We start from the raw sequence: 461,373 nt of genomic DNA on the forward strand, positions 1-461,373 counted from the left end.
AGGTGCGTTCGCCGGTGCGATTCTGTCCCATGACTTCGTTGAAGCAGCGCTGATGCGCCGTGCCGGCTGGGGCGTGTGGATTGCCTATGACCTGCCGGGCAGCTACGAAGAATTGCCGCCCAACCTGCTCGACGAGCTCAAGCGTGATCGACGCTGGTGTCACGGCAACCTGATGAACTTCCGCCTGTTTCTGGTCAAGGGGATGCACCCGGTCCACCGTGCGGTGTTCCTCACCGGGGTGATGTCGTACCTGTCAGCGCCGTTGTGGTTTCTGTTTCTGGTGCTGTCCACCGCGCTGCTGGCGGTCAACACCCTGATGGAGCCGACCTACTTCCTGGAGCCGCGCCAGCTGTACCCGTTGTGGCCACAGTGGCACCCGGAAAAAGCCATCGCCCTGTTCTCGACGACCATTGTGCTGCTGTTCCTGCCCAAGCTGCTCAGTGTGATCCTGATCTGGGCTCAGGGCGCCAAGTCGTTCGGTGGCAAGTTCAAGGTCACGGTGTCGATGTTCGTCGAGATGCTGTTCTCGATGCTGCTGGCACCGGTGCGCATGCTGTTTCATACCCGCTTCGTACTGGCCGCGTTCCTCGGCTGGGCAGCGACCTGGAACTCACCGCAGCGTGACGACGACTCCACACCATGGTCCGAGGCCATCAAGCGTCACGGTCCGCAGACCCTGTTGGGGGTGTTGTGGACCGCTCTGGTGGCCTGGCTGAACCCGAGCTTTCTGTGGTGGCTGGCGCCTATCGTGGTGTCGCTGATGCTGTCGATTCCCGTCTCGGTGATTTCCAGCCGTACCGGCCTGGGCCTGAAGGCGCGTGACGAGAAGCTGTTCCTGATTCCTGAGGAGTACGACACGCCACAGGAACTGATCTCCACTGATCAGTACACCCACGAGAACCGCTGGCATGCCCTTAATGACGGCTTCGTTCGGGCCGTGGTCGATCCGCAGCAGAACGCCCTGGCCTGTGCCATGGCCACCTCACGACACCGTGAGGCTGCGCCTATCGAGGCCTTGCGCGTCGAGCGGGTGGAGCAGGCGTTGCAGGCCGGGCCAGAGAAGCTTGGTAATCATGAGCGGTTGATGCTGCTCAGTGACCCGGTCGCTCTGTCGCGCCTGCACGAGCAAGTGTGGAGCCAGCGTCATCCTGAGTGGCTGGCGGCCTGGCACGCGTCCATCGACGCCGACCCGCATGCGCCGTTGTTGCCGTTGCAACCGGTCAGGCCTGAACCGGTACCGGTGCCGGCCTGATACACGACGCCGCACATTTGCTGTGAATGTAATGCCGCCTTCACGAGCAAGCTCGTTCCCACTGTATTTCAGATCAGGATTGGGTGGGAGCGACCTTGGTCGCGAAGACGGCGGCAAAGTCGCAGCAGATGCTGTGACTTTACCGGCTTCTTCGCGGGCAGAGTCCCCCTCCCACTGGGTCCGCAGTGCTTATCTGAACAGTAAGCGGCTAAAGCGGATCGTCGTTCGGCCGCTCCTACCGGGTATCCCTTCCCGATCAATGGTTTGTGATCTTGTTTGATAAGGGCGTCAGTCGCCTGCCGGCCAGCCTTGCATAATCAAACCTTGAAACGGCTCACCAGTTCCTTGAGCCGGGTGCCCAGCCGCGCCAGTTCAATGCTCGAGGAGGCCGTCTGTTCGCTGGCCGTGGCGGTCTGCTCCGAGATCTCGCGCACATTAACCACGCTGCGGTTGATCTGTTCGGCCACTGCACTCTGCTGCTCACTGGCGGTGGCGATCTGGCGGTTCATGTCCTGGATGCCGGTGACGGTGCGGGTGATTTGCTCAAGCGCAGCGCCCGCCCGGCGGCTCAGTTCGACGCTTTGCTCGGTCAGGCTGCGGCTGTTGTCCAGGGTGCTGACCACCTGCTGCGTGCCGCTTTGCAGGGCGGCGATCAACTCTTCGATTTCTTCGGTGGACTGTTGGGTGCGTTGCGCCAGGCTTCGAACTTCGTCGGCCACCACAGCAAACCCGCGTCCTGCTTCGCCGGCACGAGCGGCCTCGATAGCGGCGTTGAGGGCGAGCAGGTTGGTCTGCTGTGACACCGACTTGATCACATCCAGAACGCCAGCAATCTTGTCACTCTCCTGGCGCAGGCGATTCATTGCCTGGGTGGAGTTGAGCATTTCCTGGGACAGCTGCTCTATCTGGCCGATGGCTTCGCCCACCACCCGATCGCCATCGCGGGCTTGCTGGTCAGCCTGAACCGCCGCGTTCGAGGCCTGTTGGGCGCTGCTGGCCACTTCCAGTACGGTGGCGGCCATCTGGTTGATGGCGGTGGCGACCTGGTCGGTTTCGGTCTTCTGGCTGTTGACCCCGGCGCTGGTCTGCTCAGTGACTGCCGACAGTTGCTCGGCGGCGCTGGACAGTTGGTTGACGCCATCGCCGATGCCGCTGAGCAGCCCGCGCAGGTTCTCGGTCATGTCTTGCATGCTGCGTTGCAACTGGCCCAGCTCATCATTGCGCTCAACGATCAGATTGCGGCTCAGGTCACCCTGGGCGATACGCCCGGCGGCCGCCAGGGTCTGGCGCAACGGCACGATGATCTGCCGGGTCATCACCCAGGCTGCCAGCAATCCCATACCCATTGCCAGCACGGTGACCCCGGTAAGAGCGGTGCGCGAGCGGCTGGCCTGATCATCGCGCTGTGCGCCTTGCTGGCTGATGAGCTCGGCCACCGATTCGAGCATCTGGTCGCCGAGGCTTTCCATGGCCTCCTGACTTTGCTCGACCCCCGCCTGCGCATCGCGAAAACGCCCCAGTTGTTCCTTGTACTGTTGCAGCGCTTCTGCAGCTGGCTTGAGCGCTTGCAGATTGTCGTCGGCTTGCTCGCGGGCAATCTCCTGGACCTCCTTGAGCGCTTCGTCGATGGCCATTACGGCGGCGTGTTCATCTTCCTGTTTGGCGCTGAAGGTGTAGGCCTGGACCTGAAAGCGGGCCAGCTGGATCTGCTGCTTGAGCTGCGCCAGGTTGGTGAACTCCTCCAGACGCTCGGCGTTGTCCTGTTCCTGGCTCAGTGACTTGAGCACCTCGGTTTCCACCTGGCCAACAGCGGTGACGGCCTGCGCCGACTGCTGCACCAGCTTCTGGCTGGTCTGGTCGCGCATCTGACGTTGCAGGCTCAGTTCGGCGAAGGTCTTCTCCAGGCTGGCGATGATCCGGCTTTGTGCCGTCAGCAGGTCAAGACTCTGCGGGCTTTCGACCTCCTTGCGCAGCACGCCCAGATGGCTTTCCAGTTCGTTGAGGCGGTTCTCAACGCGAGCGGCGCTCTGTGGGGTGCTTTCTTCACGGAAGATGATCCGCTCGGCACGCAGGTCCTTGGTCAGGTTGCTGAGCTGGCCGATGGACGAGATCGCCTCGGACCGTTCGATCATGTTGTCCAGGCCGTGCCAGCCGGTGAGGGTGATGGCCAGGGTCAAGGCCAGGACCAGGCCGAAACCCAGGGTGAGTTTGACTCTGACGCTCAGGTTGTCGAGCGTGCGGTTGATCAATGCAAACATCGGGAAGCTCCTGCGCTATTGAATGCGTCATGAGCGCATCGGCAGGAGTCGGGGAGAGTCGACCTGAACCGGTCGTAGGACATTTCTGAACGGTTGCAGAGGGTGATGCAGTTATCACAAGCGCGGCCTGCCGCGCTTGTGATACGGGGCACGTCAGACGATAAAGCGGCTGACCAGAGTCTGCAGATGGTTGCCCAGACGGGCCAGTTCGACGCTGGAAGCGGCGGTTTCTTCGCTGGCGGCCGAGGTCTGCTGGGAAATATCGCTGACGTTGATCACGCTGCGATTGATCTCATCGGCGGTGGCGCTCTGCTGTTCTGCGGCGGCGGCGATCTGCTGGTTCATCGACTGGATGGCCGAGACCGTACGGGTGATGCTTTCCAGCGAAACCCCTGCGCGGCGGGTCAGCTCCACGCTGCTGCCGGTCAGGCTCAGACCGCTGTCGATGATGCTCGACACCTGCGCAGTACCGTTTTGCAGGCTGGCAATCAGCGCTTCAATTTCTTCGGTGGACTTCTGGGTGCGTTGCGCCAGGCTGCGCACCTCATCGGCCACCACGGCAAAGCCGCGCCCGGCCTCGCCCGCCCGCGCCGCTTCAATGGCGGCGTTGAGGGCCAGCAGGTTGGTTTGTTCGGCCACCGACTTGATCACGTCCAGGACGCTGCCGATCTTGTCGCTTTCCTGCTTGAGGTCACTCATCGCCTGAGTCGAGTTGCCCATGGCCGAGGCCAGGCGTTCGATTTGTTGAATCGCCTCGTTGACCACCTTGTCGCCTTCGCGTGCCTGCAGGTCAGCCGCCTTGGCCGCTTCGGAGGCTTCTTCGGCGTTGCGCGCCACTTCTTGTACCGTTGCGGTCATCTCGTGCATGGCCGTCGCCACCTGGTCGGTTTCGACCTTCTGGCTGTTGACCCCGGCGCTGGTCTGCTCGGTCACTGCGGACAGCTCTTCGGCGGCGCTGGCAATCTGGGTCACACCGTCACGGATACCGCCGACCAGATCACGCAGGTTGAGGGTCATGCGCTGGATGCTGGCTTGCAGTTTGCCGAGTTCGTCGCCACGATCGATTTTCAGGTCATGGCTCAGATCGCCGGAGGCGACACGCTCGACCACCTTGAGAGTGTCCTCAAGTGGTTTGGTGATTTGCCGGGTGATGATCCAGGCGGCCAGAATGCTGAGCAGCACCGCCACCAGAGTTGCCAGGCTGATCGTCACCAGCGCCTTTTGACTTTCCGCATCGCGGCTGGCTTTCTGGTTCTGAATCAGTTCATCACTGGTTTTGACCAGCGTCTCGCCCAGTGGCGTCATCCGCTCAAGCGCTGCGTTGGCTGCGCCATGTGCATCGCGGTACTCACCGACAGCGGCGCGGTAGCCTTTGAGGCCTTCCTGTGCCGCTTGCAGGGTGGGCAGGAACGATGCAGGAATGTCGCCAGCCAGGCTATTGATACCGACCATGGCCTCATCAATGGCCGCGTTGGCGTTCTTTTCGAATTCGGCCCGTCCGCTATAGGTATAACCACGTACTTGGAAACGCGCCTGCTGCAGCAGCTTGCTGACCCCGACAATATTGTTGAAGGCCAGAATATCGTCGCCCTTGAGCAACTCGGCTTCGAGTTTGCCAATTTCGGCCACGGCTTTATCGGCACTGTCGCCCATCAAACTACGCGTACCTTCACGGGTCGTAATGGCACGGCTCATGTCTGTGAACGCCTGGCGATAATCACTGGCGGCCTTGATCTGGGTCTCCAGGCGGCGGTGATTTTCTGGCGTCCTGATCATGCTCTTGGCGACCAGCAATCCTGCATCGAGTCGGTCCAGGGCATCGCTGACATTTTTCGCCGCTTCAGGGCTGACCCTGGCTTCATATTGCTGACGCAGGATGCGCAGTTCGAGGGTCTGCTGGTTGACGTCATTGATTGCGGCAACCCGATCGCTGCGGGCGATCAGGGACTGGATGCTGCTCCAGCCGACGCTGCTGATTGCCAGTGCCATCAATACAACCAGACTAAACCCTATAGTCAGCTTCAGGCGAACACTGGCGTTAGCGAGACTTTCAGTAAACCAGCGAGGCATGGCGGCTCCTTGTAGGATGTATCAACGCGAAACGTCCTACTGCATCGGCCTGTGTTGTTAAAACTGAAGCGTTCAGTCAGCAAAATGACAGTTGGCAGCGTCTTAAAACAGGCGCGCCAGCAAAGCCGTCACGGCGGTCTCGACGCGCAGGATACGCTCGCCCAGTTGCACCGGTTGCAGGCCGGCCTTGCCCAGCAGTTCGACTTCGTAAGGAATCCAGCCGCCTTCGGGGCCTATAGCCAGTGTGACCGGCCCGCTCACAGCCCGCGGGCAGGCGGGGAAGTCGCCGGGGTGACCGGTCAGGCCCAGGGTGTCTTGCGCAATCGCGGGCAGGCGGTCTTCGACAAACGGCTTGAAGCGCTTTTCGATCAACACCTCAGGCAGAACGCTGTCGCGGGCCTGTTCCAGACCGAGAATCAGATTCTCGCGGATGCTCGCCGGTTGCAGGAACGGTGTCTGCCAGAAACTCTTCTCTACCCGGTAGCTGTTGACCAGAATCAGCCGTGGCACACCCATGGTGGCCACGGTCTGGAACACCCGACGGAGCATTTTCGGTCGTGGCACGGCCAGTATCAGGGTCAGCGGCAGCTTGGCCGGTGGTGCGCTGTGCAGGCTCACCTGCAGCTCGGCTTCACGCGGCTCCAGGCGCAGCACCTCGGCCTGGCCCAGCAGGCCGTCAATGCGGCCGACCCGCAGGGTGTCGCCGACCTCGACGCGCTGCACCTCCTGCATATGCCGCAGGCGGCGATCACGCAGGATCACCCGGTCGGCCGCGATAAAGTCGGCCTCCTCAAGCAACAGCAGGTTCACGACAGCGGTGCTGGCGGCTGATCGGGCTTGGGATCCTCAGGGTGTTCGCCGCGCTTGCTGATCATGCCGCTGCACAGCACGCCGAGCTCGAACAGCAGCCACATCGGCACGGCCAGCAAGGTCTGGGAGAAGATGTCCGGTGGGGTCAGGATCATACCGACCACGAAGCAGCCGATGATCACGTACGGGCGAATCTTCTTCAGGTACGCCACATCGACCACGCCAATCCACACCAGCAGCACTACGGCCACCGGAATCTCGAAGGCCACGCCGAAGGCGAAGAACAGGGTCATGACAAAATCCAGATAACTGGCGATGTCAGTCATCATCGACACGCCTTCAGGTGTCACGCTGGCGAAGAAGTGGAAAATCAGCGGGAACACCAGGAAGTAGGCGAACGCCATGCCGGCATAGAACAGGATAATGCTGGAAACCAGCAGCGGAACCGCAATGCGCTTTTCATGCTTGTACAGGCCCGGCGCAATGAAGCCCCACACCTGATGCAGGATGATCGGCATCGAGGCGAACAGGGCAACCATCATGGTCAGCTTGAACGGCGTCAGGAACGGCGAGGCCACATCAGTGGCGATCATCGTCGCGCCTTCGGGCAAGTAGGCGCGCAGCGGGGCCGAAACCAGGGTGTAGATCTTCTGGGCGAAATAGAACAGGCAGGCGAACACCAGAAACACGGCCGCCACGCAACGCAGCAGGCGGGTCCGCAGTTCGGTCAGGTGCGAGACCAGCGGCATCGGCTGGTCGTTTTCCGGGATTTCAGCGCTCATGGGGCTCGCGGCGGCAATGACGAATCAGAAGGGCTGGCCGGTTGGGCGACGGGCACGGCAGTGACCAGCGGTTTTGGCTGTTTTTCCAGGCTCAGACGCGGCTTTTCCGGGGCGTTGGCCACGGCCGGCTGCTGTTGTGGTTCAGGTTGCAGCTCGATGGGCTGCGGGTCCGGTTCGGCGGCCGAGGCATCACGGTTCAGAACCTCTTCCTGCAATGGCGAGAAGATCTTGCGGGCCTCTTCTTCCAGCGACAGGATGTGCTCGTTATGCAGTTGTCGACGGATTTCGTCGGCACCGATCTCGCGCTCCACTTCCTGCTTGATGGCGTTGAAGCTGCGCCGCAGGCGCCCGATCCATAGGCCGGCGGTGCGTGCGGCACCTGGCAGACGCTCGGGGCCGAGCACCAGCAGGGCAACCAGGCCGACCAGCAGCAGTTCGGAAAAGCTGATACCGAACATGAATCAGACCTGGTCCTTGCGCTGCGGCTCTGGAACCCTTTGGGCCTGGGCATCAATGGTGTGCGGCTGGGTCGGCTGAGCCGGTTGTGGCGCGGCCTGAGACTGCTGCGGCTGGGCCGTTGCATCGGGTGCAGCCTGTTTTTCGTCGTCGTTCATGGCTTTGCGAAAGCCCTTGATCGATTCGCCGACGTCAGTGCCGAGGTTTTTCAGCTTCTTGGTGCCGAACACCAGGACGACGACGATCAGAATGACGAGCCAGTGTTTCCAGTCAAAAATACCCATTACAGCAATCCTCTTGAAGTTTCAGGCGTGCGCCCAGGCCTTAACCTTGCGTGCGCGCAGCTTTTTCCGCGTGGCCGGACAGCCCGAAACGGCGATCCAGTTCGTCGAGCACGGCCTGCGGATGCTGACCCAGGGCCGCCAGCATGACCATGCTGTGGAACCACAGATCGGCGGTTTCATAAATGACATCGCTGCAGTCACCGCTGACAGCGGCGTCCTTGGCAGCGATGATGGTTTCGACCGACTCTTCGCCAACTTTCTCCAGGATCTTGTTCAGACCCTTGTGATACAGGCTGGCGACATAGGAGCTGTCAGCAGCCGCGCCTTTGCGCGACTCCAGTACTTCGGCCAGACGGGCCAGGGTGTCGGTCATGTTCAGTGTCCTGAGTGGTAGATGGCGTCCGGGTCCTTGAGGACCGGATCGACGGTCTTCCAGTCGCCGTTTTCGAATACGCGGTAGAAGCAGCTTTGCCGGCCAGTGTGGCAGGCAATACCGCCCAGTTGCTCGACCATCAGGATAATGACGTCGGCATCGCAGTCCAGACGCAGCTCGTGCAACTTCTGCACATGGCCCGATTCCTCGCCCTTGCGCCACAGTTTGCCACGCGAACGTGACCAGTATATGGCACGGTTTTCGGCGGCCGTCAGCGCCAGCGATTCGCGGTTCATCCAGGCCATCATCAATACCCGACCGGTCTTGTGGTCCTGAGCGATTGCAGGCACCAGACCGTCGCTGTTCCAGTGAATCTCGTCCAGCCAGTCTTTCATAACTTCTCCGCTGCCGGGGGTCGCTGCCCGGCGGATTGAACAGTGTGCCAGCGCCACGCGCTGCTGGCTATCGACGAACGATCAGATACAGTCCTGCGGCCAGCATGATGCCTGCCGGTATGCCGGTCAGCCCCGGCAGCGCAGTCCCCGCGGCGGTCAGCGCCCAACTCTGGATCGCACCGCCGGTCAGCAGTGCCGCGCCGAGCAGGCGCAGGGCACGGCTGTCGCCGCGCTCACGGCCCGGTGGCGGTGGATCGTTGGCATGCGGCCTGGACAGGCGCTCCAGCAGGTCGCGGGTCATGCCGGCGATGTGTGGCAACTGCTCGACCTGCGATTGCAGGTTGCCCAACAGGGTTTTGGGGCTGACCCGCTCGCGCATCCAGCGCTCAAGGAACGGCTGGGCAGTGCTCCACAGGTCCAGGTCCGGGTACAGCTGGCGGCCCAGGCCTTCGATGTTCAACAGGGTTTTCTGCAGCAGCACCAGTTGCGGCTGCACTTCCATGTTGAAGCGCCGTGCGGTCTGGAACAGACGCATCAGCACCTGACCGAACGAGATGTCCTTGAGTGGTTTTTCGAAGATCGGTTCGCAAACGGTACGGATCGCGGCCTCGAATTCATTGAGTTTGGTCTCTGCCGGTACCCAGCCTGAATCGATGTGCAGTTGTGCGACGCGGCGATAGTCGCGCTTGAAGAAGGCGAACAGGTTGCGCGCCAGATAGTCCTGGTCTTCCGGGGTCAGGCTGCCGACGATGCCGCAGTCGATGGCGATGTATTGCGGGCTCCAGGGGGTGACGGTGCTGACGAAGATATTACCGGGGTGCATGTCGGCATGGAAGAAACTGTCGCGGAATACCTGAGTGAAGAAGATCTCCACGCCGCGTTCGGCGAGCATCTTCATGTCGGTGCGCTGATCGGCCAGGGTCGCCAGGTCGGTAACCTGAATGCCGTAGATGCGCTCCATCACCAGTACTTTCGGGCGGCACCAGTCCCAGTACACCTGCGGCACATAAAGCAGTTGCGAGCCTTCGAAGTTGCGCCGCAACTGACTGGCGTTGGCCGCTTCGCGTAGCAGGTCGAGTTCGTCGTAAATGGTTTTTTCGTAATCGTTGACCACTTGCACCGGGTGCAGCAGGCGCGCGTCGGCCGATACCCGTTCGGCAACACGGGCGAGCAGGAACAGCCAGGCCATGTCTTGGGTGATGACCGGCTTCAGGCCCGGGCGCACGACCTTGACCACCACTTCTTCGCCACTTTTCAGGCGTGCAGCATGCACCTGGGCGACCGAGGCCGAGGCCAGCGGTTCGACATCGAAGCGGCTGAACACTTCGCTGATCCGCGCGCCGAGTTGCTCTTCGATGAGCTGGACCGACAGCTTCGGGTCGAACGGCGGGACCCGGTCCTGAAGCAGCATCAGTTCGTCGGCAATGTCTTCGGGCAGCAGGTCGCGGCGGGTCGAGAGCAGCTGGCCGAACTTGATGAAAATCGGCCCGAGATCCTGCAGGGCAAGGCGCAGACGTTCGCCCCGGCTCAAGGGCGAGGGTTTGCGCGGCAACCAGCGCCATGGCAGGACGAAGCGTACTGCCAGCAGCCACCAGGGCAGCGGCAGGCCAAACAACAGGTCATCGAGGCGGTAGCGGATTACGACACGCTGGATGCGCAACAGGCGGCGGACGGCAAGCAACTTCATGCGTTATCGCTATCGCTGGGGGTCAATGATTGAGAGAGACGGGCTACCCGTACTTCAAGACGTTCCAGATCAAGCTTGATCCGGTCCAGTTCATTGAAGTGCGCTTCGGCTTCATGCTTGCCGACCAGGGTACGTGATTCTTCACTCAGGTAATCGGCCAGATTCTGGCCCAGGCTTGCCAGGCTACTGCGGGTCCAGCGGGCGCGGCTGCGCAGCTGGCTGCCCAGTACCTGGCTGGCGACCGGTCCGAGCCAGCGTGACAGCTCGTACTCCCAGTCCAGTTCCAGGTCCTGAAGAATGCCGGCCAGCTCCAGCAGGATGCCGCTGTCGCCATCAAGCTCGACATTCGGGCCATGCAGCACGGCGCTCTTGTCCTGGCTCAAGGCCAGGCGCAACAGGCTCGCGGCCGGGGCGCGCAAGGTGCAGTCGGCGGGCGCCGCCCATTGCGAGGCCAGCAGCAAACCTTGGTCGCTTGGCAGAATGAACAGTTGCAGCGCCGGGTCGCGGCAGTCCACGGCAATCACCGTGCCGCTCAGCGCACCCAGGCGTGGCAACGCGGTGCTGTCCATGCGCAGCACCCGGTTGATGCCGTGTTCGGCACTGGCCAGCAAGCCTCGCAGCAGCATCAGGGCTTGATGCCCCGGTGCAGGGCAACGACCCCGGAAGTCATGTTGTGATAGGTCACGCGGTCGAAACCGGCGTCGACCATCATCGACTTGAGGGTTTCCTGATCGGGGTGCATGCGGATCGACTCGGCCAGATAGCGGTAGCTTTCCGAATCATTGGTCACCAGCTTGCCCATAACCGGCATGAACGCGAAGGAATAGGCGTCGTAGGCCTTGGACATCAGCTTGTTGGTCGGTTTGGAGAACTCCAGGACCAACAGACGACCGCCAGGTTTGAGCACGCGCAGCATTGAACGCAGTGCATCTTCCTTGCGGGTCACGTTGCGCAGGCCGAAGGCAATGGTCACGCAATCGAAGTGATTATCCGGAAACGGCAGCTTCTCGGCGTCAGCCTGGACGAACTCGATATTGCCCGACACGCCTTTGTCCAGCAGGCGATCACGGCCTACCTTGAGCATCGAGGCATTGATGTCGGCCAGCACCACCTGACCGGTGGGGCCGACCAGCTGCGAGAACTTGCGCGCCAGATCGCCGGTACCGCCGGCGATATCCAGCACCCGGTTGCCCGGACGCACACCGGACAGCTCGATGGTGAAGCGCTTCCACAGCCTGTGCATGCCGCCGGACAGCAGGTCGTTCATCAGGTCGTACTTGGCGGCCACCGAGTGGAAAACCTCAGCGACTTTTTCAGCCTTCTGGCTTTGCGGCACGTTCTGGTAGCCGAAATGGGTGGTGGGTTCGGCATCGCTGTCTTTGCGCTGATCGGTCATATCGCTGTCACCGGAATAGAATGCGCTCCATTCTAATCATCACGACTGACTTTGTCTTGACGGGGCGCATGGCCGACATGCTGCGCTGCTATAGTGGCGCGACAACTGGCCCCGCAAACAAGGAACATTGGTATGTCGAAGATTCTTGTCGAACGCTCCCACGCCCTGGGCCTGGAACAGGCCCGCACCAAGGCCGAGCACCTGGTGCAAAAAATCAGCAGCAAGTACGGCCTGGAGCACAAATGGGACGGCGACAGCGTGGCCCTGCATGGCAAGGGTGCCAAAGGCCGCCTCGACGTCGGTGAAGAACTGGTGCGCATTGTCATCGAGCTGAGCTTTTTCCTGTCGCCGATGAGCGGCGCGATCCAGAGCGAGATCGAACGCATCCTCGACCGCGAACTCGCCGCTTGAGAACAGCCCGTAGGAGCAGCTTTAGCAGCGAAGGCTTCGCAGCTAAAGCTGCTCCTACCTGCTTGTGGCGGCTTCTAGGGTGTGCTTTCTAATTTTTCTGCCTACCTTGAACCTCATATTTGCGAAGGATGTTCTCTTCAACCATTCGAGCGTGAGGTGAACCATGGTCAAGGCCACTCTGAAAAAGAAAGTCGAAATCGAAACCGAGCAGGACAGCACGCTTGCCGAAGTGCGGCGCTACGCCCGCAAGATCTGGCTGGCGGGCCTGGGGGCCTATACCAAGGCCAACCAGGAAGGCTCCGAGTACGTCAAGGAGCTGATCCGCACCGGTGAGCGTGCCGAAAAGGACGCCAAGAAGGTGGTCGACGAGAAAATCGACGCCGCCAACAGCGAGATCGATTCGCTCAAAGGCGAGGTTTCTGGCGTCAAAGGCCGCGTCGAGGCGCAACTGGACAAGATCGAAAGTGCGTTCGATCGTCGCGTCGCCAGAGGCCTGAATCGTATCGGCATCCCCTCCCGGCATGACGTCGAGACACTGTCTGCTAAGCTCGATGAACTGACGGCATTGCTGGAACGTGTCGGGCCCAAAAAGCTTGAGCGCCATGAGCCTAAACAGCTGGAGCGTATCGAGTCGGATCACTGAAGGAGAGCGGGATGGCTGGCAAGAAAAAAACCGAGAAACAAAGCAGCTCCTGGATCGGCGAGATCGAGAAGTACTCACGCCAGATCTGGCTGGCTGGTTTGGGGGCTTACTCCAAGGTCAGCAATGACGGCAGTAAGCTTTTCGAAACATTGGTCAAAGATGGCGAGAAGGCCGAGCAAGAGAGCAAGGTCGACGCCGACAAGAAGCTTGAAGAGGTTAAAAGCGGGGTCAGGGCCGGAAAATCCCGTGTCGGGGATGTGAAGGACCTGGCGCTGGGCAAGTGGAGTGAACTGGAGGGTGCATTCGACAAGCGCCTCAACAGTGCCATTTCACGCCTGGGCGTACCGAGCCGGTTGGAGGTGCAGACCTTGCACGACAAGGTCGATCAGCTGACCCGCCAGATTGAGCAACTGACCGGTGACAAGGTCAAGGCGATCTCTGCCGCCAAGCCTGCCCCGCGTAGCACGGCCAAGCCATTGGTCAAGGCGGCGGCCAGCACTGTAGCCAAGGCGGCAGACAAGGTCGCCAGCAAGGCCACTGCCGCTAAACCCGCGGTGAAAAAGGCCGCGGCCAAGCCGGTCGAGGCGGCCAGCAAAGCCGCTTCGAGCACCGCCAGCAAAGCCAGGTCGGTTGCCGAGTCAGCGGATAAGCCGGCTGACAAGAAACCGTCAGCTGCCAAGCCTGCGGCAGCCAAGAAGCCTGCGGCAGCGAAAAAACCGGCCGCACGCAAGCCGGCAGCCAAGGCCGCTGACAAACCTGCCGCGCAACCAGAGAGCGGCTCCAGTGGCGCAGCAGCGCCTCAGGCTTCGGGGGCTGCGGCGCCCAACGCCCCGGCACCGGCCAATCCGTCTTCCTGACGATCACGGCCTTGTGCTGATCAGTTAAGGCTGGCGAGATTTGTGGGAGCGAGCTTGCTCGCTCCCACAGGGTAGCGGCAAGGCAGTGAAACCTACCTGCCTTGCTTGTCCTGCCTTGACGGTGCGGCATTACGGCCATGGCCCGATTTGCCGTGACAGATCGGGCATGCCTGGCTCAGCGCTCCAGATAATGCAGTGCCAGTTGTTCGACGCTTTGCCGTGATACCGGTACCAGGTGCGGCGCGACCAGCATCATGATCTGGTAGACCACGACCCGGACTTCGCCGTCGCGTCCGAGAATGCGTTGGTAATCCAGTGAAAACAGCAGGGTCAGGGTGATCTGCTCCACCAGGTTACCCAGTGCCTGGGTTTCGCTGACCAACTGCCCCTCTGACTTTAGACGGGCCAGCAACGATGCCAGGGTGCGTTTGAGTGCGTTGAGCAGATGGCGGATACCACGCCCCAGCTTGGGCAGCCGGCCTGCCAGGTTGGACAGGTCCTGGAACAGAAAACGGTAATGCGCCAGACGCTCAACGATCAGGTGCAGAAACAGCCAGTAGTCTTCGGCGCCCAGCCTTGCCTCGGCGGGCGGATCGAGCAGCGGGGCAAGTTCGCCCTGGAATCGCTCGAACAGGCCAAGCACCAGCGGCTCCTTGCCATGAAAGTGGTAATACAGATTGCCAGGGCTGATCCCCAGCTCATTGGCGATTTCCAGCGTCGAGACATTGGGTTCGCCTTGTTGGTTGAACAGCTCCAGAGCACATTCGAGGATTCGGTCGCGGGTTTTCATCCGGTCTTCTTGAAGGTTTGGGCGAGGTAGTGTTCAGCGCACACGGACGTAGGTTCCCGGTGCAGCTTCCATCGGCGGGTAGTTCTCGTTGCCCAGCGTCATACGGGTTTCACGCTGGGTGCCTGCGCGTTCCTGGATCCAGGCCAGCCAGGTCGGCCACCAGCTGCCATCCTGCTGTCTGGCGTCGTAATACCAGGCACGCGGGTCGCTGGTGAGTTCGCCACTTTCGACGAAGCTGGATTTCGGATTGCCCGGCGGGTTGAGAATGCTCTGCACATGACCGCTGCTGGACAGTACGAAGCGCCGCTCGCCGCCGAGCAGCAGGGTCGAGCGATAGACCGAGTCCCAAGGCGTGATGTGATCGTTGATGCCTGCCACGCTGAAGCTGTCTACCGTGACCTTCTGCAGGTCGATGGGCGTGCCGCAGACCTCCAGCCCGCCGGGATGATTGAGCGGGTTGTGTTTGAAAAAATCCAGCAGGTCGCCGTGCAGGGCGGCGGGCAATCGGGTGGTGTCGTTGTTCCAGTAGAGGATGTCGAACGGTGGCGGAGCCTTGCCCAACAGGTAGTTATTGATCCAGTAATGCCAGATCAGGTCATTGGGGCGCATCCAGGCGAACACCCGGTTGATCTCGCTGCCCTCAAGCACGCCGCGCTGATAAGAGCGCCGCTTGGCCGCTTCGAGGGTTTCTTCGTCGATAAACAGGGTGGCCGGGCTTTCGATCTGGCTGTCGAGCAGGCTGACCATATAAGTGGCGCTGGCGACCCGCCGCATCTGGCGCTTGGCCTGCAAATGACCCTGTAGCGCGGCGATGGTCAGACCACCGGCGCAGGCACCGACCAGATTGACCTCACGGGCACCGGTGATGGCGCGGCAGACATTCATCGCCTGTTCGGCGGCCTCGACATAGCTGGACAGCCCCCATTCACGATGGCGCACATCAGGATTGCGCCAACTGATGACGAAGGTTTGCAGGCCGTTCTTGAGGGCGTACTGCACAAAGCTGTTGGTCGGGCTCAGGTCGAAGACATAGAACTTGTTGATTTGCGGCGGCACGATGAGCAGCGGCCGGGTGTATTGCTTTTCGCTCATCGGCTTGTACTGGATCAGCTCCAGCAGCTCATTACGATAGACCACCGAGCCTGCCGTGGTGGCCAGGGTGCGGCCGATTTCGAAGGCGTCCTTGGTGGTCTGGCTGGGCAGGCCGTTGTTGTGCAGCAGGTCGTTGGCCATATGGCTCAGGCCCTTGACCAGGCTGTTGCCACCGGAGTTGAACAGCTCTTTGATCGCCAACGGGTTGAGCAGCGTATTGGACGGCGACAGCGCGTCGTTGATCAGGCTGAACATGAAATGCGCCCTGGCGCGGTCGTCGCCGGTCAGGTCGCTTTCGTCGATCCAGTGTCTGACCTGATGCTGCCAGCTCAGGTAAGCCTGCAAGCCGCGCCGGTACAGCGGGTTGAGGCTCCAGGTCGGATCAGCGAAGCGGCTGTCACGCGGGTTGAGCTGGTGCGGCGTTTCACCCAGCAAGACCCGACCGAGCTGATTGCCCAGCGCCAGGGCATGCCGGGCGGTGCGAAATGGGTGGCGCCAGCCTTGGGCGGCGACACTGCGCAGGGTGGACATCAGGTCCCGACCGCGCATGCCCATGATCGCGCTTTGTGCGTTGATGAAGGTCGCCGGGGTGGTCTCGGCGCTCTTCGCTGGTTTTTCTCGCATGAGGGCAACACTCCTTCGTCAAGCCATCAATGAATGTCAGGGCGCAGGCAGGGCTGCGCCGTTCTGCGCGGTTCGACGGTCCTCTCAGGTCGCGCGGGTACAACGGATCAGCAATGAGGGCAGTTCTAAAACCAACTGCTGGCCGGCGCCTGCTGCGCTGACGGCCTTGCTTGCGTTTTCAGGGCCGCCCTTGATCGTGCAGGGCGTCTGCAGGCCAGGTTCAATGCGCATTGGGTGTGGGATGCGGGTGCATGACCGCACGCTGACGTTCCTGCTGCAGAAAACTCATGATGATGGGCGCTACGGCTTCGGCCCGGGTGATCAGGAACAAATGACCGTCATCAATTATGTGTAGCTGGGCATTGGGTATCCGCCAGGCCAACAGGCGCATATTTATCAGTGGGATCAGCGGGTCATCATCGCCAGCGAGCACCAGGGTCGGCTGACGGATCTTGTGCAGCCAATGGATGCTGGTCCAGCCCATGCCGGCGAACAGTTGCCAGTAGTAACCCAACTTGCCTGACGAACGGACCTTGGCTGCATGATTGGCCGCCAGATGCGGGTCACGGCGAAACGCGCCGCCGTAGATTTCCGGGGCAATGCGGATCACGTGGGATGGCTGGATGTAGCGGCGTGGGCTGGCCATCAGCATCAGCACCCGCGGCTTGCCCGGCACCATCGCCATGCCGGCTGCTGTGGCTGCCAGCACCAGCTTTTTGCAGCGTTCGGGGTAGTCGTGGGCAAACTGCTGGGCCAGCGCGCCGCCCCAGGACACGCCGATGACGTTGACCTGGCCGTAATCAAGGTAGTCGAGCATGCGCGCCGCCAGCTTCGCCAGGCCTGGAAAGCGGTACGGGCGGTTGGGCGTCGAAGAGCCGCCGACCCCCGGCACATCGAAGGCAATCACCTCCATGTCCGGGTCCAGCGCTTCGACAAACGGAAACACCAGTTCCAGGTTGGCCCCGATGCCATTGAAGATCAGCAGCGGAGCCATATGGCTCTTGCCGGATCTGACGGCCGTCCGGATGGTGTGGCCGTCCAGGTCGATGGAGCGAAATACAAACGGTTGCGGCATGCCGGAGCCCTGTTGGTTAATACATCTGGAAAGATGTCCTGCGCCTTTCCCAGACCGACCGAGGCGTGGCCTCTGGCGTGCGACTGATCATTTATTGCGCAATGGCAGCTACCGGCCAGGATCCCTGGCTCCGGTAGTCTTGCCTTTACCAAGTCTAGCGCTCGTGAACATAAGTGCCCGGCGAGGCTTCTGCGGCTGGATAAGCCTTGTTGCCCAGGCTGGCGGGTGACTTTTTCAGCTCGCCGGAGCGCTCGGTCAACCAGCTCTGCCAGTGCAGCCACCACGAATCGGTGTGCTTGGTGCCGTTTTCCTGCCAGGCGATCGGGTCGAGCGGCAGTTCTTCGTTGGTCATGTAGCGGGCCTTGGGGTTGCCCGGCGGGTTGAGAATGCTCTGGATATGGCCGCTGCTCGACAGCACGAACTCGGTCTTGCCGCCAAACAGCCGCGCCGAGCGGTAGCACGCCTGCCATGGGGTGATGTGGTCGTTGGTGCCTGCCAGGCAGAAGATGTCGTTGGTCACCTGCTTGAGGTCGATTGCCGTGCCGCACACTTCCAGTGCATTGGGGCGGGTGAACGGGTTGTTCTTGAACATCTCGATCAGGTCGCCATGGAACGCCGCAGGCAGCCGCGTGGTGTCGTTGTTCCAGAACAGGATGTCGAAGGCCGGTGGCTCGTTGCCCAGCAGGTAGTTGTTGACCCAGTAGTTCCAGATCAGGTCATTGGGGCGCATCCAGGCGAAGACCTTGGCCATGTCGCGGCCTTCCAGTACCCCGGACTGATACGAGTGGCGCTTGGCCGCTTCCAGGGTCTGCTCGTCGACGAACAGCGCCACTTCGTTCTCCAGGGTGGTGTCGAGCACGCTGACCATCAAGGTCATGGCGTTGATCTTGCGCTCGTTCAGCGCTGCATAGTGGCCCAGCAGCGCGGTGCAGGTGATGCCGCCCGAGCAGGCGCCAAGCACGTTGACGTCCGGGCTGCCGGTGATTGCCGAGACCACGTCGATGGCTTCTTTGAGCGCCTCGATATAGGTCGAAAGCCCCCACTCGCGCTGGGCCTTGGTCGGGTTGCGCCAGCTGATGATGAAGGTCTGCACCTTGCTGCCCAGGCAGAAGCGCGCCAGGCTTTTTTCCGGGCTCAGGTCGAAGACGTAGAACTTGTTGATCTGTGGCGGGATTACCAGCAGCGGGCGTTCATGGGTCTGCTCGGTGGCCGGCTTGTACTGGATCAGTTCCAGCACGTCATTGCGAAATACCACTGCGCCTTCGCTGGTGCCCAGGTTCTTGCCGACCTCAAAGGCATCCATGTTGACCTGGCTGGGCATGCCGCCGTTATGCACCATGTCCTTGGCCAGATGCGACAGGCCATCAAGCAGGCTCTTGCCGCCGGTTTCGAAGAAACGCTTGACCGCTGCCGGGTTGGCCGCCGTATTGGTCGGCGCCATGGCTTCGGTCATCAGGTTGATGACGAAATGCCCGCGGCTGATGTCCTGCGGGGTCAGGCTGCTGCCGTCGAGCCAATCATGCAGCTCTTTGCGCCAGGCCAGATACACCTGCAAATAGCGGCGATACAGCGGGTTCTGACTCCAGGCCGGGTCCTGAAACCGACGATCGTCAGCGGCCGGTTGCAGGCCCGAGCGGCCAATGACGACGTTTTTAAGCTCCAGCCCCAGATGTGCGACATGTTTGAGGCTGTGGATCGGTTGCCTGAGCGCCAGGCGCATGACCATGCGCGCGGTGGTCAGTAAGTCCTTGCGGCGCAAGCCCACAACCGGGTTCAGGCCCAGTGTGTGTTCAGAAGCCTGGCGCGGCAGGTCATCGTTGTTCTTGCTACTCATCTACGACGCTCCGTTGTCCTGAGGCGAGTACCGGTTTTCCTTTGAGCAGTGGCTCTGGAAGAGTCGGTACTACTGCTCGTGTGACCGATGATGGCTGTTCGGGCACCGCTAAAAACGACCTGCGTTGTCATCGCTGCGTTAAAAACAGGCTCAGCATGCTCATTTACAACCCGTAAAGTCGTGCGCTTTGCCTGTTTTTACCTTGCGCTGACTGCCTCGCCTACGTTTTTAGAGGCGCCCTGGTATGCCGATTCCCGATGGGCATGCCGAATGACAGGCAGGGCGTCTGAACTGCGGCGCTGCGTGTCACTACGTCCTGGCTCCCCATTGGGCGCCTCTAAAAACTGCCCGCGTTTTTAGAAGCACCCATTTCCCGCTGCGTCGAAACGATGCAGTGAATGTGCCGTAATCATTGGTTACGCGAGATTGCACATAGTCGCAAGCAGCACCATGTATAGGCCGCTGCGCGGCACATTCAAGCAAAACAGATTAGAAACCGCTTACTAAAACGGCAAACGGTGCAGGGAGCATAGACGCTGATTGTGAAATTGCGCGGTCAGCGAAGCGATCAGAGCATCAGACGCACGACTTGTTCGTGCGGGTCGCGGCTTTTGCCGGCTTTTTTCAGCTCTTGCAGGTAGTCATCCCACAGCGCGTTCTGGCGCTGGCCCAGCTCGAAGAGATAATCCCAGGTGAACAGGCCGCTGTCGTGGCCATCGTCGAAGGTCAGCTTGAGGGCGTACTGGCCGGCCGGCTCGACCTTGGTCAGGCCCACGCCGAGTTTGCCGAACTGCAGGATCGGCTTGCCGTGCCCCTGAACCTCGGCAGAAGGGGAGTGCACACGCAGAAACTCGGCAGGCAGATCGTACTGCTCGCCGGACGCGTATTTGAGCGTCAGGGTTTTCGACGCCTTGTGCAATTGAATGGCAGTGGGGATTTTGTTCATGGCGTCAGCTTAAGCGTGGCCGGCGGCAAGCCACAAGCGTAGGAGCGGCTTCAGCCGCGAAAAATTCGCGGTTGAAGCTTTCGCGGTTGATGCTTCGCAGTTAAAGCTGCTCCTACAGGCTTTTACAGGATGTAGCGCGACAGGTCTTCGTCGTTGGCCAGTTCGCCCAGGTGGCTGTTGACGTAGTCGGCGTTGATCTCGATCGGCTCGGCATCCGGGCTGCTGGCCAGGTCGCCGGCGCTGAACGACAGTTCTTCGAGCAGGCGTTCGAGCAGGGTGTGCAGGCGGCGCGCACCGATGTTCTCGGTCTTCTCGTTGACCTGCCAGGCGATTTCCGCCAGGCGCTTGATGCCGTCTGGCTTGAATTCGATGTTCAGGCCTTCGGTCTTGAGCAGTTCGCGATACTGTTCGGTCAGCGAGGCGTGCGGTTCGCTGAGGATACGTTCGAAGTCTTGAGGGGACAGCGCCTTGAGTTCGACACGAATCGGCAGACGGCCTTGCAGCTCGGGCACCAGGTCGCTTGGCTTGCTCAGGTGGAACGCGCCGGAGGCGATGAACAGGATATGGTCGGTTTTGACCATGCCCAGCTTGGTGTTAACCGTGCAGCCTTCGATCAATGGCAGCAGGTCGCGCTGCACGCCTTCACGAGACACGTCGGCGCCGCCGACATTGCCGCGTTTGGCAACCTTGTCGATCTCGTCGATGAACACGATGCCGTGTTGCTCCACGGCTTCAAGGGCCTTGGCCTTGAGTTCGTCGTCGTTGACCAGACGGCCGGCTTCTTCTTCGCGGACCATCTTCAGCGCTTCTTTGACCTTGAGCTTGCGGGTCTTGCGGCGGCCCTTGCCCATGTTGGCAAACAGGCTCTGCAATTGATTGGTCATCTCTTCCATGCCTGGCGGGGCAGAGATGTCCACACCCACCGACTCGCTGACCTCGATCTCGATTTCCTTATCGTCCAGCTGGCCTTCACGCAGGCGCTTGCGGAACAACTGGCGGGTATTGGAATCGCTGGTCGAGACCGGCTCTTCGTTGAAACCGCTACGTGCCGGTGGCAGCAAGGCATCAAGGATGCGGTCTTCGGCAGCGTCTTCAGCACGATGCCGAACCTTGATGATCTCCTGCTCGCGCAGCAGCTTCATCGCGGCATCGGCCAGGTCGCGGATGATCGACTCGACGTCACGGCCGACGTAGCCGACTTCCGTGAACTTGGTAGCTTCGACCTTGATGAACGGTGCATTGGCCAGCTTGGCCAGGCGACGGGCGATTTCGGTCTTGCCGACGCCGGTCGGGCCGATCATCAGAATGTTCTTGGGGGTGACCTCGACACGCAGTTCTTCAGGCAACTGCATGCGCCGCCAGCGGTTGCGCAGGGCAATGGCGACGGCGCGCTTGGCGTCATCCTGGCCAATGATGTGGCGGTTCAGTTCGTGGACAATTTCGCGGGGAGTCATGGACATGGTGGTAATGGTCCTCAAGCGCAGGCAGGCCGTCAGGCTTGCTCGGCGAGGTCCTGCTCCTCAATGGTGATGTTGTGGTTGGTGAATACGCAAATATCGCCAGCGATGTGCAATGCGGTTTCAGCGATCTCGCGGGCCGGCAGCTCGGTTTTCTGCAGTAGCGCACGGGCAGCGGCCTGGGCGAAGGCGCCACCGGAACCCATGGCGATCAGGCCATCTTCGGGTTCGACCACGTCACCGTTGCCGGTGATGATCAGCGAGGCATCTTTGTTGGCGACGGCCAGCATCGCTTCCAGGCGGCTGAGCGAGCGATCGGTACGCCAGTCCTTGGCCAGTTCTACGGCAGCACGGATCAGGTGGCCCTGATGCTTTTCGAGCTGGGCTTCAAAACGCTCGAACAGGGTAAAGGCGTCGGCGGTGGCACCGGCGAAACCGGCGATGACCTGGCCGTGGTACAGGCGGCGCACCTTCTTGGCGTTGCCTTTCATCACGGTGTTGCCCAAGGAAACCTGGCCGTCACCGGCCATGACGACTTTGCCGTGGCGGCGGACTGAAACGATGGTGGTCAAGGGGAGAGTCTCCACGCAGCGGGGCGAAAATGCCCTGATGGAAACTGATATGGGGATGGCGACGCCTATTTCAACCTGCTGACATGTGTCGGACCTGCTTTCGCGACCAAGGTCGCCCACCTCAATTCAGACTTGAAATGAGGTGGGAACGAGCTTGCTCGTGAAAGTGGCAGAACCGGCACAACATCAGAGCGGGTGTTCAGCGGCTCTGGCGCTGTTGTAACAGCAGGTTGCTGAAGCCGCCGCCAGCCAGTTGCTTCTGGGCGGTGGTCAACTGGTCGCGGTTGCTGAACGGGCCGACCAGTACGCGGTACCAGGTTTCTTCCTTGACCGTACCGGACTCTACGGTCGCGGTCTGGCCCAGCAGGATGATCTGCGCACGGACTTTCTCGGCGTCGGCCTGCTTGCGGAACGAGCCAGCCTGCAGGAAGAAGCGGGTGACCGGTGCCGGTTTGGTTTCGGTGGTCGCCACCGGTGGCGCGGGTGGCGGCGTCAGGCCGCTCAGGGCCGCCTGGGCGCGGGCGGTGTCGATCTTCGCGGCCTGCTCCGGGGTGACCGGCGCGACTGGCGTGATCGCAGGCGCGGGCGGGGTTTTCTCCGGCACCGCCTCTTTGGGCACGATGACTTCCGACTCTGGCAGCAGAGTATAGAAGTCGTACTTGGGCTTGACCGCTGCCGGGCTCGGCGGGGTCTTGTTGGCCTCGGCGATCTTGGCTGCCGCCTTGGCCTCGGCTTTTTCGCGCTTGACCTCACTGCCACCGGGCTCAAGCTTCATCAGAAAGACAATGAAGGCGCCGACCGTCAGGCCGACAGCCAACCATACCCATCCTGGGATCGGCTTCTTCGCGGGGGCCTCGTAACGGCTGGCTCCCCGCTTGGGAGCTGCTTTCTTCTTCGCAACGGCCAACTTACATGCGCTCCAGAGTTTCCAGGCCCAGCAGTTCCAGGCCTTGCTTGAGAGTGCGTCCGGTCAGGGCGGCCAGGCGCAGGCGGCTTTGTTGTTGTTCCGGGGTTTGTGCACCCAGGATCGGGCAGTTTTCATAGAAGCTTGAGAACAGGCCCGCGAGGTCATAAACATAGGCGCAAAGCACATGCGGGGTGCCTTTTTCTGCGACGTTGTTCAGTACTTCGCCGAACTGCGCCAGGCGCGCGGCCAGTTCCTGCTCCTGTTCGGCCTCCAGGACGATCTGCCCCTGGCTGGCATCGAACGGCGCGCCGAGCTTGCGGAACACCCCGGCGATACGGGTGTAGGCGTACAGCAGGTACGGTGCAGTGTTGCCCTCGAAGCTGATCATCAGATCGAAGTTGAAGCTGTAGTCGCTGGTGCGGTGCTTGGACAGGTCGGCGTACTTCACCGAGCTGATGCCCACGGCCTTGGCGATGCTGCGCAGTTCGGCCTCGTCCAGTTCCGGGTTCTTTTCCTTGACCAGGGCATAGGCGCGCACTTCGGCTTCGTCGAGCAGGTCGATCAGTTTTACCGTGCCGCCATCGCGGGTTTTGAACGGCCGGCCGTCGGCGCCATTCATGGTGCCGAAGCCCATGTGTTCCAGTTGCATGCCCGGATGGGTGAAGCCGGCGCGGCGCGCCACTTCAAAGACTTGCTGGAAGTGCAGGGCCTGGCGCTGGTCGACGAAATACAGCACGCGGTCGGCCTGCAAGACCTTGCTGCGGTAGCGCATGGCTGCCAGGTCGGTGGTGGCGTACAGGTAACCGCCACCGGCTTTCTGCACGATCACCGGCAGTGGCGTGTCGTCAGCGGTGCGGAATTCTTCGAGGAACACACACTGCGCGCCTTCACTTTCGACCAGCAGGCCGGCGCTTTTCAGGTCGCTGACCACATTGGCCAGGTCGTCGTTGTAGGCGCTTTCACCTTTGACGTCGGCCGGGGTGAGGTTGACGTTCAGGCGGTCGTAGGTCTTCTGGCAGTGCGACAGCGAGATGTCGTTGAAACGTTGCCACAGCGCCAGGCAGTCGGCGTCGCCGGCCTGCAGCTTGACCACCAGCGAGCGGGCGCGGTCGGCGAACTCTTCAGACTCGTCGAAGCGCTGCTTGGCGGCGCGGTAGAAGTTTTCCAGGTCCGACAGTTCGTCGCTGGTGGTGGGCTTTTCCTGCAGGTAGGCCAGCAACATGCCGAACTGGGTGCCCCAGTCGCCGACGTGGTTCTGGCGAATCACGGTGTCGCCCAGGTAGCCCAGTACATTGGCTACTGCATCGCCGATGATGGTCGAGCGCAGGTGGCCGACGTGCATCTCTTTGGCGAGGTTAGGGGCGGACATGTCGACCACCACACGTTGCGCTGCACCCGCCTTGCGCACCGACAACCGTTCGTCGGAGAGTGCGGCGTCGAGGCGGCTGGCCAGCGCCTGAGTGTTCTGGAAGAAGTTCAAAAAGCCGGGGCCGGCGATCTCGACCTTGCTGATCTGCTCGTCGGCAGGCAGGGCGGCAATCAGTTTTTCGGCCAGCTCACGCGGTTTCATGCCGGCCGGCTTGGCGAGCATCATGGCAATGTTGCTGGCAAAGTCGCCGTGGGTCTTGTCCCGGGCGTTTTCAACCTGGATCGCCGGCGTCAGCCCTTGTGGCAAGACGCCCTCGGTTTCGAGTCGGGTCAGGGCTTGTTGGATCAGCTGGCGAATGGTGTCTTTCATGAGGTTCTCTTCAACAACCGCAAGCGCGGTAGCGCCTGGATGCGCGGGTGGAAAAACTGCACATTATCCGTGGCCGGGGCGGGCTTGCCAACCTTGACGCATGCCCGTGTCGGTTTCGTTTCAATACAGGTCGACCGGGTCAACGTCCAACGACCAGCGCACCTGGCGGCCACTGGGCATCTGTTCGAGGATCAGCAGCCAGCTACTGAGCAGTCGATGCAACGGTGCGCGGGCATTGGCCTGGACCAACAGTTGTGCCCGATAGCGTCCGGCGCGGCGTTCCATCGGAGCCGGAACCGGGCCAAGAAGTTCGATGCCGCCGGGATCGATTTGCTCCAGCAGTTGCTCGGCCTCGGCGCAGGCTTGATCCAGAAACAGCTCGGCCTGTCCGGGTTTGTGGGCTTCGGCGCGCAGCAGTGCCAGGTGCGAGAAGGGCGGCAGACCAGCGCCGCGGCGCTCGCTCAGGGCCTGTTCGGCAAAGGCGAAGTAGCCTTGTTCGGTCAATTGGACGAGTAGCGGATGGTCGGCCAGATGGGTCTGGATAATCACCTTGCCTGGCTCTTCGGCACGCCCTGCGCGCCCGGCCACCTGGACGATCAATTGCGCCATGCGCTCGCTGGCGCGGAAATCGCCGGAGAACAGCCCGCCATCGGCATCCAGGATCGCCACCAGCGTGACCCGTGGAAAGTGATGACCCTTGGCAAGCATCTGGGTGCCGACCAGGATGCACGGCTGACCGCGCTGGATGGTGGCAAACAGCTGGTTCATCGCGTCTTTGCGCGAGGTGCTGTCGCGGTCGACCCGTAACACCGGGTAATCGGGGAACAGAATCGCCAGGCGCTCCTCGGCGCGTTCGGTGCCGGCGCCGATGGGGCGCAGATCGACCTTGCCGCACGACGGGCACTGGCGCGGTACCCGTTCGGAGTACCCACAGTGATGGCAGCGCAGTTCGCCAGAGCGCTGGTGGACGGTCATGCGCGCATCGCAGCGCGGGCAACCTGACAGCCAGCCGCAGTCATGGCACAGCAGGGTCGGGGCAAAGCCGCGGCGGTTGAGGAACACCAGCACTTGCTGACCTGCGCTCAAGGTCTGGCCGATGGCCTGTTGCATCGGCCCGGAAATACCGCTGTCCAGTGGCCGGCTCTTGACGTCCAGGCGCAGGAAGCGGGGCTGTTTGGCCCCTCCGGCGCGCTGGTTGAGGCGCAGCAGGCCATAGCGACCGGTGTAGGCGTTGTGCAGGCTTTCCAGTGACGGTGTGGCCGAGCCGAGCACGATGGGGATGTTTTCCTGGCGGGCGCGGACGATGGCCAGGTCGCGGGCGTGGTAGCGCAAGCCCTCCTGCTGTTTATAGGAACCGTCGTGTTCTTCATCGATGATGATCAGCCCCGGATTTTTCATCGGCGTGAACAGCGCCGAGCGGGTGCCGATAATGATGTCGGCGTCACCATCGCGGGCCGCCAGCCAGTGGTCGAGGCGCTCACGGTCATTGACCGCCGAATGCAGCAATGCGATGCGGGCATTGAAGCGTTGCTCGAAGCGCGCCAGGGTCTGGGGGCCGAGGTTGATCTCCGGGATCAGTACCAGCGCCTGCTTGCCAGCCATCAGGGTCTGGTGGATCAGTTGTAGATACACCTCGGTCTTGCCGCTGCCGGTGACGCCTGCCAGCAGGCAGGCATGAAAACTGCCAAAGCCAGCCTGAATCGCTTCGCAGGCGGCACGCTGTTCGTCGTTGAGGGGCAGTTCGGGCTGGGCCAGCCAGTGTTCGTGACGCGGCGCAGGCGCCTGGCTGCGTACCTGGACCTCGACCAGCCCTTTGGCCAGCAGCAGGTTGAGGCTGTTTTTGTTCAGCATCAGCTTGTCGAGTAGCTGATGAGCCACGCCATGCGGGTGCTGCGCCAGGGTGGCCAGGGCTTTACGTTGTGCCGGGGCGTTGCTGATGCGTGGATCCTGTGGGTCGGCACCGGCCGTCACCTGCCAGAACCGTTCCTGACGGCTCTCGGCCGGTTCGCCCTGGCGCAGCAGCACCGGCAGCGCCCAGCTCAGGGTGTCGCCCAGGCTGTGCTGATAATACTGCGCGGTCCACAGGCACAGCTTGAACAGCGCTGGCGGCAATGGTGAATGGCTGTCGAGCAGGGCAATGGCCGGTTTGAGCTTGTCGGCGGGCACTTCGCTGTGATCGCTGATTTCTACCAATACACCGATCATTTCCCGGCGCCCGAACGGTACGCGCAGGCGCATGCCCGGTTGCAGTGCGTTGCGCGGCGTACCGGCCGGGGCGCGGTAGTCGAACAGGCGGCGCAGCGGCGAAGGCAGGGCAAGGCGCAGGATGACGTCGGGCACGCGAGCAGTTCCGTATGGCAATCGGGGGCGGATGGGCGATGGTAACAGACGACAGTCGGCTTTAAGGTTCGTTTGCGTAATGGCAATTGTCTGGTAATATTTGCCGCCTATTTTGCGTGCGGTATCCGACAATAGTGTCGGGTGGCGGCCCGCCATTCGAGGAAGTCCCCATGAAAGCCGATATCCATCCAGTTTACGAAGCGATCGACGCCACCTGCAGCTGCGGTAACGTCATCAAGACCCGTTCCACCCTGGCCAAGCCTCTGAGCCTGGACGTGTGCAACGAGTGCCACCCGTTCTACACCGGCAAGCAGAAGACTCTGGACATTGGTGGTCGTGTTGACCGCTTCAAGTCCCGCTTCGGTGCTTTCGGCGCTGCCAAAGCACAGTAATCGCGGTTCCCGGACGGCCCTTCGGGCCGGTCCTGGTAACTCGAAAAGGCGCCCCTTGCGGGCGCCTTTTTCATGTCTGTCGTTTGCTCGATTGGGTATTCAGGCGCTGCGTCACTTCGACGCAGTCCGGTTCGGACAGGGCAAATGCAACTCTGGCAAACGGCTGTGCCAGAGTGGTCTAGAGTCATGGCAAGTGTGTTGGCGGGTGACAATCCAGCCCCCGCAGAGGCTTGAAACACCGAATTGATAGCAGGATTCGGTCAGATTTTGCATTAGTGCGACATTATCTATTCCAGAAATGCAATCCCGACATTCGCCCTCTTGACAGCAGTGACTGACCAGTCTTGTGAGGATTATGCATCTTGCGTATCCTCGACGGTTCGTCTGTCCCACCGTAATAAAGCGGAAATCCTATAACATGTCCGATCTGAAAACCGCTGCGCTTGAATATCACGCCAATCCCCGTCCGGGAAAACTGAGCGTGGAACTGACCAAGCCAACTGCAACTGCCCGTGACCTGTCGCTGGCTTACAGCCCTGGCGTTGCCGAACCTGTACGTGAAATTGCCCGTGATCCTGAACTGGCTTACAAGTACACCGGCAAGGGTAACCTGGTAGCAGTCATTTCCGACGGCACCGCCATTCTGGGCCTGGGCGATCTGGGGCCGCTGGCTTCCAAGCCGGTCATGGAAGGCAAAGGGGTTCTGTTCAAGCGTTTCGCTGGCATCGACGTGTTCGATATCGAAGTCGATTCTGAAAGCCCGCAAGCCTTCATCGATACCGTAAAGCGCATCTCCATCACATTCGGCGGCATCAACCTGGAAGACATCAAGGCACCTGAGTGCTTCGAGATCGAAAAGGCCCTGATCGAACAGTGCGACATCCCGGTATTCCACGACGACCAGCACGGTACTGCCATCGTGACGGCAGCCGGCATGATCAACGCGCTGGAAATCGTCGGCAAGAGCCTCGACACCGCCAAGATCGTCTGCCTGGGTGCCGGCGCTGCGGCCATCTCCTGCATGAAGTTGCTGGTGAGCATGGGCGCCAAGATTGAAAACATCTTCATGATCGACCGCTCCGGCGTCGTTCATTCCGGCCGTACCGACTTGAACCAGTACAAGGCAGCCTTTGCCCACGCAACCGAAAAGCGCACTCTGAGTGACGCTCTTGACGGTGCTGACGTGTTTGTTGGCCTGTCTGGTCCGAACCTGCTGAGCGCTGAAGACCTCAAGCGCATGGCTCGTGACCCGATCGTGTTCGCTTGCTCGAACCCGGACCCGGAAATCAAGCCGGAGCTGGCTCACGAAACCCGTAGCGACGTGATCATGGCCACCGGCCGCTCGGACTACCCGAACCAGGTCAACAACGTCCTGGGCTTCCCGTTCATTTTCCGTGGTGCCCTGGACGTACGCGCCAAGCGCATCAACGAAGAAATGAAAATCGCCGCAGCCAAGGCACTGAGCGAACTGGCCAAACTGCCGGTGCCTCAGGAAGTCAGCGATGCCTACGGCGGCGTGAAGCTGGAATACGGTCGTGAGTACATCATTCCCAAGCCGCTGGATGTGCGCCTGCTGAGTGTGATTTCCGACGCGGTGGCAAAAGCGGCCATCGAAAGCGGTGTAGCGACCCTGCCGTATCCGAAGCACTACCCGCTGACCAGCGTTGACGACGTGTTCAACGGCTGACAGCAACCCCCCAAAAAAAACCGGCCTGATGGCCGGTTTTTTTATGGGCGTAGGAGCGGCTTTAGCCGCGAAGGCTTCCCGGCTAAAGCCGGTCCTACGAGGTCGATCAGAAGAGGTCTATGGGTGCCGCCTCATCCGCCGGCAGCGGGCTGCCCGGTACGCTGCCGCCCAGTTCGTTGACGCTCGGGGGCGTGTCTTCACTCTTGAACAGCTCGAAGAACGCATTGGGCGTGCTTGGTGTGGCGGCGCGGCCGCTGATCGGGTCGACCCGCAGGCTGAGGATGCCATCGGGCTCGGCTTGCTGGTGCGGCGGTTTGTCTTTGAGCGCAGCACTCATGTAGTCCATCCAGATCGGCAGCGAGACGGTCCCGCCAAACTCATGCCGGCCCAGGCTTTCCGGCTGGTCGAAGCCGGTCCAGACGGTGGTCACGTAGTCGGCGTTGTAGCCGGAGAACCAGGCGTCCTTTGACTCGTTGGTGGTGCCGGTTTTGCCGGCGATGTCCGGGCGGTTCATCGACAGTGCCCGACGTGCGGTGCCGCGTTTGATGACGTCCTGCAGGATGCTGTTGAGGATGTAGGTGGTCCGGCTGTCGACCACCCGCTCGGCGACCACCGGGGCCGGATTGTCAGTGGCCGATGCAGGGGTCAGGGTTTCGATCGGCGGCGTGTCGTGTACGGCGAAGGTCGAGGTGTCCGGTGCGGTCTTGACCTCGGTGGCCGGTACGGTCGCCGGGTTGGCGGCGAACAGAACCTGGCCGTCGCGGTTTTCGATGGTCTGGATCAGGTACGGGCTGACCTTGTAGCCGCCGTTGGCGAACACGCCCCAGCCTGTAGCGATCTCCATCGGCGTCAGGGTTGCGGTGCCCAGCGACAGCGAGAGGTTGGGCGGCAGGTCCTGCTTGGCGAAACCGAAACGGGTGATGTAGTCGATGGTCGGCTGCACGCCCAGTTGTTGCAGCAGGCGGATCGAGACCAGGTTGCGCGACTTGTACAGTGCTTCACGCAGGCGGATCGGGCCAAGGAAGGTGCCGTTGTCGTTCTTCGGGCGCCAGACCTTGTCGACAGCTTCATCGACGAACACGATCGGCGCGTCGTTGACCAGGCTGGAAGCGGTATAGCCATTGTCCAGCGCTGCGCTATAGATGAACGGTTTGAAGCTCGAACCCGGCTGCCGTTTGGCCTGCATGGCGCGGTTGTAGTTGCTTTGCTCGAACGAGAAGCCGCCTACCAAGGCACGGATCGCACCGTTGCGCGGGTCCAGCGATACGAGGGCGCTCTGTGCAGCCGGGATCTGGGTGAACTTGAGCGTGCCGTCTTGCTGGCGCAGGACCCGGATCAGGTCGCCCACCTGGGCCACGTCAGCCGCCTGGCGAGGGTTGGCGCCCATGCTGTTGGTGTTCAGGTAGGGGCGGGCCCATTTCATGCTGGCCCAATCGACGTGTTCTTCTTTCTCTCCGTTGCGGGTCAACACGCGCAGGCCGGTCTTGTCGACCTGGGTGACGATGGCGGGCTCAAGCCCGTTGACCGGACGCTGTTTCTCCAGTTCCTGGACCCATGCCGCGCGAGTCAGGCCAGGGAAGCGGCTTTCCGGGCCACGATAGCCGTGACGCTGGTCATACTCGATCAGGCCCTGGCGCACAGCATTGTTGGCGTGTTCCTGCAGATCGCTGGGCACCGTAGTGGTAACGCGGAAGCCTTCGGTATAGGCCTCGCTGCCATAACGGCCGACCATTTCGGCGCGGGCCATTTCTGCAATATAAGGGGCGTACACTTCCGGCGTCGGAACGTGATAGCTGGCGTTCATCGGCTCGCTCAGTGCGGCCTGATAGGCGCTTTGCGAGATTTTGCCGAGGTGGTACATGCGCCCCAGAATCCAGTCGCGGCGCTCTTTGGCGCGGGCCGGGTTGGCCAGTGGGTTGAAGCGTGAAGGTGCCTTGGGCAGACCTGCGATGGTTGCCATTTGCGCCAGGCTGACGTCGCGGATCGATTTGCCGTAATAGACCTGTGCAGCCGCTTCAATACCGTAGGCGCGGTTGCCCAGGTAGATCTTGTTCACGTACAGCTCAAGGATCTCGTCCTTGGTCAGCTGGCGTTCGATTTGCAGGGCAAGCAGGATTTCAGTGGTTTTGCGCGAAAAACTGCGCTCACTGGTCAGGAAGAAGTTCTTCGCGACCTGCATGGTGATGGTGCTGCCGCCCGACTGGATATGGCCGCTCTTGACCAGCTCACTGGCTGCACGTGCCAGGCTGGAAGGGTCCACGCCGTAGTGGTTGGCGAAGTTGTCATCTTCGGCCGCCAGCAGGGCATTGATGAAGTTCGGTGGAATGTCCGCGAAACGCACTGGGGCGCGGCGCATTTCGCCGAATTCGGAGATCAGCTTGCCATCGCTGCTGTAGACCCGTAGCGGGATCTGCAACTGGATGCTGCGCAGGGCTTCAACCGAGGGCAGGTTCGGGCTCAGGTAGAGAAAGGCTCCGCTCAGGCCCAGCAACAGTGAGCAGAACACTGCAACGAGGGACCACCAGAAAAACTTCAGCAGGCGTATCAAGGCTTTTGGATTTCCAGAAAAGAAGATGAGAGGGGCGCGGGCATCAACAAATCAATACAGTCGCAAGCGTTTGGTGAACAAAAAGCGCCCGGCATTATAAGCATTTTTCGTCTCCGGGCGTGATTTGCGCTAATGTCATGCCTGTCTATGGCGCTGTCGTGCCCAAAACGTTCCGTAAGTGACGGAAAACGCATAGGAATCAGGTCGTGTTCGAACTCTTCAGCAAGAAGGCCCACACCCTTCTAGGGATCGATATTAGCTCCACTGCGGTAAAACTCCTCGAACTGAGTCGTTCCGGCAGCCGTTACAAAGTCGAGTCCTATGCGGTCGAACCATTGCCGGCCAATGCTGTGGTTGAAAAGAACATTGCCGAGCTCGAAGGCGTCGGCAGCGCGTTGGGGCGCGTCGTGGTCAAGGCCCGTACCAACGTCAAGAATGCGGCGGTGGCGGTGGCGGGTTCTGCCGTGATCACCAAGGTGGTCGAGATGGATGCCGGGTTGTCGGATGATGACATGGAGAACCAGCTCAAGCTCGAAGCCGACCAGTACATCCCCTACCCGCTGGAAGAGGTCGCCATCGATTTCGAGGTGCAGGGGTATTCGGTGCGCAACCCCGAGCGCGTCGAGGTCTTGCTGGCCGCGTGTCGCAAGGAGAACGTCGAGGTCCGCGAAGCCGCCCTGGCGCTGGCCGGCCTGACCGCCCGGGTCGTCGACGTCGAGGCTTATGCGCTGGAGCGCTCGTTCAGCCTGTTGTCGGCCCAACTGGGCAAAGGCCATGAAATGCTCACCGTTGCGGTCGTCGATATCGGCGCGACCATGACCACGCTGAGTGTGCTCCACCAGGGACGCATCATCTACACCCGTGAGCAGTTGTTCGGTGGCAAGCAACTGACCGAGGAAATCCAGCGCCGTTATGGTCTGTCGATGGGCGAGGCAGGGCTGGCCAAGAAGCAGGGCGGGCTGCCGGATGACTACGGCAGCGAGGTGCTGGAGCCCTTCAAGGACGCCATGGTGCAGCAGGTTTCGCGCTCTTTGCAGTTCTTCTTTGCGGCCGGCCAGCACAACTCGGTGGACTACATCATGCTGGCCGGCGGTTCGGCTTCGATTGCCGGTCTTGAGCACCTGATCCAGAAGCGTCTCGGCGTGCCGACCATGGTCGCCAACCCGTTTGCCGATATGGCGCTGAGTTCCAAGGTCAATGCCGGGGCCCTGGCCAGCGATGCTCCAGCGTTGATGCTTGCCTGTGGTCTGGCCATGAGGAGTTTTGACTGATGGCACGGATCAACCTTCTTCCTTGGCGCGAGCAACAGCGCGAGGAGCGCAAGAAGCGTTTTGTCACCGCGCTGGTGGGGGCGTTGGTGGTCGCGGTGGCAATCGTGTTGTTCATCGACCAGGGCCTGAGCCACGCCATTGATCAGCAGGACGCACGCAACACCTTCCTGCAGGGTGAGCTGGCCCAGCTCGACGTGCGCATCAAGGAAATCAGCGAATTGAAAGCGCGCCGCAAGCAGTTGCTCGAACGGATGAAAATCATTCAGGACCTGCAAGGCAACCGGCCGGTGATTGGTCGCGTCTTCGATCAGTTGGTGCGGACCTTGCCTGACGATGTGTATTTTTCCGACGTCAAAATGACCGGCAACCTGATTGCCATCAACGGCGTTGCGCAATCGAACAACCGCGTTTCCGATCTGATGCGTAATCTTGATGCTTCTGACTGGTTCGAAAGCCCCGTACTTATCGAGGTCAAGGCCAACGCTACGGACCAGACCAATGTCTTCCAGTTGACGGTGCGCCAGACCCAGCCCGCCGAGGCAGAAGGAGCCACGCCGTGAATTTCTCCGAATGGATGGACGGCCTGCGCAAGATCGACCTCAACGACCTGGACATGAGCAATCTGGGGTCGTGGCCGGCGGCCGTGAAAGTGGCAGCCTGTGGGCTGCTAATGATGCTGGTGCTGGCGCTGGGCTATTTCTTTTATATTCAGGATCTGGAAAACCGCCTCGAAGGCGCGCGCACCAACGAAGGCGTACTCAGGGAGCAATACACTGCCAAGGCCTTCCAGGCGGCAAACCTGGAGCCTTACAAGAAGCAGATGGTCGAGATGGAAAATACCTTTGGTGCACTGCTGCGGCAGTTGCCCAGTGATACCGAGGTGCCGGGGCTGCTTGAAGACATCACCCGCACCGGGTTGGGGAGCGGCCTGGAGTTCGAGGAGATCAAGCTGTTGCCTGAGGCGGCCCAACAGTTTTATATCGAACTGCCGATCCAGATTACGGTGGTGGGCGGGTATCACGACCTGGCCACCTTTGTCAGCGGCGTGGCGAGTCTGCCGCGGATCGTCACCCTGCATGACTTCGAGATCAAGCCGGTCGACCCCAAGAGCAACAGCAAATTGCGTATGAATATCCTCGCCAAGACGTATCGTTACAACGATGAAGGGCTGAAAAAATGAAGGCGGCGCGTCTGTGGTGCGTCAGCCTGGCGGTGTTGGGGCTGGCAGGTTGTGGCGGTAGCGATGATCACTCTGACCTGACCGTATTCGTCGAGGATGCCAGGGCGCGGCCGACCGGCACCATCGAGGCACTGCCCAAATTCAGGCCCTATGAAGCCTTTACCTATAACGCTTCAAGCTTGCGCAGCCCCTTTCAGCCGCCAGTCAAAATTGATGCGCTGAACCGCCAGCGCGGCTCGCGCCTGGTCAAACCGGACGAGACGCGGGTTAAGCAGTTTCTTGAAGGCTTCAATATCGAGACCTTTGAAATGGTCGGAACGATAGGTAATGAATCGGGTACATTCGCGCTGCTGAGCGGGGCCGGCGGTGTGCATCGGGTCAAAGTGGGTGACTATCTGGGGCGTAGCAATGGCCGTATTGTGTCGGTCAGTGACGCGCAGGTCGAAGTTGTTGAAATCGTTCCTGACGGGGAAGGGGGCTGGCTGGAAAGGCCGCGCAGTATCCCTCTCAAAGAGCGCTCATGAAGTGGGCAAAGCCAAGCATGCATAACACCGCACAACGGAAATTGAACATGACCAGGATTCTCTCGATTATCGGCGTGTCGCTATGGATTGCGATGGTCGCTCCGATAGTCCAGGCTGCCACGCTCAAGACGCTCGATGTCGCCACGCTGCCCGGAGACCGTATCGAACTGAAACTGGCGTTCGACGCTCCGGTGGCTGCGCCTCGCGGTTACACCACCGAGCAGCCGGCGCGCATTGCACTCGACCTGCCCGGGGTCAACACCCAGCTGACCAACCGCAGCCGCGATCTGGGGACCGGTAATGCCCGTAGCGTTGTCGTGGTGCAGGCCAACGACCGCACCCGAATCATCATCAACCTGACCACCCTGTCGCCCTACAGCACCCGGGTTGAGGGCAATAACCTGTTCGTTGTCATCGGTCAGGGCGCCACCGCGGCGCAAGCCTCCCAGCCGGGCACGGCGCAAGCTGCAGCACGCGGCGCTACGCCCGCTGCGAGTGGCGCCGCCAGGCCTGCCGCAGTCGCCTCGGGGGTGGCCATCGCGCCAGGGGCCAGGGCCGTACGCAATCTGGATTTTCAGCGTGGTGAGCTGGGTGAGGGCAATGTTCTCATCGACCTGAGCAGCGCTGGCATCGCTCCGGATATTCAGGAGCGCAACGGTAAAATCTTTGTCGACTTCGCCAAGACCCAGCTCCCTGACCCTTTGCGTGTACGGCTGGATGTCAAGGATTTCGCCACCCCTGTGCAGTTCGTCACGGCAACCACCTCGGGTGACAAGACCAGTATCAGCATCGAGCCGTCCGGGGCCTATGACTATTCCGCCTATCAGACCGAAAACCGCCTGACCATCAGCGTCCGCCCTCTGACCAATCAGGATCTGGAGCGCCGTGCGGCGGACAAACCTGTGTATACCGGCGAGAAGCTGTCACTCAACTTCCAGGACATTGATGTGCGGTCGGTGCTGCAATTGATTGCCGACTTCACCAACCTCAACCTGGTCGCCAGCGACACCGTACAGGGCGGCATTACCCTGCGTCTGCAGAATGTGCCCTGGGACCAGGCGCTGGATCTGGTGCTCAAGACCAAGGGCCTGGACAAGCGCAAGATCGGTAATGTGTTGCTGGTGGCGCCGGCCGACGAGATCGCCGCCCGTGAGCGCCAGGAACTGGAGTCGCAAAAGCAGATCGCCGAGCTGGCACCGCTGCGTCGTGAGCTGTTGCAGGTCAACTACGCCAAGGCTGCGGATATTGCCAAGCTGTTTCAGTCAGTGACCAGTGCCGAGGCTCAGGTCGAGGAACGTGGCTCGATCACCGTGGATGAGCGCACCAACAACATCATTGCCTATCAGACCCAGGAGCGTCTTGATGAGCTGCGGCGCATCGTTGCCCAGCTGGACATTCCGGTGCGTCAGGTGATGATCGAAGCGCGCATCGTCGAGGCCAACGTCGATTACGACAAGGCGCTGGGCGTTCGCTGGGGCGGCAGCCGGACCAGTGGCAGCGGCAAGTGGATCGGCTACGGGCTGGATGACAACCTCACCTCCGCGAGCACCTCGGGTGGCAGCAACGCCACTACCGATGTGGGTTCATCGGGTACGAGTACGGCTGCCTCGAACCGCAACATCCCGTTCGTCGATCTCGGCGCGCCGGATGCCACGGCGGGCTTCGGCATCGGCTTCATGACCAGCAACACCCTGATCGACCTCGAACTCAGTGCCATGGAAAAGAGCGGTAACGGCGAGATCGTCTCCCAGCCCAAGGTTGTCACCTCTGACAAGGAAACCGCCAAGATCCTCAAAGGCACCGAAATTCCCTATCAGGAGTCCAGCTCCAGTGGCGCGACCACGGTGAGCTTCAAGGAGGCTTCGCTGTCACTGGAGGTCACCCCGCAGATCACCCCGGACAACCGCATCATCATGGAGGTCAAGGTCACCAAGGACGAGCCGGATTACCTCAATGCCGTGCTGGGTGTGCCGCCGATCAGGAAAAACGAGGTCAACGCCAAGGTGCTGATTTCCGATGGCGAGACTATTGTTATTGGCGGCGTGTTTTCCAACACTCAAAGTAAAGTTGTAGAAAAAGTGCCATTCCTTGGCGATGTGCCGTATGTTGGCCGCCTTTTCCGGCGTGACGTGGTGTCTGATTCAAAATCCGAGCTTCTGGTATTTCTGACACCACGCATCATGAACAACCAGGCGATTGCTGTGGGTCGTTGATTCTGTGCGAAATCTAATACTTGTAGGGCCGATGGGGGCAGGCAAAAGCACCATCGGTCGTTTGCTGGCCAAAGAACTGCGACTTCCGTTCAAGGATTCGGACAAGGAAATCGAGCTGCGTACCGGTGCCAACATCCCGTGGATCTTTGATCGGGAGGGCGAGGCCGGCTTTCGTGAGCGTGAGCAGGCGGTGATTGGTGAACTCTGTGCTGCCGATGGGCTGGTACTGGCAACCGGCGGCGGGGCGGTGATGCGCGAAGCAAACCGCAAGGCACTGCATGCCGGCGGCCGGGTGGTCTATCTGCATGCTTCGGTCGAACAGCAGGTCAGTCGTACGGCCCGTGACCGCAATCGTCCGCTGTTGCGCACTGCCAATCCGGCTCAGGTGCTGGCTGATCTGCTGGCCCTGCGTGATCCGCTGTACCGGGAGATTGCCGATGTGGTGATCGAAACCGACGAGCGGCCGCCGCGAATGGTGGTGCTGGAGATCCTGGGCCGTCTGGCCGAGCTCGCTCCCCGTTAAAGCGCGGCCGAAAATGCGCTATTCTCGGCGACCATTAAAACGAAAGCAGCAGGCGGCAGGCGCCGCCTTTTGCTCTGGTGCGCGAAAAGCGCCCAATCGCTAATCAATGTGGGGAAACATGCAGACTCTGACGGTCGATCTTGGTGAGCGTAGCTACCCGATTCATATTGGCGAAGGTCTGCTGGACCAGCCTGAGCTTCTGACACCGCATATCGTTGGTCGTCAGGTGGCTATCGTGACCAACACCACGGTTGCGCCGCTGTATCTGGAACGCCTGACCAAGACTCTGGCCGGCTATACGGTTCTGCCGGTGGTGCTGCCTGACGGTGAGGCCTTCAAGAACTGGGAAACCCTGCAACTGATCTTCGACGGCCTGCTTGGCGCCCGGCATGATCGCCGTACCACCGTCATCGCCCTGGGCGGTGGTGTGATCGGTGACATGGCGGGTTTTGCCGCAGCCTGCTATCAGCGTGGGGTGAACTTCATTCAGATCCCCACCACCCTGTTGTCCCAGGTCGACTCTTCGGTCGGTGGCAAGACCGGCATCAATCACCCGCTGGGCAAGAACATGATCGGTGCGTTCTACCAGCCATCGGTGGTGCTGATCGATACCCGCTCGCTGAACACCCTGCCCGAGCGCGAACTGTCAGCGGGTCTGGCCGAAGTCATCAAGTATGGCCTGATCTGCGACGAACCGTTCCTGAGCTGGCTGGAAGACAATATCGATGCGTTGCGCGGCCTGGACCAGGTGGCGCTGACAGCGGCCATCGAGCGTTCATGTGCGGCCAAGGCACGGGTGGTAGGTGCCGATGAGCGTGAGTCGGGAATTCGCGCGACCCTGAACCTGGGTCACACCTTTGGCCACGCCATCGAAACCGAGATGGGGTATGGTGTGTGGCTGCATGGCGAGGCGGTTTCGGCTGGCACCGTCATGGCTCTGGAAATGTCCGCGCGGCTGGGCTGGATCACCACTCAGGAGCGCGATCGTGGTATTGCTCTGCTGTTGCGCGCCGGATTGCCGGTTGTGCCGCCGCAGGAAATGACTGAGGCGCAATTCATGGCGCACATGGCGGTCGACAAGAAAGTGATCGATGGCCGCATGCGCCTGGTATTGCTGCGACAGCTGGGTGAGGCGGTGGTCACTGACGACTACCCGCAAGACGTACTCAAGGCCACTCTGGTGACGGATTACCGCGCCCTGGTGGATCAGCTTAGAGGTTAATGGAAAGACCGATGACTAGTTTGCACGCCGACGAGGCCTTTCTCGGCCACTATCAGTTGAGTCACGACCCCTTTGCGGCGCGGGTGCCTGGCTTCAAGTTTTTCCCTGCCCAGCGTAAGCCGGTGCTGGGCCAGTTGCATCACCTGGCGCGTTACAGCCAGTTGCTGCTGGCTGTTACCGGCCCCCAGGGCAGCGGCAAGACCCTGCTGCGCCAGGCACTGGTCGCCAGCACCAACAAGCAGTCCGTGCAGAGTGTAGTGATATCGGCACGTGCGGCCGGTGATGCTGCCGGGGTATTGCAGCAGGTCGCCGAATCGCTGGGAATTTCCAGCGCCGAGATGAAGCCGATCCTTGCCCAGGTCGTGCAACTGGCCCTGACGGGACAGGAAGTCTACATTCTGCTCGACGATGCGGAACAACTCGGTGATTCGGCACTCGAAGCCCTGCTGGGGCTGGCTGAGGGCGCGCCGGAAGGGCGTCCGCATGTATTTCTGTTCGGTGAGGCATCGCTGATCGATCGTCTCGACCAGATATGTGCCGGCATGCACGGTGACACCGAAGGCGAGCGCTTTCACGTTATCGAGCTGCAGCCCTACAACGAAGAAGAAACTCGTGAGTATCTGGCACAACGCCTGGACGGTGCGGGACAGGGTATTGCCTTGCTGAGCGCCGATCAGATCGCCGATATCCACGAGCAGTCCGATGGCTGGCCCGGGATCATCAACCAGGTGGCCCGCGATTCAATGATCGAGGCGATGATCGCGAGTCGCTCCGCGGTCAAGCGCCCTAGCGTAGGGTTCAACATGCCGAAGAAACACATACTGGCCCTGGGGGCTGTGGTCGTGGCCGCCGTGGCCGCCGCAGTGCTGATCCCGGGCGGCGACAAGAGCAATACGGCCAATCCGCCGACCAATGCCCAGGCCCAATTGCCGTTGGGGCAAGGTACCCAGCCTGCTCAGCAGTCAAATAATGGTGGTCCGGCCATCGAGTTTGCAGGCAACTCGCAACCGATGCCATTGCCGCTGGCCGGCAATTCGCAACCGGTCATGCGCGGTCCACTGGCCGAGGCGACCGGTTCCGGTCCGAGTGACGAAGACGCGGTGCCTAGCACCTCGCCTGCCAGCCCGCCTACCGTGACCACCAGCGCCCCGCCAGCCGGCCACCAGGCTGCTGAAGTGCCGCGCTCGTCGATTCCTGCGCCAGCGGCACCTGCGCCGGCACCGGCGCCTGCTGCAAAGCCGGCTCCGGCTCCTGCTCCACAGACCCAGGTGGCGACTGCCAAGCCGGCACCTGCCCCGGCGCCAGCACCAGCACCAGCGGCTAAGCCGGCCGAGAAGCCCGTGGCAGCCGCACCCGCCAAACCGGCGACAGGCGGTAGCTGGTACAGCGGCCAGGCTCCTGGTCGCTATGTGGTGCAGATCCTGGGGACCAGTTCCGAGTCCACTGCCCAGGCTTACATCGCCGAGCAGGGCGGTGAGTACCGCTACTTCAAGAAAACCCTGCAGGGCAAACCCCTGTATGTGATCACCTACGGTAACTTTGCTGATCGCAATGCTGCCCTGGCTGCGATCAAAAACTTGCCAGCCAAGGTCCAGGCTGGTAAACCTTGGCCTCGTACTGTGGCCAGCATCCAGCAAGAACTCGGCGCTTCTCGCTAAGCGTGCGGATTGAAGCGGCCCGCCAAGGGCCGCTTACCTCGATATCCCGCTGTTTATCCCCAGGACGCACCCTTCTGCCAAGGGTGTGATTCTGGCGGTGTCCGCGCTACAAACTCCCCTGCCAACCCCCTTTGGTCGTCAAAAATAGATTTGACTAACATAGGGCGTCACTTTAAAACCTTCATAAATGCGACACGCTTTTTCAGTAAATAGTCATTAAATTTGTGGGCTCATGCCCTGCTGTGTACAATGCCCTCCGTTTTGCTTCTCCAAAGCCGGCGTACGTTCGGCGTGATGAAGCGGTTGATTGAGCCGAAGAATTTGCCTCTAACCCAGGCAGCCTGGTGAGAAAGTGTCTATGAAAACAGGTCTGTACCATCCGGATGTACACAAGGCTAACTGTGGATTTGGCCTGATCGCCCACATGCAGGGTGAAGCCAGCCATCACCTCTTGCAGACGGCTATGGCGGCCCTGACCTGCATGACCCACCGTGGCGGTATCAACGCTGACGGCAAGACCGGTGACGGTTGCGGTCTGTTGATCCAGAAGCCCGACCTGTTCCTGCGTGCCGTGGCCAAAGAGCAGTTCGGTGTCGAGCTGCCTCGCCAGTATGCGGTGGGCATGGTGTTCTTCAACCAGAATGACGAAAAGGCCGAGGCTGCCCGCGAGCACATGAATCGCGAGATCCTGGCCGCAGGTCTCAATCTGGTTGGCTGGCGCCAGGTGCCGATCGACACCAGCGTGCTCGGGCGTCTGGCCCTGGAGCGCCTGCCACGCATCGAGCAGGTGTTCATCGGCGGTGAAGGCCTGAGCGATCAGGAGTTCGCGGTCAAGCTGTTCAGCGCCCGCCGCCGTTCGTCGGTGGCCAACGCCGAGGATGCAGAGCACTACATCTGCAGCTTTTCGCACAAGACCATCATCTATAAGGGCCTGATGATGCCTGCCGACCTGGCAGCCTTCTATCCGGACCTGGGCGACGAGCGCCTGCAGACCGCGATCTGCGTATTCCACCAGCGCTTCTCGACCAACACCATGCCGAAGTGGCCGCTGGCCCAGCCGTTCCGCTTCCTGGCACACAATGGTGAAATCAACACCATCACCGGTAACCGTAACTGGGCCCAGGCTCGCCGCACCAAGTTCACCAACGACCTGATGGAGCTTGAAGAGCTCGGTCCGCTGGTCAACCGTGTCGGTTCCGACTCCTCAAGCATGGACAACATGCTGGAGCTGATGGTCACTGGTGGTATCGACCTGTTCCGTGGCGTGCGAATGATCATTCCGCCAGCCTGGCAGAACGTCGAGACCATGGACTCGGACCTGCGCGCGTTCTACGAATACAACTCCATGCACATGGAGCCGTGGGACGGCCCGGCCGGCGTGGTGATGACCGAAGGTCGCCACGCGGTCTGCCTGCTCGACCGCAACGGCCTGCGCCCGGCGCGCTGGGTCATGACCAAGAACGGCTACATCACCCTGGCGTCGGAAATCGGCGTCTGGGACTACACCCCTGAAGACGTGATCGCCAAAGGCCGTGTGGGGCCGGGCCAGATCTTTGCCGTGGACACCGAGACCGGCCAGATCCTCGACACTGACGCCATCGACAACCGCCTCAAGTCGCGTCATCCGTACAAGCAGTGGCTGCGCAAGAACGCCTTGCGCATCCAGGCGACCATGGAAGACAACGACCACGGTTCGGCCTTCTACAACCAGGACCAGCTCAAGCAGTACATGAAGATGTACCAGGTCACCTTTGAAGAGCGTGACCAGGTGTTGCGCCCGCTGGGTGAGCAGGGCCAGGAAGCCGTGGGGTCGATGGGTGATGACACACCGATGGCCGTGCTGTCGCGTCGGGTCCGCTCGCCTTACGATTACTTCCGCCAGCAGTTCGCGCAGGTTACCAACCCGCCGATCGACCCGCTGCGCGAAGCCATCGTCATGTCCCTGGAAATCTGCCTGGGTGCCGAGCGCAACATCTTCCAGGAGTCGCCTGAGCACGCCTCGCGGGTGATCCTCAGCTCGCCGGTGATTTCCCCGGCCAAATGGCGCAGCCTGATGACCCTGGAGCGTCCAGGCTTCGAGCGCTGCATCATCGACCTGAACTACGACCAAAGCGTTGGTCTGGAAGCTGCCGTCCGCAATATTGCCGATCAGGCTGAAGAAGCCGTACGTTCAGGGCATACCCTGATCGTTCTCAGTGACCGGCATATCGCGCCGGGCAAGCTGCCGGTGCATGCTTCGCTGGCCACCGGTGCGGTACACCACCGCCTGACCGAGCAGGGCCTGCGCTGCGACAGTAACATCCTGGTCGAGACCGCGACCGCCCGTGACCCGCACCACTTCGCGGTGTTGCTCGGTTTCGGTGCTTCGGCGGTCTATCCGTTCCTGGCTTACGAAGTGCTGGGCGACCTGATCCGCACCGGTGAAGTGCTGGGCGACCTCTACGAAGTGTTCAAGAACTACCGTAAAGGCATTACCAAAGGCTTGCTCAAAATCCTGTCGAAGATGGGTATCTCGACCGTGGCCTCCTACCGTGGCGCCCAGCTGTTCGAAGCCATCGGTCTGTCCGAAGAGGTCTGCAACCTCAGCTTCCGTGGCGTGCCAAGCCGCCTGAAGGGTGCACGTTTCGTTGACCTGGAGTCCGACCAGAAGCTGCTGGCCGCTGAGGCCTGGAGTGCGCGCAAACCGATCCAGCAGGGTGGTCTGCTGAAGTTTGTCTACGGTGGGGAATACCACGCCTACAACCCGGACGTGGTCAACACCCTGCAAGCGGCCGTGCAGCAGGGCAACTACGAGAAATTCAAGGAATACACCGCGCTGGTGGACAACCGCCCGGTGTCGATGCTGCGTGACCTGTTCAAGGTCAAGACCCTTGAGCAGCCGCTGAGCCTCGATGAAATCGAGCCGCTGCCGGCGATCCTCAAGCGCTTCGACTCGGCCGGTATCTCGCTGGGCGCACTGTCGCCGGAAGCTCACGAAGCCCTGGCCGAGGCGATGAACCGCCTGGGCGCGCGCTCCAACTCCGGTGAGGGCGGTGAAGATCCGTCGCGCTACGGCACCATCCGCAGCTCCAAGATCAAGCAGATCGCCACCGGCCGTTTCGGCGTCACTCCTGAGTACCTGGTCAACGCCGAAGTGCTGCAGATCAAGGTCGCACAGGGTGCCAAGCCCGGTGAGGGCGGCCAGTTGCCCGGTGGCAAGGTCAACGGCCTGATCGCCAAACTGCGCTATGCGGTGCCTGGCGTGACTCTGATTTCACCACCGCCGCACCACGACATCTACTCGATCGAAGACCTGTCGCAGCTGATTTTCGACCTTAAGCAGGTCAATCCGCAGGCACTGGTTTCGGTCAAGCTGGTGGCAGAAGCCGGCGTGGGCACCATCGCGGCCGGTGTCGCCAAAGCTTATGCCGACCTGATTACCATCTCCGGTTACGACGGCGGCACCGGCGCTTCGCCACTGACCTCCATCAAGTACGCCGGCTCGCCGTGGGAGCTGGGCCTGGCCGAGACTCACCAGACCCTGCGCGGCAACGACTTGCGCGGCAAGGTCAAGGTGCAGACTGACGGCGGCCTGAAAACCGGCCTGGACGTGATCAAGGCGGCGATTCTGGGGGCCGAGAGCTTCGGTTTCGGTACTGCGCCGATGATCGCCCTGGGCTGCAAATACCTGCGTATCTGCCATCTGAACAACTGCGCGACCGGCGTGGCGACCCAGAACGACAAGCTGCGCAAGGATCACTACATCGGCACCGTCGACATGGTGATCAACTTCTTCACCTACATTGCCGAAGAAACCCGTGAGTGGCTGGCCAAGCTGGGCGTGCGCTCGCTGGAAGAGCTGATCGGCCGTACCGACCTGCTGGAAATCCTGCCGGGCGACACCGAGCGTCAACAGCATCTGGACATGACCCCGTTGCTGGGCAGCGATTACATCCCGGCCGACAAGCCGCAGTTCAGCCTGGTCGACCGTAACCCGCCGTTCGACAAAGGCCTGCTGGCCGAGAAGATGGTCGAAATGGCCAAATCGGCCATCGAGTCGATGAGCGGTGGCGAATTCGAGCTGGACGTGTGCAACTGCGACCGTTCCATCGGTGCGCGCATCTCCGGCGAAATCGCCAAACTGCACGGCAACCAGGGCATGAACAAGGCGCCGATCACCTTCCGCCTCAAGGGCACTGCCGGGCAGAGCTTCGGTGTATGGAACGCCGGTGGCCTGAACATGTACCTCGAAGGCGACGCCAACGACTACGTGGGTAAAGGCATGACGGCCGGCAAGCTGGTCATCGTTCCGCCCAAAGGCAGCCCGTTCAAGACCCAGGAAAGTGCCATTGTCGGTAACACCTGCCTGTACGGCGCAACCGGCGGCAAGCTGTTCGCCGCAGGTACGGCCGGTGAGCGTTTCGCCGTGCGTAACTCCGGTGCCCACACCATCGTCGAAGGCACCGGCGATCACTGCTGCGAATACATGACCGGCGGCTTCGTCTGCGTGCTGGGCAAGACCGGCTACAACTTCGGTTCCGGTATGACCGGTGGTTTCGCCTACGTGCTGGACCTGGACAACACCTTCGTTGACCGGGTCAACCACGAACTGGTCGAGATCCAGCGGATCAGCGGCGAAGCGATGGAAGCCTACCGTACCCATCTGCAGAGCGTGCTCGATGAGTACGTGGCCGAGACCGACAGCGAGTGGGGCCGTAACGTGGCAGAGAACCTGGACGATTTCCTGCGCCGCTTCTGGCTGGTCAAGCCGAAGGCTGCGAGCCTCAAGTCGCTGCTCTCCAGCACCCGTGCCAACCCACAATAAGGCAGCCGAGCGCTGCAAGCCTGACGTGACAGGCTTGCAGCCCCTGCGTCGATTAGAACGTGATTCCTGCAGCTTGAAGCTCGAAGCTTGAAGCTGCCCGTGATGAGGCAACAACCATGGCTGAACGTCTGAGTAACGACTTCCAGTTCCTTGATGTCGGACGTAAAGATCCGAAAAAGAAGCTGCTGCGCCAGCGCAAGAAAGAGTTCGTTGAAATCTACGAACCCTTCAAGCCCCAGCAGTCCGTCGACCAGGCCCACCGTTGCCTGGGTTGCGGCAACCCGTATTGCGAATGGAAGTGCCCGGTGCACAACTTCATTCCCAACTGGCTGAAACTGGTCGCCGAAGGCAACATCCTGGCGGCCGCCGAGCTGTCGCACCAGACCAACACCCTGCCGGAAGTCTGCGGCCGCGTTTGCCCGCAAGACCGCCTGTGTGAAGGGGCCTGTACCCTCAATGACGGGTTTGGCGCGGTCACCATCGGCTCGGTCGAGAAGTACATCACCGACACCGCCTTCGCCATGGGCTGGCGCCCGGACATGTCGCGCGTCGTGCCGACCGGCAAACGTGTGGCAATCATCGGTGCAGGCCCTGCGGGCCTGGGCTGTGCCGACGTCCTGGTGCGCAGCGGTGTGACGCCGGTGGTGTTCGACAAGAACCCGGAAATCGGCGGCCTGCTGACTTTCGGCATTCCCGAGTTCAAGCTCGAAAAGAGCGTGCTCAGCCATCGCCGTGAAGTGTTCACCGGGATGGGCATCGAGTTTCGTCTGAACGTCGAAGTCGGTAAAGACGTGACCATGGAGCAGTTGCTCGCAGAATACGACGCCGTGTTCATGGGCATGGGCACCTACACCTACATGAAGGGCGGCTTTGCCGGTGAGGACCTGCCAGGCGTCTACGACGCACTGGACTTCCTGATTGCCAACGTCAACCGCAACCTGGGCTTCGAGAAGGCGCCGGAAGACTTCATCGACATGAAGGGCAAGAAGGTCGTGGTACTCGGTGGTGGTGACACCGCGATGGACTGCAACCGTACTTCGATCCGCCAGGGCGCCAAGGCTGTTACCTGTGCTTACCGTCGCGACGAAGAAAACATGCCCGGCTCGCGCAAGGAAGTGAAGAACGCCAAGGAAGAAGGCGTGAAGTTCCTCTACAACCGCCAGCCGATCGCGATTGTCGGCGAAGACAAGGTCGAAGGCGTCAAAGTTGTCGAGACCCGTCTCGGTGAGCCGGATGCCCGTGGCCGTCGCAGTCCTGAGCCGATCCCCGGTTCCGAAGAGATCATCCCGGCCGATGCGGTGGTTATCGCCTTCGGTTTCCGCCCAAGCCCGGCCCCCTGGTTCGAGCAGTTCGATATCCAGACCGACAGCCAGGGCCGCGTCGTGGCTCCGGAGCAAGGCCAGTTCAAGCACCAGACCAGCAACCCGAAGATCTTCGCCGGTGGTGACATGGTGCGTGGTTCCGACCTGGTCGTGACCGCGATCTTCGAAGGCCGCAACGCTGCCGAAGGTATCCTCGACTACCTCGGTGTTTGATATCGAGGCATCGTAGGAGCGGCTTCAGCCGCGAAGCAGACGCCGCAATTTCGCTGCTAAAGCAGCTCCTACGCGTGACGCAAGTCAACATGAAAGGGCCTTCGGGCCCTTTGTGCTTATGTCGACAAGCGTGTTGCTTGTAACTGTTCTTGCCGGTCTGAGAAAATGCCCGCCTATTTTTTGCGGAAACCGACATGACTGCCTTGAAGAACGACCGTTTCCTTCGTGCCCTGCTCAAGCAGCCTGTGGATATCACTCCGGTATGGATGATGCGCCAGGCCGGTCGCTACCTGCCGGAGTATCGTGCCAGCCGTGCCAAGGCCGGCGACTTCATGAGCCTGTGCATGAACCCGGCATTCGCCTGTGAAGTGACCCTGCAGCCGCTGGAGCGCTACCCGCTCGACGCCGCGATCCTGTTTTCCGACATCCTCACCATTCCGGACGCCATGGGCCAGGGTCTGTACTTCGAGACCGGCGAAGGCCCGCGTTTCAAGAAAACCGTCAGCACCCTGGCCGATATCGAAGCCCTGCCGATCCCTGATCCGCACAAAGACCTCGGTTACGTGATGGATGCGGTCAGTACCATCCGTCGGGAGCTCAACGGCCGGGTGCCGCTGATCGGCTTCTCCGGCAGCCCATGGACGCTGGCCACCTACATGGTCGAAGGCGGCTCGTCCAAGGACTTCCGCAAATCCAAGGCCATGCTCTACGACAACCCGCAAGCCATGCACCTGCTGCTCGACAAGCTGGCGCAGTCGGTCACCGCCTACCTCAATGGCCAGATTCGCGCTGGCGCCCAGGCGGTGCAGATCTTCGACAGCTGGGGCGGTAGCCTCTCGGCAGCGGCCTACCAGGAGTTCTCGCTGGCTTATATGCGCAAGATTGTCTCTGGCCTGATCCGTGAGCATGAAGGCCGCCAGGTGCCGGTGATCCTGTTCACCAAGGGTGGTGGCCTGTGGCTGGAAAGCATCGCTGACGTCGGCGCTGAAGCGCTGGGTCTGGACTGGACCTGCGACCTCGGCCAGGCCCGCGCCCGGGTAGGCGACAAGGTCGCGCTGCAAGGCAACATGGACCCGAGCGTGCTCTACGCCCGCCCCGAAGCCATCCGTCAGGAAGTGGCGCGTATCCTGGCCAGCTATGGCCACGGTAGCGGCCACGTCTTCAACCTCGGCCACGGCATCACCCCGGAAGTCGACCCGGCCAACGCTGGTGCGTTTATCGAAGCGGTGCACGAGCTGTCGGCGCAGTATCACGGCTGATTAGCGACGTTTCCTACAAAACGCCCGGCTTTTGTCGGGCGTACAAGGCGCTGACGTTGCAGAAGGAGCGCCACGAGCAAGGCGAGAACAAGCTCGGCTATGCGGGCCTGTGCAAGTTGCTGACCGAGTGGCGCAATAGCCCGCCAACCGCATGGCTGGCCGATGCGCCTGTTCACCCGTTGCAACAGAGCCTCAAGGATCTGGAACGGGCCTACACCAATTTCTTCGCCAAGCGAGCCGACTTTCCCCGGTTCAAGAAGAAGGGGCAGAACAACAGCTTGCGCTATCCCGACCCGAAACAGATCAAGCTCGACCAGATCAACAGCCGCCTGTTTCTGCCCAAGCTGGGCTGGCTGCGCTACCGCAACAGCCGCGAGGTGCCTGGCACGGTGAAGAACATCACCGTGAGCCAGTCGTGTGGCAAGTGGTTCGTGAGTATCCAGACCGAACGCCAGATCGATGAGCAGCCCACGGCACAGGGTGCGGCAGTCGGCAGAGACGCCGGGAAGAAACGTTCGGGCCAAGTCTGGCCTGAACAGGGCCATCCTCGATCAGGGCTGGTTCGAGTTCCGCCGCCAACTGGACTACAAGCTGGCGTGGCGCGGCGGCTGGCTCATTGTCGTGCCGCCGCAAAATACCAGCCGTACGTGCCCTTGTTGCGGCCATGTGTCGGCGGCCAACCGCCAGACGCAAGCGCTGTTCAGGTGCGTGGGATGTGGTTTCGAAGGCAACGCCGATGTGATTGGCGCGATCAATGTACTAAGGGCGGGACACGCCCGGTTAGCCTGTGAAGTGAGCGCAGAGGTCATGGCGCCAGCAGCAGGAACCCACCGAAGCGACTCGGGGGCGGCTCGATGCCGCGCCTGAGCGCCGTAGGGATCTCCGGCCTTCAGACCGGGGAGGATGCCAAGAGGGGAAACTGCTTTTTCATTTTCGGGGTGATGGTGAATAAATACTTTCTCTTTCGACGGTCTGTGCTTGCCTTGAATACTTTTGGCAGTGCTGTGCACTGCATTCGCCTGCAAAGCAGCCTCCCACTTGATTGTGTAGTGCTGCCAAGAGTCTGAACACAATCAATTACCCCCTGCCAACGGCTGTAACTTGGCCAGCCGCAACGCCACCCCCAGCGCCAGCAGCAATAACAAACCAATGAACAACCCGATGCCATTCCAGCCGGCGTAGTGCCAGAACACGCCGCCGCCGGTGCCGGCTACGCTGGAGCCTGCGTAGTAGCAGAACAGGTACAGCGACGAGGCCTGGCCGCGCGCGGTGGTGGCGCGGCGGCCGACCCAACTGCTGGCCACCGAGTGGGCGCCGAAGAACCCGAAGGTGAAGATCAGCACGCCGATGATGACCAGTGCCAGCGGGTTGAGCAGGGTCAGACCCAGGCCGGCGAGCATCAGCACAATGACCGCCCAGAGCACCTTGCGACGGCCCAGACGGTCGGCCAGCGAGCCGATTTTTGCTGAACTGTAGATACCCGACAGGTAGACCACCGAGAACAGCCCGACCACGGCCTGGCTCAGGTTGTAGGGCGCTTCGAGAAAGCGGTAGGCAATGTAGTTGAACAGGGTGACGAACGCGCCCATCAGCAAAAAGCCGGTCAGGAACAATAACGGCAGGCCCTGATCGCGCAACTGCACGGCGAAGCCGTCCAGCAGGCTGCGCGGGTGTAATGAACGGGGGCGGAAGTTGCGCGAGTCGGGCAGGATGCGCCAGAACACCGCGGCGGCAATCAACGCCAGGCCGCCGATCACCAGCAGTGCAACGTGCCAGTTCACGTAGTCGATCAGTACCCCGCTGATCAGCCGTCCGCACATGCCGCCCACCGCGCTGCCGCCGATGTACAAACCCATGGCCAGGCCCAGATGGGTCGGGTGGATCTCTTCACTCAGATAGGTCATGGCCACCGCCGCCAGCCCGCTCAGCGACAAGCCGACCAGCGCCCGGGTTACCAGCACGGTTTCCCAGTCGGGCATCAGCGCACTGGCCAGGGTGGCGATAGAGGCGCAGAACAGCGCCAGAACCATGACCGGCTTGCGGCCGATACGGTCGGAAATCGGCCCGGTAACCAGCAGGCCAATGGCGAGCATGGCGGTAGAGACTGACAGCACCAGGCTGCTCTGCGCGGCACTGATGGCGAATTCGCGTGACAACAGCGGCATCATCGGCTGCACGCAATACAACAGGGCGAAGGTGGCAAAGCCGGCCGCGAACAGCGCCAGTGCGGTGCGGGTGAACAGCGGTGTGTTCTTTTCGATGTAGGTGTCGGCCTGACTCGCGGTCTGGGCGGGCGATGGCGGAGTGTCGTTATTGAGCGCAGGGCTGGCAGGCTTCACGGTGGACCTCGGTCTTGCAAGAACAGGCAGGCATTGAAAAAAGCATATAGCGGGCTAATGATTCAATCCAATATATTGTTAGACATGATTGATAGCTTGTACGACTTATTTGGTGGCCTATGGAACTGCGGCATCTGCGTTACTTCATTGCGGTGGCCGAAGAGCTGCACTTTGGCCGGGCGGCCCAGGCGCTGGGCATTTCTCAACCACCTCTGAGCCAGCAGATCCAGGCGCTGGAGCAGGAGCTGGGCGCGCGGCTGTTTGAGCGCACCAACCGGCGTGTGGAGTTGAGCGAAGCCGGGCGTTTGTTTCTTGAACAGGCCCGCCTGGTATTGGCGCAGGTCGATAAAGCCGCTGATGTGGCCCGGCGTGCGCAGTTGGGCGAACTGGGTGAACTGAAGGTCGGCTTCACAGCCTCGGCGCCCTTTACCTCAAGCATTCCCAAAGCCATTTTTGCGTTTCGCCAGAGTTACCCGGCGGTGCACCTGGCCTTGCAGGAAATGACCAGCCAGGACGTGGTCGATCATCTGCAAGATGGCAGCATGCAGGTCGGTATCATGCGGCCCTTGCCGTTACCTGACTCGTTGATCGCCGTGGAGCTGCTGCGTGAGCCGCTGGTTGCGATCATGCGTTCCGACCACCCATTGGTGGCTGGCAGTGAGCAAGGGTTGTTCATGGCAGCGTTGGCCGAAGAGCCGTTCGTGTTCTTTCCGCGTAGCTACGGCAGCGGCTTGTATGCGCAGATCATTGGGCTGGCCAGGGCAGCGGGCTTTAGCCCGTTGATTACTCAAGAAGCGGGCGAAGTGATGACGATCATCGGCCTGGTGGCGGCGGGGTTGGGGGTGACGGTGTTACCGGCGTCGTATCAGCGCTTGCGCATTGACGGGGTGGCGTACCGCACTCTGCTCGACGATGGCGCCAGCAGTGCGGTCTGGCTGGTGCAACGCAAGGACGAGCAATCACCGATGGCCAAAGCTTTTTGTGAGCTGGCAAGCTTCAAGCCATAAGCTGCAAGCAAGAGCGCATGGTGCTCTCGCGTGCAGCTTGAAGCTTACAGCTTGCCGCCCGCTCAGTTGACCTTGGCCAGGTCGCCCTTCAGGGCGACACCGGCGATCACTGCGCCGGCATGGCACTCGTAGTTCACCGGGTCTTTGCGTTCGATCTTCTTGTAGTAGCTGGTGATGTTGGTCACCGCGTTGGCGCCGGCACCCTTGGCCGCTTCGTTCAATTGCAGGATCGCCGATTGCAGGACCCATTCGCAGGCTTCGGTGTCGCTCTTGTTGAAGGCATTGGTCTTCTTGTTGGTGACCGCATTCGGGCTTACCACGGTGACCTTGCCGCGTGGCGGCACGCCCGCCAGGTAGAACTTGACGCTGCCGTCGAGCTTGCCTTGCTGGGTCATTTGCTGGATCACCTTGTCGAACGGCAGCAACAGCATCGTGTCACGTGCCTGACTGATACCGGGCAGGGCGCTGAGGGCAATCGCTGCACCCGCGATCCAGGACTTCATTTGCATGGCTCATCTCCTTGATAGAACGAGTTTCAAGCCCAGCGACGGAAAATCAACGAGGTGTTGACCCCGCCGAAGGCGAAATTGTTATTCATCACATACTCGTGGCTCATCACCCGGGGTTCACCTTTGAGGTAATCGAGTTCGCCACACTGCGGATCGACTGCATCCAGGTTCAGGGTATGGATGTAGCGGTCACGCTTGAGCATTTCGATGCTGAACCACGACTCAAGTGCCCCACAGGCGCCCAATGTGTGGCCGAGAAAGCTTTTCTGTGAACTGATGGGCATTCTGGCGCCGAACAGTTCGCTGGTGGCCAGGGTTTCGGCGATATCGCCCTGTTCGGTGGCGGTGCCGTGGCCATTGACGTAACCGATGGCCGCCGTTGGCAGGCCGGCATCTTCCAGCGCCAGTTCCATGGCCCGGCGCATGGTCACTTGTTCGGGGCGGGTGCTGTGGGCACCGTCGGCATTGCTGCCGAAGCCGACGATCTCGGCATGAATCCGGGCCCCGCGCGCCAGGGCATGTTCCAGTTCTTCAAGCACCAGCATGCCAGCGCCTTCACCGATGACCAGGCCGTCGCGACCACTGTCGTAGGGCCGTGGGCTGGTGTGCGGTGCATCGTTCTTCAGGCTGGTGGCATACAGGGCGTCAAACACCATCGCCTCGGTCGGGCAGAGCTCTTCGCCACCGCCGGCCAGCATCATCGGCAAGCGGCCGAACTTGATCGCCTCATAGGCGTAGCCGATGCCCTGGCTGCCACTGGTGCAGGCGCTGGAGGTCGGGATCAGACGCCCGGTAAGGCCGAAGAAGATGCTGATGTTCGCCGCCGTGGTGTGCGGCATCATGCGTACATAGGAGTTGGCGTTCAGGCCATCGGCTACCGAGTTGAGCAGCATGTTGCCGAACGCTTTGATCTCTTCGGTACTGCCGGTGGAAGAGCCGCAGGCGGTGCCCATGCGCCCGTCACGAATGATCGGGTCGTTGAGCAGCCCGGCATCGCGCAGGGCTTGCTCGGACGCGGCGACCACCAGCCGCGAGACCCGACCCATGCTGCGCAACTGCTTGCGCGTCCAGTGTGCGGGCACTTCGAAGTTATCCACAGGCCCGGCCAGCCGGGTATTCAGCTCGCTAAAACGGTCCCACTCGTCCATCCGCCGGATGCCGCTGCGGTTGGCGCTGAAGTTGGCCTCGATGCTGTCCCAGTCGCTGCCCAGAGAAGTGATGCCAGACATGCCGGTGACGACCACGCGTTTCATCAGCACAGGCCTCCGTTGACGGCCAGAACCTGGCGGGTGATGTAAGCCGCTTCGGCAGACATCAGGAAATTCACCGCGCCGGCGACTTCTTCCGGGGTGCCCATGCGCTGCGCGGGGATCATTTTCAGCAGTTCTTCGACGGGCACGTTGTCATCCAGCATTGCCGTGTCGATCAGGCCCGGCGCCACGCAGTTGACGGTGATCTTGCGCTTGGCCAGTTCGATGGCCAGCGCCTTGGCGGCGCCGATCAGTCCGGCTTTGGAGGCACTGTAGTTGACCTGGCCACGGTTGCCGATCAGCCCGGACACCGAGGTGATGCAGACAATCCGGCCGGCGGCGCGGCGGCGGATCATCGGCATGCTCAGCGGGTGCAGCACGTTGTAGAAGCCGTCCAGGTTGGTGCGCAGCACCTGGTCCCAGTCGTCATCGCCCAAGGCCGGGAAGGCGCCGTCGCGGTTCAGCCCGGCGTTGAGTACCACGCCGTAATAAGCGCCATGGGTTTCCACGTCCTGCTCAAGCAGGGTCTTGCAGGCGGCGCGGTCGGACACATCGAACTGCAGCACCCGCGCCTGACGGCCCAGAGCGTGAATTTCGGCCTGGACCGCGTCGGCCTCGGCCCGGCCGCTACGGCAATGCAGCACCAGGTCGTAACCAGACCTTGCCAGGCGCAGGGCGATGGCCCGGCCGATGCCGCGGCTTGAACCGGTGACCAGAATCGTGTCAGTCATTAACGGCTCCTTCGGCCAGATAGTCGGCAGCGTTGGGTGGGCAATAGACATTGAGGCGGGCAAACACTTCGATGTCCGGGCCGCTCAAGGTGCATTCGAACACACCCATGCCACTGTCGTCCTGCAATGAACGCCGGGCGTGGATGGTCAGTTCGCTACCATGGGGGAAGTGTTCGACGTTGCATTCGTACTTGCGGGTGCCGAGCAGAAAACCCAGTTGCACCGGCTCGCCGCGCAAGCGCGCCTGGCAGCCGGCAAACGCCGCCACGCTCTGGGCCATCAGTTCGATGCCGATCCATGCCGGCAGGCTGCCGTCAGGGCGGTTGAAGGGGCCATCGGGGCGAACCGTCAGGCGGGTCTGGATGGTTTCGTCGTCGAAGGCCAGCACCTGATCGATAAGAATCATGTCAGTAGCGTGCGGCACCAGTTCGGCGATCGGCCAGTCGATCATGGCGCGTCTCCGATAATCAGGCTGATGTTATTGCCCCCGAAGGCAAACGAGTTGCTCATCAGGTAGCGCGGTGTTGCACGACTCAGGCGCGAGTTGGCGGTGGTCCAGTGCAGCACCGGCAGTTGCGGGTCGGCCTGGCCGTCCCAGACATGCGGCGGTAGCGCGGAATCGGTATTGTCCTGGGCCAGGCTCAGCCAGCAGAACGCCGCTTCCAGGGCCCCGGCCGCACCGAGCGTGTGGCCGCTCAAGGGTTTGGTCGACGAGCAGGGTACGCCATCGGGAAACAGCGCGTGCACCGCCAGACTCTCCATCGCGTCGTTGTGCTGGGTGGCGGTGCCATGCAGGTTCAGGTAGCTGATTTGCCCGGCCTGCAGGCCTGCCTTGTCCAGCGCGCGTTGCATTGACTCGCGGGCGCCGCGACCGCTTGGCTCGGGGGCCGAGATATGGTGGGCATCGCTGCTGGCGCCGGCACCGAGCAAGGCAATGCTGTGGCTCTGGCTGGCCTGGCGGGTCATTAGAAACAGCACCGCAGCTTCGCCTATGTTGATGCCATCGCGGTTGCGCGAGAACGGATTGCAGCGCTGCGCAGACACCGCTTCAAGGGCGTGGAAGCCGTTGAGGGTCAGCTTGCACAGGCTGTCGACACCGCCGCACAACACCGCGTCGCACAGCCCCATGTCCAGCGCGCGGCGAGCGCTGAGCAAGGCTCGGGCACTGGACGTGCAGGCCGTTGAAATCACATAGGCCGGACCGCTGAGGCCAAGCCACTGCGCGAGGAAGCTGGCCGGTGCGCCGAGTTCCTGCTGGCGGTAGTCGTAGTGTTCAGGAAAGCTCTTGTCGCGCAGCCAACTGCCCATGCTGCGGCTGGCCTCGTCGATGCCTGAGGTGCTGGTGCCGAGGATCACCCCAACCCGGCCTGCCCCGTAGCGGGCGATGGCGGCGCGTATCGGGTCTTCGATCTGTTGGGCGGCCGCCAGCAGCAACTGATTGTTGCGGCTGTGGGCGCTGAGCTGCTCGGGAATCACCGGCAGGTCGAGGTCGACGCTGCCCACCGGCAGGCTGTGGCCGGGGATCCAGCCCGACTCGCAGACCATCCCGGCGCTGTCGCCGGCAAACAGCTTGCGTGCCACGTCCTGGCGGTTGTTGCCCAGTGCGCAGACCAGGCCCAGCTCGTTGAGGTAGGCGGTCATGGTGTGGTCCCGTTACTGAGTGGGCTGATATTGAAGTGCACGGGCTGGTCGCGCGCAGGCGCCAGCGTCAGGCTGAACACCTCAGGCGAGCGGAATTCGACCTGCCAGCGCGAATCCAGGCGGCGCAGTGTGCCTTGCTGCCGGGCACTTGGGTAGCGTGCCGGCAGCTCATGCTCCGGGGTCATGGCGAACAGTAAAGCGGCGAACAATTCGCGGGCTTCGGGATTGGGCGGCAACAGGCCGTCAGCCTGCCATTGGCCGTCGATCAGGCGCTGGCGGGCCTGGGGAATACCCAGCGGGTCCATCATCGACCAGCGCAGGCCGCCGCTCTCTTGCTGGATGATCAGCAACCAGTCTTGGCTTTGCCCGGCCTGGACGCGCTGCACATGCAGTTGCCGGGGCAGTTGCAGGTCCGGGGTCCCGACCGGCAACGGCGCCTGACTGGCGCAGCCGCCGAGCAGCAACAGGGTCAGGATCAAAATACGGATCATTGCGTCGTATCCGGCAGAGGCTTGCGCACCACGGCATTGACCAGGGTCTCTTCACGCTGGCCAAACGGCTTGGGCTTGCACAGCTTCAGGCGCTCCAGCAGGCCAAAGTCCTTGGCGCGGCTCCACCACAAGTACGGGTAGGAGACATTGCCCGCGCTGAACTCGAAGCCCTGCTTACGCAGCATGTCGAGGTATTGGGCGGCGCTTTTCTGCACATGCATCGGGTGGCGGAACAGCCAGCGGATTACCCAGGTGTCGATATACGCCTCGGTGGACTCGGCAAACAGCAGATAGCCGCCGGGCTTGAGCACCCGGTAGAACTCGGCCAGGGCTTGCTCTTGCTCGACCAGATGGTGAAAGGTCTGGTGGCAGAACAGCAAATCGACACTGGCATCGGGCAACTGCAACACCGCGCAGTCGCTGCCGATCAACTCGACCTCCAGACCCTGGCGGGCTGCTTCCTGGCGGCTCAGTTCCAGGCTGTGCGGGTCAGCGTCCAGACCGATGATCCGCGCTGGCTGGAAGGTTTGCTGCAAATAACGGAATGACTTGCCCTGGCCGCAACCGGCGTCGAGCAACACAGCATCCGTGGGCAGCGGCGTGTCGAACAGCCCGCGCAGGTCATTGATTGCTACGCGCAACACATGGTGCTGCCAGGTGTGGCTGCGCAGAAACCAGAAGCCGAAACGGGTTTCTTCGACGTAACTGTCGCTCAGGAACCGGCTGTTCATGACGCCTCACCTGCGCAAATCTCGGTAAGCATGCGCAGCCGCCGTTTGGGTTCGCTGACAAACGGATTGCGCAGGTCCCAGGCGTAGCCGGCGAGAATCGAGCTGATCATCGCGCGGATTTCCGGTTGCGAGTCTTTGAAGAAAATCACGTCCTGGAAGCTGCCGTCGTACCAGCCTTCGACGTAGGCGCGGAAGGTATCCACCCCACGCTTGAGCGGTATGGCGAAGTCGTTTTCCCAGTCGACCTGCTCGCCACGCAACTGCTGATCGAGCAGGTTGGCGGCCATGCTCGCGGAACGCATGGCAATGGTTACGCCCGAAGAAAACACCGGGTCGAGGAACTCGGCGGCATTGCCCAGCAAGGCAAACCCCGGCCCGTGCAGGGTCTTGACGTTGGCTGCATAGCCGCCGATGGTCCGCGCCGGGGTATCCCATACAGCGTCTTTGAGGGTATTGCGCAGGCTCGGGGTTTCATCGATGAAGGCGCGCAGGCAGGCATCGAGGTCTTCGGGTTTGTCTTTGAAGCGCTCGGCGCTAGCCACCACGCCCTGGGAGCAGCGGCCGTTGCTGAACGGGATGGTCCAGAACCACACGTCGCGGTGCTCGGGGTGGACGCTGACCAGAATCTTGTTGCGGTCGAAGGGCGGGCTCTGGATATGGTCCTCGACATGGGTGAACACCGCACGGCGCAGGGGGAAGTCCGACGGCGCCTCCAGGTCCAGCAGGCGCGGCAGCACCCGCCCGTAACCGCTGGCATCGAGGACGAAACCGGCCTGCAGCGCGTACTGGCTGCCATCCTCGCGGCGCACTTGCAGCACCGGTTGGGCGGCGTTGAAGTCGGCGCTGACGATTTCTTGCAGATAGCGGATTTCCACACCCTGCAGAGCCGCCTGGTCGGCCAGCAACTGGTCGAAGTCGGCGCGTTGCACCTGGAAGGTGCTCGGTTTGCCCTGGCTGAAACCCTCGCCAAAATCGAACGCCGAGTACTGATCGCCACAGGCAAACGCGGCGCCGTTCTTGAACTGAAAACCTGCGGCCTGCACGGCGTCGAGCATGCCTGCTTCTTCGACGAAATCCAGGCAGTGCGACAGCAGGCTCTCGCCGATGGAGAACCGCGGAAATGCCTGGCGCTCGATGATCAGTACGTCGTGGCCCTTGCGGTTGAGCAGGGCGGCGGCAATCGCGCCGGCCGGGCCTGCACCGATGACCACGACCGTGCGGCTTTGCATATCAGTGATTGGCACAGCGATTCCTTACCGGTTTGTCGGTGGCAGTGGCGAATGAAAGGTTCTTGCGGCCCAGGCCCGCCAAGGCGGGCATCAGCGTGGCCAGCAGGCTCATCAGCATCAGCGCCAGGTACAACGCCTGACTGATCAGTTGCTGTTGCAGCAGCATGTTGAGAAACACGATCTCGCTCAGGCCACGAATATTCAGCAGCACGCATTCGCGCCAGCGGCTGGCGCCGGGGTACGAAGGCGGTGCCCAGCGCAGCCCCAGCCAGTTGCCGAGCAGCTTGGCGACAATCGGCACCCCAATCAGCGCCGTCAGTAGCAGGCCGTCCAGTTCGCCCATGGCGCTATGCACATTGATCTGTACCAGACCGAAGGTCAGCAGCAACGGCACGGCCAGGTAATTTTGCAGCAGGGCCAGCACAGCGGGTTTGATCGGCAGGACCCAGGCTTGCTTGAGGCGGCTCATGCACATCAGGTAACCGATGCCGAAAACCAGCGCGTTGAGTTTGTAGTGCTCGGCCAGTACCAGCAGAGCGAAAAAGCCCAGGCTGTATACCAGCGGCTGGCGAATGCCCAGCAGGCGCAGCAGCAGGGGTGTGCAAGCCATCAGCAGCGGCAACAACAGGCTGCTCAGGTTCAGGCTGCCTTGGGCCAGGGCGAACAGGCTCCAGCAGGCCAGGTCGATGAGAATCGCGGCCTGCACCAGCCGGCGGGTGGCAGCTGGCGGGTAGTTGATGTGGTTCAGGTACAGGTACAACACCGGAATGGCGGTGATGGCGAACACCAGCCCCACCGCAAGATCGCTGATCCAGCGCTGCTCGGGCAGCAGCCACACTGCGCAGGCTACCCCACAGATGAACGGCACCACAAAGCTCGGCAGCGCCACCTTGAGGCTTTGCCGGTCCAGCGCGACGTCGACCACATCACTGAGGATATGCCCCAGCACCAGGGCGAAGGCCAGGCCATAGAGGGTCTTGAGCCATACCGGTTCGATCAGTTGGGCGCCGCTCAGTTGCCAGTGCGGCTCGACCCACAACAACATCAACAGCGGCAGGCCGAAGGTTGCCAGCAACAGCTGACTGACGATCGGTATCAGTCCCAGCCGCTTGCCCAGCCAGGTCGCGCCGGCAAACGCCAGCAGGGCCATGAGCCAGAACAGCAGAATCAGCATGATTGCAGCTCCTGATGATCGGGGGCATGGCGGGGGCTTGCCCACGGCGCGAGCAGAAAACTGAAGACCAGCCCAAGGCTCACCGACAGCCCGAAGTTGCTGATCGCCGGGGTCTGCGACAGCGCCAGCAGGCCGAACGACAACCAGGTGGTGATGGCCGCCAGCAAGGTGCCGAGCAGACTGACCGCCGCCCCACCGACCTGCTCACGCATGAGAATCGCGTAATCGACGCTGATCGCGGTGACCAGCAGCAGGCCGAACAGGCTGAACAGGGTCAGCGGCTGACCCAGCCAGCCGAGGCTTGCCAGGCTGCACAAGGCGGCCAGCAGTGGCAGGGTCACGATGCGTACTGCGCCGCCGAAACCGAAGGGGGCGATCAACAGGGCAATGATCAGGATGCACGACAGCAGTTTGAGTTCGGCGGCGCTGATCTGGGTCTGGGCAAACACCGCATTGAGTGCCCCCAGGCGGTCAACCAGATGCACGCCTGGCAGCCCTTCGGCCTGAGCCTGCAACAGGGCCGGGTTGCCCAGCCCTTGCAGGCTGACGACAGCCGCCACGCCCTCGTCGTTACGGCCCAGCCAGAGTGGCCGCCAGGCTTCGCTCAGCGGCCCGGCCAGAGCCTGGTCGATGGGCTGGACGGGCAGTGCCTGGAGTTCAGCCAGTTCGGCCTGCAGGGTTTCGCTGGACACCCCGAGCGCCAGCAGCGCTTGCCAGTGCTGCGCCAGTTGCGGCAAGGCGGCATGCAGCGCCTTTTGGTCGTCTGGTGAGGCCAGCAATTGGTTGATCGCCATGTAACCGCGCAGTTTGCCGCTGCCGATCAACGCGTCGAGGCGTTGGGTCAGGGCGTTCTGGCGCTCCAGCAATTGCTGCTCGTCGCGGCCGCGAATCAGGAAGAACTGGCTGGTCGGCTGATAACCGGTAATCCGCGCAATGCTTTGCGCTTCGTCGGTCAGCGCCTGGGGGGCGGAAACCCATTGGCGAATGTCGTTGCGGGTGGTCAGTTGCCACAGGCCCGCGGCGCAGAACGCCAACAGCGCAACCAGCAACAGCGGTGTGTTGACCCGGCGCAGCAAGGCGCTGCGTATATCCAGCAGGCGTTGCGCCAGCGTCAGCGGCCACTGCGCCGGGCGCAGCTCAGTTTTGGCCAGCAGCGCCGGCAGCAGGCACACCGCCGCCAGGTAAGCGCCGATCAGGCCAGCGGCGGAAAACGCAGCGATCTGAGTCAAGGCAGGAAAGGGTGTCCAGGCCAGCGCCAGATAGCCGATACAGCTGGTGATCAGGCTCAGGGTCAGCCCCGGCAGGGTCAGCCGCAAGGCCGGCCAGGCACGCCAGGGCTTGAGGCTCCAGCTCTTGGACAGGTAGTGCAGCGGATAATCGACGGCGACGCCGATCAGGCTCGAACCCAGTACCAGGGTCATGACGTGCATCTTGCCGAACAGCAGTACGCAGGCGACGCTGCCGAACAGCATGCCGACCAGCACCGGGACGAACGCCAGCAGCACGCGCCAGCGGCGAAAAGCCAATAGCAGCAACAGCAGGATGCCTGCCGTGGCGCCACCGCCGACCCAGCTGATTTCCTGTTTGGCTTGTTGCTGACCCGCCGCGGCATACAGCAGCCCGCTGGCCGCCAGTAACTGCCCGCCGGCCTGGGCGGCCTGTTCACGGGCCAGGCTCAACAGGCCGGCGACCTGCCCCGGCAACTGCATGTCAAACGCATCGCCTGGGGTGCGTACCCGCAGCAACACCCATTGCTTGCCGTCGGCCTGGGCCAGCAGCGCACCGCTGGCCAGGTCCGGTTCGACGCTGCCGGTGCGCGGCAGGTTGCTCTGGATGCGTCCGGTCAGGCCCAGCCAGTCGTCCTGACTCGGTACCAGGCTGAAACCGGCAAAGGGGTCAAACAGGCTTTGCAGGCGTTGCTGGATGAACGCCTCGGGTTGTTCGATCAGCAGTGTGCGGTCCGCCGCCGGGAGCATGGCTAGCCGGCCGGCGAGCAATTGTTCGCGGATGGCCGGCAGGTCAGCCTGCAGGTTCCATTGGACCTTTTCGAACAGCCCGCTGGCCTGCCACTGCGCGGCCAGTTGCTTGGTCAGTTCAATGGCTTGCTGGCGCTCGGGGTGGCCGACCAGCACCAGCATTTCGCGATTCAGCGGCTCCTGCATGCGCTGCTCGGCGCGCAGCTCCAGCGGATCAGGACGTCCGCCCGGCACCAGTTCCATGAGGTTGGCCGACAGCGGCGCGCCATCACGCCACTGCCAGCCGGCCAGTGCCAGCACGCCGAGCAGGATCAGCAGGAACAGGCGCGGCAGGCGCCGCTCAGGATTTGAAATCAGCACGCTGGGTATCGCTCAGCGCCGGAACGCTATGGCTGTCGATCATTTTCAGCACCGTGCGGTCGCCCTGGGCTTCGAGCAGTTCGATCTGCCTGACCAGTTCGCCGCCGTCGATATTGATCTGGCGAAAGATCTGTTGCAGCAACAGTGAGCGTGGCAGCAGGGTCAGTTTCCAGTCCTGTGCATCACCGCTGAGTTGCAGTTCGAAATCACGCTGCAATCCGCTGCTGTCACCTTGCAGCACCGCCAGGAACAGACGGTTGTGCTCGGCGCCGGCACTCTTGTTCGGCAGCATCTGCCAGCCCTGCGCCTCGCGGCGGGCGATACCGTTGGCGGTGATGCGGTAATCCTGCTTGAGCGGTGTTTCGAGCAGCCACAGCAGGCCGAAGTCACGGGCCAGGACAAAACGCCCGGTGCTGGTCAGCGGCTGGGGCAGGGCGCGCAGGTGTTTTTCCTGGATAAACCGCCCCTCGATGGCCGCAGGCCGGGACAACTGCTCGCTCAGTTGTTGCAGGTCGAAGGCCCAGGTCTGTGCAGCCAGGCACATCAGCATCAGTGTGGCGAATAGACGTTTCATACCCGGCCCTCGTTTGCCAGCGCCTTTTGTACGGCGTCGGTGAAAGCCTTGGGCGAGGCCAACTGCATCTCGCGGCTGTCGACGGCTACCGCAACCTGTACGGTGCTGGCGCGGGTCATGCGCTCACCGGTGCTGGCATCGCTGATCAGGTAGTTGATCTTCAGGCGGTTTTCCCATTCCACCAGGCTGGCGCGCACGATCAGTTTCTGGCCGAACACCGCGCCGCGCATGTAGCGCAATTGCATATCAATGACCGGCCAGCCGTAGCCGGATTCGAGCATCCTGGTGTAGTTGTGGCCGATATGATCGAGCAACGCACAGCGCGCCACTTCGAGGTATTTGACGTAGTGGCCGTGCCAGACGATGTTCATCATGTCGACATCGAAAAACGGCACCACCACTTCAGTGTCGACGTCGATCAGTCCTTTACTGCGCATGCAGCCTCCAGTGGCGCTCGCTGATGCGTTGCAGGCACAGGCGCAATTCGCCTTCCAGACCCCGGTCGTCGATGACCGGCGGGAATTCTTCGCCAAGCTGCGCATGCATGCTGGCCAGCGCTGCCGGCAGCGGCCTGGCGTCGGCTTCGCGGCTGCGCAGCCACAGGCCCTGATTGGCCGCCAGCAGGGTCGCTGCTGCGACCTGCTCGGTGAGTTCCAATACCCGGATGGCATCACGTGCAGCAATGGTGCCCATGCTCACCTTGTCCTGGTTATGGCACTCGGTGGAGCGCGAGAACACGCTGGCCGGCAGGGTGTTTTTCAGCGCTTCGGCAGTCCAGGCACTGGCGCCGATCTGCACGGCCTTGAAGCCGTGGTTGATCATCGCCCGTTCGGTACTGGCGCCGGACAGGTTGCTCGGCAGGCCGTGGTTGTAACGCACGTCGACCAGCAGGGCCAGTTGCCGGTCGAGCAGGTCGGCGACGTTGGCCACCAGGTTTTTCAGGCTGTCCATGGCAAAGGCGATATGGCCACCGTAGAAGTGCCCGCCGTGCAGCACCCGCTCGTGGTCGCCGTCGATGATCGGGTTGTCGTTGGCGCTGTTGAGTTCGGTCTCGATGAACGAGCGCAACCAGCCCAGGCTGTCGGCCAACACGCCAAGCACATGCGGCGCGCAGCGCAGCGAGTAACGGTCTTGCAGGCGGTGCAGCGGCGCGGTGGGGGCGTCGATGGCCAGGTCCTGACGCAGCCAGGCCGCGACCTGGGTCTGGCCTGGGTGCGGCTTGGCTGCAAACAGGCGCTCGTCGAAGTGTTCCGGGTTGCCTTGCAGGGCGATGACGTTCATTGCGGTGATGCGCGTGGCCAGTTGCAGCAGGTAGTCAGCCCGGGCAAACGCCTGGCAGGCCAGGCCGGTCATCACCGCGGTGCCATTCATCAACGCCAGGGCTTCCTTGGGGCGCAGCACCAGCGGCTCCCAGCCCAGTTCGCGATGCACCTCAAGCGCCGGGCGACGCTGGCCGCGGAACATCACCTCGCGCTCGCCGGACAGCGTGGCGGCCACATAAGACAACGGGGTCAGGTCGCCGCTGGCGCCCACCGAGCCTTCTTCCGGGATCAGCGGCAGCACGTCATGTTCGATAAACGCCTGCAAGCGCTCCAGCAACTCGATACGCACCCCGGACATGCCGTGGCACAGCGACTGCAAGCGCGCAGCGAGCACGGCGCGGGTGGCGCGTTCGTCCAGCAGCTTGCCCAGCCCGCAGCCGTGGAAGGTATACAAATGCCGGGGCAGGGCTTCGACGTGCTGCAGGGGCACAGCCACCACGCAAGAGTCGCCATAACCGGTGGTCACGCCGTAGATCACGCCTTCCTTGTCCAGCAACGAGTCGAGGAACTGCGCCCCGCGAGTGATGCGCGCCCGGTACTGGGCATCGGCTTGCAGCACGGTCGGCGCCTGACGGTTGGCGACGGCCACTACCTGTTCGATGCTCAGCGCCAGGGCGCCGAAGGTCACGGGGTCATGAGCTGGATGATTCATCGGACTTCCAGAAAGGATAGAAATTGAACCACTGCTGCGGGGCTTGCAGGCAGTAGTGGGCCAGCCGTTCGGCGTAGCGGGCAGCCCAGTGGGCAATGACTTGAGCACGGTCGCTGCGTCGCCACTGGACCGATTCGGCGAACGGCTCCAGGACCACGCGATAGCCCTGGGCGTCCTTGAGGCAGAAAAACAGGTTCACCGGGCACTTGAGCAGCCCGGCCAGCAGCCAGGGGCCTTGCGGGAAGGCCGCCGGCTTGCCGAGAAAATCGGCCTGCACGGTGCGCCCGCCATGCAACGGCACGCGGTCGCCCGCAATGGCCAGCCATTCGCCGTCGTCCAGGCGCTGGCTCAGTTGCAGCATGATGGCCGGGTCCAGTTCACTGACCTGGACCAGTCGCAGATTGGTCGCCCCGGCTTCGCCCAACAGGCGATTGAAGCGTTCGGCGTGCTTGGTGTGCACCAGCACGTTCATGGTGACCTTTTCGCCCAGTTCGGCCAGGGCGCGGCACACTTCAAGGTTACCCAGGTGGGCACCGACCAGCATCTGGCCGCGCTGACCACGCAGTTGATTGCGCAGCAGGGCGGGGTCGTCGATGCGGATCTGTTCGATGCCCAGCTTGCCGTTCCACACATCGAGCTTGTCGAGCAAGGCTTCGGCAAAGGCCATGAACTGGCGGAACACCCGCCACTGGCTGGGGCGCAGTTCAGGCTTGGCGCTCCAGTCGGCAAGGTTTTGCTGGAACTCGGCGATGGCGTGCCGGGCGCTGCGGCCAAAAATGAAGAAGTACAGCACAATGCCGTACAGCACCGGGCTGAGCAGGCGCCGGCCAAGTATCCGTACCGCCCAGGCGGTGAGCTTCATCAGCGCGAAGCTGCCGCGCTCTTCGCGGTCGGCCCAGTGTCGTTTCGGTTGCTGGCTCATGGCCGCACCTTGCGCCACAGCAACACCGGCGCCCGCACTAACATGCCGAAGAACAGCTTGGTGTGCATCTTGGAAATCAGTGCGTTGTCGTGAAAAAGGCGAAAGTGCGACAAGCCATCCTCGGGATAATGCACCTTGGTCGGCAGCCAGTGCATCGGCTGGTGGCGCCATGCCAGACGGACCAGAATCTCGGTGTCGAAATCCATGCGCCGGCCCAGTTGCACCGTATCGATCAGGCGCAGCACCGGCCCCAGCGGGTAGACCCGAAAGCCGCACATCGAATCGCGGATCTGCAGCGACAGGGTGTTGATCCACACCCACACATGGGTCAGGTAGCGGGCATACAAGCGGCCTTTGGGCACGCTCTGGTCATATTGTGGATAACCGCAGATCAGCGCCTTGGGGTGTTGCCGGGACAGTTCCAGAAAACGTCCGATGTCGCTCAGGTCATGCTGGCCATCGGCGTCGACCTGCAAGGCGTGGCTGTAGCCACGTTGCGCCGCCTCCTGAAAGCCGGCCATCACGGCGCCGCCCTTGCCCTGGTTGGTCTGCAGACGAATCAGGTGCACGCCGTCTTCCCTGGCCAGTGCTTGCAGGACCTGAGCGCAGGCCTGACTGCTGGCGTCATCGACCAGCACGCATGGCAGGCCGGCAGCGCGCAGGGCCTTGACCACGTTGGGCACTGCCAGCTCGTGGTTGAACACTGGTATCACCGCACAGGGCTTATGCATGAGCGGTTTCCGTGGCGCTGTCTTGCAGCACGATCCGGCCGCTGGAGCAGGGCGCCTGATGCTGGTTGTGGTAGGCGAAATGCAGCTTGCTGCGGGCTGCGTCGAAGCGCAGGGTCAGGGTCAAACGGTCGCCGGGGCGCACCAGTTGCTGGAACTTGAGCACTTCCATACCGGCAAAGCGCGGCGGCAGCTCAAGCAGGCGCTGGCCGAACTCCAGTGCCCAGTCGACCTGGGTCACGCCAGGCAGGACCGGCGTACGTGGGAAATGGCCGGTAAAGCAGGCCAGATCCGGTGGCACCTGCAACTCGATCTGCAGGCCGTCGTCCTGGGCCTTGTGCTCCAGCACCTCGGGGGCCTTGCCACGCGGTGCGGCCAGCAGGGTATCGACCAGTGCCTGAGGCAATTTGCCCTGGTCGCTCAGCGGCAACTGACGCAGCAGCCGCCAGCGCCGCGGCAAGGCCAGCGCCTCACAATGATTAGTCAGGTGGTAGCGCAAGGTCTCGGTCAGGGCGCGGCGGCCCAGATTACGCAAGGCATGCAAGCCACTTTCGCTGAGCGCCACCAGGGCGCCCAGATAGGCACGGTTCTCACGGACTACGCCGAGCCGCGCTTCGCTGATCCAGGCATGATTGACCAGTGCCTGTTCCAGCGACGGCAGCGAGATGCGTTTCTCTTCCAGTTTGACGATGCGGTCCAGACGGCCCAGCAGTTCGAAGCGGCCATCGGCCTCAAAGCGAGCGGCATCGGCGGTCTGTTCGACATGACCCGGGGCGAGGTAAGGCGAGCAGACTTGCAGCGCGCCCTCAGCGTCCTGGGTCAACTGCACACCGGCAAACGCCTGCCAGAGCGTTTCGCCCTGGCGCCAGGCAATACCGCCGGTTTCTGAGCTGCCGAAGATCTCGCACGGCCACTGGCCCAGACGCTGTTGCAGGCTGAGCGCGGCGTCTGCGGGCAGCGCGCCACCGGATGAGAACACCCGGCGTACCTTGCTCAGCGCTGGCCAGTCGAGGTTGTCCCCCATGCGCTTGAGCAGCGCCGGGCTGGCGACCCAGGCGAAGGCCGGATAGTCCAGGCTGGCGCGTTGCAGGTCCTCCGGGAACGGCAACTGCCGCCGAACCCATTGACGCCCGGCGCACAGCGGCCAAAGCACCCGGAACAGCAGACCATAGATGTGCTGCGCGGCGACACTGCCGATCATGCAGGCGTTACCCAGTTCAGCGCCCCACAGTTGCTCCAGGCCCCGGACTTCGTTGTCCAGTTGGCGCAGCCGTTTGTCGATGCGCTTGGGCTCGCCGCTGGAGCCGGAAGTGCACAGGCTCAGGCTGCACTGGTCCAGGTCGAGCCGTGCGGCAGGCAAGGGTTCGGCGTCGTACAGCTGGCCCAGGCGGGTATCGCCCGGCTGTTCGCTGAGCCACAGGTCGACTTGAGGGTTCCAGCGTTCGCGGGTCTCGGCCTGCAGGTCGGCGGGCAGCAGCACACTGACCCCGGCGCGCCAGGCGGCCAACAGGGCGATGGCCAGTTCGCCTGCGTCTTCCAGGTGGATGGCCAGATGGCGGATGCCACGGGCTTGCAGGCCGGCAGCGGCGCACAGGGCTTGGCGGCGTAGCTGGCCGAGGGTCAGGTCAGGGTCCTGGCACAGCAGGCGGTCCGGCGACTCATCGAGCAGCAGGTGTTCAAGATTTAACCAGTTCATGGCATTCATTTCAGGCGCCGCCTCTGACTCGGCGACGAACAATCCATTCGCCTGCGAACAGCAGGCCCATCAGTCCGTAAGAAAGCAGTCCGGTCCATAGCGCCCACCAGTGCAACGGTGCCCAAAGGGTCAGGACCGTGGCGGTCAGGCCGTTGAACAGAAAAAAACCGCACCATACCCACGTCACCTGCCGCGTATAGCGAATGGCGACCTCGGGTAAATCCGGTTCGCTCAACCGTGCCAGGCGTTCAACGACCGGCGGTCCCTGAATCAGGCTGGCGCCAAACAGGCAAAGCATGAAGCCGCTGATCAGCACCGGATACCAGCGCAGCAGCACCGGGCTGTCGAGCAGCGCGAGCAACGCACAGAAGCTCAGCGCGACCACGGCCATCGCCAGGCTGGCGGTGCGTCGCTCGCCGGTCAGTACCCTGGCCAGCCACAGGCCACCGAGCAGCAACGCGAACTGCCAGGGCGCGAAGTGCTCTATGCCGAAGTACACGACAAACGGATAGAGCACACCGATCAGCACCAGCAGCAGGCCGATCAGCCGCTTCATGCGGCAGAGTTGACCAGCCGGTACACCGCGTCGACCACGTCATTGACCGTGCGTACCGACTTGAATTCCTCGGCGGCGATCTTTTTCCCGGTCTTGCGTTTGATGTGGTCGATCAGGTCCACGGCATCAATGCTGTCGATTTCCAGGTCCTGATACAGGTTGGCTTCCAGCGTCACGCGCTCGGGCTCGATTTCGAACAGCTCGACCATTGCGCTGCGCAGGGTCTCGAAAATATCGTCACGGGTTTGCATGCTCAGTCCTCAGGCCGATTGTCTGGCGCTGACGAAGGCCGCGAGGCTGTCGACGCTGGTGAAATGCGAGCGGGTGTCCTTGGCTTCGGCGTCGATCTTGATGCCGTAGCGCTTCTGGATGGCCAGACCCAGTTCCAGGGCATCGACCGAATCCAGGCCCAGGCCTTCGCCGAACAGGGTCTGGTCGTTGCCGATGTCGTGGGTGCTGATGTCTTCAAGGCCCAGGGCGTCGATGATCAGTTGCTTGATGTCACGGTGCAGATCGCTCATCTGAGGCGAGCTCCTTGATGAAATAGTCATGCAGGTAGTCGTTGAGCTTGCGCGACGCCAACGGCGGCGGGCCCATCTCGGTAAAACGCTGCGGATCGATATCGGTCCCCACCCGCAGGCTGAAGTGCACGCGGCGTTGCGGGATGCGGTACCAGGGTTCGGCTTTGGTCAGGGTCGTGGGGCTGACCTTGATGGTGACCGGGGTAATCAGCCGGGCGCCGCGCAAGGCAATGGCGGCGGCGCCCCGGTGAAACGCTGGCGGTTGGCCCGGCGTGGTGCGGGTGCCTTCAGGGAAGATGACCAGCGATTGCCCGGATTGCAGGCTGTTGACCGCCAGATCAAGCATGTCGATGCTGCCGTCGTTGCTGATGTAGCCCGCACGGCGCACCGGCCCACGGGTACAGGGGTTGTCCCAGAGGCCGCGCTTGACCACGCAGTTGGCATCACGCACCAGGCCGATCAGGAATACCACGTCGATCAACGAGGGGTGGTTGGCGATAATCATCTGGCCGGGGCGCCCCAGGTTTTCGGCACCCTGTACGTCGTAGGTCAGCACGCCCATGCGCGCCATGACGCGAATGAAGCGCCAGAACAGCAGACTAATGGTCTGTCTGGCGCGGCGCTGGTGGCTGGCCTTGTCGCCCGGCAGGCAGGCCAGCAACGGGAAAATCAGCACGCGCAGGCACAACCCGCCAATCCCGAACAGGGCGAAGCTGATAGCCGTGGCAGACAGCCGCCACCAGTAGGCGTCGCGGCCTTTGTTCAATGATTGTGTTGCCAGTTCCATAAGCGGTTTTTCCATGGATGGCGACAAGCGGGTTGGTTAGTGTGCAACATGCGCAACAGGTTCAATGCATGGGGCCAGTCAGGTTGCGGCGTACCTTGATCATTGCTGTGCAGGGACAACTGCCAGTCCTGGCCCGGGGTCAGCAGCAAGCCGACCGCGTAGGGAAAAGGCACGTCGTCGACCCACTGGGCATAGGCCTGCGGCGGTTGTTCTTCAGTGACCACCAGCAGCACCGCAGGCGCACCTTCGGCCAGCAGCGTCGCAGCTTCGAAAACGCCGTGCTCAAGGCCGTCGCCCGCCGCAGCCAGGGCGGTCATCTCGCAGGTAGAGCCACGCATGATCGACCACAGGCCGATCACCGCGTTATGCACTGACAGGCTGAACTGGGTAGGTGACAAGGGCTCGCCGGCCGCCAGGTCGCGCAGGATATCGAACGTGCGTGGGGTTTCTCCGTGGCGAGAAACAAACACCAGAGGCAGTTGCTCATGGCCCTCGGCCAGCGGCCAGGCGACGGCAAAGGCCATCCTTGCCATGCGGCCCAGGCGTCGGCGCTGCATGGCAGGCAGGAACGATACGTCCGGGACTTCGTCGTTATCGGGCAGCAGGACCGGCTCGCGGCTCCAGTGTTGCCAGTCTTCGACGCTGGTCAGGCCAGGTGCCCAGGCACGCCATTGTGCGATGTTGAAGGTGATCAAAGGTTTTTTCTTCCCGCCCCTGCGGGCTTACTGCTTACGTCTCGATGATTTCGGGGTACGGCTAAAAGCGTAAGTGAGGCCGTTAGCGCAAGGCCAAAACAGGCAAGAAGCGGTCGGAGTCGCGCTCGACTCTACAGGGTGTAAATGAGCACTCCGCAGCTGTTTTGACGCAGCGCTGACAACGCCGGTCGTTTTTAGACGTGCCCTCCGGGACGACACCGGCCCTGGCGTGGCAACTGACCGAGTGCGCGCATTATCCAGATGGGGGTTCGTCGTAGCAAATTTGTTACACATTATCTGTGTACCCTTTCTCTGTTTCCGACTAACGACAGTGGCAATGGTCTTTTCTGTCATATGGACGTCATCTTGTCGTCATATGGTTGTCAGATTCAGTGGGTTCTGGCCGTACCAACCGGGATCCACGGGGATTGCCTGGACTCATCCACAGTCAAGGGCCACACTGGCCTGTTTCCAGTTTTTACCAATCAGGGAGGTCGAAGCATGCGTCGCGTGGTGTTCAATCAGAAGGGGGGCGTGGGTAAATCCAGCATCGCCTGCAACCTGGCTGCGGTGAGCGCCCATCAGGGGTATCGGACGCTTCTGATCGATCTTGATGCTCAGGCGAACTCGACTCATTACCTCACTGGCCTGACCGGCGACGACATTCCCATGGGGATCGCCGAGTTCTTCAAGCAGACCCTGGCTTCCGGACCCTTTGCCCGCAAGAACCAGGTCGATATCTATGAAACGCCCTACGACAATCTGCACGTGGTGACCGCCACCGCCGAACTGGCCGAGCTGCAACCCAAGCTTGAGGCCAAGCACAAGATCAACAAGCTGCGCAAATTGCTCGACAGCCTCGATGAAGACTACGAGCGGATCTACATCGATACCCCGCCGGCGCTGAACTTCTATGCGGTCTCGGCGCTGATCGCAGCTGACAAGGTGCTGATCCCGTTTGACTGCGACAGCTTCTCCCGCCAGGCGCTGTACGGGCTGATCAAGGAACTTGAAGAACTCAAGGAAGACCATAACGAGGATCTGGAGCTTGAGGGGATCATTGTCAACCAGTTCCAGCCGCGGGCCAGCCTGCCGCAGCAGATGCTCGACGAACTGATTGGTGAGGGATTGCCGGTATTGCCGGTGTACCTCAATGCCTCGGTGAAGATGCGCGAGTCGCATCAGGTCGCCCGGCCGCTCGTGCACATGGACCCGCGTCACAAGCTGACCCAGCAGTTTGTCGAACTTCATGACTATCTGGAGAACAATGCCCAGGCTTGAGCGACGGGCCGGCTTCATCGGGCGTTGAGGTTGCGCAGTACCTTGTGGGTGAAGGTGCCTTGCTTGATTTCCAGGGTCATCCGTTCGGCATTGGCCCGGGCGGTTTCGGCCATGTCATCGGGAATGGTGATGCTCGCCTCCATATCGGCCCGGTGCTGTTGCTGTGAGGCCTTGAGCCGGTTCTTGCCGGCCCGGCAACCGCAGCGTACCAATTGGCCGTGGGTTGCCACGGCGACCTGCCCGTCGACCCAGGTCGGGTTGCCCTCGGCGATGTAACCTACCGCCTTGCACGCCGGACACCACACCGGGTCACCCATGCGTGCGATACGGTATACATCAATGGCTTCGCTGGCCGAAGCGGCCAGCACGAAACCGCCGCTGGTGGTGAGATCACCTTCCCTGACTACAAATGGCATGGCACTGCTTCCTTACGCTGGGAGTGGGAAGCAGATGCTAGGGGGAAATCACCTGCGGCGGAGCGTGGCCAAGCGTTTAGAGACGGTTCCTACAGGAAAATCAGCAAAAGCGCTTGGCGCTCTTCTCGCAGGCTTTAGCCGCGAAGGCTTCCCGGCTAAAGCCAATACTGTTCACCTAAGCACTGTATGCCCCCGGTAGGAGCAGCCGGCCGGCGTTCCGGTTGCTCGCGAAAACGGCGGCACATTCCCAGCAGATGCTGTGACTTTCCTGGCCCTTTCGCGACCAAGGTCGCTCCCACAGAGAGCTGTGGTGCTTAACAGAACAGTATTGCGGCTAACGCCGCTATGAAGAACAGCTGATCTCCAGATGCTTGCCCCAATCCGGTGGTCGCTTGGCATATTCGGCCATGCCGGGCTGTTCATTGAACGGGTCGCTCAACACCCGGTGTAAACGCCGCACTTCTTCGTAGTCGCCTTGCTCGGCGGCGCTGATCGCATTTTGCGCCAGGTAATTGCGCAACACGTACAGCGGGTTGACCGCGTGCATGCGTTCGCGGCGTTGTGCCTGGCTGGCGTCGTCCTGGCGGGCGATACGGGCCAGCAGGCGTTCGCCCCAGGCATCGAAACCCTTGAGGTCAATGAAGTCATCGCGCAGGGTACGCAGCGCGTCAGCGGCTGGCGCGTCGCCCAGGCGGCGGAAAAACAGGTGGTAGTCGACGCCGCCGGTTTGCATCAGTTGCAGCAGTTGGGCAATCAGTTCGGCGTCGTCGTCCTCGGCGCTGGTCAGGCCCAGGCGGCGGCGCATCAGGTCCAGGTAGTGCGCCTGGTACAACGGCAGGAACAGGCCGATGGTCTCGCGCAGCGCTTCAACACTGATGAACGGCGTCAGCGCCTGGGCCAGCGCACTGAGGTTCCACTGGGCGATGGGCACCTGGTTGCTGAAGGAGTAGCGGCCTTCGTGGTCGGAATGGTTGCAGATGAAATTCTGGTCGAAGTCATCGAGAAAGGCGTATGGCCCGAAGTCGAAGGTGATGCCCAGGATTGACATGTTGTCGGTGTTCATCACCCCATGACAGAAGCCGTAGGCCTGCCACTTGGCGATCAGTTCGGCACTGCGCTCGACGATTTCGCAGAACATCGCCAGCCAGGGCTCGGGTTGGTGCAGGCAATGCGGGTAATGCTGGGCCAGCACGTATTCGCCGAGCTCTTTGAGCTGTTCAGGCTGCTTGGTGTAGTACAGGTATTCGAAGCTGCCAAAGCGCACATGGCTTTGCGCCAGGCGCAGGACCATGGCGGCGCTTTCCTTGCGTTCGCGCCATACCGGGGTGCTGGAGCCAATCACGCAGGCGGCACGGCTGCTGGGGATGCCCAGGGCGTGCAGGGCTTCGCTGGCCAGAAACTCGCGGATCGATGAGCGCAGCACCGCGCGGCCATCGCCCATCCGCGAGAACGGTGTCTGCCCGGCGCCCTTGAGGTGCAGGTCCCAATGCTCCCCAGCGTCATTACGCACTTCCCCCAGCAGCAGGCCGCGGCCATCGCCCAGGCGTGGGGTGTAACCGCCGAACTGATGCCCGGAGTAGACCATCGCCCGCGGGTCGGCCTCAGCCCATAGTTTGTGGCCGCTGAACACCTCGCAAAACAGCGGCGTATGGGCCTGGGCCGGGTCGAGGTCCAGCAGTGCCAGGGCCGCGTCGCTGGCGACTACCAGGCGCGGTTCATCAATCGGCTCGGGTAACACCGAAGTGGAAAACGCATCGCCCAGGCGGGCGAAGCGGTTGTCGAAGTCGAGTTCGTCGAGGGCTTTCACAGGCTGTCGCCTCCAGCGAAGGGTGGGGGAGTCAGCGCTACCCTAGCGGGTCATGCTGCGCTCGTAGGCTGCCAGTACGGTGCGTTCAGACTGCACCAGATAGGCTTCGAGCATCCGCGTGGCCTCTTCGGCCTGGCCTGCTTCGAGACGTTCGAGAATCGCGGCATTCATATCGACATACGGGAAGTGCAGAAATTCGGGGTTTTTCAACAGGCCGAAAGCCAGCCGCAGCTCGGCTGAAATCTGCCCGTAGAAGGTCACCAGACGCGGGCTGTCGGCCATTTCGACGATGGCCCGGTGAAACATCATGTTGGCCGTACCGACCGCCGTCCAGTCCTTGGCCTCACGGGCGCGCATGCCGGCTTCGACCGCCTCGCGCATGTGCCGGGCACCGGGGTGCTGTGGGTAACCTTGGGCAATGGCCTTGCATTCAATGAAACGACGCACCCGGTAGATGTCGATGATCGAGGCCATGTCGGGCACCGCGACGGTCACGCCACGATTGGGCTCGTGCTTGAGCAGGCCCTCTTGAGTCAGCACCCGGAACGCTTCGCGCAGGGTGTTGCGCGAAATCTGCAGGCTCTCGGCCAGCGCGGCTTCCGACAGGCGCTGACCGGGGACCAGTTCGCCTTCGACCAGCATTCTGCGCATTTCCTGGGTGATGGATTCTCCAAGCGTCCGTGGCTGTGGAGGTGAGGCGTGGTTCATAAGGGATCCAGAATAGAAAAAGCTGCGCTGATATTCCCTGAGAGCTCAGGCACTGGCAAGGAGCAAGGCCACAACGTGCTTCATTAAGTAGCATTGCTGAGTTGAAGGGTAACAATCTGGTGCATTTGATGTGGCTATCCACTAAGGATTGTTCAACAAAGAATCGCGTCTATATCTACATTGTTGGCCGTTTGTCTGGTCATTGGCATGCTCATTGCTCAGGGAAAAACAACTCCCACCGTAGGAATGCTGCCGTGACACAGACCGCTAGTGAGTTTTCCAAAGCGCGCCGCTCATCACTGATCGCCGCGATGTTCATGATGGCAACCTCTGCCATCGGCCCGGGGTTCCTGACCCAGACCGCCACCTTCACCGCGACCCTCGGGGCCGCATTCGCGTTCGGCATCCTGGCCTCGATCCTCATCGACTTCGTGGTCCAACTGAACGTCTGGCGGATCGTTACCCTGACCCGCATGCGCGCTTCTGACCTGGCCAACGCCGCGATTCCCGGCAGTGGTTATGTGCTGGCGGTGCTGGTGATTTTCGGCGGGCTGGTGTTCAGCCTGGGCAACATGGCCGGTGCCGGCCTGGGCCTGAACGCCATGACCGGCATTGACCCCATCTGGGGTGGTGCGGGCAGTGCGCTGCTGGCCATTGCGATCTTCTCGTCGCATCGCGCCGGGGTGGCGATGGACCGGATCATGATCGTGCTGGGCGTGCTGAAGATTTCCCTGATCCTGTTTGCGGCATTTGCTTCCCATCCGCCGCTGGGTGAGGCTTTGCGCCAGTCGGTATGGCCTGACTTCATCGACTTTGCCTCAATCACCACCATTGTGGGCGGCACTGTGGGTGGCTACATCACCTATGCCGGTGCGCACCGTCTGCTCGACCGTGGCACCGTGGGTGTGGAAAACATCGACGCGGTCTCCAAGGCTGCCCTGAGCGGCATCCTGGTGACCGGTATTGCCCGCTACGTGCTGTTCCTGGCGATTCTGGGTGTCGTGGCCAGTGGCGTGGTCATCGACGTGTCCGGCAAGGGCGCCAACCCGGCAGGCCAGGCCTTCGGTGCCGCCGCAGGTCAGGTCGGCATGATGATGTTCGGTCTGGTGCTGTGGGCTGCCGGTATCAGCAGCATGATCGGTGCCTCTTACACCTCGATGTCGTTCATCACCGTATTTTCCAAGAAGATCACCGAGCGGGCCCGTAACCTGGCCACCGTCGGTTTCATCATCATCGCCCTGATCGCCTACATGATCCTGGGCAAGCCGCCAGCCGCGCTGCTGGTGTTCGCCGGTGGTTTCAACGGTCTGATCCTGCCGCTGGGCCTGAGTATCTTCATGTATGTCGGCTGGCGCCGTTCCGACCTCATGGGTGGCTACCACTACCCACGCTGGTTGCTGGTGCTGGGTGTGCTGACCTGCCTGCTGTCGTGGTTCATGGCCTTCAAGTCGGCCCGGGCGATCTTTGCCTTCATCGGCGCGGCCTGATTCAAGCGGAGAACAGAAAATGCGAGCGATCGATCTCAACAGTGACCTGGGTGAAAGCTTCGGAGCCTGGAGCATGGGCGACGATGCTGCGATCCTTGAAGTGGTCAGCAGCGCCAACGTCGCCTGTGGTTTTCATGCCGGTGACCCGGCCGGCATTCTGCGGACCCTCAAGGCTGCGGCTGACAAGGGGGTGGCCATCGGTGCCCATGTGGCCTATCCCGACCTGGTCGGTTTCGGCCGGCGCAACATGGATGTGCCCTCGGCCGAGCTGACCGCCGATGTGATCTACCAGATCGGCGCGCTGCAAGGGTTGGCGCGCAGTGTCGGCGCACAGGTGAGCTACGTGAAACCTCATGGCGCGCTGTACAACACCATTGCTCATGACCGGCGCCAGGCGTCGGCAGTCATCGATGCGCTGGTGCGCCTCGATCCGGCGCTCAAGCTGGTGTGCCTGGCCAACTCGCCGCTGCTCAACTGGGCGCAGCAAGCGGGTCTGGCATGCGTGTCCGAGGCCTTTGCCGACCGCGCCTACACCGCCGAGGGTACGCTGGTGTCACGCGCCAGGCCCGGTGCCGTGCTGCATGATGCCGAACTGATCGCCCAGCGCATGCTGCGCCTGGTCAACGAAGGTGTCATCGAGGCCGAGGATGGCAGCACCATCGCCCTGCAGGCCGATTCGATCTGTGTTCACGGTGACAGTCACGATGCGCTGACAATCGCCCGTACGCTCAAAGACTGCCTGCAGCATGCGGGCGTGACCATTCGTGCATTCAGCCAAGGCCAATCATCATGAACGCATTGCAACAAGCCCGTCAGTCTGCCGTCGCCGCCCGTGCCCGCTACCGTGCCGGAGAGATCGCACCCACCGCAGGCCAGGCGCCGGGCCTGACCCAGGCCAACATGATCTCGCTGCCGCGCGAATGGGCTTATGATTTTCTGCTGTTCGCCCAACGCAACCCGCAGGCCTGCCCGATCCTCGACGTGACCGAGCCGGGTAGCTACAGCACCGTGCTGGCCGAGCAGGCTGACCTGCGTACCGACCTGCCGCTGTACCGGGTCTGGCGCGATGGCCGCCTGGTTCAGGAGTTGCCCGATGCCACCGAGTTGTGGGCACAGCACACCGACCTGGTGAGCTTCCTGATCGGTTGCAGTTTTACCTTCGAGACCGACCTGCTCGAAGCCGGTATCGACGTACGCCACATCAGCGAAGGCTGCAACGTGCCGATGTATCGTACCAACCGCCAGTGTCGGCCAGCCGGTCGCCTGCAAGGCGAAATGGTCGTGTCGATGCGCCCGATCCCGGCCAGCCGGGTGGCGGAAGCGGCGAAGATCACCGCTCGCTACCCTGCGGTACACGGCGCGCCGGTGCATGTGGGCGAGCCGGCCCTGCTGGGTATCGAAGACGTTTCACAACCGGATTTCGGCGATGCGGTGTCGATCCGGCCCGGTGAGATCCCGGTATTCTGGGCCTGTGGTGTGACGCCGCAAGCCGTGGTCATGGCATCTCGCGTACCCTTTGCCATTACCCACGCGCCAGGCCATATGTTTATCACCGATGTGCCTGACAGCCATTACCACGTATAGGAGAGGCTCATGCGTTTCTATCCGGTCAACCTGGATGCGATCCTGGTTGAATTGGCAAACCTGGACGAGACCCTTGCCCTGTTCGATTCGCTGCAGCAGCAGCCGATCGCAGGGGTAACGGAAATCGTCCCGGCTGCCCGGACCCTGCTGGTGCAATTTCGTCCCGGCAGCATCCGCAGCGAGGTACTGGCCGCGCAGATCGCCTCGCGCGATATTCACGGCCCGGCGCGCCAGGCCGGGCGGCTGGTCGAGATCCCGGTGCATTACAACGGTGAAGACCTGGCCGATGTCGCTGCAGAACTGGGGATCAGTGTCGAAGAAGTCATCCAGCGCCATACCGGCAACGATTACAACGTGGCCTTCTGCGGGTTTGCGCCAGGGTTTGCCTACCTGAGCGGTGGCGCGGGTTTTGTGGTGCCGCGCCGCAGCACGCCGCGTACCCGCATTCCGGCCGGTGCCGTGGCGCTGGCCGGCGGCTTCAGCGGTATCTACCCGCAAGCCAGCCCGGGCGGCTGGCAGATCATCGGCGTTACCGGCCTGAAAATGTGGGACCTGCAGCGCGATGAACCGTCGCTGCTCAAACCGGGTTACCGGGTGCGTTTCTGCGACGCTGGTCCCTTGCCGCCGGAACGTGTGTCGGTCGCTGTGGCCGAGCGTCAGCCTGCGGCGGCGGTCAGTGGCGATTGCCTGGAAATTGTTACGCCGGGTCTGCAGACCCTGCTGCAGGATCTTGGCCGACCCGGCCGGGCCGGCGAGGGTGTTTCCGCCTCCGGCGCCATGGATCGCGGTGCGCTGCGCGCGGCCAACCGTGCGGTCGGCAACGAGCCATCCACGGCTTGCCTGGAAATCCTCATGGGCGGCCTGAACTTCACCTGCCATGGCCAGGCGTTGGTTGCGATAACCGGGGCCGAGGTCGAGGTCGAGCTGCGCAGCGCCGACGGCCAGTTGTTGCGCCCGGCGCTCTACAAGCCCTTTGCCTTGCAGGACGGCGATCAGGTCAGCATCGGCTCGCCCAGTGCCGGCTTGCGCAACTACCTGGCCATCCGGGGCGGCTTCAGCGTGACACCGGTACTTGGCAGCCTGTCTACCGATACCCTGGCGCATGTCGGGCCGGCAGCGCTGGCGGCTGGCGATCGGCTGGGCTTCGAGCGCACGCCGGGTGGTCTGGCGGTGTCGCTGGACGAGCAACCGGCCTTCGCCATGCCGCGCCGTGACCAGCTCATCACCCTGGATGTGGTCATGGGGCCACGCAGCGACTGGTTCACCCCGGCCGCGCTGGAACTGCTGGCCGAACAAACCTGGCAGGTCACGCCGCAGTCGAACCGCATCGGCATTCGCCTGGCCGGCGAGCAGACCCTGGAACGGGCGGTGGGCGGCGAGCTGCCCAGTGAGGGCACCACAGTCGGCGCCATTCAGGTCCCGCCCAGTGGCCAGCCGGTGTTGTTTCTCGCTGACCATCCGCTGACCGGCGGCTACCCGGTGATCGGCGCGGTCGCCACCTACCACCTGGACCTGGCTGGCCAGATCCCGGTCAATGCCCGTATTCGCTTCAACCCGCTGGGCGCTTTCGAACACGTGCTTCCTGCTACTTCAGACGAGACCCGGAACAAATGAAAAAGGTCCTGATTGCCAACCGTGGCGAAATCGCCGTCCGCATTGCCCGTGCCTGCCGTGATTACGGTGTCGCTTCGGTGGCGGTGTACGCCGACGCCGATATTGATGCCTTGCATGTGCGCCTGGCCGATGAGGCTTATGCCCTGGAAGGTGAACGCTCCACCGACACCTACCTGTGCATCGACAAGCTGCTGGCGATTGCCGCCCGCGCCGGTGCCGATGCCGTTCACCCGGGCTATGGCTTCCTGTCGGAACGGGCGGACTTCGCTCGCGCCGTGATCGACGCTGGCCTGACCTGGATCGGCCCGTACCCTGCGACCATCGACGCGTTGGGCGACAAAGTCGAGGCCCGCCGGATTGCCCTGAGAGTCGGCGCGCCACTGGTGGCCGGTACCGAGAACCCGGTGGCTGACGCCAGTGAGGTGGTCGCCTTCGCCGAGCAGCACGGTCTGCCGATCGCCATCAAGGCGGCGTTCGGCGGCGGTGGTCGTGGTCTGAAAGTCGCCTGGCAGCTTGAAGAGGTGCGTGAACTGTACGAGTCGGCGGTGCGTGAAGCCACGGCGGCGTTCGGTCGCGGTGAGTGCTTCGTCGAGCGTTTCCTGGATCGTCCGCGGCACATCGAGGCGCAGATCATTGCTGACCGGCATGGCCGTGTGGTGGTGGTCGGCACCCGCGATTGCTCGCTGCAGCGGCGCAACCAGAAACTGATCGAAGAAGCGCCGGCGCCTTATCTGGATGCCGGGCTGCGTCAGCGCATTCACGATTCGGCGCAGCGCATTTGTGCCGAGGCCGGCTATGTCGGTGCTGGCACCGTGGAGTTTCTGCTCAGCGCCGACGGCACCCTGTCGTTCCTGGAGGTCAACACTCGCTTGCAGGTGGAGCATCCGGTTACGGAAGAAACCAGCGGTATCGATCTGGTCATCGAGCAGTTGCGGGTTGCCGATGGCCTGCCGCTGTCGTTCGAAGGCACGCCAACGCCGCGCGGGCACAGCTTCGAGTTTCGGATCAACGCCGAGGACGCCGGTAACGGTTTCCTGCCGACGCCGGGCGCCATCGAGCGCTTCCAGGCGCCATCGGGGCCGGGGGTACGTCTCGACACGGGGGTTGGCGAAGGCTCGCGGGTGTCGCCGAATTTCGACTCGATGATTGCCAAGCTGATCGTTACCGGTGCGACCCGTGAACAAGCCATCCAGCGCGCCCGGCGTGCCCTGGCCGAGTTCAAGGTGGAGGGTGTGGCCACTGTGCTGCCGTTCCATCAGGCGGTCATGGATCACCATGACTTCACCGCGCCGCAGACCTTTGCGGTGCATACCCGCTGGATTGAAACAGACTTCGCCAGCCAGATCAGCATCGCCCCGCGGCCGGCGGCTGGCGCCGATGCAGGGGTGGTGCGCACCTTCATCGAAATCGACGGCAAGCGCCATGATCTGGGCTTGCCCGCCGCGCTGTTGCGCGGGGTGAGCGTCAATGCGGCGGGCAGTGCCAGCCAGGATGAGGTCGTTCAGCAAGCCGTTGATCCACGTGCGGTACTCGCGCCGGTTGCAGGTAACCTGCATGCCTGGGTGGTCGAGAACGGCACTGCCGTCGAAGCCGGGCAGGTCATCGCGGTCATGGAAGCGATGAAAATGGAAACTTCAGTCTTGGCACCCTGTGCCGGCGTACTTGAGGTGAGTGAACAACCGGGTCGTTATATCGATGCCAAGTCGGTGATCGGGCGCATCGCAATGAACTAGCCGGTAAATGGCTGGTGTAGGAGCGGCTTTAGCCGCGAAGCCTTCGCGGCTAAAGCCACTCCTACGGGTTGTTCCTTATAAAACAATTATTCGTAATCTTGTTTGATGAGCGCTGTGTTCGCAAAGAAGCTATCGCAGCTAAAGCGGATCGCCGCCCGGCTGCTGCGTGCGGCTGCATGAAAGTAGTCAGAGTTGTCGCAATAACCATAAAAACAAACTTCTTCAATTGACGCTGCCATTATCAGGAGCATGACGTGATGTCGATCAATAAGAGTCTGGTGCTTACTTGCGCCTGCGTTTCCCTGTTGCCATTGAATGCCTCGGCAGACTTTATCGCCGATAGCAAGGCCAGTGTTGAACTGCGCAACTTCTACTTCAACCGCGACTTTCGCAACGGCCCGCCGACCGCCCAGCGCGACCCGGCGGCCGAATGGGCGCAAGGGGCGATCCTGCGGCTGGAGTCGGGTTATACCGCTGGCACTGTCGGCTTTGGCCTCGATGCCATGGGTATGCTGGGTATCAAGCTCGATGGCGGCGACGGCACCGGCGGCAGTGGCCTGTTGCCGGCCGACCTGAGTTCACGCAATGGCCGTGGCTCGCAGGACGAATACGCCAAGCTGGGGCTGACCGCCAAGGCCAGAATCTCCGAAACGGTGCTCAAGGTCGGCTCGCTGGCGTTTCGCAGCCCGGTGGTGTCGAGCAACGACACCCGCTTGCTGCCGGCCACCTTCGAAGGTGCCATGCTGACCTCCAAAGACATCGACAAGTTGACCCTGCAAGGCGGCCAACTGACTCAGATCAAGTTCAACAGTTCTTCGAACTATCAGGACTTCAGCGGTAACCGGGTGGGCGGCAGCAGCGATGCCTTTAACTTTGCCGGCGCCACTTACAGTTTCAGCAAGACGCTGAGTGCCAGCCTGCACTATGGCAATCTGGAGGATATTTATCGCCAGTACTACGGGGGGGTGATCTATGAAGTTCCCCTGGCTGCACAGCAGTCGCTGAAGTTTGATCTGCGGTATGCAAAAAGTACCGAGGATGGCAACTTTCGGGCGCTGGATAACCGGGCGGCCAACGGTTTGGTCGCTTACACAGTGGGCAGTCACGTATTGACCGCCGGCTACCAGCGTATGTCAGGTGATGATCCGTTTCCGTACATCGCCAACAGTGATCCGTACCTGGTCAACTTCGTCCAGATCAATGACTTTGCCAATATTGAAGAACGCTCCTGGCAGCTGCGTTACGACTACAACTTCGCCGCGTTGGGCGTTCCCGGCCTGACCTTCATGAGCCGCTATGTCAGCGGCGACAACGTGCGGGTGGCAGGCAGCAACAGCGGCAAGGAATGGGAGCGCAACACCGACATCGGCTATGTGATCCAGAGCGGCTCGCTGAAAAACCTCGGCTTCAAGGTGCGCAATGCCACGGTGCGTTCCAACTTCGGCAATGACCTGGACGAGACCCGCCTGATCCTCAGCTACACGCTGCCACTCTGGTAACAGGTTGCGGCGCGGCTTCAACGGGGCGCCTCTAAAAACGCTGCGATGGCAACGCAGGTCGTTTTCAGAGGTGCCCAACGCTCTGCCAGCAGGTGGAGCTATCTGATAACCCAGGAGCGAGCGTGATGAAACGTCTCAGGTTTAGCCAAAAGATTATCCTGATCGCCTCGCTGGTGATCATGTTGGTGTTTGCAGCCTTTTGCGCCGTCAATGATGTGCGCTTGCGTGACGACAGCCTGCAACGCATTGAAAGCGGCACCCGCAACCTGGCCGGCTCCATGGCCCATGACATCCAGAGCTGGCTGGACGGCCGGATGATGCTGATCAAGGGCGTCGCCGAGTTTCTCGAGCGTGATCCTTCGCCGGCCGGCCTGCTCGAAGTGCTGCGCAGCCCGGTATTGATGGACCACTTCGTGGCCAGTTATGTCGGCACTGCTGCGGGTGCATTCCTGATCTACCCACCCCGCGAGATGCCCGCCGACTACGACAGCCGACAACGCCCCTGGTACAAGGATGCGCTTGAGCACGGCGCAGTGATGACCGAGCCTTATGTAGGTGTCGGGATCGATTACCGGATCATCAGCCAGGCGGTGCCGATCCGGGCCGGCCAGCAGGTGCTGGGTGTGCTGGGCGTCAACCTGAGCATCGAGAACATTGCCAAAACCCTCAACTCACAAGACTTCGAAGGCAATGGCTATGCGTTTCTGGTCAACCGCCAGGGCAAGATCCTGGTGCACCCCGACAAGACCTTGATCGGCAAAACGCTCACTGACCTGTTTCTGGGCCAGGCGCCTCCGCTGAGCGACCAACTGACTGAAGTCAGTAGCGCCGATGGTGAAAAGCTCAGCTTGTTCGTGCCCATCAAGGGGCTGGCTTCGCAGGACTGGTACGTTGGCATCGCCCTCGATAAACCGGCCGCGCTGGCCAGCCTCAGCGCCTTTCGCAACTCGGCGATCATCGCCACGGTCATTGCGGTGCTGATCAGCCTGATACTGCTGGGCCTGGCCTTGCGGTTGCTGATGAGGCCGCTGCGTCAGATTGGTCATGCCATGGACGATGTGGCCGAGGGCGAGGCCGACCTGACCCGCCGCCTGGCCATTGTCTCGCACGATGAATTCGGCCAGTTGGCGTCAGGTTTCAACCGCTTCGTCGATCGCCTGCATGCCTCGATCAGCGACGTGGCTGCCAGTGCCAATGCCCTGAAACAAGCCACCGGCAGCGTGCTGGGGGCGTCCAATTCGTCGGTGGCCAAGGCCCGCAGCCAGGCCGGTTACACCACCAGCGTAGCGGCGGCCATCGAGGAACTGGGCGCCACGGCGCAGAACATTGCCGGCAGCGCCTCGGCAGCCTCGCGCGAGGCGTCGGCAGCGCGCCAGCAGGTCCAGACCAGTTGCGCCCTGGTGGACGACACCGTGCGCGCCATGCGCAGCCTGCAGGACAACATTGCCCTGACCCGGACGCAGATCGAAGAACTCAACGAACGCAGCGCCAATATCGGTACGGTGCTGGAGGTGATTTCGACGATTTCCGGCAAGACCAACCTGCTGGCCCTCAACGCTGCGATCGAGGCTGCCCGGGCCGGCGAGGCCGGCCGTGGTTTTGCGGTGGTCGCCGACGAAGTGCGCAGCCTGGCCCACCATACCCAGACCGCGACCGAAGAAATCCGCGGTGTCATCGAAGCGCTGCAACAAGGCGCGACCCAGGCTGCGCAAACCATGCTGACCAGCCACGAAATCGGCCAGCGCAGCGCCAACGTGGCCAGTCAGGCCGGCGCCAGCCTGCAAGCAGTGGTGCTGCGGATCGGCGAAATCGACGACATGAACCTCAGCGTGGCGGCGGCCACGGAAGAGCAATCCACCGCCGTTGACCAGTTGAACCGCGACGTACACGAGATCAACCAGCTCAACCAGCAAAGCGCCGCCAACCTCGACGACACCCTGCAAGCCTGCGCCCGGCTGGACGCCGAAGCAGGGCGCCTGCATGCGATTGTCGATACGTTCAAGTTGTGAGGGGATGAGATTATTTGCTTGCCTCTCGGCAGCCCTGAGTTCGCCCGCAGGGCGGACCCAAGCCAGGAGCAATACCTACTTTGGGCATAACCAAAGTAGGTCGCCCGTCGGGGCGAAACCCGCAGTCCAGACAACCGCGGCAATAATATACACAGCAAGTCCAGCCGTTCGCGGCTAAAGCCGCTCCTACGGGGTTGTCAGCGTTTGGCTTCAGGCAGCTGCGGATCATCATCCTTTGGCAGCTTCTCCAGACTGACCGGAGCCACCTCACTAGCCGTACCCTCATGCGGATTGACCGGCACCAGCTTCAGCTCCCCGCCATGAGTATTCTTCAGATAGACCTCCATCTGCCGGAACGAGATATTGATCTTCTGCCGCTTGAACTCACGATTGATAAAGCGGTTGATCTCATCGAGCACCGGGTTACGGTCGCCCAGATCACGCACATGCATGCGCAACTCATGATCCAGCGTGCTTTCACCAAAGTTCAGGAAGAACACGATCGGCTCGGGTTCCTTGAGCACCCGTGGATTCTCACGTGCCGCCTGCAACAGCAAGGTGCGCACCAGGTCCAGATCCGAGCCATAGTCGACCCCGACTTTCAGCGTCACCCGAGTGATGGTGTCGGTCAGCGACCAGTTGATCAACTGGCCAGTGATGAAGGTCTTGTTCGGGACAATGATGTCCTTGCGGTCAAAATCGGTAATGGTCGTGGCGCGGATCCGGATCTTGCTTACCGTGCCCGACAGGTTGCCGATGGTGATGGTGTCGCCGATCCGCACCGGGCGCTCGAACAGGATCATGATGCCGGAGATAAAGTTGGCGAAAATCTCCTGCATACCGAAACCCAAGCCGACCGACAGCGCAGCGACCAGCCACTGTAACTTGTCCCAACTGACCCCCAGCGTCGACAGCGTGGTGACGAACCCCACCCCGGCGATGGTGTACGACAACAAGGTGGTGGTGGCGTAGGCGCTGCCCTGGGCCAGATCCAGGCGTGACAGCACGAACACTTCGAGCAGGCCCGGCAGGTTGCGTGCCAGCACAAAGGTGATGGTGACGATCACCAGTGCGCCGAGCATGTCGCCGAGGCTGATTGGCACCATGCTCATGTTGGCGCCGGTACCGCTGGTGTATTCGTACAGGGTCACGTTATCCAGATAGGCGAAGACCGTGATCAGGTCGGCCCAGACCCAGTACATCGCGCCAATAAACGCGGCCATCAGCGCCAGGCGGATCAACCGCAGCGACTGCTGGTTGACCTGCTCGATGTCCAGCTTTGGCTCTTCGATCGGCACATCACTGTCGCCGTTGTCCCGCGCCGCCTGACGTTTGGCCATGGCGCGCTGATAGGCCAGGCGCCGCGCCGCGACGTTCAGGCCGCGAATGAACGCCGCTTCCACCACCAGCCAGAGCAACAGCAGGTACAGGGTGTCGATCAGCCGGTCTGTGAGTTTCAGGGCGGTGTAGTAGTAACCGAAGCACACCGCCACGAACAGCGCCGCCGGCAGGACGGTAAACGCCAGGCCCAGGGTCTTGCGAAACAGCGAGGCATTGTGGTGGGTGGGGCTGGCCAGCAGCAGGCGGCCCAGCAGCAGGGTCATCAGTGCGTAGCAACTGAGCACCACGCCAATCCCCAGCACGTCATCGGCCAAGGCGGCTGGCTGGTGTTCGGCCACTGCCACCACCGCGACCAACGCCAGTACCACCAGGCCCAGCCGGCGTACCCAGCCGCGCAGGAACTCGACCTGGGAAGGCTCCCAGCGAAAATGCAGTTGCGCCACGCCGTCAGGCGCCAGTACCCGGTAGGCGGTATAGAACATCAGCCAGGTGATGCCGATCTCCTGCAAGGCCAGACCCAGGCTGGCGTTCTGGCCGCGTGCATCGATTTGCAGGGCATAACCACACAGCATCAGGGTCAGTGCGACCGGCAGGGCCAGGAGAATGTTGATCAGCAGGGCCGCCGGGGTTTTCCATTGGTTGTCGCGGCGAAAGTGACCGATATCGGCGTGCAGATAGCCGAGCTTGTCGTACAGCGCCTTGCGTTTCCAGATCAGTGCGCCGATCAGCAACAGCAGCGGCAGAAACAACCAGGGGCGCTGGGTAAGGCCGTCGGACAGTTCGCTGACGCTGGACGCCCACGGCAGTGTCGACACCTGCTTGGTCAGGCGCGGCCCGATGCTCTGGAACCATTCCAGGTCCAGCGGCTTGTTGCTGGGGATCCAGAACATCTGCTCATCGAGAGTGGCGCGCAGGCTGGTGCCGGTGCTGATCAACTGCTTCTGGTTGAGCTGCAGGTTGATCGACTCGTTGAGCATGGCGGCCAGCAGCCGGTTCAGGCGTTCAAGCAGATCGCTGCGGGTCACTGCCAGGTCCATCAGGGTACGGCGCAAGGCCGGCGTGACCTGTTCTGACGGCTGGCTGGCGAGCAGTTTCTCGACATAGGCCAGCGGCGTGCTGATTTGTTCACGCTGCTGGTTGACCTCGAACTGATACAGGCGGATATCGGCGATTTCATCGGCCAGGTTCTTGTCCACCTGCAGGTGCGGCAGGGACTGCTTTTGTTTGTAGAGGATCTTCGACAGCAACAGGCTGCCGCTCAGGACATTGATCTGCTCATCCAGGGCCTGGTCGGTCTGGGTCAGATTGTCCAGTTGCTGTTTGGTCTGCAGGTTGCGCTGGGTCAGCTCGTTGAGCCGCTCGGTGCCGCGCAGCAGGTAGTCAGAGAGCTTGAGGTTGGCGGCGCTTTCGCTGGCCAGCAGGCTGCTGCCACCGGCCTTCTGCGCTTCGGCGGCCAGTTCTTCGACGGTCTTTTGCGACTGGGCGCGGCGCTTGTCGTTGATCAGGGTCTGCAGGTCCTGGATTTCCTGATCCTGGCGCTGCACCTTTTCGGCCAGCAGGTCATGTTGACTGTTGCCCAGGTCCTGCAACTGGCTGTTGCCGGCCAGTTCCTGGCGGCGCAACTGGCTGAGCGCATTGAGCGAAGCGATCTCGGCGTTATACAGGTTGCGCTGATCGCCGCTGAGCGGCTTGCCGCCTTCCTTGCCGTTTTTGAGCAGGGTATTGAGCTGCTGCGTGCGGGTCTGGTTGTGGCTGATCTCTGCCTGAGCGCGCTCGGGACGGGTCTGGGCGGTGAGGATCAGGCTGTTGGCGTCGTTCAGAGCCTTTTGCAGGTCACTTTGCTGGGTACTGCGCTCGCTGAGCAACTGCTCCAGTTGCGGCACATCCAGATTGGCGTAGCGCTGGGCAATCGGCACCACCTTACTGGCTTTGAGGCGTTCGAGTTCACGCTGATTGTCGATAACCTGCTTGGGTGCTTTGTCCAGTTGCTGCTTGAGCGCCGCCAGCTTCTGCTGGCTGTCGTCTTGCGCGTCGAGCAGCGCCAGGGTCTGTTCCAGCACCTGCTGCAGGGCTTTCTGGTCGGCGTCAGGCAGCTTGCGCTCGGCGATCTTGTCCAGGCTTTGCTGGACGCTGTCGCGGTTGGGCGGGTCGGCGGCCAGGGCCGTAAAGGAATGGCTAAGGCACAGGCCGAGCAGGGCGGCCGCCAGGAAGGCGCGCAAGGAAAACATAGACACCGATCACTTGCAAAAACGGACAGGCGCGCAGTGTAAAGCAATGCCCCCGCGCACGGGAGCACTGCCTATCGCCTATCAGAGAAACAGCGCAGGACCGGGACGGGTGCCTTCGGGGAACTTGACTCCGACTTTCAGCAGCCGGTCGCCGTCCATGACGGCAGCGGTCCACAGGGTGCCGTTCCATTCGATCTGGTCGCCGACGATCACCGGGCCGCGGTTTTTCTGCACGATGAACTGCCACAGCGGCATGTTCGGGTCCAGGCCGTCCAGTTTCAGGCCGTACAGCGCAGCGACCGCGCCCAGTTGTGCATCGCCTTCGAGTACGAAGTCACCGAAGAAGCGCAGGTCCTGGCCACGTTGCGGCGCCTGGCTGAACAGCTTGCCCAGCGCCGGCAAGTTGTGTTCGTGACCGATCACACACAACAGGTCATCGACTTCCAGGGTGGTACTGCCGGATGGATGGAGCAGTTGCTGGCCGCGAAACAGCGCCGCAATCCGTGTGCCTTCAGGCATTTTCAGCTCGCGCAGGGCGGCGCCGATGCACCATTTTTCTGCGCCCAGACGGTAGACGAACAACTCCCACTCGCTGGTGACGTGGACTTCCAGGGCCGAGCGGGAAATCGGCGCAGGATCCGGCGGCACCGTGACTTTGAGAAGTTTGGCCATCCACGGCAGGCTGGTGCCTTGCAGCAGCAGCGAGACCAGCACGATGAAGAACGCGAGGTTGAAATACAGTTGGGCGTTGGGCAGCCCGGCCATCAGCGGGAATACGGCCAGAATGATCGGCACCGCGCCGCGCAGGCCGACCCAGGCGATAAAGGCCTTTTCCCGGCCATGGAAGGCCTTGAAGGGTAGCAGGCCGACCAGCACCGACAGCGGCCGGGCCACCAGGATCATCCACAGCGCCAGGCCCAGGGCCGGCAGGGCGATGGGCAGCAGGTCATGCGGGGTGACCAGCAGGCCAAGCACCAGAAACATACCGATCTGTGCCAGCCAGGCCATGCCGTCAAGCATGTGCAGGATACCGTGGCGGCTGCGCACCGGGCGGTTGCCCAATACCAGGCCAAACAGGTAAATGGCCAGGAAGCCGCTGCCATGGATGGCGTTGGTCAGGGCAAAGATCGCCATGCCCCCGGCAATGACCAGAATCGGATACAGGCCGGCGGCCAGGTTGATGCGGTTGACCAGTTGCAGCATCAGCCAGCCGCCACCCAGGCCCATCAGGCTGCCAATGCCGAATTCCTGAATCAGATGACCGAGCAGGCCCCAATGCAGCCCGGTCTGGCCGCTGGCAAGCATGCCGATCAGGGTTACAGTGAGAAACACCGCCATCGGGTCGTTGCTGCCCGATTCGATTTCCAGGGTGGCGGTCACCCGTTCGTTCAGGCCCTTGCCGCCAAGCAGCGAGAACACCGCAGCAGCGTCGGTAGAGCCAACGATGGCGCCGATCAGCAGGCCCTGCATGATGTTCAGGTCAAACAGCCAGGCGGCGACCATACCGGTCAGTGCCGTAGTGATCAGTACCCCGACCGTGGCCAGCGACAAGGCCGGCCAGAGTGCAACCCGAAAGCTCGAAACCCGGGTGCGCAGGCCGCCGTCGAGGAGGATGACTGCCAACGCCAGGTTACCGATCAGGTAGGCGGCGGCGTAGTTGTTGAAGATGATCCCGCCGCCGTCGACCCCGGCGACCATGCCCACGGCGAGGATAATGACCAGGATCGGGATGCCCAGGCGGGACGACAGCGAGCTGACCAGAATGCTTGCGCCGACCAACACCGCGCCGATCAGGAACAGGCTGTTGATGGTTGCGGCATCCAAGGGCAGTACTCCATGAGGGTAAGAATTAAGGCGCTTCTTGCGTAGCAAAACTCACTTATGCAGTCAGCGTGCCAACCGATTTAACCTGTTGAATTACATGGCTGTCAAAGGCTTGTCTGTATATCGAATGGGAAATGGCCTGTAGTTGACATCCTCCCCGTCCTAAAGGGCGGGGATTCCCACAACTGGACGCTCATGCCCGAGCGCGAGAATGTTCTTTGCGGCGTTGACGTCGCGGTCGTGGGTGGCACCGCACCCACAACAAGTCCATTCCCTTATTCCAAGCCCTGCGATACCTCTGGGCCTCGAGTCCGGCAATTGCTTGCAGCTCGAACAGGTTTGGGTGGTGTTTCTCTCGCTAACAACCTTGAAAACCGTGCCTGCGTGATCGCATTTGTATTCCAGCATGGTTTTCAATTGCCCCCAGCCGGCGTCCAGCACCGACTTGGCCATCCTGGTTTTCGCGAGTTTCAGTGAGTTCACATCGCCCACCACAATGACGCCACAACGCGCTACCAGCGCGTTGCTGAACTTATGCAGGACATCCTTGCGGCGGTTCGCAATTTTGGCGTGAATCGCCCGCACACGGGCTTTCTTGTCGGCGCGCTGGGCCGTGCCCAGGGCGCTCTCCAGATCCCGGTAGAACCTGCCGCTTTCAAGGCGATCACCGTCGCTGCAGGTGACCGTGGTTTTCAGTCCGAGGTCGATACCCACCGCGTCCTGGCCTGGCGATAACTGGCGGTCGACCTCGACCACGACGTTGAAATACCAGCGTCCACGGCTGTCCTCGTTGAAGCTGCCGGATCTGAATTTAAAGCCCGCCAGGCCGTAGCTGTCCCAGACCTTGAAGTGCTGTCTGTTGAAGACGACCTGGCCGTTTTTCCAGACAGCAGCGCCGACCTTGAAGGGCACCCAGCCCAGGCTGCGCCGAGCGCCGCCCGAGCAGCGCCAGCGTAGCTGGCGCTTTTTGAACTGCTTGCGCCGTGTGACATATTCGTCGGCAACAGCCTGCACCGATTGGCTGTGCAGTCCCAGGTCTTTGCCGGCCCCGTTGGTGTACTTGTGAATGTCGAACGCCGACAGAAAACGACCACGCTCACGAATCGAGCGACGGCTCAACTCGTTTACGTAGTTCCACACAAAATTCACGGCACGAGAAGCTTCACGCAGCTGCGCTGCATGCTTGTCTCGCACTCGAATCTTGAGGGTTTTGGTCGCTTTCATTTCAGTCATGAAACACAGGATAGGGCGGTTTTATGGATCTTAACCCCTATGACCGCTTCGCGGTGGCGCTTTCATCCCCCACCTGAAGGAAGGGGCTTTTCGCGCCAGCTTGGTAAATAATTAACGCCCTGAAGGATTCCCGGTTTGCTTACGTGCATGGCTTTCTATAACAGGAACATTGCCATGTCACATTCAACCCACGATTTCTCGGCCGGTGTGGATCAGCACCGTTACATCTCGCAAGAAGTGCTGTTGCGCGAAAAGGCGCTGCAGTTCATTTCCGACTTCCCCGACGTGCACGCGATGGCCTGGGCGAGCGCCCGTAGCCTGATTCATGAACTCTCAGGCAAGAAGCTGAACCCGGACAAGGTCTGGTGGCATCGTTTTGACGGCGCGGCCAGTAGCTCGCGCAGCTATACCGGCTGGGAACATGCCGGCGCGCCTGTTGAGTCGATGACCCTGGTCGAACTGGTCATGCATCGCTTCAATGCCCATGACCAGAGCGCCAGCGATGAGCTGGATCTGTACAGTGGCTTCTACACCGACGGGCCACAGCACGGCCGGTACGATGAGCGCAATGAAGTCCCCATGCTGGCGCGCCAGGTACTGCAAAAGTTCTGGGCGCTGGATTTTGCCGGGCTGTTCCAGCAGCGCGTCAATCAGTTCTGGCGCGTCCATGGAGCAACCTTTACTGAGCTGGCCAAAGCCCGCTTGCTCGCCGCCGCAGGCCTGGCGGCGAGCAAGAGCGGATTGCCCGTGGCTGATCTGCAACGGCTGGTGCTTCTGCTCGGCCAGAGCGACAACACGGTCGCTGCCTCTCAGCCGGTGGCCCGGCAGGGCCTGAGTATCCGCAGTTTTGATATTGGCGGGCACGAGTCGAGCTTGATCATCCGGATGGTCGATGCCGGTGGCCGGCAGATTTTGTACACCCCTGGGTTGAAACGGGTGTTTCACGTTTTCGAGACTGAGCGGCAGTTGCATGAATGGGTGCGCGACCAGTTGCACGACGAACATCGCCGCCAGCGTTTCGAGGCGCTGTTTGTGTTCGCGCCGCAGGCCACCCAGGAGTTGCAGGCGTCATTGAGCAGCGTGCTGGATCAGCTTCGCGACCGCCCGTTCATGGCTGACCTCAATCTCATCGACCCTGTGGTTGCCGGGCTTTTCAATCGCAATGACCGGCCGCTTACCGGTGATGTCTTTGCGCACTTGCGCGCCCGCGCCGAGGAGGAGATGCAGGAAGTGGCGCGTGCCCTGACCTCCAATGCCGACCTGCGCAAGCAGATCTGGATCGGCTACCTGAGTGCCTTCACCCGGATCATCGGGCCGCTGGCCGTTGCCGGCTGGCCGTTGGCACTGGTGATGGTCGGGGCAGGAGTGGCCAATGTCGGGTTGAATATCGATCAGGCCTTGCATGGCAAAAATGCCCGGCAGCGCCAGGCCGGGCTGGTGGGCGCGGTGCTGAACTCGATCTTCGTGCTGTTCAACCTGCCCTTGCTGGCGGATGCGGCAGCGGGGGTCAGGGTGAGCGTGGCCGAAGTACCCGCAGCAGAGGGGGCGGTAGTTGTGGAGCAGGATCCGCAATGGATTGCCATGCAGCCCTTGAGTCATGAACGGCTGTTGTCCGGTGAAATACCGCTGCAGGGCATCGAACGCGACGCGGCGGGTGAAACCTGGATCATGCTGGACGATACGCCGCAACGGGTGCGGTTCAGCGCCCGGCTCAACGCCTGGATAGTCATCGACCCTGAAAATCCGTTCGCCTTTTTCGACATCACGCCTGTGCGCCTGAACGAGCAAGGCCAGTGGCAACGCTTGCCAGGGCTGCGCCTTAGCGGTGGCATGGAGCCGATCAACCCCGGTGCGCCGTCGACCAGCCAGGCAAGTGCTCTCGAACTCTCGACTGTGCAATCGCAGTTCTGGGACCTCTACATGCAGTTCAATCTGGATGAGGAAGAGACCCTCTCCATGCTGGCCTTGGATCGACAGAAAGCCGCCATCGACATTCGCGAGCAGCAGCCTGGCGATGAAATCGAGCGTGATACTGAGGGCGATGAGGTACTGGTCGATGCCTGGAACAACGAATACCGGGTATTTCGCAGTGCTACAGGGCGTTATGTCGGCGGCCGGGTGACGCGTTACACGGAGAACGAACATGCGATCAACGACTATCTGCGCACTGGCGTGGCGGGTATCACCAATCAGGTGGAGATGATCGAAGAACTGCTGGAAGACCTGAACCTGATCGGGCTGGATAACCGCGTCAACCTGTATCGCGGTGGCAGTGGTGTGCGGGGTACATCGGGGATGACTTTTCGCAATGGGCATATCAAGGCCGGCGACGTGCTGGTCAATACCGATTTCACCTCGTTCAGCGAAAACCCTTACGTGACACGCTCCTTCGCCAGCAGCCAGGCGGGGGCTCCTTCGTATGGCTTCAGCGGCCAGATCACCTTCGATGACACCTCGATCGTTTTCGAACTACCGGCCGGTCAGCATCTGGGGGCCACGCCCATTGCGCCTTTTTCGATCGAGGATGAAGAGGCCGAATCGCTGTTTACTCCAGGGCATTATTTTCAGGTCCAGGGCATTCATGAGGTCGTCGGCTCCCAATACCGGTTCGTTCGGGTTCAGCTCAAGGAAGTCCCGGCGCCTGCGGCGGGGCGTGCGCTGTATGAAATGCGCACGGGGCTGCCCTTTACCCGCGAGCAGTACGCCAGCAGGCTCGGGGTCGATGGTCAGCGACTGGTCGAGCGCTTCTTCCCGCTGCCTCTTGACCTCAGCCAGCCTGCCGCCTCGGCACCGGCTGCTGAAGCACCCGGTGTGTAGCGTTTGATCCAGGCATGAAAAAGAGAGCCGAAGCTCTCTTTTTTTCCGCAATCGTGCTGTCAGCCGATGGTCATCAGGCTGGCATTACCGCCTGCCGCCGCCGTATTGACGCTCAGGGCTCGCTCGATCACCAGACGCTCCAGCGCAATGCCGGTTTCGCCATAGGGCAGGCCCTGTACGCCGACGATAGCGCCGCTGCGTTGCGCGACCTGCTTGCACAGGGCGCGCAACTGATCGCTGTCGCCATGGTGCAGCACGGCATCGAACACCACCTGCTCACTGTTCCAGTCCGCCACCAGTTGCAGGCGTGCCTGCACTTCGCGTGGCAAGCGGTTGCGCACCGAACGTGCCGGTTCGCCATCGATCAGCACGGCTTTGCTGCCCACTGCCAGAACGGCGGCGATCTGCGCAAGCAGGTCGCCTTCGTCTTCGGCCAGGCACAGTACCTGGTCTCGTGGCAGGATGGTGTAGCTGTTGCGCTCGCCGGTCGGCCCGGCCAGCAGGCGGCTCACACCGCTCTGCGACTGGGTCGCGAACTGCTCGCACAGGCTGACCAGTTCGCTGCGTTGCTGGCTGGCCGCCCAGGCCTTGAAGGCTTCCAGCGGTTTGAGCAGCGCTTCGCGCAGGCGGGTGTCCGGTGCTACACGGGCATCGGTTGCGGTGAAGGAATTGGCGATCGCATCCTGTGGACGAGTGCTCAGCAGGCGGTACAGGTACAGCGGGCCACCTGCTTTCGGGCCGGTCCCCGACAGCCCCTCGCCACCGAACGGCTGGACACCGACCACCGCGCCGACGATGTTGCGGTTGACGTACAGGTTACCGGCGTGAGCCTTGTCGATGACCTTGGCAATGGTCTCGTCGATACGGGTATGCACACCCAGGGTCAGGCCGTAGCCCGATGCGTTGATCTGCCCGATCAATGCATCTAGGTCTTTGCGGGCATAGCGCACCACGTGCAGCACCGGACCGAAGATCTCGCGTTGCAGTTCATCGAAGCTTTCCAGTTCGATCAGGGTCGGCATCACGAAGGTGCCGCGCTTGATCTGCGGGGTATCGGCCAGCGCCATCTGGTACACATTGCGGCCTTTGTCGCGCATGGCCTGGATGTGCTTCTCGATACCGGCCTTGGCTTCGGCGTCGATCACCGGACCGATGTCGACGCTCAGGCGCTCGGGGTTGCCCAGCCGGCTTTCGGCCATGGCGCCCTTGAGCATCTCGATCACGCGGTCGGCGGAGTCTTCCTGCAGGCACAGCACCCGCAGCGCCGAGCAGCGCTGACCGGCGCTGTCGAAGGCCGACGAGACCACATCGATGACCACTTGCTCGGTAAGCGCTGACGAGTCGACGATCATGGCGTTCTGGCCGCCAGTCTCGGCGATCAGCGGAATCGGCCGGCCCTGGCTGTCCAGGCGCCCGGCGACGTTGCGCTGCAGCAGGCGCGCCACTTCCGTGGAGCCGGTGAACATCACCCCTTTGACCCGCTCATCACCGACCAGCCCGGCACCGACGGTTTCGCCACGGCCCGGCAGCAGTTGCAGCACCCCTTCAGGAATGCCGGCTTCAAGCAGGATGCGCACGGCCTGGGCCGCGACCAGCGGGGTCTGTTCGGCAGGCTTGGCCAGTACCGGGTTACCGGCGGCCAGCGCTGCCGCGACCTGACCGCTGAAGATCGCCAGCGGGAAGTTCCATGGGCTGATGCACACCACCGGGCCCAGCGGACGGTGGGCGTCGTTGTTGAACTCGCTGCGCGCCTGCACCGCGTAGTAACGCAGAAAATCCACTGCCTCGCGCACTTCGGCGATGGCGTTGAGGTAGGTCTTGCCCGCTTCACGGACCAGCAAGCCCATCAGTGGCTGGATTTCGCTTTCCATCAGGTCGGCGGCGCGCTCCAGAATGGCTGCGCGCTCGGCGGGCGGGGTGGCCTGCCAGATGGGACCTGCGCTCATGGCACACTGGATGGCGTTGTTGACGTCAGCCACGGTGGCTTCTTGCACCTGGCCCACTACATCGCGGTGGTCGGCCGGGTTGAGCACCGCTTGCGCAGGCTCTGCGCTGGACGTGCAGCCCAACAGCGGCGCAGCTTTCCAGGCATGGTTGGCGCTGGCCAGCAGGGCGCAGGACAACGACGCCAGACGGTGTTCGTTGGCCATGTCGATCCCGCTGGAGTTGGCCCGCTCAAGGCCATACAACTCACGCGGCAGAGGGATGCGCGGGTGCGGCAGGCCGCACTGGCCTTCCTGGGTGGCCATGCGTTCGATGCTGCTGACCGGGTCGGCGACCAGTTCCTGGATCGAAATCGACTGGTCGGCGATGCGGTTGACGAATGAGGTATTGGCGCCGTTTTCCAACAGGCGACGAACCAGATAGGCCAGCAGGGTTTCGTGGGTGCCAACCGGGGCGTACACCCGGCATGGACGGTTCAGCTTGCCATCGGCAACCTTGCCCACCACTTGCTCGTAGAGCGGCTCACCCATGCCATGCAGGCACTGGAATTCGTACTGGCCGGGGTAATAGTTCTGCCCGGCAATATGGTAGATCGCTGCCAGGGTATGAGCGTTGTGGGTGGCGAACTGTGGATAGATGACTTCCGGGGCGGCCAGCAGTTTGCGTGCGCAGGCAATGTAAGAAACGTCGGTGTACACCTTACGGGTGTACACCGGGTAGCCTTCCAGGCCATCGAGCTGGGCGCGTTTGATCTCGCTGTCCCAGTAGGCACCTTTGACCAGGCGGATCATCAGGCGGTGGCGGCTGCGGCGCGCCAGGTCGATCACGTAGTCGATCACATACGGGCAGCGCTTCTGATAGGCCTGGATCACGAAGCCGATGCCGTTCCAGCCAGCCAGTTGCGGCTCGAAGCACAGGCGCTCAAGCAGGTCCAGCGACAGCTCCAGGCGGTCGGCTTCCTCGGCATCGATGTTCAGGCCGATGTCGTATTGCTTGGCCAGCAGGGTCAGCGCCAGCAGGCGTGGGTACAGCTCTTCCATAACGCGCTCGTACTGGGCGCGGCTGTAACGCGGGTGCAGGGCCGAGAGCTTGATCGAGATGCCCGGACCTTCGTAGATGCCACGGCCATGGGAGGCTTTACCGATCGAATGGATCGCCTGCTCGTAGGAGGCCAGGTATTTCTGCGCGTCGTGCTCGGTCAGCGCGGCTTCGCCGAGCATGTCGTAGGAATAGCGGAAGCCCTTGCTCTCGAACTTGCTGGCGTTGGCCAAGGCTTCGCCGATGGTCTCGCCGGTGACGAACTGTTCGCCCATCAGGCGCATGGCCATGTCGACACCCTTGCGGATCATCGGCTCGCCGCTCTTGCCGATGATCCGGCTCAGGGAGGAGGTGAGGCCGGTTTCGTTGTGGGTCGAAACGAGTTTGCCGGTCAGCAGCAGACCCCAGGTGGCCGCGTTGACGAACAGCGAGGGGCTGTTGCCCAGGTGCGGTTGCCAGTTACCGGTGCTGATCTTGTCGCGGATCAGCGCGTCACGGGTGCCTTTGTCCGGAATGCGCAGCAGGGCTTCGGCCAGGCACATCAGTGCCACGCCTTCCTGGGACGACAGGGAAAACTCCTGTAGCAAGCCCTGGACAATCCCGGCCCGGCCGCCGGCGCTCTTCTGGTGGCGCAGTTTGTCGGCAATCCCGGCCGCCAGTTTGTGCGTGGCGTCGGCCAGCGGCGCGGGCAGGCGGGCCTGCTCCAGCAGCATCGGCACCACTTCCTGTTCAGGGCGGCGGTACGCCGAGGTGATGGCGGCGCGCAGCACCGACTGCGGCAGGATGCTTTCGGCAAATTCGAGGAACGGCTGGTAGCCAGTGTCGGCTGGCGCATCGACGCGCTCGTCACCGTCTTTGTCCTGGCCATTGAGTTCCGACAGGGTTGCGCCACTCTCGAGCTTTTCGAGGTAATTGAAAATCGCCTGCTTGATCACCCAATGCGGGGTGCGATCAATGGTCTGCGCAGCGGTTTTCAGACGGTCGCGGGTCTGGTCGTCGAGCTTGACGCCCAAGGTGGTGGTGGCCATGTCTTATCCTCGTAAGCGCCATCAGGGCAATGGCGTCCGGTTTTTGCCGCAGATTAGCTGTGAGTGCGCCAAGGTGCAACCAGGTGCAACCGAAAATTTCCAGGCTTTCATTTACCGTCTCTTGTTGGTGCTTCAGGCGCGAGTTCAAAGCCTGATGGCAGAGCCCTCGCGGTGTTGCCGACGGCAAGTCGCCCTGTCTTGGTGCGCAGCGTATTTTGCAAACGGGCGCCCATCAGGGTGCAACTTTGTTGGTAAATCGGTTGCACCGTTTTGCGTATGTTGTCTAGGATGCCGGTCTTGCGGTGCAACCGTAGCGCTTTCTTGCGGGCTCGCGTCAGCGATGTGTCGGGTGCCAGGTGCTGAGTCTGACCTTCCGGGGTCAATCGCCCAGCCTTGGGCCAGACGCTGTATAACAACAACGCCAAGGCAGAACATATGAGTCTTACCAACCCCACTCTGATCACATTCGTGATCTACATCGCAGCAATGGTCCTGATCGGCTTCTGGGCCTATCGGTCCACCAATAACCTTTCCGACTACATCCTTGGCGGACGCAGCCTGGGCAGCGTGGTCACGGCGTTGTCGGCCGGCGCTTCGGACATGAGCGGCTGGTTGCTGATGGGCTTGCCCGGCGCCATCTACATGTCGGGTCTGTCGGAAAGCTGGATTGCCATCGGCCTGATCGCCGGTGCCTACCTGAACTGGCTGTTCGTCGCCGGCCGTCTGCGGGTGCAGACCGAGTTCAACGGTGATGCCCTGACCCTGCCGGATTACTTCACCAGCCGTTTCGAAGACCGTAGTGGCGTGCTGCGGATCATCTCGGCCATCGTGATCCTGATCTTCTTCACCATCTACTGTGCTTCTGGCATCGTCGCCGGTGCACGGCTGTTCGAAAGCACCTTCGGCATGTCCTATGAGACAGCCCTGTGGGCCGGCGCTGCCGCGACCATCGCCTACACCTTCGTCGGTGGCTTCCTGGCGGTGAGCTGGACTGACACCGTGCAGGCTTCGCTGATGATCTTCGCCCTGATCCTTACGCCGATCTTCGTGGTACTGGCCACCGGCGGCGTCGATCCGGCGTTCCTGGCCATCGAAGCGCAGATTCCGGGCAGCTTCGACATGCTCAAGGGCACCACATTCATCGGCGTGGTTTCGCTGCTGGCCTGGGGGCTGGGTTATTTCGGCCAGCCACACATCCTGGCGCGTTTCATGGCTGCCGATTCAGCCAAGTCGATTGTCAATGCCCGGCGTATTTCCATGGCCTGGATGATCCTGTGCCTGGGCGGCGCAGTGGCGGTGGGCTTCTTCGGTATCGCTTACTTTGCGGCCAACCCGGATGTGGCCGGTCCCGTGACCGAGAACCCGGAGCGGATCTTTATCGAGTCCTCCAAGCTGCTGTTCAACCCGTGGGTGGCCGGTGTGCTGCTGTCGGCCATTCTGGCGGCGGTCATGAGTACCCTGAGTTGCCAGTTGCTGGTGTGTTCCAGCGCACTGACTGAAGACTTCTACAAAGCCTACCTGCGCAAGGGCGCGAGTCAGCGTGAACTGGTCTGGGTGGGACGTGCGATGGTGCTGCTGGTGGCAGTGATCGCCATCATGCTGGCAGCCGACCCGAACAACCGGGTATTGGGTCTGGTCAGCTACGCCTGGGCCGGGTTCGGTGCCGCGTTCGGCCCGGTGGTACTGTTTTCGCTGTTGTGGAAAGGCATGACCCGTAACGGGGCGCTGGCAGGGGTAGTGGTCGGTGCCGTCACGGTGGTGCTGTGGAAGCAGTTCACCACCTTTGGCCTGTACGAAATTGTGCCGGGCTTCATCTTCGCGAGCATTGCCATTGTGTTGTTCAGCCTGCTCGGCGAGAAACCTTCGGCGGCCATGCGCGAGCGCTTCGAAGCGGCCGACAAGGCCTATAAAGAGGCTGTTCGCTAAACCTTGTGCCAGTCAATGAAACGGCCCGCAAATGCGGGCCGTTTTCATTTGTTATGGTCGATATCCAGTTTGTAAAAGGTCGCCTTGCCGCCTTCTGAGGTGTAGCCGGTGTTGTCCTGGGTATAGACACCGGCCTTGAAGTACAGCGGCTTGTCGCGCCAACTGGCGCCGATGTCAGTTTTCCAGTTCATGTCCCGGGCGCTGACGCTCAGTTCACCGCCACGGCTGAGGTGGATGATGTACTTGAAGCGTTCATTGAGTTCGACGCCTTCGGCTACGCGGATCACCCGCGCGGTTTTGTCGTCGAAGCGCTGACGCACCTTGGCGACGATCGCACCGGTCTGCAGCCGTTCCTTGTACTGGTATTCGACCTTGAGCATCGGTCGGGTGCTGTCCTTGGCGTGGATCTGGCCGATCACGATCTTGCCGCTGGAAGGAACCTGATTGACGGTCAGGGTCGCGCGCAGATAGTTGTCCGCCTGAGGGAATAGCCAGTTGTGCGGGGTGCCATCGGACCAGGTTTCACGCAGTTCACTGCGCGGGAACTTGGCATTGGCGGTCTTGGTGCCGGTCACTGGCGACCAGAAGAAGATATGTTCGCTGTGGGACTCGAAGTATTTACCGTCGTAACCGCGTTTGAGTTCTGAGGTTTCGACAGTTTTGGGGGGCGAACCCACCGGTATGCTGAGGTTCCATGAACCGAGATCGATCATCCGGGTTATTCCGCAAGTTGTTGTTATCTCCCGGAAAAAATTACTCAGGAGACGCGCAGCGTTTTTATACGGATATATACCTTGGTTGTTAATCGCTAATTGGAATGAAAAATGGAATCAATCTGCTGGCAACGGGTCTGTGAAGCACGAGTCTAGAGGGCTTGGGCGGATATACCGTTAGTCGGCTGGAAATGACTTTTGTAATGGCAATCCGCTTGCTTGCTTACCCTTTTGCCGAGACCGGTCTACAGTGAAGTCACTTTGCCGACTGCCAGCTGGCGTCGGGTATTGGGACCAAGAGATTCGAAAAGAGAAGTTGCATGGAACGCGCTCAAGATAATTCCAATGATAGCGCTTCGGTCTTATTGGTCGTCGATGACTATCCTGAAAACCTCGTGACGATGCGCGCGGTGCTGCAGCGCGCTGACTGGTGCATCGTGACCGCCAGTTCAGGGTTCGAAGCATTGAATGTATTGCTTGAGCGCGAAGTTGATCTGGTGCTGCTGGATGTGCAGATGCCCGGCATGGACGGCTTCGAGGTCGCGCGGCTGATGCGTGGCAGCCAGCGAACCCGTCTGACCCCGATCATTTTCCTGACCGCCAACGAGCAATCCCAGGAAGCCGTACACAAGGGCTATGCCAGCGGCGCCACTGATTATCTGTTCAAGCCGTTTGACCCCAATGTCCTCAAGCCCAAGGTTCAGGCGCTGCTGGAGCAGCAGCGCAATCGTCGCGCATTGCAAAAGCTGACCCATGAACTGGACGCCGCCCGGGCATTCAACGAGTCGGTGCTGTCCAACGTGGCCGAAGGCATTGTGGTGGTTGACGAAGCCGGGGTGATTCGCTTCGTCAATCCGGCAATCTGCCGTTTGCTCGATGCCAGCGAGCAGCAACTTAGTGGCTCTTCATTGCTCGACCATGTCTGCGAGCCGCAGTCCGGGCATTGGCTGGAGTCGGGTTTTCATACCTACTACCGCCGCAACGAAACCTGGCGGGTGCACGATGCAACCCTGCTGACCCGCACTGGCGGCCATCTGCCGGTGACGTTCTCGTGTGCGCCGCTGCCCTCCGAGCAGGCCGGCATGGTGCTGAGCGTTCTCGACATGTCGGTAGAGCGCGACCTGTACCGGCAACTGGAGCAACAGGCGGTCACTGATGCGCTGACCGGGTTGCTCAACCGCCGCGGCCTTTACAAGGCTGTGGAGAACATGTTGCAGCGTAACGAACGGACGCATCGTTGCCTGGCCGTGTTGTACCTGGATCTTGATGGGTTCAAGCGTATCAACGACTCGCTCGGCCATCAGGCCGGCGATCAGGTATTGCTTTGGGTGGCCGGGCAGCTGCGTGAGTGCATGCGTCCTTACGATGTTCTGGCGCGCATTGGTGGTGACGAATTCGCTGTAGTAATAGAAGGTCTGGAACACCCCGAACAGGCAGCCAAGGTCGCGGAAAAACTCATCGAACGGGTATCGGTTCGTCGGCATGTCGATGGTATCGACGCCACGCTGGGGGTGAGCATCGGTATCGCGACCCATCCGGCCTGTGGCAGTAACCTTGATGAGTTGCTGCGGGTGGCCGATACCGCCATGTATGAAGCCAAGCGTGCCGGGCGCCAGCAATACCGTTTCTACGACCAGAACATGAATGGCCGTGCCCGGTCGCGGCTCATGCTTGAAGAAAGTGTGCGTAACGCTATCGAAGACCGGCAGTTCTCGGTGCTTTATCAGCCGCAGGTGCATGTCGCGGACGGTCGTTTACGAGGGTTTGAATCCATTCTGCACTGGCAGCATCCGGTGGTTGGCGACGTGCCACGGGATCTGTTCATGCCATTGCTGGAGGAAACCCGGCTGATCAACCGTCTCGGTGACTGGATGTTCGATCAGAGTGCCGAGCAGCGCCGCGCCTGGGGCCCGCTGTTCGACGCTGATCTGGTGGTGAGTGTCAGCATCGGCCCCGCGCAGTTCTGTCTGCCCAACCTGGCGGCGCAGCTGCAGGCGGCGATGCAGCGCCACGGGATCAATGCCGGGCAGATCGAAGTGGAAATCTGCGAGCGCTCGCTGCTGCATAACCTCGCCCACAGCCGCAAGCAATTGGGCCAGTTACATGATATTGGCGTGCGCGTGGCCCTGGACGATTTTGGGGTGGGCGACTGTTCGCTGTTGCACCTGCGCAATCTGGAACTCGACACCCTCAAGCTCGACCGGCACTTTATCGCTACCTTGCTGGACTCGCCGCGAGACGCGGCAATGGCACACAGCATCATCGAGCTGGCGCGCAACCTTGGCATTCTGGTCATGGCCGACGGTGTCACGACCCAGGCGCAACTGCACTGGCTGAGCGAAAACGGCTGCCAATTGGTGCAAGGCCCGTTGCTGGGTGCGCCGATGGGCGTCGAACAGGCCGGTCAGTTGCCCCGTCAGACCAGCCTTGCTGCGTTGTGCGTGCGTTGAGTGGTGTAGACTGCAGCGCTCGATCCGCTACCGCTATTTTGTGATGACCAGCAGTCCTCAGCCGCCACTCAAGTACCTGCAAGCCTACCCTGCGACCCTGCAGGATCAGGTGCGTCAGATGATTGCCCGACAGCAGTTGGGCGACTACCTGCAGCAGCGCTATCCAGGCCGTCACGCTATTCAGAGCGACAAGGCGCTGTATGCCTATGCGCTGGAACTGAAAAACCAGCACCTGCGCAATGCCCCGCCGATCGACAAGGTGCTGTTCGACAACCGTCTGGACCTGACCCATCGGGCGCTGGGCCTGCATACCACGGTGTCACGGGTGCAGGGCGGCAAGCTCAAGGCCAAGAAGGAAATCCGCGTAGCCTCGCTGTTCAAGGAAGCGGCCCCTCAGTTTCTGGACATGATCGTGGTCCATGAGTTGGCGCACTTCAAAGAGTCCGAGCACAACAAGGCGTTCTACAAGCTTTGTGAGCACATGCTGCCCGGTTACCACCAACTGGAATTCGACCTGCGCGTCTATCTGACCTGGCGCGATCTGCAGGCCGGCTGAGACGAGAACCCGGCATGGACGTGAGCAAGACCAAAAGCAGCTTCTACCGGCGCCTTTACGTGGCCTGGCTGATTGACAGTGGCCAGGCCTGCAGCGTGCCGGCCCTGACCGAAGCCACCGGCATGCCCCGGCGTACCGCGCAGGACACCATTGCGGCACTGGCCGATCTGGATATCGTTTGTGAGTTCGAACAGCGCGAAGGTGCCCGGCATCAGGCCGGTGATTATCGTATTCATGATTGGGGGGCGATTGACCCGTGCTGGATCGAGCGCAATCTGGCGGGCATCAAGCGGGTGCTGGGTTATCCGTAGCGGTTATTCCAGGTCGCGGCGCATGCCGATATGCGCGATACCGTCTTCCAGATACACCTCGCCCACGGCATTGAAACCATAGCGGCTGTAGTAGCCCTGCAGATGGGCCTGCGCCGATAGATAAATGGGTTGGTCCGGCCATTTGCGCTCGGCCTGTTCAAGGGCCTGGACCATCAACTCATGGCCCAGCCCCTTGTTGCGGATCGTCGGGGCTGTCACCACCCGGCCAATGGTCACATCGCCGCCCTGCTGGATCGGGTCCAGCAAGCGCAGATACGCCACCAGTTGGCCTTCCTGCCAGCCCATCACATGGCAGGTGTCACCGATCAGGTCCATGCCGTCCACATCCAGATAGGCACACTGCTGCTCGACGACGAACACCTCGGCACGCAGGCGCAGCAGCGAATAAAGCTGCTCTATGCTCAAGTCGGTATGGTGTTTGCAGATCCATTTGATAGACATGTCGCTGACTCGGAGAAAAACCTGAACAGGATTCTAAACCCATCGGACGGTATTCCCAATAAAACCCTCTGCCACCCGCTGTCTGGCGCGTTGTGTGGCGCAGGGTAAAGGGTGCTTGCCTGTTTCACTGTGAGTGGATCGGTAGCATCTGCACAGCTGAGGCGGGCGTCGCATCGAACAGTGATGAGTGGATTGGAAGCGTTATGGACGACAGGCCCCTTCAGGTATCGCGCATGCGGCGATGGATTCGAATCATGGGAGTGGCGGGGCTGCTGTTGATAAGCGGGGCCAACGCCGCCGAACGTCTGCGACTGGTGGCTGACCCTTGGGCGCCATTCACTGACGTCAATTTGCCCAATGGCGGTCTGGCCACCGATATTGTCAGCACTGCGCTGGCCCGGGCGGGTTATGTCACCAGTTACGATCAGGTGCCTTGGGCCCGAGCCATACTCGGACTTGGCGAGGGTCGCTACGATGTCTTGGTCAATGCCTGGTACACCGATGAGCGCACGCGTATAGGTCACTTTTCAGGCGAATACCTGCTCAACCGGGTCCGTTTTCTCAAGCGCCGGGACGCACCGTTCGACAGCTGGACACCCAGCATGCTGCATCGCTATCAGGTCGGTGTGGTGCGCGGTTATGCCTACTCGCCGGGGTTTGACGCCGACGCCCAGGTACGCAAGGTGCAGGTACAGAACTTCTCGATCGCGGCGCGGATGCTCGCCGCCGGGCGCATCGACCTGATTCTCGAAGACGAATACGTCGCCCGCAATCACCTGGCGCTGGAAGAGCCCGATGTCCGTGATGCGCTGGAGTTTCTGGCCCAGCCGCTGAGTGAAAACAGCCTGCACATTCTGGTCAGTCTCAAACGCCCCGATCATGCCCGTGTCGTGGAGCGCTTCGATGCGGCGATTGCCGCGATGAAGGCCGACGGCAGCTATTACGAACTGTTGCGTCGGCACGGCTTCTGATCGGCGCTCAGAGGGTGTTTACAAAATAGGCGAACGAAGGCAAGACAAGGCGAAATCGAACGAAAAAGCGCTGTGTACATAAGTACATGAGCATTTTGCCCGGGCTGGCGATCCAGGCCGATTTCAACGCCGTATTGCCGAGTGCAGCCATTTTGTAGAGATCCTCTCAGGCCGGCTCCGGCTGCTTGACCAGGTGCGCGGCCAAGGTGCGCAGTGGCGCCAGTTGCCGGCAAATCAGCGCCAGTTGGGTCTGTACCAGGCGCTGGCTTTCTTCCAGTTCATCGGTGACTTGCTCAAGCTCATTGGCCAGTGCTTCTTCAGCGTCGCTCTGGACGGCGACCGGCTGACGTTCGGCCAGACAGCGGGCAATGTCTTCGATGCTGGCTGCCAGGGTTGCGCCGGCGCCATCGATCAGGTGCTCATGGACCGTCGGCGGCAACTGGGTATCGCGGTGCGCACCCAGGCCCGACAGGTAACTGAGCAAGGTGTGCGACAGCACCAGAAAGCGAAAGCCCACATCGGCTTCCTTACGAAAATGCCCAGGCTCCTTGAGCATGTTGGCCAGCGTGGTAGACAGCGCCGCGTCGGCGTTGTGGGCGTTACGCCGGGCCAGGCGATAGGCCAGGTCGTCGCTCTTGCCCTTGGCGTACTGCTGCATGATCTGGCGCAGGTAGACGCTGTTGCAGGCCAGGGTATTGGCCAACACCTTGTTCAGCCGCCGGCCCTGCCAGTCAGGCAGGAACAGGAACACCGCCAGGCCCGCAATCAGGCTGCCGAGCAGGGTATCGAACAGGCGTGGCAACAGCAGCCCGTAACCGTCGCCAACCTGATTGAAGCAGAACAGCACCATCACCGTGATGGCAGCGGTCGACAGGGTATAGCGGGTGGTGCGATTGACGAAGAACACCACGCCGGCCAGTACCGCGCACATCGATTGCAGGATCGGACTGGTGACCAGGCCGAACAGCGCCCATCCCGCGACCAGGCCAATGGCGGTGCCGATGATCCGCTGGCCCAGCTTGATCCGCGTGGCGCCATAGCTGGGCTGGCAGACAAAGACCGTGGTCAGGATGATCCAGTAGCCGTTGGCCGGATGAATCAGATGCACCATGGCGTAGCCGACCGACAGCGCCAGGGGCAGGCGCAGTGCATGGCGAAACAGCAGTGAGGTCGGCGTCATCTGCAGGCGCAGGCGGTTCCAGACATCCTTGAGGTTGCGCGGTGAGCGGTCCAGCAGGCTGCTGTCGCTGGCATCGGCCAGGGCGTCGGGGTTGCTGGCGTCGCTGATCAGGCGGTCCAGGGTTTCCAGGTTGGCAGCCAGCGCCCGCAGCGAGCGCAGCAGGCTGCGCCAGGCCGGGTTGCTTTGCAGGCGCAGGTGCTCCAGCGAGGCGCGCAGGTCTTCCATGGCCTCGGCAAAGTTGGCGTCATAGATAAACGGCTGGCGCATCTGGATCGATTCGGACAGTGCCTGGCAGGCCGAGCCTTGCTGGCGTAGCAGGCGCTGGCAGCGAAACAGCACGTCGCTGTGAAAGAATGCGTCGGTCAGCGCGTTGTAGGGGTAGTGCGACGAGCTGGCGCGCTCGTGGATGTCCTGGGCAATAAAGTACAGCTTCAGGTAGCGGCTGACCTTGGAGCCGGGCCGGTTGCTGCCGACCCGGTGCAGGATGATCTCTTTGGTGGCATTGAGTGCGGCGACGACCTTGCCGTTCTGCTGCGCCAGCTCCAGGCGCCGGGCCTCGATATCCAGGCCACGAATCGGTTCGAACAGGCTCGACTTGAGCTTCAGGTACAGGCCCAGCTCGCGAAACAGCCGGGCCAGCGCCTGCTGGACGGGCTGGTTGGAGAACAACAACTGCCAGAGTACTGATAGCAAGCCGTACCAGGCCGCGCCGGCCACCAGCAGCATCGGTTCGTGCCAGAAGTCCAGCACCTCGCCGCCGCGCTGATCGACGCCGATCATGGTGTACACCGACAGGATCAAGGTGCCGTAGGCAATCGCGCCATAGCGCTCGCCAAGGGCGCCGAGCATGGTCAGGCAGAAGCTGGCCAGCGCCAGGGCAATGGCAAAGATCCATGGGTAGGGAAACAGCAGCTCGACGGCCAGCGCGGCGATGCTGAAGCACACCAGCGTCACGGCCAGGGCGTTGAGCCGGCCCTGCCAGTTATCGTCGGTCTCGGCCAGGGCGCAGGCGATGATTCCCAGAAACAGCGGAATCAACAGGCCCATCTCATTCTGATACCAGCACAGCGCCATGCTGCCGGTCAGGGCGATAAACACCCGGATGCTATAGGCAAACTTGTCCTGCGCCCACAGGCGGCGGAAGGTATGACTCAGGGATTTCGATGCCATGAATGCGCTGACAGCCTTTTTCGCGAGTGCAGATGGATATTTACAGCGCCGCAGGCAAGCTGTACATCCGCATTAGCAAAATATATTCCGGTTGGTTCGGTTGCGACCTGGCTGCGACACCGTGTCACACATACTGCGCTGCCGCGTAACCGGACGCCCAGGCCCACTGGAAATTGAACCCGCCCAAGTGGCCGGTCACGTCCAGCACTTCGCCGATGAAGTACAGCCCTGGCGATTTCAGTGACTCCATGGTCTTGGATGACACTTCGCGGGTGTCGATACCGCCCAGCGTCACTTCCGCCGTGCGATAGCCCTCGGTGCCGGCGGGCACCACTTGCCAGTCCGCCAGTTTTTCGGCGATCGCGGCCAGCTCGGCGTGGGGGTATTGCTTCATCGGCCTGGAGCTGAACCAGTGATCGGCCAGCAGGTTGGCCATCTTCTTGGTGAATACCTCGCCCAGCAGGGTTTTCAGCTCGCTATTGGGCCGTTCGGCTTGTTGCTGCTTGAGCCATTCATGGGCATCGCGGTCGGGCAGCAGGTTGATGTGTACCGTGTCGCCAGGTAGCCAGAACGAGGAAATCTGCAGCACTGCCGGGCCGCTCAGGCCGCGATGGGTGAACAGTATGTTTTCGCGAAAGCTGACATCGTTGCAGCTGACCAGGCAATCGACGGAGGTGCCGGACAACTCGCTGCACAGGGCCTTGAGCTGATCGGTGATAGTAAATGGCACCAGGCCGGCACGGGTCGGCAGCAACGTGTGGCCGAACTGCTCGCCGACCTGATAACCGAAGCCGGTGGCGCCCAGGGTCGGAATCGACAGGCCGCCGGTGGCGATTACCAGTGAGGCGCAGTCCAGGCGTCCGAGGCTGGTCTGCAACCGATAGCCTGTGTCGGTCTTGTCGATCTTCTGCACGGCGGTGTCCATGTGCAGGCTGGCACCGGCCTGCTGGCATTCATGCAGAAGCATTTCCAGAATGTCGCTGGACTTGTTGTCGCAAAACAGCTGGCCGAGCTTTTTCTCGTGGTATGGCACGCCGTTGCGCAGCACCATGTCGATGAAATCCCACTGCGTGTAGCGCGCCAGTGCCGACTTGCAGAAGTGCGGGTTGTGCGACAGAAAGTTGGAGGGCTCGGTGTACATGTTGGTGAAATTGCAGCGCCCGCCACCGGACATCAGAATCTTCTTGCCCGGTTTATTGGCATGGTCGATGACCATCACCCGCCGTCCACGAGCTGCGGCAGTCAGGGCGCACATCAGGCCGGCGGCGCCGGCGCCGATGATTACAACGTCAGTAACGGACAACGAAAGATCCTCGTGAATAGATGGGCAGACGCCGTTGCAGCAGACCTGTCCCGGCTTTTGTGGGAGGGGCCGGCCGGCGCCCCGGTCTGCCCGCGACAGGGTGTGAGCAGTCGCCAGCAGAGCTGCCTCCCACAAGTCGATGGCCAGAGGTTGCGGTGCGATCAGATGATTCGCACGCGCAGCGATTTGCCCTTGATCTTGCCTTTGTTCAAGCGATCGAGCGCCTGCTGGGCGACGGCGTGCTCAACGGCGACATACGACTGGAAGTCGAAAATCGCGATCTTGCCGACCTGTTTACCCGCAATGCCCGCGTCGCCGGTCAGCGCGCCAAGAATGTCGCCAGGACGCAGTTTGTCCTTGCGGCCCGAGGCAATGCACAGGGTGGTCATCGCCGGTTGCAGGCGAGCGCCGCCCTTGGTGGTCAGGGCGTCGTACTGTTGCCAGTTCAGTGGCGTCTTTTGCAGCGATTCGATGGCTCGCGCACGAGCACTTTCCGGCGGTGCAACCAGGCTGATCGCCACGCCTTTTTCGCCTGCGCGGCCGGTACGCCCGACCCGGTGCACGTGGATTTCCGAATCGCGGGCCAGCTCGACGTTGATCACCATGTCCAGCGCATCGATATCCAGGCCGCGTGCCGCCACGTCGGTGGCCACCAGCACCGAGGTGCTGCGGTTGGCGAACATCGCCAGCACCTGATCGCGGTCACGCTGTTCCAGATCACCGTGCAGCGCCACGGCCGACATGCCCTTGGCGGTCAGATGGTCGACCACTTCCTGGACCTGCTGCTTGGTGAAGCAAAAGGCCACGCAGGAGGCCGGCTGGAAGTGATTGAGCACCCGCACTACCGCTTCAAGACGTTGCTCGGGGGCGATCTCGTAGAAAATCTGCTGGATCTGGCTGTCGGCGTGCAGGGTCTGGACCTTGACGATCTGCGGCTCACGCATGAACTGCGCGGCCAGTTGCTTGATGCCGGCCGGGTAGGTAGCCGAGAACAGCAGGGTCTGGCGGCGCTCAGGGGTGTGTTCGACGATCTCGGTAATGGCTTCGATAAAGCCCATGTCGAGCATCCGGTCGGCTTCATCGAGCACCAGGGTGTTGACGCCGTCGAGCACCAGCGAGCCTTTGCGCAAGTGCTGTTGAATACGTCCGGGCGTGCCGACGATGATGTGTGCGCCGTGCTCCAGCGAGCCAATCTGCGGACCGAACGGTACGCCGCCACACAGGGTCAGCACCTTGATATTGTCTTCGGCGCGGGCCAGGCGACGAATCTCCTTGGCCACCTGATCGGCGAGTTCGCGGGTCGGGCACATGACCAGTGCCTGACAGCCGAAAAAGCGCGGGTTGATCGGTTTGAGCAGGCCGATGCCGAAGGCTGCGGTCTTGCCGCTGCCGGTCTGGGCCTGGGCGATCAGGTCCAGGCCCTTGAGAATCACCGGCAGACCCTGCGCCTGGATCGGCGTCATCTCGGCATAGCCCAGCGACTCCAGGTTGGCCAGCATGGCGGCAGACAGCGGCAAGGTATTGAAAGCGGTTTGTGTCACGACGGCAGGACCTGCAAAACAAAAATGTCGCGCAGTGTAGCAAATCACGAGGTCGCGTAGGAGCGGCTTCAGCCGCGAAGGGCTGTCCTACGCCTTGCGCCCCGGAAGCTGCAGGAAGATCCCCGCCGCCAGCATCGACATCACCCCGACACTGAGAAAGGTCAGCTGGAACGCACCCAGCACGCTGTTGGCTTCGCCACCACTCACGTCGCTGCTGAACCCGCCCAGCAGCGCTGCTGCACAGGCCACGCCCAGGCTCAGGGCCAGTTGCGCGACCACTGACAACAGGCTGTTGCCGCTGGCCGCGCTGGCATCGTCCAGGTCGATCAGGGTCACGGTATTCATCGCCGTGAACTGCAGCGAGTTGACCGCCCCGAGCAGCGCCAGATGCACCAGCAATACCCAGTACGGGGTCTGCGCATCCACCAGCGCCAGGCTGGCCAGCAGTATGCCCAGCAGCAGCGTGTTGCCGGTGAGGATGATCCGGTAGCCCAGCGCGTCGATCAGCCAGCGCGCGATGGTCTTGGCGAACATTCCTGCGGCCGCCAGTGGCAGCATGCTCATCCCGGCCTGGGACGGCGAATAGCCCAGCGCGACTTGCAGCAGCAAAGGAATCAGAAACGGCAGCGCGCCGCTGCCCAGGCGGGCGAACAGATTGCCGAGGATACCCACCGCGAAGGTCCGGGTGCGAAACAGTGTCGGCGAGAACAGCGGTGCCTCGACGTGCCCGGCGCGCAGCCAGTAAGCGGCCAGACAACCCATGCCGGCAAACAGCAACAGCACCACCCGCATGTGTGGCAAATGCAGCTCGCCCAGCCCTTCCATGGCGGCGGTGATCAGCAGCATGGCGGCGCCGAACAACAGGAAACCCACCGTATCGAAGCGCGTACGCCCGCCGCCGGGGATGTCCGGGATGTAATGCTTGACCGCATAGCAGCCGAGGATGCCCACCGGAATGTTGAGCAGGAAGATCCAGTGCCAGCTCATGTACTCGACCATCCAGCCGCCCAGGGTCGGTCCCAATAGCGGACCGAGCAGGGCCGGGACGGTGATGAACCCCATGATCCGCACCAGCTCCGAGCGCGGGTAGGCACGCAGCACGATCAGCCGGCCGATCGGTAGCATCAGCGCGCCGCCCAGCCCCTGGATGATCCGCGCCCCGACCAGCATGTCCAGGGTCCATGACACGGCGCAGAGCAACGAGCCAATGCTGAACAACAGGATCGCGCTGAAGAAGATGCGCCTGATACCAAAGCGGTCAGCGATCCAGCCCGAGGCGGGAATCAGCAGCGCGATGGTCAGCATGTAGGCGATCACCACCGACTGCATGCGCAGTGGGTCTTCCTTCAGTGACTGGGCCATGGACGGCAATGCGGTGTTGAGAATGGTGCCGTCCAGGCTTTGCATGAAGAAGGCGATGGCGATCACCCACGGCATCCAGCGCAGGGTCTTTTCATCCAGAACAGGTGTCGATGTGCTCATGCGCTCCTTACAGCGTCAGGGTCAGGCGTTTGATCAAGGCGCCGGGCAAGCGGGTCGAGGATGTCTGGCGCTGCTCATAGGTGCTGGTCGACAGAATCAGCTCGCGTTCCTGGGTCAGGGCTTCTAGCTGATCGCCCAGCATGCTGAAGGCGCTGTCGTCGAAGCGCATGGTATTGACCGGTGCACTGATCCGACCGTCCTCGACCCAGAAGGTTGCGAAGCGGGTCATGCCGGTCATGCGCGCAGCGGGCTGGTCGGAGAAGTTCAGGTACCAGAGGTTGCCGATGTACAGGCCGGTGCCGAGCTGCTGAAGGATATCTTCCTGGGCCAACTCGCCAGCCGCCATGCTCAGCGCGCTGGGCCATTCGCCGCCGTTGGCGCCGTTGGCAGGCAATTGGTATTCGGCGGCGCTACTGGAGTCCACCAGGCGCTCGCCGGCCTGGCCGGCGCTGATCAGGCCCAGGTCGCGGCGCGGGTAGCCTTCGCCGGAGAACGCTGGCGACAGCGAGCCGCTGACGTGCTCATTCAGGCTCACCAGCGGGCTGAGGTGCGCCTCGCCGTCGTACAGGCGTTGCAGCGGGCTTTGTTTGCTGGCGATGGCCTGTGCCGAGAAGCCACCCCAGGCCAGCATGCTCATGATTTCGTCCAATGCGGCGGGCGCCAGATAGGCGCGGTATTGTCCGGGCGCCAAGGTGATTGCCGGCAGGCCCAGATACTGCAATTGCTCGCGAGCCTGTTCGAACTGGCGGACGAAGGCTGCGTTGTCCCAATGCAGCCCTGCATAGTTGGCTTTTACCGCCTGGCCGTTGGCATGGAACAGGCTCCAGTCGAAGTTGAAGCTGTTGGCCTGATGCCAGCCCAGGGCGCCCCAGGAACTGGCAAAGCCGCGGTAGATGGGGCCGGCGGCATAGATGCCGACCAGATCCAGGCCACGGGCCATTTCGCTGATCTGCGCCACTACGCTGCTGCTCTCTGGCAATGGCGTGGTTTGCCAGCTCTCGGTACTCCAGGCTTCGGTATTGGGCAGCAGGTACGGGTCGACAGGTAGCAGTGGCAAGGTTTCGCGCAACTGGCGCAGCGCCTGTTCCAGACGCAGACGGTCCTCTGTCGGGTCGTCAGCCAGGGTCAGGCTGAGGTCGGCATGGCGACCGTCGTGGATCAGTTTGAGGCTGACGCTGGCCTGTTGCACGTGCCCGGCCTGACGCACCTGGCCGTGATTGAAACGGATGAAGTCCGACGCCTCGGCGTCATAGCTCAGGGTGAACTGCTCAGCGCTCTCGCAACCGGCCTTGAGCACGGCCACCAGGGCTTCGAATTGTGCTTGGCGGTCCATCAGGCGTCTCCTCCGAATACATCTACATCACTGAATACGCAGGCCGGTGAAGCATGACCAACCCGCACCACCTGATTGGGTTCGCCCTTGCCGCAATTGGGCGTGCCCAGCACCTCGAAGGTACTGGCGTCGCCCACCGCACTGAGATTGCGCCAAAACTGTGCGGACACGGCCCGGTAGTTGGGGTTCTTGACCACGCCCTTGAGCTGGCCGTTTTCGATCAGTTGTCCCCATTCGCAGCCGAACTGGAATTTGTTGCGAGCATCGTCGATGGACCAGGAGCGGTTGTTGGACATCAGGATGCCGTGTTCGATACCGCCGATCAGGCTGTCCAGCGACTGATCGCCTGGCTCGATATTCAGGTTGGCCATACGATCGATGGGCGCGCGGTTCCAGTTACAGGCGCGGCTGTTGGCCACCCCCGGCAGGCCACTGCGCTGTTGCGACAAGGCGCCGCCCAGTGGCCGCTCCAGCAGACCGTTGCGAATCAGGTAGTGCTTGCTGGCCGGTGTGCCGTCGTCGTCATGGCTGTAGCTGGCCAGTTGTTCGGGTATCTCCGGGTCAAAGGTCACGTTGAGCAGGCTGGAGCCATACTGCAGGGTGCCGAAATCTGACGCCTTGACGAAGCTGGTGCCAGCGTAATTACGCTCATCACCGAGGATGCGGTCCAGTTCCAGCGGATGACCGATCGATTCGTGGATCTGCAGAATCATCTGGTCGGGCATCAGTAGCAGGTCCCGTGCACCACTGGGGGTATTGGGCGCCAGCACCAGTTGCAAGGCTTGGTCGGCTACCCGTGGGGCTGCGCCGGGCAAGCCGCAACGCTGGATGATTTCGGCGCCGCCCTGCTGGCCGAAGTTGCTGCCGCCCAGGCTGCGGGTCTGGCTGTCGTGGCCGTCCCATGCAGTGACGCTCAGGCCCGGATAAACAAAGCGCTGGGCCTGACGCAACTGCGCGCCGGCGCTGTTGAGGTAGATCTGCTCCAGGGTTTCCAGGCCCAGACTGGCTCGCCAGTCGACCAGACGCTGGTCTTTGGGCACGCTGGCCGATTCGTCGAGCAGCAGTTGCAGGGCGTCGCCCAGCGCGGGAAACGCCTGGTCCAGATGTGGCGACAGGTAATCGGCCTGGGCACTGGAGACCGGTTGTGCGCTGAGGTCGAGCAGCGCATGCGGCGCCAACTGGCGGGCCAGCGCTTCGGCGCGCTCCAGCGCCGCCTGCAAACCCTGTTGTGACAGGTCGTGGGTCGCCGCGTAGGTTTCCACGCCCGCCAGGCGTACGGTAATCATTGCCCCCTCGTCCTGACCCAGCGACAACGGCTGGGCGACGTTGCGGCGTACCGAAAGGTATTGATGGGTACGTTTTACGTGGCGAATGGAAAAGAACGACGCTTCACTGCGCAACGCCGCGAAGCGCTGCTTGAGGATGGCGTGGAAGTCGAACATGCGGCGCAGGCTCCGTTAAAGGCGTTTTGCTTCTATATGGCCAGATTAACCCGCCTCATTGGCAGAGGCGAGCCTGCGCGCAGCAAACACGGGGCCCTGTAGGAGCAGCTTTAGCTGCGAAGCTTCGCTGCTAAAACTGATCGCCGCCCGACGGATCGCCGCCCGAGCGCTCCTTCAGGCAGTCGCTGCCTTGGCCAGTTGCATATCCAGATACTCGAACGCGATTCGCTGCGCCTGCTCGGTATCGAACCCATCACCCGACAGCGCGCCGCGCAGCCACAGGCCATCGATCAGGGCTGCCAGGCCGCGGGCGGCGCTGCGTGCCTGATCGACAGGCAGGGCACGGCGGAACTGCCAGCACAGATTGGAGTACAGACGATGGTCGTTGATGCGTTGCAGGCGATGCAGCGAGGTGTGGTGCATGCTGGTGGCCCAGAACGCCAGCCAGGTTTTCATCGCCGGGCCATTGACCTGGCTGACGTCGAAGTTGCCTTCAACAATGACCCGCAGGTGTGCTCTGGGGCTATCGTCGACAAGGGCCTGGCGACGCGCCGCCGTGTTGGCACTCAGAGCGTTCATCAGATGGCGCATGGTGGCCTCGATCAGGCCATTCTTGTCTTTGAAATAGTGGCTGATGATGCCGTTGGAGACACCGGCCAGACGCGCGATCAAGGCGATGCTGGCGTCGCCCATGCCGACCTGATCAATCGCGGCCAATGTGGCCTGGATCAGTTGTTGGCGACGGATGGGTTGCATACCGACCTTGGGCATGGGGCGGGGTCTCCTGGTTCACAGTGACGAAACGGCCCCGCAGTCTAGTTATTTTTCTCCGGTCGATAAATCATTAAAAACAGTAGGGATATGAAAAAAGCCGCGAACTCCGAGGAATTCGCGGCTGATTTCAGGCTATTTGCAACTCATTCTCAGCTGTTATGCCTAGCGCACGGTGCACAGGGCAGGTGGGCATCAGCCGTGGTTTTTGCCCAGCAAGGCGTGATACAGCTCGGTGTCGCCGAGAATCCCCACCACCCGGTTACCGTCCTGCAGGACCAGCTTGTTGCCGGTCTGGTAACGAATCTGCAGCGCGTCACGCATGCCGATGTTGGAGTCCACCAGGGTCGGAATACGCTGCAGGTCCGCGACGTTCTGACCAGGCTGCCAGTTCTGTACCGAAATCGGTGCGGCGCCCTGACGTACGCCTTTGATCACATTGCCTTCGGCCAGGTCAATCCAGGAATCGCCACCCGGATCCAGGCATACCGAGCCATTGATCCGCTTGCAGTTGTCCAGGGTGCGCATCAGGCTGCGCCCGCACAGCACGTTGAGCGGGTTGGTGTGGGCAACGAAATTGCGCACATATTCGTCAGCCGGGTTGAGGACGATTTCTTCCGGCACGCTGTACTGGATGATCCGCCCGTCTTTCATGATGGCGATGCGGCTGCCCAGTTTCAGCGCTTCGTCCAGGTCGTGGCTGACGAAGACAATGGTTTTGCTCAGCTTGCTTTGCAGGCTCAGCAGTTCATCCTGCAGGCCCTGGCGAATCAACGGGTCGAGGGCCGAGAAGGGTTCGTCCATCAACAGAATGTCGGCGTCCATTGCCAGTGCACGGGCCAGGCCGACACGTTGCTGCATGCCGCCAGACAACTCATCGGGCTTCTTGTTGCGCCATTGGGTCAGGCCCACCAGTTCGAGTTTCTCATCGACCAGTTTGCGCCGCTCCTTTTCCGGGCGCCCCTGCATTTCCAGGCCGAAGCTGATGTTCTCGCGCACAGTCAGCCAGGGCATCAGGGCAAACTTCTGGAACACCATGGCGATACGCTTGGTGCGCATCATCTTCAACTCGGCTTCGGTGCAGTTGGCAATGTCGATTTTCGAGCCTTCGTGCTCCACCAGCAGCGAGCCGCGGCTGACCGTGTTCAGGCCATTGATGCAGCGCAGCAGGCTGGATTTGCCCGAGCCGGACAGGCCCATCAAGACGCAGATCTCGCCCTTGTTGATATCCAGGTTGGCCTTTTCGACGCCGACGATCTGACCCAGCTCCTGGAGGATTTCGCCGCGCGTCTTGCCCTGGTCCAGCAGCTTGAGTGCGGCACGTGGGTCCTTGTTGAAAATAACGTCCACGTTTTCGAATTTGATGATGCTCATGCGTCGGCTCCCACCTTGGCTTCAGGCTGTTTGCAGATACGATCGAGCATGATGGCCAGCAATACGATCGCAAGGCCGGCTTCGAAGCCAACCGCGATATCGGCAGTGTTCAGTGCGTTGACCACAGGTTTGCCCAAACCGTCGGCGCCCACCAGGGCGGCGATCACCACCATCGACAGCGACAGCATGATGCATTGGGTGATACCGGCGGCGATGCTCGGCATGGCATAGGGCAGTTCGATACGGGTCAGCAACTGGCGACGCGAAGAGCCGAAGGCCTTGCCGGCGTCGAGCAGTTCCTGAGGGACGTCGCGAATCCCCAGATAAGTCAGGCGCACCGGTGCGGCAATCGCAAACACCACCGTAGAGATCAGACCGGGTACCACGCCCAGGCCGAACAGGGTCAGGGTCGGGATCAGATAGACGAAGGTTGGCACGGTCTGCATCAGGTCGAGAATCGGTCGGATGCAGGTGTAGAACCAGGGCTTGTGCGCGGCAATGATGCCCAGCGGCACGCCGATGATCACGCACACCAGGGTGGCGAACAGCACCTGGGCGAGGGTTTCCAGAGTTTCTTGCCAATAGTGCAGGTTGAGGATCAGCAGGAACGACAGAATCACGAAGACGGTCAGGCCCCACTTGCGCTGGATGAAGTGGGTCAGGGCGGCGATCAGGCCGATCAGTACGTAAGGGTTGAACCAGGCCAGGGAGAACGTCAGGCCGTGGATCATCATTTCAAGGCTGTAGGCAATGGCGTCGAAGTAGTTGGCGCCATGGCGAATCAGCCAGTCGACAAAGGCGGAAATATACTCGCCCAGGGGGAGCTTGTGATCGGTCAACATGATATCGGGTGTCCGCTTGCGGGTGCCTTTGAAAATGACCGGCGTTGCCACTGCCAGGGATTTTCAGAAGCACCTTTACGTGAAGATTGAATGCGGCAGGCCCGGAGAGCCTGTGCTCTGGGTACTACTGGGTCAGCTTGGCCCGGGCGGCTTCCAGACCCGGTTTGCCGTCGACGGTGGTAACGCCGGACAGCCAGGTGTCGAGCACCTGCGGGTTGGCTTTCAGCCACTGCCTGGCGGCAGCGTCAGGTTTTATCTTCTCGTCCAGCACCTTACCCATCAGGGTGCTCTCCATGTCCAGCGTGAACGATAGATTCTTGAGCAATTGGCCCACGTTGCTGCATTGCTCCGTGTAGCCCTTGCGCGTGTTGGTATAGATGGTTGCCTGGCCAAAGTTGGGGCCGAAGAAGTCGTCGCCGCCGGTCAGGTACTGAATCTTGAAGCGGGTGTTCATCGGGTGTGGTTCCCAGCCGAGGAACACCACGTCGCCGCCTCTGCGGCTGGAGCGGTCGACCTGCGACAGCATGCCGGCCTCGCTTGACTCGACCACCTTGAAACCGGCGTCTTTCAGGCCGAAGGCATTCTTGTCGATCATGCTCTGGATCAGGCGGTTGCCATCGTTGCCTGGTTCGATGCCATAGATCTTGCCGCCCAGTTCGTCTTTGAATTTGACGATGTCGGAGAAGTCTTTGAGGCCCTTGTCATACAGCGATTGCGGCACCGCGAGGGTGTATTTGGCGTTTTCCAGGTTGGCCCGGACGGTTTCGACTGTGCCGGCTTCGCGGTAGGCCTTGATGTCGTTTTCCATGGTCGGCATCCAGTTGCCGAGGAACACGTCCATGTTCTTGCCTTCGGCCAGCGACTTGTAGGTCACCGGCACCGAGATCATGGTGGTCTTGGTCTTGTAGCCGAGTGCTTCAAGCACCTCACTGGTGACGGCGGTGGTCACCGTGATGTCGGTCCAGCCGACGTCGGAGAAGTTGACGGTATGACATGCCTGGGGTTCTGCAGCGTGGGCCAGCATCGGCAAACCGAGGGTGGCGACCAACAGCAACGACGTTGAACCTTTCATGGGGGAGCTCCTGTGATCTTTTTCTCATCGTCGTCCCGTCTGCGGGGATGACGTGGCTTCTTTGGGCGCAGGCTTCTTGAGAAAGCCCATCACGGTGCCTTGCGATCGAGTCGGGTCGATCATCTACCAGCAAAAAACAAACGCCTACAGGGGGCGTCGTAACCAGTGCGGGAGGGGTCGCATCCAGTGTGTGCGACGTCGTTTCCAGTTTCTTTGGCGCTGTCCGGGCCTCTTGCGGATACCTGAAAGCGCCTGACAGCCTCGGTTTTTAAGCTCTATTGCGGGGCTTTCAGGTGGCGGCGTTGCTGAGCATGAGTGCGTCGGTGTGGGACGGCGTGCAATGGCTGAAAAGGCTGATGATTTGGCCATAACAGCGAACTGCAGTGGCTGGTGTACGCCAAATCGGCAACAGATCCAGCGTAGCAGCTACGCCTATAAAAGCGCCCCGGCGCTAATAAAGACCTGATGATGGAGCTTGGCGACAATGGCAATCAGCGTGTTTGACCTGTTCAAGATCGGCGTGGGACCTTCCAGTTCACATACAGTAGGGCCGATGCGCGCCGCCGCGCTGTTCGTCCAGGGTTTGCGTGACAGCGGCAAGCTGGAGAGCATCGAACGCATCGAAGTGCGCCTGTACGGTTCGTTGTCAGCCACCGGCGTCGGCCACGGCAGTGATAATGCGGTGATTCTCGGCCTGATGGGCCAGTGGCCGGATGCTATCGATCCGGCAATGATCGGCCCGGCCATCGACACCCTGAAAAGCACCGATACGCTGATGCTCGATAGCCGCCTGCCGATCTCGTTCGTGTGGTCGCGGGACATGCTGCTGCTCGACGAGAACCTGCCGTTTCACCCCAACGCCATGACCCTGATTGCCGAAGGCCGGGGCGGCGAGATCTATCAGGACACCTACTACTCCATCGGTGGCGGTTTCGTGGTCGACCAGGTTCAGGCCGACAGCGGCGAGATGGACGGTGATCGCACCGAGCAGCCCTACGAATTTTCCAGTGCCCGGGAACTGCTGCAGTTGTGCCGCCAGCACGGTCTGCGGGTGTCCGAGCTGATGATGGCCAATGAAAAAGTCTGGCGCAGTGAGGCTGAAATTCGCGCCGGGATCATGAAGCTGTGGGCCGCCATGCAAGAGTGCGTGGATAACGGCCTCAAGCACGACGGCATTCTGCCCGGCGGGCTCAATGTGCGCCGCCGGGCGGCAAAGCTGCACAAGAGTCTGCAGGAGCTGGGCAAGCCCAATGTGATCGGCTCGACCCTCAACGCCATGGAGTGGGTCAATCTGTTCGCCCTGGCGGTCAACGAGGAGAACGCCGCCGGTGGGCGGATGGTCACTGCTCCGACCAACGGCGCGGCCGGGATTATCCCGGCGGTGCTGCATTACTTCGTCAAGTTCAGCCCGGACGTCAATCAGAGCAATGTGGTGGATTACTTCCTCGGTGCGGCGGCCGTAGGCATCCTGTGTAAAAAGAACGCCTCGATCTCCGGTGCCGAAGTCGGCTGCCAGGGCGAGGTCGGTTCGGCCTGTGCCATGGCGGCGGCGGGGCTTGCCGATGTGTTGGGCGCCACACCTGAGCAACTGTGCAACGCCGCAGAAATCGGCCTGGAGCACAACCTGGGCCTGACCTGTGATCCGGTCGGCGGTCTGGTGCAGGTGCCGTGCATCGAGCGCAATGCCATCGCTGCGGTAAAGGCCATCAATGCCGCACAGATGGCGCTGCGCGGTGACGGCGAGCACTTTATCTCTCTGGATCGGGTGATCCGCACCATGCGTGACACCGGCGCGGACATGCACGACAAATACAAAGAGACCTCGCGCGGCGGCCTGGCGGTCAGTGCCGTCGAGTGTTAACCGCAGCTTCGATCGATCGGGGCCTGTTTCACGGATGAGTCCGCTCCTGCGCAGGGCCGTAGGAGGGGCTTGAGCCCCGACGCATAAGCGGCGCGCCGGCTCTGCTCACTTTTGGCTCAGGGCGGCGCAATGACGCCTTGTTTCAGCGCAAAAAGACCTTCCAGAGTGTGCGGGTAGTGACACTTGTCAAAGCCCCACTGTTTCTTGCCTTGTCCGAGTGCTACCGAATTGCTCAGTGGTTCCAAGTGATTTGCGAGCCTGTCGCATTTGAATATGCAGGTCGCTGTCGTGGTTACGCTTAGCGACGTCGCTTTTGGGTTTTTTGTCGTTCACAGACAAATTCAGGCATGGGAATTGCGATGCATTTAGTACAGCCCTGCAATGCGTAGGGCAATAAGAATGAGAGCCTCCAGTGAGGCCACCTACCGCTCAAGTGCGAGGAGATTCCGTGATGACTTCGTTCAATGCCGGGGCAGCCCCCCAGAACCGCGCTCCACAGTCCATCGGCTTTTTGTTGCTCGATAATTTCACGCTTATTTCCCTCGCGTCGGCGGTCGAGCCGCTGCGCATGGCCAACCAGCTGTCGGGTCGCGAGCTGTATCGCTGGACCACCCTGAGCCTTGATGGCAGCCAGGTCTGGGCCAGCGACGGTTTGCAGATCACTCCCGACGCGGCGATGCACAAGGCACCGGCCCTCGATACCGTGATCGTCTGCGGCGGTGTCGGCATCCAGCGCACCGTAACCCGTGAGCACGTCAGCTGGCTGCAATCCCAGGCCCGTCAGTCGCGGCGTTTGGGTGCGGTGTGTACCGGCAGCTGGGCGCTGGCTTGCGCCGGCCTGCTCGATGGCTTCGATTGCAGCGTGCACTGGGAATGTCTGGCCGCGATGCAGGAGGCTTTCCCGCGGGTGACCATGAGCACCCGCTTGTTCACCCTGGACCGGAACCGCTTCACCAGCTCCGGTGGCACCGCGCCGCTGGACATGATGCTGCACCTGATCAGCCGTGATCACGGTCGCGAGCTGTCGGCGGCGATCTCGGAAATGTTCGTCTACGAACGCATCCGTAACGAGCAGGACCACCAACGCGTGCCGCTCAAGCACATGCTCGGCACCAACCAGCCCAAATTGCAGGAAATCGTCGCGCTGATGGAGGCCAACCTCGAAGAGCCTATCGACCTTGACGAGCTGGCGGTGTACGTGTCGGTGTCGCGCCGGCAACTGGAGCGGCTGTTCCAGAAGTACCTGCACTGTTCGCCATCACGCTACTACCTCAAGCTGCGCCTGATCCGTGCCCGGCAACTGCTCAAGCAGACGCCGATGTCGATCATCGAAGTGGCTTCGGTGTGCGGGTTTGTCTCGACGCCGCACTTTTCCAAGTGCTATCGCGAGTACTTCGGCATTCCGCCACGCGATGAGCGGGTAGGTTCCAACACTGCCCAGCAGGTTTCCATGCTGCCGATCCCGCAGGCCATGGTACTGGCGCCGCTGTCCGGGCCGATGTCGGCGCTCAACCAAGCGCGCAACGAGTCGACCTTCGCCAGCGTGCGTATCTGACAATCGCCCCCGGTTGTTTCAGGCAACCGGGGGCGATGTCGGTTAGTCAGGCGTGGGTTTGTTTGTAGGCCACCAGCGCCGGCAGCAACTGTTGATCAATGGCCTGGCGCACCGCCGGCAGGATGGTCGCACTGCCGGCCAGCATGCTTTCAACCAGTTTGCGCAACGCGATCGCGCGGTCATCGGTAAGGCCGCGCACTGCCTGGGCACAGGCCTGCTCCGGGGTCGCACCTGAGGGCGTTTCAAAGCCCAGCGCCCTGAGTTTGCCGATCAGGTCGTCCTGGTCAATCAGGTCTGCGTGCATCATGGCGTTGTTCCTTCGACAGGGTGGTAACTGATTCTGGTAGGCCTTCACAGCCTGGGCAAGGGCTTGTAGAGGTGATGGCAGGATTACCTAAGAACAGGTCGTTTTCGGCTAACTCCTGTTTCAGCAGCCAGAGCAGACTGAAATCCTTCGACGTGTACTCTACAAGGGCTTGGTCACCCGATGTCACGTTCGGTCCCCGGTTTTGTGACGGCTTTACCGGGGTTTTTCATGTCTGGTGTAAACTGGGCGGCCTTCCAGGAGCTGCCATGAATTATCGTCACGCCTTCCATGCCGGCAACCATGCCGACGTCTTGAAACACATTGTCCTCACTCGGCTGATTGCGCTGATGTCGCGCAAGGAGCAGCCGTTCGCCTACATCGACACCCATGCCGGGATCGGTCTGTATGACCTGCAGGGCGATGAAGCGACCCGCACCGGTGAGTGGGTCGAAGGCATCGGCCGCTTGTGGGAGGCCACTGACCTGCCTGCGGCCGCGGCCGGTTATATGGATGTATTGCGGCACATGAACCGCAAGACCGGCGAACTGCGCTACTACCCAGGCTCCCCTGAGCTGGCCCGGCGCCTGAGCCGTGAGCAGGACCGCGTATTGCTTAATGAAAAGCACCCCGATGACGGGGCGCTGCTTAAAGACAACATGAAGTTCGACCGCCGCGTGGCGGTGCATCTGGGCGAAGGCTGGCACGTGCCGCGTGCGTTGCTGCCGGTGCAGGAAAAGCGCGCGGTGATGCTCATCGACCCGCCGTTCGAGCAACTCGATGAACTCAAACGCTGCAGCGTAGCGCTCAAGGAGGCCATCGGGCGCATGCGCCAGACCGTTGCGACCATCTGGTACCCGATCAAGGACCCGCGCCAGCTCAAGCGTTTTTATCAGGACCTGGCTGAAACCGGCGCGCCCAAGCTGCTGCGCGTGGAACTCTACGTCCACCCCCTGGAAACCCCGGCCAGCCTCAACGGTTCTGGGCTGGCCATCGCCAACCCGCCGTGGGGGCTTGAAGAAGAGCTGCGCGAGTTGCTGCCCTACCTGGCCGAAAAGCTGGGCCAGACCCAGGGCGGCTGGAAAATGGATTGGTTGATCGCGGAGTAGGACCGGCCGGGCGGCGCCAAGGCGACGGGCGATCTCCTGCTGCAAGCTTAGGCTGGCAGGCACACCCCGGTGCCGCCAATCCCGCAATAGCCTTGCGGGTTCTTCGCTAGGTACTGCTGGTGGTAGCCTTCGGCGAAGTATAGGGTCGGCGCCTCGGCGATTTCGGTGGTGATTTCACCCAGGCCAGCCTTGGTCAGCTCGGTCTGGTAACGCGCTTTGCTGTCCAGGGCTTGCTGCAGTTGTTCGGGTTTGGTGCAGTAGATGACCGAGCGGTACTGGGTGCCAATGTCATTGCCCTGACGCATGCCTTGGGTCGGGTTATGCAGTTCCCAGAACATCTTCAGCAGGGCCTCATAGCTGACCTTCGCCGGCTCATAGACGACCAGGACGATTTCGGTATGCCCGGTCAGGCCTGAGCAGACTTCTTCGTAAGTCGGGTTGGGGGTGAAGCCGCCGGCGTAACCCACCACGGTGCTGACCACTCCCGGGGTCTGCCAGAAGCGCCGCTCTGCGCCCCAGAAACAGCCCAGGCCAAAGATCGCGAACTCGACCTCTTCGAAGAACGGGCCGAGCAGCGGCGTATCATGGACGAAATGCTTCTCGGGGAGCTGGATATGGCTATCGCGGCCCGGCAGGGCTTGTTCGGCGGTAGGCAAGACGTTCTTGTTTACCAGGATTTCCGAGCGCAGGGTCATGAGCAAGTCCTCTGAATAGGCAGGCTGGCGCACGTAAACAGCGGCTGCGCCATACACTGTAAAAAACGGACATACAGTTTGCCCCAGAGGTCTGGGACAGGGAAGGGGCCTCAGAGCAGCGGCTTGTGCGGGTAACGGTGCAGCCGTTCGATCAGATCGTCGCCGCAAATCGGCTTGTCGAACAGGTAACCCTGGCCGATGTCGCAACGATGACGGCGCAGGAACGCCAGTTGGGCTGCGGTTTCGATACCTTCGGCAACCACTTTGAGCTTGAGGTTGTGAGCCATGGCGATTACCGCTGAAGTGATCTCCATGTCGCCTTCATCATCCGGAATATCGCGGATGAAGCTGCGGTCGATCTTGAGCACGTCAATGGGGAATTTCTTGAGGTAGCTCAGCGACGAATAACCGGTACCGAAGTCGTCCATGGCCAGTGACAGGCCCAGGCGCTTGAGCATGTCCAGTTGCTGTCGGGTATCTTCGGTGGCTTCGAGCAGCAGACCTTCGGTGAGTTCAAGTTCCAGCAGCGACGGGTCGAGTGCCTCTTCCTTGAGGATATTGGCAATCGAGGACACCAGCTCGGGATCGGAGAACTGTTTGGGAGAGACGTTGATCGCCACTTGCAGCGGGCCGAAGCCGGCGGCCGTCAGGGCTTTGCTCATCCGGCACGACTCGCGCACCACCCATTTGCCGATCGGAATGATCAGGCCGGTCTCTTCGGCGACACTGATGAACTGATCCGGGCGGATCATGCCCTTTTCCGGGTGGTTCCAGCGCAGCAGGGCCTCCAGGCCGGTGAGGCGGCCGGTCAGCAGACACAATTTGGGCTGGTAGAACACTTCCAGCTCGCTCTGGCTCAAGGCCCGGCGCAGGTTGTTCTCGACGAACAGCTTGTAGCTGGCTTCGGCATTCAGGGCTTCGGTAAACACCTGGACCTGATGTTTGCCATTGGCCTTGGCTTTGTGCAGCGCCAGCCCGGCATTCCGCATCAGGGTCTGCGGATCACGACCGTGGAGCGGCGCACAGGCCAGGCCCACAGAGCCGGTAACGCTGATCAACTGATTGTCGACGAACAACGGCTTGTCGAGGGTCATCAACACTTGGTGAGCGATGCTTTGTCCGGCCTCCGGGCCGGTCTGGTCGAGCAGTACGGCAAATTCGTTACTGGCAAAGCGGGCCAGTACATCGACTGGGCTCAGGGTATTGCGCAGGCGTCGGGCCAGGCTGATCAACAGTTTGTCACCGGTCTGGTGGCCAAGGCTGTCGTTGATGCGCTTGAAGTTGTCGATGTCTACCAGCAGCAGGCTCATCGGCGTGTCGCTGTCACGGGCGAAGCGCTCGTCCAGATGACGAATGAACGCCGGGCGATTGCCCAGGCTGGTCAGGTTGTCGGTGTAGGCCAGGCGCTCGATGCGCTGCTGGGCCAGCTTGCTCTGGGTGATGTCTTCGTAGATGCCGATGTAATGGGTCAGCTCGCGATTGTCGCCGTATACCTTGGAAATTGACAACTGCCCCCAGTAGGGCTCCAGATTTTTGCGCCGGCTTTTGAACTCACCTTGCCAGCTATTGTTGTTGGCCAGGCTTGAGTGGGCATCGAACAGGCTGCCGAGGTTTTCCAGAGCAGGAAGCTCGGCGAGCTTGTGACCATGGACTTCATCGGCGGCGTATTGAGTGATGGCGGTAAAGCTGGGGTTGACGTATTCCACTACGCCGTCGCAGTTGACCAGCAGAAAAGCATTGGCGCTCTGTTCCACCGCTCTCTGGAACAGATGCAGGGCGCTGGTGGCGGTACGTCGGTTGTGGTTGTTGATGACCAGCGCAAACTGGTCAGCCAGTTCGCCGGCAAAGGCCACCTCATCCGTAAGCCACTGGCGCGTTGCACCGGTCTGCTCCAGGCACAGTACGCCGACCAGTTGCCCGTCCAGGCGGATGCTGGCATCGAGCAGGGCGCGCACATCGCGTGGCTCAAGGCTGCTGGCCAGCTCCAGCGTGCGCGGGTCTTCGCGGGTGTTGCTGGCATCGATGGCGCGACTGTTGAGCAGCGCCTCGTGGTAGGCCGGTGAGTTGCTGATATCGATGGGCGATGGCTGGCGGTGCTCGCCGCTCTCGCGCACGTATTCAGTGACGGGCACCAGCGTCTGGCCTTCCAGATTCCAGATACTGGCACCGGCGACATCGTAGATCTCGCAGGCCGTCTGGGTAATCAGTTGCGCCGCTTCCTGCACCGAATTACCCGAGTAGCGATGACGGGCCAGCCGCAGGATCAGTTCCTGCTGGGCGCGTGCGCGCTGCAGTTGGGCAAACGGGCTGAGCGGATTGACATGCCTGCCTGCCGGATCGCTGTCATCAGCGTTGAATGCAGGCCCGTCGATGACCACAAAATAGCCGCGCAACAGTTGGCGGTTGTGCTGTTTGAATGCCTCGCCCATCTCCAGTAGCCCCAGCGGGCCATTGACCGTGTGCAAGGTGTAGCGGATCAGATAATGCGATGCCCGGGTCAGTTGCTGCTGCAGATCATCGTGCAGCCGATAACGTGCCTCCGGCTCCATCAGGCTGGCGAAAGGAGAACTGATCAGTGAGCACAGCTCCACTGCTGGCATGCCGAATGCTTGTTCACAGTTCGGATCAAGATATAGCAGCGCCCAACTGGCTTCATTCAGCCGTTCGAAACGCAGCATGCCCAGGCGCGAAGGCACCGGCAATTGCGTCACTACCTCGGCTGCCGTTCTGGCGGCAGCATCGGGCTGGCTTTTCATGAACAAACTCGCTTTCCGAATTCTGGTCGCGCGGGCATTGGCCCTGATAACTTTCGCGCCCGGCAAGGTTGCATGATGCAGCACTGCCTTACAAGAGAGCGCGGTGGCTTAGTGCTATAAAAGTATCAGAGTAATGTGTCCACTGTTCAATCCATTCGGACCGGTCGCCGCGTACAGGGTTTCATGTAACGACAGGGTATCGGCCATGTATCGCAGAACTGCTGTCTGAAGTTGTGACACAGGACAAAAAAGCCCCGCTTGCGCGGGGCTTTTGGTACGGCAGCCAGATGTTCGGCAGTCGGCCCCGCGCAAACGGGGCCGCTGATGCCTTACAGCAGGATGGTGCGGATGTCGGCCAGCAGTTCGCTCAGACGCTTGGTAAAGCGTGCAGCGGCGGCGCCGTTGATGACACGGTGGTCATACGACAGCGACAGTGGCAGCATCAGGCGCGGCTGGAATGCCTTGCCGTCCCAGACCGGCTGCATGGATGCCTTGGAGACACCCAGGATCGCCACTTCCGGTGCATTGACGATCGGCGTGAAGCCGGTGCCGCCAATGTGACCGAGGCTGGAGATGGTGAAGCAGGCGCCCTGCATGTCGTTGGCGGTCAGCTTCTTGTTGCGGGCTTTTTCGGCCAGCGCAGCCGCTTCGGCCGCCAGTTGCAGCAGGTTCTTCTGGTCGACGTCGCGGATCACCGGGACCAGCAGGCCATCCGGGGTGTCCACGGCAAAGCCGATGTGCACGTACTTCTTGCGGATCACCGCTTTGCCGCTTGGTGCCAGCGATGCGTTGAAGTCCGGCAGTTCCTTGAGCAGGTGCGCGATGGACTTGAGCAGCAGTGGCAGCACAGTCAGCTTGACGCCAGCCTTTTCCGCCACGGCTTTCTGCGCCACGCGGAAAGCTTCCAGGTCGGTGATGTCGGCCTGGTCGAACTGAGTCACGTGCGGGATGTTCAGCCAGCTGCGGTGCAGACCGGACGCGCCCAGTTGCATCAGGCGGGTCATCGGCACTTCTTCGATTTCACCGAAGCGGCTGAAGTCGACTTCCGGAATCGGCTGGATACCGGCACCGCCAGTGGCGCCGCCTGCGGGTGCTTCCTTGGCCTTTTGCAGCTGGGCCTTGACGTAGACCTGCACGTCTTCTTTCAGTACACGACCGTGCGGGCCGGTCGCGGTCACTGCGCTCAGCTCGACGCCGAACTCACGGGCCAGTTGACGAACGGCAGGGCCGGCATGGACCTTGGCGCCATCTTTGGCTGGGGCAGCGGCCGGAGCGGCAGCCGGAGCCGGTGCGGCTTCAGCTTTTGCTGCGGCAGGTGCGGCGGCCGGAGCCGATGCAGCAGGTGCCGGAGCGGCAGCAGCAGGGGCAGCAGCAGCCGGAGCGCTACCTGCGATTTTCAGGCGCAGGATCAGATCGCCAGTGCCGACTTCCTGTTCCAGCTTGACTTCAACACTCTCGACCACGCCAGCGGCAGGCGATGGAATTTCCATGCTCGCCTTGTCGGATTCGAGGGTGATCAGCGACTGGTCGGCTTCGATGCTGTCGCCTGGCTTGACCAGCAGTTCGATGATCTTGGCCTTGCCCGACGAACCGATGTCCGGTACGTGGATGTCCTGCACGCTGGCCGCAGCGGCAGGTGCCGGTGCAGCCGCCGGCGCTTCAGCAGCCGGAGCAGGGGCCGCAGCGGCTGGCGCGGCAGCAGGTTCTGCGGCTGGCGCTGCGGCGGCTTCGCCACCTTCACTTTCCAGCTCGAACAGCTCGTCGCCTTCTTTCAGGCGGTCGCCCAGCTTGACCTTCAGGGCTTTGATGACGCCGCCCTTGGGGGCAGGGATTTCCATGCTCGCCTTGTCCGACTCCAGGGTCAGGACGCTCTGGTCCGCTTCGATGCGGTCGCCGACCTTGACGAACAACTCAATGACTTCACCTTCACCGTTGCCGATGTCGGGTACGCGAATTAGCTCACTCACTATGCTTCTCCTCAGGAGAACCTGTTCCAGACTGTATATTGCGCGGCTGTTTGCAACGAAACAGCCTCGGATGCTCATTTGCCGGGGGCAAATTCCGCATCGTCGGCTGTTTCCAGGCTTGAGCCTGCGCTATGGACGAATCCGGGACAGACTCTTAGCAGTCCAGCGGGTTGCGTTTCTCTGGGTCGATACCGAACTTGGCGATGGCTTCTGCCACCACTTTAGGCTCGATGTCGCCACGGTCTGCCAGGGCTTCCAGTGCGGCCAGCACCACGAAGTTGCGGTCCACTTCGAAGAAGTGACGCAGCTTCTTGCGGCTGTCGCTGCGGCCGAAGCCGTCGGTGCCCAGCACTTTGAACTCTTTGGACGGAACCCACTGACGGATCTGTTCGGCGAACAGCTTCATGTAGTCGGTCGATGCGACAACCGGGCCTTTACGGCCGGTCAGGCATTGCTCGACGTAAGTCTGCTGAGGCTTCTGGCCAGGGTGCAGGCGGTTGTGACGCTCGACCGCCAGGCCGTCACGACGCAGTTCGTTGAAGCTGGTCACGCTCCAGACGTCGGCACCGACGTTGAACTCTTCGCGCAGGATCTTCGCCGCTTCACGGACTTCACGCAGGATGGTGCCCGAACCCAGCAACTGGACGTGGTGCGCAGCCGCCTTGGTGTCTTCCTCCAGCAGGTACATGCCCTTGATGATGCCTTCCTCGGCGCCGGCCGGAATGGCTGGCTGGGTGTAGGCTTCGTTCATCACGGTGATGTAGTAGAAGATGTCCTGTTGCTCTTCGGTCATCTTCTTCATGCCGTCCTGGATGATCACCGCCAGCTCATAGCCGTAGGTCGGATCATAGGTGCGGCAGTTCGGCACGGTGGCAGCCAGGATGTGGCTGTGACCGTCTTCGTGCTGCAGGCCTTCACCGTTGAGGGTGGTACGGCCGGCGGTACCGCCGATCAGGAAGCCACGGGTGCGGCTGTCGCCAGCGGCCCATGCCAGGTCACCGATACGCTGGAAGCCGAACATCGAGTAGAAGATGTAGAACGGCAGCATCGGCTGGTTGTGGTTGCTATACGCAGTACCGGCAGCGATGAACGACGACATGGCGCCGGCTTCGTTGATGCCTTCTTCGAGGATCTGGCCTTTCTTGTCCTCGCGGTAGAACATCACCTGGTCTTTATCGACTGGCTCGTAGAGCTGGCCGACCGACGAGTAGATGCCCAGTTGGCGGAACATGCCTTCCATACCGAAGGTACGGGCTTCGTCCGGGATGATCGGCACGATGCGCTGGCCGATTTCCTTGTCCTTGACCAGTTGCGCGAGAATCCGCACGAAAGCCATGGTGGTGGAGATTTCGCGGTCGCCGGAACCGTCCAGGATAGCCTTGAGGGTATCGAGTGGCGGGGTCGGGACGCTGAAGCTCTTGGCGCGACGTTGTGGCACGAAACCACCCAGTGCAGCACGGCGCTCAGCCAGGTAACGGGCTTCGGCGCTGCCTTCTTCCGGACGGTAGAACGGCAGGCTTTCCAGGTCGGCGTCCTTGATCGGCACGTCGAAACGGTCGCGGAAGTGACGCAGGCTGTCGACGTCGACCTTCTTGGTGTTGTGCGCGGTGTTCTTGGCTTCGCCAGCACCGGTGCCGTAACCCTTGATGGTCTTGGCCAGGATGACCGTCGGCTGGTCCTTGTGGTTGACCGCCTGATGGTAGGCTGCATAGACCTTGTACGGGTCGTGGCCGCCACGGTTGAGCTTCCAGATCTCGTCATCGGACAGGTCTTCGACCATGGCCTTGAGTTCAGGCGTGTTGAAGAAGTGCTCGCGCACGAACGCGCCGTCTTTGGCTTTGTAGTTCTGGTACTCGCCGTCGATGACTTCGTCCATGCGGCGCTGCAGGGCACCGTTGGTGTCCTTGGCCAGCAGTGGATCCCAGAAGCGGCCCCAGATGACCTTGTTGACGTTCCACTGGGCACCACGGAACACGCCTTCGAGTTCCTGGATGATCTTGGCGTTGCCGCGAACCGGGCCGTCGAGGCGCTGCAGGTTGCAGTTGATGACGAAGATCAGGTTGTCCAGCTTCTCGCGGCCGGCCAGGGCGATGGCGCCCAGCGATTCCGGCTCGTCGGTCTCGCCGTCGCCCAGGAAGCACCAGACTTTCTGCTTGCCTTCCGGAATGAAGCCGCGGCTTTCCAGGTACTTCATGAAGCGGGCCTGGTAGATCGCCTGGATCGGACCCAGACCCATCGAAACGGTCGGGAACTGCCAGAAATCAGGCATCAGCCATGGGTGTGGGTAAGAGGACAGGCCCTTGCCGTCGACTTCCTGACGGAAGTTGTTCATGTTCTCTTCGGTGATCCGGCCTTCCATGAACGCACGGGCGTAGACGCCTGGCGATGCGTGACCCTGGAAGTAGATCAGGTCGCCGCCGTGCTCGTCGGTCGGGGCCTGGAAGAAATAGTTGAAGCCGATGTCGTACAGCGTCGCACTGGAGGCGAAGCTGGAGATGTGGCCGCCCAGATCCGGGTCGTTCAGGTTGGTCTTGACGACCATCGCCAGCGCGTTCCAGCGAACCAGAGAGCGGATGCGGCGTTCCATGAACAGGTCGCCAGGCATGCGGGCTTCGTGAGTTACCGGAATGGTGTTGCGGTACGGCGTGGTGATGGCGTACGGCAACTGCGAACCACTTCGTGTGGCCAGTTCGCCCATACGGGTCATCAGGTAATGGGCACGGTCTTCGCCTTCTTTGTCGATAACCGATTCCAGGGCGTCCAGCCACTCCTGGGTTTCGACGGGATCAAGGTCTTGCATGGCTTGCTCCAGAGCGGAAAGGCTTCCAGAATCGGACGCCTGAGTTTGCGACTGGCCTTGTGGGCAGCCGACATAAATTCTTGGATGGCCGGCGGTTGTGCCGGCGGCGTGTAGTTTTACTACAAGTCGCCAACCATTTCAGCTTATTGAGTGATTCATCCAGTAGTAAAACTACAGATAACCGACCAAAACGCTCGTGTCATGTTGTGGGATCAAACGTTACCGTTGATCGCGAGCGCATATGATGGCCAGAAAATTGGTGATTTATATCGCAAAAGCGATTTTCTCAGCAATTTATTACCTTTGTTCGACAGCGGTGGCTGTCAGAGCGATCTTACATCTATGGCACATCGCCCGTAACACGCCGATCAAGGATAGACCATGAGCTTGCCTTCGCTGACTGAAATTTCGGCCCCGCTGCTGTCATCCGCTACACAAGCCCGCCAGACTTTCCTGGCAGCGCTGGATTGTTTGCCAGAGGCGACACAGGCCGCTTTTGCGGGCTGGCCGCAGCAGCGCCAGGCCGCCTTCGAGCGGGTCTGCGCCGCCAGTGATTTTGTCACCGAACAGGTGGGCCGTGATCCGCAGATGCTTGTGGACCTGGCTGCCAGTGGCGATCTGGAACGAGCCTTTGCTCCTGGGCAGTTGCGCGACCAGTTGGCAGAGGCGGTGCAGGCCGCCGCCAGCGAAGACGACCTGGGCCGGATTCTGCGCCGCCAGCGCAACCGCCATCAGGTGCGCATCATCTGGCGCGATCTGACCCGTCAGGCTGATCTGGTGCAAACCTGCCGCGACCTGTCCGAGATGGCCGATGCCAGCATCGATCTGGCCTATCAATGGTTGTACCAGCGCCATTGCCAGCAGTTCGGTGTGCCCACCGGGCGGCGCAGCGGCCAGGCGCAGCAGATGGTGATCCTCGGCATGGGCAAGCTCGGCGCGCTTGAGCTGAACCTCTCATCGGATATCGACCTGATTTTTGCCTACCCTGAAGGTGGCGAAACCGTTGGCGTCAAACGCCCGCTGGATAACCAGGAGTTCTTCATTCGTCTGGGCCAGCGGTTGATCAAGGCGCTGGACCCGGTGACCGTCGATGGCTTTGTATTTCGCGTCGACATGCGCCTGCGGCCTTACGGTTCGTCCGGGGCGCTGGTGCTCAGCTTCAATGCCATGGAGCAGTACTATCAGGATCAGGGCCGTGATTGGGAGCGTTATGCCATGATCAAGGCTCGCGTGGTGGGTGGCGATCAGGCGGCCGGTGCACAGCTGCAGGACATGCTCCGACCGTTCGTCTATCGGCGCTATCTGGACTTTTCGGCCATTGAAGCGCTGCGCACCATGAAGCAACTGATCCAGCAGGAGGTGCGCCGCAAGGGCATGGCCGAGAACATCAAGCTGGGGGCTGGCGGCATTCGCGAAGTGGAGTTCATTGCCCAGGCCTTTCAATTGATTCACGGTGGCCGTGACCTGAGCCTGCAACAAAGGTCGTTGCTCAAAGTCCTCAAGACCCTTGAAGGCCAGGGCTATCTGCCGACGCCGGTGGTCGAGGAGCTACGCGAAGGTTATGAATTTCTACGCTACACCGAACACGCGATCCAGGCCATTGCCGACCGCCAGACCCAGATGCTGCCAGGCAACGAGCTGGATCAGGCGCGGATTGCCTTCATGCTCGGCTTTGCCGACTGGGCCGGTTTTCATGAGCGCCTGATGCACTGGCGCGGCCGGGTGTCCTGGCACTTCCGCCAGGTGATCGCCGACCCTGATGGCGATGACGATCAAGAGCAGGGTGAGCTGGTGGTGGGCGGCGAGTGGTTGCCGTTGTGGGAGCAGATCCAGGACGAAGAGGCCTCGTGCCGGCAGTTGCAGGAAGGTGGCTTTGCCGATGCAGGCAAGGCGCTCAAATCCCTGAGCAACCTGCGCTCCGGTCCGCAGTTGCGCGCTATCCAGCGTATCGGTCGGGAGCGGCTGGATGCCTTTATCCCGCGCCTGCTGGCTCAGGCGGTGGAGCACGACAATCCAGACCTGGTGCTGGAGCGGGTGTTGCCGCTGGTCGAAGCCGTGGCCCGGCGTTCGGCCTATCTGGTGCTGCTCACCGAAAACCCCGATGCCCTGCGCCGGTTGCTGACGTTGTGTGCGGCCAGCCCGTGGATTGCCGAACAGATCACCCGCTTCCCGCTGCTGCTCGATGAGCTTCTTAATGAAGGTCGGCTGTTCAGCCCGCCGCAGGCACCGGAACTCAATGCCGAACTGCATGAGCGCCTGATCCGCATCCCGGAGGATGATCTGGAGCAACAAATGGAGGCGCTGCGCCACTTCAAGCTGGCCCACGGGTTGCGCGTGGCAGCGTCGGAGATCAGCGGCAGCCTGCCGTTGATGAAGGTCAGCGATTACCTGACCTGGCTGGCCGAGGCGATCCTGCAGCAGGTTTTGGCCCTGGCCTGGCGCCATACCGTGGCGCGCCACGGCACGCCGAAGCGCCCGGACGGCAGTCTGTGCGATCCGGCTTTCGTTATCGTTGGCTATGGCAAGGTCGGCGGGATCGAGCTGGGGCACGGTTCGGACCTGGACCTGGTGTTTATCCACGATGGCGACCCGCAGAGTGAGACTGACGGCGCCAAGCCGATTGATGGTGCGCAGTTCTTCACCCGGCTGGGCCAGCGGATCATTCATCTGCTGACCACCCAGACCAACTCCGGCCAGTTATATGAAGTGGACATGCGCCTGCGGCCATCCGGCGCGTCCGGGCTGCTGGTCAGTTCGGTCGGTGCATTTGCCCGTTATCAGGAAAACGAAGCCTGGACCTGGGAGCATCAGGCACTGGTACGCGCCCGGGTGCTGATTGGCAGCCCGGACGTCCAGGCGTCTTTCGAGCAGGTGCGCGCCGGGGTTCTGGGGCGTGAGCGTGACCTGGCCCAGTTGCGCGTCGAAGTCAGCGAAATGCGCGCCAAGATGCGCGATAACCTGGGCAGCAAGGCCAGCGCAGCGGGCACCGCCGCCAATGCCTTTGACGCCGCTGTGCCGTTCGACCTCAAGCAGGACGCCGGTGGTATCGTCGATATCGAATTTATGGTGCAATACGCGGCCCTGGCGTGGTCGCGGGACTACCCGCAACTGCTGCGTTACACCGATAACATTCGCATCCTTGAAGGTCTGGAAGAGGCCGGTTTGCTGCCGGGTGCCGATGCCAGCCTGCTGCGCGAAGCCTACAAGGCCTATCGTTCGGCGGCGCACCGCCAGGCCCTGCAAAAGCAGGCCGGCGTTGTCGCAGGTGACCAGTTCCCGGAGCAACGGCGCGAAGTGCGGCGTATCTGGGCGGCGCTGGGATTGAAATGACGGCTGGCATGGCCAGCCAATAAGGCTAAGGACGGGGAGGCGTCAGGTTGTGTGAAAGGGTCACGCAACCTGACCTGCCTCCCTGGTCGTTTTTGGATTGAGCATGAACATTCTGATCGTTGGACCTAGCTGGGTCGGTGACATGGTGATGGCGCAAACGCTGTTCCAGTGTCTGAAGCAGCGGCATCCTGAGTGCGCAATCGACGTGCTGGCACCCGAATGGAGCCGGCCGATCCTGGAACGCATGCCCGAAGTCCGTGCGGCGCTGAGCTTTCCTCTGGGCCACGGCGCCCTGGAGCTGGCGACCCGGCGGCGCATCGGCAAATCCCTGGCCGGCCAGTACGATCAGGCGATCTTGCTGCCCAACTCGCTGAAGTCGGCACTGGTGCCGTTCTTTGCCGGCATCCCCACGCGCACCGGCTGGCGCGGCGAGTTCCGTTACGGCTTGCTCAATGACGTGCGCAAACTCGACAAACAGCGCTACCCGCTGATGATCGAGCGCTTCATGGCCCTGGCTTATGACAACGGCGCGGCGTTGCCGCAGCCTTATCCGCGCCCGCAACTGAGCATTGACCCGGCCACCCGCCAGGCCGCGCTGGCACGCTTCGGCCTTAGCCTTGAGCAACCGGTGCTGGCCCTGTGCCCGGGTGCCGAGTTCGGTGAGGCCAAGCGCTGGCCGTCCGAGCACTACGCCAAAGTGGCTGATGCGCTGATTCGACAGGGCTGGCAGGTCTGGCTGTTCGGCTCGAAAAAAGACCACCCGGTGGGCGAAAGCATTCGCCAGGAACTGATTCCCGGACTGCGCGAAGAAGTCACCAACCTGTGTGGCGAAACCTCTCTGGCCGAAGCCATCGACCTGCTGTCGTGCGCCCGTTCGGTGGTGTCCAACGACTCGGGGCTGATGCATGTGGCCGCCGCCCTGAACCGCCCGCTGGTGGCGGTCTACGGCTCGACCTCGCCGGGTTTCACGCCGCCACTGGCTGATGAAGTAGAGGTCGTGCGGCTGGGCCTGGAGTGCTCGCCTTGCTTCGACCGTACCTGCCGCTTCGGCCACTACAATTGCCTGCGCCTGCTCGACCCGGGTCAGGTGATCCAGGCGCTGGGCCGCCTGGGTAGTGGGCTGGACGCCACCCCGGTAGAGGTGCTCTGACCTTGCGGGTGTTGCTGATCAAGACCTCGTCGCTGGGCGACGTGATTCATGCGCTGCCGGCCTTGACCGATGCGGCCAGGGCGCTGCCGGGCGTGCGTTTCGACTGGGTGGTCGAAGAAGGCTTTGCCGAGATCCCGAGCTGGCACCCGGCGGTGGACACGGTGATTCCGGTGGCGATCCGGCGCTGGCGCAAGAACCTCTGGCAGACCTGGAAGAGCGGTGAGTGGGCGGCGTTCAAACGGCGCTTGCGCGACACCCGCTACGACGTGGTGATCGACGCCCAGGGGCTGTTCAAGAGCGCCTGGTTGACTCGCTACGTCAATGCGCCAGTGGCTGGCCTGGACCGTGAGTCGGCCCGCGAGCCGCTGGCCAGCCGTTTCTACGACCGCGACCGGCGTTACCCGGTGGCGCGCGGGCAGCATGCGGTGGAGCGCCTGCGTCAGTTGTTTGCCCAGGCGCTGGGTTACCCGTTGCCGTCAGGGCTGGGCGATTATGGCCTCAAGCGCCTGGAGTCACTGAGCGACAGCCTGGATGCGCCCTATGTGCTGTTCCTGCATGGCACCACCTGGGCGACCAAGCACTGGCCTGAGCTGTATTGGCGGCAACTGGCCGAACAGATGGCCGCCCGTGGCCTGCAGGTGCGGCTGCCGTGGGGCAACCCGGCCGAAAAGGCCCGCGCCGAGCGGATTGCCGAGGGGCTGGACAATGCCGCCGTATTGCCCAAATTGAACCTGGCCGGTGTGGCCCGGGTGCTGGCCGGCGCCGAGGCGTGCGTGGCGGTCGATACCGGCATCGGCCACCTGGCTGCCGCGTTGGATGTGCCGACCGTATCGCTGTTCGGGCCGACCAATCCGGGCCTGACCGGCGCCTACGGCAAGTCGCAGGTGCATCTGGCCAGCGACTGGCCGGCCTGTGCGCCGTGCCTGCAAAAGAAATGTACCTATACACCGAGCCCCGACGAGCAGTTGCGGTTCGACCTCAAACGCGAGTGGCCGCTGTGCTTCACTCGCCTGAATCCCGAGCGGGTAGCGAGCCAGTTGGGCGCGCTGTTGCTGGCAAAGGAACCTGGCTGATGCAACTGGCTTTCGTACTCTACAAATATTTTCCGTTTGGTGGCCTGCAGCGCGACTTCATGCGTATTGCCCTGGAGTGTCAGCAGCGCGGTCACCGGATTCGGGTCTACACCCTGATCTGGGAAGGTGAGATTCCGCCCGGTTTTGAAGTGCTGGTGGCGCCGGTCAAAGCGCTGTTCAATCATCGGCGTAACGAAAAGCTCAGTGCCTGGATGGAAGCTGACCTGGCCAAACGTCCGGTGGACCGGCTGATCGGCTTCAACAAGATGCCGGGGCTGGACGTGTATTACGCCGCCGATGGCTGCTTCGAAGACAAGGCTCAGACGTTGCGTCACTCGCTGTACCGCAAGTGGGGCCGCTACCGGCACTTTGCCGAGTACGAGCGGGCGGTGTTCGCCCCCCAGGCCAAGACTCAGGTGCTGATGATTTCCGAGGTCCAGCAACCGCTGTTCATCAAGCATTACAACACTCCGCTGGCGCGCTTTCATCTGCTGCCACCGGGTATTTCCCAGGACCGCCGGGCGCCGGCGGATGCGCCGCAGGTGCGTGCGGATTTCCGTAAGGAGTTCGGTCTGGGCGACCACGACCGGCTGCTGGTGCAGATCGGGTCGGGGTTCAAGACCAAGGGCGTGGACCGCAGTCTCAAGGCGCTGGCCGCGTTGCCCGCCGAGTTGCGCAAGCGCACCCGGCTGTTCGTCATCGGTCAGGACGACCCCAAGGTCTTCCAGTTGCAGAGCAAGGCGCTGGGGCTGAGCGAGCAGGTGAGCTTCCTGAAAGGCCGCAGCGACATCCCGCGCTTTCTGCTCGGTGCCGACCTGCTGATCCACCCGGCATATAACGAAAACACCGGGACGGTGCTGCTCGAAGCGCTGGTCGCCGGCTTGCCGGTGTTGGTCAGCGCGGTATGCGGTTACGCCCACTACATCGCTGAGGCCGACTGTGGTCTGGTTCTCGATGAGCCATTCGAACAGGCGCAGTTCAACCGCCATCTGGTAAACATGCTCGAAGACGACGCTGCACGGGCGCAGTGGGGACGCAATGGCCTGGCCTTTGCCGACACGGCAGACCTGTACAGCATGCCGCAGCACGCGGCGGATGTGATTCTGGCGGAGCATGATCAATGAAGTTGTTCCTCGCAGAGCCGTTCAAGAGCCTGTGGGCCGGGCGTGATGCCTTTGCCGAGGTCGAGCGGTTGCAAGGTCAGGTGTATCGCGAGCTTGAAGGGCGCAGTACGCTGCGCACCGAGGTCGCAGGACGGGGTTATTTCGTCAAGATCCACCGCGGTATCGGCTGGGGCGAAGTGGCCAAGAACCTGTTCAGTGCCAAACTGCCGGTGCTCGGCGCCGGCCAGGAGTTCAAGGCGGTCGCACGCCTGCACGAAGCCGGCGTACCAACCATGACCGCTGTGGCCTATGGCGAGCGCGGCAGCAACCCGGCGGCCCAGCACTCGTTCATCATCACCGAAGAGCTGGCGCCGACCGTCAGCCTCGAAGATTTCAGCCTCGATTGGCGTACCACGCCGCCCGAGCCGCGTCTCAAGCGAGCCCTGATTGCCGAAGTGGCGCGACTGGTCGGCACCATGCACCGGGCTGGGGTCAACCACCGTGATTGCTATATTTGCCACTTCCTGCTGCATACCGACAAGCCGGTGAGCGCCGATGACTTCAAGTTGTCGGTGATCGACCTGCACCGGGCCCAGACCCGCCGGGCGATTACCCCGCGCTGGCGCAACAAGGACCTGGCCGCGCTGTATTTCTCGGCACTGGACATCGGCCTGACCAAGCACGACAAACTGCGCTTTCTCAAAGGCTATTTCCGCCAGCCACTGCGCCAGATCCTCAGCCATGAGGCGGTGCTGTTGGGCAAGCTTGAGAAAAAAGCCGACAAGCTCTATGCACGCAAGCAGCGTTACGGAGATGCACTCTGATGGCGGGCTGGACACTGGCGCCTGAGTACGCGGCGCTGCAGGAGGATTTCGGCTCGCTGGAAGCGGTGTTTGCCTTGCAAGGCGAGCAACTGACCCGTGACCCACTCTCAGAGGTGATCCGCGTCGAGCGTGCTGGCGTGCAGTATTACGTCAAGCGCTACTCCGGCGCCGGCAAAGGCCTGCGCCGCTATCTGGGCCGGCCAAGGGTCAAGTCCGAGTGGCAAAACCTCAAGCGTTTCGCCAAGTGGGGCATTCCCACCGCCGATGTGGTGGCCTGGGGGCTGGAGCGTAATGGCATGGCCTATGATCGCGGCGCACTGATTACCCGCGAATTGCCCAACACCGAAGACCTGTGGGTGATGGCCCAACGCAAGGACCCACGGCTGAGCGATCCGGCCTGGGTCGAGCGGATCAGTCAGCAGTTGGCGCGTTACACGCGCATCCTGCATGACCAGCACTTCACCCATAACGATCTGAAATGGCGCAATCTGCTGGTCGATGATCAGGATCGGCTGTTCCTGATCGACTGTCCCAATGGTGCGTTCTGGTGGGGGTTTCTGCTGCGCTACCGGATCATCAAGGATCTGGCATGCCTGGACAAGGTCGGCAAGTACCAGCTCTCGGCCACCCAGCGGTTGCGCTTTTACCTGCAATACCGGCAGCGCTCGCACCTGAATGCCTCCGACAAGAAGCGCATCCGGCATATCGTCAGTTTTTTCGAGGGCCGCGAATGACTCTGTTCATTGCCAGTGCCGAACAGGCACTGCTGGCCCGCCACGGCCTGGTCGATTTCCAGTCGTTGTGGAATCTGGACCTGGAGGCGGTCGACGAACCCAACACCGGCCGGGGCGGCTGGAGCAGCGTCTATCGCCTGGACCTCGAAGGCCAGGGCTTCTACCTCAAGCGCCAGAGCAATTACCTGACCCACACTCTGCATCACCCGTTTGGCGAGCCGTCGTTTTCGCGGGAGTTTCGCAACATCAGCCGCTATCAGAAGCTGGGGATCCCGGCTTTGCAGGCGGTGTTCTATGGTGAACAGAAGGTCAACGGTGAGCGCCGGGCGATTCTGATGACCCGGGCGCTGGATGGCTGGAGCGACCTGGATGCCTTGTTGCAGCGCTGGGGCGAAATCCCGGACAACGCACGGCGCGCGATTCTGCACGCCTGTGGACAACTGGCCCGCACCCTGCACGGCGCCCGCCAGATCCACGGCTGCTTTTACCCCAAGCACATTTTTGTGCAGGCTCAGGGTGAAGGGTACGCTGCACAGTTGATCGACCTGGAAAAGACCCGGCCATCGATCTTTGGCCAGCGTGACCTGACCAAAGACCTCGAACCGCTATTTCGTCGTGCACCGATGTGGTCAGAAGCCGACCGGCGTCAATTGCTCGCGGCCTATTTGCAGGCCGCCACCGACAGCCCGCCGGTTGATGCCTGGCTGCAACGGCTGGGCCGACGCGGCCAGCACAAGCAACGTCGCGACCATTGATAGAGAACTGTTGATGCGCCTTACCGAACTCACTCACGCGGGACGTGCCCCGCAGTTGCCCCTGAACCTGACCCTGGCGGACGCTGCCGGGCCCGCCGAGTTGCAACTGCTGAGTCTGTTGCGAGTCTTGCCGGGCCAGCGTTATGTCGGTGCCGGGGTATGGCGGGGGCGGCCGGTGCTGGCCAAACTGCTGGTCGGCAGCAAGGCCGCCCGGCATTTTCAGCGTGAACTGGACGGCGTGCGCGCCTTGGCCGCGCAAGGCGTGACCACCCCGCTGTTGCTGGCGGACGGGCTGCAGGAAGGTGAGGGTGGCTGGCTGCTGTTCGAGTTTCTGGAGCAAGCGCCGAGCCTGGGCGATGCCTGGCAGCAGGTAGAGCACCTGCCGGCATTGGCCGACGAGCAGCAAGTGGTACTGGCCGAGGCACTGGGCGCGATTGCCGGGCTGCACCTCAAGGGCCTTTGGCAGGACGATCTGCATCTGGACAACCTGCTGCGTCACAACGGCCAGCTGTACTGGATCGACGGTGCCGGCATCAAGGCCGAACAGGCCGGCCAGCCTTTGTCGCGGCAAAAGGTGCTGGAAAATCTCGGGGTGTTCTTTGCCCAGTTGCCCAAGCGTTTCGAACCCTTTACGGAAGAGTTACTGGTGTACTACCTGCTTGCCAATGGTGAGCATGCCCTGCCACTGGAAGCCTTGCAGAAGCAGATCGACCAGGTTCGCCAATGGCGGCTCAAGGACTTTCTGGCCAAGACCTGTCGTGACTGCAGCCTGTTCAGCGTTGAAGACTCGGCCTCGGGCTTCCAGGCGATTCGCCGCGAAGAGGTTCAAGCCATACAGCCGCTGCTCGATCGCGCCGATGAACTGCTGCAAGCCGGGCATATGTACAAGACCGGTGGCGCCGCCAGTGTGGCGCGGGTTGACGTGGCGGGCCGTGCGCTGGTGATCAAACGCTACAACATCAAGAACTTCAGCCACTGGCTCAAGCGCTTCTGGCGCCCGAGCCGCGCCTGGCACTCCTGGCGCGAAGGCCACCGCCTGGCATTTCTCGGCATTGCCACGCCCAGACCGCTCGCGGTGCGCGAGCAACGCGTGCTGGGCCTGCGCAGCAAGGCTTACCTGATTACCGAGTTTCTTGAGGGGCCGGACCTCATCGAAAAATGGGCGCCCTATGTGGCCACCGCCGCCGTGCCTGAAAATGAGTTACAGGCCCTGGACCGCCTGATCGCGCAACTGCTGCGCGAGCGCATCAGCCACGGCGATCTCAAGGGCCATAACCTGTTCTGGCACCAGGGGCAGTGGGCCTTGATCGACCTGGACGCGGTCTGCCAGCACCGCTCATTCAGCAGCTTTGCCGCAGCCTACGCCCGCGACCGGGCGCGGTTGTTGCGCAACTGGCCAGCAGGCAGTGCGCTGCACCAGATGCTGGCGCAGCGCCTGCCGACAACCCCGCAGTGATGCCTCAGCTCACCTGACGCATATTCATCCTGCGCAGGGCCAGCAGCAGTGCCGCGAAGTCATCGAACGGCCGCAGGTGGGTGCCGCCCCAGCTTTCACGGTCTACGTACAGCTTGCCCTGGGCGTTGCGCTGCACCGCGGTGCGCTCGATGCGGTTGGCCCGTGAGCGGTGGACAATGACCGGCTGCGGGCCGCTGATGTCTTCGATCAGAAATAGCCCGGGGCTGAACAGCCGGACCTCGATCGGTGCGGGCTGGCTGATCTCGGCGAGGGTTCTGGGCATCGCGTTACGGCTGGGCAGGCCCAGGGCGTAATCGTTGCGCACAAAGGTTTTGCGCCCGCCATGCTCGGTTGTGACCAGCTGACCGGGGTCGCTGGCTGGTCCGAAAGTCTCGCCTGGCGGCATGTCAAACACCCGCAGGCTGATGCTCGGCTCCAGTTCCGCCAGCCCCGGCACGTTGTCGAAGCTGCTGGCATGGCTGTCGCCGACCAGCGCCAGCCACTTGTGCGGGCCCATGACGTCCTGATGGCGGCGAATCGTGCGCATGGCGAAGTAATTGAACATCTGCTCACGAGTCGTTGCGCCGAGTGCCTGCATATTGTGCAGGTAATAGCTGGTCACGCAGTCCAGCGCACGCACTTCAATACCGTGCTCTCTGGCCTTGAGCACCAGTTGCTCGAAGTTGTAAAGGCCGGCAGGGTCTGTGAGGTACTGCTTGTCGAGGTGTTTGAGGTAGTGCAGCAGCCGTTTGCTCATCAGGCCTTTCTCGACAAACAGGTCCAGATCCAGCTGATGCATGTCGAGCTGCAGGTGCTCAAGGTACAGGGTCTTGACCTGGCGCTCGACCAGATTGGGCAGGTTGTCAATGATGAACTGCTTGCTGCCAATCGAGGACGCCGAGCCGGTTACCACCACGCCCTGGTTCTGGGCATAGAGACGGTCAAGCAGCTCGCCAGGCGAGTCTAGTGCCGTGACCTGGGGTAGCTCCGGGCGTGCCGGTAACGGGTGGTCAAGCAGCGCCTGGCGGGCATCGCGTTGCAACTGAGCGCGTTTTTTGAAGAACAGCGATCTGGCCGTTGTCAGGTTCTCGTCGGGCAGGCTGTAGTAAATGTTCAGGCCTCGGTGTTCGAAGAACGCCAGTTGATGGACTGTCTCCAGATGCTGCTCGGGTATTTGATACAAAGGATCGGCCAGCGAGCGTTGTAGCGCGGTCGGCTCGATGGCTGTTGGCCAGTCCAGGGCTTGCACCTGCTGCCACTGCCTGGCCGCGTCCAGCTGGAAGCCTTGCTCACCTGGATTGACTACACGGCGTGAGGCACGGGTCGAGGTTTGCGAACTGCTGGCGAGCGGCGGTTGCAGTAATTCGGACAGCGACCAGTCCAGGCTGCTGGGTTCAGGCAGCAGGGTATCGCTGCTTGAAGTCGAAGGTGACGACGAGAGCGGCGGCCGACGTCTGGCGTTGGGCATCTCAAGCAGAAAATCGCTGTTGCTCAGGCTTTCGCCGGTTTGCGGGGCGCTGTCGCGAGTGATGCGCGTTGGCTGGCCGCGCGGTACATCCCGGACCCTGATGCTGATCGCACCGTGCAGCTCGCTGATACCCGGCACCTGCCAGTAGGTATTGGCCCGCTTCTCGTCAAGCAAGACCACCCAGCGGCGAGTTGGCGCAAGGGTCTTGTCGGCATCAATCAGGCGTGAGGCGAAGAACAGCGACATCTTTTGCAGCGCTGCCGGGTCTCGTGAATGTACCGGGGCGGTACTGGCGGCGAAGTTATAGCTGACGGTCGAGCTCAAGGGCCTGACCTCAATGCCATGCTGGTGGGCAATCTTGATCAGGTGGTAGTAGTCGTATTTATCGCCGGTGGCATTGAGCAATTTTCCCTGATTGACGGTATTGAAGTGGTACTTGAGCTCAAAGGAGCCGGCTTTGGTCTTGTTACCCAGCTTCAGGTACTTCTGCAGCTTGCTGCGATGCATGTCGGTGAACAGGTGTTCGATATAAATGATTTCGACATTCTGTTCGGCCAGGCGCGGCATGTTTTCGATCAGCAGGCGTTTACTGGCCACCGTTTGCAGGGTCTCGTTGATGACCAGACCCTGGCTGTGCTCGAACACCGCCTTGAGTAGCCCGTCAGCGGTGATATCGTCAGCCAGCGCAGGCAGTGTGGGCTGCGCCGCGGGGGTTATGTTTTCAAAAAACTCTGCCGCATCCTTGCGCAGCGTCTCGCGCAGCACGGCGTAGGTTTCGCGTCCTTCCTTGAACAGCGGTGCAAAGAAGTCGGCCGGCAATGGCAGGCCAACATCGTCAGGCGCCACCCAGGCCCGATCGGCGATGGCGATACCATGTTTCTTCCACTTGGCAGGCAGCTCGTAGGCGCTGGTGACATCGACGGGTGTCGCTGCGCTGGCCGGCTGGCTGTCGAGGACCTGAAAGCGGGGTTTGCCGCCGCCACGCAGTTGCAGGCGGTCAAGCACTTGCCACTGGCCGTGGTCGTTGAGCCGGACCGGCTGTTTACCAAAAAAGGCCCAGGGGTTGCCGGGATCGATGATTTGCCACATGTGCAGGCGGGCGTCGTACTGGACCTCATACACCCGGCCATCGAGCGCGATGTAGTGCTTGCCGTCAATTCGTGTGACCCCTTTGGCGTGGCCGGATGCAAACGGGGTTGTGCCTTGCAGTGACTGATTGACGGCGTAGGCGGGGTTGCTGGCGGGGGTCTGGCTGACCTTTGCCAGCGGGGTTTCGCTCGACAGGGGGCGCAGCAGGCTGGCGACCTCTTGTTCGCTGAAATGTCCGCTGGCCAGGAGCTTTTGCGGGTCATGGCCTGGGGCACGGCGCAGTGGTGCATGCAACAGCGGGGCCGGTGCGCTTTTCAGGGCGGCGATCGCCGGATTACCCGGGCCCCGGTTGGCGAACTGGCGCAGCAGTGCGCCAAAGCCCTTGAGGCCGACACTGGCGTCACCCAGTGCACCGAACGTATTGAACCAGGCGCCCAGTACATGCCAGCTGGCCGCGGCCTGATCACCCTCGCTGAGGGCCTGCAGGGCCAGCACGCTGTCACGCAGTGCCAATACCGCGCCTACCGCAAAGCTGGCCGGCGGGAACGGCAGGGTAAGGGTCACGGCGACCAGTTCGATGCCGTTGAGCACGATCTTGGCAATCATGTCGCCGCGTCCACTGGTGGTCTCTTCGACATCGCGCAGCTTGCGCAGTAGCACACGGTCGAAGCAGATTTCATGCAGGTCGTCGTGGGGCTTGTCCGGCAGCGCCGGCGGCAGGCTGTCGCTGCGCTGCTTGAGGTCGATGAAATAGAACGCCAGGGTGCGATTGATCGCCAGCCGGCAGCGGTCCTTGTAGTAATCGCTCATGCCGGTGTGGTGCAGGGTCGGGATGAACCGTGCCAGGGTCCGGAACTCCAGGCCGTCCGGGGCTCCTGGTGTGTACAGCAGCGCCTGGGTCGGGCTGCTCAGACCTTCCTGGCAGAGGATGTAGCAACCCTGCACCGTTTCCAGACGGGAGATGGGAATGCCTGTGGGTAGCAGTTGGTTGGCGGTATTCAGCACGTCGCCCAGGGCCGGGACACCTGAGGCGATGAACGGATTGTCCAGCCTCAGTTGCAGTGGATAGACCGGGTAGCGCTGGCGGCTTGGCGCGTCGCTGTGCGCCATCATGGCGATTGACTGCTGGAGCCAGGCGTACTGTGCGGCGCTGATCTGCTGCTTGAGCAGGGCGAGCAAAGCGGCGTGTTGCATGTGCAAGCGGGTCATGAGCAGGCTGAGCCGGCGCCGGTAGGCATAGCCTTCGTTCTGCGGGTTGAGGAGGGTGGTCTTGACCAGCGCAATCCAGGCATCGCTGGGCCAGGCACCGCGTACCGAGCCTGCAACCTTTTCCGGGGTCAGCGGCGTCAGGTCGATGCCGTCCGGGCCACTGAACGTCGCCTGGGTGTCGGCGCCGGCATTGAAAAAGCCCAGGCTGTCGTCATAGCCGTCGCGCAGCATCTGCCGGTAACTGAGGGTTTCCCGTGGCGAGGTGATGATCACCTGGTCCGGGTCCACGCTGCCATCGGCCAGCCCCAGCAGGGCGTTGATCTTGCGGCTGGCCAGTTGCCAGACGAACTGCTCGTAGTCGGGGGTCTGGGTGTGGGGGTGCTGCCGATAGGCGCGGCCGAGCGCTTCGATGGCATCTTCCAGGCCTTGCAGCTCGCGGCGGTGCTCGACGCTGGCGCTCAGGTACCAGCCTGGGGTGTGCTGTTGTTGGTTGTCGATCCTGACCCGCACATGGGCGGTGGCCATGGCATACAGCGCATCGTCGATGCTGACAGGCTCGACAAAACCCAGCAGGTCGGGCGCAGGCTGGGCCTTCTGGCTGAGCTCGAGCAATTGCTCTTCCAACTGCGGGCGCTGGGCGCCACGAGTCTGTTCGAGCAGGTACTGACGTAACTGCGGCGAGGCGCTCCAACTGACCAGTTCGTGCAGCAACTGGCGTTCGTTGTCGAAGCCCTGCAAGGCCTGGTGCCCTGCGATGCCGCGCGCGAACAGCAGCAAACGCTCGCCATCGCCATCTGCCCGAGGCAAGCGAAACACAAGCATCTCGCTCATCAGCTGGCCGCCGAGCTGCAGTTGCTGAGCCCGTACGTTGACGGGGCCGGGTTTGCCTTGCAGTCGATCGGCCAGCTCTGCGTCGCTGGCCTGGATATGGCCCTGATACTGGGCGCTCAGGGCCTGGGCAATGATCTGGCAGCGGATGACCTCGCCCATCATGTACACGACCTGGGCATTGCCATAGGTATGCCGCTGCGCTTCGCCAAAGCGTGCGCGCAAGTCCAGTTGCTCGACCGCTTCGGCCAGCCATTGGCTGGTCAGCAGCGGATAGGCTGCCGCCAGTGATTGGCCTTCAAGGGTCAGGCTCGTGCCGCTGTGCAAGTCCGAGTCGGCCAGCAGGTCGTTGCTGTGCAGGCCGCGCAAGGCAAACTCGCTCAACGGGCGGCTGACTTCATAGGGTTCGCCGCCCAGCGGGCTGAGGCGGCGGTTGGTGACCAGTACCTGGTCCGGATCCAGATCGTAGCCCAGCTCGTTTTGCAGCCGGGTTGCCATGCGGCTGCGGGCAAACTCCCGGGCACTGGAACAACCCTGCATCAGGCTGAGCAGCAGCAGACGTGCCTGCTCGTAGTCGATCAAACTGTCGAGGTAAGCCTGGCGCTCCCGGGGGCTGGCATGGCGTAGCCATTCGGGCTCTGCGCTGGCCTGTTCGCGCAACTGTTGCCCGGCTTCGCGCAGGCGCAGCATGGCGGTCGGGCCGATGAGGCCATGCAGGCTGAGCGCGCTCTGGATCCCCAGGTGCCAGGCCGCCGGGTCACTTTGGCGCCACTCATCCTGGGCGCAGACATAAGCGACATCGCGGCGCTGTTTGGTTATCTGCTGTTTGATCGCGTGGAGAAAGGGGTCGCTGGCCAGTGGGGCGAAAATCAGCTGTGCCGCCGTGTAGGGTTCGTCCTCCAGGTCCGTATCAGCCTGCATGAACTGGAGCAGGTCCTGATGCTCTTGGGTCGTGTTGCGCAGCAACAGGCTGCGCAGTGCCCTGTCGTTGAGCCACTGCAGCAGTTGGGTGCGCAATGCGTCCAGCGTGTCGAAGCCTTCTGCACCGTAGCCGGGCAAGTGCAGCACGCAAGGTCCTTGTTCGCGGCTGAACAGCAGGGCGCCATACACCGGTTGGCCGGGTTGGTCTTCCTGGCCGAGGTACAGGGCATGCACGACCAGGCTGTCATCAACGTGGTCGGGATTGGCCGAGGGCAGGCAGAGCTGGTAGTCACGGTCCAGCTCGCCATCGAGGACCTTGAGCAGCAGTTCGTCGCGCAGGCTTTGCTGCAATAGCTGGGCAAACGACTGGTAGCGCAGGCTGCCGGTGATGTCGTTGGCGTTCCAGTAGTGCTTGAGCGCTTGCTCCAGGTGACTGGCGATGGCCTGATTGCTGCGTTGTTCGTCGACCTGCAAGGCTGGCAGGTCCTGCAGATGTGTATCGAGCCGTGCGGCCTGCTCGATCAGCCGAGCCTCCAGGCTCTGCGGGGTGATAGGGGGGATGCTTGGTAGCGTCATGACGCGCGGGTTCCTTTATCGAGCGCGTGCGGACCTGTGACCCGCACGCAGCCGGGCACCATGCCCGGCAAGTCGTCAGGTCAATCAATCCCAATTCGACGGCATGCGGGGGCTATATAGTTATCGCGCTGCACAGTGATTGGTCCGGCTGCTCAAGCTTCACGCCAAACCGATGGTCTATAGGCTATAATCCCGCGCTTTGGCTGCCCCTCGCCATTCGTGCCGGGGCCCATCATTATCTCGGGCGCACGACGCCTGCATGCAGACTAAAGAGGCTTGACCCTAGTGGCATTGACGATCCTGGGCCTGTCCGGCGCCCTTAGCCATGACCCTTCCGCAGCCCTGTATATCGACGGCAAGCTGATCGCCGCAGCGGAAGAAGAGCGCTTCGTCCGCGACAAGCACGCAAAGAACCGCATGCCTTACGAGTCGGCGAAGTTCTGCTTGGAACAGGCCGGCATCAAGCCTTCCGACGTTGATGTGGTGGCGATTCCGTTCGCGCCGATCAGCCTGTTCGGCAAGGCACGCTGGCACTACGCCAAGCGCTACTGGTACGCCCCGGACCGCGCCCTCGACGCGCTGCTGATGGGCAACCGCCGCTACAAGCGCTACCGCAACAAGATCGTCTGGTGCCTGGAGCAACTGGGGTTTGACCCGAAGAAGGTCAAGATCGAGCCGGTTGAGCATCACCTGGCCCACGCCGCCAGTGCCTACCATTGCTCGGGGTTCAAGGAAAAGACCGCGATCCTTGGCATCGACGGCAAGGGCGAGTACGCCACCACCTTCTTCGGCTACGGCGAGAACGGCAAGATCCACAAGATCAAGGAGTTCTATGACCCGGACTCGCTGGGCGGCCTGTATGGCGCAATCACCGAGTTCCTCGGCTTCGAGATGCTCGATGGCGAATTCAAGGTCATGGGCATGGCGCCCTACGGCGATGCCAGCAAATATGACTTCTCGCGTCTGGCAACCTTTGAAAACGGCGAGTTGGTGATCAACACCGAACTGGCCAACGTCATCGGCCTGCGTCGCTATAAAGAGAACGGCAAGGGGTTTTATTTCTCGCCCAAGCTGATCGAGTGGCTGGGTCCCAAGCGCGAAGGCGATGTCGCCGACGAGCCTTACATCCACTATGCCGCCAGCATGCAGGCCCTGTTCGAAAAGCTCGCCTTGCAGATGATGGACCACTATCTGGGTGACATCCTCAAGCAAACCGGCAAGATCGCCTTCGCTGGCGGCTGCGCGCTGAACGTCAAGCTCAACCAGAAGATCATCGCCCGTCCCGAGGTCAAGGAACTGTTCGTCCAGCCGGCTTCCGGCGATGCCGGCACCGCTGTCGGTGCGGCGGCCTATGTCTCCCACGCCCGTGGCGTGCCGGTCGAGAAGATGGAGCACGTCTACCTCGGCCCTGCTTACAGCAACGAGGACGTGATTGCCGCCTGTGCCCGTCACCCGAGCCAGCCCAAGTGGCGCAAGATCGACGACATGCCCGAGCGCATTGCGCAGATCATGGTCGATGGCAACCCGGTGGCCTGGTTCCAGGGGCGCATGGAGTTCGGGCCGCGCGCGCTGGGCGGTCGTTCGATCATCGGCTGCCCGAGCGTGCCGGGCGTGGCCAACCGGATCAACGAACAGATCAAGTTCCGCGAGCGCTGGAGACCCTTCTGCCCGTCGATGCTCGACACCGTCGGCCCGCAGATGATCAAGATCGACCATCCTGCGCCGTTCATGACCTTCACCTTCGAAGTGGCTGAAGAGTGGAAGACCCGCGTGCCGGAAGTCGTCCACGAAGACGGCACCTCGCGGGCCCAGGTGCTCAAGCGCGAGTACAACCCGCGCTACTACGACATGATGAAGGCGCTGGAAAACCTCACCGGCAACGGCGTGTCGCTGAATACCTCGCTCAACCGCCGTGGCGAGCCAATGATCTGCTCGCCGACCGACGCCCTGAACATGTTCTTCGGCTCGGACCTGCAATACCTGATCATGGAAGACATCCTGGTCGTCAAAGACGGTGCGAAGCCTTATGACAGCATCGGCTGAGCGCCATGTGCTGCAGTTCTGCCACGGCTATGACGGGCCGTTTCTGGACTGCGCACGGCAGTACGCCAGCCTGTTTGCCGGCCAGGGTTACCGGGTTACCACGGTATTTCTGACCGGCGAGCATGATCCGGACGTGATCGCCGACTGTGGCTCTGACGAGGTGCTGTTCATGGAGTACAGCTCCAGCGCCATCCGTGGCCTGAAGCTGGGGGCCATTGCCGCATTGCGCAAAATCGCTGCAGCCAGGCCGTTCGAGTTCTGTATCGCTCACCGTTTCAAGCCGGTCTACATCACGTTGCTGGCCACAAGGCTGCCGGTCATTGGTGTGCACCATGCCTTTGGCGACTACCAGCGCGCCAGCCGCCGCTTGTTCGCCAACCTGTTTCGCCAGCGCCTGAGCCTGCTCGGCGTCTCCGATGCGGTGCGCGATGACATGCGCAAGTGCCTGCCCAAGTGGCCGGCCGAGCGCATCGAAACCCTTTACAACCGCATTGACGTCGAACAACTGCAAGGCAGTCAGTTCAGTGCCGAAGACGCCCGCCGCGAGCTTAAACTGGCGCCTGACGCCTGGGTGGTCGGCAATGTTGGCCGGCTGCACCCGGACAAGGATCAGGCGACCTTGTTGCGCGGTTTCGCCCAGGCCTTGCCACAACTGCCAGCCAACAGTCAGTTGGTGATTCTCGGCAAGGGCCGCCTGGAGCAGCCGCTCAAGGATCTGGCGATGGAACTGAACATCGCAGGCCACGTGCTGTTTCTTGGCCAGGTGGCCGAGGCGCGCCGTTACTTCAAAGCCTTCGATGCGTTTGCCCTGAGTTCCGACCACGAGCCGTTCGGCATGGTGCTGCTGGAGGCCATGGTCGCTGGCGTGCCGGTGCTGGCCAGCAATTGTGGCGGGGCCAAGGAAGTGGTCGAAGGTGTCGGCGTGCTGTTCCCGCTCGGCGATGCCGGGCATCTGGGCCAGGCTCTGGTGCATCTGTCGCAGCTTGATGCGGCCCAGCGCGAGGCGTGTGCCGAACAGATGCTGGTGCGTCTGCGCGAGCGTTTTTCCGATCATGCGGTACGCAAGGTGTTCTGGCGTCTGCCGCAGGTCAACCGGCTGGTTGCGGGGTCTTGATGCTCAATCTGTTTCAGGGCTTTCGCGAGCGCGGTTGGTCCGCAAGTGATGCCGCCACTTACCAGCAAGTCTGGCAGCAATGCGGTGGCAGCGTGGCGACCCATCCCCAGGTGGTCGAACGGCTGTCGGCGCTGGCCGGGATTGCCGTGCGCTACCTGACCTGGGAGCAGGGCGGTGAGATCAAGGGCGCGATTGCGACCTGGGGCCGCGGCCTGGCGCTGGACAAAGCCGAGCTCAAGCGCCGGGGCAAGAAGGGCCTGTTCGATCTGGGCAACGCTGAGTTGATCCTGCCGCTGGCCGACGATGCCCGCGTGGCGTTACGACACAGCGCGCGTTATCTGTCGGCCCTCAACGACGGCAAGATCACCACCCTCAAGCCGCAGGCTGAATCACTGGCCATGGCCCGTGAGCCTGAAGACCTGTCGAAGAAGTTTCGCTACAACCAGCGCCGCGAGTTGCGTCTGCTGGAAGAAGCCGGTGGCACCGTGCACCCGGTCAGTGAGTTCGACAGCGTGACCCTGGCGCAGATCTACTGCGATCTGTTCCAGCGTCGCTGGGGCTTTGCCGCCACCGGGGCCGAGCGCATGGCTGAGGTCGTCGAGTTGCTGCGCGAATGGCTGATGGGGTCGGTATTGTTTCTGGAGGGCAAACCCATCGCCATCCAGTTGATCTACCGGGTCGAAGCACCGCAGTGGGTCAGCGTCGAGTATGTCAATGGTGGCGTCGACCCCGAGACCAGGGCGTTCAGCCCTGGCAGCGTGCTCAGCTTCATCAACACCCAGAGCGCATGGGAAAGTGCTCGGGCCTTGAACAAACCGTTGCGCTTCTCGTTCGGCCGTGCCGACCGCGAATACAAGGACCGTTGGTGCAACCCTGTGCCGGTATTTCAGGTGTGAGCCGCAAACAGCAGTTACTCAAGCGCCACCGGCGCAACAAGCGTATCGCCCTGTTGGTCGGGCTGGTGGTCTTGCTCGCCCTCGGGGCGTGGCTGGGCTGGTGGCTGGTGCCGCTGCTCGCCGTGCTGGCCTGGGTTGCCCACGAGGCCTGGTTCGCCGACCATCTGTTCTATGCCCCCGGCGACGACTATCAGTACCGCTTTGCCGACGTCGACCAGGTTGCGGGTGTGCGGCTGGACAACGGCCGTTTGCAGCTCGAACGGCCCCATCCGTTGCAGGGTGACGAGACACTGATTCTGGCGTTGAGCGTGCGCAGCCACTGGCTGGGACGCTTTTTCGATCCTGCGGTGCTGCTCAGCGGCCTGGGCGAGACCGACGTGCAAACCTTCGAGCGTGGCGTGAACGGTGTTCGTTACCTGAACCTGACCGGGCTGGGGCATGTGCTCAATGAGGGCGCGCTGCAACTGCGCGGGCGTTTCTGTCGGCTGGAGGGCACGCCGCAGCTATGGGCATTCCGCGCCGCCGACCCGCGCCGCCAGCGGGTCATGGTCATCGCTCCGCATGCCGATGACGCCGAACTGGCCGCCTACGGGCTTTATAGCCAGGCCGATGAAGCCTGGATCGTGACCCTGACTGCCGGTGAAATCGAAGCCGAACACTATCAGGCCATGGGCATGAACAAGGCCGAAGCGGCGCGTTTGAAAGGTCGCCTGCGCGCCTGGGACAGCATTGCGGTGCCGCGCTGGGCCGGTGTGCCTGAGCAGCGCTGTGTGCAACTGGGTTATTTCTGCCTGCAATTGCCCGCCATGCAGGCTGCCCCCGAGCAAGCCGTGGCGTCCCGCGAAGCGCAGCTGGACGATACCCGGCTGTTTCGCCAGTTCAATACCCTTGAACTGCCGGGCGATGATGGCGTACCCAGCTGGAACAACCTGCTGGCCGACTTGCGCGCGCTGATTCTCAACGCCCGCCCCCAGGTGCTGGTCATGCCGGATCCGGCCATCGACCCGCACCCTGATCACATCTGCGCCCAAGCTGCCGTGCGCGAAGCCTTGCAGGGTCTGGAGTGGCAGCCGGAGGTGGTGCTGGGCTACGCCAATCACCTGCATGACAACGACCGCTGGCCGATGGGCGATGCGCACAGCGGGGTGACCCTGCCGCCGGTATTCGATGCGCAATCGCGTGTGCCCTATAGCCTGGTGCTGCCGACCGACGTACGCCGCGACAAGGCCATGGCACTGGGCATGATGCATGATTTGCAGCCCGCGCTGCCGTTCAAGCGCCGTCTGCGGCGCAGCCTGCAGCGGCTGCTGGCCGGGCGGCGCTGGCCGGCCGAAGGCGAGAACGAGTTTTTCCGTAAGGCTGTGCGGCGACACGAGTTGTTCTGGCGCAGCGAAATCTGATTCAGCTTCAGCAGGCAGCAGTACTGCAAGGAAATCCATGAAAGTCCTATTTCTGGTCCAGAAAGAACAACGCGCCATCCTGGACCGCCTGTACGAAGGCGTTGCCGCCTATAGCGACTGCGACCTGCGCTGGCTGACCTCCGATGATCAGCGCGACTTGCGCGGTTATTTCCGCCGTGAAGTGGACGTGAGCAAGTACGACCGGATCGTGTTTTTCCTGCGTTTCAAGCAGGAGGTACGGCAAGTGGCCTTCATTCGCAGCATCCCCAACCTGGTGATCCTCGAACACGACGCCTACCAGAACTACATCAACTGCAAGTACACCGGAAAATTCAGCTCGCATTACCAGAAGTTGCCCTGGGCCCGGGTCATTACCTCGGGGTACATGGTGACCGAGCGGCTGCGTGGCGAAGGCTTTGATGCGGTGTTTGTGCCCAAGGGGTATGACCAGAGCCTGTTGCAAGGCCGCGGGCGCGAGCGGGACATCGAGCTGGCGTTTGTCGGCAGCACCAAGAGCGTGGCCTACAGCGGTCGCAAGGCGTTTCTCGATGAGTTGGCCAAGGTCGAGCCGCTGCTGGTCACCCGCACCAAGTCCGGTGAAGAATATTGCGAGACCCTCAACCGGATCCGCTTTTTCGTCAGTGCCGATGTCGGCATGGGCGAGTACATGATCAAGAACTTTGAGGCCATGGCCTGCGGCTGTGTGCTGTTGGCCTTCGATCAGGGCAGCGAAGAAAACCGCGCGCTGGGCTTCAAGGATATGCACAACATCGTGCTGTACAGCGATATCGATGAGCTGCGCCGCAAGCTGCAGCAGTTACGTGAAGATCCGCAACTGGTCGCGGAAATCTCCCGCAACGGGCAGACTTTGGCCGAGCAACGCTATACATTCCATGCCCTTGGTAAAGCCATCGTCGAGGCCATGCAGGCACCGTTGCGTGCCCGCCCGACCCCTGGCCTGCTGGAGCGGATACGTGCCTGGCTGGGCGTGTGATGGCCGTGAACATTCAATGATCGAGAATTCATGATGGTATTCAGCGAAAACAGCGATATCACGCTGGTGGTCACCAGTTGCGGTCGTTTCGACCTGTTGAAGCGCACCCTGGAGACCTTCGACCGGTTCAACACGGCACCCATCCGTCATGTGCTGATTACCGAGGACTCAGGCGACGAGCAGGTACGCGACTGCATCCCGGAACACTGGCGGGCGCACACCCGGTTCATCGTCAACAATCCCAAGCTGGGCCAGATGCGCTCGGTGGACGCCGCGTATGCGTTGATCGAAACCGGTTGGGTGTTTCATTGCGAGGACGACTGGGACTTCTACCGTCCCGGCTTTATCGAAGAATCGATGGCCCTGCTGGTCAACGACCCGCAAGCGCTGCAGGTCTGGCTGCGCAGTTTCAATCATGACCTGCTGGTGCACAGCCCGTATGTGTTCCTCAACGAGCGCGAAGTGTTCGACGGTATCGCGTTCTACAAGCTCGGCTCACACAAGCCCGAGTGGCAGGGTTTTTCTTTCAATCCCGGTCTGCGGCGCCTGGTTGACTACCAACGGCACGCCCCGTATGCCGGGCACGGCGGTGAAAAAAAGCTGTCACAGCTCTACGCTGGCGAAAACCGCTATGCGCTGATTCTCGAAAACGATGCGGTCCTGCATACCGGTTTCGGCAGCCACGTGGTGGTGTCGCAGGAACGCCTGGACAAGAAGCGCCGCAAGCAGCGTGACCGCGTCAAGCTGCTCGTCACACTGGCTGCAGGTCTGATAATAGGTTGGTTGCTCAATAATGTTGCCTGAGGGGACCCGTACGCCGTTCAGCAAAAGCCAGCTTTACTTTGGCGCTGCGCTGGCGGCTTTTCTGCTGAGTTTTCTGCTGCATGACTCGGCCAAGTTCACCAACAACCTGTTCTATGGGGCAATGGCCCTGCCGGGGCTGTTTTTCCTGATCAAACACAAGGGCGCGGGCCTGTTTGGCCAGCCACTGGCCAGAATATGGGCGGCGTTCCTGTTGTGGTTTCTGGTGCCGGCGGTGTTTTCTGCCGACTTCCAGTTCTACAAGCATATTGCCTATGTCAGCCTGTTCGTGTTCGTCATCGCCGGCCTGGTGCCGGTCACGCTGTTCAGTGGCGGGCTGTTCGTGCGTGGGCTGTTCTGGGCCATTTGCCTGTACATTTTCACTGGCAGCCTGCATAGCTGGTGGACCGGGCAGTTTGTGTTCGGCCAGCGGGTGGCGATCCTGCCGGGCCGGCTGGACAACGTGATTTACAGCAGCGCGTGGCTGGTCTGTGCCTTGGGCCTGGCCCTGCCGTTGTGGGTGCGCCAGCGGCGCTGGATCGAGGCGTTCTGCGCCATCGCCCTGACGCTGCTGGCTGCGGCATTCGTCGTGCAGACCCGCACTGCGCTGGTGGGCTTTGCGTTGCTGGCCGGACTTTGGGGTCTGTACGTGGTGTACCGTTACCCGCTCAAGGGCGCCATGGCCCTGCTGGTTATCGCGGCTTCGGTCAGTGGCGCGATCTGGCTGTGCTGGGAAGAGCAATGGGTCCGGCTGCTGTTCGTCAGGGGGGACTCGTTCCGTATCGAGCTGTTCGAGATCATGACCTCGGAATGGGCGCGCTGCGGCTGGACGCTGGGTTGCGGGGTCAATTTCCAGACCACGCAGACCCTGACCGGCGGCATACCGATCCAGCATCCGCACAACATTTTCGTTTCCATGGGCCTGTACACCGGCGCGGTATCGCTGGTGCTGTTCTTGCTGGTGATGGCTCTGACCCTGTGGCAGGCCTGGCGCCTGCGCGATGCCTGGGGTTGCTACCTGCTGTGTGCGCTGGTGATGCTCAACTTCGACGGCAGCAAGCTGGTGGGTAACCCCGATGAGCTATGGCTATTGGTCCTGTTGCCGGCGGCAATGATTCTGGGCCGCCGAGTGCAACAGCCGTAGGCGCGGCAAGCTCAGGCAATCGCCTGCTTGAGCTCTGCCTCACTGCACTGGCTCTGGGCACTCAGGTAACCCTGAAAGAACGCCGGGTTGTCCTCGCCCAGCAGCCACTGGCGATCTTCGGCGTAGCGCAGCATATGCTTGAAGTTGCGCAGGCGCAGTGATTTGCGCAGTGGCTGGCGGAAGGTCTTCATGTCAGCGATGTCGATCAGGCCCAGCTCGCTGTCCGGGGTCAGCACCACATTGCCCAGGTGCGCCGAGCGGAAGTAGATACCTTTCTCATGCAGCCCGGCAATGAAACGCCCCAGTTGGCGACGCAGTTCATCGTCGGAGCCGACACTGCCCAGCAACTGACGCAGGGTCTGCCCGGCCAGTGGCGTGTAATGCACCGCGTCGCGTTTGATCTCGGCAATCCTGAATACGCTGCGCACCTGCGGGCAGGGCACCGCGCGCTGGGCCAGGGTCAGGCAGTTGTCGGCGAAACGGCTGGCGTACGGATACCAGGCCGCCGAGCTGATCAGACGTTTGCGACGAAACAGTTTGAGCATCGAACCGTCACTCAGGCGCAGTACCTTGTCGCCTGTGCCATCAGCCTCCAGGACTTCTGCGCCCTGGACCAGGTCAAGGTAGCGGGCATGATCAAGTGGCTGCATCGAAACTCCGACTGGCAGGCATGGAAAGCCGACTATGTTACCCCACTGGGCACCTCTAAAAACTACCTGCGTGGCCATCGCGTTGTTGAAATCAGGCTCAAAATGCTCATTTACAACATGTAAATTCCGCTTTCTCGCCTGATTTCGCCTGGCGCTGACTGCCTCGCCTACGTTTTTAGAGGCACCCCGCTGAACTGCCGCAAAAACCGCTTGTGATACAATTGCACTCTTTTTGACTTGACGGATTCCCATGGCAAGCAACGAATCGTCCACGCAGTCCAGCGTGAAGATCTACCTACGCCTGTTGTCCTATGTGCGTCCGTATGTGGGCATTTTCCTGCTCAGTATCATCGGTTTCGTGATCTTCGCCTCCACCCAGCCGATGCTGGCTGGCATTCTCAAGTACTTCGTCGACGGATTGACCAACCCGGAGGCGGCGCTGTTTCCCAACGTGCCGTACCTCAAAGACTTGCAACTGCTGCATGCCGTGCCGCTGCTGATCGTGCTGATCGCTGCCTGGCAAGGGCTGGGCTCGTTTCTGGGTAACTACTTTCTGGCCAAGGTGTCGCTGGGGCTGGTCCACGACCTGCGCGTCGAGCTGTTCAACAAGCTGATGGTGCTGCCAAACCGCTATTTCGACACCACCAACTCCGGCCATCTGATCTCGCGCATTACCTTCAATGTGACCATGGTGACCGGCGCCGCCACTGACGCCATCAAGGTGGTGATCCGTGAGGGCCTGACGGTGGTGTTCCTGTTTATCTACCTGTTGTGGATGAACTGGAAGCTGACCCTGGTGATGCTGGCGATCCTGCCGTTGATCGCGGTTATGGTTGGCAGTGCCAGCAAGAAGTTTCGCAAGCAGAGCAAGAAAATCCAGGTGGCGATGGGCGACGTTACCCACGTGGCTTCGGAAACCATTCAGGGTTATCGCGTGGTGCGCAGCTTCGGCGGCGAACGCTACGAGATGGACCGTTTCGCCAAGGCCAGCGACAGCAACACTGAAAAGCAGTTGCGCATGACCAAGACCGGCGCGGTGTACACGCCGATGCTGCAACTGGTGATCTACAGCGCCATGGCGGTACTGATGTTCCTGGTGCTGTTGCTGCGCGGTGAAGCCACTGCCGGTGACCTGGTGGCCTATATCACCGCCGCCGGTTTGTTGCCCAAGCCGATCCGCCAGTTGTCGGAAGTCAGCTCGACCATCCAGAAAGGCGTTGCCGGTGCCGAGAGCATCTTCGAGCAGCTCGACGTCCCGGCGGAGGTCGATACCGGGACTTACCAGCGTGAACGTGTGCAGGGCCGTCTGGAGGTTAAGAACCTCAGCTTTACCTACCCTGAAACCGAGCGGGTGGTCCTCGACGACATCAGCTTTGTCGCAGAGCCTGGGCAGATGATCGCGCTGGTCGGCCGCTCCGGGAGTGGCAAGTCAACCCTGGCCAATCTGATCCCGCGTTTTTATCCCCATGAAACCGGGCAGATCCTGCTTGATGGGGTGGATATCAACGACTATCGGCTGACCAACCTGCGCCGCCACATTGCGCAGGTCAACCAGAGCGTCACGCTGTTCAACGACAGTGTTGCCAATAACATCGCCTACGGCGACCTGGCCGGTGCTCCGCGTGAAGATGTCGAGACTGCCGCAGCCGCAGCCTATGCCAAGGAATTCATCGACCGTCTGCCCGAAGGCTTCGAAACCGAGGTGGGTGAGAACGGCGTGCTGCTGTCCGGTGGCCAGCGCCAGCGTCTGGCAATTGCCAGGGCATTGCTCAAAAACGCCCCGTTGCTGATTCTCGACGAAGCGACTTCGGCGCTCGATACCGAGTCCGAGCGGCACATCCAGGGGGCACTGGATTCGGTCATGCAAGGTCGCACTACGCTGGTCATCGCCCACCGGCTGTCGACCATCGAGAAAGCCGACCTGATTCTGGTCATGGACGGCGGACGCATCGTCGAGCGCGGTACCCACACTCAGTTGCTGGCCGAGAACGGTTATTACGCCCGCCTGCATGCCATGGGGCTGGACGAGCCGTCACCTGTGGGTGCTATCTGATACTGCCGGGCGGGTTCACTGAACCTGCCAGGCTTTTCACCGTCAACCGGCAATCTTCTGCGACAGCGCCGCAAGCTGTTCGTAGTGGCCCCTGTGCTAAGATTCGCCCCTTGTTCAGTTCTGCCAAGGTCGCTCATATGAAGTTATCCATGCCGCGTTTCGATCAAGCGCCTGTCCTGGTGGTGGGTGATGTCATGCTCGACCGTTACTGGCATGGTGGTACCTCGCGCATTTCTCCCGAGGCGCCCGTGCCGGTGGTCAAGGTCGACCAGATCGAAGACCGGCCCGGCGGTGCTGCCAACGTCGCGTTGAACATCGCAGCCCTCGGTGCACCGGCCTCGCTGGTCGGTGTGACTGGCGAGGACGAGGCCGCCGAGAGCCTGGACAACAGCCTCAAGGCTGCCGGTGTCCAGGCGCGTTTCCAGCGCATTGCCCACCAGCCGACCATCGTCAAGTTGCGGGTCATGAGCCGTCATCAGCAATTGCTGCGCATTGATTTCGAAGAGCCCTTCGCCACTGACGCGCTGGCCCTGAGTGTCGAGGTCGATACATTGCTCGACGGCGTCAAAGTGCTGGTGCTGTCCGACTATGGCAAGGGCGCGCTGAAGAACCACCAGGTCCTGATCAAATCTGCCCGCGAGCGCGGCATCGCGGTGCTGGCCGACCCCAAGGGCAAGGATTTCTCGATCTATCGCGGCGCCAGCCTGATCACCCCGAACCTCAGCGAGTTCGAAGCTATTGTTGGCCACTGCCGTGACGAGAACGACCTGGTCAGTAAAGGTGCTGAGCTGTTGCAGGCGCTGGACCTTGGCGCTTTGCTGGTGACCCGTGGCGAGCATGGCATGACCCTGTTGCGCGCCGACCAGCCGGCGCTGCATCTGCCGGCCCGGGCTCGTGAAGTATTCGATGTGACCGGTGCCGGTGATACGGTGATCTCTACCCTGGCCGCCGCCCTGGCTGCCGGTGAAGACTTGCCCCACGCCGTAGGGCTGGCCAACCTGGCAGCCAGTATCGTGGTCGGCAAGCTGGGGACCGCCGCGATCAGTGCCCCGGAGCTGCGCCGCGCCATTCAGCGCGAAGAAGGCACCGAGCGCGGTGTACTGGGTCTTGAGCAACTGCTGCTGGCGGTCGAGGACGCCCGTGCGCACAACGAGAAGATCGTGTTCACCAATGGCTGCTTCGACATCCTGCATGCCGGTCACGTGACCTATCTGGAGCAGGCCCGCGCCCAGGGCGATCGCTTGATCGTGGCGATCAACGACGACGCTTCGGTCAGTCGTCTGAAAGGACCGGGCCGGCCGATCAACAGTGTCGACCGGCGCATGGCGGTACTGGCCGGGCTCGGCGCAGTGGACTGGGTGATCAGCTTCCCGGAAGGCACTCCTGAGAACCTGCTCAGTCACATCAAGCCCGATGTGTTGGTCAAGGGCGGCGACTACAGTGTCGATCAGGTGGTGGGTGCCGACATCGTGCGCGCCAATGGCGGTGAAGTGAAGGTGCTGGGTCTGGTGGAAAACAGCTCCACCACCGCCATCGTCGAGAAAATCCGCCAGCAATAAGTTTGTGGCTGCACGCTGATGCGTGCAGCCGTCACTTACCCAGCCTGGAACGGGCGCGGTCCAGCAGCGCCTTGGCTTTGCCGGTCAACTGTTTCAGACCGCCGCTTTTTTCCGGTGGCGTCAGCCCTTGTTGGCGCAGCCAGTCCTTCCAGCGAATCCGCTCTTCGCGTACCACCCAGCCTTCCTGGCGGGCAAAACTTTCCGCCAGATGCAAACCGCGGGTACTGACCGGCACCAGCCGGTCTTGCTTGAGGGTATACAGTTCGGGCAACGGCTCGCCGTTCTCCAGCGGCATCAGGTACAGGTCGGGCTTCTTGCGGTTCAGGCGTGCGACCAGGTACTCGTCTTCAAGCGTCTCGTCGACATGAAACAGACTGAGCGGCCTGGCATCCCTGGGGATCTCCAGGCGCAGGTCGTAAATCAGTTGCAGTGATGCGGTGGGCAGGTGCACATAGGCTCGCGGTCGTTCAAGCAGCGCCAGGTTGCCGCAACGCACCGGTTTGGCCGCGCCCGACAGCGGGCTGAGCAGAAACGGCATGGCTTCGCGGTAGTGCAGAGCCGCTGCATAAGGTGCAGGCAGCCAGGTGTCCTGATAACGCCCGCTGAGCCAGCCCTGTGGCGTCTCGATCAGGCATTCCTCTGCGACTTCCTGAATGGCGGTATGCAGCGGCAGGCTCATTTCGTGGGCCGGGACATAGCCGGAAATCAGCTTGAGCACCACATCGCCACGGTCCTTGCGCTTTTGCCGCACCAGCACCCAATAATCCCGGTTCTGCCAGGTGATGGTCAGGCGTACCGAGACCCCGAGATTGGCCAGTTCGATGGCAAAGCGTTCAGTATCCGCCACCTCGACCTTGCGCCGGCGTTGCAGGGTCTGGGCAAAGTTGAGCGGCATGCCGATGCTTTCATAGCTCAGCGCCTCGGGTGTGGCCTCGACGAATAGCGCCAGAGTCTTGAAGTTGCTGGGGTTTTTCCTTATCAGGGTATGCGGCATCTCGGCTCCTTCTTATGGTATGCCACATCGGGCATCCGTGCGTTGGGGTCGGCCTCCTGCAATCAGCGCTGACGGCGAATCACGGCGGCAGCGCTGGCAACGTTGTGCGCCAGATGGACGGGATTGATGGTCCCGACGATGGCACTGGCAACGCCCGGATGCGCAAATAACAGTTCAAAACTGGCGCGCACCGGGTCGACACCGGGTTCCAGACAGATATGACCGCTGGCCAGCGCTTTTTTCACCAAAATTGCTTTGCCGTGCGCCGCAGCGTAGTCCAGAACCGGCTTTTCGGTCTGCTCGTTGAAGTTATAGGTCACCATTGCGCAGTCGCCGTCACGCAACGCCAGCAGGCCGCCCTCGACGGTTTTGCCAGAAAAGCCGAAGTGGCGGATTTTGCCTTCGCGCTTGAGTTCGGCCAGGGTCGGGTAGACCTCGCTGTCGTTGAGAATCGCCAGATCATTGCCGTCGGAATGCACCAGCACCAGGTCGATAAAATCGGTTTCCAGACGTTTCAGGCTGCGCTCGACCGAGAGCCGGGTGTGCGCTGCGCTGAAGTCATGGTGCGACTGGCCGTTGTCGAACTCCTCACCCACCTTGCTGACAATCACCCAGTCGTGACGCTGGCCGCGCAGCAGCGGACCAAGACGCTGCTCACTGGTGCCATAGGCCGGAGCGGTGTCGATCAGGTTGATGCCCAGCTCGCGTGCCTGGCGCAGCAGGCTGGCCGCTGCCTGGTCATCGGGGATACTGAAACCGTTGGGGTACTTGACCCCTTGGTCGCGACCCAGTTTTACGGTGCCCAGGCCCAACGGCGAAACGTTCAGGCCAGTGCTGCCCAGCGGGCGGTGCAGTTCATGCAAAGTCGGTAAGGTCATGGCAGCAGTTGATCCCAGACAGGTATGGCCAGTGGCGGCTTGGGCAGGTCATTGGGCGCAGGCTGCGCGGTTGGCTGGATGCCGTCCTTGCTCAGCGCGGCGAGGACCCGGTCGGCGAAGTCTGGCGCCAGGGCCAGCTTGGTCGGCCAGCCGACCAGCAAACGGCCCTGCTCAGCGACGAAGGCGTTGTCTGGGCGGACCAGCCCTGATTGTTCTGGCTCGGCGCGGTCGACCCGCAGCGTGGCCCACTGCACCTGATCCAGATCGATCCACGGCAGTAGCTTGTGCAGCTCTTCCCGGGCTGCAGCGATCTGCGCTGCCGGCTCGCGGGCGACACCGTCGGCTTCGGCAATATCACCGCCCAGATACCAGACATTCTGGCCATCGGCGGCTGGGTGGGTGGTGACGGTGATGCGTGGCTTGGGGCCTCCGCCCAGGCAGTGAGCGAACAGTGGCTTGAGGGCCGCGCCCTTGGCCAGCACCATGTGCAATGGACGACGCTGCATTTTCGGCTGGTTGATGCTCAATGTTTGCAGTAGGTCGGCAGTCCCGGCACCGGCACTGAGCACAATGCGCTGGGCCTGAATGTCGCGGCCATCCACCCGCAGGCCGACCAGTTGCCCATCGGCCAGCAGCGGTTCAATCTGCTGGCCGGCCAGCAGGCTATCGCCGGCCAGTTGCGCCAGGCGTTCGATCAGGCTCGGCACATCCACCACCAGTTCGGCCAGACGGTAAACCTTGCCTTTGAATTTCGGGTGTTGCAGAGCGGGGGGCAATTCATTGCCCTTGACCTGATCGACGCGGCCACGCACCGCCTTGCTGGCAAAAAAGCTGGTGAGGTTGCCGGCCAGGGTGCCCGGCGACCACAGGTAGTGGGCTTCGGACAACAACCTGACACCGGCCAGATCAAGCTCGCCATTACCGGCCAGAGCTTCGCGCCAGCGCCGCGGCATATCGGCGATGGCTTCCGAAGCGCCGGTCAGGGCTCCGTGCAGCGCATATTTGGCACCGCCATGAATGATGCCCTGCGACTTGAGACTCTGCCCGCCGCCGAGGCTGGCGTTTTCCACCAGCACAGTGGCAAAGCCCTGACCGCGCAGGCGGGCGTTGAGCCAGAGACCGGCGACCCCGCCGCCCACAATAAGGACGTCGGTGGAGATAACAGATGGCATGGGCACCTCATGGCGTAAACGATGCCGGCCATTATAGGGGGTTATCAGTGCCCTGCGGTTTTCGAGAACAACTGGATCACTACCACGCCAAGCACGATCAGGCCCATGCCCAGTACCGCTGGCAAGTCGAGCTTCTGGCCGTAGATGAACAGCGCGGCGATGCTCACCAGCACGATGCCCATGCCCGACCATATGGCATAGGTCACCCCCACCGGAATGGTGCGTACCACGATGATCAGCATCCAGAACGCGACGGTATAGCCACAGATGACCAACAGCAGCGGCAGTGGGGCGCTCAGGCCCTTGACGGCTTTCATCGAGGTGGTGGCGACAACTTCGGCGCAAATGGCAATGGCCAGCAGGTAATAGGCATTCATGGGCGGACTCCTGTTCAGTGGCGCGCATTCTAGAATGTTCATGGATGGGGTAAAGTCATTACCTATCTGTTATGGAGATAGGTTGATGGCAGGACAATGGGATCTGGAACAGATGCGCCTGTTCGCCCGCGTCGCCGAGTTACGCTCGTTCTCGGCCGTGGCTCGCGAGCAGCGCAAGGCGCAATCGGCCGTCAGCAGTGCGATTGCTCTGCTTGAGCAAGACCTTGGTGTCAGCCTGTTCGAGCGCAGTAGCGGTCGCCAGCCGAGTTTGACCGAACATGGTCAAGCGCTGCTGGAGGATGTGCGTGAACTGCTGCGCCACTGCGAGCGGCTGGATGGCCACGCGCTTGCATTGATGCGCGGCCAGGAAGCGTTGTTGCGCATCGCCCAGGACGAAGCCATGCCCCATCAACCGGTGATCGACAGCCTCGATGGGCTGGCCAACCGCTTTCCTTTTCTGCAAGTGCAACTGGCCAGCGGTGCCCAAGGCGATGTGGCCCGCAAGCTGGTCGAACGGCGGGCCGATATCGGCCTGTTCTTCAGCCATGACGATGTGCCAGCCTCACTGGAACGCCGTTCGCTGGGCAGCGTGGAAATGGTCACGGTCTGTGCGGTTGATCACCCGCTGGCCAAAGAGCGCTGGGTAACCTGTCAGCAACTGGCCCGTCACCGGCAACTGCTGATCACCGCCCAGCAAAGCGACTACCCCGGCGGCGAGGCGCTCAGTTCTCAGGTCTGGCGGGCTGACAGCTTCTATGCCATGGCCGAACTGCTGATGCGCGGTCTGGGCTGGGCCTGGCTGCCCCGGCACGTGGTGCAATACCCCACCTACCAGAGCCAGATGGTCGAACTGCCCAGCGAATGGCGCCCGCCAGCGCTGGTGGTGGAACTGGCCTGGCGTCGCGATACACCGCTGGGGCCGGCGGCAAAATGGCTGGCCGAGCGCTTTGCGGTGCATTTGCAGGCGATTGGCTGATCATCGACCCCGGATCCTTGTAAACTTCGCCGCCATGAACAGAACTCTCTATACCCTGCTGTTTCACCTGGGCCTGCCGCTGGTTGCGCTGCGCCTGTTCCTGCGTTCGCGCAAGGCGCCTGCTTATGCCCGGCGTATCAAAGAACGCTTTGCCTTCGGTCTGCCGCCGATGCGCCAGGGCGGGATCTGGGTGCATGCGGTGTCGGTGGGCGAGAGCATTGCTGCTGCGCCGATGGTCCGGGCGCTGCTCAAGGCGTACCCGCAGCAGACCATCACCCTGACCTGCATGACGCCCACCGGTTCCGAGCGGATTCAGGCGCTGTTCGCCAATGAGCCGCGGATTCAGCACTGCTACCTGCCCTATGACCTGCCGTGGGCGGCAGGACGGTTTCTGGACCATGTACGGCCGCGGCTGGGCATCATCATGGAGACGGAGCTGTGGCCCAACCATATTCACCAGTGCGCAAGACGCGGTATCCCGGTGGTGTTGGCCAATGCCCGGCTGTCCGAACGTTCGGCACGGGGTTATGCACGGTTTGCCGGCCTGACCCGGCCGATGCTGGCAGAAATGAACGGCTTTGCCGTACAGACAGAGGCCGAAGCCCAGCGCTTTCGTGACCTAGGCGCGCGGCGCGAATGCGTGACGGTCACCGGTTCGATCAAGTTCGACTTGACCATCGACCCACAGTTGCCGGTACAGGCTGCGCACTTACGCGAGCAATGGCAGGCCACGGCCCGACCGGTATGGATCGCCGCCAGTACCCACGCGGGCGAAGACGAGAGCATCCTGGCGGCCCATCGCCAATTGCTCGCCAGCCACCCGCAGGCCTTGCTGATCCTGGTCCCGCGCCACCCCGAGCGTTTCGACAGCGTGCACGAGCTGTGCCGCCAGCAAGGTTTCGACACGGTCCGGCGCTCCAGCGGCCAGCCGGTGACCGCCACGACCACCGTGCTGTTGGGCGACACCATGGGCGAGCTGCTGTTTCTCTATGCACTGGCCGACTGCGCCTTTGTCGGCGGCAGCCTGGTGCCCAATGGCGGTCACAACCTGCTGGAACCGGCCGCGCTGGGCAAACCGGTACTCAGCGGCCCGCACCTGTTCAACTTCCTGGAAATCGCCGCCATGCTGCGCACCGCCGGCGCCCTGCAGCAAGCCAGCGACCCGACCGCACTGGCCGAGGCCGTACAGCACCTGTTCGAGCAGCCCGACCAGGCCCGCCGCATGGCCGAGGCCGGTTTGCAGGTGATGAAAGCCAATCAGGGCGCCTTGCAGCGGCTATTGGCGTTGATTGATCGGTTGGTGGCCTAGGGGACGTGCCGCGCGGTCGTACAGCAAACACGAGATCCTGTAGGAGCGGCTTCAGCCGCGAAGGCTTCCCGGCTAAAGCCGCTCCTACGAGGTCCGTGTTTGCTACGCGACAGCGGGGCGCCGAGGCGGCGGGCGAGCTCCTACGACATATTCAACGCTTGGCCGGCCGCTCAAAGTTCTTGCGCGCCTCGGTCGCCAAGTCCGGTGGCAGAAAATCCCGGTCCGGGTTGTAGTCAGGCTTCAGATAGCGCGCCAAATCCTGCAAGTCACCAGGGTTCAACGTCCCGGCCGCCTGCTTCAAGCGCAAGCTGTCGATGATGTAGTCATAGCGCGTGTTGTTGTAGTCACGCACCGACGCATACAACTGACGCTGGGCATCGAGCACATCGACGATATTACGGGTGCCCACCTGATAACCAATCTCCGTCGCTTCCAGCGCACTCTGGTTGGAGATGATCGACTGCTTGCGCGCCTGCACCTGTTCCACGTCGGTATTCACCGCACGATGCAGATTGCGGGTGTTCTCCACCACCTGGCGGCGCAGGCTTTCGCGGCGCTGTTCACTCTGGCTCAGGCGCGCATAGGCCTCCCGTGCCTGGGAGCTGGTCAGACCGCCGCTGTACAGCGGGATATTGACCTGCAGACCCACTGTGCGTTGTTCGACATCGCCGCTGTAGTTGGTGCCCGTGTAATTGGGGTTGGAAAACCCTTGCAGATCGTTATCGCCGCGTTGCCAGGTGGCGACAGCATCCACGGTCGGCGCATGCCCGGCCTTGCGTTGGCGCAGCGTCTGTTGTGCAGCATCGACGGCGTGGTTACTGGCCAGCAGGTCGAGGTTTTGTAAGGCGGCGGTGTCGACCCAGGCCTTGGCGTCGTTGGGTGACGGCGGCAGCACCGGCAGGCTGTGAACAATGCCTTCGATCGCGCTGTATTGGCGATTGGTCAGCGTCACCAAGGCCTGGAAGGCATCGTCCACCTGACGCTGGGCGATCAGGCGGTTGGCCCGTGAGCTGTCGTAGCTGGCCTGGGATTGCAGCACATCGGTCTTGTCCGACAGGCCGACGTCAAAGCGCTCATTGGCCTGATCAAGCTGGCGCCGGAACGCCGACTCCTCGGCTTTGGCAGTCGCCAGATTGTCCTGGGCGCGCAAGACACCGAAATAGCTCTGCGCCGATTGCAGGATCAGGTTCTGTTCATTGGCTGACAGCTCCAGCGCGGCCTGTTCGTTGACCGCTTCGGCCGCCTGCAGCTGGAACCAGCGATCAGCGCGGAACAGCGGCTGGCTCAGGGTTGCCTGGTACAGGGTGCCGCTGCGGGTGGCGGTGGCCTTGGGCTGGTCGATGCTGGTGCGGGTGCTGCTGTTCTGGGCGCTGGCCGAGAGGTTGGGCAGCAGGCCGGCACGGGCCTGGGGTACGCCTTCGATACGCGCCTGGTAATCGGCACGGGCGGCGGCCAGATCGGCGTTGTTGTCCACTGCCTGCTGATAGACATTCACCAGCCCGGTCAACGCCGTCGGTGGTGCATCAGTGGCCCAGCTCGGGGCAATGCAGGCATACGACACGGCGAAGGCCAACGGCAATTTGCGCAGCATGGGCGTTCCTTTTCCAGAAGATGATCGCAGTCGGCGAGTGTAGAGCCAGATGTTCGGCGCAACAATCAGCTATTTCGGCCATTTCAGCCACTTATCGCAGGTGTTGCATTTGGGACTGGCGCTCGCTCCCGAGCCGGCATAGACTGGCGCCGTTCTTGTCGGGGTGCCTTGCTATGAGGCTGAGATCGGTTAAACCGGATCCCGTTGAACCTGATCAGGTTAACGCCTGCGTAGGGAACAAGATTGCTCGCTCCCGGCGAGTCCTCTTGAGTGTCGTCCGGGGTCGTGCGTTCAATATTTATGCACCACTTCGCGCCGCGTCACTCTGCGTCATTGCATGCATGACGCCCTCCGTCCGTTCAGGTCACTCCGACAATCAATCCGTGCAGGATGTCAGGAGAGACCGTGATGACGACAAGAAAAACCAATAACGCCCCCCATCTGAGTGAATCGGCCCAGGTCGACTCGGGTTCGGTCCAGCCTTTTACCCGTTCGCAGAAGATCTATGTTCAGGGCTCGCGCCCGGATATCCGCGTGCCGATGCGCGAGATCAGTCTGGACGTGACGCCTACCGATTTCGGCGGCGAGATCAACGCGCCGGTCACCGTCTACGATACCTCCGGGCCTTACACCGACCCCAATGTGATCATCGACGTGCGCAAGGGCCTGGCCGATGTGCGCTCGCCGTGGATCGAGTCGCGTAACGACACCGAGCGGCTGGGCGGTCTGAGCTCCAATTTTGGCCAGCAGCGCCTCAACGATGCCGAACTGACAGCCCTGCGGTTTGCCCATGTGAACAATCCGCGCCGCGCCAAGGCGGGCGCCAACGTCAGCCAGATGCATTATGCGCGCAAGGGCATCATTACCGCCGAGATGGAATACGTCGCCATCCGCGAAAACATGAAACTCCAGGAGGCCCGCGCCACCGGGTTGCTCAAGCAGCAGCACGCCGGACACAGCTTCGGCGCCAGTATTCCCAAGGAAATCACCGCCGAATTCGTGCGTGAAGAAATCGCCCGCGGCCGGGCGATCATTCCGGCCAACATCAACCACGTCGAGCTGGAGCCGATGATCATCGGCCGTAACTTCCTGGTGAAGATCAACGGCAACATTGGCAACAGCGCTTTGGGGTCGTCCATCGAAGAGGAAGTGGCCAAGCTGACCTGGGGCATCCGCTGGGGCTCGGACACGGTCATGGACCTGTCCACCGGCAAGCATATCCATGAAACCCGCGAGTGGATCATCCGCAACTCACCGGTGCCGATCGGCACCGTACCGATCTACCAGGCACTGGAAAAGGTCGGTGGTATCGCCGAAGACCTGACCTGGGATTTGTTCCGCGACACCCTGATCGAGCAGGCCGAGCAGGGCGTGGACTACTTCACCATCCACGCCGGTGTGCTGCTGCGCTACGTGCCGATGACGGCCAAGCGGGTCACCGGTATCGTCAGCCGCGGCGGCTCGATCATGGCCAAGTGGTGCCTGGCGCATCACAAGGAAAACTTCCTCTACACGCACTTCGAAGACATTTGCGAAATCATGAAGGCCTACGACGTCAGCTTCTCGCTGGGCGACGGTCTGCGTCCGGGTTCGATTGCCGACGCCAACGACGCCGCGCAGTTCGGTGAGCTGGAAACCCTCGGCGAGCTGACCAAGGTCGCCTGGAAGCATGACGTGCAAACCATGATCGAAGGCCCTGGCCATGTGCCAATGCAGTTGATCAAGGAAAACATGGACAAGCAGCTGGAATGCTGCGACGAGGCGCCGTTCTATACCCTCGGCCCGCTGACCACTGATATTGCGCCGGGTTACGACCACATCACCTCGGGCATCGGTGCGGCGATGATCGGCTGGTTCGGTTGCGCGATGCTCTGCTACGTCACCCCCAAGGAGCACCTGGGCCTGCCGAACAAGGATGACGTGAAAACCGGGATCATCACCTACAAGATCGCCGCACATGCCGCTGACCTCGCCAAGGGCCATCCCGGCGCGCAGATCCGCGACAACGCACTGAGCAAGGCGCGCTTCGAATTCCGCTGGGAAGACCAGTTCAACCTCGGCCTGGACCCGGACACTGCGCGTGCCTATCACGACGAAACCTTGCCCAAGGAGTCGGCCAAGGTCGCGCATTTCTGCTCGATGTGCGGGCCGAAGTTCTGCTCGATGAAAATCACCCAGGAAGTGCGCGAGTACGCCGCCAACCAGCGCATTGATGCGGTGGATGTCGCGGTGGAAGACGGCATGCGCGAACAGGCCGAACGCTTCAAACAGGAAGGCAGCCAGCTGTACCAGAAAGTGTAGGAGCGACCTTGGTCGCGAAGGCGTCTCTGACGGTGGTGATGGTGTATCGCCTGAACCGGCCCCTTCGCGAGCGAGCTCCTACCGTATTCCACTCTATTACCGAGCGTTAATGTGAACACACCTGGCACTTACTCCCCTGACCTGCCGGTCCCCGGCGACAAACGGGTTTTCGGCGGGCGCGATCTGTTTTCCCTGTGGTTTTCATTAGGGATCGGCCTGATGGTCCTGCAAGCGGGTGCCTTGCTGGCTCCGGGGTTGGGCATGGCCATGGCGCTACTGGCGATTGCGCTGGGCACGCTGATCGGCGTGCTGTTACTGGCCAGCGCCGGGGTGATTGGTACTGACACCGGGCTGTCGTCGATGGCGTCGCTCAAGCTCAGCCTGGGGCGGCGTGGGGCGATGCTGCCGGCGGTTCTCAACCTGTTGCAACTGATTGGCTGGGGCTCGTTCGAGATCATCGTCATGCGCGATGCAGCCAGCCTGTTGGCCGGGCGCACCTTCGGTGCTGCGGGTCTGTGGAGCAGCCCACTGCTCTGGGCGCTGTTGTTCGGCGGGCTGGCAACGCTGCTGGCAGTCAGCGGGCCATTGACCTTCGTGCGCAAGATTCTGCGCCAATGGGGGATCTGGCTGCTGTTGGGGGCCTGCCTGTGGTTGACCTGGAACCTGTTGAGCAAGGCCGACCTGAGCGCGTTGTGGGCCAGGGCAGGGGATGGCTCGATGCCATTTGCCACCGGTCTGGACCTGGCGATTGCCATGCCGCTGTCGTGGCTACCGTTGATCGCCGACTATTCACGTTTTGGGCGTCGGGCCAAGCCAGTCTTTGTCGGCACGGTGCTGGGCTACTTCATCGGCAACTGCTGGCTGATGAGCCTGGGCGTGGCCTACACCCTGGCGTTCGCTGCCGACGGTGAAGCCAATGCATTGCTGTTGGCGCTGGCGGGCGCGGGGATGGGCATTCCGCTGCTGTTGGTGTTGCTCGACGAATCAGAGAAAGCCTTTGCCGATATTCATTCGGCGGCGGTGTCCAGTGCGATGTTGTCGGGGTTGAAGGTCGAACACCTGGCACTGGCAATCGGGGTGCTGTGTACCTTGATTGCCTGTTTTGCGCCATTGGCACAGTACGAAGGCTTTCTGTTGCTGATCGGCTCGCTGTTCGCGCCGCTGTTTGGCGTGGTGCTGGTCGATCATTTTATCGTCCGTCGCCGCCGTACGCCGGCTGCGCTGCCGGCGTTGTACGGTCTGAGCCTGCTGGCCTGGCTGGGCGGCGTCAGCACCTATCACTTGTTGGCCAATCTGTACCCGCAGGTGGGCGCCACGTTGCCCGCCGTGCTGGTTGCCGGTGCCCTGCAATTTTCGCTGGGGCGTGGTTTCAGCCGCGACCGGGGAACAGTTCGGGCCTGATCACACCATTGAGCTGCGGATAGGGAATCTTCAGCTCGATATGGCCCATGGCATAGGGCGCGATGGTGGTCACCGGATACTTGAGGATCACCGCGCCATAGGTCAATGCCACGTTAGGTGTGCGCTTGAACGGCCAGGTGCTGGCGAACTGCGGGTCTTCGTTGGCTTTGGTCGAAACCATCCAGGCCTGGTGGGCGAGTTGGGCTTTTTGCCAGAACTCGTTTTCCTTGCCGGGCACTACCATGTCGGCCAGGGTCAGGACTTTCTGCTGCTGGCGTGAATAGTTGAACAGCGCCCGGCCCGGATCACCATGGGCACCACCGCTGTCGAGGTAGCTGGACAGTTCAATCACCACGATACCGTCATGCTGCTCGCGTACCTTGGCTTGCAGGTAGCTGCTGTTGCGGCCTTCGGACTGGCTGAGGAACTGCTGCTCATAGGCTTTCAGGGACGTCGCTGGCGCTGCACCCGGGCGGGTCGGGGCCATCTGCAGGAGGTTCTTCTGCACGATGGCATCGAGCCGCGGCTCGTCAGGAAAATGCACGGTATCGATGTTCACCAGCGGGCAGTCGGCGCTGCTGCAGCCCGGCTTGATCTGCTCCCAGGCCTCGCGTTCGACCTGCAGCGGGGCACGCATGTTGGGCTTGAACAGGCTTTGGCAGGCACCCAGAGTGACGGCCAGGCAAGCCAGCGCAGCGATCTTCGTTAACGACATGATGATCCTTGGCAGTATCAAAATAAGCGGCTGCGCGATACGCATCCAGGCCGATTGGACTGCAAAACCGGTGTTCGGTTCGCCATCGCGACGGATTAGAAATGCTTTACGCCCGCGCGTCTACTCTGGCAGGTAAGGAAGGGGCTGCATCAGGCCTGCGATGCGCGTTAGGATGGCCCCAAGCCAAATCTTTCGCAGCGAGACTTTCATGACCCAGAGCACCCGATCGACCCCCACGGCCTACGAGATCACCCGGCGTGAAACCTGTTTCAAGGGGTTCTACAAACTCGACAAGCTGTACTTGCGCCATGAGCTGTTCAATGGCGGTATGGGGCGGGAACTAAGCCGCGAACTGTTCGTCCGTCATGACGCGGTCTGTGTGCTGCCGTACGACGCCAAGCGCGACGAAGTGGTACTGATCGAGCAGTTCCGGGTCGGCGCTGCCGAGAAATCCGGCAACCCGTGGCTGATTGAAATGGTCGCCGGTCTGATCGACAAGGACGAGCAACCGGAAGAAGTTGCTCATCGCGAGGCAGAAGAGGAAGCTGGTCTGCAATTCAGTGCCTTGTGGCCGATTACCCGGTACTTTCCTTCGCCGGGCGGCAGCGATGAGTATGTACATCTGTTTCTGGGGCAGTGCGACAGCCAGGGCGCCGGCGGCGTGCACGGCCTGGAGTCGGAGGGGGAGGACATCCGCGTCACGGTCTGGTCGTTCGACGACGCTTTGCAGGCTGTGGCTGATGGCCGGATCATGAATGCGGCAACCATCATCGCCATCCAGTGGCTGGCCTTGAACCGCAATGAAATCAGGGGGCTATGGTCGTGAATCTCTTGCGCGAGCGCTACCGTGTCGATCTTGCCGGGCTGCAGGCCGCCTGCGAGGCCAATTACGCCCGCCTGATGCGTTTGTTGCCAGACATGCGGACACAAAAAAGCTCGCGCCGGATTGCGGTGACCCAAGGCGACCAGATGCTGGGGGTGCTGACGCTTGAAGTGGTGCTCGACTGCCCGTACACCACCACCTTGCAGGTGCGCCAGGAGCACAGCCTGCCCTGGCTGCCGGTGCCCAGCCTGGAAGTGCAGGTCTATCACGACGCGCGCATGGCCGAAGTGATCGGCGCCGAACATGCGCGGCGCTTCCAGGGCATTTATCCGTACCCCAATGCACACATGCACCAACCAGACGAAAAATCCCAGCTCAACCTGTTTCTCGGTGAATGGCTGAGCCACTGCCTGGCGTGCGGGCATGAGTATGAGGCAGTGCGTTGAACCCGCCGATTCTCGGGGTGTGCGCCGGATCAATACTGGCATTTCAATGCGCGGTCTTGTGATCCGTCACTCATTCGCAGATTTGCCGCGCCCCGTATCAACTACCATAATCGCAGCGAATCGTCCGGGGGAGACGGCCGTTGCCGAGTTCATCAATCAAGGACTCTTCAGTCCTGCTGGTCCAGATTTCTGACAGTCATTTGTTCGCTGACGCGGACGGCACGCTGCTGGGCATGAAAACCCGCGAGGGGTTGCACAAGGTCATTGAGCAGGTGCAGGCCGAGCAACCGGCTATCGATCTGCTGTTGATGACCGGCGATTTGTCCCAGGACGGCTCACTGCAGTCGTATCAGGCGTTCCGGCAGATGAGCGAGGTGCTTGGCGCGCCGGTTCGCTGGCTGCCCGGTAACCATGACCACTGGCCACAGATGAGCGAAGCCGCGCAGGGCTGTGACGCGTTACAGCCGGTGACCGATGTCGGTGGCTGGCGGGTGACCATGCTCAACTCCGAGGTCGAAGGTTCGGTGTTCGGTTATCTGGAGGATGAACAACTCCAGTTACTGGAGCAGTCCTTGCGTGAGGCGCCTGAGCGCCATCATCTGGTTTGTCTGCATCATCATCCGGTCGCCATTGGCTGTGAATGGATGAAGCCTATCGGCCTGCATAACGCTGATGCGTTGTTCGCCGTGCTGGAGCGTTATCCCCAGGTCAGGGCGGTGCTCTGGGGGCATGTGCATCAGGAATTTGATCAAGTGCGTCAAGGCATTCGGCTGCTGGCCACGCCGTCGACCTGCATTCAGTTCGCGCCGGGCAGCGCAGACTTTGCCCTTGATACCGCCGCGCCAGGCTATCGCTGGTTACGCCTGCATGACGACGGGCGGCTTGAGACCGGTGTTTCGCGGCTGGTTGGCGTACATTTCGAGGTCGATCTGTCCGGAACCGGCTATTGAAACATTTGCCGGTGCAGCTCCCGGGCCTTACTCCTGTAAACTGTGCGGCTTTAATCATGACGCGCAAACCGGAGCCAAGGCATGACCGGCCATACCCCCGCACTCTTGTATATCCATGGCCTGAACAGCTCGGCCCTGTCGAAAAAGGCCACCTGGCTGGCGGCGCTGATGCATTCGCTGGGGCTGCAAGAGCGCTTGCGCGTGCCTGAACTGCACCATCATCCTCGCCAGGCGCTGGCCCAGCTTGAACAGGCCATTGAGGCGTTGGGCCGGCCATTACTGGTCGGCAGCTCGCTTGGCGGCTACTATGCGACCCATCTTGCGCAGCGTCACGGGCTCAAAGCGGTGCTGATCAACCCGGCGGTCAACCCGCACCAGTTGTTCGATGGCTATCTGGGCACTCAGCAGAACCTTTATACCGGACAGCGCTGGGAACTGACCCTGGATCATATTCAGGCGTTGGCCGAGCTGGAGGTGCCTGCGCCAAACCAGCCGCAGGACATCCAGGTCTGGCTGCAGACCGGTGACCAGACCCTGGATTACCGCCGCGCCGCTGCGTTTTATGCTCAGTGCAAGCTGGATATTCGCGAAGGCGGGGACCACAGCTATCAAGGCTTCGAGGCGCGCATGCCCGAGTTGCTGGCAATAGCCGGTTTTGCTCCGGCGCCGCTGTAATCCGCCCGCCTGTCACCGCAGTGAAAGGCGCGCATGCAAATATGCAACATTTCATGAACCATTGATGACGAGAACCCATGGCCACTCCCAGCGCTAGCTCTTATAACGCCGATGCCATCGAAGTCCTCTCGGGCCTCGACCCGGTTCGCAAACGTCCGGGCATGTACACCGACACCTCACGGCCCAACCACCTGGCCCAGGAGGTCATCGACAACAGTGTCGACGAAGCCCTGGCCGGTCACGCCCGTTCGGTGCAAGTGATTCTGCACGCTGACAACTCGCTTGAAGTCAGCGACGACGGTCGCGGCATGCCGGTGGATATCCACCCCGAAGAGGGGGTTTCTGGTGTCGAGCTGATCCTCACCAAGCTGCATGCCGGCGGCAAGTTCTCCAACAAGAACTACCAGTTCTCCGGCGGATTGCACGGGGTGGGCATTTCGGTGGTCAACGCGCTGTCGACCCAGGTGCGGGTCAAGGTCAAGCGTGACGGCAACGAATACCAGATGAGCTTCGCCGACGGCTTCAAAGCCTCGGAGCTGGAAGTGGTCGGCACCGTGGGCAAGCGCAATACCGGCACCAGTGTGTATTTCAGCCCGGACCCGAAGTATTTCGACAGCCCGAAGTTTTCCGTCAGCCGTCTCAAGCATGTGCTCAAGGCCAAGGCTGTATTGTGCCCTGGCCTGTTGGTGAGTTTCGAAGACAAGTCCAACGGCGAGAAGGTCGAGTGGCACTACGAAGATGGCCTGCGCTCCTACCTGCAGGACTCGGTCAACGACTTCCTGCGTCTGCCGGAAGAACCCTTCTGCGGCAGCTTTGCCGGTAACAAGGAGGCGGTGGACTGGGCGCTGTTATGGCTGCCTGAAGGCGGCGATAGCCTCCAGGAAAGTTACGTCAACCTGATTCCGACCGCGCAGGGCGGCACCCATGTCAATGGCTTGCGCCAGGGCTTGCTCGATGCCATGCGCGAGTTCTGTGAATTCCGCAGCCTGCTGCCGCGTGGTGTGAAACTGGCTCCGGAAGACGTCTGGGAGCGGATTGCCTTTGTGCTTTCGACCAAGATGCAGGAGCCACAATTCTCCGGGCAAACCAAAGAACGTCTGTCGTCCCGTGAGGCCGCAGCCTTTGTTTCCGGGGTGGTCAAGGATGCGTTCAGCCTGTGGCTGAACACCCACTCGGACCTTGGCATGCAACTGGCGGAGCTGGCGATCAGCAATGCCGGTCGGCGCCTGAAAGCCAGCAAGAAGGTCGAGCGCAAGCGCATTACCCAAGGGCCTGCGCTGCCCGGTAAGCTGGCTGATTGCGCAGGCCAGGACCCGGCCCGTTCCGAACTGTTCCTGGTCGAGGGTGATTCGGCCGGTGGTTCGGCCAAGCAGGCGCGAGACAAGGAGTTCCAGGCGATCCTGCCGTTGCGCGGCAAGATCCTCAATACCTGGGAAGTCGATGGTGGTGAAGTCCTGGCCAGCCAGGAAGTGCACAACATTGCCGTGGCGATCGGGGTGGATCCGGGTTCGACGGATATCAGTCAGTTGCGTTATGGCAAGATCTGCATCCTGGCCGACGCCGACTCCGATGGCCTGCACATCGCAACCTTGTTGTGTGCGCTGTTCGTCCAGCATTTCCGCCCGCTGGTGGATGCCGGTAACGTCTATGTGGCGATGCCGCCGCTGTACCGCATCGACCTGGGCAAGGAAATCTTCTATGCCTTGGATGAAGCCGAGCGCGACGGGATTCTCGACCGTCTGGTGGCCGAGAAAAAACGCGGCAAGCCACAGGTCACCCGATTCAAGGGCCTGGGTGAGATGAACCCGCCGCAGCTGCGTGAAACCACCATGGACCCGAACACCCGGCGGCTGGTACAGCTGACTCTGGACGACTTCGATACGACCCGGGAAATCATGGACATGTTGCTGGCCAAGAAGCGCGCCGCAGACCGTAAGTCCTGGCTCGAAACCAAGGGCAACCTGGCCGAGGTCATGATTTGAGAGCGGCCTGGTTCGCCCTTCTGGCCTTGCTGGCGGCACCTGCTTTCGCGGTGCCGCTTGAGCAGCTCAAGCTGGTCTCGGAACATCCGATCGACGGCATGACCGGCGGTAACCTGTCGGGTCTGGCGCTGTGTAACGGCGAGTTGTGGACGGTGTCGGACCGCGATGACCGGGTGCTGTATCGCCTGGACCGCTCGCAACCCGTCTGGCAGGCCGAGGCCGAAATCATCGAGGTGCCCGCAGCGCACAGCGACCTGCCGGCCAGCCTGCGCTCGATGGCCAGCCTGTCGTCGGTGGTGCGGGGTGGTGCTATGGACTATGAAGGCATCAGTTGCGATGCGGCAGGCAACCGCTATGTGGTCAGCGAGGCCCATGGCGCAGTGCTCAAAGTCACCGCGCAAGGCGCGGCCAACTGGCTGCCACTGCCAGCAGATGTGATCCGTCAGGCCCGGGAAAAGGGCATGTTGCAGCGCTTCAATGCGCTGTATGAAGGCATTGCCGTGAGCCCCGACGGGCAACAGCTCTGGCTGGCCGCCGAGCGCGAACAGCGCGGGCTGTTGCGAGTGGATCAGCAAGACGGGCAATGGCGATGCACCGGCAGTTGCGTGCTGTATGCCGAAGTGGATCAGGCCGCGTCGAAGGGCAGTGCTTTTCCGGACTTTTCCGACCTGGCGCTGTACAACGGCAAGCTGTTCACCCTTGAGCGCTCGGTGTACCGGGTCTGCCGGCGCAGCCTGCAAGACGGCGAGCTTGAACGTTGCTGGTCATTCGGTGCCGAGGCGAAAAAGCCGCACCGGCGCTATGAGCAACCCTATGGTCTGACCGAAGCACTGGTGGTTGATGAGAGCGGCGCCTGGATCGGCACCGATAACAACTTTGGTGCACGTGCCGATGGCGAAAAGCGGCCGGTGGTATGGCGCTTCGCCGCCCCGACCGGTGGCTGGAGCGCGCCATGAGCCAGTCACCCCCAGGCCGGCGGGCCGGCAAGGTCCTGATGATGCTTGCCTGGATAGCAGGCCTGTTCCTGGCTACCCGTTTTTTTGGTGAGTGGGAAGACCGGCAGCATAATCCCAACAGCGAAATGCTTTCTGAGCAGGGCGATGGCTATGTCGAGGTGCGTCTGGCAGGTAACCGTCAGGGGCATTTTGTCGGGACAGCGCAGCTCAACGGTCGCCCGGTCGCATTCATGATCGACACCGGCGCCACCGATGTGGCGATACCGGCCGAGGTGGCCGACGAACTGGGCCTGGAGCGCGGTGTTCCGGTCACGGTCAATACCGCCAATGGCCGGGTCCAGGGGTTTCGGACCCGCGTCGAGCGTCTGCAACTGGGCCAGATCGTCCTGCACGATGTTCGCGCCCTGGTGACGCCAAGTCTTGAAGGCAGAGAAATCCTGCTCGGCATGAGCGCCATGAAACAACTTGAATTTACCCAGCGCAGCGGCACCTTGCTGCTGCGCCAGACGACCCAATGATGAGGCCCGCATGAGCGACTCCCTTGACCTCAGTCTCGATGGCGTAGAACGCCGGTCCCTGGCTGACTTCACCGAACAGGCCTACCTCAACTATTCCATGTACGTGATCATGGACCGTGCCCTGCCGCATATCGGTGACGGTCTCAAGCCGGTACAGCGGCGCATTGTCTATGCGATGAGCGAACTGGGCCTGGGCGCCGACGCCAAGCACAAGAAGTCGGCGCGTACGGTCGGCGACGTGCTCGGCAAGTTCCATCCGCATGGTGACTCGGCCTGTTACGAGGCCATGGTGTTGATGGCTCAGCCGTTCAGCTACCGCTATACGCTGGTCGATGGCCAGGGTAACTGGGGCGCACCGGACGATCCGAAGTCGTTTGCGGCCATGCGTTATACCGAAGCCCGGCTGTCGCGGTATTCCGAAGTGCTGCTCAGCGAGCTGGGCCAGGGGACCGCTGACTGGGTGCCGAACTTCGATGGCACCCTTGAAGAACCCGCGGTGTTGCCGGCCCGTTTGCCGAATATCCTGCTCAATGGCACCACGGGCATTGCCGTGGGCATGGCGACTGACGTGCCGCCGCACAACCTGCGTGAGGTCGCCAGTGCATGCGTGCACTTGCTCGACGATCCCAAAGCCACGGTCGAGCAGCTTTGCGAACACATTCCGGGCCCGGACTACCCGACCGAGGCTGAAATTGTCACGCCACGGGCTGACCTGCTGAAGATTTACGAAACCGGCAAGGGCTCGGTGCGCATGCGCGCGGTGTACCGCGTCGAGGATGGCGACATTGTGGTCACGGCGCTGCCGCACCAGGTGTCGGGTGCCAAGGTGCTGGAGCAGATCGCTGCACAGATGCAGGCCAAGAAGCTGCCCATGGTGGCCGACCTGCGCGATGAGTCGGACCATGAAAACCCCTGCCGGATCGTGATCATTCCGCGCTCCAACCGGGTCGACGCCGCCGAACTGATGCAGCATCTGTTCGCCACCACCGATCTTGAGTCCAGCTACCGGGTCAACGTCAATATCATTGGCCTGGACGGTAAGCCGCAGCTCAAGAACCTCAAGGTGTTGCTTAATGAGTGGCTGATGTTCCGCATCGCCACCGTGCGCCGCCGCCTGCAGTACCGTCTGGACAAGGTCGAACATCGCCTGCACCTGTTGGACGGTTTGCTGACGGCGTATCTGAACCTCGATGAGGTCATTCACATCATCCGCACCTCGGATCAGCCCAAGGCTGACCTGATTGCCCGTTTCGACCTGTCGGAAATCCAGGCCGACTACATTCTCGACACGCGCTTGCGGCAATTGGCGCGGCTCGAAGAAATGAAGCTGCGCGGCGAGCAGGATGCATTGCTCAAAGAGCAGGCCAAGCTTAAGGCATTGCTGGGCAGCGACACCAAACTGCGCAAACTGGTGCGTGCTGAGCTGATCGCCGATGCTGAAACCTATGGCGACGACCGCCGTTCGCCGATTGTCGAGCGTGCCGAAGCCAAGGCGCTGTCGGAAAACGAGCTGATGCCTACCGAGCCGGTCACTGTGGTGCTGTCGGAAAAGGGCTGGGTACGTTGCGCCAAGGGCCACGACATCGACGCGACCGGGCTCTCTTATAAAGCCGGCGATGGTTTCAAAACCGCAGCGATAGGGCGCTCCAATCAGTTTGCGGTGTTCATTGATTCCACCGGCCGCAGTTATTCGGTGGCCGCGCATACCCTGCCATCGGCCAGGGGCCAGGGCGAACCGTTGACCGGCAAGCTGCAGCCGCCACCCGGTGCGACCTTCGATTGCGTGCTGTTGCCCGATGACGATGCGCTGTATGTGATCGCGTCCGACGCCGGTTACGGGTTTGTGGTCAAGGGTGAAGACCTGCAGGCCAAGAACAAGGCCGGCAAGGCGCTGTTGACCCTGCCGGCCGGCTCGAAGGTGATTGCACCGCGTCCGGTGCTCGACCGCGAAAATCACTGGCTGGCGGCAGTGACTACCGAGGGTCGCCTGCTGGTGTTTCGTATCAACGATCTGCCGCAGTTGGGTAAGGGCAAGGGCAACAAGATCATCGGTGTGCCGGGTGACCGGGTGGCCAGCCGTGAAGAATATGTCACCGATCTGGCCGTCGTGCCGTCAGGCGCAACGCTGGTGCTGCAAGCCGGCAAGCGTACACTGTCGCTCAAGGCCGATGATCTGGAACACTACAAGGGCGAGCGCGGGCGGCGTGGTAATAAATTGCCACGCGGTTTCCAGCGGGTGGACGCCTTATTGGTGGAAAACGGCTGAGAATGATCGTTTGCGGTCAGCGATCTTCGTTCTGCCATGAAGATCGCCGCATAATCGCTGGAGTCACAGCGAATATTCACGGATGATATGGGGTCTTCAGGAGCAGGCGTGGCTCAATGCCTGCATGACCCTGATGCGTATTCAATTTTTGACCTGCCGAACGCAGGTTGGACGGGACGATGAATCTTCTACGCCTTCCCATGATTTTGTTGGTGACGGGTGTGCTCGGCCTTGCCGGGTGCAGCGTGCATCAACCGGCTGCGCTCTACCAGCTCGACAGCGGTGAGCCAGGCCAGCCAAAGCAGGCCGCTGGGCTGGCAGTATTGCTGGGGCCGGTTTCGATTGCTGACTACCTGCAACGCGAAACCCTGCTGCAACGTCAGCCTGATGGCACGCTGACCGCGGCCGCCGATGGACGCTGGGCCGGTAACCTGTCTTCGGATATCGATCAACTGCTGTTGCGCCAGATTTCCTGGAAGCTCGACAGTCAGCGGGTGGTGTTGTCGCCCACGGTTGCCAACTTCACGCCGGACGTACAGGTGCTGTTGTCCATCACCCGGCTGGACTCCGGTAGCAAGCAGCCGGCGATTCTCGATGCGCAGTGGCGCCTGCTCGACCGCAAGGGTAATGTCCGTGACAGCCGCCTGGTGCACCTCGAAGAGGTCCACACTGGGACAACGGCTTCGCAGGTCAAGGCGCAGGGCATTCTGCTGCAGCGTCTGGCCGATCAGGTCAGCACCGCCATCAAGCCAATTTCCTGGGCGCCGGTTGAGGAACCCAAGAAAACTGCGCCGGTGGTGCGTGCCAAGCCGCAGCCGGAAAAGCCCAAGATTCCAATGGCATCGCCCATTCGAACCGATCTTGAAGTGTTCCGTTTCTAAAGACACGCATAAAAAAACCGCGCCTGGCGCGGTTTTTTTATCTCTGCAATCAGACCTTGTATCAGACCTTGTGCGCGTCGTGCATGCGCGCCAATTGGCGTTCGAGCATCGACGGGTAGGGCTCCATCAGGCGTTCGACACAGCAGGCGCCTTCGGGGCTGGCGATCGGCCGGATGCGTGCGCGCTGGCGCAGCAGTTCGTCATCGTTTACCGAGCGCTCGACCAGCAGCAGGTTGCGGCTGTGTTGCGACAGGGCCAGAGCGTCTTGCGCCTTGTCGGTCAGCAGCAGATCGATCTGGCTCAGGCCCGCCACCCCGTCACTCAAGGTCAGGCCCAGTTGCAGTTGCAGGGTGATGCCGCTGTCGGCGACTTCGATCTGCAGGGCATGGCTCAGGGCGCGCAGCAGCTCGCCACAGCAGATTGCATTGGTGAGGTAATCCTCGCCGCTGGTCTGGGTGTGGAACAGCATGAGGGTGCTGCCGTCGTTCAAGGTGTGCAGCTCGCCGTCATACAGTGACGTGGCCTGGTCCAGGCAGTCGCGATAGCGCTGCAGCAGGTCGGTCAGCCGTGCTTTGGGCAGGCGGCGAAGTTGGTCCTGGCCGCCCAGTTGCACGGCAAGAATTGCGCTGTACTGCGGCTCGCTGGGCGCTGCGGCAGGTACTGGCAAGGACGCAACCGGGCGGGCGACGGGAGTGGAGTTATCGCGCAGGTCGGCGAACGGGTCTTCTTCGTCTTCGAGGTCTTCCTCGGCCACCACGCGTCTCGGCGCAGCAGCGGCTGGCAGGCGCGGCCGGGCCGGTTCGGCAACCTGGCTGCGCGGCTCGGGCTCGTCGTGCTCTTCGAGATCTTCGTCGAACAGTTCGGGCTCAGGGATCGGCTCAGGCTCTGGTATCGGCGGGGCGAACGAGGTGCGTAGCTGGCGGGCCAGATCGCCCACCTCATCCTGGCGCTCGGTGCCTGGGGTGTAGGGGTCGATATCCCTTAGCCACAGGCGCAGTTGCAGCAGCGGGGTCGAGATATGCCGGCCCAGGCGCAGGCTCAGGGCCAGGGCCAACGCAAGCAGGATGCCGGCCAGGATGCCCATGCTCTGCAGGCTGATGGTCATCGGCTGCTGGAACTGCGACATGTCCAGGCTGATCCGCAGATGCCCCGCCATGACGTCCTGGAAGGTGATCTTGATCTCGTACAGCCCCTGGGTTTCACCCAGCAGGCTGTTTTTCGGGCGCTGCCCGGCTTCGGCGAGGATGCGGTTGTCGACGCTGTAGATCGCCGCGTGGGCCACCAGCGGGTTTTTCACCAGATTGCCGAGCAACACGTTGAGGCTGAGGATGTCGTTGGACACCAGCAGTTCGGTCGCCGAGCTGGCTGTCTGGATGGTCAGGGACTGTCCCAGCGCGTCTGCCTGCTCGTGCATGGCCTGTTTGAACTGCAAGCCCATCACGCCGGCATAGATCACCAATGCCAGAGCCACGAGAATCACGTTGTGGCTGGCAATACGCAGGGCGATCGGTACGCGGCGATGACGCAGGGCACGGAAGATCAACAGGAAGAAGTTATCGGTCTTGATAGGCGTGGGCCGGTTCACTGAGCGCGGCTCTTTCGATAATGAAGTTGCCGCGCAGTATAGCGAGCGGCCCAGACGTGGCAAAGCGCTGGCTGTGCCCGATGGTCACTGAAAGCGGGTAGAATGCGGTTTTTTTCCACCTGCGGGGGTGCGCCTTGCGCGAAATCGTCCTGATCAACATTACTGGTGAAGACCGTCCCGGTCTCACTGCGGCCATTACCGGCGTCCTCGCCCAGGGTGGCGTGAACATTCTCGATATTGGTCAGGCTGTGATCCATGACACCCTGTCGTTTGGCATTCTGGTCGAAATCCCGGGCACCGACGAAGGCTCATCGGTCCTCAAGGACGTGTTGTTCACCGCCTACAAGCTCGACCAGCAGGTGCGCTTCACTGCCGTGTCGGAACAGGACTACCAGCGTTGGGTTGAAGGCCAGGGCAAGGCGCGGCACATCGTGACCCTGCTGACCCGCAAGGTCACGGCCGAGCAGTTGCAGTGTGTCAGCTCGATTACCGCCCGTTACGGGCTCAATATTGACCATATCGACCGTTTGTCCGGGCGTATGCCGCTCGACACCCCGGCGGATCAGGGCAAGGGTTGCATCGAGTTTTCGGTGCGCGGCGAACCGGCGGACCTCAAGGCCATGCAGGCCGAGTTTCTCAGTGTTGCTCAGGCGCTGAATGTCGACATCGCGTTCCAGCAAGACTCGCTGTTCCGGCGTAATCGGCGCCTGGCCGTGTTCGACATGGACTCGACCCTGATCGAAGCCGAAGTCATCGACGAACTGGCCAAAGCCGCCGGCGTGGGTGAGCAGGTTTCGGAAATCACCGAGCGGGCCATGCGCGGCGAACTGGATTTTCGCGCCAGTTTCAAAGAGCGTCTGGCGCTGCTCAAAGGCCTGGATGTCAGCGTGCTCGACGAAATCGGCGCTTCGCTGCGTCTGACCGAGGGTGCCGAAACGCTGTTCGCGGAACTCAAACGGCTGGGCTACAAAACCGCGATTCTGTCGGGCGGCTTTACCTACTTTGCCCGTCAATTGCAGGAAAAGCTTGGCATCGACTATGTATTTGCCAACGAACTGCAAGTTGAGGATGGCCGGGTCACCGGTGTGGCCGTCGAGCCTGTCGTCGATGCGCAGCGCAAGGCTGACCTGCTGCGCGAGCTGGCGCACAAGGAAGGCTTGAGCCTGGAGCAGACCATCGCCGTGGGCGACGGTGCCAACGACCTGCCGATGTTGGCCATTGCCGGTCTGGGCGTGGCATTTCGTGCCAAACCGTTGGTCAAACAATCGGCCAAGCAGGCCATCTCGACCCTGGGGCTGGATGGGGTTCTCTACCTGCTGGGCTTGCGCGACCGCGAAGGGCGTAACTGAGGCGGGCTTGAGGTCAAGGGCTTTGGCGGCGAAGGTGGCTGAGCGATCTTCGCTGCTGAAGCAGCGCCTACAGGCTGCCCCACAACGATTCGAACTCTTCCCCGATCTTTTTCTCGGGCGCCGCTGATTTCGGCGCCTCGAAGACCTGATATTCAAACTGGTTGTAGCTGGCGCTAGCAATATGCCGGGTTTTAAGCGCTGCGCGCTTTTCTTCGCCATTGATGTTGATCAGTACTTTGCTGTCTTCCTTGAATGGCAGACGTGGCGCCAGCATCAAGGGTGGTTTGCTCATGGCGCGCACCTCCGGCAGCATCAGGCTGCGCAGGTACTGGCTGTTCTGCTCTTCACGGATCAATTGCATGCCGCATGGCTGGGCAAATGGAGCGATCAGTTCAATCCCCATCTGGGTACCGCCGCTGCGTACCTGGCGTACCCAGCGCACGATGGCGATACTCCAGTTTTGCGCGCTTTCGTCCTGAATGCCGACCAGCTCACCGGCTTGCAGTTGAGTTGGCACTTCTTTGTGCCAGGCCAGGCAATAACCACCCGGGCTGTGATTGACGATGCTTAGCTCGAACATCGGAAAGTCGTGTTGCGCGTTGCCGGGGTCATGGTCGGCGTCGACCTGCGGGTATTCGATTTCCTCGAACGGCAGCAAAGTCGACGAGGTGCCGCCACGGTGGGCATCAAACGCCTGCGACCATGGGTCGTCACTGTTCTCATTGGCGACCTTGAGGGTGAAGTCGGCGGCCTGGATCACGGCGGGCAACTGCAGCAGTTCGCTGAACGACTTCTTGCCGGCCAGGTAGTAATGCAGGGCGCTCATGCCGATGCAGATCTTCAGCGTGCCGTGCCCGGCCATGCGCTGGAAGGTGCGCTCGGCGACATCACCCCAGGCGGCTGCCAGATGCTGGATCAGGTCTGTGCTGACGCCCGGCGGTACGCTCAGGCCGGATTGCGAGCGTTGTTCGGCGGGCAGCTCCAAATACTGCTCCAGGGTCACGGCCAGGGCCAGCGGGTTGATACCCAGCAGGCGCGGCAACAGCTGCTCATCGAACAGGGTGCGATACAGCGGCGGCTTGTCGGCGGCTGGATCCAGGGCGAACAACGTGCCTGGTTCGTTGGCTGCCTGCAGTTTGACCATGCTGCTCCAGGCCTCAAGCACTTCGCCTAGCTTGCCAATATTGAGCTGGCGCATCTGGTTGCAGCGTGAGCTGCCCATCATCAGCGAGATGATGTAGGTCTGCTCAATGCTCAACTTGCGAACATGGACGGCCTGTGGCTCGTTGACCGGCATCTGGTGCAACTGATACTGGCGGGCGATCTGATAGATCTGGTGCAGCTCAAGCCACAGCCCGTCCTGCACCGGGCAATACAGCTGGCTGGCGCGAATCAGCGGGCCGTTCAGGCAATGCGCAGCACGTTGCAGCGCAGTGGTCAGCAACGCGCTGTTTTCGCGCGTGTAGCGCGGCGCGATGCTGTTGATAATCAGCTTGTAGCCGGTGGCCAGGTGGTTCTGCAGCGCCTGGCACAGGTTGGCGACCTTGCGCGGGCGCTCGTCCAGAACAATGGCCTGGTTGAGGAAGTGGCGCTCCAGGTGCTTGCAGACGAAATAGACCTCCGGACGCAGCTCTTCGAGCAGCAGCAGGCGGTTATCGCTGGAGGTCAGCAACTGGTTGAGTTCGCTCAAGCCCTGATACAGCTGGCGGGCCATTTCGCCCAGATTTGCCTTGGGCAGGGTCGAGATCCAGCGTTTCAGGTCGCGGGGGTTGGCTTCACAGAATGTCAGGCTCGACTGAGTCGGCGTAGAAACGCGCAACAGCAGCGGAAAGCTCATATTACTCATGTGACAGGCAACTCCCTCGTGTTGATGGCCTGAACGGTGGCGTCAGATTGATAAGGTGCCAATGCGTCGAGGGGGGAGAGCGCTGGGCAATATCAATAGACTGCGAAGTGTCCTACAACACCGATGGGTCGACTTTAACAGCATCGGCCTGCGCCCGCAGCTTAATCTGGCACAGGGCCATGACCTTATGATTAATCCCGCCGCAATAGGTTGCATGGACACCGCTGCCGGCCAGGCACGATCCTGGCCGGCAGCCACGATCACGCCTGGTCGGCGCGACCCAGAGCCTGGCCCATGCGTACCGCTGAGCCGGCCGTCAGGGTTTCGGCCCATTTCACCTGCTCAGGGCCGAACAGTACGATGGCTGTGGAGCCCAGCTTGAAACGGCCCATTTCGGCGCCTTTTTCCAGCTGGATTGGCGCCCGTGCCGCTTCGTCGTAGCGCACGCTCTTGAGCTGGCGCTTGGGTGGCGTGACCAGGCCTGCCCAGACAGTTTCTACCGACGCTACGATCATCGCGCCGACCAGCACTACTGCCATCGGGCCGCGTTCGGTGTCGAATACGCAGACTACCCGCTCGTTACGGGCGAACAGCTCAGGTACGTTTTCGGCGGTGGTCTGGTTGACCGAGAAAATGCGCCCTGGCACATAGACCATCTCGCGCAGGGTGCCGGCCAGTGGCATATGAACGCGATGGTAATCCTTGGGCGACAGATAGACGGTGGCGAACTGACCGCCCATGAACGGCGCAGACAGCAGCGGATCGCCGCCAAGCAGCTCCAGCACGCTGAAACTGTGGCCCTTGGCCTGGAAAATCCGGCCTTGTTCGATCGGACCCAACTGGCTGATGGCGCCGTCGGCCGGGCACAGGATTGCCCCGGGGGTGTCGTCCAGAGGGCGAGCATCGGGTTTCAGTGCGCGTGTGAAAAACGCGTTGAAGTTTTCATAGGCCGTCAGGTCTTCGACTTGGGCCTGAGACATGTCTACCTGATAGCGGCGGGCGAACCAGGCGGTGAATGCGTTCTTGAACCAGCTCACCTTGCATTCGGCCACACAGCCAGCCAGGCGTGACAGCAGGTGGTGGGGCAGCAGGTACTGGCTCAGGATAAACAGACGCTCTTTCATTGATATTCCTAACAGCTTGTTGGGGCCTGCGCGGGGCAGGCCGTAGGTTCATTGCTCCACAGGCGTGTCGGGGTGGTTGCCCCATTCGCTCCAGGAGCCGGCATAGGCCTTGACTCGCGGGTAGCCCAGTGCTTTGGCGGCCAGATAGGTAAAGCCTGAGCGGCGATGGCTCTGGCAGTGGGTGATGATTTCCTTGTCCGGGGTGATACCCAGTGCTTCCAGGGTCTGGCGCAGATCGGTACGAATGCGCAGCTGACGCTCTTTGTCCATGCCAGCGGTCCACTCGAAGTTGATCGCGCCGGGAATGTGTCCGCCTTTGGCCGCCAGCACTTTGCTGCCGGTAAATTCCTCGGGCCCGCGGGCATCCCAGATCGCAAGATCGGCAGCACCCAGGCGGCTCTGCAGGTATTCGCGGGTGGCGGTGGGCGCGCTTTGCAGGCTCAGGCTCACTGCGCTGTGGCGGGTGGGCGATGCTTCACTGGACAGCGGCAGCCCGGCGGCCTCCCAGGCCAGCAGTCCGCCATTGAGGTAGTGGTAGCGGGAGTGGCCGATGACGTCCAGCAGCCAGATAAACCGCCCGGCCCAGCCACCGCCTTCATCGTCGTAGACCACGTATACCGCATCGCTGCGGTGCCCCAGTTCGCCGAACAGGCGCTCCAGATCGCTCAGCGCGGGCGCAAGGCCCGGAGCGGGAGGCTGGCCCAGCTGGGTGCGCTTGGGCTCTATGAAACAGGCGCCGGGAATGTGTCCTGCGTCATAGCGGGCCTGATTGGTCAGATCGACAAGGATCAGCTCCGGCGCCTCCAGGCGAGGCTGCAGGTCACTGGCTTCAATAACCAGTGGCAAGTCGTTAAACACGGACATTTCCAGCCTCCCTTCATGAGCAAAGGCGTGGATTGTAGCCCAGAGCCGGAAAGGCCTGCACGCCGATAAGACAGTCTGAACCTGTCAGCCCCCGCCAGCGATCACACAGGTTTCGCCCGGCCGGTGCTTTTGAGCTGGGTAAAGTTGACCAGGGCACGTTCCACACACTGCGCCGTCTTGGCGAATGCCTGTACGGTGATCTCCGACATCGGGCTGCCACCTTGGTCGGCAATCGCCAGGATCAGCACTTTGCCGTTGCAGCTCAGCGAGCGGATCAGTAAGTGCTGGCCCTTGAACAGGGTCTTGAAGGCCGGCGGCAGCAAGGCTGCGAACTGTGCGTGGTTGGCCGGTGTAAGACGCAGTTGGGTCGGCTGGGCCAGCAGTCGTTCCAGTACCTTGCTGTCTTTGATCTGAAACTGTAATGCGGCATTTTCCGCACCCAGGCCGGCCAGTTGATGCACGCGCAGCAGGCCAGTGTTCTTGTCCGGCATCAGCAGCATGACCCGCTGCATGCCGCTCGCCACCAGCGCATCGCGGGCGGTGCTGATCAGGTGCATGGCGTTGTTGAACGGGGAGGGCTCGACCAGCATGTCGGCGCACAGTTTGCGCCAGCGTTGCAGGTCATCGGCAGAAGGTGCGGCAGCGGGTTCATGGCCATTGCTGATGCGCCGAAAATCCCACGGCCAGAGCAGCGCCTGGGCGGGATGCCAAAGATCGTCCGCCGCATGCTGGCGAGCGCTGCTGGCAGCGTTCTGGTGTACCTGTTGCTGGGTCTGGTCCATTGACTGTTGCAGGTACAGACTGCTCAGCAGTTCCCAGCGCAGGCAGTGCGGGCTGTTCCAGGCCTGCTGTGCGGCCAGCGCCAGGCCATTACCCATCAATACCGTATTGGCTGGCTGGTTGAACCAGCGTTGCAGATCGGCGTTGGCATCCATGTCGCGCTGCTGTTGCAGCGGGTCGTGATTTTCCCTGGCGATACGCAGTGCCTTGACCCATTCGCGGCGCTCTTTGATCAGTACGGTATAGCCACGCGTGACCCAGACCGGCAGGCGCCAGACCGTGGCCAGTGCCTGGCACAAGTCCAGCAGCTTGACGCCGAACAATTCAAGCTCGACCGTGCGGCTTGATTCGCCTTTATGAATGACCCGCAGTTCCCATTCTTCCAGCAGCTTGGGGTGGGCCAGCGCCAGTGGCCAGAGCGGTGCGAGGAACAGCAGGCTGCCCAGATGAATATCCTGCCAGAGCCGCGCCAGACGGCTGGCGAACAGGCCATTGGCCTGTTGGGTGGCATGCTGGCTGATCAGAATCAGTTGACGGTAAGCCTGAGGGACTTCCTGCGCCTGTTTGGCCGGCAGGCGATTAAGCAGCACTTCGGTGCGGGCCAAGCCCAGGCGATTGAGCGCCACTTCAAGACTCTCGGCCGGCTCTGTGATGCCATGGCTGTGCTGGTTGGCCTCGCGCAGCACGCTCAGCACCAGCGCCGGGCTGTCTTGCATCATGTCGGCAATATCACGCAACGAACGACGGCTGTCGTTCAGTGCGGCGCGCACACGGGCGTGATTGGCCTGTGCAACGGGCAGGGCAAGATCATCCAGTTGTTTGACCCAGGCTTCAAGTGTCTTGGGGCGTGGGAGGTGCGATGTGCTGGCTATCGGCATACGGAAGGCCTGTGCGGCTGAGATCGTTCAGCAGTGGATACGCTTTTTCATATATGGATGCGTCATGTATTGTTACACCCTGTTTCGATAGCAAAACAGGTTTTTCACGGCAACAGCCTATAGTCTGGCTCAGGCGGGCCGATAAGCAGAACAACAGTTTCATGAATCACCGCACATCTCCCTGAACCCGACTCAACAAGTATTTGTACCTATGGCCAAAATCATCGGCATCATTGTCGTTTTCGCGAGCGTTCTCGGCGGATACATGCTATCCCACGGTCAATTGGCAGCGCTGTTCCAGCCATTTGAAATCGTCATCATTGGTGGTGCAGCGCTGGGCGCCTTTCTGCAGGCCAACCCTGGCCATATGACCATGCATGTGTTCAAAAAGTCGCTGAAGATGTTCAGCACTCGCTTCACGCATGCCTATTACCTCGAAGTGCTGGGTCTGGTGTACGAGATTCTCAACAAGAGCCGCCGCGAAGGCATGATGGCCATCGAAGGGGACATCGAAGAGCCGGCTTCCAGTCCGATCTTCGCCAAGTACCCTGGCGTACTCAAGGATGAGCGCATGACCGCCTACATCTGCGATTACCTGCGCATCATGTCGTCCGGCAACATGGCTCCTCACGAGCTTGAAGGCCTGTTCGACATGGAACTGTTGAGCATGAAGGAAGAGCTTGAACATCCTTCCCACGCCGTGACCGGCATTGCCGACGGTATGCCCGGTTTCGGTATCGTGGCCGCGGTACTGGGTATCGTGATCACCATGGCCATGCTGGGAACCGGTGACAAGGCCGCCATCGGCCAGCACGTGGCGGCGGCACTGGTCGGTACCTTCTTCGGTATCATCGCGGCGTACGGCTTCTTTGGTCCGCTGGCTTCTTGCCTGGCGCACGATGCCAAGGAAGAAATGAACGTCTACGAGTCGATCAAGGCGGCTCTTGTGGCCTCGGCTTCCGGCATGCCGCCATCACTGGCCGTCGAGTTCGGTCGCAAGGTGCTTTACCCCGCCCACCGCCCCAGCTTCAGCGAGCTGGAACAAGCCGTACGTGGTCGCTAAACCATGGAAAATAATCAGCCAATAATCGTCAAGCGCGTCAAGCGCTTTGGCGGGGGGCACCACGGCGGTGCCTGGAAGATCGCCTTTGCTGACTTTGCGACAGCAATGATGGCGTTCTTTCTGGTGCTCTGGCTGTTGTCGGCTGCGACTCCGGAACAACTGGTGGCCGTGGCCGGTTACTTCAAGGACCCGGTCGGCTTCAGCGACAGTGGCTCGCCCTATGTCATCGACCTGGGCGGCTCGCCGGAAATGTCTCCTAACCAGACCCTCAACCCCGAGGTCAAGAGTACGCCGAGCCCGGACACCGTGCCGATCGAGGCCGAGTCTGCCGAAGCCAAGGCCGAGCAGGTCGAGCAGGAACGCATGGAAATGCTCCTGCTGGAGTTGCAGAACAAGATTGAAGAGAGTCCGGAGCTGCAAAAGTTCAAGGACCAGATCCTGCTGGAGATCACTCAGGACGGTTTGCGTATCCAGATTGTCGATGCCGATAACCGGCCAATGTTCGACTCCGGCAGTGCGCGGCTCAAACCTTACTTCGAAGACATCCTGCTGGCGATGTCTGACACCATCAAGGCTGTGCCGAACAAGATCAGCGTCAGTGGTCATACCGATGCCAAGCCGTTTGCCGGTACCGGTGAGTTCGGCAACTGGGAGCTGTCGGCCAACCGCGCCAACGCTGCCCGTCGTGCGCTGATCGCCGGTGGCTACCCTGAGCAGCAGGTGGCACGAGTGGTGGGGTACGCGTCCTCGGCGCTGTTCGATCGCCAACATCCGCTGAACCCGGTCAACCGGCGTATCGATATCATCGTGCTGACCCGCAAGGCCCAGCAGCGTATGGATGGTGACCAAGGCAGTGCGCCGCCGGTCAATCCAGCCCCGGCGGCACCGGGTGCTGCGGCGCCTGGAGCCGCTGCGCCTGGCGCGGCGAACGGCAGCCAGGCGCCGGCCGTGCTGCCGCATGAGGTTCGTGAACGGGTCAATATCTTCGATCAGGGGCCGCTCAGGGCGCCGGGTAGCAACCCGTAATCTGCCTGGCTGTCAGGCCGCCCCTGTAGCGTGCAGCAGGGGCGGCTGGCAGCTTTGCTGCGCCAGTCTCAGTATTCGTCTTGCGGCAGACTGGCCAGGATCGAGCGGTAGCTGTGCATCCGTTGCGGATGGATGCGGCCTTGTTCCAGCGCATTGAGCAGCGCACAACCCGGCTCGCGGTCATGCTTGCAGTCGCGAAAGCGGCATTTGCCCAGCAGATCATTGAACTCGATAAAGCCGGCCTCGACGTCGTCCCGGCTCACATGCACCAGGCCAAATTCGCGGATACCCGGCGAGTCGATCAGATCACCGCCGCCCGGGAAGTGGAACAGGCGTGCGGTGGTGGTGGTGTGGGTGCCTTGTCCGGAAAACTCCGATAGCGGCCCGACCCGGGTGCCGACTTCCGGCAACAGGCTGTTGACCAGCGATGATTTGCCGACCCCGGACTGGCCGACAAATACACTCACTTTGCCATCCAGTTGCTGTTGCAACTGCTGCATGCCATCGCCCTGATGGGCAGATACTTCGAGCACCGGATAACCCAGGCCGCGATACACCGACAGCAGGTCGTTGAGTACCACGCTGTTGTGTTCGTCGATCAGATCAGCCTTGTTGAGCAGCAGCAACGGGTGGATGCCGGCATGTTCGGCGGCGACTAGGTAGCGATCGATCAGGTTGGCATGCGGCTCAGGCATCGGCGCGAAGACGATGACGATCAGGTCGACGTTGGCCGCGACCGGCTTGAGCAGCCCGCGGCTGTCAGGGCGGCACAGTTCGGTGCTGCGCGGCAGTTGCGCGACAATCACGCCAACGCCCTGATTGCCGGCCCGCCACACCACTTTGTCGCCAGTGACCAGTGCCGGCAGGTTGGCGCGCAGGTAGCAGCGGTAGGTCTGGCCGCGATGCTCGCCGTCCTGGGCCTCGACTTCGACCTGCACACCGAAATGAGCAATCACCTGGCCGAACTCTTCCGGGCCCAGGTCGCCGCCTTCCAGAATCTCCAGCGCCTGGGTCTCACGTTTGGCGGCGCGAGCGGCGCGTTCGCCCTGGATCTTTTCGATGCGCCAGTTCTGGCGGCGGTTGAGTTGGCGTTTGGCCATGGGATTCCCGGTCAATGAGCTCGAACGCGCGATACTAGCATGCCGACGCTGAGCTAAACTGCGCGCCTATGCTGAGGAGCCAATATATGCAAAGCAAGAGCAACCTGATCTGGATCGATCTGGAAATGACCGGCCTGGACCCTGACAACGATGTAATCATCGAAATGGCCACCATCATCACTGACAGCGAGCTCAATACCCTGGCCGAAGGCCCGGTGATTGCGGTGCACCAGAGTGACGAGATTCTGGCCGGCATGGATGAGTGGAACACCCGTCAGCATGGCGGCTCGGGGCTGACTCAGCGGGTCCGTGAGAGCACCATCGACAGCGCCCAGGCCGAGGCCCTGACGCTGGCGTTCATCAAGCAATGGGTGCCGGAGCGCAGCTCGCCGATCTGCGGTAACAGCATCTGCCAGGACCGGCGCTTCCTGTACCGGCACATGCCAACGCTGGAAAACTACTTTCACTACCGCAACCTTGACGTTTCGACCCTCAAGGAGCTGGCGGCCCGCTGGTCGCCAGAGCTGAAGTTCAAGAAGGGCAGCACTCACCTGGCACTGGACGATATCCGCGAATCCATTGCTGAGCTGCGTTTTTACCGCGAAAACTTCATCAAGTAAGCACGCTGCTTCAAGCGCGCAGTCAACAAAGCCCTTTGCACCCTTTCAGTGCGTCGGGCCGCCGGGTAGACTGCGCGGCTTTGTCGCAGGGGGTAACGCCATGTTGTTGATGCTGTATCTGATGGCGATTACCGCCGAGGCCATGACCGGCGCGTTGTCCGCAGGACGACGGGGCATGGACTGGTTTGGCGTGGTGCTGATTGCCTGTGTCACTGCGTTGGGTGGTGGCTCGGTGCGCGATGTGCTGCTTGGTCATTACCCTCTGACCTGGGTGAAACACCCCGAATATCTGGTACTGACCAGCGTCGCGGCGCTGGTGACGATCTTCATCGCGCCGCTGATGCGGCATCTGCGCTCGCTGTTTCTGGTGCTCGATGCCGTGGGCCTGGTGGCTTTCACCCTGATTGGCTGCCTGACCGCCCTGGAAACAGGGCACGGCATGCTGGTCGCTTCGGTCTGTGGCGTGATCACCGGAGTGTTCGGCGGCATTCTGCGCGACATCTTCTGCAACGATATTCCGCTGATCTTCCGCCGCGAGCTCTATGCCAGCGTGTCCTTCCTTGCTGCCTGGTGCTTCCTGGCTTGTCGCTACCTTGGCGTGTCAGATGAGCAGGCGATCCTGATTACCCTGTTCGGCGGCCTGTTGATGCGCCTGTTGGCGATCCGCTTCAAATGGGAAATGCCCAAGTTCGTTTACAAGGATGACCACTGAACGCAGCCCCTACCCCGCAGGGCGTGCTGCTCTATGGCCCATTCGACATGCTCACGGACCAGTTCTGACGGGTGCTCACGCCGTGCCTCCAGGGCCTGCAGCACGCTGATGGTCGAGGGCGCGTTACCCAGCCCGACGGCCAGGTTGCGCAGCCAGCGCTCATAGCCGGCGCGGCGCAGGGGCGAGCCTTCGGTGCTGCTGAGAAAGCGCTCTTCGTCCCACATGAACAGCTCGGCCAGCCCGGCATTGTCGAGGTTATGGCGCGGCTGGAAATCGCTTTGCTCGGTGGGTTTGGCGAAGCGGTTCCATGGGCAGACGATCTGGCAGTCATCACAGCCGAATACCCGGTTACCGATCAGTGCTCGCAACTCGACAGGAATGGCGGTTTTCAGCTCGATGGTCAGGTAGGAAATGCAACGCCGGGCATCGAGCACATACGGGCCGACAAACGCTGCCGTCGGGCAGATGTCCAGGCAGGCGCTGCACCGGCCGCAATGCTCGGTGGCGTGGGGCGGGTCCACCGGCAGCGGCATGTCGACGAACAGCTCGCCAAGAAAGAAGAAACTGCCGGCCTTGCGGTTGAGTACCAAAGTGTTCTTGCCGATCCAGCCCAGCCCGGCCTGTTCGGCAATGGCTTTTTCCAGTACCGGGGCGCTATCGACGAAGGCCCGGTAACCGAACGGGCCGATCGCCTGTTGAATGCGCTCGGCCAGTTGCTGCAGACGTTTGCGCACCAACTTGTGGTAATCGCGGCCCAGCGCGTAGCGCGACACGTAGGCTTTTTCCGGTTCAGCCAGGCGTTGGGTCATCTCGCTGTCGCCTGGCAGGTAGTCCATGCGCAGCGACACCACGCGCAAGGTGCCAGGCACCAGTTGCTCGGGATGGGAACGTTTGCTGCCATGCGCGGCCATATAGTCCATCTCGCCGTGGTAGCCCGCGTCGAGCCAGCGCTCCAGATGCTGTTCATGCTCCTTGAGATCAAGACCGCTGATGCCGACCTGCTGGAAGCCCAGTTCGCGGCCCCAGGTCTTGATCGACAGGGCAAGTTCGGCGAGTTCGTCGCCGGTCAGTTGTTCGGTAGTGGCGGGCATGCGAAAGGAGAAAATAAGACCAAGGTGCGTATAATTCTGCCAGATATCGGAGCCCACACACGCATGCCAGATACTCAAAGCCATTTACCCGACGCGCTGTACACCGCTGAACAGGTCCGTGACCTCGATGCGCGGCTGATTGCCGCCGGCACGCCAGGTCTGGAGCTGATGCAGCGTGCGGCCCGTGCGACCTGGCGTGCAGTGCGCCGACGCTGGCCCGAGGCGGGCGTGCTGACGGTGCTGGCCGGGCATGGCAACAACGCCGGCGACGGGTATCTGGTGGCACAGTTGGCGCATCAGGCCGGTTGGGTGGTGCGGGTTCTGGCGGTGGGTGATCCGGCTGCTCTGCATTGCGATGCCGCCACGGCCCATCAGCAGGCTCGCGCAGCGGGTGTCGAAATCCTCCAATGGCTGGGCCAGCCGCTGGTCGGTGTGGTAGTCGATGCGCTGTTGGGCACCGGGCTGCGCGGCGAGGTGCGTGAGCCCTATAAAGCGGCTATTGAAGCCATCAATGCGGCGGACCTGCCGGTGGTTGCGGTGGATATCCCCTCCGGTCTGAGTGCTGACACGGGGCAGGCGCTGGGCTGCGCCGTGTGCGCCGATCTGACCGTGACCTTTATCGCTCTGAAGCTGGGCCTGTTCACCGGCGATGCGGCCGATCATGTCGGGCAACTGCTGTGTGAAGATTTGCAGGCTGACCCGCAGTCGCTCAGCCAGACGCCGGCCACCGCGACACGGCTTGACAGCGCCAACCTGGCAACTCTGGCGCCGCGCCCGCGTACTGCGCACAAGGGGCAGTTCGGCCGGGTACTGGTGGTGGGCGGTGATCACGGCTTTGGCGGCGCCGCGCTGTTGAGCGCCGAAAGTGCATTGCGCAGCGGCGCCGGGATGCTGACCCTGGCAACCCGCGCTGAACACGTCACGGCTGCGCTGGTGCGCATGCCGGAAATCATGAGCGCCGGGATTCATTCGGCCAACCAATTGACCGGGTTGGTCGCTGCCGCTGATGTGCTGGTGGCAGGTCCCGGTCTGGGGCAGGGCAGTTGGGCACGCAGCCTGCTGTCTGTCGTTGCCGGTGCCGACACGCCGCAGGTGTGGGATGCCGATGCACTCAACCTGTTGGCGGCCGGCCAGGTCAGGCTGCCGTCGGGCTGTGTCATCACCCCGCACCCTGGTGAGGCGGCACGGTTGCTGGGTGTCACGACGGCCGAAGTGCAGGCCGACAGGCCCGCAGCGGTTCGCCGTCTTGCAGAACAGTTCAAGGCTGTTTGCGTGCTCAAGGGCAGTGGCAGCCTGATTGCCGATCCGCAGGGGCGCCTGGCGCTCTGTGATCGGGGGCATCCAGCCATGGCCAGTGCCGGGCTTGGCGATGTGCTGTCCGGTCTGATCGGTGCCCTGTTGGCGCAGCACATGCAACCATTCGAAGCGGCTTGCCTGGGCGTCTGGCTGCATGCCAGGGCCGGTGAGCTGGCAGGCCTGGAGGGGCGTGGGCTGCTCGCCAGTGACCTGATCGTGATCATTCGTCGCCTGTTGGAGGAGCTGCAACCGTGTCTGAAGTAACCCTGCAGGTAGATGGCGAAGACGCCATGGTGGCATTGGGCGCGCAGCTGGCGCAGCTCACTGCGGCAAAGGGTGTGATTTTTCTCGAAGGTGACCTGGGCGCAGGCAAGACCACCCTGTCACGCGGACTGATCCGCGGCCTGGGTCATGAAGGGGCAGTCAAAAGCCCGACCTTTACCCTGGTCGAACCCTATGAAATCGGCGCGCTGCGGGCTTTTCATTTCGACCTGTATCGGCTGACCGACCCTGAAGAGCTGGAGTACATGGGCATCCGCGATTACTTCGCCGATGATGCACTGTGCCTGATCGAATGGCCGGCCCGTGGCAAGGGGTTTTTGCCAAAGCCCGACCTGACCATTACCATTACGCACCAGGGTGCCGGTCGTACGGTGACCCTCAACCCGCAAGGCCCGCGTGGCGAACGCTGGTGCGCGGCCCTGGCCTGATGAGCCAGGCAGAATTCACAGAGAACTTTTACTGATATGGGGATGAATATGCGCATGCGCGCGCCGCTGGCGGTGCTTGGTTTGCTGTTGATGGCCATGGCCGTCGATGTGTGGGCGGCCGCGACCCAGGTGCGCAGTGTCCGCCTGTGGCGCGCCCCGGACAACACCCGGCTGGTCTTTGACCTGTCGGGGCCGGTGCAGCACAGCGTATTCACGCTGACCGCTCCGGATCGGCTGGTGATCGACATCAATGGTGCGACCCTGAGCGGGCCATTGAACGTGGCGACCGCCAATACGCCGATTACCAGTGTGCGTTCGGCGCAGCGCACCCCTACGGATTTGCGCGTGGTCGTTGACCTGAACAAGGCTGTGACCCCCAAGAGTTTTACCCTGGCCCCTAACCAGCAGTACGGCAATCGTCTGGTGGTCGACCTGTTCGACAACGCCGCCGATGCCAACCCGCCGCCGAGCCTGCCGGAGACCACAGTGGCCACTGCGCCAGCGGTACCAATCAGCCCGGCCAAGCCCGATGTCAAGCTCACTCCGGTCCCAAGCGGCAAGCGCGACATCGTGGTGGTGATCGATGCCGGTCACGGCGGCGAAGACCCGGGAGCCTCGGGCGGCAAAGGGCAGATCGAGAAGCATGTGGTGCTGTCGATCGCCAAAGAGCTGCAGCGCCAGATCAGCGCGGAGAAGGGCTACCGGGCCGAGTTGACCCGCACTGGCGACTACTTCATTCCGCTGCGCAAGCGTACCGAGATCGCCCGCGCCAAAGGGGCTGACCTGTTCGTGTCGATTCACGCTGACGCCGCGCCGTCCAAGGCGGCGTTCGGCGCCTCGGTGTTCGCTTTGTCCGATCGCGGCGCAACATCGGAAACCGCACGCTGGCTGGCCGACAGTGAAAACCGTTCCGACCTGATTGGCGGTGCCGGTGCCGTGAGCCTTGACGACAAGGACCGAATGCTTGCCGGTGTGCTGCTTGACCTGTCGATGACCGCCTCGCTGTCGTCGAGCCTGAACGTCGGGCAAAAGGTCTTGAGCAGCATCGGCCGGATTACGCCGCTGCACAAATCCCGTGTCGAGCAAGCCGGCTTCATGGTGCTCAAGTCACCGGATATCCCGTCGATCCTGGTCGAAACCGGCTTTATCTCGAATGCCAACGAGGCCAGCAAGCTGACCACCACTTCGCACCAGCAGGCGCTGGCCCGTTCGATCAACGCCGGGGTCAAGCAGTTCTTCCAGCAGAACCCGCCGCAGGGCACCTACATCGCCTGGCTGCGTGATAACGGTAAACTGGCTCAGGGGCCGCGCAACCACGTCGTACGCTCCGGTGAAACCCTGGCCATGCTTGCTGCGCGCTATGAGATGAGCATGGCGACCCTGCGCAGTGCCAACGGGCTCAAGACTGACGATCTGCGCATTGGTCAGGACCTGCGAATCCCCAGCGTCGAGGTTGCCACCCAGCCATGACAGATCTGCTTGTCGACGACCAACCCGCACAGGACGCTGCAAGCGTTTCTCCTGCGGCGCGTATCCAGTTGCTCAGCCCGCGCCTTGCCAACCAGATTGCTGCCGGTGAGGTGGTCGAACGCCCGGCCTCGGTGGTCAAGGAACTGCTGGAGAACAGCCTGGATTCCGGTGCCCGGCGCATTGATGTCGATGTCGAGCAGGCCGGCGTCAAGCTGCTCAAGGTGCGTGATGACGGCCGAGGCATTGCGGCGGATGATCTGCCGCTGGCGCTGGCCCGCCACGCGACCAGCAAGATTCGCGAGCTCGAAGACCTTGAGCGGGTGATGAGCCTGGGCTTTCGTGGTGAGGCGCTGGCGTCGATCAGTTCGGTGTCGCGTCTGACCTTGACTTCCCGAACCCGGGACGCCGATCAGGCCTGGCAGGTCGAAACCGAAGGTCGTGAGATGAACTCCAGGGTTCAGCCATCGGCGCACCCGGTGGGGACATCGGTCGAAGTGCGTGACCTGTTTTTCAACACCCCGGCACGGCGCAAGTTTCTCAAGGCCGAAAAAACCGAATTCGATCATTTGCAGGAAGTCATCCGGCGTATGGCGCTGGCGCGTTTCGACGTGGCCTTCCACCTGCGCCACAACGGCAAAAGCGTCCTGAGCCTGCATGAAGCCCATGACGACACGGCCAAGGCGCGGCGTGTCGGGGCCATCTGTGGTCCGGGTTTTCTGGAGCAGGCGCTGCCGGTTGATATCGAGCGCAACGGCCTGCACCTGTGGGGCTGGGTCGGCTTGCCGACCTTTTCGCGCAGCCAGGCCGACCTGCAGTATTTTTTCGTCAATGGCCGTGCGGTGCGCGACAAGCTGGTTGCCCATGCGGTGCGGCAAGCCTATCGCGACGTGCTATTCAATGGTCGTCATCCGACCTTCGTGTTGTTTTTCGAGGTCGATCCGGCAGCAGTGGATGTCAACGTCCACCCGACCAAGCATGAAGTGCGTTTTCGTGACGGGCGCATGGTCCATGACTTCCTGTACGGCACCCTGCACCGGGCGCTGGGCGATGTAAGGCCGCAGGATCACCTGCCCGAGGCGCAACCCGAGGCACCGATCCAGCGGCCGAGCGGTCTGCAGGCTGGCGAGTTCGGGCCACAAGGCGAGATGAGCCTGGCTGCGCACGCGCTGGAGCGCCCGCAAGGCCAGGCTTATGGCGCGCCGGCAGGTGGCGCAGGGGCCGCTGGCGGCGGTTCTGGCGGTTACCAGTATCAGTACACGCCGCGGCCCAGTTCCAGCCTGCCGACTGCTGAGACCCAGAACGTCTACCGCGAATTCTATGCGCCACTGGTCGGCGCCGCGCCGGCGTCTGAGGTGGCGTCGCTGCCGGAGTCAAGCGGCGACATCCCGCCGCTGGGCTATGCCCTGGCGCAGCTCAAGGGGATCTACATCCTGGCCGAAAATGCCCATGGTCTGGTGCTGGTGGATATGCATGCCGCGCATGAGCGGATCATGTATGAACGCTTGAAGGTGGCGATGGCCCATGAAGGTCTCAGTGGTCAGCCGCTGTTGGTGCCTGAGTCGATTGCGGTCAGTCAGCGCGAAGCCGATTGCGCCGAGGAACACCTGGATACCTTCCGGCAGCTGGGCTTCGAATTACAGCGGCTGGGGCCGGAAAGCCTGGCGATCCGGCAGATTCCGGCGCTGCTCAAACAGGCCGAGGCCAATCGGCTGGTCAGCGACGTGCTGGCCGATCTGATGGAGTACGGCACCAGTGACCGGGTCCAGGCACACATGAACGAGTTGCTTGGCACCATGGCGTGCCACGGCGCGGTACGTGCCAACCGGCGGCTGGCGATCCCGGAAATGAACGGTTTGCTGCGTGACATGGAAAATACCGAGCGCAGTGGCCAATGCAACCACGGGCGGCCCACCTGGACCCAGATGGGCCTGGATGATCTGGACAAACTTTTCCTGCGCGGTCGTTGAATGAATGCTTTACCTGCGGCCATCTTTCTCATGGGGCCAACCGCTGCGGGCAAGACTGATCTTGCCATTGAACTCACCAGGGTCCTGCCTTGTGAACTGATCAGCGTCGACTCGGCACTGGTCTATCGCGGCATGGACATCGGCACGGCCAAGCCGTCGAAGGCGCAACTGGCCGAGTTTCCACACCGCTTGATTGACATTCTCGACCCCTCGCAAAGCTACTCGGCAGCCGATTTTCGCCGCGATGCTCTTGAGGCCATGGCTGAAATTACCGCGCGCGGCAATATTCCTTTGCTGGTCGGCGGCACTATGTTGTATTTCAAGGCTCTATTGGAGGGGCTGGCCGACATGCCGTCCGCCGATGCCGGGATACGCGCACAGCTTGAAGCCCAGGCGCAGGCTCACGGGTGGCAGGCGTTGCATGACCGGTTGGCCGAGGTGGATCCGGTGTCGGCGGCGCGTATTCATCCCAATGACCCGCAGCGGTTGATTCGCGCGCTGGAGGTTTATCTGGTCAGTGGAATGAGCATGACGGCGCACCGCGAGCAACAAATTGCGCAAAGTGCCGAAGGATCAGCATCGGGACAGGGACAATTGCCCTATACTGTCGCCAGTCTTGCGATAGCTCCGGCTGATCGCAAGGTATTGCATGACCGCATTGCCTTACGTTTTGTGCAAATGCTGGAACAGGGATTTCTGGACGAAGTACTGGCACTGCGCTCAAGAGGCGATCTGCACGCAGATCTGCCGTCCATCAGAGCCGTCGGTTATCGCCAGGTCTGGGATCATCTGGATGGCAAGCTTACACGTGAAGAGATGCAGGAACGCGGCATCATTGCCACGCGCCAGTTGGCCAAGAGGCAGTTCACCTGGCTACGCAGCTGGAAGAACCTGCACTGGCTTGACAGTCTGGATCGCGACAATCTGCCACGCACCTTGAAATACCTGGGATCGGTCTCCATATTGGACTGAGTCCCTGCAATGGCTGTCTATCCTTGGGGGGTGGCGGTCCAAGCCAATCGAATTCGTTTTACTATTATTGATCCTTAAAGGAGTGCGGCACATGTCAAAAGGGCATTCGCTACAAGACCCTTACTTGAATACCTTGCGCAAAGAGAAGGTCGGCGTTTCGATCTATCTGGTCAACGGTATCAAGCTGCAAGGTACGATCGAGTCGTTCGATCAGTTCGTCATTCTGCTGAAAAACACCGTCAGCCAGATGGTGTACAAGCATGCTATTTCCACTGTTGTTCCGGTCCGTCCAATCCGCCTGCCAAGTGCTACCGATGAAGCAGGTGATTCCGAGCCTGGTAACGCCTGATAGGAGCCTGCCTTGTTCTTTGAGCGCCACAGCGGTGGTGAGCGGGCGTTGCTCGTTCATCTGGAAGGTCAAGACCCTGAGGCGCGCGAAGATCCGCAGGAGTTTCAGGAGCTGGCTCTGTCGGCCGGCGCCGATACCGTCGCACTGGTCAACGTGCCACGGCATCGTCCATCGGCCAAATACCTGATCGGAACCGGCAAGGTCGAGGAACTTCGCGACCAGGTCCGCTCCGGTCATGTCGATCTGGTGATTTTCAATCACACCCTCACGCCCAGCCAGGAGCGTAACCTCGAACGTGTCTTTGAATGCCGGGTGCTCGATCGTACCGGGTTGATTCTCGACATCTTCGCCCAGCGTGCGCGTACCCATGAAGGCAAGCTGCAGGTTGAACTGGCCCAGCTTGAGCATATGAGTACCCGCCTGGTTCGCGGCTGGACTCACCTTGAGCGGCAAAAGGGTGGTATCGGGCTGCGCGGTCCTGGTGAGACCCAGCTCGAAACCGACCGTCGTCTGCTGCGGGTGCGCCTGCGGCAGATCAAGGGCCGTCTGGAGAAGGTGCGCAGCCAGCGCGATCAGGCGCGGCGCGGGCGCAAGCGGGCGGATATCCCTTCGGTTTCGCTGGTCGGCTATACCAACGCAGGCAAGTCGACGCTGTTCAATTCAGTGACCGATTCTGAGGTCTATGCGGCCGACCAGTTGTTCGCCACCCTCGATCCGACCCTGCGTCGTCTGCAGCTTGACGACCTGGGGCCGATTGTCCTGGCCGATACCGTGGGTTTCATTCGCCACCTTCCGCACAAACTGGTCGAGGCGTTTCGCGCCACGCTGGAAGAATCGAGCAATTCCGACCTGCTGCTGCATGTGATCGACGCCCATGAGCCTGAGCGCGATGCGCAGATCGAACAGGTCATGGCCGTGCTGGTCGAGATCGGCGCCCAGGACTTGCCGATACTTGAGGTGTATAACAAACTCGATCTGCTCGAGAATGTCGAGCCGCATATCCAGCGAACCCCTGATGGCAAGCCGGAGCGGGTCTGGCTGTCGGCTCGCGACGGTCGTGGTCTCGACCTGCTCAAGCAGGCGATCGCTGAGCTGTTGGGTGAAGATCTTTTTGTTGCAACCTTGCGTTTACCGCAGCGTTTTGCTCGACTGCGGGCAAGGTTCTTTGAAGTCGGCGCTGTGCAAAGCGAGGTGCACGATGAAGAAGGGGCCAGCTTGCTGGCTGTGCGTCTGCCACGTGTCGAACTCAATCGACTGGTGAGTCGCGAAGGATTGCAGCCGCTGGAGTTCATTGAGCAACACACTTTGCAATAAAAGCGCGGGAAAGCGATAGCACGCCTTTCCCGAGCATTCGGTAGCATGGGGCGGCGCGCCGAGGGCGCGTCTTTGCTTTATCAGATGGAGAGCGCTATGGCTTGGAATGAGCCGGGTGGCAACTCGAACAATCAGGATCCCTGGGGTGGCAACCGTCGTGGTGGCGATCGCAAGGGGCCGCCGGATCTCGACGAAGCCTTCCGCAAGCTGCAGGAAAGCCTGAATGGGTTGTTCGGCGGCGGTAAGAAACGCAGTGGTGATGGCAGTGGCGGCGGCAGCTCCAGCAAGGGCGGCGGCTTTGGCCTGCTGGGCATCGGCCTGTTCGTGGTCCTGGCCTTCTGGTTGTACAACGCCGTCTATGTTGTCGACGAGCAGGAGCAGGCCGTCGTCCTGCGGTTCGGCAAGTACTACGAGACTGTAGGTCCCGGCCTGAACATCTATTTCCCGCCGTTCGACCGCAAGTACATGGAAAACGTCACCCGCGAGCGCGCTTACAGCAAGCAGGGTCAGATGCTGACCGAAGACGAGAACATCGTCGAAGTGCCGTTGACCGTGCAATACCGGATTTCCAGCCTCCAGGACTTCGTGCTGAATGTGGATCAGCCTGAAGTGAGCCTGCAGCATGCCACCGAAAGTGCCCTTCGCCATGTCGTGGGCTCCACGGCCATGGATCAGGTACTGACCGAAGGTCGTGAGCTGATGGCCACCGAGATCAAGGAGCGTTTGCAGCGTTTCCTCGATACCTACCGTACCGGTATCACCATCACCCAGGTGAACGTGCAAAGCGCAGCGGCACCGCGTGAAGTGCAGGAAGCCTTCGATGATGTGATCCGTGCCCGTGAAGACGAGCAGCGTGCCCGCAACCAGGCCGAAGGCTACGCCAATGGCGTGATTCCTGAGGCGCGTGGTCAGGCCCAGCGCATCATCGAGAACGCCAACGGTTATCGCGATGAAGTGATTTCCAGGGCCAAGGGTGACAGCGAGCGCTTCACCAAGCTGGTAGCTGAGTACCGCAAGGCTCCTGAGATCACTCGCGAGCGTCTGTATCTGGAGACCATGCAGGAAGTGTTCAGCAATACCAGCAAAGTGCTGGTCACCGGTGACAAGGGGCAGAACAACCTGCTTTATCTGCCGCTGGACAAGATGGTCGAGAGCGGTCGCAGCAACAATACCGCGACGCCTGCCAGCAATAACGGCTCTGCCGTGAGTGCTGACAATGCTGCTCGCCCGGTCGATATCCAGCAGCGTGAAACGCGTACCAGGGAGAGCCGCTGATGAGCAATAAGTCACTGTTTGCGCTCATCGTGGGCGTGGTGCTGGCGGTTGTCGCCTGGAACAGCTTCTACATCGTTGCGCAGACCGAACGTGCGGTCCTGCTGCAATTCGGTCGGGTCGTACAGCCTGACGTACAGCCTGGCCTGCATGTGAAGGTTCCGTACGTCAATCAGGTGCGCAAGTTCGATGCGCGTCTGCTGACCCTTGATGCACCCACCCAGCGGTTCCTGACGCTGGAGAAAAAGGCCGTGATGGTCGATGCTTACGCCAAGTGGCGGGTCAAGGATGCCGAGCGCTTCTACACCGCGACCTCGGGCCTCAAGCAGATTGCCGACGAGCGGTTGTCGCGTCGTCTGGAGTCCGGTCTGCGTGACCAGTTCGGTAAGCGCACCCTGCATGAAGTGGTATCGGGTGAGCGTGACGCGCTGATGGCAGACATCACCGGCTCGCTGAACCGTATGGCGGAGAAAGAGCTGGGTATCGAAGTCCTTGACGTACGTGTCAAAGCCATCGACCTGCCCAAGGAAGTCAACCGCAGCGTGTTCGAGCGCATGAGCACCGAGCGTGAGCGTGAGGCTCGCGAGCATCGCGCCAAGGGTAACGAGCTGGCTGAAGGTATTCGTGCCGACGCTGATCGTCAGCGCCGTGTGCTGCTGGCTGAAGCCTATCGTGAGTCTGAAGAGACCCGTGGTGATGGTGATGCCCAGGCCGCTGCGATCTACGCCAAGGCCTATGGTCAGGATCAGGAGTTCTACGCGTTCTATCGCAGCCTGCTGGCCTATCGTGAAAGCTTTGCAAGCAAGAGTGACGTGCTGGTGCTGGACCCCAAGAGCGAGTTTTTCCGCTACCTGGAGAAAGCCAAGCCGTAATCCGCATCACCCCATTGGGCGGCAAATCTGTCTCATGGGGTGAACGTACGGTAAAACGTGTGTATCATGCGGCAGCCGGGAAATTCCCGGCTTTTTTGCGTCTGCATGTTTGATTGGCCGTTTGCCTGAGTGCAGGCGGCAGGATTTTTCAAGGAGAGTGGGTCCGAGGCCTGGTTTCGGGTGTTTGTCGTGCCCGTCGTATGGCGACCGCTCTCTGCTTCATTCAAGGCTTGCCCGAAGGCTGGCCGCCCGGATAAGGGGAAGGGCTTAATGGCAACGGTTGACCGCTGGCTGCTCCCGGATGGCATTGAAGAAGTGCTGCCACCCGATGCTGCACGCATTGAAGTCGCACGACGTCAGGTACTGGACCTGTTCCAGAGCTGGGGCTATGAATTCGTCGTCACTCCGCATATCGAATACCTTGAGTCGCTGTTGATCGGCGCCGGTTCCGATCTGGACCTGCGTACCTTCAAGGTGATCGATCCGCAGTCGGGGCGGCAGATGGGCTTTCGCGCCGACATCACGCCGCAGGTGGCGCGTATCGACGCCCACACCCTCAAGCGTGAAGGTCCGACACGTCTGTGCTACGCCGGTAGCGTGCTGCATGCCAAGCCGCGTGCATTGTCCAATTCGCGCAGCCCGATCCAGCTGGGTGCCGAGCTTTATGGCGATGCAAGCACCAGCAGTGACGTCGAAGTCATCAGTTTGATGCTGGCGATGCTGCAGCAGGCCGAAGTGCCGGATGTGCATATGGATCTGGGGCATGTCGGTATCTACCGCGGCCTGGCGCGTGCAGCCGGCTTGTCTGGCGAGGTCGAGCAGCAGTTGTTCGATGCACTGCAGCGCAAGGCCATCGACGAGGTCGTGAGCCTGACCACCGGTCTGCCTGCCAACCTGGCTTCCATGCTGCAGGCGCTGGTCGGGCTGTGCGGCGGCCGTGAGGTGCTGGCCGAGGCCCGTGAACGACTGGCGGGTGCGCCTGCACCGGTACTGGCGGCACTGGATGACCTGCTGGTGGTGGCCGAACGCCTGACCGCGCGCTTCCCGCAGTTGCCGCTGTATTTCGACCTGGGTGAGTTACGCGGTTATCACTACCACACCGGTGTTGTGTTTGCCGCGTTTGTGCCGGGTGTAGGCGAGTCGATTGCTCAGGGTGGCCGGTACGACGATATCGGTGCCGATTTCGGTCGTGCACGTCCGGCTACCGGCTTCTCGACCGATCTGAAAACCCTGGTCACTCTGGGGCAGGCCGAAATCGAAGTGCCGACCGGCGGTATCTGGGTGCCGGACAGTAATGATTCAGCGCTCTGGCAGTCCATCTGCCAGTTGCGCAAAGACGGGCAACGTGTCGTTCAGGCGTTGCCTGGGCAGCAGGTAAGCGCCGCGCGTGAAGCTGGCTGCGACCGGCAATTGATTCAGCATGGTGAGGGCTGGCAGGTAATGCCACTGGCCTCTTGAGTATTCCTGCCGGCTGCCGCCGGCACCAAGTTTGCGTGAATGAGGACGAGTGTTATGGGTAAGAATGTCGTAGTCCTGGGCACCCAGTGGGGTGATGAGGGCAAAGGCAAGATCGTCGATCTGCTGACCGAACATGCTGCCGCCGTAGTTCGCTATCAGGGCGGTCACAATGCTGGCCACACCCTGGTGATCGATGGTGAGAAGACCGTACTGCATCTGATTCCGTCCGGTGTACTGCGCGAAGGCGTACAGTGCCTGATCGGTAACGGTGTGGTCGTGGCGCCCGACGCGCTCATGCGCGAAATCGTCAAGCTCGAAGAAAAAGGCGTGCCGGTGCGTGAGCGCCTGCGTATCAGCCCTTCCTGCCCGCTGATCCTGTCTTACCACGTTGCGCTGGACCAGGCGCGCGAGAAGGCTCGTGGCGAGCTGAAGATCGGTACGACCGGTCGCGGTATTGGCCCGGCCTACGAAGACAAGGTTGCTCGTCGCGGCCTGCGTGTGGGCGACCTGTTCCATCGTGAGCGTTTCGCTGCCAAGCTGGGTGAGCTGCTGGATTACCATAACTTCCAGCTGGTCAATTACTACAAAGAGCCGGCTATCGACTTCCAGAAAACGCTGGACGAATGCATGGAATACGCCGAGCAGCTGCAACCGCTGATGCTCGATGTGACCGCCGAACTGCACGACCTGCGTCGCGCCGGCAAGGACATCATGTTCGAGGGTGCTCAGGGTTCGTTGCTCGACATCGACCACGGTACTTACCCGTATGTGACCAGTTCCAATACCACTGCTGGCGGTATCGCCACCGGCTCCGGTTTTGGTCCGCTGTACCTGGACTACATTCTGGGCATCACCAAGGCCTACACCACTCGCGTAGGTTCCGGTCCGTTCCCGACCGAACTGTTCGACGACACCGGTGCGTTCCTGGCCAAGCGTGGTCATGAATTCGGCTCCACCACTGGCCGCGCTCGTCGTTGCGGCTGGTTCGACGCCGTGATCCTGCGCCGTGCCATCGAAATCAACAGCATCTCGGGCCTGTGCCTGACCAAGCTGGACGTGCTCGACGGTCTGGAAACCATCAATATCTGCGTCGGTTACGAGAACGAAAACGGTGCGGTGATCGAAGCGCCGACCGATGCCGACAGCTATGTAGGCCTGCGTCCGGTATATGAGCAGTTGCCGGGCTGGAGCGAATCGACGCTGGGCGCCAAGACCCTTGCCGAGCTGCCGGCTGCTGCCCAGGCTTACATCAAGCGCATCGAAGAGCTGGTGGGTGCACCGATCGACATCATTTCGACCGGTCCTGACCGCAACGAGACGATCGTCCTGCGTCATCCGTTCGCCTGATCTGATCGCGCTACACGACAAAGGGTCGCATTTGCGATCCTTTGTCGTTTCTGGGCAGCTGAGTTGCTCATAAATGTGTTACTTGCTGTGGGCACGACTATTGCTGTAGAAACGTCAGAAAAGATGCTATCAGTTTGATGGCGTTTGTTGGTGGAAGGAGTTCCCCCGTGTCTGCTGTCCTTTCTCTGCTGCGTAGTCGTTTGTTGCGTCCTGTATTCATTGCTCTTGGTATTGCCCTTCTGGTGCAAGTGCTGGTCGCTGTTGCGCTGACACGCAGCACGGTGGCTGCGCTGGAGGCTGATCTTGCCCGCAGTCTGGGTGTGGATTCGCAACAGCTGTCGACTCAGTTGGAGCGTGCCAGTAACGAAGTTGCTTCCAGCCTGGAAGCGCTATCGACCAATACCCGCCAGCGTTTGAGTCAGGGCTTGTCCACTCGTTTGAAGGATGAGCAGGGGCAACTGCGTGCCACGCTGGAAAAGAACCTGCACGAGTCTGCCAATGACATGGCCGAATTGCTGGCGGCGGTTGCGCCGCGTGCCATGTGGGATAACGACACCCCGACCCTCTCCGAATTCGCCCGCCGGGCGCAGCGCAATCCCAACGTGTTGTTCGTCGTCTATGACGATGCGGCCGGTGAGCACCTGACTCGCTACCTGGATCGAGATAACGCCAAGATCAAGGCGCTGCTGGCCAAGGGGCAGGGCGAGCGGGCCATGGACAAGGTCCTGGATGCGGCGAAAACCGATCCGGGTGTGTATTACGTCGAAGCATCGATCAGCCCCAATGGCGTCGAGATCGGCAAGGTGCGCATGGGGGTTTCTACCAGTGCGGTGGAAGAAAACCTGACTGCGCTGGACAAGCGCTTCTCGGGCCTCATCAGCAGTAGCGAGCAACTGGTTTCAGAGAGCCTGGCCAGTGCTTCGGCAGGCAGTTCGACGGCGCTGCGCAGCCGCTTGCAGGAGGCACACAACACTGCCGACACCATGGCGGGCAATACCCGGCTGGCGGTGCAGCAAGCAGCTGAATCACTGCGCTGGAGGATTGGTCTGAGCCTGGCGCTGGTCGGGTTGGGTGTGCTGCTGTTGGTGGCTGTGGTGCTTGGGCGGCGGGTGGTCAGCAAACTGCGCTTGCTGATTGCGGCCCTGAATGACCTGGCAGCGGGTGAGGGTGATTTGACCAAGCGGGTCAAGCTCGACAGCGATGACGAAATTGGCGATATGTCAGCAGCGGTCAACCGGTTTGTTGACAAGCTGCAGCCAATCGTGCGTGAGGCGGGTGAGGTGGCCCAGCGTACCGGTGTCGAAATCGGCGTGATGAGCGAGCGCAATGCCGGTGCTGATGCGGCAGCCGGGCGGCAGCGTGACGAAGTCGCCGCCAGCTTGCAGGCGCTGGAGCGTATGGCCGATGAGGCGCAGAACGAAAGCCAGGTGATGCAGAGTGCGTTGCAGCAAGTGGTGGGAATCAAGCAGGCGACCGATGAAACCACGCGCACTGCCAACCAGGTGGGCGGTCTGATCGAGGCGCTGGCCGGGCAGGTCGAGACCGGTGCTCAGGTGATTGAGCGTCTGGCCCAGCAGAGTCAGCAGATCGAAGTGGTGCTTGAGGTGATTCACGGGATTGCCGAGCAGACCAACCTGTTGGCCCTGAACGCGGCGATTGAAGCGGCGCGGGCCGGTGAAACCGGACGTGGTTTTGCTGTGGTGGCGGACGAGGTACGGGCGCTGGCCAGCAAGACTCAAAGCTCCACAGGCGATATTCAGGAACATATCGTGGCGTTGCAGCGCGGCGCCAAGGAGGCGGTGGCGGCAATTGATCAGGCCGGCCGGCAGGCCAAAGAGGGGTTGGCGGTGTTGCGTGACAGTTCCAGGTTGCAGCAGTCGGTGCAGGAGTCGGTCGAGCAGGTGCATGCGGCCATTGGTCTGGCAACTCAGGCCGCTGTGCATCAGGCGCAAGGTGCGCAGGCGGTGCGTGGTCGGGTCGAGGTGATCCATGCCCAGGCGGAGCGCGCAGCGCAGGCGGTATCGGAAACCACTGCCAGTGGTAAAGTGCTGAGTGGTCTGGCGGCGCAGCTCAAGGCGAGCCTGGGGCAGTTCCGGGCTTGAGTGTTCAGGTGTGGTTGCGGTCTGATGGTAGGAGCGACCTTGGTCGCGAAGGCGGCTTGCCAGGCGGCACGTATGTTGCGCCTGGACTGGCCCTTTCGCGAGCGAGCTCGCTCCTACATGCATACGGCTCAATTGCGTTAAAGCAAACCCCAGAAAGCACAAAACCGAGCCAGTGGCTCGGTTTTGTTTGAATTGGTGCCCAGGAGAAGACTCGAACTTCCACGACCGTAAGGTCACCAGCACCTGAAGCTGGCGTGTCTACCAATTTCACCACCTGGGCGGATATTACATTTGCAGCGTTTGCTTTTTCAGCTACATCCAAGACATTATCTTGAACGTTTGAATTGGTGCCCAGGAGAAGACTCGAACTTCCACGGCCGTAAGGCCACCAGCACCTGAAGCTGGCGTGTCTACCAATTTCACCACCTGGGCAACTCGTTGCATTTGGCTTTAATTTCGTTTGAAATCAAAGCTTGTCACAACTCAACGTAGGCTGTGCCGTCGTTGTGGTGCGCATCATAGGGATGGCATGAAAGCCTGTAAAGCTCTTTTTTAAGGTTTTTGAAAAAAAGTGACTGGATGGGGTTAGACGCCTTCATTTAGCGTTTCAATCCCGTATATGCGAAACTGCGCCCTTACAGATAAGGTGAATGAATACTAATGGCCGATTGGCAATCCCTCGATCCCGAGGCCGCCCGTGAAGCGGAAAAATACGAAAACCCCATTCCCAGCCGCGAGCTGATCCTGCATCACCTCGCTGAGCGTGGTTCGCCCGCTGCCCGTGAGCAGCTGGTCGACGAATTCGGTCTGACCACCGAAGACCAGATCGAAGCCCTGCGCCGCCGTTTGCGGGCCATGGAGCGCGATGGTCAACTGATTTACACCCGTCGCGGCACCTATGCGCCGGTCGACAAGCTGGACCTGATTCTGGGTCGCGTGTCGGGCCACCGTGACGGCTTCGGCTTTCTGGTTCCGGACGATGGTTCCGATGACCTGTTCCTGAGCCCGGCACAGATGCGCCTGGTGTTCGACGGCGACCGTGGCCTGGCGCGTGTGGCCGGTTTTGATCGTCGTGGTCGCCGCGAAGGGGTGATTGTCGAAGTCATCTCCCGTGGGCATGAAACCATCGTGGGTCGCTACTACGAAGAAAGCGGCATTGGTTTCGTGGTGCCTGACAATCCCAAGGTCCAGCAGGAAGTGCTGATCACCCAGGGACGTAACGGTGGCGCCAAGGTGGGCCAGTTCGTCTCGGTGAAGATTACCCACTGGCCGACCCCGCGCTTCCAGCCTCAAGGTGACGTGGTCGAAGTGGTAGGCAACTACATGGCTCCGGGCATGGAAATCGACGTTGCGCTGCGCAGCTACGATATTCCGCATGTCTGGCCGCAAGGGGTGCTCAAGGAGGCCGGGCGCCTCAAGCCCGAAGTCGAAGAGCGCGACAAGGCCAACCGCATCGACCTGCGCCATCTGCCGTTCGTGACCATCGACGGCGAAGATGCCCGCGACTTCGACGATGCGGTGTACTGCGAAGCGCGCCCCGGCAAACTGCGGCTGTTCTCCGGTGGCTGGAAGCTGTACGTGGCGATTGCCGACGTTTCCAGTTATGTGAAAGTTGACTCGGCGCTGGATGCCGAGGCCCAGGTGCGTGGCAACTCGGTGTATTTCCCCGAGCGCGTCGTGCCCATGCTGCCGGAAGAACTGTCCAATGGCCTGTGCTCGCTGAATCCGCATGTCGATCGCCTTGCCATGGTCTGCGAGATGGATTTCTCCAAGACCGGCGAGATGGTCGATTACGTGTTCTATGAAGCCGTGATCCACTCCCATGCGCGCCTGACCTATAACAAGGTCAGCACCATCCTTGAGCACTCGCGTACTTCCGAAGCACGCAAGCTGCGTGAGCAATACAACGAAGTGGTGCCGGACCTCAAGCAACTGTATGCACTGTACAAGGTGCTGCTGGGCGCACGGCATGCGCGTGGTGCCATCGATTTCGAAACCCAGGAAACCCGCATCATCTTCGGTGCCGAGCGCAAGATCGCCGAGATCCGCCCGACCACCCGCAACGATGCGCACAAGCTGATCGAGGAGTGCATGCTGGCGGCCAACGTGGCCACTGCCGAATTCCTCAAGAAGCACGAGATTCCTGCCCTGTACCGGGTGCATGACGGCCCGCCGCCAGAGCGTCTGGAAAAGCTCAGTGCCTTTCTTGGTGAGCTGGGGCTTTCGCTGCACAAGGGCAAAGAGGGGCCAACCCCGAAGGATTACCAGGCGCTGCTGGAAACCGTGCGTGAACGCCCGGACCATCACCTGATCCAGACCGTGATGTTGCGTTCGTTGAGCCAGGCAGTCTACACCTCCGACAACAACGGCCACTTCGGCCTGAACTACGAGGCCTACACGCACTTCACCTCGCCAATCCGTCGCTATCCGGACCTGCTGACCCACCGTGCGATCCGCAGTGTGATCCGTTCCAAGCGCGAGACGCCCCATGTGCGGCGTGCTGGCGGGGCGACCATTCCCAAGGCGCGGATCTATCCGTACGACGAAACAAGCCTTGAGCAACTGGGCGAGCAGTGCTCGATGAGCGAGCGCCGTGCCGACGAGGCCACCCGCGACGTGGTCAACTGGCTCAAGTGCGAGTACATGAAAGACCGCGTGGGTGAGACGTTCCCGGGTGTCATTACCGCCGCGACCGGCTTTGGCCTGTTTGTCGAGCTGACTGACATCTATGTCGAAGGCATGGTGCATGTCACTGCCTTGCCGGACGACTACTACCATTACGACCCTGTGCACCATCGCCTGGCTGGTGAGCGCAGCGGGCGCAGCTACCGCTTGGGCGACAGCATTGAAGTGAAGGTCATGCGCGTCAATCTGGACGAGCGCAAGATCGACTTCGAAGTGCCGGCCGGTTCAGCGACTGCAGCTGCACCGCGCAAGCGTCAGTTGCAGGGGCAAAATCAGGGGCAGAGCCAATCGCCTTTCAGTGAGCCGCCTGCAGCGCCGGCAAAAAAAGAGCGGCGCGCCACTTCAGGCAAACGTGCGGTGGCTGATGCTTACTATCCGAGCGATGCCGTGGCCAAAAACGCCGAGGTGCGCAAGAGCCGGGAAATGAAAAAGGCGCTGCTGGCCGAAGCCAAGGGTGCTGGCAAGTCTTCAGGCAAGTCCTCATCGCACAGCGGTGAGCCTGCAGGCAAGCCGACCAAGCATCGCAAGGGGCCATCGCGGTCCAAGTCCAAGGGCAAGTCATGAGTGAGCTGGAAAAAGTCTACGGCGTGCATGCCGTAGAGGCGTTGTTGCGTCATCACCCCAAACGGGTCAAGCAGATCTGGCTGGCGGAAGGGCGCAGCGAGCCGCGGGTGCAGAACCTGGTTGAACTGGCCACGCAGAACCGCGTGCAGATCGGTCAGGCCGAGCGTCGCGAGATGGACGCCTGGGTTGAAGGCGTGCATCAGGGTGTGGTCGCGGAAGTCAGCCCCAGCCAGGTCTGGGGCGAGGCGATGCTCGATGAGTTGCTTGAGCGTCATGAAGGCACGCCATTGCTGCTGGTGCTCGACGGCGTGACCGATCCGCACAACCTCGGTGCCTGTCTGCGCACCGCCGATGCCGCCGGTGCGCTGGCGGTGATCGTGCCCAAGGACAAATCGGCAACCCTCAATGCCACGGTGCGTAAAGTGGCCTGTGGTGCCGCTGAGGTCATCCCGCTGGTGGCGGTAACCAACCTGGCGCGTAGCCTGGAAAAACTGCAAAAACGCGGCGTGTGGATCGTCGGCACTGCGGGCGAAGCCGAGCAGGAGCTGTACCAGCAGGATCTTACCGGGCCGATCGCCATTGTCATGGGCGCCGAAGGCAAAGGCATGCGCCGCCTGACCCGCGAGCATTGCGATTTTCTGGTGCGCCTGCCCATGGCCGGCAGCGTCAGCAGCCTCAATGTCTCGGTTGCGACCGGTGTGTGTCTGTTCGAAGCCCTGCGCCAGCGCGGCAGCAAGCGCTAGGCGCTGCGTGCCAGCTACAAGCTGTAAGCGACAAGCTACAAGAAAAAGCAGAACCGGGCGGACACAGTATTCCCGTTTGCCACGATCTGCCTTTGTTCTAGCTTGCAGCTTGCAGCTGCTCATTGCTCAATAATTCACCAATGTTCTTGCGCCACCTCCGGCGCTTCTCTACAATTGCGCCCCTTGCTGTCATGGCAGGCGTTCATGCGCCTGTGACGAGCAAGATCAGAACGAGTCATTCACTCCTTGTCTGACCGCGCAAGCGGCAGGCTACAACCCGTAAGGAGCATTCATGCGTCATTACGAAATCATCTTTCTGGTTCACCCGGACCAGAGCGAACAAGTCGGCGGCATGGTCGAGCGTTACACCAAGCTGATCGAAGAAGACGGCGGCAAGATCCACCGCCTGGAAGACTGGGGCCGTCGTCAACTGGCCTACGCCATCAACAACGTTCACAAGGCTCACTACGTGATGCTGAACGTTGAGTGCTCCGGCAAGGCTCTGGCCGAACTGGAAGACAACTTCCGTTACAACGACGCCGTGATCCGTAACCTGGTCATCCGTCGTGACGAAGCTGTTACCGGCCAGTCCGAGATGCTCAAGGCTGAAGAAAACCGCAGCGAGCGCCGTGAGCGTCGCGATCGTCCTGAGCACGCTGACAGCGCCGATGGCGACGACAGCGACAACAGCGACGTTAGCGATAGCGCTGACGAGTAATCCACGGACCTTTTGAGGAGCCTATTAAATGGCACGTTTCTTCCGTCGTCGTAAATTCTGCCGCTTCACCGCTGAAGACGTGAAAGAGATCGATTTCAAAGATCTCAACACTCTGAAAGCCTACGTATCGGAAACCGGCAAAATCGTTCCAAGCCGTATCACCGGTACCAAAGCTCGCTATCAGCGTCAGCTGGCCACCGCTATCAAGCGCGCCCGCTTCCTGGCCTTGCTGCCTTACACCGACAGCCACGGCCGCTGAGACCGGGTCGTCGACAAGCGTAACAAGGGATAGATCGCATGCGTGCCTTGGCTGAATTGATCATGCGCGGCCGTATGCAGGCCACCTTCGTGGTGGTCGGATGTGCGGCATTGCCGCTGCTGTTCTGGTTGAGTGCTGCCGCAGGATGCCTGGTGCTTCTGCGACGCGGGTTCAGCGATGCCGCCGGCATCCTGGCCTGGGCTCTGCTGCCGGCTTTGGCCTGGTGGTATTTCGGCGAACCGCGCACCGCCATGGTGTTGGTCGGATCGCTCGGCCTGGCAATGGTTTTGCGTGCCAGCGAGTCCTGGGCCCGTGTGTTACTCGCCAGTGTGGCGTGGGGACTGATGTATGCAGTGATCCTGGGAGCGGTATTCCGCGAACCTATCGAGCTGTTGTCGCAGGAGATTCAGAAACACCTGCCGACAATGCTCGCCGGCCTCTACGAGCAAATGAGCGTAGAAGAGCGGGCCCGTCTGGGATCCCTGATTGCACCGGTACTCAATGGCCTGATAGCGGCTTTGTTGCAGATCGTCAGTGTGCTGACCCTGATGCTGGGGCGTTACTGGCAAGCGTTGTTGTACAACCCTGGCGGTTTCGGGCGCGAATTTCGTGCCGTGAGACTGTCGCCAATACCGATGCTGGTACTGGTGGTTGCCATGCTGGTCGGGCCGAATTTCGGTCCCCACATGGCCATGCTGACACCTCTGTGCAGCGTGCCGCTGGTCTTTGCAGGGCTGGCACTGGTTCATGGCCTGGTCGCTGAAAAGCGTCTTGGCAAATTCTGGCTGGTGGGGATGTATGTCGCGCTGCTGTTATTCATGCAACTGATCTATCCGTTGCTCGTGGTTCTGGCCATTGTCGACAGCCTGATTGATTTTCGCGGCCGCCGGGGGTCGAAAGACGCCGGTAACGGTCCTGCGAACGGTGAAGGTTAAAAGTTTAGAGGATTTCCACATGCAACTGATCCTTCTGGAAAAAGTCGCCAACCTGGGCAACCTGGGCGACAAAGTAAACGTTAAGGCCGGCTACGGTCGTAACTACCTGCTGCCTTACGGCAAAGCCACCCCTGCGACCCCAGCCAACCTGGCTGCGTTCGAAGAGCGTCGTGCTGAGCTGGAGCAACTGGCTGCAGACAAGAAAGCTTCGGCTGAAAGCCGCGCTGCCCAACTGGCCGAGCTGGAAGTGACCATCACTGCCACCGCTGGCGACGAAGGCAAGCTGTTCGGTTCGATCGGCACCCACGACATCGCTGACGCACTGACCGCCTCCGGCGTTGAAGTTGCCAAGAGCGAAGTTCGTCTGCCGAACGGCACCATCCGTAACGTCGGCGAGTACGACGTTGCCGTGCACCTGCACAGCGACGTTGATGCGACCGTTCGCGTTGTCGTGGTGGCTGCGTAAGCAGTACGTGATGCTCTGGCGGCTGGCCCGCCAGAGGATTAACATCGGGCACGATCCTGTTTACAGGTCGTGCCCTTTGTCTTTCTGAAATGAGTAACTACTAATTCCAGTGGCCATGAACGACATTTCCGCCCCCGAGCAATACGATCTGCAAACCGCTGCCCTCAAGGTGCCGCCGCATTCCATCGAGGCCGAACAGGCTGTGCTGGGTGGTCTGATGCTGGACAACAACGCCTGGGAGCGCGTGCTCGATCAAGTATCCGATGGCGATTTCTATCGACATGACCACCGCCTGATCTTCCGGGCCATTGCCCGGCTGGCCGATCAGAACCTGCCGATCGACGTCGTGACCCTGTCAGAGCAACTCGACAAGGAAGGCCAGACCTCTCAGGTCGGCGGCCTTGGCTACCTCAGCGAGCTGGCCAAGAACACCCCGTCGGTGGCCAACATCAAGGCCTATGCGCAGATCGTCCGCCAGCGTGCGACCCTGCGGCAACTGATCGGTATCAGCAACGATATCGCCGACAGCGCGTTCAACCCTGAAGGCCGCACTGCCGAGGAAATTCTCGACGAGGCCGAGCGGCAGATCTTCCAGATCGCCGAGGCGCGTCCCAAGACTGGCGGCCCGGTCGGCGTCAATGACCTGCTGACCCGCGCCATCGACCGCATCGACACGCTGTTCAACAGCAACAATGCGATCACCGGCTTGTCCACTGGCTATACCGATCTGGATGACAAAACCAGCGGGCTGCAGCCGGCCGACCTGATCATCGTTGCCGGTCGTCCATCGATGGGTAAGACCACCTTTGCCATGAACCTGGTCGAAAACGCCGTGCTGCGCAGCGAAAAGGCCGTGCTGGTCTACTCGCTGGAGATGCCAGGCGAATCGCTGATGATGCGGATGCTGTCATCGCTGGGGCGTATCGACCAGACCAAGATCCGCTCCGGGCAACTGGACGATGATGACTGGCCGCGTCTGACCTCGGCAGTCAACCTGCTCAACGACCGCAAGCTGTTCATCGACGATACCGCAGGCATCAGCCCGTCGGAAATGCGCGCCCGAACCCGGCGCGTCGCCCGCGAGCATGGCGATATTGGCATGATCATGATCGACTACCTGCAGTTGATGAAAATTCCAGGTGCCGGCGGCGAGAACCGGACCAACGAAATCTCCGAGATTTCCCGCTCCCTCAAGGCACTGGCCAAGGAATTCAACTGCCCGGTCATCGCCCTGTCGCAGCTCAACCGCTCTCTGGAGCAACGGCCGAACAAACGCCCGATCAACTCCGACCTTCGTGAATCCGGAGCGATCGAGCAGGACGCCGACGTGATCATGTTCGTCTACCGCGATGAGGTCTACCACCCGGAGACCGAGTTCAAGGGGGTTGCGGAAATCATCATCGGTAAACAGCGTAACGGCCCGATCGGCACGTCACGGCTGGCGTTCATCGGTAAATACACCCGCTTCGAAAACCTCGCGCCGGGCAGTTATCAGTTCGACGATGATTGATCCTGCCGGCACTTTGTTCTGGTGACAGCTTGTCGGCCTGGTGTTCCACACCGGCCCGGCTGTCATATAAAAACGCGAAGCTTTGCCGGGTGCGCAGCAACCCCAAACAAGCTGACAAATCCGACCACTACCGTCGGATGTGGTCAAAATTTGTGCTATATTCCGCGCCCGCGATTTTCCTGCACTCCGAGACTGGGCACCGCCATGCAAGCAGCCAAGCCGTTATTTGACTATCCCAAGTACTGGGCCGAATGTTTCGGACCAGCGCCTTTCCTGCCGATGAGCCGGGAAGAGATGGATCAACTGGGCTGGGATTCCTGCGACATCATCATCGTGACCGGTGATGCTTATGTCGATCATCCCTCCTTCGGCATGGCGATCATTGGCCGGCTGCTGGAGTCTCAGGGCTTCCGCGTCGGGATCATTGCCCAGCCTGACTGGCAGTCCAAGGACGACTTCATGAAGCTTGGCGAGCCGAATCTGTTTTTCGGCGTTGCAGCGGGCAACATGGACTCGATGATCAACCGCTATACGGCGGACAAGAAAATCCGTTCCGATGACGCCTATACGCCCGGCGGCATGGCCGGCAAGCGTCCGGACCGCGCCAGCCTGGTGTATAGCCAGCGCTGCAAGGAAGCCTACAAGCATGTGCCGATCATCCTCGGCGGCATTGAGGCTTCGCTGCGCCGCATTGCCCACTATGACTACTGGCAGGACAAAGTGCGGCATTCGATCCTGGTCGATGCCTGCGCCGATATCCTGCTGTACGGCAACGCCGAGCGCGCCGTGGTCGAGGTGGCCCAGCGCCTGTCGTGGGGTGAGAAGATCGAAGACATCACCGATATTCGCGGCACTGTGTTCGTGCGCCGTGATACCCCCAAAGGCTGGTATGAAGTCGACTCGACCCGCATTGACCGGCCGGGCAAGGTCGACAAGATCATCAACCCCTATGTGAACACTCAGGACACCCAGGCCTGCGCCATCGAGCAGGCCAAGGGCGAGGTCGAGGACCCCAACGAAGCCAAGGTCGTGCAGATCCTCGAAAGCCCGCGCATGACCCGCGACAAGACCGTGATCCGTCTGCCGTCCTTCGAGAAAGTGCGCAACGACCCGGTGCTCTACGCCCACGCCAACCGCGTGCTGCACCTGGAAACCAACCCCGGCAACGCGCGGGCGCTGGTGCAGAAGCATGGCGACACGGATATCTGGCTGAACCCGCCACCGATTCCGATGACCACCGAAGAAATGGACTACGTGTTCGGCATGCCTTATGCGCGAGTACCGCACCCGGCGTACGGCAAGGAGAAGATTCCTGCCTACGAGATGATCCGTTTCTCGGTGAACATCATGCGTGGCTGCTTCGGTGGCTGCACCTTCTGCTCGATCACCGAGCACGAGGGGCGGATCATCCAGAACCGCTCCCACGAGTCGATCATCCGCGAAATCGAAGAGATCCGCGATAAGGTGCCAGGCTTTACCGGGGTGATTTCCGACCTCGGCGGGCCGACCGCCAACATGTACCGCATTGCCTGCAAGAGCCCGGAAATCGAATCCGCGTGCCGCAAGCCATCGTGCGTGTTCCCGGGCATCTGCCCGAACCTCAATACCGATCACTCTGCGCTGATCCAGCTGTACCGCAGTGCTCGCGCGTTGCCGGGGGTGAAGAAGATTCTGATTGCCTCGGGCCTGCGTTACGACCTGGCCGTGGAGTCGCCGGAGTATGTGAAGGAGCTGGTAACCCACCACGTCGGCGGTTACCTGAAGATTGCCCCGGAGCATACCGAGGAAGGTCCGCTCAACCAGATGATGAAGCCGGGCATCGGCAGCTACGACCGCTTCAAGCGCATGTTCGAGAAGTTCTCGAAAGAAGCGGGCAAGGAGCAGTATCTGATTCCGTACTTCATCGCGGCCCACCCCGGCACTACCGACGAAGACATGATGAATCTGGCGCTGTGGCTCAAGCGCAACGGCTTCCGCGCCGACCAGGTACAGGCGTTCTACCCGTCGCCGATGGCTTCGGCTACCGCGATGTACCACTCGGGCAAGAACCCGCTGCGCAAGGTCACCTATAAGAGTGAAGGGGTGAACATCGTCAAGAGCGATGAGCAGCGCCGTCTGCACAAGGCGTTCCTGCGCTATCACGACCCCAAAGGCTGGCCGATGCTGCGCGAGGCGCTGGAGCGCATGGGGCGTAGCGACCTGATCGGGCCGGGCAAGGATCAACTGATTCCGCTGCATCAGCCGGCCACCGACAGCTACCAGAGTGCCCGGCGCAAGAACTCCACGCCATCGGGCAGCCACAAGGTGGGCAAAGGCAGCGCGACCGGGAACGGTGGTGGCAAGATCCTGACCCAGCACACCGGCCTGCCACCGCGTGGCAGCGATGGCAGCAAGCCGTGGGACAAGCGCGAGCAGGCCAAGGCCGCCGCCGAAGCCCGCCACAAGGAAGCCGCGCGCGAGCGCGCCCAGGCCAACAAGAAGGGCGGCAAGAAGCCGGCCCGTCAGCCCGTGCTGCCGCGCTAAATGAACACGCCAACCTTCGGGTTGGCGTTTTTATTTCGGCTCCGTTCTTGTGCATCCACCCCTATTCAGAGCATGGTGTGGCGTAATCCTGGTGCTCTGCTTGACTGACTAGCCATCACCCACGCCTCGGGCGTCGTGCATGCCGACGATGGCATAAGTCTTGCGCGGCCCAGGGACTGTCCAGGCTCGCAGGAGGCTCGCCGTGTCGATTCACATCGCCTTGCACCATGTTACCCATTACCGTTACGAGCGCCCTATTGCTCTGGGCCCGCAGGTGGTTCGCCTGCGCCCGGCGGCGCACAGCCGCACGCGGATCCTCTCGTACTCCCTGAAGGTGCAACCGCAAGAGCACTTCATCAACTGGCAACAGGACCCGCAGGGCAATTACCTGGCCCGTCTGGTGTTTCCCGAGAAGACCCGCGAACTGCGTATCGAGGTCGATCTGGTCGCGGAAATGGTGGTGTTCAACCCGTTCGACTTCTTTCTTGAGCCATATGCCGAGAAGATCCCGTTCGCCTACAGCGCTGATGAGCAGCGCGAGCTGAGCTCGTTTCTGGAAAAGCTGCCGCTGACGCCGAAGTTTGCCGCCTATCTTGACGGCATCAGCCGTGAGCCGTTGGCAAGCATCGACTTTCTGGTGGCGCTCAACCAGCGCGTGCACGCTGACATCAGCTACCTGATCCGTATGGAGCCTGGTGTACAGACCCCTGAACAAACCCTGGAGAATGCCTCGGGCTCGTGCCGCGACTCGGCCTGGCTGCTGGTACAACTGCTGCGTCATTTAGGCCTGGCAGCGCGTTTCGTTTCGGGCTACCTGATCCAGCTCAAGGCTGACGTCCAGGCCCTCGACGGGCCGTCGGGCACCGAGGTCGATTTCACCGATCTGCACGCCTGGTGCGAGGTGTACCTGCCAGGCGCGGGCTGGGTCGGCCTGGATGCGACCTCGGGCTTGCTGGCGGGCGAAGGGCATATTCCACTGGCGTGCAGCCCCGAGCCTTCCTCGGCGGCACCAATCAGCGGGGTTCTGGAGCCGTGCGAAAGCGAGTTCAGCCACAGCATGTCAGTGCAGCGGATCTGGGAAGCGCCGCGGGTCACCCAGCCCTACAGCGATGAGCAATGGGCCGAAATTCTGGCCCTTGGCGAACAGATCGATCACGACCTGCAAGAAGGTGATGTGCGCCTGACCATGGGCGGCGAGCCGACCTTCGTGTCGATTGACGACCGTGATGGTCAGGAGTGGAGCACCGCAGCCCTGGGGCCGAACAAGCGGCGTCTGTCGGCTGAACTGTTCCAGCGCCTGCGTGAGCATTACGCGCCGCAGTCACTGGTGCATTTCGGGCAGGGCAAGTGGTACCCCGGCGAGCAATTGCCGCGTTGGTCGCTGAACTGCTTCTGGCGCAAGGACGGCCAGCCGGTGTGGCGCAACCCGGCGCTGATCGCTGATGAAAACCGCGACCATGGCGCCGACAGCGAGCTGGCCGGGCGCTTTCTGGCCAGTGTCGCCGAGCGCTTGGGCGTAGCCCCGCGCTTCGTGTTTGCGGCTTATGAAGACAACCTTTACTACCTCTGGCGTGAAGGGCAGTTGCCGGTCAATGTCAGCGCTGAAGACTCACGGCTGGACGATGAGCTAGAGCGCGCCCGGCTGCGCAAGGTATTCACTCAGGGGCTGGACAAGGTGGTCGGCCAGGTGTTGCCACTGGCCCGCACCGCGGACGGCAAGCATTGGCAGAGCGGGCGCTGGTATCTGCGCGGCCAGCATTGCCGTCTGGTGCCGGGTGACTCGGCGCTGGGCTACCGTTTGCCGCTGGCTTCGCAGCCCTGGGTGAGCGCGGCCGAGTATCCGTTTATCCATCCTGAAGACCCGAACCAGCCGTTTGCCGAGCTGGCTGAACTTGCCGATGAGCCTGCGCTGTCTGGCAGCCAGGAGAATGAGCATGCGCCGCTCATTGATGAGTCGGCCGACTGGCTGACCCGTACCGCGCTGTGCGCCGAGGCCCGCAACGGGCGCCTGTATCTGTTCATGCCGCCGCTGCAGAAGCTCGAAGAGTATCTGGCGTTGGTGGCGGTGATCGAGGCCACCGCCGAAGAGCTCAAATGCCCGGTGTTGCTGGAAGGCTACGAGCCGCCCGGCGACCCGCGGCTGGCGAACTTCAGGATCACCCCCGATCCTGGGGTCATCGAGGTCAATGTTCAGCCTTCGGCGAGCTGGAGCGAGCTGGTCGAGCGCACCGGCTTTCTCTACGAGCAAGCACGCCTGACGCGGCTGACCACCGAGAAGTTCATGATTGACGGTCGGCATGTCGGCACCGGGGGTGGCAATCACTTCGTGCTGGGCGGCGCTACCCCGGCAGACTCGCCGTTCCTGCGCCGCCCCGATCTGCTGCGCAGCCTGATCAGCTACTGGCACAACCACCCCTCGCTGTCTTACCTGTTCTCGGGGCTGTTCATCGGCCCGACCTCCCAGGCGCCGCGCATCGACGAAGCGCGCAATGACTCGCTGTACGAGCTGGAGATCGCCTTTGCCCAGTTCCCGGCACCGGGTGAGGACGTCGCGCCGTGGCTGGTCGATCGCTTGCTGCGTAACCTGCTTATCGATGTGACGGGCAATACTCATCGGGCGGAGTTCTGCATCGACAAGCTCTATTCGCCGGACAGCAGCAGCGGTCGCCTGGGGCTGCTGGAACTGCGCGGCTTCGAGATGCCGCCGCATGCCCGCATGAGTCTGGCCCAGCAGTTGTTGCTGCGGGCACTGGTGGCGCGTTTCTGGCGTGAACCCTACGCGCCGCAACGCTTGGCGCGTTGGGGTACAGAGCTGCATGACCGGTTCATGCTGCCGTACTTCATCGAGCAGGATTTCGCGGATGTGATCACCGAACTCAACCAGGCCGGTTACCCGCTCAAGAGCGAGTGGTTCGCCGCACACCTGGAGTTTCGCTTTCCCAAGCTGGGCGACTACGCGGTCAATGGCATCGAGCTGCAACTGCATCAGGCGCTGGAACCCTGGCATGTACTGGGGGAGGAAGGCTCAGGTTCCGGCGCTGTGCGCTATGTGGATTCGTCACTGGAGCGCGTTCAGGTACACCTCAAGGGGCTGGCGCCGCAGCGCTACGTGCTGACCTGCAACGGTATACCGGTGCCGCTGCAACCGACCGGGCAGGCCGGGGAGTTTGTCGCCGGGGTGCGCTATCGCGCCTGGCAGCCGGCCAGTTGCCTGCAACCGACCATTGGTGTGCACGCGCCGCTGGTGTTCGATCTGGTCGATACATGGATGCAGCGCTCGTTGGGTGGCTGCGAGTATCATGTCGCGCATCCGGGCGGCCGCAACTTCGAGACCTTGCCAGTCAATGGCAATGAAGCGCAGAGTCGACGCCTGGCGCGTTTTCAGCGAATCGGTCATACACCGGGCAAGATCAGTGTGGCGCCGCTCAACATTAGCGACGAGCTGCCGATGACGCTGGATATGCGTCGTCATCAACCCGTTCGCCGCAGTTGAGCATGAACGGCAGCCTGGCTTTACCGCCGGCTGCCTGGCGACACCGCAAATGAAACGCGTGTGAGTTAACCTGAAGTCCTCATAGTCGCCTGCCGAGACCTGCATGCCTGATCTGCTCGATCGCTACCCGTTTTCATCGGGAACCTACCACGAGATGCTCGATGAACAGCGGCAGTTGCGCAGTCACTGGCGCCGTTTGCACGAGCAACTGCAACGCAGCAGCCCGGCGCAGTTGATGCAGCGCCAGGCATTGCTGAGCCGGCAGATCCAGGAAAACGGCGTTACCTACAACGTCTATGCCGACCCCAAGGGCGCTGACCGGCCTTGGGAGCTGGACTTGCTGCCGCATGTGATCGACGCCGACGAGTGGCGCCATATCGAAGCCGGCATCGCCCAGCGCGCACGCCTGCTCAACGCGGTGCTGGCCGACCTGTACGGCCCGCAGCGCCTGATCGCCGAAGGTCTGCTGCCTGCCGAGCTGGTATTTGGCCATAACAACTTCCTCTGGCCTTGCCAGGGTGTGTTGACGCCAGACAGCACCTATCTGCACATGTATGCGGTGGATCTGGCACGCACGCCCGACGGCCGCTGGTGGGTGACCGCCGACCGTACCCAGGCACCGTCGGGGGCCGGTTATGCTCTGGAGAACCGCCAGATCGTTGGCCGGGCGTTGCCCGACAGCTACCGTGACATGAAGGTCCGGCACCTGACCGGCTTTTTCGACACGTTGCAACAGACCCTGGCCCGTCAGGCGCCGGCTGGCGATGAGGCGCCGCTGGTGGTGGTGCTGACGCCGGGGCGCTTCAACGAAAGCTATTTCGAACACCTGTACCTGGCCCGCCATCTGGGTTATCCGCTGGTCGAAGGCGGCGACCTGACCGTGCGTGATGCGCGTGTCTACCTGAAGACCCTCAGTGGGCTACGCCGGGTGCATGCCATCATGCGCCGTCTCGATGACGACTTCTGCGACCCGCTGGAACTGCGCACCGACTCTGCGCTGGGGGTGCCGGGGTTGCTGGAGGCGGTGCGTCAGGGCCAGGTACTGGTGGCCAATGCGCTGGGCAGCGGGGTGCTGGAGTCGCCCGGGTTACTGGGTTTTCTGCCGAAAATCAGTGAGCGGTTGTTGGGCGAGCCATTGATCCTGCCGTCGATTGCCACCTGGTGGTGCGGCGAGCCACCGGTGCTGGCCCAGGCCCTGGAAAAGATGCCCGAGCTACTGTTCAAGCCGGCGTTTCCTTCGCAGCGCTTTATCCCGATTCTTGGCCGCGATCTGGATGAGGCTCAGCGTGATACGCTGGCGCAGCGCATCCAGGCCCGGCCCTATGCCTACGTGGCCCAGGAACTGGCGCAGTTATCCCAGGCGCCGGTATTGCAGGACGATGGGCAGAGCCTGCAGGCGCGGGCCATCGGCATGCGGCTTTACGCCGTGGCGGATACGATGGGGTATCGGGTGCTGCCGGGCGGGCTGACCCGGGTGGCAGCACTGGCCAATGCCGATGCGGTCTCGATGCAGCGCGGCGGGGCCAGCAAGGACACCTGGGTGCTGGGTGAGCGCACGCCGGCCAGCGAACCCTGGAAGGGGCGTCGGGTGATCGGTGTGCATGACCTGATCCGCCGCGATCCTTACCTGCCTTCGCGGGTGGTGGAAAACCTCTATTGGTTCGGTCGCTACAGTGAGCGCTGCGACGACAGCGCGCGGTTGTTGCGCATCATGCTGACCCGCTATGTCGACGGTGACGACCCCCTGGCCTTGCAAGCGGCGGTGGAGCTGGCCGAGCGTCTGGGTTTGCTGCCTGATGCCGAGGAGGGCGAGACCCTGCCGCAGCGACTGTTCAGTGCGCTGGCAGGCAAGGAGTGGGTGTTCAGCCTGCGCGCCAACCTGCAGCGCTTGCAGTGGGCGGCCTCGCAGGTGCGCGGCAAGCTGTCGAGGGAGAACTGGCAGGCGCTGGTCGAACTGCAACAAGAGGCTCAGAGTCTGGAAACCGCCGAGCCGGACTTTGGCGAGTTGCTGGACTTTCTCAACCGTCTGGTCATGTCGCTGGCGGCCTTGTCCGGCTTTGCCCTGGACGACATGACCCGTGATGAAGGCTGGAGCTTTCTGATGATTGGCCGGCGCATCGAGCGCTTGCGGTTTCTCAGCACTGCGCTGGCAGGCTACCTGCGTGGCGCAGCGGTCAAGGATCAGGCCGCGCTGGAATGGCTGCTGGAACTGGGCAACAGCAGCATCACCTACCGCTCGCGTTACATGGCGGTGCCGCAGTTGATTCCGGTCCTTGATCTGCTGCTGCTCGATGAGCAAAACCCGCATGCCGTGCTGTTCCAGCTCAAACAGGTGTCGCGCTCGCTGCGCCGGCTGAACGAAGCCTTCGACGCGCCGCGTGATCACAGCCTGGCGAACCTGGCCAGGCGCCTGGCCAGTGTCGACCTCGGCAACCTGGAAAATCCGCTGTTCGGCGACAGCGGCGTGCAGGCTGCACTCGACGCCCTGGCTGAGCTGTTGCAAAGCGTCGGCGATGCCAGCGGGCTGGTGTCCGATCGCTTGGCATTACGCCATTTTGCCCATGTCGATGATATCAGCCAGCGCACGGTGTCCGTCTGATGAGTGCCCGTTACCAGATTCTCCACGATACCCATTACCGCTATGACAGTGCGGTGTCACTGGCGCAGCAACTGGCGCATCTCTGGCCGCGCAGCAATCGCTGGCAGCACTGCACTGAACAGCATCTGGACATCAGCCCGATACCCACCATGCGTCGCGACGAGCTGGATGTGTTCGGTAACCCGGTCACCCGGCTGGCGTTCGAGCGCCCGCACGATGAACTACAGATCAACGCCCGCTTGCAGGTCGAGGTGCTGGCGCGTCCGGAGCTGGATTTTCGCCTGTCCAGCGAATGGGAGCTGGCCTGCGCGGCATTGAGCTACAGCGCCCGGCCGATGGATGCCGGCAGCCTGGATGCCTGCCGCTTCCGTTTCGAGTCGCCTTATGTGCATCTCAAACGGGCCTTTGCCGAATTTTCCGCCGATTGCTTCCCGCCCGGCCGGCCGGTGCTGCAGGGGGCCCAGGCGCTGATGGAAAAGATCTTTCGTGAATTCACCTTCGACGCCGAAGCCACGCAAGTGGCGACGCCGCTGCTGGAGGTGCTCGAGCGGCGTCGCGGGGTGTGTCAGGACTTCGCTCATATGATGCTCGCCTGCCTGCGCTCACGCGGCCTGGCGGCGCGTTACGTCAGCGGCTACCTGCTGACCCAGCCACCCCCTGGCCAGCCACGCCTGATCGGCGCTGACGCCTCCCACGCCTGGGTCTCGGTGTATTGCCCGGCGTCAGGCTGGGTCGATTTCGACCCGACCAACAATATCCAGCCAGCGCTGGAACACATCACTCTGGCCTGGGGCCGGGACTTCTCCGACGTGTCGCCGCTGCGTGGCGTCATCCTCGGCGGCGGCAGCCATGACCCTGAAGTGCGAGTGACCGTGATGCCGCTGGAGGAAGCGCAGATGCGCAATGCGTAGGCGAGGCCGAACGGCGCTCCGGTTGCTGGCGAAGACAGTGGCGTATTCGCAGCAGATGCTGTGACTTTACCGGCCTCTTCACGAGCGAGCTCGTTCCTACAGAGATTGCGCCGACCTTAACTGATCGGCATTACCTCGTCCTTCACCGCGAAAGCGCAGCACCTATGGCTGGTCGAGAGAGTCGTATGGACAATGCGCGCTGGCAGCGCAGGCATAGGCGGCGAAAACACGGCTTAACAGTTCGCTTACCGACATGATGATGGCTCCATGACTTGATGCCGCAAGCCTAGTAGGCTGGCCGCCGTCTGGCTGTTTGATTGTCTGTATGGCACCGATAGTGCCCGGCGGTAGGCACGTTGACGCAGGTCATTGGAACCGGCCCGTCTATCAGGCAGTCTTGGAGCAAGACCGAGTACCCTTTCAGGAGATTTCCATGATTCGCAAACTTCTCGCCGTGTCTTTGCTGACGCTGGCCAGCGGCCAACTGCTGGCGGCCGAATGCAAGGCCACTGTCGATTCCAACGACATGATGCAGTTCACCAGCAAGTCCATTGACGTCGACAAGAGCTGCAAGACGTTCACGGTCGAACTCAAGCACGTCGGCACTCTGCCCAAGAACGTCATGGGCCATAACCTGGTGCTGAGCAAGGCGGCGGATGTGCAGGGCATCGCCACCGACGGCATGGGCGCCGGGGTCGACAAGGATTACCTCAAAGAGGGCGATGCGCGGATCATCGCCCACACCAAACTGATCGGCGGCGGCGAAACCACATCGCTGACCTTCGATGCGACCAAGCTCGATGCCGCAGAAAAATACAAGTTCTTCTGCTCGTTCCCCGGCCATGTGGCGATGATGCAGGGCGACTTGATCCTCAAGTGACCCGCCCGGCGAGCTCATCCCTGTTGCGGATGAGTTCGCTGGTTCAGCCTGTTACGGCGCGTAAGGCAGTTCGCGTTTGTGAGCGGTCTTGGCGTAGGTTTCGCTGATGATCCGGAACGCCTCTTCACTGACCTGCTGGCCATGCAGGAAGGCATCGATCTCGACATAAGTCACGCCATGCGAGGCTTCGTCCGGCTTGCCCGGTGCCAGGTCTTCCAGGTCGGCGGTCGGTACTTTTTCCACCAGATACCCCGGTGCACCGAAGCTGCGGGCAATCGCCCGTACCTGGTTTTTCACCAGGCCGCTCAAAGGCGCCAGGTCGCAAGCGCCGTCACCGAATTTGGTGAAGAAGCCCATCACCGCTTCGGCGGCGTGGTCGGTGCCGATCACCAACCCCTGGTATGCGCCAGCAATGGTGTATTGCGCCACCATACGGGTGCGTGCCTTGGTGTTGCCCACCACGAAGTCCACCGCACCGGCGTGCTGCGCATCGAAGGCCCGAACCTCGGCGACCAGCGCCTGGACGCTTGGTGCGATGTTCACGGTGTGACGCTCGTCCGGGTTGATGAAGTCCACGGCGGCGGTGGCTTCGTGTTCATCCTGTTGCACGTGGTAAGGCAGACGCACCGCAACGAAGCGGTAGCCGTTGTCGCCAGTGCTTTCACGCAGCTCGCGCACCGCGCGCTGGGCCATCAGGCCGGCGGTCAGTGAGTCGACGCCGCCGCTGATGCCCAGTACCAGGGTCTTGAGCCGCGCATTGCGCAGGCATTGCTTGATGAATTCGACCCGGCGGGTCAGGTCGGCTTGCAGCGCTGCCTCATCGGCGAACGGCGGCTGAACCTTGAGTTGTTCGGCAATCTGGCGTTGCAGGGCTTGCATGGGGCTCTCCTTGTTGAAAATCGAAAGGCTCACTCGCCGGCAATGGTCGGCACCTTGAACACGTGGCGCAGGTAGGCAACGAAGTTGGGATCCTTGCATTGGGCCTTGCCCGGCTCATCGGAAATCTTCGCCACCGGCTGGCCGGCACAGGCTGTCATCTTCAGCACCATGTTCATCGGCGCGACGCCGGGGATATCGGCGGTCAAATTGGTGCCAATGCCGAAGCTGACGTTGATGCGCCCACGCAGGGCACGGAAAATCTGCAAGGCCTTGGGCAGGCTCAGGCCGTCTGAGAACACCAGCGTCTTGCTCATCGGGTCGATGCCCAGCTTGCGGTAATGGGCTATGCATTTTTCGCCCCACTGTACCGGATCACCCGAGTCGTGACGCAAACCGTCAAACAGTTTGGCGAAGTACAGATCGAAATCGTTCAGGAAGGCATCGGTGGTGATGCAGTCGGTCAGGGCGATGCCCAGCAGGCCGCGGTACTCACGCACCCAGCAATCCAGGGCGGCGCTCTGGCTGTCGATCAGTCGCGGGCCGAGTTGTTGGTGGGCCATGATCCACTCATGAGCCATGGTGCCCAGCGGTTTGATGTCTTTTTGTTGAGCCAGGTGCACATTACTGGTGCCGACGAACTGTCCGGGAAAATCATCCTTGAGGGCCTGGACCACCGTTTCCTGCACGGCATAGGAGAAGCGTCGCCGGGTACCGAAGTCAGCGACCTTGAACTCGGCCAGTTCTTCGGCACTGGCATTGGCCTTGAGCCAGTCGAACTTGGCGTACAGATGATCGCTGGCCTGAGCGAGCAGGATGTCTGGATGCTTGTGGCGGTTGCGCACCTCGCTGACGATGGCCAGCAGTGGCACCTCGAACAGGATCACGTGCAGCCAGGGGCCGTGCAGCCGAATGCGCAATTCACCGTCTTCGATGCTGGCGTCTACATAGCGGGTGTTAAAGCGAAACAGGCCCAGAAAGCGCAGAAAGTCCGGTTTCAGAAAACTGATGCGCTCCAGAAAGCCCAGTTGCTCCTTGCCGAGCGACAGATTGCACAGCCGCTCGATCTGCCGTTCGATTTCAGGCAGGTACGGGCGCAGATCCTCGCCATTGCGGCAGCGGAACTCCCACTCCACATCCACATTGGGATAGTTATGCAACACCGCCTGCATCATGGTGAGCTTGTAGAAATCGGTGTCGATCAGGTTTTGCACGATGCTCTCGGAGAAAGCGCTCTCGCTCATCGGGATAGCTCCAGCATGACCGCTCAAAGGATGCGGTCCAGGCGAAAAACAATCCGACATCACCGGGCAGCGAATGTGGCAACTCGAGTCGCGAGTGTGTCGAGGCGATCATGATGCCAGCGAACGGCATTTGGTGGGGCGCTTTGTTCAAAGGTGTGTCAGCGATGCACTCAGCTCGGCAATGCAGAAATGACGATCAACACCGTAGGCTTTTTTACCTATTTAAATAGGATGCATCCATTTTTTCTGATTCGCTTTCAAGGCCTTGGCTGCGGCGCGTATAAAACGCGCCTGCGTCTGGTCTGATGGCTCGTTTCGGCTGTCCCGGATCTGTGCGTTGATCAATCAGGAAAAGGAAGTCCGATGAAACTGCTCACAAGTCTGATCCTCTTGCCCATGCTGATGCTGGTCGGTTGCAAAGGCCAAGAGCGCTGGATAAGCCTGAATTTTTCAGGTCCGGTCACGCACGACGGTCGTGTATTACCGCCGGCGTCCGCCCGCTCTCATGAATCACAACTGGCCAATCAGTTCGAGAAAATGGGTATTGCGCCGGGCGCGCTGAAGATCAGGCGAGACAGGGATGATCAGAGTGTTGTGCATATCAAGATGGTTCAAGGGGCTCTTGATGCTCAACAGCAAGAGGCGATAAAGAGCTATCTCATCGGCCTGATCGAGTCGCGTCGGCACGCCAACTTTCGTATGTCCCTGACGACTGACAAGACCGCTATCGAGGAGGTCGCCAGCAAGCTGTCAATGGCGGGCATGAAGAGCTTGGTGACGTTCAATACCTTGGGTCATTTTTCGGTCAACTTACTGGACCCGCAAAGCCTGAAACCTTATCGGCCTGGTGATACAGGCGAGCGGGCAGTATGCGCCGTCACTTTAAGGCTTCAGCGTCCGACGTCGGTCTCCTACTCCAGTATCGAGCGGATCGAGGGTGCAGCGTTTTCCGGTGCGCGCAAACCCAACGTGTACGGTGAAGTTCGCTCCTTGCGGCCTTCAATGCCCGAACAGCTGATGAAAGTGCCTGTTTTACTGAGTATCGAGGATGCTGACCTGCGCAGGTTGTTGAACGAAGGTCGGCTGCAGGTACATTTTCAACTCGAGCCCCCACAGCGCTCTTGGGGAGCCTGGGCTGTTCCTATGTATGGCGTAGAGAACATCAGCTTCACTCTGACATCCATTGATGTATCGGACATTGCCAATCCCGTGTTGCGTTATTCAAGAATGCATCAGCAGTGCACCCGCGAAGTGGCTACCCTGGAGCGCCCTTTTTCTTTCCAGACCGGGCGTGGTCTGGACAGTCTGAGAGATGCCGTTTTCTGGGATGAGCCGTAATGCGAAGGCCTTGCTGGGCGATTCCATAGCATTAAGGCAACTTCATGCCCGAATGGAATGACATTCGGCACAAACCTCGTTTGCCCGCCGTCGATCAAGGGTTTATCAATAGCCGCTGGATTTTGCCCATGCGGCTGGCGGCCTGACGACACCCGTCGAAAGGTTTTGCCGCGTTACGCTAACAATCCACTAATCTCAAAATGGTGCGTCCCGTAGCGTTCGCGCACCGCCGGTGTGCAGTTCGGTGACAGCGCCGGTTACAGTTGGGTTGCTCTTCGTGTGAGGGCGGGGTTGCTGCTTTTTGTCGTTCTGGTTGCGCTTTTTTGTTGCGTGGTTGCAACCCGTTGATCCAGAGGGTTGCACCTCTTGGTTTGCTGGATTATCAGCAACCGTACGTCCCCTGGATCGTGAGTTTTTGAAAAATAAAAAAATGATGGCACGAGGCTTGCTCAAGCCTATGGCGTAGTTGCAGTGCTAATTAAAAAAACCTCAGGAGCACCACTCATGTCGCAGACGTTCTACCGTAAAGGCTTTCTGGCAATCGCAGTGGCAACTGCATTGGGCGTGTCGTCTTTTGCCCAGGCTGACGTGAAGATCGGCGTTGCGGGGCCCATGACAGGGGCTAATGCATCGTTTGGTGAGCAGTACATGAAGGGCGCCCAGGCGGCCGCCGATGCGATCAACAAGGCAGGCGGCATCAATGGCGAGAAGATTGTCCTGGTGGCCGGAGATGACGCCTGCGAACCCAAGCAGGCCGTGGCCGTGGCCAACCGCCTGGTCGATCAGGACAAGGTCGTGGGTGTGGTCGGGCACTTTTGCTCGTCTTCTACCATTCCGGCCTCTGAGGTCTACAGCGATGCTGGCGTAATCGCCATCACCCCTGGCTCCACCAACCCGACGGTGACCGAGCGTGGCCTGAAAGAAATGTTCCGTATGTGTGGCCGTGACGACCAGCAGGGTATCGTCGCCGGCGACTACATCGTCGACGTGCTCAAGGCCAAGAAGGTCGCGGTCATCCATGACAAAGACACCTATGGTCAGGGCCTTGCCGATGCGACCCGTGCGCAACTGGCCAAGCGCGGTGTAAAAGACGTGTTGTACGAAGGTCTTACCCGTGGCGAAAAAGACTTCAGTGCGCTGGTCACCAAGATCCGCTCCACTGGCGCTGAAGTGGTCTATTTCGGTGGGCTGCACCCCGAAGCCGGCCCGCTGGTCCGCCAGTTGCGTGAGCAGGGCCTGAAGGACGTCAAGTTCATGTCCGATGACGGTATCGTTACTGACGAGCTGGTCACCACTGCGGGCGGTGCGAAAAACGTCGATGGCGTGTACATGACTTTCGGCGCCGACCCGCGTCTGCTGCCTGACAGCAAGGCAGTGGTCGACGAGTTCCGCAAGTCCGGGTACGAGCCTGAAGGCTACACCCTGTATGCCTATGCGTCAGTGCAGGCACTGGCTGCCGGCTTCAACGGTGCCAAGGCCAACAAGGGCGACAAGGCCGCCGAGTGGCTCAAGGCCAATCCGGTGCAGACGGTGATGGGCAAGAAGGAGTGGGACACCAAGGGTGACCTGAAAACCTCCGACTATGTCGTTTACCAGTGGGACGCCAACGGTAAATACAAGCAATTGGACCAGCAGAAGTAATCCAGGCCCGCCACACCCTCGCACCCTGCGGGGGTGACCTGGATTGTTCCCTTTGCACCTGTTCGCTGCGCCTTTAGAGGCGCGGCGGGCAGGACCCTGAGCGGCTTTCAAGTGTGTGAGCGTGCGTGATGGACGGTATTTTCCTGCAACAAATGGTCAACGGCCTGACCCTCGGGTCGGTCTACGGCCTGATCGCCATCGGTTATACGATGGTCTACGGCATTATCGGCATGATCAACTTCGCCCACGGCGATGTGTACATGATCTCTGCCTACCTGACCGCCATCGGTCTGGCGGTGCTGGCCTTTTTTGGGCTTGAGTCCTTTCCCTTACTGATTCTCGGCACCCTGGTGTTTACCATTGTGGTCACCGGGGTCTACGGCTTTGTGATCGAGCGGGTGGCCTACAAGCCACTGCGTAACTCGACCCGTCTGGCACCGCTGATCAGTGCCATCGGTATTTCGCTGATTCTGCAGAACTACGCTCAGATCAGCCAGGGTGCCCGTCAGCAAGGCGTACCGACCCTGCTCGAAGGCGCCTGGCGTTTCGAGATCGGCAGCGGCTTCGTGCAGATCACCTACACCAAGATCTTTATCCTGATCGCCGCCTTTGCCGGCATGGCGATCCTGACTTACATCATCCAGTGCACCAAGCTGGGCCGGATGTGCCGCGCCACCCAGCAGGACCGCAAGATGGCCTCGATTCTGGGCATCAACACTGACCGGGTGATTTCCTATGTGTTCATCATCGGTGCGGCCATGGCGGCGCTGGCCGGTGTGCTGATCACCATGAACTACGGCACCTTCGACTTCTACGCCGGCTTCGTGATCGGCATCAAGGCATTCACTGCTGCCGTGCTGGGCGGCATCGGCTCACTGCCGGGAGCGATGCTCGGCGGGCTTATTCTTGGCGTGGCTGAGGCGCAGTTCTCCGGGATGATCAACTCTGACTACAAAGACGTGTTCAGCTTCAGCCTGCTGGTGCTGATCCTGATCTTCCGTCCGCAGGGCCTGCTGGGCCGCCCACTCGTGGCTAAGGTGTAAGCATGTCAGCTCCTACTAAACCAATCGATTACAAGAAAAGCCTGATCGACGCGGTGCTGGCCGGCCTGCTCGCGCTGATCGTGTTCGGTCCTATCGTCGGCGTGGTCCTGGACGGCTACAGCTTCAATCTTGAGCCTGCCAAGGTTGCGATGTTTGTCGCCGTGGTCATGGTCGGGCGCCTGCTGCTCAGCCTGTTCCTGCAAACTGCGCGCGGCCAGCGGCTGGCCCAGGGCATGGAGTCCGGTGGCGCAGGGGTGCATGTGCTCAAGCCTGATCACAAGTCGAGCCTGTACTGGATTATCCCGGCCCTGATCGTCATTGCCGTGATCTTTCCGGTATTTGCCAACAAGTACCTGCTGACCGTGGTCATTCTTGGCCTGATCTACGTGTTGCTCGGCCTGGGGCTGAACATCGTGGTCGGTCTGGCTGGCCTGCTCGATCTGGGGTATGTGGCGTTTTACGCCATCGGCGCCTACGGTCTGGCGCTGGGTTACCAGTATCTGGGCCTGGGTTTCTGGTCGGCCTTGCCCTTGGCGGCCATTGCTGCGGCACTGGCGGGCTGTATCCTGGGCTTTCCGGTGTTGCGCATGCACGGTGATTATCTGGCCATCGTGACCCTGGGTTTTGGCGAAATCATTCGCCTGGTGCTCAACAACTGGCTGTCGTTCACCGGTGGTCCCAATGGTGTGCCGGTGCCGTCGCCGACCTTCTTCGGTCTGGAGTTCGGGCGCAGGGCGAGAGAGGGCGGGGTGCCGATCCACGAGTACTTTGGCTTCGAATACAACCCTGACCTGAAATTCCTGTTCATCTATGCGGTGCTGTTCATCGTGGTGCTGGCGGTGCTGTTCATCAAGCATCGCCTGACCCGTATGCCTATCGGGCGTGCCTGGGAAGCGCTGCGTGAGGACGAGATCGCCTGTCGTGCCATGGGCCTGAACCATGTGCTGGTCAAACTCTCGGCATTCACCATCGGTGCCTCCACTGCCGGTCTTGCCGGGGTGTTTTTCGCCAGCTATCAAGGCTTCGTCAACCCGACCTCGTTCACCTTTTTCGAGTCGGCACTGATCCTCGCCATCGTGGTACTGGGTGGCATGGGCTCGACGGTCGGCGTGGTGATCGCGGCGTTCGTGCTGACGGTTGCCCCTGAACTGCTGCGTAGCTTCGCTGAATATCGGGTGCTGCTGTTCGGCATCCTGATGGTATTGATGATGATCTGGCGGCCACGCGGCCTGATCCGTATCAGCCGCACCGGCGTCAAGCCTCGCAAGGGTGTTCTGGTGCAGGGAGGAGCGGCGCAATGAGCCAGGAAATCGTACTTTCGGTCGAGCACCTGATGATGCACTTTGGCGGTATCAAGGCGTTGAGTGACGTCAGCCTGCAAGTGCGGCGCAATTCGATCTTCGCCCTGATCGGCCCCAACGGCGCCGGCAAGACCACCGTGTTCAACTGCCTGACCGGCTTTTACAAGGCCACTGGCGGGCGCATCGAGCTGCACACCCGTGGCAAAACCACCAACGTCATCAAGCTGCTGGGCGAGTCTTTCCAGCCGACCGACTTTATCTCGCCACCGAGCTTTTTCCGCCGGCTGTACTACAAGATGTTCGGCGGTACTCACCTGGTGAACCGCGCAGGGCTGGCAAGGACGTTCCAGAACATTCGCCTGTTCAAGGAAATGTCCGTGGTGGAGAACCTGTTGGTGGCCCAGCACATGTGGGTCAACCGCAACTTGCTCAGCGGTATCCTCAACACCCGTGGCTATCGCAAGGCCGAAGAGGACGCTTTGAATACCGCATTCTACTGGCTCGAAGTGGTGGATCTGGTGGACTGTGCCAACCGCCTGGCCGGTGAGTTGTCCTACGGCCAGCAACGGCGTCTGGAAATCGCCCGGGCCATGTGTACCCGGCCCCAGGTGATTTGCCTCGACGAGCCGGCTGCCGGCCTCAACCCGCAGGAAACCGAAGCCCTGAGCGGCATGATCCGCAAGCTGCGCGATGAACACGACATGACGATCGTGCTGATCGAGCACGATATGGGGATGGTCATGAGCATTTCCGATGACATCGTGGTGCTCGACCACGGCAACGTGATTGCGGCGGGCAAGCCACAAGACATTCGTAACGACCCCAAAGTGATTGCTGCCTATCTGGGCGCTGAGGAAGAGGAACTGGTATGAGTCAACCGATCCTCGAATTGAAAGAGATCGACGTGTTCTACGGGCCGATCCAGGCGCTCAAGAAGGTGTCGCTGCACATCGATGAAGGCGAGACGGTTAGCCTGATCGGTGCCAACGGGGCCGGCAAGTCGACCCTGCTGATGTCGATTTTCGGCCAGCCGCGGGCGGCCAGCGGGCAGATTCTCTACCAGGGCACCGACATCACCCAGAAGTCCTCGCACTACATCGCTTCCAACGGTATTGCCCAGTCACCGGAGGGCCGCCGGGTGTTCCCCGACATGTCGGTGGAAGAGAATCTGCTGATGGGCACCATTCCGATTGGTGACAAGCACTGCGGCGAAGACATGCAGCGTATGTTCGAGTTGTTTCCCCGGCTCAAGGAGCGACGCAACCAGCGGGCGATGACCATGTCGGGTGGCGAGCAGCAGATGCTGGCCATTGCCCGGGCGCTGATGAGCCGGCCCAAACTGCTGCTGCTTGATGAGCCGAGCCTTGGCCTGGCACCGATCATCGTCAAACAGATCTTTTCGATCCTGCGCGAGCTGGCCTCTACCGGCATGACCATCTTTCTGGTCGAGCAGAACGCCAACCACGCCCTGAAACTGTCTGACCGCGCCTACGTGATGGTCAACGGCGAGATTCGCCTGTCCGGCACCGGCCAGGAGCTGCTCTGCAACGAGGAGGTGCGCAACGCTTATCTGGGCGGGCATTGATCGCGTCAAGTTTTCAACAGCAGTTATCCACGCCCCGGCCGGTTATCGTCCGGGGCGTCATTTTTTCCGATTGTGGAAAACCTTTTTGGCGCGGCGCTGGAGCGCGACATAAAGCCGCTGTAACGGCCTGTTTTGTCACGCTTTTGACTTGTTCAGGATTACTGTGGAACTGACTGTTGATAACTTGGTGGCATTTATCTGTAGGCCTTTATATACAAGGCTTATAGCGCTATGGTTAAAAAATGATCAGCGGTTTTTTTCAAGCGTATCAGAGCGTTTGTCAATTGTTTGAGCGCTGGTTATTGATACAGTATAAGGTGCTTGTCATCCTGTGGATAACTCTGTGGGAAAGCCTTGGAAAGACTCGGCAATGCCAAGTACCCAAAGGGCTGCGAGGTATTTTCGCTAAACATCCATGAACGGCTCGTTACAACCAGGCAGCGCAAGTCAAGCAAAAAACTTTTCCTTAGGCCCCGCAGCCCGCGTCACGCAAGGCTTTGCCGGTTTCAGAGTTGCTCACGGAAATTGTGGGCCTGACTGTGGATAAGGTGAGTAAAACCAGCTACAGGCCACGAACTGCATGGCTTACAGGCTGTTGATCGTTTTTTGTACAGTTTCATGTGGTATTGGCTGTTTTATCCACCGGGCTTGATCCTCGGCCGATCGCACGGGCATTCTGCCGGTCTTGTGTGCGCGGCTGTTTGCAGTTGACGCACTTATCAACAGGCTGCGCGGTTCAGCGCCATGTCAGGAGAATGAAATGACTTCCACCGTATTCATTACCGGAGCGACGTCCGGGTTTGGCGAAGCCTGTGCCCGCCGCTTTGCCGAGGCCGGCTGGTCGCTGGTACTTACCGGTCGGCGCAAGGAGCGTCTGGATGCGCTGCAGGCCGAGTTGTCGGCCAAGACCCGGGTGCTGACCCTTGAGCTGGACGTGCGTGACCGCAAGGCCATGGAGAAGGCCATCGCCGAACTGCCGGAAGAATTCGCCACGATTCGCGGACTTATCAACAACGCAGGCCTGGCCTTGGGCCTGGAACCGGCACCGAATTGCGATCTGGACGACTGGGACACCATGATCGACACCAACATCAAGGGCCTGGTCTATACCACGCGCCTGCTGTTGCCCCGCCTGATCGCCCATGGTCGTGGTGCGAGCATTGTCAACCTGGGGTCGGTGGCCGGTAACTACCCGTATCCGGGCGGTAACGTATACGGCGGCTCCAAGGCCTTTGTCGGTCAGTTCTCGCTGAACTTGCGTAACGACCTGGTCGGCACTGGCGTGCGGGTCACCAACCTTGAGCCGGGCCTGTGCGAAAGCGAGTTCTCGCTGGTGCGTTTTGCCGGTGACCAGTCCAAGTACGACGCCACCTATGCCGGCGCCGAGCCGATCCAGCCGCAAGACATTGCCGAGACCATCTTCTGGATCATGAACACGCCGGCCCACGTCAACATCAACAGCCTGGAGCTGATGCCGGTCAGCCAGACCTGGGCAGGCTTTGCCATCGATCGCAACCGCGGCTAAAACCTGTCCGCTGACCCCGTAGGAGCTGCTTTAGCAGCGAATTTCAGCAGCGAATTGATGCTGAAGCCTTCGCGGCTGAAGCGGACCGCCGCCCGGCCGCTCCTACCGGCTCAGGTGTTGTTATTGAGGTGGTTTTCCAGCCCCAGGTAGCAGGTTGCCAGGTGGTACGGGGTGGTGGAGGGCATGTCGCTGCGGCTGACTTTGCCCTCGCTGTCCAGGCACTCATGCCAGCCCTGTGGATAAATGAACCGGGTCTGCAGCGCCATGGCCTGCGCCGCCAGCAACGGCTGCGCACCGTCGCGTAACGCCAGGGCACGCAGGTACTCGGCCTGGGCCCAGATACGCTGGGTGCCGTCCACGATACTGCCATCGGGTTTAAGCATTGCACTGACCGCGCCGCTGCGGGCATCCACGCCTTGCGCCTGAGCCACGGCGAACGCTTTGTGCAGCGCCTTGTACAACGGGCTGCCATGCAACTGCGGGGTTGATTGCAGAAGAAAGAACCACTCGAACTGGTGCCCCGGCTCGTACCAGTTATCCACAGCGCCGAGCGGCTTCTCCAGCAGCACCCCACTCGCCGGATCAATGAAGTGCTCATGCATGTGATCCACCAGCCCTTCCAGTGCTTCGACGGTGTCGGGGTCGGCGCGCACTTGTAACGTCGCCAGAAAGGCTTCGGCCAGGTGCATCAGCGGGTTTTGCAACGCGCCGCTGCCCAGATCGGACCAGTCTTCGCCAAGGCTCGCTTCATAAAGCCCCTGGCTATCGGCAAAATGCTCGCGTACCACGCTCAAGGCGGCATCCAGTGCCGACTCGGCCAATGGCTCTCGGGTTTTGGCCCAGTAGTGCGCGCAGGCAAAAATGATGAACGCGTGGGTATACAGATCCTTGCGCCGATCCAGCGGGGCGCCTTGCGGGTCGATGCTGTAGAACCAGCCGCCATGCTCGGCATCGTGAAAGTGCCGCTGCAACGAGCGGAACAACGCATGGGCACGCTGCTCGGCTTGCGGCACTTGCGAGTTGCCGATCAGGCTTGCGAACACAAACAACTGGCGGGCGCAGGCCATGGCCCGGTAGCGCTGCGCAGGCAGTGGCTGGTGCGCGGGGTCGACGGCCTCAAAGGGCAGTGCCAATGCCGGATTCCAGCCTGGGCCCAGCCATATGGGCACGACAATCTGGAGAAAATGCGTTTGCAAGGCGGCAAACACCTGACTCAGTTCAGGCTGTGGAGCGGTGCTGGAGGCGTGGGGCATGAGCGGGCATCACGGCAGGATCGGATGCGCGCATGTTAACAGGCGTACTGCTAACCGTGCAGGCCGCGCCAATGGCGCGCGCCCATAAATATGAAACGCAGTTGTTCGGTGATCTTGGCCTGCGGGGTCAGGTGGGCCGCCAGCGGGGCAGCTGGCGGGTCGATCAGCTCTGGCAACATGGCGAACACACTCTTGACCACCAGATCGGCAATGATGCCCAGCGAGTTGCTGTTCAAATGCTGCCACTTGGGCATTTTCCCCAGGTCTGTGGCCAGGTCGGCGACGATACCTTCGCGCAATGCCGCCAGCGCCTGACGAACCTGCAATGAGCCGCCGTACTGTTCGCGGGCCAGGAACAGAAACTGCTGCCGGTTGGCCGCCACACCGTCGAGAAAAATCCGTACCGAGGCTTCGATCAGGCCGCCCATCACCATTTCGTTATGGCGGACCAGGCGGATGGTTTCCCGAAAGGTATGGCCGACTTCCGCGACCAACGCCAGACCCAACTGGTCCATGTCGTCGAAATGCCGATAGAAACCGGTCGGCACGATCCCGGCAGTACGCGCCACCTCCCGCAGGCTCAGACTGCCGAAGCCGCAGCCGCTTTCCATCAACTGATGTGCGGCGTCGAGCAGGGCGCGGCGGGTCTGTTGTTTCTGTTCGGCGCGGGGTGACATGGGTGGGGCGTTCCGGGGATAAACTGCGCTGCACTCTAACACGAGAGCGACCGATAGCAGGTTGATGAGTGATCGAGTCAAACCATGCTGGCTTTTACCAGTCAAAGTGGTATGTCGTGTGTAGCGCGCCTGATTGGCGCGCGGGTTCTGGAGAGTCGCAATGACGCGCAGCCGCAAGATTTTCGCCTGGACAGGCGTCACCCTGGTCGCCCTGCTGGCCATTCTGATCGTTGTGATCGCCACCTTTGACTGGAACCGCCTCAAACCTTTTATCAACGACAAAGTCAGCGCAGCCTTGCATCGTCCGTTTGCCATCAACGGGGATCTGAGCGTGCGCTGGCAGCGCGAAGGCGATGAAAACGGCTGGCGTGGCTGGGTGCCCTGGCCGCAGTTTGTCGCGCAGGACCTGACCCTGGGCAACCCTGACTGGTCGCGTCAGGCGCAGATGGTCACGCTCAAACAAGTGACGTTCAGCCTCTCGCCGTTGCCGTTATTGAGCCAGCGGGTGGTGATTCCCCGCATCGAACTGAATCAACCCGACGCAAAGCTCGAACGGCTGGCCGACGGCCGCGCCAACTGGGTGTTCGACCTGCCCAAGTCCGATCCAGACGCAGAGCCTTCGGCGTGGGAGCTCGACATTGGCTCGATCCGCTTCGACAAAGGCCTGGTAAGCATTGATGACCAGACCCTTAAAACCCGGATGGAACTGGTCATCACCCCATTGGGTAAACCGATTCCGTTCAGTGACATTGTCGGCGGCAAAGAAGCACAGAAGGTGGCCGAGAAGGGCGCCAGGCCCCAGGACTATGCCTTTGCCATCGCCACCAAGGGTCAATACCGTGGCCTGCCGGTTGGCGGCAATGGCAAGGTTGGCGGGTTGCTGGCCCTCAAGGATGCCAGCCAGCCATTTCCGGTGCAGGCCGATGTAAAAATTGCCGATACCCATATCGTGGTCGCCGGCACCCTGACCGATCCGCAGAACTTCGGCGCCCTGGACCTGCGCCTGAAACTCTCCGGCGCGAGCCTGAGCAACCTGTACCCGCTGACCGGCGTGACCCTGCCCGATTCAGGGGCATACGCCACCGACGGTCGATTGATTGCCCGGCTCAAGGACCCGCAAGGTGCGAACTTCCGTTATGAAGGCTTCAACGGCAAGATCGGTAACAGTGACATCCACGGTGACCTGGGCTTTGTCGCCAGCCAGCCACGGCCGAAACTGACCGGTAAGCTGGTGTCCAACCAGTTGCTGTTCACCGATCTGGCGCCGCTGATCGGTGCCGATTCCAATACCGAGCAGAAAAAGCGCGGCGGCGAGAGCAAGCAGCCGTCGGGTAAAGTGTTGCCGGTCGAGACATTTGCCACCGACCGCTGGCGCGCCATGGATGCCGATGTGGAGTTCACCGGCAAGCGCATCGTCCAGGCGCCGGAACTACCGCTGAGCGATCTGTACACCCATGTGCTGCTCGATGATGGTCAGTTGAGCCTGCAACCGCTGCGCTTTGGCGTGGCCGGCGGCAAGCTTGATGCCGATATTCGCCTTAACGGTCGCGTCCAGCCGCTGCAGGGGCGCGCCAAACTGTCGGCCCGGGGCTTTAAGCTCAAGCAGTTGTTCCCCACGTTCGAACCGATGAAAACCAGCTTCGGTGAGCTCAATGGTGACGCTGATATCAGCGGCCAGGGCAACTCGGTCGCGACCTTGTTGGGGACCGCCAATGGCCAACTGCGCATGTTGATCAACGATGGTGCGATCAGTCGCGGACTGATGGAAATCGCCGGGCTCAATGTTGGCAATTATCTGGTTGGAGAGTTGTTCGGTGACAAGGAAGTGAAGATCAATTGCGCGGTCAGCGACTTCGGGATCAAGGACGGCCTGGCCAGCAGCCGGTTGTTTGTGTTCGATACCGAGAACGCGATCATTTACATCAACGGCACCGCCAATCTCAAGAGCGAGCAACTGGACCTGAAGATCAATCCTGAGTCGAAAGGCTTCCGGGTGTTTTCCCTGCGCTCACCGTTGTACGTCAACGGCACCTTTGCCAAACCCAATGCCGGTGTACAGACCGGCCCGTTGTTGCTGCGCGGCGCCGGCATGCTGGCGCTGGGTGTCGCCGCCGGCCCTGCAGCGAGCCTGCTGGCGCTGGTTGCCACCGGCGACAGCACCCCGGACCAATGCACCCCGATGCTGGAACAGATCAGGGCCGGCAAGTTACCCAAGGCGACCCGATAATCAGGGGTAAGCCCAATACTGTTCGATTAAGCCTCAAAAATCTCTATGGGAGATCGCCCGCCGCCTCGGCGCCGCGCTGTCGCGTAGCCAACACGCAACCCCGTAGGAGCAGCTTTAGCTGCGAAAGGCTTCGCAGCTAAAGCTGCTCCTACGGGAGGGCCTTGTAAATCAGCGATTTGTAATTTGTTTGATGAGAGCGAACTCTGCTCGCGAAGAGGTCGGTAAAGTCACGGCAGATGCAGTGTTTTTACTGGCCTCTTAGCTACCAGGGGAGCTCCCACAGAGGTATATAGCGACTAAAAGAACAGTCCTGGAGTTAGGCCCATTACTGCTCCCTCCGAAGCATAAAGTGCCTGATTGACCTTTGGCAGGCCTGGTCCAGTGGCTGGCCTGTGCCGGGCAGTGGAGGGCAGTGGAGCAGAATCAATAGCGAGTGGCCGAGGCGTCATGGATAGCGCCCCAGCCATCCACCCTCACAAATCAGCGAGAATGTCCGCCATGTCGTCGGCGTGTTCTTCTTCCTGGGCCAGAATGTCTTCGAAGATGCGCCGGGTGGTCGGGTCAGCTTCGCCGATGTACTGGATGATCTCCCGATAGCTGTCCACTGCAATGCGCTCGGCCACCAGGTCTTCGTAGACCATTTCCTTGAGCGTTGTGCCGGCCACGTACTGGGCGTGGGAATTTTTCGACAGCAGGTCCGGGTTGAACTCCGGCTCGCCGCCCAGTTGCACGATGCGCTCGGCGAGTTTATCGGCGTGTTCGGCTTCCTGTTGGGCGTGTTCGAGGAACTCTGCCGCCGCAACGCTGGCTTTAAGCCCCGAAGCCATGAAGTAGTGACGTTTGTAGCGCAGCACGCACACCAGTTCGGTGGCCAGCGACTCATTGAGCAGGCGCAGGATGGTATCGCGGTCGGCGCTGTAGCCTTCGGTGACCGCGCCGTTCTCGACGTTCTGGCGGGCACGCTGGCGCAGGCTGCTGACGTCAGACAGGGTATGGGCTGGGTTCAGGCTGTTCATCAGGTATCTCCTGGGCTAGTACGGTTGTGACGCTTCGCTCTGTTGCAGCCGGTGCGGCGAAGTCGTTACAGGTTGTGAGTAACAAGCGACAGGAAAAGTTTTATCGGAATTCAATCATTCATCCGGGTGTAAAAAACACGAAACGACTGCAGCAGGTGGGGGTCACAACGATGAGACCTTTCTATGGAGAGACACCATGCTCAAGTTCCTTGGCGGCACCGTCGGCATCATTTTTCTGATTGGTTTGATCGTGGTCATCGCGCTGTTCAAGCTGGTTTTCTGAGGTTTGAATGATTCAAGGCTGCACGATTGCTGCTGGGCTGCCAGCCACCTTGACCAGCGGGGCGCGACAAGCCACGCCGTTCAGGGCGGGGAAGGATAGCGTGGACGGCGTAGCCGTCCCTGGTTGCAGTGGGGTGTCTGCTGCTGTTCGATGGATGCACAGCCACAGGATGATGCGACGTAATACGGCGACACAGATGCCCTTCTACGGCGGTATTTCGTTACAAAGACCCCATGGGCATGCACCTTGAAAACACCGTGCCGTCCGCGCCTAATGGCGTCTTCATTGCTCATGGCTCAAGAGCAGCATGCAACGACTTCAAGCCTTCAAGTACGAACTCATGCCAGACGGCCGGCAGGAGCGGCAAATGCGCCGCTTTGCCGGCTCCTGTCGCTTCGTCTTCAACAAGGCGCTGGCTTTGCAGAAAGAACGCCACGAGCAAGGCGAGAACAAGCTCGGCTATGCGGGCCTGTGCAAGTTGCTGACCGAGTGGCGCCATAATCCGCAAACCGCATGGCTGGCCGATGCGCCTGTTCACCCATTGCAACAGAGCCTCAAGGATCTGGAGCGGGCCTACGCCAATTTTTTCGCCAAGCGAGCCGACTTTCCCCGACTCAAGAAGAAGGGGCAGCGCGACAGTTTCCGCTACCCCGACCCGAAACAGATCAAGCTCGACCAGACCAACAGCCGCCTGTTCTTGCCCAAGCTGGGCTGGCTGCGCTACCGCAACAGCCGCGAGGTGCCTGGCACGGTGAAGAACATCACCGTGAGCCAGTCGTGTGGCAAGTGGTTCGTGAGCATCCAGACCGAACGCGAGATCGATGAGCAGCCCACGGCACAGGGTGCGGCAGTCGGCATCGACATGGGCATTGCCCGCTTCGCCACGCTTTCGGATGATTCGTTCTACGCACCCCTCAACAGCTTCAAACGCCATGAAACCGCGCTGTGCAAAGCGCAGCAGGCGATGAGCCGCAAGGTCAGATTCAGCCGCAACTGGAAGAAGGCGAAAGCCCGCGTCCAGCGCATTCACTCGCGCATCGGCAATGCCCGCCGCGACTACCTGCACAAGTGCTCCACCACGATCAGCCAAAACCACGCGATGGTGTGTATCGAGGACTTGCAGGTACGCAATATGTCCAGGTCGGCGGCAGGTACGGCAGAGGCGCCGGGAAGAAACGTTCGGGCCAAGTCTGGCCTGAACAGGGCCATCCTCGATCAGGGCTGGTTCGAGTTCCGCCGCCAACTGGACTACAAGCTGGCGTGGCGCGGCGGCTGGCTGATTGCCGTGCCGCCGCAAAATACCAGCCGCACGTGCCCGTGTTGCGGCCATGTGTCGGCGGCTAACCGCCAGACGCAGGCGCTGTTCAGGTGTGTGGGATGTGGTTTCGAAGGCAACGCCGATGTGGTCGGGGCGATCAATGTACTAAGGGCGGGACACGCCCGGTTAGCCTGTGAAGTGAGCGCAGAGGTCATGGCGCCAGCAGCAGGAACCCACCGAAGCGACTCGGGGGCGGCTCGATGCCGCGCCTGAGCGCCGTAGGAGTCTCCGGCCTTCAGGCCGGGGAGGATGTCAAGGGCGTTAGGTCGGTCACGACGCCAGAGAGCAAAAAGCCCGGTTTTTTAGTTACCGGGCTTTTGTCTATGTCGTTTAACGCTACATTGCCTTTTCGTTCTGCTCGCGCTGCTCACAGGTCATGAAACCCTTGTGTACCACCCTGCCATCACTGTTGAAACTCACGTGATACACCTGTTGGTGACCGTCTTTGGTCAGCACATAGTTATTACAGGTGCCAGGGTTGACCTTGCGCTGCACGGTGGTCGAAGGTTCGCCACCAATGGTCAGCACCTGCTGGCGGGTCATGCCGTTCTCGACCTGCTTGACCAGCGGCTGGTCGCGATAGGTCACGTAGTCCACCGGGTTTTGCACGGTGGTGCTGCCGCAGCCGGCCAGAGTTGCCAGAACACAGCTTGCTGCCAGGATTTGCTTGTACATCGCAGTCTCTCCGTATGACAGAGCCGATGCCGGCCCGGTACGATTTTGAACCGCAGCGGCGGCAGAGAGTTCGATGCATTTGGCCAGTATCGTTTGTTGGTCGTCTTTTGCTGCCTTGTCGGCAAACGCCGCTAGGCTGAACCCATCAAGGTTCAGGACAGGAGCGTCTCATGACACAAGACTACGCCACGCGTTATCCCCTGTTGTTGGTCCCCGGCCTGCTGGGATTTGTCAGGGTGCTGATCTACCCCTACTGGTTCGGGATCGTCAAACCTCTGGAGCGTGGTGGTGCCAAGGTCTTTCCGGTCATGGTTTCGGGGGTCAACTCCACGGAAATCCGCGGGGAACAACTGTTGTTGGTCATCGAGCAGATCATGCGCGAAACCGGCGCGACCAAGGTCAATCTGCTCGGCCATAGCCAGGGCGCGCTGACGGTCCGCTATGTGGCGGCCAAGCGCCCGGACCTGGTGGCCTCGGTCACCTCCGTGGCCGGCCCCAATCATGGTTCGGAACTGGCCGACTTTCTTGAGCGGCGGTTTCCGGTGGGCACGCCAGGCGGGCGTATCGTCAATGCGATCATCGGTTTGCTCGACGGGTTGATCCGGATCTTCGAAACCGGCTATCGCGGGCCGCGCTTGCCCACCGATATCAGTGCCTCGCACCAGTCGTTGACCACCACCGGCGTGGCCCTGTTCAACCGCGCCTATCCCCAAGGCTTGCCAGAGTCCTGGGGCGGGCAGGGCGCAGAGGTGGTCGATGGCGTGCGCTACTACTCCTGGTCGGGGATCATCAAGCCAGGGATCACCAATCGTGGGCTGAACCTGCTCGATGGCTCCAATATCGTCTGTCGCCTGTTTGCCCGGACCTTCACCAAAGAGCGCGGCCAGTGTGACGGCATGGTCGGGCGCTTCAGCTCGCATCTGGGGCGGGTGATCGGTGATGACTTTGCGCTGGATCACTTCGACAGCGTCAATCAGATGATCGGCCTGGTAGGGCGCGGGGCCCGGCCGGTGCAGCTGTTTCTGGAGCATGCCGCGCGGCTGAAAGCCGCCGGTCTCTAGCTTTCGCGCCCGCAAGAAATAATTTTCAGCCTGCGTCATTCGGTCGCGCCCCCGTCAAATCGGGGGCGCGCCGCTGATTGTTGCCAGTGTTGTCAGGCACGTTGCAGCGCGCTCACTGGTTCTCGCTCTGGAAGGCTGGCAGACTGCCCGCTTGTCCGTGCTGCCGTATGAGGCGCTATGCCAACGTTTTCTTCGCGTCAGATCTTCATCGCCAGTTGGCTCATCATGTTTGGCGGCCTGCTGTTCGTGCTGCCGTTTCGTTTGCTGCCAAGCCTGCTCTGCGGCCTGCTGGTGTTTGAGCTGGTCAACATGCTGACCCCGCGCTTGCAGCGCCTGATTGCCGGCGAGCGGGCGCGCTGGCTGGCGGTGGCGTTGCTTGGCACCCTGGTGGTGAGCCTGCTGGCTTTGTTGTTCGCCGGCGCGTTCAGCTTCATCCTGCACGAGGCGGAAAACCCTGGCGCCTCGCTGGACAAGTTCATGACCCTGATCGACCGCGCGCGCGGTCAGTTGCCGCCGTTCATCGAGTCCTACTTGCCGGCCAGTGCGGCCGAGTTCCGGGTCTCGCTGGTGGTCTGGCTGCAAAAGCACATTGGCGAGCTGCAACTGATCGGCAAGGGCGCCGCGCACATGTTCGTGACCATGCTCATTGGCATGGTATTGGGCGCGATCATTGCCTTGCAGCGCATCAGCGATGTCAGCAGCCGCAAGCCGCTGGCTGCCGCGCTGTTTGATCGTCTGCACCTGCTCAGCCAGGCGTTTCGCAACATTGTCTTTGCGCAGATCAAGATTTCGTTGCTCAACACCGCACTGACTTCGGTGTTTCTGGCCGTGGTGCTGCCACTGTGGGGCATTCACCTGCCGCTGACCAAGACCCTGATCTTCATGACCTTCGTGCTGGGCCTGTTGCCGGTGGTGGGTAACCTGCTGTCCAACACGCTGATCTTCATCGTCGGCCTGTCGGTGTCGCTGTGGGTGGCGCTGGCGGCGCTGGGCTACCTGATCGTTATCCACAAGGTCGAGTACTTTCTCAACGCACGCATCGTCGGCGGCCAGATCAGTGCCAAGTCCTGGGAGCTGTTGCTGGCCATGCTGCTGTTCGAAGCCGCTTTCGGTTTGCCTGGCGTGGTGGCGGGGCCGGTGTACTACGCCTACCTCAAGAGCGAATTGAAGCAGGCGGGTCTGGTCTGAACGCAGCGACAAGCCGCAAGCTTTAAGCTAGAAGCTGGTCGAGGCTGGCTTTTCGCTTGAGGCTTACAGCTTGGGGGCTTGCAACGGCTCCTCAGCCGTAACGCTTTTTGGCTTCGATCGCCAGGCCGCTGCCGATGCCGCCGAAGATATCGCCTTCAATGTGTCGGGCGTTGGGCAGCATCAGTGACACGCTGTTGCGCAGTGCCGGGATGCCGCTGGAACCGCCGGTGAAGAACACGGTGTTGACCTGCGCGACGCCGACCCCGGCCTTGTTCAGCAACTCAGTGACGCTGTTGCGCACTTGCTCCAGTTGCGACTCGATGGCCGACTCGAACAGCGGCCGGGTCAGGTCGACACTCAAGCCGGCCTCAATGCGTTGCATGGCCACATGGCGGCTTTCAGCCTGGCTCAGTTCGATCTTGCTGGCTTCCACTTCCATGGCCAGCCAGTGCCCGGCGCGCTGCTCGATCAGCTTGAACAGACGGTCGATGCCGTTGGCGTCTTCGATGTCGTAGCGCATGCTGCCCAGCGCCAGTTTCGATTTCTGTGAGTACACCGAGTTGATGGTGTGCCAGGTCGCCAGGTTAATGTGGTGGCTGGTCGGCATGAACGCACCGCTTTTCATCCGGCTGCCGTAGCCGAACAGCGGCATCACACCTTGCAGGCTCAGTTGCTTGTCGAAATCGGTACCGCCGATGTGTACGCCGCCGGTGGCCAGGATGTCGTCCTGGCGGTCGTCACGGCTGCGGCGCTCAGGCGCCAGGCGCACCAGCGAGAAGTCCGAGGTACCGCCGCCGATGTCGACAATCAGCACCAGCTCTTCCTGGTCAATGCCCGACTCGTAGTCGAACGCTGCGGCAATCGGCTCGAACTGGAACGACACGTCTTTAAAGCCGATCTTGCGGGCGACGGCGGCCAGGGTGTCTTCGGCCTCCTGGTCGGCAGCGGCATCGTCATCGACAAAATGCACCGGGCGGCCCAGCACCACGTGCTCGAACTCCCGGCCGGCACTGCGTTCGGCGCGCTTTTTCAGCTCGCCGATAAACAACCCCAGCAGGTCGGTGAACGGCATGGCGGTGCCCAGCACGCTGGTGTCGTGCTTGATCAGCTTGGAACCCAGCAGGCTCTTGAGCGAACGCATCAGGCGGCCTTCGTAGCCTTCCAGATACTCATGCAGGGCCAGGCGGCCAAACACCGGGCGGCGCTCTTCGATATTGAAGAACACCACTGACGGCAGGGTGATCTTGTCGTCTTCCAGGGCAATCAACGTTTCCATGCCGGGGCGCAGCCAGCCGACGGTGGAATTGGACGTGCCGAAGTCGATGCCGCAGGCACGGGCCGGGGATTGATCTGTCATGGAGAGTGCCTTCCAGAAAAAAACGGCCGCGCAGTGTATGTCAGTGCACCAGGAATGCGTAGTGCCATGTGCCGATTGGTTGCACGCCGGTGGCGCAGGTTTAAACTGCTGGGCTTTTCTCGATCAGGCATAAGGATGTGTGATGTCTCGGTTCATCAAGGGAACCCTGCCGCTTTATCTGCTGATAGGGCTGGTGCAAGGGCTGAGCATGCTCCTGGCGCTGGAGCTCAAGCAGCCTGCGCTGGGCGTGGCAGCCGCTGTACTGGGGATCAACCTGCAACTGCTCGGTGAGCGCTGGCACCAGCGTGTTCCACTGGCATGGACGGTGTTAGTGGCGGCGACCATGGCGTTGATCACCGAGTGGGTCATGCACGCCTCTGCACAAAGCTCGCTGGCCTTCAGTTGGGGCGTTTGTGCGCTGGTCATCGGTTATGTCGCTACGGCCTTCATCGCCAGCGCCCCGGCCCGTCAGGGCCGGCGAGTGCCGTACCCGGCGTTGTTTCGGCATGCCTGGAACAACGCGTTTATCGTGCTGTTGGCTGTGGTGCTGAGCTGGCTGTTCTGGGGGCTACTGATGCTGTGCGCCAGCCTGTTCGAGATGATTGGCATTGGGGCGCTCAAGGACGGGATCAACCATCGATACGTTCTGCTGTTGGTCATGCCAGTGGTGTTTTCCGTCGGGATGCGCATGGGCTGCGAGAATGACAAGGTCATCGGCCTGTTGCGCGGCATCCTGTTAAGCCTGTGTCGTTTCCTGGCCCCGCTGGCGGCACTGATTGTCGTGCTGTTCTGCCTGAGCTTGCCGTTCACCGGCCTGGCATCGATCTGGAGCACCGGTTATGCCTCAAGGATCCTGCTGGGGCTGGTGGCAATCACGCTGTTTCTGGTCAATGGGGTGTTCCAGGATGGGCAGCAGCCTGCGGCCTATCCGTGCTGGCTGCGGCAGTTGATCAATCTCAGCCTGGTATGTCTGCCTGTGCTTACCGCGCTGGCCGGTTATTCGACCTGGCTGCGTCTGGACCAGTACGGCCTGTCGCCTTCGCGCTTTTTTGCCCTGTTGGTGGTGGCGTTTGCCGCGTTGTACAGCCTGGCGGCGATGTATGCCGTGTTGCGCTCGCCACAGGGCTGGCTGGGCAGCCTGCGCTGGAGCAACCCATGGCAGGCGTTGCTGGTCTGTGTGGTACTTCTACTGATTCATGGACCCGGCCTGAACCCGCAGGCATTGAGTGCAAGCAATCAGTTGCAGCGCTTGCTTGATGGTCGTACTCAGCCGGCTGAATTCGATGCCGCACATATGCATCGCAAGCTGGGCAAGCCAGGCCGCGAGACGTTCGAGTGGCTGCTAACCAACCTTGACCGGCTTGCGCAATTTTCTGCGCAGGACCGTGAGCTATTGCGTAACCGTCTTGAGGTCGAGCGCGACTACCGCAAGCGCGACAGCCTGCCGGTCGCAGCAGCCAACCGGGTCTGGATCGGTACGCCGGTGCCGGGCCATGAACAATTTGCCAACCCCAGGCTGGGCCTGCAAAGCTGCAACCAGCACCCGTGCGTGTTGTGGCCGGTAGACCTGGACGCTGACGGGCAGGCCGAAGTGGTGCTGTTCAGCGCCGATACCTCTTGGCTGGCATTTTTTCAGCGGCTCGAAGACGGCAATTGGGAGCGTGTCGGTTATCTGGAAGGTGATTATGGGCCTGATGACCTGCCTGAGCGGGTTCGCCAAGGCAAGTTCCGGCTGGTCCCGCCGCGCTATCAGGGGCTGGAAATCGATGGGCACAGGTTCTTTCCCAAAGAGCGCTTCTGGCCCTGAACAAAGTTGAAAATGAGTCGCGCAGAGTCATCCATAGCGCTCGTTTGCCGATACACTCTGCGACTTTGAGCGGTTGCGGATGTCACTTTCTGACAGGCAGGTTTCTGCGCAGCGGCCGGATTTTGAGTAACGGGTGAGTGTTCGATGGATTTCAAAGACTATTACAAGATACTTGGGGTCGAGCCGAGTGCCGATGACAAGGCCATCAAGGCCGCGTATCGCAAGCTGGCGCGCAAGTATCACCCTGACGTCAGCAAGGAAGCCGGGGCCGAAGACAAGTTCAAGGAGGCCAGTGAGGCCTACGAAGTGCTTGGCAGCCCGGACAAGCGTGCCGAGTACGATGAAATTCGCAAGTACGGGCGCCAGGGCAGGCCTTTCCAGGCGCCGCCTGGCTGGCAGAGCCGCAGTGGTGGTGCCGCGGGCGGTTTTGGCGGCGATACCACGGACTTTTCCGAGTTTTTCAGTTCGATCTTCGGTAACCGTGGCCAGCCGGGGGGCGGTCGTTCACGTACGCAGGGGCGCAAGGGCCAGGACGTTGATATGGAACTGGCGATCTTTCTGGAAGAGAGCCTGTCGGGCGAATCCAAGAAAGTCAGCTACCGGGTGCCGCAGCACAGCCCCAACGGTCAGCGCATGGCCGATATCACCAAGACCCTGAATGTGAAAATCCCCGCCGGGGTGGCCGATGGCGAGCGTATCCGACTCAAGGGCCAGGGTGCGCCGGGCATCGCCGGTGGCGAAAATGGCGACCTGTACCTGACCATTCGCCTGGCACCACATCCGCTGTTTGAGGTCGAGGGTCACGATCTGGTGATCCAGGTGCCGCTGGCGCCCTGGGAGCTGGCGTTGGGGACCAAGGTGGCGGTGCCGACCCTGACCGGCCGGATCAACCTGACCATCCGCCCCGACAGCCAGAACGGCCAGCGCCTGCGGGTCAAGGGGAATGGCCTGCAGGACAAGCAGGGCCAGCGCGGCGACCTGTTTGCGCAGTTGAAGGTGGTCATGCCCAGCCAGAACGATGAAGCCAGCCGCGCTTTGTGGCAGAAACTGGCCGACAAGTCGGGCTTTGATCCGCGCAGCGGCTGGGGACGCTAACAGCCTGCCAGGCGTTAACGTGGCGGGGCTTGCGAGGCTGGCGCCGGCAGCCCCGGCGACAGGTCCAGCTGCATGAAGGTCAGGTCCAGCCAGCGTCCGCCTTTAGTGCCTACCTGAGGCATTTGCCCGGTCACGCTAAAACCCAGGCGCTCGTGCAGGGTGATGGAGGCGACATTACCGCTTTCGATGGCGGCCACCATGATGTGTTTGTCACAGGCGCGGGCACGCTCGATCAGGGCGTTCATCAGTTGCGGTCCCAGACCTCGGCCGCGCTGATCGTGGCGAATGTACACCGAGTGTTCGACGGTATGCCGGAAGCCCTCGAACGGACGCCAGTCGCCAAACGATGAATACCCCAGCACCTGCTCATGTTCGTCAACCGCAACCAGAATCGGATAGGCCTGCGCCTGACGTGCAGCGAACCAGCTCTGACGGTTGGCCAGGTCCACGGGCTGTTCGTTCCAGATGGCGGTGGTGTTCAGTACTGCGTCGTTATAAATGGCAAGAATGCCGGGCAGGTCGGCAGGGGTTGCATCGCGAATCAGGGGCATCATCAGAGTCTCCAGTCAGCCGTCAGTCTGGAGCGCGGTGGCGGCAGGACGCAAGAGGGCGACGCGTAAAAGCCACGAGATCGAAGCAGGAGTGAGGTTTGCGGGAGGGACGCGGGACCCGAAGCGTGTCGAGTGAGGAATTCATCACAAAACCGCTCGCCGGTTTCGGGCCCCGCCCCAGCAATTTAAGCTTCTGCCGGGGATTTGGCAAAGCGCGTAACAACTATTCGATCAAATGCGCTGTTTTTTTGTCAGTGCGGTTCGTACACAGGTCGATAGCGATTAATTCTGGCTGTACAAGCATGCTCCCTGACGGGACCATGCTTATCCTGTGAGGCGTGTTCAGGCGCGTTGCAGCGCCTGACGCCTCACCACCAGACTGTCTATCACCCACATCACCAGCATCGAGATGCCTACCAGCGGGAATATCACGCCGAGGGCCAGCATGACCCCGGTGGCGGTTTTCCAGCGCGGCAGTTCATGCTTGAGCGGCGGTACGCCCAACCCGCCTTCTGGCCTGCGCTTCCACCAGATCACCAGGCCGCTGACCGAGCCGAGCAGGATCATCAGGCACACCAGCAACATCAGCAGTTGGTTGGGCCAGCCGAAGAACTTGCCTTCATGCAGCATCACGCTGGTTTCCGTGGCTTTGGAGACCAGGCTGTAATGCTCCCAGCCGACGTTGGCCAGTACCTTGCCGCTGTACTGGTCGATGTGCAGCGTGGCGTCGTTGCGCGGGTCGTCGGCGAACACGGCAATGGTGAACACACCTTCAGCGGTACGGGGGGCGGTGATGCTGTAGCCGGGTTCGACGCCGTGCTCGGTGGCAATGTCCACAACGTCCTGCAGGCTGACCTGCGGCGCTGCCGGACCGCTGGACGGGCCGTGATGGTGCATGTGCTCGGCATGTTCGCCGCTGGGCTTTTCAGTCGAGACAGGCAACGGCGTGTTTTCCAGCGCCCAGGGTACGGTCTGCGCGTTGGCGGTGTTCAGCTCGCCCGCCAGCCGGGTGGATTGCGGTACATCGGTCCACATCGCGGCCGGGAAGCTGTTCCACAGCTCAGCGTATTGCTTGCCCCAAAAGCCGGTCCAGGTCATGCCGCTGAGCAGCATGAACAACAACAACAGCGAACCCCAGAAACCGGTTACCGCATGCAGATCGCGCCACAGCACCCGGCCGCGGCGCGACAGCCGTGGCCAGAGCACGCCGGCCGGGTTTTTGCCTCTGGGCCACCACAGGTATAGCCCCGAGACCACCAGAACGATGCCCCAGCCTGCGGCCAACTCGATCAGCCGGTCACCCAGGGTGCCGATCATCAGTTCGCCGTGTAGCGCGCGGGCAATTGATTGCAGGTTGTTCTGCGCATCCTGTACGCCGAGGATATTGCCGGTGTACGGATTGATGAACACGTTCTGCCCACGGCCTTCGTAGGTCAGCACGAATTGCGCACTGCTTTGGGCATCCACTGGCGGGAAATACTTGCTGATCGAAGCGCCGGGCCAGCCCATCAGCACATGATGCTGCTGCAGGTCGGCACTGATGCGTTGCTGGCCGGCTTCGACATGCAGCATGTCGTGGTACATCAGGTTGTCCAGTTGCGGCTTGTACAGGTAAATGATCCCGGTGATGGCCAGCAGGATCATGAACGGCGCAACGAACAGCCCGGCATAGAAGTGCCAGCGCCAGGCCAGGTTGTAGAAGTTGGGATTACTGGTTTTCATGGCTGTCGCTCACGGTCGTAACGCGGATGCCAGGTGATGAGATAACGCACGGAGCAGGAACAAGCGCGCCTGCGGGCGTGGAGGTAGAACCGTTCATGGTGCTTTCCGTATAGCAATCAGGATCGCGCAGCTCTTAAAGCTGCGGGTTAAAAGATCAAGACAGCATCAATAACGGCGGCGCCCGGCTCAGGGCATGCAGAAATACCGTGCGGCGGGCGTGGCCGTCGCGGGTCAGGGCAGCGTAGTAGTCGGCGGGTTTGGGCGGTGTGGCAAGTACCAGGCTGAGCATCTGCGGCAGGGCCGGGCAGCCGAACAGCAGGGTGCAATAACCGCACTTGGCCCACAGCGCATGGTCCATGGCGGCAGCGTCCTGCGAGGCCGCATGGGCGGCATGCCGGTCGCCGTGGCTGGCGTGGTCCATCGACAACATGCCGCTGTGTTGCGCCGCAGGCATGGGCATACCGGCGTGATGCTCCATCGGCATCGACTGAGAAATCAGTGGGCCGATAAAGATCATCAACATGGCAAACAGGGCAAGCCACGAACCTCGTGGCTGGCGAGGCAGTGCCCGGTTGGCGCGACAGGTGCGCAAGGCGCTCACGGCAGACGCTTACTCAATGGCTGTGTTCAGGGGCCTGCTTTTGTACCACGACCTGCACCGGTAATGCTCCGGCTTTCTCGAAGTGCAGGGTCAGCGCAAAGCGTTGGCCCTCGACCAATTGCGAGCGGTCTTTGATGTCCAGCAGCATCACGTGATAGCCCATGGGCGAAAAGCTCACCTGGCCGCCGGCGGGCACCTCGACGCTGGGCACCTGGCGCATCTTCATCAGGCCATCGACCTGCACATGCTGATGCAACTGCGCCTGGCCGGCAATCGGGGTGTCGACTGACAGCAGCCGGTCGGCGCTGGCGCCCTGATTATCAATGGTGAAATAGGCCGCAACGCTGGGCGCGTTGGGCGGCAGTTGCATTGACCACGGGTGGTCGACCAACAGGCTGCCGGCCTTGTATTCATGGGCATTGGCAAACACGGCAAGCAACAATAACGCGGCCAGCAGCAGGGTTTTCTTGAGCATGTAAATCTCCGGTCAGTCAGTCGATACGGATGGTTATCTTCAAACTTCAGGAGAGGCGCGCGGGTTGGCCGCGGGCCATTGCAGGCGTGGCGAAATGGGTGCTGCCACCCGATAGACCGGCAGGCGCAGTGCTGGCAGCCCGCTGAACAACCCCGTTGGCAGCCCGCCCGGCAGCATCACCAGCAGCGAAGCGCTGTAGCACAGGCAATGCTGCATGGCCGAATGCTCGTCCTGCGCCGGCTGGCCGTCGTCACTTGGCGCCAACGCCGCCAACTGCGCATTGGCCCCACAGAAACCGCCCCACAGAAACGACGTATCCGTACCGCGCTGCGCATTTGGCGCAAGCTGCATGGCCAGCAGGCTGAACAGCACTGCAAAGCAGGCGATCCATGCTGATGTTGTCCGGTGTCGGGACATGCTGGTTACCGTGATGAGGGCAGGCAGGAACGCATCATTTAGCCTGAACGCCGGACGGAAGTAAAAGCGTCAAGGGCGCGCAGGGCGTGGCGCGGTATCACCCTTGGGGTATCGTCCCATGCTGGCATTGACAAAAATGGCAGGCCCGATCTGCTTGCCGTCAGATAGATGTGCGCGGGGATCACACCTCAATAATGTGTGGGAATTCTATCTGCCGACCTCCCAGAGGGCTCCAGACACCACTGGTTTAAAGAGCACCCGAAACGTTTAAAAAGTAGCCGCCCTCAAGGCGGCTTTTTTTCGTCTGTCATCTGGGTTTGGGGCGGTGCCCTGTATAAGCCACCGTCTTGGCAAGGGTATTAAACGGCAGGCTATTTGATCGGCCTGCGATGACCGGGCGGGAACGATCATAGGCATGGACCGTCTTGATCCAGATCATCAGTCCAAGCTTCAAGTGCTCATGGATTAAGTTCAAAGCGTGACCCAATTGAATTTCAGCGATGCCCGTGACCTTCCGGTCCCGGGCAAACCCGTTTTTCAACTCCCCGTGGCCACCGGCGCCTGCGGATCACTGCTCCACTCACTCCAAGACCCCGGATACAACCGTGAACCACCGAGCCCGGCGATTTCCAGAGCCAGCAGGTTATGGCAGGCAGTCACGCCCGAGCCGCATTGCTGGATGCTCAGACTGGCGTCTTCATGGCCGAGCACGGCGGTGAACTCCTCGCGCAGTTGCGCGGCCGGCTTGAACCGGCCATCGGTAGCTAGGTTGTCACGGAAGAAGCGGTTGCGGGCGCCAGGAATATGCCCGCCGCGGGCATCGAGGGTTTCGTTCTCGCCGCGAAAGCGGTCTGCTGCGCGGGCGTCGATGACGGTCAGGTCGGCTTGCTCGATGTTTGCGAGTATCACGGCGCGGTCCACGGTGCCCACCAGTGCCGGGCCGCTGGCAAAGTTGCCGGGTGCCGGGTTGCTCAAATTGCTGTCCAGCGCCAGACCTGCGGCTTGCCAGGCCGGCAGGCCGCCGTCGAGCACCGCCACATTGGCATGGCCCAGCCAGCGCAGCAGCCACCAGACCCGGACCGCGAACATGCCGCCCTGGGCGTCGTAGACGACTATCTGCTGACCTTGCTGCACGCCCAGCTCACGCAGGCGCGCGGCCAGAGCTTCGCGCTCGGGTAACGGGTGGCGACCATTGTGGCCGGTCTTCTGGCCGCTGAGGTCGCGGTCCAGGTGCAGGTACTGCGCGCCGGGCAGATGGCCTTCGGCGTAAGCCTGTTCGCCGCTGGCCGGCGCTGTGAGGTCAAAACGGCTGTCGAAGATGATCGGGGCCGGGCCGTCTTTGAGCAGGGCTGCCAGCGCCTGGCTGTCGATCAGGGTGGTGTAGTGGGGCATGTAAGCTGCGTCCTTCAAACGGAGGGTTGCGCGTCAGGCTGGCGGCTGTGGGCGCGGCGGTTGGTGATAAACGGCAGGCCAAGGTTGTCCCGTAAGGTCTGGCCCTGGTACTGGTCACGGAACAGGCCGCGACGCTGTAACTCTGGCACTACCTGCTCGGCAAAGTCGTTGATGCCTTGGCGCAGCCCTGAAAACATTACGTTGAAACCATCGGCGGCGCCGCCCTCGAACCACGCCTGGAGGTCGTCGGCGATGCTCTGCGGCGTGCCAATCAGGATACGGTGACCTCCGGCGGTGAGCTGGTTGAACAGTTCGCGCACCGTGGGGCGTTCACGGTGGATCAGGTCGAAGATCAGCTTCTGCCGGCTCTTGTGGCCGTTGGTTTCCAGCGGCGCGCTGGGCAATGGCACCGGAGCATCGAACGGCAGTTCGGACAGGTCAACGCCTAAACCTGCAAAGCGCGAAATCGAGCGCAGGAAGGTTGGCGGGTCCAGCAATTCCTGTTGCCGGTCATAGCGTGCCTGGGCTTCTTGCAGAGTGCGACCGACCACTGGCGAGACGCCTGGCAAAACCTTCAGGTGTTCGGGGTTACGCCCCAGCGCCACGGCGCCTTGTTTGATCTGGCGATAGAACGTCTGGCCCTGTTGCAGGGTGTGCTGTGCGGTAAAGATCAACTCGCCGGCACGCGCGGCCAGGGCCTGGCCGGCCTCGGAGGAGCCTGCTTGGGCGATCACCGGATAACCCTGCGGTGGACGCGCTGCGTTGAGCGGGCCACGTACCTGGAAGTGTTTGCCGTGATGATTGAGCACATGCATTTTTTGCGGGTCGAGAAAACGCCCACCGGCTTTGTCCTGAACAAAGGCGTCGTCTTCCCAGCTGTCCCACAAGCCGGTGACGACGTCATAGAACTCTTCGGCCCGCTCGTAACGCTCGGCGTGCAGCACGTGGGCATCGAGGTTGAAATTCTCGCCGCCGCCCAGTGAGGTGACCAGGTTCCAGCCCACTCGGCCAGCGCTGAGGTGGTCGATATTGGCCAGTTTGCGGGCCAGGTTGTAGGGCTCGTTGTAGGTGGTACTGGCGGTGCCGATCAGGCCGATTTTACTCGTGCTCAGCGCAAGCGCCGGTAGCAGTACCAGCGGGTCCCAGCGCACGCTCATCGGGCTGTTGGCCAAGGACGCCTTGTCGGGGTCAACATTGACCGCATCGTTGAAGAATACGGCATGAAAATGCGCCGCCTCCAGGGTCTGCGCCACCCAGCGAAAATGCTCAAAGTCGCGAAACAGATCGGTGGCAGCATCGGGGTGGCGCCACACGGCGCTCATGTAGCCAGCGCTGGGGATAAAGGCACCGAGAATCAGTTGTCTGGGTGAAGTACTCACAAGTCGTCCTCTGAAGTGGCGTCAGTCGAGCAGGTCGGGCTGTTCCAGGCAGATGCGGTCCCACAGCGGCAGGAAGTTCAGCCAGGCGAAGAACTCGCGGCCGGCCCGGTCGCCGTCTTGCGGGGTGTCGATATCTGGAATTACCGGCGTGCCGGCGGCATAGGCCAGCAGGTGGGCGCGGGCGGTATCGTCGGCCATGATGAAACGCCAGGCGGCGCTCTCCACGCTTTGCCCGGTGGTCCACAGCCCGTGGTTCTGCCAGACCAGCAGGTTGTGCTGGGCGAAGGTCTCGACAAACGCCCGGCTGACCCGCTCGCGATTGCGCTCCAGGCGCCCATCGGCGCTGCGCAGCGCATGGCGCTCGAAGATCACCTGATCGCCGATGAAAGCTCCGGCTTCAGCGGTGATCGGCTGAAACAACTGGCCCAGCGATGACCAGACCCGGCCATGAAGACCGTGCAAGTGAGCAATGCCCACCACATCGGGTCGGGCTTTCTGCAGGTCGTAATGCAGCTCCAGGGCGCTGGTGTTGAGCACGCCCTGGCCTTCGATCACCTGGCCGTTGCCGTCGACCCGCAGCAGGTGCGAAACGCGGATCTGCGAGAACGGCACGCCCATCGGGTTGATCCAGTAGTGGTCCGGCTCCAGCGGGTCGCGGGCAGTGAAGTGCCCGGCGATACCCACCTCAAAGCCCAACTGGGCAAACAGACGGTAAGCGGCCGCCAGGCGCTGCTTGCGATGCAGACGCTCGGCCAGCGGGTCCTGGTGATGCGGCGCCTGGCGCAGGGTCAGGCGGTTGTGGTCCTGGGGCAGTGCGTAGATGGTTTGCGCAAACACAGAAATGGGCTCCTACAGCGTCAGGGTGAAACGGTCGATCAATGCGCCAGGCAGCAGCACGGTCTGGGCATCGCGGTGCATGAAGGTGCGGGTGCTGATGCGCAAACTCTGCTCACGGGTCAGGGCCAGCAGGTTGTCGCCGAGCATCGCGTACAGGCTGTCGTCGAAGCGCATGGTGTCGATCGGCGCAACGATCTGGCCGTCCTCGACCCAGAAGCTGGCGAAGCGGGTCAGGCCGGTGATCCGTGCGCTGCCGACATCCGAATAATTGAGATACCAGAGGTTGCCGATGTACAGGCCGGTGCCCAGCGCCTGGAGCACCTCATTGGTGGGCAGGTCGCCGCCGGCCATGACCAGCGACGAAGGGTGCTCGGCGTCGTCCACGCCATTGGCCGGCAGGCCGTACTCGCGTGCCGAGCGCGAGCTGACCAGTTGCCCGGCCAGTTGCCCGCGTTCGACCAGCGTCTGGTCCTGGCGCAGGCTGCCTTCGCTGCTGAACAGCGGCTCAAGGCCAGTGGAGGCGCGTTCGCTCAGGTTCAGTTGTGGAGAAAAGCTGGCGGTGCCGAGCTGCAGGGCTTGCAGTGGGCTGCGCCGGGTATTGAGGGCGCGGGCCGAGAAACCGCCGCGCAGCGTACCGATAATCGAGTTCAGCGCCGCCGGTGCCAGATAGGTCCGGTATTGGCCGGGGGCCAGGGGCTTGCGCGGCTTGCCCAGATGGATGAGCTGCTCGCGACCCTGGGCGAACTGCGCGGCCAGGTCGCCTGCGTCCCACTCGCTGGCGGCGTAGGTGATCTTCACCGCCTCGCCATTGGCGTGATACAGGCTGAAGTCCAGGCTGGCGCTGACTGCCGCGTGCCAGCCGTGAGCGCCCCAGGAACTGGCGAAACCCCGGTACATCGGCCCGCCCGCGTAAATGCCGACCATGTCCAGGCCATCGCTCAGGGCTGTGACCTGCTCGATCAGTTGTGCGGCGTCCGGCAGGTTACCGGCGCTTTCACGATGGCTCTCGAAGGCCTGGTGGTCCAGTTGCAGGTAAGGATCGGCAGGCAGTATCGCCAGCAGTTCGCGCAGTTGCGCCAGTGTCTGGGTCAGGCGGGCGCAGTCGCTGTCGGCGTCGCCGGTCAGGTTGAGGCTTTCACTGGCGTGGCGCTGGTTGCTGATCAGCCGCACGGTGGCTTCGATCTGGCGGACCTCGCTGGCCTGGCGCACCAGACCGTGGTTGAAACGAATGAACTGCGAATCTTCGGCGCTGTAGGCCAGCGAGAACTGCTCACCGGCGAGCAGTTGGCCGCGTAGCCATTGCTCCAGGGCGATGAACGACTGGCGATAGGATACTTGGCTCATCAGGCTTGGCCTCCGAATACGTCGATTTGCTCGAACGCGCAGGCGGGCGAGGCGTGGCCTGTGGTGATCGACTGATAGGGTTCGCCCTTGCCGCAGTTGGGCGTACCCAGCACTTCGAAGGTCGCGCGGTCGCCCACTGCACTGAGCTTGCGCCAGAACTGCGAGGAAATGCCCCGGTAGTTGGGGTTCTTCACCACGCCTGCCAGTTCGCCGTTTTCGATCAGTTGGCCCCATTCGCAGCCGAACTGGAATTTGTTGCGGGCCTGGTCGATGGACCAGGAGCGGTTGGTCGCCATGAGAATCCCGTGTTCGATGTTGCCGATCATCTGCGCCAGGTTGTGTGCCCCCGGTTCGATATTGAGGTTGGCCATGCGGTCGATGGGCGGGCGATTCCAGTCGCAGGCGCGGCTGTTGGCCACGCCGTCCAGGCCGCTGCGCGCCTGGGACAGCGCGCCGCCCAGCGGGCGCTTGAGGACCCCGTCTTCGATCAGCAACTGCTTGTGCGCTGGCAGGCCTTCGTCGTCGTGGCTATAGCTGGCCAGTTCGTCATCGACCAGCGGGTCGAAGCTGACGTTGAGCAGTGGTGAGCCGTACTGGTAGCTGCCGAACATGTCCTGGGTGACAAAACTGGTGCCGGCCAGGTTGCGCTCATCGCCGAGGATGCGGTCCATCTCCAGTGGGTGGCCAATGGACTCGTGGATCTGCAGGATCATCTGGTCTGGCATCAGCAACAGGTCGCGGGGGCCTTGCGGGGTGTTGGGCGCGGCCAGCAGTTGCAGGGCTTGCTCGGCCACCTGGGTGATGCGACCGACCAAGCCTGAGGCATGCACCAGCTCGTTGTTGCCCTGGCGCGCGACGCTCCAGGTACGCCGTTGGCTTTGTCGGCCGTCGAAGGCGGTCACGTCCAGGTGCGGGTAGAACAGCCGCTTGTGGGTGACAATCTCGCTGCCGGTGCTGTCGATGTACAGCTGCTGCCGATCGTTGATGCGCAGGCCCGCCGACCAGTTGACCAACCGCTCGTGACGTGGCACCTGGGCCGATTCGCTGCGCAGCAGCTCCAGCCACTGGCCGGCATCAGGCAGCGGCTGTTCGGCGCCGGGCGAGCTGTAGTGGGCCTGTACCCCAGCGCCTTGCGTGGTCGGCAGGTTCAACAGGCCGCGCGCACCAATGGCCTGGGCCAGTTGCACGGCCTGCTCGTAGGCGCGTAGCAGGCCAGCCTCGGTCAGGTCGCTGGTGGCGGCGAAGGCTTCGTTGCCGTTGACCCGTACGCACAGCATCACACCGCTGCTGGACTGGCGGCGCGCCGGATCGACAATGTTGCGGGTCACCGACAGCCCCAGGCTGTGCTGCTGAACATAGCGCAGCGAGTGAAAATGCCCGGTCCCTTGCCGGGCCTGGGCAAAGCCTGACAGCGACTGGCGCAGTGGCGGAGGTATCTGAGACATCGCAAGGGTTTCCTGTTCTGCGAATGGATAAACCTGGGTCTGGCAAGCAGCTAGCCAGGCGCGGTAAAGGCCGCGGCCATCAATTGCCGGGTGTACGGGTGGGTGGGCGCCTCGAACACCTGCCGGGTCGCGCCACGCTCCAGCACCTGGCCGTCCTTCATCACCAGCAGCTCGTGCGCCAGGGCGCGGACCACCGCCAGGTCATGGCTGATGAACAGGTAGGTCAGGCCGTGGCTGTGCTGTAGGCGCAGCAGCAGATCGATGATCTGTTTCTGCACCGTGCGGTCCAGCGCCGAGGTCGGCTCGTCGAGCACGATCAGCTCGGGCTTGAGCACCAGCACCCGGGCGATGGCGATGCGTTGTCGCTGGCCGCCGGAGAACTCGTGGGGGTAACGATGGCGCATATCGGCATTCAGGCCGACTTCTTCCAGTGCCTGGATGACGGCCGCGTCCTGTTGTACCGGGTTCAGGTCAGTGTGCACGCGCAGCCCTTCGGCAATGATCTGCTGCACACTCATGCGTGGGCTCAGGCTGCCATAAGGGTCCTGGAACACGATCTGCATGCGTTTGCGCCATGGGCGCATTTGCCGGTCATCCAGGTGCTGCAAAGCGCTGCCTGCAAAGCTGATGCTGCCTTGGGACTCGACCAGGCCGAGGATCGCCTGGCCCAGAGTCGATTTACCCGAGCCCGACTCACCAACAATGCCCAGCGTGGTGCCGCGCCGCACGCTCAGGTCGATGCCTTGCACCGCCTGCAAATACTCGCGCCGCCACGGGCGGCCGCCCAAAGCAAAGCGCACGCTGAGGTTCTCGACCTGCAACAGATCAGGTGCGTCGCTGACCGGCAGCGGTTCGTGACCAGGTTCGGCGTCCAGCAACTGGCGGGTGTACTCATGCGCCGGCTGGTTGAACAGGGTTTGGCAGTCGGCCTGCTCGACGATCTCGCCGTCGCGCATCACTGCGACCCGCTGGGCAATGTGCTGCACCAGATTGAGATCATGGCTGATCAGCAGCAGGGCCATGCCCAATTGCTGTTGCAGGTCCTTGAGCAATTGCAGGATCTTGCGCTGCACCGTGACATCCAGCGCCGTGGTGGGCTCGTCGGCAATCAGCAACTGTGGCTCGCAGGCCAGCGCCATGGCGATCATCACTCGCTGGCGCTGACCACCGGAAAGCTGATGCGGGTAAGCCTTCAGGCGCTGCCCGGCGTGCTGGATGCCGACTTGCTCGAGCAGCTCCAGGGTGCGTCGGGCAATGCCGTGTCCATCCAGTGACGTGTGCAGGCGCAGGGCTTCACCGATTTGCCGCTCCACGGTGTGCAGCGGGTTCAGCGAGCTCATCGGCTCTTGAAAAATCATCGCCACCTGGTTGCCCCGCAGCCCTCGCAAACGGGCTGCGCCGGCGCCTAGCAGTTCTTCGCCGTGCAGGCGCACACTGCCTTGCAGGTGGGTGCTGGTCGGCAGGAGCTGCAAGATGGAGTGGGCCGTCACCGACTTGCCCGAGCCGGACTCACCGACTAATGCCAGGCATTCGCCACGCCGGATATGCAGGTTGATGCCGCGCACCACGGGCTTGTCGGCAAAGCTTACGTGCAGGTCGCGAATCTCGATCAGGTTGTCGGGCATCTCAGGCTCTCGGGTCAAAGGCATCACGGCAGGCCTCGCCGATAAACACCAGCAGGCTGAGCAGCAGCGCCAAGGCAACAAAGGCCGTCAGGCCCAGCCAGGGGGCTTGCAGGTTGTTCTTACCCTGGCTGATCAGTTCGCCCAGCGAGGCGCTGCCCTCGGGCATGCCAAAGCCGAGAAAATCCAGGGCTGACAAGGTGCCGATGGCGCCGGTCAAAATGAACGGCAGAAAACTCAAGGTCGCGGTCAGGGCGTTGGGCAACACGTGGCGCAGCATGACCGCCGCATTGCTCAGGCCCAGGGCGCGGGCGGCCTTGACGTATTCCAGGTTGCGCCCGCGCAGCACCTCGGCGCGCACCACATCCACCAGGGTCAGCCAGGAAAACGCCGCCATGATCCCCAGCAGCCACCAGAAGCCCGGCTCGACGAAGCCTGAAAGGATGATCAGCAGGTACAGCACCGGCAGCCCGGACCAGATTTCCAGCAGGCGCTGACCGAACAGGTCGACCCAGCCGCCGTAGTAACCCTGCAAGGCGCCGACCAGGATGCCGATCACACTGCTGATCACGGTCAGCGCCAAGGCAAACAGCAGCGACACCCGCACGCCGAAAATCACCCGTGCGGCCACGTCGCGGGCCTGGTCGTCGGTGCCCAGCCAGTTCTCGCCGCTGGGCCGGCTGGGCACGGCGCTGCGTAGGTCGTAATTGACCGTGTCGGCACTGAACTGAATCGGCGGGAACAGCATCCAGCCGCCCTGCTGCGCAATCAACTGGCGAAAATAGGCACTGCGGTAGTCAGGCTGGAAGGGCAGTTGGCCGCCCAGCTCCCGCTCGCTGTAGCGCACCAGGACCGGAAAGTGCCACTGACCCTGGCTGACCAGCACCAAGGGTTTTTCATTGGCCAGCATCTCGCCGCACAGGCTGGTGGCGAACAATGCGAGAAACAGCCACAGCGACCAAAAGCCCCTTCGATTGGCCTTGAAGCGCTGCCAGCGACGTTGATTGACGGGAGAGAGTTGCACCATCAGCGGCCCCTCGACGAGAAATCGATACGCGGGTCGATCAGCCGGTAGCACAGGTCCCCCAGCAGTTTGATCAGCAGCCCGGCCAGGGTGAAAATGAACAACGAGCCAAACACCACCGGGTAATCACGCGAGACCGCGGCTTCGTAGCTCAGGCGGCCCATGCCGTCGAGGGAAAACAGCACCTCGATCAGCAGCGAGCCACCGAAGAACACATGCACCATCGCGTTGGGCAGGCCGGCAACCACCATCAGCATGGCGTTGCGCAGCACATGGCCGTACAACACCTGACGCTCGCCCGCCCCTTTGGCCCGGGCGGTCATCACGTATTGGCGGGCCATCTCGTCAAGGAAGCTGTTTTTGGTCAGCAGGGTCAGGGTTGCAAAACCGCCGACCACCAGGGCCGTGACCGGCAGCGCGAGGTGCTTGAAATAGTCGATCACTTGTTCAGGCGCCGACAACGAGGCGAAGTTTTCCGACACCAGGCCGCGAATCGGGAACCAGTTCAAGCCGCTGCCGCCGCCAAACACCAGAATCAGCAGCAGGGCAAACAGAAAGCCCGGCAGCGCATAGCCGATGATAATGGCGGTGCTGGTCCAGACATCGAAGGCGCTGCCGTTTCTGACCGCCTTGCGGATGCCCAGCGGAATGGAGATGCCATAGGTGATCAATAGCGCCCACAGCCCCAGCGAAACGGTGGCGGGCAGTTTTTCGGCAATCAGTTCGGTCACCGCCACGCCCCGGAAAAAGCTGTTGCCGAAATCCAGTTGCGCATACTGGGTCATCATCAACCACAGGCGCTCCAGCGGCGGTTTGTCGAAGCCGTATTGGCGTTTGATGTCTTCGACCAGGCGCGGGTCCAGACCTCGGCTGGCGGGGGCTTCAGTGCCTGGGTTGAAGCTGTCCACGGTGCCGGCGCCAATCCCTGAATCGGCGCCCAGCCCCTGCAAACGGGCAATGGCTTGTTCGACCGGCCCGCCGGGGGCGGCCTGAACGATGACGAAGTTGACCAGCAGGATGCACACCAGAGTCGGGATGATCAGCAGCAGGCGGCGCAGGCTATAACCCAGCATGGCTGTGCTCCTTGGCGGTTGCCGTCGGCTGCACGGCTTGCATCTGCGCATTGGTCAGCGGCTCGCTGCTGAGCTGCCACCAGGCATCGGCACCGGGCTCAAAGATCGAGGCGGCTGACGGGCGACCAAAGCGGTTCCACCACACCACCGGGCTGCCGGGCGGATAGAAGTTGGGGACCCAGTAGTAGCCCCACTGCAACACCCGATCCAGCGCCCGGGCGTTGTCTTGCATCGCCTCGCGGCTGCCTGCATTGATCACCCCATCGAGCAACTGGTCGATCATGGGGTCGTGCAAGGCCATGTAGTTGTTGGACCCAGGGTCTCGCGCCGCTTCTGAACCGAAGTAGTTGAGCAGTTCGCGCCCAGGCGAGGCTGACACCGGGTAGCTGGCCATGATCATGTCGTAGTCCCTGTCGCGCAGACGGTTGACGTATTGCGCTGAGTCCACGGTGCGAAAATCGAGGGTCACGCCTATCTGCTTCAGGTTGCGCTTGTAGGGCATCACCAGCCGGCCGAACATGGAACCTGTGGTCAGAAAGGTAAAGCGCAAGGGTTGGCCTGCGGCATTGACCAGCTGTTCGCCGCGGGGTCGCCAGCCGGCCGATTCCAGCAAGGCCAGGGCTTGCAGCTGTTTGTCGCGCAGCATGCCGCTGCCGTCGGTCACCGGCGGTTCAAACGCCGGGCCGAAGACTTCGGCGGGAAGCTGATCACGCCAGGGTTGCAGCACCTTGAGTTCACCAGGGCTCGGTAAACCGCTGGCGGCCAGCGGGGTGTTGGAGAAGAAGCTGCGCTGGCGCCGGTAGGCGTCGTACATCAGGCTGCGATTGGTCCATTCAAAATCCCACAGCAAGGCCAACGCCTGACGCACGCGGCGATCGGCAAACTGGGGTTTGTCCAGATTGAAAAAGAACCCTTGGGCTTTTTGAACCGCTCCGGGCATCAGGTAGCCACGCTGCAATCGACCGTCTTGCTGGGCCTCACCCTGATACGCGGTGGCGTGTTGGGCGGCCGAGCTGACCGGCTGCAAATCAAAGGCACCGGAGCGAAAGGCTTGCACCACGCCGCTGCCGCTGTTGGCAAAGTACTCGATGCTCAGTTGATCGAAGTTGTAGAGGCCGCGGCTGACCGGAAGGTCAGCACCCCACCAGTTTTTAACCCGCTCAAGGTGCACCGTGCGCCTGGGGTCTACGGCGGTGACGCGGTACGGCCCGCTGCCCGGTGGAATCTCGAAACCTGCGCCGTTGGCCAGGTCGCGCTCGCGCCACCAGTGCGCAGGCAGCACCGGCAGGCTGGCCAGGTCCAGCGCCAGGGTGCGGTCCTGGCCATTGTTGAAGTCAAAGCGCACCTGACGCGGCGCCTCGACGGTAACGTTGCGGACATTGGCAAACAGCAGACGGTACTGCAGCTTGCCGACGCTCATCAGTTGCTCAAAGGTGTAACGCACATCTTCGGCGGTGATCGGTTGGCCGTCGTCGAACTTCGCCCGTGGGTCGATATTGAAGCGTACCCAGGTACGATCCGGGGCCAATTCCATGGTTTGCGCCACATAGCCATAGACGGTGTATGGCTCGTCCTTGGCCCGATAGGCCAAGGGGGCGTACAGCCAGCCATCGAGCTTGTCCACGCCCTGGCCTTTGTCGACATACGGAATCAGGTGGTCGAAGGGCACCATGTAGGTCGACTGAGTCAGCCGACCGCCCTTGGGCGCGTCGGGTTCGACAAAGTCAAAATGCTCGAAGTCCTTGCCGTACTTGGGGGGCTCGCCATAGACCGTCAGGTAGTGCTGGGGCTGGGCATGCAGCAGCGATGCGCCGGACAACACCAGTGCAGTGCAATACAAAAGTCGTTTGAACATGCTCAGCCACCCCATGCGTCAGTAATCGAAGCTGACGTTCAGCGACAGGGTTCTTGGCGCACCGACGTACAGCGAATCGCCCCGTTGCACACCCCAGTACTTGTGGTCAGTGATGTTATCCAGGGCGGCGCGCAGGGTGACGTCGTGGCTGCCCACGCCCAAGCGGTAACTGGCACCGGCACTGAACAGGGTGTAATCGGAGATATCCAGATTGTTGGCGGTATCGGCTTTGGTCGCGCCGTAGTAATGGGCGTCGGCGTACAGCTTCAGGCCGTCGAGCGCCGCCACTTTATGGCTGACCTGCAACACCTGCTGGAAGCGCGGCACGCCAGCGACTTCATTGCCCTCAAGGTTGGCGCTGCTCTTGATGAAGGTGGCGTCCAGCCAGGTACTGCTGCTGGACAGCTCGGTGTTGGCAGTGATGTTCAGGTGGCCGTTCAACTCAACGCCTTGATAGCGTTGTTCGCCATCTTGAACAAAGAAGCCTGCACTGTTGCCGTACTCGGCGGCGCGCTCGACACGGAACACCGCCATCGAGCCGCCCCAGTTCTGCCGGTCGGTTTTCACGCCGATCTCGTACTGTTTGCTCTTGAGCGGGTCGAGCAGTTCGTTGGCATTGCGGTAAGCGGAAGCGACGGTGCTGCCCGACTCGATGGCTTCGATGTAGCTGGCGTAAAAAGTGGTGTCCGGGCGTGGTTGGTACATCAATGCCACGGTGGGGGTCATGGGCGTTTCGTGGTAGCGCGAGGTGCGGTTGCCGGCAATAGCGTAGGAGTCGACGGTGTATTCGGTCAGGCGCAGGCCGGCCAGCAGCGACCAGCCGTGGGTCAGGTCCAGGGTGTCGCTGGCAAACACCGCACGCTGTTCGGTGTAAGAACGGCGATAGGTCGAGAAGTCGATGTCCGGCCCATAGCTGAGCGGGTTAATCGAGGTGTACAGGTTGTTGGTGCCGATCGGCGCCAGTACCTCGGCGATGCTTGAGCGGCGTTTGTAGCCTTGCCAAGAGACGCCCAGTACGGCCTTGTGGCCGATGGGGCCGGTGCTGAAGTTGCCTTGCAGCATGGCCTGGACCTGATCGTAGATCGCCCGGCCGTGGCCGGTGTTGAGGTAGTCGGTGAAGTCGCCACCCTTGTTCTGCAGGTAGATGTACTCGCCGGCAAACTTGCGTTGCTGCTCGAAGTGGCTGTAATCAACGGCCAGCGACCAGTCGGGGGTGAAGCTCCAGCGCAGCCCGCTGGTGGCCAGCCAGATGCGCGACTGGAAAAACGTGTCGTCATAGGCCGACAGGTCTTTGCGGCCACTGATGGCGTTGGGCAAGCTCGTGCCGCTGTAGTTGTTGAGGCGAAAGTTCTGCACACCGCCATTGACCAGCCGGTCCTGATACAGCAAGTCGGCGGTCCAGGCCAGGTTGGGAGCAAGGTCAGCATCCAGCGACAGCGAGAAGGCATCGCGGTGCACATTGGAGTGGCTGTAGGTTTCACCCTCTTCGTGCACGGCATTGAAGCGATAGCCCAGGCCGCCTTCAGCGCCCACCCGGCCGCTGGTGTCCAGGTGCTCGCTCCATACGCCGTTGGAACGGGTGCCGACGTCCAGGCTCAGGCGGGTCTGGTCGGTGGGCTTTTTAGTGACGTAATTGATGACCCCGCCCGGTGCGCCAAAGCCATACATGAAGCCCGAAGCGCCCTTGAGCAACTGCACTGAATCGAAAGCTTCCAGCGGCAGTTCCACGGTGGTCATGATGATCGGCGAGCCGTTGATCTTGTAGCTGCCGCCGTCGTCCAGCGGCAAGCCACGCACACTCACCGAGTAAGCGTTGAATGAGTAACTGTCACCTCGGGCAACCACCGAGGTGTCCTCGGAAAACACCTTGTTCAGGCTCTTGACCTGACGTTCCTTGAGTTGCTCACCGCTCACCTGGCGGGTCGAAAACGGCGTTTGCAGATCGCTGGCACTGCCGAGGGCGCCGGCAACAATTTTGGGCGGCTGCTTCTGTTCACCGGTGACGGTCACGGTGCTTAAGCGGGTCTCGCCCGGCACTGGCAGGGCGCTGCGCTCAATACTCACGCCCGCATCACTTTGGACCCGACGCAGGCCGGTGCCGCGCAACGCTTGATCAAGGGCCTGGTCAACGGTGAGCTCGCCGTTGACCGGGCTGCTCGTGATTGCGCGCAACGCTTGCTGCTCAAATGAAATCGGCACGCCGCCCTGACGGGATATCTTCAACAGCACTTGGTCCAGCGCCCCGGCTGGCAGCTCATAGCGTGTCGTTTCCTGTGCCAGTACCGGTGTCGCCAAGGCAGCGCTGAACATCCCCAATGCCAGGCATGGCGCCCATACTGATCCACGCAGATACCCCATACAACGCCTCTCCAAAAGTGAACTGATGGAGATAGGTGCAACACCGGCAGAATATTTATAGAGGGGGGTGCAAAAAAATAATGATTCCCAGGTTCTGCGGGCAAACCACTCGCTATCAGTAATCGAAACTGACATTGAGCGACACAGTCCTGGGAGTGCCCAGGTACACCGAGTTGCTCGTCGCGAACGCCCAGTACTCGCGGTTGGCGAGGTTATCGACGTTGGCGCGCAGGATGACTTCGTGCTCCTGCACCGGGATGCGGTAGCTGGCGCCGGCGCTGAACAGCGTGTAGCCCGGCACTTGCAGGGTGTTGGAGTCGTTGGCCTCGGAGACGCCGCGATAACGGGCGTCGGCGTACAGTTTCAGGCCGTCGATGCCGGGGATGTCCTGGCTGATCTGCAGCACCTGCTGAAAGCGTGGCACCCCGGAGGCGCGGTTGCCGACCAGCGCCGCTTCGCTCTTGGTAAAGGTCGCATCCAGCCAGGTCGAGCTGCTGGTCACGCGGGTGCTGTCAGTGATGTCCAGGTAGCCGTTCAGTTCCACGCCCTGGTAACGCTGTTCGCCATCCTGCACGTAAACACCTGCGCTGTTGCCGTACTGGGCGCCGCGCTCCAGGCGGAATACCGCAAAGGAGCCGCCCCAGTGTTCGCGTTCGGTCTTGACCCCGACCTCATACTGCTTGCTCTCGATCGGGTTGAGGGTTTCACCGGCGTTGGCATAGCTGGTGCCGGCGGTCTCGCCGGCCTCCAGGGCCTCGACGTAACTGGCGTACAGGGTGGTGTCAGGGCGTGGCTGGTACATCAGGGCAATCGTCGGGGTCAGCGGCGTCTTGCGGTAGCTGGAGGTTTTGGCGCCTGCGGTGTTGTAGATGTCCTGGGTGTATTCGGTCAGGCGCAGCCCCGCCAGCAGCGACCAGCCATGGGTCAGGTCCAGGGTATCGCTGGCGAAGATTGCCCGTTGCTCGATGTACGAAACATGGTAGCTGGGGAAGTCGAGCCGGCCGGTATAGGTGACTTTGACCGGATCGCGATAGAGGTTGTTGGTGCCGGTGCCGATGACCTGGAACAGCGAGGTGGTGGCCGAGTAGCGGTCATAGCCTTGCCAGGACGCGCCCAGCACGATTTTGTGGCCGATCGGGCCGGTGCTGAACTCGCCTTGCAGCATGGCTTGCACTTGATCGTAGACGGCATTGCCGTCGCCGGTACTGAGCAGCTCGCTGTAGTCACCGGCCTTGTTCAGCAGCGTCGGGTACTCGGAAATGTAGTTGCGTTGCTGGTCGAAATGGTTGTAGTCAAGGCTTGCCGACCAGTCTGGGGTGATGTTCCAGTGCAGGCCGGTCGCGGCCATCCAGGCACGCGATTCGAAGACCGTGCCTTCGATACCCGAGCGGTCGCTGTCGCTGCTGACCACCGCAGGCAGACGGCTGCCGGTGTAGCTGGGCAGGCGGTAGTTCTGGATGCCGCCATTGATCACACGTTCCTGATACAGCGTGTCGGCGGTCCAGGTCAGGTTGTCGTTGATGCGGGCATCCAGCGACAGCGAAGCAGAGTCGCGTTTGACGTGGGAGCGGGTCGGCGTTTCGCCCTCTTCGTGAACCGCATTGAGGCGGTAACCGAAGGTATCGCCATCACCCGGCCCGAAACGCCCGCCCAGGTCGACATGTTCGCTCCAAACGTTGTTGGAGCGCACGCCGGCGTCGACGCTGAACTTGAAGTCGTCGGTGGGCTTTTTGGTGACATAGTTGACCACCCCTCCGGGTGCGCCAAAGCCATACATGAAGCCTGACGCGCCCTTGAGCAGTTGCACCGACTCGAAGGTTTCCAGCGGCAACTCCAGGGTGGTGATGAAGATCGGCAGGCCGTTGATTTTGTAGCTGCCGCCGTTGTCCAGACGCACGCCGCGCACGCTGAGGTTGCTGGCGGTCAGCGAATAGGAGTCGCCCTTGGCGTCGACCGAGGTGTCTGCGGAAAACACATTACTCATGGCTTTGAGCTGGCGCTCTTCGATCTGCTCGCTGGTCACCTGGCGTGTCGAGAACGGGGTCTTCAGATCACTGGCGCTACCCAATGCCCCGGCAATCAGCTTTGCGGAGGGCTGCTTGCCGACCACCGTGACGGTGTTTAGCCGGGTGTCGGAGGAGGCGGGCCGGGTATCGCGCTCAATGCTTACGCCGACATCACTGCGTACCTTGCGCAGGCCTGTGCCGCGCAGGGCCTGGTCGATCGCTTGGTCGACGGTCAGCTCGCCACTGACCGGGCCGCTTCTGAGCCCGCGCAATGTGTCTTGCTCGAAAGAAATGGCCACCGCGCCCTGGCGGGAAATCTGCAACAGCACCTGATCCAGCGAACCGGCAGGCAACGCAAAATGCTCGAGCTTGTGTGCCGGCCCGGTATCTGCCAGCGCCTGGTTGAGGCAAGAACCGCTCAACAAGCCCAATGCCAGGCATGGCGCCAACACTGATCCCTTCAGATACCCCATCACACCGCCTCTCCAGAATTGAATTGATGGAGATAGGTGAAACAGCGATGAACATTTTATAGGGGGGGGCGAAATTTTTTTCCGCCTGCCAGAGCGGCCGGCGCAGTACGTCAGGCGCGTGGTTCGATGTTGACCCAGTAAGGCGTACGGTAGCGAATGCTCACGGGCAGCGAGTGCTCCAGCAGTTGCAGGGTTCGATCACTGTCGTCAAGAAAGAACAGGCCACTGATGCGCAGCGGGGCGAGTTGCGGGTCAAGCACAATGATACCCCGACGGTAACTGCGCAGTTGCTCGACCACCTCGCCCAAGGGGGTGTCGCGCACCTCCAGCAAGCCATCGATCCAGGCGTTCTCGGCGCCGCTGGCAGGTGCCAGGGCCAGGTAGCCGCGATCATCGAAGCTGGCTGTTTCACCGGCTTTGACCACTTGCCGCTGGCCTGATCCGGTGCTCAGGTCGACCTCGGAGTGGAGCATCACCAACTGCGTTCTGTCGTCGTGGCTGCGCACCATGAAGCGAGTGCCCAAGGCCCGCATCCGCCCGTGGCGGGTCTGCACCACGAATGGCCGCTGCGGGTCACGGGCCACATCCACCAGCAGCTCGCCGCTGCGCAGCAGCAGCAGGCGCTGGGTCGCATCGAACTGGACCTCGATCCGGGTCCGGGCGTTGAGGGTCAGCGCACTGCCATCGTCGAGGCGCAGCGAACGGCGTTCGCCCGTGGCGGTCAGCAGTTCGCCGGGCACCGGGATGAATCCATAGAGGCGTCCCAGGCCCAGGGTCGCGATGCCCAGCCCGGCCACCGTCAGGCTCTTGCCGAGGAACTGGCGCCGGCTTGAAGGGCTGTTGACGCTGCCCAGCACGGCCTTGCGTGGCACGTTGCGCAGCGCGTCCAGAGGAATGTGCTTAAGACCGCCGCCCATGCGCGAGACGATTTCGGCATGGCGCGGATGGCTGTCGCGCCAAGCGGCGAACGCCTGCAGTTCTTCGGGGCTGGCATGCCCTGACTGCAGCAGCGCCATCCATTGCGCGGCTTCGTTGATCGAGCGCTGGTCAGCCCTGCTCATGGTTGTTCCTGCTCATGATTGTTCGACGGTCAGATAAATACGCTTGAACACCTGAGCCATGTATTGCTGCACGCGGCTCGGCGAGACATCCAGCAGCCTTGCGATTTCGCTGTAGGTCAGGCCATCGAGCTGATGGTAGAGAAATGCCGACTTGGCATTGGGCGACAGCCCGTCAAGCAGACGGTCCACCGCGTATAACGCCTCAAGGATCAGCGCCTGTTCTTCGGGCGAGGGATGATAACCGCCGTCCTGATACGCCAGGCTTTCGAGGTAGCTCTTTTCCAGGTCCCGGCGTCGCCAGCCTTCGTACATCAGACGGCGCGCGATGGTGGCCAGCAGCGCACGTGGCGTACGCACTGACGGTACGTCACGCAGGGTCAGGATCTGGACGAAGGTTTCCGAGGCGATATCTTCGGCACTGTGTGGGCAGTCCATGTCCTTGCGCACCCAGGCGCGCAGCCACCGGTAATCGTTGCGGAACCACTGGTCGATCAGCAACGTGCGGACCTTATGATCGACTTCCATAGCTTGACTCCCTCGGGCGATGCCTGCCGGTGCGAAAAGCTGGCTACTATGCTCTGAGGAAAAACAAAATAAAAAGAATAAAAAATAGGATGTACCTTTTTAAAAGGTATAAAAAGACAGAAGCGGTTTTGCCGGTATACAGCCGTTATAAGGACAATGCCTTAAGCACCTGGGCGACACTCCCCAACTCCCGATCCACCGCCGGCAACTCAGGCCGTTTGAGTACCAGCACCGGTATCCGGCGCTCGCGAGCCACCTGCAGTTTGGGCTCGGTGGACTGGCTGCCGCTGTTCTTGCTGATCAGCACATCGATGCCGCGTCGTTCGAATAGCTGGCGTTCTTCTTCCAGCTGAAACGGGCCGCGAGCCGCAATGATTTCGCAGCGATCATTGCCCGCCACGCTGTCCAGCGCACGCAGGGTCCAGAACTGCTGTTCGGGTATTTCGTGCAGATGCTGCAATGGCTCGCGGCCCAGAGTGAACAGCGGTCGCTTGAAGGGCGCCAGGGCGCGCATCAGTTCGTGCCAGTCGGCGACTTCACGCCAGTCGTCGTCCGGCCCGGCTTGCCAGGCCGGGCGGCGCAAGGCCCAGCAAGGGATGCCGGTCAGCTGGGCGGCGGCTGCGGCGTTGCGGCTCATCTGGGCGGCGTAGGGGTGGGTGGCATCGAGCAGCAGGCTGATGCCCTGGTCGCGAATGAACTGCGCCAGTCCTTCGGCACCGCCATAGCCGCCGACCCGTAGCTGGCAGGTCAGGTCATTGGGCACCCGGCCGACACCGGCCAGACTGTAGATATGTTCCGGCCCCAGGGTGCGGGCGATGGCCAGGGCCTCGGCGACACCGCCGAGCAGCAGGATACGTTTCATCAGGGGTCCTTATTTTGCGTGGCCGACGATGCCGCCCTGGCGATCAATGGCGAAGACTTCCACCTCGACGCTGGCCGGCACCACACTACGGGCGAAGGCCAGTGCATGGCGGCATACGGTATCGCCCAGCGGTACCGCGGCGGCGCTGCACATGGCCAGGGCCTGCTGGCTGGTGTTGGCTGCGATGATGCGCTGTTGCAGATCGGTGTCGGCGCCCACATCGGCCGCCCAGCGCGCCAGTTGTGGCAGGTCGATGCTCGAATGGCGACTGTGCAGGTCCATGTGCCCGGCGGCCAGTTTGCTGATCTTGCCGAAGCCGCCGCACAGGCTCAATTTATCCACAGGCACTTTGCGCAGGTGCTTGAGCACGGCGCCGACAAAATCGCCCATTTCGATCAAGGCGATGTCCGGGATGCCGTAGACCCGGCGCATGGTGTCTTCGCTGGCATTGCCGGTGCAGGCGGCGATGTGCTGATAGCCGTTGGTGGTGGCGACATCAATACCCTGCTGGATCGAGGCGATATAGGCCGCGCAGGAGAACGGCCGGACGATGCCGCTGGTGCCGAGAATCGACAGCCCGCCGAGAATGCCCAGGCGCGGGTTCATGGTTTTCAGGGCCAGCTGTTCACCGCCCTGGACCGCAATAGTGACTTCGAAGCCGCCGTGGTAGCCATGCTGGTCAGCCAATTGCTGCAAGTGCTCGGTCATCATCCGCCGCGGCACCGGATTGATGGCTGGCTCACCCACCGCCAGCACGAGCCCCGGCCGGGTCACGGTGCCGACGCCTGGGCCTGCGACAAAGCGCACGCCCGGCGCGCTGAGCAGTTTCACGTGTGCGAACAGCAAGGCGCCGTGGGTCACGTCCGGGTCGTCACCGGCATCTTTGATCGTACCGGCCTGGGCGCCATCATCCAGCAGGCGGCAGAACTCCAGACGCAGCTGCACCTGTTTGCCTTTTGGCAAGGTGATCTCAACCGCATCACAGGCTTGCCCGCCCAGCAGCAGGCGCGCCGCCGCCAGGCTGGTGGCCGTGGCGCAGCTGCCAGTGGTCAGGCCGCTGCGCAGGGGCGCGGGTTGTTCGGCGGTTTCTTCGCGCATCAGGGTTTGATCAGATCCAGCAGGGTGATCGGCAGCGCCTGGCGCCAGGTGTCGAACTCACCCAGTGGCTTGGCCTGGGCGACGTGCAAGCGGGTCAGTTCACCGCCATGGCGTTCGCGCCAGTTCAGCAGCGCCATCTCGCTTTGCAAGGTCACCGCGTTGGCCACCAGCCGCCCGCCGGGGCGCAGGTGCTCCCAGCAGCTTTCCAGCACACCGGGGCGAGTGACGCCGCCGCCAATGAAAATCGCGTCCGGGCGCTCCAGGCCGGCCAGTGCATCGGGGGCTGTACCGCGCACCAGTTGCAGACCGGGTACACCGAGATTGTCGCGGTTGGTCTCGATCAACTGCTGGCGCCCCTCATCGGCCTCGATGGCGATGGCGCGGCAGCTCGGGTGGGCGCGCATCCACTCAATGCCGATCGAGCCGCAGCCGGCGCCAACATCCCAAAGCAACTGGCCGGGTACCGGTGCCAGGTGGGCGAGGCTCACCGCGCGTACGTCGCGTTTGGTGAGTTGGCCGTCATGCAGGTAAGCCTGATCCGGCAGCCCGGCCAGCGGGCTGAGGCGCAAGGTGTCGGCGGCGATGCGGCAATCGATGGCGACCAGATTAAGGGCGGCAATGTCCGGGTTTTGCCATTCGCTGGCGATGCCATCGACTCGACGCTCGGCCGGGCCGCCCAGATGCTCCAGCACGCTGATCTGGCTGGGGCCGAAGCCGCGTTCGCGCAGCAGTGCAGCCAGCGCGGCAGGGCTGCTGCCGTCGTTGCTCAACACCAGCAGGCGCAGGCCATGATGCAGGTGCGCATTGAGCGCCGTCAGCGGCCGGGCGACCACCGACAGGGTGACAACATCCTGCAGCGCCCAGCCCATCCGTGCGGCGGCCAGTGAGTAGGAAGACGGCGCCGGCAGCACGGTCATTGCGCTTTTATCCACAACCCGCGACAGGCTGACCCCCACGCCATACAGCATCGGGTCGCCGCTGGCCAACACGCACACCGGCTGGCCACGGCGCTCCAGCACCGCGTTGAGCGAGAAGGGGCTGGGCCAGGGCTGCCGGGCGGCACCGATGCACGGCGGCAGCAACGCCAGTTGCCGGGTACTGCCGAACACCTCGGTGGCATTGAGCAGCGCATGCCGGGCATTGCGGCCCAGGCCCTTGTAGCCGTCTTCACCAATTCCCACGACGGTCAGCCAGGGTGACATCTGAATACCTCGATTCGAACTTCCGACAGAGCGCCTTATGAAGCCTGTCGCCAAAGCAGGCATAATAGCGCGCCTGACAGGCACATTGCCCGTCATGGCTTCTGGCAGCGCCTGGCACTGCGTTCGTTCGCGAGCAGGGCTCCCTCCCACAAGTCTGTGGGAGGCGGCTCTGCCGGCGAATGCAGCGCGCAGCGCTGCCAGCCACTTGTATACACGCACATCGGTGAATCCTTGAACGAGCCGCAGTCCGCTCGCCCTTGCTTCGTTACGCCTCGTCCCTCGGCTTGTCCGGGGTTGTTGCGTATCGTCGCCGCGCGCGATGGCGGGATCTGCCGGATAAAGCTGGCCGGCGGGGTGCTCAGTGCCGCCCAGGCGCAGGCCGTGGCCAGGGCTGCGCAGACTTATGCACAGGGCGTGATCGAGGTCACCAACCGCGCCAACCTGCAGATTCGCGGCATTGGCGCTGAGCATCAGGCGCTGATCGGCGAACTGCTGGGCGCCGGTCTCGGACCGGCCAACCCGGCCAGTGACGATGTGCGCAACCTGATGCTCAGCCCCAGTGCCGGGCTCGACCCGCAGATGCTCTGCGACACCCGGCCACTGGCAGCGCAGATTCTCGCCTCGCTGGAAAATATGCCACACCTGCACGCCCTGTCGCCCAAGTTCGCCGTTTCGCTGGACGGCGGCGAAGGGCTGGCCATGCTGGAGCATCCCCATGACCTGTGGCTGTCGGCGCTGCGCCTCGACGGCCAGGTCTGGCTCGGTTTTGGGCTGGCGGGTTGCCCGGCGCACGATGCGCCGCTGGCGGCTGTGGCGCTGGAGCACGGTCATGCTCTGGTGATCGCGGTACTGGAGCTGTTTCTTGACCTGGCCCGGCCGGAGCAGGCGCGCATGCGTCACCTTTTGCAGGATGTTCCAGCGGCTGAGTTACTGGGCCAGCTACAGGCGCGCTTGCCGGTGCAATGGCGCCAGGTCAGCGGCTGGCAGCGCCCGACCCGCGAGGCGTACCGGCATCTGGGGATTTATCCACAGGTGCAGGATGGCCTGGTTGCGGTCGGCGCCGCCCCCGCGCTTGGGCGGCTTGATTCATGCTTGCTCGGCGCCGTGGCGCAGCTGGCTGAACAGCTGGGCGACGGCAGCCTGCACCTGACCCCTTGGCAGAGTCTGTTGCTGCCCAATGTGCCTGCCAGCAATGCCGGGTCGGTGCTCGACGCCTTGCAGGGGCTCGGCTTGACCGTTAGCGCCGAGCAGCCGCTGGCGCGGCTGATGGCGTGCACCGGCTCGCAGGGCTGCGCCAAAGGCCTGGCCGATACCAAGGGCGACGCGCTGGCCCTGGCTGCGCAGTTGCCTGCCGATACCGCCTTGCACCTGACCGGCTGCCAGCGCTCCTGCGCCGCCGCCCATGTGGCGCCGCTGACGCTGTTGGCGGTGGCGCCGGGGCACTACGATCTTTATCAGCGCAATGCGCAGCACCCGGGGTTCGGTGTGCTGCGGGCGCGCAATCTCACTATTGAAGCCGTCGGCGCACTGTTGGCCGCCGACACACGGAGCACCCTGCATGATTGATTACATCCGCGATGGTCAGGAGATTTATCGCAACTCCTTCGCGATCATCCGCGCTGAAGCGCGGCTGGAGACCATTCCCGCCGACCTGGAAAAGCTCGCTGTGCGAGTGATTCATGCCTGCGGCATGGTCGATGTGGTCGAAGACCTGCGCTTCTCGCCAGGTGCAGGTGCGGCGGGCCGCAAGGCACTGGCCGCCGGTGCGCCGATTCTGTGCGATGCGCGGATGGTGTCCGAGGGCATCACCCGTGCGCGGCTGCCAGCCAATAACCCGATCATCTGCACATTGCACGACGAAAGTGTACCGGTGCTGGCCAAAGCGCTGGGCAATACCCGTTCGGCCGTGGCTCTGGAGCACTGGCGCGAACACCTGGAGGGCAGTGTAGTGGTGATCGGCAACGCGCCGACCGCATTGTTCTACCTGCTGGAAATGCTCGACGCCGGGGCTCCGAAGCCGGCGCTGATCATTGGTTTTCCGGTGGGCTTCGTAGGTGCTGCCGAGTCCAAGGACATGTTGGCGGCCGACAGCCGCGGCGTGCCGTATGTGATTGTCAAAGGCCGGCGCGGTGGCAGCGCCATGGCGGTGGCGGCGGTCAATGCCCTGGCCACGGAGGTCGAATGATGCAGCAGCGTGGCCGTCTGATCGGGCTGGGCGTAGGCCCCGGCGATCCTGAGCTGATTACCGTCAAAGCGCTGCGCCTGCTGCGCGAGTCGCCGGTGGTGGCGTATTTCGTGGCCAAGGGCAAGAAAGGCAACGCCTTCGGCATCATCGAGGCGCACCTGCAAGAAGCGCAAACCTTATTGCCGCTGGTCTACCCGGTAACCACCGAAGCGCTGCCGGCCCCCTTGTCTTATGAGCAGGTGATCAGCGATTTCTACGACCAGGCCAGTGTCGAGGTGGCGGCGCATCTGGACGCCGGTCGTGACGTGGCGGTGATCTGTGAGGGGGACCCGTTCTTCTACGGCTCTTACATGTACCTGCACGATCGGCTGGCCGAGCGTTATGTGGCTGAAGTGATTCCCGGCGTTTGCTCGATGCTCGGTGGCGCCTCGGTGCTGGGCGTGCCGCTGGTGTATCGCAACCAGAGCCTGTCGGTACTGTCCGGCGTGTTGCCCCATGAAGAGCTCAAGCGCAAGCTGGGCGATGCCGATGCGGCGGTGATCATGAAGCTGGGGCGCAATTTTCCCAAGGTGCGTCAGGTGCTGGTCGAACTGGGGCTGGCCGGGCGGGCGCTGTATGTCGAGCGCGCGACCATGGCCAACCAGAAGATCGTGGCACTGGATGACGTCGACCCGATGTCGTCGCCGTACTTCTCGCTGATCATCGTACCGGGCGAAAGGTGGCAAGGCTGATGACCCAGACACCTCCAGCGATTGTCGTCCTCGGCAATGGCAGCCTGGCCACGGCGCGGCGCATCCAGCAGGTGTTCCCCGGCGCGTTGATCCATGGCCTCGACGGCCGGGTGCAGGGTGCGGACCGGCCCTATGCCGAGTTTGGTGCCACCCTGCGCGAGCTGTACCGACAAGGCTCGCCAATCATTGCCCTGTGCGCGGCGGGCATCGTGATCCGCACCCTGGCGCCGCTGCTGCTGGAGAAGGGCGCCGAGCCGCCGGTACTGGCGGTGGCCGAGGACGGCAGCGCTGTGGTGCCGCTGCTCGGTGGCCTGGCCGGGGTCAATGGCCTGGCCCGGGAAATCGCTGCTGCGCTGGCGGTGGCACCGGCCATCACCACCAGTGGCGAACTGCGCTTTGGCACCTGCCTGCTCAATCCACCGGCCGGCTATGCCCTGGCGGATCTGGAGCAGGGCAAGCGCTTTGTCTCTGATTTGCTGGCCGGGCAAAGCGTGCGTGTCGAGGGGCAGGCGCCGTGGCTCGATAAAGTGCCGTTGCCCCATGATTCGCAGGCGGCCCGGAGCATCCATGTCAGCCACTTGCAACGTGAAGCCGCAGCCGACGAGTTGCTGATTTATCCGCGCAACGTGCTGGTGGCGGTCGAGCGGGTGTCCGAACAGCTGGCAAGCGAAGTGAATCAGGCGCTGAGCGCCGCCGCAATTGCTGCGCCGGCTCTAGCATGCCTGCTCGCTGATGAGTCACAAATGGCCAACCCATTGCTGCATCAGGCGGCCGCCGAGCTGAATGTCGCGGTGCGCTACATGACCGGCGCCTCGAATGCCGAGCGCCTGAAATTGAGCGGGGTGAGCCTGCACAGCGCAGCGCAGGCCGGGCTGTTGATCGGCATCGGCGCCGAGCCACTGAATGTCGAGCGCATCGGGCGCGGTCGTGGCCGGCTGGCGGTTATCGGTCTGGGCCCCGGTGCCCGCGAGCTGATGGTCCCGGCGGTGCAGGCCGAACTGGCCCGCGCCAACGATGTGCTGGGTTATGAAACCTACGTGCGCATGGCCGGGCCTTTTCGCGATGATCAAGTGCTGCACAACACCGATAACCGCGAAGAAATGCAGCGTGCCCGCCACGCCTTCGAACTGGCTGCCCAGGGGCGGTCGGTGGTAGTGGTATCGTCCGGTGACCCTGGGGTGTTCGCCATGGCCGCTGCAGTGCTCGAAGCCTTGCACGAAGTCGTCGACGATCCGGCCCGCGCTGACTGGCGGGGCGTGGAGCTGGAAATCCTGCCCGGCGTATCGGCCAGCCTGGCCACCGCGGCGCAGGCCGGCGCGCCGCTGGGGCATGACTTCTGCGTGATGTCGCTGTCGGACAACCTCAAGCCCTGGTCGATCATCGAGCAGCGCCTGGAGCTGGCGTCCCAGGCTGATCTGGTGCTGGCCTTCTACAACCCGATCTCCCGCTCGCGACCTTGGCAACTGGGCCGCGCGCTGGAGATCGTGCGTCAGCATCGCAGTGCGCAGACCCCGGTCACCCTGGGCCGCGACATTGGCCGGCCTGGGCAGAGCCTGCGGGTCGTGAGCCTGGGCGAGCTGACTCCCGAGATGGTCGATATGCGCACCATGGTGCTGGTTGGCTCGTCGACCACCTGCACCTTCCCGCGGGCCGATGGCGGGCAGTGGGTGTATACCCCGCGTTGGTATGGCGCAAAGCCAGGGGCGTAGTGGCCAGGCCTTTTCCGGGCGCGTACCCACTGCTTGATCAGCGGTAGATCAAACAGTGGGTGCGCAGTTGTAGGAACCTTCCATTAAGTGGTGTTGTAAGTTTTACTGAGTCAGTCAGGCCTTATAATGGCTTACTGTCAGTTGATACGATGAGATTCAGTGGAATGTCTGCCTGTCGTGTAAGTTGTTAGGGGGTTTTATGTGTGAAGTTAATGCTGCTTCAGTGTGGGCGCGGCTTTGCGGCGGATTATGCTGTTGTGAGGAGTGGGTATTATTGGTTAGTTGAAATAATTGGTCATGTGTTTGCACTGGTTACATGGGTGGGTGGGGGTTAATTTGCAGAGGCGACCAACGGAGTCGTTAATTTGATAAATTTGCAAGGAATGCGTAATGGATACTATTAATACTGTTGCTTCCCCCACCCAGGAAGCGTCGGAGCGTTATTTTCGGAACTTGCCGGTTGCTGAACATTCGCGGCCTCGCGCTTTTGCACCGAGTGCGCTGCTACTGGATGACCCCGCCGATTTCGCGCCTCGTGCACTGGCGCCCTCGGCCAGCGCTGACTTCATGCTTCCCGATACCTCTATCGAGCCAGACAGTCTGGCGGACGTCAGTACCGAGTCACCGCTGATCATTGCGTTCGCTGATGGCGTCAGCCAGGCAAACCGCAGTGCCGTGCGCCTGAGCATGCGCTTTGCCGAAACGGTTGCCAGGCTGGAGACCGACGGGCAAGTTGGCGGAACCAAGTGGCTGGAGCACTTCACAAGCGCCATGAGTTATGGCGGCTGGCAGAACCTGAACGGTTTTACCTTCAGTGAGTATTCGACTGCCAATGCTAGCCTCACCATGGATACCCTGGTGCTTGAGCTGGTCAGTGCCATCGCCGGTCCTAACGCCGCGACTGTGGTCCAGCTCCTCAGTCTTACGCTGGACAGGTTGCAGAGCGATTCCAGGCTGACGACCCTGTTCGAGCGCAATACTCAATATGCTGCCGAGCGGAGCTTTCGGATCATGCCGTGCCTGGAGTCGAGCACAGGAATTCCAGTGACGTATCTGCTGGCTGTGGATTTTTCGGCGTCTCAGGACATGGGCGGTGCGCTGTTCTGGAAGTGGCGGGTTTCCAGGCTGAACATTCGTCGCATGGCAGTGGGTGTCGAGTTTAATCTTGATCTTCACAATGATCTGTACAGAAAACGTATTCTTGATTACCTCGGTGAGGATTCTGACAGTTTCTTCGCCAGCTTGCCTCGACGTTAAGTTTCTGAATGGGTAGACCACCGTTCAGGTGGTCTATTTTTCTCGTTGAGAAATAGGAAGGTGTAGATCATGAAATGCTCAATAGGTAAGTTGGTGGCGGGCGATCTGCTGGCCGAGAGTGTTCATTCTGAACCGGCGGAATTAAACGAACTGTTGCAGACATTGCTGTTTTCTCAATTGTTCGCGAATTTGAAATCTGGCAGTTCGGGTAAGTTCGACTCGCCTGGCACATGGTGGTCAAGTTATGACAACGCGATGCTGCACACCCATTGGAGCCTGCTTGATAACCGCAATAGAACGTTCAAGCCCAAGAGTACATCCACGCTGGGCATCAACGCCTTGCTGGAAGAGTTTCTGTTGCCGCAACTGGCCAGCGCGCAGACGCAAGACATCCGGCAATTGCTGACCCAAATGACTCGATTGCCGACAACCGATCCGCTGGCCATGCAGTTTCAGACCCATGTCCTGAAGATGCCGGACCGCAGGAACGGGCATTCAACCATTGCCCTGCAGATCGGTGTTCTTGAGTCAGCGACGCAACGGGCTTCGTTGTCTGCCACGTTCAGTACGAGCAAGGCCGTCGGTACGAGTCTGCTGTCCCAGACATTTACTGGCAGCCAGATTGTCGGTGACATCCATGTGCGTTTTACCCGGTATGCCTGGGACCCTGCCAGCTATCGGAAAGGAACTGAAGAGCATCCAAGCCCACGCAGTCATGTCCTGGACTTTCTGGCTGGCGCGCAAGACAGACTGATCCTGGCGATCCCCTGCGAGGTGACCGATGGCGCCGACCAGGCCTGAGGGCCAAGCGAATGTCCTGCTCAGTCGTGACAGCCTGGTGTCGTTTGCGTCGGACCTGTCTTCGCAGGAGCGCAGAGATATTCTCGATTGCTTGCACTACTCGCAACTCCGGGCTGACGAGAAGCGCGATCGACGCCAGTCCTGGGTCAGCTGGATCAGGCTCTACCAGGCCGGCCTGTACAACAATGGATTTACACTCAGCGGTGCACTGGAACACAAGATCCTGAGCATTCACGATCCGCGTGATCTTCACGCGGTGGTGCGTGATGCGATTCAGGGCACCGGGCATCAAGCCTTGTCAGTATTGGCTGATTCAGCACTGAAAGCCCTGTTGCGCAGCCCGCACGCGCAGGCATTCTTTCAGGACTGGTTCAGTGATGGCCAAAGCGAAAGCATGCAGGTCGTGCCGTGTTGTGCCGATGAGAACGGGCTGATCGATGTCATGATCTGCGGTATCCGCATCCAAACCGAGGGGGCGGTGAGGTCATCATTTAGTCGACCGACAGCGCGCATGACGATAACCATCAATGGTGGGGCCTTTCGTTATTCTGCCCAAGCCTATGACCCCTATCGCAACAAGATCCTGCAAGGCCTGGAGCGTTACGCATTGACCTATTTCGACAGCGTGCCCTGAGTGCGGCTGTCAGTCAGGGACGACCGCGATGTACTGTGCAGACGCGCCGGACGGATTCGGCGCATCTGCTTTTTTATCTGGTGAGGGGCTATAGGATGCCCTATGGCACCAGGTAACCCCTGATACCGGTAAAGATGATCTGCGCCGCCAGGGCGCAGACGAACAGCCCCATCAAGCGGCTGACGATCTGCAAGCCCTGGTCGCCCAGCAAGCGTTCGATGCGGTTGGCCATGAACAGCACCAGCCCCACGGTGAAGCTGGCCAGGGTAATGCTCAGCAGCGCGCTGATTTTGTCGTTCCAGTGCGGCTGGCTGACCCCCATGACCAGCAGGGCGCCGATGGTGCCGGGGCCAACGGTGATGGGGATGGTCAGCGGTACGATGCTCACATCCTGCTGGATGTTATCGGTCTGTACCGCTGATTTACCCTGGGCCATGCTCAGCGCCGAGATAAACAGCACAGTACCGGCACCGATCCGGAAAGCGTCAACGGTAATTCCGAACACGTCGAAGATCACCCGCCCGAACAGGTACAACAGCACGCTCGATACCAACGTGCCCAACGCGACTTTCCAGGCCAGGCGCTTCTGCTCTTTGCGCGAGTGGCCACGGGTCAGGCTGATGAAGCAGGACAGGACGAAAAATGGGCTGTAGAGCACTAACATTTTCAGGTAAACGCTGGACAGCACATGAAGCATGGCGGGCGCTCAGGCAGGGAGAATGTGCTCAGTCTATCAGGGTCAGTTCTGCTGGTAGACCTTCTCTTCAGTCGTCTTGGCACGGGTGCGATCGCGCTGTGCCAGCCAGTACTCGACCAGCTCGCGCAATTGCGAAAGCTCCACGGGTTTGGCCATATGGCCGTCCATGCCAGCCTGGCGGGCGCGATCCTTGTGTTCGGTGAGAATGTGTGCGGTAAGGGCCACGATGGGCGTGCGCACCCGCTGGTTGCCCATTTCCCAGGCGCGCAGTTGCTCGGTCGCCGAGAAACCATCAAGCACCGGCATTTCGCAGTCCATCAGCACCAGGTCGTAGCGCTGGGCTTTCATGGCGCGCAAGGCTTCTTCGCCGTTGCTGGCAGTGTCGGGCTTGAGGTTGAGCTTGCCCAGCATACCGCGGATGACCTTGGTGGAGATGTTGTTGTCCTCGGCCACCAGAATGCGGAAGTCACCCGGTACGTCGATGGGCGCGGCCGCCAACGGCAGTGCTGACGGTGCGACATACGCGGTTCCCTTGCTGCGCTGGGTCAACTCATCGGCGAGGGTGGTCTTGAGGGTATAACCGGCCACCGGTTTGGCCAATATGCGTTTGATCCCGGCATTACGGGCAATGATTTTGCTCGGCGCGTTGCTGATGCCGGTGAGCATGATCAGCAGAATGTCGTGGTTGAGGCTCGGGTCTTCCTTGATCTTGGTCGCCAACTGCATGCCGGTCATGCCGGGCATGTTCTGGTCGAGCAGGACCACGTCAAAGTAGTCACGCAGGTGCGCCTTGGTGCGCAGCATGGCCAGGGCTTCCTTGCCGGACGCCACAGCACTGACGTTAAGGCCCCATGCCGAGCACTGTTGCACCAGCACTTTACGGCAGGTGTCGTTGTCATCGACCACCAGTACCCGGGCGTCTTTGAGCGGCCCGTCCAGGTCCAGGGTGGGCTGCTCAAGCAGGTGCGCCGGCAACGGCAGGCACAGCCACAGGGTATTGCCTTGACCGGTGCTGTTCTGGATGCCGAATTCGCCATCCATCAGGATGATCAGTTGGCGGGCGATGACCAGCCCCAGATGGCCGCCCAGTTTGCTGGAGGCCAGGAAGTTTTTGCTGTGCAGTTCAGTGTGCAACAGGGCATCGCGTTCTTCGCCCGACAACGGCTCGCCGGTATCCTGCACGGCAATGCGCAGGCGCGGCTTGCCGCCCCGATTGTCGAGTGCCGCGACCAGCAGAATTTCGCCGCCCTCGGTTTTCTTCAGGGCGTTTTCCAGCAGGCTCAGCAAGGTCTGGCGCAGGCGCGTCGGGTCACCGCTGATCACTCTTGGCACCTGGGACTGGACCAGGCTGATCAACTCGACATTCTGTTGTTCAGCCTTTGCCCGAAAGATGTTCAGGCAATCTTCGATCAAGGCACTGATGTCGAACTGTACGTCGTCCAGTTCGATCTGCCCGGACTCCAGCTTGGTGATGTCGAGGATCTCGTTGATCAGCGTCAGCAGCTCATTGCCGGCGCTGTGAATGGTCTGTACATAGTCGCGCTGCTTGACCGAGAGCGGTGTGCCAAGCAGCAGCTCGGTCATGCCCAGCACGCCATTCATGGGGGTGCGAATCTCGTGGCTGATCTTGGCCAGGAATTCGGCTTTGGCGTTGATCTCGGCGGTGCTGGCCGCCTCGTCGCGGCTGATGCTGAACTTGCTCTCGACGATGTTGCGCTGACGTTCTCCAAGGGCAGTGTTCATCAGCAGGCCGCTGACGCAGAACACCGCAAGGAGGGTGAGAATCAGCCACTGCGGTGGTATCAGGCTCAGCCACAACAGTCCGGGCAGGACCACCATGTAACCGAGGTTGAAGATGATCATCGAGAACATGAACAGGCGTGCAGGCCGATAACCCTTGATCCAGTGCAGCACTGAAATGCCGAGGATGCTCACCGTGGTCAGGGCCACCAGCACGAAGGTCACCAGGTTGATTGACAGGTCGTCGACCAGTAACACCAACAGGGTGCCGATGACCATCAAGCTGCCGTCGATCAGCAGCAGGCGATCAACAGCTCTGGACTTGCGATGGGCAAAAAAGCAGTAGGTGTACATCAACCCGGTGACGGCCGCCAGCAGCAACGCCACGTGAGCGCCGGGGGTCTGTGGCAGGTGCCAGTCATCGAACAGGTCTAGCAGGTTCAATAGCAATAGCGCACTGAGCGCCAGCAAGGTTTCGCAGGCGGCCAGCCACAAGTTGGTACGGGAACGGGTGTGGCTGTAGCGGGCCAGATTCTGCAGGATCAACATGGCCAGCAAACCGAACACCAGGCCGAACAGGAACGGCTCGCGCTCGTCGGCGGCGCTTTCGATGGCGGGCTGCAGAGTGATATTGGGGCGCATCTGCTGGCTGGAGACCATGCGCAGGTACAGGTCCAGAGGGGTCTGGGCTTGTGGTACCGGCAACAGAAAGTCATTGGCGGGCAGGCGCTGGTTCTGTTTGGCAATCAGATTGCCGGTGCGCAGCAGATCGATCTGCCTGTCGCCCTGGAATACGTATAGATCGGCACTGGCCAGATCAGGCGCAAAGATGCGCAGCAGTTGTTCGTGGGGCTCGGGTGTCAGACGGTAATGCAACCAGACGGCACCGTCACGTTTGGCGGCGGTGATACTGTCGAGCTCGCGTGGGCTGAACTGGTTCTGCTGATGCGCCGCGCGCACCTCGGCAATTGAAAGGTGGCCCTTTTCATCGAGTAAAGTCGACCAGCCTGTAGTTGCAGCGGCATGGGCCGACAGCATGAAAAACAGGGTCAGCAGGCTTGCGGTTGAAGCTATGGCGATCCTGAGCCAGCGCACGACGTAATCCTTCCCTGTGTGAATGCCTGAATACATGCGCGGTATTGCTGCGACCAGTACAACCGGCCGGCCCCGGTCAGGGGCCGGCCTGGTGGCCTTATTGCTGGCCTTCACCACGCTCACGGGCAATGGCACGATAGCCAATGTCCTTGCGATAGAAACAACCTTGCCAATCAATCTTCGCTGCCAGAGCATAGGCGTTTTGCTGAGCGCTGCTGACACTTTCTCCCAGCGCTGTGGCACACAGCACACGACCACCACTGGTCACGATACGGCCATCCTTGAGCGCGGTACCGGCGTGGAACACTTTGCCTGGCAGGCTGGCTGCTGCGTCCAGACCCTCGATTGCGGCGCCTTTGGCGTAATCGCCCGGGTAGCCGCCGGCGGCCAGGACGATGCCAAGGCTCGGGCGCGGATCCCACTGCGCTTCGATCTTGTCCAGAGCTTGCGCTAAAGCGGCCTCGATCAGCAAGACCAGGCTCGATTGCAGGCGCAGCATGACCGGCTGGGTTTCGGGGTCGCCAAAGCGGCAGTTGAACTCGATGACCTTCGGGTTACCGGCCTTGTCGATCATCAAACCAGCATAGAGGAAACCGGTGTAGACGTTGCCTTCTTCAGCCATACCGCGGACGGTCGGCCAGATGACTTGGTCCATGACCCGCTGGTGAACGTCGGCGGTGACCACCGGTGCGGGGGAGTAAGCGCCCATGCCGCCGGTATTCGGGCCGCTGTCGCCGTCGCCAACACGCTTGTGGTCCTGGCTGGTGGCCATGGGCAGCACATTCTTGCCGTCAACCATGACGATGAAGCTGGCTTCTTCGCCATCGAGGAACTCCTCGATCACGACTCGCGAGCCGGCATCGCCAAACGCATTGCCAGCCAGCATGTCGCGCACGGCTGCTTCGGCTTCTGCCAGGGTCATGGCAACGATCACGCCCTTGCCGGCAGCCAGGCCATCGGCCTTGATCACAATCGGTGCGCCTTTTTCCTGCAGGTAGGCCAGGGCCGGCTCGATCTCGGTGAAGTTCTGATAGTCCGCAGTCGGGATCTTGTGGCGGGCCAGGAAGTCCTTGGTGAACGCTTTGGAGCCTTCGAGCTGGGCTGCGCCTGCGGTCGGGCCGAAGCAGTCCAGGCCACGGCTGCGGAACAGGTCCACGACACCGGCTACCAGTGGTACTTCAGGGCCGACGATGGTCAGGCTGACATTCTTCTCGGCGAAGTCGGCCAGTTGTTCCAGAGCCAGCACGTCGATGGCGACGTTCTCGCACTTGGCTTCTGTGGCAGTGCCGGCGTTGCCCGGTGCCACGAAAACCTTCTCTACGCGAGGATCCTGAGCGACTTTCCAGGCCAGGGCGTGTTCACGGCCACCGCTACCAATGATCAAAACATTCATTTCAAAAACCTCGATGACGCAAATTCTGGGGTGTAACGCGATCATGCATTACGAGGTCGCAATGGCGTAGGTGGATGCAAGGCGGATGGGGCTGGACCGAGCGCAGTTGCCTTATGGCAATGAGCATCGGGGCAGCCCCGTCCAACGCAGCAGACGCCTGCGCCAGTGCGGCCGTTTTTATAACTCAGTGACGGAAGTGGCGCATGCCGGTGAACACCATCGCGATTCCGGCCTCATCCGCGGCAGCAATCACTTCCGCGTCGCGCATCGAACCACCTGGCTGGATCACCGCGGTGATGCCGGCCTTGGCGGCGTTGTCGATACCGTCGCGGAACGGGAAGAAGGCGTCCGAGGCCATGACTGCACCGGCGACCTGCAGGCCGGCGTGTTCGGCCTTGATGGCGGCGATGCGCGCGGAGTTGACGCGGCTCATCTGGCCGGCGCCGACACCGATAGTCTGGCGGTTCTTGGCGTAGACGATGGCGTTGGACTTGACGAACTTGGCCACTTTCCAGGCGAAGATCAGGTCATGCACTTCCTGCTCGCTTGGCGCGCGCTGGGTCACGACTTTGAGGTCGGCCTGAGTAATCATGCCGATGTCGCGGCTCTGTACCAGCAGGCCGCCATTGACGCGCTTGTAATCCCAGCCGGCTTGACGCTCGCCCCACTGGCCGCAGGTCAGCAGGCGCACGTTGGCTTTGGCGGCGACCACGGCCTGAGCTTCGGCGCTGACGCTCGGGGCGATGATGACTTCGACGAACTGACGCTCGACGATGGCTTTTGCCGTTTCAGCGTCCAGCTCGCGGTTGAAGGCGATGATGCCGCCAAATGCCGATTCGGTATCCGTGGCGTAGGCCAGGTCGTAGGCTTTGCGGATGCCGCCTTCGTCGTCAGGGCTGACGGCCACGCCGCACGGGTTGGCATGCTTGACGATGACGCAGGCTGGCTTGACGAAGCTCTTGACGCACTCAAGCGCAGCGTCAGTGTCGGCCACGTTGTTGAACGACAGCTCCTTACCCTGCAGCTGGGTGGCGGTGGCGATACCGACTTCGGCAGGTTTTGCTTCAACGTAGAACGCCGCGCTCTGGTGCGGGTTCTCGCCGTAGCGCATTTCCTGGGCCTTGATGAACTGGGTGTTGAAGGTGCGCGGGAACTGGCCACGGCCTTCGGTGCTCAGGGTTTCGGCGCTCTGGTCGATGCCGCCCAGATAGTTGGCGATCATCCCGTCGTAGGCGGCCGTGTGTTCGAACGCCTTGAGCATCAGGTCAAAGCGCTGAGCGTAGGTCAGACCGCCGGACTTGAGGTTTTCCAGAACGCTGGCGTAATCGCTGGCGTTGACCACGATGGCCACGTCTTTGTGGTTCTTGGCTGCGGAGCGGACCATGGTCGGGCCGCCGATGTCGATGTTCTCGATGGCGGTCGGCAGGTCACAGCCTGGTTTGGCAACGGTGGCTTCGAACGGGTAGAGGTTAACCGCCACCAGGTCGATCGGCTTGATGCCGTGTTCGCCCATGATGCCGTCGTCGGTGCCGCGACGACCGAGGATGCCGCCGTGGATCTTCGGATGCAGGGTCTTGACCCGGCCGTCCATCATTTCCGGGAAGCCGGTGTAGTCGGCCACTTCAACCGCCGCAACGCCGTTGTCGCGCAGCAGTTTGAAGGTTCCGCCAGTGGACAGGATCTCCACGCCCAGGGCTTCGAGCTCGCGGGCGAATTCGAGGATTCCGGTTTTGTCGGAAACGCTGATCAAAGCGCGGCGGATCGGCAGGCGGGTGGTCTGGTCGGTCATCTCGATTTCCATCAAAGCTAAAGGTAATCAGCAAAAAAGGCGACCGGTGGGTGGGTCGCCTTGGTTGGTCTGCAATGCTTACAGCAAGTCGTACTGCTTGAGTTTCTTGCGCAAGGTGCCGCGATTGAGGCCCAGAACTTCAGAGGCTTTGGTCTGGTTACCCTTGACGTAATTCATGACGCTTTCGAGCAATGGTGCCTCGACTTCGGACAACACCAGGTTGTACACGTCAGTGACGTTGGCGCCTTCGAGGTGGGCGAAATAATTGTGCAGCGCCTTCTCGACACTGCCGCGCAGGGTCTGGCCCTCTTCGCTCGGCGTGTTCAGGTGCTGTTTCAAATTGACATTGTCGCTCACGGGTGTTGTTCCACTCACTAAAGTCTCGGTCATCATCGTCATGCGGCCACCTCTTCTTCATTTTCGTTATCCGGGCCCTGACAGCCTTGGCTGAAGAACTCCCGGATGTTGGCGCATTGTTGTTGCGTATCGTCCAAACGATTGAAGTGGGCGCGAAACTCCCTGGCGCCCGGCAAGGTTGCGAGATACCAGCCGACATGCTTGCGCGCGATGCGCACGCCCATTACATCGCCGTAAAACGCGTGCAGGGCGGTCAGGTGCTCCAGCAGGATCTGCTCCACTTCAACCAGCGAAGGGGCGGGCAGGATCATGCCGGTGCGCAGGTAATGCTCTATCTCGCGGAAAATCCACGGGCGCCCTTGAGCGGCCCGGCCAATCAACAAACCATCGGCGCCGGTCGCTTGCAGCACATACCGGGCCTTTTCGGGTGAATCTATGTCGCCGTTGGCAAACACCGGGATCGACACCGCCTGCTTGATCGCGGCGATGGTGTCGTACTCGGCTTCGCCGGTGTAGAGGTCCGCACGGGTCCGCCCGTGAACTGCCAGGGCCTGGATACCTGCCTGCTCGGCAATCTTCGCGACAGTCAGGCCGTTCTTGTTGTCACGGTCCCAGCCGGTGCGGATCTTCAGGGTGACCGGCACATCGACTGCGGCCACCACGGCGTGCAGGATCTCGGTCACCAGCTGTTCGTCTTTGAGCAGCGCTGAACCTGCTGCCTTGTTACATACCTTCTTGGCCGGACAACCCATGTTGATGTCGATGATCTGGGCGCCCAGTTCGACATTGGCACGGGCCGCACTGGCCAGCATCTGCGGATCACCACCGGCGATCTGTACCGAGCGCGGCTCGGGATCACCTTCGTGGATCATGCGCAGGCGCGATTTGCGGCTGTTCCACAGGCTCATGTCACTGGTGACCATTTCCGAAACCACCAGCCCGGCGCCCATCTGGCGACACAACTGACGGAAAGGCTGGTCGGTGACGCCCGCCATCGGAGCGAGAATCAAGCCGTTCTGCAATGTATATGGGCCGATGCGTACCACCGACATAGCGTTACCTATAAAGGGGCCGAATCATCCACAGGCCGCATGATTACCGTTGCACACGGTCTGCAACGGTTCGCCCGTCCAACTGCTTGCACAGCGGCCAGACCGAACCGGGAGTTTGAAAAAGGGTTGGCATGATACCCGCTCTCGATGACTGGATAAAGGCTGAATTGGATAAAATCTGAACAGCTCGATGCTTATCACTAAACGTTCGGTTTTTCAGGTTTTACCAACGAACAGCAGCGATCATGCAGGCAACTGTTCGTTACGCCAGGGCGGCGTCCGGTTGCCCCGGACCGCCGTGCTGGCCGCAGAGGCTATTCCGGGGAGCGAAAATTGAGGCTGTAGTTCACGGCTTTGGCGCCTGGATCGAGGATGTCCAGTGCAATATGGATCGGCGTCTGGGGTGGCATCTCTTCCTTGCCGGCCATTTCGCCTGACAGATATTCGCCGGGTTTGAAGCGACGACTGGCGATCAACTGACCGCTGGTATCGGCAAAGCGCAGCTCCAGCAGCGGAAAGGGTTGGGAAAAGGATGCACGGTTATAAATGATCGCATCGACCACCAGCGCGCCCTGAAACTCCGGGTGGCTGCGTACCACCAGGTTGCTGCTCTTGAGCTGGTTGATGTCGACCTTCGATGGCACCTTGCAGCCCAGTTGCGGGCACAACTGCTGGAACCAGGGGCGATACTGATCCTGGCGGGCCAGATGATCGAAGTGATACCAGATGTACTGCCCGGCCAGGCCACTGAGCGCCAGGGTAATCAGGGTTATCCATAACAGACGCCGGCCCCAGCGCGGCTTGGGACGCTGCCAGTCGAGCTGCAGCGGGTCGTCGGTCAGGTCCACCAGCGGTTTGTCACGCAGGGCAGGTTCGCTGCGGCCACGCGGATCATGATCATGATCGTCGTCGTCCGGTGCCGGCTCGTCTTCGTCGTCGAGCGCCGAAAGGCGGGCGCTGTGCCCCGGCGGCTGCTTGCGCAGCTCCAGTGCAGTGAAATCCGGTCCCTTGTCTTCGTCCGCGATGCTGTTCAGTGACAGCGAGGGCTCGGTACGGGTTTCGTGGGCGGCAGCGGGTTCAACGATGGGGTGGTCCGGTTCATCCGGCTCAGGTTCTGGCTCCCTCGCGCGGATGACTTCGGCATGTACTTCGGGCAATTGCTCGACATCGTCATTGGCCAGGCTGGCGATCCACTCGCCGGCTTCGCCTGGTGCTGCGTCGCGTCGTGCGCTGAGGTTTGCTTGCGGGGCGCGTGCATCGACAGTGGCAACCGACTCGGCCAGCTGGATCTCACGTTGCTCCAGGCGTGCCAGCTCTTCGTCCAGGTCCAGGCTGTCCAGGTCCAGTTCGCTGACATGCCAGTAGTCTTCGCCGGGTGCGGCGTTGATGGCCGGCGGTACAGGTTCGGCAACCACTGGCACGGCAGCGGGCGGCTCTGCGGCCAAGGGCGCCGGCTCAAGCGGCGCTTGCGGTGCCGGTTCAGTGACGGCCTCAGGCTCCGGCAGCGCTGCCGGCTCTGCGGGGGCGGGCAGAGGGGCGAGCGCGGTGCGCTGCTGATGGCTCTGCTCCAGCAATTGTTTGGCGGCGTTGAATACCTGCAGGCATGACCCGCAACGCACCACGCCGCGCGCTACGCTCAGCTGCGCATGGTTGACTTTGAAGCTGGTCTGGCAGTGCGGACACTGGGTGACGAAACTGTCGGTCATGCGGCGCTCCGGCTCAGGCAGCGATCAGCGGCGACGGCCGGTGATGCGTACCCAGCCATCACGGTCGGCGATCGGGTCAAGGTCGAAGGTGTCGGCATAGGCTGCCGCCACTTCTTCGCCCTGTTCGGCCAGGATGCCTGACAGCGCCAGGCGACCGCCCGGCTTGACCAGGCTGGCCAGTTGCGGCGCCAGAGACACCAGCGGGCCGGCCAGGATATTGGCGACCAGCACGTCGGCAGGCTCGGCCGGCAAAGCCTCGGGCAGGTACAGCGGCAGGCGTTCGGCAGCAATGCCGTTGCGTCCGGCGTTGTCGCGCGAAGCCTCCAGGGCCTGAACGTCGATGTCAGTACCGACCGCCAGCTCTGCGCCCAGCAGCAGGGCGGCGATGGCCAGAATGCCCGAGCCGCAGCCAAAATCCAGTACCGTGCAGCCGTTCAGGTCCTGGCCGTCAAGCCATTCCAGGCACAGGCCGGTAGTCGGGTGGGTGCCGGTGCCGAAGGCCAGGCCCGGATCGAGCAGCAGGTTTACGGCGTCCGGTTGCGGTGCGGCATGCCAGCTCGGCACGATCCACAGGCGCTGGCCAAACTGCATGGGTTTGAAGTCATCCATCCAGCTGCGTTCCCAGTCCTGATCCTCGATCACTTCGGCGCTGTGTTCGGGCAGCTCGGCATCGGTCAGCAGGCGCAGGTGGGCCAACGCGATATCGGCATCGGTGTCGGCCTCGAACAGCGCCAGCAGGTGGGTGTGGGTCCACAGCGGCGTGGTGTTGAGTTCAGGCTCGAAGATCGGCTGGTCTTCCGCGTCCATGAACGTGACCGAGACCGCGCCGACTTCAAGCAGGGCGTTCTCGTAGGTCTCGGCTTGTTCCGGGCTGATGGCGAGGCGGACTTGCAGCCATGGCATGGCGGTGTACCTATGAAAATGACAGGAAAGCCGCGCAGTTTACTTCAGGTCTGCGTCAAAAGCTTGTGAAGGGTTTGCTCGGCAAACTGTCCGGATGTCGCAGTGCTATCCGATCGCTGGCTGAAAACGCACAGACCCCGCCGAGGCGGGGTCTGTAGATCTGTCGCATCACGCTGTACAGAGAATTACTTCTCGCTGGCCAGCTTGTGTTCCAGATAGTGGATGTTGACGCCGCCTTTGCAGAAGCCTGCATCACGGGTCAGATCACGGTGCAGCGGGATGTTGGTCTTGATGCCATCGACCACGATCTCGTCCAGCGCGTTGCGCATACGGGCCATGGCCTCGTCGCGGGTGGCGCCCCAGGTGATCAGCTTGCCGATCAGTGAGTCGTAGTTGGCCGGGACCTTGTAGCCGCTGTACAGGTGCGAGTCGACACGCACACCGTTGCCGCCTGGCGCATGGAAGTGCTTGACCAGGCCCGGGCTCGGGATGAACGTGCGGGCGTCTTCAGCGTTGATCCGGCACTCCAGTGCGTGACCGTTGATGACGACGTCATCCTGGGTGTACGAGAGTTTGTTGCCGGCGGCGATGCTGAGCATCTCCTTGACGATGTCGATACCGGTGACCATTTCCGAAACCGGGTGTTCGACCTGTACGCGGGTGTTCATCTCGATGAAGTAGAACCGACCGTTCTCGTACAGGAATTCGAACGTGCCCGCCCCGCGGTAGCCGATTTCGATACATGCACGTACGCAGCGATCGAAAACTTCCTGGCGAGCCTGCTCGTCGATGCCCGGTGCCGGCGCTTCTTCGAGTACTTTCTGGTGGCGGCGTTGCAGCGAGCAGTCGCGGTCACCCAGATGGATTGCGTTGCCCTGGCCATCGGACAGTACCTGAACTTCCACGTGACGCGGGTTGGTCAGGAACTTCTCGAGGTACACCATCGGGTTGCCGAACGCGGCACCGGCTTCGGTACGGGTCAGCTTGGCCGAGGAAATCAGGTCCTCTTCCTTGTGCACCACACGCATGCCGCGACCACCACCGCCACCGGCGGCCTTGATGATCACCGGGTAGCCAACCTCGCGGGCGATGGCCAGTGCGGTCTCTTCGTCTTCAGGCAGCGGGCCGTCAGAGCCGGGTACGGTCGGTACGCCGCTCTTGATCATCGCGTCCTTGGCCGAAACCTTGTCGCCCATCAGGCGAATGGTGTCGGCTTTCGGGCCGATGAAGGCAAAACCGGATTTTTCGACCTGCTCGGCGAAGTCGGCGTTTTCTGCCAGGAAACCGTAGCCAGGGTGGATCGCCGTGGCGCCGGTCACTTCCGCCGCCGAGATGATCGCCGGAATGTTCAGGTACGACTGGGTAGCGATGGCCGGACCGATACAGACAGTTTCGTCCGCCAGGCCCAGGTGCATCAGCTCACGGTCGGCCGTGGAGTGCACAGCGACGGTCTTGATGCCCAGTTCCTTACAGGCACGCAAGATGCGCAAGGCGATTTCGCCGCGGTTGGCGATCAGGACTTTTTCCAGCATCGCAGGGTCTCCCTGGTTCAAACGATGGTGAACAGCGGCTGGTCGAACTCAACCGGCTGGCCGTTCTCTACCAGGATGGACTCGATCACGCCGCTGGTTTCGGCTTCGATGTGGTTCATCATTTTCATCGCTTCGACGATGCACAGGGTGTCGCCTTTCTTGACGGTCTGACCCACTTCAACGAATGCAGGCGAGGTCGGCGAAGGCGTGCGGTAGAAGGTACCGACCATTGGCGACTTGACGGCGTTACCGTTGAGCTTGGGCGCAGCAGGTGCAGCGTCGGCGGCAGGTGCGGCAGGTGCGGCGGCCGGGGCCGGTGCAGCGGCGACCGGGGCGGCAACCGGAGCTGGCGCGTAGTACGGCTGGGCTGGAGTCTTGCTGTGACGGCTGATCCGTACGGATTCTTCGCCTTCACGGATTTCCAGTTCGTCGATACCGGACTCTTCCAGCAGTTCGATCAGTTTCTTGACTTTACGGATATCCATTAATCATCAACTCCCAAAGGGTCTGTAGGGTGCAATTCGGCAGCCGGTTCAGGCCGTGCCGGTCAAGGCTTGGCGTTCTTGGCCAAATGTTCCAGGGCGGCTTCCAGGGCCATGCGGTATCCGCTGGCGCCCAGGCCGCAGATCACTCCTACCGCAACATCGGAGAAGTAGGAGTGATGACGGAAAGGTTCGCGTTTATGCACGTTCGATAAATGCACTTCGATGAATGGGATGCTCACTCCCATGATCGCGTCACGTATTGCCACGCTAGTGTGCGTGAACGCTGCCGGATTGATGACGATGAAGTCCACTCCCTCATCGCGGGCAGCGTGAATGCGATCGATCAATTCATACTCGGCGTTGCTTTGCAGGTACATCAGGTGATGGCCGGCATCGCGGGCGCGCTGCTCCAGGTCCTGGTTGATCTGCGCCAGGGTGGTGGTGCCATACACACCGGGTTCACGGGTGCCGAGCAGATTCAGGTTCGGGCCATGCAGGACCAGCAGGGTCGCCATCGTCGATTCCTTTTTATTCACGAGCGTTTTTGTGCCGCGACTATGCCGCAAGGGTCAAGATCTGTCCAGTTAACAACAGTAGTCAACACGATAAGCGATAATCGCGCAAAATTTGTGACCCGGATCTTAGATCTGGTCATTTGCCCCGTTTAACCGCTCGATCAGACCGTTGGCATCGATTTCGCCGACAACTCGCACATTTTTCAGCTCTTCGCCGCTTTTATCGAAAAATAGCAGCGCTGGCGGACCAAATAGCTTGTAGCGGTCGAGCAGCGCGCGTTGCTCGGCGTTGCTCTCGGTCATGTCGAAACGCACCCGGCTAAAAGCCGACAGACGGGCAACCACTTGCGGGTCGGGCAGCACTTCATGCTCGATGACCTTGCAACTGATGCACCAGTCGGCGTACCAGTCCAGGACCAGTGGCTGCCCGGCATTGCGCGCCGCTTCCAGCGCCGCCTCCAGCTCGCCGGTGGTGCGGATGGTCTGCCACTGGCTTTCGCCGGTCACGCTGGCGACACCCATGGCTACCGCCTGGGGCCTGCCCAGTGGACGCAACGGATCGGTTTCGCCCTTGAGTGCGCCGTACCAGCACGCCAGAGCGTAGACCAGTAAAAACAGACCGAGTAGTTGCGCAAGGGTCTGGCGGGTGGTTTTTTCGCTGAAATTGAGGGTGCCCATAAACAGCGCAACGCCGGCCGCCAGCAGGCCGATCAGCAGCAGGGTGATCTCGCCGGGCAATACCCGGCTGAGCAGGCCGATGGCCAGGCCCAGCAGCAATACGCCAATGGCGTTCTTTACCGTTTCAAGCCACGGGCCGCTTTTCGGCAGCCAGGTGGCACCGCCGGTGCCGACCACAATCAGTGGCAAGCCCATGCCCAGCCCCAGCGCGAACAGCTTCAGGGCGCCACCGATGGCATCGCCGCTGGCGCTTATATAGAGCAACGCACCGGCCAGCGGCGCGGACACGCAAGGCGACACCAGCAGGCTGGACAACACGCCCAGTACCGCCGCACCCCACAACGACCCGCCCTGGGTTTTGCCGGCGATGCGATCGAGCCTTGAACTGAGCGCATCCGGCAGACGCAGTTGAAAGGCGCCGAACATGGCCAGCGCGAACACCACGAAAAACAGCGCGAACGGCACCAGCACCCAGGCCGATTGCAGGCGGGCCTGCAGGTTGAGGCTGGCGCCGAACACGCCCATCAGTGCGCCCAGCAGCGCAAAACAGGCCGCCATGGGCAGCACATAGGCCAGCGACAGGCTCAAGCCCCGCAACCCGCCGACCTGACCGCGCATCACCACGCCAGACAGAATCGGCAGCATCGGCAGTACGCACGGGGTAAAGGTCAGGCCGATGCCGGCCAGCAGAAACAGCGCCAGTTCTTTCCAGCTCCAGGGCTGTACCGCTGCGCTACCTGTGGCACTGGCCGTTGCACCAGCCACATTGCCGATGTCCAGCCGTTCGGTTTCCGGTGGGTAGCACAGGCCGTGGTCGGCGCAGCCCTGATAAGTGACGGCCAGGGTGAACGGGCGCTGCTCATCGGGGTTGCGCGGCAACTCGATATCGACGATGCCGTGATAGACCTCCACGTCGCCGAAGTACTCGTCATGCTTCTGTTCACCGGCGGGCAGGCGCGCTTCGCCCAGGCCGGCATCGGCCGGCTCGCTGCGGAACTGGAAGCGATGGCGATACAGGTAATAGCCGTCAGCCGCCACCAGGCGCAGCTTGACCGCCTGCGGTGTGGCTTCGATCAGGCTCAACTGGAAAGCCTGGCGGACCGGCAGAAATTGCTTGCTGTTATCCAGGGTCGAGCTGCCCAGCGTTGCCGAGGGGCGGCTGTCCAGTAGGCCGGAAGCCTGAGCCTGGACGGGAAGGGTGAGCAGCAACAGCATGATCAGTAGCAGGCGGCGCATGGCAACCTCAAATCGCGGCAAAGGTGCGCATGATAACCAAGCGCGCCGGATTGTGCTGGAGAGCGGTTTGTAAGAGTGGGTTTCAGGCCTCGATGGCCGGCCATTCAAGTGCGTGGTTTGCTGTATTCAAGGCTGACTGGACCTGATTGCGCCCGGACTTCTTGGCGCGGTACAGCGCACTGTCGGCCAAAGCGGCCAGGGTCTGGCTATCGTCTTGCGGATGCAGGCTGACCACTCCGGCGCTAAAGGTACAGGCCAGGTCCAGTGGTTGGGCGGGGTAATGCACTTCGGCAAAGCCCTGACGGATCCTGTCCAGCACCTTATGGGCGTTGTAGAGGTCGGTGTCGGGCATGACGATGGCGAACTCTTCGCCACCATAACGGCCGATCAGATCAGTCTTGCGCAGCCGTTGCTTGAGAAACAGCGCCAGGCTTTTGATCACCCGGTCGCCCATGGGGTGGCCGTGGCTGTCATTGACCCTTTTGAAGTGGTCGATATCCAGCATCGCGAAGCACAGCGGCTTATTGTCGCGGCGGGCCTGAAAGCAGCAGTCTTCAAGGCACTGGAGGATATGCGTGTGGTTAAACAGCCCGGTCAGGCTGTCGCGGATCATGCGTGCCTTCAGGTGCCGGGCCCGGTTGACGCGGTTGCGCACCGTGGTCACCAGATGCCTGGGCTTGATCGGTTTGGTCAGGAAGTCATCGCCTGCTTCGCTCAGCGCATCAAGCTGTTTATCCAGATCGTCCTCGGCCGACAGGTAGATGATCGGTACGCCGACATAACGATCATTGTGACGAATGACCTTGGCCAGCTCCCGCCCCGTGCAGCCTGGCATGTACATATCGAGGATGATCAGGTCTGGCTGAAACTGCGCCAGCTCGCTCATGGCCTGGATCGGGTCCAGCAAGATCCGGGTGACGATGCCTGCGCTATTGAGTGCCTGCTCGGTGTAGAGGGCCTGCGAGCGCGAATCGTCGATGATCAACACCTTGTACGGCTCATAGCCATCGGCGCGGGTCAGGGTTTCGATCTTTTCCAGCAGAATCGAGGCGTCCAGTGAACCGGTCAGGAACTCGTCGCCACCGGCGCGCACCGCCGCCAGGCGGGTGGGGGTATCAGCTTCGTCACGACTGAAAAACAGCAGCGGCGCTCTGACGGGCAGAGTGTGCTGCAAGTCTGTCGCCAGCTTCAGGCCTGCGCCGGGGGAGGAAAAATCAACATCCATGATAATGGCCGCCGGCTGGCGCTGTTGCAGTGCCGTGTGCAGGCTGGCCACGTTATCCAGCGCCAGCGCTGCGCACCCGAAGAACTCCAGTTGCCGGGCCAGTTGTTCACTGTCTTCGCGGTGACGCAAGGCAATATAAACAGGCGTGCGCAGAGGTGGCAGGGTGGTCTGCTGCAGCCGGTCTCCATGACGCAGGCCGGTTTGCGAAAGTTGCTGCATCAGCAGGCTGATTTCACTGATCAACTCGCTGTTAAGCCGGCCCTGGTTGGCTTGCAGGCTGGCGACCAGATCACCAAGCTGCTGCGCCAGACGCAAATGCTCGGTCTGCCCGAAGCGTTCCGCACTGCGTAACAGATCCCGCGCCGCTTCCTTGAGCTCATCCAGATCAGTCGGCGTCCACTCGCCTTTATGCAAGCGTTGCCAAATCTCAAGGATCTGCCGCACCTGAAGCACGACCCGCTGGGCAAAATAAAGCTTGAGACGCTCGCGACTGGGATCAGATGCTTCGGTCATTGGCGGGCTGCTGGAGAGGCGGCTAAAGGAGGGTTGATGGCGCTATGCTAGCACCGTCATCTTTGCCGTGGTGTGCCGCAGGTCACCAAACCGTCAAAAAGGCGCACACTTTTTTATGACGATTTATTTACCGCTGACGACCGTTCGTCGGAAGGGGCGTCAGCTTCAGGCGCAGAACGTCTTCGTGCCTGAAGCTTTGATCAATCTGGCAGCGCTGGCTGCCAGCTGGCTATTAACGCTGCGGTTTGAGTTCGGTCTCGACGAATACCACTTCATGGTCACTGGCGTTGATCACATTGTGTTCAACACCGGCTTTGCGAAAGTAGCTCTGCCCAGCTCCCAAGGGCGCGTATTTATCGCCCTCTGGGGTTTCCAGCAGCAAGGTGCCGCTGGTCAGCGGCACCACCACATAGTCATAACCATGGCGATGCAAGCCAGTCTCGGCACCCGGCGCAAAGCGCCACTCGGTGATGGTCACCTGCTCGTTATCGACCTGTACCTTTGGCACGGCCTGTGTACGCAGGCTCACTTACTTGATGCCCTGTAAAGCCTGACCAACGGCATCGAACATCCGGTCCAGATCCTGCGGCTGGGCGTTGAAGGTCGGGCCGAACTGCAGGGTATCGCCGCCAAAGCGTACATAAAAGCCGGCTTTCCACAGCGCCATGCCCGCTTCGAACGGACGTACGATCGGGTCGCCGTCGCGGGGGGCCAGTTGCAGGGCGCCCGCCAGCCCGCAGTTGCGGATGTCGATCACATGTTGCGCGCCTTTAAGGCCATGGATGGCGTTCTCGAAGTGCGGTGCCAGTTCGGCGGATTGCTGCACCAGGTTTTCCTTTTCCAGCAGCTCCAGCGAAGCGATACCGGCCGCGCAGGCCACCGGGTGCGCCGAGTAAGTGTAGCCGTGGGAGAATTCGACCGCGTGCTCGGGCAGGTTCTGGCTCATGAAAGTGTTGTAGATCTCGCTGCTGGCGACGACTGCGCCCATCGGGATGGCACCGTTGGTCACCTGCTTGGCGATGTTCATGATGTCCGGGGTGACACCGAAGTACTCGGCGCCGGTCCATTTACCCATGCGGCCAAAGGCCGTGATCACTTCGTCAAAGATCAGCAGGATATTGTGCTGGTCACAGATCTCGCGCAGACGCTTGAGGTAGCCCACCGGCGGCACGATAACACCGGCCGAGCCGGACATCGGCTCGACGATGACCGCCGCGATGTTCGAGGCGTCATGCAGTTCGATCAGTTTCAGCAGTTCATTGGCCAGCTCGACACCGCCGGTTTCAGCCGCGCCTTTGGTAAAGGCCAGATGCGGCTGCAAGGTGTGCGGCAGGTGATCGACGTCCATGAACTGGCCGAACATCTTGCGGTTGCCGCCTATCCCGCCCAGTGAGGTGCCGGCGATGTTCACGCCGTGATAGCCGCGGGCGCGGCCGATCAGTTTGGTTTTCTGTGCCTGGCCTTTCAGGCGCCAGTAGGCACGCGCCAGTTTCACCGAGGTGTCGGCGCTCTCGGAGCCGGAGCCGGTGAAGAACACATGATCCAGGCCGGCCGGGGTCAGACTGGTGATTTTCTCTGCCAGCTTGAATGACAGCGGGTGGCCGTACTGGAAGGCCGGTGAGTAATCCAGGGTGCCCAACTGTTTGGCTACCGCTTCCTGGATTTCCTTGCGCGAGTGACCCGCGCCGCAGGTCCACAAACCTGACAGGCCGTCATAGATGCGCCGGCCCTGGTCATCAATCAGCCAGCTACCTTCTGCCCCGACAATCAGGCGCGGGTCGCGCTTGAAGTTGCGGTTGGCCGAAAACGGCATCCAGTGGGCGTCCAGCTTGAGCTGACTGGCCAGCGAAGGGGTTTGCTGCAGAGCCTGATTCATGAGGTGAACCCTGTTGTTATGAGGGGTTATGGATGACGACAGCTTGTGCCTGCGCAATGGGTGAGTTAAATCTATATCTTCTAAAGTTAAGTTATTGAATGGCTCACCTATGAGGCGTGAATCCCATGGCGCGTAAACCGCCGCTCAGCCAGGTGAGTGATTTCGACCTGCGCCTGCTGCGGCTTTTCAAAACCGTAGTCGAGTGCGGCAGTTTTTCCGCAGCCGAAGGGGCATTGGGCATCAGCCGCTCGGCGATCAGCTTGCACATGAGTGATCTGGAAAAGCGCCTGGGCATGCGGCTTTGCCAGCGCGGCCGGGCCGGTTTTGCCCTGACCGATGAGGGCCGTGAGGTACTGCGCGCCAGCGACACGCTGCTGGCGGCCATCGAAGGCTTTCGCAGTGAAGTGAACCTGATGCACCGGCAACTGCGCGGTGACCTGAACATCGGTATCGTCAACAATCTGGTCACCCAGCCGAAGATGCGTATCACCCGGGCACTCAAGGCCGTGCGCAGTGAGGGCGCCGGGGTGCGCATCAATCTGAGCATGAGCACCCCGGGCGAGATCGAACGCGGCCTGCTCGACGGCCGTCTACATGTCGGCGCCATCCCGCTGATCGCCCCCTTGTCGGGGCTCGATTACACCTGGCTCTACGAAGAACGTTCCAACCTGTATTGCAGCCATGACCATCCGTTGTTCGCCCGCGCCGCCTTGGTGAGCAACGAAGAACTGCAGGATTTCGATGCCGTGGTGCCCAGCTACCGGATGACCGCCGAGGCCATCGGCCTGCATCAGTTGCTCAACTGCGTGGCTTCGGCCAGTGACCGCGAAGGCATCGCGTTTCTGATCCTCACCGGTAGCTACATCGGCTATTTGCCTGACCATTACGCGGCAGTGTGGGTCGAGAAGGGGCTAATGGCAGCACTGTGCCCGGAGCGATTGTTCTTCGAGACCCGGCTGGCGATTGCCACCCGCAAGGGGCGCCGCCAGAACCTGGTGCTGGACCACTTTCTCGAGGCGTTGCAGCACTCGCTTTAGAGGGTTTCTTGTTTGCGCGGGGCAAACATGTGCGTGACAGCGGTCAGTTGTCTTCCAGAGCTGTGTAAATAACGTAAAAACAATTTACTCCTATATGAGATTAAATATCATTCCGCCCGTTGGAGCGGCGGGGAAGCCTCTGGAGCAAGGTTTCAGGCACTATTAAGCAGGTTTGGATAAAGCCTTTTCCGCCGTTTTTCTGCCCGTCTCGGGCGCACGATCAATGGGGAAGATGGGCATGAATCCGAAGTACAAGCCTAACCTGCTGGCGTCAGCCATCGTTCTGGCCTGCAGTGCGCCGGTCGGCGCTGCCGGAGTGATCGGCGCAGCCGCTGACGAAGTCGTCAAACCGGACAGCGTACTGCCTGCCGATGGCTCGCCAGAGGCGCTGGAACTGGGCGATACCCATGTCATCGGCACCGCCGAGCAGGAACTCAAGCAGGCGTCGGGCGTGTCTATCATCACCGCCGAAGACCTCAAAAAGCGTCCGCCGGTCAACGATATTTCCGAGATCGTGCGCAAGATGCCCGGCGTCAACCTGACCGGCAACAGCACCACCGGCAGCCGTGGCAACAACCGGCAGATCGACCTGCGCGGTATGGGGCCGGAAAACACCCTGATCCTGATCGACGGCAAGCCGGTGACTTCGCGTAACTCGGTGCGCATGACCCGTACCGGCGAGCGCGATACCCGTGGCGACAGCAACTGGGTGCCGGCTGAAATGATCGATCGCATCGAGGTGCTGCGCGGCCCGGCGGCGGCCCGTTATGGTTCCGGCTCCATGGGCGGGGTGGTCAATATCATCACCAAGCGCCCGACCGACAAGCTGCAAGGCTCGATTACCGCTTACACCAACCTGCCTGAAGACGACGCCGAAGGGGTGACCAAACGCACCAATTTCAGCCTCGCCGGCCCGCTGACCGACGCCCTGAGCTTCCGGGTCTACGGCAACCTCAACAAAACCGATGCCGACGATCTGGACATCAACTGGGCCAAGACCGATGCGGCAGCGGCGGCTGATGGTATTTCGCCGACCTACGCTGCCGGTCGTGAAGGGGTGCGTAACAAGGACATCAACGGCCTGCTGTCGTGGCGCCTGGATGAAGCGCAGACCATCGACTTCGAAGCCGGCTACAGCCGTCAGGGCAATATCTACGCGGGCGACACCGGTGGCGATGCGATCAACGACTCGGCGGCCCTGCAAGAGCGTATTTCGGCGCTGTATGGCCGTGAAACCAACACCCTGTACCGTCAGACCTACTCGATTACCCATCAGGGCGATTGGGCGTTCGGCACCTCGAAGCTGACCGCGCAGTACGAAGGCACCCAGAACCGCCGCCTGCAGGAAGGCTTGTCGGGCGGCAGCGACGGCAACATCAACGCCGATGCCAGCGAGATCACCAGCGATTACGACAGCTTCCTGGTCAGTGGTGAGGTGAACATCCCGCTGGAGATGCTGGCGCATCAAGTGCTGACCATCGGCGCCGAATGGAACCGGCAGACGCTCGATGACCCGTCGGCGCTTAATCAGACCGTCAGCGGTGCCGGCTCCGGCGGTTCTGCGCTGCCTAATTCGGTGGCCGGGTCGCGGCCGACCGATATGGACGCAACCATCGCCGCCGTGTTCATCGAGGACAACATCGAACTGACCCCGGACTGGATGCTGACCCCCGGCGTGCGCCTGGACCACCATGACCAGTTCGGCTCCAACTGGAGCCCGAGCCTCAACACATCGTACAAACTGACTCCCGATATCACCCTCAAAGGCGGTATCGCCCGGGCCTTCAAGGCGCCGAACCTGTACCAGTCCAACCCCAACTACCTGCTGTTCAGCATGGGCATGGGCTGTGATCCGACCTTCAACCTCGGTGGCGGGTGTTACATCCTGGGCAATGACAGCCTTGAGCCAGAAGTCAGCGTCAATAAGGAAATCGGCATCAGCTTCGATCGTGATGGCTGGAGCGCAGGCCTGACCTACTTCCGCAACGATTACGACAACAAGATCGCCTCGGGTATTACCGTGCGTGAACTGGCCACCGGCGGCACCAACGCCTCGCCAGTGCTGCGTTGGGAAAACGCCACCGACGCGGTGGTCAAGGGCTGGGAAGGTAACCTGACCGTGCCGTTGCTGGGCGAACGTGGCGAGACGCTGAGCTGGAGCACCAACTTCACCTATATGGATGAAAATGCTGATCGTACCGGCCAGCCGCTGTCGGTGATCCCGGAGTACACCATCAACTCGTTCCTCGACTGGCAGGCCACTGACAAGCTGGCGCTGAACCTCAATGCCACCTGGTATGGCAAACAGGAGCCGCGTACCCTGAACCCGACCCTGCCGTCTTCGGGGCCGATCACCGCCGCCAATGCCTTGTCCACCCGTGACCCTTACCACCTGTGGGGCGTGGGCGGCAGCTACGAGTTCAGCAAGAACCTGTCGGTGGGTGCCGGTATCAACAACCTGTTCGACAAGCGGATGTACCGTGAAGGGCAGGGCACCAGTCAGGGCGCCAACACCTACAACGAGCCAGGCCGTTCGTTCTACGCTTCGGTTACCGCTTCGTTCTGATGATCCGGGCGTTACCGCCTGCAATGACCGCTTCGCTGTGAGGCGGTCTTTGCGTTTTCAGGAATCACCATGAGTTCTGCCAGCTACCTCACCGACGTTGCCTACCCGCATCACTTCCAGACCCAGGCCACCCCCAACTGGCTGGCCTTTGTTGCCACCGCGCTGGGCCGTGCGGTGCCGGATATCAGCCGCGCTTACCGCAGTTGTGAACTGGGTTGCGGGCAGGGCTATGGCGCCGTTATCAACGCCGCTGCCAACCCCAACGGGCACTTTGTGGCAGTGGATATCAACCCTCGGCATATTGCGCATGGGCGCGCCTTGGCCGCTGCGGCCGGAGTGGCCAATATCGAGTTTATCGAGGCGAACTTCCGTGATTTCGCTGAATCTTGTACGCATGATGCATTCGATTTTGTGATCAGCCACGGGGTCTACTCCTGGGTCAGCCCGGCGGTGCAAGGCGAGATGCGCCAGGCTGTCGCGCAGTTGCTCAAGCCCGGCGGGCTGGCTTACCTGGGGTATATGAGCCAGCCGGGGTTGTTCTTCCTGGGCCCGTTGCAGCAGTTGTTGCGCCGTCATGTGCAAGGGGCGACGGGCAGCCTTGAGCAGCGAGTCAGCGCTGCCCTGAACCTGCTGCAAGGCATGGCCAGCGCCCGCGTGGGATTCTTCGCCGAGCACCCGCAGGCCAGCATTTACCTGCAAAGCTTGGCCAGCCGACATGTGCATTACGTGGCCCATGAGCTGCTCAACGAACACTGGAGCTCGATCAACAGCGGCGAACTGATCGAGCAAATGAGTGAACTGGCCTGTGACTTCATCGGCAGCGCCACGGCGCTGGAAAACATCGACGAAGTCTCGGTGCCGGGCAACGTCCTGGCGCTGCTCAATCAACTGCCCGGTGTCGCCGAGCGGGAATTGTTCAAAGACTTGGCACGCAACCAGTCGGACCGTTGCGACCTGTTCCAGAAGCGCGGTGTCGCAGCACTGACCACCGGCCAGCATCGTCAGGCGCTGTGGCAACAATGTGTGACCCGCATGCCCGGCGCGCCGCTGGCCGGGCCAATCGAATTCGATACCCGGATCGGCCCGGTCCAGGGACCGGCCGGGTTGTTCGGGCCGTTGCTCAAGGCGCTGGCCGATTATCCACAGACCTTCGCCAGCCTGGCCGGGCTGCCAGCGCTTGGTGGCCAGACCGGCGCGATCAGCCCGGCCTTGCAAATGCTGGCCTGGGCTGGCCATGTACATCCGCTGCTGCCGGGCGAACTGGACGTCGAACGTTGCCAGGCCCTGAACCGGGTGATCAGCGAACGCGCGCTCAAGGGCGAAACCTACCAATGGCTGGCCGCCCCGACCCTGGGCTCGGCAGTGGCTGCCAGCCCGCTGCAGATGCTGCTCGCACGGGTCCTGCTGGACTACCCGCAATTGCGCGGCAAGCTGCTCAAACAAACCGTACTGGCCAGCGCCCGGCAACTGGATATTCACGCCACAGAAGTTGGACTGGACGCCGAACTGGAAGCGTTCGAACGACAAGTCTTGCCGGTATGGCAACAACTGGGCGTGGTTTAAAACAGAGGGAAGTTCGCCCGCAGGGCGGACCCAAGCCAGGAGCAAGCGCTTTGGTTCCTTTGGCGCCCCAAAGGAACCCGCCCGTCGGGGCGGAACCCGCGGTCCAGTCAACCGCGGCAAAAAGCCTTGCACAGATCGCGGATAAATCCGCTCCTACGGCCATTTACCGAAGTCGCATTGCGACGCCCAATCGCTGCCCAGCGACCTGCACACCGACAAAAAACACACAATGGGTGCCGGGCAAACGCACCTTGGGGTAAGGTTGCGGTCACAGCTTCTGAGCCCAACCACCGAAAGGACCCTGACATGCTGGATTGGAAAAACCGCGCAGGCAGCGCGGACGAACGCCCTGCCGACACGGCTGCGGTCAAAAGACGCGGCTATCTGGGCGGGATCTTCTTCAGCCGCGCCCTCGGCGTACTGGTCCTCATCTACCTGTTAGTGACCGCTCTGGTTGGCTGGTACTGGAGCAACGAACCGGGCCTGTTTCCGGTCCAGCAGAACGCCCAGGCCGCCGCCGAGCGTGAAGGCAAACAGATGGTGATCGGCTACACCACCGTTGAAACCCTCAAATCGGTGACCGGCACCCTGCTCAACAAACCCGGTGGTTACCTGGCCAACGACCGCTTTCCACCAGGGGTGTGGCTGGACAACATGCCGAGCTGGGAATACGGCGTACTGGTCCAGGTACGTGACCTGAACCGGGCCCTGCGCAAGGACTTTGCCCGCTCCCAGTCGCAATCGACCGAAGACGGCGATCTGGCACGTGCCGAACAACTGTTCAACTTCAATGATCGCAGCTGGATCATGCCTTCCAGCGAGTCGCAGTACCAGGAAGGGATCAACGCCCTGAGCCGTTACCAGGCTCGTCTGGCGAGCCAGAACGGTGCGCAGTTCTATGCCCGCGCCGACAACCTGAACAGCTGGCTGGGTGATGTCGGAACCCGCCTGGGCTCAATGTCCCAGCGGCTGTCGGCCAGTGTCGGCCAGGTCAAGCTCAATGCTGCTGCGCGCACCGACAACATCAACGTCAAGCCCGGTGAAGTATTGAAGGTTGACGAAGAAGTGGTCGAAACCCCCTGGATGCAGATCGACAACGTGTTCTACGAGGCCCGTGGTCAGGCCTGGGCGCTTTCGCATTTGCTGCGCGCCATCGAGGTCGACTTCGCCGACGTGCTGGCCAAGAAGAATGCCACGGTCAGCGTCCGCCAGATCATCCGCGAACTGGAAGCGTCGCAGGCTGCGGTGTGGAGCCCGATGATCCTTAACGGCAACGGCTTCGGCGTGCTGGCCAACCACTCGCTGGTAATGGCCAACTACATCTCGCGGGCCAACGCCGCGGTCATCGACCTGCGTCAGTTGCTGTCGCAGGGTTGAGTGGTGAGTGAGTCAGTGACTACGCTGGAACAGGAGGCCGCTCATCGGGCGGCCTCCGACGCTGAGCTGGTGGCCTGGGTTGATGAACAGGACCGCCTGCTCGGCGGTGTGCCGCGTGCCGAGCTGCGCGACAAGGGTCTGATCGGCCGTGGCACCTTCATCCTGTTATTCAACTCTGTCGGCGAGCTGTGTGTGCATCGTCGCACCTTGAGCAAAGCCGTTTATCCCGGCTACTGGGATGTTGCGGCCGGCGGCATGGTCCAGCCGGATGAAACTTACGCTGAATCAGCGGCCCGCGAACTCGAAGAAGAGCTGGGGGTGGGCGGTGTGGCGTTGCGAGATCACGGCCGTTTCCTGTTTGACGAGCGCGGCAACCGGCTTTGGTGCGCGGTGTTCTCGGCGGTCTCGGACAGCCCGTTGCGGTTGCAGCCAGAAGAGGTCCTGGAAGCCTGTTTCCTGCCCATCGAGCAGGCTCGGCGCCTGAGTGAACAAAAGCCTTGCTGCCCCGACTCGCTGGTGGCGTTGCAGACCTATCTGCAGCAGGTCGCAAAAACCCAGTAAATTGCCGCATTCCGGCCCTTAGCAATCAGGAAATTTGCCGTTACACTGCGCGGCCTTCGGGCAGTGTCGTTGCCCGATCAGCGCTGCCCCTGCCAGAGTGGGGCTTCGCGGCCGCAGGTCCCCTGACGGTCCAGTGTTCAGTCCTCAAGCCGAGGATTTCCCGTGGTCAAGAAAGCCGCTTCCTTCGCAGCCCTCGGTGGGCTGGTGTATTCAACTGACGCCGGGCGCCATTGCCCCGATTGCAGTCAACCCGTCGATGCCTGTATCTGCAAGCAAACGGTTATCCCTGCCGGTGACGGTATCGCTCGCGTGCGCCGCGAAAGTAAAGGCCGTGGTGGCAAAACCGTAACTACAGTTAGCGGTGTGCCACTGGCTGAAGATGCCCTCAAAGACCTGGCCAAAGCGCTCAAGCAGCGTTGCGGCACCGGTGGTTCGCTCAAGGACGGCGTGATCGAGATCCAGGGCGATCATGTCGAACTGCTGATCGCCGAGCTGGTCAAGAAAGGTTTCAAGGCTAAAAAATCCGGCGGCTGAACCGCGCCGCTGGAGCCAAACCGTCATTTCCGCGCTTTAAACTGCGCCCGGTCGGCCTTTGGCCGACGTTTACCGACTTATAGACAGGGGACTTCGATGTCCGTACGACGCACACGCAAAGACGATGGCAGCCAATGGACCGTGGCGGACAGCCGCAGTGTTTATGGAATTCGCCATTGGGGCGCCGGTTATTTCGCGATCAACGAAGCCGGTCGCGTTGAAGTTCGTCCCAACGGTGCCGGTAGCACCCCGATCGACCTCTACGAGCAGGTCGACGACCTGCGCAAAAGCGGCCTGACCCTGCCGTTGCTGGTGCGCTTCCCGGACATTCTGCAAGATCGCGTGCGCAAGCTGACTGGCGCTTTCGATGACAACATCGCGCGCCTGGAATACCAGAGCCGTTACACCGCGCTGTACCCGATCAAGGTCAACCAGCAAGAAGCCGTGGTGGAAAACATCATCGCCACGCAAAACGTTTCCATCGGCCTGGAAGCCGGCTCCAAGCCCGAGCTGATGGCCGTGCTGGCGCTGGCGCCGAAGGGCGGCACCATCGTCTGCAACGGTTACAAGGACCGTGAGTTCATCCGTCTGGCGCTGATGGGCCAGAAGCTGGGCCACAACGTGTTCATCGTCATCGAGAAAGAATCCGAAGTCGAACTGGTGATCGAGGAAGCCGCCGAACTCAAGCTGGCGCCCCAGGTCGGTCTGCGCGTGCGGCTGTCGTCGCTGGCGTCGAGCAAGTGGGCCGACACCGGCGGCGAGAAATCCAAGTTCGGCTTGTCTGCCGCGCAGCTGCTGTCGGTGGTCGAGCGTTTCCGCAAGGCCGGCCTGGATCAGGGCATCCGGCTGGTGCACTTCCACATGGGCTCACAGATCGCCAACCTGGCCGACTACCAGCACGGTTTCAAGGAAGCGATCCGTTACTACGGTGAACTGCGCAGCCTCGGCCTGCCGGTGGACCATATCGACGTCGGCGGCGGCCTGGGCGTCGATTACGACGGCACCCACTCGCGCAACGCCAGTTCGATCAACTACGACATCGACGACTACGCCGGTGTGGTGGTCGGCATGCTCAAGGAATTCTGCGACGCGCAGGGCCTGCCGCACCCGCATATCTTCTCGGAAAGCGGCCGCTCGTTGACCGCTCACCATGCGGTGCTGGTGGTCCAGGTCACCGACGTGGAGCGCCACAACGACCAGGTTCCCGAAATCGAAGACAAGGCCAGCCTGCCGGAAACCGTGCAGTGGCTGGTCGACCTGATCGATCACAACGACATCGAGATGGTCACCGAGACCTATTGGCGCGCCACGCACTACATGAGCGACATCGCCACCCAGTATGCTGATGGCAAGATCACCCTGGCCCAGAAGGCGCTGGGCGAGCAGTGCTACTTTGCCCTGTGCCGACGCTTGCACAACTCGCTCAAGGCTCGCCAGCGTTCGCACCGCCAGGTGCTGGACGAACTCAACGACAAGCTGGCCGACAAGTACATCTGTAACTTCTCGGTATTCCAGAGCCTGCCTGACACCTGGGCCATCGGCCAGGTATTGCCGATCATCCCGCTCAACCGGCTGGACGAAGAGCCGGTGCGCCGCGCAGTGCTGCAAGACCTGACCTGCGACTCGGACGGCAAGATCAACCAGTACGTCGACGAGCAGAGCATCGAGACCAGCATGCCGGTGCATGCCCTCAAGGACGGCGAAGATTACCTGCTGGGGATCTTCCTGGTCGGTGCCTACCAGGAAATTCTCGGTGACATGCACAACCTGTTCGGTGACACCGACTCGGTGAACATCTACCAGAACCAGGACGGCAGCGTGTACCACGCCGGTATCGAGACCCACGACACCATCGAAGACATGCTGCGCTATGTGCACCTGTCGCCGGAGGAGTTGATGACCCACTACCGCGACAAGGTCGCCAGCGCCAGGATCAGCCCGCGTGAACGCACCCAGTACCTCGATGCCCTGCGGCTGGGCCTGACCCGCTCTTCCTACCTGTCGTCCTGACGGGTATACCCCGGCACGCGAGCGGCCAGTTGGCCCGCTCGCGAATGCCTGTTGGCCGGTAGGAGTGGCTTTAGCCGCAATACTGGTCACTTAGGTACTGTATGCCCCCGGTGGGAGCCAACTGTCTTTCATCATCCCCCGATGAATGGGCATTTTATAATGCCATCGCGGATAGATTCCGCGATGGCGGGCAAAGCCCGCCCCCCATTCAAACCACGTGATCACGCCATGGTGTTCCGTCGCGCACCATGGCGTTCAGACGTATCAGCAGCACCCGCATGCAGGCCACCAGGGCCACTTTCGCGCACTTGCCTTTGGCACGCAGCCTCGCATAGCGCTCCTTGAAATCGGCGTTGTAGCGCACCATCACCAGCGCACACATGTAGGTCGCACGGCGCAGTTTCGTCCTCCCACCGTAGATCTGCCGCTTGCCGGCCTTGCTACCGCTGTCGTTGTTATACGGTGCCACACCGGCCAACGCTGCGATTTGTCCACGACTCAGATCACCCAGCTCTGGCAGGTAGCAGAACAGGCTGGCGATTGTCACTGGGCCTACGCCCTTTACGGCATGCAGCCGCTGCAGCAGTTCTGAGTCGACCTTGCGCGCTTGTGCATCGACAAGTTGATCTACCGCTTTGATCTGCACTTTGAGGCTGGCTTCCAACGCGAGGTAGATGTCCACCACGCTGGGCACTATGGTCTGTTTGATACGGCGCCGGTTGTCGTCACGTTGTTGAAGCAGATTGTTGCGCAAGTTGACCAGCTCAAGCAGGACTTCGCGCTCCTCGTCAGGCTTTGCGAAGCCCTTTGCCTCCAGGCTGGAGGCGAACATGGCCAGCATTTGCGCGTCGATTGGATCGGTCTTGGCACGCTTGCCCATGGCCAGAGCGAACTGACGTGAACGAACAGGGTTAATACGCTGGATCTTGAACCCGGCATTAGCCAGAAGCTTTACCGACAGTTTCTCGTAACCACCGGTGGCTTCAACAAGAACTCGTTCAACCTGATGGGCGCTGAGGTACTCAGCGATGCTGGCGAGACCTTCTTCAGTATTAGGCACACACAGCTCATCGGCTTTGGGAAACAGCGCAACCTGCAGCGTGGCCTTGGAAACATCAATACCGGCATAGGCGGACATGAGTAAAACCTCTAGGATAAAGAGTGAGAGGCGCTTTGGCCTGACTCACGCTTGTTGTTCGAGGTCGGACTCAGTCAACTGTTCGAGCTTTGAGCCAAAGCGGGAAGAGTGGATGGCAGCTTGGCTCCCACACGTGCTCTAGGCACCGCGATTTGTCAGCTTGCCATCCACCCCTCTCACCCCAGACTTTACCTTGATCAAAGACACAAGCGAGCTCTGCTCGCGAAGAGGCCAGTAGATTCACAGCATCTGCTGCGAATGTGCCGCCGCCTTCGCCGGGATGCCGGACCACAGCAACCGGATCGCCACCCGGCTGCTCCTACAGGGCCCGGCAGCATTCAACCGATCAGAAGTCGTAGCTCACGCTCGTGTAGTAGAACGCGCCCTGGGCGCCTTCCGGTGAGGTGATGCTGTACTTCGGCACGCCATACAACTGCGACCCTTCCAGTTTGTCCGGGTGGCTGTCGAACAGGTTGATCGCACCCACGGTCAGCTTTACACCCTTGGCGAAGGTGTATGAGACATCCAGGTCGGTGACCCATTGTGCGCTGAAGGTCTGGTCCAGGGCCGGGTTGGTTGCATTACGGCTTTTCCACTCGCCATAGCGCCGTTGCGCGACGTTCACGCCCCAGTTGCCATAAGCCCAGTTCGCGCCCAGGGTGAACTTGTTCTCTGGCGTGCCTTCCTCGATCAGGCCTTGCGTGTTGCGGCCCACAATCTGCGAACCGCTGATCCCGCCCACATCCCGCAGCCCGGTGATTTTGGTGTCATTCTGGCTGAAGCCGGCATTGAGATTGAGCTTGCCGAATTCATTGAGGTTCAGCCGATAGTTACCGGTCACCTCAATCCCGTTGGTCCGGGTGTCGGCCACGTTAGTGTAGAACGCTGCGCTCTGAATGTTGCTGTACTGGGTGCCGGCAAACACCGGTGCGACCGTGGCGGCGGTCAGTTGGTCCGACAGGGTGATCCGGTTGTCGATCTCGATACGGTAGGCATCGACCGTCACCGAGGCATTTTCCAGCGGTCGCCAGACCAGACCCAGCGAGAAACTGGTCGACTCTTCCGGCTTGAGTGCCTGGCCGCCCAGCAAGCGGGCTTCAGGGCTGTCGGCACGCAGCAGGCGCTGTTGCACCTCGACCCAGTTGCCGCTGCCGGTCGGTTGCTCGACCGCCTGGACGCTGAACGACGACAGGCCGCTCTGCACCAGTGACGGGGCGCGGTAGCCGGTGCTGGCGGTGGCGCGGGCGGCGAGTTGCGGGGTGAAGTCGTAGCGCAGCGACAGCTTGCCGTTGGTGGTGTCGCCGAAGTCAGAGTAGTGCTCGGAGCGCAGCGCGACGCCAGCCTGGAATTTCTCGGTGATCTGCCCCTCGACATCGACATAGCCGCCGAACACCTTGCGCTCCAGCGAGGCCGCGTCAACCTGGGTAATCCCCGAGTAGTAGCCGGCCAGGCGGCGGTTGGTGACCGGGTCCAGGGTATTGAACAGCGGACCGTTGGCCCAGCCTTCGGCTTGCCCCGCACTCAGCTCGTAGTTTTCCTTGCGCCAGGCCACGCCGGCCGAGACCGTCAGCGGCTTGTACAGCAGTCGGGTATCGAAGTCGCGTACCCAGTCCAGGGTCAGGTTGGTCTGGTCGGCTTCACGCTCGCCGGTGTAGATCTTCGATGGGCTGGCGTTGCCGTAGCTGGGGTTGATCGCATTGCGGTCGGTGGACTTGAGCGTGTTGTTGCCGTAGTTCAACGCCAGGTCGAACTTGCCCAGTTGCGCATCCTCCCAGCGCAGGCCGCCGGTGGCCGCGTAGTCTTCAAGGTTGTAGCGGGTGATCGGAATCCGCCCGTCCGGGTAGCGTGCCAGGGCCACGCTGCCGTAGTTGCTGGCCAGGGTGGTGGGTGGGTCGTAGAAGTTTTCCGAGTCGGTGTTCTTGTGCCCGTAGCTGGCAAAACCGTAGGCGGTGAGCGAGTCGCTGAGATTGATTTCGCTGTTGGCAATGAAATTGTACTGATCCGAGACCGCGCCCGAGCCCCAGCGCCAGTTGCGGTAACCGTTGTTCTGTTCGCGGGCGGTGTTGATGTTCGGTGAACCGGCATAAAAAATCCGGTTGTCGTCGCGGGTATCGCTGGCCGGGTCCTGATTGCCGGCGTCGAAGCTCAGGGTCAGGAAGCCGTCGTTGGGTAGGGCAAAGCCTTTCCAGCCGCTGAGTTTGCGTTGCAGACCGTCGCCCTTGTCGTAGCCGCCGAAGCGGTAGCCGATGTTGCCGCCTTCATCGCGCTCCTTGAGCACGATGTTGATCACCCCGGCAATGGCATCGGAGCCGTACTGCGCGGCGGCGCCGTCACGCAGGATTTCCACCCGCTCGATGGCACTGAGCGGAATCAGGCTCAGGTCCACGGCCGCCGCACCACGGGCGTTGACCACCCCCTGGCGGGTGACGTTGGCGCTGGCGTGACGGCGCTTGCCGTTGACCAGCACCAGTACCTGGTCAGAGGCCAGGCCCCGCAGCGAAGCGCCCTGGGCGATGGAACCGGCGAATGCGCCTTGGGGCGATTGCGGAAAACTGAACGACGGCGCAAGTGCCGTCAGCGCCGAATGCAAGTCGTTGGCGCCGGTGGTTTGCAGTTGCTCTGAAGACAGCACATCGACCGGTGCGGCACTTTCCAGTGCGGTGAGGTCACTGCGCCGGGTGCCGACCACCACGACGGTGTCGAGTTTACCGGCGCTGTCGCTGGCTGCCGGGCTTGAAGTTTCTGCGGCCAGCGCGGGCAAGGCCAGGCCGCTGGCGACCAGTGCAATGGCACCGGCCAGTGGGTTGAGACGCACGTTCATGATGACCCCTATAGGGAAAGGCAATTTTTCAGGTACGCAGGAGGGCCGTAGGGGGCGTAGGAGGGGCCGTAGGAGGGGCTTCAGCCCCGAAGCTCCTAAACCCCTAAACCCCTAAACCCCGTTCGCGGATCAAGCCGCTCCTGCCGTTGATCCTCAGAACCGCTGGGTCACCGAGACACCCACGGTGCGTGGGTCGCCGTAGACGATCACGTTCTGCCCGGCGGCGCCGTTGGGGCGGCCGTGAACCTGGTATTCGCGGTTGGTAAGGTTGTTGGCAAAGCCGGTGACGCTGAGTTTTTCGTCCGGGCTGAACCAGGTCAGGCGTGCGTTGGCCAAGGTGTAATGCGGCTGGCTCAGTTCCTTGTCGACACTGCTCTGGCGGTCGGCGAGGAAGTATTCCTTGTCGCGCAAGCTCACGTCGCCGCCCACCACCAGCTTGCCGCCAACCTCAAGCGGTATGGTGTAGTCGGCGCCCAGCGATACCACGTACTTGGGCGAGCGCACGAAGCGGTTGCCGCTGTAGTCGGCGGTCACTGCGCCGGTGGTCGGGTTGACGTTCTTGAAGTCGGTGTATTCGGTGTCCAGATACGACAGCGCGGCGCGCAGGTGCAGGTACTCGGTCGGCTGGCCTTCGAGCTCCAGCTCGGCGCCCTTGACCTTGCCCTTGGCGCCGTTGGTCAGTGCTGTGGTCAGGATGCCGTTGTTGACGGTCAGCAGGTTCACCTGGATGTCGGAGTAGTCGTAGTAGAACACGTTGGCGTTGGCGATCAGCCGGCCCTTGAACCACTCCGACTTCAGGCCCAGCTCGTAGGCATCCAGTTCTTCCGGGTCGACAGTGCTGAGCTGCGCCAGGCTGGTGGACAGGCCGGTGTTGAAACCGCCGGAACGGAAGCCGTGGGCGTAACGGGCGAACACCCGCACGTTGTCGTTGATGCGGTATTCAGGCGTGACGTCGTAGGTCCAGGCGTCCCAGGTCTTGTCGCGCTCGCTGCTGCCGTTCGCCCCGGCGCTGCTCAGCGGGATCAGCGGGCCGGTGGCGGTGGCGCGGGTCAGCTGGGTCAGGTTCAGATCAATGTCTTTCTTTTCCTGGGTGTAGCGCAGGCCGGTGGTCAGGGTGAAATTGTCGGTCAGGTCAAAGGCGACGTTGCCGAACAGCGCGTAGCTGTCGGTGCTGTGGTCAAAATTCAGGTCGCGCAGCACGGTTGCACCGACCTGATTGGAGCCGGTGCCGTTGGGCGAGGTGCCCGGTACGATGCTGCGGATGCCGGAGCTGTCGAGGTCTTCGTGGAAATAATGCGCGCCGGCCAGCCAGCGCAGGCGCTCCTGCTGCGGCGAGGCCAGGCGCAGTTCCTGGGAGTACTGGCGGTACTCGTTGTCGCTGAGTGAGGTGCCGTTGACTTCGTAAGGGGTGTAGTCGCCGTCGCTGACCGATTTGCTGCGGATGTAGTCGTAAGCAGTGATCGAGGTCAGGGTGTAGTCGCCCAGGTGCCAGTTCAGGGTCAGCGAACTGCCGTCATGGTCCAGGCGCGAGCTTTCATTGACGTTGAGCTCGATCCGGCGGCCTTCAGGGCGCTGGTAGCCAACGTTGTAATAAGTGCCGGTCGGCAGCGAACCGTTGCTGCCGTCGCCCTTGTACTCGCGGCTGTGGATTTTCCACAGGGCGTCCAGGTCCGGGGTCAGTTGAGCGAGAAACTGCACGCGGGCGGCTTTCTTGTTGACGTCGCCGTAGGTGTGATCGTTGGTTTCGTTGGTGGTGAAGCCATCGCGCTCTTCGGAGTACAGCGACACCCGTGCGGCGAGTTTTTCATCCACCAGCGCACCGCCCAGCGCGCCGCTGAGAATACGCTCGTTCTTGCTGCCAAAACCGATGGTGCCGTAGCCGTCAGTGTCGAAGCCGGGTTTCTTCGAAATGATATTCACCGCACCGGCGGTGGTGTTCTTGCCGTACAGGGTGCCTTGCGGGCCACGCAGGATTTCGATGCGCTCAAGGTCAAACAGTGGGCCGCCGCCGGCGATAGGCGCATTGAGGTACACGTCGTCGGCGTAGATACCGACCGGATAAACCGTAGCAGCACCGGTATCGCCAGTGCCCAGGCCGCGAATGTACCAGCGCGGACGACCGTCGCCGTCGGGGTTCTTGGCCGCGGCGTTGGGGACGAAGGTGGTGATGTCGTCCACCGTGCGCACGCCGTCGGCGGTGATGCTCGAACCGTTGACCACCGACACGGCGGCAGGCACTTCCTGCACGGTCTGTTCGCGGCGCTGTGCGGTGACGGTCACGGTTTTCAGGGCTGGCGCCGGTTCGGCGGCGGTGCCGTTCTGCTCGGCAGCCCAGGCCAGGCTGGTGCCGCTGCCACCCAGGGCCAGGGTCAGCCAGATGCCCCGGGTAATCGGATTGATCTTCAACATGATGAAATCCCCATAAGACGCAAGAAGTAACGACTGCGCATTCTTGTCGGTGGTGGATGCGCTAGATGCTCAGAGGGGGAATAGCAGGGTCTGTGCCAGTTGCCGAAGCCATGGCCAGAGAAACTTTTTAATTTTTAACTAATTGATTAAAAAGGATTTTTATTTTCATCAGCAGGCCGCGTGGACGGCTTTTGCGGCCGCGCGGCTCATTGCTCGGGCCAGACTGCGTCCTGGCCGTCAGGGGTTGCTGGCGGGCTGCTTCTGGAGCAGCACTGCGCTGCTGGAGGCGAGACAGCCAGGCAGCCAGCGGCTGCCTGTCGAACGCTCAGGGCAAGCTTCTGATCAACGTCGGCTGCTTGGCCGAGTCGGCGTTTTCGAACAAAAACGAGAAATCCGCGGCCAGGCCGCTCTTGCCGGCGATTTTCGCGTTCTTGTGGCAACCGTCGCACGAGACATTCTGAATATAGGTTTCCAGCACGGTGTTGGCCGCCGGAACATTGCCGTCGCTGTTGAAGGTGCCGTACACCAAGGGTGCAGGCGCGTTGGCGCCAGGTTCGGGGCTCGGTGCGGTCGGCGAGCCATCCCACAGGACGTTGATCAGTTTGTAGTACTGAAACACCGACTGGCCGTTGGTCTTGCTGGCAATGGCCTGCTGCACGGCGCTGTTGAGGGCGTTCATGTAGCTGCTCAGCGGGTACTCGCGGCTGACCTGAACCGGCTCGCTGCGCGGGAAGTTATCGGTGCAGCCGGAGGCATTGCAGGTGATGCGTTCCTGGTTGGGGGTGCAGCTGCTGCCTGTGCAGTTGGGGTTGTTGAAGGTGTAGCCGGCCGCCGGCGCCGGGCCGCCGTCGGGGACGTTGTCGACATGCTCGAAGGTGGTCCAGACGAAGTCCGGCAGGCTTTCGGTCTTGTGAATGATGTGCAGGCCGACCAGGCCCACCACTTCCTGGGCGCACTCGCCAGTGTCGGGACGTTGCAGCCAGGTGACGCTGGTCAGGTAGCGCGAATACAGCTGCGGCTTGCCGGTGAGGATACGCCACGCCGCCTTGATCTCGAATGCCCCCAACTGTTCCTGCGCGACCGGTTTGGCGGGCGGGTTGCGAAAGTGGGCGCCAGCTGGCAGCGACAGGCCTTGCGGGCTCTTGCCATCCTGGTTGGTGGCGACTCGTAGCTGGTCGGCGGCGTCATACAGTGAATTGGCGACAATGTAGTCGAACTCGGCCTTGCCAACCTTGCGCTCGAAGTACACCAGATTGCCGGCCTGGTCGGTCAGCCAGCCGCCAGTGGCCTCAAGGGTCGGATCAGGGGTGGTGGCCGGGGTGCTGGAAGAAATATGAAAGCGGTGTCTGGCGCTCACCGCACTTTCGGAGGTGGCGGTCAGAAATTTGCGCGCACCGCTACGCACCGAGCCGAGGCTGGCCCTGGCCTGGCAGCCGACCGGTGCCGGCGCCTGGACGCCCCAGGCGCTGGGCGGCACCGCGCCGGGCAGGAAGATATCGTTGGCATCTTTATAGCTGGACCACAGCGGCGCGATGCTCATCGGCTGGCTGGTATGGGTCGGTACGCCGAACTGGCTGGCAGGGCTGTGCAGGTCTGGCTCGCCGGCCAGGCTCGGGTTGGTTGGCCAGCCTGGATTGACCGGCCAGTTCATCGCGATGAACATCTGCCAGGCGTAACAATTGATGGTTTTCTGCGACAGCAAAAATGGATTGTCGCTGGTCAGAAAGCTGCCACTGTTGGGGTCGAACACCAGCTGCTGTACGCATTGTTCCGGTGTCTGCGGGTTGGCCGCCGCCAGGCTGGTCTGGGCAGTCAGACCCCACGACAGCAGCGCCAGCAAGGTGCCGAGCAGGCCTGCACGGCCTCGTTCGATGAGGGCGGTAAACAAGCGCATGATACTGCTCCCTGCAAGCCGCAGACCCGCGCCAGCGAGTGCGCTGCGCGGGTCCGGCGTGATTGGTTAAAGGACCGGCACGATCGCCAGTGAGCTGGCCCATGGATGCTCGTCAGCACTTGGGTTGGCGGCTTCGGACGGGTTCAGCGCACGCAGTTGCACCAGCCCGGGTGCGGCGTTGGCCGCCACCTTGATGGTCATGACATAGCCTTGGGTACCGTTGGCCGATGTCACTCCCGGAACCGGCGTGGCGTTGGCCAGAAATTCGCTGACCTGCGCTGTCACCCCGGGGTTGGAGAACTCAATGCGCGCCGTTGCGGCGGTGGTGCCGGCGTCGGCGCCTTGCACCACCAGCACGAACTGATGACTGCTGCCGGGCTTGAGCAAGGCCGGCAGGTCGCTGGGCGACTCGCCGTAGAACAGCTCCAGTGGCAGCAACTGCACCGGATAAGGCTGGATCGCCGTGGTGCGGTCAGCCACGCAAGGGGTGATTGGCGGCTCAATGCTGTTCAGTGTGCTGGCCGACAGCGCCACTTTCATCTGGTTGGCAATCTGCCCGATGTACTCGATCGGCTTGCCGTCGATGGTGACGTCGCTGATTGAAAAACCGGCACTTTCCGGGATTTCGAACACCGCATGGAGGATCTGGTCGATGCCGTCAGGGCCTGTACCGGCGCTGCCACGGGTGACTTTCCAGTACTGGCTGACATCCTCGCCCTTGGGGCCTTTCCAGTTCGCGAAGCTCTGCGGCTGCTGCAGATACAGGCCCACCGGGTCGGTCAGGGTGATGCGGTTAGCGCCTGCCAGGCTATTGGCACTGAAACCGATGAACGGGTCGGAGTTACGGAAATTCTGTCCGTACTGTGCACAGCAGATCAGGGTCTGCGCGTTGACGCTGCTGGCGTCGGGACGCTGAATGGTTGCGGCCCCCGCCAGGTAGATTTCGGCGCTCAGGGTATTGGGCCCGGAAGTCAGGTGCAGCGCGCCGCCATATTGGCCGGGAACGCGTGCGGTGCCCGAGTTCCACTTATTGGTCACGTCGTAAGCCGCCCGCCCGGTGGTCGGATCGATCACCGGCTCGCCTTTCTTGCCGGTCGGCTGATCGTAGGCGTAGCGCAGGTACAGGTCCTCAATCACCACCGACGGATCTATGTAGTCCTTGTACAGGCCCAGCACCGCTTCAGGATTGATACGCCACAGGGTCAGGTAATAAGCCGGGTTTTCGCAGGTGAACATGACGCTGCGCAGCTTGCCGTTGGCATCGCGGGTGATCGACCACTCGCAGTATTCGTCCAGCCAGCCACGTGGGCCGGACGGCGAGAACGGCTTGTAGGGGCCGTTCCAGTCGATCTGCGGACAGCGGACGGTTGGCAGGTTGAGCAGGTTGCCAGTGCCTTGCGGGTCATACAGCTTGAGGGCCGTGCCGTTGATGTCGATCTCGCCGTTGTCGGCCAGGGCCATGACCTGTTCCATGCTCAGTGGTTTGCCGCCCAGTTGCGGGTTGGCGGCCGAGCCTGCCTGGGTCAGGTAGACAATCAGGCGGTTGGGGAACGGGGTCCATTCAACCGGCGTTGCGTTGTCGTCGAAGCCCTCGATCAGCGGGTTGTAGTAACCCGCTCGTGGTGCGTCATTGAGGCTGCTCCACGGGTTGCCGATGATCGCCGCCTGGGTCCAGCCATCGAGGTTGTTGCTCCAGTCGGTTTCAAATTGCGGCAACTGCTGCTCCAGGCCCAGTTTCTGGAAGTCCTTCGGGGCCTGCCCGGCGGGCGAGGTGAACTGCTTTAAAGGCGTACTCATGACAACTCTCCAACGGCAAGTGGTGAATGAAAGAGGGAGCAGAAAGCACTACCGGAGGGACTCCGGTCGAAACCTGATGCAGATCCTGTGCATCAGGTCAGCGGCGTGAGGTGTTGAGATCAGAACTGACCGATGCGCCTCGGTGCCTGTTCGGCAAAGAGCGCAGGGGCGCTGCGTGCCTGCTCGCGGCACAGATTCAGGTGGCGCACCGCGAACGGCTTGCGGTCATGGGAATGCAGGCCGGCGTGACCGTGCCAGGGTTGCTCGGGGAGGGGGCGGCGTGGGCTTCGAGCGATGCGTTCGGCGACGTTCATCGGTGCATGGGCATCGATGCGCCAGCCTTGATTGACCCAGCGGCGGAAGATTTCCAGCGAGTCCTCGAACCACACCGACGGGCTCAGCTCAGGATGCGCGAGCGTTGAGGCCGTCAGATGCTGATAGATAAGCGGCGACCATTGCCGGACCGACTCGATCTGACGCAGATTGATGATTTGGCCTTGCGTGGCTTCAATCCAGGAGGGGCTCAGTGCGACTCTTTGCAGCGGCAATTGCCAGCACGATTCACTGACCAGGCGCTGAATATCCGTCGTCCATGTCGGTTTTGTAGCGCTCATCGGTCCTTCTCCGGCCCTGACTGCTTATTGAGCTGACGTTGATTCGCGCAATGATGTTAATTTGAAGGCGCGACGATTTCGTGCAAAGTGCCACCGCGCAGTGGCTGTTTTTTTGCATTTTTTCAGGGAGGACGCAGTAAATATGGCAGATGCGATAGATCTGAGGATTCTGGGGCGCTTACAGAAGGATTGCAGCCAGAGTCTGGAGTTGCTTAGCGACAACGTGGGCCTGTCACCGACCAGTTGCTATCGACGCATCAAGCGCCTGGAGGACAACGGAGTGATCCGTGCCAGGGTGGCGGTGCTGGACGATAAAAAGCTTGGTCTGCAGGTCACGGCCATGTTCATGATCAAGCTCGACAAGGACACCGCCGACATCGACCGGCGCATGCAGCAGATTCTGGCCAGCCGGCCTGAGGTCCAGGAGTGTTACCTGATCACCGGAGAGTTCGACTTCGTGATGGTGGCGAAGTTGCGTGACGCCACCGAATACACCGACTACATCTACAACTTCCTGGAAACCTACAAAGACATCCCGATCAGGACCTACTCTTCGACCCTGGTGATCCGCACGGTGAAGAAGTCTTTCGAGATTCCGCTCAATGGCCTGGACCAGGGCGCGTGAGCTGCCGCAGGCAAATTGCCGGCGGCAGGTCCGTCAGACCGCCAGCCTTGAGGTGGCGCCGATGACCTTTTCCAGCACGCTGAAGTCCACCCAGTCATTGACATTGAAATGCCGCGGGATGAAGTTCCAGCGATAGAGAAAATCGGTGAAGTCTTGCAAGGCGTCGATCGAGCGCCGGTCCAGGGTTGTGCGCAGGCGACGGTGGGCGTCTTCACCGTAGGCGGCGGCCACCCAGTATTCACTGGTGTTCAACTCGCGGGCCAGATAGCGCCGGGTTTCTTCCGGGTTGGCCCAGGCCCATTGCTCGGTGCGCAGCACCACGTCGACGATGCGGGTACAGGCGTCGAAATGGTTCTCGAACAGGTGGGAGTCTACGGTCAGCGCCCTAGGCGTGCCGTTATTGCTGCGGATCAGCGGGTCGGGGTGTGAGCCGGTATCGACCACCACCTGCAAGCCGAACTCGTTGGCCAGGTGCGCGGCATGTGCGCCTTTGAGAAAAATCGCGTCGATATCGCCACGCAGCAGGCCAATCAGTTCGTTATTGCGTTTGCGTACGCTGCCGACGTCCAGGTTCACTTCCGAGCCGTATTTATGGTGCTTGCGCTCGTCGCTGTAGGTGCCGCCGTAGGGGTAATCGACCAGTTCGACATCCGAGACGCTCAGGCCTTCGAGGCGCAGGGCGTTTTCCAGGCCGCGCAGCGCCTGCGCGCGGGTAAAGTCGATCTGTACGTTGGCCCACTTGGGCAGCCCGAAGCGGCGGTTTTTCAGGTCGCGGATGGTTTTTACCCCGCTGTCGATGGTGGTCAGGATCAACTGCACCTCATCGCTCCAGGACAGCCCCAGCAGGTGGGTCGGCACGCCGCTGGAATACGCCCAGATTGCCGGAATGTTGCCGCCATGGCGCACCGAATTGGGCAGGTGGTGGTCGTAGTGGGCTTCGCGGACATCCTGCTCGCTGGACTCACGCAGCGACTGAATGCGCGTGCCGTAGGGCTGGAAAGCTTCGGCCAGCCGGCCGGACTGCACGGCGATGCCCAGCCCGGTGGGGACCGGGCTGTGGGTGTACCAGAGGGTTTCGAGTGATTGGCTCATAAGTGTCTCGTCGCAAAGTGATCAGCCGGTCAACTTGCCAGGGGCAAGGCTCAGCGCATCAAGGGGGCGGGTGTCGATCCAGTCACGGACATCGAAGCGGGTCGCGATGAAGGCCCAGCGCTGGAGAAAATCGGTGAAATCCTGCAGGCCGGCGATGGCCTGTTCGTCGAAGCCGGTGTTCAGGCGCTGATGGGCATCTTCGCCATAGGCGCGCCTGACCCAGTATTCACTGCTGTTGACCTCATAAGACAGAAAACGTCGTGTCTCTTGCGGGTTGTTGCGCGCCCACTGCTCGGCGCGCAACACCGAGCCGAGAATACCGGCGGCAACGTCCAGGTGTTGGTCCAGCAAGTGCTGATCGACGCTCAGGGTTCGCGGTGTGGCGTTATTGCTGCGGATCAGCGGCTCGGGATGGGTGCCGGTGTCGATTACTGTCACCAGCGAGAACTCATGGGCCAGTTGCACGCCATGCGCGCCCTTGAGAAAAATCGCATCGACTTCGCCGCGCAACAGGCCGACCAGTTCGGCGTTACGGGTTTCGGCGCGGTGGCTGCTGACCAGAGTGTTATCCACTGCCTCGGCTGGAGCATCGCTGAAGGTGCCGCCGTGGACATAGTCGACCAGCTCCACGTCACCCACCTGCAGACCTTCCAGGCGCAGGGCATTTTCCAGGCCGCGCAGGGCCTGGGCGCGGGTGAAGTCGATCTGCGCGTTGCGCCAGTGCGGCAGGCCAAAGCGCCGGCCCTTGAGGTCCTTGACCGAACGAATGCCGCTGCCGGGCCGGGCCAGAATCAACTGCGCCTCATCCACCCACGACAGGCCGATGACCCGGGTTTCGCGGCCCTGGGCGCGAGCCCAGATGGCCGGGATATTGCCGCCATGGCGTACCGAGTTGCGCAAGGTATGGTCGAAGTGCGACTCGCGCACGCTCTGCTGGCTGGATTCCCGGATTGACTGCAAGGCGGTGCCCAACGGATCAAGCGCCTCTTTGAGCCAGCCTTTCTGGACTGCCAGGCCCAGGCCGGTGGGCACCGGGCAGCGGGTGTACCAAAGGGTATCGAGTGGCTGGCTCATGCCGTGGCTCCTGCCAATGGGGTAGGTGAATGCTGATGGACCAGCGGCAGCACTTGCTGGCCGATGCGCAGGGCTTCTTCAAGATGCGGATTGCCGGCCAGGATAAAGGTCGAGAAACCGGCGTCGCGGTACTCGCTCAAGCGCTCGGCGATCTGCTCATGGCTGCCCACCAGACCGACGGTGGGGCCAGGCTTGGCCTTGGCGAAACCGGCCCACAGGTTCGGGCCGATGATCAGGTCGTCAAAGCGGTCGATGTTCTGGTGATAGGCCGTCTGCCGCGCGCCGCCCACCGAGTCCGAGCCGCCGGCACCGAACGGCCGTGCGCCAGGCTGATGGAAGCGCTCGAACTGGCGGCGCAGGTCGCTCCAGGCCAAGGCTTCGGTTTCCCGGGCGAACAGGTCGACGCGCAGGCCGAACCGCACGCTGCGCCCCTGACGAGCGGCCAGTTCACGAACCCGCTCGATGTGCGGCTTGAGCTTATCGACCGGTTCCGCCCAGTTCAGGTACACATCAGCGTGGCGGGCGGCGACCTCCAGCGCCGCATCAGAGAACCCGGAAAAGTACACGCCGGGTTTGCGCTCGTGGTGCAGGCCCGGCGGCAGGGCGCCGTTCTCCAGGCGGTAGATCTCACCTTCATAGGAGAACCGCTGGTTGTGCCACAGGCCGTCGATCACATCGAGGAACTCGCCGGTACGCTTGTAGCGCAGGTCGTGTTCGAGAAAGTCGCCGTTGGCGCGCTGGCTGGCCGGGTTGCCACCGGTGATGATGTTCCAGTCCAGCCGGCCATGGCTCAGATTCTGCAAAATCGCCGCTTGCTGCGCGGCATAGGCCGGCAGCGTCCAGGTGGCCTGGAAGGCCACCAGAAAACGGATCCGCCGGGTCTCGCGGGCCAGCGCTGCGGCGACCATCCATGGCTCGGGGCCGGTGGGCAACAGCGCACCTTCAAAGCCTGCCAGCTCGGCAGCCTTGGCCACCTGGGCGATGTAATCGATGTAACCAAAGCCGTCCGCTGCGCCGTCAGGCAGCCGACCGGGGGCAATATGGCCGGGGCGGTGCACAGGGTTGCCACGGTTATGGTTGGCGGTGTTCAGTTGCGGGCCATCGGTTCCCAGTGGCAGACGCCAGAAAAATTCAGTGCTCATCGGGACTCCCGGTGTATGGCGATCCTCAATCCGTCAAGGCTTGAGCAACCGCCATGCCACGCTGTGATTAATAGGCCAAAAGCCGTTGTTTCAAGTAGTTGATCAGTGACGTCAGGCATATCTTTGATCCTTGATGGTTGTCAGGCAGCACTGCACCAGCAGCGCTGCTGATTACACAGCCTTGTGCGGGGTGGGGTTTTGTGGTTTCAACCCGGCGCCAGCTCCTTGGGTGCGGCGCTGATTTCGTCAATCGCCGAACCGTTCGCCGAGCTGCGTTGCCAAGTGCGATACAGCATCGCGTAGGGGCCGTCCTGTTCGATCAGTTGGCGGTGCGGGCCGAGTTCGACCAACTGGCCTTCGCGGATCACCGCAATGCGGTCGGCATCACGAATGGTCGCCAGGCGGTGGGCGATGATGATCGCCGTTCGGCCCAGGCACAGTCGCCGCAGCGCTTGCTGGATGCGCCGCTCGGTGTGCACATCGACGGCCGAGGTTGCCTCGTCGAGGACCAGCACCACCGGGTCGGCCAGATAAGCACGCACCAGGCACACCAGTTGCCGCTGACCGTGGCTGAGGTAGGAGCCCAGCGGCCCGACCTGCGTGTCGTACTGATGTGGCAGGCGCTCCAGCACCTCGTCGGCGCCCAGTTCGCGGGCCGCGCCGATCAACGCGGCATCGTCGGCCTGCGGTGCGGCCATGCGCAGGTTGTCGAGGATGCTGCCGCTGAACAGCACGTTGTCCTGCAGCACCACGCCGACGTTGCGGCGCAATTCATGCTGGGCCAGCTCGCGCACATCCGTGCCGTCCAGGCGCACTGCGCCGTCCTGCACGTCGTAGAAACGGGTCAGCAACTGCACCAGGGTACTTTTGCCATGCCCGGACGGGCCGACGATGGCCAGCACCTCGCCGGCCTCGATCACCAGGTTCAACTGGTCGATCACCGGTTTTGCAGCGTTGGGGTTATAGGCAAAGCGCACGTTCTCGAACGACACCTGGCCACGGGCCTTGCCCAGCCGCCGTGGTTGCTGCGGGTCGGTGACCTGCGGTTCGGTGTCGAGCAGCAGGAAGATCCGCTGCGCAGAGGCGGAGCCGGTGGCGTAGCGTTCGAACAGGTCAGACAGCTCCTGCAACGGGCCGAGAAACAGCATCACGTAGAACAGACTCTCGGCCACCTGACCCACGGTCACAGTGCCTTGCGCCAGCCCCTGGGCGCCGACCAGCAACAGCACGGCCATGGCCACCGCTGCCAGTAGCGCGGTGAACGGCGCGAACCAGCCCGAGCGCAAGCTGCCATGGATCAGTGACCAGTTGAATTCGTCGAGCAACTGCCGATAGCGGCGCAGGTTGGGTTGCTGGCGCACGCATTGTTGCAGCATGCGTGCACCGCCGACGCTTTCGACCAGGTGCGCAGTGAAGCGGCTGCGGTTTTCGGCCACCTTGGCCCAGTTGCGCTGCGAGATACGCTTGAACGCCCAGGTAGCGAGAAACAGCAGCGGCACCGCACCGGCCAGGCTGAGCAAAAACAGCGGCGAGATCAGCCACAGCATCACGGCCGCCACGCTGCAGCGCAAGACGGCGCCGAGCAGCTCCGGCGGGCCCTGGATCACCAGCGGTTCCAGGCTGTCCACATCACGGTCGACCCGCGAGATGATGCGCCCGGCCTTGGTCCGGTCAAAGTAACCGACACTCAGCGCCTGCACATGGGCAAACACCCGCACCCGCAGCTCATTGAGCACGCGGATCGCGGCACTGCCGGCGATGTATTGCGAGACCCCGGCCAGCGCGAAGCGCGCCAGCCAACTGGCGGCCAGCCCGGCGCCGAGCCAGCCGATCAGGAGCATATCGGCGATCCACTGGCCGTCCTGCCGGATCAGGCCACGGTCGAGCAGTTCACGGACAAACCAAGGGCGCAGGAACACGGTGAACACCAGTGCCAGCTCCAGGCCGATGACCAGCAGGATCGAGGTTTTGATCGGCCGCAGCAACGGCAATAGGCGGCTGAACATGCTGCGGTCCAGTGCCTTTTTCGCCAGCAGCTCTTCGATTTCGATGTCGCTCAGGGCTGACTGGCCCTTCAACGGCTTAGCCATGTTCGATCCCCAGCAGGTCGCGGTAGTGTGGATTGCGCTGCAGCAGCTCTTCATGGCTGCCGCTGTCAGCGATTTGCCCGCCGTCGAGTACCAGCACCCGGTCGGCGAGCAAAACGGTCGACAATTTGCTGGAGATCACCAGCAGCGTGGTGACCCGGCCGTGGCTGTGTGGCAAATCACGGATATTGTCCAGCACCTGGCGTTCGCTGATCGCATCCAGCGCACTGGTGGCATCGTCCAGGCACAGAATGTCCGGGCCGGCGAGCAGCGCGCGGGCCAGGTTCAGGCGCTGGCGCTGACCGCCGGAGAGGGTTACGCCCTTGTCCCCCAGCGGCGTGTCCAGCCCTTGTGGCAGGCGTTCCAGCACATCGCTGGCGGCGGCCATCCGCAGCGCTTCGAGCAGTTGCGCGTCACTGGCCTGCGGCGCGCCGAGGCGCAGGTTGGCCGCCAGGGTGTCGGAGAACAGAAAGCTTTCTTGCGGCACCACATGCACCCGTTGGCGCAGCGGGTCGAGTTGCAGGTCGCGCACATCCTGCCAGCCACTGGCATGGCTGCCGAGCAGCACCCGGCCGTCGCTGACATCCACCAGGCGCGGCAGCAGGCTGGCCAACAGGCTTTTGCCGGTGCCGGTGGCGCCGACCAGCGCGACGATTTCGCCGGGTTGCAAGGTCAGGTCGCAGCCCTGCAGGATCGCCCGGCCAGCGCCCGCTGCCTTGACTGTGACCTGCTCCAGGCGCAGGCCCAGCGGGGTGGCCGGCAGGCTGGCGGTGGCACTGCGGATCGCCGGTTGTTCATCGAGCAGTTGCCAGATCCGCTCGGCCGATGAGCGCGCATCGGCAAAGGTCTGCATGACCCGGCCGATGCCCTCGATACGAAACACCAGAGTGGTGACGATCAACAGTGACGCCACCAGCTCACCGATATTGAGCTGGCCCTGGCTGACCAGATGGGCGCCGAACACCAGAATCCAGACATGACTGAGCGCCACCACCACCTGCGGCAACGGGATCCGTGAACTGGCGTAGGCCAACGCCTGGCGGGCATGGCCGGTAAACAGCGTGACCTGGCTGGCAAAGCTGTCGATGCGCCGTTGCTCCAGCGCGAATGACTTGATCACCCGCACCCCGCTGATGCCTTCGGACAGGTCCTGATTGACCCGGTCATAGGCCGCTCCGACCGCCCGGTCGAGGGTCACCAGATGCTCGGTCTGCAACACGAAAATGCTCAGCCCGACCAAGGTCAGCAGCAGCGGCACCAGGCCGAGCAGCGGGTGATACCAGCTCAGCAGCCCGACGGCCGCCAGCACCACCAACGGGGTGTCGAGCACCTGCCGCCAGAAGTTGATCAGCGCATCGCGGACCTTGTCGGCATCGCGGGTGGTCCGGGTGATCATCTCGCCCATGCCGTGCTGCCAGTGATAGCCCAGGTGCAGGCCTTGAACCTGGGCCAGGATGCGTTCGCGCAGGCGGGTCAGCAGTTCCTGGCTGAGCACCAACGCCAGCACCCCGGCGGCGTATTGCACCACGCCACGGGCCAGCGCCACGCCGACAATCAGCCACAGCCAGTGCCAGGCCAGACTGGCGTCGAAACCACCATCATCCAGACGCACCACGGCGCGCCCGGCATTGACGTCATTGAGCGCATGACCGATCAGCCATTGCTGCCAGATCAGGCCCAGGTTGACGGCGACGAACAGCGCCGCGGTAAGACTGAAGCGCCACGGCATCTCGCGGTAGATGGCCAGGCTGCGCAGCAGAGGGTGTTTGTTTATCACGTGCGGAACTCAAGGTATTCATGGGCGGTAGGAGCGGCTTGAGCCGCCAATGGCGGTGGCTGGTTCGCGGCTCAAGCCGCTCCTACGGGTTATGCGCCGGGCTGTGGATCACGCCTTGCGGCTGGCACCTTCGGCCTGTTTGGCGTTGAGGATCGCGGTGTATTCGCCGGGGTCGATGCCGTTGAGGTAGTAGTTGCCCACGTGGTGCAGGCGCCAGCGGATCGGGTCGTGGGTGGTGTGCACCCGGGCGTTGCGCCAGAAGCGGTCGAGGTTCCATTTGCTCAGGGTCGAACTGGCACCAAGCAGCGAGAAGATGTCGCTGGAAATCTTCAGCGAGGCGCCATCGGAATGTGCACGCGCAGTGGCCACCGAAAGAATCAGCTCGTCTTGCAGCTCTTTGTTGTCCGGGTCCAGGTTGTGGCGGTCGAACACCTGCGCCGCTTCACGCAGCAGCGATTCGGCGGCGCGCAGCGCCACGGCGTACTCACCGATCTGCTTGATGATGTGCGGCTCTTCATTGGCGCGCTCGACATTGCTTTCCACCCAGGGCCGGGCGTGGTTTTTCAGGTAATCCACGGCGGCGTTGAGGGCGCCGGAGGCAATACCGGTGTCGATGGCGGCGTGAAGAATTTGCGGGAAGGTCAGGCCGGTGCGTTTCATCGGCCCTTCGCGACGGGCAATGAAGTCTTCGTCGAGCACGATATTGTCGAAGATCACCGTGCCGCTGACCGAGTTGTTCTGGCCGAACGCTTCCCAGTCATCGACCAGGGTCAGGCCGGGGGTGTTGCGGTTGAGCAGCACCCCGGCGCCGCCGCTGTCTGAGGCGGCGGTCAGCGAGATCCACTCGGCCAGGTAGGAGCCGGTGGAGTAGAACTTGCTGCCATTGAGCACCAGCTTGCCGTCTTCGCGGCGTTCGACCCGGGTCTTGAGGGCGAACTTGTTCTTGCCACCCACTTCAGCCAGGGCATTGCCAAAGCGCTTGCCGGCCAGCACGTCGGCGATCAGCCGGTCGCGCACCGCCGGGCTGTAGCCGGTGAAGATGCCGCGCAGCATCACGTTATGAATCTGCAGCAACTGACCAACGCCGCCGTCGGCCACTGAAATCAGCCGCACGGTCTCGACAATGGTCTGCACCGAGGCGCCCAGGCCACCGAATTCCTTGGGTACCCCAATCGCGGTCAGGCCGCTTTGCGAGAGCAACTCGGCCTGGCGCCAGGGCAGGCTGTTGTTATTGGCCGGGTCGGCAGCCAGCCGGGCAATTTCCACCGCCACTTCACGGGCGGTGGCGATGGCCTGTTCTTCACTGTGCAGGCGCTGGGCGGGCGCTTCGGTTGGCTGGGTGTTGTGCGGCGTACTCATGGCTTCACCTTGATTGCTGATTCCTGGGTGTCCCTGCATGCACAGGGCCTTTTCAGGGGTTGAGCAAGTTCTGCGCCAGTGTCCGGCAAGATTCTCAAGGCCTTGTATTTCGCGGCTTTCAGGCCGGCAGGCGGTGAGCTTCAGGCAGGGGTGTTGCTGAATCAGCAACTGTCTGCAGTGGATTGCTGCTGGGCCAGCAGTCGCTGCGCAGTGCTGCTGGAAGATCAGCAAGAAAACCCTTGCCAGTCGCTGGTTTGTAATTTTTATCTTTATAAATCAATAGGTTGAATATTTGGCATGAGCGTTGCGTTAGCACAGTCATAGGCCGGCCCTCCTGGCCCTGACCGACTGTCTGGAGCGACTCATGAGTCAAGCTGCAACGGCTTCACCCCTGGCACCTGCTGCCCTTGAGCAAATCTGGTTTACCCGCTGCCCGGTGCCGACCGCCTCGGGCCTGGCGTTTCAACTGGGCTGGCTGAGCGAAGAATTCGCCGCCGATGGCCTGCCGGTTTCGACCTTGCAGGAAGCCCGTCAGCTGGGCCGTCACCACTACGATCATGAACTGCCCGGGCTGTTTCGCGAGGGCGGCAACGTCCCGGCCCTGGCTGCCCGCGCCGCCGGTGCGCCGAGCCGCTTGATCGGCCTGACCTGGATCGAAGAGTGGCAGACCATCCTGGTCCGTCCCGACTCCGGCATCCGCAGCCCGCAGGATCTTAAAGGCAAACGCCTGGCCCTGCCGGCCTGGGGCGACAACCGCCCGGGCAGCATCGCCCGGGCCATGAGCCTGCACGGCTACAAAGGCGCATTGGCGGTGGCCGGGCTGGGCTTCGACGATGTCGAGCTGGTCGAGGTCGCGCTGCAAGCGCAGCAGGATGCACCGAACCCGCAACTGGGCCTGCAACGCCTGTGGTCGGGCCTGGATTATCTGGTACGCGGTGAAGTCGATGCGGTGTACGTCAAGGGCGCTTCGGCGGCCGATGCCGCGCAGCGTCTGGGCCTGGTGGGGGGCATCGACCTGGACCTGCTGGCTGACCCGCGCCACCGCATCAACAACGGCACGCCACGGCCGATCACCGTGCACCAGAGTCTGCTCGACGATCACTTTGACGTGGTGGTGCGGTTTCTGGCCCAGACCCTGCGCGCCGCCGAATGGGCCGCCGGTAACCGCGAAGCGCTGAACCGCATTCTTGAAGAAGAAACCAAGGCCGGCAGCGCCGGTGTGGCCGCTGCCTATCGCGGCGACTTCCATACCACCCTGGCCCCGGACCTGTCCGCCCAGCGTCTGGAATTTCTCGATACCCAGAAAAAGTTTCTGCACCTGCACGGCTTTCTCGAACGCGACTTCGATATCGCCGCCTGGGTCGATCACGCCCCTCTGCAAGCCGCCCATGAACTGCTGGCCAAGCGCCGCGCCTGAACAGGAATTTCAACATGACCGCTACCATTGCTGAACGCAGCCTGAGCACCGAACAACAGGCTTTTGTCGACAACCTGCTGGTCGAGGCCGATCAGGCCTTCACCGTGTTCCGTGAAACCAACACCATCACCGCCAACGGCACGGTCGGTTTTGTCGAGCGTATTCCCGGCACCGAGCTGCTGGTGTCGGTCAACTACCCAGGCCCGTGGAATTACCGCAAACCGCTGACTGCCACGGTCACTGACTTCGACGGCAATGTCTGGTCGGGCAAGGGCCGTGGTGGCGCCGGGCGCTACACCAAGCTGTTTCAGCAGCACGCTGAGGTCACCACCATCTCCCACGTGCATTCGCCGTACCTCGGCGCCTGGGCGCAGACCCAGCGCAGCTTGCCGTTCAACTACGTGCCGGTGCAGCGCTTCCAGCTGGCCCGTGAACTGCCGGTGTACGTCGACCGCCGCCAGCAGGAAGTCGACTTCATTCTCGACAGCATCAAGGCCAACCCTTTCACCCCGGCGATTCTCGAAGCCAACGGCGGCGCCACGGTGTGGGGCAAGAAGGGCCTGCGCGATCTGGCCGAATTCATCGTGCTGCTGGAGGAAGGCGCACAGATTCAGTTGCTCGCTGAATCCATCGGCGGCTCCCGCGCCTTCGGCCCCGGAGTTCTGACCCAGCAATGGAAAATGAGCGGCCTGTACGAGCAGGCGCAGGGTCTGGGCCTGGTGCCTGCCATCGACCGCCGCCCTGAACAGCAATAAGGATCAAACAGCATGGCCGTGAAAATTCTCTGGTACCTCACCACACCTGACGGGCCTTACCCATGGGAGCCCGAGGGCCGCTGGAACACCGACTTCGAGCACCTCAAGCAACTGGCCGTGGCCAGTGACCGGCTGGGCTACTACGGCTCCTTGCTCGGTTCGAGCCCCAACGAAAGCCTGGCCGTCGCTGCTTCGTTGATCGACGCCACCAAACGCCTGCGCTTTCTGGTGGCCCAGCATCCGGGCGAGCTGTCACCTGCGGTGCTGGCCAAGTGGGCGCTGACCTTCGATCAGTTCTCCAATGGCCGCCTGCTGTTCAACGTCGTCAATGGCAATGATGCTGGTCTGGCAACCCTGGGCGTGCATTACCCGCACGATGAGCGCTATGACTTCAGCCTCGAATACTGGAAGGCCTTCAAGAGTATTTATGCCGGCGAAACCGACGGCTTTGACGGCAACTACGTCAAGCTGGCGCCGCGGCCGGCAGGCGCTGCCGGGCACCCGTTGGGCGGCTGGCATGCACCGCTGCAAAAACCGGGCATCCCGCTGTGGGGCGCCGGCACTTCCGGCCCTGGCGTGGCGCATTCGGTGCAACTGCTCGATGTGTACCTGAGCTTTGCCAACACCCCACCGAAACTCGGCGAGAAATTCCGCCGGGTAGCCGCCGAGGCGGCGAAGATCGGCCGCGAACTGACCTTTGGTACGCGCCTGCAGATCATCGTCCGCGAGACCGAAGAAGAAGCCTGGGCGCATGCCGAGAAGCTCCTGCAACGCACCTCGCTGCAGACTGCGCTCAACGCTGTGCAGCGCCAGTTGCCGCCGGGTGAAACCCTGCAGACCTTCCACAGTGACGACCCGCAGATCCAGCGCAATATCGAGACCCTGCGCAGCGGCAAACTGCCCAAGGCCCGTGATCTGGAAATCTACCCCAACGTCTGGGTCGGCCCGAGCCTGTTCGGTTTCAACATTCTTGGCCCTGCGGCCGGCACTTATCTGGTCGGCAGCGCCGAGCAGGTGGCCGAGCGCATCCGCGAATACGAAAGCCAGGGCACCTCGGCATTCATCCTCTCGGGCTTCCCGCTGATCGACGAAGCCCATCGGGTGGCCGACCTGCTGTTGCCGTTGCTGGAGCTGGATCACGGCTTCGAGGTGCCGTCGCTGGGCGTCGCCCGGCGCACCGCCGAGCCCGCGGTGCCCGCGTAATGACCCTGTAGGAGCGGCTTTAGCCGCAATACATTCAATTAGGTCCTACATACCTAGGTGGGAGCGACCTTGGTCGCGAAGAGGCCAGTAAAGTCACAGCATTTGTAGTGAATGTGCCGCCGTCTTCGCGAGCAAGCTCGCTCCCACCGGGGGCATACAGTACCTAAGTGAACAGTATTGGCTTTAGCCGCGAATGGCCGGGCCAAGGTTCCTTATTGACGTTTCACCGTTTGCAGATGGAGTCAGCATGAGTCACGAATTTTCCCGCCGTATCTTTCTCGGCAACAGCCTGATGGCCGGTGGCGGCCTGCTGCTCGGTGGCCTGCTGGGCGGTTGCGACAACGGCAGCAAGGTCGGCGCGGCAGCGTCTGCCCAGGCAGGTGCCGCCGCCGCTGCGCTGACTCCGGTGCGGGGCGGTCGGCTGCGGGTCGGCATCATTGATGGCGACCAGGCCGGCAACCTCGACGCTCACAAGCCGCTGGGCGGCGGGATCATTCGTGGCTGGGCGCTGTACAGCAAGTTCTGGGAGTGGAACCCGGATGTCAGCACCCGCCTGGCCCTGGCCGAATTCGCCGAACCGAATGCCGACGCCAGTGCCTGGACCATCCGCCTCAAGCAAGGTCTTGAGTTCCACCACGGCAAGACCATCACGGCTGACGATGCGCTGTTTTCGATCCTGCGCCTGACCGATCCAAAACTGGCCTCACCGTTTGCCGGGCTGGTGGGCAGCATCGACCGCAACGCGTTGCGCAAACTCGATGAGCGCACCATCGAGATCCGCTTCAAGCAGGGCCAGAGCTTTTTCCCGCTGGACGAAACCCTGATCAGCTTCGGCGGCATCGTGCCCACCGATTACGACCCGGTGACCAACCCGGTGGGTAGCGGCCCCTACAAGCTCAAGAGCTTCATCCCCGGCCAGCGTTCGCTGTACACCCGTTTCGAGAACTACTACAAACCCAACCAGCCGTACGCCGACGAGCTGGAAATCATCGAATTCAAAGACCAGGTCTCGCGCTTGGCCGCATTGCGTGCCGGGCAGATCGACGTCGCCAGCGGCGTGACCGCCGAGCACACGGCAACCATCAAGGCTGACTCACGGCTGCGCCTGTACGCCTCGCCGACCACCTCGTTCAGTGGCTTCAACCTCAACGTGGCCAAGGCGCCCTTCGACGACCCGCGGGTGCGTGAGGCCTTCCGCCTGCTGGCCGACCGTGAAGAGTTGGTGGCTCGCGCCCTGAACGGTTTTGGCCGGGTCGGTAACGACCTGTATTCGCCGCACGACCCGACCTTCAACCATGCCATCGCCCAGCGTAAATACGATCTGGAGCGGGCCAAGGCACTGTTGCGCGAAGCCGGCCAGGAGAACCTGCGTGTCGAATTCACCACCCCGCCAGGCGGCACCGCCAACGCAGCGCTGGTGTTCGCCCAGCAGGCCAAAAAGGCCGGCGTCGAGATCAAGGTCACCCAGGTCGATAACTCGGTATTCAACGGCCCGCAACGCGACAACTGGGTGATGTCGCCGGCCTCGACCCCGGCGCGTGGCTTTCTGGCCACCGCGCTGCACAACGAGGCGCCGACCGCGATCTACAACCGCAGCAACTTCCACGATCCGCGTTTCGACGAACTGTTCCTCCAGGCTCTGGCCCAGCCTGACCTGGAGAAGCGCAAGGTGCTGGTCCATGAGGCTCAGCGTATCCAGCACGAGCGCGGCTCGCTGTTGATCTGGGGCTTTGCCGATATCCTCGATGCGGCGTCGGCCAGGGTTGGCGGCCTGACGCCGGAACAGACCACCTTCGCCTCCTGGCGCTTTGACAGCCTGTGGTTGAACCATGCCTGATTCCTCTGCTGTACCGGGTTACTCAACCGCGCCGCGGCGGCGTTTTCAGGCGCCGGCCTGGCTGTCATGGTTTGTCGGCCGGCTGGGCTATGGCCTGCTGACCGCCTGGGTCATCAGCCTGGTGGTGTTCATCGCCACCCAGGCGCTGCCGTCTGACCCGGCACGGGTGATTCTCGGCCCTGATGCGCCGCTGGAAAGCGTGCTGACCCTGCGTCAGCAACTGGGCCTCGATCAGCCGATTCTGCTGCAGTACTGGCACTGGTTGCTGCGCACCCTGAGCGCTGATCTGGGCACCTCGCTGGACTCCCAGGCGCAGGTCAGCACCATCCTGTTCAGCCGTTTCGGCAACACCCTGGCGCTGTTGCTCGGGGTCTTACTGACTGCTGTACCGCTGGCCCTGGCCCTTGGCGTGACCCTGGCGTTGCGCCGCGACAGCCGTCTGGACCGTTGGGCGCTTTCACTGCTGATCTACCTCAAGGCCACGCCGGGCTTTCTGCTGGCCATCGCCCTGGTGCTGCTGTTTTCGATGCCGCACTTCGACTGGCTGCCGGCGGTATCGCTGCTCGACCCGGACCAAGGCCTGCTTGCGCAACTGCACTTTCTGGTGCTGCCGATTTTCGCCCTGTCGCTGTCGGCGCTGCCGTACCTGACCCGTATGGTGCGTGCTTCGATGATTGAGGCGCTGGAGTCCGACTACGTGATCGCTGCCCGCCTGCGCGGGGTGCCGGAGCGCCGTATCGTCTGGCTGCACACATTGCCCAATGCGCTGATCCCGGCCATCCAGGGCGTGGCGCTGACCCTGCGCACGCTGATCGGTGGGGCGCTGCTGGCCGAAGTGATTTTCAGCTATCCCGGCATCGGCACCACCCTGAATTCGGCGATCCAGATGCGCGACCTGCCGTTGATACAGGCAGCGGTGCTGGTCACCACCCTGGGCGTGGTGCTGGTCAACCTGCTGGCCGACCTGCTCACCGTCTTGCTGACCCCGAAACTGCGCACTGCCCGCAAGGTGCACATGATCAACCGTAACCGCCGGGGCATCCGCCCCTGGTGGCGTCGCACCCCGGCCCGTCAGGCCGGTTGAGGAAACCGTTATGAGCACTGCATCCGCTGCTGCCCGCTGGCGCCTGTTATGGCGCGAACCCCAGGTGCGTCGTGGCCTGATCATTACCCTGCTGGTGGTCGTGGTGGCGGTGTTCGGGCCGCTGCTGGCACCGCATGCATCGACCGACATGGTCGGCCCGGTGTACGGCGCACCGAGTAGTGAAGCCTGGCTGGGCCATGACTTTCTTGGCCATGATGTGCTGTCGCGCCTGCTCGCCGGTGGCCTGTCGGTGCTGTGGATGTCGCTGGCGGCGGCGCTGATTGCCCTGCTGGTGGGCGTCAGTCTGGGCCTGGCGGCCGGTTTTTCCCGGCGTCGGCTGGACCAGACGATCATGTGGGGGGCGGACATCTCGCTGGCTTTTCCCGACCTGATCCTGGTGCTGCTGATTGTCTCGATGCTCGGGCGCCAGCCTTGGTTGATCGTCCTCACCGTGTCGATTGCCTTTATCCCAGGCGTGATCCGTCTGGCGCGTGGCAGCACTGTGGCGGTGGCCAGCCAGGAGTTCGTCGAGGTGGCGCAGATGATGGGGTACTCCCGGCGGCGGATCCTGTTCAAGGAAATCCTGCCCAACATCCTGACCCCGCTGCTGGTGCATTTTGGCAACATGCTGACCTGGGGCGTGGGGATCCTCTCGGGCCTGAGTTTTCTCGGTTACGGCGTGGCGCCGCCGGCGGCCGACTGGGGGTTGATGATCAACGAGAACCAGGCCGGCCTGCTGGTCCAGCCGTGGCCGGTGCTGTCCCCGGCGCTGATGATCGGCATCTTTGCCTATGGCACCAACATTCTGGCTGAAGGCATTGGCCGCAGCGCGGCGCGGATCGGGGACAAGCAAGCATGAGTGTGATCGCAGAAATGAGCCTTGAACAACGCGCCCAAGTGGCCAGCGCCCTTGAACCGCAGCTCAGCGAGCCGCCAGTGTTGTCGGTTGCCGGCTTGCGGGTCGAGCTGAGCGCCGATGTCGATGTGCTCGACAAGGTGTCGTTCAGCTTGCGGGCCGGGGAAATCGTCGGTCTGGTCGGCGAGTCCGGTTCCGGCAAGACCACCTTGGCCACAGCGCTGCTGGCCCACGCCCGACGCGGCGCACGGATTACCGCCGGGCGGGTGGAGATTGCCGGCCAGTCATTGCTAAGCCTGCACGGCGAAGCATTGCGTCAGGCCCGTGGCAGCCTGATCGGCTACGTCCCCCAGGACCCGGCCACCGCGCTGAACCCGGCGCTGCGCATCGGCAGCCTGCTGCGCGAAACCCTGGCCGCCCACGACCCCGGCCTGAGCGGTGAGCAGCAGCGCCTGCGTTTGCAGGAAACCCTGCGCGATGTCGGCTTGCCGGACGATGAGCTGTTTCTCAAGCGCTTCGCTCACCAGCTGTCGGGTGGTCAGCAGCAACGAGTGTTGCTGGCCCTGGCCTTTGTGTTGCGACCACGCCTGATCGTTCTGGACGAGCCGACCACCGCGCTGGACGTCACCACCCAGGCGCATATCCTCGACACCCTGCGCCGGCTGTGCAAAAGCCAGGGCGTGGCGGCGGTGTATGTGTCCCACGACCTGGCGGTGATCAAGGACCTGGTCGACCGGGTGATGGTCATGTATGCCGGCCGGCTGGTTGAAACCGCCAGCCGCGAAGAGCTGTTCAGCCGCCCGGCGCATCCCTACACCCGTGGCCTGCTGGCGGCGATTCCGGATGTGGCCGAACGCCGTGAGATCAATGCGATTGCCGGTCATGCACCGGCTCCGGCGCAGCGCCCGGCGGGTTGCTCGTTCGCTCCGCGTTGCCCGCGCAGCACGGCCGCCTGCCAGCAAGAGCCGACACTGCAGGCGCTCAGCGGCCAGCAGCAGGTCGCCTGCCTGCACCCGCATCTTGAAGCGTTGGCCCTGGTGACCCAGACGCCACTGGCTGCTGCCGTCTTGCAGCACGAGGCCCGGCCGTTGCTGGAAGTGGCCAGCCTCGACGTGGCCTATGACCGTCAGGTGTTGTTCGATATCTCGCTGCAAGTGCGCGCCGGTGAATGCCTGGCACTGGTCGGTGAGTCCGGTTCCGGCAAGACCAGCCTGGCCCGCACCCTGGCCGGCCTGGGCGAGAACGCCGCTGGCACGCTGCACTACGCCGGCCAGCCGCTGAGCCTGCAAGCCCGCCAACGCAACCCGGACCTGCGTCATCGCATCCAGTACATCTTCCAGAACCCGTATCGCGCCCTGAATCCGCGCCAGACGGTAGGCGAGTGCCTGGGCGCGCCGTTGCAGCACTTCTTCGGTATCAAAGGCGCGGCCGCCCGCGAACGCGTGGCGGCGGTACTCAAGCGCGTATCGCTGCCGGCCAGCACCGCCGAGGCGTATCCACACAGCCTGTCGGGCGGCGAACGCCAGCGCGTAGCGATTGCCCGCGCGCTGATCTGCGAACCGCAACTGCTGATCTGCGACGAAGTGACCTCGGCGCTGGACGTTTCGGTACAAGCCTCGATCCTCGCCCTGCTGCGCGAACTGCAAAGCGAAGGCCTGACCCTGCTGTTTGTCACCCACGACCTGGGCGTGGTGCGGGCCATTGCCGATCGGGTGGTGGTGCTCAAGTCCGGACGGATTCTGGAGCAGGGCAGCGTCGAACAGGTACTGGACCGGCCAGAGAGCGAGTACACCCGTACCTTGGTGAGTAATTCGCCGACGTTGGTTTGAAGCTGGCAGTGCATAGCACTGCCAGGGACCTTTGCGCTGCTATCGCCTGCAGAGCAGCCTCCCACAGTCTTGTGCCGTACATGAAATCCATGCTCGACACATCGCCTGGGTAAGTCAGCTTGCTTGTGTCGTCCATGCAACCCATGAGCGGTGTATCACTTGTGGGAGGCAGCTCTGCTGGCGAATGCAGTGCGCAGCGCTGCCAGGTGCCTCAAGGTTCACTAAGCCCGCAGCAACGCTCGCCGCCGCGCCTCTTCGCGCACCGCCGGAATGATCCAGCGACCATAGTCCACCGTGTCATACAGCGGGTCATAGCCGCGATTGAGGAAGGTGGTCACCCCCAGATCCACATAATCGAGCAGCGCTTCGGCGACGGTTTCCGGGGTGCCGACCAGTGCTGTGGTGTCGCCGTAGGCGCCGACCGCGCTGGCGGTGGGCATCCACAGGGCGCGGTCGTGGCGGTCGCCGGCGGCGGCGGCAGCCAATAGGCGTTCAGTGCCGGTGCCCTTGATGCGTTTGCGCCACGGGCTGCCTTCGGCGAACTGCGGGTTGGCCTTGATCTGCGCCAGAATCTGTTCGGCGCGCTGCCAGGCCAGTTCTTCGGTTGCGCCGAGAATCAGCCGCACCGAGAGGCTGACCCGTGGCGCGGGCTTGCCGGCAACGCTGGCGGCGGCGCGCAGCTTGCCGATCTGTTCGGCCACGCCGTTCAGTGGCTCGCCCCATAGTGCATAGAGGTCGGCATGCTGTACGGCGATCTGATAGGCGATGTCTGACGAGCCGCCAAAGGAAATCGGAATGTGCGGCTTTTGGACCGGCTTGACCGGCGAGAATGCGCCCTTGATCTGGAAATACTGGCCGTCATAGTCAAACGGTTCTTCGCTGGTCCAGGTGCGCCGCACGATATCCAGGTATTCGCCGGCGCGCTTGTAGCGCTCGGTCTTGTCGAGCAGAAAGTCACCTTCCTGCGGCTCGGCGGTGATGCCGGTGATCGCGTGCATGCGCAAACGTCCGCCGCCGGTGGTGTGGTCCAGGGTGGCAAAGGCCCGCGCGGCCACGGTGGGAGCGGTCAGCCCCGGCCGGTGGGCGATCATGAAACCCAGCCGCTCGGTCTGCGAAGCCGCATAGGCAGCGATCTGCAGGCTGTCGGCGCTGCCGGGGCCGCTGGCGATCAGCACCCGGTCGAAGCCGGCCTGCTCGTGGGCGCGGGCATGGTGGCTGATAAACGGCAGATCGAAATCCGCGCTGCGCTGGCCGTGGGTTTCGGACCATTGGCGGGGAAAGATCATGCCGACAAATTCGATGGACATACGCTGTTCCTCTTAGAACTGATAATCGACCTGGGCCAGCACGGTGCGGCCCTGCATCGGTTGCAGGAAGGTGTTGGTGGAACCGGCCAGGCCGCTGACGAAGTTCAGCTCATCAGTGAGGTTGAGCACCCGCAGCGTGGTGCTCCAGGTCGGCTGGCGGTAGTACAGGGCCAGGTCCAGGTTGTACTCATTGGGGATCTGTACGGTCTTGCTCAGGTTCAGGTACCACTTGCTGGTCCACCAGCCGGACAGCTCGGCACCGAAGCCGTTGTCGAAGCGGTAATCGACAAAGCCGCTGGCGGTGTATTCGGGAATCTGCACGGCGTCGTATTTGCCCGACGGGCGCTGGTTGAGACTGTTGTTGTCACCGAACACTGTGCCGTTGTCAGGCACGAAACCCGCCGAGGCAAAACCGGCCTGGGAGGTGAACTCGTTATAGGCCTTGAGCTTGCTCAGGTTCACGCCGCTGCGCAGGTTGTCGTTGGGCTGATAACGCACCGTGGACTCCACGCCCTTGATGATCAGCCGGGCAATGTTGTTATTGCTGTCCGGCGCCTGGTCGCGGGCCTGCTTGAAGCCGGCCACGGAGAAGAACAGGGTGTTGGGGATCGCATCGACCTTCAGGCCGACTTCATGCAGCACCGACAGGCTCTGGAACTGCAGCGGGTTGAGCAGGTTGGCTGCCGCGCCGCTGCCCCAGCCGATACCGTTGGAGAAGAACCCGGTATTGACCGCCAGCGAACGGTCGAAGGTGTAGTACAGGGTGCTGTTATCGGTGGGTTTAATGTAGGGGCTGACCTGCACCGAGAACAGCCGGTAGCTGTCGCTGTCCTTGCGCTGGCTGGCGCCGGGCAGGGCGAACGGGTTCTCGATGCGCGCATCGATCCAGCTGCGGCTGGCGCCGATGTTCAGGCCGACGCGCTGGTTGAAACTCAGGTTGTGCTGGCTGAACAGGGTTTTGGTGGTCCACACGCTTTCGGCGGTATAGGGCGCCACCGACTCGGCATATAAACCATGGCCGGCCGGGTACATGGCCGGCAGGTTGAGGTAGCCGTAATAGTTGGAGAACTGCGCCACGCCCGGTTGGCCGATCCATGCGCCCTCGCCACCGGCCGGGTTGCTGCCGGTCAGGCCCAGCAGGTCGCCGGGGTTTTTGCCTGCCGGGTCCTGGGTCAGGTCGTAGGCGTAGATATTGCCGCCAAAGCTGTTGTTGGCGGCAATCGACTGGTTGAACTCGCGGCGGTAGATCAGCCCGCTGTTGCTGTCGTCGACCACCTTGATGCCGAACAGCTCACCCTCGTTGCGCCAGCGCAGCTCGAAGCGGTTATCGAAGAGGTTGTCTTTCGATTGCACGTTGAACGAGCCCACGGCATCGGTGATGTCGTTGGAGCGCTCGTAGAACGTGCTGTTGGCCAGGGTGATGTCCGGGCTCAGGTCCCACTCGGCGCGCAACTGGGTAATGAAGCGCCGTGAGCTGCTTTGATCCTCGGCGCGCTGGCTGGTTTGCGACGACAGCGAAGTCAGACCGTTACCGGCCAGATTCGGGTCATAGACCCAGCCGCGTACCGTACCGGGGCTGGCCTGGGTGTTGGGCGAGGCCGTCTGGAAGCTGTTATTGACCACAGTGTACTGGCCCTGGGCATTGCGCTGGCGCTGGACCCAGCCGGTCACCGGGGCGTTGGCTGCGCCCGATTGCAGCACCGGCGACCACAGGGTGTTGCCGTTCTGGATAATCGGCGTGGCGCGCCCGGCGTAGTACTTGCCATGGTCAACCAGCTCTTGGGTGGCGCGGTTCCAGCCGTGGGTGATGTTGTAGTCGTAGTAGTTGTCGTAGCTGGCGTTCCAGTTGACCCGCACGCCATCGCTGCGCCAGGCGAAGGCGCCGTAGAAGGCGTTGAAGTTGTTGTCGACGTTATCGTAGTAATCCTGGTTGCGCTGCTGGGTGACGCTGAAGCGATAGGCCAGGCTGTCGGTCAGGGGGGCGGTGGTATCGACCGTGTATTTGCCCGAGCCACGCGAGGTGGCACCGGGGTTCCAGCCGCCGAGTTCGGCGCTGATTCGGGTGCGTTGTTCGTCGAAGTCAGGCTTCTTGCTCAGGTAGTTGACGTAGCCACCGCTGCCCGACACCGAGCCGTAGGTCACTGACGAAGGCCCGGCGACAATGTCGGCGCCTTCGATGCCATTGAAGTTGGCCGGGTGACGCACCGCGTAGCCGCGCTGGCCGTCATGGAACACTTCCGAACCCTGGCCACGAAACTGCGGCGCCAGGCCGGCGTTCTGACCGCCGCCACGGGTGATGCCCGGTGCGTATTTGACCAGGTCGTCACTGCTGCGGATCGGGTCGCGGGCCAGTTGCTCGGCGTTGACCTGAGTGACCGAACGCGGGGTGTCGAGCACGCTGGCCTGCAGCCCGCCATACACCGACGTCGGTGGCCGGGTCGGGACGATGGCGGTGTCAGGGTCGGCTGTCTTTTCAGCTTCCACAGTCACTACGCCCAGGGTCGGGTCCTGGGCGTCTTGTGCCCACACCGACGAGGGCAACAGCGCAAGCAGTGCCACCGACAGCAGCGTGGGTTGAAAACCGGCACGGGCCGGGGATGTAGCGATTACAGGCATGAGCGTCTCCCTGCACGGTGGCCTGTCAGCCAGCGTGCTGATTGCTAAAGAGGTGTGCTTTCCTGCCTGTGCGTTCGCTCGGAAAGTCTGCGGGGGGTGCGGCTTCAGTCGCGCCGCAAGCGGTGGTTCATCAGGCCTTGCCCGTCAGCCACAGGTTGTCGAAGCGCCAGGTACTGAACTGGGTGCGTTCCGCGCCGGCGCCGCCAACGTGGCTGGCAAAGCCATCGAGCTGGTCGGTGTAGCCCCAGATCAGCATGCCGCCGCGCTCGTACTGAATGCGCTGCAACTGATGGACCAGCGCGGTGCGTTGGGCCAGCTCCGGCTGGGCCATGGCCTGGTGAAACAGGCGGGTGAATTCCGGGTCCTGGAAGTTGGTCTTGTTCGCTACCGCAAAGGGTGCGTCGGTATGAATCGCGCTGGCCAGAAACGGCGAGCCGATGCTGCCGCCGGTGCTCAGTGGCCATTCGGTTTTCTGCGGGCCCTGGAAGGTCGGCAGGTCGACTTGCCTGACTTTGAGCGTGACTCCCGCTTCGCGGGCCTGCTCGGCCAGCACCAGAGCGGCCGAGGCACCGGGGCCAGGCGTGGTGATCAGCTCCAGTTGCAGGTTTTCCTGGCCGGCATCTTTGAGCAGTTGCCGCGCTGCCGCGACATCGTAGGGGCGTGGCGGCAGGCTGTGATCGAAGGTCGGATCGCTGGGCGAGTACAGGTCATTGGCCACTCGGCCCTGACCATTGAGGGCGCGCTGCACCAGATTTTCGCGATTGGCCAGCAGACGAAACGCCTGACGCACGCGCGGGTCATCGAACGGCGCCTTGGCGGTGTTCATGTCAAACGACAGCCAGTTACCGGTCACGGAGCTGACCAGTTTGATGCGCGGGTCGCGGCGCAGCACATCCAGCTGCTCGCTGGGCATGCCGTTGGCCATGTCGATCTGCCCGGCGCGCAGTGCGGCCAAGCGTGATATCTGGTCTTTGAAATCGATGATTTCCAGCTCGTCGGCGTAGGGTTTGCCGTTCTTGAAGTAGTTCTCGAAGCGGCTGAACACCGAGCGCTGGCCGGGGGTAAAACTCTTGAGCTTGTAGGGGCCGGCGCCGACCGGGTTGGTCACCGGGTGATAGTCCACCGGCACGATGCCGCCGAAGTTGACCCAGGTTTCTGCCAGCGGAAAGTAACTGCGCCCGTCGCGGAAACTCAGGCGGATGGTGCGCTTGTCGAGCTTGACCAGATTATCCCGGTCGACCCAGTGCAGCAGCGCCGCATAGGGCGAGGCCAGTTGCGGGTCGGTGAGGCGGCGGATCGAGAAAATCAGGTCATCGGCATCGATGGTCTTGCCGTGATGAAACTCCAGGTCCTGGCGCAGGCGCAGAGTCCAGGTCTTCGCGTCCGGGCTGACCTCGGCTGCTTCGGCCAGGGCCAGACGTGGCTGCATGTTTTCGTCCCACTCCCAGAGTTTGCTGTACAGCGCAAAGCCACGCACGATGCCGCTGCCCACCGGCTTGTGGGCATCGAGGTTGCCGCTCTGGTTACCATCGATGATGCCCAGCCGCAGCCGCCCGCCATACTGCGGCTGGCCAGTGCCGTGGCCGCTGGCCTGGCTGGTCGGGGCCGCGCCGTCGCAGCCACTGAGCAGGCCGCTGCCGCCCAGCACCAGACCGGCCCCCAGCAATGCGGTGTTGTTGAGCAGATGCCTGCGGCTGATCATGCGTGGCGCTCCTTGAGTTCAGGTTTCAGTGGGCGTTGGCGACGGCCGCCAGTGGCGCCACGCTGGCCGAGCTTTTCACCAGTTCGCCACGTTCGCTGCGAAAGTGCGGCAGGATGTGCTGGCCCAGGCGATAGGCTTCTTCCAGGTGCGGGTAACCGGCGAGGAAAAACAGCTCCAGGCCCAGCGCGTTGTACTCGCGAATGCGCGCCACCACGTTTGCGTAACTGCCAACCAGCGCGCAGCCCGGCGGTACACCGATATAGCCGAAGCCGGCCCAGACATTGGGGTAGATGAAGAAGTCGTCGTACTGTTTGACGTCTTCGCGCTGGCCGAACTGTTCTTCGTAACTGAGCTTGCGCGCCGTGCGCAGGCCCGAGTGCGCCGCCACGGCCTTGGCCGCGCCACGGGCGATGCCGTCGTCGAAAAAGCGCTTGGCCTCGGCGTGGGCTGCCTCCTCGGTTTCGCGGGTGATCACATCAATCGACAAGCCGAAGCGGATGTCCTGGCGACCATGCTTGAGGGCGCGTTCACGCACATCGGCAATCAGCGCGGCGATCTGCTCGGGATGCTCGGCGCGCATCAGGTAGTAGTCCGCGTGCTTGGCGGCGAACTCGCGGGCGGCAATCGACGAGCCGGCGGTGCAGATCACCGGCAGTTCGGCCTTGTTCAGCGGATGCCGCAGGCCGCCGCCTTCGGCGCTATAGAACTTGCCCTGATAGTGGAAGTTTTCGTTGTGCCAGAAGCCCTTGACCACATCGAGAAATTCCGTGGCGCGTTCATAGCGCTCATCGTGGTCGCTGAAGTCACCGACCTGGCGCTGGATCGCGTCAGAGCCGCCGTTGATGATGTTCCACACCAGGCGGTTGCCTGTCGCTCGCTGGTAGGTCGCCGCCTGCTGCACGGCCACCCAGGGTGTGTAGTGGTAAGGCTGAAAGGCAGTGACGAACTTCAGGGTGCGGGTTTCCCGGGCCAGCAGCGAGCAGACTGTCCACGGTTCTTCACCGCTGGGCGCGTTGACCATCAGCACCCCGCCAAAGCGGTTGATCTCGTTGGCGCGGGCGATCTGGCCCAGGTAATCGATGTAGGTGAACGGGTCACCGACCTTGAAGTCCGACACCGCGCCGGTGCCGTCACTGGGCCCCCAGTCGCCACGGTTACGCGGGTCGCCCGGCAGGTATTGGGTTTCGCCGTGCAGCGGCAGGCGGCTGAAGAATTCGATGCTCATGAGGGTGGTCTCGACAATCAATGGAGGGCCAACGGGAAACTGCCCTGGCAGCTTCCCGGCGGGTGCACACAAGGCCCTTTTTCAATCAGCCTGCGGTCGGTTCGCAGATCGGAGTAATGGTCTGGCCGGCGATGACTTTCTTGGCGAACGGGATCGAGTCCTTCAGCGAGGCATTGACCGTTTCACTATGGCCCAGCCCCTTGTACAGATGACCCTCGACGACGGAGCCGGCCTTGCAGGCGTCCTTCATCAGTTGCAGTTGGGTTTCGGCCGCAGGTGTTTTGTCCTCGGCGCCGGTGCCGATAAAGATCGGCTGGGCCAGCTTGAGGGTCGGGTAGCTGACCTGGGCAGACCACGGCTTGAGCTTGGCGCCGTCGTTGTCCTTGCGCGCTTGCGCCGGGGTCAGGCCCAGCGCCAGCACGTCGCTGGTCAGCGAGGCTAGGCAACTGGTGCGTGCTTGCTCGAACAGCGGCAGGGCCTTGTCGGTGTAGTGGTCTTTCGGGTCGATGCTCGGGTCGTACTGCTGCGCCGCAAGCAAGGTGTAGAAGCCGTAGGTCAGCGCCGCATCGACTTTGGTCTTGTCCTGATTGCCCACGCTCTTGGCGCCCACGGTGTAAATCACCCCGGTGCCGATGCTGCCCTTGACGCCGAGGTCCGGTGCATAAGTGGCGGCATAGGCGCCTGCGGCAAAGGCGCCGGCACCGCCTTGCGACTGGCCGACGATCAACACTTTGTTGGCCAGCCCCGGCACTGACTTCACGACGGCGCGGGCGGCATCGAGGATGCCGTAGGCGGCGGCGCGGTTATTCAGCAGCGGGTGGCCGCCGGGCACACCAAGCCCCTGATAGTCAGTGGCGACAATGGCGAAGCCTTCGCGCAGCCAGCGGTCGAGAAACTGCACGTCACGGTACGAGCGGCCGGACCAGGACGGCGCACAGATATCAGCGACACCGACCGTGCCGTGACCCCAGCTCAGCACCGGCCAGCCGCCTTCAGGCGCGGTGCCCTTGGGAATGAACAGCGCGCCGGAAACGGCGATCGGGGTGCTGCCGTCGATGCCACTGAGTGAGGAGTAGAGGATGCGTTGCTGCGAGGCGGCGCTGGGCAGGCTCAGGGTGGCATCCAGCGGTTCGCTGCGCAGCAACTTGCCAGGGGTGTCAGGAATCACGTCCTCCCAGGTGTAGAACGCCGAGACCCGGCCATCGCCTTGCAGCGGGTCGGGCTTGGGCGCGTGCACACCGGCAGCCAGCACGTTGATCGAACACAGCACGGCCAGCGTGGCAACCGAATGCTTGAACGGGCGAATCAATTTCATGGCAGTTCCTTAAACGCAAAGGTAGCGAGCGGATGCCGGCGGTGACCGGCTTGCCAGCAGCAGAGCAGGTTGCATGCCATGCCCGGGAAAATCGCCTGCAGGCCTTGTTTGGCGTGGCTTGTCGAGAAATTTGGCGGATGCTGGGTGTTGCCTGGGACGCAGCCCGATGCGCGCTGCAAGGCAACCACTGCTGACCGATTGCTGCTGGAGCAGCAGGGTGAGGGACAGCTTTCGATATATCCCTTTTGGGAATAAACAAATGAAAATTAATAATTAAAGGAGCTATGAACTTTCGTGCAAAGATGGCCGGGCGCTTTCACTGCCAGGTACGCAACATGTCGCTGCTCACTCATCCTCATGCCCGTGAACTGACCAAATCGGTCCGGGCCACCGTGCTGGTGTTCAAGGATCCACGTTCGCAAGAGCTGCTCAGCCGTATCGAGCGCCTGGCGCCCAGTGAAGCCAATACCCTGATCATCGGTGAGACCGGCACCGGCAAAGAGCTGGTGGCGCGGCATATCCACCATCTGAGCCGGCGGGGCCGTGAGCCGTTCGTGGCGGTCAACTGCGGCGCTTTCGCAGAATCACTGGTGGAGAGCGAACTGTTCGGCCATGAAAAGGGCGCCTTTACCGGTGCCACCAACAGCAAGGCCGGCTGGTTCGAGGCCGCTGACGGCGGCACGCTGTTTCTCGATGAAATCGGTGACCTGCCGTTGAACATGCAGGTCAAGCTGCTGCGCGTTTTACAAGAACGCGAGGTGGTGCGGCTGGGCTCACGCACGCCGATTCCGATCAATGTGCGGCTGGTGGCGGCGACCAACGTCAACCTGGCCGACGCCGTGGTGGCCGGGCACTTCCGGGAAGACCTGTTCTATCGCTTGCACGTCGCGACCATTCGCCTGCCGCCGCTGCGCGAGCGGCCGGGCGACATCCTGCCGCTGGCCGATTTCTTCATCGGTGAACACTGCCAGCGGTTGGGCTATAACCGCGCCTCGCTGAGTGAAGAGAGCGAGCGCAAGCTGCTGATGCACAGCTGGCCGGGCAATATTCGTGAGCTGGAAAACGCCATTCACCACGCCTTGCTGGTGTGCCGCAACGAAGTGGTGCAGCCTGCCGATCTGCATCTGGTGGACATGCGTTCATCCGGCATTCGCCAGGAAGAAGCAGTGCAGGCTGCGGCGGCGCCGCGCCCGCTGGCGCCGCCGGCCAATCTGGAAAGTGCCCTGATTGCGCTGTTCGAACAGAACATCCCGGACCTGTACGAACACATCGAGGAAACCCTGTTCCGCACGGCCTACCGTTTCTGCCATGGCAACCAGTTGCAGACCGGCCGGTTGCTGGGCATCAGCCGCAATATCGTGCGCGCACGGCTGGAGAAGATCGGCGAGTTGGCCAAGAGCGCAGACTGACCGGCCTCAGTGCTTGCTTTCGGTTTGCTGCGCAGCTGCACGGCTGGCGTCGTTCAGGCTGTTGTGATGCGCGAGGGTGTCGTCGCCCTTGGCGTCGCTCACTGAGTTGCGAAAGCCCTTGATCGTCTCGCCAAGGTCGGCACCGAGGGTTTTCAGGCGGCGGGTGCCGAACAGCAAGACCACCAACAGCAGCACGATCAACAGTTGCCAGATTCCGATACCGCCCATTACGCAACGCTCCAGGTAATTGATTTGCAAAATGAACACGCATCTTGCCGGGCCTGTATGACGGGCACGTGACGTTTTTGCGCGGTTTACATGAGGTTGCAACATTGCCTGTGTTGACTAGGGGCTGTTGCCGTTTCATCACAACCGCGCCGAGGTCTGTTTTGTCGGTTTGCATAGGCTTCAGTCTGCTGGAGGGCGTGCGACGAAACAGCCACGGCCCTGCGGGTTGCGCTGAAACGGCAACAGCCCCTAATGTTCCAACGCGGCAGACAGGTGTGATGATGGACCGGAATCGACAACAAGGCGCGGCGCTGCTGATGGTGCTGGTGGTCTTGGCCATGCTCGCCGGTGGCTTGACCTGGCTGGTGCAACAGGGCCGTCAGGAGGTCGACGGCGTGCGCCTGATCCAGCAGCGCGTGCAGGCCCGCGCCATCGAGAAGGCCGCCCTGGCGTTTGCCGAACAGGCGCTCAAGGACCCGCTGTGGCGTGCCAGCCCGATGTTCTGGCAGGCGCTGCGCGGCCAGCCGCTGAGCTATGACTTCAAGGGTGGCAGTTCCAGCATCCGCATTATCGACCTGCACACCTGCTTCAACGTCAACAGCCTGATCGGCCCGGAAGCAGAGCGCGCTCGCGGTCAGTTGTTGTATCTACTGGGCGATGACCTGGCCGCCGAGCGGCTGGCCGACAGCCTGATCGACTGGCTGGACAGCAATCATCAGCCACGCCTGCATGGCGCGGAAAACCACGAATACTCACGCCAGTCACCACCGCGCCTGGCCGCCAACCAGCCGATGGCCGACATCAGTGAACTGAACCTGCTGGCGCTGCGCATGCCCGGCGTGGCGGGTGCGTTGTGCGCCTTGCCGGACCACGAGGGCTGGCGGCTCAATGCCAATGCGCTGAACCTTGCGCACTTGCCCTTGCTGGAGGCGTTGTACCAGGGTGAACTGTCCCGCGCCCAACTGACCCGCCTGATCACCGGCCGCCCGGCCAGCGGCTATAAAGACGCCAGCGACCTGCGTCAGGTTATGGGCGCAATGGATGACGATGCCTTTGCCCGGTTGAGCGAAGGGCTGTTGCTCAATGGTGATCATTTTCTGCTGCAAATCGACACCCGCCTGGACGGGCAACTGTTCAGCAGCCAGTACCGGGTGCAAGCGCGGGGTGTGGTGAAGTGGCATGGCCGGGTGCCGGCGCAGCAGATGGTGGTGCGGGGACGGGAGGTGTTTGGCCACTGACCATCGAGGCGCGACAAGCCCCGCCGTTCAGGGCGGGGAAGGATAGCGCGGACGGCGTAGCCGTCCCTGGTTGCCGTGGGGGGGGCTGCTGCTGTTCGATGGATGCACCGCCGCAGGATGATGCGCAGTAACATGGCGACACAGATGCCCCTCTACGGCGGTATTTCGTTACAAAGACCCCATGGGCATGCACCTTGAAAACACCGTGCCGTCCGCGCCTAATGGCGTCTTCATTGCTCATGGCTCAAGAGCAGCATGCAACGACTTCAAGCCTTCAAGTACGAACTCATGCCAGACGGCCAGCAGGAGCGGCAAATGCGCCGCTTTGCGGGCTCCTGTCGCTTCGTCTTCAACAAGGCGCTGGCGTTGCAGAAGGAGCGCCACGAGCAAGGCGAGAAGAAGCTCGGCTATGCGGGCCTGTGCAAGTTGCTGACCGAGTGGCGCCATAGCCCGCCAACCGCATGGCTGGCCGATGCGCCCGTTCACCCGTTGCAACAGAGCCTCAAGGATCTGGAACGGGCCTACACCAACTTCTTCGCCAGACGAGCCGACTTTCCCCGATTCAAGAAGAAGGGGCAGCACGACAGTTTCCGCTATCCCGACCCGAAACAGATCAAGCTCGACCAGACCAACAGCCGCCTGTTTCTGCCAAAGCTGGGCTGGCTGCGCTACCGCAACAGCCGCGAGACGCTGGGTACTGTGAAGAACATCACCGTGAGCCAGTCGTGTGGCAAGTGGTTCGTGAGCATCCAGACCGAACGAGAGATCGATGAGCAGCCCACGGCACAGGGTGCGGCAGTTGGCATCGACATGGGCATTGCCCGGTTCGCCACGCTTTCGGATGGCTCGTTCTACGCACCCCTGAACAGCTTCAAACGCCATGAAACCGCGCTGTGCAAAGCGCAGCAGGCGATGAGCCGCAAGGTCAGATTCAGCCGCAACTGGAAGAAGGCGAAAGCCCGCGTCCAGCGCATTCACTCGCGCATCGGCAATGCCCGCCGCGACTATCTGCACAAGTGCTCCACCACGATCAGCCAAAACCACGCGATGGTGTGTATCGAGGACTTGCAGGTACGCAATATGTCCAGGTCGGCGGCAGGCACGGCCGAGGCACCGGGAAGAAACGTTCGGACCAAGTCAGGCCTGAACAGGGCCATCCTCGATCAGGGCTGGTTCGAGTTCCGTCGCCAGCTGGACTACAAGCTGGCATGGCGCGGCGGCTGGCTGATTGCCGTGCCGCCGCAAAATACCAGCCGCAGGTGCCCGTGTTGCGGCCATGTGTCGGCGGCCAACCGCCAGACGCAGGCGCTGTTCAGGTGTGTGGGATGTGGTTTTGAAGGCAACGCCGATGTGGTCGCGGCGATCAATGTACTAAGGGCGGGACACGCCCGGTTAGCCTGTGAAGTGAGCGCAGAGGTCATGGCGCCAGCAGCAGGAACCCACCGAAGCGACTCGGGGGCGGCTCGATGCCGCGCCTGAGCGCCGTAGGAATCTCCGGCCTTCAGGCCGGGGAGGATGTCAAGGAGGGCAATGGAATGCCTGCTCATGCTCATGCACGTAATCTTCGTATTGGTCGCCGCTCGATACAGGGGCAAATCTATCTGGTGACATGTGCCGTCCGGGAACGGGCTCCAGTATTTGCGCAGTTTCATATTGGTCGGATGCTGGTCGCACAACTGCGTTGCCTGCATGAGGCTGGGGCGGTGAATTCGTTGGCCTGGGTAGTGATGCCGGATCACTTGCACTGGTTGTTCGAGCTACGCTCAGGTTCCTTGAGCCAACTGATGCAGCAGCTTAAAGGCGCAAATGCCTATGCGATCAATCGTGCTTGCGGCAACCAGACACTACGTTGGCAAAAGGGTTACCACGACCACGCAGCGAGGACGCAAGAGCAGGTGCTGGATATGGCGCGCTATGTGATCGCCAACCCGGTTCGCGCAGGATTGGTCGAAAGCGAGGGAGATTACCCGTTGTGGGATTGCGTTTGGACCTGAGTGGCGTGTCCACGCTGTCGTGCAGCAAACACGCAACCCCGTAGGAGCAGCTTCAGCTGCGAAGCCTTCACATCGCGGCCTTCGCGGCTGAAGCCGCTCCTACCGGGGGTATCGCAATCCGGGTCGATCAGACCCCCAGTTCGCCCCCGTCGGCGCGCTGGATCACGACGGTCGACGCCCGTGGTCGTACCTTGCCGACAGTGACGTCAGTGGCCACCTGGGTGGACGGCCAGTTACCCGGGTGCTGGATGTTGATGAACATGCTCTTGTTGTCCGGGGTAAAGGTCACGCCGGTCACTTCGCTGCCGTTGGGGCCGACGAAGAAGCGGCGCAGGTCGGCCTGGTTGCTGGCGTTGACCGGGACTTGCTTGCCGGCGGCGTCCACCATGTTGCTCGGAATCACCGCCAGCATCTGGTCGTTGGTGTAGCTGGTGATGGTCGATTCGCCGTTGTCGGTCTGGATCCACAGGATGCCGCGGCTGTCGAAGGTCATGCCGTCCGGGCTGGCAAACTGGTTGAGTTCGGTCAGGCCGGAGCGGTTCAGGTCGGCAGTGCCCGAGGCGTTGGCGCCGTAGACGAAGATGTCCCAGGTGAACGAGGTCTGGTTGTCGGCGTCGTGCCAGCGGATCACGTGGCCGTGACGGTTCGGCACACGCGGGTTGGCAGCGTTGGCGGTGGTGCGGCTGGAGTTGTTGGTCAGGGTCAGGTACACGTCGCCATTGACCGGGTTGACGGCGGTCCATTCCGGGCGGTCCATCGGCGTGGCACCGACCGCATCGGCTGCGCCGCGGGTGTTGAGGATGATGCCCGGCAGGTCGGTGAATTTGGCGCCCAGGGTGCTGCCGTCGGTGGTCGCGGAAGTGGTGTCGAGCAACAGCCAGGTGCCGGTGCCGTCCGCGTTGAAGCGCGCCACGTACAGCTTGCCGCTGTCCATGTACTTGGCACCGGTGGCCAGACGATCACTCGGGTTGGCGTCGGCCGCGCTCCACAGTGCGGTGGAGACGAACTTGTAGAGGTATTCGTTCTGCGAGTCGTCACCCATGTAGAACACCACCGGCTTGCCTTCGGTCAGTAGGCCCGGCCAGCAACCTTCGTGGCGGAAGCGGCCCAGCGCGGTGCGTTTGACCGGCACGCTGGTGTTGGTGTACGGGTCGATCTCGACGATGTAGCCGTAGGTACTGGCTTCGTTGCGGTAGTCCGCCGTGGCGCTGGCACCGGTCGGGGTGATGTTGAAGCGGCGGAACTCGTCGTTGACCTCGGAGCTGTCACCGGCGGCGGTTTCCCACTGGTAGTTGGTCTCGCCAGTGGCCACGCCGATCCGGCGTTGATCGGCCGGTACGGTGCCTTTGTTGACGAAAATGCCTGGCCAGTTTTCTTCACAGGTCAGGTAAGTGCCCCATGGCGTGTAGCCGTTGCCGCAGTTGTTGTTGGTGCCGCGGGTGCGGGTGCCGTCCGGAGAGAACTTGGTTTTGACGTGGTCGGTGCCTTTGAGCGGACCGGACAGGTTCATCACCGAGGCGGTGGTGAAGCGGCGGTTGAGCGGGTCGTTATCGACGATCTGCCAGCGACCATCAACCCGGCGCACATGCATCACACCGGCGCCGTGGGCGTTGATTTCCTTACGCACTTCTTCAACCGGACGCTTGCCGGCAACGGTGGTCGGGCCATTCGGGTGCAGGGCGTTTTCATCAATGTACTCGTAGTTGATGGCGATGATGCCGTCAGTGGAGCTGCCATTGATCGGGAAGTAATGAATGCCGTCGTGGTGCATGCCGGCCGAGTTGGCCTGGTCGGTAGAGGTGTTGGTACCGTCGTTTTTCCAGGCATTGGCGGTGCTGTTGAACGGGGTGCCCCATGGCGCCAGAACGTGGGCCACGTAACCGGCCGCCACCACACAGGCGTCGGTGCGCGAGCCAGGAATGGAGTTGAAGCCCAGCTTCAGTTTCGGCACTTCCGGGGTCGGGGTGACCGGATTGGTCGGCGTGGTCGGCGCGTCATCACTGGAGCTGCCGCCACCGCTGTCGAAGCAGCCGGTCAGGCCAGTACCGGCAATCAGGGCAATCGCCGCCCCCAGGCCACCGCGCACGACGCTGCGACGGCTCAGGTACGTGTCGATGACTGAACCCATCGGTTCGTTGACGCTCGGGTTGCGGTTCAGGTTATCGCCGGTATCACGACTCATCCATCAGGTCCTTTTATGAGAGTTGGTTTGGAAAAGGAACCGCGGACTTTAAGAGCCAAGTGTGATGATTAATTGGCAGTTTGATTAAATTATGCCACCAGCTTTAGAGGGTTTGTTTCAATATGTAACAGGCGCTTGAGCAAACTCTAATGCAACCTGCCGTTTTCCTTAGCCTGACGCAGTGGACTGATTTTTATCAGGTTTAGCGTTATTAAAACTGTGCACCGCGAGTCCTGAGTTCGATTGTTAGTTTGTCTGACAATCATTGGTTGTCGTAAAGACGGGAAAAATCCATTGCTGTTAGTGGCGCTTTTTCTCAGCTGCTGATGGCACCGATGATGGCTCCTTAGTTGCAAAACTGCCATCAAACTGTCATTTGTCATCGCCAATATGCCGCCCCTGTACTGAAACAGTTCCAAGGTGTGTGAACGATGGTCTCTTTGCGGCGGCGCGGTGTGTTGGGGTGGATGACCATGGGCGCCATGGCTCCCTGGTTATCGGCCTGTTCGACGCTGGGTGGGGTCGCCGGCCAGGGTGGCCAGGTCGACCTGCTGTACGTCGCCGATACCCTGGACGCACGCCAGCCCGGCCTGCCGGTAGTACCTGCCACGCGCCTTGGCCCGGCGACCCGGATCGGCCAGGCCCCCTGGATCAGCGGGGCCAATGCGCGATCCGCACAGCAACGCATGCTTGACCCATTGCTCGATGCCAGCCAGGCCGGTGAGGTGCAAACGGGCGGTTACCCGGTGCTTGGCGCCGTGTTACAGCGCCTGCGCAACGAGGCCGGGGAAGGCAATAGCCTGACTCTGGAGAACGGCCAGTGCTGGAATGGCAGTGGCCTGGCGTACCTGACCCAAGGCTTGTCCGGTGTACAGGGCAGTGCGCTGCTGGGCAGCGAAGTACGGGTCAGCAGTGACGAGCGTCTGCTCTGGCCGCAGGCCTGTGCCGGTTTGTACCGACAGTTCAAACATCCGGTACTGGGCGCGGGGCTGGACGCTGAAACCGCGCAGCGTTTCGGCACCCGGCCAGTGAGCTTCTTTAGCCGTGGCGGGCTGCGCATCGCGGTGGTGGGCGTCACCGACCCTTACGCGAAGGATCAAAAACCGTCGCTGCAACAATGGCTGGACAACCTGCGGCCGGCGTTCGAGCAGGCGCGCGCCGAAGCCGATCTGGTGATTGCCCTGGCCGACACGGGCACCGGCCCCGGGCTGTGGCTGGCCGAACGGATTCCCCAACTGGATATTCTGCTCTGTGCCCGTGGCCAGGACCTGTGGCCGCAACCGGTGCAGGCACTGCAAGCGTCTGGCAAGCAGGTGCCGGTGATCTTCGGCGGCATGCGAGCCAGCGGCGCCTTTCGTATTCGCTGCCAGCAAAGCAACGGCCAGTGGCAGTTCAGCGCGCATTTTTATCCGGCGCTGGAAGGCGCGCTGAGCGCGGCCGATCAGGCCGAGGCCCAGCGGATTCGCCAGCTTGCCCAGCAGCAGCGCGCGGCCCACGCCGGCTGGCTCGACCAGCCGCTGGCGCGGGCACCAGAGCCGCTCTGGCGGCGTGATGTACGCGGCGGCAGTTGGGACCGCTTGCTGCATCAGGCTCTGGCACAAAAGCCTGACAGCCTGGTGCTGCTGCCCGGCCTGCGGTATGACAGCCCGTTGCAGCGTGGGCAGATGATTACCCGCGAACACCTGCTCAGCCTGACCGGCAGCTATCCGGCGCCGGTGGTCGATGTGTCGGCCAAACAGGTGCCGCAAGTGCTGGAAAACGCCGCCGAGCAACTGTTCGGTGAGCCGCTATTGCTCGATAACAGCCAGGACCTGCCGCGCTGGTTCGGCCAGCCCTGGCAGGTCACCTACAGCGCCAGTGGCAAACGTGTCAGCGGCCTGGGCGAACCTGAAGGCCTGTGCCGCACCTTTGGTCCGGGCGTCGATGCCCAGACCGGCCAGCCGCTGTGGCAACACCTGGAAGCCTGGCTGCGCGAACAGCCAGACGGTTGGCAACTGGCGAGCCTGGCGCTGCCGCCGGTGCGTTACGTACAGGGCCATCCTGGCTGGCACCCGCGCGAGACAAACGCTTGAGCCGCCTCACCCGTGCCAGTCATCTGCTGCTGGTCGCGTTGTGCGGCTGGCTGGCGGCGCAGTGTGTGTTGCAGATCAGCAGCAAGAGCGCCAGCGCCGCCGCGCCGGTCACGCTGGCGCCGCTGCCGCAGTTGTTGAGCGAGCACTGGCACAGCCAGGCGGTGACCTCCGGCGACTTGCCGCTGACCCGCCTGCCGATCGAATACATAGGCGGCCTTAAAAGCCGTGACCTGGCGGCCACCGTGGTGGTGCTGCGCTTCGAACAGCGCCAGCGCACCCTCAGCCGCGGTCAGCGGCTGGCCCCCGGTATCGTGCTGCAAGACATCGACGAACGCGGGCTGATCTTCGACAACCACGGCCAGCGCGAGCGGCTGCCGTGGCCGGCGCAGCGTCCTCCATTTGGTATCAAGCAACAGGGCTGAACATGATCATCAAGCACTTTCGTCATCCCCTGCGCATTATCCTGCTGTGCTGCCTGCTGGGCGTGGGCCAGGCCGGCGCTGAAGAGGAGCCGGTCTACGAGGTCAATTTCGTCGACACCGAACTGTCGGAGTTCATCGACAGCGTGTCGCGCATCACCAACACCACGTTCATCATCGACCCGCGGGTCAAGGGCAAGGTCACGGTGCGCAGCATCGAGATGCTTGGCAGTGACGAGATCTATGCGATCTTTCTTGCGCAATTGCGTGCCCAGGGCTTTGCCGCAGTGGACTTGCCCAACGGCAGCGTGAAGATCGTTCCGGACGAGTCGGCGCGGCTTGAGCCGGTGCCGGTGGAGTCCAAACGCAGCAACGGCAAGGCCAACGACGGCATGGCCACCCGGGTATTCAACGTGCGCAATGCCGCCAGCGAACAGATGCTCAATATCCTGCGGCCGTTGATCGACCCGCGAGTCGGGGTCATCACGCCGTATCCGTCGGCCAACCTGTTGGTGATTACCGACTGGCGCAGCAACCTAGACCGCATCGACAACCTGCTGGTGCAGCTCGATCAGGTCAGCCAGGAACCGCTGGAGGTCATGGCCCTCAAGCACGCCAGTGCCAATGACACCGCACAACTGATGACGCGGCTGCTGGCCCGTGAACAGGGCGCCGACAGTGCCCAGGTGGTCGCCGACCCGCGCAGCAACGCCTTGCTGGTGCGCGGCAGCAGCGACAGCCGCCAGCGCGTGCGGGCCCTGTTGCGGCAACTGGACAAACCGCGTGATGCCTTGCAAAGCAGCAATACGGTGGTGATGTACCTGCGCCACGCCAATGCAGCTGAGGTGGTCAAGGTGCTGCGCGGCCTGGGTCAGGAAGACAGCGCAGCGCCGCCCGGTACGGCTGGCGAAGGCGAGAAGCCGCTGGTGGTCAGCAGCAACGGCGTGCGCATGGAATATGAAGAGGGCACCAACGCGGTGGTGATGGTCGGTCCCGACAGTGAACTGGCGGCCTATCGCAGTATCGTCGAGCAACTGGACATTCGCCGCGCCCAGGTGGTGGTCGAGGCGATTATTGCCGAGGTGACCGACACCCGCGTGCAAGAGCTTGGCGTGCAGTGGCTGTTCCAGCACGACAGCCTGGGCGGCGGCACGATCAATTTTCCGGGCGGCACTACGCCAAGCGTGGCCGCTGTCGGCGCGCTGGCGCAAAGTGGCGACAGCACCGGGCTGGCGCAATTGCTCTCGGGCGTGCAGGGCGCTGCCGCCGGGGTCGGGCATATCGGCGGCGGGCTGAACTTCATCGCCCTGATCAACGCGCTCAAAGGCCAGAGCGGCTTCAACCTGCTCTCGACCCCGACCCTGCTGACCCTGGATAACGCAGAGGCGTCGATCCTGGTCGGCCAGGAAGTGCCGTTCGTCACCGGTTCGGTGACCCAGAACAACGCCAACCCCTACCAGACCATCGAGCGTCGTGAAGTGGGGGTGAAGCTGCGCATCAAGCCGCAGATCAACATCGACAACACCGTGCGCATGGACATCGTCCAGGAAGTCTCCTCGATTGCCGAAAGCGCAGCGGCCAGCGATGTGATTACCAACAAGCGCGAGATCAAGACCAAGGTGATGGTCGCCGACAACGGCCTGGTGGTGCTGGGCGGGCTGATTGGTGATGAGACCACCGACAGCGACCAGCGGGTGCCGCTGCTGGGTGACATTCCCGGTGTCGGCCGGCTGTTTCGTTCCAGCGCCAGCCAGCGGGTCAAACAGAATCTGATGGTGTTTATCCGCCCGCGCATTGTTCGTGACGACCAGACCCTGGCGCAGTTGAGTAGCGAGAAGTACCAGAACCTCAAAACCACGACCAACCTGGCGTTGCCCGAGCGCAAGGCCAGCGACAACCTGTTGCAGTTGTTCCCGTCGAGCCGCGAGCGGCTGGGCCAGGTGAGCTGGTGAGTGGTCTGCTGGCTTACCGCCTGGCACGTCAAGCCGGCGTTGCCCGGGTGCCGACCGAGCAGGGCTGGCAGTTATGGCTGCGCGCCGGGGCCGATACCGACACCTTGCAGGAAGTGCTGCGCGTGCATGGTCGGCCGACGGCGGTCGAGCATCTGAGCGCCACCGATTACGAGCAGCGGCTGGGCGGCTTGTACCAGGCCGCAGAGTCGGCCACCGCAGCGCTGATCGAAGGCATTGGCGCCCAGGTTGATCTCGATAGCCTGATGAGCGAGCTGCCGAAGATCGAGGACTTACTGGAGAACGACAACGACGCGCCGGTGATCCGCCTGATCAACGGCCTGTTTGGCGAAGCGCTGCGGCTGCAGGCTTCGGACATTCATGTCGAGACCTTTGAAGCCAGCCTGGTGATCCGTTTGCGGGTCGATGGTCATCTGCGCGAAGTGCTGCGTCCGCCGCGGGCCTTGTCGGCCATGCTGGTGTCGCGGATCAAGGTCATGGCGCGGCTGGACATCGCCGAAAAGCGCCAGCCCCAGGATGGCCGTATCACCCTGCGCGCCGCAGGCCGTGAAGTCGACATCCGGGTTTCGACCCTGCCGGGCATTCACGGCGAGCGGGTGGTGATGCGGGTACTGGACAAGCAGGCCAGCCTGCTGGACCTTGCCAACCTCGGCATGCCCGCAGCTGTCGAGCGCGGCTTGCGCGCCTGTCTGGCACGACCCAACGGTATCGTGCTCAGCACCGGGCCGACCGGCTCGGGCAAGACCACCACGCTGTACGCCAGCCTCAACAGGCTCAATGACGGCTCGTGCAATATCCTCACCGTCGAAGACCCGGTGGAATACGCGATCACCGGCATCGGCCAGACCGCGATCAACCCGCGCGCCGGGCTGACCTTCGCCAGTGGTCTGCGGGCGATTCTGCGTCAGGACCCGGACGTGATCATGCTCGGTGAAATCCGCGACCAGGAAACCGCACAGATCGCCGTGCAGGCCAGCCTGACCGGGCATCTGGTGCTCTCAACGCTGCACACCAACAGCGCGGTGGGGGCGGTGACACGCTTGCGGGACATGGGGGTCGAGCCGTTTCTGATTGCCTCCAGCCTCAAGGGCGTGATGGCCCAGCGGCTGGTACGTCGGCTGTGCCACTGTGCGACCGCGCAGCCCTTGCAGCCGGCCGAGCGCGAACTATGGCCGGAACTGGCCGAGCTGACCCACAGCTACCATCCCGTCGGCTGCGAGCAGTGCCAAGGCAGTGGCTACGACGGGCGAATTGGCCTGTATGAGTTCATCGAACTGGACGACGGCCTGATTCGTCTGTTGTACGACGGCGCCAGTGAGGTGGCGATGCACGATTACCTCAAGGGCAAGCGCCAGACCCTCGCGGCCATGGCCAGCGATTGTCTGCGCAGCGCTCAGACCAGCCTGGCCGAAGTGCTGCGCGCGGTACGGGGCTGACCGATGCCGACTTATTCCTATCAGGCGCTGGACCAGGCCGGCCGTCTGCGCAAGGCCAGCCTGCAAGCCGAGAACGAACGGCATGCCCGGCAGTTGCTGCGCGAACAGGGCCTGTTCGCCCGCAGCCTGCAGGTGCAGGCTGCCAGCACCCGGCTGCCGCGCAGCCAGCGGCTTAATCATGGCCAGCTATGTGAACTGACCCGGCAACTGGCGACCCTGTCCAGCGCCGGCATTGCGCTGGTCGATGCGCTGGGCACGCTGGAGCGACAACTGGCACAGCCAGCGATTCGCAACCTGCTGGTGGCGGTGCGTGGCTCGCTGGCTGAAGGTCACAGTCTGGCCCAGAGCCTGCGCCGTCAGGGTGGCCTGTTCGATGGCCTGTATTGCTCGCTGGTCGAGGCCGGCGAACGCTCTGGCAAGCTGGCGTCGGTGCTGGAGCGTCTGGCCGAGCATCTGGAGCAGGTCCAGCGCCAGCGCCACAAGGCGCGCACCGCGATGATTTATCCCGCCGTGCTGATGCTGGTTTCGCTGGCGGTGGTGATGGGCTTGATGACCTTCGTAGTGCCCAAGCTCACCGAACAGTTCAACCACAGCGGCCAGACCCTGCCGCTGGTGACCCGGCTGCTGATCGGCCTGAGTGACGCTTTGGTGTGGGCCGGCCCGTGGTTGCTCGGGCTGCTGGTGCTCGGTGGTGCGGGCGCTGGCTGGTTGTTGCGCAAGCCGCACTGGCGGCTGCGCCTGGACCGCTCGCTGTTGCGCTGGCCCCAGGTCGGCGAGCTGCTAGGTGTCCTGGAAAGCGCCCGGCTGGCGCGCAGCCTGGCGATTCTGGCCGGCAGCGGCGTGCCGCTGCTGGAGGCTTTACAGGTAGCCACCGCCACGGTCGGTAATCGCGAGGTGCATCGCGCGTTGCAGAGCGTCCAGGCCCAGGTCGAAGGCGGGGTCAGCCTGCACCGTGCCTTGACCGGCGCCGGGCATTTCCCGCCGTTGCTGTTGAACATGGTTGCCAGCGGCGAGGCCAGCGGCACGCTGCCCGACATGCTCGAACGGGTCGCGGATAACCAGGAGCGTGGCTTCACCCGCCAGGTCGACACACTCATGGCGCTGTTCGAACCCCTGATGATCCTGGTGATGGGCGCGGTGGTGCTGTTTATCGTCCTCGCCGTGCTGCTGCCGATCATGCAGCTCAACCAGGGCCTGTCCTTCTGATTCATGGAGACTTTTGTTATGCCACGTTCCCGCAACCAGCGCGGTTTCACCCTGATGGAAATCATGGTGGTGATTTTCATCATCGGCCTGCTGATCGCCGTGGTCGCGCCCAGCGTGCTCGGCAACCAGGACAAGGCCATGCGCCAGAAAGTGCTGGCCGACCTGGCGACCCTGGAGCAGGCGCTGGACATGTACCGTCTTGATAACCTGCGTTACCCCAGCGGCGAGCAGGGCCTGAGCGCACTGGTCAAGGCGCCGAGCGTCGAGCCGCTGGCCCGTGCCTGGCGTGCCGATGGCTACATTCGTCGCCTGCCGGATGATCCGTGGGGCAACCCGTACCGCTACCGCGCGCCGGGCCAGCACGGACGCATCGACATCTATTCGCTGGGCGCCGATGGTGTCGAAGGCGGCGAGGGCACCGACGGCGACATTGGTAACTGGAGCCTGTAACGGTGACGCGCAGCCACGGCTTCTCGCTGCTGGAACTGATGGTCGTGCTGCTGATCGTCGGCCTGTTCAGTGGCCTGAGTGTGGCCTGGCTCAATGGCGGGCCGGGCGCCGCATTACAGGCGTTGGACCAGTTGGCCGCTCAGGCGCAGCAGCAGGCTGCCGTGGCCCGGCATAGCGGGCAGTTGAGCGGCTTGCGCTGGAATGGCCACCAGCCTGAGTTCGTCCGCTGGCAGCAGGGCCAGTGGCGGGTTGAGCCTTGGCGGTCATCGGCCTGGCCGCAGGCGTTGCGTGCCGACTGGCCAGCATCCGGTGAACCTCGGGTGATCTTCACCCCAGCCGGTGTCGCCAGCCCGGTGAATTTGCGTTGGCAATGGCCGGACGGGCAGCAGAATTGGCGCTGGGGCAGTGACAACCGGCTGCTGCGAGGCGACGCCTTGTGATTAGCGCATTGAAACGGCAGCGCGGTTTCACCTTGCTGGAAGTCATGGTCGCACTGGGTATTGCTGCGGTGATGACGGTGATGGTCAGCCAGATGCTGCGCCAGCGTATCGCGGTGCATCAGGCGGTGCAGCAGCATCGGCTCGGCAGCCTGTGCGCCCGGGAGCTGGAAGCACGTTTCAGTGTCGAGCAGTACTGGCCGGCGGCCAACCAGGTGCAGGGCCAGTTGCAGCAGGGCAACCAGACCTGCCACTGGCGTCTGCAGTTGGGCATGACCGGCGTGCGTGACCTGCGCCGTGGTGAACTGACGTTGTTCGCCAGTCGCGACGAGCGTGAGCCGTTGGGGCAATTCAGCCTGTTTCTGGTACGGCCACTATGAAGCATGCGCGCGGCCTGACCTTGATTGAGCTGCTGGTGGCGCTGGCGCTGACCGCCGTATTGGGCGTGGTGCTGGCGGCGCTGGTCAACGGTTGGAGCAAGGTCCGTGAGCGGCTGGGCGAGGCGAGCGAGCAGCCGCAAGTGCTGGAGTTTTGCCTGGCGCTGGAACGACGCTTCGACAGCCTGATCGTGCGCCAGCTTTATGAACAGCGTTTGCCGTTGCCGCTGCACGCGCTGGACTGGCAACCCGCTGCCAACCAGCTCGACTGGGTGGCGCTCAGCGCCTGGCCCGAGGCGGGCGCTGCGTCGCGTCAGGAGCGTCAGCGGCTGTTGTATGAACAACGCGAGAGGCGCCTGAGCGTGGCCATTTCGCAAGACTTGTACGCGCTTGCTGCGCCGCGCTGGCAACGCCGTGAGCAGCTGGAGGGCGTCGACCGGGTGCAGTGGAGCTTCTATCAGGGCAATCGCTGGCTGGCGTTCCCTTCCAGCGTCGCCGCATCACCGACCCGCGGTGTGCGGCTGGCGTTCGACTATCAGGGGTCACCTTATGTATGCACCTTTAATCTTGCGGATCTCACGCCTTGAAAACAGCCCTCATTAATCAGTTTGAGCGCCTGTCGCCCGGCCGCCGCAAGCCATGTGCCTGGCTGCTGGTACGCCCCGAAGCTGGCGGCTGGCAGTGGCGGCGTGTACCGGGTAATCAACAGGGCAGCTGGCCGCCACCGGCCGATACTTTGCAAGCGGCACGGGTGGCGCTGCTGATTCCGGCGATGCATTGCAGCCACTTTCAGGTCGCAGCGCCGCCTGGGCTCAAGCGTCATGAATGGCCGCTGTTGCTTGAAGATCAGTTGCAGCAACCGCCGGAGCAGGTGCAGGTGCATTGCCTGGCGCGCAGCGCCGGGCACCTGCAATTGCTGGTGGTCAACAAGGCGCAGGTTCAGCAATGGCTGAGCGAGGCCGAGCAACTGGGTATCGCGCCTGAGTATCTATGGGCCGAACCGCAACTGATGCCTCTGGCAGATGCTGGTGAGGTGCGTTGCTGGGTTCGTGATGATGCGCGCTATCTGGTGCGCGCCGATGAGCAAGGACGCCAGCAGTGGCTGGTGTGGCCAGACGCGCTGGGCGAGCCGCCTGAAGGCTGGCGCAGCGACGCCTGCATGCACGGCGACTGGCCGCCGCAGTACGCGGATTTACAGCGCTTGCCGAACCTGTTGGACGTGCGCCAAGTGCGGCGCGCCAGAACCGCGCTGTTCAATCCTGTGCAACGCCGTCTGCTGGCGATGGCGGCGGTGTTGGGCCTTGGCTGGGCAAGCCTGAGCCTGGTGCAGTGGCTCGGCCAGGTGCCGGGCTGGAAGGCCGAGGTCCAGGCGCTGACCGGTCCGGTGGCCAATACCCGTCAGGCCAGTCGTGAGCTGGCGCGCTTACAGAGCGAACAGACCGACTGGCGGGTGCGGCAAGAGCAACTGGTGATGCTTGAACAGGCCATCGGCAACTGGCTGGGCAGCCAGCAGGGCTGGGGCGTATCAGGCAGTTACTTCGATGGTCGTACCTGGCGGCTGGTGTTGAGTGGCAATGCCACGCGGCCTGCGGCCGACCATTGGCAAAGCCTGGCGAAAGCGGCTGGCGCCACCGCCAGTGCCGAGCCGAGTGAAAACGGCGCGCTGCTGAGCGTGCGTTTCGATCTGGGAGCCCAGCCATGAATGATCTGTTGCAGCGCCTGACCCAAGGCTATGCCGTGCTGCCAGCGCCGCGCCGTTATCTGTTGCTGGGCGGTTGGGTGGTTGTGTTGACGCTGGTGCTGGTATTGCTGGGCCGGCCGTTGGTCGACTATGTCCGGTCCGTGCAGCATTGGCAGGCATTGGCCGGTCAGGCGCGGCTGTTGCAGCGCGGCGACGGGTTGAGCAATGAGCGCTGGCAGGCACTGGCCAGCGCCCGTGGCGTGACCCTGACCGCCGTCGAACAGCGTGGCGAAGTCTGGCAGGTGCGCGGCGAGGTGTCGCGCGCCGAGAAGCTTGCGCAACTGATGCGCGGTGTTCAGGAGCAGGGCGCCCGGCCGCTGCGCTGGAGCCTGGAGCAAAGCGGTGCGGGGCTGGTGTTCAATCTGGATGTCAGCCGCAGCGGGGCGCAACCTTGAGTCGTGGCCTGTGGTGCGCAGGTGTGCTGGTGTTCGCCCTGACCCTGCTGGTCAAGCTGCCCGCCAGTTGGGTGTTGCGCGGGTTCGACTGGGCGCCGGGCTGGCAGCCTGAACAGGTCAGCGGCAGCCTGTGGCATGGGCGTATCGAGCGGCTGGGGCTGGTCGGGCCGTTGAGCTGGCAACTGCGCCCGTTGCAGCGCCAATTGCAGGTCGATGCCGGCCTTCAGCAGCAAGCCTGGGCCTTGCGTGTCGAGGGCTGGCCGTGGCGTTGGCAAGCCCGCTTGCAACCTGCCCCGGCGCAGGCCACTACCCGCAGCGACTACCTGCTCGATGGCCAGTGGCAGGGCGCGCTGCAATTCGAGGCGCGCGGCAGCCGTTGTATCGACAGCCAGGGTGAACTGAGCGGGCAGCAGCTCGCGATGCTGGCGCCCTGGTCGTTGACCCTGGGCAGTGCCCGGATCTCGGCCACTTGCCAGCAAGGTCTGCAACTGCTGGCCGAGATCGAGCGCGCTGGTGAACATCACCTGCAGGCCCGTATGCAACCTGTGCAGCAACGCCTGCAGCTCAGCGGTCAGGTACAGCCTGACGCGGCCATCACTCCCTTGCTGGTGCAGGCCGGCCTGCTCAAAGCCGGTGCCGGGCAGTTTGAAAAGCGCTTCAGTCCGCGCTGAAAACGCTCCCAAACCGACATCGATGAGCGGCGTTCTTCAGCGACCTGCTGATTTTTCATTGGTTTGACAGGCTTCGGCAAGAAGCGCTGTTGTCTGGGAGCGACACCCGCGGAAAACGATGTAGACACATTGTCTTACGGGCTCTTATATTTGGTAGACAAATTGTAGACATTCTCCGCGACCAGCAGAATAATCACCATGAAAGCCTGTTCCGAAGTCGATCAATCCAGCGCCGACGCTCCCCAGGACCGTAAGGCTGTCTTGGGCGATGCACTGCGTCGCCGCATCCTCAACATGGAGCTGATCCCGGGTCAGGTCATTGATGAACTGTTGCTCGGCAACGAGTTCGGTCTGTCACGTCCGCCAGTGCGTGAGCTGCTGCGCCAGATTGCCGCCGAAGGCTACATCGAGCTGGAAACCCAGCGCGCACCGCGGGTCGCGTCAATGGGCCATGAGTCGCTGCGCGGCTTTTTTCTGGCCGCGCCGCTGATCTACAGCGCCACCACGCAACTGGCGGCCAGTCATGCCAGTGCAGCGCAGATTGTGGTGCTCAAAGGTATTCAGGAACAGTTTCGCCAGGCCATCGTGGACAACGACGTCGATGCGCGGGTTATCCACAACGATGCCTTCCATCTCGAAATCGGCAAGATGGCCCACAACGATTATTTGCTGCCCAGCCTGCGCCGCTTGCTGATCGACCATGCGCGGCTCGGACGGATTTTCTACCGCCACCCCAGTAGCGATGATATGCAGCGCGACCTGCAACTGGCCTGCGAGCAGCATGACCAGATGATCGAAGCCATCGAGCAGCGCGACGCCGCCAGGGCAGCGGTGGTGGTGGGCGAGCATTTCGAGCTGTCCAGACGGCGCATGGCCGAATACGCCACACCCATGGCCGCTTCGGTGGCGTTTACCTATTGAGTAGCTACACCTGGCGGCACAGCAGGCCAGACAAATCGAACAATAAGCGCAGGTCCCAGCAATGACGAAAGTAACTCATCTGCCCGCAGACGATACCACCTGCGGTTGGTATCACCTCAGCCGCAAGCGCCAGCCAAAGCCTGCCCATGCCGGCAAGAGTTCCGCGCGTTGGGTGGTGGTGGGTGCCGGCTTTACCGGCCTGGCGGCTGCCCGGCAACTGGCGCTGAATTTCCCGAATGACGAAATCGTCCTGGTCGAAGCCCAGGAAGTGGGTTTTGGCACCTCCGGGCGTAACGCCGGGTTCGCCATCGACCTGCCCCACGACATTGGTGCCGATGACTACATCGGTGATCTGGACACCGCCAATATCAACATGAAGCTCAACCTCACCGGCCAGTCGTTGCTGCGTGAGGTGGTCGAGCAGCATGGTATCGATTGCCAGATGAAAGCCTGCGGCAAGTATCAGGCGGCAGTGGAGGACCGTGGTATTGCGGTGCTGGATGCCTACCGTCGTGGTCTGGACAAACTCGGCCAGCCTTACGAGGTGATCGAGCAAGCCGACATCCCTGCGCACATCGGCACGCATTTCTATCGCAAGGCGCTGTTCACTCCGGGCACGGTGCTGATCCAGCCTTCAGCGCTGGTCAAAGGCTTGGCCGACACGCTGCCGGCCAACGTCATCTTATATGAACACACGCCGATCACCGATGTGGAGTACGGCGACAAGATTGTGCTGCGCCATGCCCACGGCAGTATCACCGCCGACAAACTGGTGCTGACCAACAATGCGTTCGGCATGAGCTTTGGCTTTCTCAAAGGCCGCATGCTGCCGGTGTTCACCTACGCCAGCATCACCCGCACCCTGACCGATGAAGAACAGCAGCGGCTGGGCGGCAAACCCTATTGGGGCGTGATTCCGGCCGACACCTTCGGCACCACCGTGCGGCGCACGCCGGACAACCGTCTGCTGATCCGCAACAGTTTCAGCTTCAACCCGGACGGCCGTGCCAACCAGAAGTCTCTGCAGCGCTTCGTCAACCGCCACCGTGCGTCGTTCGCGGCGCGTTTTCCGATGCTGCCGCAGGTCGATTTCGAATACACCTGGGGCGGTGCCCTGGCGCTGTCGCGCAACCACGCCGGGCACTTCGGCGAGCTGGCGCCCAACGTTTTCGGTGCGCTGTGCTGTAACGGCCTGGGCATCACCCGCGGCACAGTGACCGGCACCTTGCTGGCCAACTGGCTGGCCGGGCAGCGCAACGACCTGACCGATTACCTGCTGGGTTCGCCGGGTCCGAACCGCAACCCGCCAGAGCCGTTTCTCTCGGCAGGGGTGAACTTCAACCTGATGTGGGGGCAGTACCGGGCAGGACGGGAAAGCTAAGCGTGCAGGCGGGGAGATCGTGTGCTCGCCTCAACGGTCGTCCAGACGGCCGGTTCCACGGATTCACAAGGCTTGACGGATTTTCAGGGCTGAACCGCTGTTCGGCTTTACGGGTGCGTTTGGCCTGAATTAACGGTTTTTGGAGACAATAATGACAATGCCCCATACCTCAATCGAGGACGTACCGCTCAACTCGTTCCACAAGCTGCTGACGGTCCGCTCCGGTGGTGGCTCGTTTGTCGATGGTTACGTTCTGAGCATCATCGGCGTGTGCATGCTGCAGATGACGGCGGCACTGGGCCTGAGTGCGTTCTGGCAAGGCATGATCGCCGCCTCGGCACTGATCGGCATTTTCTTCGGCGGCTTTTTCGGTGGTTGGCTGACCGATCGGTTCGGTCGCAAACGCATTTTCTTCGTTGGCCCGACCCTGTTCGTGCTGGCCTCGGTGGCGCAGTTGTGGGTCGAGTCGGAAGTGACCCTGTTTCTGCTGCGCTTCATGATTGGTGTGGCGGTGGGCATCGAGTACCCGGTGGCCACCTCGCTGCTGGTCGAATTCCTGCCCAAGAAATACCGCGGCCCGCGTCTGGCGACCCTGACCATCCTGTGGTTCGCCGGTGCTGCGACGGCCTACCTGTCCGGTGACTTCATCCTGCGTCACGGTGGCGAAGACGGCTGGCGTCTGGTGCTGGCCAGCTCGGCAATCATTGGTGCGGCACTGTTTCTGGTCCGTCTGGGGACTCCCGAGTCGCCGCGCTGGCTGCTCGGTAAAGGCCGGCCCGGCGAAGCCGAGGCAATCATCAAACAGGTCTATGGCCCGGACTTCTCGTTGCAGAACCTGCCTGAGCAACCGAAAGAGAAAAAACTGTCGGTACTCAGCCTGCTGCATTCGGGCTATGGCAAGCGCATGTTGTTCGTCGCGATGTTCTGGAGCTGCTCGGTGATCCCGGTGTTTGCCGTGTACGCCTTCGCGCCGACGGTGCTGGCGGCGTTGAACCTCAAGGGTGACTGGGCGGCCTTTGGCTCGATCATCATCACCTTCCTGTTCGTGATCGGCTGCATCATCGCCACCAACCTGATCAACAGCATGGGCCGGCGCAGCATGCTGATCTATAGCTTCCTGCTCTCGGGTATCGCGCTGCTGGGTCTGGCCGCTTTCCACGACGCTTCGCAGGTCCTGATCCTTACATTGTTCGGTGCGTACGCGCTATTTATCGGCGGCGCCCAGGTGCTACAACTGGTCTACCCCAACGAGCTGTTTCCGACCGAAATCCGTGCTTGCGCGGTCGGCGTCGGCACCTCGCTGTCGCGGGTCGGCGCAGCGGTCGGCACCTGGCTGGTGCCTATGGCGCTCGACAGCTACGGCATCGGTTTCACCATGTATGCCGCCGCCGCCGTGACCCTGGTCGGGCTGCTGTTCTCCCTTGCTCTTGCCCCTGAAACCCGCTCGCTGAACCTGCAGCAGGCGGCTTCGCTGTCCTGAAAAACAACCAGCCGCGCCGATGAGCGCGGCGTCTTATCCAGTGGAGGTTAACCCCATGAAATTCGAAGGCATCTACACTCCGGCCATCACCCCGCTCAAGGCTGACGGCTCGATCGACGCTTCGGCCTTTGCCGAGGTTCTGGAATACCTGATCGCTCAGAAGGTGCACGGCATCATCATTGGCGGCTCCACCGGTGAGTACTACGCGCACACCAGCCAGGAGCGCTTCGACCTGGCAGCCCAGGCCAAGGACGTGATCAACGGCCGCCTGCCACTGATCATCGGCACCGGCGCGATTCGCACCGAAGATTCGGTGGCCTATGCCGAACACGCCAAGTCGATCAAGGCTGACGCGCTGCTGGTCGGCACCCCGCCTTACGCACTGCCGACCCAGCAGGAAATCGCCATTCACGTCAAAGCCGTGGACCGCGCTGCCGGCCTGCCGATCATGCTCTACAACTACCCAGGCCGCATGAGCGTGGCCATGGACGACGAGTTCTTCGATGCGGTGGCCGATGTGCAAAACATCATCGCCATCAAGGAAAGCTCGGGCGACATGAACCGCCTGCACCGCACTGCGGTGAAATACCCGAACATCGCCCTGTCGTGCGGCTGGGACGACCAGGCCCTGGAATTCTTTGCCTGGGGCGCACAGAGCTGGGTTTGCGCCGGCTCCAACTTCATCCCGCGTGAGCACGTGGCGCTGTTTGAGGCCTGTGTGATCGAGAAAGACTTCAACAAGGGCCGTCGGATCATGGCTGAGCTGATGCCGCTGATGGACTTCCTGGAAAACGGCAAGTTCGTCCAGTCGATCAAGTACGGCAGCGAGCTGCAAGGCCTGAAAACCGGTGGCGTGCGTGCGCCGTTGCAAGGCCTGACCGATTCCGAGAAACAAGCGCTGAGCGAGGTGGTCAGCACCCTCAAGCGCAACATCGCGCAAATCACCGGAGGTGCCTGAGATGGCCGACCTGCTGAGCAAAGAACAGTACAAGGCGCTGGCCGCTGAACTGAAATTCCCGACCCAGGCATTCATCAACGGTGAATTCCGTGATGCGTTGTCGGGCAATACCTTCGCCACCACCAACCCGGCCACCGGTGAGCTGCTGGCCAACATCGCCGCCGGCAACAGCGACGACGTCGATCTGGCGGTCAAAGCCGCTAAAGAGTCTTTCGCAGACGGTCGCTGGAGCAAGCTGGCGCCGGCGGCACGCAAGCATATCCTGCTGGATTTTGCCCAACTGCTGGAAGACCACACCCATGAACTGGCGGTGCTGGAAAGCCTGGACAGCGGCAAGCCGGTCAGCGAATGCCAGAACGTCGACGTGCCGGAGACCATCCACACCCTGCGCTGGCACGCCGAGCTGATCGACAAGATTTACGACTTCAGCGCCCCGACCGGCGCCGGTGCGGTAACCACCGTGGTGCGTGAAGCCATCGGGGTGGTCGGTCTGGTGCTGCCGTGGAACTTCCCGCTGCTGATGCTGGCCTGGAAAATCGGCCCGTCGCTGGCCGCCGGTTGCTCGATCGTGGTCAAACCGGCCAAGGAAACCACCCTGACCGCCCTGCGCGTCGCGGAGCTGGCCCATCAGGCCGGCGTACCGGCGGGCGTGTTCAATATCGTGCCTGGCGGTGGCCGCGAAGTCGGTGAGCCGATTGGCCGGCACATGGACATCGCGGCGGTGAGCTTCACCGGCTCGACCGACACCGGTCGGCTGTTCCTCAAGTACTCGGCCGAGTCGAACATCAAGCGTGTGGTACTGGAGCTGGGTGGCAAGAACCCGGCGGTGGTGATGAACGACGTCGAAGACCTCGACGAAGTGGCCCAGTACCTGGTGGCCGGTGCGTTCTGGAACATGGGCGAGAACTGCTCGGCGTCCTCGCGGCTGATCGTGCACCGCGACGTCAAAGACAAGCTGCTCGAGCGCATCAAGGTGCACGTGCGCGACTGGCAACTGGGCGACCCGCTGGACCCGGCCAACCGCCTGGGCGCAATGGTCAGCAAAGCGCATTTCGAGAAGGTTCGCTCGTACCTGGAACACGCCGTCGAGGCGCAACTTAAAGTGGTCGAAGGCGGCAACACCCGTGATGGCGTGTTCATCGAGCCGACCATTGTTGATGGCGTCAACGCCGGCGACAAACTGTTCGTCGAAGAGATCTTCGGCCCGGTGTTGAGCGTCACCACCTTCAACACCATTGATGAAGCCATTGCCCTGGCCAACGACACCGTTTACGGCCTGGCGGCCTCGGCCTACACCAGCAACCTGCGCAACGCGATCCGTCTATCGCGCGAGATTCGTGCCGGTATCGTCACCGTCAACTGCTTCGGTGAAGGCGACGCTTCGACGCCGTTCGGAGGCTACGGCGAGTCAGGCTTTGGCGGTCGCGACAAGTCGCAGTGGGCGCATGATCAGTACACCGAGCTTAAGACCATCTGGATCAATGCTCAGTAAGGTATCGGGTCGTCTTGACCTGATCCTTGTTTGATTTACCGCCTTGGGCACCACGCGGCCCTTGGCGGTAAAGAGTCATGCACAGCACGTGCATGACTCACCGTTCAGGCGAACTTGCACCAAAGCTCAGGGAAGAGCCTTTCAATGTTGCGGCGCCATGGTAATAGGGGCTGTTGTCGTTTCATCACAACCGCGCCGAGGTCTGTTTTGTCGGCCTGCACAGGCTTCACTCTGTTGGGGTGCATGCGACAAAACAGCCACGGCCCTGCGGGTTGCGCCCCAAATCGCGCCATGCTTTGTTGAAGGACTTGAAAAGGGAGTGACCCTTTCCTGCGTCCTTCGCCTCGCCTGACACGATTTGGCGCTGCAACGCGGCCTGCGCTGAAACGTCAACAGCCCCTAGGCTTTATCGGCTGCCAGATAACCCATGAATTGATTGAACAAAACCAGTGCGCAAGCCAGCACAGACCGGCTGCGTTCGCCTGAATTTTGAGATTACTGCCATGATCGTTTCCTCCAATGTTGCGCAGGCTTACTGCGCGACAGTGCATCGCAATGCCCTGATTTGTGCGCACATCGCCGCCATTCTGTTTGGTATGACCGGCATCCTCGGTGCGCTTATCCAGGCTGATTCCAGCATCATCACTTTCGGTCGTGCGGCCTTCGCGGTACTGGCACTGGGCGCGTTTGCCCAGTTGCAGGGGCGCCCGGTATTCAGCGGCCTGAACGGGCGCAAGCTGGCGGTGCTGGCCGTGTCGGGGATGTTTCTGACCTCGCACTGGATCAGCTTTTTCATCGCCGTGAAGGTCGGCGGCGTGGCGGTTGCCACGCTCGGGTTCGCCAGCTTTCCTGCGTTCATTGCCTTGATCGACCGGGTGGTGTTCCGTGAGCGCATCAGGTTCGGTGAGGCTGTGCTGGTTGCCTTGGTCAGCCTCGGCCTGGTGCTGGTGGTGCCGTCCTTCGACTTCGCCGACCAGGGCACCATCGGCTTGCTGTGGGGCCTGGGTTCAGGCTTCTCGTTTGCCTTGCTGGCCATCGTCAACCGTCGCTACATCAAGGGCCTGGACTCGATGCAGGTCGCGTTCTGGCAGAACCTCACGGTATCGCTGCTGGTGGCGCCGTTCGTGGTCAACAGCCTGGGCCAGCACGTACTGAGCAGCATGGACTGGGTCTATCTGGCGGTGCTCGGGGTGTTCTGCACCGGCCTGTCGCAGTACCTGTTCGTGCGCAGCCTGAAAAACCTGGACGCGCGTAGTGCCGGCCTGATCATCGCGCTGGAACCGGTGTATGCGATTGCCTGTGCCTGGGCGCTGTTCAGTGAAGAACCTTCAGTGCGCATGTTGCTGGGGGCGGCGATCATCATCCTGGCGAGCGTGATCTCGGCACGCGGCAAAAAGGCCGTTGAGTCGAGCACGCTATCTCGCCAGCGCTGATGGACGCATTGGCAAGATGATTCGCCGCTGTGCGCCGTGTTTGCAGAATGTGGGTGCTTGAGCAGTCGATTACCTGCGCAGGCGCTCATCAGGCGCTTCTGGCGATTGAATCAGTTGATATCAACGTAACGCTGCCGGTAACTCGCCATGGCCGCCAGCAGCCGTTCGCGCAGGTATCCATGCGCATGGCCGAGCGTACTGAGAATCTGCGCCGATTCGGCCAGGTAGGAACTGCGTTTGGCATGTGACCAGCTGTCGGGCGCCGATTGCAGGTTGGTGATGCGATCGCACAATTTGATCACCGCAGCCTCGCGCGAGTGTGCGGCGATGCCTTGCATGTATCGTTCGTCAGAGTAAGGCGCGATCAGGTTCTTGCTCAGGCTGGCCACGGTGGATGCCACCGGTTTGCCAAACACCTCGGCCAGCACCTGTTGGCTGATGCCGGTGTCTTCCACCACATCGTGCAGCAGCGCGGCGGGCAGAGCGATGTCCAGGGCCCCGACCGACTCCTGGCGATCGGCGAAGATCAGCTCGTTGGCGACCATCGCCACGTGGGTGGCGTAAGGCAGATCCGAGGCTTTCAGCGTCTGCCCCAGGTGAGCCTGGGCGGCGAATAACCAGGCTTTGTTGTAGAGCTGTTGCAGGTCGAGGCTCATGGCAGGGTTACCAGTTTTCACGAGGTCTCGGCAGAGGTTGCCCGACCGAAAGTGTCAGGGTACGCCCTTCGAAGTCTTGGCCTCAACCTGTGGTGGTCTCAGTTGGTTTGCAGCTCCGGTGGCTGGATCGCCAGAGTCAGACGCGATAGCGCCCACTTACTCACATGCACACGGTTGTGAGCGATCCGCCTGGCTTTCGGGTTGAGTCACCTCCAGCGGGAGGCATGTTGAAATGTGCGAAACAGTGTTGCCTCTAACGCTTTCGTGGAGCCAGCAACTCTGAGCGGCCGACCTGTATCCGGTTATCCTCAGGTGCGATGGGGTCGGAGAACCCGGCTTCATGGATGGCAGCATCCAGCCCGCGCAGGTGGGGCGCGGCCTTCGAACTGCGCAGTGTCTGCATGCCTTCGTTCCAGGCGTGTACCATCTGTTTTGCTACATCGCGCCAGGCCGGCTCGTTCTTTGCGGCTTCAATCACTTCTCTGCCGGTAACGACTGCGGACTCGCACAACTGCTCGACCATCGCTGCATACTGGCGAGGGCCAATGCCCAGGCGAGCATTGAAAAAAGTTTCCAGTGTGCGCCCCGGTGTCCAGGTCTGCCGACCTCCTATAGATAAACCGGGCGGATTTGCTGCGAAGCGCGGGTAGGCCTGGGTTGTGACTAGATCGTAAACAGGCGAGAACCTCACGTCTGCCAGTGAGGTGTAATACAACGCGATGTTCTTGGCATGGCAGTCTGCATTACGCACCACATAGTTTGTCAGCAGGTGCCAGCCCAGGTGTTCGCGTTGCTTGCGCAGATGTTCGGCAGGTACATAAACCTGGGTGGCATTGCATACACGTTCTATGGTTGTTGCGTACTTTTCGTGGGGTGGCAGCCCCAGCAAACCACAGGCATCTTCCACACCGTGAGATGCAACGCCATGCTCATCTACATCAAAGCGATCCACCACCAGAACCCGGCCGTCTTCCGACATGCGGCATGGCGCTACGGGGGCGGTCTGCAGACGCTCCAGAACCCGCATGGTGTAGAACTCGTTAAAGCCCAGATAAGGTGTCGTATCGTCAGAACCCTTGATGATGTGAAAGCGGGTGCGCAAAGTGGGCTTGCCTAACGGTAGCTTGTTAACGCTCACATCCTGGGCGATGAATTTGGGCACCACGCCTGAAATTGCTGCCCGGGCATAACGGCGTACCAGTGTCGCAAAATGCCCGGCGGTATTTTCTGCCGTCAGTAGATGACTGATTTCCAATGGCTCTATTTCGGCTTTTGGTCTGACGCCCTCGGGGGTGATCGTGACCCGGCCAATACCGGTTGCACCAATCACGGCCAGCAGAGAAAGATCTGTACCGTCAAGCAATGCACCGAACTCTTCGCGAATGACGCCCAGCAGGTAGCCCTCAGGCAAGTTCTGGCGAAAAAAAGGGAACAGATCACGTGGCCAGCGCCAAGGCGCCTCACGTACCGGTAGTGCCAGGCTGACGAAATCGGCTGCCGCTGTTTGCGGGAGGTAGTGCAAGACGTATTCGTCTCTTTCACGGTACAGCCTGGCAACCGTTCTACCGCAGACATGGACGTCCAGTATCATTGATCTGCCACCCCCGAACGTTGTTCGGCGAGTATGTCCTCAACCGTACGCACATGGCCTGCCCTGACCATCCTCAGGTCATAGCCGGCTGCCTCCAGCAGGCGAACGAGGGCTGCCACGCTCATATCGCCCTTGGCGACTGTTTCCATGCGAGCCACGGTAGAGCGCGAAACACCTGCGCGGCTGGCCAGCGCCTCCTGACTGAGCTGAGCCTCTTTGCGAGCTTGTTTGAGCATTTCTGCTACATCGAAGAGCGTCGTCATTTGTAGCCCTTAAGCGTCAATAAATTGCTTGGTGTCATAAAATGTAGCCCAAGGGATACAAAAAGACCAAGCCTCTCGTTTCGAGAAACCAGGATTGGCTGCCAGTTTTGTAGCTCTAGAGCATCAGGTAATCTTGATCTCGGGCAGGCTGTGGCTTCAAGGCTACAGTTTTCTACGCGAATAACTGTGGTGTGCCTCCCTGAGCAAAACCACAACACCTGCCATGCAAAACCCGGATAATGGCCGCCAATTCTGCTCGCAATTCTGGTAGTCCCGCATGGAAATCAAGGTCAACTTTCTCGATAACCTTCGACTTGAAGCCAAGTTCGATGACTTCACGGTCATCGCCGACCAACCGATCCGCTATAAAGGCGACGGTTCGGCACCGGGGCCGTTCGATTATTTCCTGGCATCGTCGGCCTTGTGCGCGGCTTATTTCGTCAAGCTGTACTGCCAGACCCGCGACATTCCTACCGAAAACATCCGCCTGTCGCAGAACAACATCGTCGACCCGGAGAATCGTTACAACCAGATCTTCAAGATCCAGGTCGAGCTGCCCGCCGATATCTCGGAAAAAGACCGTCTGGGCATTTTGCGTTCCATCGATCGCTGTACGGTGAAAAAGGTCGTGCAGGCAGGTCCGGAGTTCATCATCGAGGAAGTCGACAACCTCGACGCCGATGCCCAGGCGCTGTTGATCCCCAGCACTGCTGAGGGTGCCAACACCTATATTCTTGGCAAGGACCTGCCGCTGGAACAGACCATCGCTAATATGTCGGGGATCCTCGCCGCGCTGGGGATGAAGATCGAGATCGCTTCGTGGCGCAACATCGTGCCCAACGTCTGGTCGCTGCACGTGCGCGACGCGCATTCGCCGATGTGTTTCACCAACGGCAAGGGCGCGACCAAGGAAAGCGCCCTGGCCTCGGCACTGGGCGAGTTCATCGAACGGCTGAACTGCAACTTCTTCTACAACGACCAGTTCTGGGGCGAGGACATCGCCAACGCCGAATTCGTCCATTACCCCAACGAGCGCTGGTTCAAGCCGGGGCGCAAGGACGCCTTGCCCAAAGAGATCCTCGACGAGCATTGCCGCGAGATCTACAACCCCGATGGCGAGCTGCTCGGTTCGCACCTGTACGACACCAACTCCGGCAACATCGAACGTGGCATTTGCTCGCTGCCGTTCGTGCGTCAGTCCGATGGCGAGGTGGTCTACTTCCCCTCCAACCTGATCGAGAACCTGTTTCTCAGCAACGGCATGAGCGCCGGTAACACGCTGGCCGAAGCCCAGGTGCAGTGCCTGTCGGAGATCTTCGAGCGGGCGGTGAAGCGCGAAATCCTCGAAGGCGAGCTGGCGCTGCCGGACGTGCCGCAGGATGTCCTGGCCAAGTACCCGGCCATCGTCGCCGGTATTCAGGGCCTGGAAGAACAAGGCTTCCCGGTGCTGGTCAAGGATGCCTCGCTGGGCGGTGAATTCCCGGTGATGTGTGTGACCCTGATGAACCCGCGTACCGGCGGCGTGTTCGCCTCGTTCGGCGCGCACCCAAGCTTCGAGGTGGCGCTGGAGCGCAGCCTGACCGAACTGCTGCAAGGCCGCAGCTTCGAAGGTCTGAACGACCTGCCGCAGCCGACCTTCGAAAGCCAGGCGCTGATGGAGCCAAACAATTTCGTTGAGCACTTCATCGACTCCAGCGGTGTGGTGTCGTGGCGTTTCTTCAGCGCCAGGTCTGACTTTGAGTTCGTCGAGTGGGACTTCTCAGGCCAGGGCGAAGACTCCAACGCCCAGGAAGCCGCGACCCTGTTCGGCATCCTTGCCGACCTCGACAAGGAAGTGTACATGGCGGTGTATGACGACCTCGGCGCCACCGCCTGTCGCATCCTGGTGCCGGGTTACTCGGAAATCTACCCGGTAGACGACCTGATCTGGGACAACACCAACAAGGCGCTGTTCTTTCGCGAAGACATCCTCAACCTGCACAGCCTCGAACAGGAGCAACTGGAAGATCTGGTACAGCGCCTGACCGAAAGCGAACTGGACGAGTACAGCGACATCACCACGCTGATCGGTATCGAGTTCGACGACAACACCGCCTGGGGGCAGTTGACCATTCTGGAACTCAAGCTGCTGATCAACCTGGCGCTGCAGCGTTTCGAAGAAGCCAAGGAACAGGTCGAAATGTTCCTGCAGTACAACGACAACACCGTCGAGCGCGGCCTGTTCTACCAGGCGGTGAACGTGGCGCTGGAAGTTGAACTGGACAACGAACTGGAACTGGCCGACTACGAAGTCAACTTCCGCCGTATGTTCGGCAACGAGCGTATGGATGCGGTGCTCGGATCGCTTCAAGGCAGCGTGCGCTTCTACGGCCTGACCCCGACCAGCACGAAGCTCGAAGGCCTCGAGCGTCACCAGCGGCTGGTCGACAGCTACAAAAAACTGCATGCCGCACGGGCCAAAGCCGCCGGCCTGGCAGGCTGACTGAACATCAGACCTTTCTGACAACGCGTGTCCCGGTAAGCCACATCGTTGGCTTGCCGGGTGTCAGATCTCGACTGCTAACCGCTGATTAGACTGGCCGCTTCCCACAACGACGATGGCAGGGGCGGCACAGTGAGCGGACAGATGGCAGGATTTCCTGAGAATTACAGCGGCTGGCTGGCCCAGCTCAAAGCGACCGCTGTCACAACCAGACTGCAAGACGACTCTCATCTTGGTATTGGCTATCAAGGCGAGGTGGTCAGGTTCAGGCACAGGTATATACTTTGGCAAAATTTGCCAAGAGTGGGCGAAGCTATGAGTACCATGAATATTTCGCTACCCGATGCCCTGAAGGCTTATGTCGATGAGCAGGTCATTCAGCGCGGTTACAGCACCAGTAGTGAGTACGTTCGTGAGCTGATTCGCTCAGACCAGGCAAGGCAACAGTTGCGTGGACTGCTGCTGGAAGGTGCCAGATCGGAATCTGGTACTGCCGTTGACGCTGCTTACTTTGAGTCTTTGCGTGCCAAAGTGCGTGAGGGCCGACCGGGATGACCAAGGCTGTCATTCCGAGGATCTTGGCCAACAAGGATATAGAAGAGATTATCGACTATTACCTGGCCGAGCAGGCTGAACAGGCCGCGCTTGGCTTTATTGATGCGTTGGAAAAGGCTTACGCTTGCCTCAGTAGTCATCCAGCGTCGGGTATATCCCGTTATGCCCATGAGTTGAGCATTCCTGGCCTGTCGTGCTGGCCGTTGAGACGTTATCCCTACCTGGTCTTTTATATGGAGCGCGAAGATCATATTGATGTATGGCGCGTTTTACATGGCCGGTATGATATCCCTGAACGGGTGATGGAGCGCTTTTGCGGGCCAGATTTCCAGTTGTCTTGAAAGGCCAAGAACTACTATCCCGGTCTGGAGACGTAGCCTCCATCGGGTTGACTGAACATCAGACCTTTCTGACAACGCGCGTCCCTGTAAGCCACATCGTTGGCTTGCCGGGTGCCAGAGCTCACCCGCTAACCGCTGGTTAGACTGGCCGCTTCCTATGGCAATGATGGCAGTGGCGGACTATGAGCGGGCAGATGAGCGGGTTACCAAGCTGGCGCGAAAAGCCCCTTCCTTCAGGTGGGGGATGAAAGCGCCACCGCGAAGCGGTCATAGGGGTTAACATCCATAAAACCGCCCCATCCTGTGTTTCATGACTGAAATGAAAGCGACCAAAACCCTCAAGATTCGAGTGCGAGACAAGCACGCAGCGCAGTTGCGTGAAGCGTCTCGCGCTGTGAATTTTGTGTGGAACTACGTAAACGAGTTGAGCCGTCGCTCGATTCGTGAGCGTGGTCGTTTTCTGTCGGCGTTCGACATTCACAAGTACACCAACGGGGCCGGCAAAGACCTGGGGCTGCACAGCCAATCGGTGCAGGCTGTTGCCGACGAATATGTCACACGGCGCAAGCAGTTCAAAAAGCGCCAGCTCCGCTGGCGCTGCTCGGGCGGCGCCCGGCGCAGTCTGGGCTGGGTGCCCTTCAAGGTCGGCGCTGCTGTCTGGAAAAACGGCCAGGTCGTCTTCAACAAACAGCACTTCAAGGTCTGGGACAGCTACGGCCTGGTGGGCTTTAAATTCAGATCCGGTAGCTTCAACGAGGACACCCGTGGACGCTGGTATTTCAACGTCGTGGTCGAGGTCGACCGGCAGTTATCGCCAGGCCAGGACGCGGTGGGTATCGACCTCGGACTGAAAACCACGGCCACCTGCAGCGACGGTGATCGCCTTGAAAGCGGTAGGTTCTACCGGGATCTGGAAAGAGCCTTGGGCACGGCCCAGCGTGCCGGCAAGAAGGCTCGTGTGCGGGCGATTCACGCCAGGATTGCGAACCGCCGCAAGGATGCCCTGCATAAGTTCAGCAACGCGCTGGTAGCGCGTTGTGGCGTCATTGTGGTGGGCGATGTGAACTCACTGAAACTCGCGAAAACCAGGATGGCCAAGTCGGTGCTGGACGCCGGCTGGGGTCAATTGAAAACCATGCTGGAATACAAATGCGATCACGCAGGCACGGTTTTCAAGGTTGTTAGCGAGAGAAACACCACCCAAACCTGTTCGAGCTGCAAGCAATTGCCGGACTCGAGGCCGAGAGGTATCGCAGGGCTTGGAATAAGGGAATGGACTTGTTGTGGGTGTGGTGCCACCCACGACCGCGACGTCAACGCCGCCAAGAACATTCTCGCGCTCGGGCATGAGCGTCCAGTTGTGGGAATCCCCGCCCTTTAGGGCGGGGAGGATGTCAACTGAGGGCTACAGCGACTGGCTGGCCCAGCTCAAGGGCAGCAGAACCGTCTGGTTGCCGAATACCAGTTGCTGCGCGACCTGCCGGAAAACCTGGGGCGCCATTTGCCGAGCATTGCCGAGCTTGAGGCGGGGCTGGCCGGAGCAGCCAATCAGTAGCAATCAACTCAAGGCGAGCAGTGGCATGAATGTACTCTCGCCTTGTCGATCCTCGTTGGCGGTTTATCAGAACTCCAGTTGCGCAGAGAAGGCGAGGGTACGCGGGTCGCCCAGATAGCTGGTGTTGAGCCAGTACTTCTTGTCGGTCAGGTTGCTCAGGTTGGCTCGCAGGGTCAGCGTGTTATCGCCCAGCGGCAGGCGGTAACGGGCACCGGCATCGAACGTGGTGAAGGACGGCAGGGTGTAGTTGTTGGCCTCGTCGGCATACTGCTTGCCGGTATAGAAGGCACCGCCGGTCACGGCAAAGCCGGGTGCAGAGGCAATGTCATATTCGGCGTAGATCTTGGCCAACTGTTTGGCGACGTTGATCGGCGAGTTGCCGTTGTTCGCCGCCGTCGCGCCCTTTTTCACTTCGGCATCGAGCAGGGTAAAGCCGCTGACAATCGTCAGTTGCGGGGTGAGCTTGCCGGTTACTCCGAATTCCAGGCCATTGTTTTCCTGCAGGCCATCCTGCACGAAAAGGCGTGCCGCGTTCCGATAAGCGTTGGGTTTTTCAATGTTGAACAGTGCCAGCGTCACCAGCGTGTCACCGAAGCTGGCCTTGGCTCCGACCTCGAACTGTTCGCTGATCTGCGGCGCCAGCGCGGTCCCGGCATTGAGTGCGTTGGACGGTGCGATACCGCCACTTTGCAGTCCTTCGATGTAGGTGGCATAAGTTGTCAGCCAGGGCGCTGGCTTGTAGATCAGCGATACGCTCGGTGAGGTCAGGCTCTTGTCATATTCGGTTTTGGTGGGGTTCGCGGAGGTGGCAAAGTTGTTGGTGTAGGTGTTGATCTGCGTGTGGGTGGCGCCAAGGATGGTCGACCACTGTTCGTTGAAGGTGATGATGTCGCCGATCAACAGGTTGTGGGTGTCGCTGGTGCTGGAGGTGTGCTGGCTGCCGTGGCCGATGTAGTAACCAGGCTTGCTGACCTGCGGTAACTCATTGAGCGATATGGCCGGGCCGGTCACCGAGCGCTGTTGCTGGGGCGGGGTATGGTCGGTGTACATCAGGGTGCGTGCGCTATTGCCCTGATAGCCCAGCGTCAGCTTGTGATCGAGCGGGCCGGTGGCGAACTGCGAGTCGAGGAACAGATAGCCCGAGTACTCCTGGGTTTCCAGGGGCGCAAAGGCATACAGCGGCTGGGTGTACAGGCCGGGCGCATCGACTTGCGGGCCGGTGTAGGTGTACTCCTGAGTGTACTGCTGCGCAGCCACGGCGGCCCGCACGCTGAAGGTGTCATTCAGGCGCCATTTGGCCCGCACGCCCAGTTTGTCGGTCTCGTTGTCAGTGAACGCCCACTTCTGGCTATACAGCTTGCCGGTGTCCAGTGACGTTGCGCCGGGGCGGTAGGCTTCGTTGGCGAAATACCAATAGCTGGTCAGGCCGCGGGTCTGGCTTTTCTTGTGTGAGGCGTCGAACTGCACCAGCAGGTCGTCGCTGACATTCCAGTCCAGTGCCAGACTGACCATCTGCCGGCGACGCTTCTGCAGGTCAATTGCGGTTTCGCCATCCTGGGTCAGCACGTTGAGGCGGTAGGCAAACTTGCCCTCGCTGTCGAGCGGGCCGCCGAAGTCGCCGTGCAGGTAGTAATTCTCGCCACCTGCGTTGCCGAGCGTGACGCTGTTGTAACGCTCATAGGTCGGCCGCTTGAGCACATAGTTGGCCAGCCCGCCGGGCGATGCGGGGCCATACAGGAAGCCGGTAAGCCCCGTTACCACTTCCAGTTGCTCGGTGTCTTCGATGAAATTGCCGGCATCGGCCAGGGTGCTGAAGCGCAGACCGTCGTTGGCGATGTTCAGGCTCGAAGATCCGCCGAAACCACGAATGGTAATGGCACTGGCGTAGCCTGCTGACTTGGGCGAGTACAGCTGGGCGAAGGGATTGCGTTTGAACACATCGTCTGTCGAGGTGGCCTGCAGGTTCTTGAGCAGCGCCTGGGACGTTACGCTCATGGAGTAGGGCGTGTCCTGTAGCTTCATGCCGCCCAGCGCACCGACAGTGCTGACGTTTTCGCTCACATAACCTGCGGCTTGCGAGCCATCGGCAGAGAAGCGGTTGCCGGTGATAGCCACATCCGGCAGCGTCACTGAGCCTGCATCGGCACTGATTCTGACCAGCCCATACACCCGGTCTCCCAAGCGCACCGCACCAAGACCAGAACCGGCCAGCAGCGCAGCCAGGCCTTGCTCAGTGTTGTAGTCGCCTTGCAATCCGGGGGAGCTCAACCCTTGGGCCAGTGCCGGAGCGAACTGCACGGAGATTTTCGCCTGCGAACTGAAGGCGGTCAGCGCCTGGCTCAGGCTGGCGGCCTGGATGTTGTAGTGAGCAACGGCCTCGTCTGCCTGCGCGCGCATTGGCTGGCCAGCCAGGGCAAGTGTCAGCAATGACACAGCAAGCGTGTTGCGCAGGGCTGCTCGCGGAGTACTGGAGTGGGTCATGGAGCAAAATGTCCTTGGGGTAATGACAGAGTTACTGACAAGGACGTGCGGCGCGAAAAAACGGGCCAAAAACAATCATGCTTTGCTGACGCTCACCCAATAACGGGTTCGGTAGTTCACGGCGACCGGGAGCGTGGTCGGCAGTGCGGCAAGAATGGCGTCGATATTGTCGAGCTGGAAACCGCCGCTGATACGCAAGTCCGCCACGCTATCGTCACAGTGCAATCGCCCGGCACGATAACGGCTCAGCTCTTGAAGGAAGTCGCGCAGCGGCAAGTTCTCGGCCACCAGTTGGCCTTGTGTCCAGCGGGTAGCCAGTTCGCTGGCCGGGCTTACAGGGCCGAAGGCGCTGGCGCTGAAAGACACTTGCTCTCCTGCTTGCACCACCTGCGATGGCCCCTGCACCGGGCTGGCCTTGACCCGGCCTTGCAGCACTGCGAGCCGGGTGACGCCACTGAGCTGGTGGACACTGAACCGGGTACCCAGCGGTTCCATGACTCCCTCAGCGCAGGCCACGCGCAGGGGCCGCCCGGCAACGTCAATGCCGGTACTGATCAGGATCTCGCCGCGCACCAGGCGGATCAGCCGTTGCCCGGCATCGAAGTTTACGTCGATGGCACTGTCAGTATTCAGGTCGACCACACTGCCATCGGCAAGTGTCAGCTGTCGCCGCTCGCCTGTGGCCGTCCGGTAGTCGGCCATCCAGCCTTGCCCGCTGCCAAAGCGATAACCGAAGTAACTTGCCGGTGCAATGGCGGCAAACACCAACAGCGCCTTCAAAGCCTTGCGTCGTTCACGGTTGAGCGTGCCCATGGCAATGTCGGGTGGCAGGCCGCCGAGCTGTTGTTGCACATGCTGCACGCGTTGCCAGGCGCGTTCATGCTCAGGGTCACTGGTGCGCCAGCGCATACAGGCTTGCTGCTGCGCGGCACTGAGCGGCTGCTCGTGCATGAGCACCAGCCAGCGCGCGGCCTGGCGTGCGACATCTGGGCTGATCGGGGCTGATGCGGCCATTACAAGCCGATATCGCAGAGAATGCAGGCTTCGAAGGCACTGGCCATATGGCGTTTGACGGTGCGCTCACCAATGCCCAGCTGGCGGGCGATCTGCACGTAGGTCAGGCCGTCAATCTGCGCCAACAGAAATACCGCCCGTACCACCGGCTTCATACCATCGAGCAGTGCATCGAGCTGCAACAGCGTCTCGCGCATCTGCCATTGCTCCTGCGGCGACAGGGCAAAAGCCTCGGGCATCGCCGCGAGCATATCGAGATAAGCGCGCTCCAGTGACTGACGGCGGAAATAATCACAAACCAGCCGCCGACCCACCGTTGCCAGATAGGCGCGGGGACGATCCAGGGTCAGGTTTTCACCGGTTGTGTGCTGGGAGGTGAGAATACGCAGGAACGTATCCTGGGCAAGGTCGGCCGCCTGGCTGTTGCAGCCTAATCGGCGATAAAGCCAACCGGTCAGCCAGCTATGGTGCTGCGCATACAGAAGCCCTATACGATCCGCGCTCACGACCCGCCTCCCGAAAGAAGTCGCGATGATAGTTGGTAATGATTCTTATATCAATGTGGGGCCGGGGTGGTGACGGCTTTTCAGCGGGCATTAAAAAGCCGGCTTGTGGCCGGCTTCTCGTTGGCGACTTTGGCTTATTTTTGGTAAACCGCAGCCGCCTGCAAAAGGTGCATTCGCGAGGAATGCGAGTCTGGAGTGCAACACGCTCGTGTGGAGTGTGCCGCCAGGCAACCGTGTGAGCCACCATTACCGTAAGTGGCGCACAGGATACCGGGATTGAGCGCGGCTGCCCAGCCTTGAAATGCTTTGCAACATGCCTGGACGTAGCGATTCAGCTGGCGGCCGGAGGATTTTTTCGCTGGTTGAGGGTTGACCACCAGAACACCCAGCCCAGTACGCGGATGCCTTGCTGGTGAATCTGTTCGGCGTTGAATGATTCGTCCGGGTATTCGTGGTTGTTGTGGCTACGCAAACGCAGGCCGCCGTTGGGCAGGCGGTACAGGTAGCGGATGCGTAGCAGGCCGCCGTGCTCCAGGGCGTACATCTCACCGTCGATGACTTGGGTGGTGTTGCGGTCGATGCCCAGTAGCGAGCCGTTGTGCAGACGGTCGGCCATGCTGTTGCCGTTCATGCTCAGGCACATGGCGTCTTTGGGGTGAATGTTCAGTTCATCCAGGGTATGGCGCGGCAGACGAATCTTGCGGCCAGCGACTTCACTCAGTACGTGCTGGCCGGCTTCGGCCTGTTGGAACACCTGTATTTCCACATCCGCCAGGCTGGCGGGTGCCGGGCCGGGCTTGGGCTCGCCGCCATCGCTCTCATTGGCAGGCTCTGTGGAGTGTTTAGGGCCTTCGCCGGTGCGCAGCCAGCGTGGCGAGACGCTGAGCAGTTCGGCCACTTCGTCCAGGCGTGCCATGGGAATGCCGCGTTTGAACCAGTTGTTCACGTGCTGCGGCGTGACCCGGCGGTTGGCGGCGAAGTCCGTGGCGGAGAGATGGCACTCGCGCAGAAGGGTACGTAGTCGATCACCTGATGTATTCATGGGCAGTGAGTGTACGAGTGCAGCGAGCGCGTTTAAATGAACGAAGCGTTCAAATGCGCAGTGCGTCTTGTGGTGGGTGATGAGTGTGCCTACGCAGGCTCTGAGCGCTTGTAGGGCATTTCTCAAGCCTGATATAGCTTGATAAACCCGGCGGTAGAATGGAGTGCGATGGAGGGCGGGGTGTTCAGTGTTTAATCGGGAGGATGTGTAAACGTAATTTTTAAACATGCTCAAGCGCCTGAAACGCTTGAAGGGGCAGTGCCGAAGCGCCCGGGCAGGCGCTTCGCACAGGGTGCAGCGGTATCAGCCCTTGAAGGCGGCAACCGACTTGCTGATCTCGGCGCGGGCCGCGTCAGCGTTGCCCCAGCCTTCGATCTTGACCCACTTGCCTTTTTCGAGGTCTTTGTAGTTCTCGAAGAAGTGCTTGATCTGCTCCAGCAGCAGGGCTGGCAGGTCAGTGTATTCCTTCACGTCAACATACAGCTGGCTCAGCTTGTCGTGAGGCACTGCGATGACTTTGGCATCGCCGCCGCCGTCGTCGGTCATGTGCAGGATGCCAACGGGACGGGCGCGGATTACCGAACCTGGGGCGACCGGGTAAGGGGTCACGACCAGTACGTCCAGCGGGTCGCCGTCGTCAGCCAGGGTGTTTGGGATGAAACCGTAGTTGGCCGGGTAGAACATCGGGGTGGCCATGAAGCGGTCAACGAACAGGGTGTCGGAGTCCTTGTCGATTTCGTATTTGATCGGCGCGTGGTTGGCCGGGATCTCGATCGCGACGTAGATGTCGTTTGGCACGTCTTTGCCAGCCGGAATCTTGCTGTAGCTCATTGGACTATGTCCCCGTGGTTTAACAGACAGTTATCGGGCACCTTTAAAAACTACCTGCGTTGCCATCGCTGCGTTGAAAACAGGCTCAAAATGCTCATTTACAACTCGTAAACTCCGCTTTCTCGCCTGTTTTCGCCTTGCGCTGACTGCCTCGCCTACGTTTTCAGAGGTACCCTATTGGCGCTAACCGCCAAAAAGTGGCCCGGATTATAGGCATATTCCCGAGGGCTTGCCACGCACCGGGCATCTATCCATTAGACGTAGAAGCACGCCCGGTTATTAGCCGGCCGGGTTCTCGACGGCCTCGTGAGCATCAACTTGCTGGTAGGCCGGGTCATCACGTTGCAGCTGTTGCAGGCGCGCCAGTGGGTCCTGGCGGTAGAACAGCTTCAACTGTTCATACACCTTGGGATATGCCTCGTGCAGCAGGTCCGGACCGCTGAAAAAGTATTCGCTGGTGACGGCAAAGAACTCGGCCGGGTTTTCCGCTGCGTAGGGGTCGATGGCGGTTTCGCAGTCTGGATCGGCATCCAGTTGGCGGTTCATGTCGTCAAAGGCACCCTGCATGGCGCTGGCCCAGGCGCTGACGCGCATGTCACTGTGCAGTGGCGGCAGACCGTTGGCGTCGCCGTTGAGCATGTCGAGCTTGTGCGCCAGTTCGTGGATCACCAGGTTATAGGCTTCCCAGCCGCCGCTGGACGCAACGCCGGCCCAGGCGAGAATCACCGGGCCCTGATACCAGGCTTCGCCGCTGTGCTCACCGTCGTACTGGTGTTCCACGCCGCTGCTGTCGCGATAACGCTGCGGGCTGAGGAAGTCGTCGGGATAGATCACCAGTTCATGAAAACCCTGATACCAGTTCAGCTCGCCCAGATTGAGCAACGGCAATTGCGCCTGGGCGGCCAGCAGCAGGCGCTGTTCGTCGTCCAGGGTCACGCCGGGCAGGGTGGTGAGGTGTTTGTCTTGCAGGAACAGTACACAGGCGTCACGCAGCCAGGCGAGTCGCTCGTCGCCCAGCCCGTCAAGGATCGGCAGGCGCTCCAGCACCCGCTGCCAGAGCGCGTCTGGCACCGGGTTGCGCTTGAGGGTGCGTGCCCGGCGCCATTTGCCGAATGACCACATGGGCTTAGCGGGCGTCCGCCGAGCGGCTGAAGCGGGTGCGCAACAGGCCAATGATCATCGGCAGCAGCGACAGCAGGATGATGATCAGCACGCCCAGCGTCAGGTGTTTCTTGATGAACGGCACATTACCGAAGTAATAGCCCAGAGTGACCAGGCTGCCGACCCAGATAATCGAACCCAGTACGCTGAAACCGAAGAAGCGCAGATAAGGCATGTGCGCCACGCCGGCGACGAACGGAGCAAAAGTGCGAAAGATCGGCAGGAAGCGCGCCATGGTCACGGTCTTGCCGCCATGCCGCTCATAGAACAGGTGGGTTTTGGCCAGATAGTCCTGACGGAAGATCTTCGAATTGGGGTTGGTGAACAGTTTTTCCCCCATGGTTCGGCCTATGACGTAGTTGGTGCTGTCGCCCATGATCGCCGCCAGCATCAGCAGACCGCCCAGCAGCACCGGGTCCATACCGCCGCCAGCGGCCACGGCGCCGGCGATGAACAGCAGCGAATCGCCGGGCAGGAACGGGAAAATCACCAGCCCTGTCTCGCAGAAAATCACCAGGAACAGAATCGCGTAGATCCAGGGACCATAGTTGGCCACCAGTAACTCAAGGTAAGCATCGAGGTGCAGAATAAGGTCTAACGGGTTGAAATCCATTGGAGTACCTGGTCAATCAGCGTGGTTTTACAGCCGATGTCTATAGCGCGGGCGACGACAGACGCGCGGCATTATAGAGCCAGAACTGCTGGATGGGGTGTGAGAGGGTGTGGCGACAGGTTACAGATTGATGCAGGCGCTCCGGCAGCGGGCCGGTCAGGCTGCGATCTGTTCGCAGCCCACCGCTGCTGTCAGCTGTCGCTGATGGGCAGAACGTAGTTCTTGAACTGGGTGTCTTCCTTGAAGCCGATCGACTCATAGACCCGATGGGCAACCTCGTTATCGATACTGGTCGAGACCCGCATACGCACGGCCTGAGTCTCCTTGGCCATCTTCTTGGCGTGTTTCATCAGATGGTCGGCGACCAACTGGCGGCGTGCATCTTCTGCGACATAGATGTCATTGAGGATCCACACGCGCTTGAGCGACAGGGAAGAAAAACTGGGGTAAAGCTGGCAGAAACCAAGAATCTTTCGTTCGTCGTCTTTGGCTACGGCAAGAAAGATGACTGACTCATCACGGCTCAGGCGTTTTTCAAGAAAGTCCCGTGAAGAGTCCGGGAAGGGCAGCTCGCCGTAAAATTCGCGATATTTCACGAACAGCGGCGTCAGCAGGTCCAGATGTTCCAGCGTGGCTTTGATGATCTGCATGGGTGGGCCTCAACTTCATGATGGGCTGCTGCGCAGGTGAGGGTTCGATGCTGCCGTCTCGCTTTAGAAAGTGCAATCTAAAGCGGTGGGAGGGCAGATCCCGTGTAGGAGCAGCTTCAGCAGCGAAGCCTTCTTGACTACGAAGCCTTCGCTGCTAAAGATCGCCGCCCGGCAGCTCCTACGGCGGGTGCCTTAAGGATTCAGTGCTCAGAAGAACCCTAGCGGATTGATGTCATAACTGACCAGCAGGTTTTTGGTCTGCTGATAGTGGTCGAGCATCATCTTGTGGGTTTCCCGGCCTACACCAGACTTTTTATAACCGCCGAACGCGGCGTGCGCCGGGTACAGGTGATAGCAGTTGGTCCAGACCCGACCGGCCTTGATACCGCGGCCCATGCGCCAGGCGCGGTTGATGTCGCGGGTCCACACCCCGGCGCCGAGGCCGAATTCGGTGTCGTTGGCAATCGCCAGCGCTTCGGCTTCGTCCTTGAAAGTGGTGATGCTGACCACCGGGCCGAAGATTTCCTCCTGGAACACGCGCATTTTATTGGTGCCTTTGAGCAGGGTCGGCTGAATGTAATAGCCGCTGGCCAGATCGCCTTGCAGGGCTTCGACTTTGCCGCCGGTCAGCAGCTCGGCGCCTTCTTCCTGAGCGATGTCGAGGTAGGAGAGGATCTTGTCGAACTGCTGTTGCGAGGCCTGGGCGCCAACCATGGTCTCGGTGTCCAGTGGGTCGCCGCGCTTGATCTGCTTGATCTTTTTCAGCACCGCGTCGATGAACTGCGGGTAGATCGACTCCTGGATCAGGGCGCGGGACGGGCAGGTGCAGACTTCGCCCTGATTGAAGAACGCCAGCACCAGACCTTCGGCGGCCTTCTCGATGAATTGCGGTTCGGCGTTCATGATGTCTTCGAAGAAGATGTTTGGCGATTTGCCGCCCAGCTCCACGGTCGACGGGATGATGTTCTCGGCGGCCAGCTTCATGATGTGCGAACCCACCGGGGTCGAACCGGTAAAGGCAATCTTGGCGATGCGCTTGCTGCTGGCCAGTGCTTCACCGGCCTCGCGACCAAAGCCCTGGACGATGTTGAGTACGCCCGGCGGCAGCAAGTCGCCAATCAGCTCGACCAGCACCGTGATGCCCAGCGGGGTCTGTTCGGCGGGCTTGAGTACCACGGCATTACCGGCAGCCAGCGCCGGCGCGAGTTTCCAGGCAGCCATCAGGATCGGGAAGTTCCACGGGATGATCTGCCCGACCACGCCCAGCGGCTCATGGATGTGATAGGCCACGGTTCCGGCGTCGATCTCGGCAGCGCTGCCTTCCTGGGCGCGCAGCGCGCCGGCGAAGTAGCGGAAGTGGTCGGCAGCCAGCGGAATGTCGGCATTCAGGGTTTCGCGGATGGCCTTGCCGTTGTCCCAGGTCTCGGTGAGGGCCAGGGTTTCCAGGTTGGCTTCGATCCGGTCGGCGATCTTCAGTAGCACCAGGGCGCGGGCCTGGGCGCTGGTCTTGCCCCAGGCCTCGCTGGCAGCATGGGCGGCGTCCAGGGCCTTGTCGACATCTTCGGCCGTGGAGCGGGGAAATTCGGCAATTGGCTGGCCATTGACCGGCGAAGTGGTGGTGAAGTACTGACCCTTGACCGGGGCGACGAACTCGCCGCCGATGTAGTTACCATAGCGCTCCTTGTAGCTGACGATGGCGCCTTCGGTACCGGGATGAGCGTAACGCATGGTGTTGCCTCCTTGAGTGGAAGTTCTTTTTTGTGACTATCGTCTGAGCTTTTCATTCGTGCAGTCCACAAGCGTAGGCCATAAACCCCTGTTCTGTAGGCTGAACTTCAGACGTAGATCTGGTCGAACAGGCCAATAAACAGCGGGTGCGATTTCACCTTCCCTGGGCTACCCTGCGCGAAGGATTTTAGAGGTGGTCATGCATATTCATATTCTTGGTATCTGCGGCACGTTCATGGGCTCGCTGGCGGTTCTCGCCAAGGAACTGGGGCACCGGGTAACCGGCTCCGACGCCAATGTCTATCCACCGATGAGCACCCAGTTGCAGGCGCAAGGCATCGAGCTGACCCAGGGCTACGACCCCGAGCAACTTGACCCGGCGCCGGATCTGGTGGTCATCGGCAACGCGCTGTCGCGTGGCAACCCGGCGGTGGAATACGTGCTCAATCGCGGCCTGCCGTACGTCTCAGGCCCGCAATGGCTGGCCGATCACGTGCTGCAAGGCCGCTGGGTACTGGCCGTGGCCGGCACCCACGGCAAGACCACCACCAGCAGCATGCTGGCCTGGGTCCTGGAACACGCAGGCATGGCGCCGGGCTTCTTGATCGGTGGCATCCCGCAGAATTTCACGGTTTCGGCGCGGCTCGGCGATACGCCGTTCTTCGTGGTCGAGGCCGACGAGTACGACAGCGCGTTTTTCGACAAACGCTCCAAGTTCGTCCATTACCGCCCGCGCACCGCTATTCTCAATAACCTTGAGTTCGATCATGCGGACATCTTCCCGGACCTGGCCGCCATAGAGCGGCAGTTCCACCATCTGGTCCGGATTATCCCCAGTGAGGGCCTGATCATTCACCCGACTACCGAGACGGCTTTGCAGCGCGTGGTGCAGATGGGCTGCTGGACCCCGGTGCAGACCACTGGCGAGGGCGGTCAATGGCAGGCGCGTTTGCTCAGCGAAGACGGTTCGCGCTTTGAGGTGGTGTTCGAAGGCCAGGTACAAGGCGTGGTCGACTGGCCGCTGACCGGTCAACACAACGTCGCCAACGCCCTTGCCACTCTGGCTGCCGCCCGCCACGTCGGGGTGGTGCCTGCTCTGGGTGTACAGGCGCTGAGCGCCTTCAAGAGTGTCAAACGGCGCATGGAAGTGGTGGCCGAGGTGCAGGGCATTACGATCTACGATGACTTCGCCCACCACCCGACTGCGATTGCCACCACCCTGGACGGTTTGCGCAAAAAGGTCGGTGATGCGCCGATCATCGCGGTCATCGAGCCACGCTCCAACTCCATGAAGCTCGGCGCGCACCGCGATGGTCTGCCAGACAGCGTGCAGCAGGCCGACCAGGTGGTCTGGTATGCGCCGCCGAATCTGGGCTGGGATCTGGGCACTACGGCGGCTGAATGCACGGTGCCGGCGGTGGTCTGCGATTCGCTCGAAGCGATCATTGCGCGGGTTAAAAGCCAGGCCCAGTCCGGAACCCATGTGGTGATCATGAGCAACGGCGGGTTCGGCGGCCTGCACGGCAAACTGGCCGAAGCGCTGCAACAGGAGCCGCTGCAATGAGCGGCCCGGAGCGCATCACCGTTGCGGTGACCGGCGCCTCCGGGGCGCAGTACGCGCTACGCCTGCTTGATTGCCTGGTGCGTGAAGACCGCGAGGTGCACTTTCTGATCTCCAAGGCCGCGCAACTGGTGATGGCCACCGAGACCGACGTGCGCCTGCCGCCAAAGCCGGCGATGATGCAAGCCTTCCTCACCGAGTACACCGGTGCCGAAGCCGGGCAGGTTCGGGTGTATGGCCGCGATGACTGGATGTCGCCGGTGGCCTCGGGGTCTGGCTCGCCCAGCGCGATGGTGGTGGTGCCGTGTTCAACCGGCACCCTGTCGGCGATTGCCACTGGCGCCTGCAATAACCTGATCGAGCGCGCCGCTGACGTAACCCTCAAAGAGCGCCGCCAGCTGATCCTGGTGCCTCGTGAAGCGCCGTATTCCAGCATTCATCTGGAAAACATGCTCAAACTGTCGAACATGGGCGCGGTGATTTTGCCGGCTTCGCCGGGCTTCTATCACCAGCCGCAGACTATCGATGACCTGGTGGATTTTGTGGTGGCGCGGATTCTCAACCTGCTCAATATCCCGCAAGACATGTTGCCACGCTGGGGCGAGCATCATATGGGCAGTGATGAGTAAACTGGCCTTGGTGGTGTTGCTGCTCGGTCTGAGCGGCTGCGCCACGGTCAATACCTTGAATGCCGCTCAGCCAGGCGCGCCGCTGGTGTATGCCGGCACCCGCCTGGACCTGTACGCGCTGCAGGGCGGCTGCTGTGCCCAAGAGCGTTTCGGCACTGAAGCACCGCGCTATCCGGCCCTGGACCTGCCGGCCAGCGCGCTGTTCGACACCCTGTTGCTGCCGCTGTCATTGCTGACCGCGTTGGGGGTAGGGTTCGAGGCCAGCGGCGGCTGGTAGCTGGCAGGGGTGAGGCGCACCGCAGCACTTGTCACATCTTGTCCAACCTTCCTGAGTGCAGATGCATACGATTCTCTTTTACCTCCCCTGAATCGTAGGAACGCCCATGTCTTCTCCATTCCGTCTGCGGCCTTCGGCTGTAATGATGCAATTCGCCCTGGCCACGCTGGTCAGCGGCCAGGTCTTCGCCCAAGAGCAGATTCAGGAAGCAGTCGAGACGGCCAGCGTGATTTCGCTGGAAGATGTGGTGGTTACGGCGGCGGGTTATGAGCAGACCGTGGAGCAGGCGCCGGCGTCGATCACCGTGATTACCGGCGACGAGCTGCGCAAGAAGTCCTTCCATGACCTGACCGACGCGCTGCGTGATGTGGAAGGCGTGACGGTCAACGGCAGCGCCAACGAGACCGATATTTCGATCCGTGGCATGCCTGCCGACTACACCCTGATTCTGGTCGATGGCAAGCGCCAGAGCGCCCGCGAGTCGCGGGTCAACGGCAACCGTGGGTATGAGCAGAGCTTCATCCCGCCGGCCGAGGCCATCGAGCGGATCGAAGTGGTGCGTGGCCCGATGTCGTCGCTGTATGGCTCGGACGCCATCGGCGGGGTGATCAACATCATTACCCGCAAGGTCACCCCGGAGTGGACCGGCTCGCTTACCTACGATTACTCGGCGCGCCAGCACAGCGACCAGGGCAATGCCCGGCAGACTCAGTTCTTCCTCAGCGGCCCGATCATGGACAAGTTGCTGGGCTTGCAGGTCTGGGGGCGTTATCTGGACCGTCAGGCTGACGATGACGTCGAAGTCACCAACGGTTTCAGCAAGGCCGACCACAAGGACCTGACCGCGCGCCTGGCGATCACTCCGAATGCCGACCACGATATCCTGCTTGAGGCCGGTGCCACTCGTTTGAAGAACGGTGACGGCCTGAGTGCCAACTGGTCGACCCGCGAGCAGGAAAACAACCGTGATCACTGGTCGATCTCGCACCAGGGCCGTTGGGGCTGGGCGACTTCGGACGTGTCGCTGGCCTATGAGAAATCCAGCCGCGAAGGGTTGGCCAGCGCCAGCCAGAGCGACGTGCTGGGCCGCAAGCCGACCGTGGAAAATACCGTATTCGACGCCAAGCTGGTGATCCCCACCGAGCACAACATCACCACGGTCGGCACCCAGTGGAACGACAGCACCGTCACCGACTGGAACCAGGGCCTGAACGACCGCCGCAACTACGAGTATTCGGTGGTGCAGAAGGCGCTGTTCGCCGAAAACGAGTGGTCGGTCACCGATGCCTTCACCCTGACCACCGGCCTGCGCATGGACCACCACGAGCAGTATGGCGTGCACTTCAGCCCGCGGGTCTACGGGGTGTGGAATGCCACCGATGAATGGACCTTCAAAGGCGGTGTGTCGCGGGGCTTCAAGGCGCCTGAGCTGCGTGCGGTGATTCAGGACTACGCTGTATTGCGCCGTAATACCTGGGCGATGCTCGGCAACCCGGACCTGAAACCCGAAACCAGCACCAACTACGAGCTGTCGGCGCTGTGGTCGAACCGCGACAACCTGTCGGCCGGCGCCACGGTGTTCTACAACGACTTCCAGGACAAGCTCTCGACGGTCACCACCACCGAGCGCTGGAACGGCTACCTGATCATGGAGCGCGTCAACGTCGACAAGGCGGTGATTCAGGGGCTGGAACTGAACGGCCGCTGGGATGTGACTGACAGCGTGGCGCTCAAGGCCAACTTCACCTACACCGACTCCGAGCAGAAGAGCGGTGCCAACGCCGGGGCACCACTGGCGCTGACCCCGGAGCGCAAGGCCAACGTGCGCGCCGACTGGCAGCTCAACGACCGGCTGAGCGTGTATGCGGCTGTGAACTACTACGGCAAGGAATACGGCACCACCCTGACCGAAGAAGCGGCGCCGGCCTACACCACTGGCGATATCGGCGGCTCGTTCGAGTTCAGCAAGAACCTGAGCTTCAACGCGGCCTTGCAGAACGTCGCTGACAAACGCCTGGATGATGAGACCTACGGCACCGTCAACTACGGCCGTACCCTGTGGGCGAGCACTACTGTGCGGTTCTGATTGGTGGATCACCCGGCAAACACCGGGCTTCTGTCTGTAGGACCAGCTTTAGCTGCAATACTGTTCAGTTAGACGAAGTGAATGCTGGCCGAGCTATCCTCCTGTAAATGGCTCAGGAGGACACGCCTGTGGCTCGGACACGCAAATGCCTTCCAGACTCCCTCGATCTGGCTCATTTGATCAGTGCAGGTGTGTTGATAAACAGCTGTCCTCGTACCTTGATCGACGAAGTTCTCAAACAAACAGGACGCGGCAGCCAACGTGAACGTCTGTTAACTGCCCCCACCGTTGTCTATTACGTAATGGCCATGGCGCTTTGGCGTGACGCTCCGCTCGAAGAGGTTTTACGGATCGTCTGTGAGGGCGCGAACTGGCTCAATATTGGCGCCGGAGCTCATCCTCACAACCTCCAACTACCCACCAAATCGGCGATTTCGGCCGCCCGCAACCGGCTAGGTGCCAAAGTCATGCAGGGTCTCGCACAACGGGTGCTACGCCCGCTGGCCACGCCCGAGACCCGAGGTGCCTGGTATCGTGGTTGGCGCTTGATGGGCCTTGATGGCACCGTCCTCGACGTGGCTGACGAGCAAGCCAACGCCGACTACTTTGGCTACCCGCCTTCATCGAGAGGTAGCAGTGCGTTTCCACAACTGCGGCTCGTCAACCTGGTCGAGTGCGGAACCCATGTCATCACGGCGGCCCAGCTTGGGAATTGCCGCCAGAGCGAGCAAACCCTGGCAGAGCGATTGTTGCCCGAACATCTTCGATCTGACGAGTTACTGATGGCCGACCGGGGCTTCTACAGCTTCAAGCTTTGGAGTTTGGCGACTCAGTGTGGAGGTAAATTGCTTTGGCGAGTCAAAAGTACCGTCAAGCTGCCAGTCGAAGAATGCCTCAGTGATGGCTCGTATTTGAGTACGACGTACGAACTCCATGGCCGAAACCGAAAAAACAGCCATCGCGTACGGGTCGTGGAGTTCACTCTGGTGGATGAGGAGGGGCAACTGGGTGAGCGCTACCGACTGGTGACCAACCTGCTAGTGCCTGAGGAAGCTCCTGCAGCAGAGTTGGCCGCCTTGTATCACGAGCGCTGGGAGGTCGAAAACGTCTTCGATGAACTCAAAACCCATTTGCGCGGAGCCAGCACGGTACTGCGCAGCAAGAAGCCCGAACTGGTCAAGCAAGAGATGTGGGGTTTTCTACTGGCACATTTTGCAATCCGCCAGTTGATGATCCAGGCGGCTGATAAGGCAGCGATCGACCCGGACAGGCTGGGTTTTACGAACGCCGTGTGGGTAGTCAGAAGGAAGCTGCCGCAAGCGGCAGCTTTTCCCCCCTGAGCACGTCGAACTTTGGCGTGAATCGGTTTTGAAAGAGATCTTGCGCGGCAAGTGCATCAGCAGTCGAGGCAAGGCCAATCCGCGAGGCGTTAAGCGCAAGATGAGCGGCTATCCCGTCCGACGACGAGGACAGCCCCTCAATCGGCCATGTAGTCAAGTACCCATTTTTGCTTAAGTGAACAGTATTGGCTTTAGCTGCGAAGGCTTTCGCCGCCCTTCGCTGCTGAAGCAGCTCCTACAGGGGATCGCTTACCAATTGATGGGGGGGGGTGTCAGTAGGCCTCTGGCAGCCGCACCACCGCGCACAACCCGGCGGGCGGGCGATTCTCCAGGATCAACTCGCCGCCATGGGCCTGGATGCAGGCGCGGGCAATCGCCAGCCCCAGGCCCAACCCGCCGCCCTGGCTATGGTCTGAGTTTCTCTGACCAAGCTGCACGAACGGCTCGAACACCTGGCTCAGCCAGGCCTGTTCGATGCCCGGGCCGTGATCCAGCACTTGCACGATGATCTCGCCGCCGGCTGTCCAGGCACTGAGATGCGCATCGCCGGCATGGCGCAAGGCATTGTCGATCAGGTTGGTCAGCGCGCGTTTGAGCGCCAGCGGCCGACAATGGCAGACAATCTCCGCGCCGCGCTGCCAGCCGATGGCCTGCCCCATGCTGGCGTAGCGGCGGGCCAGATCGTCAAGCAGATCGCTCAATGACATCCGCACCGTGTCTTCCTGCACCGCATCGCCGCGCACGAAGTTCAGGGTTTCGCGGACCATGGCCTGCAACTCATCGAGACTTTCCAGCATGTCGTCGCGGGCAGGGGCGTCGTCGAGCAGCTCGATTTGCAGGCGCAATTCGGTGATCGGCGTATTGAGGTCATGACTGATCGCCGCCAGCATTCGGGTGCGGCCTTCTACATGCCGGGCGATACGTTCTTGCATGACATTAAAGGCGTGGGTCAGGTCACGGGCTTCCTGCGGACCCTGCAAGGGCAGTGGCGCGATCCATTCACCGCGGCTGACCCGTTCGGTAGCCTGGGCCAGGTTATTGACCGGTTGCACCACCCGGCGCATGAAGAAGAACACGATCAGTAGCACCGGCAGGGTGGTGACCGGCAGGCTGTAGCTAAGAATGCGGGTCCATTCGTAACTGCCAGTGGGGTGCTGTATGGCATTGAGGTAGCCGCCGTTGGGCAGATCGATGCTGGTACGCAGCCGCAAAGGCGCCCAGCCGGCACCGCTGAACACCCATTCGCGGGCATTGGCGCCGCTGGTGCGTTCCAGTTGCATGCCGATCCGCACGCTGTCGGGCAGCGGAAGGCGCTGGCGCAGGTCGGTGATCAGCCGCTGTTCTTCGGGGCGCATGTCGTGGGTATCGGCCACCGCTTTACTGGCGACCCAGAAATGCGCTTCATGGGTTTGCATGGCCGCCAGCAAGTGCGAGGCGTCTTCGGGCGTCAGGCCCTCGGCCGCATGATAGGCGGTGATCAGCCGTTCCAGCGCCAGGGTGCGCGACAGCGGGTGCAGCAACGCGCCGGTGCGTTGCAGGTAGAGCATGGCAATTGCATTGCAGGCCAGCAGCGCCAGCAGCAGCTGCAGGCCCAGTTGATGGGCCATACGCCTTGGCCAGAGCCGTTGTAGCGAGAGCCGCCGCAGCCACTTCATAGGACGTGGGTCGTGACGCTGGCGGCCAGCAGGTAACCGTCGCCCCAGATGGTGCGCAGCAATTCAGGGACGGCGGGGTTGTCGTCCAGTTTGCGGCGCAGGCGGCTGATCTGCCGGTCGATGGCGCGGTCGAACACCTCGTGGTCCGGGCGGGTGGTCAGGTCGATCAGCCGCTGACGGCTCAGCACCTGATTGGGGTGGGCGAGAAACACGCCCAGCAGACGGCTCTCCACCGTGCTCAGGCGTACTGCCGTGCCATCGGCGCGCAGCAATGTACCGCTGCTGGCGGTAAAACTCATGCCGGCAAATTCGTGTCTCTGGGTGTCATGACTGGCGGGCGCGGCACTGGGTATCGCTATGCTGCTACCGCGACGGCGCAGCAGGCTGTTGATCCGCGCCACCAGCTCACGCGGGTCAAACGGCTTGGTCACGTAATCATCGGCACCGATGTCCAGGCCGCGCACCCGGTCGTCGCTGGTGTCGCGTGCGGTGAGCAAAATCACCGGAATGTTATCGCGCCGATGCAGCCGCTGGCACAGCTCGAAGCCGTCGCCATCGGGCAGCATCACGTCCAGCACGACGACATCGAACGACTGCTGCTGCAGCAGTTGCCACATGCCGGCAGCGTCCTCGGCAGTACGTACCTCAAACTGATGACGACGCAGATACACCGCCAGAGGGTCGCGGATCTTGCGATGGTCATCGACGACCAGAATGCGGGGCGCGGGCCGGGTGAGGGGGACAGCAGTGTTCATCGAGAGACCTGGGGCAGCTACGGAAAGTAGATTTGGTGATGATTCTCATTAGCGAGACGCATTCTACCCAATCGCCCGACCTTTGCCGCCCCTGTGGCAATTTTTCGCACCCTGCTGCCAGCGTCAACAGCCTGTCAGAACCGGTAGCGGGTCGACAGCATCACATTGCGCGGTTCACCGTAGTAACCGCTATAGAACGTGGTGTCCAGGGCGCTGAGGTACTTCTTGTCGAACAGGTTGTTGATGTTCAGGGTTGCCGAGAGCTGGTCGGTGATCTGGTAGCGCCCCATCAGGTTGAACACCGCATAGGCGTCCTGGGTGGCCTTGACCGTCCTGCCCAGATCCGATGGCGTGGCGGTGAAGTGAATGCCGCTCTGCCAGTTGACCCCGCCGCCCAGTGTCAGGCGATTCAGTTCGCCCGGCAGGCGATAAGTGCTGAACAGCCTGAACATGTTGGCCGGAGCCACCGTGTTGATCCGCTCGCCGTCGGCGTTCTTGGTAATGCTGTGGTTGTAACTGGCGCTGAGGTTCCAGTCAGGGGTCAGGTCGCCGCTGGCTTCCATTTCGAAGCCACGGGTTCTGGCACCTTTTACGGCCCGATACGCTGCGCTGGTGGTACCGGGGATCACCTGACCGGGGTCGACTTCGGCCAGGTTGTCCTGGCGGATTTCGAAGGCGGCAATGCTGGTATTCAGCCGTCCGTCGAGCAGTTCGCTCTTGAAACCGATCTCGTAGTTGTCGCCCTCGCGTGGCTTGAGCGTGGCGCCGCTGCTGTCGCGTACGCTCTGCGGTTTGAAGATGTTGGTGTAGCTGGCGTACACCGAGTGCTCGTCGTTCAGGTCATAGACCACCCCGGCATAGGGCGTGACCACGCCGGACTCCTTGTAGGTGGTGGTGCTGTTGCGCGCCGGGGTCAGCATGTAGCTCAGGTCATAGGTGTAGTCGTAGTCACTGGCGCGGGCACCGAGGATGACCGATAGCTGTTCGGTCGGGTGCAAGCGGGCTGCCAGGTAGGTGCCACGCTGATAGATGGTGGTGTCACCGTCGTACAACTGACCCAGGTGGGTGACCGGCCGTGAGGTGTAGTTGTTCCAGGTGTAGACATTGACCGCCGTGCCTTCGATGGCAGTGCCGCGCAGCGGGTCGTGGCGGTTGTCGAATTTCGAGTAGTTGTAGCCGACGATCAGGTCGTGACTGCGGCCCAACAGCTCGAAGGGGCCCTGGGCCTGGATGTCGACACTGGTCTGCTTCTGCCAGGTGCTCCCTGCGCCGCCATACAGGCGCACGCCAGCCCCGCTGACAGGGTCGGGGAAGCCCCAGCTGGCGGTGGCCAGGCTGTACTCGCGGTCGATGTACATCTGGTTGAGACTGGCCTTTAGCGTCCAGTCACCGGCCAGTTTGTGTTCCAGGGTCAGAAAACTGTTGAGGATGTTCTGCCGGTTGCTGCTCCAGCGGCTGGCGCTGTTGGTGTCGCGGGAAAAGTCAGCCTGCGTGCCGTTGCTGTAGAACAGCGGAAAGGCCACCGATGACGAGCCCTCGGGTTTGTTTTTCTGGTAATCCATGCCGGCGGTGAGCAGGGTGCTGTCGCTCAGGTCCGCTTCAAACACCCCGTAGAACACCTGCTTTTCCTGATGGTAGTGGTCCATGTAGCTGTCGTTCTGCTGGTAGGCGACCACGCTGCGGCCACGCAGATTGCCGGTGGGGGTCAGCGGCCCGGACACATCGACTTCGCTGCGGTATTTGTTCCACGAGCCCACCCCGGCGGACAGATGCCCCTGGAACTGTGCGGTGGGGCGCTTGCGTACCAGGTTGATGGTCGCCGAGGGATCACCGGCCCCGGTCAGCAGCCCCGTGGCGCCGCGCAGCACTTCGACGCGGTCGTAGATGGCCATGTCGGCCAGACTTTGGGCCGACACCTGGCTGACGATATCCAGCGTGGTCGGCAGGCCGTCGAACTGAAAGTTATCCACCGAATAACCGCGTGAATAGATATTGAACCGCTCGCTGCCCAGGCTCTGCACCGACAGCCCCGGGGTTTGCTCCAGCACCTTGGTGATGTCGTTGAGGCCTTGGTCATCCATGCGTTGGCGGGTCATCACGCTGACCGATTGTGGTGTTTCACGCAGCGACAGGTTCATGCGCGTAGCGCTGCGGCTGTTGCCGACGGTGTAGGTACCGCTGCTGTCGGTGTCCTGTGCCAGGGTGTGGCTGGAGATGGTGGTGGCGTCAAGGTTCAGCGCTGCGTTGTTCTCTACGGCCGGTAGCAACTGGAAACGCCCGGTTTCGCGGCGCACCACCTGCAGGCCGGTTCCGGTCAGCATTTGCTGCAAGGCTTGCTCGGCGCTGAGCAGGCCTTTGACCGCGTGGCTCTGACGGCCACGGGTCAGGCTGGCATCGGCTGCCAGGTACAGGCCGGTCTGTGCGGCCAGCACATTGAGCTGGGTGGCCAGCGGTCCTGCCGGAATGTCGAAGCCCTGCACCGGACTCTGCTCGCTGGCCAGTGCCGCTGGCAGTGGTGCCAGCAGGCAGCTGGCGCCCAGGCTCATGGCCAATAGCAGCGGGGTCGGGAGGAAGGAATGGCGAGGCATGGCGGCTCCTTGGCACAGCGCAGAATGTCGGATGGCAGAAGGTTGTTATCAGCTTGTTATCTGGTAATCCGAACCTGCGATGAAAACCGGAACTGCGACGGGACAATTTTTTTCAGGCAGCGGCTTGCACTCAGCGCGGCTCTACCGTCACCCACCAGTCGAAACGCTTGACCACTTGCACCGGCAGCGCTTCCTGCAACTGCGCCAGCGCCTGGTCGGTGTTGCGCAGCGAGAAACTGCCCATCACCCGCAATTGGCTGACCTCGGGGGCAACGCCCAGATGCCCGTGACGCCAGGGCGCCAGTTCGGCGATGAACTGCTGCAGCGTCATGTCCTCGGCCAGCAGCAGCCCCTTGCTCCAGGCTTCGCGCTGCGCCAGTGCGCTGCCTGGTGTACCCAAGGTGTCGGCGTCGAAGCTCAGGCTCTGCCCGGCCGCCGCCACGGCGTACTGCCCATGGTTGGCGCAGCGCACCTGCACCGCGCCGGCAAAGACATTGAGCAGGGTCTGCCCGCCCTGTTGGCGCACACTGAAGCGCGTGCCCAGCGGTATCAGCACGCCGGCGCGGGTCTGCACCTGGAACGGCCGCGGATCGCTGCCTGTGTCGATCAGCACCTCCCCGGCATACAGGCGCAAGCGGCGCTGCCGGCCATCGAATTCGACATCCAGCGCGGTCCTGGCGTTGAGCCAAATCTGGCTGCCATCGGCCAATCGCTCGTGGCGCAACTCGTTGCTGCTGCGATAGCGTGCGCCGACCAGCGGCAGACGCTGGTGCCAATCCTGCTGCCAGCCAAGCCCGCCGAGCAGCACGATACCGCCCACTACGCTGAGCTGGCCGAGCACCTGGCGTCGCCCGTGCTTGCTGCGGCGCTGGTCGAGCAGTGTCTGATGAGCGGCAGGCCCTTGGGCCCCAAGGCTGGCGAACGACTGGCTGACTCTTTCGATGTAGTGCCAGGCCTGGCGATGCTGCTCACTGGCGTGCAGCCAGTCGCGCCACGCGGCCTGCAATTGCGCATCGTCACTGGCGCCTTGCAGGCGCGCGAACCAGTCGGCAGCCTGTTGCAGAGTGGCGTGCTCCAGCCTGGCGTCGCTCACCTCAGTGCTCCGTCGAGTTCGGCCTGCAACAGCGCGCACTGGAACATCGCCTGGGCCATGTACTTGGTGACCATGCGCTCGCTGACCCCCAGCCGCTCGCCGATTTCCCGATAGCCCAGGCCTTCGAGCAACGACAGGCCGAACGCCTCGGCGACCTTGTCTGGCAGGCGTTGCAGCATCGTCTGTAGTTGTAGCAGTGTCTCTATGACGATGGCCTGGTGTTCTTCAGACGGCGCGCGCAGGTCCGGGCGCTGTTGCAACGCTTCGAGCCATGCCTGCTCCAGCTGTCGGCGGCGCCAGAAGTCGATGCACAAATGCCGTGACACCCGGCTCAGGTAAGCGCGGGCGTGCTGGTCGCTGTCGAAACTGCGTGGCTGCGCCAGCAGGCGCACGAACACGTCGTGGGTCAGTTCGGCGGCGTCGCTGGCATTGCCCAGGCGGCGGGTGATCCACTGCTTGATCCAGTCATGGTTTTGCAGATACAGGTTGGCCACTTGTGCGCTGTGGGCGTTATCGGAAGGTGAGGTCATGGCAGGGGAGAGGACGCCGGAAAAATACGCAAATGATAATTGTTTTCTAAATTAGCGTACGTGGCAGCAGTCAGGCAACCGGCCATCCCGATCAGCCGTTGTCGTCAATCGCAGGGGCGTGCAAAGGACACTGCTGCCCGGCCCGTTCGACAAGCGCCGCCCGCAGCATCTGCATCTGCGCAATGCGCTCATCCAGCACGGCGATCTTTTCCTGGAACAACTGCGCCAGCTGCTCACCGGAGTCCTGTGGTGCGCACCACAGCAGCGGCCGGTGCCGCAGCCCGACGCCAGCTTCATGCTGTTCGTCATTTGTTGGGCAGCGCAGTGGTGGTCTGGTCGCTATGGCGCTGGCACCATCCCACCCGGCAAGTGGGTTGGTACGATGCGCTGGCCAGGGGATTGTTCGCCGTCTGGCAGGTGTATGCCGTGACCCAGGGCGCCAGTTTTCTGCTGTTGGCGTTTACCGTGATGGAAGTGGTGTTTGGCGTGGCGCAGGTATTGCCAGTGAAGCTGCCCAGGCCTCAACCCCGCACAAACCCCTCGATCGCCGCCGCCAGCGCGTCATAAAACCGCTCCACCTCGGCCACGCCCATGGCGCGCAGGCTGCCGTGCACCATGCCCTTGCCCACATGCACCGTTGCCGACGTACCGTCCTGGCGCAGGCGCTCGGCGTAGTGCAGGCCTTCGCTGTAGAGAATGTCGTGTTCGGCCACGCCGATGAATGCCGGTGCCAGGCCCTCGAAACTTTTCGCGTGCAGGGCCATGGCCCACGGATGTTCGCGCAGCGCGGGGTCAGGCAGGTAACGTGACAGGCAACCGGCCAGCGACTCGACCGACAGCGACGGAGCATCGAAGTACAGGCTGGCCGAGGGCTCATGGCTGTGGGTAGTCAGTACCGGGTACAGCAGCGCCTGCCCCAGCGGCTGGGCTTGGCCCTGATCGCGCAATCTCACGCATAGCCCGGCGGCCAGGGCGCCGCCGGCGCTGTCGCCGGCCACCACTATGCGTTGTGGGTTCAGGGCATCGCTCAGCCGGCCGGCGCGAATGGCGTGCAGAATACTCAGGCTGTCATCCAGCGAGGCCGGGAAGGGATGCTCCGGCGCCAGCCGATAGGCCACCGCGACAATCGCAATCTTCAACCGCCGGGCGATGGCGTGGGCGAACCAGTCGTGGGTGTCCAGATGGCCATGATCCCAACCACCGCCGTGCAGGTACAGCAGCACCGGCCAGCCACCGCTCGGGGCTTGTGCGAGCGGCAGGTACAGGCGCACCGGCAGTGCGTCTACCTGCAAGTCATTGACCTGCCAGCCGTCCGGGCGTGGCGGGGTGAAATGGCGGCAGACGCGCAGGAATGCCTCGCGGCCGCCTTCGAGGCTGCCGTCGCTGGCGCCGATCCGGCGGCTGGTGGCGAGAAAGTCGAGGATCTCGGGGCACAGCGGTATGCGGTCGTGAAAGCTCATGGTTCGGGTCCTTGAAGAAAGTGAATCAGCGCGTGCCCCAATGGCAGGCGTGGGCAGTAACGCCCTTGAGTTCGGGATCCAGGCGCAGCAAATGCCCGGAGGCCGGGGCATTGCTCAGGGTTTCCATGGGCAGGTCATGGCGCGAGCTGGTGATGTACAGGGTGTCTTTGTCAGGCCCGGCAAAGGCCAGGTCGATCGGGCCAGGCACCGGCAGGCCGATCATGCGGTCCAGCGCGCCGTCGGGGCCAAAGCGCACCAGGCTCCAGCCGTCGCGCAAGGTGGTCCATACGCCGCCTTCGGCGTCCAGTGCTATACCGCTGGGGCTGCCAGAGCCTTTGGGCAGGCTTGCCAGCCGGCGCACGTTGGCGGCGTCGCGGCGCATCACGAACAATGTGCCGGTTTCTGGCCCCACGGCATACACCGAGGCGCCTTCGGCGTCCCAGCAGAAGCTGCCGATGGGCTCCTGAAACTGCCAGGCCGCCCGCAGTTCGCCTTGCGGGTTGAGTTCACCCAGGCTGCAGCCGCTGGCGGTTTTTATGCTGGCCCACAGGCTGCCGTCGGGGTGGCTGGCCAGGGCCAGTAACTGCTTGCCGGGCCAGTTGGCCAGCGGCTGCTCCTTGCCCTGCTCATCGAGCAGCGACCAGCCGTGGGCGTGGCTCACCAGCAAGCCGTTGCGGTGCAGTTCCAGGCCGTGAATCGGTGCGTCGAAGCGGGCGAAAACCCGGTCGCCCTGGTGGTCACGAATGCGGATCGCCGGGGCCAGGGTATCGGCCCAGAACAGCGCCTGGCGCGCTTCGCTCCAGCGCGCGAAGGCGCCATGGAACGACCACGGGCCGTCGACCAGCTCCAGTTCGTTGTCGTTGATTTTTATCGTCGTCTCCGACAACTGCGCGCCCACCCGCCGCGCCGCCTCGGCCAACTCCGGGCCGAGCAGCTCCAGGCGCTCCAGGGTCAGGCGGTAAGCCGGGCCGGCCACGCTCAGTGCCCCATGGACCTTGCCCGAGCTGTCCCGAATCGCCGCTGCCACACAGCGCACGCCCATGCGGATTTCTTCGTTGTCGATGGCGTAACCGCGCACTTGGGTGATGCGCAATTCGGCGTTCAGGCGGCGACGGTCGACCAGGGTCAGTGGCGTCAGTGGGGTGAGGGTCAGGCCCTTGAGAATTTCTTCCCGCGATTGCTCGTCCATGGCGGCGAGAATCGCCTTGCCCTGGCCGGTGCAGTACACCGGCTTGCTCTGCCCGAGGCTGGCCGATGAGCGTTGGGTGTGGGCACCGTCGCAGCGTTCCAGCGACATCACCTGGTTGCCATCGAGCACCGCCAGGTATGACGTCTCGCCGGTGAGGTCACGCAGGGCACGCAGCTCGAAACTGGCAGCGGCGACCAGGTCGGGCATCAGGTAGGCATTGCGCACCAGTTCCATATAGCGGAACCCGAGGCGGTAGACCTTGCGCACCGGGTCGCGGCGGATCATGCCGCGTTCGATCAGCGTGGCGATGATCCGGTATAGCGTGGTACGCGGTAGACCAAGGTTCTGCGCCAGCTCGCTCTGGGACAGGCCGCTGGGGCTGGAACCCACGGCTTCCAGTACATCCATGGCTTTTTCCAGGGCGCCGGTGCCTTCAGATGCTGTGCTCATCAGAAATTCCCACTGATTGGAACGGACAAGTTGTCGCAGCATAAACGGCGTTTTCAGCAAGTCAATCTGTCTCTAGCATCGCACTCACCTTGGCCCCGAAGCCTTTCTATGATTCCCGCATATTGGGAATTTTTACCGGGAAGGTCATGGCGAGGCCTTCGAACCGTGCAGGAGAACAACAATGACCGAGATCCACCATTACGCCGATAACCATGAAGACTCCGCCAAGCGCAAAGTGGTGGTCAGCGACGCCGTGCTGGCCAAGCTGGCGACCTGCAGCAGTGGCTCGTTGACCACCCAGTTGTTCAAGCTGGGTTTTCGTCAGCCGGCGCTGGTGGGGCTGCGTGCGCTGAGCAAGGACATCAAGCCGTTTGCTGGTCGTGCCTACACCATGCGCTTCATTCCTGCCCGTGAAGACATCGACACCTACGGCACCATGACCACCAAACCCAACGGCGACAACCTGCAATGGCAGGGTGTAGAGCAGGTGCAGCCGGGCGATGTGCTGGTGATCGACAGCCAGAACGACCCGCGTGCCGCCTCGGCCGGCAACATTCTGGTCACCCGCCTGATCGCTCGCGGTGCCAAGGCGATCATCACCGACGGCGCCCTGCGCGACGGCAGCGAGGTCGCGGCACTGCCGCTGCCGGCCTTTGCCCGTGAAGTGACCGCCACCACCCGTATCTCCTACCACCACGTGGCCGACCTGCAGGTGCCGATCGGTTGTGCCGGCGTGGCGGTTTATCCCGGTGATGTGATCGTGGGTGATGCCGATGGCCTGACGGTGATTCCGGCGCATCTGGCTGAAGAAGTTGCCGAGTACTGCTCGGTGCAGGACGACCTGGAGAACTACCTTGCCATGCGCATCGCCGCCGGCGAAGCGCTGTGGGGGGTGTACCCGCCCAGCCCGGAAACCGTGGCCCAGTACCACGCCTGGATCGCCGCTGGCCGCCAGCCGATCCCGAGCGTCATTGGCAACAAGGAGAACCCGTAATGACCGAGCACAAGCACGCCCAGACCATTCGCCGCTATTTCGACGCCTGCAATGAAGGCGACTTCGCCAAGCTGGTGTCCTGCTTCACCCCTGACGCGGTGCACTACTTTCCGGCCGGCCTGCCGGAGGTGCCATGGCGCAGCGCTGAAACCATCGCCGCCAAGTGGGTGTGGTGCGTCGAGAACCTCGGTTCGCAGTGGACCATCGAGAAGATTCTGGTCAGCCATGACAGCGACGAAGCGGTGATCGAGTGGACCCACTGGAAAGGCAAGCTGGGCACCGCGCTGCGCGGCGACGAGTGGTACATCTTCGACAAGGACAGCGGCCTGATCAAAGAAATTCGCGCCTATTACGCCTCGCCAGCGGACAAGGACGTGAAGATCAACGAGCTGGTGGACTTCGATTACAGCGGCCGTGGCTACCACCTCGGCCCGGCGACAGGAGACAAATGATGGCTGCCAACAACTCGCCAGAGCTGCAACAGATTGACCAGGTGGTGGCTGCCAGTGCCGCCACTGCCGAGCTGTGGGCCACTTCGACCCCGGCCTTGCGCGCCGCACTGCTCGACGGCCTGGCCCAGGCTCTGGAAGCCCATCAGGCTGAATTGGTGGCCCTCGCCGATGCAGAAACCCATCTGGGCGCTGGTCGCCTTAATGGTGAAGTGGCACGTACAGCGTTCCAGTTGCGCGGTTTCGCCACTGAAGTGCGCAACGGCGTGCCTTACGCCGTTGTCGACGATGAGGCCATTGCCGGTGCGCCGCCTGCCGGTCGCCCACGCCTGACCCGGGTCAGTGAACCGCTGGGGCCGGTGGCGATGTTTTCGGCCAGCAACTTCCCGTTTGCCTTCTCGGTACTCGGGGGCGATACCGCCTCGGCGCTGGCCGCCGGTTGCCCGGTAGTGGTCAAGGCCCACTCGGGCCACCCGCAACTGTCGCGGGCCGTGTTCGACATCGCCCAGGGTGTGCTCAAGGCGCAGAGTCTGCCAGCCGGCCTGATCGGCCTGGTCGATGGCGCCAGTCGCGCCGCTGGCACTTACCTGGTGCAGCATCCACAGATCGCGGCCGTGGCCTTCACCGGCTCGTTCGGTGGCGGGACCGCGCTGTGGCGTGCAGCCAACGAACGGCCGGTGCCGGTGCCGTTCTTCGGCGAGCTGGGTTCGATCAATCCGCTGGTCGCCTTGCCGCACGTGCTTGAGCGCGACGGCGAGAGCCTGGCCAAGACTCTGGCCGGCTCGATCACCATGGGCTGCGGTCAGTTCTGCACCAGCCCTGGCGTGATTGTGCTGCTGCCAGGGGCTGCCAGCGACCGTTTTGTCGACCACCTGGCCACCGCGCTGCAACCCCTGAGCACCCACGCCATGCTGACCGACGGCATGCGCAAGGGCTTCGAGCATGGCGTGGCGCAGCTTGAACAGGCGGCTGAAACCCGTGCGCTGTTCCAGCCTGCCGCCGACACCCAAGGCCCGGCTCCACGGCTGTTCGAAGTCAGCGGCCAGGCGTTTATCGACAACGTGCATTTGCGTGAAGAAGTGTTTGGCCCTGCGGCTGTGGTGGTTCGCGCCGCTTCGGTAGAGCAGATCAATCAGGTACTGGAAGCCATCGGTGGCACCCTGACCGCTACCCTGTGGGGCTTCGAGCAGGCTGATGAACAGGCCCGCACTATCTACCGCACGGCACGCAAGATCGCCGGCCGGGTGCTGTTCGGCGGCGTGCCGACCGGCGTGGCGGTCACCGCCGCGCAGCAGCATGGCGGGCCATGGCCAGCCTCAACCCAACCACAGACCACGTCCGTGGGCTATGCCGCACTCCAGCGCTTCCTGCGCCCGGTAGCGCTGCAGGATGCTCCGGCCTGGGTCGTGGGCAACTGAGGGCGCGCTGATGATGAAGCATCTGGTGATGTTCCGCCGCCTGCCGGGGCTGGACAGGAATCCTGAACGGGAAGCCGCGCTGGTTCAAGGCATGCGTGATCTCGAAAAGCAAATCGACTTCATCCGCGCCTGGCGCGTATCGGCCAACGAGCTGGATCGCCCGATCTGCTGGGACTACCTGCTCGAATCGAGTTTCGACGACGCCGCAGCGGTACAGCGTTATCTGCCTCACCCGGCGCATGTCGCGCTGGTCACGGAGTTGAAAACGTACTTCGAGTGGGCGGCCGTCGATTACACCGAGTAAAGTCGTTAAACGCGTGCAGTGGCCTGTCACTGCACGCGCTTTGCGACGGACACTACAACAACAATAACTGGCGCGTTACGCGTGCGCCGGACGGAGATCCGTTATGCATAAGAAAAAGAATTACCGCTGGACGATCCTGACCATGTTGTTCATCGCCATGGTGATCAACTATGTGGATCGCGCGGCACTGTCCATCGCCATGCCCTTCATCACTCAGGAATACCACCTGACCCCGGCTGAAAAAGGCATGATCTTCAGTAGCTTCTTCTTCGGCTACGCGCTGTTCTGCTTCGTCGGCGGCTACCTGGCCGACCGCTACGGCCCCAAGCGTGTGCTGACGTACGCCATGAGCTTCTGGTCGGTGTTGTGCGGCACCACGGCGCTGGCCTTCAACTTCTGGTCGCTGCTGATCGTCCGTGCCCTGTTCGGCGTGGGTGAAGGCCCGGTGTCGACCACCGCCAACAAGGCCGTCAACAGCTGGTTTCCGATCAAGGAGCGGGCCCGTGCCATCGGTATCAACCAGGCGGGCGGCCCGTTGGGCGGCGCCCTGGCCGGTCCCATCGTCGGTTTCCTGGCCCTGTGGCTGGGCTGGCGCGCAGCGTTTGTGATCATCGCTGCCGTTGGTGTGGTCTGGGCCATCTGCTGGTATCGCATGGCGACTTCGACCCCGGTCGAGCACCCGAAGGTGTCGCCCGAAGAGCTGGCCGAGATCAACTTTGAGCGTGAAGTGCCGGTCACCGCGCCGCAAGACGCGCCACGCACCCCGGTGCTGCAGATCATCCTGCAACGTTCGGTACTGGTCACGGGCGTCTCGCTGTTCTGCTACAACTACATCCTCTATTTCTTCATGACCTGGTTCCCCAGCTACCTGATCGACGCCAAGGGCATCGACCTGAAATCCATGAGCATCGTCACCGCGCTGCCATGGCTGGTGGGCACCCTGGGCTTCCTGGCCGGTGGCGTGCTGATCGACGCCATCTACAAACGCACCAACAAGCGTCTGTTCTCGCGCAAAGTGGTGCTGGTCACCTGCCTGCTGATCGCGGCCTGCTGCATCGGCCTGACCGGTCAGGTGGATGGCGTGACCCAGTGCGTGATCGTGATGACCGTCGCCGTGGGCTTTTTGATGCTCACCGCGCCAGCCTACTGGTCGCTGATCCAGGACGCCGTGCCTGATCATCAGGTCGGCACCGCGGGCGGCTTCATGCACGGCCTGGCCAACCTGTCCGGCATCGTCGCCCCGACCGCCACCGGCTTCATCATCCAATCGTCCGGCACCTACTCCAGCGGCTTCGCTCTGGCCGGTGCGCTGGGCATCGTCGGCGCGCTGATCGTGGCGCTGTTTGTCGGTGAAGCGAAGAACAAAACAGCGGCCCTGTCGCCAGCCTGACACCGTCTAACGAAATATAAGGAGGCTGCCATGCAGACCCTGCTCATCACTGGCGCCGCCGGCATCGTCGGCACCGCTCTTCGTCCACTGTTGCGCAAGGACTACGCGCTGCGCCTGTTCGATCGTTTGCCGATCACCGATCTGGCCGACAACGAAACCGGCTTCGTCGGCGACCTGACCCGCACCCAGGACCTGGTGGAAGCGGTCAAAGGGGTCGATGCAGTGCTGCACCTGGCCTGCGCGCATGGCACTGACATTCGCTACGACAGCACCGTCAAACCCAACTACGACGCCACCCTGCAGTTGCTTGAAGCTGCCGCCGCTGCGCAGGTCAAGCGGTTCATCTTCGCCAGCAGCCATCACGTGCTGGGCCAGTACCCGTCCGATGCCCATGAGGTCTACGACGATCTGCCCATCGCGCCGGACAGCTACTACGCGATCAGCAAGGTGTTTGGTGAAGCCGCCTGCGCCACGTATGCACAGCGCACCGGCATGGGCGCCCTGGTGATCCGCATCGGCAACGCCGACCCGCGTGTCAGCGATGCCCGCCGTTTGCGGCTGTGGACCAGCGCCCGGGACCTGGAGCAACTGGTGCGCATCGGTCTGGAACATCCGGCCATCAACTACGACGTGGTCTACGGCGTGTCGGAGTGCCCACAGGCGTTCTTCAGCAATCATCACGCGCGTTCGCTGGGCTACCGGCCACAGGACAACGCCCAGGACTTCCTGGCAGCGAACTTTCTCGCCTTCGACGCCATGGACGCCGGAACCTCGGGCCGTCAGTTCCTGGGTGGTGCCTACGCGGTCAGTCCGCTGGTCAGTGTGTTGTCCGGTTCTGGAGAGGCCCAATGATCATTCGCAAGATCGAAACCTTCATCGTCGAAATTCCCTTCGTTGATGGAGGTAAAGGCAAGGGCATCACCCCGACCACCTGGCACACCCTGGAAAACGTGCTGGTGCGTATCGAAGACGATCAGGGCCATGTGGGCTGGGGCGAGGCGTTTGGTTACTTCACCGCTGATGCCACCAAGGCGACCATCGACCGGCTGATCGCGCCGGTGCTGGTCGGCCAAACCATCACTGACATCCCGGCCTGGAACCTCAAGACCCAGCAGCAATTGCACCTGTTCGGCCGCTACGGCGTAACCACCTTCGCGATCTCCGGCGTGGACATCGCGCTGTGGGACCTCGCCGCGCAGCGCCAAGGCGTGCCGCTGCACCAGCTGTTCAGCGAGCAGCCGCGCCAGCAGATCCAGGCCTACGCCAGTCTGGTGCGCTATGCCGACAACGCAGTGGCTCCCGCGATCTGCGAAAAGGCCCTGGACATGGGCTTCACGGACATCAAGCTGCATGAGGTCACGCTGCCGCAAATCGCCGCCTGCCGCAGCGCAATCGGCGATCAGGTGCCGCTGGCCACCGACGTCAATTGCAGTTGGTCGGTGGATGACACCCGCGCCTGGCTGCCGGCCCTGCGCGACCTGAACCTGGCCTGGCTGGAAGAGCCGATCTTTCCGCCGGAAGACTTCGCCACCCTTAACAGCTTCCGTGGCCAGGGTGTCGCACTGTCGGCCGGGGAAAACTGGTGCACCGCCGTGCAGTTCGAAAACGCCCTCAAGGCCGGCGCCGTGGATTCGATCCAGCCCAGCGTGACCAAGGTCGGCGGCATCAGCGAATGCCTGCGCATCGCCCGCCTGGCCGAGCAGTACGACACCCCGGTGTTGCCGCATTGCCCGTACTTCGGCCCGGGTTTTCTGGCCAGCCTGCACCTGGCCGCCGCGCAGCCGAGTGTGGCGCAGATCGAGTACCTGTTTGTCGAGCCGCAAGGTTGGCTGTACGACATCGAAGGCATTCGCAACGGGCGTCTGTTCGACATTCCGCAGGCCGCGGGGCTGGGCCAGCAGATCGACATGGACGTTTTCCAGCGGTTCCGGCGCGCCTGATTAAAGAGGGGAAAGGTCATGGCCCAAGCTGAAGTGATCCTGCACAACGAGTACCTGACCCTGCACCTGCTGCCCGAATCCGGTGGCCGGGTAGGGCGCCTGCTGGTGCGCAAGCATGGCCTGGACGTGTTCAAGCCGATTGACGCCAGCCTGCCGTTTGACCCGCTGAACTGGCCGCGTGGCGGCATTTACCCGCTGATTCCGTATTCCAACCGGATCGCTGATGCCACGCTGAACTTTGCAGGTGAGCGTCATACGCTGCCGGTCCACCCCGACGCCATGCCGCACACCTTGCATGGCGTCAGCCATACCCTGGCCTGGACCGTCGAGTCGGCGTCCGACACCACCGCAGTGCTGAGTCTGCAATACAGTGGCGCGCACTGGCCTTGGCCAATTCGCGCCGAACAACACTTCGAACTGCGCGGCGCAGAGCTGGCGATCAAGCTGGTACTGATCAACAACGGCGCAACGCCGATGCCGGGCGGCATGGGGCTGCACCCCTACCTCAATGCTTATCCACAGATGCAGGTGGCCTTTAACAGCCAGCGCCAGTGGGCGATCACGCCGGACTACCTCGCCAGTGGGGCATTTACCCAAGGGCAAGAACGTCGCTCGATCACCCCGCAGGATTGGGCCACGCAAACCTGGGCCGATTATCTGTCGCAATGGGGGGGTGAGGCGTCGGTGAGTTATCCACAAGGCCAGCTGAGCATCAAGGCTGGCAGTGAGCTCGATCACCTGGTGGTGTTCGGCCCGGCGGGTGTCGATTACCTGTGTCTGGAACCGGTTTCGCACTTGGCCAATGGCTTTAATCTGGCTGAAAGGCTGGGGCATGAAAGCACCGGCACCCAGGTGATTACACCGGGTGAGAACTTCAGCAGTCAGGTCTGTTTTCAATGGACGGATCGTTGAGCAGAGGCTTGGCAGCAAGCTGCCTCCCAGCGGATTCGTGGGAGGCAGCTCTGCCCGCGAACGCAGTGCAAAGCACTGCCAATAATCCCTGATCCACCCCAGGTAACAAGCCTCATCACAACGCCCAACAGTCAGGGGCGGCGGTTTCGCTCGCCTTGAACAACGCTGTCCACCACAACTAAAGAAGAATAAAAAACATGAACAACACGCATAAAAAACTGCACCTTGCGCCACTCACTCTGGCCATCGCCAGCCTGCCCCTGAGCGCCCACGCCGACTTCATCAGCGACAGCAAAGCCTCGATCACCGCACGCAACTTCTACTACAACCACGACTTGCGCGACTCCACCAAACCGGCGCAATCGAAAATTGAAGAGTGGGCCCAAGGCTTTATTTTCAAGGCGCAATCGGGCTACACCGAAGGCTTTATCGGCTTTGGCGTCGACGTATACGCAGGTCTTGGCCTGAAACTCGACTCCTCGCCGTCGCGCAGCGGCTCGGCGTTACTGCCCGGCGCCTACAAGCATGCCGGCCAGGCGCGCAACGCCGACCCGCGCTCGGTGGACGAATACTCCGAAGCCACTGCAGCGGTGAAGATGAAGATCTCCAAAAGCGAACTGAAAGTCGGTGGCCTGTTTCCCAAACTGCCGATTCTTCAGGCCGGTGATGCGCGGCTGCTGCCGCAGTTCTTCGAAGGCGCGATGTTCAGCGTGCGCGAGTTCGACAACCTCGACTTTGACCTGGGCAGCGTCAACCGGGTGAACTACCGCGAGTTCGCTGGCGCGCGCAAGATTCAGGTCGGCAACTACTGGACCGTCGAGAGCGAGCGCTTCACCTACGGCGGCGCGACCTGGCGCATCACCCCGGACGCTTCGGTGGGCGTCTGGCAAGGCGAGCTCAAGGATGTGTATCAGCAGAGCCTGATCACTAGCACCCTCAACAAGCAACTCGGTGACTGGAAACTCGGTGCCCAGCTCAACTACATGTACACCCGTGAAGCGGGCGAAGAAATGGCCGGCAAGCTCGACAGCCGCATGCCCTCGGCCATGCTTTCGGCAGGCCTCGGCCCGCAGACGTTCCGCCTCGGCTACCAGTACAACGCCGGTGGCAGCGCCTTGCCATTCATGCACGACACCGACCTGCCAGCGGCGGCCAACGCCGTCCAGGTGCTGCGTTTTGACCGCGCTGACGAGCGCTCCTGGCAGGCCCGCTATGATTTCGACTTTGCCGGCGTAGGCGTGCCTGGCCTGGTGGCCATGGCCCGTTATGTTCATGGCGACAACTTCAAATACCAGGGCCGCGACGCCGAGGAATGGGAGCGTAATATCGACCTGACTTACACCGTGCAGAGCGGCACGTTCAAAAATGTCAGTTTCAGGCTGCGCAATGTGGAACTGGTGGGTGACGTGACCGGACGGCGCGATGAGAACCGCTTTATTGTTTCGTATACATTGCCGTTGTTGTAATTCTGTCAGGTTGTGAGCAAACCCCGTAGGCGCTTTAGCGGCGAAAGCATCGCCGCTAAAGCGGCTGTCACGGTGGAATAATGGCGTCGTGTTAACCTGCGCACTTTCCCATCCTGCGCAGTCCCGAGCCATGCCCCTCGCCGATAACCTCATCGCCTTCACCCTCGCAGCCACCCTGTTGACCATCACCCCCGGCCTGGACACTGCGCTGATCCTGCGCACCGCCGCCGTTGAGGGCAAACAGCAAGCTTTGCGCGCTGCGCTCGGCATCAATGTGGGCTGCTTGCTGTGGGGTGCGGCCGTGGCCTTCGGTCTCGGCGCGCTGATCGCGGTGTCGGAGCTGGACTACAACATCCTCAAATACTGCGGCGCGGCCTATCTGTGTTGGCTGGGCGCGAACATGCTGCTGCGCCCGCGCACGCACATTGCGCCGGCCGCCAGCGAGGGCGGCAAGCAGACCAACTGGTTCCTCAAGGGCCTGCTGGGCAACCTGCTCAACCCCAAAATCGGCGTGTTCTACGTGTCGTTTCTGCCGCAGTTCATCCCCCAGGGCGAGCCGCTGGTGGCCTGGACCTTCGGCCTGGTGGGCATTCATGTGGTGCTGGGGCTGGTCTGGTCGCTGAGCCTGATCGGCGCGACCCGGCCGCTGGCCGGGGTGCTGCGCAAGCCGGCGGTGATCAAGTGGATGGACCGCACCACCGGGGTGATCTTCATGCTGTTTGCGGCGCGGTTGGCGTTCAGCAAACGCTGATGCAGCTTAGTGAAAGTCGTAGTACAGAAACCACTCACCGGTGGTCTTGTGCTTCCAGAACATCAGGCTGCCGTTGTCGATCACGTTGAGCTGGATTTTGTCGTCGGTTGAGATCTGGAACACGAACTCGTAGTCGTCGCCCGGATCGATACCCGACTGGCAGAACGAGGGGTAACCGCCGATCTTGTGGTCGTAGGTGTGGTCAATCAGGTCGTAGTAGCTCTCGATCACCCCGTCGTCTTCCAGCTTGAGCACTTCAAGCTCCAGCGCTCTGGGTACGCCGCCACCATCCCAGAGCGGGTAGTCAGCCTCCACCAGAGTGGCCTTGAGCGCAAATGGCTTGAGAAAGGTGTCGACACTCAGGTCTTTGCGCACCAATTCATCGTCTGCGGTGTATTCGCGGATCAGCCAGTTCTCGCCCATGGGCTCTTCGCCGTCGGGGAGCGGCTCGCTGATGAACACCGTCATGACGCTCACGCCGTCCAGCAGCGGGCTGACGTAGGGCAGGGCTGGCAGGTAGAACTGCGCGTAGGGAATCAGCGGCTGGCCGGCGGCATTGGTGGGGATCTGTTCATCGGGCCGGAAAAGAAAGACCTTGCCCAGCCAGCTTTCTTGCAGCGAATCGGTCGGGCGAAAGCCGCCGGCTTCGAATCGGGTCGCCGGTTTTGCCAACTGGCGTTTGATGTCCTGGATGTCCATGCTGATTCCTTGTGTGTCTGTGCCCCGATAGGAACCGTGTGAGCGGCGAAGGTTCGCCCTGCCGTTCGCCGCTGAAGCGGTTGCTACGTGGCGACCCGGCTCAAGGCGTCGTCGGCGACGCGGCATGCCAGGTCGATCAGGTGATGGGTGGAAAAGGCCAGGTCGCGTTGGGTGCCGCTCAGATTGTCGGCGGTCTCGTAAGCGGTGGCGGCGGCGCAGCGCAGCACGTTGAGTACGTAGACCATCGAGTCTTCCAGGCTGGGTGGGTCGGGGACTGCTTTATTCATCTCATGATCCTCGTTGGGGCCACCGCTGAATCGCTGCTAAACGATCAAGGGTGGCGGCTTCGACGCGGGTTAGCAGACCGGGAGATCATGAGAAAGACCGGCGCACCCGAAGGTGCCCCACGCGAAGCCGCCATAAATGGCAGCTTGCACGTCTCAATGATCTCGTCAGGCTGCTAAACCCGATCGCTGTTTTTTCAGCGACGAACGCAGCCTAGTGGCCGAAATTGACACATGCAAGCGGTCGGGATTTTCTCGGAAACTTCTTACGAAAGAAAGGGAAACGCCTGCCAGAACGGGCTGCGGCGCGTGCTTTTGTGTGAGCTGAAGTAACGCATTTGCCTGGCGCCTCGTTCAGCGGGGCGCTGCCAGGACCTCGACCAACTCACGCACATACCCCGGCAACGCGGCGAAATCCACCGCGCACAGTCGCAACTGGCGGTCTGCCCAGTCATCCGCCAGGCGCACGGCCCTGAAGCCGTGTGGCCCCTGCCAACGGTCCACTGCCGCCTGGGGCACGATGCCCAGGCCAGCGCCGTGGGCGACCATGCGCAAGACCCCGTCGACGCCTTCGGCACGCACCCGGATGCGCAGGCGTTTGCCGGCGTGCAGTGCTTGCTCTTCCAGGTAGATGCCCAGCGCGCTGGTGGCGGCGAGGGCGACGAACTCATGGTCGAGGGTCTGGCTGAAACGAAGGCTGTCGTGCTGCTCCAGTGGATGGCCGGCCGGGATGAGCAACGCCAGCGGGTCGGCGCGAAAGGGCAGTGTCTGCAGGTCGCTGGCGTCGACTGCATCGGTGACGATGCCGATATCGGCACTGCCGTGGCGCAGGGCGTGGAGGATGCGCAGGCTGGGGTGTTCCTGTAGATCAATATCGATATGCGGGTGGCTGACCAGAAAGTCCGCCAGTACTTCGGGCAGGTGCTCGCTCAGGGTCGAGGTGTTGCACAGCAGGCGGATCTGGCCCTTGAAGCCTTGGGCGTAATCGGCCAGCTCATCTTGCAGCCGCTCGACCTGTTGCAGGATCAGCCGCGCATGCCGCCCCAGAGCCTTGCCGGCCGGGGTCGGGGTAACGCCACGCCGGTTGCGCTCCAGCAAGGCGCTGTTCAGCGATCCTTCCATGGCCCGCACCCTGGCACTGGCCGAGGCCAGCGACAAATGGCTGCGGCTGGCCGCGGCGGTGATGTTGCCGGTTTCCAGGATGTTGAGGAAAAGCCGCAGGTCGGTGAGATCGAAGCGCATGGGGAATTCCGGGTCATTGGAGATGTGGGAGACATGCACGGGCCTGGATCACTACCTTGGGCTGTCTGGCAGCGCTGGGGGTTGCGTTGCAGGGCTCAGCCTCAGGCTTGGCCTGAGGCTGGCTGAGTATATGCCAGATGTTCAACCTGTTTGGCCTGAGCCATGCTGTGCCCATGAACGCATTGATCGAGTTTTATCAGAACCTGGGATGGGCCTTGACGGCGCTGGTGGTCGGCACTTTTTTGCTGGCCGGTGCGGTCAAGGGGGTGATTGGTCTGGGCCTGCCCACGGTGGCGATGGGGCTGCTGGGCCTGGCGATGTTGCCCGCGCAGGCGGCGGCATTGCTGATCATTCCGTCCACGGTGACCAACGTCTGGCAACTGGCCAATGGCGGGCATCTGCGCGGGCTGCTCCAGCGTTTATGGCCGATGCTATTGATGATTGCCGTAGGTACCGGGCTGGGGTCATGGTGGCTGGGCATCAATGCCGGGCCGTGGATGACGCATGCCTTGGGTGCTGCGCTGTGTGTCTATGCGCTGAGCGGGCTGTTGTTACCGGCCTTCAAGGTGCCGGCCAGCGCCGAGCGCTGGCTGGGACCGTTGTGCGGTGGGCTGACCGGTATCGTGACCTCGGCCACCGGGGTGTTTGTGATTCCGGCCGTGCCGTACCTGCAAGCCTTGGGGCTGCAGCGCGATCAACTGGTGCAGGCGTTGGGCCTGTCGTTCACCGTCTCGACCCTGGCGCTGGCGGCGGGGCTGGCCGGCAGCGGGGCGCTGGGTGGCGCCGAACTGGGCGCCTCCTGGCTGGCGCTGCTGCCGGCCTTGCTGGGCATGTGGCTTGGCCAGTGGCTGCGCCAGCGCATCAGCGCCGTGGTATTCAAGCGCGTGTTCTTTATCGGGATGGCTGCACTGGGTCTGCATCTGTTGGTGCAGGGCTGAGCACGTCGGCGAAGCGGAAGTCGAAGTCACGGGTCAGGTAGTCCATGCGCTGCTCGGCGAAGCGGGTCATGTGCGGTTGTGCGGCGTGCACATCCAGGTGGGCCTGGCTTGCCCAGGTTTCAAAGAACATGAACAGGCTCGGGTCCTGCCGGTCGCGCAGCATGTGGTACTCGATACAGCCTGGCTCAAGGCGGCTGGCAGCGACGTAACTGCTGAACAGCGCGGCGAACTCGGCGGACTTTTCCGGGCGGGTATGGGCGTAGACGATGAAGCTGACGGGTTCGCTCATGAGCATCTCCTCGATAGACAGTGAGCCGATTTTAATTCAGTAATCACTGTGCAATTCGTGACTTTAAAGCAAAGGTCATTTGCCCCGGCGGGTCTTGGTCGCGCTGCTGCGCCTGTCTATTCTGCGGCCCATTCACTGATTATGTGCCGACAGGCAAAGGTTCTGACCATGAAAAAGATTCTGTTCTTGAATGGCGGCAAACAGTTCGCCCACTCCGATGGCCGCTATAACGCAACCCTGCACCAGGCTGCGCTGGCCCATATGGACCGCGCCGGTTTCGATGTGCAGGAAACCTTTATCGACGGCGGCTACGAGCTGGCCGAGGAAGTGCAGAAATTTCTCTGGGCTGACGTGATTGTCTGGCAGATGCCAGGCTGGTGGATGGGGGCGCCGTGGACGGTGAAAAAATACGTCGACGAAGTGTTCACCGAAGGTCATGGCAGCCTGTACGCCAATGACGGTCGGACCCGTTCGGATGCGTCGCAGAAATACGGCAGCGGTGGTCTGCTGCATGGCAAGCAGTACATGCTGTCGCTGACCTGGAACGCCCCGCAGCAAGCCTTCGACGACCCGACCGATTTCTTCGAAGCCAAGGGCGTGGACGCGGTGTACTTGCCGTTCCACAAGGCCAACCAGTTCTTGGGCATGCAGCCGCTGCCGACCTTCCTGGCGGTGGATGTGATGAAGCGGCCGGATATTGAGGGCGATGTGCAGCGTTATGAAGCTCATCTGAGCGAGGTGTTTGGCGTTTGAGCGCATTCATCAGCCTGCCAATCAGCGCTACCATCCTCTCTCTTGAGCAGGGGAGGCAGCATGAAAGCCAGGTCTGATGAGTTACAGGTGTTCGTTGCCGTGATCGACAGCGGTTCGATTTCCGCTGCCGCCGAACAGCTTGGGCTGACGCCGTCAGGGGTTAGCCGTACGCTCAGCCGGCTGGAAAGCAAGCTGGACACCACGCTGCTTAATCGCACCACGCGGCGCATGGACCTGACCGAGGAGGGGCGATTCTTTCTCGCTCAGGCGCGGGACATTCTTGAGCGAATGCTCAGTCTCGAAGAACACCTGACCCAGTCGCGGCAAAAGCCGGCCGGGCGTCTGCGGGTCAATGCCGCCTCGCCGTTCATGCTGCATTGCGTGGTGCCGCATGTGGGCGAGTTTCGCCGCCTGTACCCGGATATCCAGCTGGAGCTGACCAGCAACGACTGGTTCATCGACCTGCTGGAGCAAAGCACCGACATTGCCATTCGCTTGAGTGAGTTGAGCGACTCGACCTTGCACGCCCGCTCGCTGGGTTGCTGCACTTTGAACATCGTTGCCAGCCCGACTTACCTTGAGCGCCATGGCAGGCCGACCACTGTTGATGACCTCAGGCAGCACAGCCTGCTGGGCTTTACCCAGGTCGACAGTCTCAATAACTGGCCGTTACGCCATGCCGGTGGCGACCGCCTGGCGATTCAGCCGACCATTGCGGCGTCCAGTGGCGACACCTTGCGCCACCTGGCGCTGGCCGGCGAAGGGATTGCCTGCCTGTCGCACTTCATGACCCATCAAGACCTGCGCGAAGGCCGGCTGGTTGCGATCATGGCCGATATCAACAACGGTTATCGCCAGCCGATCAATGCGGTGTACTACCGCAACTCCAAACTGGCGCTGCGGATTCAGTGCTTTCTGGATTTCATGCAGGAGAAGCTGGCGGTGTATGCGTGTCGTTGAATAGAAAATTCTTACACAACGTATCTGCTTTTGAATCGGCCTGAGGGCGGTGCTCATGCGGATCATTCTGGATACCATCAAGCCAATGATCACTTGGGTAAATCAAAGCCCGGATGATCTGCCAATCAGCGTTTGCATCGTTGATGCACCAGGCAGGATGTGTATGAAAACACGGTATAACAGATTTAATTTGAAGCGACGGATTGCCTCGTTTGATGTGTTTTCCCCAAGCCACCTGCAAGCGTGGGCCAGGCTTATTTCGTATGGCGGTAATCCGGAGCACAAGAAAAATCCAGGCGATTTTGGTCTGACGCCTCCGGCTGATCCTCGACAAGGCAAGTCGCTGTGTGATGTCGCGAAAATTTTCTCCCGCGACGTCGCCCTGGCATTACTGAAAAAAGGCGTGGAAAAGGGCCTCGTCAGCGATAGAGTGGAAAACGGCTGGCCAAAGAATATCTGGTCGGTCGCAGAAGGTGGCATTGCGCTTGAGGCGCAGCTTGAGAATCCGCAAACAGGCCGCTACCACGGATATCCCATGCCTGATAGCGATCCCTTGGCTGCTGAGGTTCTAGACCGCTGGAGGTGCCATGAATGATTTGAGTTTTTCCATCGAGTGGTCTTCTCCCGGCTCGGGTGATCCAGTACTTCGTGCGACCACCGGGCAATTTAAACTCCAGATGGCCGATACATGCCTGACCCGCAATGAGGGCATATGGTCACGCACGATAAGTGACTCGGTGCTCGTGTCTGCGTATCCCTTGGCGCTTTGGCTGGCCTCGTCATGGTGGCGGCTCAGTCACGAGACCTTGCCTGAAGCCGGAGTCAGTCCCTCGCTGGATTGGCGCATGAGTCATGAGCTCGGAGCCGCCAATCATGGCTATGTCTGGCCTCGGGTGATCGTGGCGTCTGATGGAGAGGGAGTGAAGATCTGGGCTGAGCAAAATGCCCGGCAAGATCAGTCGGTACGTTATTTGTACGGTCTGGACGCTCCAGGTGTCGTGACATTGAGCGCTTTCCAGAACTGCGCCGCAGGGTTTATCGAGAGTGTCATAGGACGCCTTGATGCGATGGGCCTTCCAGATAGCGATCTTGCTCAACTCTGGAGTTACGTCTGCCAGGATCGGGACGACTCTGCGGCCTTGCAACGCAGAGTGCTGGAAGCGCAAATGGGTTATGACCCTGAGCAATGTCCTGCGCCGACGCTCGATGAAGTTTTGTGGCTGCAGCAGGCGACGGGGCCAGACGCTATGAGGGAGTTGGCGCCTCTTATCGGACTGCATGGAGCACAGAGAGCGAAAGGGGTTCGTTTGATTCAGGAACTGAACTCGGAACCTGGAATTTCAGGAAGGCCAGAGCTGCCAGCTTTCACAACACCGGTATCAGCATTGCCCTGGAAAAAGGCTGAGACGGCTGCGAAGCAATTGCGTGCTGCACTTGATAACGCGAACCGGCCGATTGATGACCTTGAGTTGTATCAACTGCTGGGGGTATCCGAGAAACAGGTCGACAGGTTTACTGTGGCTGATCGGCAGAGTGTCTCAGTCCTGAAAACATCCGTGCCTGGATCAATAAGCCTGATACCGCGCAAAAAACATCCGGTTGCCAGGCGCTTTGAATATGCCCGCTTCATCGCCAGTCTGTACGAGGCTGCGCAAAGCCGTAGCCATTGGAAGGTGTCTACTGATCTGGCTACCGCACAGCAGCAGTTCCAGCGGGCCTTTGCCGCGGAGTTTCTGTGTCCCGTCGACGCTCTGGTTGATTATTTGGTCGGGAATTTTTCAGAGTCTTCTCGTGAACAAGCTGCTCTTCATTTTGATGTCAGCGAGAAAACTGTAGAGGCCCTGCTTCTAAATCACGGTTACCTGGAAAACACGGTGATTGAACCGAAAGTCCCCTATCAGGTGCGTTCGGTTCATTCCAGGGATGTCTGAGCAGGCGTTCATTGCGAACGCCTGCTTTTTTAACGGCTCCGTAAATGCCTCGTTCATCCTCGGCATTCGCGGCGGGCTTTCTGGGCGACAGTGATATCAATGATGCTCGCGCGTCGCGCGGAATTTCACGTCCGGCCAGCGTTCTTCCATCAGGCTCAGGTTGACCCGGGTCGGGGCCAGGTAGGTCAGGTGACCGCCGCCGTCCACTGCCAGGTTCTCAAAGGCCTTGGTTTCAAACTCTTCGAGCTTTTTCTTGTCATCGCACTCGATCCAGCGCGCCGACCAGACAGTGATCGGTTCGTAGGCGCATTCGACCTTGTATTCCTCTTTCAGGCGGCTGGCGACCACGTCGAACTGCAGCACACCGACGGCGCCGAGAATGATGTCGTTGCTGCGCTGCGGGAAGAACACTTGCGTGGCGCCTTCTTCGGCCAGCTGTTGCAGGCCCTGGCGCAGTTGCTTGGATTTGAGCGGGTCTTTCAGGCGTACGCGGCGGAACAGTTCCGGGGCGAAGTGCGGGATGCCGGTGAAACCCAGGCTCTCACCTTCGGTGAAGGTGTCGCCAATCTGGATGGTGCCGTGGTTGTGCAGGCCGATGATGTCGCCGGCATAGGCTTCTTCGAGCATTTCACGCTCGGACGAGAAGAAGGTCAGGGCGTCGCCGATGCGCACGTCCTTGTTCAGGCGCACGTGGCGCATTTTCATGCCTTTCTCGTAACGGCCCGAGCAGATGCGCATGAAGGCCACGCGGTCTCGGTGCTTGGGGTCCATGTTTGCCTGGATCTTGAACACGAAACCGCTGAATTTCTCTTCGACCGGCTCGACGGTCCGCTCGTGGGCGGCGCGCGCCAGCGGGCGCGGCGCCCAATCGACGACGGCGTCCAGCACGTGGTCAACGCCGAAGTTGCCCAGCGCGGTGCCGAAGAATACCGGCGTCATCTGGCCATCGATGAACGCCTGCGGGTCGAACTCGTGGCAGGCGCCCTGCACCAGCTCAAGCTGTTCGACGAAATTGTCGTATTCGTCACCCAAGTGGGCGCGGGCTTCGTCGGAGTCCAGTTTCTGGATGATCTTGGTCTCGGTGCGCTCGTGGCCGTGGCCTGGGGTGTAGACGATGATGTAGTCGCCTGCCAGGTGGTACACGCCCTTGAAGTCGCGGTAGCAACCGATCGGCCAGGTGATCGGCGCAGCCTTGATTTTCAGTACGGCTTCGATTTCGTCGAGCAGCTCGATCGGGTCGCGGATGTCACGGTCGAGCTTGTTGATAAAGCTGACGATCGGCGTGTCGCGCAGGCGGCAAACGTCCATCAGGGCGATGGTTCGTGGCTCTACACCTTTACCGCCGTCGAGCACCATCAGCGCCGAGTCGACCGCCGTCAGGGTGCGGTAGGTGTCTTCCGAGAAGTCTTCGTGGCCGGGGGTGTCGAGCAGATTGACCATGTGCTCGCGATACGGGAACTGCATGACCGAGGTAGTGATGGAAATGCCGCGCTGCTTTTCCATTTCCATCCAGTCGGAGGTGGCATGGCGGTCGGACTTGCGCGATTTGACCGTACCGGCCACCGAAATCGCCTTGCCCATCAGCAGCAGCTTTTCGGTAATGGTGGTTTTACCGGCGTCGGGGTGGGAGATGATGGCGAAAGTGCGACGTTTCGCGACTTCGGCGGCCTGTTGGGTCATGGGAAATCGCCTGAAAAGGGAGTCAAAAAAGGGCGCAGATTATAGCGCAAGTGAAGGCCAATGCCGAACCGCTCAGTCGATTAAGGGTGGCCAAATGCTGCATTGCGTGGGAACCTTTCGGATCCCGGAGACGTCCATTCCCTTGTAACAGGCCATTTCGGCACTGCTTCAAGGGCTTGATTTACCTGCGTTTCAGCTTGACGAAGCTGTGCTCATGGCTTGTGTTTTCGCCAGGGTTCATCCCCGTTTACGGCGACCCACCTGCTGCTCTTCGCAAACCCGTTTCGCGCGACCCATTGGGCCGCCACAGGCGAGGTTTGCCGACTGAAAAAAGGAGTCCGCCCGTGGCTAATCGCTATGGCAAGGGGCTATTGGGAGGTGCGATTACCATCGTGCTCCTGGCCCTGCTGGTCCAGTGGATCGGCACTGATACGTTCGTGAAGTACAAGGATGACCTGTTGTTTTACCTGCAGGCCCATCTGGTTCTGGTTCTGGTTTCAATGTTGGCGGCCCTGGTGGTCGGTATCCCCGCCGGCATTGTCCTGAGCCGACCGTCGATGGTCGGCAGCGCAGAACGCTTCATGCAAGTCTTCAATATCGGTAACACCGTTCCTCCTCTCGCGGTTCTGGCCATCGCTCTCGGTATTCTCGGGATCGGCAGTGGTCCGGCCATCTTCGCGCTGTTCCTCGCCTCGTTGTTGCCCATCGTGCGCAACACCTACGAAGGCCTGAAAAATGTGCCTGCCTCGCTCAAAGAAGCCGCCACCGGCATCGGCATGACCCCGCGTCAGGTGCTGCTCAAGGTCGAATTGCCCAATGCCGTGCCGATCATCATCGGTGGTGTGCGGGTCTCGCTGGCGCTCAATGTCGGTACTGCACCGCTGTCGTTCCTGATTGGCGCCAACAGCCTGGGCAGCCTGATCTTCCCCGGTATTGGTCTGAACAATCAGCCGCAACTGCTGCTGGGCGCTGCCTGCACGGCGTTGCTGGCACTGTTGCTTGATGCCTTGGTCACGCTGGGTAGTCGCATCTGGCTGGAGCGCGGTCTGCACCGCTGAGATAAGGAACTGACATGAAAAAGCTATGTTTGGCGCTGAGCCTGACCCTGGGATTGGGATCGCTGTTCTCGGCGTTCGCCCAAGCAGCCGATAAACCGCTGCTGCGGATCGGCGCACGGGTGTTTACCGAGCAGACCATGCTCGCGGAGATCACCGCGCAATACCTGCGCAGCAAAAACTACGACGTGCAGATCACCGGCGGGCTGGGCAGTAACCTGGCGCGCAGTGCCCATGAGAGCGGCCAGCTGGATCTGCTCTGGGAGTACACCGGGGTTTCGCTGGTCGCCTACAACCATGTCGAGGAACGTCTCGACAGCGAGCAGAGCTACGCACGGGTCAAAGAACTCGATGCCAAAAAAGGCCTGGTCTGGCTGGCGCCGTCGCGCTTCAGCAACACCTACGCCTTGGGGCTGCCGGACAAGATCGCCAAAGAGTATCCCCAGCTCAACACCGTCAGCGACCTGACCCGAGTGCTCAAGGACGAGGCTGACCAGGGCCACATCGTTGCCCTGGATACCGAGTTTGCCAACCGCTCCGATGGTCTGGGCGGGCTGGTCAAGCATTACGACATGAATCTGGGCCGGGAAAACATCCGCCAGATGGACGCCGGGCTGGTTTATACCGCGATGCGCAACGGCCAGGTTTTTGCCGGTCTGGTGTACACCACTGACGGGCGCCTGGACGCCTTCAAGCTCAAGGTGCTGGACGACGACAAGCATTACTTCCCGGACTACACCGCCGCCCCGGTCGTGCGCAAGGCGTTCCTCGACCAGCACCCGGAACTGGCCGGGCTGCTCAAACCGCTGGCCGAACTGCTCGACAACGCCACCATGCGTGCACTGAACGCCAAGGTCGATGTCGACCATCAGAGCCCGTCCACCGTGGCCGCAGAGTTCCTGCGCCAGCATCCACTCAACTAAAGGAGACAGACGTATGGATTTGTTGAACGCCTTCTCCCATATGGACTGGAATCAGGTCCTGCACCTGACCGGGCAGCACATCACCCTGGTCGGCGTCGCGGTGACCCTGGCGATTCTGGTCGGCGTGCCGCTGGGTATCCTGATGACCCGCTTCCCGACCCTGGCAGGTCCTCTGCAAGCCAGTGCCACGGTGTTGCTGACCGTGCCGTCCATTGCGCTGTTCGGCTTGCTGCTGCCGTTCTATTCCAAATTTGGCCAGGGCCTGGGGCCGCTGCCGGCCATCACCGCCGTGTTTCTGTATTCGTTGTTGCCGATCATGCGCAACACCTACCTGGCCCTGACCGGTGTCGAACCGGGCATTCGCGAAGCGGCCAAGGGCATTGGCATGACCTTCGGCCAGCGCCTGCGCATGGTCGAGCTGCCCATCGCCGTACCGGTGATTCTCGCCGGGGTGCGCACTGCCGTGGTGATGAACATCGGCGTCATGACCATTGCCGCGACCATTGGCGCCGGCGGTCTTGGTGTACTCATTCTTGCTTCTATCAGCCGCAGCGATATGTCGATGCTGATCGTCGGCGCCGTGCTGGTCAGCATTCTGGCCATCATCGCCGACCTGCTTCTGCAATGGCTGCAACGCTCGCTGACTCCCAAAGGACTCCTGAAATGATCGAACTTCAAAACCTCACCAAGACTTTCCAGAGCAACGGCAAAGAAGTGAGGGCGGTCGACTCGGTCAGCCTCACGGTCAACGAAGGCGAAATCTGCGTGTTCCTCGGCCCGTCGGGCTGTGGCAAGAGCACCACGCTGAAGATGATCAACCGCCTGATCGAGCCGACTTCCGGCAAGGTCCTGATCAACGGTGAAGACACCACCGGCCTGGACGAAGTGACCCTGCGCCGTAATATCGGCTATGTGATCCAGCAGATCGGCCTGTTCCCGAACATGACCATCGAGGAAAACATCGTGGTGGTGCCCAAACTGTTGGGCTGGGACAAGCAGAAGTGCCATGACCGCGCTCGCGAGTTGATGAGCATGATCAAGCTCGAACCCAAGCAGTACCTGCACCGTTACCCGCGCGAGTTGTCCGGTGGTCAGCAACAGCGTATCGGGGTGATCCGTGCGCTGGCCGCCGAGGCGCCGCTGTTGCTGATGGACGAGCCGTTCGGCGCGGTCGACCCGATCAACCGCGAGATGATCCAGAACGAGTTCTTCGAGATGCAGCGGGCGCTGAACAAGACCGTGATCATGGTCAGCCACGACATCGACGAAGCGCTCAAACTGGGCGACAAGATCGCGATTTTCCGCGCTGGCAAACTGATCCAGATCGACCACCCGGACACCCTGCTGGCGCACCCGGCGGACGACTTCGTGTCCAACTTCGTTGGCCAGGACAGCACCCTCAAGCGCCTGCTGCTGGTCAAGGCCGAAGACGCCGCCGACAACGCGTCGTCAGTCAGCCCCGAGACGCCAGTGGCCGATGCGCTGGAGGTGATGGACGATCAGGACCGTCGCTACGTGGTGGTCACGGACGCAGACAACAAGGCCATGGGCTACGTGCGCCGCCGCGACCTGCACCGCCAGACCGGCACCTGTGCACAGTTCCTGCGCGAGTTCAACGCCACGGCAGCCTATGACGAAAACCTGCGCATCCTGCTGTCGCGCATGTACGAGTTCAACCGCGCCTGGCTGCCGGTGCTGGACGCCGAGCGGGTGTTCCTGGGCGAGGTGACCCAAGAGTCGATTGCCGCTTACCTGAGTTCGGGACGCTCGCGCGGGGCCAAGACCAGCATCGTTTCGCCAGCGGAACTGGCGGCGTCCTGATAAGTGGCAGCGCTTTGCGCTGCTTTCGCCGCCGGCGAAAGCAGTGCGCAGCACTGCCAGCCTTTCAAACCTATGCCTTCTTGCGGCAGTACTCCGACACGATCACCCCGCCAATCGCCAGCAGCCCGCCCAGGGTGATCCAGGCCGTCAGTTGTTCCCCCAGCAGCACAGTCGCCAGCACGGCGGTGATCACCGGCACCAGATTGAAGAACGGCGCGGTACGCGAGGCGCCCAGTCGGGAAATGGCGTGGATCCAGGCCAGTGGCGCACAGATCGAGGCGCCGATGCCGGCAAAGCCGACCAGGGCCAGCACTTCACCGGTCAGCGCATGCCGCTCGGTGAGCAGGTAGAACGGCGCCAGGGCCACACTGGCGACGATGGCCTGGGTGTAGACCGTCTGCAGCATCGGCAACTGGATCTTCCAGCGCTGCAGCAGCAGGCTGTACACCGCGAAGGCTGCGGTGCCGAGCAGCATCATGGCATCGCCGATGCTCAGGCCGCCGTTGAGCAGGGAAGCGAAATGACCATTGCTGATCACCAGCACCACGCCGATGATCGAGATCGTGCCGCCAACCAAGGTGCCGGTAGTCGTGCGCTGTTTCATCAGCAGGCCGGTGAGGATCAGTGCGATCAGTGGATAGAGCGCCTGGATGATGCCCATCTTGATCGCGGTGGTGGAGTGTGCGGCGTAGTAGGCCAGGCACTGAAACACCACGCCGCCGAGCAGGCCGAGGACGATCAACTGCCTGTAGCAGCGGGCGATCACTGCGGCGTTGCGGATCAGGCCGCCGAGCACGAACGGGGTGAGCACCAGCAGCGCCAGCAGCCAGCGGTAGAAGCTGATCTCGATGGGCGAGATGGCCGTGGCACTGAGTTTGGTGACGATGGTGTTGCCACCCCACAGGAAGGCGGCCAGGACGGGGAACAGGTAATTCATCAGTCGGGTCTCTCCAGGTCGGCGCCGAGCATAGCACCATGACCCTGGCGGCCAGGTGAAACCGGACCGTTCGGGCAGGCGCAAGGAACATCAGCCTGTCATGTGGGTCGTTTACATAGGTGGGTGTAATGAGCGATCTACTGGTTGCGTGCGAAATCGCGACATTTTTAGTTGATCTCAAGCCCCTCAGGTCCTAAAGTTCGCGCCGAACGTCCATGCTGGAAACGATCCATCCGGCTCAAGTACTGACGACGAGACAGCAAGGCCAAGGGGAGTTGCCCCGTGGCCTTTTTGCTTTCGGCGACATGCCTTGGGAAGTAGGCGAACCAAAGTGGGGATACGGAGGACGTTCATATGCACCCATTTATTCATCTGTTTGCCCCGTGGAGTCCCTTAGCATGCCGATCAAGGTCGAAGACTATTTCGAAGCCAGCACCTTCAACAAAATGAAGGCGTTTGCCGACAAGCAGGAAACCCCGTTCGTACTCATCGACACCAAGATCATCGACAAGGCTTACGATGACCTGCGCGCCGGTTTCGAGTTCGCCAAGGTCTACTACGCCGTCAAGGCCAACCCGGCCAAAGAAATCATCGAGCTGTTGCGCGACAAGGGTTCGAGCTTTGACATCGCCTCCATCTATGAGCTGGACAAGGTCATGGGCTGCGGCGTTGGCCCGGAACGCATCAGCTACGGCAACACCATCAAGAAGTCCAAGGACATTCGCTACTTCTTCGACAAGGGCGTGCGCCTGTTCGCCACCGACTCCGAAGCCGACCTGCGCAACATCGCCAAGGCTGCACCAGGCTCGAAAGTTTATGTGCGCATCCTCACCGAAGGCTCGACCACCGCTGACTGGCCACTGTCGCGCAAGTTCGGCTGCCAGACCGACATGGCCATGGACCTGCTGATCCTGGCCCGTGATCTGGGTCTGGTGCCTTACGGTATTTCGTTCCACGTCGGTTCCCAGCAGCGCGACATCAGCGTGTGGGACGCGGCGATTGCCAAGGTCAAGGTGATCTTCGAGCGTCTGAAACAGGAAGACGGCATCGAACTGAAGCTGATCAACATGGGTGGCGGCTTCCCGGCCAACTACATCACCCGCACCAACAGCCTGGAAACCTACGCCGAAGAGATCATCCGCTTCCTGAAGGAAGACTTCGGTGATGACCTGCCGGAAATCATCCTGGAGCCAGGCCGTTCGCTGATCGCCAACGCCGGCATTCTGGTCAGCGAAGTGGTGCTGGTGGCGCGCAAGTCGCGTACCGCCGTGGAGCGCTGGGTGTACACCGACGTGGGCAAGTTCTCCGGCCTGATCGAAACCATGGACGAGTCGATCAAGTTCCCGATCTGGACCGAGAAGAAAGGCGAGATGGAAGAAGTGGTCATCGCAGGGCCCACCTGCGACAGCGCCGACATCATGTACGAGCACTATAAGTACGGTCTGCCGCTGAACCTGGCCATCGGTGACCGCCTGTACTGGCTGTCGACCGGTGCCTACACCACCAGCTACAGCGCTGTGGAGTTCAATGGCTTCCCGCCGCTGAAGGCGTTCTACCTGTAAGGTCGTCACGCACTACAAAAAACCCATGAGCGATCATGGGTTTTTTTATGCCCTCAGAAAAGTACGCGGCGATTTGTAACAGAGGATCCAGATTTACATAACTCAATTGATTTTGGATCCATTGGTTAAGTTATTCGATAACTTCTTATAAATCCTCAGTTCTGGTTGCTTATTCCTACAGGGTCGATCCGCTTTGTTTGCTATTTAGTGTCTTGAAGTTTTGCTAGCTTTTAATAAGTTTCAAGGCTTGAGTTCCGGACTGCCATTTAGGCCGAATGATCACGATAGGGAAATTGGATATGTCGAACGAACACGTGGCATTGGCGACTGACGCCGCTCAGCCTGATGTCAGCGAGATCAGCCGGGTCAGTAATGATTTTATTCGCGCCGCGTCGGGTGTTGCCCAGAATGCGGCTCGCGATCGGGGCCTGCTGATAACCAACGAAGACGTACGTAGCATCCATCGCTACGTCAGTAGTGCGCTGGCCCTGCCGAGCGACATTGCCCAGGTCCGGCAACTGCTGGGCAATTACCAAAGTGGTATTCCCGGTTTGCAGCCTGAAGACGTCAAACAGCTGTATCTGACGATCCAGGAGCACGCCGCAAGTTGGGCCGGGCTGGAAGACGACATGCGTGCGGTGGGCAGCGATCTGCATGTATTTGCCGGCAATCTGGTTCGCACCGCTGAAGACATGGTCGGTTTTATTCAGGGGCTTGAAGCCTGGCGAACCCTCAAGCTGAGTGAGCTGAGCGTCAGTGAAATCGAGCAGATGCCGATGGTTGAACTGACCGACTCCGATCGCAGGCACATGCCTGGTTTGCTGGCCTTGGTGGGTGACCTGAAGTTACACATCGCTGATTACAGCAGCAGTACCCGGCGGGTCAGTCAGGGGCTTGAGGCGTTCAAGGCGCACCTGCGAGACCGAATCAGGCCCGAGGTCGCTCGTAAGATTGATCTGGCGAGCTCTGCGGAAGCGGGTGACAACCTGGTTCAGCTCAAGGACCGGATTGTGCTGCTCAATGAGCGTATCAATCAAAAGGCCAGCGAGTATGAGGAGTACTGCGGCTACCGATGGGTCGGGTTTTGGTGGGGGCCGGCAGGTGGAGCGGTTTCCTGGTCGATCTACGGGCCCAAGGCCGCGGAGGTCCTTGCACAGCAGAGCCAGTTGATCGACGAAAAGCAGACGCTTGAAACCCAACTCAGGCAGCACGACCGGTTTCTCGGCAACCTGTTTGCCTTTGAGTCTGGCATGCAGGATCTGAGAACCCGTATCGAAGGAGCGGCCAGCAGTATCAGCAATATCGAAAGTATCTGGAGTTTGCTCGAGAAGTTGGCAGACGACTCGCATCGGCGCATCAATGACCTGGACAACGCGCTGCTGCTGGTTGTTTTTGTTTCACGGTTTCGCGCAGTTATTGCCAACTGGCAAGACATAAAAGAGCAGGCGTTCAATATGCTGACGGCTTTTAACAGGGTCGTTGGTGATGTGCGGCGTTGATAGTAAAGTAACTAACGATAAGGAAGATTAAAGAATGAATGTTCATGTCATGGACACTCCGTTTTTGTTACCAAAGCCTGATCTGGACGTGCTGGTGGCCAACAGAGCGCAATTGCGCCGCTACACTGAGGCGCTTGGCGAGATCCATTTGCCGGTCAAGCGCGAGAAACTGCTCAGCCTGATTGAGGAGTTGAGTCATGTCGACAAGCAGGTGCTCGACATACTGACGCTTGGACCTGGGCTGTTGGCCAATCACGGCTTGCCGGACCTGCTCGAAACCATTGCCAAGCTCAAGCAACAGCCGTTGACCGACGAAACCGGCAGCCACATCGAGGTGATCGTCAAGGAGATCCGTGAAGAGCGGTTCAAGACGCTTGCCGAGCTGCAACTGCAGTCCAGCGCGCTGGATGATGCGCTGGTTAATTTTTCGGCAGTCAGCGTCAGCGACGTCGATCACTTTGTGGTTGAGATCGAGGCCAGCCTGACGCAAGTGGATGAGCAGATTGCCGCTGAAAACCAGCCGTTGGGCAAATGGCTGGAGGAAGAAGCGGCGCTCAACAAGCTGATTGCCGAGGTCGAGGCATTGAGTGCACTCGACAAGTTCAAGCCGCTGGTGGCGTCTCTGGACAAACTGATCGAAATAGACCCGAACAATCGATTGGTCGGCTCGATCAAGGCCGGTATTGCCGGCATGAGCAGTATTCTTGATCTGGCCAACGATGCGCTGGAATACAAGCACCTGCTCAAGCACCGCGAGCGTTTGCAGGAGCTGCTCGACGCGCTGCGTGGTCATGCTCGTGAGCTGCACGAAAAACGCAAGGCTGAGGCCCGCAAGCTGGAGCAATTCAGACAGCTTCAGGCGCTGGAGGAACTGAAGTCGGCCTATAGCCAGGAAGTCGCCAGATTACTGGCTGCGCTGAACGGCTTCCTCACTGCCAATCGCATCGAAGCGGTCGACAGTGTTGAAGCCCAGACGGCGCTGTTTATTCGCCATGCCCGCTTCCTGAGCAATTACCTCACTGAGCTGCGCCGGGACTGGCGCAGTTGATAGACGGGTTCTGGCTGAGCCGGACCAGAACGTCACGCAGCGCTGCCTGGTCTGACTCGTCACCGAGTTCAGCGGCACGCTGATGATAGGCTTGCGCCAGGGCACGCAATGCTGGGTGAGCGGCGGTCAGTAATGACTGGCGACTCACCCGCAGAAAATTGAGGTTGCCGCCCGCCAGCGCTGTGTTCATCCAGGTTTGCGCCTGTTCAATCTCGCCTTGTTCGGCCAGCACGGTGGCATGGCTGAATTGCCCGCGAAAATCCCCGGCTTCGGCAGAGCGTCGATACCAGTCATGCGCTGCCTCCAGATCAACTTTGCCGGCCAGCCCTTCTTCCAGATAGCGCCCCAGCAAGTTCATCGACTTGGCATGGCCTTGGTGGGCGGCCTTGTGGTAACAGGCCATGGCCAGCCAGTGATCCTGACGTACACCACGTCCGCTGCCCAGCAGGTTGCCCAGGTTGTACAGGCCCCAGTCAAAGTTCTGCTCGGCGGCCAACTGATAATGCCGCGCGGCCTGCACGACATCGGCCTCGCATCCCCAGCCATGCTCGAGGCAACGGCCCAGCATGTTGCGCGCCATCAAGTGGCCTTGATCGGCCGCGATGGTGAACCAGGTGACCGCCAGCGCCGGGTCGCGCTGTATGCCGTTGCCATCAAGCAGGATCTGGCCCAGCAGCGCCTGGGCTTCGACCAGCCCTTGTCCGGCGGCGGCCAGAATGGCTTGGGCAGCACGTCCCGGACTGTCTGCCAGCATGGCTTGCAGGGCTTCGCCGTCGAGCTGTTCTTCACGGGCCAACTTCCAGCTCATGGCTCAGACCTCGACCCAGCGGCGCAGCAGGTTGTGATAAGTCCCGGTCAACTGCACCAGTGACGGATGATCAGGTACATCGCGGGTCAGTTGTTGGATGGCGGTATCCATCTCGAACAGCAGGGCGCGCTGGCTGTCTTCGCGGACCAGACTCTGAGTCCAGAAAAACGAGGCCAGACGAGTACCGCGGGTCACCGCGTTGACTTTATGCAGGCTGGTGCCGGGGTACAGCACCAGATCGCCGGCCGGCAGCTTGACCTGTTGCGTGCCGTAGGTGTCCTGAATGATCAGTTCACCGCCGTCATAGTCATCGGGATCACTGAAAAACAGCGTCGAGGACAGGTCGGTACGCACCCGCTCGGTCGTGCCTTTGACCTGGCGTACGGCGTTGTCGATATGAAAGTCGAAGTTGCCGCCGGCCGTGTAGCAGTTGAACAACGGTGGATACACCTTGTGCGGCAGCGCGGCTGACATGAACAGCGGGTTGGACCACAGCCGCTCCAGCATGGCGGTGCCGATTTCCTTGGCCAGCGGGTGGCCTTCAGGCAACTGCAGGTTGTGCTTGGCCTTGGCCGACTGATAACCCGCGGTCAGCTTGCCATCAGCCCAGTCAGTCTGCTCCAGGGCTTCACGGATGCGCAGGACTTCTTCACGGGTGAACAGGCCGGGGATATGTAGAAGCATGGAGTGGCACCGATATGGCCGAGGAGGTGGTGAATGATAGTTATTCTTATTGAATGGGCGCAATGCCGATATTGATGCTTGTCAAAGCCCTTGGCGATTCTGGCAAAGCTTGGTAAATAATGTAAAAAATATGCAAATGTCAATTACTCTCAATTGCCTCTCGGGCAGTATTGCAATATGTTTCGCGGCCGGAGTATGGGTCGCCGTTGCGCATGCTCAAGTGGTCAGCAAGCTCAGCCCGCCTGATCGGCGCGGCTGGCTTAAAATGATAATGAGAATAACTAGCGTCTGCCGCATAATGCGCGCCGCTCAGGGCAATAGAGGTGCCGGTGGTGTTCAAGAAAGTTTTGTTTCAGTTGCACTGGTTCTTCGGCATCAGCGCAGGTCTGGTGCTGGCGCTGATGGGTGTGACCGGTGCCCTGTATTCCTTCGAGGAAGAAATTCTCGACGCCATAAATCCCGACGTGTTGCTGGTAGAGAAGCGCGATGCGCCGCTGCCGCCTATTGAATTGGTGCGCAAGCTCGAAGCTGCCAAGGGCATGACCGTGGCTATCCTGCGGGTTGAAACCACCAGCAATCGGGTTGCCCAGGCCTATTTTCAGCCCAAACCTGGCGAGCGACGCGGACCGCGGGTCAATTTCGACCAGTACACCGGCGAACTGCGTGGCGATGGTGTGGGCCAAGGCTTTTTCGACCTGATGCTCAACCTGCACCGCTTTCTTGCTTCCGGCCAGACAGGTCGGCAGATCACCGGCGCCTGTACCCTGATCCTGATTTTCTTCTGCCTGTCGGGCCTGTACCTGCGCTGGCCGCGCAAGCCGCTGGACTGGCGGGTCTGGCTGACCATGGACTGGGCCAAGAAGGGCCGCAGTTTCAACTGGGACCTGCACTCGATTTTTGGCACCTGGTGTTTACTGGCTTATCTGTTGTTCGCGATCACCGGCTTGATGTGGTCCTATCAATGGTGGAATCAGGGCATGACCCGGCTGCTGGGCGATGCACCGCCAGCCGGTGAGCAGCGCCGCCCGGCCGGCCCTGGTGCTGGCGGTGGCAAGCCGGCCCAGCCGCCGGGGCCGCTGGTGGTGGATTACGACGCCGTCTGGGCGAGCATCCGCGACACCGCAGGCCCTGGCTTGGCGGGTTATAACCTGCGCCTGCCAGCAGCCGGTGGGCAATCGGCTACCGTGTTCTATTTGCTCAAGGACTCGCCGCACCCACGGGCGCTGAACATCATCAATCTCGACCCCGCCACCGGCAAGATCAACTCGGTGTCACGCTACGCCGACAAGGGGCTCGGTGCGCAATTGTTGACCAGTAACTATGCGCTGCACGTCGGCAGTTACTTCGGCCTGCCGGGGCGGATCATCATGACCATCGCCTCGCTGCTGATGCCGCTGTTCTTCATCACCGGCTGGCTGCTGTATCTGGATCGGCGCCGCAAGAAACGCGATATTCGCAATGCCCGCAGTGGCTTGCAGACGGCAGGTGACGAGGGGGATTCGTGGTTGGTGGGCTTTGCCAGCCAGAGCGGTTTTGCCGAGCAACTGGCTTGGCAAACCGCCGGGCAATTGCAAGCGGCCGGCCTGCCCGTCAAGGTCCAGCGCCTGGCGGAACTGACCGAGCAAGACCTGCAGCAACGTCGCAACGCAGTGTTTGTGGTCAGTACCTTCGGTGACGGTGAGGCGCCGGACAGCGCCCGTGGCTTCGAGCGCAAGCTGCTCGGTCAGCCACTGGCGCTGGATAACCTCAACTACGCGGTGCTGGCCCTGGGTGACCGCCAGTACCAGCACTTCTGCGCCTTTGCTCAGCGCTTGCACGGCTGGTTGGCCGAGCGTGGCAGCCGCTCGCTGTTCGCCCCGGTGGAGGTGGATAACGCCGACCCGGCGGCGCTGCAGAGCTGGCAGCAACAACTGGGGCGGGTGACCGGCAGCACGCCGACCGGCGCTTGGCAGGCTCCGCAATTCGAGAGCTGGACCCTGAGCCGTCGCGAGCAGATCAACCCCGGCAGCACGGGCTCGAAGGTGTTCCTGCTTGGCCTGAGTGCGCCTGCGGCCGCGAGCTGGGAGGCTGGTGATCTGGTGGAAATTCTGCCGCGCAATAGCGATGAGGTGCTGACCCGCCTGCTGCAAGGCTTGGGCCTGAGCGGCCAGGAACCGGTCACGGTCGATGGCTTGCAGGAAACCTTGTTGCAAGCGCTGGGCAGCCGCCAGTTGCCGCAACACCGTGCGCACCTGGTGGGCTTGCATGCGCAGGCACTGGTCGATGCGCTGGTGCCACTGGCCGCCCGCGAGTATTCGATTGCTTCGACACCGTCAGACGGCGACCTGCAGTTGATCGTCCGTCAAGAGATCCATGCCGATGGCGGTCTGGGTGTGGGGTCTGGCTGGCTCACCGAGCACCTGGTTGAGGGCGCTACGATCAGCCTGCGCTTGCGTCGTAATAGCGGCTTCCACCTGCCGCAGGAGCCTGTGCCACTGATTCTGATCGGTAACGGCACTGGGCTGGCCGGATTGCGCAGCCTGCTCAAGGCTCGGATTGAGCAACAGCAGACACGTAACTGGCTATTGTTTGGCGAGCGCAACCGTGCCCATGACTTCTTGTGCGGTGACCAGTTGCAAGGCTGGCTGGAGGGTGGCCAACTGGCTCGTCTGGACCTGGCGTTCTCCCGCGATCAGGAGCAGAAAATCTACGTCCAGGACCGCCTGCGCGAGGCCGCCGACGAACTGCGCGCCTGGCTGGCCGACGGGGCTGCGATCTATATCTGCGGCAGCCTGCAAGGCATGGCCGCCGGAGTGGATCAGGCGCTCATCGACCTGCTCGGTGAACAGGCCGTGAGTGAACTGATCGAACAGGGGCGCTACAAGCGCGACGTTTATTGAGGTAAAAGCCTGTAGGAGCGAGACGGATCGCCGCCCGGTCGCTCCTACAGATGTACGGCTTCAGAACTGGTAAGCCAGCCCTGCGCCGGCGTACCACGAGCGGCCCGGTGCGGCTTCGTAGTAGCGGCCGTTGCCGTCGCCGACGATCACTGAACCTACGTACTGGCGGTCGAGCAGGTTGTCCAGACGCACCATCTGGTGGAAGGTCCAGGGCCCGTAGTTTTGTTCGAAGCGGGTGCGCCAGTTAAATACCGTGTAGCTCGGGGCGGCCTTGTCGTCATTGCTGTCTTCGACATACACCTTGCTGCGGTACTGGCCTTCGACACCCATGCTGATGCCTTGTCGCGGTTTCCAGACCAGTTCGCCAAACAGGCTGCTGCCCGGCACGCCGGGCAGTTTGTTGCCTTTGTCGATGGTCCTGCCACTGCTTACATAGGCTTGGTCGTAGGTGGCGTCCAGGCGAGTGTACGCCAGGGTGGCTTGCCACTGGTCGCTCAACTGGCTTTGCACGCCGAGTTCGAAACCACGACGCAGGGTCTTGCCGGCGTTCTGATAACTGGTGCGACCGTCGGTGGCGCTGGAGACGACGATTTCGTCATCGGTGCGGATTTCGAAGATGGCCGCATTGATCCGGGTATTGCCGCCGACCCTGGCCTTCAGGCCGATCTCATACTGGGTACTGGTGGCTGGCGACAGGCCGAAGTTGAAGCCTTCGATGGCGCCCGGCGCATAGGCCATCTCGGCCTGGGTCGGGGTTTCGAAGCCCTTGCCGGCACTGATGTAGCCGTGCAGGTCAGGGCTGAAGGCGTACATCACCGACAGCGACGGGGTGTTGCGCTGGTATTTCTTCGAGCCACTGGCATCGCCGTTGGCCAGGTAACGGTCATCGACCTCCATCTCCATGGTGCTGTGCCGCAGGCCTGCTTCCAGGGTCCAGTCGTCCAGCAGCCAGCGCGCCTGAATGTACGGGTCAAGACTGGTCGCCGTGTCGATCTCGTCACGGCGCAGTTCGCCTTTGACGCCCAGTTGCGTGCCGCTGAAGTTCTGAAAACCACGGCGGTCATCGCGACTGCGGTCGTAGTCGACCCCGGTGGTCACGGTCAACTGGCCCGGTACGCCCTGAATTGGCTGGACCCAGCGCAGGGTGCCGCCATGAAACTCGCGGTCAAAGTCCACCACGCCGCCGCCACGCTGGCTGTTGGAAACCACCGTGCGCGGGATCGACAGGTACTGCACCACGCTGCGCTGGCCGGCATACAGATTGAACTGCAAGGTGGCGTCGCCGAAGCTGCGCTCGTAGTTCATGCCCAACTGCTGGTGATCGATGCTTTTGCGCGTGTTGTAAGTCTCGGCCACCGCCGCCACCGAGCGCGGATCATTCTGGTAGCCGGCCCAGGTCTGGCCCAACGGGTCTTGCGTGCCGTTCTGTTCCAGGCTGCTGTAAATCAGCGCCAGGCGGCTGTCGGCGTCGGGTTTGACATGCACCTTGGCGAAGGTCTGATCGCGGCGGGCCGAGCTATGGTCGCGGTAGCCGTCGGTATCCATGCGCGAGGCATCGACGATAAAGCCCGCCTGGTCATTGCCGCCCTCTGCCGACAGGTGATTCTTGCGATAGCCGTCGCTGCCGAACGTGGTCTCGGCGCCGACCTTGGGCTTGCCTTGGCCGTCGCGGGTGAACATCTGGATCACCCCACCGGCATTGCTGCCGTAAATGGTCGAGGTCGGGCCGCGCAGCACTTCGATACGCTCGGCCACATCCAGGTTGAGCGTGGCGGCCTGGCCCTGGCCGTCCGGGGTGCTGGCGGGAATGCCGTCGCTGAGCAGTTTCAGGCCGCGAATACCGAACGCCGAGCGCGCGCCGTAACCGCGCGAGGATATCTGCAGGTCCTGGGCATAGTTCTGGCGGTTCTGCACGACAAGGCCCGGCACCCGGGGCAGCACTTCGGACAGGTTGGTGCCCAACTGGCCGTCCTGGATCTGCTGCAGGTTGACGGTGTCGACCGAAAACGGCAGGTCAAAGCTTGAGACCGGCGCATAGCTGCCGGTGACCACGATGGGGGTGAGAATCTCGTAGGTCGAAACCTTGTTGTCATCGGCCAGGGCCAATGTGCTGACGCCCAGACCGCAGGCCAGTGCGTGAATCCGCAAGGCGAGGGCGCAGGGGCTAAGTCGAACAGGCATGTAGACCTCTCGATTGAATGAAAGTGATGTCATTACGGCGGGCGGATGCAACAGGCAGGATAGAAGACAGCAGGCGGTTCAGATCGTGCACATCCGCTGTGCAGTAATACTGATCAATCACCCGCCCCAGCCGGGGCGGGCGAAAGAACGGATTATGGCAGCGCGTAGGCGACGACGTAATCACCGCGTTGCGTCGCCTGGCGCGCACCACCGGCGGTGATCACCACGTATTGCTTGCCGGTTTTGGGCGACACGTAAGTCATCGGCCCACCCTGGCTGCCGACCGGCAGTCGGGCTTTCCAGACTTCTTCACCGTTGGCGCTGTTGAAGGCGCGCAGGTAGAAGTCCTGGGTACCGGCGATGAATACCAGACCGCCCTGGGTCGACAGAGTGCCGCCGAGAGTCGGCAGGCCGATCTTGATCGGCAAGCCCATGGCGATGCCAAGGGGGCCGGTGTCTTCCACGGTCCCGACCGGTACTTGCCAGGCGATTTTCTGGGTTTTCATGTCGATGGCGGTCAGGGTGCCGAACGGCGGCGCCTGACACGGAATGCCGGCCACCGACAGGAAGCGGTTCTTGTTCACCGCGTAGGGGGTGCCTTTGAGCGGCACCGCGCCCATGCCGGTGTTGATCGCTTCACCGCCGGAGGAGGCCTTGGCATCTTTCTGTGCCGGGATCATCTGCACCCACAGGCCCAGACGCATGTCGTTGACGAAGATGAAACCGTGCACCGGGTCGGTCGACAGGCCGCCCCAGTTCAGGCCACCCAGCGAGCCTGGGAAACTCAGCGATTTATCGGTGCCTGGCGCGGTGTACAGCCCGTCGTAGCGCATCCCCTTGAAGTCGATACGGCACAGCAATTGGTCATACGGCGTGGCGCCCCACATGTCCGACTCGGTCAGTTGCTGGGCGCCGATCTGCGGCATGCCCACCGACTTTGGCTGACTGGGCGAATACGGCTCGTTGGGGATGTTGCCGGCCTTGACCGGCACTTGATCGACCTGGGTCAGCGGCTGGCCGGTGGCGCGGTCGAGGACGAAGATCTGCCCGGCCTTGGTGCCGATCACCAGTGCCGGCACACTTTTGCCGTCTTTACCGGTGAAGTCGATCAGGCTCGGCTGCATCGGCAGGTCGAAATCCCAAAGGTCATTATGGACCGTCTGGTACACCCACTTTTCTGCGCCGCTGGTGGCGTCCAGGGCCAGGATCGAAGCGCCATAGGTGTGATCCAGGCGAGTACGCTCGACACCGTACAGGTCGGTGGACGAACTGCCCATCGGCAGGAACACGGTGTTCATCGCCGGATCGTAGGACATCGGTGCCCAGCTGTTCGGCGTGCTGCGCACGTAGGTCTGGCCTTCGGCCGGTGCGTTGCGCTCTTGCGGGTTGCCTGGGTCGAAGGCCCAGCGCTGTTGCCCGGTGACCACGTCGAAGCCACGAATCACGCCGCCTGGCATGTCGGTCTGGACGTTGTCGGCGACACGTCCGCCGACCACCACAGTGGTGCCGGCCATCAGCGGGGCCGACGACAATTGATAGTGCGAGTCCGGGACATTGCCCAGACCGGCTTTCAGGTCAACCTGACCGTTGTTGCCAAAGCCCTGGCAGAATTCGCCGGTGTCGGCGTCGACGGCGATCAGGCGTGCGTCGATGGTGTTGGTCAGCAGGCGGCGCTGACAGTTGGCGCCGGCCGTTACGTTGACTGCGGTCACCGCTGAATTGCCTGGCTGGCTTGGCTGCACCAGCGCTGCGGTGGCGTCGAAGTACGCCAGGCCCCGGCAGCGCTGCCATACGCCGGATTGAGCGTTGATTTGGTTTTTCCACAGCTCTTTGCCGGTGTCGGCATCCAGCGCAATGATGTTGTTGTGCGGTGTGCAGATAAATACCTTGTTGCCGATTTGCAGCGGGGTGAGCTGGTCTTCGGCGCCATTGCCGTTGCTCTGCGCAACATCACCGGTGCGGTAGGTCCAGGCCACTTGCAATTTGTCGACATTGCCACGGTTGATCTGGTCCAGCGCAGCAAAGCGGCTGCCACCTTCGGTATTGCCGTAATGCGCCCAGTCTTTCTGCGCGTTGGCCGGGTCCACCGGGGTCAGGCCAGGGCCGCTGCCATTGGGTGCGACAGTGGGATGGGCGACAAACATATTGCCCACCGCGATCACCAGTGCGACTGCCAGTACGCCAGCGATGCCATACGGCGCCTTGCCCGGTACGGCACCACTGGCGCGCACCAGCTGTGGATACACCAGCAGGATCACCAGACCCATGACAGAGAACATGAACAGCCGCGAGAACAGCGGCCAGAATTGCAGGCCGGCGTCCAGCACCGCCCAAATGGCCGTGCCGATCAGGAACACTGCGAACAGTTGTGCGCCGAGCGGCTTGCGCAACGCAATCAACAGACCGCAAGCAGCCATAACCAGACCGCCGGTCAGGAAATACCAGCTACCGCCCAGACGGACCAGCGAGAAGCCGCCGGCCGCAAGGGCCAGACCAAGCAAGAGGGTAATGATGCCGAGCCCGAGCAGGATGAACCTGACCAGGCCGGAGAGGGGTTGTGGCTGTGTCATTTTGTAGCACCCGTGTTTGAATGCCGGCGATTATAAACATCAAAAACTAACCAGTTAGTTAATTGTTCGAAAATCGCACACTTTTTTACCTGGAGTTCGGAGCCCGGCACGGATTGTGACTTGAAATGCGGTGGGAACGAGCTTGCTCGTGAAGGCGCAATTACCTTCATCACCATCACCGATGTAGGGTCTATACCGGCCTTTGCGTCGCCGCGCTGCCCGGCCGGTTACGGGGTGCGGGGCGAGGTTTGCAACCAGTGCAGCATGCCTTGCGCCGCGGCGCGCCCGCTGGCAAAGCAGGCGGTCAGCAGGTAGCCGCCAGTCGGTGCTTCCCAGTCGAGCATCTCGCCGGCGCAGAAAACCCCAGGCAACGCTTTGAGCATCAGGTGCTGATCCAGGCTTTCGAAGGTTACGCCTCCGGCCGTGCTGATTGCCTCGTCCAGCGGGCGAGTGCGCACCAGTTGTAGGGGCAGGGCTTTGATGGCTTTGGCCAGCGCCTGCGGGTCATCGAACTGCGCCTTGCTGGTCAATTCGCGCAATAGTGCAGCCTTGACGCCTTCCAGGCCCAGCTGGCCGCTCAGGTGTTTGGCCATCGAGCGTGAGCCGCGCGGTTTTTCCAGCGCCGCCTGCACCGCTTGCACGGACTTGCCCGGCAGCAGGTCAATGTGGACAGTCGCTGAGCCAGCGCGATTGATCCCGTCCCGGATCGGCGCTGACAGGGCGTAGACCAGGCTGCCCTCAACCCCGGTTTCGGTCACGACGCACTCCCCTGTGCGCATCGGCAAGTTATCCACAGACATGGCGATGTTTTTCAGTGGCGCGCCGGCGAATTTGCTGCGCAGCACGTCGCTCCAGGTGTTGACCTCGAAGCCGCAGTTACTGGGCTGTAATGCCGCAACCTCAACGCCTTGATCCTGCAGCCAGGGTCGCCAGGCACCGTCGGACCCCAAGCGTGCCCAACTGGCGCCGCCTAGCGCCAGCAGTACCGCATCGGCGCGTTCGCTGCGCTCGGCATCAGGGCCGCGCAGGCGCAGGCTGCCGTCAGGGTTCCAGCCCAGCCAGCGATGCCGGGTGTGCAGATTCACGCCACTGTCGCGCAGACGCTTGAGCCAGGCGCGCAGCAAGGGCGCGGCTTTCATGTCGGCAGGAAATACCCGCCCAGAGCTGCCGATAAAGGTCTCGATGCCCAGCCCATGAATCCACTGACGCAGGGCATCGGCATCGAACGTCTGCAAAAATGGCTCAATCATCGGCGCGCGCTGAGCATAGCGCGACAAGAATGCCGACCAGGGCTCGGAGTGGGTGATATTCATCCCGCCGACCCCGGCCAGCAGAAACTTGCGCCCCACCGACGGCATGGCGTCGTACAGATCGACCTTGAGACCAGCCTGGCTCAGCACTTCAGCCGCCATCAGGCCGGCAGGACCGCCGCCGATGATGACAACAGATGAGCGGGCGGTGGAGGTCGGTGAGGTCATGGGCAGGCCGTGAATCAGGTCGGAAAGGCCCGACAGTCTACCGGAGATTTTCTTGAGTCCGCTGACCTGCAAGCAGCGGCATTTGCTCTGTTTCGCGGGTTTTCGTAAAATTTTGCCACTTTCGGGCCTGCCATCATTGCTGCGCCGATCAACCCAGTCAGGAACCTCGTGGCCAGAAAATCCAGAAGGGAACTCACCCATGTCAGCGGCGGCGCGGATATTCCGGTCACCGTTATCGATGTTGCACGTGAAGCCGGTGTTTCACCCATTACCGTCTCCAGGGCCCTGAACCGCCCTGAGCTGGTCAGTGAGGCCACTCGCGTGCGGGTGCTGGAAGTGGTCAGGCAGATGGGCTACGTTCCCAACCTGTTGGCGGGCAGCCTGGCCAGTAGCAAGAGCCGCCTGGTGGCAATTTTGCTGCCCACCATTGCCAACTCGATTTTCGCCCCCGCCGTGCAGGCGATCATGGACCGCCTGACTGAAGCCGGTTACCAGTCGTTGCTGGGCCCCACCGGCTACTCGCCGGAAAAGGAAGAGGTGCTGCTTGAGGCCATTCTCGGCCGCCGCCCGGACGGCATCGTGCTGACCGGTACTTTGCACACCGAGGGCAGCCGCGCGCGCTTGGCCTCGGCCGGCATTCCAGTGGTCGAAGCCTGGGACCTGTCGGATACGGCGCTGGACATGCAGGTGGGCTTCTCCCATGAACAGGTCGGTGAACAGGTTGCCGAGCACTTCGTGGCCAAGGGTTACCAGCGTTTTGCCGTGATTACCGTCGACGACCCGCGCGGTATCCGTCGTTGCAACAGCCTGATCCAGCGCCTGGAGCAACACGGTATCAGCGAAGTACCGGTCGAAATCCTGCCGCTGCCGGCCACCTGGGAAGTGGGGCGCGAGGGCCTCAAGCGCTTGTTGCAGCGTCCTGAAGCGCCGCAACTGGTGTTTTGCAGCTCCGACACGGTCGCCATGGGCGTGCTGGCTCAGGCCGCTGAACTGGGCCTGCGGGTGCCGCAAGACATTGCGGTGCTGGGTTTTGGCGACACCACCAACAGCCGCTTCGCGCAGCCGGCGCTGTCAACCATCAGCGTCAATGCCACGGTGATGGGCCGTGAGGTGGCCGAAGCCTTGTTGCGACGCTTTGCCGGCGACAGCACGGCCATGCGCTTTGACAGTGGTTTCTCTTTGGTTGAGCGCGCCAGTACCTGAACCAGAACCTGCGGCAGGCGCCGTGGGGCGGCCATCGCTTTATCCGCGAAAGGTGATAAACGTTCGCGGATAAATCCGTTTCTGCAATCCCCTCCAATTTCTTCCGAAACAAAAAACCTTATGAGCGGGACTTGAATGATAACGTTATCTCTGTGCATGATAACGTTATCGTTGTACGACAACTGACGATAATGGCTTTCCGGCCGAGACTTCATTGCCCGCATAAAAACAATTCGTGGGAGCGTCACTTCATGCAAGAAACCAAGCAAACCCGCGCCCGGTACATGATCCTGCTCATGCTGTTTTTGGTGACCACGATCAACTTTGCCGACCGCGCAACCATTTCCATCGCCGGTTCCAGTATCCAGAAAGACCTGGGGATCGATGCGATCACTCTGGGCTATATCTTTTCCGCGTTCGGTTGGGCCTATGTGCTCGGCCAGATCCCGGGTGGCTGGTTGCTCGACCGCTTCGGCTCCAAGCGCGTTTATGCGGCAAGCATCTTCACCTGGTCGCTGTTTACCCTGCTGCAGGGCTACATCGGTGAGTTCAGCGTCGGCACCGCGGTGGTCTTGCTGATTCTGCTGCGCATGTCGGTAGGGCTGGCCGAAGCGCCGTCGTTTCCCGGCAATGCGCGGATCGTTGCGTCATGGTTTCCGACCAAGGAGCGCGGCACGGCCTCGGCGATTTTCAATTCGGCGCAGTATTTCGCCACCGCGCTGTTCGCCCCGTTGATGGGCTGGATCGTCTATCGCTTTGGCTGGGAGCACGTATTCATCTTCATGGGCTCGTTGGGCATCCTGTTCTCGCTGATCTGGATGCGCACGATCTATAGCCCCAAGGACCACCCATGGGCCAATGCCGCAGAGGTGCGCTACATCGCCGAGAACGGCGGGCTGGTGGACCTGGATGACCGCAGCAAGAAAAAAGACAGCGGTCCGAAGTGGGACTACATCCGTCAGTTGCTGACCAACCGGATGATGGCCGGGGTTTATCTGGGCCAGTTCTGCATCAACTCGCTGACTTACTTCTTCCTGACCTGGTTCCCGGTGTACCTGGTCCAGGAGCGCGGCATGACCATTCTCAAGGCCGGCATCATCGCCTCGCTGCCGGCCATCTGCGGTTTTCTCGGCGGCGTGCTGGGCGGGGTGTTCTCGGACATGCTGCTGCGCCGTGGCAACTCGCTGAGCGTGGCGCGCAAGACGCCGATCGTGCTGGGCATGGTGTTGTCGATGTCGATGATTCTCTGCAACTACGTCGAGGCCGACTGGATGGTCGTTGGCTTCATGGCCCTGGCGTTCTTCGGCAAAGGCGTGGGTGCACTGGGCTGGGCAGTGGTCTCCGACACCTCGCCCAAGCAGATCGCCGGTTTGTCGGGCGGGCTGTTCAACACCATCGGCAACCTGTCGTCGATCACCACGCCGATCGTGATCGGCTACATCATCGCTGCCACCGGCTCGTTCAAGATGGCGCTGGTGTTCGTTGGGGTCAACGCCCTGATTGCCGCGATCAGTTACCTGTTCATCGTCGGTGAAATCAAGCGCGTCCAGCTCAAGGGCCTGGTCGATGCCGAACCCGCCAAACCCGATGCGCTCGACGGCTCCGCTGCGTCGGCCAGCCAGCGCTGATTGCCACCCAACAAGGAATTTTCATCATGAATGCTCTGACTGCTAGCCAAACCCGTGGTGCTCCGGTCATCACTGAACTGCAGGTGGTGCCGGTCGCCGGCCACGACAGCATGCTGCTCAACCTCAGCGGTGCCCACGGTCCGTTCTTTACCCGCAACATCCTGATCCTCAAAGACAATGCCGGGCGTCTCGGCGTGGGTGAAGTACCCGGTGGCGAAGCGATCCGCAAGACCCTGGAAGATGCCCGTGAGTTGCTGGTCGGCCAGTCGATTGGTCAATACCAGCGCCTGCTCAATCAGGTGCGCAACGCCTTCGCCGACCGTGATTCGGGAGGCCGTGGCTTACAGACGTTCGACCTGCGCATCACTGTGCATGCGGTAACGGCTTTGGAGTCAGCGCTGCTCGACCTGCTCGGTCAGCACCTGGATGTACCGGTAGCAGCGCTGCTGGGCGAAGGCCAGCAGCGCGATGCGGTAGAGATGCTCGGTTATCTGTTTTACGTCGGTGATCAGGGCAAGACCACGCTGGACTATCGCCGTGAAGCCGAGGCCGATGACGCCTGGTTTCGCCTGCGTAACCAAGAGGCGCTGAGCCCCGAAAAAATCGTTGGTCTGGCCGAGGCGGCTTATCAGCGCTACGGCTTCAAGGACTTCAAGCTCAAGGGCGGCGTGCTGCGCGGCGATGAGGAAATTGAAGCGGTCACCGCGCTGGCCGAGCGGTTTCCGGATGCACGCATCACCCTGGACCCGAACGGCGCCTGGTCACTCAAGGAGGCGATCCGCCTGTGCCGCGATCAGCATCATGTGCTGGCCTATGCCGAGGACCCGTGCGGTGCTGAAAACGGCTATTCGGGCCGTGAAGTGATGGCCGAGTTCCGGCGTGCCACCGGCCTGCGCACCGCGACCAATATGATCGCTACCGACTGGCGGCAGATGGGCCATGCGATCCAGTTGCAGTCGGTGGACATTCCGCTGGCCGACCCGCATTTCTGGACCATGCAGGGCTCGGTACGGGTTGCGCAGATGTGCCACGAATGGGGCCTGACCTGGGGCTCGCATTCCAATAACCACTTCGATATTTCGCTGGCGATGTTCACTCAGGTCGGCGCTGCCGCGCCGGGCGAGATCACCGCGCTCGATACCCACTGGATCTGGCAGGACGGCCAGCGTCTGACCAAGGAGCCGTTCAAGATTGTCGACGGCAAGGTGGCTGTACCGAACAAGCCCGGGCTGGGTGTCGAGCTGGACCTGGATCAGTTGGGCAAGGCTCACGAGCTGTACAAAAACATGGGGCTGGGCGCTCGCGACGACGCCACCGCCATGCAGTTTCTGGTGCCGAACTGGACGTTCAACAACAAACAGCCATGCATGGTGCGTTGATCGGCTGCTTTAACGGATAACCCTGGCCACGATGCTGGCAACCGGCGCACATTCCCCTTGTGCGCCGTTTTTTTATTTCTCGCGGGCAATGATCTACTTGCCTAACTTACGCAACTCATCAGACTCGACAATCCGCACCCCATCCTGTTCTTCCAGCGCCAGGCGCCACAGGGCGCGGGCCAGGCTGCAGGCTTCGATGGCGCCGTACTTGCCCGGCAGCAGCTTGGCGATGGGCGCTGCCAACTGTTCTGCCCAGCGTGTCTCAGGACGGTTGCCGACCAGCAGGGAAGGGCGGGCGATGGTCAGTTGTGGCCAGTGCTGCGCTTGCAGCGCCTGCTCCATCTCGCCTTTTATGCGGTTGTAGAACACGCTGGACTTCGGGTCGGCACCAATGGCGCTGATCACCAGCAGATGCCGGGCACCCAGCGCACGGGCGCGGGCCGCGAAAGCCAGTACCAGATCCAGGTCGACGGCGCGGAAGGCTTCCTGGGAGCCGGCCTGTTTGATAGTGGTCCCCAGGCAGCAGAAAGCGATATCCACCCGGCCATCGAGTTGCGGCAGCAGGCCGGCAAGATCGCCGATAGGGTTTTCCAGGTGCGGATGTTTCACCAGCGGCCGACGGGTCGGGGCCAGGACCCGGCTGACAGTGGGTTCATTGAGCAGGCGATCGAGCAGGTGTTCGCCTGTCAGTCCTGTGGCGCCTGCGAGCAGGATGTGTTGCGGCGTCAAGTACATGATGTTTCTCCCTTGATCTGTCAGAAGAACCGGGTTCTTCGTCTAGCGGCTACTGGAAATCTTCGCATCCTTGCGAGTCAACGTCGTATTCAGCGCGCGTTCTGCCTGGTTTTTGCGCAGTTGTTGCCAGCGGGCGACCACCCCCTTTGGCGCCCATATCTGGGGCTCGGATGCCTCGAAATTGTCTTCGATCTCGCGGCGTGCGACATACGCACTGGCCTGATCGAAAGCCTGTTGCAGGTTATCTGTTTCGACCAGCGCCTTGGCGAATAGTGCATCACCGAAGTAGGTGAAGTCAGCCTCTTCCGTGCAGCCGAACGAAACCCGGTCGGCGCGTGCGGCGGTCATGATCAGCGTACGTTCGTCTTTGAGCGCCGGAATGAACCCGCCGGAATAGCAGGCCGAGATCACGATGATCTTGTCGCGATTGTGCAGCGGCGCCATGACTGTGGCCAGTTGGTCGGCCGGCAGGTCGGACAGTGACAGGCGCGGCTGGTCGAGTACCAGTTGATGATCGTGCGTGCCGTGGCTGGTCAGGTAGATAAAGATCAGGTCTTCCGGGCCGCTGCGTTGGGCCAGGGTCTGGATCGCCCGGCTGATGGTCTCGCGGGTTGCCATGGGGCGATCGGCCATGTGGTCGCGGTGGTTGACCAGGCTGACCTGGCCGTGAGCGCCAAAGCGGGTCTTGAGCAGGTTGCCGACATAATCCGCCTCGCGCTTGAATACGCTCTGTTTGCCGTCGCCGCCGACCACCAGGCTGTATAGCTCCACCGCCGGGGTTGAGGCCGGCACCGCCTTGAGGGCGTTATCGAGCAGTACACCCTGGGCCAGCAAGCCGGTTTCCAGCGTGTCGGGCAGCAGCTCGCCCTTGGCATCGCGGACCAGTTGGCCATTGGCCCAGACCCCACGCAGCACCGTGCCGTCGGCTTGAGTCAGGGTGCCTTGGCCCTGATAGGTGTCATTGGCGAAACCACCGGTATAGGTGCTGCCATCGGCCAAGTGCAATTTGCCTTCGCCGTTGAAGCGCCAGTTGCTGAACTCGCCCTGATAGCGGCTGCCATCGGTGCCGATCAGTTCGCCTTTGCCGGTGAAGGCGCCTGCGCTGAACTGGCCGCTCCAGACATCGCCGTCGCTGTTCTCATAGCGGCCCTTGCCGTCGAGCTGGTTATCGTGAAAGTTGCCAATGTATTGATCGCCCTCGGCACTGCTGAACGTGCCCTTGCCTTGCAACTGGCCGTTGACGAAGCGGCCGCTGTACTGATTGCCGCTGGCATCGCTGCGCATCCCTTCGCCATTGGGTTTGCCGCGGCTGAACTGGCCCTGATACTGGGTGCCGTCATCCAGCTCCAGGCGGCCGGCGCCGTCGTAAAGGTCAGCCTTGAACCCGCCACGGTAGAGCAGGTCCTTTTCCTTGTAGGTCCCTTCACCCTCACGGCGGCCTTGCTTGAACGCACCCACGTAACTGCTGGTACGGGTGGTCAGAATGCCCTGGCCGCTGTAGAGGCCGTGCTCGAACCCGCCTTTATAGACATCCCCGTTGCTGGCCCGCCATTCACCCTGGCCATGCCACTGGCCGCGGTCGAACTGACCCTGATACCAGCTGCCATTGGGGTAGTCGATACGTCCCTGACCTTGCAGCAGGCCGTTGACCAGATCGCCACGATAGCGTCCGCCATCCGGCAGGCGGCCGTCAGGCGGCAGCAGCGACTCGCCGTCTCCGCAGCCAGCGATCAGGAGGGTCAGTGCCAGTGGGGCAAGCGCGCGCATGTCAGGTCTCAAGGGGTATGAATCGGCAGGGGCGGCCCAGGCTCGTTTCGAGCCTTGATGCCGTGATCAGAAGTATGCCGCAGGCTGTCAGGTTGACGAAACAGTCAGTAATGACTGTTTCGTACCAATAGGGCACCTCTAAAAACCACCTTCGTTGCCACCGTTGCGTTGAAAACAGGCTCAAAATGCTCATTTACAATCCGTAAACTGCGCTCTCTCGCCTGTTTTCGTCTTGCGCTGGCTGCCTCGCCTACGTTTTTAGAGGCACCCAATGGCCGTTACACGAAACACAAGGTCAGTGGTTCGGCAATGTAGGCCGGTTTCTCCTGGCCTTCGATTTCCATCGTGGCCGTGCCTTTGAGCAGCCACTGTCCAGGTTTTTTCTCGTTGACCTCGGTCAGTTGCAGCTTCAGGCGCACCCGCGAGCCAACCGCCACCGGCTGAATGAAGCGCACGCTGTCCAGCCCGTAGTTAACCACCATCTTCAGGCCTTCAGGCAGGACCATCAGGTCGCCCATCAGCACCGGGATCAGTGACAGCGACAAAAAACCGTGGGCGATGGTGCCGCCAAACGGGGTCTTCGCGGCCTTGACCGGGTCGACATGGATGAACTGAAAATCGCCGGTGGCTTCGGCAAACAGGTCAATACGCGCCTGGTCGATGCTCAGCCAGTCGGAACATCCCAGTTCCTTGCCAATGTATTGCGTGAGTTGGTGTGCCGGTACATAGGGCATGGTTCTCTCCTTGATAATGAAATCTGCTATGGGGTGTTGACCTCGGCGCAATACTGTTCTGTTAGACCGGTGGTAGCCCGCTTGCTGGCGAAGACGGCGGCACATTCGCAGTAGATGCTGTGATTTTACCGGCCCTTTCGCGACTAAGGTCGCTCCCACAAAGGCATGCGGCGCTTATTTGAACAGTATTGGACCTCGGCGTGGTTGGGATGAAACGGCAACAGCCCCTAATGCAGGACCGCTGAAGATCAGCAGAGCCTGGCCATTAGGTCAAGTCTGAGGGAGTGTTATATGGCCGCAGGTTTGCCATGCTTATAATGAGCCCCGTACATTTGCATTTGCCGGAGTACGCATGCTGCTACGAGGACTGACGGCGCTGGTGTTGTTCCAGTTGCTGGGGACTGCACTCAATCACCTGTTTATCCCCATCCTGCCGGGGCCGATCATTGGCATGATCTTGTTGCTGGGCTTTTTGATGGTGCGCGGGGAGGTCGATGAGCCGATCAGCCAGGCCGCGACCAGTCTGCTGCGTTACCTGCCATTGCTGCTGGTGCCGCCGGCGGTGGGGGTGATGGCTTATGCCGGGGCGATTGCCCGGGACTTCTGGGCGATCTTCGGCACCTTGGTGGTGTCGCTAGTGGTGTCGGTGGTGTTTGTCGGCGTATTGATGCAAAAACTCACCGAGCGCCAGGCCCGCCGTAAGGAAACCCCATGATGCTCGACTGGCACGGCGCCTGGGGGGCGGTGATCAACCACCCGTTGTTTGGCATCGGTATCACGCTGGGCGCCTATCAACTGGCGATGGCCGCATACGAAAAAAGCCGCCTGGTGCTGCTGCAGCCAGTGCTGGTGTCGATGGCCATTCTGATTGGCATTTTATTGGCCTGTGGCCTGAGTTATGAGCAGTACCGCGACAGCACCGCGATCCTCGGCACGTTGCTGGGGCCCGCCACGGTTGCACTTGCCGTGCCGCTTTATCTGAATTTGCGCCGGATTCGTCAGTTGTTATGGCCAACCTTGACTACGCTGGTGCTGGGTGGTGTGTTGGTGACCGGTCTGTGTCTGGCGCTGGGTGAGTTGCTGGGGGCCGATCATATGATCCTCATGACCCTGGCGCCCAAGTCGGTGACGTCACCGATTGCCATGCTGGTGGCCGAGCAAATGGGCGGCGTCGCTGCGCTGGCTGCGGTGTTCGTACTGATTACCGGCGTGCTGGGGGCTATCCTCGGCCCGCTACTGTTGTCATTGAGCGGGGTGGATAATCCTGCTGCGCGCGGCATGGCACTGGGCTTGACCGCCCATGCGGTGGGTACTGCCCAGGCGTTGCAGGAAGGCGAGGAGGCGGGTGCGTTTGCCGCACTGGCCATGAGTCTGATGGGTGTGGCGACGGCGTTGTGTCTGCCGCTGGCGGTCTCTGTTGTCGTGTAAGGAGCTTGTTATGACGTTGCCGCTGTTTCCATTGAACACCGTGTTGTTTCCGGGCTGCGTGCTGGACCTGCAATTGTTCGAGGCCCGCTATCTGGACATGATCGGTCGCTGCATGAAGCGCAATGAAGGCTTCGGCGTGGTGTGCATCACCCAAGGTAGCGAGGTCGGTGTTGCGCCGGGCGGCTACTCGCTGATCGGCTGTGAAGCCTTGGTGCGCGACTTCCAGCAACAGGACAACGGCCTGCTGGGCATCCGTGTGGTGGGTGGGCGACGCTTCCGGGTTGTCAGTGCTGAAGTCCAGCGCGACCAACTGCTGGTCGCCGATGTGCACTGGCTAGAAGATCATCAAGAGCGGCCTTTGCAGGAAGAAGACGCCGACCTGGTGGCGCTGCTGCATGCACTGGCCGAACACCCAATGGTCGCTTCGCTGGACATGGGCCTGGAAGCGGCAGGCCAGCAATCGCTGGGTAACCAGCTGGCCTACCTGCTGCCATTCGATGAGCAGGACAAGATCGAACTGCTGGAAATCGACGACCCCGAAGAGCGCCTGGTCGCCATCCAGAGCCTGCTCGACGAAATGCAGGGCGACCTGCAGGCGTAAGCCCGAGCAACGGCCAACCGCCGTTGATCTTGCTTTTGCTCTACGAACCAAGATGGCCCAGACGACGCCGAACGCCAAATCGGCACCGGAGCGAGGGAATCCCGCTTGAAGCGGGACTAGCCGTCGCAAGCGTTTTGGTTACTTTGGCGCTCCAAAGTAACTCGCCCAGCAGGGCGAAACCTGAAGTGCAGACAACACGATGAAGGACTTTTCATCAGTCTAAATGTCAACTCGCAGCCAAAGCGGATCGCTTTCCAGTCGTCGCTACATCAGATACTGATACCGCAACACCGCATGCGACAGCGCATTGACCGCAAAACCACCCAGCAAAGCCGTCACCGCCGGCACCAACAGCCACCAGACCCGTGCCGACATGGCCGGCAGCGGCTCGCGGTGCTGAATAATCGTCAGGCTCGCCGCACAGATACCCAGCGCCAGCATCATCCCGGCCAGAATGTCGGTCGGCCAATGCACGCCCAGATAAACCCGCGACAGCGCAATGGCCAGCGCCGGAATGCCCCCCAGCACCAGCCAGGCCAGGCGCAGCCGCACCGGCTGACTGCGGCCAGCGAGCACGGCCAGGGTCATGAACAATGCAAACGCTGCCGAGCTATGCCCGCTGGGCATGCTGTAGGTGGTCAGCGGGTCGACCAGCACCTCTGGCCGGGCGCGGGCAAAGAACGCCTTGAGCGCACCGTTGGCACAAGCAGTGCCGAGCATGGTGACAACCGCGAATGCCGCATGGCGCCACTGCCGGGCAACCAGCAGCACCAGTACCACCAGAGCCGCCGCCAGCAACTGGGTGTGGAAATCACCAATACTGGTCACCAGCAGGACAATGTTCTGCGCCGCCTCGCTGCGATGCTCTTGCACCAGCGTCATCAGGCCCTGATCGAACTTGTCCAGCCACGGCCAGCCGATAAACAGTGCCACCATGGTCACCAGGCACAAGCCACTGATCAGCCGGGTCGCATAGCGCTGCTTGCGCATGCTGCTCTGGATGCTCAGGCCAAACACCGCTGCCAGAACCCCACCGACAACAGCGGCCTCACCCCAGAAGCCTTCTGGCAATGGCAGGCGAATGGCAGCACCGGCGGCCCAGCCGGGCAACAGGTAAGCGATTGACCAGCCGATGGTGGCGATGATGCTGACCGCCAGAAAACGCGGAAAGGGCATGTCGCACATGCCGGCAATCATCGGCAGCATGGGCCGCAGCGGGCCGATGAAGCGGCCGACCAGCAGGCTGGCAATACCGTAGCGCTGGAAATACGCCTCGGCACCGGTCATCCACTCCGGGTGCGAACGCAGGCCGGGCAGGCGGCGGATATTTTGGTGAAAGCGCCGGCCCACGGCATACGAAACCAGATCGCCCAGAATACCCCCGGCAAAACCCAGCAGCAGAACGTCGCTGAGGCCCAGAATCCCGCTGCCGGCCAGCGCTGCGATGGCAAACATCAGCACCGTACCGGGGACCACGATCCCGGCAATGGCCACGCACTCAATGAACGCGACGATGAAAATGGCTGCCGCGACCCAGGAAGGGTTGGCGGTCAGCCAGCCGGTAATGCCGTTGAGCCATTCGCCCATGGTCAATTTCCTTGATCCAGAATGAGGTAATCGCGGCCTTCGACCTGACCGCGCCTGAGAGGGTTCCGTGTGCACCAGCGTGCCTGTTCGGCGTCCACGAAACGATACAGCAGGTGTTCGTCACGCCCGGACGGGATGCCCAGGCGGGCAGCCTGAATGATGCGGGGCGGGCGTAGCCCGACGTCTTCGACAAAGATGCGCTCAGGGTCGAAGCGCTTGGCGTCCCACATTGGCACTTTCAGGCCCATGGCCTTGCACAGCAGGGTTTGCCCGGCACACAACCGCTCGGGCGCACGCAGGGCACCACTGGCATCAGGGTTGTTCAGTTGCATCTGTGCCAGGGCATTGGCATCGCTGAACGCATCGACCCAAGGCATGCCCGATTTGATCAGTACGGCGTTGCCCGGCCCTTCGGCGCTGAAATTGAGCGAGTCGCCGCCACGGGCGTAATACATATAGATGTGCCCGCCATCAAGAAACAACGCTTTACGCTTTTCGGTGTAACCCAGCGAGGCATGGCTGCCTTTTTCGGCCAGGTAATAGGCTTCGGTCTCGATGATGCGGGCCGCCAGCCATAAATCACCGACCTTGTGCCGGATGACCTTGCCCAGCAGGTCGCGGGCCAGCAGTTGGGCATCGCGATTGAAGAAGCTGTCGGGCAGGATATTAGGCAGCGCAGTGGGCATGGTGGCTCGCGGGCAAGGGCAGGGCGCCGATCATAGCAAGCGTGCGGCTTTCGCTATCGCGGTTTTTTCAGTGCTTTGTTGTATCGGAAGATGACAAGCCAGTGTTTCAGCGTCGAGCACCCCCCTGTGGGGCTCGATATACCGGGTATTGATGAAGATTTTGCCAGTATCGTAACCATCCGCCTGTCTGCGCTGTCGTTAAGTCGGCCTGACAGCTATAATCGACCGCTTTCTTCGCTGCCAAGACCTCTGAGACCATGACTGAGTCCGTTCTTGACTACATGACCCGCCTTGGACGTGCCGCCCGTGAGGCGTCGCGCGTGATCGGCCGGGCCAGCACTGCGCAAAAGAACCGCGCCCTGCTGGCCACCGCTGCGGCACTCGACGCCGCTCGCGCCGAGCTGACCGCCGCCAACGAACAAGACCTGGCCAATGGCCGGGCCAACGGCCTTGAACCGGCCCTGCTCGACCGCCTGGCCCTGACCCCCGCACGTATCGACAGCATGATCGTCGGGTTGCGTCAGGTTGCCAGCCTCCCGGACCCGGTCGGCGCCATCCGTGACATGAGTCATCGACCCTCCGGCATTCAGGTTGGCAAGATGCGCGTACCGCTGGGCGTGGTCGGCATCATCTATGAGTCGCGGCCGAACGTGACCATCGATGCCGCCAGCCTGTGCCTGAAGTCCGGTAACGCGACCATCCTGCGGGGCGGCTCCGAGGCCATCCATTCCAACCGCGCCGTGGCGACCTGTATCGCCCGGGGTCTCGCCGAAGCCGGTCTGCCGGCCGGTGTCGTGCAGGTGGTCGAGACCACTGACCGTGCGGCGGTCGGCGCGTTGATCAGCATGCCCGAGTTCGTCGATGTGATCGTGCCGCGCGGTGGCAAGGGCCTGATCGAACGCATCAGCCGTGACGCCCGGGTGCCGGTGATCAAGCATCTGGACGGTATCTGCCATATCTATGTCAGCGCCCATGCGGAGCTGGACAAGGCACAGAAGATCGCCTTCAACGCCAAGACTTACCGTTATGGCATCTGCGGCGCGATGGAGACCCTGCTGGTCGATCAGGCCATTGCCGCCGATTTCTTGCCGCCGATGGCCGCGCAACTGCGCGAAAA

The 461,373-nt window shown here is 61.8% G+C and carries 373 protein-coding genes, 2 tRNA genes, 6 pseudogenes and 1 riboswitch (2 of these 382 only partly in view); of the genes and pseudogenes, 194 read left to right on the forward strand and 187 right to left on the reverse strand.

The window, feature by feature from the left end; genetic code table 11:
- Positions 1 to 1,252 carry the 3' portion of a glucans biosynthesis glucosyltransferase MdoH gene (gene mdoH / locus NJC40_RS08255; RefSeq protein WP_045486435.1) on the forward strand. Its footprint begins 1,331 nt before the window's first position, so the window shows 1,252 of its 2,583 coding nt (coding positions 1,332–2,583); the start codon falls outside the window, past its left edge; its stop codon occupies positions 1,250 to 1,252.
- Positions 1,253 to 1,569: 317 nt separating this feature from the next.
- Here mdoH and NJC40_RS08260 read toward each other — a convergent pair whose 3' ends face one another.
- The 13 genes and pseudogenes from NJC40_RS08260 to ubiE form a co-directional block, all read right to left on the reverse strand.
- The gene (locus NJC40_RS08260) at positions 1,570 to 2,442 is read right to left on the reverse strand and encodes a methyl-accepting chemotaxis protein (protein WP_373568464.1); all 873 of its coding nucleotides are present in this window, start codon (positions 2,440 to 2,442) and stop codon (positions 1,570 to 1,572) included.
- A gap of 33 nt (positions 2,443 to 2,475) precedes the next feature.
- Positions 2,476 to 3,510 (reverse strand): annotated as a pseudogene (locus NJC40_RS08265) (methyl-accepting chemotaxis protein); the annotation flags it as partial.
- Positions 3,511 to 3,663: 153 nt separating this feature from the next.
- Complete coding sequence (locus NJC40_RS08270) at positions 3,664 to 4,527, reverse strand: methyl-accepting chemotaxis protein (RefSeq protein WP_492180557.1); 864 nt, start codon at positions 4,525 to 4,527, stop codon at positions 3,664 to 3,666.
- Between the two features lie 39 nt (positions 4,528 to 4,566).
- Positions 4,567 to 5,580: pseudogene (locus tag NJC40_RS08275) on the reverse strand (methyl-accepting chemotaxis protein); the annotation flags it as partial.
- A gap of 102 nt (positions 5,581 to 5,682) precedes the next feature.
- Positions 5,683 to 6,390: a 16S rRNA (uracil(1498)-N(3))-methyltransferase gene (locus NJC40_RS08280; RefSeq protein ID WP_045486442.1), complete on the reverse strand. Its 708-nt coding sequence runs from the start codon at positions 6,388 to 6,390 to the stop codon at positions 5,683 to 5,685.
- Positions 6,387 to 7,172 (reverse strand): twin-arginine translocase subunit TatC, encoded by a 786-nt coding sequence (tatC, locus tag NJC40_RS08285; protein WP_045486444.1) that lies wholly within the window; start codon positions 7,170 to 7,172, stop codon positions 6,387 to 6,389. The genes NJC40_RS08280 and tatC overlap by 4 nt, the downstream gene beginning before the upstream one ends.
- The gene (tatB, locus tag NJC40_RS08290; protein WP_253140265.1) at positions 7,169 to 7,630 is read right to left on the reverse strand and encodes a Sec-independent protein translocase protein TatB; all 462 of its coding nucleotides are present in this window, start codon (positions 7,628 to 7,630) and stop codon (positions 7,169 to 7,171) included. Before tatB ends, tatC begins: the two co-directional genes overlap by 4 nt.
- Positions 7,631 to 7,633: 3 nt before the next feature.
- Positions 7,634 to 7,912 (reverse strand): twin-arginine translocase TatA/TatE family subunit, encoded by a 279-nt coding sequence (locus tag NJC40_RS08295; RefSeq protein ID WP_045486450.1) that lies wholly within the window; start codon positions 7,910 to 7,912, stop codon positions 7,634 to 7,636.
- 40 nt (positions 7,913 to 7,952) lie between these two features.
- Positions 7,953 to 8,285, reverse strand: coding sequence for a phosphoribosyl-ATP diphosphatase (locus NJC40_RS08300; RefSeq protein ID WP_045486453.1), 333 nt, complete (start codon positions 8,283 to 8,285; stop codon positions 7,953 to 7,955).
- Between the two features lie 2 nt (positions 8,286 to 8,287).
- Positions 8,288 to 8,680, reverse strand: coding sequence for a phosphoribosyl-AMP cyclohydrolase (gene hisI / locus NJC40_RS08305; protein ID WP_045486456.1), 393 nt, complete (start codon positions 8,678 to 8,680; stop codon positions 8,288 to 8,290).
- Between the two features lie 67 nt (positions 8,681 to 8,747).
- A complete protein-coding gene (ubiB, locus tag NJC40_RS08310) occupies positions 8,748 to 10,367 on the reverse strand; it encodes a ubiquinone biosynthesis regulatory protein kinase UbiB (RefSeq protein WP_045486459.1) in 1,620 nt (539 codons plus the stop codon).
- Positions 10,364 to 10,993 (reverse strand): ubiquinone biosynthesis accessory factor UbiJ, encoded by a 630-nt coding sequence (locus NJC40_RS08315; RefSeq protein WP_045486462.1) that lies wholly within the window; start codon positions 10,991 to 10,993, stop codon positions 10,364 to 10,366. The genes ubiB and NJC40_RS08315 overlap by 4 nt, the downstream gene beginning before the upstream one ends.
- Positions 10,993 to 11,763 (reverse strand): bifunctional demethylmenaquinone methyltransferase/2-methoxy-6-polyprenyl-1,4-benzoquinol methylase UbiE, encoded by a 771-nt coding sequence (gene ubiE / locus NJC40_RS08320; RefSeq protein WP_045486465.1) that lies wholly within the window; start codon positions 11,761 to 11,763, stop codon positions 10,993 to 10,995. The genes NJC40_RS08315 and ubiE overlap by 1 nt, the downstream gene beginning before the upstream one ends.
- Before the next feature lie 132 nt (positions 11,764 to 11,895).
- On the opposite strand from ubiE, the gene NJC40_RS08325 reads away from it, so the two are divergent.
- From NJC40_RS08325 to NJC40_RS08335, 3 genes are all read left to right on the forward strand, one after another.
- A complete protein-coding gene (locus tag NJC40_RS08325) occupies positions 11,896 to 12,174 on the forward strand; it encodes a polyhydroxyalkanoic acid system family protein (protein ID WP_045486468.1) in 279 nt (92 codons plus the stop codon).
- Positions 12,175 to 12,337: 163 nt separating this feature from the next.
- Complete coding sequence (locus NJC40_RS08330) at positions 12,338 to 12,817, forward strand: phasin family protein (RefSeq protein ID WP_253112212.1); 480 nt, start codon at positions 12,338 to 12,340, stop codon at positions 12,815 to 12,817.
- An 11-nt stretch (positions 12,818 to 12,828) separates the two neighbouring features.
- Positions 12,829 to 13,674 carry a phasin family protein gene (locus tag NJC40_RS08335; RefSeq protein WP_253140266.1) on the forward strand — a complete coding sequence of 282 codons (846 nt, stop codon included), beginning with the start codon at positions 12,829 to 12,831 and terminating at the stop codon, positions 13,672 to 13,674.
- A gap of 175 nt (positions 13,675 to 13,849) precedes the next feature.
- Here NJC40_RS08335 and NJC40_RS08340 read toward each other — a convergent pair whose 3' ends face one another.
- The 10 genes from NJC40_RS08340 to NJC40_RS08385 form a co-directional block, all read right to left on the reverse strand.
- On the reverse strand, positions 13,850 to 14,464 hold the full coding sequence (locus NJC40_RS08340) for a TetR/AcrR family transcriptional regulator (protein WP_045486475.1): 615 nt from the start codon (positions 14,462 to 14,464) through the stop codon (positions 13,850 to 13,852).
- A gap of 33 nt (positions 14,465 to 14,497) precedes the next feature.
- The gene (phaC, locus tag NJC40_RS08345) at positions 14,498 to 16,180 is read right to left on the reverse strand and encodes a class II poly(R)-hydroxyalkanoic acid synthase (RefSeq protein ID WP_253140267.1); all 1,683 of its coding nucleotides are present in this window, start codon (positions 16,178 to 16,180) and stop codon (positions 14,498 to 14,500) included.
- 220 nt (positions 16,181 to 16,400) lie between these two features.
- Entirely contained in the window at positions 16,401 to 17,255 is an 855-nt protein-coding gene (gene phaZ, locus NJC40_RS08350; protein ID WP_045486479.1) for a poly(3-hydroxyalkanoate) depolymerase, read from the reverse strand.
- A gap of 154 nt (positions 17,256 to 17,409) precedes the next feature.
- A complete protein-coding gene (phaC, locus tag NJC40_RS08355) occupies positions 17,410 to 19,089 on the reverse strand; it encodes a class II poly(R)-hydroxyalkanoic acid synthase (RefSeq protein ID WP_045486482.1) in 1,680 nt (559 codons plus the stop codon).
- Between the two features lie 568 nt (positions 19,090 to 19,657).
- Complete coding sequence (locus tag NJC40_RS08360) at positions 19,658 to 20,035, reverse strand: gamma-butyrobetaine hydroxylase family protein (protein ID WP_253112225.1); 378 nt, start codon at positions 20,033 to 20,035, stop codon at positions 19,658 to 19,660.
- A 122-nt stretch (positions 20,036 to 20,157) separates the two neighbouring features.
- Entirely contained in the window at positions 20,158 to 21,495 is a 1,338-nt protein-coding gene (gene hslU, locus NJC40_RS08365; RefSeq protein WP_045486488.1) for an ATP-dependent protease ATPase subunit HslU, read from the reverse strand.
- Positions 21,496 to 21,527: 32 nt separating this feature from the next.
- Positions 21,528 to 22,064: an ATP-dependent protease subunit HslV gene (hslV, locus tag NJC40_RS08370; RefSeq protein ID WP_045486491.1), complete on the reverse strand. Its 537-nt coding sequence runs from the start codon at positions 22,062 to 22,064 to the stop codon at positions 21,528 to 21,530.
- Positions 22,065 to 22,263: 199 nt separating this feature from the next.
- Entirely contained in the window at positions 22,264 to 22,971 is a 708-nt protein-coding gene (locus NJC40_RS08375) for an SPOR domain-containing protein (RefSeq protein ID WP_253140268.1), read from the reverse strand.
- A gap of 1 nt (position 22,972) precedes the next feature.
- Complete coding sequence (gene argS, locus NJC40_RS08380; protein ID WP_045486497.1) at positions 22,973 to 24,709, reverse strand: arginine--tRNA ligase; 1,737 nt, start codon at positions 24,707 to 24,709, stop codon at positions 22,973 to 22,975.
- 120 nt (positions 24,710 to 24,829) lie between these two features.
- Entirely contained in the window at positions 24,830 to 27,049 is a 2,220-nt protein-coding gene (locus tag NJC40_RS08385) for a primosomal protein N' (protein WP_045486501.1), read from the reverse strand.
- Between the two features lie 170 nt (positions 27,050 to 27,219).
- On the opposite strand from NJC40_RS08385, the gene rpmE reads away from it, so the two are divergent.
- Together rpmE and NJC40_RS08395 are read left to right on the forward strand one after the other, a co-directional pair.
- A complete protein-coding gene (rpmE, locus tag NJC40_RS08390) occupies positions 27,220 to 27,441 on the forward strand; it encodes a 50S ribosomal protein L31 (RefSeq protein ID WP_045486504.1) in 222 nt (73 codons plus the stop codon).
- A 418-nt stretch (positions 27,442 to 27,859) separates the two neighbouring features.
- Positions 27,860 to 29,128 carry a malic enzyme-like NAD(P)-binding protein gene (locus NJC40_RS08395; RefSeq protein ID WP_045486508.1) on the forward strand — a complete coding sequence of 423 codons (1,269 nt, stop codon included), beginning with the start codon at positions 27,860 to 27,862 and terminating at the stop codon, positions 29,126 to 29,128.
- A gap of 106 nt (positions 29,129 to 29,234) precedes the next feature.
- Here the strand turns inward: NJC40_RS08395 and NJC40_RS08400 are convergent, their stop codons facing one another.
- Positions 29,235 to 31,673, reverse strand: a complete 2,439-nt coding sequence (locus NJC40_RS08400) for a penicillin-binding protein 1A (RefSeq protein WP_373568466.1) — start codon at positions 31,671 to 31,673, stop codon at positions 29,235 to 29,237.
- A 209-nt stretch (positions 31,674 to 31,882) separates the two neighbouring features.
- Between NJC40_RS08400 and NJC40_RS08405 the strand changes: the two genes are divergently transcribed.
- The 12 genes from NJC40_RS08405 (at position 31,883) to NJC40_RS08460 (ending at position 48,732) form a co-directional block, all read left to right on the forward strand.
- Complete coding sequence (locus NJC40_RS08405) at positions 31,883 to 32,947, forward strand: pilus assembly protein PilM (RefSeq protein ID WP_045486514.1); 1,065 nt, start codon at positions 31,883 to 31,885, stop codon at positions 32,945 to 32,947.
- Positions 32,947 to 33,507 carry a PilN domain-containing protein gene (locus tag NJC40_RS08410; RefSeq protein ID WP_045486517.1) on the forward strand — a complete coding sequence of 187 codons (561 nt, stop codon included), beginning with the start codon at positions 32,947 to 32,949 and terminating at the stop codon, positions 33,505 to 33,507. The genes NJC40_RS08405 and NJC40_RS08410 overlap by 1 nt, the downstream gene beginning before the upstream one ends.
- A complete protein-coding gene (pilO, locus tag NJC40_RS08415; protein ID WP_045486520.1) occupies positions 33,504 to 34,127 on the forward strand; it encodes a type 4a pilus biogenesis protein PilO in 624 nt (207 codons plus the stop codon). The genes NJC40_RS08410 and pilO overlap by 4 nt, the downstream gene beginning before the upstream one ends.
- Entirely contained in the window at positions 34,124 to 34,651 is a 528-nt protein-coding gene (locus NJC40_RS08420; protein ID WP_045486523.1) for a pilus assembly protein PilP, read from the forward strand. The genes pilO and NJC40_RS08420 overlap by 4 nt, the downstream gene beginning before the upstream one ends.
- A 47-nt stretch (positions 34,652 to 34,698) precedes the next feature.
- Positions 34,699 to 36,864 carry a type IV pilus secretin PilQ gene (locus NJC40_RS08425; RefSeq protein WP_253140269.1) on the forward strand — a complete coding sequence of 722 codons (2,166 nt, stop codon included), beginning with the start codon at positions 34,699 to 34,701 and terminating at the stop codon, positions 36,862 to 36,864.
- 4 nt (positions 36,865 to 36,868) lie between these two features.
- Complete coding sequence (aroK, locus tag NJC40_RS08430) at positions 36,869 to 37,387, forward strand: shikimate kinase AroK (protein ID WP_045494141.1); 519 nt, start codon at positions 36,869 to 36,871, stop codon at positions 37,385 to 37,387.
- Between the two features lie 118 nt (positions 37,388 to 37,505).
- The gene (gene aroB, locus NJC40_RS08435; protein ID WP_253112240.1) at positions 37,506 to 38,609 is read left to right on the forward strand and encodes a 3-dehydroquinate synthase; all 1,104 of its coding nucleotides are present in this window, start codon (positions 37,506 to 37,508) and stop codon (positions 38,607 to 38,609) included.
- 11 nt (positions 38,610 to 38,620) lie between these two features.
- Positions 38,621 to 40,267 (forward strand): AAA family ATPase, encoded by a 1,647-nt coding sequence (locus NJC40_RS08440; RefSeq protein ID WP_253112242.1) that lies wholly within the window; start codon positions 38,621 to 38,623, stop codon positions 40,265 to 40,267.
- 358 nt (positions 40,268 to 40,625) lie between these two features.
- On the forward strand, positions 40,626 to 45,071 hold the full coding sequence (gene gltB / locus NJC40_RS08445) for a glutamate synthase large subunit (protein ID WP_045486534.1): 4,446 nt from the start codon (positions 40,626 to 40,628) through the stop codon (positions 45,069 to 45,071).
- 116 nt (positions 45,072 to 45,187) lie between these two features.
- Positions 45,188 to 46,606: an FAD-dependent oxidoreductase gene (locus tag NJC40_RS08450; protein WP_253112244.1), complete on the forward strand. Its 1,419-nt coding sequence runs from the start codon at positions 45,188 to 45,190 to the stop codon at positions 46,604 to 46,606.
- 194 nt (positions 46,607 to 46,800) lie between these two features.
- Positions 46,801 to 47,865, forward strand: a complete 1,065-nt coding sequence (gene hemE, locus NJC40_RS08455) for a uroporphyrinogen decarboxylase (protein ID WP_253112245.1) — start codon at positions 46,801 to 46,803, stop codon at positions 47,863 to 47,865.
- A 459-nt stretch (positions 47,866 to 48,324) separates the two neighbouring features.
- A complete protein-coding gene (locus NJC40_RS08460) occupies positions 48,325 to 48,732 on the forward strand; it encodes an RNA-guided endonuclease InsQ/TnpB family protein (protein ID WP_253140270.1) in 408 nt (135 codons plus the stop codon).
- Positions 48,733 to 48,938: 206 nt separating this feature from the next.
- Here NJC40_RS08460 and NJC40_RS08465 read toward each other — a convergent pair whose 3' ends face one another.
- Positions 48,939 to 50,204: an MFS transporter gene (locus NJC40_RS08465; RefSeq protein ID WP_492180516.1), complete on the reverse strand. Its 1,266-nt coding sequence runs from the start codon at positions 50,202 to 50,204 to the stop codon at positions 48,939 to 48,941.
- Between the two features lie 119 nt (positions 50,205 to 50,323).
- Here NJC40_RS08465 and NJC40_RS08470 point away from each other — a divergent pair, with 119 nt between their 5' ends.
- Complete coding sequence (locus NJC40_RS08470) at positions 50,324 to 51,211, forward strand: LysR family transcriptional regulator (protein ID WP_045486545.1); 888 nt, start codon at positions 50,324 to 50,326, stop codon at positions 51,209 to 51,211.
- Between the two features lie 62 nt (positions 51,212 to 51,273).
- Here the strand turns inward: NJC40_RS08470 and NJC40_RS08475 are convergent, their stop codons facing one another.
- Genes NJC40_RS08475 through NJC40_RS08575 form a run of 21 tightly spaced genes read right to left on the reverse strand, consistent with a single transcriptional unit; the run spans position 51,274 to position 69,756 of the window.
- The gene (locus NJC40_RS08475) at positions 51,274 to 51,720 is read right to left on the reverse strand and encodes a hypothetical protein (RefSeq protein ID WP_045486548.1); all 447 of its coding nucleotides are present in this window, start codon (positions 51,718 to 51,720) and stop codon (positions 51,274 to 51,276) included.
- Between the two features lie 26 nt (positions 51,721 to 51,746).
- On the reverse strand, positions 51,747 to 52,973 hold the full coding sequence (locus tag NJC40_RS08480) for a beta-ketoacyl-ACP synthase (protein WP_253140271.1): 1,227 nt from the start codon (positions 52,971 to 52,973) through the stop codon (positions 51,747 to 51,749).
- Complete coding sequence (gene fabG / locus NJC40_RS08485; RefSeq protein ID WP_253140272.1) at positions 52,973 to 53,701, reverse strand: 3-oxoacyl-ACP reductase FabG; 729 nt, start codon at positions 53,699 to 53,701, stop codon at positions 52,973 to 52,975. Before fabG ends, NJC40_RS08480 begins: the two co-directional genes overlap by 1 nt.
- Entirely contained in the window at positions 53,694 to 54,152 is a 459-nt protein-coding gene (locus NJC40_RS08490) for a hotdog family protein (RefSeq protein WP_253140273.1), read from the reverse strand. The genes fabG and NJC40_RS08490 overlap by 8 nt, the downstream gene beginning before the upstream one ends.
- On the reverse strand, positions 54,149 to 55,342 hold the full coding sequence (locus NJC40_RS08495) for a beta-ketoacyl-[acyl-carrier-protein] synthase family protein (RefSeq protein WP_253140274.1): 1,194 nt from the start codon (positions 55,340 to 55,342) through the stop codon (positions 54,149 to 54,151). Before NJC40_RS08495 ends, NJC40_RS08490 begins: the two co-directional genes overlap by 4 nt.
- Positions 55,339 to 55,833, reverse strand: a complete 495-nt coding sequence (locus NJC40_RS08500; protein WP_253140275.1) for a hypothetical protein — start codon at positions 55,831 to 55,833, stop codon at positions 55,339 to 55,341. Before NJC40_RS08500 ends, NJC40_RS08495 begins: the two co-directional genes overlap by 4 nt.
- Positions 55,830 to 56,564: a class I SAM-dependent methyltransferase gene (locus tag NJC40_RS08505; protein ID WP_253140276.1), complete on the reverse strand. Its 735-nt coding sequence runs from the start codon at positions 56,562 to 56,564 to the stop codon at positions 55,830 to 55,832. The genes NJC40_RS08500 and NJC40_RS08505 overlap by 4 nt, the downstream gene beginning before the upstream one ends.
- Positions 56,561 to 57,808: an NAD(P)/FAD-dependent oxidoreductase gene (locus tag NJC40_RS08510; RefSeq protein WP_253140277.1), complete on the reverse strand. Its 1,248-nt coding sequence runs from the start codon at positions 57,806 to 57,808 to the stop codon at positions 56,561 to 56,563. The genes NJC40_RS08505 and NJC40_RS08510 overlap by 4 nt, the downstream gene beginning before the upstream one ends.
- Positions 57,795 to 58,967, reverse strand: coding sequence for a sodium:proton antiporter (locus NJC40_RS08515; RefSeq protein WP_253140278.1), 1,173 nt, complete (start codon positions 58,965 to 58,967; stop codon positions 57,795 to 57,797). Before NJC40_RS08515 ends, NJC40_RS08510 begins: the two co-directional genes overlap by 14 nt.
- Positions 58,961 to 61,300 (reverse strand): MMPL family transporter, encoded by a 2,340-nt coding sequence (locus tag NJC40_RS08520; RefSeq protein ID WP_253140336.1) that lies wholly within the window; start codon positions 61,298 to 61,300, stop codon positions 58,961 to 58,963. Before NJC40_RS08520 ends, NJC40_RS08515 begins: the two co-directional genes overlap by 7 nt.
- Positions 61,284 to 61,877: a LolA family protein gene (locus NJC40_RS08525; RefSeq protein ID WP_045486575.1), complete on the reverse strand. Its 594-nt coding sequence runs from the start codon at positions 61,875 to 61,877 to the stop codon at positions 61,284 to 61,286. Before NJC40_RS08525 ends, NJC40_RS08520 begins: the two co-directional genes overlap by 17 nt.
- Positions 61,874 to 62,314, reverse strand: a complete 441-nt coding sequence (locus NJC40_RS08530; protein ID WP_045486578.1) for an acyl-CoA thioesterase — start codon at positions 62,312 to 62,314, stop codon at positions 61,874 to 61,876. The genes NJC40_RS08525 and NJC40_RS08530 overlap by 4 nt, the downstream gene beginning before the upstream one ends.
- Entirely contained in the window at positions 62,304 to 63,851 is a 1,548-nt protein-coding gene (locus tag NJC40_RS08535; RefSeq protein WP_253140279.1) for an HAL/PAL/TAL family ammonia-lyase, read from the reverse strand. The genes NJC40_RS08530 and NJC40_RS08535 overlap by 11 nt, the downstream gene beginning before the upstream one ends.
- Positions 63,832 to 64,773: a lysophospholipid acyltransferase family protein gene (locus NJC40_RS08540; RefSeq protein ID WP_253140280.1), complete on the reverse strand. Its 942-nt coding sequence runs from the start codon at positions 64,771 to 64,773 to the stop codon at positions 63,832 to 63,834. Before NJC40_RS08540 ends, NJC40_RS08535 begins: the two co-directional genes overlap by 20 nt.
- Complete coding sequence (locus NJC40_RS08545) at positions 64,770 to 65,504, reverse strand: glycosyltransferase family 2 protein (RefSeq protein ID WP_253140281.1); 735 nt, start codon at positions 65,502 to 65,504, stop codon at positions 64,770 to 64,772. The genes NJC40_RS08540 and NJC40_RS08545 overlap by 4 nt, the downstream gene beginning before the upstream one ends.
- Entirely contained in the window at positions 65,497 to 67,197 is a 1,701-nt protein-coding gene (locus NJC40_RS08550) for an ApeI family dehydratase (RefSeq protein WP_253140282.1), read from the reverse strand. Before NJC40_RS08550 ends, NJC40_RS08545 begins: the two co-directional genes overlap by 8 nt.
- 10 nt (positions 67,198 to 67,207) lie before the next feature.
- A complete protein-coding gene (locus NJC40_RS08555) occupies positions 67,208 to 67,753 on the reverse strand; it encodes a COG4648 family protein (RefSeq protein WP_253140283.1) in 546 nt (181 codons plus the stop codon).
- Complete coding sequence (locus tag NJC40_RS08560; RefSeq protein ID WP_045486593.1) at positions 67,750 to 68,004, reverse strand: acyl carrier protein; 255 nt, start codon at positions 68,002 to 68,004, stop codon at positions 67,750 to 67,752. The genes NJC40_RS08555 and NJC40_RS08560 overlap by 4 nt, the downstream gene beginning before the upstream one ends.
- Positions 68,005 to 68,013: 9 nt before the next feature.
- Positions 68,014 to 68,274 carry a phosphopantetheine-binding protein gene (locus NJC40_RS08565; protein ID WP_045486595.1) on the reverse strand — a complete coding sequence of 87 codons (261 nt, stop codon included), beginning with the start codon at positions 68,272 to 68,274 and terminating at the stop codon, positions 68,014 to 68,016.
- On the reverse strand, positions 68,255 to 69,061 hold the full coding sequence (locus NJC40_RS08570) for a lysophospholipid acyltransferase family protein (RefSeq protein ID WP_045486597.1): 807 nt from the start codon (positions 69,059 to 69,061) through the stop codon (positions 68,255 to 68,257). The genes NJC40_RS08565 and NJC40_RS08570 overlap by 20 nt, the downstream gene beginning before the upstream one ends.
- Positions 69,037 to 69,756 carry a beta-ketoacyl synthase chain length factor gene (locus NJC40_RS08575; RefSeq protein WP_253140284.1) on the reverse strand — a complete coding sequence of 240 codons (720 nt, stop codon included), beginning with the start codon at positions 69,754 to 69,756 and terminating at the stop codon, positions 69,037 to 69,039. The genes NJC40_RS08570 and NJC40_RS08575 overlap by 25 nt, the downstream gene beginning before the upstream one ends.
- A gap of 501 nt (positions 69,757 to 70,257) precedes the next feature.
- Between NJC40_RS08575 and NJC40_RS08580 the strand changes: the two genes are divergently transcribed.
- A complete protein-coding gene (locus NJC40_RS08580; RefSeq protein ID WP_253140285.1) occupies positions 70,258 to 71,037 on the forward strand; it encodes a ParA family protein in 780 nt (259 codons plus the stop codon).
- A gap of 14 nt (positions 71,038 to 71,051) precedes the next feature.
- On the opposite strand, the gene NJC40_RS08585 is transcribed toward NJC40_RS08580, so the two are convergent.
- From NJC40_RS08585 to NJC40_RS08595, 3 genes are all read right to left on the reverse strand, one after another.
- The gene (locus tag NJC40_RS08585) at positions 71,052 to 71,453 is read right to left on the reverse strand and encodes a PAAR domain-containing protein (protein WP_253140286.1); all 402 of its coding nucleotides are present in this window, start codon (positions 71,451 to 71,453) and stop codon (positions 71,052 to 71,054) included.
- Positions 71,454 to 71,796: 343 nt separating this feature from the next.
- The gene (selO, locus tag NJC40_RS08590; RefSeq protein WP_253140287.1) at positions 71,797 to 73,260 is read right to left on the reverse strand and encodes a protein adenylyltransferase SelO; all 1,464 of its coding nucleotides are present in this window, start codon (positions 73,258 to 73,260) and stop codon (positions 71,797 to 71,799) included.
- Positions 73,261 to 73,302: 42 nt separating this feature from the next.
- On the reverse strand, positions 73,303 to 73,968 hold the full coding sequence (locus NJC40_RS08595) for a GntR family transcriptional regulator (protein WP_084709937.1): 666 nt from the start codon (positions 73,966 to 73,968) through the stop codon (positions 73,303 to 73,305).
- A gap of 254 nt (positions 73,969 to 74,222) precedes the next feature.
- Between NJC40_RS08595 and NJC40_RS08600 the strand changes: the two genes are divergently transcribed.
- The 7 genes from NJC40_RS08600 to NJC40_RS08630 all read left to right on the forward strand — a co-directional run bounded on the left by NJC40_RS08600 (position 74,223) and on the right by NJC40_RS08630 (position 83,894).
- Complete coding sequence (locus tag NJC40_RS08600; protein ID WP_045486615.1) at positions 74,223 to 75,455, forward strand: NRAMP family divalent metal transporter; 1,233 nt, start codon at positions 74,223 to 74,225, stop codon at positions 75,453 to 75,455.
- A gap of 19 nt (positions 75,456 to 75,474) precedes the next feature.
- Positions 75,475 to 76,248, forward strand: coding sequence for a LamB/YcsF family protein (locus tag NJC40_RS08605; RefSeq protein WP_253140288.1), 774 nt, complete (start codon positions 75,475 to 75,477; stop codon positions 76,246 to 76,248).
- A complete protein-coding gene (locus NJC40_RS08610; RefSeq protein WP_253140289.1) occupies positions 76,245 to 77,039 on the forward strand; it encodes a putative hydro-lyase in 795 nt (264 codons plus the stop codon). The genes NJC40_RS08605 and NJC40_RS08610 overlap by 4 nt, the downstream gene beginning before the upstream one ends.
- 9 nt (positions 77,040 to 77,048) lie before the next feature.
- The gene (locus tag NJC40_RS08615; protein ID WP_253140290.1) at positions 77,049 to 78,653 is read left to right on the forward strand and encodes a 5-oxoprolinase subunit B/C family protein; all 1,605 of its coding nucleotides are present in this window, start codon (positions 77,049 to 77,051) and stop codon (positions 78,651 to 78,653) included.
- A complete protein-coding gene (locus tag NJC40_RS08620) occupies positions 78,650 to 80,386 on the forward strand; it encodes an acetyl/propionyl/methylcrotonyl-CoA carboxylase subunit alpha (protein ID WP_253140291.1) in 1,737 nt (578 codons plus the stop codon). The genes NJC40_RS08615 and NJC40_RS08620 overlap by 4 nt, the downstream gene beginning before the upstream one ends.
- A 257-nt stretch (positions 80,387 to 80,643) precedes the next feature.
- Positions 80,644 to 81,885: an OprD family porin gene (locus tag NJC40_RS08625; RefSeq protein ID WP_045486630.1), complete on the forward strand. Its 1,242-nt coding sequence runs from the start codon at positions 80,644 to 80,646 to the stop codon at positions 81,883 to 81,885.
- A 125-nt stretch (positions 81,886 to 82,010) separates the two neighbouring features.
- The gene (locus NJC40_RS08630; RefSeq protein ID WP_052483386.1) at positions 82,011 to 83,894 is read left to right on the forward strand and encodes a methyl-accepting chemotaxis protein; all 1,884 of its coding nucleotides are present in this window, start codon (positions 82,011 to 82,013) and stop codon (positions 83,892 to 83,894) included.
- 197 nt (positions 83,895 to 84,091) lie between these two features.
- Here the strand turns inward: NJC40_RS08630 and mscK are convergent, their stop codons facing one another.
- The 3 genes from mscK to NJC40_RS08645 all read right to left on the reverse strand — a co-directional run bounded on the left by mscK (position 84,092) and on the right by NJC40_RS08645 (position 90,511).
- The gene (gene mscK / locus NJC40_RS08635; protein WP_253114731.1) at positions 84,092 to 87,463 is read right to left on the reverse strand and encodes a mechanosensitive channel MscK; all 3,372 of its coding nucleotides are present in this window, start codon (positions 87,461 to 87,463) and stop codon (positions 84,092 to 84,094) included.
- Positions 87,464 to 87,544: 81 nt separating this feature from the next.
- Complete coding sequence (locus NJC40_RS08640; RefSeq protein WP_045486638.1) at positions 87,545 to 89,287, reverse strand: potassium/proton antiporter; 1,743 nt, start codon at positions 89,285 to 89,287, stop codon at positions 87,545 to 87,547.
- A 162-nt stretch (positions 89,288 to 89,449) separates the two neighbouring features.
- Complete coding sequence (locus NJC40_RS08645; RefSeq protein ID WP_253140292.1) at positions 89,450 to 90,511, reverse strand: RNA-guided endonuclease InsQ/TnpB family protein; 1,062 nt, start codon at positions 90,509 to 90,511, stop codon at positions 89,450 to 89,452.
- 183 nt (positions 90,512 to 90,694) lie between these two features.
- Here NJC40_RS08645 and NJC40_RS08650 point away from each other — a divergent pair, with 183 nt between their 5' ends.
- On the forward strand, positions 90,695 to 93,337 hold the full coding sequence (locus NJC40_RS08650) for a dermonecrotic toxin domain-containing protein (protein WP_253140293.1): 2,643 nt from the start codon (positions 90,695 to 90,697) through the stop codon (positions 93,335 to 93,337).
- Positions 93,338 to 93,396: 59 nt separating this feature from the next.
- Here NJC40_RS08650 and putA read toward each other — a convergent pair whose 3' ends face one another.
- Positions 93,397 to 97,347: a trifunctional transcriptional regulator/proline dehydrogenase/L-glutamate gamma-semialdehyde dehydrogenase gene (putA, locus tag NJC40_RS08655; RefSeq protein WP_253140294.1), complete on the reverse strand. Its 3,951-nt coding sequence runs from the start codon at positions 97,345 to 97,347 to the stop codon at positions 93,397 to 93,399.
- 435 nt (positions 97,348 to 97,782) lie between these two features.
- Here putA and putP point away from each other — a divergent pair, with 435 nt between their 5' ends.
- Positions 97,783 to 99,273, forward strand: a complete 1,491-nt coding sequence (gene putP / locus NJC40_RS08660; protein ID WP_253140295.1) for a sodium/proline symporter PutP — start codon at positions 97,783 to 97,785, stop codon at positions 99,271 to 99,273.
- Positions 99,274 to 99,317: 44 nt separating this feature from the next.
- Here putP and NJC40_RS08665 read toward each other — a convergent pair whose 3' ends face one another.
- On the reverse strand, positions 99,318 to 99,986 hold the full coding sequence (locus tag NJC40_RS08665; RefSeq protein WP_045486650.1) for a polysaccharide lyase family 7 protein: 669 nt from the start codon (positions 99,984 to 99,986) through the stop codon (positions 99,318 to 99,320).
- A gap of 320 nt (positions 99,987 to 100,306) precedes the next feature.
- Between NJC40_RS08665 and NJC40_RS08670 the strand changes: the two genes are divergently transcribed.
- Genes NJC40_RS08670 through NJC40_RS08680 form a run of 3 tightly spaced genes read left to right on the forward strand, consistent with a single transcriptional unit; the run spans position 100,307 to position 103,303 of the window.
- Positions 100,307 to 102,436 carry a putative bifunctional diguanylate cyclase/phosphodiesterase gene (locus NJC40_RS08670; protein ID WP_045486652.1) on the forward strand — a complete coding sequence of 710 codons (2,130 nt, stop codon included), beginning with the start codon at positions 100,307 to 100,309 and terminating at the stop codon, positions 102,434 to 102,436.
- A gap of 43 nt (positions 102,437 to 102,479) precedes the next feature.
- Complete coding sequence (locus tag NJC40_RS08675) at positions 102,480 to 102,992, forward strand: YgjP-like metallopeptidase domain-containing protein (protein ID WP_045486654.1); 513 nt, start codon at positions 102,480 to 102,482, stop codon at positions 102,990 to 102,992.
- Between the two features lie 14 nt (positions 102,993 to 103,006).
- On the forward strand, positions 103,007 to 103,303 hold the full coding sequence (locus NJC40_RS08680; RefSeq protein ID WP_253140296.1) for a winged helix-turn-helix domain-containing protein: 297 nt from the start codon (positions 103,007 to 103,009) through the stop codon (positions 103,301 to 103,303).
- 3 nt (positions 103,304 to 103,306) lie between these two features.
- Here NJC40_RS08680 and NJC40_RS08685 read toward each other — a convergent pair whose 3' ends face one another.
- On the reverse strand, positions 103,307 to 103,765 hold the full coding sequence (locus NJC40_RS08685) for a GNAT family N-acetyltransferase (protein ID WP_045486660.1): 459 nt from the start codon (positions 103,763 to 103,765) through the stop codon (positions 103,307 to 103,309).
- Positions 103,766 to 103,998: 233 nt separating this feature from the next.
- Here NJC40_RS08685 and NJC40_RS08690 point away from each other — a divergent pair, with 233 nt between their 5' ends.
- On the forward strand, positions 103,999 to 104,736 hold the full coding sequence (locus tag NJC40_RS08690; RefSeq protein WP_253140297.1) for a substrate-binding periplasmic protein: 738 nt from the start codon (positions 103,999 to 104,001) through the stop codon (positions 104,734 to 104,736).
- A gap of 166 nt (positions 104,737 to 104,902) precedes the next feature.
- Here NJC40_RS08690 and yccS read toward each other — a convergent pair whose 3' ends face one another.
- From yccS to NJC40_RS08740, 10 genes are all read right to left on the reverse strand, one after another.
- Positions 104,903 to 107,086 carry a YccS family putative transporter gene (gene yccS, locus NJC40_RS08695; RefSeq protein ID WP_045486666.1) on the reverse strand — a complete coding sequence of 728 codons (2,184 nt, stop codon included), beginning with the start codon at positions 107,084 to 107,086 and terminating at the stop codon, positions 104,903 to 104,905.
- 124 nt (positions 107,087 to 107,210) lie between these two features.
- Positions 107,211 to 108,389, reverse strand: coding sequence for a BaiN/RdsA family NAD(P)/FAD-dependent oxidoreductase (locus tag NJC40_RS08700; protein ID WP_084709939.1), 1,179 nt, complete (start codon positions 108,387 to 108,389; stop codon positions 107,211 to 107,213).
- 161 nt (positions 108,390 to 108,550) lie between these two features.
- On the reverse strand, positions 108,551 to 109,930 hold the full coding sequence (gene dbpA / locus NJC40_RS08705) for an ATP-dependent RNA helicase DbpA (RefSeq protein WP_045486668.1): 1,380 nt from the start codon (positions 109,928 to 109,930) through the stop codon (positions 108,551 to 108,553).
- Positions 109,931 to 110,017: 87 nt separating this feature from the next.
- Positions 110,018 to 111,412 carry a multidrug transporter subunit MdtD gene (gene mdtD / locus NJC40_RS08710; RefSeq protein ID WP_253114383.1) on the reverse strand — a complete coding sequence of 465 codons (1,395 nt, stop codon included), beginning with the start codon at positions 111,410 to 111,412 and terminating at the stop codon, positions 110,018 to 110,020.
- A gap of 7 nt (positions 111,413 to 111,419) precedes the next feature.
- Positions 111,420 to 112,745, reverse strand: a complete 1,326-nt coding sequence (locus NJC40_RS08715) for a TldD/PmbA family protein (RefSeq protein WP_253140298.1) — start codon at positions 112,743 to 112,745, stop codon at positions 111,420 to 111,422.
- Positions 112,745 to 114,187, reverse strand: coding sequence for a TldD/PmbA family protein (locus NJC40_RS08720; protein WP_045486676.1), 1,443 nt, complete (start codon positions 114,185 to 114,187; stop codon positions 112,745 to 112,747). Before NJC40_RS08720 ends, NJC40_RS08715 begins: the two co-directional genes overlap by 1 nt.
- Before the next feature lie 174 nt (positions 114,188 to 114,361).
- The gene (betI, locus tag NJC40_RS08725) at positions 114,362 to 114,958 is read right to left on the reverse strand and encodes a transcriptional regulator BetI (protein WP_045486679.1); all 597 of its coding nucleotides are present in this window, start codon (positions 114,956 to 114,958) and stop codon (positions 114,362 to 114,364) included.
- Between the two features lie 195 nt (positions 114,959 to 115,153).
- Complete coding sequence (gene choV, locus NJC40_RS08730; RefSeq protein WP_045486681.1) at positions 115,154 to 116,332, reverse strand: choline ABC transporter ATP-binding protein; 1,179 nt, start codon at positions 116,330 to 116,332, stop codon at positions 115,154 to 115,156.
- A complete protein-coding gene (gene choW, locus NJC40_RS08735; protein ID WP_173426713.1) occupies positions 116,329 to 117,177 on the reverse strand; it encodes a choline ABC transporter permease subunit in 849 nt (282 codons plus the stop codon). The genes choV and choW overlap by 4 nt, the downstream gene beginning before the upstream one ends.
- Positions 117,178 to 117,298: 121 nt before the next feature.
- The gene (locus NJC40_RS08740; protein ID WP_253140299.1) at positions 117,299 to 118,246 is read right to left on the reverse strand and encodes a choline ABC transporter substrate-binding protein; all 948 of its coding nucleotides are present in this window, start codon (positions 118,244 to 118,246) and stop codon (positions 117,299 to 117,301) included.
- 484 nt (positions 118,247 to 118,730) lie between these two features.
- Between NJC40_RS08740 and NJC40_RS08745 the strand changes: the two genes are divergently transcribed.
- Positions 118,731 to 120,107, forward strand: coding sequence for an L-serine ammonia-lyase (locus NJC40_RS08745; RefSeq protein ID WP_045486687.1), 1,377 nt, complete (start codon positions 118,731 to 118,733; stop codon positions 120,105 to 120,107).
- Between the two features lie 451 nt (positions 120,108 to 120,558).
- Positions 120,559 to 121,662: a choline metabolism transcriptional regulator GbdR gene (gene gbdR / locus NJC40_RS08750; RefSeq protein WP_045486690.1), complete on the forward strand. Its 1,104-nt coding sequence runs from the start codon at positions 120,559 to 120,561 to the stop codon at positions 121,660 to 121,662.
- Between the two features lie 46 nt (positions 121,663 to 121,708).
- Here the strand turns inward: gbdR and NJC40_RS08755 are convergent, their stop codons facing one another.
- Positions 121,709 to 121,969 carry a hypothetical protein gene (locus tag NJC40_RS08755; protein ID WP_045486692.1) on the reverse strand — a complete coding sequence of 87 codons (261 nt, stop codon included), beginning with the start codon at positions 121,967 to 121,969 and terminating at the stop codon, positions 121,709 to 121,711.
- Positions 121,970 to 122,235: 266 nt separating this feature from the next.
- Between NJC40_RS08755 and NJC40_RS08760 the strand changes: the two genes are divergently transcribed.
- Complete coding sequence (locus NJC40_RS08760) at positions 122,236 to 123,075, forward strand: 23S rRNA (adenine(2030)-N(6))-methyltransferase RlmJ (RefSeq protein ID WP_253114405.1); 840 nt, start codon at positions 122,236 to 122,238, stop codon at positions 123,073 to 123,075.
- Between the two features lie 47 nt (positions 123,076 to 123,122).
- Here NJC40_RS08760 and msrA read toward each other — a convergent pair whose 3' ends face one another.
- From msrA to aceE, 5 genes and pseudogenes are all read right to left on the reverse strand, one after another.
- The gene (gene msrA / locus NJC40_RS08765; protein ID WP_045486695.1) at positions 123,123 to 123,770 is read right to left on the reverse strand and encodes a peptide-methionine (S)-S-oxide reductase MsrA; all 648 of its coding nucleotides are present in this window, start codon (positions 123,768 to 123,770) and stop codon (positions 123,123 to 123,125) included.
- A gap of 110 nt (positions 123,771 to 123,880) precedes the next feature.
- Positions 123,881 to 126,070: pseudogene (locus NJC40_RS08770) on the reverse strand (putative bifunctional diguanylate cyclase/phosphodiesterase); the annotation flags it as partial.
- 63 nt (positions 126,071 to 126,133) lie between these two features.
- Positions 126,134 to 126,526: pseudogene (locus NJC40_RS08775) on the reverse strand (diguanylate cyclase); the annotation flags it as partial.
- A gap of 329 nt (positions 126,527 to 126,855) precedes the next feature.
- On the reverse strand, positions 126,856 to 128,493 hold the full coding sequence (aceF, locus tag NJC40_RS08780; RefSeq protein WP_253114414.1) for a dihydrolipoyllysine-residue acetyltransferase: 1,638 nt from the start codon (positions 128,491 to 128,493) through the stop codon (positions 126,856 to 126,858).
- Between the two features lie 154 nt (positions 128,494 to 128,647).
- A complete protein-coding gene (gene aceE, locus NJC40_RS08785) occupies positions 128,648 to 131,293 on the reverse strand; it encodes a pyruvate dehydrogenase (acetyl-transferring), homodimeric type (protein WP_253140301.1) in 2,646 nt (881 codons plus the stop codon).
- A gap of 381 nt (positions 131,294 to 131,674) precedes the next feature.
- Here aceE and glnE point away from each other — a divergent pair, with 381 nt between their 5' ends.
- The 8 genes from glnE (at position 131,675) to NJC40_RS08825 (ending at position 141,718) form a co-directional block, all read left to right on the forward strand.
- On the forward strand, positions 131,675 to 134,623 hold the full coding sequence (gene glnE / locus NJC40_RS08790; RefSeq protein WP_253140302.1) for a bifunctional [glutamate--ammonia ligase]-adenylyl-L-tyrosine phosphorylase/[glutamate--ammonia-ligase] adenylyltransferase: 2,949 nt from the start codon (positions 131,675 to 131,677) through the stop codon (positions 134,621 to 134,623).
- Between the two features lie 103 nt (positions 134,624 to 134,726).
- Entirely contained in the window at positions 134,727 to 135,773 is a 1,047-nt protein-coding gene (waaF, locus tag NJC40_RS08795; RefSeq protein WP_045486706.1) for a lipopolysaccharide heptosyltransferase II, read from the forward strand.
- Between the two features lie 2 nt (positions 135,774 to 135,775).
- Positions 135,776 to 136,846, forward strand: a complete 1,071-nt coding sequence (gene waaC / locus NJC40_RS08800; RefSeq protein ID WP_045486709.1) for a lipopolysaccharide heptosyltransferase I — start codon at positions 135,776 to 135,778, stop codon at positions 136,844 to 136,846.
- Positions 136,846 to 137,970 (forward strand): glycosyltransferase family 4 protein, encoded by a 1,125-nt coding sequence (locus tag NJC40_RS08805; RefSeq protein WP_253140303.1) that lies wholly within the window; start codon positions 136,846 to 136,848, stop codon positions 137,968 to 137,970. Before waaC ends, NJC40_RS08805 begins: the two co-directional genes overlap by 1 nt.
- The gene (rfaP, locus tag NJC40_RS08810) at positions 137,967 to 138,773 is read left to right on the forward strand and encodes a lipopolysaccharide core heptose(I) kinase RfaP (RefSeq protein ID WP_253140304.1); all 807 of its coding nucleotides are present in this window, start codon (positions 137,967 to 137,969) and stop codon (positions 138,771 to 138,773) included. Before NJC40_RS08805 ends, rfaP begins: the two co-directional genes overlap by 4 nt.
- Positions 138,773 to 139,507 (forward strand): lipopolysaccharide kinase InaA family protein, encoded by a 735-nt coding sequence (locus NJC40_RS08815; RefSeq protein ID WP_045486717.1) that lies wholly within the window; start codon positions 138,773 to 138,775, stop codon positions 139,505 to 139,507. The genes rfaP and NJC40_RS08815 overlap by 1 nt, the downstream gene beginning before the upstream one ends.
- Positions 139,504 to 140,262: a lipopolysaccharide kinase InaA family protein gene (locus NJC40_RS08820; protein WP_253140305.1), complete on the forward strand. Its 759-nt coding sequence runs from the start codon at positions 139,504 to 139,506 to the stop codon at positions 140,260 to 140,262. Before NJC40_RS08815 ends, NJC40_RS08820 begins: the two co-directional genes overlap by 4 nt.
- A 13-nt stretch (positions 140,263 to 140,275) precedes the next feature.
- Positions 140,276 to 141,718: a lipopolysaccharide kinase InaA family protein gene (locus NJC40_RS08825; RefSeq protein WP_253140306.1), complete on the forward strand. Its 1,443-nt coding sequence runs from the start codon at positions 140,276 to 140,278 to the stop codon at positions 141,716 to 141,718.
- 4 nt (positions 141,719 to 141,722) lie between these two features.
- On the opposite strand, the gene NJC40_RS08830 is transcribed toward NJC40_RS08825, so the two are convergent.
- A complete protein-coding gene (locus NJC40_RS08830; RefSeq protein WP_253140307.1) occupies positions 141,723 to 147,809 on the reverse strand; it encodes a membrane-targeted effector domain-containing toxin in 6,087 nt (2,028 codons plus the stop codon).
- Positions 147,810 to 148,094: 285 nt separating this feature from the next.
- Between NJC40_RS08830 and NJC40_RS08835 the strand changes: the two genes are divergently transcribed.
- The 7 genes from NJC40_RS08835 to NJC40_RS08865 are packed head-to-tail and all read left to right on the forward strand — an operon-like array spanning position 148,095 to position 156,201.
- A complete protein-coding gene (locus NJC40_RS08835) occupies positions 148,095 to 149,852 on the forward strand; it encodes a carbamoyltransferase family protein (protein WP_045486724.1) in 1,758 nt (585 codons plus the stop codon).
- Positions 149,836 to 150,966, forward strand: coding sequence for a glycosyltransferase (locus NJC40_RS08840; protein ID WP_045486727.1), 1,131 nt, complete (start codon positions 149,836 to 149,838; stop codon positions 150,964 to 150,966). Before NJC40_RS08835 ends, NJC40_RS08840 begins: the two co-directional genes overlap by 17 nt.
- Complete coding sequence (locus NJC40_RS08845; RefSeq protein WP_045486729.1) at positions 150,966 to 151,862, forward strand: GNAT family N-acetyltransferase; 897 nt, start codon at positions 150,966 to 150,968, stop codon at positions 151,860 to 151,862. The genes NJC40_RS08840 and NJC40_RS08845 overlap by 1 nt, the downstream gene beginning before the upstream one ends.
- A complete protein-coding gene (locus NJC40_RS08850) occupies positions 151,859 to 153,262 on the forward strand; it encodes a PIG-L family deacetylase (RefSeq protein WP_253140308.1) in 1,404 nt (467 codons plus the stop codon). Before NJC40_RS08845 ends, NJC40_RS08850 begins: the two co-directional genes overlap by 4 nt.
- Positions 153,263 to 153,299: 37 nt before the next feature.
- Positions 153,300 to 154,256, forward strand: coding sequence for a glycosyltransferase family protein (locus NJC40_RS08855; RefSeq protein WP_253140309.1), 957 nt, complete (start codon positions 153,300 to 153,302; stop codon positions 154,254 to 154,256).
- 30 nt (positions 154,257 to 154,286) lie between these two features.
- Complete coding sequence (locus NJC40_RS08860) at positions 154,287 to 155,060, forward strand: glycosyltransferase family 2 protein (RefSeq protein WP_253140310.1); 774 nt, start codon at positions 154,287 to 154,289, stop codon at positions 155,058 to 155,060.
- Entirely contained in the window at positions 155,050 to 156,201 is a 1,152-nt protein-coding gene (locus tag NJC40_RS08865) for an O-antigen ligase family protein (protein WP_253140311.1), read from the forward strand. The genes NJC40_RS08860 and NJC40_RS08865 overlap by 11 nt, the downstream gene beginning before the upstream one ends.
- A gap of 11 nt (positions 156,202 to 156,212) precedes the next feature.
- On the opposite strand, the gene NJC40_RS08870 is transcribed toward NJC40_RS08865, so the two are convergent.
- The gene (locus NJC40_RS08870) at positions 156,213 to 156,851 is read right to left on the reverse strand and encodes a BUD32 family EKC/KEOPS complex subunit (protein ID WP_253140312.1); all 639 of its coding nucleotides are present in this window, start codon (positions 156,849 to 156,851) and stop codon (positions 156,213 to 156,215) included.
- A 250-nt stretch (positions 156,852 to 157,101) separates the two neighbouring features.
- On the opposite strand from NJC40_RS08870, the gene msbA reads away from it, so the two are divergent.
- Both msbA and hldE read left to right on the forward strand, forming a co-directional pair.
- Positions 157,102 to 158,904 carry a lipid A export permease/ATP-binding protein MsbA gene (gene msbA, locus NJC40_RS08875; protein ID WP_045486744.1) on the forward strand — a complete coding sequence of 601 codons (1,803 nt, stop codon included), beginning with the start codon at positions 157,102 to 157,104 and terminating at the stop codon, positions 158,902 to 158,904.
- Between the two features lie 137 nt (positions 158,905 to 159,041).
- Positions 159,042 to 160,463, forward strand: a complete 1,422-nt coding sequence (gene hldE / locus NJC40_RS08880; protein ID WP_253140313.1) for a bifunctional D-glycero-beta-D-manno-heptose-7-phosphate kinase/D-glycero-beta-D-manno-heptose 1-phosphate adenylyltransferase HldE — start codon at positions 159,042 to 159,044, stop codon at positions 160,461 to 160,463.
- Positions 160,464 to 160,494: 31 nt separating this feature from the next.
- Here the strand turns inward: hldE and NJC40_RS08885 are convergent, their stop codons facing one another.
- The 4 genes from NJC40_RS08885 to NJC40_RS08900 all read right to left on the reverse strand — a co-directional run bounded on the left by NJC40_RS08885 (position 160,495) and on the right by NJC40_RS08900 (position 163,884).
- Positions 160,495 to 161,457 (reverse strand): metal ABC transporter ATPase, encoded by a 963-nt coding sequence (locus NJC40_RS08885; RefSeq protein ID WP_253114459.1) that lies wholly within the window; start codon positions 161,455 to 161,457, stop codon positions 160,495 to 160,497.
- Positions 161,458 to 161,519: 62 nt separating this feature from the next.
- Positions 161,520 to 162,335: an aldo/keto reductase gene (locus tag NJC40_RS08890; RefSeq protein ID WP_253114462.1), complete on the reverse strand. Its 816-nt coding sequence runs from the start codon at positions 162,333 to 162,335 to the stop codon at positions 161,520 to 161,522.
- Positions 162,332 to 163,507, reverse strand: a complete 1,176-nt coding sequence (locus NJC40_RS08895) for an FAD-dependent oxidoreductase (protein ID WP_253140314.1) — start codon at positions 163,505 to 163,507, stop codon at positions 162,332 to 162,334. Before NJC40_RS08895 ends, NJC40_RS08890 begins: the two co-directional genes overlap by 4 nt.
- A 44-nt stretch (positions 163,508 to 163,551) precedes the next feature.
- A complete protein-coding gene (locus NJC40_RS08900; RefSeq protein WP_045486759.1) occupies positions 163,552 to 163,884 on the reverse strand; it encodes a DMT family transporter in 333 nt (110 codons plus the stop codon).
- Between the two features lie 85 nt (positions 163,885 to 163,969).
- On the opposite strand from NJC40_RS08900, the gene NJC40_RS08905 reads away from it, so the two are divergent.
- Positions 163,970 to 164,860 carry a LysR family transcriptional regulator gene (locus NJC40_RS08905; protein WP_045486762.1) on the forward strand — a complete coding sequence of 297 codons (891 nt, stop codon included), beginning with the start codon at positions 163,970 to 163,972 and terminating at the stop codon, positions 164,858 to 164,860.
- Between the two features lie 34 nt (positions 164,861 to 164,894).
- A complete protein-coding gene (gene waaA, locus NJC40_RS08910; protein ID WP_253140315.1) occupies positions 164,895 to 166,169 on the forward strand; it encodes a lipid IV(A) 3-deoxy-D-manno-octulosonic acid transferase in 1,275 nt (424 codons plus the stop codon).
- A 151-nt stretch (positions 166,170 to 166,320) separates the two neighbouring features.
- Here waaA and NJC40_RS08915 read toward each other — a convergent pair whose 3' ends face one another.
- The gene (locus NJC40_RS08915; protein ID WP_253140316.1) at positions 166,321 to 167,760 is read right to left on the reverse strand and encodes a TolC family outer membrane protein; all 1,440 of its coding nucleotides are present in this window, start codon (positions 167,758 to 167,760) and stop codon (positions 166,321 to 166,323) included.
- 149 nt (positions 167,761 to 167,909) lie between these two features.
- Positions 167,910 to 168,014: riboswitch (TPP riboswitch) on the forward strand.
- A 154-nt stretch (positions 168,015 to 168,168) separates the two neighbouring features.
- Here NJC40_RS08915 and thiC point away from each other — a divergent pair.
- Complete coding sequence (gene thiC / locus NJC40_RS08920) at positions 168,169 to 170,061, forward strand: phosphomethylpyrimidine synthase ThiC (protein ID WP_144403237.1); 1,893 nt, start codon at positions 168,169 to 168,171, stop codon at positions 170,059 to 170,061.
- 111 nt (positions 170,062 to 170,172) lie between these two features.
- Complete coding sequence (gene cytX, locus NJC40_RS08925; RefSeq protein ID WP_253140317.1) at positions 170,173 to 171,462, forward strand: putative hydroxymethylpyrimidine transporter CytX; 1,290 nt, start codon at positions 170,173 to 170,175, stop codon at positions 171,460 to 171,462.
- Here cytX and NJC40_RS08930 read toward each other — a convergent pair.
- Entirely contained in the window at positions 171,431 to 172,177 is a 747-nt protein-coding gene (locus NJC40_RS08930) for an RsiV family protein (protein ID WP_045486775.1), read from the reverse strand. The two genes, cytX and NJC40_RS08930, sit on opposite strands and share 32 nt — an antisense overlap.
- A gap of 208 nt (positions 172,178 to 172,385) precedes the next feature.
- On the opposite strand from NJC40_RS08930, the gene NJC40_RS08935 reads away from it, so the two are divergent.
- The 9 genes from NJC40_RS08935 to NJC40_RS08975 all read left to right on the forward strand — a co-directional run bounded on the left by NJC40_RS08935 (position 172,386) and on the right by NJC40_RS08975 (position 181,674).
- Positions 172,386 to 173,003, forward strand: a complete 618-nt coding sequence (locus NJC40_RS08935; RefSeq protein ID WP_253140318.1) for an NUDIX domain-containing protein — start codon at positions 172,386 to 172,388, stop codon at positions 173,001 to 173,003.
- A complete protein-coding gene (locus tag NJC40_RS08940; RefSeq protein ID WP_045486777.1) occupies positions 172,994 to 173,446 on the forward strand; it encodes a DUF1249 domain-containing protein in 453 nt (150 codons plus the stop codon). Before NJC40_RS08935 ends, NJC40_RS08940 begins: the two co-directional genes overlap by 10 nt.
- 173 nt (positions 173,447 to 173,619) lie before the next feature.
- Entirely contained in the window at positions 173,620 to 174,396 is a 777-nt protein-coding gene (gene cpdA, locus NJC40_RS08945) for a 3',5'-cyclic-AMP phosphodiesterase (RefSeq protein WP_492180559.1), read from the forward strand.
- Positions 174,397 to 174,477: 81 nt separating this feature from the next.
- A complete protein-coding gene (locus NJC40_RS08950; protein WP_253140320.1) occupies positions 174,478 to 175,071 on the forward strand; it encodes a YqiA/YcfP family alpha/beta fold hydrolase in 594 nt (197 codons plus the stop codon).
- Between the two features lie 77 nt (positions 175,072 to 175,148).
- Positions 175,149 to 177,053, forward strand: a complete 1,905-nt coding sequence (gene parE, locus NJC40_RS08955; protein WP_045486783.1) for a DNA topoisomerase IV subunit B — start codon at positions 175,149 to 175,151, stop codon at positions 177,051 to 177,053.
- Positions 177,050 to 178,009 carry an esterase-like activity of phytase family protein gene (locus NJC40_RS08960; protein WP_045486786.1) on the forward strand — a complete coding sequence of 320 codons (960 nt, stop codon included), beginning with the start codon at positions 177,050 to 177,052 and terminating at the stop codon, positions 178,007 to 178,009. Before parE ends, NJC40_RS08960 begins: the two co-directional genes overlap by 4 nt.
- Positions 178,006 to 178,527, forward strand: coding sequence for a retropepsin-like aspartic protease family protein (locus NJC40_RS08965; RefSeq protein ID WP_373568467.1), 522 nt, complete (start codon positions 178,006 to 178,008; stop codon positions 178,525 to 178,527). The genes NJC40_RS08960 and NJC40_RS08965 overlap by 4 nt, the downstream gene beginning before the upstream one ends.
- A gap of 10 nt (positions 178,528 to 178,537) precedes the next feature.
- Positions 178,538 to 180,793 carry a DNA topoisomerase IV subunit A gene (gene parC / locus NJC40_RS08970; RefSeq protein WP_045486792.1) on the forward strand — a complete coding sequence of 752 codons (2,256 nt, stop codon included), beginning with the start codon at positions 178,538 to 178,540 and terminating at the stop codon, positions 180,791 to 180,793.
- A 179-nt stretch (positions 180,794 to 180,972) separates the two neighbouring features.
- Positions 180,973 to 181,674, forward strand: a complete 702-nt coding sequence (locus NJC40_RS08975) for a PqiC family protein (protein WP_045486795.1) — start codon at positions 180,973 to 180,975, stop codon at positions 181,672 to 181,674.
- A gap of 61 nt (positions 181,675 to 181,735) precedes the next feature.
- Here the strand turns inward: NJC40_RS08975 and NJC40_RS08980 are convergent, their stop codons facing one another.
- Complete coding sequence (locus NJC40_RS08980) at positions 181,736 to 183,259, reverse strand: HAMP domain-containing protein (protein WP_045486798.1); 1,524 nt, start codon at positions 183,257 to 183,259, stop codon at positions 181,736 to 181,738.
- Positions 183,260 to 183,393: 134 nt separating this feature from the next.
- Here NJC40_RS08980 and serB point away from each other — a divergent pair, with 134 nt between their 5' ends.
- The gene (gene serB, locus NJC40_RS08985) at positions 183,394 to 184,608 is read left to right on the forward strand and encodes a phosphoserine phosphatase SerB (RefSeq protein ID WP_045486800.1); all 1,215 of its coding nucleotides are present in this window, start codon (positions 183,394 to 183,396) and stop codon (positions 184,606 to 184,608) included.
- Between the two features lie 67 nt (positions 184,609 to 184,675).
- Here serB and NJC40_RS08990 read toward each other — a convergent pair whose 3' ends face one another.
- The 4 genes from NJC40_RS08990 to NJC40_RS09005 all read right to left on the reverse strand — a co-directional run bounded on the left by NJC40_RS08990 (position 184,676) and on the right by NJC40_RS09005 (position 190,100).
- The gene (locus tag NJC40_RS08990) at positions 184,676 to 186,454 is read right to left on the reverse strand and encodes a cyclic-di-GMP receptor FimW-related protein (protein WP_253140321.1); all 1,779 of its coding nucleotides are present in this window, start codon (positions 186,452 to 186,454) and stop codon (positions 184,676 to 184,678) included.
- Between the two features lie 260 nt (positions 186,455 to 186,714).
- The gene (gene asd, locus NJC40_RS08995; protein WP_231906582.1) at positions 186,715 to 187,584 is read right to left on the reverse strand and encodes an archaetidylserine decarboxylase; all 870 of its coding nucleotides are present in this window, start codon (positions 187,582 to 187,584) and stop codon (positions 186,715 to 186,717) included.
- Between the two features lie 42 nt (positions 187,585 to 187,626).
- Complete coding sequence (locus tag NJC40_RS09000) at positions 187,627 to 188,442, reverse strand: rhodanese-like domain-containing protein (protein WP_045486804.1); 816 nt, start codon at positions 188,440 to 188,442, stop codon at positions 187,627 to 187,629.
- Positions 188,443 to 188,543: 101 nt separating this feature from the next.
- Positions 188,544 to 190,100 (reverse strand): HDOD domain-containing protein, encoded by a 1,557-nt coding sequence (locus tag NJC40_RS09005; RefSeq protein WP_253114532.1) that lies wholly within the window; start codon positions 190,098 to 190,100, stop codon positions 188,544 to 188,546.
- A 211-nt stretch (positions 190,101 to 190,311) separates the two neighbouring features.
- On the opposite strand from NJC40_RS09005, the gene motA reads away from it, so the two are divergent.
- Together motA and motB are read left to right on the forward strand one after the other, a co-directional pair.
- Positions 190,312 to 191,163 carry a flagellar motor stator protein MotA gene (gene motA / locus NJC40_RS09010; protein ID WP_045486806.1) on the forward strand — a complete coding sequence of 284 codons (852 nt, stop codon included), beginning with the start codon at positions 190,312 to 190,314 and terminating at the stop codon, positions 191,161 to 191,163.
- A gap of 3 nt (positions 191,164 to 191,166) precedes the next feature.
- Entirely contained in the window at positions 191,167 to 192,189 is a 1,023-nt protein-coding gene (gene motB / locus NJC40_RS09015) for a flagellar motor protein MotB (RefSeq protein ID WP_045486807.1), read from the forward strand.
- A gap of 68 nt (positions 192,190 to 192,257) precedes the next feature.
- Here motB and rsgA read toward each other — a convergent pair whose 3' ends face one another.
- Positions 192,258 to 193,289 carry a small ribosomal subunit biogenesis GTPase RsgA gene (gene rsgA / locus NJC40_RS09020; RefSeq protein WP_045486808.1) on the reverse strand — a complete coding sequence of 344 codons (1,032 nt, stop codon included), beginning with the start codon at positions 193,287 to 193,289 and terminating at the stop codon, positions 192,258 to 192,260.
- A gap of 86 nt (positions 193,290 to 193,375) precedes the next feature.
- Between rsgA and orn the strand changes: the two genes are divergently transcribed.
- Positions 193,376 to 193,909 carry an oligoribonuclease gene (orn, locus tag NJC40_RS09025; RefSeq protein WP_045486810.1) on the forward strand — a complete coding sequence of 178 codons (534 nt, stop codon included), beginning with the start codon at positions 193,376 to 193,378 and terminating at the stop codon, positions 193,907 to 193,909.
- Positions 193,910 to 194,009: 100 nt separating this feature from the next.
- A complete protein-coding gene (locus tag NJC40_RS09030; protein WP_045486812.1) occupies positions 194,010 to 194,621 on the forward strand; it encodes a trimeric intracellular cation channel family protein in 612 nt (203 codons plus the stop codon).
- On the opposite strand, the gene queG is transcribed toward NJC40_RS09030, so the two are convergent.
- On the reverse strand, positions 194,603 to 195,712 hold the full coding sequence (queG, locus tag NJC40_RS09035; RefSeq protein WP_253140322.1) for a tRNA epoxyqueuosine(34) reductase QueG: 1,110 nt from the start codon (positions 195,710 to 195,712) through the stop codon (positions 194,603 to 194,605). The genes NJC40_RS09030 and queG overlap by 19 nt on opposite strands.
- Before the next feature lie 63 nt (positions 195,713 to 195,775).
- On the opposite strand from queG, the gene NJC40_RS09040 reads away from it, so the two are divergent.
- From NJC40_RS09040 to NJC40_RS09095, 12 genes are all read left to right on the forward strand, one after another.
- Positions 195,776 to 197,272 carry an NAD(P)H-hydrate dehydratase gene (locus tag NJC40_RS09040; RefSeq protein ID WP_253140323.1) on the forward strand — a complete coding sequence of 499 codons (1,497 nt, stop codon included), beginning with the start codon at positions 195,776 to 195,778 and terminating at the stop codon, positions 197,270 to 197,272.
- Positions 197,260 to 197,718, forward strand: a complete 459-nt coding sequence (gene tsaE / locus NJC40_RS09045; RefSeq protein WP_253114551.1) for a tRNA (adenosine(37)-N6)-threonylcarbamoyltransferase complex ATPase subunit type 1 TsaE — start codon at positions 197,260 to 197,262, stop codon at positions 197,716 to 197,718. The genes NJC40_RS09040 and tsaE overlap by 13 nt, the downstream gene beginning before the upstream one ends.
- A gap of 48 nt (positions 197,719 to 197,766) precedes the next feature.
- Positions 197,767 to 199,188 carry an N-acetylmuramoyl-L-alanine amidase gene (locus tag NJC40_RS09050; protein WP_045494167.1) on the forward strand — a complete coding sequence of 474 codons (1,422 nt, stop codon included), beginning with the start codon at positions 197,767 to 197,769 and terminating at the stop codon, positions 199,186 to 199,188.
- A complete protein-coding gene (gene mutL, locus NJC40_RS09055) occupies positions 199,185 to 201,155 on the forward strand; it encodes a DNA mismatch repair endonuclease MutL (protein ID WP_253140324.1) in 1,971 nt (656 codons plus the stop codon). The genes NJC40_RS09050 and mutL overlap by 4 nt, the downstream gene beginning before the upstream one ends.
- On the forward strand, positions 201,156 to 202,127 hold the full coding sequence (gene miaA, locus NJC40_RS09060) for a tRNA (adenosine(37)-N6)-dimethylallyltransferase MiaA (RefSeq protein ID WP_045486821.1): 972 nt from the start codon (positions 201,156 to 201,158) through the stop codon (positions 202,125 to 202,127).
- Positions 202,128 to 202,218: 91 nt separating this feature from the next.
- Complete coding sequence (gene hfq / locus NJC40_RS09065; RefSeq protein ID WP_045486823.1) at positions 202,219 to 202,476, forward strand: RNA chaperone Hfq; 258 nt, start codon at positions 202,219 to 202,221, stop codon at positions 202,474 to 202,476.
- A gap of 12 nt (positions 202,477 to 202,488) precedes the next feature.
- Positions 202,489 to 203,790, forward strand: coding sequence for a ribosome rescue GTPase HflX (hflX, locus tag NJC40_RS09070; RefSeq protein WP_045486825.1), 1,302 nt, complete (start codon positions 202,489 to 202,491; stop codon positions 203,788 to 203,790).
- 96 nt (positions 203,791 to 203,886) lie between these two features.
- Entirely contained in the window at positions 203,887 to 205,065 is a 1,179-nt protein-coding gene (gene hflK, locus NJC40_RS09075) for an FtsH protease activity modulator HflK (RefSeq protein WP_045486827.1), read from the forward strand.
- Positions 205,065 to 205,934 carry a protease modulator HflC gene (gene hflC / locus NJC40_RS09080; protein WP_045486829.1) on the forward strand — a complete coding sequence of 290 codons (870 nt, stop codon included), beginning with the start codon at positions 205,065 to 205,067 and terminating at the stop codon, positions 205,932 to 205,934. The genes hflK and hflC overlap by 1 nt, the downstream gene beginning before the upstream one ends.
- 270 nt (positions 205,935 to 206,204) lie before the next feature.
- A complete protein-coding gene (locus NJC40_RS09085) occupies positions 206,205 to 207,392 on the forward strand; it encodes an ATP phosphoribosyltransferase regulatory subunit (protein WP_045486831.1) in 1,188 nt (395 codons plus the stop codon).
- Between the two features lie 54 nt (positions 207,393 to 207,446).
- The gene (locus NJC40_RS09090; RefSeq protein ID WP_045486833.1) at positions 207,447 to 208,739 is read left to right on the forward strand and encodes an adenylosuccinate synthase; all 1,293 of its coding nucleotides are present in this window, start codon (positions 207,447 to 207,449) and stop codon (positions 208,737 to 208,739) included.
- 167 nt (positions 208,740 to 208,906) lie between these two features.
- Positions 208,907 to 210,841: a methyl-accepting chemotaxis protein gene (locus NJC40_RS09095; protein WP_045486835.1), complete on the forward strand. Its 1,935-nt coding sequence runs from the start codon at positions 208,907 to 208,909 to the stop codon at positions 210,839 to 210,841.
- A gap of 193 nt (positions 210,842 to 211,034) precedes the next feature.
- On the opposite strand, the gene NJC40_RS09100 is transcribed toward NJC40_RS09095, so the two are convergent.
- Both NJC40_RS09100 and NJC40_RS09105 read right to left on the reverse strand, forming a co-directional pair.
- Positions 211,035 to 211,121: transfer RNA gene (locus NJC40_RS09100), tRNA-Leu, on the reverse strand.
- A gap of 65 nt (positions 211,122 to 211,186) precedes the next feature.
- Positions 211,187 to 211,273, reverse strand: a tRNA-Leu gene (locus tag NJC40_RS09105).
- A gap of 228 nt (positions 211,274 to 211,501) precedes the next feature.
- Between NJC40_RS09105 and rnr the strand changes: the two genes are divergently transcribed.
- The 12 genes from rnr (at position 211,502) to azu (ending at position 229,127) form a co-directional block, all read left to right on the forward strand.
- Positions 211,502 to 214,090, forward strand: coding sequence for a ribonuclease R (gene rnr / locus NJC40_RS09110; protein ID WP_045486837.1), 2,589 nt, complete (start codon positions 211,502 to 211,504; stop codon positions 214,088 to 214,090).
- Complete coding sequence (gene rlmB, locus NJC40_RS09115) at positions 214,087 to 214,833, forward strand: 23S rRNA (guanosine(2251)-2'-O)-methyltransferase RlmB (RefSeq protein WP_253140325.1); 747 nt, start codon at positions 214,087 to 214,089, stop codon at positions 214,831 to 214,833. Before rnr ends, rlmB begins: the two co-directional genes overlap by 4 nt.
- Positions 214,834 to 215,125: 292 nt before the next feature.
- Positions 215,126 to 215,551: a 30S ribosomal protein S6 gene (gene rpsF / locus NJC40_RS09120; protein WP_045486846.1), complete on the forward strand. Its 426-nt coding sequence runs from the start codon at positions 215,126 to 215,128 to the stop codon at positions 215,549 to 215,551.
- Between the two features lie 28 nt (positions 215,552 to 215,579).
- Complete coding sequence (rpsR, locus tag NJC40_RS09125; protein WP_003249563.1) at positions 215,580 to 215,810, forward strand: 30S ribosomal protein S18; 231 nt, start codon at positions 215,580 to 215,582, stop codon at positions 215,808 to 215,810.
- A gap of 38 nt (positions 215,811 to 215,848) precedes the next feature.
- Complete coding sequence (locus tag NJC40_RS09130; protein WP_045486849.1) at positions 215,849 to 216,745, forward strand: YybS family protein; 897 nt, start codon at positions 215,849 to 215,851, stop codon at positions 216,743 to 216,745.
- A gap of 19 nt (positions 216,746 to 216,764) precedes the next feature.
- Positions 216,765 to 217,211 carry a 50S ribosomal protein L9 gene (gene rplI, locus NJC40_RS09135; protein ID WP_045486850.1) on the forward strand — a complete coding sequence of 149 codons (447 nt, stop codon included), beginning with the start codon at positions 216,765 to 216,767 and terminating at the stop codon, positions 217,209 to 217,211.
- A gap of 115 nt (positions 217,212 to 217,326) precedes the next feature.
- Positions 217,327 to 218,721, forward strand: coding sequence for a replicative DNA helicase (dnaB, locus tag NJC40_RS09140; RefSeq protein ID WP_045486851.1), 1,395 nt, complete (start codon positions 217,327 to 217,329; stop codon positions 218,719 to 218,721).
- 204 nt (positions 218,722 to 218,925) lie between these two features.
- Positions 218,926 to 221,244 (forward strand): YgiQ family radical SAM protein, encoded by a 2,319-nt coding sequence (locus NJC40_RS09145; protein WP_045486853.1) that lies wholly within the window; start codon positions 218,926 to 218,928, stop codon positions 221,242 to 221,244.
- Between the two features lie 202 nt (positions 221,245 to 221,446).
- On the forward strand, positions 221,447 to 224,737 hold the full coding sequence (locus NJC40_RS09150; RefSeq protein ID WP_253140326.1) for a transglutaminase family protein: 3,291 nt from the start codon (positions 221,447 to 221,449) through the stop codon (positions 224,735 to 224,737).
- Positions 224,738 to 224,840: 103 nt separating this feature from the next.
- Positions 224,841 to 227,336, forward strand: coding sequence for a circularly permuted type 2 ATP-grasp protein (locus NJC40_RS09155; protein WP_045486859.1), 2,496 nt, complete (start codon positions 224,841 to 224,843; stop codon positions 227,334 to 227,336).
- Positions 227,336 to 228,247, forward strand: coding sequence for a transglutaminase family protein (locus tag NJC40_RS09160; protein ID WP_253140327.1), 912 nt, complete (start codon positions 227,336 to 227,338; stop codon positions 228,245 to 228,247). The genes NJC40_RS09155 and NJC40_RS09160 overlap by 1 nt, the downstream gene beginning before the upstream one ends.
- A 433-nt stretch (positions 228,248 to 228,680) precedes the next feature.
- Positions 228,681 to 229,127 carry an azurin gene (gene azu, locus NJC40_RS09165; protein WP_045486865.1) on the forward strand — a complete coding sequence of 149 codons (447 nt, stop codon included), beginning with the start codon at positions 228,681 to 228,683 and terminating at the stop codon, positions 229,125 to 229,127.
- A 51-nt stretch (positions 229,128 to 229,178) separates the two neighbouring features.
- Here the strand turns inward: azu and nadE are convergent, their stop codons facing one another.
- Positions 229,179 to 230,006 carry an NAD(+) synthase gene (gene nadE, locus NJC40_RS09170; RefSeq protein WP_253140328.1) on the reverse strand — a complete coding sequence of 276 codons (828 nt, stop codon included), beginning with the start codon at positions 230,004 to 230,006 and terminating at the stop codon, positions 229,179 to 229,181.
- 29 nt (positions 230,007 to 230,035) lie between these two features.
- The gene (gene pncB, locus NJC40_RS09175) at positions 230,036 to 231,247 is read right to left on the reverse strand and encodes a nicotinate phosphoribosyltransferase (RefSeq protein WP_045486870.1); all 1,212 of its coding nucleotides are present in this window, start codon (positions 231,245 to 231,247) and stop codon (positions 230,036 to 230,038) included.
- A gap of 363 nt (positions 231,248 to 231,610) precedes the next feature.
- On the opposite strand from pncB, the gene NJC40_RS09180 reads away from it, so the two are divergent.
- The 7 genes from NJC40_RS09180 to NJC40_RS09210 all read left to right on the forward strand — a co-directional run bounded on the left by NJC40_RS09180 (position 231,611) and on the right by NJC40_RS09210 (position 239,680).
- On the forward strand, positions 231,611 to 232,585 hold the full coding sequence (locus NJC40_RS09180) for a hypothetical protein (RefSeq protein WP_253140329.1): 975 nt from the start codon (positions 231,611 to 231,613) through the stop codon (positions 232,583 to 232,585).
- Positions 232,586 to 233,089: 504 nt separating this feature from the next.
- Positions 233,090 to 234,226, forward strand: a complete 1,137-nt coding sequence (locus tag NJC40_RS09185; RefSeq protein ID WP_253140330.1) for an ABC transporter substrate-binding protein — start codon at positions 233,090 to 233,092, stop codon at positions 234,224 to 234,226.
- Positions 234,227 to 234,354: 128 nt separating this feature from the next.
- Positions 234,355 to 235,269 carry an ABC transporter permease subunit gene (locus NJC40_RS09190; protein ID WP_045486877.1) on the forward strand — a complete coding sequence of 305 codons (915 nt, stop codon included), beginning with the start codon at positions 234,355 to 234,357 and terminating at the stop codon, positions 235,267 to 235,269.
- Positions 235,270 to 235,271: 2 nt separating this feature from the next.
- On the forward strand, positions 235,272 to 236,570 hold the full coding sequence (gene livM / locus NJC40_RS09195) for a high-affinity branched-chain amino acid ABC transporter permease LivM (RefSeq protein ID WP_045486879.1): 1,299 nt from the start codon (positions 235,272 to 235,274) through the stop codon (positions 236,568 to 236,570).
- Complete coding sequence (locus NJC40_RS09200; protein ID WP_045486881.1) at positions 236,567 to 237,442, forward strand: ABC transporter ATP-binding protein; 876 nt, start codon at positions 236,567 to 236,569, stop codon at positions 237,440 to 237,442. The genes livM and NJC40_RS09200 overlap by 4 nt, the downstream gene beginning before the upstream one ends.
- Entirely contained in the window at positions 237,439 to 238,155 is a 717-nt protein-coding gene (locus NJC40_RS09205; protein WP_045486883.1) for an ABC transporter ATP-binding protein, read from the forward strand. The genes NJC40_RS09200 and NJC40_RS09205 overlap by 4 nt, the downstream gene beginning before the upstream one ends.
- A 760-nt stretch (positions 238,156 to 238,915) precedes the next feature.
- A complete protein-coding gene (locus NJC40_RS09210) occupies positions 238,916 to 239,680 on the forward strand; it encodes an SDR family oxidoreductase (RefSeq protein WP_253140331.1) in 765 nt (254 codons plus the stop codon).
- A 110-nt stretch (positions 239,681 to 239,790) separates the two neighbouring features.
- Here NJC40_RS09210 and NJC40_RS09215 read toward each other — a convergent pair whose 3' ends face one another.
- Both NJC40_RS09215 and NJC40_RS09220 read right to left on the reverse strand, forming a co-directional pair.
- Entirely contained in the window at positions 239,791 to 240,933 is a 1,143-nt protein-coding gene (locus NJC40_RS09215) for an AGE family epimerase/isomerase (protein WP_253140332.1), read from the reverse strand.
- Between the two features lie 50 nt (positions 240,934 to 240,983).
- Positions 240,984 to 241,610 carry a TetR family transcriptional regulator gene (locus tag NJC40_RS09220; RefSeq protein ID WP_045486891.1) on the reverse strand — a complete coding sequence of 209 codons (627 nt, stop codon included), beginning with the start codon at positions 241,608 to 241,610 and terminating at the stop codon, positions 240,984 to 240,986.
- A 160-nt stretch (positions 241,611 to 241,770) separates the two neighbouring features.
- Between NJC40_RS09220 and NJC40_RS09225 the strand changes: the two genes are divergently transcribed.
- Complete coding sequence (locus NJC40_RS09225; RefSeq protein ID WP_253114609.1) at positions 241,771 to 243,837, forward strand: AsmA family protein; 2,067 nt, start codon at positions 241,771 to 241,773, stop codon at positions 243,835 to 243,837.
- Between the two features lie 473 nt (positions 243,838 to 244,310).
- On the opposite strand, the gene NJC40_RS09230 is transcribed toward NJC40_RS09225, so the two are convergent.
- A complete protein-coding gene (locus tag NJC40_RS09230) occupies positions 244,311 to 244,853 on the reverse strand; it encodes a ferritin-like domain-containing protein (RefSeq protein ID WP_045486897.1) in 543 nt (180 codons plus the stop codon).
- Between the two features lie 196 nt (positions 244,854 to 245,049).
- Here NJC40_RS09230 and NJC40_RS09235 point away from each other — a divergent pair, with 196 nt between their 5' ends.
- Both NJC40_RS09235 and NJC40_RS09240 read left to right on the forward strand, forming a co-directional pair.
- The gene (locus NJC40_RS09235) at positions 245,050 to 245,136 is read left to right on the forward strand and encodes a small membrane protein YohP (RefSeq protein ID WP_442963079.1); all 87 of its coding nucleotides are present in this window, start codon (positions 245,050 to 245,052) and stop codon (positions 245,134 to 245,136) included.
- A 307-nt stretch (positions 245,137 to 245,443) separates the two neighbouring features.
- Positions 245,444 to 246,667: an RNA-guided endonuclease InsQ/TnpB family protein gene (locus NJC40_RS09240; RefSeq protein WP_492180517.1), complete on the forward strand. Its 1,224-nt coding sequence runs from the start codon at positions 245,444 to 245,446 to the stop codon at positions 246,665 to 246,667.
- Between the two features lie 123 nt (positions 246,668 to 246,790).
- Here NJC40_RS09240 and osmE read toward each other — a convergent pair whose 3' ends face one another.
- Positions 246,791 to 247,129 carry an osmotically-inducible lipoprotein OsmE gene (gene osmE, locus NJC40_RS09245; protein ID WP_045486901.1) on the reverse strand — a complete coding sequence of 113 codons (339 nt, stop codon included), beginning with the start codon at positions 247,127 to 247,129 and terminating at the stop codon, positions 246,791 to 246,793.
- A 170-nt stretch (positions 247,130 to 247,299) separates the two neighbouring features.
- On the opposite strand from osmE, the gene NJC40_RS09250 reads away from it, so the two are divergent.
- On the forward strand, positions 247,300 to 248,190 hold the full coding sequence (locus tag NJC40_RS09250; protein ID WP_045486903.1) for an alpha/beta hydrolase: 891 nt from the start codon (positions 247,300 to 247,302) through the stop codon (positions 248,188 to 248,190).
- Between the two features lie 177 nt (positions 248,191 to 248,367).
- Positions 248,368 to 249,378 (forward strand): AI-2E family transporter, encoded by a 1,011-nt coding sequence (locus tag NJC40_RS09255; RefSeq protein ID WP_045486905.1) that lies wholly within the window; start codon positions 248,368 to 248,370, stop codon positions 249,376 to 249,378.
- A gap of 91 nt (positions 249,379 to 249,469) precedes the next feature.
- Here the strand turns inward: NJC40_RS09255 and NJC40_RS09260 are convergent, their stop codons facing one another.
- The gene (locus tag NJC40_RS09260; RefSeq protein WP_045486907.1) at positions 249,470 to 250,735 is read right to left on the reverse strand and encodes an Hsp70 family protein; all 1,266 of its coding nucleotides are present in this window, start codon (positions 250,733 to 250,735) and stop codon (positions 249,470 to 249,472) included.
- 142 nt (positions 250,736 to 250,877) lie between these two features.
- Here NJC40_RS09260 and NJC40_RS09265 point away from each other — a divergent pair, with 142 nt between their 5' ends.
- Positions 250,878 to 252,542 (forward strand): DUF4153 domain-containing protein, encoded by a 1,665-nt coding sequence (locus NJC40_RS09265; protein WP_253142574.1) that lies wholly within the window; start codon positions 250,878 to 250,880, stop codon positions 252,540 to 252,542.
- A 144-nt stretch (positions 252,543 to 252,686) separates the two neighbouring features.
- Positions 252,687 to 253,637: a curved DNA-binding protein gene (cbpA, locus tag NJC40_RS09270; RefSeq protein ID WP_045486912.1), complete on the forward strand. Its 951-nt coding sequence runs from the start codon at positions 252,687 to 252,689 to the stop codon at positions 253,635 to 253,637.
- A 14-nt stretch (positions 253,638 to 253,651) separates the two neighbouring features.
- Here cbpA and NJC40_RS09275 read toward each other — a convergent pair whose 3' ends face one another.
- From NJC40_RS09275 to cbiE, 21 genes are all read right to left on the reverse strand, one after another.
- Complete coding sequence (locus NJC40_RS09275; protein ID WP_045486915.1) at positions 253,652 to 254,191, reverse strand: GNAT family N-acetyltransferase; 540 nt, start codon at positions 254,189 to 254,191, stop codon at positions 253,652 to 253,654.
- A gap of 339 nt (positions 254,192 to 254,530) precedes the next feature.
- On the reverse strand, positions 254,531 to 255,910 hold the full coding sequence (locus tag NJC40_RS09280) for a PepSY-associated TM helix domain-containing protein (protein WP_045486918.1): 1,380 nt from the start codon (positions 255,908 to 255,910) through the stop codon (positions 254,531 to 254,533).
- A gap of 154 nt (positions 255,911 to 256,064) precedes the next feature.
- Entirely contained in the window at positions 256,065 to 256,511 is a 447-nt protein-coding gene (locus NJC40_RS09285) for a DUF2946 domain-containing protein (RefSeq protein ID WP_084709945.1), read from the reverse strand.
- A gap of 13 nt (positions 256,512 to 256,524) precedes the next feature.
- A complete protein-coding gene (locus NJC40_RS09290; protein WP_253142575.1) occupies positions 256,525 to 256,986 on the reverse strand; it encodes a copper chaperone PCu(A)C in 462 nt (153 codons plus the stop codon).
- 39 nt (positions 256,987 to 257,025) lie between these two features.
- Positions 257,026 to 257,403 (reverse strand): DUF2946 domain-containing protein, encoded by a 378-nt coding sequence (locus NJC40_RS09295; protein WP_253142576.1) that lies wholly within the window; start codon positions 257,401 to 257,403, stop codon positions 257,026 to 257,028.
- A 537-nt stretch (positions 257,404 to 257,940) separates the two neighbouring features.
- On the reverse strand, positions 257,941 to 258,795 hold the full coding sequence (locus tag NJC40_RS09300) for a sulfurtransferase (protein WP_253142577.1): 855 nt from the start codon (positions 258,793 to 258,795) through the stop codon (positions 257,941 to 257,943).
- 14 nt (positions 258,796 to 258,809) lie between these two features.
- Positions 258,810 to 260,174, reverse strand: a complete 1,365-nt coding sequence (locus NJC40_RS09305) for an LLM class flavin-dependent oxidoreductase (protein WP_253142578.1) — start codon at positions 260,172 to 260,174, stop codon at positions 258,810 to 258,812.
- A 21-nt stretch (positions 260,175 to 260,195) separates the two neighbouring features.
- On the reverse strand, positions 260,196 to 261,011 hold the full coding sequence (locus NJC40_RS09310; protein ID WP_253142579.1) for a class II aldolase/adducin family protein: 816 nt from the start codon (positions 261,009 to 261,011) through the stop codon (positions 260,196 to 260,198).
- Between the two features lie 12 nt (positions 261,012 to 261,023).
- Complete coding sequence (locus NJC40_RS09315; RefSeq protein ID WP_253142580.1) at positions 261,024 to 262,355, reverse strand: TldD/PmbA family protein; 1,332 nt, start codon at positions 262,353 to 262,355, stop codon at positions 261,024 to 261,026.
- Entirely contained in the window at positions 262,355 to 263,800 is a 1,446-nt protein-coding gene (locus NJC40_RS09320; protein WP_253142581.1) for a TldD/PmbA family protein, read from the reverse strand. Before NJC40_RS09320 ends, NJC40_RS09315 begins: the two co-directional genes overlap by 1 nt.
- Positions 263,801 to 263,850: 50 nt before the next feature.
- Entirely contained in the window at positions 263,851 to 265,449 is a 1,599-nt protein-coding gene (locus tag NJC40_RS09325; RefSeq protein ID WP_492180518.1) for an ABC transporter ATP-binding protein, read from the reverse strand.
- On the reverse strand, positions 265,427 to 266,449 hold the full coding sequence (locus NJC40_RS09330) for an ABC transporter permease (RefSeq protein ID WP_253142583.1): 1,023 nt from the start codon (positions 266,447 to 266,449) through the stop codon (positions 265,427 to 265,429). Before NJC40_RS09330 ends, NJC40_RS09325 begins: the two co-directional genes overlap by 23 nt.
- The gene (locus tag NJC40_RS09335; RefSeq protein WP_253142584.1) at positions 266,449 to 267,519 is read right to left on the reverse strand and encodes a microcin C ABC transporter permease YejB; all 1,071 of its coding nucleotides are present in this window, start codon (positions 267,517 to 267,519) and stop codon (positions 266,449 to 266,451) included. Before NJC40_RS09335 ends, NJC40_RS09330 begins: the two co-directional genes overlap by 1 nt.
- Entirely contained in the window at positions 267,506 to 269,374 is a 1,869-nt protein-coding gene (locus NJC40_RS09340) for an extracellular solute-binding protein (RefSeq protein WP_253142585.1), read from the reverse strand. The genes NJC40_RS09335 and NJC40_RS09340 overlap by 14 nt, the downstream gene beginning before the upstream one ends.
- An 18-nt stretch (positions 269,375 to 269,392) precedes the next feature.
- On the reverse strand, positions 269,393 to 271,732 hold the full coding sequence (locus NJC40_RS09345) for a TonB-dependent siderophore receptor (protein ID WP_253142586.1): 2,340 nt from the start codon (positions 271,730 to 271,732) through the stop codon (positions 269,393 to 269,395).
- Between the two features lie 115 nt (positions 271,733 to 271,847).
- Entirely contained in the window at positions 271,848 to 274,211 is a 2,364-nt protein-coding gene (locus NJC40_RS09350; RefSeq protein ID WP_253142587.1) for a TonB-dependent siderophore receptor, read from the reverse strand.
- A 110-nt stretch (positions 274,212 to 274,321) separates the two neighbouring features.
- Complete coding sequence (locus NJC40_RS09355) at positions 274,322 to 275,272, reverse strand: FecR domain-containing protein (protein ID WP_253142588.1); 951 nt, start codon at positions 275,270 to 275,272, stop codon at positions 274,322 to 274,324.
- A 12-nt stretch (positions 275,273 to 275,284) separates the two neighbouring features.
- Positions 275,285 to 275,797, reverse strand: coding sequence for a sigma-70 family RNA polymerase sigma factor (locus tag NJC40_RS09360; RefSeq protein WP_253142589.1), 513 nt, complete (start codon positions 275,795 to 275,797; stop codon positions 275,285 to 275,287).
- Positions 275,798 to 275,942: 145 nt separating this feature from the next.
- The gene (locus NJC40_RS09365) at positions 275,943 to 276,659 is read right to left on the reverse strand and encodes a cobalt-precorrin-6A reductase (protein ID WP_253142590.1); all 717 of its coding nucleotides are present in this window, start codon (positions 276,657 to 276,659) and stop codon (positions 275,943 to 275,945) included.
- 9 nt (positions 276,660 to 276,668) lie between these two features.
- Complete coding sequence (locus tag NJC40_RS09370; protein ID WP_253142591.1) at positions 276,669 to 277,757, reverse strand: cobalt-precorrin-5B (C(1))-methyltransferase; 1,089 nt, start codon at positions 277,755 to 277,757, stop codon at positions 276,669 to 276,671.
- Entirely contained in the window at positions 277,757 to 278,959 is a 1,203-nt protein-coding gene (cbiE, locus tag NJC40_RS09375) for a precorrin-6y C5,15-methyltransferase (decarboxylating) subunit CbiE (protein ID WP_253142592.1), read from the reverse strand. Before cbiE ends, NJC40_RS09370 begins: the two co-directional genes overlap by 1 nt.
- A 231-nt stretch (positions 278,960 to 279,190) precedes the next feature.
- Between cbiE and cobG the strand changes: the two genes are divergently transcribed.
- The 8 genes and pseudogenes from cobG to NJC40_RS09415 all read left to right on the forward strand — a co-directional run bounded on the left by cobG (position 279,191) and on the right by NJC40_RS09415 (position 286,276).
- Positions 279,191 to 280,525 (forward strand): precorrin-3B synthase, encoded by a 1,335-nt coding sequence (gene cobG, locus NJC40_RS09380; RefSeq protein ID WP_253142593.1) that lies wholly within the window; start codon positions 279,191 to 279,193, stop codon positions 280,523 to 280,525.
- The gene (locus NJC40_RS09385; RefSeq protein ID WP_253142594.1) at positions 280,518 to 281,144 is read left to right on the forward strand and encodes a precorrin-8X methylmutase; all 627 of its coding nucleotides are present in this window, start codon (positions 280,518 to 280,520) and stop codon (positions 281,142 to 281,144) included. Before cobG ends, NJC40_RS09385 begins: the two co-directional genes overlap by 8 nt.
- Complete coding sequence (locus tag NJC40_RS09390; RefSeq protein WP_045486942.1) at positions 281,144 to 281,875, forward strand: precorrin-2 C(20)-methyltransferase; 732 nt, start codon at positions 281,144 to 281,146, stop codon at positions 281,873 to 281,875. The genes NJC40_RS09385 and NJC40_RS09390 overlap by 1 nt, the downstream gene beginning before the upstream one ends.
- Positions 281,875 to 282,673, forward strand: a pseudogene (locus tag NJC40_RS09395) (precorrin-3B C(17)-methyltransferase); the annotation flags it as partial. The gene NJC40_RS09390 and the pseudogene NJC40_RS09395, both read left to right, overlap by 1 nt.
- A 95-nt stretch (positions 282,674 to 282,768) precedes the next feature.
- A pseudogene (gene cobJ / locus NJC40_RS09400) lies at positions 282,769 to 283,584 on the forward strand (precorrin-3B C(17)-methyltransferase); the annotation flags it as partial.
- 390 nt (positions 283,585 to 283,974) lie between these two features.
- A complete protein-coding gene (locus NJC40_RS09405; RefSeq protein ID WP_253142596.1) occupies positions 283,975 to 284,841 on the forward strand; it encodes a hypothetical protein in 867 nt (288 codons plus the stop codon).
- A 69-nt stretch (positions 284,842 to 284,910) separates the two neighbouring features.
- Positions 284,911 to 285,642 (forward strand): hypothetical protein, encoded by a 732-nt coding sequence (locus tag NJC40_RS09410; RefSeq protein WP_253142597.1) that lies wholly within the window; start codon positions 284,911 to 284,913, stop codon positions 285,640 to 285,642.
- A complete protein-coding gene (locus tag NJC40_RS09415; RefSeq protein WP_253142598.1) occupies positions 285,623 to 286,276 on the forward strand; it encodes a hypothetical protein in 654 nt (217 codons plus the stop codon). The genes NJC40_RS09410 and NJC40_RS09415 overlap by 20 nt, the downstream gene beginning before the upstream one ends.
- 100 nt (positions 286,277 to 286,376) lie before the next feature.
- On the opposite strand, the gene NJC40_RS09420 is transcribed toward NJC40_RS09415, so the two are convergent.
- From NJC40_RS09420 to aptA, 15 genes are all read right to left on the reverse strand, one after another.
- Complete coding sequence (locus NJC40_RS09420; protein WP_253142599.1) at positions 286,377 to 286,973, reverse strand: MarC family protein; 597 nt, start codon at positions 286,971 to 286,973, stop codon at positions 286,377 to 286,379.
- A 42-nt stretch (positions 286,974 to 287,015) separates the two neighbouring features.
- Positions 287,016 to 289,808 carry a hybrid sensor histidine kinase/response regulator gene (locus NJC40_RS09425; protein WP_045486958.1) on the reverse strand — a complete coding sequence of 931 codons (2,793 nt, stop codon included), beginning with the start codon at positions 289,806 to 289,808 and terminating at the stop codon, positions 287,016 to 287,018.
- A gap of 97 nt (positions 289,809 to 289,905) precedes the next feature.
- Positions 289,906 to 291,201 (reverse strand): phosphoribosylamine--glycine ligase, encoded by a 1,296-nt coding sequence (gene purD / locus NJC40_RS09430; protein ID WP_045486961.1) that lies wholly within the window; start codon positions 291,199 to 291,201, stop codon positions 289,906 to 289,908.
- 184 nt (positions 291,202 to 291,385) lie between these two features.
- The gene (gene purH / locus NJC40_RS09435) at positions 291,386 to 292,990 is read right to left on the reverse strand and encodes a bifunctional phosphoribosylaminoimidazolecarboxamide formyltransferase/IMP cyclohydrolase (protein WP_045486964.1); all 1,605 of its coding nucleotides are present in this window, start codon (positions 292,988 to 292,990) and stop codon (positions 291,386 to 291,388) included.
- Positions 292,991 to 293,068: 78 nt separating this feature from the next.
- Positions 293,069 to 293,389, reverse strand: coding sequence for a DNA-binding transcriptional regulator Fis (gene fis, locus NJC40_RS09440; protein WP_045486967.1), 321 nt, complete (start codon positions 293,387 to 293,389; stop codon positions 293,069 to 293,071).
- Positions 293,386 to 294,399, reverse strand: coding sequence for a tRNA dihydrouridine synthase DusB (gene dusB, locus NJC40_RS09445; protein WP_045486970.1), 1,014 nt, complete (start codon positions 294,397 to 294,399; stop codon positions 293,386 to 293,388). The genes fis and dusB overlap by 4 nt, the downstream gene beginning before the upstream one ends.
- Positions 294,400 to 294,713: 314 nt before the next feature.
- Positions 294,714 to 296,105 (reverse strand): DUF3426 domain-containing protein, encoded by a 1,392-nt coding sequence (locus NJC40_RS09450; protein WP_253142600.1) that lies wholly within the window; start codon positions 296,103 to 296,105, stop codon positions 294,714 to 294,716.
- Positions 296,106 to 296,129: 24 nt separating this feature from the next.
- Positions 296,130 to 297,008 carry a 50S ribosomal protein L11 methyltransferase gene (prmA, locus tag NJC40_RS09455; RefSeq protein ID WP_045486976.1) on the reverse strand — a complete coding sequence of 293 codons (879 nt, stop codon included), beginning with the start codon at positions 297,006 to 297,008 and terminating at the stop codon, positions 296,130 to 296,132.
- A 185-nt stretch (positions 297,009 to 297,193) separates the two neighbouring features.
- Positions 297,194 to 298,540, reverse strand: a complete 1,347-nt coding sequence (gene accC / locus NJC40_RS09460; protein WP_045486979.1) for an acetyl-CoA carboxylase biotin carboxylase subunit — start codon at positions 298,538 to 298,540, stop codon at positions 297,194 to 297,196.
- A gap of 17 nt (positions 298,541 to 298,557) precedes the next feature.
- On the reverse strand, positions 298,558 to 299,025 hold the full coding sequence (accB, locus tag NJC40_RS09465) for an acetyl-CoA carboxylase biotin carboxyl carrier protein (RefSeq protein WP_045486982.1): 468 nt from the start codon (positions 299,023 to 299,025) through the stop codon (positions 298,558 to 298,560).
- A 62-nt stretch (positions 299,026 to 299,087) separates the two neighbouring features.
- Positions 299,088 to 299,540, reverse strand: coding sequence for a type II 3-dehydroquinate dehydratase (gene aroQ, locus NJC40_RS09470; protein WP_045486985.1), 453 nt, complete (start codon positions 299,538 to 299,540; stop codon positions 299,088 to 299,090).
- A 126-nt stretch (positions 299,541 to 299,666) separates the two neighbouring features.
- A complete protein-coding gene (locus tag NJC40_RS09475; RefSeq protein ID WP_253142601.1) occupies positions 299,667 to 301,454 on the reverse strand; it encodes a protein-disulfide reductase DsbD in 1,788 nt (595 codons plus the stop codon).
- A gap of 82 nt (positions 301,455 to 301,536) precedes the next feature.
- Complete coding sequence (locus tag NJC40_RS09480; RefSeq protein WP_045486991.1) at positions 301,537 to 303,192, reverse strand: diguanylate cyclase; 1,656 nt, start codon at positions 303,190 to 303,192, stop codon at positions 301,537 to 301,539.
- 232 nt (positions 303,193 to 303,424) lie between these two features.
- The gene (locus NJC40_RS09485; protein ID WP_253142602.1) at positions 303,425 to 303,721 is read right to left on the reverse strand and encodes a cupin domain-containing protein; all 297 of its coding nucleotides are present in this window, start codon (positions 303,719 to 303,721) and stop codon (positions 303,425 to 303,427) included.
- A complete protein-coding gene (gene aptA / locus NJC40_RS09490; RefSeq protein WP_253142603.1) occupies positions 303,722 to 305,068 on the reverse strand; it encodes an omega-aminotransferase AptA in 1,347 nt (448 codons plus the stop codon).
- A gap of 125 nt (positions 305,069 to 305,193) precedes the next feature.
- On the opposite strand from aptA, the gene NJC40_RS09495 reads away from it, so the two are divergent.
- The 7 genes from NJC40_RS09495 to speA all read left to right on the forward strand — a co-directional run bounded on the left by NJC40_RS09495 (position 305,194) and on the right by speA (position 314,716).
- Positions 305,194 to 306,105 carry a LysR family transcriptional regulator gene (locus tag NJC40_RS09495; RefSeq protein WP_253142604.1) on the forward strand — a complete coding sequence of 304 codons (912 nt, stop codon included), beginning with the start codon at positions 305,194 to 305,196 and terminating at the stop codon, positions 306,103 to 306,105.
- Positions 306,106 to 306,343: 238 nt separating this feature from the next.
- Entirely contained in the window at positions 306,344 to 308,671 is a 2,328-nt protein-coding gene (locus NJC40_RS09500; protein ID WP_253142605.1) for a TonB-dependent siderophore receptor, read from the forward strand.
- A 69-nt stretch (positions 308,672 to 308,740) separates the two neighbouring features.
- Positions 308,741 to 310,234 (forward strand): class I SAM-dependent methyltransferase, encoded by a 1,494-nt coding sequence (locus NJC40_RS09505; protein WP_253142606.1) that lies wholly within the window; start codon positions 308,741 to 308,743, stop codon positions 310,232 to 310,234.
- Positions 310,235 to 310,540: 306 nt separating this feature from the next.
- Positions 310,541 to 311,611 (forward strand): DUF2333 family protein, encoded by a 1,071-nt coding sequence (locus NJC40_RS09510; RefSeq protein ID WP_045487043.1) that lies wholly within the window; start codon positions 310,541 to 310,543, stop codon positions 311,609 to 311,611.
- 3 nt (positions 311,612 to 311,614) lie between these two features.
- Positions 311,615 to 312,172 (forward strand): NUDIX hydrolase, encoded by a 558-nt coding sequence (locus NJC40_RS09515; protein ID WP_373568487.1) that lies wholly within the window; start codon positions 311,615 to 311,617, stop codon positions 312,170 to 312,172.
- Between the two features lie 162 nt (positions 312,173 to 312,334).
- Positions 312,335 to 312,706 carry a translation initiation factor Sui1 gene (locus NJC40_RS09520; protein ID WP_045487045.1) on the forward strand — a complete coding sequence of 124 codons (372 nt, stop codon included), beginning with the start codon at positions 312,335 to 312,337 and terminating at the stop codon, positions 312,704 to 312,706.
- A 96-nt stretch (positions 312,707 to 312,802) separates the two neighbouring features.
- Positions 312,803 to 314,716 (forward strand): arginine decarboxylase, encoded by a 1,914-nt coding sequence (gene speA, locus NJC40_RS09525; protein WP_045487048.1) that lies wholly within the window; start codon positions 312,803 to 312,805, stop codon positions 314,714 to 314,716.
- Between the two features lie 208 nt (positions 314,717 to 314,924).
- Here the strand turns inward: speA and NJC40_RS09530 are convergent, their stop codons facing one another.
- The 6 genes from NJC40_RS09530 to NJC40_RS09555 form a co-directional block, all read right to left on the reverse strand.
- Positions 314,925 to 315,854, reverse strand: coding sequence for an IS110 family transposase (locus NJC40_RS09530; protein ID WP_253143071.1), 930 nt, complete (start codon positions 315,852 to 315,854; stop codon positions 314,925 to 314,927).
- A 346-nt stretch (positions 315,855 to 316,200) separates the two neighbouring features.
- Positions 316,201 to 318,675 (reverse strand): TonB-dependent receptor plug domain-containing protein, encoded by a 2,475-nt coding sequence (locus NJC40_RS09535; protein WP_253142844.1) that lies wholly within the window; start codon positions 318,673 to 318,675, stop codon positions 316,201 to 316,203.
- Positions 318,676 to 318,828: 153 nt separating this feature from the next.
- Complete coding sequence (locus tag NJC40_RS09540) at positions 318,829 to 321,084, reverse strand: TonB-dependent receptor (RefSeq protein WP_253142843.1); 2,256 nt, start codon at positions 321,082 to 321,084, stop codon at positions 318,829 to 318,831.
- Between the two features lie 325 nt (positions 321,085 to 321,409).
- Positions 321,410 to 322,978: a hypothetical protein gene (locus tag NJC40_RS09545; RefSeq protein WP_253142842.1), complete on the reverse strand. Its 1,569-nt coding sequence runs from the start codon at positions 322,976 to 322,978 to the stop codon at positions 321,410 to 321,412.
- Between the two features lie 66 nt (positions 322,979 to 323,044).
- Entirely contained in the window at positions 323,045 to 324,775 is a 1,731-nt protein-coding gene (locus NJC40_RS09550) for a DUF8225 domain-containing protein (protein WP_253142841.1), read from the reverse strand.
- Positions 324,776 to 324,894: 119 nt separating this feature from the next.
- Positions 324,895 to 325,389 (reverse strand): hypothetical protein, encoded by a 495-nt coding sequence (locus tag NJC40_RS09555; RefSeq protein WP_045487064.1) that lies wholly within the window; start codon positions 325,387 to 325,389, stop codon positions 324,895 to 324,897.
- 142 nt (positions 325,390 to 325,531) lie between these two features.
- On the opposite strand from NJC40_RS09555, the gene NJC40_RS09560 reads away from it, so the two are divergent.
- Entirely contained in the window at positions 325,532 to 326,014 is a 483-nt protein-coding gene (locus NJC40_RS09560; protein WP_173426683.1) for an Lrp/AsnC family transcriptional regulator, read from the forward strand.
- Between the two features lie 33 nt (positions 326,015 to 326,047).
- Here NJC40_RS09560 and NJC40_RS09565 read toward each other — a convergent pair whose 3' ends face one another.
- From NJC40_RS09565 to NJC40_RS09595, 7 genes are all read right to left on the reverse strand, one after another.
- Positions 326,048 to 327,106, reverse strand: coding sequence for an ABC transporter substrate-binding protein (locus tag NJC40_RS09565; protein ID WP_045487067.1), 1,059 nt, complete (start codon positions 327,104 to 327,106; stop codon positions 326,048 to 326,050).
- 21 nt (positions 327,107 to 327,127) lie between these two features.
- Entirely contained in the window at positions 327,128 to 328,180 is a 1,053-nt protein-coding gene (locus NJC40_RS09570) for an ABC transporter substrate-binding protein (RefSeq protein WP_253142840.1), read from the reverse strand.
- Positions 328,177 to 329,322: an LLM class flavin-dependent oxidoreductase gene (locus NJC40_RS09575; protein ID WP_253142839.1), complete on the reverse strand. Its 1,146-nt coding sequence runs from the start codon at positions 329,320 to 329,322 to the stop codon at positions 328,177 to 328,179. The genes NJC40_RS09570 and NJC40_RS09575 overlap by 4 nt, the downstream gene beginning before the upstream one ends.
- Before the next feature lie 206 nt (positions 329,323 to 329,528).
- Complete coding sequence (locus NJC40_RS09580; RefSeq protein ID WP_045487077.1) at positions 329,529 to 331,412, reverse strand: ABC transporter ATP-binding protein; 1,884 nt, start codon at positions 331,410 to 331,412, stop codon at positions 329,529 to 329,531.
- Positions 331,405 to 333,186, reverse strand: coding sequence for an ABC transporter ATP-binding protein (locus NJC40_RS09585; RefSeq protein ID WP_253142838.1), 1,782 nt, complete (start codon positions 333,184 to 333,186; stop codon positions 331,405 to 331,407). Before NJC40_RS09585 ends, NJC40_RS09580 begins: the two co-directional genes overlap by 8 nt.
- A gap of 108 nt (positions 333,187 to 333,294) precedes the next feature.
- The gene (locus tag NJC40_RS09590) at positions 333,295 to 334,545 is read right to left on the reverse strand and encodes an acyl-CoA dehydrogenase family protein (RefSeq protein WP_253142837.1); all 1,251 of its coding nucleotides are present in this window, start codon (positions 334,543 to 334,545) and stop codon (positions 333,295 to 333,297) included.
- 118 nt (positions 334,546 to 334,663) lie between these two features.
- Positions 334,664 to 334,867 carry a hypothetical protein gene (locus NJC40_RS09595; RefSeq protein WP_253142836.1) on the reverse strand — a complete coding sequence of 68 codons (204 nt, stop codon included), beginning with the start codon at positions 334,865 to 334,867 and terminating at the stop codon, positions 334,664 to 334,666.
- 42 nt (positions 334,868 to 334,909) lie between these two features.
- Between NJC40_RS09595 and NJC40_RS09600 the strand changes: the two genes are divergently transcribed.
- The 7 genes from NJC40_RS09600 to NJC40_RS09630 all read left to right on the forward strand — a co-directional run bounded on the left by NJC40_RS09600 (position 334,910) and on the right by NJC40_RS09630 (position 343,526).
- Entirely contained in the window at positions 334,910 to 335,962 is a 1,053-nt protein-coding gene (locus NJC40_RS09600; RefSeq protein WP_253142835.1) for an ABC transporter substrate-binding protein, read from the forward strand.
- Between the two features lie 14 nt (positions 335,963 to 335,976).
- On the forward strand, positions 335,977 to 336,717 hold the full coding sequence (locus NJC40_RS09605) for a class II aldolase/adducin family protein (RefSeq protein ID WP_045487085.1): 741 nt from the start codon (positions 335,977 to 335,979) through the stop codon (positions 336,715 to 336,717).
- Positions 336,718 to 336,729: 12 nt separating this feature from the next.
- On the forward strand, positions 336,730 to 337,920 hold the full coding sequence (locus NJC40_RS09610) for an LLM class flavin-dependent oxidoreductase (RefSeq protein WP_253142834.1): 1,191 nt from the start codon (positions 336,730 to 336,732) through the stop codon (positions 337,918 to 337,920).
- Between the two features lie 247 nt (positions 337,921 to 338,167).
- Positions 338,168 to 339,757: an ABC transporter substrate-binding protein gene (locus NJC40_RS09615; protein ID WP_253142833.1), complete on the forward strand. Its 1,590-nt coding sequence runs from the start codon at positions 338,168 to 338,170 to the stop codon at positions 339,755 to 339,757.
- The gene (locus NJC40_RS09620; RefSeq protein WP_253142832.1) at positions 339,750 to 340,841 is read left to right on the forward strand and encodes an ABC transporter permease; all 1,092 of its coding nucleotides are present in this window, start codon (positions 339,750 to 339,752) and stop codon (positions 340,839 to 340,841) included. Before NJC40_RS09615 ends, NJC40_RS09620 begins: the two co-directional genes overlap by 8 nt.
- A gap of 10 nt (positions 340,842 to 340,851) precedes the next feature.
- On the forward strand, positions 340,852 to 341,700 hold the full coding sequence (locus tag NJC40_RS09625) for an ABC transporter permease (protein WP_253142831.1): 849 nt from the start codon (positions 340,852 to 340,854) through the stop codon (positions 341,698 to 341,700).
- 14 nt (positions 341,701 to 341,714) lie between these two features.
- A complete protein-coding gene (locus NJC40_RS09630; RefSeq protein WP_492180560.1) occupies positions 341,715 to 343,526 on the forward strand; it encodes a dipeptide ABC transporter ATP-binding protein in 1,812 nt (603 codons plus the stop codon).
- 221 nt (positions 343,527 to 343,747) lie between these two features.
- Here the strand turns inward: NJC40_RS09630 and NJC40_RS09635 are convergent, their stop codons facing one another.
- The 5 genes from NJC40_RS09635 to NJC40_RS09655 form a co-directional block, all read right to left on the reverse strand.
- Positions 343,748 to 344,833 (reverse strand): LLM class flavin-dependent oxidoreductase, encoded by a 1,086-nt coding sequence (locus NJC40_RS09635; protein WP_253142829.1) that lies wholly within the window; start codon positions 344,831 to 344,833, stop codon positions 343,748 to 343,750.
- Positions 344,834 to 344,845: 12 nt separating this feature from the next.
- A complete protein-coding gene (locus tag NJC40_RS09640; RefSeq protein WP_253142828.1) occupies positions 344,846 to 347,449 on the reverse strand; it encodes a TonB-dependent receptor plug domain-containing protein in 2,604 nt (867 codons plus the stop codon).
- Positions 347,450 to 347,579: 130 nt separating this feature from the next.
- Positions 347,580 to 349,151, reverse strand: coding sequence for an ABC transporter substrate-binding protein (locus NJC40_RS09645; protein WP_253142827.1), 1,572 nt, complete (start codon positions 349,149 to 349,151; stop codon positions 347,580 to 347,582).
- 25 nt (positions 349,152 to 349,176) lie between these two features.
- The gene (locus tag NJC40_RS09650; RefSeq protein WP_253142826.1) at positions 349,177 to 350,376 is read right to left on the reverse strand and encodes an LLM class flavin-dependent oxidoreductase; all 1,200 of its coding nucleotides are present in this window, start codon (positions 350,374 to 350,376) and stop codon (positions 349,177 to 349,179) included.
- Positions 350,377 to 350,461: 85 nt separating this feature from the next.
- On the reverse strand, positions 350,462 to 351,691 hold the full coding sequence (locus tag NJC40_RS09655) for a lipase family protein (RefSeq protein WP_253142825.1): 1,230 nt from the start codon (positions 351,689 to 351,691) through the stop codon (positions 350,462 to 350,464).
- Positions 351,692 to 352,026: 335 nt separating this feature from the next.
- Here NJC40_RS09655 and NJC40_RS09660 point away from each other — a divergent pair, with 335 nt between their 5' ends.
- Entirely contained in the window at positions 352,027 to 353,100 is a 1,074-nt protein-coding gene (locus tag NJC40_RS09660; RefSeq protein ID WP_045494198.1) for a sigma-54 interaction domain-containing protein, read from the forward strand.
- 6 nt (positions 353,101 to 353,106) lie between these two features.
- On the opposite strand, the gene tatA is transcribed toward NJC40_RS09660, so the two are convergent.
- On the reverse strand, positions 353,107 to 353,328 hold the full coding sequence (gene tatA, locus NJC40_RS09665; RefSeq protein WP_045487118.1) for a twin-arginine translocase TatA/TatE family subunit: 222 nt from the start codon (positions 353,326 to 353,328) through the stop codon (positions 353,107 to 353,109).
- A gap of 281 nt (positions 353,329 to 353,609) precedes the next feature.
- Here tatA and gspK point away from each other — a divergent pair, with 281 nt between their 5' ends.
- The 3 genes from gspK to NJC40_RS09680 all read left to right on the forward strand — a co-directional run bounded on the left by gspK (position 353,610) and on the right by NJC40_RS09680 (position 356,560).
- On the forward strand, positions 353,610 to 354,566 hold the full coding sequence (gene gspK / locus NJC40_RS09670; RefSeq protein WP_253142824.1) for a type II secretion system minor pseudopilin GspK: 957 nt from the start codon (positions 353,610 to 353,612) through the stop codon (positions 354,564 to 354,566).
- Between the two features lie 255 nt (positions 354,567 to 354,821).
- Positions 354,822 to 356,045 (forward strand): RNA-guided endonuclease InsQ/TnpB family protein, encoded by a 1,224-nt coding sequence (locus NJC40_RS09675; RefSeq protein ID WP_492180519.1) that lies wholly within the window; start codon positions 354,822 to 354,824, stop codon positions 356,043 to 356,045.
- Positions 356,046 to 356,101: 56 nt separating this feature from the next.
- Positions 356,102 to 356,560 carry an REP-associated tyrosine transposase gene (locus NJC40_RS09680; RefSeq protein WP_253142964.1) on the forward strand — a complete coding sequence of 153 codons (459 nt, stop codon included), beginning with the start codon at positions 356,102 to 356,104 and terminating at the stop codon, positions 356,558 to 356,560.
- Between the two features lie 127 nt (positions 356,561 to 356,687).
- Here NJC40_RS09680 and NJC40_RS09685 read toward each other — a convergent pair whose 3' ends face one another.
- Positions 356,688 to 358,742: a PhoX family protein gene (locus NJC40_RS09685; RefSeq protein ID WP_253118132.1), complete on the reverse strand. Its 2,055-nt coding sequence runs from the start codon at positions 358,740 to 358,742 to the stop codon at positions 356,688 to 356,690.
- 431 nt (positions 358,743 to 359,173) lie between these two features.
- On the opposite strand from NJC40_RS09685, the gene NJC40_RS09690 reads away from it, so the two are divergent.
- The 18 genes from NJC40_RS09690 to NJC40_RS09775 all read left to right on the forward strand — a co-directional run bounded on the left by NJC40_RS09690 (position 359,174) and on the right by NJC40_RS09775 (position 377,581).
- On the forward strand, positions 359,174 to 360,814 hold the full coding sequence (locus tag NJC40_RS09690) for a bifunctional UDP-sugar hydrolase/5'-nucleotidase (protein WP_253142965.1): 1,641 nt from the start codon (positions 359,174 to 359,176) through the stop codon (positions 360,812 to 360,814).
- The gene (locus tag NJC40_RS09695; RefSeq protein ID WP_045487129.1) at positions 360,811 to 361,236 is read left to right on the forward strand and encodes a pilus assembly protein PilZ; all 426 of its coding nucleotides are present in this window, start codon (positions 360,811 to 360,813) and stop codon (positions 361,234 to 361,236) included. Before NJC40_RS09690 ends, NJC40_RS09695 begins: the two co-directional genes overlap by 4 nt.
- A gap of 2 nt (positions 361,237 to 361,238) precedes the next feature.
- Positions 361,239 to 363,185, forward strand: coding sequence for a type II secretion system secretin GspD (gspD, locus tag NJC40_RS09700; protein ID WP_253142966.1), 1,947 nt, complete (start codon positions 361,239 to 361,241; stop codon positions 363,183 to 363,185).
- 5 nt (positions 363,186 to 363,190) lie between these two features.
- Complete coding sequence (locus NJC40_RS09705) at positions 363,191 to 364,639, forward strand: GspE/PulE family protein (protein WP_253142979.1); 1,449 nt, start codon at positions 363,191 to 363,193, stop codon at positions 364,637 to 364,639.
- A 3-nt stretch (positions 364,640 to 364,642) separates the two neighbouring features.
- On the forward strand, positions 364,643 to 365,845 hold the full coding sequence (gspF, locus tag NJC40_RS09710) for a type II secretion system inner membrane protein GspF (RefSeq protein WP_253142967.1): 1,203 nt from the start codon (positions 364,643 to 364,645) through the stop codon (positions 365,843 to 365,845).
- A gap of 18 nt (positions 365,846 to 365,863) precedes the next feature.
- The gene (gene gspG, locus NJC40_RS09715; protein ID WP_363321702.1) at positions 365,864 to 366,295 is read left to right on the forward strand and encodes a type II secretion system major pseudopilin GspG; all 432 of its coding nucleotides are present in this window, start codon (positions 365,864 to 365,866) and stop codon (positions 366,293 to 366,295) included.
- A gap of 2 nt (positions 366,296 to 366,297) precedes the next feature.
- A complete protein-coding gene (locus NJC40_RS09720; RefSeq protein WP_253142969.1) occupies positions 366,298 to 366,735 on the forward strand; it encodes a prepilin-type N-terminal cleavage/methylation domain-containing protein in 438 nt (145 codons plus the stop codon).
- A gap of 44 nt (positions 366,736 to 366,779) precedes the next feature.
- On the forward strand, positions 366,780 to 367,112 hold the full coding sequence (locus NJC40_RS09725) for a type II secretion system protein GspI (protein ID WP_253142980.1): 333 nt from the start codon (positions 366,780 to 366,782) through the stop codon (positions 367,110 to 367,112).
- A complete protein-coding gene (locus NJC40_RS09730) occupies positions 367,109 to 367,696 on the forward strand; it encodes a PulJ/GspJ family protein (RefSeq protein ID WP_253142970.1) in 588 nt (195 codons plus the stop codon). The genes NJC40_RS09725 and NJC40_RS09730 overlap by 4 nt, the downstream gene beginning before the upstream one ends.
- Positions 367,693 to 368,811 (forward strand): type II secretion system protein GspL, encoded by a 1,119-nt coding sequence (locus tag NJC40_RS09735; protein WP_253142971.1) that lies wholly within the window; start codon positions 367,693 to 367,695, stop codon positions 368,809 to 368,811. The genes NJC40_RS09730 and NJC40_RS09735 overlap by 4 nt, the downstream gene beginning before the upstream one ends.
- Positions 368,808 to 369,245: a type II secretion system protein GspM gene (gene gspM / locus NJC40_RS09740; protein WP_253142972.1), complete on the forward strand. Its 438-nt coding sequence runs from the start codon at positions 368,808 to 368,810 to the stop codon at positions 369,243 to 369,245. Before NJC40_RS09735 ends, gspM begins: the two co-directional genes overlap by 4 nt.
- Positions 369,242 to 369,916 (forward strand): type II secretion system protein N, encoded by a 675-nt coding sequence (gene gspN, locus NJC40_RS09745; RefSeq protein WP_253142973.1) that lies wholly within the window; start codon positions 369,242 to 369,244, stop codon positions 369,914 to 369,916. Before gspM ends, gspN begins: the two co-directional genes overlap by 4 nt.
- A gap of 198 nt (positions 369,917 to 370,114) precedes the next feature.
- On the forward strand, positions 370,115 to 370,837 hold the full coding sequence (locus tag NJC40_RS09750; protein ID WP_253142974.1) for a GntR family transcriptional regulator: 723 nt from the start codon (positions 370,115 to 370,117) through the stop codon (positions 370,835 to 370,837).
- 61 nt (positions 370,838 to 370,898) lie between these two features.
- Positions 370,899 to 372,218 (forward strand): NAD(P)/FAD-dependent oxidoreductase, encoded by a 1,320-nt coding sequence (locus NJC40_RS09755; RefSeq protein WP_253142975.1) that lies wholly within the window; start codon positions 370,899 to 370,901, stop codon positions 372,216 to 372,218.
- A gap of 151 nt (positions 372,219 to 372,369) precedes the next feature.
- The gene (locus NJC40_RS09760; RefSeq protein WP_253142976.1) at positions 372,370 to 373,698 is read left to right on the forward strand and encodes an MFS transporter; all 1,329 of its coding nucleotides are present in this window, start codon (positions 372,370 to 372,372) and stop codon (positions 373,696 to 373,698) included.
- 55 nt (positions 373,699 to 373,753) lie between these two features.
- On the forward strand, positions 373,754 to 374,656 hold the full coding sequence (locus NJC40_RS09765) for a dihydrodipicolinate synthase family protein (protein WP_253142977.1): 903 nt from the start codon (positions 373,754 to 373,756) through the stop codon (positions 374,654 to 374,656).
- A 1-nt stretch (position 374,657) separates the two neighbouring features.
- Positions 374,658 to 376,148, forward strand: coding sequence for an aldehyde dehydrogenase (locus NJC40_RS09770; RefSeq protein ID WP_492180520.1), 1,491 nt, complete (start codon positions 374,658 to 374,660; stop codon positions 376,146 to 376,148).
- Positions 376,149 to 376,654: 506 nt separating this feature from the next.
- Positions 376,655 to 377,581, forward strand: a complete 927-nt coding sequence (locus NJC40_RS09775; RefSeq protein ID WP_253143052.1) for a DMT family transporter — start codon at positions 376,655 to 376,657, stop codon at positions 377,579 to 377,581.
- A gap of 110 nt (positions 377,582 to 377,691) precedes the next feature.
- Here NJC40_RS09775 and NJC40_RS09780 read toward each other — a convergent pair whose 3' ends face one another.
- The 3 genes from NJC40_RS09780 to NJC40_RS09790 all read right to left on the reverse strand — a co-directional run bounded on the left by NJC40_RS09780 (position 377,692) and on the right by NJC40_RS09790 (position 380,091).
- The gene (locus tag NJC40_RS09780; RefSeq protein ID WP_253143053.1) at positions 377,692 to 378,237 is read right to left on the reverse strand and encodes an HD domain-containing protein; all 546 of its coding nucleotides are present in this window, start codon (positions 378,235 to 378,237) and stop codon (positions 377,692 to 377,694) included.
- A gap of 253 nt (positions 378,238 to 378,490) precedes the next feature.
- Positions 378,491 to 379,828: a type II toxin-antitoxin system HipA family toxin gene (locus NJC40_RS09785; protein WP_045487167.1), complete on the reverse strand. Its 1,338-nt coding sequence runs from the start codon at positions 379,826 to 379,828 to the stop codon at positions 378,491 to 378,493.
- Positions 379,825 to 380,091 carry a helix-turn-helix domain-containing protein gene (locus NJC40_RS09790; RefSeq protein WP_045487168.1) on the reverse strand — a complete coding sequence of 89 codons (267 nt, stop codon included), beginning with the start codon at positions 380,089 to 380,091 and terminating at the stop codon, positions 379,825 to 379,827. Before NJC40_RS09790 ends, NJC40_RS09785 begins: the two co-directional genes overlap by 4 nt.
- 277 nt (positions 380,092 to 380,368) lie before the next feature.
- On the opposite strand from NJC40_RS09790, the gene NJC40_RS09795 reads away from it, so the two are divergent.
- The 4 genes from NJC40_RS09795 (at position 380,369) to NJC40_RS09810 (ending at position 384,850) form a co-directional block, all read left to right on the forward strand.
- Entirely contained in the window at positions 380,369 to 382,573 is a 2,205-nt protein-coding gene (locus tag NJC40_RS09795) for an OsmC domain/YcaO domain-containing protein (RefSeq protein WP_253143051.1), read from the forward strand.
- Between the two features lie 315 nt (positions 382,574 to 382,888).
- Entirely contained in the window at positions 382,889 to 383,128 is a 240-nt protein-coding gene (locus tag NJC40_RS09800) for a ribbon-helix-helix domain-containing protein (protein ID WP_045494206.1), read from the forward strand.
- Positions 383,125 to 383,469, forward strand: coding sequence for a type II toxin-antitoxin system RelE/ParE family toxin (locus NJC40_RS09805; protein ID WP_045487171.1), 345 nt, complete (start codon positions 383,125 to 383,127; stop codon positions 383,467 to 383,469). The genes NJC40_RS09800 and NJC40_RS09805 overlap by 4 nt, the downstream gene beginning before the upstream one ends.
- Positions 383,470 to 383,788: 319 nt before the next feature.
- Complete coding sequence (locus NJC40_RS09810) at positions 383,789 to 384,850, forward strand: RNA-guided endonuclease InsQ/TnpB family protein (protein ID WP_492180521.1); 1,062 nt, start codon at positions 383,789 to 383,791, stop codon at positions 384,848 to 384,850.
- 240 nt (positions 384,851 to 385,090) lie between these two features.
- Here the strand turns inward: NJC40_RS09810 and NJC40_RS09815 are convergent, their stop codons facing one another.
- The 9 genes from NJC40_RS09815 to exaC all read right to left on the reverse strand — a co-directional run bounded on the left by NJC40_RS09815 (position 385,091) and on the right by exaC (position 395,050).
- Positions 385,091 to 387,505: a TonB-dependent receptor gene (locus tag NJC40_RS09815; RefSeq protein WP_253143030.1), complete on the reverse strand. Its 2,415-nt coding sequence runs from the start codon at positions 387,503 to 387,505 to the stop codon at positions 385,091 to 385,093.
- A 75-nt stretch (positions 387,506 to 387,580) separates the two neighbouring features.
- Positions 387,581 to 388,519: a FecR domain-containing protein gene (locus tag NJC40_RS09820; RefSeq protein ID WP_253143031.1), complete on the reverse strand. Its 939-nt coding sequence runs from the start codon at positions 388,517 to 388,519 to the stop codon at positions 387,581 to 387,583.
- Positions 388,519 to 389,025, reverse strand: a complete 507-nt coding sequence (locus tag NJC40_RS09825) for a sigma-70 family RNA polymerase sigma factor (RefSeq protein WP_045487180.1) — start codon at positions 389,023 to 389,025, stop codon at positions 388,519 to 388,521. Before NJC40_RS09825 ends, NJC40_RS09820 begins: the two co-directional genes overlap by 1 nt.
- A gap of 331 nt (positions 389,026 to 389,356) precedes the next feature.
- Positions 389,357 to 390,067 (reverse strand): LexA family transcriptional regulator, encoded by a 711-nt coding sequence (locus NJC40_RS09830; protein ID WP_253143032.1) that lies wholly within the window; start codon positions 390,065 to 390,067, stop codon positions 389,357 to 389,359.
- A 303-nt stretch (positions 390,068 to 390,370) separates the two neighbouring features.
- Positions 390,371 to 390,898 (reverse strand): inorganic diphosphatase, encoded by a 528-nt coding sequence (gene ppa / locus NJC40_RS09835; protein WP_045487186.1) that lies wholly within the window; start codon positions 390,896 to 390,898, stop codon positions 390,371 to 390,373.
- Positions 390,899 to 391,177: 279 nt separating this feature from the next.
- Complete coding sequence (locus NJC40_RS09840) at positions 391,178 to 392,020, reverse strand: M90 family metallopeptidase (protein WP_253143033.1); 843 nt, start codon at positions 392,018 to 392,020, stop codon at positions 391,178 to 391,180.
- A gap of 4 nt (positions 392,021 to 392,024) precedes the next feature.
- Positions 392,025 to 392,672, reverse strand: coding sequence for a DedA family protein (locus NJC40_RS09845; protein WP_253143034.1), 648 nt, complete (start codon positions 392,670 to 392,672; stop codon positions 392,025 to 392,027).
- Between the two features lie 191 nt (positions 392,673 to 392,863).
- Positions 392,864 to 393,322, reverse strand: a complete 459-nt coding sequence (locus NJC40_RS09850) for a GNAT family N-acetyltransferase (RefSeq protein ID WP_045487195.1) — start codon at positions 393,320 to 393,322, stop codon at positions 392,864 to 392,866.
- A 207-nt stretch (positions 393,323 to 393,529) separates the two neighbouring features.
- Complete coding sequence (gene exaC, locus NJC40_RS09855; protein WP_045487198.1) at positions 393,530 to 395,050, reverse strand: acetaldehyde dehydrogenase ExaC; 1,521 nt, start codon at positions 395,048 to 395,050, stop codon at positions 393,530 to 393,532.
- A gap of 199 nt (positions 395,051 to 395,249) precedes the next feature.
- Here exaC and mpl point away from each other — a divergent pair, with 199 nt between their 5' ends.
- The 5 genes from mpl (at position 395,250) to NJC40_RS09880 (ending at position 400,943) form a co-directional block, all read left to right on the forward strand.
- Positions 395,250 to 396,614, forward strand: coding sequence for a UDP-N-acetylmuramate:L-alanyl-gamma-D-glutamyl-meso-diaminopimelate ligase (gene mpl, locus NJC40_RS09860; RefSeq protein WP_253114990.1), 1,365 nt, complete (start codon positions 395,250 to 395,252; stop codon positions 396,612 to 396,614).
- Complete coding sequence (gene ubiX / locus NJC40_RS09865) at positions 396,611 to 397,240, forward strand: flavin prenyltransferase UbiX (protein WP_045487201.1); 630 nt, start codon at positions 396,611 to 396,613, stop codon at positions 397,238 to 397,240. Before mpl ends, ubiX begins: the two co-directional genes overlap by 4 nt.
- On the forward strand, positions 397,233 to 397,517 hold the full coding sequence (locus tag NJC40_RS09870; RefSeq protein WP_253114988.1) for a YceK/YidQ family lipoprotein: 285 nt from the start codon (positions 397,233 to 397,235) through the stop codon (positions 397,515 to 397,517). The genes ubiX and NJC40_RS09870 overlap by 8 nt, the downstream gene beginning before the upstream one ends.
- Before the next feature lie 106 nt (positions 397,518 to 397,623).
- Positions 397,624 to 399,603, forward strand: coding sequence for a TonB-dependent receptor domain-containing protein (locus NJC40_RS09875; protein WP_253143035.1), 1,980 nt, complete (start codon positions 397,624 to 397,626; stop codon positions 399,601 to 399,603).
- A gap of 107 nt (positions 399,604 to 399,710) precedes the next feature.
- Positions 399,711 to 400,943 (forward strand): IS4 family transposase, encoded by a 1,233-nt coding sequence (locus tag NJC40_RS09880; protein ID WP_253143067.1) that lies wholly within the window; start codon positions 399,711 to 399,713, stop codon positions 400,941 to 400,943.
- Positions 400,944 to 401,215: 272 nt separating this feature from the next.
- Here the strand turns inward: NJC40_RS09880 and NJC40_RS09885 are convergent, their stop codons facing one another.
- The 6 genes from NJC40_RS09885 to NJC40_RS09910 form a co-directional block, all read right to left on the reverse strand.
- Positions 401,216 to 402,550: an ATP-binding protein gene (locus tag NJC40_RS09885; protein WP_253142525.1), complete on the reverse strand. Its 1,335-nt coding sequence runs from the start codon at positions 402,548 to 402,550 to the stop codon at positions 401,216 to 401,218.
- Between the two features lie 44 nt (positions 402,551 to 402,594).
- The gene (locus tag NJC40_RS09890; RefSeq protein WP_253142524.1) at positions 402,595 to 403,353 is read right to left on the reverse strand and encodes a response regulator transcription factor; all 759 of its coding nucleotides are present in this window, start codon (positions 403,351 to 403,353) and stop codon (positions 402,595 to 402,597) included.
- Between the two features lie 134 nt (positions 403,354 to 403,487).
- Complete coding sequence (locus tag NJC40_RS09895) at positions 403,488 to 405,941, reverse strand: TonB-dependent siderophore receptor (RefSeq protein WP_253142523.1); 2,454 nt, start codon at positions 405,939 to 405,941, stop codon at positions 403,488 to 403,490.
- A 130-nt stretch (positions 405,942 to 406,071) separates the two neighbouring features.
- Positions 406,072 to 407,034, reverse strand: coding sequence for a FecR domain-containing protein (locus NJC40_RS09900; RefSeq protein WP_253142522.1), 963 nt, complete (start codon positions 407,032 to 407,034; stop codon positions 406,072 to 406,074).
- A complete protein-coding gene (locus NJC40_RS09905; protein ID WP_045487216.1) occupies positions 407,031 to 407,564 on the reverse strand; it encodes a sigma-70 family RNA polymerase sigma factor in 534 nt (177 codons plus the stop codon). The genes NJC40_RS09900 and NJC40_RS09905 overlap by 4 nt, the downstream gene beginning before the upstream one ends.
- Before the next feature lie 91 nt (positions 407,565 to 407,655).
- Positions 407,656 to 407,784 (reverse strand): hypothetical protein, encoded by a 129-nt coding sequence (locus NJC40_RS09910; protein ID WP_269451206.1) that lies wholly within the window; start codon positions 407,782 to 407,784, stop codon positions 407,656 to 407,658.
- Between the two features lie 29 nt (positions 407,785 to 407,813).
- Between NJC40_RS09910 and NJC40_RS09915 the strand changes: the two genes are divergently transcribed.
- Positions 407,814 to 408,131, forward strand: coding sequence for a hypothetical protein (locus NJC40_RS09915; protein WP_052483393.1), 318 nt, complete (start codon positions 407,814 to 407,816; stop codon positions 408,129 to 408,131).
- Here the strand turns inward: NJC40_RS09915 and NJC40_RS09920 are convergent.
- Together NJC40_RS09920 and NJC40_RS09925 are read right to left on the reverse strand one after the other, a co-directional pair.
- Entirely contained in the window at positions 408,086 to 409,024 is a 939-nt protein-coding gene (locus NJC40_RS09920) for an alpha/beta hydrolase (RefSeq protein ID WP_253142521.1), read from the reverse strand. The genes NJC40_RS09915 and NJC40_RS09920 overlap by 46 nt on opposite strands.
- Positions 409,025 to 409,049: 25 nt before the next feature.
- Entirely contained in the window at positions 409,050 to 410,663 is a 1,614-nt protein-coding gene (locus NJC40_RS09925) for an IclR family transcriptional regulator domain-containing protein (RefSeq protein WP_253142520.1), read from the reverse strand.
- Between the two features lie 181 nt (positions 410,664 to 410,844).
- Here NJC40_RS09925 and NJC40_RS09930 point away from each other — a divergent pair, with 181 nt between their 5' ends.
- The 10 genes from NJC40_RS09930 to NJC40_RS09975 all read left to right on the forward strand — a co-directional run bounded on the left by NJC40_RS09930 (position 410,845) and on the right by NJC40_RS09975 (position 420,287).
- The gene (locus NJC40_RS09930) at positions 410,845 to 411,657 is read left to right on the forward strand and encodes an RraA family protein (protein WP_253142519.1); all 813 of its coding nucleotides are present in this window, start codon (positions 410,845 to 410,847) and stop codon (positions 411,655 to 411,657) included.
- Entirely contained in the window at positions 411,657 to 412,109 is a 453-nt protein-coding gene (locus tag NJC40_RS09935; RefSeq protein WP_253142518.1) for a nuclear transport factor 2 family protein, read from the forward strand. The genes NJC40_RS09930 and NJC40_RS09935 overlap by 1 nt, the downstream gene beginning before the upstream one ends.
- Positions 412,109 to 413,524: an aldehyde dehydrogenase (NADP(+)) gene (locus NJC40_RS09940; protein ID WP_253142517.1), complete on the forward strand. Its 1,416-nt coding sequence runs from the start codon at positions 412,109 to 412,111 to the stop codon at positions 413,522 to 413,524. The genes NJC40_RS09935 and NJC40_RS09940 overlap by 1 nt, the downstream gene beginning before the upstream one ends.
- Before the next feature lie 10 nt (positions 413,525 to 413,534).
- The gene (locus NJC40_RS09945) at positions 413,535 to 413,828 is read left to right on the forward strand and encodes a Dabb family protein (protein ID WP_045487232.1); all 294 of its coding nucleotides are present in this window, start codon (positions 413,535 to 413,537) and stop codon (positions 413,826 to 413,828) included.
- A 103-nt stretch (positions 413,829 to 413,931) separates the two neighbouring features.
- The gene (locus NJC40_RS09950) at positions 413,932 to 415,218 is read left to right on the forward strand and encodes an MFS transporter (protein ID WP_253142516.1); all 1,287 of its coding nucleotides are present in this window, start codon (positions 413,932 to 413,934) and stop codon (positions 415,216 to 415,218) included.
- Positions 415,219 to 415,248: 30 nt separating this feature from the next.
- Positions 415,249 to 416,070 carry an NAD-dependent epimerase/dehydratase family protein gene (locus NJC40_RS09955; RefSeq protein ID WP_045487240.1) on the forward strand — a complete coding sequence of 274 codons (822 nt, stop codon included), beginning with the start codon at positions 415,249 to 415,251 and terminating at the stop codon, positions 416,068 to 416,070.
- Positions 416,067 to 417,158, forward strand: a complete 1,092-nt coding sequence (locus tag NJC40_RS09960) for a mandelate racemase/muconate lactonizing enzyme family protein (RefSeq protein ID WP_253142515.1) — start codon at positions 416,067 to 416,069, stop codon at positions 417,156 to 417,158. Before NJC40_RS09955 ends, NJC40_RS09960 begins: the two co-directional genes overlap by 4 nt.
- Before the next feature lie 18 nt (positions 417,159 to 417,176).
- Positions 417,177 to 418,070 (forward strand): aldose epimerase family protein, encoded by an 894-nt coding sequence (locus NJC40_RS09965; protein ID WP_253142514.1) that lies wholly within the window; start codon positions 417,177 to 417,179, stop codon positions 418,068 to 418,070.
- Between the two features lie 197 nt (positions 418,071 to 418,267).
- Positions 418,268 to 419,536 carry an OprD family porin gene (locus tag NJC40_RS09970; protein WP_253142513.1) on the forward strand — a complete coding sequence of 423 codons (1,269 nt, stop codon included), beginning with the start codon at positions 418,268 to 418,270 and terminating at the stop codon, positions 419,534 to 419,536.
- A gap of 130 nt (positions 419,537 to 419,666) precedes the next feature.
- On the forward strand, positions 419,667 to 420,287 hold the full coding sequence (locus NJC40_RS09975) for a LysE family translocator (RefSeq protein WP_253142512.1): 621 nt from the start codon (positions 419,667 to 419,669) through the stop codon (positions 420,285 to 420,287).
- A gap of 6 nt (positions 420,288 to 420,293) precedes the next feature.
- Here NJC40_RS09975 and NJC40_RS09980 read toward each other — a convergent pair whose 3' ends face one another.
- The 3 genes from NJC40_RS09980 to NJC40_RS09990 all read right to left on the reverse strand — a co-directional run bounded on the left by NJC40_RS09980 (position 420,294) and on the right by NJC40_RS09990 (position 422,512).
- On the reverse strand, positions 420,294 to 420,986 hold the full coding sequence (locus NJC40_RS09980; protein WP_253142511.1) for a DUF1963 domain-containing protein: 693 nt from the start codon (positions 420,984 to 420,986) through the stop codon (positions 420,294 to 420,296).
- Between the two features lie 83 nt (positions 420,987 to 421,069).
- A complete protein-coding gene (locus NJC40_RS09985; protein ID WP_052483395.1) occupies positions 421,070 to 421,273 on the reverse strand; it encodes a DUF6124 family protein in 204 nt (67 codons plus the stop codon).
- Positions 421,274 to 421,624: 351 nt separating this feature from the next.
- A complete protein-coding gene (locus tag NJC40_RS09990; protein ID WP_253114984.1) occupies positions 421,625 to 422,512 on the reverse strand; it encodes a LysR substrate-binding domain-containing protein in 888 nt (295 codons plus the stop codon).
- A 173-nt stretch (positions 422,513 to 422,685) separates the two neighbouring features.
- Here NJC40_RS09990 and NJC40_RS09995 point away from each other — a divergent pair, with 173 nt between their 5' ends.
- Entirely contained in the window at positions 422,686 to 423,450 is a 765-nt protein-coding gene (locus tag NJC40_RS09995) for a sulfite exporter TauE/SafE family protein (protein ID WP_253142527.1), read from the forward strand.
- Here the strand turns inward: NJC40_RS09995 and NJC40_RS10000 are convergent.
- Positions 423,404 to 423,739, reverse strand: a complete 336-nt coding sequence (locus tag NJC40_RS10000; RefSeq protein ID WP_045487261.1) for a putative quinol monooxygenase — start codon at positions 423,737 to 423,739, stop codon at positions 423,404 to 423,406. The genes NJC40_RS09995 and NJC40_RS10000 overlap by 47 nt on opposite strands.
- Before the next feature lie 168 nt (positions 423,740 to 423,907).
- Between NJC40_RS10000 and mdaB the strand changes: the two genes are divergently transcribed.
- Genes mdaB through NJC40_RS10020 form a run of 4 tightly spaced genes read left to right on the forward strand, consistent with a single transcriptional unit; the run spans position 423,908 to position 427,383 of the window.
- Positions 423,908 to 424,492 (forward strand): NADPH:quinone oxidoreductase MdaB, encoded by a 585-nt coding sequence (gene mdaB / locus NJC40_RS10005; RefSeq protein WP_045487264.1) that lies wholly within the window; start codon positions 423,908 to 423,910, stop codon positions 424,490 to 424,492.
- Positions 424,493 to 424,552: 60 nt separating this feature from the next.
- A complete protein-coding gene (locus NJC40_RS10010; protein ID WP_253142510.1) occupies positions 424,553 to 425,452 on the forward strand; it encodes a LysR family transcriptional regulator in 900 nt (299 codons plus the stop codon).
- 55 nt (positions 425,453 to 425,507) lie between these two features.
- Entirely contained in the window at positions 425,508 to 426,047 is a 540-nt protein-coding gene (locus NJC40_RS10015; RefSeq protein WP_253114981.1) for a hypothetical protein, read from the forward strand.
- A complete protein-coding gene (locus tag NJC40_RS10020; RefSeq protein WP_253142509.1) occupies positions 426,040 to 427,383 on the forward strand; it encodes a hypothetical protein in 1,344 nt (447 codons plus the stop codon). Before NJC40_RS10015 ends, NJC40_RS10020 begins: the two co-directional genes overlap by 8 nt.
- Before the next feature lie 96 nt (positions 427,384 to 427,479).
- Here the strand turns inward: NJC40_RS10020 and NJC40_RS10025 are convergent, their stop codons facing one another.
- Positions 427,480 to 429,063, reverse strand: a complete 1,584-nt coding sequence (locus tag NJC40_RS10025) for a peptide chain release factor 3 (protein WP_045487273.1) — start codon at positions 429,061 to 429,063, stop codon at positions 427,480 to 427,482.
- A gap of 344 nt (positions 429,064 to 429,407) precedes the next feature.
- Here NJC40_RS10025 and NJC40_RS10030 point away from each other — a divergent pair, with 344 nt between their 5' ends.
- Genes NJC40_RS10030 through NJC40_RS10045 form a run of 4 tightly spaced genes read left to right on the forward strand, consistent with a single transcriptional unit; the run spans position 429,408 to position 432,862 of the window.
- Positions 429,408 to 430,121, forward strand: a complete 714-nt coding sequence (locus tag NJC40_RS10030; RefSeq protein ID WP_045487276.1) for an ABC transporter permease — start codon at positions 429,408 to 429,410, stop codon at positions 430,119 to 430,121.
- 14 nt (positions 430,122 to 430,135) lie between these two features.
- Positions 430,136 to 431,041, forward strand: a complete 906-nt coding sequence (locus NJC40_RS10035) for a glycine betaine ABC transporter substrate-binding protein (RefSeq protein WP_253114980.1) — start codon at positions 430,136 to 430,138, stop codon at positions 431,039 to 431,041.
- Between the two features lie 13 nt (positions 431,042 to 431,054).
- Positions 431,055 to 431,708, forward strand: a complete 654-nt coding sequence (locus NJC40_RS10040; RefSeq protein WP_045487282.1) for an ABC transporter permease — start codon at positions 431,055 to 431,057, stop codon at positions 431,706 to 431,708.
- A complete protein-coding gene (locus NJC40_RS10045) occupies positions 431,705 to 432,862 on the forward strand; it encodes an osmoprotectant ABC transporter ATP-binding protein OsmV (protein ID WP_253142508.1) in 1,158 nt (385 codons plus the stop codon). Before NJC40_RS10040 ends, NJC40_RS10045 begins: the two co-directional genes overlap by 4 nt.
- Positions 432,863 to 432,932: 70 nt before the next feature.
- Here NJC40_RS10045 and NJC40_RS10050 read toward each other — a convergent pair whose 3' ends face one another.
- Complete coding sequence (locus NJC40_RS10050; RefSeq protein ID WP_253142507.1) at positions 432,933 to 433,799, reverse strand: DMT family transporter; 867 nt, start codon at positions 433,797 to 433,799, stop codon at positions 432,933 to 432,935.
- A 398-nt stretch (positions 433,800 to 434,197) separates the two neighbouring features.
- On the opposite strand from NJC40_RS10050, the gene NJC40_RS10055 reads away from it, so the two are divergent.
- From NJC40_RS10055 to NJC40_RS10065, 3 genes are all read left to right on the forward strand, one after another.
- Positions 434,198 to 435,361, forward strand: coding sequence for a type III PLP-dependent enzyme (locus NJC40_RS10055; protein WP_045487292.1), 1,164 nt, complete (start codon positions 434,198 to 434,200; stop codon positions 435,359 to 435,361).
- A 299-nt stretch (positions 435,362 to 435,660) separates the two neighbouring features.
- Positions 435,661 to 436,860 carry an alpha-xenorhabdolysin family binary toxin subunit A gene (locus NJC40_RS10060; RefSeq protein ID WP_253114978.1) on the forward strand — a complete coding sequence of 400 codons (1,200 nt, stop codon included), beginning with the start codon at positions 435,661 to 435,663 and terminating at the stop codon, positions 436,858 to 436,860.
- 34 nt (positions 436,861 to 436,894) lie between these two features.
- Entirely contained in the window at positions 436,895 to 437,908 is a 1,014-nt protein-coding gene (locus NJC40_RS10065) for an alpha-xenorhabdolysin family binary toxin subunit B (protein WP_253114977.1), read from the forward strand.
- Here the strand turns inward: NJC40_RS10065 and NJC40_RS10070 are convergent.
- Together NJC40_RS10070 and NJC40_RS10075 are read right to left on the reverse strand one after the other, a co-directional pair.
- Positions 437,877 to 438,716, reverse strand: coding sequence for a tetratricopeptide repeat protein (locus tag NJC40_RS10070; RefSeq protein WP_253142506.1), 840 nt, complete (start codon positions 438,714 to 438,716; stop codon positions 437,877 to 437,879). The two genes, NJC40_RS10065 and NJC40_RS10070, sit on opposite strands and share 32 nt — an antisense overlap.
- A 3-nt stretch (positions 438,717 to 438,719) precedes the next feature.
- A complete protein-coding gene (locus NJC40_RS10075; RefSeq protein WP_253142505.1) occupies positions 438,720 to 439,400 on the reverse strand; it encodes a Fe2+-dependent dioxygenase in 681 nt (226 codons plus the stop codon).
- A 332-nt stretch (positions 439,401 to 439,732) separates the two neighbouring features.
- On the opposite strand from NJC40_RS10075, the gene NJC40_RS10080 reads away from it, so the two are divergent.
- Positions 439,733 to 442,279: a PepSY domain-containing protein gene (locus NJC40_RS10080; protein WP_253142504.1), complete on the forward strand. Its 2,547-nt coding sequence runs from the start codon at positions 439,733 to 439,735 to the stop codon at positions 442,277 to 442,279.
- A gap of 60 nt (positions 442,280 to 442,339) precedes the next feature.
- Here NJC40_RS10080 and NJC40_RS10085 read toward each other — a convergent pair whose 3' ends face one another.
- From NJC40_RS10085 to NJC40_RS10095, 3 genes are all read right to left on the reverse strand, one after another.
- Positions 442,340 to 444,460 (reverse strand): TonB-dependent receptor family protein, encoded by a 2,121-nt coding sequence (locus NJC40_RS10085; RefSeq protein WP_253142503.1) that lies wholly within the window; start codon positions 444,458 to 444,460, stop codon positions 442,340 to 442,342.
- A gap of 152 nt (positions 444,461 to 444,612) precedes the next feature.
- Positions 444,613 to 447,030 carry a glucose/quinate/shikimate family membrane-bound PQQ-dependent dehydrogenase gene (locus NJC40_RS10090; RefSeq protein ID WP_253142502.1) on the reverse strand — a complete coding sequence of 806 codons (2,418 nt, stop codon included), beginning with the start codon at positions 447,028 to 447,030 and terminating at the stop codon, positions 444,613 to 444,615.
- Positions 447,031 to 447,257: 227 nt separating this feature from the next.
- The gene (locus NJC40_RS10095; RefSeq protein WP_253142501.1) at positions 447,258 to 448,508 is read right to left on the reverse strand and encodes a TIGR03862 family flavoprotein; all 1,251 of its coding nucleotides are present in this window, start codon (positions 448,506 to 448,508) and stop codon (positions 447,258 to 447,260) included.
- A gap of 168 nt (positions 448,509 to 448,676) precedes the next feature.
- Here NJC40_RS10095 and NJC40_RS10100 point away from each other — a divergent pair, with 168 nt between their 5' ends.
- The 3 genes from NJC40_RS10100 (at position 448,677) to gudD (ending at position 452,718) form a co-directional block, all read left to right on the forward strand.
- Positions 448,677 to 449,711, forward strand: a complete 1,035-nt coding sequence (locus tag NJC40_RS10100) for a LacI family DNA-binding transcriptional regulator (RefSeq protein ID WP_253142500.1) — start codon at positions 448,677 to 448,679, stop codon at positions 449,709 to 449,711.
- 251 nt (positions 449,712 to 449,962) lie between these two features.
- On the forward strand, positions 449,963 to 451,339 hold the full coding sequence (locus tag NJC40_RS10105) for an MFS transporter (RefSeq protein ID WP_253142499.1): 1,377 nt from the start codon (positions 449,963 to 449,965) through the stop codon (positions 451,337 to 451,339).
- A 26-nt stretch (positions 451,340 to 451,365) separates the two neighbouring features.
- Positions 451,366 to 452,718 carry a glucarate dehydratase gene (gene gudD / locus NJC40_RS10110; protein WP_253142498.1) on the forward strand — a complete coding sequence of 451 codons (1,353 nt, stop codon included), beginning with the start codon at positions 451,366 to 451,368 and terminating at the stop codon, positions 452,716 to 452,718.
- 93 nt (positions 452,719 to 452,811) lie between these two features.
- Here gudD and NJC40_RS10115 read toward each other — a convergent pair whose 3' ends face one another.
- The 3 genes from NJC40_RS10115 to NJC40_RS10125 all read right to left on the reverse strand — a co-directional run bounded on the left by NJC40_RS10115 (position 452,812) and on the right by NJC40_RS10125 (position 455,954).
- A complete protein-coding gene (locus NJC40_RS10115) occupies positions 452,812 to 453,453 on the reverse strand; it encodes a Rossmann-fold NAD(P)-binding domain-containing protein (protein WP_253142497.1) in 642 nt (213 codons plus the stop codon).
- Positions 453,454 to 453,495: 42 nt separating this feature from the next.
- On the reverse strand, positions 453,496 to 455,220 hold the full coding sequence (locus NJC40_RS10120) for a C13 family peptidase (RefSeq protein WP_045487317.1): 1,725 nt from the start codon (positions 455,218 to 455,220) through the stop codon (positions 453,496 to 453,498).
- Positions 455,221 to 455,498: 278 nt separating this feature from the next.
- Positions 455,499 to 455,954, reverse strand: coding sequence for a MaoC family dehydratase (locus NJC40_RS10125; protein WP_045487319.1), 456 nt, complete (start codon positions 455,952 to 455,954; stop codon positions 455,499 to 455,501).
- 352 nt (positions 455,955 to 456,306) lie between these two features.
- Here NJC40_RS10125 and NJC40_RS10130 point away from each other — a divergent pair, with 352 nt between their 5' ends.
- Genes NJC40_RS10130 through NJC40_RS10140 form a run of 3 tightly spaced genes read left to right on the forward strand, consistent with a single transcriptional unit; the run spans position 456,307 to position 457,983 of the window.
- The gene (locus NJC40_RS10130; RefSeq protein WP_045487321.1) at positions 456,307 to 456,669 is read left to right on the forward strand and encodes a CidA/LrgA family protein; all 363 of its coding nucleotides are present in this window, start codon (positions 456,307 to 456,309) and stop codon (positions 456,667 to 456,669) included.
- The gene (locus NJC40_RS10135) at positions 456,666 to 457,382 is read left to right on the forward strand and encodes an LrgB family protein (RefSeq protein ID WP_045487324.1); all 717 of its coding nucleotides are present in this window, start codon (positions 456,666 to 456,668) and stop codon (positions 457,380 to 457,382) included. The genes NJC40_RS10130 and NJC40_RS10135 overlap by 4 nt, the downstream gene beginning before the upstream one ends.
- A 10-nt stretch (positions 457,383 to 457,392) precedes the next feature.
- Positions 457,393 to 457,983: an LON peptidase substrate-binding domain-containing protein gene (locus tag NJC40_RS10140; protein ID WP_045487327.1), complete on the forward strand. Its 591-nt coding sequence runs from the start codon at positions 457,393 to 457,395 to the stop codon at positions 457,981 to 457,983.
- 264 nt (positions 457,984 to 458,247) lie between these two features.
- Here NJC40_RS10140 and NJC40_RS10145 read toward each other — a convergent pair whose 3' ends face one another.
- Positions 458,248 to 459,570 carry a bifunctional DedA family/phosphatase PAP2 family protein gene (locus tag NJC40_RS10145; protein WP_253142496.1) on the reverse strand — a complete coding sequence of 441 codons (1,323 nt, stop codon included), beginning with the start codon at positions 459,568 to 459,570 and terminating at the stop codon, positions 458,248 to 458,250.
- A 2-nt stretch (positions 459,571 to 459,572) separates the two neighbouring features.
- Positions 459,573 to 460,256, reverse strand: a complete 684-nt coding sequence (locus NJC40_RS10150) for a DNA-3-methyladenine glycosylase (RefSeq protein WP_162484333.1) — start codon at positions 460,254 to 460,256, stop codon at positions 459,573 to 459,575.
- Positions 460,257 to 460,513: 257 nt separating this feature from the next.
- Here NJC40_RS10150 and NJC40_RS10155 point away from each other — a divergent pair, with 257 nt between their 5' ends.
- Positions 460,514 to 461,373: the 5' portion of a glutamate-5-semialdehyde dehydrogenase gene (locus tag NJC40_RS10155; RefSeq protein WP_045487333.1), read on the forward strand. 412 nt of this gene lie beyond the right edge of the window; only the first 860 of its 1,272 coding nucleotides appear in the window; the start codon lies at positions 460,514 to 460,516; the stop codon falls past the right edge of the window.

Source organism: Pseudomonas sp. 21LCFQ02 (assembly GCF_024129895.2).
GTDB lineage: Bacteria > Pseudomonadota > Gammaproteobacteria > Pseudomonadales > Pseudomonadaceae > Aquipseudomonas.

Excerpts from the sequence above, each read along its gene's own strand:
- NJC40_RS08260 (WP_373568464.1), bottom strand. The coding sequence starts at position 2,442 with ATGCAAGACATGACCGAGAACCTGCGCGGGCTGCTCAGCGGCATCGGC.
- NJC40_RS08270 (WP_492180557.1), bottom strand. The coding sequence starts at position 4,527 with ATGACCCTCAACCTGCGTGATCTGGTCGGCGGTATCCGTGACGGTGTG.
- tatC (WP_045486444.1), bottom strand. The coding sequence starts at position 7,172 with ATGAGCGCTGAAATCCCGGAAAACGACCAGCCGATGCCGCTGGTCTCG.
- tatB (WP_253140265.1), bottom strand. The coding sequence starts at position 7,630 with ATGTTCGGTATCAGCTTTTCCGAACTGCTGCTGGTCGGCCTGGTTGCC.
- NJC40_RS08295 (WP_045486450.1), bottom strand. The coding sequence starts at position 7,912 with ATGGGTATTTTTGACTGGAAACACTGGCTCGTCATTCTGATCGTCGTC.
- NJC40_RS08300 (WP_045486453.1), bottom strand. The coding sequence starts at position 8,285 with ATGACCGACACCCTGGCCCGTCTGGCCGAAGTACTGGAGTCGCGCAAA.
- hisI (WP_045486456.1), bottom strand. The coding sequence starts at position 8,680 with ATGAAAGACTGGCTGGACGAGATTCACTGGAACAGCGACGGTCTGGTG.
- ubiB (WP_045486459.1), bottom strand. The coding sequence starts at position 10,367 with ATGAAGTTGCTTGCCGTCCGCCGCCTGTTGCGCATCCAGCGTGTCGTA.
- NJC40_RS08315 (WP_045486462.1), bottom strand. The coding sequence starts at position 10,993 with ATGCTGCTGCGAGGCTTGCTGGCCAGTGCCGAACACGGCATCAACCGG.
- ubiE (WP_045486465.1), bottom strand. The coding sequence starts at position 11,763 with ATGACCGATCAGCGCAAAGACAGCGATGCCGAACCCACCACCCATTTC.
- NJC40_RS08325 (WP_045486468.1), top strand. The coding sequence starts at position 11,896 with ATGTCGAAGATTCTTGTCGAACGCTCCCACGCCCTGGGCCTGGAACAG.
- NJC40_RS08330 (WP_253112212.1), top strand. The coding sequence starts at position 12,338 with ATGGTCAAGGCCACTCTGAAAAAGAAAGTCGAAATCGAAACCGAGCAG.
- NJC40_RS08335 (WP_253140266.1), top strand. The coding sequence starts at position 12,829 with ATGGCTGGCAAGAAAAAAACCGAGAAACAAAGCAGCTCCTGGATCGGC.
- NJC40_RS08340 (WP_045486475.1), bottom strand. The coding sequence starts at position 14,464 with ATGAAAACCCGCGACCGAATCCTCGAATGTGCTCTGGAGCTGTTCAAC.
- phaC (WP_253140267.1), bottom strand. The coding sequence starts at position 16,180 with ATGCGAGAAAAACCAGCGAAGAGCGCCGAGACCACCCCGGCGACCTTC.
- phaZ (WP_045486479.1), bottom strand. The coding sequence starts at position 17,255 with ATGCCGCAACCGTTTGTATTTCGCTCCATCGACCTGGACGGCCACACC.
- phaC (WP_045486482.1), bottom strand. The coding sequence starts at position 19,089 with ATGAGTAGCAAGAACAACGATGACCTGCCGCGCCAGGCTTCTGAACAC.
- NJC40_RS08360 (WP_253112225.1), bottom strand. The coding sequence starts at position 20,035 with ATGAACAAAATCCCCACTGCCATTCAATTGCACAAGGCGTCGAAAACC.
- hslU (WP_045486488.1), bottom strand. The coding sequence starts at position 21,495 with ATGTCCATGACTCCCCGCGAAATTGTCCACGAACTGAACCGCCACATC.
- argS (WP_045486497.1), bottom strand. The coding sequence starts at position 24,709 with ATGAAAGACACCATTCGCCAGCTGATCCAACAAGCCCTGACCCGACTC.
- rpmE (WP_045486504.1), top strand. The coding sequence starts at position 27,220 with ATGAAAGCCGATATCCATCCAGTTTACGAAGCGATCGACGCCACCTGC.
- NJC40_RS08395 (WP_045486508.1), top strand. The coding sequence starts at position 27,860 with ATGTCCGATCTGAAAACCGCTGCGCTTGAATATCACGCCAATCCCCGT.
- NJC40_RS08410 (WP_045486517.1), top strand. The coding sequence starts at position 32,947 with ATGGCACGGATCAACCTTCTTCCTTGGCGCGAGCAACAGCGCGAGGAG.
- NJC40_RS08420 (WP_045486523.1), top strand. The coding sequence starts at position 34,124 with ATGAAGGCGGCGCGTCTGTGGTGCGTCAGCCTGGCGGTGTTGGGGCTG.
- NJC40_RS08425 (WP_253140269.1), top strand. The coding sequence starts at position 34,699 with ATGACCAGGATTCTCTCGATTATCGGCGTGTCGCTATGGATTGCGATG.
- aroB (WP_253112240.1), top strand. The coding sequence starts at position 37,506 with ATGCAGACTCTGACGGTCGATCTTGGTGAGCGTAGCTACCCGATTCAT.
- NJC40_RS08440 (WP_253112242.1), top strand. The coding sequence starts at position 38,621 with ATGACTAGTTTGCACGCCGACGAGGCCTTTCTCGGCCACTATCAGTTG.
- gltB (WP_045486534.1), top strand. The coding sequence starts at position 40,626 with ATGAAAACAGGTCTGTACCATCCGGATGTACACAAGGCTAACTGTGGA.
- NJC40_RS08450 (WP_253112244.1), top strand. The coding sequence starts at position 45,188 with ATGGCTGAACGTCTGAGTAACGACTTCCAGTTCCTTGATGTCGGACGT.
- hemE (WP_253112245.1), top strand. The coding sequence starts at position 46,801 with ATGACTGCCTTGAAGAACGACCGTTTCCTTCGTGCCCTGCTCAAGCAG.
- NJC40_RS08460 (WP_253140270.1), top strand. The coding sequence starts at position 48,325 with ATGAGCAGCCCACGGCACAGGGTGCGGCAGTCGGCAGAGACGCCGGGA.
- NJC40_RS08470 (WP_045486545.1), top strand. The coding sequence starts at position 50,324 with ATGGAACTGCGGCATCTGCGTTACTTCATTGCGGTGGCCGAAGAGCTG.
- NJC40_RS08475 (WP_045486548.1), bottom strand. The coding sequence starts at position 51,720 with ATGCAAATGAAGTCCTGGATCGCGGGTGCAGCGATTGCCCTCAGCGCC.
- NJC40_RS08480 (WP_253140271.1), bottom strand. The coding sequence starts at position 52,973 with ATGAAACGCGTGGTCGTCACCGGCATGTCTGGCATCACTTCTCTGGGC.
- fabG (WP_253140272.1), bottom strand. The coding sequence starts at position 53,701 with ATGACTGACACGATTCTGGTCACCGGTTCAAGCCGCGGCATCGGCCGG.
- NJC40_RS08490 (WP_253140273.1), bottom strand. The coding sequence starts at position 54,152 with ATGATCGACTGGCCGATCGCCGAACTGGTGCCGCACGCTACTGACATG.
- NJC40_RS08495 (WP_253140274.1), bottom strand. The coding sequence starts at position 55,342 with ATGACCGCCTACCTCAACGAGCTGGGCCTGGTCTGCGCACTGGGCAAC.
- NJC40_RS08500 (WP_253140275.1), bottom strand. The coding sequence starts at position 55,833 with ATGATCCGTATTTTGATCCTGACCCTGTTGCTGCTCGGCGGCTGCGCC.
- NJC40_RS08505 (WP_253140276.1), bottom strand. The coding sequence starts at position 56,564 with ATGAACAGCCGGTTCCTGAGCGACAGTTACGTCGAAGAAACCCGTTTC.
- NJC40_RS08515 (WP_253140278.1), bottom strand. The coding sequence starts at position 58,967 with ATGCTGATTCTGCTGTTCTGGCTCATGGCCCTGCTGGCGTTTGCCGGC.
- NJC40_RS08525 (WP_045486575.1), bottom strand. The coding sequence starts at position 61,877 with ATGAAACGTCTATTCGCCACACTGATGCTGATGTGCCTGGCTGCACAG.
- NJC40_RS08530 (WP_045486578.1), bottom strand. The coding sequence starts at position 62,314 with ATGCGCAGTAAAGGACTGATCGACGTCGACACTGAAGTGGTGGTGCCG.
- NJC40_RS08535 (WP_253140279.1), bottom strand. The coding sequence starts at position 63,851 with ATGAATCATCCAGCTCATGACCCCGTGACCTTCGGCGCCCTGGCGCTG.
- NJC40_RS08540 (WP_253140280.1), bottom strand. The coding sequence starts at position 64,773 with ATGAGCCAGCAACCGAAACGACACTGGGCCGACCGCGAAGAGCGCGGC.
- NJC40_RS08545 (WP_253140281.1), bottom strand. The coding sequence starts at position 65,504 with ATGCATAAGCCCTGTGCGGTGATACCAGTGTTCAACCACGAGCTGGCA.
- NJC40_RS08550 (WP_253140282.1), bottom strand. The coding sequence starts at position 67,197 with ATGAACTGGTTAAATCTTGAACACCTGCTGCTCGATGAGTCGCCGGAC.
- NJC40_RS08555 (WP_253140283.1), bottom strand. The coding sequence starts at position 67,753 with ATGAAGCGGCTGATCGGCCTGCTGCTGGTGCTGATCGGTGTGCTCTAT.
- NJC40_RS08560 (WP_045486593.1), bottom strand. The coding sequence starts at position 68,004 with ATGCAAACCCGTGACGATATTTTCGAGACCCTGCGCAGCGCAATGGTC.
- NJC40_RS08565 (WP_045486595.1), bottom strand. The coding sequence starts at position 68,274 with ATGAGCGATCTGCACCGTGACATCAAGCAACTGATCATCGACGCCCTG.
- NJC40_RS08570 (WP_045486597.1), bottom strand. The coding sequence starts at position 69,061 with ATGGAACTGGCAACACAATCATTGAACAAAGGCCGCGACGCCTACTGG.
- NJC40_RS08580 (WP_253140285.1), top strand. The coding sequence starts at position 70,258 with ATGCGTCGCGTGGTGTTCAATCAGAAGGGGGGCGTGGGTAAATCCAGC.
- NJC40_RS08585 (WP_253140286.1), bottom strand. The coding sequence starts at position 71,453 with ATGCCATTTGTAGTCAGGGAAGGTGATCTCACCACCAGCGGCGGTTTC.
- NJC40_RS08595 (WP_084709937.1), bottom strand. The coding sequence starts at position 73,968 with ATGAACCACGCCTCACCTCCACAGCCACGGACGCTTGGAGAATCCATC.
- NJC40_RS08605 (WP_253140288.1), top strand. The coding sequence starts at position 75,475 with ATGCGAGCGATCGATCTCAACAGTGACCTGGGTGAAAGCTTCGGAGCC.
- NJC40_RS08610 (WP_253140289.1), top strand. The coding sequence starts at position 76,245 with ATGAACGCATTGCAACAAGCCCGTCAGTCTGCCGTCGCCGCCCGTGCC.
- NJC40_RS08615 (WP_253140290.1), top strand. The coding sequence starts at position 77,049 with ATGCGTTTCTATCCGGTCAACCTGGATGCGATCCTGGTTGAATTGGCA.
- NJC40_RS08620 (WP_253140291.1), top strand. The coding sequence starts at position 78,650 with ATGAAAAAGGTCCTGATTGCCAACCGTGGCGAAATCGCCGTCCGCATT.
- NJC40_RS08625 (WP_045486630.1), top strand. The coding sequence starts at position 80,644 with ATGTCGATCAATAAGAGTCTGGTGCTTACTTGCGCCTGCGTTTCCCTG.
- NJC40_RS08630 (WP_052483386.1), top strand. The coding sequence starts at position 82,011 with ATGAAACGTCTCAGGTTTAGCCAAAAGATTATCCTGATCGCCTCGCTG.
- mscK (WP_253114731.1), bottom strand. The coding sequence starts at position 87,463 with ATGTTTTCCTTGCGCGCCTTCCTGGCGGCCGCCCTGCTCGGCCTGTGC.
- NJC40_RS08645 (WP_253140292.1), bottom strand. The coding sequence starts at position 90,511 with ATGAAAGCGACCAAAACCCTCAAGATTCGAGTGCGAGACAAGCATGCA.
- NJC40_RS08650 (WP_253140293.1), top strand. The coding sequence starts at position 90,695 with ATGTCACATTCAACCCACGATTTCTCGGCCGGTGTGGATCAGCACCGT.
- putA (WP_253140294.1), bottom strand. The coding sequence starts at position 97,347 with ATGGCCACCACCACCTTGGGCGTCAAGCTCGACGACCAGACCCGCGAC.
- putP (WP_253140295.1), top strand. The coding sequence starts at position 97,783 with ATGAGTCTTACCAACCCCACTCTGATCACATTCGTGATCTACATCGCA.
- NJC40_RS08665 (WP_045486650.1), bottom strand. The coding sequence starts at position 99,986 with ATGATCGATCTCGGTTCATGGAACCTCAGCATACCGGTGGGTTCGCCC.
- NJC40_RS08670 (WP_045486652.1), top strand. The coding sequence starts at position 100,307 with ATGGAACGCGCTCAAGATAATTCCAATGATAGCGCTTCGGTCTTATTG.
- NJC40_RS08675 (WP_045486654.1), top strand. The coding sequence starts at position 102,480 with ATGACCAGCAGTCCTCAGCCGCCACTCAAGTACCTGCAAGCCTACCCT.
- NJC40_RS08680 (WP_253140296.1), top strand. The coding sequence starts at position 103,007 with ATGGACGTGAGCAAGACCAAAAGCAGCTTCTACCGGCGCCTTTACGTG.
- NJC40_RS08685 (WP_045486660.1), bottom strand. The coding sequence starts at position 103,765 with ATGTCTATCAAATGGATCTGCAAACACCATACCGACTTGAGCATAGAG.
- NJC40_RS08690 (WP_253140297.1), top strand. The coding sequence starts at position 103,999 with ATGCGGCGATGGATTCGAATCATGGGAGTGGCGGGGCTGCTGTTGATA.
- yccS (WP_045486666.1), bottom strand. The coding sequence starts at position 107,086 with ATGGCATCGAAATCCCTGAGTCATACCTTCCGCCGCCTGTGGGCGCAG.
- mdtD (WP_253114383.1), bottom strand. The coding sequence starts at position 111,412 with ATGAGCACATCGACACCTGTTCTGGATGAAAAGACCCTGCGCTGGATG.
- NJC40_RS08715 (WP_253140298.1), bottom strand. The coding sequence starts at position 112,745 with ATGGACCGCCAAGCACAATTCGAAGCCCTGGTGGCCGTGCTCAAGGCC.
- NJC40_RS08720 (WP_045486676.1), bottom strand. The coding sequence starts at position 114,187 with ATGTTCGACTTCCACGCCATCCTCAAGCAGCGCTTCGCGGCGTTGCGC.
- betI (WP_045486679.1), bottom strand. The coding sequence starts at position 114,958 with ATGCCCAAGGTCGGTATGCAACCCATCCGTCGCCAACAACTGATCCAG.
- choV (WP_045486681.1), bottom strand. The coding sequence starts at position 116,332 with ATGAGCATCATCAAATTCGAAAACGTGGACGTTATTTTCAACAAGGAC.
- NJC40_RS08740 (WP_253140299.1), bottom strand. The coding sequence starts at position 118,246 with ATGAAAGGTTCAACGTCGTTGCTGTTGGTCGCCACCCTCGGTTTGCCG.
- NJC40_RS08745 (WP_045486687.1), top strand. The coding sequence starts at position 118,731 with ATGGCAATCAGCGTGTTTGACCTGTTCAAGATCGGCGTGGGACCTTCC.
- gbdR (WP_045486690.1), top strand. The coding sequence starts at position 120,559 with ATGACTTCGTTCAATGCCGGGGCAGCCCCCCAGAACCGCGCTCCACAG.
- NJC40_RS08755 (WP_045486692.1), bottom strand. The coding sequence starts at position 121,969 with ATGATGCACGCAGACCTGATTGACCAGGACGACCTGATCGGCAAACTC.
- NJC40_RS08760 (WP_253114405.1), top strand. The coding sequence starts at position 122,236 with ATGAATTATCGTCACGCCTTCCATGCCGGCAACCATGCCGACGTCTTG.
- msrA (WP_045486695.1), bottom strand. The coding sequence starts at position 123,770 with ATGACCCTGCGCTCGGAAATCCTGGTAAACAAGAACGTCTTGCCTACC.
- aceE (WP_253140301.1), bottom strand. The coding sequence starts at position 131,293 with ATGCAAGACCTTGATCCCGTCGAAACCCAGGAGTGGCTGGACGCCCTG.
- glnE (WP_253140302.1), top strand. The coding sequence starts at position 131,675 with ATGAGCTTGCCTTCGCTGACTGAAATTTCGGCCCCGCTGCTGTCATCC.
- waaF (WP_045486706.1), top strand. The coding sequence starts at position 134,727 with ATGAACATTCTGATCGTTGGACCTAGCTGGGTCGGTGACATGGTGATG.
- NJC40_RS08805 (WP_253140303.1), top strand. The coding sequence starts at position 136,846 with ATGCAACTGGCTTTCGTACTCTACAAATATTTTCCGTTTGGTGGCCTG.
- rfaP (WP_253140304.1), top strand. The coding sequence starts at position 137,967 with ATGAAGTTGTTCCTCGCAGAGCCGTTCAAGAGCCTGTGGGCCGGGCGT.
- NJC40_RS08815 (WP_045486717.1), top strand. The coding sequence starts at position 138,773 with ATGGCGGGCTGGACACTGGCGCCTGAGTACGCGGCGCTGCAGGAGGAT.
- NJC40_RS08820 (WP_253140305.1), top strand. The coding sequence starts at position 139,504 with ATGACTCTGTTCATTGCCAGTGCCGAACAGGCACTGCTGGCCCGCCAC.
- NJC40_RS08825 (WP_253140306.1), top strand. The coding sequence starts at position 140,276 with ATGCGCCTTACCGAACTCACTCACGCGGGACGTGCCCCGCAGTTGCCC.
- NJC40_RS08830 (WP_253140307.1), bottom strand. The coding sequence starts at position 147,809 with ATGACGCTACCAAGCATCCCCCCTATCACCCCGCAGAGCCTGGAGGCT.
- NJC40_RS08840 (WP_045486727.1), top strand. The coding sequence starts at position 149,836 with ATGACAGCATCGGCTGAGCGCCATGTGCTGCAGTTCTGCCACGGCTAT.
- NJC40_RS08845 (WP_045486729.1), top strand. The coding sequence starts at position 150,966 with ATGCTCAATCTGTTTCAGGGCTTTCGCGAGCGCGGTTGGTCCGCAAGT.
- NJC40_RS08855 (WP_253140309.1), top strand. The coding sequence starts at position 153,300 with ATGAAAGTCCTATTTCTGGTCCAGAAAGAACAACGCGCCATCCTGGAC.
- NJC40_RS08860 (WP_253140310.1), top strand. The coding sequence starts at position 154,287 with ATGATGGTATTCAGCGAAAACAGCGATATCACGCTGGTGGTCACCAGT.
- NJC40_RS08865 (WP_253140311.1), top strand. The coding sequence starts at position 155,050 with ATGTTGCCTGAGGGGACCCGTACGCCGTTCAGCAAAAGCCAGCTTTAC.
- NJC40_RS08870 (WP_253140312.1), bottom strand. The coding sequence starts at position 156,851 with ATGCAGCCACTTGATCATGCCCGCTACCTTGACCTGGTCCAGGGCGCA.
- msbA (WP_045486744.1), top strand. The coding sequence starts at position 157,102 with ATGGCAAGCAACGAATCGTCCACGCAGTCCAGCGTGAAGATCTACCTA.
- hldE (WP_253140313.1), top strand. The coding sequence starts at position 159,042 with ATGAAGTTATCCATGCCGCGTTTCGATCAAGCGCCTGTCCTGGTGGTG.
- NJC40_RS08885 (WP_253114459.1), bottom strand. The coding sequence starts at position 161,457 with ATGCCGCATACCCTGATAAGGAAAAACCCCAGCAACTTCAAGACTCTG.
- NJC40_RS08890 (WP_253114462.1), bottom strand. The coding sequence starts at position 162,335 with ATGACCTTACCGACTTTGCATGAACTGCACCGCCCGCTGGGCAGCACT.
- NJC40_RS08895 (WP_253140314.1), bottom strand. The coding sequence starts at position 163,507 with ATGCCATCTGTTATCTCCACCGACGTCCTTATTGTGGGCGGCGGGGTC.
- NJC40_RS08900 (WP_045486759.1), bottom strand. The coding sequence starts at position 163,884 with ATGAATGCCTATTACCTGCTGGCCATTGCCATTTGCGCCGAAGTTGTC.
- NJC40_RS08905 (WP_045486762.1), top strand. The coding sequence starts at position 163,970 with ATGGCAGGACAATGGGATCTGGAACAGATGCGCCTGTTCGCCCGCGTC.
- waaA (WP_253140315.1), top strand. The coding sequence starts at position 164,895 with ATGAACAGAACTCTCTATACCCTGCTGTTTCACCTGGGCCTGCCGCTG.
- NJC40_RS08915 (WP_253140316.1), bottom strand. The coding sequence starts at position 167,760 with ATGCTGCGCAAATTGCCGTTGGCCTTCGCCGTGTCGTATGCCTGCATT.
- thiC (WP_144403237.1), top strand. The coding sequence starts at position 168,169 with ATGACGACAAGAAAAACCAATAACGCCCCCCATCTGAGTGAATCGGCC.
- NJC40_RS08930 (WP_045486775.1), bottom strand. The coding sequence starts at position 172,177 with ATGTCGTTAACGAAGATCGCTGCGCTGGCTTGCCTGGCCGTCACTCTG.
- NJC40_RS08935 (WP_253140318.1), top strand. The coding sequence starts at position 172,386 with ATGACCCAGAGCACCCGATCGACCCCCACGGCCTACGAGATCACCCGG.
- NJC40_RS08940 (WP_045486777.1), top strand. The coding sequence starts at position 172,994 with ATGGTCGTGAATCTCTTGCGCGAGCGCTACCGTGTCGATCTTGCCGGG.
- NJC40_RS08950 (WP_253140320.1), top strand. The coding sequence starts at position 174,478 with ATGACCGGCCATACCCCCGCACTCTTGTATATCCATGGCCTGAACAGC.
- parE (WP_045486783.1), top strand. The coding sequence starts at position 175,149 with ATGGCCACTCCCAGCGCTAGCTCTTATAACGCCGATGCCATCGAAGTC.
- NJC40_RS08965 (WP_373568467.1), top strand. The coding sequence starts at position 178,006 with ATGAGCCAGTCACCCCCAGGCCGGCGGGCCGGCAAGGTCCTGATGATG.
- parC (WP_045486792.1), top strand. The coding sequence starts at position 178,538 with ATGAGCGACTCCCTTGACCTCAGTCTCGATGGCGTAGAACGCCGGTCC.
- NJC40_RS08975 (WP_045486795.1), top strand. The coding sequence starts at position 180,973 with ATGAATCTTCTACGCCTTCCCATGATTTTGTTGGTGACGGGTGTGCTC.
- NJC40_RS08990 (WP_253140321.1), bottom strand. The coding sequence starts at position 186,454 with ATGAGTAATATGAGCTTTCCGCTGCTGTTGCGCGTTTCTACGCCGACT.
- NJC40_RS09000 (WP_045486804.1), bottom strand. The coding sequence starts at position 188,442 with ATGTCCGTGTTTAACGACTTGCCACTGGTTATTGAAGCCAGTGACCTG.
- NJC40_RS09005 (WP_253114532.1), bottom strand. The coding sequence starts at position 190,100 with ATGCCGATAGCCAGCACATCGCACCTCCCACGCCCCAAGACACTTGAA.
- motA (WP_045486806.1), top strand. The coding sequence starts at position 190,312 with ATGGCCAAAATCATCGGCATCATTGTCGTTTTCGCGAGCGTTCTCGGC.
- motB (WP_045486807.1), top strand. The coding sequence starts at position 191,167 with ATGGAAAATAATCAGCCAATAATCGTCAAGCGCGTCAAGCGCTTTGGC.
- rsgA (WP_045486808.1), bottom strand. The coding sequence starts at position 193,289 with ATGGCCAAACGCCAACTCAACCGCCGCCAGAACTGGCGCATCGAAAAG.
- orn (WP_045486810.1), top strand. The coding sequence starts at position 193,376 with ATGCAAAGCAAGAGCAACCTGATCTGGATCGATCTGGAAATGACCGGC.
- NJC40_RS09030 (WP_045486812.1), top strand. The coding sequence starts at position 194,010 with ATGTTGTTGATGCTGTATCTGATGGCGATTACCGCCGAGGCCATGACC.
- queG (WP_253140322.1), bottom strand. The coding sequence starts at position 195,712 with ATGCCCGCCACTACCGAACAACTGACCGGCGACGAACTCGCCGAACTT.
- NJC40_RS09040 (WP_253140323.1), top strand. The coding sequence starts at position 195,776 with ATGCCAGATACTCAAAGCCATTTACCCGACGCGCTGTACACCGCTGAA.
- NJC40_RS09050 (WP_045494167.1), top strand. The coding sequence starts at position 197,767 with ATGCGCATGCGCGCGCCGCTGGCGGTGCTTGGTTTGCTGTTGATGGCC.
- mutL (WP_253140324.1), top strand. The coding sequence starts at position 199,185 with ATGACAGATCTGCTTGTCGACGACCAACCCGCACAGGACGCTGCAAGC.
- miaA (WP_045486821.1), top strand. The coding sequence starts at position 201,156 with ATGAATGCTTTACCTGCGGCCATCTTTCTCATGGGGCCAACCGCTGCG.
- hfq (WP_045486823.1), top strand. The coding sequence starts at position 202,219 with ATGTCAAAAGGGCATTCGCTACAAGACCCTTACTTGAATACCTTGCGC.
- hflK (WP_045486827.1), top strand. The coding sequence starts at position 203,887 with ATGGCTTGGAATGAGCCGGGTGGCAACTCGAACAATCAGGATCCCTGG.
- hflC (WP_045486829.1), top strand. The coding sequence starts at position 205,065 with ATGAGCAATAAGTCACTGTTTGCGCTCATCGTGGGCGTGGTGCTGGCG.
- NJC40_RS09085 (WP_045486831.1), top strand. The coding sequence starts at position 206,205 with ATGGCAACGGTTGACCGCTGGCTGCTCCCGGATGGCATTGAAGAAGTG.
- NJC40_RS09090 (WP_045486833.1), top strand. The coding sequence starts at position 207,447 with ATGGGTAAGAATGTCGTAGTCCTGGGCACCCAGTGGGGTGATGAGGGC.
- rnr (WP_045486837.1), top strand. The coding sequence starts at position 211,502 with ATGGCCGATTGGCAATCCCTCGATCCCGAGGCCGCCCGTGAAGCGGAA.
- rlmB (WP_253140325.1), top strand. The coding sequence starts at position 214,087 with ATGAGTGAGCTGGAAAAAGTCTACGGCGTGCATGCCGTAGAGGCGTTG.
- rpsF (WP_045486846.1), top strand. The coding sequence starts at position 215,126 with ATGCGTCATTACGAAATCATCTTTCTGGTTCACCCGGACCAGAGCGAA.
- rpsR (WP_003249563.1), top strand. The coding sequence starts at position 215,580 with ATGGCACGTTTCTTCCGTCGTCGTAAATTCTGCCGCTTCACCGCTGAA.
- NJC40_RS09130 (WP_045486849.1), top strand. The coding sequence starts at position 215,849 with ATGCGTGCCTTGGCTGAATTGATCATGCGCGGCCGTATGCAGGCCACC.
- rplI (WP_045486850.1), top strand. The coding sequence starts at position 216,765 with ATGCAACTGATCCTTCTGGAAAAAGTCGCCAACCTGGGCAACCTGGGC.
- dnaB (WP_045486851.1), top strand. The coding sequence starts at position 217,327 with ATGAACGACATTTCCGCCCCCGAGCAATACGATCTGCAAACCGCTGCC.
- NJC40_RS09145 (WP_045486853.1), top strand. The coding sequence starts at position 218,926 with ATGCAAGCAGCCAAGCCGTTATTTGACTATCCCAAGTACTGGGCCGAA.
- NJC40_RS09155 (WP_045486859.1), top strand. The coding sequence starts at position 224,841 with ATGCCTGATCTGCTCGATCGCTACCCGTTTTCATCGGGAACCTACCAC.
- NJC40_RS09160 (WP_253140327.1), top strand. The coding sequence starts at position 227,336 with ATGAGTGCCCGTTACCAGATTCTCCACGATACCCATTACCGCTATGAC.
- azu (WP_045486865.1), top strand. The coding sequence starts at position 228,681 with ATGATTCGCAAACTTCTCGCCGTGTCTTTGCTGACGCTGGCCAGCGGC.
- nadE (WP_253140328.1), bottom strand. The coding sequence starts at position 230,006 with ATGCAAGCCCTGCAACGCCAGATTGCCGAACAACTCAAGGTTCAGCCG.
- pncB (WP_045486870.1), bottom strand. The coding sequence starts at position 231,247 with ATGAGCGAGAGCGCTTTCTCCGAGAGCATCGTGCAAAACCTGATCGAC.
- NJC40_RS09180 (WP_253140329.1), top strand. The coding sequence starts at position 231,611 with ATGAAACTGCTCACAAGTCTGATCCTCTTGCCCATGCTGATGCTGGTC.
- NJC40_RS09185 (WP_253140330.1), top strand. The coding sequence starts at position 233,090 with ATGTCGCAGACGTTCTACCGTAAAGGCTTTCTGGCAATCGCAGTGGCA.
- NJC40_RS09190 (WP_045486877.1), top strand. The coding sequence starts at position 234,355 with ATGGACGGTATTTTCCTGCAACAAATGGTCAACGGCCTGACCCTCGGG.
- livM (WP_045486879.1), top strand. The coding sequence starts at position 235,272 with ATGTCAGCTCCTACTAAACCAATCGATTACAAGAAAAGCCTGATCGAC.
- NJC40_RS09200 (WP_045486881.1), top strand. The coding sequence starts at position 236,567 with ATGAGCCAGGAAATCGTACTTTCGGTCGAGCACCTGATGATGCACTTT.
- NJC40_RS09205 (WP_045486883.1), top strand. The coding sequence starts at position 237,439 with ATGAGTCAACCGATCCTCGAATTGAAAGAGATCGACGTGTTCTACGGG.
- NJC40_RS09210 (WP_253140331.1), top strand. The coding sequence starts at position 238,916 with ATGACTTCCACCGTATTCATTACCGGAGCGACGTCCGGGTTTGGCGAA.
- NJC40_RS09215 (WP_253140332.1), bottom strand. The coding sequence starts at position 240,933 with ATGCCCCACGCCTCCAGCACCGCTCCACAGCCTGAACTGAGTCAGGTG.
- NJC40_RS09220 (WP_045486891.1), bottom strand. The coding sequence starts at position 241,610 with ATGTCACCCCGCGCCGAACAGAAACAACAGACCCGCCGCGCCCTGCTC.
- NJC40_RS09225 (WP_253114609.1), top strand. The coding sequence starts at position 241,771 with ATGACGCGCAGCCGCAAGATTTTCGCCTGGACAGGCGTCACCCTGGTC.
- NJC40_RS09230 (WP_045486897.1), bottom strand. The coding sequence starts at position 244,853 with ATGAACAGCCTGAACCCAGCCCATACCCTGTCTGACGTCAGCAGCCTG.
- NJC40_RS09235 (WP_442963079.1), top strand. The coding sequence starts at position 245,050 with ATGCTCAAGTTCCTTGGCGGCACCGTCGGCATCATTTTTCTGATTGGT.
- NJC40_RS09240 (WP_492180517.1), top strand. The coding sequence starts at position 245,444 with ATGCAACGACTTCAAGCCTTCAAGTACGAACTCATGCCAGACGGCCGG.
- osmE (WP_045486901.1), bottom strand. The coding sequence starts at position 247,129 with ATGTACAAGCAAATCCTGGCAGCAAGCTGTGTTCTGGCAACTCTGGCC.
- NJC40_RS09250 (WP_045486903.1), top strand. The coding sequence starts at position 247,300 with ATGACACAAGACTACGCCACGCGTTATCCCCTGTTGTTGGTCCCCGGC.
- NJC40_RS09255 (WP_045486905.1), top strand. The coding sequence starts at position 248,368 with ATGCCAACGTTTTCTTCGCGTCAGATCTTCATCGCCAGTTGGCTCATC.
- NJC40_RS09260 (WP_045486907.1), bottom strand. The coding sequence starts at position 250,735 with ATGACAGATCAATCCCCGGCCCGTGCCTGCGGCATCGACTTCGGCACG.
- NJC40_RS09265 (WP_253142574.1), top strand. The coding sequence starts at position 250,878 with ATGTCTCGGTTCATCAAGGGAACCCTGCCGCTTTATCTGCTGATAGGG.
- cbpA (WP_045486912.1), top strand. The coding sequence starts at position 252,687 with ATGGATTTCAAAGACTATTACAAGATACTTGGGGTCGAGCCGAGTGCC.
- NJC40_RS09275 (WP_045486915.1), bottom strand. The coding sequence starts at position 254,191 with ATGATGCCCCTGATTCGCGATGCAACCCCTGCCGACCTGCCCGGCATT.
- NJC40_RS09280 (WP_045486918.1), bottom strand. The coding sequence starts at position 255,910 with ATGAAAACCAGTAATCCCAACTTCTACAACCTGGCCTGGCGCTGGCAC.
- NJC40_RS09290 (WP_253142575.1), bottom strand. The coding sequence starts at position 256,986 with ATGCTCAAGAAAACCCTGCTGCTGGCCGCGTTATTGTTGCTTGCCGTG.
- NJC40_RS09295 (WP_253142576.1), bottom strand. The coding sequence starts at position 257,403 with ATGTCCCGACACCGGACAACATCAGCATGGATCGCCTGCTTTGCAGTG.
- NJC40_RS09300 (WP_253142577.1), bottom strand. The coding sequence starts at position 258,795 with ATGCCCCACTACACCACCCTGATCGACAGCCAGGCGCTGGCAGCCCTG.
- NJC40_RS09315 (WP_253142580.1), bottom strand. The coding sequence starts at position 262,355 with ATGAGCCAAGTATCCTATCGCCAGTCGTTCATCGCCCTGGAGCAATGG.
- NJC40_RS09320 (WP_253142581.1), bottom strand. The coding sequence starts at position 263,800 with ATGTCTCAGATACCTCCGCCACTGCGCCAGTCGCTGTCAGGCTTTGCC.
- NJC40_RS09325 (WP_492180518.1), bottom strand. The coding sequence starts at position 265,449 with ATGCCTTTGACCCGAGAGCCTGAGATGCCCGACAACCTGATCGAGATT.
- NJC40_RS09330 (WP_253142583.1), bottom strand. The coding sequence starts at position 266,449 with ATGGTGCAACTCTCTCCCGTCAATCAACGTCGCTGGCAGCGCTTCAAG.
- NJC40_RS09335 (WP_253142584.1), bottom strand. The coding sequence starts at position 267,519 with ATGCTGGGTTATAGCCTGCGCCGCCTGCTGCTGATCATCCCGACTCTG.
- NJC40_RS09340 (WP_253142585.1), bottom strand. The coding sequence starts at position 269,374 with ATGTTCAAACGACTTTTGTATTGCACTGCACTGGTGTTGTCCGGCGCA.
- NJC40_RS09345 (WP_253142586.1), bottom strand. The coding sequence starts at position 271,732 with ATGGGGTATCTGCGTGGATCAGTATGGGCGCCATGCCTGGCATTGGGG.
- NJC40_RS09350 (WP_253142587.1), bottom strand. The coding sequence starts at position 274,211 with ATGGGGTATCTGAAGGGATCAGTGTTGGCGCCATGCCTGGCATTGGGC.
- NJC40_RS09355 (WP_253142588.1), bottom strand. The coding sequence starts at position 275,272 with ATGAGCAGGGCTGACCAGCGCTCGATCAACGAAGCCGCGCAATGGATG.
- NJC40_RS09360 (WP_253142589.1), bottom strand. The coding sequence starts at position 275,797 with ATGGAAGTCGATCATAAGGTCCGCACGTTGCTGATCGACCAGTGGTTC.
- NJC40_RS09365 (WP_253142590.1), bottom strand. The coding sequence starts at position 276,659 with ATGAAACGTATCCTGCTGCTCGGCGGTGTCGCCGAGGCCCTGGCCATC.
- NJC40_RS09370 (WP_253142591.1), bottom strand. The coding sequence starts at position 277,757 with ATGCGCGAAGAAACCGCCGAACAACCCGCGCCCCTGCGCAGCGGCCTG.
- cbiE (WP_253142592.1), bottom strand. The coding sequence starts at position 278,959 with ATGTCACCCTGGCTGACCGTCGTGGGAATTGGTGAAGACGGCTACAAG.
- NJC40_RS09385 (WP_253142594.1), top strand. The coding sequence starts at position 280,518 with ATGATTGATTACATCCGCGATGGTCAGGAGATTTATCGCAACTCCTTC.
- NJC40_RS09390 (WP_045486942.1), top strand. The coding sequence starts at position 281,144 with ATGCAGCAGCGTGGCCGTCTGATCGGGCTGGGCGTAGGCCCCGGCGAT.
- NJC40_RS09405 (WP_253142596.1), top strand. The coding sequence starts at position 283,975 with ATGGATACTATTAATACTGTTGCTTCCCCCACCCAGGAAGCGTCGGAG.
- NJC40_RS09410 (WP_253142597.1), top strand. The coding sequence starts at position 284,911 with ATGAAATGCTCAATAGGTAAGTTGGTGGCGGGCGATCTGCTGGCCGAG.
- NJC40_RS09415 (WP_253142598.1), top strand. The coding sequence starts at position 285,623 with ATGGCGCCGACCAGGCCTGAGGGCCAAGCGAATGTCCTGCTCAGTCGT.
- NJC40_RS09420 (WP_253142599.1), bottom strand. The coding sequence starts at position 286,973 with ATGCTTCATGTGCTGTCCAGCGTTTACCTGAAAATGTTAGTGCTCTAC.
- purD (WP_045486961.1), bottom strand. The coding sequence starts at position 291,201 with ATGAATGTTTTGATCATTGGTAGCGGTGGCCGTGAACACGCCCTGGCC.
- purH (WP_045486964.1), bottom strand. The coding sequence starts at position 292,990 with ATGACCGACCAGACCACCCGCCTGCCGATCCGCCGCGCTTTGATCAGC.
- fis (WP_045486967.1), bottom strand. The coding sequence starts at position 293,389 with ATGACGATGATGACCGAGACTTTAGTGAGTGGAACAACACCCGTGAGC.
- dusB (WP_045486970.1), bottom strand. The coding sequence starts at position 294,399 with ATGTCGGTGGTACGCATCGGCCCATATACATTGCAGAACGGCTTGATT.
- NJC40_RS09450 (WP_253142600.1), bottom strand. The coding sequence starts at position 296,105 with ATGACCGACAGTTTCGTCACCCAGTGTCCGCACTGCCAGACCAGCTTC.
- prmA (WP_045486976.1), bottom strand. The coding sequence starts at position 297,008 with ATGCCATGGCTGCAAGTCCGCCTCGCCATCAGCCCGGAACAAGCCGAG.
- accC (WP_045486979.1), bottom strand. The coding sequence starts at position 298,540 with ATGCTGGAAAAAGTCCTGATCGCCAACCGCGGCGAAATCGCCTTGCGC.
- accB (WP_045486982.1), bottom strand. The coding sequence starts at position 299,025 with ATGGATATCCGTAAAGTCAAGAAACTGATCGAACTGCTGGAAGAGTCC.
- aroQ (WP_045486985.1), bottom strand. The coding sequence starts at position 299,540 with ATGGCGACCCTGCTGGTCCTGCATGGCCCGAACCTGAATCTGCTCGGC.
- NJC40_RS09475 (WP_253142601.1), bottom strand. The coding sequence starts at position 301,454 with ATGCGCCGCCTGCTACTGATCATGCTGTTGCTGCTCACCCTTCCCGTC.
- NJC40_RS09480 (WP_045486991.1), bottom strand. The coding sequence starts at position 303,192 with ATGACCGAAGCATCTGATCCCAGTCGCGAGCGTCTCAAGCTTTATTTT.
- aptA (WP_253142603.1), bottom strand. The coding sequence starts at position 305,068 with ATGAATCAGGCTCTGCAGCAAACCCCTTCGCTGGCCAGTCAGCTCAAG.
- NJC40_RS09495 (WP_253142604.1), top strand. The coding sequence starts at position 305,194 with ATGGCGCGTAAACCGCCGCTCAGCCAGGTGAGTGATTTCGACCTGCGC.
- NJC40_RS09500 (WP_253142605.1), top strand. The coding sequence starts at position 306,344 with ATGAATCCGAAGTACAAGCCTAACCTGCTGGCGTCAGCCATCGTTCTG.
- NJC40_RS09505 (WP_253142606.1), top strand. The coding sequence starts at position 308,741 with ATGAGTTCTGCCAGCTACCTCACCGACGTTGCCTACCCGCATCACTTC.
- NJC40_RS09510 (WP_045487043.1), top strand. The coding sequence starts at position 310,541 with ATGCTGGATTGGAAAAACCGCGCAGGCAGCGCGGACGAACGCCCTGCC.
- speA (WP_045487048.1), top strand. The coding sequence starts at position 312,803 with ATGTCCGTACGACGCACACGCAAAGACGATGGCAGCCAATGGACCGTG.
- NJC40_RS09530 (WP_253143071.1), bottom strand. The coding sequence starts at position 315,854 with ATGTCCGCCTATGCCGGTATTGATGTTTCCAAGGCCACGCTGCAGGTT.
- NJC40_RS09535 (WP_253142844.1), bottom strand. The coding sequence starts at position 318,675 with ATGAACGTGCGTCTCAACCCACTGGCCGGTGCCATTGCACTGGTCGCC.
- NJC40_RS09540 (WP_253142843.1), bottom strand. The coding sequence starts at position 321,084 with ATGTTGAAGATCAATCCGATTACCCGGGGCATCTGGCTGACCCTGGCC.
- NJC40_RS09545 (WP_253142842.1), bottom strand. The coding sequence starts at position 322,978 with ATGCGCTTGTTTACCGCCCTCATCGAACGAGGCCGTGCAGGCCTGCTC.
- NJC40_RS09550 (WP_253142841.1), bottom strand. The coding sequence starts at position 324,775 with ATGAGTACGCCTTTAAAGCAGTTCACCTCGCCCGCCGGGCAGGCCCCG.
- NJC40_RS09555 (WP_045487064.1), bottom strand. The coding sequence starts at position 325,389 with ATGAGCGCTACAAAACCGACATGGACGACGGATATTCAGCGCCTGGTC.
- NJC40_RS09560 (WP_173426683.1), top strand. The coding sequence starts at position 325,532 with ATGGCAGATGCGATAGATCTGAGGATTCTGGGGCGCTTACAGAAGGAT.
- NJC40_RS09565 (WP_045487067.1), bottom strand. The coding sequence starts at position 327,106 with ATGAGCCAATCACTCGAAACCCTCTGGTACACCCACAGCCCGGTCCCC.
- NJC40_RS09570 (WP_253142840.1), bottom strand. The coding sequence starts at position 328,180 with ATGAGCCAGCCACTCGATACCCTTTGGTACACCCGCTGCCCGGTGCCC.
- NJC40_RS09575 (WP_253142839.1), bottom strand. The coding sequence starts at position 329,322 with ATGAGCACTGAATTTTTCTGGCGTCTGCCACTGGGAACCGATGGCCCG.
- NJC40_RS09580 (WP_045487077.1), bottom strand. The coding sequence starts at position 331,412 with ATGGCTAAGCCGTTGAAGGGCCAGTCAGCCCTGAGCGACATCGAAATC.
- NJC40_RS09590 (WP_253142837.1), bottom strand. The coding sequence starts at position 334,545 with ATGAGTACGCCGCACAACACCCAGCCAACCGAAGCGCCCGCCCAGCGC.
- NJC40_RS09595 (WP_253142836.1), bottom strand. The coding sequence starts at position 334,867 with ATGACTGTGCTAACGCAACGCTCATGCCAAATATTCAACCTATTGATT.
- NJC40_RS09600 (WP_253142835.1), top strand. The coding sequence starts at position 334,910 with ATGAGTCAAGCTGCAACGGCTTCACCCCTGGCACCTGCTGCCCTTGAG.
- NJC40_RS09605 (WP_045487085.1), top strand. The coding sequence starts at position 335,977 with ATGACCGCTACCATTGCTGAACGCAGCCTGAGCACCGAACAACAGGCT.
- NJC40_RS09610 (WP_253142834.1), top strand. The coding sequence starts at position 336,730 with ATGGCCGTGAAAATTCTCTGGTACCTCACCACACCTGACGGGCCTTAC.
- NJC40_RS09615 (WP_253142833.1), top strand. The coding sequence starts at position 338,168 with ATGAGTCACGAATTTTCCCGCCGTATCTTTCTCGGCAACAGCCTGATG.
- NJC40_RS09620 (WP_253142832.1), top strand. The coding sequence starts at position 339,750 with ATGCCTGATTCCTCTGCTGTACCGGGTTACTCAACCGCGCCGCGGCGG.
- NJC40_RS09625 (WP_253142831.1), top strand. The coding sequence starts at position 340,852 with ATGAGCACTGCATCCGCTGCTGCCCGCTGGCGCCTGTTATGGCGCGAA.
- NJC40_RS09630 (WP_492180560.1), top strand. The coding sequence starts at position 341,715 with ATGAGCCTTGAACAACGCGCCCAAGTGGCCAGCGCCCTTGAACCGCAG.
- NJC40_RS09635 (WP_253142829.1), bottom strand. The coding sequence starts at position 344,833 with ATGTCCATCGAATTTGTCGGCATGATCTTTCCCCGCCAATGGTCCGAA.
- NJC40_RS09640 (WP_253142828.1), bottom strand. The coding sequence starts at position 347,449 with ATGCCTGTAATCGCTACATCCCCGGCCCGTGCCGGTTTTCAACCCACG.
- NJC40_RS09645 (WP_253142827.1), bottom strand. The coding sequence starts at position 349,151 with ATGATCAGCCGCAGGCATCTGCTCAACAACACCGCATTGCTGGGGGCC.
- NJC40_RS09650 (WP_253142826.1), bottom strand. The coding sequence starts at position 350,376 with ATGAGCATCGAATTCTTCAGCCGCCTGCCGCTGCACGGCGAAACCCAA.
- NJC40_RS09655 (WP_253142825.1), bottom strand. The coding sequence starts at position 351,691 with ATGAAATTGATTCGCCCGTTCAAGCATTCGGTTGCCACGCTGGCCGTG.
- NJC40_RS09660 (WP_045494198.1), top strand. The coding sequence starts at position 352,027 with ATGTCGCTGCTCACTCATCCTCATGCCCGTGAACTGACCAAATCGGTC.
- tatA (WP_045487118.1), bottom strand. The coding sequence starts at position 353,328 with ATGGGCGGTATCGGAATCTGGCAACTGTTGATCGTGCTGCTGTTGGTG.
- gspK (WP_253142824.1), top strand. The coding sequence starts at position 353,610 with ATGGACCGGAATCGACAACAAGGCGCGGCGCTGCTGATGGTGCTGGTG.
- NJC40_RS09675 (WP_492180519.1), top strand. The coding sequence starts at position 354,822 with ATGCAACGACTTCAAGCCTTCAAGTACGAACTCATGCCAGACGGCCAG.
- NJC40_RS09680 (WP_253142964.1), top strand. The coding sequence starts at position 356,102 with ATGCCTGCTCATGCTCATGCACGTAATCTTCGTATTGGTCGCCGCTCG.
- NJC40_RS09685 (WP_253118132.1), bottom strand. The coding sequence starts at position 358,742 with ATGAGTCGTGATACCGGCGATAACCTGAACCGCAACCCGAGCGTCAAC.
- NJC40_RS09690 (WP_253142965.1), top strand. The coding sequence starts at position 359,174 with ATGGTCTCTTTGCGGCGGCGCGGTGTGTTGGGGTGGATGACCATGGGC.
- gspD (WP_253142966.1), top strand. The coding sequence starts at position 361,239 with ATGATCATCAAGCACTTTCGTCATCCCCTGCGCATTATCCTGCTGTGC.
- gspF (WP_253142967.1), top strand. The coding sequence starts at position 364,643 with ATGCCGACTTATTCCTATCAGGCGCTGGACCAGGCCGGCCGTCTGCGC.
- gspG (WP_363321702.1), top strand. The coding sequence starts at position 365,864 with ATGCCACGTTCCCGCAACCAGCGCGGTTTCACCCTGATGGAAATCATG.
- NJC40_RS09725 (WP_253142980.1), top strand. The coding sequence starts at position 366,780 with ATGGTCGCACTGGGTATTGCTGCGGTGATGACGGTGATGGTCAGCCAG.
- NJC40_RS09730 (WP_253142970.1), top strand. The coding sequence starts at position 367,109 with ATGAAGCATGCGCGCGGCCTGACCTTGATTGAGCTGCTGGTGGCGCTG.
- gspM (WP_253142972.1), top strand. The coding sequence starts at position 368,808 with ATGAATGATCTGTTGCAGCGCCTGACCCAAGGCTATGCCGTGCTGCCA.
- NJC40_RS09750 (WP_253142974.1), top strand. The coding sequence starts at position 370,115 with ATGAAAGCCTGTTCCGAAGTCGATCAATCCAGCGCCGACGCTCCCCAG.
- NJC40_RS09755 (WP_253142975.1), top strand. The coding sequence starts at position 370,899 with ATGACGAAAGTAACTCATCTGCCCGCAGACGATACCACCTGCGGTTGG.
- NJC40_RS09760 (WP_253142976.1), top strand. The coding sequence starts at position 372,370 with ATGACAATGCCCCATACCTCAATCGAGGACGTACCGCTCAACTCGTTC.
- NJC40_RS09765 (WP_253142977.1), top strand. The coding sequence starts at position 373,754 with ATGAAATTCGAAGGCATCTACACTCCGGCCATCACCCCGCTCAAGGCT.
- NJC40_RS09770 (WP_492180520.1), top strand. The coding sequence starts at position 374,658 with ATGGCCGACCTGCTGAGCAAAGAACAGTACAAGGCGCTGGCCGCTGAA.
- NJC40_RS09780 (WP_253143053.1), bottom strand. The coding sequence starts at position 378,237 with ATGAGCCTCGACCTGCAACAGCTCTACAACAAAGCCTGGTTATTCGCC.
- NJC40_RS09785 (WP_045487167.1), bottom strand. The coding sequence starts at position 379,828 with ATGATACTGGACGTCCATGTCTGCGGTAGAACGGTTGCCAGGCTGTAC.
- NJC40_RS09790 (WP_045487168.1), bottom strand. The coding sequence starts at position 380,091 with ATGACGACGCTCTTCGATGTAGCAGAAATGCTCAAACAAGCTCGCAAA.
- NJC40_RS09795 (WP_253143051.1), top strand. The coding sequence starts at position 380,369 with ATGGAAATCAAGGTCAACTTTCTCGATAACCTTCGACTTGAAGCCAAG.
- NJC40_RS09800 (WP_045494206.1), top strand. The coding sequence starts at position 382,889 with ATGAGTACCATGAATATTTCGCTACCCGATGCCCTGAAGGCTTATGTC.
- NJC40_RS09805 (WP_045487171.1), top strand. The coding sequence starts at position 383,125 with ATGACCAAGGCTGTCATTCCGAGGATCTTGGCCAACAAGGATATAGAA.
- NJC40_RS09810 (WP_492180521.1), top strand. The coding sequence starts at position 383,789 with ATGAAAGCGACCAAAACCCTCAAGATTCGAGTGCGAGACAAGCACGCA.
- NJC40_RS09815 (WP_253143030.1), bottom strand. The coding sequence starts at position 387,505 with ATGACCCACTCCAGTACTCCGCGAGCAGCCCTGCGCAACACGCTTGCT.
- NJC40_RS09820 (WP_253143031.1), bottom strand. The coding sequence starts at position 388,519 with ATGGCCGCATCAGCCCCGATCAGCCCAGATGTCGCACGCCAGGCCGCG.
- NJC40_RS09830 (WP_253143032.1), bottom strand. The coding sequence starts at position 390,067 with ATGAATACATCAGGTGATCGACTACGTACCCTTCTGCGCGAGTGCCAT.
- ppa (WP_045487186.1), bottom strand. The coding sequence starts at position 390,898 with ATGAGCTACAGCAAGATTCCGGCTGGCAAAGACGTGCCAAACGACATC.
- NJC40_RS09840 (WP_253143033.1), bottom strand. The coding sequence starts at position 392,020 with ATGTGGTCATTCGGCAAATGGCGCCGGGCACGCACCCTCAAGCGCAAC.
- NJC40_RS09845 (WP_253143034.1), bottom strand. The coding sequence starts at position 392,672 with ATGGATTTCAACCCGTTAGACCTTATTCTGCACCTCGATGCTTACCTT.
- NJC40_RS09850 (WP_045487195.1), bottom strand. The coding sequence starts at position 393,322 with ATGCAGATCATCAAAGCCACGCTGGAACATCTGGACCTGCTGACGCCG.
- exaC (WP_045487198.1), bottom strand. The coding sequence starts at position 395,050 with ATGCGTTACGCTCATCCCGGTACCGAAGGCGCCATCGTCAGCTACAAG.
- mpl (WP_253114990.1), top strand. The coding sequence starts at position 395,250 with ATGCATATTCATATTCTTGGTATCTGCGGCACGTTCATGGGCTCGCTG.
- ubiX (WP_045487201.1), top strand. The coding sequence starts at position 396,611 with ATGAGCGGCCCGGAGCGCATCACCGTTGCGGTGACCGGCGCCTCCGGG.
- NJC40_RS09870 (WP_253114988.1), top strand. The coding sequence starts at position 397,233 with ATGAGTAAACTGGCCTTGGTGGTGTTGCTGCTCGGTCTGAGCGGCTGC.
- NJC40_RS09875 (WP_253143035.1), top strand. The coding sequence starts at position 397,624 with ATGTCTTCTCCATTCCGTCTGCGGCCTTCGGCTGTAATGATGCAATTC.
- NJC40_RS09880 (WP_253143067.1), top strand. The coding sequence starts at position 399,711 with ATGGCTCAGGAGGACACGCCTGTGGCTCGGACACGCAAATGCCTTCCA.
- NJC40_RS09885 (WP_253142525.1), bottom strand. The coding sequence starts at position 402,550 with ATGGCCCATCAACTGGGCCTGCAGCTGCTGCTGGCGCTGCTGGCCTGC.
- NJC40_RS09890 (WP_253142524.1), bottom strand. The coding sequence starts at position 403,353 with ATGAACACTGCTGTCCCCCTCACCCGGCCCGCGCCCCGCATTCTGGTC.
- NJC40_RS09895 (WP_253142523.1), bottom strand. The coding sequence starts at position 405,941 with ATGCCTCGCCATTCCTTCCTCCCGACCCCGCTGCTATTGGCCATGAGC.
- NJC40_RS09905 (WP_045487216.1), bottom strand. The coding sequence starts at position 407,564 with ATGACCTCACCTTCCGATAACGCCCACAGCGCACAAGTGGCCAACCTG.
- NJC40_RS09920 (WP_253142521.1), bottom strand. The coding sequence starts at position 409,024 with ATGAGCTTTCACGACCGCATACCGCTGTGCCCCGAGATCCTCGACTTT.
- NJC40_RS09925 (WP_253142520.1), bottom strand. The coding sequence starts at position 410,663 with ATGAGCACAGCATCTGAAGGCACCGGCGCCCTGGAAAAAGCCATGGAT.
- NJC40_RS09930 (WP_253142519.1), top strand. The coding sequence starts at position 410,845 with ATGACCGAGATCCACCATTACGCCGATAACCATGAAGACTCCGCCAAG.
- NJC40_RS09935 (WP_253142518.1), top strand. The coding sequence starts at position 411,657 with ATGACCGAGCACAAGCACGCCCAGACCATTCGCCGCTATTTCGACGCC.
- NJC40_RS09940 (WP_253142517.1), top strand. The coding sequence starts at position 412,109 with ATGGCTGCCAACAACTCGCCAGAGCTGCAACAGATTGACCAGGTGGTG.
- NJC40_RS09945 (WP_045487232.1), top strand. The coding sequence starts at position 413,535 with ATGATGAAGCATCTGGTGATGTTCCGCCGCCTGCCGGGGCTGGACAGG.
- NJC40_RS09950 (WP_253142516.1), top strand. The coding sequence starts at position 413,932 with ATGCATAAGAAAAAGAATTACCGCTGGACGATCCTGACCATGTTGTTC.
- NJC40_RS09955 (WP_045487240.1), top strand. The coding sequence starts at position 415,249 with ATGCAGACCCTGCTCATCACTGGCGCCGCCGGCATCGTCGGCACCGCT.
- NJC40_RS09960 (WP_253142515.1), top strand. The coding sequence starts at position 416,067 with ATGATCATTCGCAAGATCGAAACCTTCATCGTCGAAATTCCCTTCGTT.
- NJC40_RS09965 (WP_253142514.1), top strand. The coding sequence starts at position 417,177 with ATGGCCCAAGCTGAAGTGATCCTGCACAACGAGTACCTGACCCTGCAC.
- NJC40_RS09970 (WP_253142513.1), top strand. The coding sequence starts at position 418,268 with ATGAACAACACGCATAAAAAACTGCACCTTGCGCCACTCACTCTGGCC.
- NJC40_RS09975 (WP_253142512.1), top strand. The coding sequence starts at position 419,667 with ATGCCCCTCGCCGATAACCTCATCGCCTTCACCCTCGCAGCCACCCTG.
- NJC40_RS09980 (WP_253142511.1), bottom strand. The coding sequence starts at position 420,986 with ATGGACATCCAGGACATCAAACGCCAGTTGGCAAAACCGGCGACCCGA.
- NJC40_RS09985 (WP_052483395.1), bottom strand. The coding sequence starts at position 421,273 with ATGAATAAAGCAGTCCCCGACCCACCCAGCCTGGAAGACTCGATGGTC.
- NJC40_RS09990 (WP_253114984.1), bottom strand. The coding sequence starts at position 422,512 with ATGCGCTTCGATCTCACCGACCTGCGGCTTTTCCTCAACATCCTGGAA.
- NJC40_RS09995 (WP_253142527.1), top strand. The coding sequence starts at position 422,686 with ATGAACGCATTGATCGAGTTTTATCAGAACCTGGGATGGGCCTTGACG.
- NJC40_RS10000 (WP_045487261.1), bottom strand. The coding sequence starts at position 423,739 with ATGAGCGAACCCGTCAGCTTCATCGTCTACGCCCATACCCGCCCGGAA.
- mdaB (WP_045487264.1), top strand. The coding sequence starts at position 423,908 with ATGAAAAAGATTCTGTTCTTGAATGGCGGCAAACAGTTCGCCCACTCC.
- NJC40_RS10010 (WP_253142510.1), top strand. The coding sequence starts at position 424,553 with ATGAAAGCCAGGTCTGATGAGTTACAGGTGTTCGTTGCCGTGATCGAC.
- NJC40_RS10015 (WP_253114981.1), top strand. The coding sequence starts at position 425,508 with ATGCGGATCATTCTGGATACCATCAAGCCAATGATCACTTGGGTAAAT.
- NJC40_RS10020 (WP_253142509.1), top strand. The coding sequence starts at position 426,040 with ATGAATGATTTGAGTTTTTCCATCGAGTGGTCTTCTCCCGGCTCGGGT.
- NJC40_RS10025 (WP_045487273.1), bottom strand. The coding sequence starts at position 429,063 with ATGACCCAACAGGCCGCCGAAGTCGCGAAACGTCGCACTTTCGCCATC.
- NJC40_RS10035 (WP_253114980.1), top strand. The coding sequence starts at position 430,136 with ATGAAAAAGCTATGTTTGGCGCTGAGCCTGACCCTGGGATTGGGATCG.
- NJC40_RS10040 (WP_045487282.1), top strand. The coding sequence starts at position 431,055 with ATGGATTTGTTGAACGCCTTCTCCCATATGGACTGGAATCAGGTCCTG.
- NJC40_RS10045 (WP_253142508.1), top strand. The coding sequence starts at position 431,705 with ATGATCGAACTTCAAAACCTCACCAAGACTTTCCAGAGCAACGGCAAA.
- NJC40_RS10050 (WP_253142507.1), bottom strand. The coding sequence starts at position 433,799 with ATGAATTACCTGTTCCCCGTCCTGGCCGCCTTCCTGTGGGGTGGCAAC.
- NJC40_RS10055 (WP_045487292.1), top strand. The coding sequence starts at position 434,198 with ATGCCGATCAAGGTCGAAGACTATTTCGAAGCCAGCACCTTCAACAAA.
- NJC40_RS10060 (WP_253114978.1), top strand. The coding sequence starts at position 435,661 with ATGTCGAACGAACACGTGGCATTGGCGACTGACGCCGCTCAGCCTGAT.
- NJC40_RS10065 (WP_253114977.1), top strand. The coding sequence starts at position 436,895 with ATGAATGTTCATGTCATGGACACTCCGTTTTTGTTACCAAAGCCTGAT.
- NJC40_RS10070 (WP_253142506.1), bottom strand. The coding sequence starts at position 438,716 with ATGAGCTGGAAGTTGGCCCGTGAAGAACAGCTCGACGGCGAAGCCCTG.
- NJC40_RS10075 (WP_253142505.1), bottom strand. The coding sequence starts at position 439,400 with ATGCTTCTACATATCCCCGGCCTGTTCACCCGTGAAGAAGTCCTGCGC.
- NJC40_RS10085 (WP_253142503.1), bottom strand. The coding sequence starts at position 444,460 with ATGCCTGTTCGACTTAGCCCCTGCGCCCTCGCCTTGCGGATTCACGCA.
- NJC40_RS10090 (WP_253142502.1), bottom strand. The coding sequence starts at position 447,030 with ATGACACAGCCACAACCCCTCTCCGGCCTGGTCAGGTTCATCCTGCTC.
- NJC40_RS10095 (WP_253142501.1), bottom strand. The coding sequence starts at position 448,508 with ATGACCTCACCGACCTCCACCGCCCGCTCATCTGTTGTCATCATCGGC.
- NJC40_RS10105 (WP_253142499.1), top strand. The coding sequence starts at position 449,963 with ATGCAAGAAACCAAGCAAACCCGCGCCCGGTACATGATCCTGCTCATG.
- gudD (WP_253142498.1), top strand. The coding sequence starts at position 451,366 with ATGAATGCTCTGACTGCTAGCCAAACCCGTGGTGCTCCGGTCATCACT.
- NJC40_RS10115 (WP_253142497.1), bottom strand. The coding sequence starts at position 453,453 with ATGTACTTGACGCCGCAACACATCCTGCTCGCAGGCGCCACAGGACTG.
- NJC40_RS10120 (WP_045487317.1), bottom strand. The coding sequence starts at position 455,220 with ATGCGCGCGCTTGCCCCACTGGCACTGACCCTCCTGATCGCTGGCTGC.
- NJC40_RS10125 (WP_045487319.1), bottom strand. The coding sequence starts at position 455,954 with ATGCCCTATGTACCGGCACACCAACTCACGCAATACATTGGCAAGGAA.
- NJC40_RS10130 (WP_045487321.1), top strand. The coding sequence starts at position 456,307 with ATGCTGCTACGAGGACTGACGGCGCTGGTGTTGTTCCAGTTGCTGGGG.
- NJC40_RS10135 (WP_045487324.1), top strand. The coding sequence starts at position 456,666 with ATGATGCTCGACTGGCACGGCGCCTGGGGGGCGGTGATCAACCACCCG.
- NJC40_RS10140 (WP_045487327.1), top strand. The coding sequence starts at position 457,393 with ATGACGTTGCCGCTGTTTCCATTGAACACCGTGTTGTTTCCGGGCTGC.
- NJC40_RS10145 (WP_253142496.1), bottom strand. The coding sequence starts at position 459,570 with ATGGGCGAATGGCTCAACGGCATTACCGGCTGGCTGACCGCCAACCCT.
- NJC40_RS10150 (WP_162484333.1), bottom strand. The coding sequence starts at position 460,256 with ATGCCCACTGCGCTGCCTAATATCCTGCCCGACAGCTTCTTCAATCGC.